We start from the raw sequence: 441,729 nt of genomic DNA, 5'->3' as shown, positions 1-441,729 counted from the left end.
CGTCAAGCATGGCGGCCCGCGCCCGTGGAATCCGGTGGCCCCCGCCCGGCGTGCCGCCTATCTCCGGTGGCAGGGAGGGCCGCATGACCGAGACGCCGATCGACGCGCTGACCGAGGCGGAGGCCGAGGCCGAACTGGCCCGGCTCGCGGACCTCCTGGCCGAGGCGAACGCCGCCTACCACACGGACGACGCGCCGGTCATGGACGACGCCGCCTTCGACGCGCTGAAGCGGCGCAACGCGGGGATCGAGGCGCGGTTTCCCCACCTCAAGCGCACCGACTCGCCGTCGGAGCAGGTGGGCGCGGCGCCCGCCGAGGGGTTCGGGAAGGTGCGGCACGCGCAGCGGATGCTGTCGCTGGGCAACGCGTTCACCGACGAGGACGTGGCCGAGTTCGCGGCCCGCATCCGCCGCTACCTCAACCTTCCCGCCTCGGAGGTGCTGGCCCTCACGGCGGAGCCCAAGATCGACGGCCTGTCGCTGTCGCTGCGCTACGAGGGCGGCGCGCTCGTCACCGCCGCCACCCGCGGCAACGGCGAGGTGGGCGAGGACGTCACCGCGAACGCGCGGACCATCGACGACATCCCGGAGAGGGTGGAGGGGGCGCCGGAGGTGCTCGAGGTGCGCGGCGAGGTCTACATGTCCCACGCCGACTTCGCCGCCCTCAACCGGCGGCAGGCGGAGCAAGGGAGCAAGACCTTCGCCAACCCGCGCAACGCCGCCGCCGGGAGCCTGCGGCAGCTGGACCCCTCCGTCACCGCGTCCCGCCCGCTGCGCTTCTTCGCCTATGCGTGGGGGGAGCTGTCCGCGCCCTTGGCCGGGACGCAGTCGGGGGCGCTGAAGCGGCTCGCGTCGATAGGGTTCTCGACCAACGACCGAACCGAGCGGCACGAGACCGTGGAGGGGGCGCTGGCGCATTACGCGGCCATCGCCGCCGCGCGGGGGGAGCTGGGCTACGACATCGACGGCGTCGTCTACAAGGTGGACCGTCTGGACTGGCAGGCGCGGCTGGGGATGCGCTCGACCACGCCGCGCTGGGCCGTCGCGCACAAGTTCCCCGCGGAGACGGCGTGGACGCGGCTCACGGGCATCGACATCAACGTGGGCCGCACCGGGGCGCTGTCGCCCATCGCGCGGCTGGACCCGGTGACGGTGGGCGGCGTCACGGTGTCGAACGCCACGCTCCACAACGAGGACTACGTCGCGGGCCGCGCCGCCGACGGGACGCCTATTCGGGGCGGCGCGGACCTGCGGATCGGGGACAGGGTGGAGATCTACCGCGCGGGCGACGTGATCCCGAAGGTGCGGGACGTCGACCTCCCGGCGCGGCCCGCGGACGCGGTCCCCTACGTCTTCCCCGAGGCCTGCCCCGACTGCGGCTCGCCCGCCCCGCGCGATCCGGGCGAGAGCGTCCGGCGCTGCACGGGCGGGCTGATCTGCCCGGCGCAGCGGGTGGCGCGGCTCAAGCACCTCGTCTCGCGGCCCGCCTTCGACGTGGACGGGCTGGGCGACAAGGAGGTGGAGCGGTTCCACGACTTGGGCTGGATCGCGGAGCCGGCGGACATCTTCACCCTTGAGGCGCGCTACGGCGCGGGCCTGCAGTCCGTCGCCGCCTTGGAGGGATGGGGCGAGCAGTCCGCCGCCAACCTCTTCGCCGGCATCGAGGCGGCGCGGGCGCAGCCCTTCGCGCGCGTCCTCTTCGGCCTCGGCATCCGCCATCTGGGCGAGGTGGCGGGGCAGGTGCTCGCCCGGCACTACGGCGACTGGGACAGCTTCGCCGCCGCGATGGACCATGCCGCCCCCGCCGCCGCCCGGCACCACGCCGCGGAGGAGGCGGAGCGCGCCGAACGGGCGGCGGCCGCCGCCGAGGACCGCCGCGCGCAGGTCAAGAAGGCGCGGGACGCGGCATGGGCCGGGATCGCGCCCGAGGCCAAGCAGGCGTGGGACGACCTCGTGGGCATCGACGGCATCGGGGCGACGCTGGCCGTGGCGATCGTCGACGCCATGGCGGCGCCGGGCGAGCGGGGGGCCATCGACCGGCTCGTCCCCCACCTCCGGATCGAGGCGCCCGAGGCCGTGGCGGAGGCCTCGCCCGTCGCGGGGCTGACGGTCGTGTTCACGGGCACGCTGGAGCGCATGACCCGCGCCGAGGCCAAGGCCCGCGCCGAGGCGCTGGGGGCGAAGGTGTCAGGGTCCGTCTCGGGCAAGACGGACCTCCTCGTCGCCGGACCCGGCGCCGGGTCGAAGGCCGCCAAGGCCGAGGCGCTGGGCGTCCGGGTCGTGGACGAGGACGGCTGGCTGGAGATGATCGGGTAGGGCGCGGGCCCCGCCCGCCCGCTACTCGGCGGGCTCCGCCACCTTCGCCCCGGCATAGGTCGGCGAACCGGGGTTGTTCGGGTGCGTGGTCCAGTCCGCCGGCTCCGCCCGCACGGTCCGGCCGGTGCGGGGATCGACCGTGCCGGCCTCCAGCCGCTCCATCGTGATGCAGTCCTCCACCGGGCAGACGTCCACGCACAGGTTGCAGGCCACGCATTCCGCGTCGATCACGCTGAACTCCCGCGCGGGCGAGACGGCGATCGCTTGGTGGCTCGTGTCCTCGCAGGCGGCGTAGCAGCGCCCGCACGCGATGCAGAGGTCCGGGTCGATCCGCGCCTTGGTCACGTATTCGAGGTTCAGGTGCTGCCAGTCGGTGACGTTGGGCACGGCGCGGCCCCGGAACGCCTCGATGTCGGCATAGCCCTTCTCGTCCATGTAGCGCTCCAGCCCCGCCGTCAGCTCCTTGATGATGCCGAAGCCGTAGGTCATCGCCGCCGTGCAGACCTGCACCGACCCGCAGGAGAGCGCGATGTACTCGGCGGCGTCGCGCCACGTGGTGATGCCGCCGATCCCCGAGATGGGCAGGCCGCGCGTCGCCTCGGCCCGCGCGATCTCGGACACCATGGACAGCGCGATGGGCTTCACCGCCGGCCCGCAATAGCCGCCGTGGGAGCCCTTGCCGTCGATCGTCGGCTCGGGCGCGAAGTCGTCGAGGTCGACGCTGGTGATCGAGTTGATCGTGTTGATCAGCGAGACCGCGTCCGCTCCGCCCGCGGCGGCGGCGGCGGCGGGCTTGCGGATGTCGGTGATGTTGGGCGTCAGCTTCACGATCACGGGCAGCGCGCCGTACTGCTTGCACCATTCCGTGACCATCTGGATGTACTCGGGCACCTGCCCCACGGCCGAGCCCATGCCCCGCTCCGACATCCCGTGCGGGCAGCCGAAGTTCAGCTCGATCCCGTCCGCGCCCGTGTCCTCCACGCGGGGCAGGATGTCGCGCCACGCCTGCTCCTCGCAGGGGACCATGATCGAGACGACCATCGCCCGGTCGGGGAAGTCCCGCTTCACCGCCGCGATCTCGTCGAGGTTCGTCTGCAGCGGGCGGTCGGTGATCAGCTCGATGTTGTTGAGGCCCAAGAGCCGCCGGTCCGCCCCGTAGATCGCGCCGTAGCGGGGGCCGTTCACGTTGACGACCGGCGGCCCCTCGGCCCCCAGCGTCTTCCACACCACGCCGCCCCAGCCCGCCTCGAAGGCGCGGCGGACGTTGTATTCCTTGTCCGTGGGCGGCGCGGAGGCCAGCCAGAAGGGGTTGGGCGACTTGATGCCCGCGAAGTCGATGGAGAGGTCGGCCATGGTCGTATCTCCTAGGGGCGCGCGCCCGGGTGAAAGGTCATCGCGACCGGTTGGATGTCGCCCGCCTCGACGGCGCGGGCCATGTTCGCGGCCTTCTCGGCGGCCGTGTCGCCCATCAGCAGGGGCAGCCCCAGCGGCGCGGGGCCGGACCGGGCGATCTGCGCCCGCATCCGCGCGAAGAACGCGCGGGCGATCCCGCCCCGGTCCTCGCGCGACGCCAGCTCGAACCCCGCGCCGCGCGCCGCCGCGAGATAGGCGTCGGGCGTGTCGAGGAAGGAGTGGTCGGGCGCGGACGCCCAAGGCAGGGGAAAGGCGGGATGCGCGCCGAAGCGCATGACGTCGTAGACGGCCAGCCGCCCGCCCGGGCGCAGCACGCGCGCCGCCTCGGCGAAGAAGCGCGGCTTGTCGGGCAGGTTCATCCCGACATGCAGCAGGGTGACCACGTCGAAGGCGCCATCCTCGAACGGCATGTCGAGCGCGCTCCCCTCGACGAACTCCGCGCAAAGGCCGGTCAATGCCGTCAGGCGGCGCGCGGTCTCGACGAAGGCGGGCGTCAGGTCCAGCCCGGTGACGTCGGCGTCGAAGCGCTCGGCCATGAGCCGGGCCGCGCCGCCGAGGCCGCTGCCCGCGTCCAGCACGCGGACCCCCGGGCCGAGGCCCAGCGGGGCCAGCACCGCCTCCGTCGCCTCCAGCCCGCCGATGTGGAACTCGTCGATCGGCTTGAGATGGCGCGCCTCGATCTCGCCCTCCGGCACGCCCGCCTCCGCGAGCGCGGCGAGGATGCGGTCGTAGAGGTCGGCGCGGTCGTAATGCGCGGCGATGCGGGTGCTCTGCTGGATCATGGTCGATGCCCTCCCTCCGGCGGGGGGAGCATAGCACACCGGACGGTCGGCGCGGGTCAGCGCGAGAAGACGAAGTCCAGCGCCGTGCCGCCCGCCGCCCCGGCGTAGGGCACCAGCACCGCCCACGCGACCGCGCCCAGCATCGTCGCGGGCACGAAGCGCCACCACTCCATCCGCGCCATGCCCGCCACCACGAAGGCGGGTGCCCGGAACGCGCCCAGCACGTGGGACAGCGCCACGAAGGGCGCGCCCCAGTTGCGGACGCGGCGCTTCAGCCGCTCGCCGCCCAGCAGACGCTTGAGCCGAGGACGCGCCTTGATCCAGGGCTCGGCCCAGCGTCCGACGGCCCAGGACGCGGTCGAGCCCACGATCGACCCCGCCCAGCCCCCGAGGACCAGCGGCAGCAGCGACACGCCCCCCACCGCCGACAGCCCCCCGGCGGCCAGGAGCACCGCCGTCGCGGGCACCAGCGCCGAGACGAAGAACAGCGTCTCCAGCATCGCGCAGAGCGCGGCGACGGCGAAGGCCCAGCCCGGGTTCGCCGCGAGGAAGGAGACCAGCGTGTCGACCATGCGGCCCCCCTAGAACAGCGCGCCGAGGAGGTCGCCCCCCAGCTTGCCCGCCATGATCGTCGCCCACGCCCACGCGAAGGCGCCCAAGATCGTGAAGGGCAGGAAGGTCCAGAGCGGCATCGCCGTCAGTCCCGACAGCGTGAACGCGACCGCCCGGAGCGGCCCGCCCAGATGGCCCACGGTCACGGCGGGCGCGCCCCATTTCTTGAAGGCCAGCCGCGCGCGGCGCATCTTCTCGCGCCGCCGCCGCATCGGCCCGAGCTTCAGCAGCGCGGGCCCGTAGAAGCGCCCGGCCGCCCAAGACAGCAGCGAGCCCGTCACCGCCCCCAGCGCCGCCCCGAGGAAGAGCGGCATGAAGTCGAGATAGCCCGCCGCCACCAACCCGCCGATCCCGAACAGGATGGCCGTGGACGGGATGAAGGCCGACACGATCAGCGTCGTCTCGGCGAGCGCGAAGAGGAAGGCGATGAGGAAGGCCCAGTCCCGATTGTCCGAGACCCAGCCGAGCACGGCGTCGATCATCGCCGTCAGATAGGGCGGGGCGCATTCCTCTGCGAAGAATGCGGGACCGATTTTCCCAGAAAATCGGATTTGCCCTCACCCGTGCGTCCCCGGATGCGGAACCTCTCCGTGCGGCGGGCCGTCGATGCCGCGCAGCGGCTCGCCCACCAAGGCGCCCGTCCGCGCGACGGCGCCGCCCGTGAGCGCCGCGTGGATGTCCTCCGCCGCGTCGCGCCCCTCGGCCACCGCCGTCACGGTCAGGTCCTCGCCCCCGGACGCGCAGTCGCCCCCGGCCCAGACCCCGTCGAGCGAGGTCCGCCCCGCGCCCGTCACCGCGATCTTGCCGCCCGAGAGGTCCAGCCCCTCGACCGCCTCCAGCCGCTGGCCGATGGCGCGGAACAGCTGGTCGGCGCGCAGGCGCACCGTCTCGCCGGTCGGCTCCATGTCCGACAGGTAGGCCAGCTCCACCTCGCGCAGGCGCCCCTCGCCGTGCAGCGCCACGGGCGCCACGTCGAACATCAGCTTCACGCCCTTGGAGGCGGCGAGGTCCTGCTCCCACCGGCTCGCGGGCATGCGATCGCGGCCGCGGCGGTAGGCGATGGTCACGTCCTCCGCGCCGAGGAGCTTGGCCTGCACGGCGGCGTCCACCGCCGTCATGCCGCCGCCGATCACCACGACGTGCCGCCCGATCGGCAGGGCCGTCAGGTCGTCCTGCTGGCGCAGCGTGGCGATGAAGTCGACGGCGTTCTCGGTCCCCGCGAGATCCTCGCCCTCCAGCCCCAAGGCCCCCACGCCGGTCAGCCCCATCCCGAGGAACACGGCGTCATACTCCGTGCGCAGCCCCGACAGGGTGATGTCGCGGCCCAAGGCGCGCTCGTGGAGGATCTCGATGCCGCCGATCCTGAGCAGCCAGTCCACCTCCGCCTGCGCGAAGCCCTCCGGCGTCTTGTAGGCCGCGATCCCGTACTCGTTAAGCCCGCCGGGCTTGGGGTTCGCGTCGTGGACCGTCACGTCGTGGCCCCGCAGCGCCAGCCGGTGCGCCGCCGACAGGCCCGCGGGCCCCGCGCCGACCACCGCGACCCGCTTGCCGGTGGACGGCGCGCGCTCGAACGGATGCTCGCCGCGGGCCATCATCGCGTCGGTGGCGAAGCGCTGGAGGCGCCCGATCTCGACCGGCTTGCCCTCGGCGGCCTCGCGGACGCAGGCCTCCTGACACAGCGTCTCGACGGGGCAGACGCGGGCGCACATGCCGCCCATGACGTTCTGCTCGAAGATCGTCCCGGCGGCGGCCTCGGGCTGGCCCGCCTGGATCTGGCGGATGAAGAGTGGGATGTCGATCGCGGTCGGGCAGGCGGTGATGCAGGGCGCGTCGTAGCAGAAGTAGCAGCGGTCGGCGGCGACCACCGCCTCGTGGGGCGTCAGCGCGGGGTGCAGGTCCGAGAAGTTCTCGGCCAAGGTCTCGGAGGACAGGCGTCCGGCGATCACGCCGTCGCGGCGGAAGTGGTCGGTCATGCGGGCCTCCCTTCGGTTCGCGTCACCCTGCCACGGCCCGGAATTTTATCAAGCGGTCAATTTTCGGCGCGCGTCGCGGGCTTGCGCGGGGGCGGGGGGTGGCTAGGGTTCGCGGCAGGCGTGCCCAAGATCGCGCCACTGGGAGGATACAATGACCATGACCATCCGCGCGGCCGCCACGGCCGCCGCTCTCCTCGTCGCAGGCGGCGCGCAGGCCGCCGAGTGCATCGCCCCCGCCAACCCGGGCGGCGGCTGGGACTTCACCTGCCGCCAGATCGGCAAGATCATGACCGACATCGGCGTCGTCGACGGCCCCGTGCAGGTGACGAACATGGCGGGCGGCGGCGGCGGCCTCGCCTACCAGACCGTCGCCAACGAGCGCACGGACGACGAGGACCTGATCGTCGCCGCCTCGCAGGCGACCGCCACGCGCCTCGCGCAGGACGCCTATGGCGGCGCCACGGCGGACCAAGTGCGCTTCCTCGGCGCGATCGGCGCCGATCCCGGCGTGATCGTGGTCGCCGCCGACAGCCCCTACCAGTCGCTGACCGACATGCTGGACGCGATGGCGGCGGACCCGTCCTCGGTGGCCTTCGCAGGCGGCTCGGCGGCGGGGGGCTTCGACCACCTCAAGGTGCTGCAGCTGGCGCAGGCGCACGGCGTCGAGGACGTGACCAAGATCCGCTACATCGGCGTGGACGGCGGCGCGGACGCGATCACCCAGACCGTGGGCGGCTTCACCCAAGGCATGACCGGCGACATGTCCGAGATCGTGGGCTTCCTCGAGTCGGGCGACGTGCGCGCGCTGGCGGTCCTGTCGGACGAGCGGGTGCCGGGCTTCGACATCCCCACCGCCAAGGAGCAGGGCGTCGACGTGGTCGCGGTGAACTGGCGCGGCCTCTACGTGCCCAAGGACATCTCCGACGCGCGCTTCGACGAGTGGGTCGAGAAGCTCCGCGCCGTGGGCGAGTCCGACGAGTGGAAGGCCGCGATGGAGGCCAACGGCCTCGCGCCCTTCACGGTGCTGGGCGCGGACTTCGAGTCCTTCATCGCCGACAACATGGAGTCCGTCGCCGCGCTCTCGCGCGAGATCGGCGTCATCCAGTAAGTCACCGGGCCTTCCGCGAGGAAGGCTCCGGAACCGGGCCGCCCTGCGGGGCGGCCCCCTCGCGCCCGGGGGACACCCATGTTCGCATCCGACCGCATCTTCGGCGCCGTCGTCGTGCTGGGGTCGCTGGCCTACGTCGCCAGCGCCAGCCAGATCGCCGCCCCATTCTTCTCGGACCCCTTGGGCTCCCGTGCCTTCCCGATGGCCGTGGGCCTCGTCGCCGCGCTCTGCGGGCTGGCGATGATGTGGAAGCCCGACGACGAGCCCGACTGGCCCCCGCTCAAGTCCCTCGGCGCGCTCGCCGTCGCGACCGCCGCGCTGGTGGCCTACGCCTACCTGCTGCGCCCCTTGGGCTTCCTGCTGCCGACGGCCGCCGCCGCCGCGCTCCTGTCCTACCAGATCGCGCCCCGCCCCGTCGCCGCGCTCCTGACGGGGATCGGCCTGTCCGCGGGCCTCTGGGCGCTGTTCCGCTTCGTCCTCGGCCTGTCCCTGCGCGGCCTGCCCGAAGGGATGGGCCTGTGACCGACATCCTCGCCAACCTGTCGCTGGGCTTCGGCATCGCGCTGTCGCCCTACACGCTGATGCTCGCGGTGATCGGCTGCTTCATCGGCACCATCGTCGGCGCGCTGCCGGGGCTGGGCCCCGCCAACGGCGTGGCGATCATGATCCCGATCACCTTCACCATGGGCCTCGACGCGGTCGCCGCGCTCGTGCTGCTCACGTCGATCTACTACGGCGCGATGTACGGCGGACGGATCAGCTCGATCCTGCTGAACATCCCAGGCGACGAGCCCGCGATGATGACCTGCCTCGACGGGCACCCGATGGCCAAGGCCGGGCGCCCCGGCGACGCGCTGGTCATCTCCGGCGTCGCCTCCTTCGTCGGCGCCACGCTCTCGACGATCGGCCTGATGTTCCTTGCGCCCGTGCTGTCGAACATCGCCTTCAAGTTCGGCCCGGCCGAGTACTTCGCGCTCTACCTCCTCGCCTTCTGCACGCTGGGCGGCATCGCGTCCAAGAACCAAGCCAAGGCCGCCTTCGCCTCCGCCTTGGGCATCATGATCGCGATGATCGGGCTGGACCCCAACTCCGGCATGGCGCGGCTGACGGGGGGCAACCTGCACCTCTACGACGGGATCGACTTCCTCGTGGCGATCGTCGGCCTCTTCGCCGTGTCCGAGGTGTTCTTCTTCATCGAGAAGCACGGGGCGCAAGGCGCGCTCAACGTCGTGCTCGGGCGCGTCACCGTCCCTTGGCGCGACATCTGGTCGACGCGCTGGACGATGCTCCGCTCCTCGGTGATCGGCTTTATCGCGGGCGTCCTGCCTGGGGCAGGGGCGTCGCTCGGCTCCTTCATGACCTACGTCACCGAGAAGTCCATCGCGGGCGAGAAGGGGGGCTTCGGCACCGGCGTGCCCAAGGGCATCGCCGCCCCCGAGGTCGGCAACAACGCCGCCGCCGGGGGCGCGCTCGTGCCGATGCTCACGCTGGGCGTCCCCGGCTCCGGCACCACCGCCGTGCTGCTGGCCGTGCTCGTGACGCTCAACATCACGCCGGGCCCGACGCTCTTTACCGACCGCCCCGACGTGGTCTGGGGCCTCATCGCCTCGCTGCTGATCGCCAACTTCGTGCTGCTGGCGATGAACGTGCCGATGGTGAAGGTCTTCGTCTCCGTCCTGCGCGCGCCGCCCGCCATCCTCATGCCCGGCGTCACGATGGTGGCCTTCGTGGGCATCTACGCGCTCACGGGCAGCTACTTCGACCTGCTGCTCGTCGTGGCCTTCGGGGTGCTGGGCTACGTGCTGCGCAAGCTCGACATCCCCACGGTGCCGGTGATCCTCGGCATCCTGCTCGGCGGCAAGATGGAGAAGCAGCTCCGCGACGCGATGGTGCTGTCGGACGGCGACTGGACCTACCTCGTCTCCTCGCCGATCAGCATAGGGCTGCTGGTGGCGGCCTTGCTCGGCTTCGTCGCGCCGATGTTCCTGCGCCGCATCCTCCGCAAGCCCGAGGTGCCCGACCATGCCAAGCCCGTCGACTAGGGGCCGCGCCGCCTGAACGCGCTGTTGCCGGGTCGCGGGCTGGTTGGACGTCCCGCGCTCGCCTACAGCGGGGGGATGACGCACCCGACGACCTCCCCGCGAGCGCAGCCTTGAGCATCCGCGTGCTCGTCCCCGCAGGCGCGCTCGGCCTCGGCTGGGACGACGAGGCGCTGGCGCGCGGCGTCGCCCGGGGCCCCGACCTGATCGCCATCGACGGCGGCTCGACCGACTCGGGCCCGTCCTATCTGGGGCGGGGCGTGTCGAAGTACTCGCGCGCGCAGATCAAGGGCGAGTGGGCGGCGCTGATCGACGCGGCGCGGCAGGCCGACTGCCCCCTGATCCTCGGCACGGCGGGCACCTGCGGCGCGGGGCGGGCGGTGGACTGGATGCTCGACATCACCCGCCAGATCCTCGCCGAGACGGGCCGCTCCGCCCGCATCGCCGTCCTGCGCTGCGACCGCGACCCGACCGCGCTGGCGGAGGCGTGGGACCGCGTCACCCCGCTGCCCGGCGCGCCGGAGGTGACGCCGGACGAGCTGGCGGCCTGCTCCAACCTCGTCGCGCTCGCCGGGGTCGAGCAGGTGCAGGAGGCCTTGGCCACGGGGGCGGACATCGTGATCTGCGGGCGCACCACGGACACCGCCATCCTCGCCGCGCTCCCCTTGGCGGCGGGCTGCGACGCGGGTTGCGCGTGGCTCGGGGCGAAGGTCGGGGAATGCGGGGCGTTGGCGACGACGCGCCCGTGGTCGGGGGTGCTGGAGCTGGACTTCGACGCGGCGGGCTGCACCGTGCGGCCCTTGGCCGAGGGGGCCGAGGCGACGCCCCAGACGGTCGCGGCGCACCTGCTCTACGAGAACGCCGACCCCCACATCCTCCACGAGCCCGGCGGCCATCTCGACTGCCGCCCCGCACGCTACGCGGCGGACGGCGAGGCCACGCGGATCGAGGGCGCGGTCTGGGTTCCCGGCCCCTACAGCGTGAAGCTCGAGGCCGCGCGCCTGACCGGCTTCGGGGCGCAGGCGCTCGCGATCGTGCGCCCGCCCCGCTACGTGCGCCACGCCCGCGCCTTCGCCGCCTCCCTCGAGGCCGAGGCCCGCCGCCGCATCGCGGACCGCCTGCCGGACGTGGCCTACGACATGGACCTCCGCCTGATCGGGGTCGACGCGGCCTTGGGCGACCTCGAGCCGGACCGGGGCGCGCCGGTCGAGGTGGGCCTGCTGCTGCGCGTCCGCGCCGCGACCCAGGAGCAGGCGCTCGAGGTCGCGCGCATCGTCAACCCGCTGCTCCTCCATCACCCGCTCGAGCCGGGCGAGCCGATGCCGACCTTCGCCTTCCCGTCCTCCCCGCCCGAGCACGCGACGGGGGCGACCTACGCGTTCGTCCTCCACCACGTCCTCGCGCTCGACGACCCGATGGACGGCTTCTCCGTGGAGGCGTTCGATGCGTGAGCTGCGCGACCTCGCCCGCGTGCGGTCCAAGAACGCGGGTCCGTTCTGGATCACGCTGGACCTGTTCTGCGACGACTACGACGCGGTGGCGGCCATCGACACGGCCGCCTTCGCCGCCCGCCTGCGCTGCGATCCGGACGCGGTCCGCCGCTTCGACCTGCCGGACCTCTCGGTGGTCAAGCTCTCGCTGCCCCGCCCGGCCCCGCAGGGCGCGTTCCACGACCGCGACATGCACGGCGCGGCGCTCGGCGCGGCGCTGGAGGGGATGACCGTCCCGGAGTGACGGAACCCGGACCGGACGAAGGGGGGGAGGTTGGTGGGCGACCCTGGAATCGAACCAGGCGTGCGTCTCCGCGAGGGAGTTACAGTCCCCTGCCACACCTTGCGGCCTGTCGCCCAACGAGCGGCGGGATAAGTCGCGTCTCCCGGAGGGTCAAGCGGTGTTGTGACGTGGGTGTCGGGGTGCCACATGACCCCCATGTCCAAGCCCCGCAAACCCGATTGGGTCATCGAGAAGGAGCGCGCCCGCCGCGAGGCGAAGGACGCGACCGTGTGGCTCTTCGGCCTGCACGCCGTGCGCGACGCGCTGCTCAATCCGCGCCGGGAGGCGCTCCGCCTGGTCGTCACGCGCAACGCCGCCGATCGGCTGGGCGACGCGCTGGCCGAGGGGCCCGAGCCCGAGATCGCGGACGCGCGCCGGTTCCCCGCCCCCCTCGACCCCGGCTCGGTCCATCAAGGGGCTGCGCTGGAGGCGCGCCCGCTGGACTGGGGCAAGCTCTCGGACCATTCCGACCCGTCGGGCGCGCCGCGCCTCGTGCTGCTCGACCGCGTCACCGACCCCCACAACGTCGGCGCCATCCTGCGCTCGGCGGAGGTGCTGGGCGCCCGCGCGGTGATCGCCCCCCACCGCCACTCCGCCCCCGAGACCGGCGCGCTCGCCAAGACGGCCTCCGGCGCGCTGGAGCGCCAGCCCTATCTTCGCGTGCCGAACCTCGGCGACGCGATGCTGCAGCTGCAGCAGGCCGGCTGGACCTGCGTGGGCCTCGACGGGGAGGCGGACGCGGCGCTCGGGGCTGCGGCGCGCGACCTCGCCGACCGGCCGGTGGCGCTGGTCATGGGGGCCGAGGGGCCCGGCCTGCGGGCACGGACGCGGGAGCTGTGCGACCGCATGGCGCGGGTCGAGGCGGCGGGCGCGTTCGGCTCGCTCAACGTCTCGAACGCGGCGGCCGTCGCGCTCTACGCCTTCGGGGCGGGCGCGTGACGACGAAGATCGCGACCTGCTGCTACTGCGGGCGGCGCACGACCCTGCGGCTGACCGCGCGGGACGGGCACGAGCTGGCCTGCGGCTCCTGCGGGGCGGCCCTGCACGACATGAAGCCCTTGAAGCCGGACGCCGCGCGCGCGGCCGCGCGCCACGCGCCCATGCCCTTGGCGAAGCCGGTGAAGCTGCGAAAGCCCAAGCGCCGCAAGCCCTTGTGGCGGAAGGTGCTGTCGGAGGTCATCGACGAGATCGAGGACATCTTCGACTGACGCGCCCGATCACGCATCCGTGGGAAAGACGCTTTTTCGGGGAGGGATCGGAACCGCCTGCGAATCGGAGCGTTTGGTTCATGTCTGTGGAGCGGCGAGATCGGAACCCTCGCCCCTCTTATCACTGTCCCTCGTTCCACACCTTCAGGCCCGCGCTCTTGCGCGGGCCTTTTTTCCGTCCGCGCCCGAGGGCAGGATCGTGGGCATGACGACCACCCCCTCCGACGACCTGATCCGCCGCGTACTGGCGAAGCCCGCCACCTTCGCCTGCGTCGGCGTCTCGGCGAACCCGGTGCGGCCCAGCCACTACGTCGCCCGCTACCTCGCCCGGCGGGGCTACCGCGTCGTCGCGGTGAACCCGGCGATCGCGGGACGGGACCTCTTCGGGACGGCGGCCGTCGGCACCGTCGCGGAGGCGGGGGCGTTCGACGTGCTCGACGTGTTCCGCCGCCCGGAGGCCGTGCCGGCGCTGGTGGCGGAGGCGTTGGCCGCGCGTCCGGGGATGCGGGCGGTCTGGCTCCAGATCGGCGTCGTGAGCCCGGAGGCCGAGGCCATGTGCGACGCCGCGGGGGTGCCCATCGTGCAGGACCGCTGCCCGAAGATCGAGTATCAGCGCCTGTTCGGCGAGCTCCGGATGGGCGGCTTCGCCACGGGGCTCATCTCGTCGCGGCTGCCCCGCGACACGTAAAGGGCCCGCCGGGGGGGAACCGGCGGGCCACTGGAAGACCTCGAAGGGACGGGACAGTCACCCTTCGAATTCAGGGAGGCCTTCCAGTTGTTCCTCGGTCGCGTCGATGTAGGCGCGGATGTCGCCGTCGGCGTCGCGCAGGATCGTCAGGCTGGGCATCGGCATCGCGACCGTGTGCTCGCCGAGGCCGAGGAAGCCGCCGACCTCGAGGATGGCGAGCGGGTGGCCGAGGCCGGACACCTCGCGGACCTCCTCGATCTCGCCGATCCGGTCGTCGCCGGGCCCGTAGAGCGGGATGTCGTCCCAGCCGCCGAGCAGAATCTCGTCGGCGGGCAGCGCGGCGTAGCCGTCGCGCTCGATCACCGGCGCGGCGAGGAGCAGGTCCTCCTGCGCCTCGGTCAGCGGCTGGGCGACGACGACGTCGTTCGCCTCGCGCTCCATCACGATGGAGGAGTCGGTCCGGGTGCCGTCGCCATCGGCCTGCGCCATGGTGACTGCCGCGTCGTCGTCGTCGGCCACGACGATGCCGTCCGTGCCCGCCCGTGCGACGCCGCCCTCGGCGAGGGTCTCCGGCGTGCCGACCATTGGCGTCTCGTCGAGATCCTCGATCCCCGCGACCACGACGTCGCCGTTCAGGCTGACCTCGCCCACGTCGCGGCGGGCCTCCTCGACGATCGTGTCGCCGCGGTCGTAGTCCGTGCCGCGCGCCGCCGACCCCGTTGTCGTCTCGGCGCCGCGCGCGGTGATGACGGCGGTGGCGGGGGTCTGCGGGTTGTCCACGACGGTGCCCGGATCGAGGATCGCGGCGTTCGTCGTGGTCCCCTCGGGCTGCATGTCGTTGAGCGGGGTCACGGGCGCGCCCTCGCGGTTCTCGACCACGTCGACGCCGCCAAGGGTGGTCTGGCCCAGCCCCTCGTAGTCGATGGCGTCCACATGCTCGGTCCGGCCCATCACGTAGGGCGTGTCGTCGGACCACGCCTCGGCGGCCTCGAGCTCGGCCCGCGTGCCGTTGGCGACCACGAGGGCCTCGCCGTCCGTGCCCGTCAGCATGGCGATGCGCGACGGGTCGATGGCGACGCGGCGCTCGCCCAGCCCGAGGAAGCCGCCGACCTCGGCCACCACGGCCTCCAGCTCGCCGGTGGGGGAGAGCACGATCTCGTCGATCTCGCCGACCTCCTCCCAGTCGGAGGCGGCATCGGCGTCTAAGGCCCCGTCGGTCAGGTAGATCCGCTCGCCCGCCAGCCCGGCGGCGGCGGTGGCGTCGAGGACCATCGCGTGGCCGTCGGCAAGGGTCGCGGTCGGGGTGGCGAGCGCCAGGGCGGCGGCCACGGCGGTGGACGTCAGAAGCGTTTTCATCTTAGGATTCCCACGTTGTCGGGATGACCTGTTTGCAGGTTGGTCAGCCGGGCAACGAGCGAGGCGGCGGGAAGGTTCCGCACCCGGACCGCCGTCTCGCGACCCCGCTTTGCAATCAGACATTTAGCGGGTGCGCATCCCTGCGCGGACCTCTTGGGGCCGGTCCGGCGGGCATGTCCGCGTCCCGCGTCGCCCGCCGATGGCCGCGAATCGAGCGGCGCTCAGCCCCCGCGCGCGGCCTTCTCGTCCAGCCCGGACGTGCCTTCCCGCGCCGCGAGGGCCGCCATCACGTCCGAGAGCGCGACGTCGCGCGCAGCGAGCATCACGAGCAGGTGATAGAGGACGTCCGCCGCCTCCTCGGTCAGGCGCGCGCGGTCGCCGCGCACCGCCTCGACGATGGCCTCGATCGCCTCCTCGCCGAACTTCTCGGCGCATTTCTCCGGCCCCTTCGCCAAGAGCCTCGCGGTCCAAGATCCGTCCGGGTCCGCGTCCTGGCGGGCCTCGATGGTCGCGGCGAGGCGGGCGAGCGGATCGGTCATGCGGGCCTCACGGGGATGCCGGCCCCGGCCATCGCGGCCTTGGCCTCGGCGATGGTGTGGGTGCCGAAGTGGAAGATCGACGCGGCGAGCACGGCCGATGCGCCACCCTCGGTGACGCCCTCGACGAGGTGCTGGAGGTTGCCCACGCCGCCCGAGGCGATGACGGGCACGGTGACCGCGTCCGAGATCGCCCGCGTGAGCGGCAGGTTGTAGCCCGCCTTGGTCCCGTCGCGGTCCATCGAGGTGAGCAGGATCTCCCCCGCGCCCTTCTCCACGGCGGTGCGGGCGAACGCCACGGCGTCGATGCCCGTGGGCTTGCGGCCTCCATGGGTGAAGATCTCCCAGCGCCCGGGCGCGACCGTCTTGGCGTCGATGGCGCAGACGATGCACTGGCTGCCGAACCGGTCCGCCGCCCGCGACAGCACGTCGGGGTCCGCCACCGCGGCGGAGTTGAACGACACCTTGTCCGCGCCCGCCAGCAGGAGGTTGCGCACGTCCTCGACCGTCCGCACGCCGCCGCCGATGGTCAGCGGCATGAAGCAGGCCTCGGCGGTCCGCGTGGCGAGGTCGAACATCGTGCCGCGGTTCTCGTGCGTGGCGTGGATGTCGAGGAAGCACAGCTCGTCCGCACCCGCCGCGTCGTAGGCGCGCGCGCTCTCCACGGGGTCGCCCGCGTCCACGAGGTCGACGAAGTTCACGCCCTTGACCACGCGCCCGTCGGCCACGTCGAGGCAGGGGATGATGCGCGTCTTGAGCATGGGCGCCCGTCTAGGCGGACCCGCGCCGGGGGGCCACCCCTCGCGCATCCGTGCGCGGCCGGGGCGGCGCCTCGCGCTAGATGTCTTGGCGCAACCCCGGAGGTCCCCATGATCCGCACTCTCGCCGCCCTCGTTCTGCTCGCCGCGCCCGCCAGCGCCGAGACGGTCACCAAACCGTCCCCCGTCTCCGTCCCAGAGACCGTCGAGCGCCTCGTCGCCGCCGTCGAGGGCGCGGGCGCGACCGTGGTGGCGCAGGTGCCCCACTCGGACGCGGCGGCCTCCGTCGAGATGGACCTGCCCGCCGCCGTGCTCGTGATCTTCGGCAGCCCGCAGGTCGGCACGCCCGTGATGCAGCAGGACCTCCGCGCCGGGCTGACCCTGCCGCTGCGGGTGCTGGTCCACGACGACGGGCAGGGGGGCACGGCGCTGACCTACCACACGGCGGAGACGCTGTTCGCCGGGATGGACGTGGACCCGTCGTCCGAGGCGGCGCAGCGGATCGACGGGGCGCTGGGCAACCTCACGGATGCCGCCGTCGCGGACTAGCGCCGCAGCGCCACCACGAGGAACGCCGCCACGCCCGCGAAGACGGGCGCGGCCCAGAGCCAGCCGCCACGCGCCATCGCGGTGGCCCACCCTTGCATGCCGTCGTCGCAGAACCGTGTAGGCATCCACGGCCGGCAGGCGTTCGCCTCGACGAACCAGCCGCCCGCAAGAGTGGCGATCAGCGCGACCACGACGCCGGCGGCGAGCGCGCGGGTCACCCGGCCCTCCGGCGCGCGACGGCCTCGGCGATCGCCGCGGCGAGCAGCAGGGCGAGGCCCACCGCGACCGCCCCGACGACCAGCCAGACGAGGATGAAGGCGGCGGCGGGCCGACGGACCGCCTGCAGGATGGCCGCCGCGCAGTCCTCGTAGCCGTAGAGCATGTTCCCGCCGCACGCGCCGTCGAAGAGCGCCGCCCCGCCCACCGCCGCGGCGTTGAGGAGGAGCATTGCCCCGCCGCCATAGAGCAGGATCCGGCGCGCGGCGCGCGCCTCGGCGTGGGGCGCGAGCAGCATCGCGGTGGCGCAGGGCAGCAGGTAGAGGGCGGCGACCGCGAGGATCATGCCGCGCGGCAGACCGCCAGCGCCTCCCCCAAGTCTATCGCGCCGTCGTAGAGCGCCCGCCCCGAGATCGCCCCCGCGATCGCGCCCGTCGCCCCGAGCGCCCGGAGGTCGTCGAGGGAGGACACGCCCCCGCTCGCGATCACGGGGATCGAGACGGTCCGCGCCAAGCCTTCGGTCGCCGCCACGTTGGGGCCGCCCATCGCGCCGTCGCGGTCGATGTCGGTGTAGATGATCGCGGCCACCCCCGCGTCCTCGAACCGCTGGGCGAGGTCGGTCGCCATCACGTCCGTCTCCTCCGCCCAGCCCTTGGTCGCCACCCGGCCCCCGCGCGCGTCGATGCCGACGGCGATCCTGCCGGGGTGCGCGCGGGCGGCGGCGCGCACGAGGTCCGGATCCTCCACCGCCACGGTCCCGAGGATCACGCGGGCGAGCCCCTTGCCGAGCCACGCCTCGATCGTCGCCATGTCCCGGATGCCGCCGCCCAGCTGGCAGGGCAGGTCGACGGCGGCGAGGATCGCCTCGACCGCGTCCGCGTTGACGGGGCGTCCGGCGAAGGCGCCGTTCAGGTCCACGAGGTGGACCCATTCGCAGCCGGCCTCGGCGAAGCTGCGCGCCTGCGCGGCGGGGTCGTCGTTGAACACGGTCGCGGCGGACATCTCGCCGCGCAGCAGGCGGACGGCCTGTCCGTCCTTCAGGTCGATGGCGGGATAGAGGATCATGCCGGGGCGATGCCCCGCCGCCGCGGCCCCCGCAAGTCCCTGCCGAAACGTCATGCTTGCCCCTGTGGACGGATCGCCGCAGCGTCCGGCCAGCTTCCTAGGGAGGGAACGACATGAAGCGCATCATCCTCGCCGCGGCCGCGGTCCTCGGAATGGCGGGCGCGGCCTCGGCCGACCCGGTCCTCGGCCGCTGGCAGTCCGAGCCGGGCGAGACCGGCGGCTACATCCGCGTCGACCTCGCGCCCTGCGGCGGTCAGGTCTGCGGGACGATCGCGTCGGTGCACGGCAACGACAACACGTCGATCGTGGGCCGCCGCATCATCTGGGACATGAACGCCAACGGCGGCGGCAGGTACTCGGGCGGGCGCATCTGGGCCCCGGACCAGGACAAGACGTACCGCTCCAAGATGGAGCTGCAGGGCGCCAACCAGCTCAAGGTCTCCGGCTGCGTCGGCCCGATCTGCCGCGGGCAGACCTGGACGCGCGTGCGCTGACGCCGCGCGCCGAGGGGGCGGGGGCGCGCGGCGTCCCGCCCCGGCAGGCCAGCGAACCATAGGATCCGACGCATCCGCCCGATGGGTGCCGGATCCGTTCGCCGGTTCCGCCCCGATCCCGCATCAGCCCGAGGGCCGTCCGCGACCCGCCGGACGCGCCACACGGGGCCCGCCGATGCGCATCGAACATCCAGATCGTCGGTCGGTCGCCGGCTTCCTCGTCCGCGACGGCGGGGCGGTGACGACCGACATGGTGCCCCTGATCTCGGCCGCGGTGGGCCTCGGCCTCGCCATCACGGGCGTCGCGGGCATCGGCCTCCACCGCGCCGGGGCCACCATCTCGAGCGGCGCGCGGGTCGCCGTCGCGGCGGATTTCGACGCGTTGACGGCTCGTGCCGCCACGGGGGTGGCGGACGGGCCGCCGCGCTCCGGCCACGCGCCCATCGCCGGCCACGGGCCGGACCCGGCCATCCTCGGCGGGACCGAGGACGACGAGGACACGAGGAGCCGAGGCGAGGGGGCGTCCCGCCCCTAGGGCGTCCACCGCAGGAAGTTCGCGATGAGCCGCAGGCCGGTCGCTTGGCTCTTCTCGGGGTGGAACTGCGTGCCGACGACGGTTCCCTTGCCCACCACCGCCGTGACCGCGCCGCCGTGGTCGGCATGGGCCAGCCGGTCCGCCGGATCGTCCACCGCCATCTGGTAGGAATGCACGAAGTAGGCGTGATCCCCCGTGGCGATCCCCTCGAGGATCGGGTGCGCGCCCTCCACCACGAGGTCGTTCCACCCCATATGCGGCACCTTCAGCCCCGCGAGGTCGAAGGCGGGGGGCGCGATGCGCTCGACGGCACCCGGCACCCAGCCGAAACCCGCCACATCCTCGTATTCGCGGCCCACGGTCGCGAGCAACTGCATCCCCACGCAGATGCCGAGGAACGGCTTCGCGTCCCGCTCGACCGCCTCGACGACCGCCTCCTCCAGCCCGTCGAACGACGCGAGCCCCCGGCGGCAGGCCGGGAAGGCGCCGTCCCCCGGCAGCACGACGCGATCCGCCCCCGCCACGTCCTCGGGGCGCGAGGACACCACGACGCGGCCCGCCCCCGTCTCGAGCGCCATGCGCTCGAAGGCCTTCGCGGCGGAATGGAGGTTACCGCTGTCGTAGTCGACGAGGACCGTGAGGCTCACAGGGTGCCCTTCGTGGACGGAATCGCGTCCGCCTTGCGGGGATCCGTGTCGAGCGCGTCGCGCAGGGACCGCGCGACCGCCTTGAACGCCGCCTCGGCCACGTGGTGCGCGTTGATCCCGCGCAGCGCGTCCACGTGGAGCGTGATGCCGCCATGGGTGCTGAAGGCTTGGAAGAACTCGCGCACGAGCTCGGTGTCGAACCCCTTGATCGCGGGGGCCGTGAACGGCACCTCCCACGCGAGGTAGGGGCGCCCGCTGAGGTCCAGCGCCGCGCGCACCAGCGCGTCGTCCATCGGCAGCAGGCACGCGCCGTAGCGCCGGATGCCGCGCTTGTCGCCCATCGCCTCGGCCAAGGCCTGACCCAGCGCGATGCCCGTGTCCTCGACCGTGTGGTGGTCGTCGATGTGGAGGTCGCCCTTGGCACGCACGGTCATGTCGATCAGCGCGTGGCGGGCCAGCTGGTCGAGCATGTGGTCGAAGAAGCCCACGCCCGTCTCGTTGTCGTAGGTGCCGGTCCCGTCGAGGTCGATCTCGACGGCGATGTCGGTCTCCGCCGTGGTGCGGGTGATCTTGGCGCGGCGCATGTCGGTCCCTCCGATGAGCCGGGATGTCGGGCGGGGTCTAGGGCAGGGGGGGCGCGACGAAAAGGCCGCCCCGATGGGAGCGGCCCTTCGTGTGACCTGGACTGGAGCGGGCGATGAGATTCGAACTCACGACCCCAACCTTGGCAAGGTTGTGCTCTACCCCTGAGCTACGCCCGCGCCGGTCCGGTGAGGGGCAGATACGGTCCCGTCTCGGGGGCCGCAAGGGGGAAATCGCGCCGCGTGCGGCTTCCCGCACCCCTCGTGTCAGACGCCGCCCGCGTCGCCGGACTCGTCGTCCTCCTCGTCCGGCCACGCACCGGTGACGCCGAAGTTGTCCACGCCCCAGCTCTCGTCGGTGATGTCCTGGTTCGCGGTCGAGCCGAACCCCACCTTGAACTCGGTGCCGGGGTTGTCGAGCGTGATGTTCACGTTCGCCGCGCCGTCCCGCCACCACCATGCGCCGGACTCGTCGTCGTTCCTGTTGCCGCCGATGTCTGCGTTCTGCTGCAGCACGGTCACGTCGAAGTCGATGCTGATCTCCAAGCCGACCACCGGGGTCGCCGAGTAGGTGATCTCCCACCCGGCGGTGATGCGCCCGACCTCGAGGTCGTTGACGTAGATCACGAAGTCCTCGCCATCGAGGCTGTCGATCGCCAGCACGTCGAAGTTCGCCGTCGCCGACGCCAGCCCCTCGGGCAGGCCCATCGTGGTCGAGATCACCTGCTGCCCGCCCGAGCTGCCGATCGGCCCCATGATGTAGCCGAACCCGTCCACGAAGGAGGTGAGCGCGTCGGAGCCGTCCGCCATCGTCCAGCCGTCCGCGCCGAAGTCGAACGTGTTCGCCCCCTCCGTCGCGGTCCGGTCGAACAGCTCCATGTTCACCTCCTCGCTGATATCGTTGAGGATCGCGCCCAGCGCGACCGTCGTGGCCAGCGAGAGGCTCACCGCCATCGCGGTCAGGGTCGTCCAGTCGACGGTGATCGCGCCGTGCTCGGCGGCGAGGAAGGAATGGAACGGGCTGGCGGTCATGAGAACGGTCCTCGAGCTTTGGACCCGTATGCCCGCCAACCGGGGTGCCCGCGCGGCACGAATGCGGCGATGCCGTCCGCTTTCGATGCGATCCGAGCGACGATCGGGTGGCCCGGCGCGGATCGGTGCCGCCCTCGAACCGATCAGCCGAGCTCGACCAGCAGATCCTTCGCATCGACCTGTGACCCCGGCGTGACGTGGACGGCGGCGACCGTCCCGTCCCGCTCGGCATGCAGGCCCGTCTCCATCTTCATCGCCTCGATCGTCAGGAGCAGGTCGCCCTTCTTGACCTCCGCGCCCGCCTGCGCGGCCACGCTCGCCACGACGCCCGGCATCGGCGCGCCCACGTGCCCCTCGTTCGCCGGATCGGCCTTGGGGCGGGCCTGCGTGGTGGCCGCCGCGCTGCGGTCGGGCACCCGGATCACGCGGGGCTGGCCGTTCAGCTCGAAGAACACCCGCGCCTCGCCGTCCTCGTGGGTCTCGCCGACGGCCTGCAGCCGGATCTCCAGCGTCACGCCGGGGTCGATCTCCGCTTCGATCTCGTCGCCCGGCTCCATGCCGTAGAAGAAGACCGGCGTGGGCAGGGTGCGGACCGGGCCGTAGGTCTGATGCCGCTTGCCGTAGTCCGTGAAGACCTTCGGATACATAAGGAAGCCGTTCAGCGTGTCGTCGTTGGCGGGCTCGCCCGTCTTCTCGGCTGCCTCCGCCCGCACCGCGTCGAGGTCCACCGGCGCCAGATGCGCGCCCGGACGCCCATCGATCGGGGCCTCGCCCTTGAGCACCTTGGCTTGGATCGCCTCGGGCCAGCCGCCCGGCGGCAGGCCGAGCTCGCCGCGCATCATGCCGACGACGGATTCGGGGAAGGCCACCTCTGTGCCGGGGTCCAGCACGTCGTCCACCGACAGCCCCTGCGCCACCATCATCAGCGCCATGTCGCCCACCACCTTGGACGAGGGCGTGACCTTCACGATGTCGCCGAACATGCGGTTCACGTCGGCGTACATCTGCGCCACCTCGTGCCAGCGCTCCTCCAGCCCCATGCTGCGCGCCTGCGCCTTGAGGTTGGTGAACTGCCCGCCCGGCATCTCGTGGAGGTAGACCTCGGACGAGGGCGCCTGCATCCCGCTCTCGAAGGCGAGGTACTGGGCGCGCACCGCCTCCCAGTAGTCGGACATCGCCCAGACCGTCCGGCGGTCGATCCCGGTGTCGCGCGCGTGCCCGCTCAGCGCGTTGACGACCGTGCCGAACGTCGCCTGCGAGGTGTTGCCGGAGAAGGCGTCCATCGCGACGTCGGCGGCATCCACGCCCGCCTCGGTGGCGGCGAGAATCGTGCCGCAGGCCACGCCCGCCGTGTCGTGGGTGTGGAAGTGGATCGGCAGGCCGACCTCGTCCTTCAGCGCCGCGATCAGCTTGCGCGCGGCTGGCGGCGTCATCAGGCCGGCCATGTCCTTGAGCCCGAGAACGTGCGCGCCCGCCGCCTCCAGCTCCTTGGCCATGCCGACGTAGTACTTCAGGTCGTACTTCGCCCGGTCGGGGTCGAGGATGTCGCCCGTGTAGCAGACCGTCCCCTCGCAGACCCGCCCGCTCTCGATCACGGCGTCCATCGCGACGCGCATGTTCTCGACCCAGTTGAGGCTGTCGAACACGCGGAACACGTCGACGCCCGTCTCGGCGGCATGGCGCACGAACTCCTGCACCACGTTGTCCGGATAGTTGGTGTAGCCCACCCCGTTCGACGCGCGCAGCAGCATCTGGGTCAGCAGGTTCGGCATCGCCGCCCGCAGGTCGCGCAGGCGCTGCCACGGGCATTCCTGCAGGAAGCGGTAGGCCACGTCGAAGGTCGCCCCGCCCCAGCACTCGACCGAGAAGAGGGTGGGCAGGTTGGTGGCGTAGGCGGGCGCGGCGCGCACCATGTCGATCGACCGCATCCGCGTGGCCAGCAGCGACTGGTGCCCGTCGCGCATCGTCGTGTCGGTCAGCAGCAGGCGGTCCTGCGCCAGCATCCACTCGGCCAGCCCCTTGGCCCCCTCGCGTTCGAGGATCTGCTTGGTCCCGTCGGGCGGCGTATCGCGCAGCCTCTCGGGCGCCTGCGGGATGCGCGCGTCGGCGGCGGGCATCGCGCGGCCCACGGTCTCGGGGTGCCCGTTCACGGTCACGTCCGCGACGTAGGTCAGCAGGCGCGTCGCCCGGTCCTTGCGCGGGCGGAAGTCGAACAGGTCCGGCGTCGTGTCGATGAAGGTCGTGGTGTACTGGTTCGACAGGAAGGTCGGGTGCTTGAGCAGGTTGATGACGAAGTCGATGTTCGTCGTCACGCCCCGGATGCGGAACTCGCGCAGCGCGCGGTCCATGCGCGCGATGGCCGCTTCGGGCGTCTTGGCCCACGCCGTCACCTTGGTCAGCAGGCTATCGTAGAACCGCGTGATGACCGCGCCCGAATAGGCCGTCCCCTCGTCCAGACGGATGCCCATGCCCGTGGCGGCGCGGTAGGTCGTGATCCGCCCATAGTCGGGGATGAAGTTGTTGGCCGGGTCCTCGGTCGTCACGCGCGTCTGAAGCGCGTGGCCGTCGAGCTTCACGTCGTACTGGCTGGCCACGCCCGTGGCCTCGGTCAGGCTCTTGCCCTCGGCGATCAGGATCTGCGCGCGCACGATGTCGATGCCGGTCACTTCCTCCGTAACCGTGTGCTCCACCTGCACGCGGGGGTTCACCTCGATGAAGTAGAACTCGCCCGAGTCCATATCCATCAGGAACTCGACCGTGCCCGCGCACTCGTAGCCCACGTGCTCGCAGATGCGCTTGCCGAGGTTGCAGATCGTCTCGCGCTGGGCAGGGGAGAGATAGGGGGCGGGCGCCCGCTCCACGACCTTCTGGTTGCGCCGCTGGACCGAGCAGTCGCGCTCCCACAGGTGGTAGGTGTTGCCGTGCTTGTCGCCCAGCACCTGCACCTCGACGTGGCGGGCGCGGGTGATCATCTTCTCGAGGTAGCCCTCGCCGTTGCCGAAGGCGGCCTCGGCCTCGCGGCGCCCCTCCAGCACCTTCTCGGCCAGCTCGTCCTCGCCGTGGATCGGGCGCATCCCCCGGCCCCCGCCGCCCCACGACGCCTTGAGCATCAGCGGATAGCCGATCTCGGCGGCCTGCTTGGCCACCTTCTTCATGTCCGCGCCCAGCACCTCGGTCGCGGGCACGACGGGCACGCCGGCCTCGATGGCGACGCGGCGCGCGCTGGCCTTGTCGCCCAACCGCCGCATCGTCTCGGCCTTGGGGCCGATGAAGGCGATCCCCTCCGCCGTGCAGGCGTCCACGAGGTCGGGGTTCTCGGACAGCAGACCGTAGCCCGGGTGGATCGCGTCCGCGCCCGACGCCTTGGCCACGCGGATGATCTCGGGGATCGAGAGGTAGGCCTCGACCGGCCCCATCCCCTCGCCGATGCGGTAGGCCTCGTCCGCCTTGAAGCGATGCAGGCCCAGCTTGTCCTCCTCGGCGTAGACGGCGACCGTGCGCTTGCCCATCTCGTTGGCGGCGCGCATCACGCGGATGGCGATCTCGCCCCGGTTGGCGATCAGGATCTTCTGGAACTCGGCCATCGCGTCTCTCCCCGTCTCCCGCGCGGGTGTAGGGGTCATGCTGCGGCGCGGCAACTCCCGGCGAATGGGGAGCCCCCCTCCCGCGACCGTGATGGAACGGGGCGGGGGAGGGTGGGTTGACGCAGGGTCAATCCAAAGGATCGCGCCATGACCCGCCTCGCCGCAACGCTCGCCGCCCTTCTGCTCGCCACCCCGCTCCTCGCCGATGCCCACAAGCCGGGCTGCGCGAAGTATCCCGAGGCGACGCAGCACCAGTATCCGGACTGCGCCGACTGACCCTCAGGCGACAATCCCGCCGAGGGTCGCCTCCACGATCTCCGCGAAGGCCGCGAGGCGCCGTGTCCGCCGGGCCGGATCCCAGCACAGCGAGACGGGCAGGGCGGCGGCCGTGCCCACCCGCCGGGCGTCCGTCCCGTCCATCAGCCAGTCCGGCGCGATGCCCACGGCCGTGCCGTCCCGGATCGCGGCGGCCACGACCATGACGGAGGCGGTCTCGAGCACGGGCGCCGGTGCCGCGGCGCGGCCCTCGTAGGGGGACAGCGCGACCCACGGGCGCTCGCCCTCTGGCAGGGCGGCGAGGGAGGGCGCCGCCCACACGGAACGGGGCACGCGCCCGATCTCCCGGACCACGAGCCGGTCGTCGGGCACCCGCCCGACCCGCACCCAGAGGTCGGCCCCCATCTCGCCCATCCGGATCGCCGCGTCGGTCAGGGTCCACGTCACGGCCACGGCGGGATGCGCCGCGCGCATCCGCGCGAGCGCCCCCATCAGGACGGTCTGTCCCAGCGCGACGGGCGCGACCACGTGCAGCGGGCCGGAAAGGTCCCCCTCGTCGCGCAGGTCCTCCGCGATGCCGTCCCACGCCGCCACCATGCGGCGAGCCCGCGGCAGGAGGGCGCGCCCCGCCTCCGTCAGCGTCACGGAATGGGTCGTCCGGTGGGTCAGCGCGACGCCCAGTTCCGCCTCGAGGGCCGCCATCGCGCGGGTGACGGTCGGCTGCGAGACGCCGAGATCGGCGGCGGCGGCGGTGAGGCTGCCGCGCTCGGCCACGCGGAGGAAGGTGGCGAGGCGGTCGATCCGGTCGGCCATTCGATTCCTGCATGACAGTCGTTCCGGCCATGCCGATACCGTCCGGGGGCATGGCCGTCCATCTGTGTCCCCAGCAAGAGGAGACGAACGATGACCTTCACCTTCCGCGACGGCCCGACGATCCCGCGCATCGGCATGGGCGTGATGCGCCTCACCGGACAACCGGGCAACTTCGGCCCCTATCCCGACTGGGATGCGGGCGTGGCCCTGCTGCGCGCCGCGGCGGACGCGGGCGTCGCGCTGTTCGACAGTGCCCGGGCCTACGGGCCGCGCCATGCCGACCGCATCCTCGGCGAGGCGCTGGGGGACCGGGCGGACGTGATGCTCGCGACCAAGGGCGGGATCGACAAGGCCTCGCCGACGGACCTCCGGCGCGACGCGTCGCCGGACACGCTGGAGCGGCAGATCGACGAGGCTCTGGAGGACCTCGGGCGGATCGACCTGTTCCAGTTGCACTGGGTGGATCCGGACGTGCCCTTGGAGCGGAGCGTCGAGGCGATGGCCCGCGCGCGGGAGGACGGGCGGATCGGCCTGATCGGCCTGAGCAACGTCACCGCCGAGGAACTGGCCCGCGCGGAGGCGGTCGCGCCCATTGCATCGGTGCAGAACAGGCTGAACATGGGCGAGGCCGAGGGCGAGGCGATGGTCCGCCTGACGGCGGAGAAGGGTATCGCGTTCCTGCCCTACGGCCCGCTCGGTGCGGCGCCGATGCGGCACGGGGCCAAGCTGGATCCGGGCGCTGCGCTGCGCTGGCTGCGGGACCTGTCGCCGAACGTGATCCCGATTCCGGGAACGACGTCCGACGCCCACATGCGCGCGAACGTGTCGGCCCTCGGAGGGGACGGGGCGACCGGCGGGCCGCGCGGCTGAACCTCGTGGGCCCGCTGGGGGCGTCCAGTCCGCGGCGGATCGGGGCGGCGCGTTCCCGGACGCGCCGCCCGCGTTCCTACTCCGCGGCCAAGGGCGCGTCCGCCATCCGCGCGTCGCCGGGGGCATCGGGCTCGAGCAGCAGACGCTCCAGCCGGGTCGGCCCCTCGGCGCGGCCCGCCGCCTCGGCCTCCTCGATCAAGGTCGCGAGCCGGTCCCGGTCCGCCGCGTGACGGGCCGAGCGCGCGGCCCCCCGGTAGGCCTCGGCCAGGCGCGCAGCGACGAAGGGGTGGCCGCGCGCGGCCCTGTGCAGCACCGTGAGGTAGGGCGTGGCCTGCTCGAGCACGCCCGTCGCGGGGATCGCGAGCCGCGGCGCGTCGCGGTCGTCGGTGAACCAGCCGTGCGGACCCGCTTCGCAGCGCAGCCGCCGGGCGATCCCGTGGCCGATCCAGTCCGCGCAGGAGGCCGCGGTGAGGGGATCGTTGACCGAGGGCGACAGCGCGCGCGCCCCGATCTCGGCGAGGAGCGTGATCGCGAACGGACCCGTGGGGCGATCGGCCCGGTAGTCCGACAGCGTGGTCGCGTCGGCCACCGCCTCGCGCAGCGCGTCTGTCCCGCCCCAGACGTGGGCGTAGGCGGCCCCCTCGAGCACGAACGCGCCCTCCGCCACGATGTAGGCGACGCGGCCGCCGGCGTCGCGCGCGGCGTCGATCAGGCGCTGCCGCTCGATCCCGCCGAGATAGCCCGACCGCGGCGCGGCGAGCACGCCGTCGGGCGGGAGGGCCGTCGACGGGCCGTCCACGATGCCCCAGTCCTCCCGATCGGTCGCGAGGTCGCGCCCGATCCCCGCGATGGAGGTGTCGACGTGCGCCGTCCGCGCGAGCCGGTGATACGCGGAGCCGAGCGCGGCAAGGGCGGCGAGCGTCAGCGCGATGCCCGTCACGACCGTGAGGCGCGGTGTGTCCTCCGCGGTGCCGTCGGGCAGGGCGAAGGTGCCCGCGACGAGGCTCCACGCCACGAGGCCGGCCCACGCGGCGAGGGTGAGGCGGGTCTCGACCTGTGCGATCCAACGCTCGACGAGGCGGCTGCCGAGGCTCTGCGCGGCAAGGGTTAGGACGATCAGCGTGATCGAGAAGTAGAGCGACAGCACGGCGGTCTGCACCGTCAGGAGGGCGGCGACCGCGTCGCCCGCCGCCTCGGGGCCGAAGTCGAAGACCCCGCCCCAGCCCGCCACCCATGCCGAGGCGCCCGCCCGGTCGGCGAGCCCCAGCGCCGTGGCCAGCCCCGCGCCGAGCACGACCGCCACGAGCACGGGCACCCAGATTCCGGAGAGCAGGCGGTTCGCGACGAAGGAGCCGACGTTGCGGATGCTGGAGCGGACCAAGGGGACCTCCGGGGGATGGGATCGGGCCGCCAACCGGGCCACCCCCGATTCCGTTCCGACCCTGCGTCAAACGAATCGGGCCGACGGCGATTCGCTGCGCGTCCAGAACGGAGGGGGAACGGAGGGGCTTCCCCCGCCGCGCCGTCCGCCCTAGCTAGACGCCCCATGACCGAACAGGCCTCCAAGCTCTCCGCCCGCGCGCTCCAGTCGCGCCCGATGCCGCATCTCGACGGGCTCAACCCCGTCCAACGCGAGGCCGTGGAGCATCTGGAGGGGCCCGTGCTGATGCTGGCGGGCGCAGGGACGGGCAAGACCCGCGCGCTGACGGCCCGGATCGCGCACCTGCTGGTGACGGGCACGGCGCGGCCCAACGAGATCCTCGCCGTCACCTTCACCAACAAGGCCGCCCGCGAGATGCGCGAGCGGATGCACAGGATGGTGGGCGAGGTAGTCGAGGGGATGCCGTGGCTCGGCACCTTCCATGCCATCTGCGTCAAGCTGCTGCGCCGCCATGCCGAACTGATCGGTCGCACGATCCAGGTCGGGCCGGGCGAGGCGCGGGAGGTCCACCTGCGGTCGAACTTCACGATCCTCGACACGGACGACCAGGTGCGGCTGCTCAAGCAGCTCATCGCCGCCGCCGACATCGACGAGAAGAAGTGGCCCGCCCGCGTGCTGTCGGGGATCATCGACGGCTGGAAGAACCGCGCGCTGACGCCCGAGGCGGTGCCGAAGGCGGAGAAGGGGGCGTTCGACGGCCACGGGGTCGCGCTCTACCGCGCCTACCAGGACCGGCTGCTGACGCTGAACGCGGTCGATTTCGGCGACCTGCTGATGCACGTCATCGACATCTTCCGCACCCATGAGGACGTGCTGGCCAAGTATCAGCGCTTCTTCCGCTACATTCTCGTCGACGAGTATCAGGACACGAACGTCGCGCAGTACATGTGGCTGCGGCTCTTGGCGCAGGGGCACCGCAACGTCTGCTGCGTGGGCGACGACGACCAGTCGATCTACGGCTGGCGCGGGGCGGAGGTGGGCAACATCCTGCGCTTCGAGACGGACTTCCCCGGCGCGCACGTCGTCAAGCTGGAGCAGAACTACCGCTCCACGGGCCACATTCTCGCGGCTGCCGCGGGCGTGATCGACGGCAACAAGGGGCGGCTCGGCAAGACGCTGTGGACCGACGGCGAGGACGGCCACAAGGTCCGCCTGATCGGCCACTGGGACGGCGAGGAGGAGGCGCGCTGGATCGCCGATGAGGCGGAGTCGATGATCTCGGGGACGCGGGGCATCCGTCCGATTTCGCTGGACGGGCAGGCGATCCTCGTGCGGGCGGCGCACCAGATGCGCGCCTTCGAGGACCGTTTCCTCACGATCGGGTTGCCCTACCGGGTGATCGGCGGGCCGCGCTTCTACGAGCGGCTCGAGATTCGCGACGCGATGGCCTACTTCCGGCTGGTCGTGAGCCCCGACGACGACCTCGCCTTCGAGCGGATCGTCAACACGCCCAAGCGGGGCCTCGGCGAGAAGGCGCAGCAGACGATCCAGCGCACCGCGCGGTCGAACGGGCTGTCCCTCGTGGACGGCGCGCGGCTGGCCGTGCGGACCAAGCTGATCGGGGGCAAGGGCGGCGCGCATCTCCAGCAGCTCTGCGACGGGCTGGCGCGCTGGCGGCAGGAGATGCTCGACGGGCGCGACCACGTGCGGCTGGCCGAGGAGGTGCTGGACGAGAGCGGCTACACGGACATGTGGCTCAACGACAAGACGCCCGAGGCGCCGGGGCGGCTGGAGAACCTCAAGGAGCTGGTCAAGGCGCTCGAGCAGTTCGAGAACCTGCAGGGCTTCCTCGAGCACGTCTCGCTCATCATGGACAACGAGGGCGGGGGCGAGGAGGAGCCGAAGATCACGCTGATGACGCTGCACGCCGCCAAGGGGCTGGAGTTCCCCTGCGTCTACCTGCCCGGCTGGGAGGACGGGCTGTTCCCGTCCCAGCGCGCGATGGACGAGAGCGGGGCGTCGGGCGTCGAGGAGGAGCGGCGGCTGGCCTATGTGGGCATCACGCGGGCCGAGGAGGTCTGCACGATCTCCTTCGCGGCCAACCGGCGCGTCTACGGCCAGTGGCAGTCGTCCATGCCCTCGCGCTTCGTTGACGAGTTGCCGGAGGACCATGTCGACGTGCTGACGCCGCCGGGCCTCTACGGCGGAGGCTTCGGGGCGACGGGCATGGCGGCGGCGCAGAAGGCAGCGATGGGCGGGGGCGTTGAGAGCGACCTCGAGGACCGCGCGACCAAGGCGGACGTCTACAACTCGCCCGGATGGCGACGCCTGCAGATGAACGCCAGCCGCCCCGTGCGGCAGCCGTCGGAGGCCAAGAACCTGACCATCGACGCCACGGCGGTGTCGTCCTTCGCGGTGGGCGACCGGGTCTTCCACACCAAGTTCGGATACGGCAAGGTGATGGGGATCGAGGGCGACAAGCTGGACGTGGAGTTCGACAAGGCGGGGTCGAAGAAGCTGGTCGGACGGTTCCTCGTGGCGGCGGAGAACGCGCAGTAGCCCGATCGCCTGCTACGCGCGGCCCGTTCGGGCCGCCGGACCCGCCGCGTCGCGCGGCGGCAGCGGAACGCGCAGGTCCACCCGGAGGCCGTCCCCGGGCCACGCTTGGTCGAGCTTCGCGCGCAGCTGGCGCGCGGATTGCGTCAGAAGGACGCTGCCGAAGCCGGTCCGGACCGGCGGCCGCGCGCCGGGGCTCCCGCTCTCGCGCCACGTCAGGCGGACCGCGGATCCGTCCTCCACCGTCTCCCACCCGAGGTCCAAGCGACCGTCGGCATGCGACAGGGCGCCGTGCTTCACCGCGTTCGTGGCCAGTTCGTGCAGCACGAGGCCGAGCGGGGTGACCATCGACACCGGCAGGTGGATGGGCGGCCCGTGGGTGGCGATGCGCGGGCCGCCGCGCCCGTCCGTGCCGTCGCGATAGGGCGCGAGCGTCCGGTCCACGAGCGTCCCGAGCGCGACGCCGCCGCGTGCGTCCTGCTCCTGCGCGGCGGAATGGGCGAGGGACAGGCCGTGGAGGCGCTCCCGGAGGCGCTTGAGCGCGGGACGCGCCTCGGGCGCGGCGCCCTTGGCCGACAGGGAGACGATGGAGAGGACGACCGCGAGGAGGTTCTTGACGCGGTGGTCCATCTCCCGCGCGAGGAGGTCCGACCGCGCCCGCGCGGCGCGCAGGTCGTCGGCCTCGCGGGCGCGGGCCTCGGCGGCGGCGGTCCGGCGTTCGACTCGCAGGCCCACCATCGAGAGCAGGAGCGCCACGAGGCCCAGCAGCGCCAGCGCCGGCACCGTCCGACGCTCGATCCGCTCCGCCGCCGCGACCTCGCGCGCCAGCAGATCCTGCTCCATCCGCTCCAAGGCTTCGACCTCGGCGCGGAACTCCGTCATCAGCGTCCGGCCCTCGTCCGTCCGCACCAAGGCGAGGGCGTCGTCGCGGGCGCCGGAGGTCGCAAGATCGATCGTCGCGGCGAGCTCGGCGAGCTTCGCCTCCGCGATCCGGCGCATGCGCTGCAGGATCGCGATCTGCGCGTCCTCGATCCCCTCCTCCCCGAGCCGCGCCTCCAGGACGTCGATCCGACCGAGCCATGCCCCGGCCGCGCGCTCGTAGGGTTCGAGATAGGCCACGTCGTCCGTGAGGAGGTAGCCGCGCTGCCCCGTCTCGGCGTCGAGCCCGTCGCGCAGCGTGCCACGGAGGATCTCGAGGATCGCGGCGGTGCGCGTGACCTGCGCGCGGGCCGCGCGCTCGGCGGAGACCGTCATCGCCACCACCGTCGCGCCCGCGGCGAGCAGGAGGCAGAGCGCGGCGATCACCACGCGCGGCGAGGTCAGGGACGGAAGGATCATGCGCTTGGGTATCGGTCGTCGTCCCGTCGTCTTCGCCTGTCGTCCGACGCGTCGCGCCGGTCCGGCCTCCCTAGCGGCGCAGGGCCCGACGGGCCAGCATCCGGGCCGCGGCGATCCGTCCCGCCGCGCCCGCACCTGCAGGAACGAGAAGCGGCGGCGCCCAGGGAGGGGGACGCCGCCGCTTGGGGTGGCGCGCGCCCGAGGGGAGGGTGGGGCGCGCCGTACGGGAACCGGACCTGAGGGAGGGAGGAGGGTCCGGTCGCCTGTCTGTCGATTGCGAACCCTCCCGGTCGGACCGGGTTCCAATGCGGTTTCGAAAAAATCGAAACGAACCGGCGCGACCCCAGGGAGGAGGGGCCGCGCCGGCCCATTCAGCCGGTCCCGGGAGGGGGACCGGAGTGCCCTGCGCCTCCAAGGGAGGAGGGAGGCGCGGGGCCGGGCCGGGGGTCCAAGGGAGGAAGGACCGCGCCGACCGCGCCCGGAGCCGCGCCCAAGGGAGGAGGGGCGCCGCTCCGGTGTCTCGACCGGCCCGCCGCGGACGGGGGCCGGGATGCCGTCGGCTCCGAGGGAGGATGGAGCGTCGGGCGATGGCCGGTGGCCCCAAGGGAGGAGGGGACCGATCCGGCCGGGGCCGCGCCGGTCGCCAAGGGAGGAAGGCGACCGATGCGGTGTCTGGCTCAGCGGGCGGCGTCGAGCGCCGTCGCGTGGATCATGCCGCGGTTCAGGCCGAGGTCGGCGAGGGTGCGGTCCGACAGGGCCGACAGCTCGCGCACGGTCTGGCGGTAGAGCTTGTAGCGGTTCCAAGCGGCACGCGCCTCGTCGGTGCGGCCGCGCAGGAGCGCGCCGGCGGCGGCGAGGGTGGAGCCGAAGGTCTGGGTCGCGTAGGCGGTGGTGGCCATGAGGTGCCTCCTGAAGGTCAATGAGCTGGCGGGCTCGTCCCGCCGGGTGGGCCCGGGGCGGCGGATGAACCGTCCGTCTCGGCTTGGTCAGGAGATGCGCCCGATGCCGCGACTGCACAACTCGCGAAGACCTCAATGCCGCTATGCAGCATCGGCATGGCGCGTGGCGAAACCGGGGCGGGTGATGCGCGTTGGACGCATCGCGCCATGACCTTCGTCTCGCCCCCCGCCCTGCGCCACCCGGGCTTTCGCCTGTGGTTCGCCGCCGCCGTGCCCTTCGTGCTGAGCCTCTGGGCGATGCGCGTGATCTTCGGCTGGCTCGCGTGGGAGCTCTCGCGGGACGCGGGGTTCGTCGGACTCGTGGCGGCGCTGGGCCTCGTCCCGATCGTGGTGGCGGGGCCGGTGTTCGGCGCGTTGGTCGACCGGGTGGACGTGACGTGGGCGCTGCGCCTGTCCTCGGGGTCGATGGCGGCGGTCACGGCTGCGGCGGCCGTGGCGCAGGGGGCCGGGGTGATGGGCGAGGACCTGCTCTGCGCCTTGGCGCTGGCCTTGGGGCTGGCGACGGCGATGCACCACCCGGTGCGCATGTCGCTCGGGCCCCGGCTCGTGCCGCCCGGCGCGGCGGTGGCCTCGGTCGTCGCCTTGGGCGCGGTCAATTTCAACGTGGCGCGGCTGGTGTCCCCGGTGGCGACGGGCGCGGCGCTGGTGGTCTGGGGGGCGGCTCCGACGCTGATGCTCGCGGCGGTCGGCATGGCGCCCTTGGGGCTCGTGGCGGGACGCCTGCATCCGCGACCGCTGGACCGGCCGCGGACCGGCGCGCTCGGCGCCGCGATGCGGGAGGGGGTGGCGCACGTGCTGCGCGCCGCCCCGCTCCGCCGGGCCTTCGCGCTCACCGCGCTGATGTCGGTGGTGCTGCGCGGATACCTCGAACTGCTGCCAGTGATGGCGTCCGGGGTGCACGAACGGGGGGCCGAAGGGCTCGGCCTGCTGACCGCGGCCTCGGGCGCGGGCGCGCTGCTGGCGGCGGCGGGCCGGACCGGCGGCGCGCGGGGCGGCGTGGTGCCGGCGCTGCTCGCGGGCATGGCGGTCATGGCCGGGATCGGGATGTGGACGTCGTGGGCCGCCGCGCTGGCCGGGACCGCCTTGGTCGGCGCGGCATCGACGTGGTGCGGCGTGGGCCTGCAGCAGGCCGTGCAGGACGCCCTCCCGGACGACCTGCGGGGGCGGGTGATGTCGCTCTGGGTCGTGGCGGCCCTCGGCGCGGTCGCCTTGGGGGCGGGCCTCCTGGGCGTCCTCGCGCAGGCCGTCGGGCTGCCAGCGGCCTGCGTGGTCGGCGGTGTCGCAGGGGTCGCGCTGGCCTTGCCATTCGTCCGGGGGCGGACCACCTGACGCCCCGACAGGAAAGGGGACCGCCATGACCGACCGCGCCGCCGTGACCGAGGCCCTGGCCACGATCGGGATGCCCGACGGGGGGAACCTCGTGTCGAAGGACATGGTGCGGGGCCTGTCGGTGGAGGGCGGTGTCGTGCGCTTCGTCGTCGAGGCCCCGTCCGCGGACGCCGCACGCGCGATGGAGCCGGTGCGCGCCGCCGCTGAGATGACGGTGTCCCGCCTGCCCGGGGTGCAGTCGGTGCAGGCGGCCCTGACCGCCCCCACGGCGGAGAAGGCGCCGCCGCAGCTCAAGATCGGGGAGCACCCGAAGCCGCAGGCCGGCCCCGCGCCGGTGGCCGGGGTGAACCGGATCGTCGCCGTCGCCTCCGGCAAGGGCGGCGTGGGCAAGTCGACGGTGTCGTCCAACCTCGCCGTGGCCTTGGCGCGGCAGGGCAAGCGGGTGGGGTTGCTGGACGCGGACGTCTACGGCCCCTCGCAGCCCCGCATGATGGGGGAGACCCGGCGCCCGGCCTCGCCGGATGGCAAGGTGATCCATCCGAACGTGGCGCACGGCGTGACGATGATGTCGATCGGGCTGATGCTGGATCCCGGCAAGGCCGTGGTCTGGCGCGGGCCGATGCTGATGGGCGCGCTGCAGCAGATGCTCGGGCAGGTGGAGTGGACGCGGCACACCGGGGGCGAACCGCTCGACGTGCTGATCGTGGACCTCCCGCCGGGGACGGGGGACGTCCAGCTCACCCTGTGCCAGAAGTCGCACGTAACGGGGGCCATCGTGGTGTCGACGCCGCAGGACGTGGCGCTGCTCGACGCGCGCAAGGCGCTCGACATGTTCGGGACGCTGAAGACCCCGATCCTCGGGCTGGTCGAGAACATGAGCGCGTTCCACTGCCCGAACTGCGGCCACGAGAGCCATCCGTTCGGAGAGGGCGGCGTGGCCAAGGAGGCGGAGGCGCTCGGGCTGCCGTTCCTCGGGGCGCTGCCGCTCGACCTCGACACGCGCCTCGCCGGGGACGCGGGGACGCCGATCGCGGCCGGGGAGGGCCCGATGGCGGACGCCTTCGCCTCGCTCGCCCGTAGGTTGATCGACGGCGGCATCGTCTGAGCGCCCCGGCGGCGGTCCCCACCACCCCCCACCCCAGCCCCCCCTTCGCCCCACCTTCGGAACGGGTGAATCCGGTCGGTCGATTCGCGTGCGGAGGGAATCGGGGGGGATCGAACGCTAAGTCACTGAGTCACCGCAGGATCGGCCCCATGGGGCCGGATCGGTCCGAAACGGGGCGTTCGGATCGGGGGCTGCGAGGGCGGTCGGGAAAACCCCGAATGCCCCCAAAGGTTCCAGATTTTTCGCCGACAACATCTCAACCGTAACATCCGGAAGAACACCACATGTAGTAGGAAATCGTCGTTTATCCCCGTTTCTCACACACCCTGTGGATAACATGGGTGGGGTGATTTGTCCCGAAGTGGGTTGGCGTGGGGCGGGTTTCGTGTCATCACTCTCGTCATCGGAGCAGGGGAGGACGGCGCGCAGAACGCCGCCCCGCAGCGACAAGAGGCAGGAGGCTTACAGGCATCCCCCCATACGTCTCCGGACGACGAAGATCGGATCGCGCGGGATCGAGCAATCATCCCCCCAGGTGACCTGCGCATTCGATCGACCCAGCGATGGGGTCGCGGCGGAACGGGTTGGCAGACCCCGTTCCGCCGCATTCCAGTTTCCGCCCCGTGCGACCGCGATGGTTGAGCGCCGGGCCTTCGCCGGAGGGAGGGCGCGCGTTGGACACGACCTTCTTCGGCGAGTTCACGATGAGGATGGACGACAAGGGCCGTGTGCAGGTTCCGGCCGAGTTCCGCCGCACCCTCTCGGCCGCGGACCCCGACCGCGCGGACACCGAGAACCCGGTCGTCTACATCCTCTTCGGCAACACCACGGTCCCGTGGTTCGAGTGCCACTCCGCCGCCTCGATGAAGCGCGTGCTTGCGCGGGTCGAGGCGATGCCTGCGAGCCACCCGCGGAAGGCGGCGTTCAAGATTTATTACAGCGCCAAGGTCGAGCAGGTCCGCCTGGACGACGCCGGGCGCCTCGTCCTCAAGAAGTCGCTGCGCGAGCGGATCGCGCTCGGTCGGGACGTGAAGTTCATGTCGAACCTCGAGACCTTCCGCTTGATGTCGGCCGAGGTGCCGGTCGAGGTCGCCGATCCGCTGGACGCGCTGCTCGCGGAGCTGGGGCCGGCGGCCGACCTCGACGCCGAACTGCCGGACGCATGAGCGCGCCGCACGTCCCCGTCCTCCTGGATGCGATCTTGGAGCGGGCGGCGCCCGTGTCGGGGGCATGGATCGACGGGACGCTGGGGGCGGGCGGCTACGCGCGCGGGCTCCTCGAGGCCGGCGCGGCCAAGGTGATCGGGATCGACCGCGATCCGCTGCCGCACGCGATGGCGGCGGAATGGGGGGCGCCCTTCGGCGACCGGCTGCAGACCCGGCTCGCGACCTTCGACGCGCTGGACGAGGCGGGGCCCGTCGATGGGGGCGTGGTGCTCGACCTCGGCGTGTCGTCGATGCAGCTCGACACCGCGGAGCGGGGGTTCTCGTTCCGCCACGACGGGCCGCTCGACATGCGGATGGGCGGCGACGTGCCCTCTGCGGCGGAACTCGTGAACGGCGCGTCCGAGGGCGCGCTCGCCGACATCCTGCACCGCTACGGCGAGGAGCGCGCGGCGCGGCGGATCGCGCGCGCCATCGTGCGGCGGCGGGCGGAGGCGCCGTTCGAGACGACGGCCGACCTCGCCGACGTCGTCGCGGCGCAGCTCCCGCGCGCGAAGCCGGGGCAGGCACATCCCGCGACGCGCAGCTTCCAAGCCATCCGCATCGCGGTGAACGACGAGTTCGGGCAACTCCACCGGGGGCTGGAGGCCGCCGAGCGGGCGCTCGCGCCGGGCGCGTGGCTGGCGGTCGTGACCTTCCACTCCGTCGAGGACCGCGCGGTGAAGCGCTTCCTCGCCGACCGCAGCGACCGGGGCGGGGGCGGCTCGCGGCACGCCGCGCCGGAGCCCCCGCGCGATCCGGGCTTCGAGGCGCCGCTCAAGGCCGCGCCGCCCTCGGAGGCGGAGGTCGCCGCGAACCCCCGCGCGCGATCGGCGCGCTTGCGCATGGCACGGCGGACACAGGCGGTCGCCCAACCGATTCGCAGGGCCGTCTTGGGTTTGCCCGAGCCGGTCGAGTGGACCTAATCCGGAGGCCATGATGCGTTCCCTGACCTACCCGCTCTCCGTCGCCGCCGTGCTCGCCCTTGGGTTCTGGGCCTATCGCGAGGGCTACGAGACCCGCGCCGTGGAGCGCGAGGTGCGGCAGCTGGAGCGCGAGATCGCCGCGAAACGGCGCGACCTGCGGATGCTGCGGGCGGAGTGGGCCTACCTCAACCGGCCCGACCGGCTGTCGGCGCTGGTGGAGCTAAACTTCGCGGACCTTCAGTTGATGCCGGTCACGGACGGGCATTTCGGCACGGCCGCCGAGGTGCCGGACCTGCCGCCGCCGGTCGCGGTGGCGGAGCTGGGCCTCGACGCGAGCGTGTCGGGCATCGTGCCCACGAACTTCGAGTTCGGTGCGGGCGCCGCGCCGGTGGTGATCGCGCCCGCCGCGCCGGCCGCCGACGGGGAGCAGGTGCCGTGACCCCGCCGCTCGACCGGATCGCCGCGCTGCTGCGCCGCCGCCCCGCCGCCTTGGACGACCCGTTCCGCCCCGTCCCGGGCGCCGCCCCCGCGGGCGCGCCGCGCGATGGCGACGCGGACCGGCGCCGGGCTGGCCGCCGCCTCCAGTTCACCGCCGCCTGCTTCTGCGTGGCCTTCGGCGCGGTCGCCTTCAAGATGGCCGCCATCGCCGCCACCGGGCCGGCCGAGGCGCGCGTCGGCGTGGTCGACACGGGGATCACCTCCGACCGGGCCGACATCGTGGACCGGCGCGGCAACGTGCTGGCGACGAACGTGATGACGACCGCGCTCTACGCGCAGCCGCACCTCATGCTGGACCCGGTGGCGGCCGCGGACGGGCTGAAGGGAATCTTCCCCGACCTCGACCAGGAGGCGTGGGAGCGGCGCTTCTCGTCGGCGCGCAAGTTCGTCTGGATCAAGGGCAACATCTCGCCGGAGCAGCGGCAGGCGGTGCACGACCTCGGGGAGCCGGGGCTGCTCTTCGCGGAGCGGGAGATGCGCGTCTATCCGAACGGGCCGCTGGCCGCGCACGTCCTCGGCGGCGCGCGGTTCGGGGAGCAGGACGTCCGCGCGGCCGAGATCGTGGGCGTGGCCGGCACGGAGGGCTTCTTCGACGAGCGGCTCGCGGGCGCGCCGGACGCGCCCCTTCGGCTCTCGCTCGACCTCACGGTCCAGAACACCGTCGAGCGGGTGCTCCATTCGGGCATGCAGCTCATGGACGCCAAGGGCGCGGCGGCGGTGCTGATGGACATCCGCACCGGGGAGCTGATCGCGCTTGCCTCCCTGCCGGACTTCGACCCCAACGCGCGGCCCCGGCCCGCGACCGAGGGCGACCCGGCGGACAGCCCGCTCTTCAACCGGGCGGTGCAGGGGCTCTACGAGCTGGGATCGACGTTCAAGATCTTCCCCGCCGCGCAGGCGCTGGAGCTGGGGCTGATGAACCGGTCCACGATGATCGACCTCGCCTCGCCGCTGCCCAAGGGCGGCACCCACATCCGGGACTTCCACTACCTCGGCCGCGAGCGGTCCTTGGAGGACGTGATCGTCGAGTCCTCGAACATCGGCACCGCGCGGGTCGCGATGCAGATCGGCTCCAAGCGCCAGCGGGAGTTCCTCGGGGCGCTCGGGCTGATGGAGCCGACGGGCGTCGAGTTGACCGAGGCGCGGGGCGCGCGCCCGCAGTCGCCGCCGCCGAACCGGTGGTCGGACCCCTACGTGATGACGATCAGCTTCGGCCACGGGCTAGCGGCCTCTCCGCTGCACCTCGCCTCGGCCTACGCCTCGCTCTTGGGCGACGGGCGGCGGGTAACGCCGACGCTGGTGGCGCGCGACCAGGCGCCCCAGCTCGGTCCGGAGATCGTGTCCGCGCGCACCGCCGCCGAGAGCCGGTGGATGCTGCGGCAGGTGGTGGCCCGCGGCACGGCGTCCTTGGCGCGCATCCCCGGCTACCGCGTGGGCGGCAAGACCGGGACGGCGGACAAGCCCAAGCACACCGGCGGCTACTGGGACGACAGGGTGGTGACGACCTTCGCGTCCGTGCTGCCCGCCGACGATCCGAAATACGTGCTGGTGGTCACGCTCGACGAGCCGAACGACCGCACCGGGCCCAAGGTCCGCCGCACGGCCGGCTGGACGGCGGTGCCGGTGGCCGCCGAGATCATCCGGCGGACGATGCCGCTGCTCGGCCTCCGGCCCGACGAGGGGCCGGAGGACATCGGGCTCTACTCGCTGGCGCGGCGGTAGGGCGCTCGGCGCGGCGACGGCCCGCGCGGCGCCCTCCAAGCAACCTCCCCGCACGTCCCGCGTTGCCGCAGGACCGTCCCCCTCGCGTGAGGCCCCTTCCGCCCATGGCCACCCTCGTCTGGTTCAAGCGCGACCTGCGGATCGCCGACCACCCCGCGCTGGCCCGGGCCGCCGCGCGCGGCGGCCCGGTGATCCCGCTCTACGTCGCCGAGCCCCTCGTCTGGTCCCATCCCGACGCCAGCGCGCGGCAGTGGCGGTTCGTGGCCGAGAGCCTCGAGGCGCTGCGCCGCGACCTCGGCGGCCTAGGCGCGCCGCTGGTCGTGCGGCACGGGGAGGCGCTAGACGTGCTGCGCGCGATCCACGCGGAGCGGGCCTACGACCACATCGAGAGCCACGAGGAGACGGGCCTCCTGCCTACGTGGATCCGCGACCGCGAGGTGGCCGCGTGGTGCCGGGCGGAGGGCATCCGCTGGACCGAGCATCGCGACAGCGGGGTGGAGCGGCACCTGACCTCCCGCGACGGCTGGGCCGCGCGGCGCGAGAAGCTGATGCGCGCACCGCAGGCGCCGGTGCCGGAGGGGCTGCAGGGCACGAACCTCGCGCCCGGCGACGTGCCCGAGGCGAAGGACCTCGGGCTGGGCTTCGACCCGTGCCCCGGACGCCAGAAGGGCGGGCGCGCGCTAGCCGAGGAGATCCTCGCGACGTTCCTGCACGAGCGGGGCGAGGACTACCGGACGGACATGTCCTCGCCCGTGACCGGCGAGACGGGGTGCTCGCGGCTCTCCCCGCACCTCGCATGGGGCACCATGTCCGTGCGCGAGGCGCATCAGGCGGCGCTCGCGCGGGCGGCGGAGACGAAGGGCAGCGGGACCGGCTGGTCCAACGCGATGCAGTCGTTCAAGTCGCGCCTCGCGTGGCGGGACCACTTCACCCAGAAGCTGGAGGACTTCCCGCTCCTCGACGAGCGGTGCCTGCATCCCGGCTTCGAGGGGATGCGGCCCGAGGTGCCCGACGCCGACCGGCTGGAGCGCTGGGCGGAAGGGATGACGGGATTGCCCTTCGTGGACGCCTGCATGCGCTACGCGAAGGCGACCGGGTGGCTGAACTTCCGGATGCGCGCGATGGTGCAGTGCGTGGCCTCCTACCACCTCTGGCTCGACTGGCGGCACACGGGGCCGGTGCTGGGGCGGCTCTGGACCGACTACGCGCCCGGCATCCACTACGCGCAGTCGCAGATGCAGTCGGGCGTCACCGGGATGAACACGCTGCGGATCTACAACCCGGTGAAGCAGGGCCACGATCAGGATCCCACGGGCGCCTTCACGCGCAAGTGGGTGCCCGAGCTGGCCGACGTGCCCGACGCGCACCTGCAGGCGCCGTGGGAGTGGGACGGCCAGGTAAAGGGCTATCCCCGGCCCGTGGTCGACGTGGCGGACGCCGCCCGTGCCGCGCGCGATCGGATCTACGCCTACCGCCGCCAGCCGGGGTTCCGCGAGACGGCGGATGCGGTGGTGGCGCGGCATGGGTCGCGCAAGGGGCCGAGGACGCGCAGGCCCGCGAGGAAGCGGGGCGATCCGCGGCAGGCGGAGCTTCCCCTGTAACGCCGCCGGGCGTGACCACGGACCGAGGCTGACGGGGGAGGGGCGATGGCCAGGATGCGGAGGAAGGGCGACCTGCCCACCAAGGACTGCGCGCAGTGCGGGCTGCCCTTTGCGTGGCGCAAGAAGTGGGAGAAGGTCTGGGACGACGTGCGCTACTGCTCGGACCGCTGCCGCGGCGAGGCCAAGCGCCAGGCGAAGGGCGGTAAGAAAACCTGACCAATTCCGATTGTCCTAGGACGCGGGCCGCGCTACCTGCCGATCGCCGACAGCAGGGGAGGGCAGACATGGCTCGCACGGATCGCGCTGGGATGCAGGTGGCCGCGGAGATGGCCCGCTTCGTCGAGGAGGCCGCGCTGCCCGGCACCGGGCTGGAGGCCGGGGCGTTCTGGGACGGGTTCGCCTCGTTGGTGCGCGATCTCGCGCCGCGCAACGCGGAGTTGCTGCGCGTGCGCGAGGAGATGCAGGCCAAGCTGGACGCGTGGCATCGGGAGCGCCGGGGACGGGCGCACGACGCGGCCGCCTACAAGGCGATGCTGTCGGAGATCGGTTATCTCGTGCCGGAGGGCGGCGACTTCGAGATCGCCACGTCCGGCGTCGACCCGGAGATCGCGGAGACGCCCGGCCCGCAGCTCGTCGTCCCGATCACGAACGCGCGCTACGCGCTCAACGCCGCGAACGCGCGGTGGGGGAACCTCTACGACGCGCTCTACGGGACGGACGCGCTGGGCTCCGTGCCGGCGGGCAAGGGCTACGATGCCGCGCGGGGCGCGGAGGTCGTCGCCTGGGCGAAGGCTTGGCTGGACCGGACGGTGCCGCTGACGCGAGGCTCGTGGAAGGACGTCCGGGGGCTGCGCCTGGACGGCTCCACGCTCTCGGCGGTGTTCGAGGACGGGCCGGCATGGGCCGACGGCGACGGCGATGCGACCGTGCCCGGCTACGAGGGCTGGGTCGCGGACGGGGACGTCACGCGCGTCCTGCTGCGCCACAACCGGCTGGGCATCGTCCTCGTCCTGTCGCCCGAGGGCGCGATCGGGCGGGACGACCCGATGGGCCTCGACGCCGTGCACTTGGAGAGCGCGGTGTCGGCCATCATGGATTGCGAGGACTCGGTCGCCTGCGTGGACGCGGAGGACAAGGTGCAGGCCTACGCCAACTGGCTGGGCCTGATGCGCGGCGACCTGACCGAGAGCGTGACGAAGGGGGGCGAGACGTTCACCCGCGCGCTCAACCCCGACATGGAGTTCAACGGCCCCGAAGGCGTGTTCACGGTGAAGGGCCGCGCGCTGATGCTGGTGCGGAACGTCGGCCACCTGATGCCCAACCCGGCCATCCACGTCGACGGCGCGGAGATCCCCGAGGGTCTGATGGACGCCGTGATGACCACGCTCTGCGCGATGCACGACCTCCGGAAGACCGAAGGCCCGCGCAACTCGGTCACGGGCTCCGTCTACGTCGTGAAGCCCAAGATGCACGGACCGGAGGAGGTGGCCTTCGCGGTCGAGCTCTTCGACCGGGTGGAGGACCTGCTGGGCCTGCCGCGCAACACGGTGAAGCTGGGGATCATGGACGAGGAGCGGCGGACGTCGGCGAACCTCAAGGAGTGCATCCGCGCGGCCAAGGACCGGGTGGCCTTCATCAACACGGGCTTCCTCGACCGCACGGGCGACGAGATCCACACCTCGATGGAGGCGGGTCCGATGCTGCCCAAGGGGGAGATGAAGTCGACCCCGTGGATCGCCGCCTACGAGGACCGCAACGTCGACATCGGGCTGGCGACCGGCTTCCGGGGGAAGGCGCAGATCGGCAAGGGGATGTGGGCGATGCCCGACCGAATGGCCGACATGCTGGCGCAGAAGGTCGGCCACCCCAAGGCGGGCGCCACCTGCGCATGGGTGCCGTCGCCCTCGGCCGCCACGCTGCACGCGACGCACTACCATCAGGTCGACGTCATGGACCTCCAAGCGGACATGGCCGCCAAGGGGCCGCGCGGCTCGCTCGACGACCTGCTGACGATCCCCGTCATGGAGGGGCGCAACCTGTCGGACGATGAGGTGCGCTCGGAGGTCGAGAACAACGCGCAGGGCATCCTGGGCTACGTGGTGCGCTGGATCGACGACGGCGTCGGCTGCTCGAAGGTGCCGGACATCCACGACGTGGGGCTCATGGAGGACCGCGCGACCTGCCGCATCTCCTCGCAGGGGCTGACCAACTGGCTGCACCACGGCGTCGTGTCTGCTGAGGCGGTCGAGGACGCGATGCGGCGCATGGCGGCGAAGGTGGACGCGCAGAACGAAGGCACGCCGGGCTACGAGCCGATGGCGCCCGGCTACGACGGCGTCGCGTTCCAAGCCGCCCGCGACCTCGTCTTCAAGGGCCGCGCCCAGCCCTCGGGCTACACCGAGCCGGTGCTGCACCGGCGGCGGCTGGAGAAGAAGGGGGGCTGAGCCCCCCGCCGACCCCACGGACGAAAGGAACCCCCATGCCCGAGATCACGATCGCCAAGGCCCGGCGCATCATCAAGGCGACCCTCTCCCACGGCCATGCGAAGGGCCTGAAGCCCTTGTCCGTGGTGGTGCTCGACACCGGAGGCCACGTGAAGGCGTTCGAGCGCGAGGACGGGGCCGCGCCGGGACGGTTCGCCATCGCGCACGGCAAGGCCTACGGGTCGGTGATGCTGGGCATGGCGGGCAAGGCCCAGATGGCGCGGGCCGAGCAACAGGCCTACTTCATGGCCGCCGTGAACGGTGCCTATGGCGGGGCGGTCGTCCCCGTGCCGGGCGGCCTCCTCGTGCGCAACGACAAGGGCGAGGTGATCGGGGCCGTCGGCGTGACCGGCGACACGTCGGATGCGGACGCCGAGGCGGGCATCGCCGGAATCGAGGACGCGGGGTTCGTGGCGGAGGCGTAGCCCTCCGGCCGGCACCCCTACCGCGCGACGCGCGGCCTGAGCCGGAGCGAGAGCCCGCTCGGCGCGCGGATGCCGACGCGCCGGGTCCATCCGGGCCGTGTCGCGCTCGCCAGCTCGTAGCGGGGGAACATCCGCAGCATCCGCTCCACCCCCACCTGCGCCTCGGCGCGGGCGAGCTGCATGCCGAGGCAGACGTGCGGCCCGTGGCCGAAGCCCAGATGCGCGTTGGGGCGGCGGTCGGCGCGCAGGTTCCCGGGCCGGTCGAACCGCGCGGGGTCGTGGTTGGCCGCGAACAGGAGCGGCATCACCGCCTCGCCCTTCCGCACGCGCACGCCCATCACGTCGGCATCGGCGCGGGCGTAGTGCGCCTTGGTGAGCGCGACGGGGGAGAAGTGGCGCATCACCTCCTCGACGAAGAGCGCGCGGGCGCCCGCGTCCTCGGCCACCGCGTCCCGTAGGGCGGGGGCGTCGCAGAGGGTCAGCAGGCAGGCGTTGAGCAGGTGCACCGTCGTCTCGTGGCCCGCGACGAAGAGGGTGAAGACCATCGCCAGCGCCTCGTCGTCCGACAGGCGGTCGCCATCCATGTCGGCCACGAGGTCCGACAGGAGGCCCGGGCGCGGCTCGTGCCGGGCGTCCTCGATCTCGGCGCGCAGCAGGCGCTGGACGCCGCCCAGCCGCGCAAGGCCAAGCACCGCCGAGACCGGCCCCGAGATGGACGAAAGCGGCGCGACCCCGCGCCGGAGCGGGCCGAGGGACCGCTCGGGAAGCCCGAGGAGGTCGACGATCGCCTCGAAGGGCAGGGGCCTCGTGTAGCCCGCGACCGCGTCGGCGGGCGCGCCGGGATCCATGCCGCGCAGCAGCGCGTCGGCGCGGGCGGCCAGCCGCGGGCGGAGGTCGTCGATCGCCTGCTTCGCGAAGGCGCGGTCGACGAGGCGGCGGAGGCGACGGTGGTCGTCCCCGTCCTTCGTCAGGAGGGACTCGAGGAGCGGGGAGAGGCGCTTCGGCAGCCACCAGTAGGTCGAGGCGAGGGACCGCCCGGTGACGGGGCGCGGGTCGCGGGCGAAGCGATCGACGTCCTTGAGCACCGCGCGGGCAGCCTCGTCGGTGGTGGTGGTCCACACCTCGCCCACGAGCGGCACGCGGAGGCGGACGAGCGGGCCCTCCCCCCGCAGCGCGGCGAGGAGCGGGCCGGGGTCGTCGGAGCGGGTGAGCGAGGCGAGCTTCATCCGCGGGCACATAGCGCCCCGACCGCCCGTCCGACAGACGTGCGCGGGTGCGGAGGCGGCCTGTGCGCCCCCCGCCCTAGGCGCATGTCCGCACGGGTGCTAGGTCGGCGCGGACCGGAGGACCCAATATGCGCGCGCGCGTCGGCATCATCTCGAACCACTACCTGATCAACGACCAGTATCCGGCCCATGCCAACGGATCGATGAACACCGACGCGGTGAACGACGTCTCGGACTGCATGGCGCTGACCTTTCCGGCCGACCCGCGCGTGACGCGGATCGACGAACTCCTCGACACCTTCGACGGGTTCCTCTTCACCGGCGGGCGCCCGAACGTGCATCCCGAGGAGTACGGCGAGGTCGCGACCGAGGCGCATGGCGCCTTCGACCGGGACCGCGACCGCGTGGCCCTGCCGCTGATCCGCGCCGCCGTCGAGCGCGGCCAGCCCATCCTAGGCATCTGCCGCGGGTTCCAGGAGGTCGCGGTCGCCTTCGGCTCGACGCTGCACCCGGAGATCCGCGACCTGCCGGGGCGGATGAACCACCGGATGCCGCCCGACGGCACGCTGGAGGAGAAGTTCGCGCTGCGCCACGACGTGCGCCTCGCGCCGGGCTCGGCCTACGCCGCGCTCTTCGGCGGCGAGGTGGTGCGGACCAACACGCTGCATGGTCAGGGGATCAAGGTCGCCGGCCCGCGCGTGCGGATCGACGGCTGGGCCGAGGACGACACGCCCGAGGCGATCTCCATCGCGGGCGCCGCCGGCTTCGCGCTGGCGGTGCAGTGGCATCCGGAGGCGAACGCCGCCGACGATCCCGTCAGCCGCCCGCTCTTCGCGGCCTTCGGCGACGCATGCCGCGAGTGGCGCGCGGGCGGGGCGCGCCGGGCCGCCTGATTTTCCGCGAATGTGGTTTGCTCCTCCCCCCGGCCGGGCCTAGGTCGGAGGGATGACCGATCTGCGCGCCGCCGCCCTCGCCGTCCGCGAGAACGCCCATGCTCCCTACTCGGACTTCAAGGTCGGCGCCGCGCTGCGGACGCCCTCCGGGGTCTTCGCGGGGTGCAACGTCGAGAACGTGGCCTACCCGGAAGGAACCTGCGCCGAGGCCGGGGCCATCGCCGCGATGGTGGCCGCGGGCGAGACGACCATCCTCGAAGCCTACGTGGTCGCCGGCTCGCCGGAGCCCGTGCCCCCCTGCGGCGGCTGCCGACAGAAGCTCAGGGAGTTCGCCGAGGGCGCCGTGGCCGTCACCATGGCCACCGTGGACGGGTCCGAGCGGCGGACGACCGTGGGCGACCTGCTGCCCGGCGCGTTCGACGCGGGGTTCATGGCGTGACCGCGCGCGACCTCCTCGCCGGGCTGCGCCGGGGCGAGGCGCCGTCGCCCGCCGACCTCGAGGCCTTCGCCCACGGGCTGTCCGAGGGGCGGATTAGCGATGCGCAGGCCGGGGCCTTCGCCATGGGCGTCTGCCGCACGCCGCTCTCGCCGGAGGGCCGCGCCGCGCTGACGCGCGCGATGCGCGACGGGGGCGAGATGCTGGAATGGCGCGTCGACGGCCCTGTCATCGACAAGCACTCGACCGGCGGCGTCGGCGACTGCGTCTCGCTCGTCCTCGCGCCTGCATTGGCCGCCTGCGGGGCCTACGTGCCGATGATCTCGGGCCGGGGGCTGGGCCACACCGGCGGGACATTGGACAAGCTGGCGGCGATCCCCGGCTTTCGCACCGAGCTCGACGGTCCGGAGCTGCGCGCCGTGGTGGCCGAGGTGGGCTGCGCCATCGTCGGTGCGACGCCCGGGCTCGCCCCCGCCGACCGCCGCCTCTACGCGGTGCGCGACGTGACCGGGACGGTCGACAGCCTCGACCTGATCTGCGCCTCGATCCTGTCCAAGAAGCTGGCCGAGGGGATCGAGGCGCTGGTCCTCGACGTCAAGCACGGGTCCGGCGCGATCCTGCCCAACTTGGGCGAGGCGCGGGCCTTGGCGCAGGCGCTTGTCCAGACGGCGCAGGCATCGGGCGTGATGTGCACCGCGCTGCTCACGGACATGTCGCAGCCGGTCGCCGCCTGCGCGGGCAACGCGCTGGAGGTGATCGCCGCGATGGAGGCGCTGACCGAGCCGTCGACCCGCCGCGCCGCCCGCCTCGTCGCGCTGACCGAGCGGCTGGGCGGCGAGGCGCTGGCCTTGGGCGGCCTGGCCGCCGACGCCGAGGACGGGGCCAAGCGCGTCGGCGCGGCCATTCGCGACGGGCGCGCGGCCGAGGTGTTCGGGCGCATGGTGCTGGCGCAGGGCGGGCCGTCGGACTTCCCCGACCGCTGGCGCGACCGGCTGCCCGCAGCGCCCGTGGTGGCGGAGCTGCGCGCCGACCGGCCCGGCGTGGTGGCCGAGATCGACACGCGCGAGTTGGGCGAGGTGGTCGTGGCCTTGGGCGGCGGGCGGCGGCGCGAGGACGACCGCGTCGACCCCGCCGTGGGCCTCAGCCACATCGCCCGGATCGGCGCCACCGTGACCGAGGACCAGCCGCTGGCGCGCGTCCACGCCGCCGACGGCGACGCGGCGGGCGAGGCGGCCGAGCGGGTGGGCGAGGCGATCCGCATGACCCCGCGCCCCACCACGCCGCCGGAGCTGGTGACCGAGGTGATCCGGTGAGCCGGGCGTTACTCGTGGTGCTCGACAGCGTCGGCATCGGCGGCGCACCCGACGCGGAGGCGTTCGGCGACGCGGGCGCGAACACGCTGGGCCACATCGCGGCGGCCTGCGCGGCGGGCCGGGCCGACGAGGGGCGCGAAGGCCCGCTCCGCGTCCCCCATCTTGACGCGCTGGGCCTCGGGGCGGCGTGCCGCACGGCCAGCGGGGCCGAGGTGCCCGGGCTGGACGCCGCGCCCACGGGCCGCTGGACCCACGCCACCGAGACGAGCGCGGGCAAGGACACGCCCTCGGGCCATTGGGAGCTGGCCGGCCTGCCCGTGCCGTTCGAATGGCACACCTTCCCCGACGCGGACCCGGCCTTCCCGCCGGAGATCACGCGCCTGATCGAGCGGCTCGCGGGCACGGCCGGCATCTTGGGCAACCGCCACGCCTCGGGGACGGACATCCTCGACGCGGAGGGCGCGGCGCACCTCCGGACCGGCTGGCCCATCTGCTACACCAGCGTTGACAGCGTCCTGCAGATCGCCGCCCACGAGGAGGCGTTCGGCCTCCAGCGCCTCTACGACCTCTGCGCCGCGCTCGCGCCGACGCTCCACGAGATGCGGGTGGGCCGGGTCATCGCGCGGCCCTTCGTCGGCGCGGACGGCGACTGGCGGCGCACCGCGAACCGGCGCGATTTCGCGATGACGCCGCCGGGACCGACGCTCCTCGACGCGGTGCAGGGCGCGGGCGGGCACGTCCACGCCATCGGCAAGATCTTCGACATCTTCGCCGGGCGGGGCGTCGACACGACGGCCAAGGGGCCGGACGCCGCGCTGCTGCGGCACTTGGAGGATGCGGTGGAGGAGATGCCCAACGGCGCGCTCACCTTCGCCAATTTCGTGCAGTTCGACAGCGACTACGGCCACCGCCGCGACGTGGCGGGCTACGCGCGCCATCTGGAATGGTTCGACGCGGGGCTGGGCGCGCTCCTGCCGTCCTTGCGCGACGACGACCTGCTGATCGTCACCGCCGACCACGGCAACGACCCGACATGGCGCGGCACCGACCACACGCGCGAACGGGTGCCCGTGCTGATGAACCGGGGCACGGGCGACGCGGGCCCGGCCGCCTTCGTGGACGTCGCCGCGACGGTCGGCGCCCATCTGGGCGTGGCCGCGCCCGGCGGGGGGAGGGACCTGCGATGAGCGCCAAGGTCGAACTGCACCTGCATCTGGAAGGCGCCGCGCCCCCGGACCTGATCCGGCAGCTGGCGGGCGAGAAGAAGATCGACCTGACGGGCGTGTTCGCCGAGGATGGCGGCTTCGCCACGGGCGACTTCCAGCGGTTCCTGAAGGTCTACGAGGCGGCGTCCTCGGTGCTGACCACGCCCGAGGATTACGCCCGCCTGACCCGCGCCGTGCTGGAGCGGCAGCGCGACCACGGCGTGATCTACGGCGAGGTGTTCGCCTCGCCGCAATTGGCCGCCAAGAACGACATGGCGGCGTGGCGCGACCACGTCGACGCGGTGCGCGAGGCGGCGGACGGCGTGGACGGGATCGAGTGGCGCATGATCCCCACCTGCGTCCGCCATTTCGGCCCCGACGACGCCAAGGGCGCCGCCCGCTGCGCCGCCGAGACGGCGGGTAGCTTCGTCACCGGCTGGGGCATGGGCGGGGACGAGGGGGCGGGCAAGCCCGGGGACTTCGCGTGGTCCTTCGACTGCGCGCGCGAGGCGGGGCTGGGGATCACCGTCCACTCGGGCGAGTTCGGCGGGCCGCAGAGCGTGCGCGACGCGCTGGACGACCTGCGCCCCGCGCGGATCGGGCACGGGGTGCGGGCCATCGAGGACCTCGCTCTCGTGGACCGGCTGGCCGAGGATGGGGTCGTGCTGGAGGTCTGCCCCGGCTCGAACGTCTATCTCGGCGTGTTCGACCGCCTGCGCGCCCACCCCATCGAGGATTTGCGCCGCCGGGGCGTGCGCGTGACCGTCTCGACCGACGATCCGCCCTTCTTCCGCACCAACATGACCGCCGAGTACGAGGCGCTGCACGAGGCGTTCGACTGGGACGACGGCGTGTTCCACGAGATCAACCGGACGGCCGCGAGGGCCGCCTTCTGCGACGAGGCCACCCGCGCGGGCCTGCTCAAGAAACTGGAGGCCGCATGGACCACCTGACCGTCGTTTCGCACCCCTTGGTGCAGCACAAGCTGACGCTGATGCGCGACGTGGACACCCCCACCGCTGTCTTCCGGCAACTGCTGCGCGAGATCAGCCAGCTCATCGCCTACGAGGTCACGCGCGAACTCCCGATGACGACCCGGCGCATCGACACCCCGCTCCAACCGATGGACGCGCCGGTGCTGGAGGGGCGCAAGCTGGCGCTCGTCTCGATCCTGCGGGCGGGGAACGGGCTGCTCGACGGCATCCTCGAACTGATCCCCTCGGCGCGGGTGGGCTTCGTCGGCCTCTACCGCGACGAGGAGACGCTGCAGCCGGTGCAGTACTACTGCAAGCTGCCCGAGAACCTCTCCGAGCGGCTGGTAATCGCGGTCGATCCGATGCTCGCCACGGGCAACTCCTCGGCCGCGGCCATCGATCTCATCAAGGCGCAGGGCGCGACCGACATCCGCTTCCTCTGCCTGCTCGCGGCGCCCGAGGGAATCGCCCGCATGAAGGAGGCCCACCCGGACGTGCCCATCGTCACCGCCGCCGTCGACGAGCGGCTGAACGAGAAGGGCTACATCGTGCCCGGCCTCGGCGACGCGGGCGACCGGATGTTCGGGACGAAATAACGGCCTGTTTCCGGCACGAATGGGGCCACGATGCTAGACTCGGGGGGGAGGGGGCTAGATGATGCGCCCAAGGCCCCCGCCAGAGGGGCCGCGAGAGCGGACCCAACGGAGAGCCAGCCATGCGCTTCCCCCTGATCCTCGCGCTCGCCTTGGGCGGGCTGACCACCACCGCGTTCGCGCAGTCCGGGCCCGCCGAGCTGCCCCCGGCGAGCTTCGAGGGCGCGGCGTACGTCGACAGCCGGGGCTGCGTGTTCAGCCGCGCGACCATCGGCGGATCGACCCGCTGGGTGCCCCGCACCGGCCTCAACCGCGCGCCCGTGTGCGGCGAGACGCCCACCTTGGCCGACGCCCCCGCGCCGTTGGCCGCCGCCCCGCTCGAGGCGGCCGGGGACGACGCGCTCGCCCCGCCGGTCGGCCCCACCGCCGCGCCGGAGTTGGTGGACGATCCGGTCATCGCCGCCGCCCCAGCGCCCGCGCGCCCCCGCGACGTGGTCCTGCCGCCGCCGCCCGTGGCCACCGCCGAGGTGCCCAGCCGTCCCGTGCGGGCGACCGCGCCGCGCGCCGCCGTCTCGGCCAGCCGCGCGGCGGCGCCGGTTCGCGCCCGGACGGTGCCCACGGGCGAGCTGCGCGTGCTGTCCCGCCGTGCCGCCGCCGCCGCGCGCCTGTCGGGCCGCGTCACCGCGCGGGTGATCGAGGGCGAGCAGTACGCCGCCCGCGTGGCGGTGCCCGAAGGTGCGTCGCGCGTGCCCGCCCACGTCCCCTCGCCGTTGCGGACCGCCTCCGTGCGGGAGCAGGGCCTCGCCCACGTCCCGCGCCCGACGCGGGCCTCGGTCTGCGGCGACCCGCACAGGGCGCCGGGCTACACCTGCGGTCCGGTCCACGTGTCCCACAGCGGGCGCGAGGCCGGCCTGCATGTCGATCGCCGCGCGCGCGCGCTGCGGGCGGCCGCCGCGCTGTCCGCCGATCCGGCCCCGGTCCTGTCGACCCGGGACGGGGCGGGCGTGGTCACGGTGCCCGCCGCCTCGACCACCTTCGACTACGCCGAGCCGCCGCACGGGTGGCGGCACGCATGGGACGACGGGCGGCTGAACCCGCTGCGCGGCCCCCAGACCTTGCGGGGCGACTACCAGTCGCAGGCGATCTGGACCAACGACGTCCCGCGCCAGCTGCGCCGGATCGTCCGGGTCGGCACACGGACCGTGGTCCTGCCGAAGCACTGAGCGGACGGGGGCGTCAGTCCTCGCAGATGCCCCTGAGGCCCTGCCACGCCCCGTCCTCCAAGATGGGGCGTCCGTCATCGGTGGGCACGTCGACCGGCGCGGGCGGATCGGCGGCCACGAGGGCGCGGGCATGGCGGGCGGCGGGCCCTTCGGCCACCGCGCCGCGCGTCACCAGCCCCACCAGCTCCCACGGGCGCAGCCCGTCGAGGTAGCGGGCCACCGGCGCGTCCGGCCCCTCGGCGGCGGCGCCGGCCAAGAGCGCGGCGATCGGCGCGGGGTCGTCCCGGTCGAGCAGCGCCGCCTCGGACAGCAGGAACAGCCCGCCGGGCAGCGCCACCGCCTCGGGCGGCAGGTCGGGCATCACGCGGATCCGCGCGACCCGGTCCGGCAGGGCACGCTGCGCGAGCAGGTCGGTCGCCTCGTCGCCCAAGGGCGAGGCGCAGGCGGGGCCGGTGACCGCGGCGATCTCGGCGGCGATGCGCTCCCCCAAGGCGGCCCTCTCGGCGGGCGGCATGAGGCGGAGCGCATGGGCGCGCAGCGCGGTCGGGCCGAGGGCGAGGACGGCCAGCGCCGCGACCCCGGCGACCCCGAGCGCGAGGCCGCGCCGCAGGCGGCCCGGCGCCCGCGCGGGCGGTGCCACGGCGGCGCGCAGCCGGTCCAGCGCCTCGACCATGCCCGCGTCCTCGATCTCCAGCACCTCGGCGCTGTCCACGGAAGGCGCGTAGGTCGCGGTCCCCGCGCCGCCGTCGATCCGCTCCAACGCGGGGATCGCCCAGTGCGCCAGCGGCGCGTCCTCCATGTCCGCGATGGTCAGCGCGGCCTCCCCCAAGGAGACGACCACCTCGCGCGGCTCGTCCTCCGGACCGGGGGTCCAGCGCCCCACGGTCTCCATCCGCTCGATGTTCGTGAGCGCGGTGCGCCTCATGCGCCGGCCTTGGCGCGGGCGCGCAGCTCGAACTTCTGGATCTTGCCGGTCGAGGTCTTGGGCAGCGGGCCGAAGACCACGCGCTTGGGCGTCTCGAACCCGGCGAGGCGGTCGCGGGCGAAGGCGATGATCTCCTCCGCCGCCACCTCGCGCTTCGGCTCCACGAAGGCCACGGGGACCTCGCCCCACTTCTCGTCCGGCCCCGCGACCACCGCGCAGAGGTCCACGGCGTCGTGCTCCATCAGCACGCCCTCGACCCGCACGCTCGACACGTTCTCCCCGCCCGAGATGATGATGTCCTTCGCCCGGTCCGCGATCCGGAGATACCCGTCCGGCTCGACCACCGCGATGTCGCCCGAGCGGAACCACCCGCCGGCGAACGCCGCCTCGGTGGCCTCCGGGTTGCGGTAGTAGCCCTTCATCACCGCGTTGCCGCGCATCGCCACCTCGCCCTGCGTCGCGCCGTCGGCGGGGACGGGGCGGCCGTCGGCGTCGTGCACCTCCACCCCCTCCATCATCGGGTAGGCCACGCCCTGCCGCGCCTTCAGGCGGGCGCGGTCGTCCGGCACCCCCTCCATCGCGGGCTGCCACACGTTCTCGACGACGTGGCCGTAGGTCTCCGTCAGGCCGTAGACATGGGTGATGTCGAAGCCCAGCGGCTCCAGCTTGCCCAAGGTGGCGGCGGCGGGCGGCGCGCCGGCGGTGTAGACGTTCACCACGTGGTCGAAGTCGCGCAGCTTGCCCGCGTTCACCAGCGCGTTCAGCACGATGGGCGCCCCGCCCATGTGGGTCACGCCCTCGTCGGCGATGGCGTCGAAGATCGGCTCGGCCGCCACGTCGCGCAGGCAGACGACCGTGCCGCCGACCAGCGGCATCATCCACGTGTGGCACCAGCCGTTGCAGTGGAACAGCGGCACCACGGCCAGCCAGCGCGGGTAGAGCACCATGCGCCAACTGACCACGGTCCCCATCGTCATCAGGTAGGCGCCCCGATGGTGGTAGACGACGCCCTTGGGCCGCCCGGTCGTGCCGGAGGTGTAGTTGAGCGAGAGGCTCTCCCACTCGTCCTCGGGCATCACCCAGTCGAAGGACGGGTCGGCCCCCGCCAGCATCTCCTCGTAGGTCGGATGCCGCCCCGACGGGTCGCGGTCGTCCGGGCACTCCACGATCAGGGGCGGGTCGTCCTGCCGGGAGGCGGCCGCCTCGGCGAGGTCGAGGAACGCGCTGTCCACCAGCACGACCTTCGCCCCCCCGTGCCCGAGGATGTAGGCCACCGTGTCCACGTCCAGCCGGGTGTTGATCGTGTTGAGCACCCCGCCGCAGGCGGGCACGCCCCACGACGCCTCGACCTGCGCGGGCACGTTGGGCAGCAGCGTCGCCACCACGTCGCCCGGCGCGACGCCATGGGCGGCCAGCGCCGAGGCCAAGCGGGTCACCCGGTCGCGATACGTGGCATAGGTCACGCGGCGGCCCCCGTGCACCCACGCCTCCCGCTCCGGCCAGATCGCGGCGGCGCGGTTGAGGTGGCTGAGCGGCGTCAGCGCGACATGGTTCGCCGCCGTCTTGTCGAGACCCGTCTCGTCCTGCATCCAGCCCATGACGTCCTCCCCGCGTGCCGCGCCGGAGAATGCCGCGCGCGGGAAGGGAGGGGAAGGGATGGAACGCACCGACAATGGGCGCGACCGGACCTTGGCCGCCGCGGGCTGCATCCTGACGGCGATGGCGGTGATCGGGTTCATCGACCAGTACGTAGGCCGCCTCGCCGAGACGTCTTCGGTCTGGTCCTTCGTCCTCGTGCGCACGGCGATAATCTTCGCGCTGGCCCTCGGCTTCGCAATCCTCGCCCGGCGCCCCCTCCGCGTCCGCCGGTGGCGCGGCGTCCTCGCGCGCGCGGCGGTGATGGGCGCGGCGCTCGTGATCTACTTCGGCGCGCTGGGCTTCCTCTCGGTGGCGGAGGCGGCGGCGGGCCTGTTCACCGCGCCGATCTGGGTGCTGCTGCTGTCGGTCGCGTGGGGCCTGCGCGTCGGCCCGGTCCGCATGGTGGCCGTGGCCTTGGGTTTCGCCGGCGTCCTGCTCGTCCTCGCGCCCGATCCCGCGACGACCTCCGCGTGGCTGATCCTCCCGGTGCTGGCCGGCGCGCTCTACGGCCTCGGCGCGCTCGCCACGCGGGAATGGTGCGAGGGGGAGGGGGCGCTGGAACTCTCGCTCGCCAACTTCGGGGCGCAGGCCGTCTGGTCCGCCCTCGCCGTCGCGGTCATCGCCGTCGTCGGGGCGGGGGACACCTTCGTCACGCGCGGCTGGGTCTGGCCCGACGGCCCGACCCTCGCCATCTGCGCGATGCAGGCCGCGGGCAGCCTCGTCGCGGTGACGTTGCTGACCAAGGGCTACCAACTGACCCAAGCCTCGCTGGCGAGCGTGTTCGAATACTCCGTCCTCGGCTTCTCGGCGCTCTTCGGCTGGATCGTCGCCGGCCAGGCGACCGGCCCGTGGGGCCTGCTCGGCCTCGGGCTCATCGCGCTGGCGGGCAGCCTGATCGCGCTCCGCGCACGCGCATGATCCTTTCCCCCGAGCGCGGCTTCGCCTTCCACCACGCGCCCAAGACCGGCGGCACGGCGCTCGCGCTCGCGCTGGAGGCCGACGCGCGCCCGGGCGACCTGATGGTGGGCGACACGCCGGGGGCGAAGGCGATGCGGCGCCGGATCCGGGGGCTGCGCGCGGCGGGGCGGGTGTGGAAGCACGCCACCCACCGCGATGCGCGGGGCCTCCTCGCCGACGACGTGATGGCCCGCCTCGTCCCCGTCACCCTCGTCCGCAACCCGTGGGACAGGGTGGTCAGCTTCTGGGCATGGGGCCGGGCGCAGGCCTTCGACCACCCGATGATCGCGGTCGCGAAGGCCAAGGACTTCCCCGACTTCGCCCGAGACCCCCTCGTGACGCGGAGCCTCGCCGCGCAGCCCTACGCGGCGCTGGTGGCCGGGGGGCGGCGGCCCCTCTTCCTGCGCCTCGAGGAGCCCGCGGACCTGCGGCTGCTGCGCCCCTTCGCGGGACGGGTGGAGATGCCGCGCGCGAACGTCAGCGCGCGGGAGAGGGACTGGCGCGGCTACTACGACGCGCGCGCCCGCGACGCCGTGGCGGCGGCCTGCGCCGACGACATCGCCCGCTTCGGCTACGCCTTCGACTAGCGCCGCCCGTCGCGGCCTTTCACGGTCCAGACGCTCTCGGAGCCCGCGCCCCGGCGGGCCTGCACGACCAGCTGGTCGCCCTTGATCCAGAGGTGCTGGCAGTCGGCCCCCGTGTCGATCCCGTCGAGCCGGATGCGGCGGCAGAGCGAGTCTTCCACCCAGACCCAGCCGCCCGAGACGGCCATCGCGTCGCGCGTCCCGCCGATCCCGCCGTTGCCCGCGAACAGCAGCGTCCCGCCGAACTCGTCCACCAAGGTGCGGTTGGCGACATGCTCGCGGAACGACCGCTCGGAGGCGATGCGCGTGAAGTCGAGGGCCAAGGCCTGCGACGTCCACAGCACGGCGAGGGAGGCGAGGATGAGGGCGCGCATCGGGAATCTCCGTGTCGAGTTCGGAGACAATCCAGCCCACGAGCGGGGCATCGATGCGAAGGGGAGGGGGCGGCGGCGGGACGGTTTCCCGCCGCCGCCGCCCCTCATGTGTCACCCGGAAGGCGCGTCAGGCCGCGACCGCGCCGCGGCCGGTCCCGCCGTAGAAGGACGCGTCGTCCCGCGCCATCGCGGTGATCGTCTCGGGCGTGGCGAAGCGCTCGCCATGCTTCGACGCCAGCTCGGCCGTCTTGTCCGCCGCCCACGCCGCGCCCACGATGTCGAGCCAGCCGAACGGACCGCCCGACCACGGCGCGAAGCCCCAGCCGAGGATCGCGCCCACGTCGCCCTCGCGGATGTCGAGCAGCACGTCCTCCTCCAAGGCGCGCACCGCCTCCAGCACCTGCGCGAACATCAGGCGGTTCTGCACCTCGTGGAGGTCGGGCTGGTCGTCGGCCGTCGGATACTTGTCCTTCAGGCCGACCCACAGGCCCTGTCGCTTGCCCGCCTCGTCGTAGTCGTACATGCCCGCGTTCGACTTGCGGCCCATGCGGCCTTGGTCGCCCATCCAAAACAGCACCTCGTCCACCGCTTCGTCCGGATAGGCGTCGCCCATCGCGGCCTTGGTCGCCTTGGCGATCTTGATGCCCAGATCGATGGACGTCTCGTCGACCAGCTGCAGCGGCCCCAGCGGGAAGCCCAGCAGCTTGGCCGCGTTCTCGATCAGCGCGGGCTCCACCCCCTCGGCGACCATGCGCAGTCCCTCGTTGATGTAGGGGATGATGCAGCGGTTGGCGTAGAAGAACCGCGCGTCGTTGACCACGATGGGCGTCTTGCGGATCTGGCGCACGAAATCGAGCGCCTTGGCCACCGCCACGTCGCCCGTCTCCCGGCCCTTGATGATCTCCACCAGCATCATCTTGTCGACGGGCGAGAAGAAGTGGATGCCGATGAACCGCTCCGGCCGCACGCTGGCCTTGGCCAGTTCCGTGATCGGCAGGGTCGAGGTGTTGGTCGCGAAGACGCAGTCCTCGCCCACGATGGCCTCCACGGCCTTCGTCATCTCGGCCTTCACGCCCACGTCCTCGAACACCGCCTCCACGATCAGGTCGCAGCCCTTCAGCACGTCGAGGTCCGTGGTCGCGGTGATCCGGCCCAGCACCTCGGCCTTCTTCTCCTCGGTGACCTTCTTGCGCTTCATCCCCTTGTCGAGGATGCCCTCGGCGTGGCCGCGGCCCTTGTCGGCGGCGGCCTGCTCCCGGTCGATCAGCACGACCTCTATCCCTGCGTTCGCGGCCACGTAGCCGATCCCCGCGCCCATCATGCCCGCGCCCAGCACGCCCAGCTTCTTGACCTTCTGGTCCGGCACGTCGGGCCGGTTCGCGCCCTTCTCAAGCGCCTCCTTGTTGATGAAGAGGCTGCGGATCATGGCCGACGACGACGGGTTCATCAGCACCGAGACGAACTTGCGCGCCTCGATCCGGATCGCCGTGTCGAAGGGCACCAGCGCCCCCTCGTAGGCCGCCGCCAGCAGCGCCTTGGCCGCCGGATAGACGCCCTTGGTCTTGCCGTTGATCATGGCCGAGGCGCCCACGTAGGTCATGAACCCCGCCGGGTGGTAGGGCGCGCCGCCGGGCATCTTGTAGCCTTTCTGGTCCCACGGCTTCACGATGTCGGCGTCCTTGGCCTGCAGCACCCAGTCCTTCGCCGCCTGCACCGGATCGTCCGCCACCTCGTCGATCAGCCCCGCCTGCTTTGCGCGGTCCGGCGACAGCATCTTGCCCTCCAGCAGGTAGGGCGCCGCCGCCATCGCGCCCATCTTCCGCACCAGACGGGTCGTCCCGCCGAGGCCCGGGAAGATGCCCACCATGATCTCCGGCAGGCCGATCTTGGCCTTGGGGTTGGGCGCCGCGAAGATGCGGTGCGTCACCAGCGGGATCTCCAGCCCGATGCCCAGCGCCGTGCCGGGCAGGGCGGCGGCGATCGGCTTGCCGCCCTTCAGCGTCTTGGGGTCCATGCCCGCGCGCTCGATCTTCCGCAGGATGCGGTGGCACTCCATGATGCCGTCGAAGAGGCCGCGCGCCGGGTCGTCGCCCGCGTCCTCCTTCATCCGCGCGATCACGTTCAGGTCCATCCCGCCCGCGAAGCTGTCCGGCTTGCCGCTCGTGATGACGATGCCCTTCACGGCGTCGTCCGCCAGCGCGTCGTCGATCAGCCCGTCCAGCACGGGCCACGCCTCCAGCGACATGACGTTCATCGACTTGTTCGGAACGTCCCACGTGATGACGGCGACGCCGTCGTCGCCGGTCTGCATGGTGAAGTCGGACATGCTGCCCTCCCCTGTATCTCTAGCGGTCGTCGGCCTTGCCGACGTTGATGCGGTTCTCGGTCATGCGGGCTTGGCTGATGATGGAGGTGCCGCGCCACGCGCCGTCCTCGCCCAGCTCCAGCGCGACCTCGGAGGTGAAGGACGGCACGACCCGGGTGCCCCCGGACAGCACGTGGACCTCGTGCACGCCGTCGATGGTGCGCCCGTCGTCCGACAGGCGCGCCTCGCGCGCGAGGCGTAGGTAGGCCGTGGCCCCCGCCTCGCGCATCACCGCGAGGTAGGTCTCCCCGTAGCGCCGCACGTCCGCGGGCGTCTCCGCGGCGACCACGTCGTCGTAGGCGCCCATCTCCGCGGGCAGCCGCATGGTCTCGGCCAAGCCGTCCCAGTCCCCGGACCACAACGCGGCCGAGGCCCGGTCCAGCCATTCCTGATAGATGTCGAGCGGCTCCATCAGACCCGCTCGATGATCGTGGCGGCGCCCATGCCGGACGCCACGCACAGCGTGGCCAGCCCGACCTCCTTGTCGGCCCGCTCCATCTCGTCGAGCAGGGTGCCGATGATGATCGCCCCCGACGCGCCCAGCGGGTGGCCCATCGCGATGGCCCCGCCGTTCACGTTCACCTTGCCGTGGTCGACGTCGAACGCCTGCATGAAGCGCAGCACCACCGAGGAGAACGCCTCGTTCACCTCGAACAGGTCGATGTCGCCGATGCCCATGCCGCTCTCGGTCAGGATCTTGTTGGTCGCCGGGACCGGGCCGATCAGCATGATGGTCGGGTCGTTGCCGATCTTGGCCGTGGCCCGGATGCGCGCGCGGGGCTTCAGCCCCCACTTCTCGCCGAACGCCTTCGAGCCCAGGAGCACGCCCGCCGCCCCGTCCACGATCCCCGACGAGTTGCCGGCGGTGTGGACGTGGTTCACCGCCTCGAGATGCGGATACTTCATCAGCGCGATCTGGTCGAAGCCGGGCATCGTCTCGCCCTGCTCCTTGAAGGCGGGCTTGAGGCCGCCCAGCGACTGCATGTCGGTGCCGGGACGGATGTATTCGTCATGGTCGAGGATCGGCAGCCCGTTGATGTCGCGCACCGTGAAGACCGAGCGGTCGAACCGCTTGTCCTCCCACGCCGCCGCCGCGCGCTTCTGGCTCTCGACGGCGTAGGCGTCCACGTCGTCGCGCGAGAAGCCGTACTCGGTGGCGATGATGTCCGCCGAGATGCCTTGCGGCACGAAGTAGGTCTCCATCGCGATCGACGGGTCCACCGCGATGGCCGCCCCGTCCGATCCCATCGGCACGCGGGACATGCACTCGACGCCGCCCGCGATGTAGCCGTCGCCCGCCCCGCCGCGGATCTGGTTGGCCGCGAGGTTCACGGCCTCCATCCCGCTCGCGCAGAAGCGGTTGATCGACAGCCCGGGGATCGACTCGTGCAGCTTGGAGGCCAGCACCGCCGTCCGCGCGAGGCAGCCGCCCTGCTCGGCCACCTGCGTGGCGTTGCCCCAGATCACGTCCTCGACGGCGTGGCCCTCCAGCCCGTTGCGCGTGGCCAGCTCGTCCAGCGTCACGGCCGACAGGCGGGCGGAGGTCACCTCGTGGAGCGAGCCGTCCTTGCGGCCCTTGCCCCGCGGCGTGCGGATGGCGTCGTAGATGTAGGCGTCTTGCATGGGGGCCTCCTCAGGCGCGGTCGGATGGACGACCGGGCATCAGGTCGTAGGGATGTTTCCAGCCGGGCAGGGACTCCACGTTCCCCAGCCAGCGGTCGATGTTGCCCCAGTCCGCCCGGGCGAAGCCGAACGGTTCGGGGTAGAAGAGATAGGCGCAGCAGGACACGTCCGCATTGGTCACGCCGCCGCCGACGATCCAGTCGCGCCCCTGCAGATGCGCGTCGAGCACCTCGTAGGTCGCCTTCAGGCGGCCCTGCATGAAGCCGATCACCGGCTGCGGGCGCTTCTCGGCGGGCAGGAAGTTCATCAGGAACCGCGTCATGCCCGCCTGCGACGACAGCTTGTGGTTGTCCCACAGCACCCAGCGCAGCACCTCGTAGCGGTCCTCCGGGGCCCCGCCCAGCTTGCCGGTCCGGTCCGTCACCCATTGCTGGATCGCGCCCGACTGCGACAGGCGGAAGTCGCCGTCCACCAGCACCGGCGCCTCCCCCATCGGGTTCACGTCCCGCCACTCCGGCGTCCGCGCCTGCCCGCCGAAGAAGTCGACGAAGACCGGCTCCCACGCGACGCCCGCCAGCTCCAGCGCCAGCGCCGCCTTGTAGCTGTTCCCGGACTCGCCGAAGCAGTGCAGCTTGACGGACATGACGGTCCTCCCCGTTGCCGACGGCCGGGGGCGCTGCCCCCGGACCCCCGGGATACTTGGACCAAGGAAGGAGGGGCGTTAACCTGCCGGCAACCACGCTGCCCCCCTTTCTTGGCCGAAATATCCCCGCCGGAGGCTCCCCCGGCCGGATGCGCGCGCCGCCGGGCCGGGCGGCGCGCGCAGGCGTCAGAACGCGGTCGCGTCCAGCCCCATGATGACCTCCGGGCCGGTCTGGATGCGGCCCAGATGCATCTTCGTCGCGGGCAACTGGCGCTGCATGTAGTAGCGCCCCGTCGCGATCTTGGCCTCGAGGAAGTCGCGGTCCGCGCCCTCCTCCTTCAGCCCGTCCATCGCCGCCTTGGCCATCTTGGACCACATGAGCCCGAGGCAGACATGCCCCATCATGTGCATGAAGTCGTAGGAGCCCGAGAGCGCGGCGTTGGGGTTCTTCATCCCCTCCTGCATGAAGTACATGCCCGCAGCCTGCAGGTCCTTGGACGCCTCCTTCAGCGGGCCGACGAACCCGGCCATCGCCTCGTCCTCGGCGTGCTCCTTGCAGAAGGACTTCACCATCTCGAAGAAAGCCATGACGTGCTTGCCGCCGTCCTGCGCGAGCTTGCGCCCCACGAGGTCCAGCGCCTGCACGCCGTTCGCGCCCTCGTAGATCATCGCGATCCGGGCGTCGCGCACGAACTGCGACATGCCCCATTCCTCGATGTAGCCGTGCCCGCCGTAGACCTGCTGGGCGTTCGAGGCCATCTCGTAGCCCTTGTCGGTCAGGAAGCCCTTGATGACCGGGGTCAGCAACGAGATCAGGCCGTCGGCATCCTTGTCCTCCGCGCGGTGCGCCCGGTCGATCATCGTCGCGCCCCAGAAGGTGAAGGCGCGCGCGCCCTCCACGAAGGACTTCTGGTCCATCAGGTTCCGGCGGATGTCCGGATGCACGATCAGCGGGTCGGCCGGCCCGTCGGGGTTCTTGACGCCCGTGACGTCGCGACCCTGCAGCCGGTCCAGCGCGTAGGCCAGCGCGTTCTGGTAGGCGACCTCGGCCTGGGCGTAGCCCTGCAGGCCCACGCCCAGCCGCGCCTCGTTCATCATGGTGAACATGGCGCGCATGCCCTTGTGCTCCTGCCCAAGCAGGTAGCCCGTCGCCTCGTCGTAGTTCATCACGCAGGTGGAGTTCCCGTGGATCCCCATCTTCTCCTCGATCTTGCCGACCGAGACGCCGTTGCGCGCGCCGACGTTGCCGTCGTCGTCCACGAGGAACTTCGGCACGATGAAGAGCGAGACGCCCTTGATGCCCTCCGGCCCGTCCTTGATCTTGGCCAGCACCAGATGGACCACGTTCTCGGACATGTCGTGGTCGCCCGCCGAGATGAAGATCTTCTGGCCCGTGATCTTGTAGCTGCCGTCCGGCTGCGGATCGGCCTTCGTGCGCATCATGCCGAGATCGGTGCCCGCGTGCGGCTCCGTCAGGTTCATGGTGCCCGTCCACTCGCAGGACACCATCTTGGGCAGCCACTTCTCCTTCTGGGCGTCCGTGCCGTGCACGTGGATCGCCGAGTAGGCGCCGTGGGTCAGGCCCTGATACATGTTGAAGGCCATGTTGGCCGCCGACATGATCTCGCCCACCGCCGTGCCCATGATGTAGGGCAGGCCTTGGCCGCCATAGGCCTCGTCCGCGTCCAGCGCGGTCCAGCCGCCCTCGCGCACCTGGTCGAACGCCTCCTTGAAGCCGGTGGGCGTGCGGACCACGCCGTTCTCCAGCGTGCAGCCCTCGCGGTCGCCCACCTCGTTGAGCGGGTGCAGCACCTCCGAGGCGAGCTGGCCCGCCGCCTCGAGGATCGCGCCGGTGAAGTCGCGGTCGAGGTCGGCGTAGCCGGGCACGTCCTGCTGGGCGATGCCGAGCGTGTCGTGCAGCACGAACTGCATGTCCTTGGTGGGGGCCGTGTAGGTCGTCATGGGGTGTTCTCCGTCGTCTGGTCTGGCGGGGAAGAAGGATGGGCGGGGGCTCAGCCGTTGGCGGCGCGGCCCTTCCGGGCGTCGGCGATCAGCTGCTCGCCCCAGCGCATGTGCTCCTCGAGGTCGGCGATCGCCTCGTTCAGCTCGTCGCGCTGGGCGACCATCTGCGCGAGGCGCTCGCGGCCGATCTCATAGGTCCGCTCCATCTGCGCGAGGTTGCCCTGCGCCGGCTCGTAGAGCTCGAGGAGCTGGCGGATGTCCTCCAGCGAGAAGCCGAAGCGCTTGCCGCGCAGGATCAGCTTGAGGCGGGCGCGGTCGCGGCGGTCGTACCACCGCTTCTGGCCGTCCCGCTCGGGGAAGATCAGCTCCTTGGCCTCGTAGAAGCGCAGCGTCCGGGGGGTGACCCCGTAGGCGTCGCACATCTCGCGGATGGTCATGTCGTCATCGGCCAAAGCGTCTCCTCCTCGTCACGCCCGCACCTTGGGGCCGAACGCCGGCCGGCCCCGTTTCGACGCATGGCTAGCACGGGTTGACGTTCACGTCACCTAAACGTCGCGTCATCGCGCGCGTTCGGCGGGAGGGGGCCGGGTCGCGCGCCCGGACGCCGGCGCGGGGGCTCAGTCGACCTGCGCCGCGACCTCGTCGCGCAGGCGCCGCAGCTCGGCGATCGCCGCGTCCAGCTCGTCGCGGCGGTGGTGGAGCTCGCCCAACTGGCGGTCGGCATACTCCACCCACGTCTTCATCTGCGTCTGGCCCGACGGGTCCGCGTCGTAGAGCTCCAGCCACTGCCGGATCTCCTCCAGCGAGAAGCCGAACTTGCGGCCCCGCATGATCAGCTTCATCCGCGCGATCTCGCGGGGGCCGTACCAGCGGGCGCGCCCGTCGCGCTCCGGCATCAGCAGCTCGATGTACTCGTAGTGGCGCAGGGTGCGTGGCGTTACCTCGAATCGCTCCACCATCTCCTTGAAGCTGAGCCGTTCGGCCATGCAGTCCTCCCGAGGGGTTAGGCGCGTCCGCCCCCGCGGCGCCCCGTCCCTTGCGTCACCCTAGCCGCGCCCGCCGCCCGCTGTCCACTTTGTCGCGGCCCGCCTTGCGGGCCGTCGCGCGTCCGGGGCAGGGAGGGCGCATGGACACCGACACCCGCCTGAGCGGCGCCCGCCAGTTCATCGAGGCGCTGCCCCACGCCCGCGCCCTCGGCCTCGCCGTCGAGGCGGTGGGCGACGGCTGGGCCACCCTCTCGATGCCGTGGGCCGAGCATCTCGTGGGCGACCCGCGCACCGGCGTCATCCACGGGGGCGCGGTCTCGACCCTCATGGACACCTGCGGCGGCGCCGCCGTGCTGACCCACCCGACCGGGGCGCTGGGCACGGCGACGATGGACCTGCGGATCGACTACATGCGCGCGGCCACGCCCGGGCAGGCGGTCACGGCGCGCGCCGACTGCCACCACGTCACCCGCGCGGTGGCCTTCGTCCGGGCCGAGGCGCGCGACGGCGAGGGCGTGGTCGCGGTGGCGAACGGCACGTTCACCCTCGAGCGGCCCAAGGGGGCCGTCCTGTGAGCCGCCCCCGTCCCGAGCCGGTCCAGGTCGTCAAGCGCCGCCGCGACGCCGCCCTGACCGCGCTCTTCGAGTCGGTCCCCTACGCCCGCTTCATGGGCATCTCCTTCGACCGCCGGGGCGACGAGCTGACGGGGATCATGGCCTACGCGGACCACCTCATCGGCAACCCCGCGCTGCCCGCGCTGCACGGCGGCGCCACGGCGGCCTTCCTCGAGGTGACGGCCATCGTGACCCTGTCGTGGGCCACGATCTGGGACGACCTCGAACGGGGCCGCCTGTCCGAGCCGCTCACCGCCGACACGCTGCCCCGCCTGCCCAAGACCATCGGCTTCACCGTCGACTACCTGCGCGCGGGCCTGCCCCGCGACGCCTATGCCCGCGCCCGCGTGAACCGCTCCGGCCGCCGCTACGCCTCCGTCCACGTCGAGGGCTGGCAGGACAACCGCGACCGCCTCTTTGCCCAAGCGACGGGCCACTTCCTCATGCCCGACCGCCCCGCAGCCGAGCGGTCGTGACGGGGATCACAAACCGCCGCGTCCTGCGCATCGCGGCCCCCATCGTCCTTTCCAACGCCACCATCCCGCTCCTCGGCCTCGTCGACGCGGGCACGGTCGGCCAGCTCGGCGAGGCGGCCCCCGTGGCGGCGGTCGGCGTGGGCGCCGCGATGCTGACGGCCGCCTACTGGCTCTTCGGCTTCCTGCGGATGGGCACCACGGGGCTGGCGGCGCAGGCGCTGGGGCAGGGGGACGGCCCCGAACTCGTGGCGCTGCTGACCCGCGCGCTGCTCATCGGCGGCGTGGCGGGACTGGCGATGATCGCGTTCCAAGGCCCCCTGATCGCCGCCGCCCTCGCGCTCACGCCCGACCTGCCCGAGACCAAGCGCCTCGCCGCGGACTACATGGCCATCCGCGTCTGGTCCGCCCCCGCGCTGATCGCGGGCTACGGCGTCACCGGCTGGCTCATCGCGCAGGAGCGGACGGGCCGCGTCCTGATCCTGCAACTCGCGATGAACGGCACCAACATCGTCCTGAACCTGTGGTTCGTGCTGGGCCTCGGCCTCGGCGTGCCCGGCGTGGCGTGGTCCACCTTCGCCGCCGAATGGCTGGGGCTGGGCCTCGGGCTCTGGCTCTGCCGCGACGCCTTCGCCACGCCCGCGTGGCGCGACCGCGCCCGCGTCCTGCACGCGCCGACGCTGCGCCGCATGGCGACGGTCAACGCCCACATCCTGATCCGCTCCGCCCTTCTCCTCGTGGCCTTCCGCGCCTTCCTCCTGACGGGGGGCCGCTTCGGCGAGGCGCAGCTCGCCGCCAACCACGTGCTGATGCTCTTCCTCGAGGTCATCGCCTACGTGCTTGACGGCTTCGCCTTCGCCGCCGAGGCGCTGGTGGGCCAAGCCGTCGGAGCCGCATCCCGCGACCGCCTCCGCCGCGCCGTGCGCCTGACGGGGCTCTGGGGCGCGGGCATGGTCGTCCTGCTCTCGGCGGCCTTCGCGGCGGGCGGCGGCCCCGCCATCGACCTCCTCGTCGCCGACCCCGGCACGCGGGCCGCGGCGAAGGCCCACCTCCCGTGGCTCGTCGCCGCCCCCGTCGTGGGCGTGGCCAGCTACATGCTCGACGGCATCTTCATCGGCGCGACCCGGACGAAGGACATGGCCGCGATGATGGGCGTCGCCTTCGCCATCTACCTCGCGGCGCTGGCGCTATTGGTGTCCGCCTTCGGCAACCACGGCCTCTGGGCCGCGCTGCTGGTGTTCCTCGCCGCGCGGGGCGCGACGCTCGCGTGGCGCTACCCGGCCTTGGAGCGGGACGTCACTCCCCGGCGATCCTGACCTGCTGCTTGCGCTCGGCCCGGGCCGCCTCGGCGACCTTCAGCGCCCGCTGCGCGGGCCGCGACTCCGCATCGCGTGCGAGCATCCAGCGGCAGGCCCGCGCCGTCAGGTCGGGCCGCTTCGCCGGGTCCAGCGCCCCGAGAAGCTTGGCGAGGTAGAGCGGCGACTCCCGCCGCGCGCGCCACAGCGCCCCGAAGGACGCCGCCCCGAGCGTGCCCTCCGCCGCCGCCACCGCCATCGGCGCGAAGAGGTCGAGGTCGCGGAGCAGCTCGTTCAGGTCCGCCCCCGCGTGCGGCGCGTGCAGGTGCGTGACGTGCGGCCCTTGGAACAGGCTCGCGTGGACCTCCGGGAACAGCGCGGTCGGGTCCGACAGCACGTAGGCCCGCGCCGCCGCGTCGACCATCGCGGGCGCGTAGGCGTAGCGCGCGCCCCAGTCCGCCGCCCGCTCGCGGCGGAACCGCCGCTCCCACGCCGTGCGCGACCGCTCCAGCGTGGCCACGGGATGCACGGCCAGCACCGTCGCCCCCGGCGCCGCCACCGAGTAGGCGCAGGCCGCGAAGCCCGCCTCCTCGTCGGCGCCCACGAAGAGCACCCGGTCGAACCCGTCGAAGAACCCCTCGTCGGTCAGGCCGTCGAAGTAGGCCGCCAGCGCGGCGCCGCGGAAGAAGCTCCGCGCGCGGTTCACGATCGACAGCGACGACCAGCCCTCGCGCTCCTCCATCCGGTGCGCCAGGGTCCGGCCCCCCGCCATCAGGTGCCGCCCCTCCTCGAAGCCCACGACCAGCGTGGAGCCGGCGGGCCGGAACACCGCGAGATGCTCGTCGTCCAGCACCCGGCGCAGGCCGTCCGGCCCCGGCGCGGGGATCGCGGCGAGCATGGGCTTGGGCCAAGGGGGCAGGTCGTCGATCATCCGCATCGTCCTCCGCGACAGGCGTTTACCATAAACCGGCCCGGACGGGCTCGCACGGAAATGCGTCGGAGTTGGGCCGTTCAGGCGACATCGCCGCCCCAATCCCCCGCGCGCCGTCCCGCCGTCGCCGCCCGCGAAACGATCCCGCCGCGCCCCCGCGCCGCACCGATTCGCGCCGGGGGCGCGTTGAGGCCGCCCGCCCCCCGCGCTACGAGGCCGCCGCACCGACCCGGAGGCCGCCATGCCCGTCCATCTCGACACGACCCAAGACGGGTTCGACGCCGCCTTCGCCGCGCTGCTCTCGGCCAAGCGCGAGGACGACGCCGACGTGGGCGACGCCGTGGCCGCCATCCTGCGCGACGTCCGCGCCCGCGGCGACGCCGCCGTGCTGGAGCTGACGGCGCGCTTCGACCGCCTCGACCTGACGCCCGAGACGATGCGCGTCTCCGAGGGCGAGATCGACGCCGCCACCGCCGCCGTCACCGCCCCCGAGCGCGCGGCGCTGGAGCTGGCCGCCGCCCGCATCCGCGCCTTCCACGAGGCCCAGGTGCCCGAGGACCGCATGTGGACCGACGACACCGGCGCCCGCCTCGGCTGGCGCTGGACGCCCGTGGACGCGGCGGGCCTCTACGTGCCCGGCGGCCTCGCCTCCTACCCGTCCTCCGTGCTGATGAACGCCATCCCCGCGCGGGTCGCGGGCGTCCGCCGCCTCGTGATGTGCGTCCCCACGCCCGACGGCGCCACGAACCCCCTCGTCCTCTGCGCCGCCCGCCTCGCCGGGGTAGACGAGGTCTACCGCGTGGGCGGCGCGCAGGCGATCGCCGCGATGGCCTACGGCACCGATACCATCGCCCCCGTCGACGTCGTCACCGGCCCCGGCAACGCCTACGTGGCCGCCGCCAAGAGGCAGGTCTACGGCCGCGTCGGCATCGACATGGTGGCGGGCCCCTCCGAGATCCTCGTCATCGCCGACCACACCGCCGACCCCGACTGGGTCGCCGTCGACCTGCTGAGCCAAGCCGAGCACGACCCCGTCGCCCAATCCATCCTCGTCACCCCCGACGCCGCCCTCGCCCGCGCCGTCTCCGACGCCGTCGACCGCCGCTTGCAGACCCTCGCTCGCGCCGACATCGCCGGCGCCGCATGGCGCGACTACGGCGCCACGGTCGTCGCCCGCGACTTGGAGGAGGCGGCCGCGCTGTCCGACCGCATCGCCCCCGAGCACCTCGAGCTCTGCGTCGAGGACCCCGACGCCCTGTCCGACCGCATCCGCCACGCGGGCGCGATCTTCCTCGGCCACTGGACGCCCGAGGCCATCGGCGACTATGTGGGCGGCCCCAACCACGTCCTCCCCACCGCCCGCTCCGCCCGCCACGCCAGCGGGCTGGGCACCCTCCACTTCCTCAAGCGCACCACCCTAGCCGCCATGACCCCCGAGAGCTTGCGCGCCATCGGCCCGGCGGCGGTGACGCTCGCCACGAGCGAGAGCTTGGAGGCGCATGGGCTGTCCGTGCAGGCGCGGTTGGACCGGCTGAACGGGTAGGGGACGGGACCGCCAGCGGACCCTTCCGTGACACCGGAGGGGGGATACCCCATCCCCGGAGCAGAGCGCCCGCGCGGGCCGCGAGCGCCAGCGAGCCGCGCATCGCCGGGCCGTCCCCACGGCACGGCGATTGGTCTGTCGTGTGCGCCCCGCGGGAGCGTCGTGCGGGGGTGCGGGATAAACCTCTCGGCGGACAGGTCGCATCGCCGCGCCACGGCCCCGCGACGCGCTCGGGCGGCGCATCGTCCATGCAAGGGGGGGGGGGCTTCGGGCCGTTGCTCCGAGACTTGCTCCGCGACCCCCCCCTTTTTGCGGACACCCGAACCCTTCCCAACGCCCGCGCCGCCCCCTACCACACCCCTCATGGACCGCATCGCCACCATCGAGATCGACGACTCGAACCTCCCCGTGCCCACGCCGGAGATCGAGCAGGAGCGGCGCGTGGCCATCTTCGACCTGCTGGAGGAGAACAGCTTCGCGCTCGACCGCGAGGCCGCGCCCGCCGGCCCCTACGACCTCCGCCTCGCCATCCGCGACGGGCGCCTCGCCTTCGAGATCACCGCGCCGGAGGGGCAGGCGGGCGAGATCGTCCTCGCGCTCGGCCCCTTCCGGCAGGTGGTCAAGGACTACTGGCAGATCTGCGAGAGCTACTTCGAGGCCGTCCGCCGCCTGCCGCCCTCCCAGATCGAGGCCATCGACATGGCCCGCCGCGGCATCCACGACGAGGGCGCGCGCATCCTCGCCGAGCGCCTCGAGGGCAAGGCCCGCATCGACAAGCCCACCGCCCGCCGCCTCTTCACCCTCGTCTGCGTGCTGCATTTCGGCGGATGAGGGTTTCTCCGAAACCCTCATCCGCCGCCCCGGCCCCCGAGCCGGGGCCCCGATGGGCCGGGGACGAGGCCTGGGCCGGGCGATGACCGACGCCCCCCAATCCGTCCTCTTCTGCTGCGACCACAACTCCGTCCGCTCGCCGATGGCCGAGGGGCTGATGAAGCAACTTCGCGGCCACGACATCTACGTCCAGTCGGCGGGGGTGAAGAACGACCTCGACATCGACGGCTTCGCCATCGCCGTCTGCGCCGAGAAGGGGGTGGAACTGTCGCGCCACCGCACCCGGTCCTTCGACGAGATGCGCGAATGGGGCGACGACCTCGAGGGCTTCGACCTGATAGTCGCCCTCTCCCCCGCCTCCCAGCGCCGCGCGCAGGAACTCGCGCGCCATGCCCATATCGACGTGGAGTACTGGCCCATCATGGATCCCACGGGCGTCGGCGACGGGCGCGAGGCCAAGCTCGCCATGTACCGCCAAGTGCGCGACCAGATCGCGGAACGGCTGCGGGAGCGGTTCGGCTGACGCCGCCCGCACGCCCTTGCCAAACCACCCAAACGTGACCATCTACCCGCATCCCCACGCAGGGGGCTCACACAAACTGGAGATCACATGGCCAAGGAAGAGTTGCTCGAATTCCCCGGCGTCGTGAAGGAACTCCTGCCCAACGCGACGTTCCGGGTCGAACTCGACAACGGCCATGAGATCATCGCGCACACGGCAGGCAAGATGCGGAAGAACCGCATCCGGGTCCTCGCGGGCGACAAGGTGCAGGTCGAGATGACGCCCTACGACCTGACCAAGGGGCGGATCAATTACAGGTTCAAGTGATCGCCGAAGGCGATCACTTGAACCTGTGATGGCGGGATGAGCGTCCTGCGAAGCAGGGCGCGGTCCCGCGCCCTTGCCGATCTGGGTGCCTCATGCCCCGCCTGATCCTCTCCTCCGATGACGCGTCCCGCAGGGACGCGGCAGGCGGGATGAGCGTGTCGCGCAGCGACGCGCGGTCCCGCGCCCTTGCCGATCTGGGTGCCCCATGCCCCGCCTGATCCTCGCCTCCGGCTCCCCCCGCCGCCTCGACCTCCTCGCCCAGATCGGGGTCGAGCCGTACGCCGTCCGCCCTCCCGACGTGGACGAGACGCCGCGCCCGGCCGAACTGCCCCGCCCCTATTGCGAGCGCATCACCGCCGCGAAGCTCGCCGCCGCCCAAGCCGACCCGGACGACGTCGTCCTCTGCGCCGACACCACCGTCGCCGTGGGCCGCCGCATCCTCGGCAAGCCCGAGGACGAGGCCGACGCGGCGCGGATGCTCGCGCTCCTGTCGGGCCGCCGCCACAAGGTGATCACCTGCGTCGCCGTCCGCCGGGGCGACCGGACCTGGTCCAAGACGTCCCAATCCTCCGTCAAGCTCAAGCGCCTCTCCGACGCGGAACGGGACGGCTACCTCGCCACCGGAGACTGGCAGGGCAAGGCGGGCGCCTACGCCATCCAAGGCCCGGCGGGCGCGCTCGTCGCGTGGATGGAGGGCAGCTTCTCCGGCGTCGTGGGCCTTCCGCTCCACGAGACCGCGAACCTGCTCCAAGCGGCGGGCATCGCGGTCTGGGCCGCGCCCCGAACCTGAGGCCACGCCCCGGACTTGATCCGGGGCCTCGCCCCACCCACCGAGACCCCTAATCGGATCCGGAGCGACGGCAGCGCATCGCGGGGCCGTGGCGCGGCGATCCGCCCCCTCCGCCATGCGCTTTATCCCTTACCCCCGCCCGACGCCTCCACGTCGTCCCAACGATCGACCAATCGCCGTGCTGGGGGACGGCCCGTCGGACCAGAGGTCCGCCTCCGGCGGAACGCGCGGGCCGCTGGCGCGGCCGTATCGCGCGGGCACACCGAACAATCGCAGGATGGGCCTCCCCCGCCCCATCCCCTACATCCCCCCCATGACCGCACCCACGTCCCAGATCGTCCTCGGCCATCACGACGGCCGCCCCGCCGCCGCCAAGCTGGTCGGAGGCCGCCTCGACGACCTCCTCATCGACGGCGCGGATGCCGACCTCGGCCCCGGCGCCATCCTGCGCGGCGTGGTCGACCGCGCCCCCAAGGGCCTCGGCGGCGTGTTCGTCCGCCTTCCCGGCACCACCGGCTTCCTGCGCGGCACCCGCGGCCGCAAGCCCGGCGAGACCCTCACCGTGCAGGTCACCGGCTGGCCCGAGCCGGGCAAGGCCGTCCCCCTGACCGACCGCATCGCCATCCGCTCCCGCCACGTGCTCGTTACCCCCGGCGCGCCCGGCCTCAACGTCGCCCGCTCCATCCGCGACGAGGAGGTGCGCGCCGACCTCCTCGCCACGATCCACGATGCGATCCCCGAGCCGGGCGACACCGGCGCCATCCTCCGCACCGCCTCCGCCGAGGCGGACCCGGCGGACGTCATGGACGACATCGAACTGACGTGGCGCACCGCGCAGGCGATCATGCAGGACGACGCGCGCGACCCCACCCTCCTCCTCGCCGCCCCCGACGCGCACGAGGCGGCGTGGCGCGACTGGGCCGACGTCGCGGACGTCTCCGAGGACTGGGACCGCGCCGCAGACCTGCTCGACGCGCTCCGCTCGGCGGAAGTGCAGGTCCGCGACGCCACCTACCACGTCGAGCCGACCCGCGCCCTCGTCGCCGTCGACGTCAACGCGCCCGGCGGCGGCGCGTCGGGCCTCAAGGCCAACCTCGCCTGCGCGCGCGACCTGATGCGCCAACTCCGCTTGCGGGGCCTTGGCGGGCAGGTCGTGATCGACTGCGCCCCCGTGCCCAAGGGCGAGCGCCGCCAGATCGAGACCGCCTTCAAGGTCGCCGCCCGCGCCTGCCCGGTGGACACCAACGTGATCGGATGGACCCCGCTCGGCCATCTGGAGTTGACCCGCAAGCGCGAGCGTCGGCCCATCTCGGAGGTCCTATGAGCTGCCCCATCTGCGACCGCGAGACGGTCGCCAAGTATCGCCCCTTCTGCTCGGCCCGCTGCGCCGACGTGGACCTCGGCAAGTGGGTGACCGGCGCCTACGCCATACCCTCGTCCGACCCCGCCGACGCCGAGGAGGCCGCCGACGAGATCGAGCGCCGCTCGGCGCTCGAGGATCCGCCGAAGCACTGACCGGCCATGCCGCAGCGCGGCGAAGGGGGCCGCGTGGAGCCGCCGGATCTTCGCACAATCCGTGAAGAAGGGCCTCCGGGCTCCGTACGAAACGTGAAGGCCGCCGCCGTCCCCAAGGGGTCTGGACACCCCGGACGGCCCGCTCTATCCCGCGCCCACCCGACGGATCATCCGTCCCCGGCGCCCGGGTAGCTCAGGGGTAGAGCAGCGGATTGAAAATCCGCGTGTCGGTGGTTCGATTCCGCCCCCGGGCACCACGCATCCCCTTGATGCCGCTCAGAAGTTCACCGCATCCGCGCCCTTGAGGCCCAGCATCTCCCGCGCCTCGTCCGGCGTCGCGAGCCGCATCCCCATCGCCTCCACCATCGCGCGGGCCTGCTCCACCTGCACCGCGGACGAGGTCGCCATCTCGCCCGGCCCGGCCCACAGGGAATCCTCCAGCCCCACGCGGACATTCCCCTGCGATGCCAACGACATGGCCGCCACCCGCATCTGCGCCGCCCCCGCGCCCAGCGCGCTGAACACGTGGTCCCCGCCGAACAGCCGCTCCGCCGTCCGCCGCATGTGGCCGAAGTCGTCCGGATGCGTCCCGATCCCGCCCAGCAGGCCGAGGACCGCCTGCACGAACAAGGGCTTGGCGACGAGGCCCCGGTCCGCGAAGTGGCGCAGGTTGTAGAGATGCGCGGTGTCGTAGCACTCGAACTCGAACCGCGTGCCATTGGCCGAGCAGGTTTCGAGGACGTGCTCTATGTCCTTGAACGTGTTGCGGAACACGAGGTCACGGCTGCCCTCCAGATGGTCCCGCTCCCACCCCTCGGGGTCGAAGCGGTCCAGCATCGGGTAGAGGCCGAAGTTCATCGACCCCATGTTCAGCGACGCCAGTTCCGGCGCCCACCGCGCCGCCGGCCCGACCCGCTCCTCGACGGACATGAAGGGCGAGCCGCCCGTCGTGACGTTCACCACAGCCCCCGTCGCCTTGAGCCCCGGCAGGATCGGCGCGAAGGCCTCCGCCGACTGGTCGGGCCGCCCGTCTAGGCCGCGCGCGTGGACGTGCAGGATGGCCGCCCCCGCCGCCGCCGCGCGCTCGCCCTCGGCGACGATCTCCCCCGGGGAGACGGGGAGGTGCGGCGACATCGACGGCGTGTGGATCGCGCCGGTCAGCGCGGCCGTGACGATGACGGGGCGGCGGCGGGCCATGACCCTACGCCACCCGCCGCAGGGGCGCCGGACCGCCTAGGCCGCCGAGGGCGTGGAGGTCCGTCGGCGGGAGCGCGGGGTCGGGGCGGTGGCGTCCGGTCATGGGGCTATCCTAGCACGGAGAAGGAGGAGGCCGCCGTCGGAGGACGGCGGCGCGAGAAGGCGGAGAGGTCGAGCGTCGCGCCGGTGCGGGGCAGGACGAGCGACAGCGGGCGGGCGTCGTGGTCGCCCCCCGCCGCCTGATGCGCCACGAGCCGGGCCATCAGCCAGCCCGCCACGGGCGCGTTCTTGAACTGGTTGCCGGACGAGCCGCAGGCGAGGAACAGGCCCGGCAGCGCGGCGCGGTCGTAGATCGGGAGCCAGTCGTCCGACGCGTCGTAGAGGTCCGTCACCCCCGCCATGCGGGACGGGATGCCCAAGGTCGGCACCCGCTGGGCGTAGCGCATCACCTGCGCGGTCCACTGGTCGGTGGGCGAGCGGTCGAAGGCGTCCGGATCCTCCTCCACCTCCGGGTCGCAGGGCGGGCCTTGGGTGCCGATGGCCAGCGTCCGGCCCGGCTTCATGTAGACGCCCACGTCGTCGTCCGAGACGACGGGGAGGGCGTCCACGTCGATGCCGGGCGGCGGGGGGACGTGCGCGCATTCCTGCCGCAGCGGGCGCACCCCGACCCGCAGGTCGTCCACGCCCGCCATCGCCAGCACCGTCCGGCTCCACGGCCCGGCGCAGAGGACGAGGACCGGGGCGTCGATCCGCGTCCCGTCGTCGAGGGTGACGCCCTCCACCCGGTCGCCCCGGCGGACGGCCACCACCGTGCCGCGCCGCACCGCCGCGCCCTCGCGCACCGCCGCGTCCATCAGGTTGCGCGCCGCAAGCTGCGGGTCGTCCACCCAGCCGGAGCGGGGCCAGAACACCGCGCCCTCGATCCGCGCGCCGTTCGGCTCGGCGAAGCCCGCGTCCTCGGGGCGGCGGCAGGGGGCGTAGGAGGCGAGGTCGTAATGCGGCAGCGCCTCGGCCAGCCGGGCCGCGTCCCACTCGTCGTAGGGGATCGACAGGTCCCGCGACATCGCCATCGCGCCGCGCAGGCCGTCGTTGCCGGGGGTCTTCATCACCACCGCGCCGCGCGCGTAGAGCCGCGCCACCGGGCCGGGCACGCGGCCCACGTGGTCGGCGAAGCGGTCCCATGCGTGGAACCCCTCGTGGGCCAAGGCGCAGGCGGCGTGGGTCGAGTAGAAGGTCCGCACCACCGCCGAGGAGGAGGAGGTCGAGCCGCCGCCCACCGCGCCCTTGTCCACCACGCAGACGCGCAGGCCGTCCTTGGCCAGCTCGTAGGCCGTGGCCGCGCCGATCACCCCGGCCCCCAGCACGATCGCGTCGAAGGTCATCGCCCGACCCGATGGCGGCCCAACGGCGCGCGCCTCATCCCCGCATCGCCCGGCCCTGCGGGTCGTAGGGCGAGGGCGCGAGCACCTCCACCTCCCGCTCCACGCCGACGATGTGGGCGGTGAGCGCCGTGCCCGGCGCGGAAAGGTCCGCCTCCACCATCCCCATCGCGAGCGACCGGCCCACCGTGTGCCCGAAGCCGCCCGAGGTGACGAAGCCCACCTGTCGGCCGCCCTGCCAGATCGGCTCGTAGCCCGTGGCCTCCGCGTCGCCCTCGGCCAGCGCCATGGTCACGATCCGGCGCGACGGTCCGGCGTTGTGCTCGCGCAGCGCGGCCTCGCGCCCGACGAAGTCCTTCCCCCAGTCGATCCAGCGGTCCATGCCGGTCTCGGCGGGGGTGTAGCCCTGCGTGAACTCGCGGCTCCAGATGCCGAAGGACTTCTCCAGCCGCGTGGTGTTCAGCGCGTTGAACCCGACCTCGCGTATCCCCAGTCCCTCGCCCGCCTCGAGGAGCAGGCGGCGCAGCGTCGCGTGCTCGGTGGCGCGGACGTGGATCTCGTAGCCCAGCTCGCCCGTCACGCTGATCCGGCCCACCCGCGCGCGGTGCAGGCCGAGGTCGAAGTCGCCGCAGCCCATGAAGGGCAGGGCGAAGGCGGCCCCGTCCGCCATCTCGGCGGCGCGCTCCATCACGCGGGTCGCGTTCGGCCCCGAGAGCGAGAAGCCCTGCACCATGTCCGAGATGTCGCGCACCGTCGCGCCCGCGGCGGCGTGGTCGTGGAACCAGCGCAGGTGCCAGTCGCGCAGGTAGTAGGATCCCATGATCCAGTAGGTCCCGTCGCCCCAGTTGAAGACCGTCAGGTCGCCCTTCAGCTTTCCGGCGGGCGACAGCATCGGGGCGAGGCGCGCCCGGCCCGGCGCGGGCAGCTTGGACGCCATCAAGCGGTCGAGCCATTCGGCGGCCTTCGGTCCCTCCACCACGAAGCGGGAGAAGCCGGTGATGTCGAGCAGGCCCACGCCCTCGCGGATGGCGCGGTGCTCGGCGGCGACGATCTCGTGGGCGTTGGAGCGGCGCAGCGTCAGCCCCTCCTCGAACCCGGAGGGCGCGAAGTAGAGCGGCACCTCCAGCCCGTAGGACGCGCCCCAGCGCGCGCCCGCGGCGGTCATCTCGCCGTGGGCCCCGGAGACCTTGAGCGGGCGCCCGGCGGGCAGCTGCTCGTTCGGATAGGACATGACGAAGCGGCGGGAGTAGAACTGCCCCGTCGTCTCGCGGATGAAGCGGCGGTTCTCGGCGAAGGCGCCGTAGCGGGCCACGTCCATGCCGAACACGTCCGCCTCGGGTTCCCCTTCGACGATCCACTCGGCCAAGGACTTGCCCACGCCGCCGCCCTGCAGGAAGCCCGCCATGACCGCGCAGGCGCACCAGTAGCCGGGCTTGCCGTCCACGGGACCGACCAGCGGGTTGCCGTCGGGCGAGAAGGTGAAGGCGCCGTTCACCCACGTCTTGACGCCCACATCCTGCAGCGCCGGGTAGCGCTCGAACCCCATGACCAGCTCGCGCTCGATCCGGTCGGGGTCCTCCTGCTGCAGCTCGAACCCGTACTCCCACGGGGCGCCGTCCATGTTCCAATGCTGGTGGTCGACCTCGTAGATGCCCAAGAGCATCCCCTTCTGGTCCTGCCGCATGTAGGTGAACCCCTCGAGGTCCACGGTCATCGGCACCTCGAAGTCGAGCTGCTCCAAGGCCGGGATGCTGTCGCTGATGAGGTAGTGGTGGTTGAGCGGCGAGACCGGCAGCTCGATCCCCGCCATGCGCCCGACCTGCTTGGCCCAGAGGCCGGCGGCGTTGACGACGTGCTCGGTGCGGACGTCGCCCCGGTCCGTGTGGACGATCCAGCCGTCATGGACCTGCGTCAGCCCCTCGACCTTGACGTTCTCGTGGTAGGTCGCGCCGTTCTTCACGGCGGCCTTCGCGTAGGCATGCACCGTGCCCGTCGTGTCGACATAGCCCTCCCGGTCCGCCCAGAGGGCGCCCAGCACGCCGTCGGTGGACATGACCGGGCACCGCCGCCCCGCCTCCGCCGCGTCGATCAGCTCGCAGTCGGTGATCCCCATCGTCTGGAACACGCGGTAGGCCGATTGCAGCCATTCCCACCGCTCCGGCGTCCCCGCCAGCGTCAGGCCCCCGGTCATGTGGAACCCGATGTCCTGCCCGCTCTCGGCCTCGATCTTCGGCAGCAGGTCGATCGTGTAGGCCTGCAGCGCGGCGATGTTCGGGTCGGCGTTCAGCGCGTGGACCCCGCCCGCCGCGTGCCACGACGACCCGGCGGTCAGCACCTTGCGCTCCAGAAGGGTCACGTCCGTCCAGCCCATCTTGGCGAGGTGGTAGAGCACGGAGGTCCCCACCACGCCGCCCCCGATGATCACCACGCGGTATTGGTCGTCCAGCTTGGCCATGGTCGCCCTCCCTCGGGGGCGAGGGGACGATGGACGCGGCGACGGATCAAGCCCGAACACGACACCGTTTGCGACGTGGCGGCACGGGTGCGCCCGGCATGGGCCCGGGGCAGGGAGGGCGCATGGACATCTGGCACATCCGCATCTCCGCCCCCACGGGGGAAATCCCGGCCACCCTCCGCGTCGACCACGACGGCGGGACAATGGAGGGTAAGGCGGGGTCCGGCCCAATGGCGGACCTGTCCCGCGACGGCGCGCGCCTTCGGTGGGCCACGAAGATCGACCGGCCGATGCCGATGACGCTGAAGTTCGATGGCACCGTGGATGGCGACGCCATCGCGGGCACCGTCCGGTTCGGCCTCTTCGCCTCGGGCACCTTCGCCGGAACGAAGGGGTCGGACGGCGACGACGGACGCGCCGCGCCCTAGAGCTTCGGCTTCGCCTGCAGCAGCGGCATCAGGTCACCCATGTCCGGCCCCGACGCGCGGCCCGTCACCGCCTGCCGCAGCGGCTTGAACAGGCCCTTGCCCTTGCGCCCCGTGGCCTCCTTCACCCGCCCGGTCCAGTCCGACCACGTGGAGGCGTCGTAGGGCGGCTCGCCCAGCATCCCGAATGCCTCGGCCACGAAATCCCGGTCCTCGTCGGCCACCAGCGGCGTCGCCCCGTCGCGGGCCAGCGCCCACCATTCCGCGATCTCGGCGCGGGTGCCGACGTTCTCGCGCATCACCGCCCAGAAGGGCGCGCGCATCTCCTCCGGCACGCCCGCCGCCGCGAGGTCGGCGTCCACCGCCGCGACCGGCGCGCGCTGCAGCACCTCCGCCGTGAGCGGGCGCAGGTCCGCCTCGTCGAACTTGGTGGGGGCCGAGCCGAAGGTCGACAGGTCGAACGCCTCCGCCAGCTCCTCCGGCGTGTCGCGCAGCTCGACCGGCTGGGACGAGCCGAGCCGCGCCAAGAGCGACAGCAGCGCCATCGGCTCCACCCCCGCCTCGCGCATCTGGCGGACCGAGAGCGAGCCCAGCCGCTTCGACAGCCCCTCGCCCCCCGGCCCGGTCAGCAGGGAGTGGTGCGCGAAGCGCGGGTGGTCGTGGCCCAGCGCGGCCATGATCTGGATCTGCGTCGCGGTGTTCGTGACGTGGTCCGAGCCGCGCACCACGTCCGTGACGCCCATCTCGGTGTCGTCCACCACCGACGCGATGGTGTAGAGCACCTGACCGTCCGCGCGGATCAGCACGGGGTCGGAGACCGAGGCCGCGTCGATCGACAGGTCGCCGAGGATGCCGTCGGTCCACTCGATCCGCGCGCGGTCCAGCTTGAACCGCCAGACGCCGTCGCCCCGCTCGGCGCGCAGGGCGGCCTTCTCGTCCTCCGACAGGTCCAGCGCGGCGCGGTCGTAGACGGGCGGGCGCCCCATGTTCAACTGCTTCTTGCGCTTGAGGTCCAGCTCCGTCGGCGTCTCCCACGCCTCGTAGAGCCGCCCCTGCGCGCGCAGCGCGTCCGCCGCCGCCGCATAGCGGTCCAGCCGCGCCGACTGCCGCTCCTCCCGGTCCCATGTCAGGCCCAGCCATTCGAGGTCGGCGCGGATCGCGTCGACGTATTCCTCCTTGGACCGCTCCGCGTCCGTGTCGTCGATCCGCAGGATGAAGGTGCCGCCGCTCTTCCGCGCGATCATCCAGTTCATCAGCGCCGTGCGCAGGTTGCCCACGTGGATGTGGCCGGTGGGCGAGGGGGCGAAGCGGGTGACGGTCATTGCAGGCTCCTGAGGCGCGGGGCGCGATATGCGGGGGGCGGCGGCGCAAGTCCACCCTCGCGCGGGCGTGATGCGGACAGCCGCGCCGCGCGCGCTAACTCCACCCGGTCACACACAGGGAGACCCCGCATGCTCACCCGCCGCCAAGCGCTCGCCGCCTCCGCCGCCATCCCCGCCGCCGCCGCGCTGCCGCAGGTCGCCGCCGCCGACGCCCACGCCGGTGGCCCGCCGACCGCCGGCCTGTCGCGCTCGTTCTCGCTGGGCGACCTCGGCGTCTCGGTCCTGCTGGCGGGCACGGCCACCCGCGAGGGCGACCAGCAGGAGACGTTCGGCATGAACGTCGATGCCGACACCTTCGCGCAGGTCTCGCAGGACGCCTTCATCCCCACGGACAAGTCGCAGTTCTTCTTCCAGCCCACGGTCGTGCGCACCGGCGACCAAGTCGTCCTGTTCGACACCGGCCTGAACGCCGACGGCATAACCGCCGCCTTGGAGAGCGCGGGCGTGGCGCCGGGCGACGTGACCACCGTGGTCATCACCCACATGCACGGCGACCATGTCGGCGGGCTGATGCGCGACGGCGAGCCGACCTTCGGCGACGTCCGCTACGTGACGGGCGAGGCCGAGATGGCCGCGTGGCGCGAGCAGGGGCTGCCCGACAACGTCGCCGCGCTGGAGGACCGGTTCGAGCTGATCGCCGACGGGGCCGAGGTGGCGCCGGGCCTGACGGCGGTGGCGATGTTCGGCCACACGCCGGGGATGATGGGCTACCGCATGTCCTCGGGCGACGCGCAGGCGCTGCTGACGGCGGACATGACGAACCACTACGTCTGGTCGCTGGCGCACCCGGACTGGGAGGTGCGCTTCGACATGGACAAGGCCGCCGCCGCCGAGACGCGCCGCCGGGTGCTGGGCATGGTCGCGGACGAGCGGATGCCGATGGTGGGCTACCACATGCCGTTCCCAGCGGTGGGCTACGTCGAGCGGGCGGCGGACGACACGTTCCGCTGGGTGCCCGAGAGCTACCAGCTGATGCTGTGACCTCGCGCGGGGGCGCCATGCGCCCCCGCCGCTCCGCCTCAGACGGCGGCCACGATCTCGGGCCAGCGCCGGTCGGCGGCGGCGATGAAGTCCGCGGGTTCCGCGTTCCACAACTCCTGCACGGCGTCGTCGAAGTTCAGGAACAGGCGCCCGTCCACGATGGCCCAGTTCTTCGGCTGCGTGGAGTAGAGCTCCCCCTTCTCCGCCACGGCCCACGCGCAGAACCCGCCATAGGCGGGCGCGTAGCGCGCAGGCTCGGCGGCGAAGCGGTCGCGGTTCTCGACCGTGGCGAAGGCCCACGTCGCCCCGGCCCAGTCGTGGGTCACGGCCGGATCGCCGGGGACGGGCATGGCGTCGTAGAAGTAGGCCACTGGGTCCGTGCCCCGGATGGCGAGACCGCCCTCCGTGTAGACGCGGGCCGGGGCGAGGGGCTGCGGCGCGAGCAGGGCGTAGGCGCCGCCGGCGGCGATGGGGATGGCGGCGGCCCCGATGAGGAAGGTTCGGCGGGTGGGCATGGCTGTCTCCGTTGCGTTGGTCGGGCAGCTAACGCGCCGGGCCGCACCGGGGCAGGGGGTCGCACGGGGGTGTGAGGCGGGGTGAGAACGCGCGCGCGGCGCGTGATCGGGCGAGGGAGCGGTCCACGCCATACGGACGCCCCCGCCTTGCGCGGGGGCCTCGATCGAACCGGGCGCCCCCCTCCGCAGCCGGGGCGCAGACGGACGAAGCGGCCCCCGCGCAAGGCGGGGGCGTCACCTCACCCCAACTCCGCCAGCCGCGCCAGCGCGGCGTCCAGCGCCTCGGCCTCCGCCTCCCGCTCGGCGAGGTTGCGCTTCGTCTCCTCCACGACCTCCGCCGGGGCGGACTCCGCGAACTTCGGGTTGTTCGCGCGGCCCGCCAGCCCCTTGATCTCCTTGGCCAGCTTGGCGCGCGACTTCTCCAGCCGCGCCACCTCGGCGCTCACGTCGATCAGCCCCTCCAAGGGGATCGCGTACTGGTCCGCGCCCACGGTCACCGCCGCCGAGCCCTTGGGCGCGTCGCCCTCGGACACCGCCTCGACCCGCGCCAGCCGCGCGATCAGCGCCTCGTTGGCCGCGACGGCGGACCGCCCCGTGTCGCCGCCCTCGACCCGGACCAGGGGCACGTGCGCCCCCGCCGGCACGTTCATCTGCGCCCGCGCCGAGCGCACCGCCTCGATCAGCGCGATGACGTAGCGCATCTCGGCCTCTGCCGCCGTGTCGACCAACGCCTCGGTCACGTCCTCGGGCCAGTCGGCGTGGACGGCCATCGTCGCGCGCTCACTGGTCCGCGCCCAGAGGTCCTCGGTCACGAAGGGCATGAAGGGGTGCAGCATGACCATGCAGCGGTCCAGCACCCAGCCCATCGTGGCCCGCGTCTCCTCGGCCTGCGCCCCGTCGAAGAGCGGCTTGGCGAACTCCACGTACCAGTCGCAGACCACGTTCCACACGAAGCGGTAGAGCGCGGCGGCCGCGTCGTCGAAGCGGTAGGCGGTCAAGGCGGCGTCCACCTCGGCCCGCGCCCGCGCCGTCTCGCCCACGATCCAGCGGTTCACCGTGGCCTGCGGGTCGGGCCGATCCCCCCCGAACGCCACGTCGTTCATCTGCGCGAACCGCACCGCGTTCCACAGCTTCGTGCCGAAGTTGCGGTAGCCCTTGATCCGGTCCTCCGAGAGCTTCAGGTCCCGCCCCATCGCCGCCATGGAGGCCAGCGTGAAACGCACCGCGTCCGCCCCGTAGACGTCGATCAGGTCCAGCGGGTCCAGCACGTTGCCCAAGGACTTGGACATCTTCTGCCCCTTGGCGTCGCGGACGAGCGCGTGGACGTAGACGTCGCGGAACGGGACGCGCTCGGCGAGCGGCTTGTCCTCGGGCAGCACGGCGGTCTGCATCATCATCATCCGGGCGACCCAGAAGAACAGGATGTCGAACCCGGTGATGAGGACGGAGGTGGGGAAGTACTTCTCCAACTCCTCCGTCTCCTCGGGCCAGCCGAGCGTGCCGAGCGGCCAGAGACCGGAGGAGAACCACGTGTCGAGGACGTCGGGGTCGCGGTAGACTGGCATGACCTCGTTCGCCATGACGCTGCCATTCGCGCGATCCTCGAAAACCTCCAGAACGTCCGCTTCGCTATCGAGGAAGCGGATGTTCTGGTGGCCGTACTCCCGCTCGAGCAGGTCGATCACCTCTTCTTGCGAAGCAGCGCAGAATGGCTTGAGGCCATCCTCCAGCGTCACGACACCGCCCTCGGCTGAGTACCCATACCAAACCGGAATCCGGTGCCCCCACCACAGCTGGCGCGAGATGCACCACGGCTCGATGTTGCGCAGCCAGTGGAAGTACACCTTGCGGTCCGCCTCCGGCAGGATGCGGGTCGTGCCGTTCTCGACCGCCTCGATGGCGGGGCCGACGATCTTGTCGGTGTCCACGAACCATTGGTCCGTCAGCATCGGCTCGATCACGACCTTGGAGCGGTCGCCATGCGGCTGCTGGATCACCTTCGGCTCGACGAGGGGGACGAGGTCGTCGACCCGCATCTCCCCGCCCTCGGACGCGTCCACCGGCGGCTCGCCCGTCGCCGCCGCGCCGTCCGACGCCGCCCCCTTGCCCAGCCGCGGGTCCGTCGGCGGGACCATCACGGCCAGCCCCTCGGCGGTGATCTCCTCGACGACCTTCGCGCGCGCCTCCATCCGGTCCAGCCCCCGCAGGTGGTCGGGCACGAGGTTGATCGCGTCCGTTTCCGCCTCCGAAAGCGCCCGCTCGCCCTTCGCCACCGCCATCGCGATGGCCGCCGCCTCGGCGTAGGGCGCGCCATCCGCGCGCATCGCAGCCTTGGTGTCCATCAGCCGGTAGAGCGGGATGCCGCCCCGCTTCGCCACTTGGTAGTCGTTGAAGTCGTGCGCCCCGGTGATCTTCACCGCGCCCGAGCCGAAGGCCGGGTCGGGATACTCGTCCGTCACGATGGGGATCAGGCGGCGGGACTCCTTCGGCCCCACCGGGATCTCGCAGAGCCGGCCCACGATCGGCGCGTAGCGCACGTCGTCCGGGTGCACCGCGACCGCCCCGTCGCCCAGCATCGTCTCGGGCCGCGTCGTGGCGATGGAGATGTAGTCGCGCGTCTCGCGGAACAGCTCCGCCCCGTCCTCGTCGCGCTCGACGTACTCGTAGGTGGCCCCGCCCGCGAGCGGGTACTTGAAGTGCCACATGAAGCCGTTCGTCTCGACCGCCTCGACCTCGAGGTCGGAGATCGCGGTCTCGAACTTCGGGTCCCAGTTCACCAGCCGCTTGCCGCGGTAGATCAGGCCTTTGTCGTACATCTCGACGAAGACCTTGATGACCGCGTCGTGGAAGTCCTGCCCTCCGCCGACCTCCCGGTCCGGGTCGCCCGGCGCGCCGCCCATCGTGAACGCCTCGCGGTCCCAGTCGCAGGACGCCCCCAGCCGCTGCAGCTGCCCGATGATCGTGCCGCGCGAGCGGGTCTTCTGCGCCCAGACGAGGTCGAGGAACTCCTCCCGGCTCATGTCCGTGCGCCGCCGGTTGGTCTGCGCCAGCTCGCGCTCCACGACCATCTGCGTGGCGATGCCCGCATGGTCCGTGCCCGGCTGCCACAGCGTGTCGAAGCCGCGCATCCGGTGCCAGCGGACCAGCACGTCCTGCAGCGTGTTGTTGAACGCGTGCCCCATGTGGAGCGAGCCGGTCACGTTGGGCGGCGGGATGACGATGGAGAAGGTCTCGGCCCGCTTGGCGTTGGCGCCGGCGGCGAAGCACTTCCTCTCCAGCCATTCGGCGGTGATGCGCGTCTCCGCCTCTTGGGCGTCGAAGGTCTTGGGCATCTCGGTCATGGCGCGGGTCTCCGGGGTGGGGCGGGGGCCGGATAGCCCCCGCGCGATCCGGTTGCCACCCCGCCGCTCTGCACCGGCGCGGTTAACAGCCGCGAAGCGGCCCGCGCATCGCCGGGCCGTCCCCCGGCCCGGCGATCCCGTTCCGACGGCGCTCCGCCGGTGCGTCGTGCGGGGGTGAGGGATAAACCGCATCGCGGCAAGGTCGGATCGCCGCGCCACGGCCCTGCGATGCGCTCCGGCTAGACCAGCCCCACCCCCAGCGCCACCAGCGCCAGCGTCACCACCGACCACCCCAGCGTCAGCCATCCGCCGCGCCCCACGAGCCCCGTCGCCACCGCCACCAGAGGCACGACCTGCATCGCGTGGGTCGCCGCGAAATGCGCGGGGCGCAGGTCGCCGGCGGCAAAGGTCCAGCCGAAGAGCGGCAGGCCGCCCGCGGGCGGCTCCACCGCCGAGAGCGCGAAGGCCGTGGGCACCGTGAGAAGGAACGTCGCCACCATCGACCAGCCGAGCGTCCGGACGAAGGGCCACGCGTCGCGCAAGGGCGCGGCGCGCAGGATCACGACGCCCCAGACCAGCGCGGACGCGGCGAACCACGTCGCCACCAGCCCCGCCACCGGATAGGCCACCGCGAGCCAGAGCACCTCGGTGTTGTAATGCGCCTTCTGCCCCAGCGCCGACGCCGTCGTCAGCCACGCCATCTCCAGCGCCATCGCGCCGAACACGGACCACGAATAGACCCGGAACCACCGCGCGCCCCGCGTGGCGGCGGGCACGAACCGCGCCGCCCATGCCAGCGTGAGCGCCCAGACCGTCGTCGCCAGCGAGAACTTGAGCGGCTTCAGCCATGCGGCTTCGCCCGCGATGGTCTCGGGCACCGTCAGCGCGAGCCAGAGGTAGAGCGGCGTGGCGGCCCCCCAGAGCAGGGCGGCGGCGGCCATCGCCGGGCTGTCGGTCAGCCAGCGGGGCAGGGGACGGGCATAGGTGTCGAGGGTGGTCATGACAGGGCCTCCTTGCGGCCGCCGAAGTGGGTGAAACCGGCCCGCAGGCCGAGGAACGCCAAGAGCCCGACGGGCCCCAGCATGAGGGTCAGGAACAGGCAGGGCAGCAGCGCCCAGTGCGGCAGGCCGAGCCGCCGCGCCTCGCGCGCCTGCCACCCGCCGATGGCGAGGTCGAAGGCGAGGAAGTGGACCCAGCCCGCCAGCGCGGGGCCGGGCTGCGCGAAGAGCGCCATCACCCCCGCCAGCGTGTCGAACCCGCCATCCGCGCCCGGCAGGGCGACGGCGACGGTGCCGAGGTAGAGCAGCGACAGCGCGACGGGGACGGCGATGCCCCCATAGGCCAGCAGCGGGCGGGGCCGGAGCGGGGAGAGCGCGAGCGCCACCCACCCGGTCATCGCGCCCGTCTGGGCGACCTGGAAGAGGAGGTCGGGGGTCATCGGCGTCTCCGATCCTGACAGTGACAAGACACCTATGGAGCGCGGAACCTGTCACCGTCAAGTTGTAATGTTGACGGTGGCAGGATAGGGCGGTCCCATGCCTGACGACGCGCGTTCCAGATACCACCACGGCAACCTCCGCTCCGCCCTACTTGACGCGGGCGAGGCGGAACTGGCCGAGACTGGCCCCGAGGCGTTCTCGCTGCGCCGCGTGGCCAAGCGCGCGGGCGTCTCCCACGCAGCACCCGCGCACCACTTCGGCGGCGTGAAGGGCCTGCTCGCCGCGCTGGCCACGCGGGGGTTCGAGCGGCTCGTCGCGTGCCAGGACGCCCGCCGCGCCGAAGCCCCCGACACGCCCGAGGGGCGGCTCATGGCCGACGGCCTCGGCTACGTGGACTTCGCGCTGGAGCACACCGCCCTCTTCCGCCTCTGCTTCTCCTCCGCGCTTCCCGACCCGGAGGACCCCGCGCTGGCCGACGCCGGCGAGGGGGCGTTCATGCGGATGGTCCGCACGGTCTCGGACGTCACCGGCGCGATGCCCGACTTCGTGACGCCCGAGGGCATGGCCACGCCGCTCCGCGTCTGGGCGGGCACGCATGGGATCGCGGACCTGATGGCGGGCGGGAAGATGAAGTTCGCCTCCGACCTCGGCCCCGCCGCCCGCGACCGCCTCGTGCGCGCGATGCTGGCGCCGATGATCCCCCGCGACGACCCGCCGCCCGCCTCGGCGGGTGGACAGGACGCGCCGGTCGGCTAAGGCTCCCCCGGTCACGGAACGGAGCCCTCCAATGCAGAAGTTCGGCCTCTCACAGTCCAACCGCCGCGCCGAGGATCCGCGCCTGCTGACCGGCGGCGGCTCCTACGTGGACGACCGCGCGCCCGCCGAAAGCCTGCGCGCCTTCGTCCTGCGCTCCCCCGCCGCCCATGCGGACCTGACGCTCGACGTGTCGGCGGCCGAGGGGATGGAGGGCGTGCGCCTGATCCTGACGGCGGACAGGCTCGCCGAGGCTGGGCTGATGGACGACATCCCCACCACGCCCGCCAAGTCGCCCAACGACGGGCGCCGCGGCACCACGCCCAAGCGCCCGCTGCTGGCCACCGCCCGCGTCCGCCACGTGGGCGAGCCGGTGGCGATGGTGATCGCCGACACGCTCGACCAAGCCCGCGACGCCGCCGAGGCCATCGAGATGGACCTCGACGAGCGCCCCGTGAAGCTGGACCTCGCACCCGGCGGCGAGGCCGTCCACCCGGAGGCGCCCGACAACGTCGCCTACGTCTGGGAGATGGGCGAGGAGGCCGCCGTCGAGGCCGCGCTGGAGGCCGCGCACCGCGTCGTGGACCTGACCGTCGAGGACAACCGCATCATCGTCGCCTCCCTGGAGCCGCGCGGCGTCTGGGCCGAGCCCTACGAGGGCGACCGCCTCCACGTCTGCGTCAACGGGCAGGGCGTCTGGGGCACCCGCGACAAGCTCGCCAAGATCCTCGGCCGGTCCAAGGACAGCCTGCGGGTCACCAACCCCGACGTGGGCGGCGGCTTCGGCATGAAGGCGATGGACTACCCCGAGACCTTCCTCGTGGCCCACGCCGCCACGGTCCTCGGTCGCCCCGTCCGCTGGATGGGCGATCGCTCCGAGGCGATGCTCTCGGACAACGCCGGCCGCGACCTCACCTGCCGCGCCCGCCTCGGCTTCGACGCGGACGACCGGCTCGTCGCGTACCACTCCGAGAACTGGGCCAACATGGGCGCCTACAACAGCCAGTACGCCCAGAACATCCAGTCGGAGCTGTTCTCCAAGGTGCTGCCCGGCATCTACGACGTGCAGGCGACCTTCCTGCGCTCGACCGGGATCTACACCCACACCACGCAGGTGGACGCCTATCGCGGCGCGGGCCGCCCCGAGGCGATCTACCTGCTGGAGCGCGCGATGGACCACGCCGCCCACGAGCTGGGCGTCGATCCGTTCGACCTGCGCCGCAAGTCGCTGATCCCCGCCGACAAGTTCCCCTACGTCTCCGCCACCGGCGAGACCTACGACGTCGGCGACTTCGCCCGCGTCATGGACCGCGCGCGGGCCGAGGCCGACGTGGACGGCTTCGCCGCGCGCCGCGCCGAGGCCGAGGCGGCGGGCCGCATCCGGGGCCTCGGGGTCTGCTACTACATCGAGTCCATCCTCGGCTCCCCCGAGGAGACCGCCGAGATCGAGTTCACCGACGACGGCGGCGCCATCCTCTACGTCGGCACCCAGACCAACGGGCAGGGGCACGAGACGGTCTACCGCCAGTTCCTCGCCACCGACCTCGGCCTGCCCCCGGAGAAGGTCGAGGTGGTGCAGGGCGACAGCGACCGGATCGCCAAGGGCGGCGGCACCGGCGGCTCCCGCTCCGTCACCACCCAAGGGACGGCCAACAAGGGCGCCGCGCGCAAGGTGATCGAGCGCTTCACCCCCTTCGTGGCCGAGCATCTGGAGGAGGACGAGGTGACCTTCGAGGACGGCCAGTTCGCCGCCCCCGCCACCAACAAGCGCATGACCGTGCTGGAGGCGGCCGAGGCCGCGCGCCGGGCGGGCCGCACCGACCTGCTGCGGACCTCCGCCACGACGGAGCTGCCCGGCCGCTCCTACCCCAACGGCTGCCACATCTGCGAGGTCGAGATCGACCGCGAGACCGGGAACCTCAGCGTCGAGAGATACACCGTCGTCGACGACTTCGGCGTGCTGATGAACCCCATGATGGCCGAGGGGCAGGTCCATGGCGGCGTCGTCCAAGGCATCGGGCAGGCCGTCTCCGAGCACGTCGTCTACGACGCCGACGGACAGCTCCTGACCGCGTCCTTCATGGACTACGGGATGCCCCGCGCCGCCAACATGCCGATGATCGCCTTCCACTCCGAGCCGGTGCCCTCCACGGCCAACGAGCTGGGCATGAAGGGCTGCGGCGAGGCGGGGACCGTGGGCGCGATGGCCGCCGTCGCCAACGCCGCCGCCGACGCGATGCGGCAGGTCGGCGTGACCAAGGTGGACATGCCGTTCACCCCGTCCCGCGTCTGGGCCTACCTGCAGGACGCCCCCGTCGCCGCCGAGTGACGTGATCGGCTGGCTCCGGTCCCTCGCGCGCCGCGACCCCGCGCGCGAGGAGACGCCGCCGGAGGCGCGCGTCCACGTCGTGCTGCTCGACGGCACGCTCTCGTCGCTGGAGCCGGGCCACGAGACCTCCATCGGCCTGATCTGGAAGATGCTCGAAGGCCAAGGGACGGATCTCGGCCTCTGCCTCCACTACGAGCCGGGCATCGCATGGCGCGGCTGGCGCCACGCGGGCGAGATCGCCGCCGGCGTCGGCGTCAACGCGCAGCTTCGCCGCGCCTACCACTTCCTCGCTCGCACGTGGTCGCCCGGCGACCCGGTCTTCCTCGTGGGCTACTCGCGCGGGGCCTACGTCGCCCGCGCCTTGGCGGGGATGATCGACCGCGTGGGCCTGCTGACCCCCGCCAACGCCACCGAACCCCTCGTGGGCCAAGCCTTCGCCCACTACCGCGACGACCCGACCACCCCCGAGACCCGGCGCTTCGCCGCGCTCTACTGCCACCACCGGCCCGAGGTCACCGCCGTCGCCTGCTTCGACACCGTACGCGCGGTGGGCCTCCGCTGGCCGCTGCTCTGGCGCCTCGCGCCGCCGGTCCACGCCTTCCGCTCCCACCGCCTCGGGCCGACCGCGCGCCATGGGCTGCACGCGCTGGCCCTGCACGAGACGCGCCGCGCCTTCGCCCCCGACCTCTGGACGACGCGCCCGCCCCGCACCGCGACGGTCGAGCAGGTCTGGTTCCGCGGCGCCCACGCCGACATCGGCGGCCAGATCGGGCGCCACCCCGAGTCCCGCCCGCTGGCCAACGTTCCCCTCGTCTGGATGCTGGAGCGGATGGAGGCGCTGGGCCTGACCCTGCCCCCCGACTGGCGCGACCGCTTCCCGACCGACCCGGCCGCGCCGTCGATCGGCACGTGGCGCGGCTTCGGCCCCGTCTTCCTCGACCGCGCCGCGCGGGAGATGGGCGCGGACCCGTCGGAGCGCCTGCATCCATCGGCTCGGGGGACCGAGCCGCCGCAGGCCAACCTTCCCGAATGGCTGCCGCCGCCGGGCGCGCGCCCGACGACGGACCCGCGCCCCCGGGGCTACGGCGCATGATGGGGTTTCACCCCATCACCCCCCAGCCTCACAGCATCCAAGCCGCCGCCAGCCCGAGGAAGGCGAAGAAGCCCACCACGTCCGTCACCGTCGTCACGAAGGCGCCGGAGGCCAGCGCCGGGTCCACCCCCGCCTTCTCCAGCACGACGGGCACCCCCACCCCCGCCAGCCCCGCCACCGCGAGGTTCACCACCATCGCCACCCCGATCACGGCCCCCAGCATCGGCGTCCCGAACCAGACCACGCCGACGATCCCCATGATCACCGCGAAGGCCGCCCCGTTGATGGCGCCGGCGACGACCTCGCGCCGGATCACCCGCCACACGTTCGCCCCCGTCAGGTCGCGCGTCGCCAAGGCCCGCACCGCCACCGTCAGCGACTGCGTGCCCGCGTTGCCGCCCATGGAGGCCACGATGGGCATCAGCACGGCGAGCGCCACGATCTGCGCCAGCACCGCCTCGAACTGCGCGATGACCAGCGAGGCGAGGATCGCCGTGAACAGGTTCACCGCCAGCCAAGGGAAGCGCCGCCGCACCACGTCGAAGGTGCGGTTCGACAGGCTCTCCTCGCTGTCCACGCCCGCCAGACGCAGGATGTCCTCCTCCGCCTCCTCGTCGAGGATGCGCACCGCGTCGTCGATCGTGATCATCCCCAGCAGGCGGTCCGTCTCGTCGTCCACCACCGGCGCCGAGATCAGGTGATACTGGTTGAACGCGTAGGCCACGTCCCCCTCGGGCTGCGACGCGCCGAAGGTGCGGAACGAGTCCTCCTCCAGCTCCGACAGCGCGTTGTCCCGCCGCGACGACAGCAGCCGCCCCAAGGTGACGTAGCCCACGGGCCGGTGGCGCGGATCGACCAGCACGACGTGGTAGAACTGCTCGGGCAGGGCGGTCTTCTTCTTCCGCAGGTGGTCGATGGTCTGCCCGACGGTCCAGTGCGACGGCACCGCCACGACCTCCCGCTGCATCAGGCGGCCGGCGGATTCCTCCGGGTAGGACAGCGCCTGCTCGACGGCGATCCGGTCCTCGGGGTCCAGGGCGGCGACGATGGCCGCCGCCTGGTCCTCGTCCTCGAGGTTCTCGACGATGTCCACGAGGTCGTCCGTCTCGAGGTCGCGCACCGCCTCGGCCACCTCGGCGGCGGGCAGCGCCTCGATCACCTCCTCGCGCAGGTCCTCGTCCAGCTCCGACAGCACCTCGCCGTCCACGAGCCCCGTCGACAGGCGCAGCAGGTCGCCCCGCTCCGCGTCGCCCAGCTGCTCCAAGAGGTCCGCGACGTCCGCCTCGTGCAGCGGCTCCAGGAGCGCGTCCAAGGCGGCGCGATCCTCGTCGCGCAGGGCGCGCCGGATGTCGCGCAGCCGGTCCTCGTCCAGCTCCGCCTCCTCCTCCAGCTCGGGGGCGTCCACCTGATCGGTCTCGGACATGGGGGCCTCCTGCGGGATGGGGTCGGGCAGGGGCCTAGCCCGCCGCCGTGGCGCAGGCTAGGCCCCTCGGATGCGACTGATCCTCGGCCAGATCCTGACCTTCCACGGCGACCCGTTCCGAGACGGCCCCGCGAGCGCCCGCCACGAGCGGCGCGGCGCCGTCGCGATCGACGGCGCCACCATCGCCGCCACCGGCCCCGCCGACGCGCTGCGCGCCGCCCACCCGCGGGCGGAGGTCGAGGACATGGGCGACGCGCTCCTGCTGCCCGGCTTCGTGGACGCCCACATGCACTACCCCCAGACCGGCATCGTCGCCGCGTGGGGCGCGCGCCTGATCGACTGGCTGAACCGCTACACCTTCCCCGAGGAGGCCCGCTTCCACGACCCTGCCTATGCCCGCCGCCAGGCCGACCTCACCCTCGACCTTGCGCTGGCCCACGGCACCACCTCGCTGTGCTCCTACTGCACGATCCACCCCGAGAGCGTGGACGCATGGTTCGAGGCGGGCGCGGCGCGCGGCATGGCGCTCTGGGGCGGCAAGACCTGCATGGACCGCAACGCCCCCGAGTCCTTGCGCGACACGGCCCGGTCCGCCCACGACGACAGCGCCGCGCTCCTCGCCCGCTGGCACGGCGCGGGCCGCGCCCGCTACGTCGTTACGCCCCGCTTCACCCCCACCTCGACGCCCGCCCAGCTCGAGGCCTTGGGCGCGCTCTGGGCCGCCAACCCCGATTGCCTGATGCAGACCCACCTGTCCGAGCAGACCGACGAGGTCGCGTGGGTCCGCGACCTCCACCCCGAGGCCCGCGACTACCTCGACACCTACGAGCGCCACGGCCTGCTAGGCGAACGCGCCCTCTACGGCCACGCCATCCACCTCACCGACCGCGAGCGCGCGCGGCTGGCCGAGGCGGGCGCGGCCCTCGTCCATTGCCCGACCTCGAACACCTTCATCGGCTCCGGCCTCTTCGACATGACCCTCGCCCGCACGATCACCACGGGGCTGGCCACCGACACCGGCGGCGGCTCCAGCTTCTCGATGCTCCGCACCATGGCCGCCGCCTACGAGGTGGCCCAGCTCCGGGGCGAGGCGCTCCACCCCGCCCACCTGCTCTGGCTCGCCACCGAGGGCTCGGCCCGCGCCCTCCACGCCGCCGACCGGATCGGCACGCTGGCGCCGGGCACCGACGCCGACCTCGTCGCCCTCGACCTCGCCTCGACCCCCGCCATCGCGCAGCGCGCCGCGCGGGCCGAGGACGTCTGGGAGGCGGTCTTCCCGACCATCATGATGGGCGACGACCGCGCCGTCGCGGGCGTCTGGGTCGGCGGCACGCGGGCGCAGCGGGCGTTTCCTTAGCCAAGGAAACGCGGGGCAAATCCTTCCGAAGGATTTGCCCCCCCGTCACCGCGCGAGCCGAATCTCCGTCACCGCGCGATCCGAACTCCCGTCACCGCGCGACCCGGACCCCCCTCGCCGCCACGACCCGGATCCTCGTGCCGCCGTCAAATGCCCCCTCGCGCCACGACCCGGTGGCGCGTCCGGAGCCGCACGGGAGACCGCGCCGGGGCGACGCCACGCCTCCGCCATCCGATCCGCCGCCGCAGCCGGAGCCGCTACTCCGCCGCCAGCGCCGGCCGCCCCAGCACCGCGTCCAGCGCGGGCTCCAGCCGGTCGCAGGTCGCGTCCACGTCACGCAGCTTGTCCAGCCCGAACAGGCCGATGCGGAAGGTCGACCAGCCGTCCGGCTCTCCGATGGCCAAGGGCACGCCCGCCGCGATCTGCACGCCCTGCGCCGCGAAGGCCGCGCCCGACCTCACCTCCGGGGACGGCGCGTGGCAGACGGCGACGCCCGGCGCGCGGAACCCCTCGGCGGCCACGCCCTTGACGCCACGCGCGCCCAGCATGTCGCGCACCCGGCGCCCCAAGGCCCATTGCGCGTCCTTCGCCGCATCCAGCCCGAACGCCATCGTCTCGCGCATCGCGTCGCGGAACTGGCGCAGGCCGTCCGTCGGCATCGTCGCGTGATAGGCATGCCCGCCGCCCATGTAGGCGTCCATGATCCCGCACCACTTCCGCAGGTCCAGCGCGAAGCTGTCCGACGTGGTGGCGTCCACCCGCGCGCGCCCGCGCTCCGACATCATCACCAGCCCCGCGCAGGGCGTGGAGGACCAGCCCTTCTGCGGCGCGGAGATCAGCAGGTCGACGCCCGTCGCCTCCATGTCCACCCAGACGCAGCCCGACGCGATGCAGTCCAGCACCATCACCGCGCCCACCTCGTGCGCCGCCGCCGCGACCTCCGCGATGTAGGCGTCCGGCAGGATCACCCCGGCCGAGGTCTCGACATGCGGCGCGAAGACCACGTCGGGCTTCGTCTCCCGCACCTTCGCCGCCACCTCGGCGGCGGGCGGCGGGGCGAACTGGATCGGCCCCTCGGCCTGCGCGGGGCGCGCCCGCATCACCTCGACCCCTTCGGTGAAGGCCCCCGCCTCCATGATCTGCGACCAGCGGTAGGAGAACCAGCCGTTGCGCACCACCAGCGCCTTCGACCCTTGGCCCAGCTGCCGGGCCACGGCCTCCATCGCGTAGGTGCCGCCGCCGGGCACCACGGCCACGTCGTGGGCGGCGTAGGTCTCGCGCATCCCGGCGTGGATGTCGCGCATCACCTCTTGGAACGCCGCGCTCATGGAGTTGAGCGAGCGGTCGGTAAACACCACCGAGAACTCGGCCAGCCCGTCCGGATCGACGGCGTGGATGTCGTGCGTTTCGGTGGTCATGGCGGTCCCTCCCATCGTCGGCGCCCCTGATGCCCGGCGGCGGGCGACAGCGCACGGTCTATCTCGGCATACGCCGGATCGCGCGCGAATCCGAGGCGGGCGGCGGCGACGAGGCCGACGAGGACGGAGACGAAGAGGAACCACAGGGCCGGCATGCCCGCGTCCTAGGGCGCGAAACCTTGCCCGACCGTTACCGATCGCTCGAATGCCGGGGAGAAACGGACGGTAGCGTGGGGCGGGCTTGAACCGCCGACCTCCGGGTTATGAATCCGGCGCTCTCACCAACTGAGCTACCACGCCGTCCGTGGCGGCGCAGGTAAGCGAGCGGGGCAGGGGATGCAAGCGGGTCAGAGCGGCCCCGGCCGCCGCTCCTCCGACAGCATCACGTTGGCCTCCGCCTCGCCCACGCCGGGCAGCCCGAGGATGCGCCGCCGCAGCACCCGCTCGAAGTCCGCGAGGTCGCGCGCCACCACCCGCAGCCGGTAGTCGTAGCGCCCGAGCACGTGCTCCACGGTCCGCACCTCCGGGATCGCGCTGACCGCCCGCTCGAAGTCCTCCAGCGCCACGCGCCCCTTCGCGGCCAGCTTCACCCCAAGGAAGATCGTCACCCCGAAGCCCAGCTTCTCGAGGTCGAGCGACAGCTCCCGCCCGGCGAGGACGCCCTCCTTCCGCAGCCGGTCCAGCCGCCGCCATACGGCGGCTTGGCTCATCCCCACCGCCCGGGCCACGGCCGTGGTCGAGAGCGCGGCGTTCGCCTGCACCACCCGCAGGATCGCGCGGTCGGTCTCGTCCAGCGCGCGGGTCACGGCCGGCCCTCGGTGAACGGAAGATTAACGCCCCCGTATGAACGCGCGTATGCACGGTGTATGCACGGTGTATGCACGGGGGGTGCATCCCACCCCCCTATTCGCGTTCGGGCGCTCCGGTCACAAAGGCAGGACGGCATCGGTCTTCACCCGGGCGACATGCATCAGCGCCTCGATCTCGGCGATATGGGGCAGGGTCAGGATGCGGTCGCGGTAGAGCCTGCGCCAGTCCTCCAGATCGCGCGCGATCACCCCCAGCCGCACGTCCACCCGCCCGAGGAAGGTCTGTATCTCAACGACTTCCGGCACGTCCCGCGCCGCCGCCATGAACACGTCCATCGCGCGTGGGTCCGACTTGTCGAGCGTGAAGCGCAGGCTGACCTCGACGTCCCACCCGGCGGCCCGCCAGTCGATCACCCCATGCACCCCGCGCAGCACGCCGCGCTCGCGCAGCCGCTCGATCCGGCGCGAGGCGACCGACTGCGCGAGGCCCAGTTCCCCCGCCAGTTCCGTCACTTGCAGGTCCGGCTCCGCCTGCCATCGCCGCAGCAGCCGCCGGTCCACGTCGTCGAGCATGATCCATCCGCGTATCGCCTATTCAACGAATAGCTATCAGCGGATGAACGAAAGGTTAATGCCCGGCGCGGTGGCGGGGGGCGATCCCGCCGCATAGACCCTCCGCGACGCAACCCGGAGGGACCGACATGCGCGTGTATTACGACCGCGACTGCGACATCAATCTGATCAAGGACATGAAGGTGGCCATCCTCGGCTACGGCTCGCAAGGCCACGCCCATGCCCTGAACCTGCGCGACTCGGGGGCCAAGAACCTCGTGGTGGCCCTGCGCGAGGGCTCGCCGTCGGCGGCCAAGGCCGAGGGCGAGGGCCTGAAGGTCATGGGCATCAGTGAGGCCGCCGCGTGGGCCGACCTCATCATGTTCACCATGCCCGACGAGCTGCAGGCCGAAACGTACAAGAAGTACGTCCACGACAACATCCGCGAGGGCGCCGCCATCGCCTTCGCCCACGGCCTCAACGTGCATTTCGGGCTGATCGAGCCCAAGGCGGGCGTCGACGTCGTCATGATGGCGCCCAAGGGCCCCGGCCACACCGTGCGCGGCGAGTATCAGAAGGGCGGCGGCGTCCCCTGCCTCGTGGCAGTCCACGAGAACGCGTCCGGTCGCGCGCTGGAGATCGGCCTGTCCTACTGCTCGGCCATCGGCGGCGGGCGCTCGGGCATCATCGAGACCAACTTCCGCGAGGAGTGCGAGACCGACCTCTTCGGCGAGCAGGCCGTGCTCTGCGGCGGCCTCGTGGAGCTGATCCGCATAGGCTTCGAGACGCTGGTCGAGGCGGGCTACGCTCCCGAGATGGCCTATTTCGAGTGCCTGCACGAGGTGAAGCTGATCGTGGACCTGATCTACGAGGGCGGCATCGCCAACATGAACTACTCCATCTCCAACACGGCGGAGTATGGCGAGTACGTGAGCGGGCCGCGCGTACTGCCTTATGACGAAACGAAAAAACGCATGAAGGCGATCCTGACCGACATCCAGACCGGCAAGTTCGTGCGCGACTTCATGCAGGAGAACGCGGTCGGCCAGCCCTTCTTCAAGGGCACCCGCCGGATGAACGACGAGCACCAGATCGAGCAGGTGGGCGAGAAGCTGCGCGAGATGATGCCGTGGATCTCCGACGGCAAGATGGTGGACAAGGCGCGGAACTGAGCCGCCGTCCCAGACGATACCGAGCGGGGCGCCACGGCGCCCCGTTCCCCGTTCCGGAGACCCCATGACCGACCCCCGCGCCGCCACCCGCCTCGGCCTCGACGCGCTGCTGCGCGACCCCTCCACCGCCGAGGGGATGCTGACGGCGGACGCCGTCTGGGACGTCTCGGCGCCGGTGGACCGGGTGGAGGGGCGCGATGCGATCGTGGCGCACGTGGTCGAGCCGCTGCGCGCCGCGCTCTCGGGCCTGCACCGCCGCGACCTGATCGTCATGGGCGGCCCGAACCGGCGGACGCCGGAGACGCATCCCGGGCTGGGGCTGGGCGGCGACTGGGTGGCCTGCGTCACCCACTACGTCGGCAACCACGTGGGCGACCTCTGGGGCGTGGCGCCGTCGGGCAGCCTCGCCTTCCTGCGGGCGGGCGAGTTCCACATGCTCGACGACACGGGCCGCATCGTGCTGTCGCGCATCATCCTCGACCTGCCTGACCTTATGCTTCAGGCGGGGCGCGACCCCTACGGCGTCCGGCTCGGCACAGAGGTCACCTTCCCCGCGCCCGCGACGCAGGACGGGCTCTGCCCGCCCTCGGACGGCGGCGACGCGTCGCTGGCCGTGGTGGAGCGGATGCTGGGCGACCTCCACGTCTACGACCCCGAGACCGGCGCGAGCGCGGGCCAGACCGGCGCGGACGGCACGTGGGCCGACGGGATGATGTGGTACGGGCCGGCGGGCGTCGGCTCGAACTACACGTGGGACGGATTCGCCAAGGACCACCGGATGCCGTTCCTCCACGCCTTCCCTGACCGGCAGGGGGGCAACCACTTCTGCCGGTTGGGCGACGGCCCCTACGCGGCGATCAGCGGGTGGCCCTCGATGACGATGACGCATCGGGGCGCGTATCTCGGCGTGCCCGCGACGGACAAGGCGCTGACGTTGCGGGTGATGGACTTCTACCGGGTCGGCGGCGGGCGGATCGCCGAGAACTGGGTGTTGCTCGACTACGTGGACCTGATGCGGCAGATGGGGCGCGACGTGCTGGCGTGACGGGCCTCCCCGCCTACGCCCCGAGCCCCATCCGCATCGCCAGCCGCCGGAGCGGCGCGACGTCGTGCAACAGCTCGATCCCCGTCGCCCGCAGCCCCGCCAGCCCCCCGGACTGCGACACCCGGTTCAGCCCGTCGATCCCCGCCGCCCGCATCACCGCGTCGGGGTGGCGCGCGCGGGCGTAGGCGTCGAGCCAGCCCGGCGTCCCGATCTCGTCGGGGCGCCGCTCGCACAGGTCGCGCAGCGCGGCCGCGTCGCGCAGCGAGGTGTTGAGCCCCTGTGCCCCGATCGGCGGCATCGCGTGCGCCGCCTCGGCCATCAGCGCCGTGCGCGGCCCGGTCATCCGCGTCGCCACGACGGTCGAGATCGGCCACGCCGCCCGCCGCCCCACGAGCGTCAGCGCCCCCTGCGCGTCCGCCGAGCGCTCCGTCGCCTTCGCCGAGAAGGCGCCCGGGTCGAGCTCCATCCGCCGCGCCTGGGCGTCCGCGTCGTCCATCCAGACCACGGCGGAGCAGGGGCGCCCGTCGCGGTCGGGCAGGGGGACCAGCGTGAAGGGGCCGCCGCTGCGATGCACCTCGGTCGAGACGTTGTCATGCGGGCGCTCGTGCGTGACCGCGAAGACCAGCGCGGTCTGCCCGTAGCCCACGGTCCTCGCCCGCAGCCCGAGCAGGTCGCGGACCTTGCTCTCTCGCCCGTCGGCGCCGACCACGAGCCGCGCGTCCAGCCGCGTGCCGTCCTCCAGCGTCGCGCGTGCGTAGGCCGACCGCGGCAGCAGCGCCGCCAGCCCGGAGGCGCGCAGCGTCACATTCTCCAACTCCGCCACCCGCTCGGACAGTGCCTTGCGGATCGCCCAAGCGGGCAGGTTCCAGCCGAAGGGCCGGTCCGAGATGTCGTCCGCCCGGAAGTCGCGCGCCACCGGCGGGTCGCGGGTGGCGTCGACCATGCGCATCACCTCGAGCGGCGTGGCCTCGGCGTCCATGCGGTCCCACGCGCCGACGGCCTCGAGGAGGTCGCGGGCGGGCTGGAGCATGGCCGTCGAGCGCAGGTCCGCGTCCGGGTCGTCCGCGGCGGCGACCACGGGCCGGGGGTCGGCGACGGCGACGGAGAGGCCCAGCGTGCCGAGGGCGGCGGCGCAGGCGAGGCCGGCGGGGCCGCCGCCGACGACGAGGATGTCGGTGGGAAGGGGCGTGTCCATGCGCCGGAGGTAGCGTCGCGGGGCGGACGGGCCAACGCGGCGCGGCGGCGCACCGCGGCGCGGGGCCGGGCGGGCCTAGCCGCCGACCTCGCGCAGCCAGCGGTCCACGAGCGCCGTTTCCTCGGGCGCGAGCGGCTGCGCGCGGGGATAGGCCGGCGCGCCCCGGTCGTCGCGGATCGGCGCGCCCCACCCTTCGGTCGTCTCGAAGAAGGCGGCGACGCCCGCCTCCCCGAACTCGCGCAGGTAGCCTTGGACCACGACGTCGAGGTAGCTGAGCAGGATGGGGTTCGCCGCTGTCGGCGCGAGGTGCCCGCCCTCCGGCAGACGGTAGATCACCGGCCCCTCGGGCAGGGGCACCCGGACGTAGGCCGCCTCGCGCGCGTCCAGCGCGGCCCAGTCGTCGGGCACGGCGGCCAGGCCCGCGATGGCTACGCCGGGCCGCGGCAGGGCGGTGAGGTAGGCCACGTCGCGCGACGGCGTCCGCCGCCACGCGCGGGTCCAGCCCTCGACCACCATGGGGACGCCGCCGGCGGCGTGGGTGGCGCGGTTCACGAGGTTGCCGTAGCCGAAGAAGCGGTCCATGGCGCATCGGTGGCCCGGCACGATCCCCCTTGCAAGGACGCGGCGCGATTCTCTATCCGAAGGGCGCGCGGCACGGAGAATCGCCACCCGGCGATGCCGAAGGAGCAACCGCCCCGGAAACTCTCAGGCCCAAGGACGGGTCGCGCGACACACTCTGGAGAGATCTCCGCCCGGCGCGCCGGGGCAGGGGGCGCCGACGGGATAGCGATCTCAGGCGAACGGACAGAGGGGGCACCGCACGCGGCATCCGCCGCGTAGGAGGTGCCGCGATGACGCTCAAGCAACTGCCCCTCGCCCCGCTCCACGCCGAGCTGGGCGCGCGCATGACCCCCTTCGCGGGCCACGAGATGCCGCTGCAATACGCGGGCGTGATGGCCGAGCATTTGCACACGCGGGCGAAGGCCTCGCTCTTCGACGTGACCCACATGGGGCAGGTGACCGTGCGCGGCGACGGCGTGGCCGAGGCGCTGGAGGCGCTGATCCCCGCGAACCTGATCGGCCTCGCGCCGGGGCGGCAGCGCTACGGCGTGCTGACCACCGACGACGGCGGCGTGCTGGACGACCTGATGGCGGCGAACCGCGGCGACCATTGGCTGCTGGTGGTGAACGGGGCGAACCGCGACGCGGACATGGCGCATCTGCGCGCGCACCTGCCGGACCACGAGGTGGTCCTGCACGACGACCGCGCGCTCTTGGCGCTGCAGGGCCCCGCCGCCGAGGGGGCGCTCGCGTCGCTCGTCCCCGCCGTGGCCGAGATGCGGTTCATGGACGTGGCGGACCACGAGTGGGACGGCGTCCCGCTCGTCGTCGCGCGCGCGGGCTACACCGGCGAGGACGGCTACGAGATCGGCCTGCCCGCCCCGCAGGCCGACCGTTTCGCGCGCGCGCTGCTGGCCCACGCGGACGTGGAGCCCGCGGGCCTCGCCGCCCGCGACTCGCTGCGGCTGGAGGCGGGCCTGCCGCTCCACGGCCAGGACATGAGCGCCGACATCTCGCCCGTCGAGGCGGGGCAGGGCTGGTCCATCCCCAAGTCCCGCCGCGAGGGCCGCCCCGCCTTCCCCGGCGCGGCGCGCCTCCTGCGCGAACTGGCCGAGGGGTCGCCCCGCCAGCGCGTCGGCCTGCGCCCCGAGGGCCGCGCCCCGATGCGCGCGGGCACGCCGCTCTGGGACGCCGAGGCGGGCGGGCGGCAGGTCGGCCTCGTCACATCCGGCGGCTTCGGCCCGACCCTGCAGGGGCCGATGGCGCTGGGCCTGATCGAGGGGCCCGCGCCCGACCGCCTCTGGGGCGAGGTGCGCGGCAAGCGCCTCCCCGCCGCCGTGGTGGAAACGCCCTTCGTGCCCCCGCGTTACAAGCGATGACTGCCTAGGAGACCCGACATGGCCTTGAAGTACACCGAAGAGCACGAGTGGCTGGACCACGACGACGGCACGATCACCGTTGGCATCACCGGCCACGCGGCCACGCAGCTGGGCGACGTGGTGTTCGTCGAACTGCCCGAGATCGGCCGCGAGGTGACCAAGGGCGAGGAGATCGTCGTGATCGAGTCGGTCAAGGCCGCCTCGGATATCATGGCGCCCTTGGACGGCGAGATCACCGAGGTGAACGAGGCGCTCGCCGCCAACCCCGCGCTCGTCAACGAGGATGCGGAGGCGGCGTGGTTCTTCAAGATGACGACCACCACGCCCGAGGAGATGGACGGGATGATGGACGAGGACGAGTACAAGGCGTTCGTCGACGATTGACCGATCGGTGGGCGCGGTGACTCCCGCCACATTCACGTCCCGTAGGGTGGGCATCACGATGCCCACCATCGCTCCGCACCCCCGCCAGACCCGAGGGATTCCGATGACCTACGACACCTACGACTTCGCCAACCGCCGCCACATCGGCCCCTCGCCGCAGGAGATGGCCGAGATGCTGGAGGTCGTCGGCGCCAACAGCCTGGACGCGCTCATCGACGAGACGGTGCCGAGGAGCATCCGCCAGGCCGAGCCGCTGCCGTGGCCGCAGATGACCGAGCACGCGATCCTCGCCCACATGCGCGCGCTGGCGGACGAGAACACCGTCACCACCAGCATGATCGGGCAGGGCTACCACGACACGGTCACGCCCCCCGCGATCCAGCGCAACATCCTCGAGAACCCGGCGTGGTACACGGCCTACACGCCCTACCAGCCGGAGATCGCGCAGGGGCGGCTGGAGGCGCTGCTGAACTTCCAGACGATGGTGTCGGACCTCACCGGCCTGCCCATCGCCAACGCCTCCCTGCTGGACGAGGCGACGGCGGCCGCCGAGGCGATGGTCATGGCGCAGCGCGTCGCCAAGTCGAAGGCGCGCGCATTCTTCGTGGACGAGGCCTGCCATCCGCAGACGATCGCCGTCCTGCGGACCCGCGCCGAGCCGCTGGGGATCGAGCTGATCCATGGCGCGGCGGACGACCTCGACGCGGACGCGGTGTTCGGCGCGATCTTCCAATACCCCGGCACCCACGGCCACCTGCGCGACCTGACCGCGCAGATGGACACGCTCCACGAGGCGAAGGCCATCGGCGTCGTCGCCACGGACCTGCTCGCGCTCTGCCTGCTCAAGGAGCCGGGCGCGATGGGGGCCGACATCGCCGTGGGCAGCGCGCAGCGCTTCGGCGTGCCGCTGGGCTACGGCGGCCCGCATGCCGCCTTCTTCGCCTGCGCCGACGCGATCAAGCGGTCCATCCCCGGCCGCCTCGTGGGGGTGTCCGTCGACAGCCACGGCAACAAGGCCTACCGCCTCAGCCTGCAGACCCGCGAGCAGCACATCCGCCGCGAGAAGGCGACCTCGAACGTCTGCACCGCGCAGGCGCTGCTGGCGGTGATGGCGTCCTTCTACGCCGTGTTTCACGGGCCGAAGGGCCTGCGCCACATCGCCACCCACGTGCACTCCCACGCCGTCGCGCTGCGCGACGCGCTCACCGGGGCCGGGTTCGAGGTCGATCCGGAGCACGTCTTCGACACACTCACCGTCGCCACCGGCCCGCTGCAGGGGGCGATCTGGCGCTCCGCCCGCAACGAGGGGATCACGCTCCGCAAGGTCGGAACGGACCGCATCGGCATCGCCTGCGACGAGTTGACGGATGCCGAGACGCTGACCCGCCTCCTGCGCGCCTTCGGGATCGAGGGGCCGGTCGCGGCCACGCGCACGGACATCCCCGAGGCCCTCCGGCGGCAGTCCGACTACCTTACCCACCCCATCTTCCACCTGAACCGGGCCGAGTCCGAGATGATGCGCTACATGCGCCGTCTCGCGGACCGCGACCTGGCATTGGATCGGGCGATGATCCCGCTCGGCTCCTGCACGATGAAGCTGAACGCCGCCGTCGAGATGATGCCGGTGACCTTCCCCGGCTTCGGGCGCCTCCACCCCTATGCGCCCGAGGAGGACGCGGCGGGCTACCACGCGATGATCGCGGAGCTGGAGGCGCGGCTCTGCACGATCACCGGCTACGACGCCATGTCGATGCAGCCCAACTCCGGCGCGCAGGGGGAGTATGCGGGCCTGCTGACCATCGCGCGCTACCACGCGGCCAACGGCGACGCGGACCGCCGCGTCTGCCTCATCCCGACCAGCGCGCACGGCACCAATCCGGCCTCGGCCCAGATGGCGGGGATGGAGGTGGTCGTGGTGAAGTCCGCCGGGAACGGCGACGTCGACCTCGACGACTTCCGCGCCAAGGCCGAGGCCGCGGGCGACCGCCTCGCCGCCTGCATGATCACCTACCCCTCGACCCACGGCGTGTTCGAGGAGACGGTGCGCGAGGTCTGCGAGATCACCCACGCCCATGGGGGCCAAGTCTATCTCGACGGGGCCAACCTCAACGCGATGGTCGGCCTGTCCAAGCCGGGCGAGATCGGCGCGGACGTCAGCCACCTGAACCTGCACAAGACCTTCTGCATCCCCCATGGCGGCGGCGGCCCCGGTATGGGGCCGATCGGCGTGCGCGCGCATCTCGCCCCGCACCTGCCGGGCGACCCGCTGGCGGGCGAGGGCGCGGTGTCGGCGGCCAACTACGGCTCGGCCTCGATCCTGCCGATCTCCTACGCCTATGTGATGATGATGGGCGGCGCGGGGCTGACGCAGGCGACCAAGGTGGCGATCCTGTCGGCCAACTACGTCGCCGCGCGGCTCAAGGGGGCCTACGACGTGCTCTTCACTGGGCGAAACGGGCGCATCGCGCACGAGTGCATCCTCGACACGCGCCCGTTCAAGGACAGCGCGGGCGTCACCGTGGACGACGTGGCCAAGCGCCTGATCGACAACGGGTTCCACGCGCCCACCATGTCGTGGCCCGTGGCCGGCACGCTGATGATCGAGCCCACGGAGTCCGAGACCAAGGCCGAGCTGGACCGCTTCTGCACCGCCATGCTCGCCATTCGGGCCGAGGTCGCGCAGATCGAGCGCGGCAACCTCACGGTCGAGGACAGCCCCCTGCGCCACGCGCCGCACACGATGGAGGATCTCGTCCGCGACTGGGACCGCGCCTACACCCGCGAGGAGGCGTGCTTCCCGCCGGGCGCGTTCCGGGTCGACAAGTACTGGCCGCCGGTCAACCGCGTGGACAACGTGGCGGGCGACCGGAACCTCGTCTGCACCTGCCCGCCGATCGAGGAATACGCGATGGCGGCCGAGTAGGGCCGGGATCGCGCCTTCGCGGATCGTCGGCAGGCAACGGTCGGCTCAGGCGAGCCGGGCGTCAGCGCCCGAGCATCGCCTGCACCTCGGCCAGCCGCTCGGGCGGGAAGTGCGTGTTCTCCGCCGGCAGCATCGCCGCGAAGGTCGCGCCGCCCGCGACGAGGGCGAGCGCGATCGCCGCGCCGAGCAGCGGGGCGCGGAGCGCGGCGGTCGGGAGGCAGGACGCGGACCCGCCGGCACAGGGGGAAAGGGCGGACATCGGGGCGTCTCCTTCGGTTGGGGACACTCGACATATGACGCGCGGCGGATGCTGTCATCGCGCCGATCGGTGCGTTTTCGCAGATCGGCCCCGCAGAAACGCGCCCCCCGCCCGCCGCGTGCCGGCGCGTCGAAAACGGGGCACCGGGACGCTTGACACCCCTCCGGCGCGACGCCATACGCCGCCCTCGTTGGGGCCTTAGCTCAGTTGGTAGAGCGCGTCGTTCGCAATGACGAGGTCAGGGGTTCGACTCCCCTAGGCTCCACCACTCCCCCTTAAAAGAGTTGCGGATAGCTCTCCATCATCGCCTGCGTGGCGTGGCTGGGGGCGGGCTGCGCCTTCGCGTAGGATGCGACCCCGAGCGCGCCCACGGTCAGGGCGGCAAGGGCGGCGAGGAAGGTCGCGCGGGTGGTTGCGGTCTTGGTCATCTGATCGGCTCCGGTCGGGGCCGCCATCGGCCCCGTCGTCACCTCAACGCGGATCAGGGCCGGGCGATCCCGCATTCCGATCACCGTTCCGCGAACCCCGCGTGTGCATCCCCGCAGGGGCCATTGACGCGACGTTGCGGGTGGCGGACCCTCGCCGCAGTGCAGCATCGCGCGGGAGGCCCAAGATGCACGTCATCACCATCGCCCAGCAGAAGGGCGGATCGGGCAAGACGACGCTGACCGTCGGCCCCGCCACGGAGCTCGCCCGGCGGGGCCACCGCGTCGCGGTGATCGACCTCGATCCGCAGGGCTCGCTCGGCCAGTGGTTCATGCGCCGGCTCGAGCGCGATCCCGAGGGCGGGGGCATCGACTTCTCGACCGCCTCGGCGTGGGGCGTGGGCTACGAGGCGCGCAAGAAGCGCGACGTGGACGTGGTGCTGATCGACACCCCGCCCAAGATCGACAGCGACCTCAAGCCCGCGCTGCGGGAGGCGGACCTCGTAATCGTGCCCGTCACCGCGTCGGAAGTGGACCTCTGGGCGACGGAAGGCGTGCTCGACCTCGCGGCGCGCGAGGGGAAACGGCCCCTCGCCGTCCTCAACCGCGCGCGGGAGGGGACGAAGCTGACCACGGCGATCAAGGCGGCGCTGGCGGGGCTGGCGGCGGACCCGGCGGAGACGGTGATCGCGCAGCGCGTCGCCCATGCCGAGGCGATGGGCGCGGGTCAGGGGGCCTGCGAGCGCGCGCGCGCCGGCCCGGCGGCCGCCGAGATAGCGCGGCTCGCGGACGAGGTGGCGGGGCGGCTGGGACTCTAGCGCGTGGCGCCCAGCACGTCCTGCGCCCGCAGCCAGCCGCTCGATCCGCGGGGCAGCAGGCCGGAGGCGCGCTCCGCCAAGCGGGCCGCGCTCTCGCGCTGGCCGAGCACCGCGTAGCGCTCCGCGCCCGCGACGGCGGCGAGGCCCGTCTGCCCCACGGCGGCATGGGCCTGCGACAGGTCGCGCAGCATGGCGGGGTCGAACGGGTCCGAGGCGCGGGCGGGCTCGAGGACGCGCAGGGCCCCCGCCGGATCGCCGGCGGCGAGCAGCGCGCGACCCAGCCCCGCGCGGATCAAGGCCTCGCGCGGGGCGAGGTCCGCCGCGCGCCGGTAGGACGCGACCGCCGCCGCCGCATGGCCCCCCTCAAGCAGCATCTGCCCCCTCAGCTCGTGGAAGTAGGCGTCCGAGCCGCGCGCCGCGATCAGGCGGTCCATCGTCGCCACCGCGTCACGGGTCCGCCCGCGGCGGTGGGTGGCAATGGCGCGGCGGAGCGCCGAGACCTCGTCCGACCCGGTCGCCCGCCGCAGGGTCCAGCGCGGCGCGCGCAGGAAGGCCGACAGCTTGCCCACCGCGCGGGCGTACCAGTACCGCACCGCGCGCGTGTCCCGGTCGCGCGGGGTGATCGCGGCGGCGAAGCCCTCGACCGCGCGCAGCCGGTCCCGCGACAGCGGGTGGGAGCGGGCGTAGGGATCCTGGCGGCCGACCGAGAGCACCTCTTGGCCGACGAAGATGTCGAGCACCCGCTTGGCCGCCGCCGGGTCCACCCCCGCGGACGCGAGGTAGCGGAGCGACGACTGGTCGGCGCTGGCCTCCTCGGCGCGGGTGTGGGCGAGGAAGTTGCGCTCGGCCGCGCTGGCCGACCCCGCCGCGATCCCGAGGCCCGCCTGCGACGACCCGGCCGCCGCCGCCGCCGCACCGAGCACGGTGCCCAGGGCCGCAGCCGTGCGCGCCGCCCGCGCGTTCGCGGGGCGGCGCGTCAGGTGGCCGTTGGCGATGTGGGCCGCCTCGTGGGCGATCACGGCCATCAGCTCCTCGTGGTCGGAGAGGCGCAGGATCAGGCCGGAGTGGATGAAGATCGTGCGGTTGTCGACGACGAAGGCGTTCAGGCTGTCGTCGTCGATGACGATGATGCCCGTCGAGGCGGGGAGGCCTGCCGCCTGCAGGATCGGCGCGGCGACCTGGCGGAGGGCATGCTCGATCTCGGCGTCGCGGATGACGCTCGGGCCACGCGCCCAGGACGGGGACGCCGCCACGAGCAGGACCAGCAGGACACGGATCATGGCGTACTCCCCCGGCCCCCGTTGACCCGCGCCCCCCGCGCGGCCACTCCCCGGAGCCGAGGGCAGTATCGGGGGCGGGCATGAGGGCTTCAAGCCGCAGCGAGGTCGATCCTTTCATCGTGATGGACGTGCTCAAGGCCGCGCAGGCCGCCGAGGCGGCGGGGCGCGACGTCGTGCACATGGAGGTGGGTCAGCCGGGGACCGGCGCGCCGGAGGCGGCGCGGCGGGCCGTCGCGAAGGCGATGGAGGCGGGGCCATTGGGCTACACGGAGGGGCTCGGACTGCCCGCGCTGCGCGCGCGGATCGCGCGGCTCTACGCGGACTGGTACGGCGTCGATCTCGACCCCGCCCGCGTGGTGGTCACCTCCGGCTCGTCGGCGGGGTTCCTCTTGGCGTTCACCGCGTGCTTCGACGCGGGCGCGCGGGTCGGGCTCGGGCTACCGGGCTATCCGTCCTACCGCGCGATCCTGAAGGCCCTGTCGCTGGAGGCGGTCGGGATCGAGACCCACGCCCCGGCCTACCGCGTGCCCCCGGAGGCCGTGGCGGGGCTGGACGGGCTGATCGTCGCGTCGCCGGGCAACCCGACGGGCACCATGCTCGACCGGGACGGCATGGCGGAGATCGCGGGGGCGTGCCGCGACGCGGGCACGACGCTGGTGTCGGACGAGATCTACCACGGCCTCCACCACGCCCACCGCGCGGTCTCCGCGTTGGAGATCACCGACGACGCGGTCGTGGTGAACAGCTTCTCCAAGTACTTCTCGATGACCGGGTGGCGGGTCGGCTGGCTCGTCGTCCCCGAGGGCATGGTCCGCACCTTCGAGCGGCTGGCCCAGAACATGTTCATCTGCGCGCCCCACGCCTCGCAGGTCGCGGCCCTCGCGGCGATGGACGCGACCGCGGAGCTGGAGGCCAACCGCGCCGTCTACGCGGCCAACCGCGCGCTTATGCTGGAGCGGCTGCCGCAGGCGGGGCTGGACCGCATCGGCTCGCCCGACGGGGCGTTCTACGTCTACGCGGACGTCTCCCACCTGACCGACGACAGCCGCGCCTTCTGCGCCGAGCTCTTGGAGGCGGGCGTCGCCGCCACACCGGGGCTCGACTTCGATCCGGGACGCGGCCATCGCACGGTGCGCTTCTCCTACGCCCGCTCGACGGAGGAGGTCGCGCGCGGCCTCGACCGGATCGCGGCCTTCGTGGCGGGGCGGGCAGCGGCATGATCCGGGCGCTGCTCCTCGCCCTCCTGCTCGCGGCCCCGGCGGCGGCGCAGGAGTTCCGCGCGCTGACCCGGCTCGACCCGGCCGCCTCCTCCATCGAGGCGGGGCGCGACGGCACCGTGGAGGTGGCGCTGGCGCTCGGGCAGGTGGTGCCGTGGCGCGTGTTCCTGAAGGCCGATCCCGCGCGCCTCGTGGTGGACCTCTCGGAGGTGGACTGGTCCGGGGTGGATGCCGACGCCTTGGACGGGGCGGGGCTGGACGTGGCCCTCGGCCGGGTGCGGCCGGGCTGGTCGCGGCTGGTGGCGGCGCTGCCGGAGCCGATGACCGTGGCGCGCGCGTGGATGGACGTGCAGGCGGACGGCAACGGCGCCGTCTCCGGCGCGGTGATCCGGGCCGAGCTGACCCCCGCGACCCCGGAGGGCTTCGCCGCCGCGACGGGCCCGCTGGTGGCGCAGGACTGGGACGGGCTGACCGCGCCCGCCTTGGCGGTCCCGCCGCGCACGCGGCAGACCGGCGACCGCCCCCTCGTGGTGGCGCTGGACCCCGGCCACGGCGGCATCGATCCGGGCGCTGAGCGCGACGGCGTGACGGAGGCCGACCTCGCCCTGCGCTTCGCGCGCGAGCTGTCCGAGGTGCTGCGGCGCCGGGGGCACTCGGTGGTGCTGACGCGCGACGACGACTACTTCGTGTCGCTGCGCGGACGCGGCTCCATCGCGCGCGCGGGCGGGGCGGACCTGCTGATCTCGCTGCACGCGGACGCCGTCGAGGGCGGCGGCGCGCGGGGGGCCACGATCTACACCCTGTCCGAGGAGGCGACGGACACGCTGGGCGCGGAGCTGGCCGCGCGCCACGCGCGCGACGACCTCGTGATGGGCGCGGACCTGCCGGACGGCGAGGGGGACGAGGTGGCGGCGATCCTCGTGGACCTCGCGCGGGCGGAGACGGGGCCGCGGTCCGAGAGCCTGGGCGACGCGCTGGCCGACGGCATGGCGGCGGCGGGCCTTCGGATGCACGCGACCCCCCGCGCGAGCGCGGCCTTCACCGTGCTGAAGACGCCGGACATCCCCTCCGTGCTGGTGGAGCTGGGCTACATGAGCGACGCGCGCGACCTGCGGAACCTGACCACCCACCAGTGGCGCGCCACCGCCGCGGAGGCCATCGCCGGCGCGGTCGACGCGTGGGCCGTCGAGGACGCGGCGCAGGCCCTCCGGGTGCGGAGATAGGCGGGGCCAACCCCTTCCGGGACGGGGGCGCCGCCTACGCCGCCCACCGCCCGACCTATCCAACCGAGGTGGCGGACGCCTTGGCGGCGGCCTGCGGGCGCAGGGAGCACGCGCTCGACGTAGGCTGCGGCTCGGGCCAGCTCTCGACCCTGCTCGCCGCGCGCTTCGACCGGGTGACCGCGACGGACCCGAGCGCGGACCAGATCGCGAGCGCCGCGCCCCACCCGCGCGTCGCCTACCGCGTCGAGCCGGCCGAACGGATCGGGCTGGCCGCCGCCTCGGTCGACCTCTTGACGGCGGCGCAGGCGGCGCACTGGTTCGACCTCGACGCGTTCCACGCCGAGGCCCGGCGCGTCGTCCGTCCGGGCGGCCTCGTCGCGCTGCTGTGCTACGGCGTGCCGACGCTCGGCGGGGCGGTCGGCGCGCGGTTCGCGCGCTTCTACTGGGACGAGATCCACCCGCACTGGCCCGCCGCGCGCCGCCATGTCGAGGAAGGCTACCGGGGCCTCCCGTTCCCCTATCCCGAGGCCGCGCTGCCGGAGACGTGGATCGTCCGCGACTGGCCGCGGGACGCCTTGCTCGGCTACGTCCGGACGTGGTCGGCGGTGCGTCGGGCGGAGGCGGCGGGGCAGGGCGCGACGCTCGCGGCGTTCGAGGCCGACCTCGCCGCTCTCTGGCCCGACCCGCGGGAGGCCCGCCGCGTCCGCTGGCCCGTCGTCGGACGGCTGGGGCGGGTGGGCTGAAGGCGCGCGCGGGGGCGGGATCGGCTGCGACCCGCGCACCCGCCGGGATCGTGACCGGGCCTCCGTTGCCGCCCCGCCACGCCCCCCGTATATCGGAGGGCAGGGGATCGAGACGGGACAGGCACATGGCATTCCTACGCGCCATCATTGCGGGCGGCACGTGGGTGGTGAACACCATCCTCGGCGCCATCGGCGGCATCTTCAGCTTCGTGACGCTCGGCATCGTCGCCGCCGCCATCGGGATCGGCGGCATCCTCTACACCTATGGCCAGGACCTTCCGAACCACGAGCAGTTGGCGGAGTACACGCCCCCCACGATCAGCCGCATCTACTCGTCCGAGGGCCGCCTTATGGACGAGTTCGCCCGCGAGCGCCGCCTCTTCGCCGACGCCGCCGAGATCCCGCCCTTGGTGAAGCAGGCCTTCATCTCGGCGGAGGACAAGAACTTCTACATCCACGCGGGCTACGACCCGCGCGGCATGGTCGCCGCGGCCGTGGACGCCGTCCGCTCCGGCGGGCGCGACCTGCGCGGCGCGTCCACGATCACGCAGCAGGTGATGAAGAACTTCCTGCTGTCGTCGGACCGGTCCGCCGAGCGGAAGGTGAAGGAGATCATCCTCGCCGCCCGTGTCGAGGAGGCGCTGACGAAGGAGGACATCCTCGAGCTCTACCTCAACGAGATCTTCCTCGGGCAGAACAGCTACGGCGTCGCCGCCGCGGCGCAGACCTACTTCAACAAGACCCTGCCCGAGCTGACCCCCGCCGAGGCGGCCTACCTCGCCGTGCTGCCGAAGGCGCCCTCGCGCTACCACCCCGTCCGGCAGGCCGAGCGGGCCATCGCGCGGCGCAACTTCGTGCTCAAGGAGATGTTCGAGAACGGCTATCTCGACGCCGCCGCCTACGAGGAGGCCCGCAACCAGCCGCTCCGCACCGTGCAGTCCGGCCACTACCCGCCGTTCAAGGCGGCGCTGCCGCCGCGCGACTACTTCACAGACGAGATCCGCCGCCAGCTGTCGCGGGACTTCGGCGAGGAGGCGTTCTTCACGCAGGGCTACTCGGTCCGCGCGACGATCGACAAGGAGATGCAGGCGATCGCCGCCCGCGCGCTGCAGAAGGCGCTGCAGAACTACGACCGCGGGCAGGGCATCTGGCGCGGGACGGGCGAGGTTCTGCCCATCGAGGTGCTGGACGACGAGGCGTCGTGGCAGGCCGCGCTGGCCGAGGCCGACGTGGCGCGCGACATCGACTTGGGCGGGACGTGGCACCCGGCCGTGGTGCTGGACGTCGCGGACCAGACGCTGACCGTGGGCATCGAGGGCGTCGGCCGGGGCGAGGTGCCGCGCGCCGACATCCGCTGGATGCGCGGCGACTTCTTCGAGAACTTCGAGCGCGGCGACGTCGTGCATGTCCGCGCCACCGAGGAGCAGACGTGGTCGCTGCGCCAGGTGCCGGAGGTGCAGGGCGGGTTCATGGCGATGGACGTGAACTCGGGCCGCGTCATCGCGATGCAGGGCGGGTTCTCCTACCAGCACTCGACCTTCAACCGCGCCACGCAGGCGCAGCGGCAGCCCGGCTCGTCCTTCAAGCCCTTCGTCTACGCCGCGGCGCTGGACTCCGGCTACCAGCCCAACACGATCGTGGTCGACGCGCCCATCGAGATCGTCTCCGGCGGCGAGATCTGGCGCCCCAAGAACGCGTCCAACCGCTTCTACGGGCCGTCGCCGCTCCGGACGGGGATCGAGCAGTCGCGCAACCTGATGACGGTGCGCCTCGCGCAGGACGTCGGCATGGGCGTCGTCGCGGACTACGCCGAGCGGTTCGGCGTCTACGAGGACATGCCGGAGTTGCTGGCCAACTCGCTCGGCTCGCAGGAGACGACGCTGTTCCAGATGGTCGCGGCCTACGCGATGTTCGCCAACGGCGGCGAGCGGGTGGAGCCCACGCTTGTCGACCGGGTGCAGGACCGCTACGGCAAGACGGTCTACCGTCACGACCGGCGCGAGTGCATCGACTGCCCGCAGTTCGCGCGGCTCTCGGAGGGCTACGGCCCGCGCATCGTGTCGGACCGGGAGCGGGTGATGGACCCGATCACCGCCTACCAGCTCACGTCGATGATGACGGGCGTGGTGGAGCGCGGCACGGCGCGCAAGACGGTGAACCTGCCCGTGCCGATCGCCGGCAAGACGGGGACGACGAACGACGCCAAGGACGTGTGGTTCGTGGGCTTCTCCAGCCAGATCGCGGCGGGCTGCTACATCGGCCACGACCAGCCCCGCTCGCTCGGCTCGGGCGCGTCGGGCGGCGGCATGTGCGGCCCGGTCTTCGACGAGTTCATGCGCGAGGCGATCAAGACCTACGGCGGGGGCGAGTTCGAGGTGCCGCCGGGCGGCTACTTCGTCAACATCGACCGCTTCTCGGGCGCGCGGCTCGGGCCGAACGCGTCAGGGCCGAACGTCGTGCGCGAGTACTTCCGCGAGGGCGAGGAGCCGATCGTGGGCATCGGCTCGGTGATCGACGGCGGGTGGGCGATGGCGGGCGACCTGCCGCTGTTCAGCCGCGGCGAGACCGAGGACAGCCCGCAGGGCCAGGCGCGCGAGGTGCAGACCTCGACGGGGCGCAAGGTCGTGGTGCCGGGCCGAGCGACCTTCGGGTCGCTGTCGTCGGGCGGGCTCTACTGAGGACGGCGTGGGGCGGGGTTCAATCCCCCGCCCCGCCGGTCTATCTGGACGCCTCACGCCCAGGAGGTCCCCATGCGCGCCGAGGTCCAGAGCAACGCCGACAAGATCGCGGCCTCCATCGCGCTGCTCAAGCGCCGCCTCGACTGGGAGACGGCCTCGCACCGGATGGAGGAGTTCGACGCGATGATCGAGGATCCCACCCTGTGGGACGATCCCGCGCGCGCCCAGAAGCTGATGCGCGACCGCCAGCAGCTGATGGACGCGGTGAAGGGGGTGGAAAGCCTCGAAGGCGCGCTGACCGACAACGTCGAGATGATCGAGTTGGCCGAGATGGAGGACGACGCCGAAATGGTCGCCGAGGCCGAGGCCACCATCGCAATCCTCGTGGAGGTGGCCGCCGCCAAGGAGCTGGAGGCGCTGCTCGACGGCGAGGCGGACGGCAACGACGCCTTCCTCGAGATCAACGCGGGCGCGGGCGGCACGGAGGCCTGCGACTGGGCGCAGATGCTGCAGCGCATGTACGTGCGCTGGTGCAAGGCGCGGGGCTTCGACGCCGAATTGCAGTCCGAGGAAGCGGGCGGCGAGGCGGGGATCAAGTCCTGCGTCTACAAGGTGAACGGGGCGAACGCCTACGGCTGGCTCAAGTCCGAGAGCGGGGTGCATCGGCTGGTGCGGATCTCGCCCTTCGGCAAGGGCACACGCGAGACGTCCTTCGCCTCCGTCTGGGTCTATCCGGTGGTGGACGACAACATCGAGATCGAGGTGAACCCCGCGGACATCCGCATCGACACCTACCGCTCCTCGGGCGCGGGCGGGCAGCACGTGAACACGACCGACTCCGCCGTGCGGATCACCCACGAGCCGACGGGCATCGTGGTGACGTCGTCGGAGAAGTCGCAGCACCAGAACCGCGACATCGCGATGAAGGCGCTGAAGTCGCGGCTGTACCAGCTGGAGCTGGACAAGCGCACGGCGGCCATCAACGAGGCGCACGAGGCCAAGGGCTCGGCGGGCTGGGGCAACCAGATCCGGTCCTACGTGCTGCAGCCCTACCAGATGGTGAAGGATCTGCGGACGGGGTTCGAGACGTCGGACACGGGGGGCGTGCTGGACGGCGACCTCGACGGGCTGATGGCGAGCGTGCTGGCGCATGATGCCAGCGGCAAGAGCCGGGCGGACGCCGAGGGTTAGCGGAGGCGCCGGACGCTCCAGGTCACGGCGGCCTGCGCCGTGCCCGCCGCTGCGACGAGGTAGGCGGCGATCCACGGCATTTGCGCCGGGAAGTCGATGCCGCGGTCGATCAGCGCCCCGATCAGGCCCGGCCCCAGCGCCGTGCCGAGCACCATGAGCGCCACGGCCGCCGCCTTGACCGCGCCGATGTGGCGGGTGCCGAACAGGTCGGACCATAGCGCCATCGGCACCGCGTTCATCGCCCCCATCGTCAGGGCCATCACGGCCACCGCGGGGACCGCCCAGCCCAGCGTCGGGGCCATCCAGAGCCCCGCGAACCCCGCCGCCATCGGCAGGAGCGCGGCCGCGAAGATGCGCGTCGCGCCGATCCGGTCGATCAGCGCGCCTATCGCCAGCGTGGCGGCGACGGACACCCCCATGACGAGGGGGAAGAGCGCGACGAAGCCTACTTGGTCCCAGCCCTTCGCCTCCGGGAGATGGGTCTGGAAGAAGAAGAACGCGGTGCCGAAGGCGGGCGTGGCGATCGTCGCCGGGACGAGCAGCCAGAAGGTCGGCGTCCGCAGCACCTCGGCGCGGGTCCAGTGGCGCCCCCCGAGCCCAGGGCTCATAGTCTCGGTCGCGGTGCCCTGCGGGGTGCGGGGGACCGACAGCAGCCGGGCGAGCGCCGGGACGGCAAGGAGGGAGACGGCGGCGGCGAGGCCCCAGAGCGCGGGGGCCGCGACATGGGCGAGGGCCACGGTGAAGGCGAGCGGCAGGGCGGCTTGGCCCACGGCGAAGCCCAGCGCCGCGACGGCCAAGGCGCGGCCCCGCGCGGCGACGTACCAGCGCGCCATGGCCACGGCGGCGACGTGGCTCAGCATCCCTTGGCCGAAGAGGCGGAGGCCCAGCACGAGCGGGACGAGCGCCCACGCTCCGGGTGCCACCGCCATCCCCGCGCAGCAGAGCGCGACCCCCGCCATCGATCCCGCTGCCAGCCGGTCGAGCGGATGGCGGTCGGCCAAGGCGCCGCCCCAGACCATGAGGATGGCCGACAAGGTCGTGGCGGCCGCGTAGAGGCCGGCCCAGCCGGCTTGGCCCAGTTCGAACCGCGTCGTCAGGTCGACGGCGAACACCGAGATGAACGCGGTCTGCCCGAAGGTGGATGCGAGGGCGGTGGCGAAGCCCGCGCCGAGCCACCGCGCCTCGCGCCGCCAGTTCACCGTCGCGCTTCGAGGGCCACGGCGGCGAGGCGGAGCGCCGCCTCCGTCGCGCCGTCGCGCCCGGCGATCCCCCGTGCGAGCGCCTCGGCGCGGTCGTGGTCGAACCCCTCGATGACCCGCGACAGGGCGAAGGCCGCGCGGCGGGCGCGGAAGCGGCCGGGCGGCACCACGGCCGCGAGGCCCATGCGTGTGAGGCGCGCGCCGTTGTCGGGCTGGTCGCCGCCGATGGGGACCACGAGCTGCGGGCGGGCGGCGCGGAGCGCCTCGGCGGTCGATCCGATGCCGCCGTGGTGGAGGACCGCCGCCGCGCGGGGGAAGAGGTCTGCGTGGGGCGCGTAGCGGCGGGCCGCGACGTCGGAGCCCTCGGGCACCTCCGCCGCGCCGTGGAGCAGCACGGAGCGCAGGCCGAGGCCCCGGGCCATCGCCACCACCTCCCGCCAGAACCGCGGCCCGGCGAGGCGCTGCGCGACGCTGCCCAGCGTCGCCACGAGCACCGGGGGACCGTCGTCGATCCAGCGCAGCAGCGCGTCGTCGATCCCGCCCTTCGGGGCGGGCGGGAAGCCGACGGCCTCGAGGCCCGGGACGGCGTCGGGGGGGACGGGCGCGAAGGCCGGATCCCAGAGGCCGAGCCGCACCGGCACGCGCGCGTCGCCGTGATCGATCAAGGGCGTGCCGCCATCGCCCCGCAGCCCCAGACGGGCGCGCAGCGCGGTCATCTCGCGCCCGTGCCGTCGCCGCAGCTCGGCGCGCGCGAGGCGCAAGACCGCGCGGTTCCAGCCCCGCGTCAGCGGGTTGCCGGGGCGGGGCACGGCGACGCGGAACGCCCCCGCGCGCGGCGCATCGAGCGCGGACCACGCCAGCATCGGCTGCAGCACGAGAGGGACGAAGGGCAGGGCGGCCCGTTCGGCGGCGAGGGGGGCCGTGAGCGCGAAGGCCGTCGCGGCGACCACGTCGACCCCCTCGCACAGCACGTCCATCTCCGGGACGAGGGCGGCGGCCATCGGGATCCCCACCTCCCGCAGCATGGGTCCGGGGTCGCGCAGGACGGAGGCCGCGATGTCATCGCGGCTGACGCCGAGGCGGCGGCACACCTCGGCGGCGGAGGGCCCGATGGGATGGGCGGTCAGCCCCCAGTCGTGCGCGACCTCGCAGTCGTCGGGGGCGAGCGCGAGCCGGGCGGACAGGCCGGACGCCTCCAGCGCGCGCGCGATCGAGAGCACCGGGTAGAGGTCGCCGAGCGAGCCTGCGGTCGACAGCAGGACCGTGCCCCTCGTCCGTTCGGGGATGCGCCCCTCGAGCCCGGGCAGACGGGCCGGGCCGGCCCATTGCGGAGGCGGGCGTCGGGTCTGGTTCATGGGGGAGGGGTCCCGTCGCCGGGACAGGCGCGGCCCCGCGCGGGGGCCGCGGCCGGACCGATCAGGCCTTGGCCTCGGGCTTCGGGGCCGCCTTGCCCTTCGCGCCGGAGAGCGGATCGTCCTGACGCTGCACGGCACCCTCGAAGAGCGCGCCCGACTCGATGGCGATCGTCTTGTGAATGATGTCGCCGTTGACCTTCGCAGTCGAGGTCAGCCGGACCTTGAGGCCGCGCACGGTCCCGTCCACGCGCCCGTTCACCACCACGTCGTCGGCAATCACGTCGCCGCGCACGACGGCGCCTTCGCCGATGGTCAGGAGGTGGGCTTGGATCGTGCCCTCGATCTCGCCCTCGACCTGGATGTCGCCCGAGGACTTGAGGTCGCCGCGGATCATCAGGTCGGCCGAGAGGGTCGACGCCGGGACCTTGGGCTTCATCGCGCCGGAGCCGGCGCCGAGCTCGAGTCCGCCGGACGGCTTCGGCGCGCCGCCCGGGGGCGGCGCGGAGGGCGCGGGCTTCGGTGCGGCGGACGAACCGCCGGCCGGGGGCGTGGTGGCGTCGCCGCCGGGCTGGTTGATCTTGGACTTAGAAAACATCCTGACCTGCATCGATGAAGGGTGAAGGGTTCAGAGCCGTGCCGCCGCGCCGGATTTCGTAGTGCAGATGCACGCCCGTCGAGCGTCCGGTGGTGCCCATATCACCGATGCGGTCCCCGCGCGAGACCCGTTGGCCGACGTTGACGCGGATGCGGTTGAGGTGGGCGTAGCGCGTCTCGAACCCGAGGGGGTGCTCGATCTTCACGAGCTTGCCGTAGCCGGAGGACCAGCCCGCGAACGTCACCACGCCCGAGGCGGTGGCGACGATGGGCGTGCCGCGCGGCCCGGCGAAGTCCATGCCCGAGTGCATGCGGCCCCAGCGGGGCCCGAAGCCCGAGGTGCGGCGGTGCGCGCCGCGCACCGGGTGGTCGAGGGGCATCGATTCGGCGGCGCGGCGGTAGGCGTCGACCTCGTTGATGCGGGCGAGCAGGCGGTTGGCGCGCGCGGTGTCGAGGTCGGGGTTGCCCGCGCCCGCGTCGCCCCGGGTCGACAGCACCGGCTCGAGCGGGCCGCCTTGGCCCGCGTAGCCGTCGCGCACCGTCCGCAGGATCGCGTCGGTGGAGATGCCCGCGCGGCTGAACACCTTGTCGAGCGGCTCCAGCGAGGTCTCGACCGCCTCCTCCAGCGTCGAGAAGATGCGGTCGTTCCGCTCGGCCACGACCTCGGCCATGGCCTGCATCCGGGCGACCTCGGCGGAGGCGTTGCCTTGGGTGGCGACGGCGGCATCGCGCTCCGCGGCGGTGTCGCCGAGGGCGGCGGCGATCATGTCGAGCGTCGCCTCGGCGTCCGCGCGGCGGCGGGCCTCGGCGGCGTAGGCCTCCGGCGCGCTCTCCAGCGCCGTCTGGGCCTGCATCGCGGCGAGGCGGGCGTCGTCGCGCTCGCCCACGGTGCGCGACAGGGTGCGCTGGAGCGTGGCGATCCCGGTCTCGAGCTCGCGGCGGCGCTGCTCGGAGGAGAGCAGCCGCTCCTGCATCTTGGACACCTCGCCCAAGGCGATGTCGAAGCGGGCGAGCGCGGCCTCCGCGTCGCGGGCGCGGGCGTCCCGCTCGCCGGCGAGGTCGGCGAGCCGGTCCTCGTAGGCCGCGCGGGCCTGCGCCATCTGGTCGCGCGCATCGCCCGAGGCGACCGCGTCGAGCACGAAGAAGGCCGTCACGACGAGCGACCAGCCCAGCAGCAGCGCGCCGCCCATCAGGGCCCCGGCCTGGGTCGCGGGCCGCAGCCGCACGAAGCGCGTCCCCTCGTCGGATCGCAGGAAGAGGCGCTGCTCCGGCATGTGCCGTTCCAAGCGCGCATTCAGTCTATCCCACAGGCGTGGCTTCACAGGGCGATCCCCCGTCACTGGTCCCGTTGCACCATCCCGTGCGCGGTGGTCCGCGCCTCCCGTGGTGAGCGAATCCCTAAGGGGAGGGGGGAGGTTGGGCAAGCCGGTCGCAGGCAAGGGCGCGCGTGCGGCGGGCGGATGCCGACGTGGCGGCGCGGCCACGCCCCCCGTCGGCGGGGATCAGCCCGCGAGCGGCCAGTAGAAGTCGGGGGGCAGGCCGGCCTCGGCGCGCTTCTCCTCGTTGAACGGGGGCTTGAGGTGGCCGTGGAAGTGCTCGCGGACGAGGGCGTGGAAGACGTCCTTGGGGTCGCGGTCGTGGCGCCCGCACAGGAAGTGGAACCACTTTGAGCCGTAGGCGACATGGGCCACCTCCTCGGCGTAGATGGTCTCCAAGGCGGAGACCGCCGCGTCCTCGCCATGCTTGCGGAACAGGTCGATCATGCCCGGCGTCACGTCGAGGCCGCGCGCCTCCAGCACCATGGGCACGACGGCGAGGCGGGCCATCAGGTCGTGGCCCGTGTCCTCGGCGGCGCGCCACATGCCCGCGTGGGCGGGCAGGGCGCCGTACCGCAGGCCCCGCGCCTCGAGGCAGTCGGCCATCAGCCCGAAGTGCTTCGCCTCCTCGTCGGCGGCCTTGACCCAGTCGTCGTAGAAGCCGGGCGGCAGGGGCACGTGGGAGAATCGGGCGATCACGTCCCAGTGCAGGTCGACCGCGTTCAACTCGATATGCGCCACGGCGTGCAGCAGCGCCGCGCGCCCCTGCTCGGAGCCGGGGCGGCGGCGGGGCACGTCGCGGGGGTCGAGCAGCTCGGGCTCCTCGGGCCGGGCCGGGCGGAGCGGGGGGGCGGCCGTGCCGACCGCGATCTCCGGCGCCTCGCCCGCGCGGGACGCGCGCCACAGCGCGGCGCACTCGCGCGAGCGCGCCGCCTTGGCGCGGGCGTCGCCGGTCCGCAGGACCGACTCCGCCATGAGCGCGAGGGTCTCCGTCACAGCGCCCGCACGGCGTCGAGCACGGCGTCGACATGGCCCGGCACCTTCACCTTGCGCCACGCCTCGCGCACGGTGCCGCGTTCATCGATCAGGAAGGTCGCACGCTCGATGCCCATGTAAGCCTTGCCGTACATGCTCTTCTCGACCCACGTGCCGTAGGCGTCGCAGACGGCGCCGTCCTCGTCCGAGCCGAGGATGACCTTCAGGTCGTGCTTGGCCACGAACTTGTCGTGCTTGGCGACGCTGTCCTTGCTGACGCCCACCACCGTCGCGCCCGCCGCGTCGAACTCAGCGAGCTTCTCCGAGAAGCCGATCGCCTCCTTGGTGCAGCCGGACGTGTCGTCCTTCGGATAGAAGTAGAGGACCACCTTGCGGCCCTTCAGGTCGGAGAGCGCGACCGTGCCGCCGCCGTCGCGGGGCATGGTGAAGTCGGGGGCGGGCTGGCCGGGTTCGACGGACATGGGGCACCTCTTGAGGGGACGGTCGTTCGGCGGAAGGGTTTGCGGGCGGGCGGCGGAGCGGTCAAGGTGAGCCGCACCGCCCGCGAGCCGCCATGACCGACGCGACCCCACCCAAGCCCTTCCGGCGTCTCGCGTTTCGCGCGCTCGCGCTCGGGCTGCTGCTGATCGTCGCGGCGCTCGCCGCCGGCGCGTGGCGGCTGGCCGCGGGCCCGGTCGAGCTGCCCGCGTCACTGGTCGAGCGGATCGAGGCGCGCGCAGACCCGTCGGGCCGCCTCTCGCTCGGAGGGGCCGCGGTGGCGTGGGACGGGGCGGAGCACGCGCTGCGCCTCGTGGTGCGGGACGCGGCGCTGGCCGCCTTGGACGGGGAGGACGCGCTGCGCTTGCCGCGCCTGCGGGTCGCCGTGGACGGGCCGTCGCTGCTGCGCCGGACTTTGCGGCCCCGGGAGGTCGTGCTGGAGGGGCTGCGCCTGCGCGCCACGCGCGACGCGGCGGGGCGGATCGGACTGGGCCTCGGGCCCGGGGGGCCGCCGCCCTTCTCGACCTTGGCCGAGGCCGAGGCCGCGCTGGACGCCCTCCTCGCGCGCCCCGTCCTCTCGGCGCTGGAGGAAGTGCGGGTCGAGGGCCTGTCGCTCCTCTGGTCGGACGCGGTCACGGGGGTCGAGGAGCGGGCGGAAGGGGGTGCGCTCGCCTTGCGGCGCGACGACGGGCTGACGCTCGACGGCGCGATCCCCGTGGCGGGCGGGCGCGTCACCCTCGCCGCCTCCCGCGGCGGCGGCGTGACCGAGGCCACGGCCGGGATCGAGGGCCTGCCCGTCACGGAGGTCGCGCGCTGGCTGCCCGGGATTCCCGCGCTCGGTGTGCTGTCGGGCACGGCCTCCGCCGAGATAGGCGCCTCGCTCGAGGCAGGGCGTCCGGGTCCGCTCACGCTCGGGGTGGCGCTCGCGGACGGGGGGGTGACGGCGGACCCGGCGCTCGCCTTCGATCGCCTCGGCCTGCGCGCGTCGTGGCGGCCGGGCTCGCGGCGCGTGGCGGTCGAGGCGCTCGACCTCCGCGCGCCCGGCGCGTCCGGTCGCGCCACGGGCCAGGTGCTGCTGGGAGACCGGCTCGGCGACCCGATGGTGGCGCAGGCGGACCTGTCGGACCTCGTGCTGGACCCGAGCGGTCTCTTGGGCGAGGCGCTGCCGGGGGGTGGGGCGCGGTTCGACCGTGGCGGGGCGACGGCGCGGCTGGACCCGCGCGCGCTGCGGATCGAGCTGGGCGAGGCTTGGGTCGAGGGGCCGTCGGGCGCCGCGCGGGCGGCGGGCCGCGTGATCGTGGTGCCGGAGGGATTGCGCGGGCGCGTGCGCGGGACGGTGCCGCGCATGGCGGTGGCGGACCTGCTCGCGCTCTGGCCCGAGGCGGTCGCGCCGCAGGCGCGCCGCTGGCTGTCGGAGAACGTCCTCGAGGGCATGGCGGTGGACGCCGAGGGCCGGGTCCGCTTGGTCCCCGGCGCGCCGCCCGCCGCCGCGGCGGGGTTCGGGATCGAGGAGGCGCGCGTCCGATTCATGCGCCACCTGCCGCCCGCGGAGGCTGCGTTCGGCTACGCGACGCTCGCCGACGGGCGGTTCGGGATCCGGGTGGACGCGGCGTCCGTCCCGGCGGCGGGGGGCGGGGCGCTCGACATCGCGGGGACGCGCCTGCTGATCCCAGACGTATCCCAGCGGCCCGGCGCGATGGAGATCGACCTCACGGTCCGCGGCGCGGTGCCCGACCTGCTCCGGGTGCTCGACAACCGGCCCTTCCTGCTGCTGGAGCGGATGGACCGCGAGCCGGACCTCGCGGCGGGGCGCGCCGAGGTGACCGCACGCGTGCGCACCCCACTGGGGCGCGGGATCGCACCCGCCGACGTGGCCTACGAGGTGGCGGGCGTGCTGCGCGGCGTGACCAGCACGGCCATCGTTCCCGGCCGCACCTTGGCCGCGGACCGGCTGGACCTGTCGGTGACGCCCGACCGCGTCCGCATCGCGGGGCGCGCGTCGCTCGACGGCGTGGCGGCCGACGCGGCTTACGAGCAGCCGCTGCCGCCGCCCGCGACCGAGCCCGGCGGCCCCGACGCCCCGGCGCGCCCCCTCGCGATGCCGCCCGGTCGGGTGACGGGCACCGCGCGGGTCGGGGCGGAGGAACTGCGGCGGCTCGGCGTCTCCATCCCCGGGCTCGAGGTCTCGGGACAGGGTGCGGCGCGGTTCGAGTTGATGCTGCGGCGCGGCGCGGCGCCGCGCCTGTCGGTGCGCGGCGACCTCGCCGGCCTCGCGGCGTCGCTGCCGGTGGTGGGCTGGCGGAAGGGGCGCGAAAGCGCGGGGCGCCTGTCGCTGGAGGCCGACTTGGGCCGGGCCGTGACGATCGACGCGGTGGCGCTGGAGGCGCCCGGACTGTCGGCCACCGGCCGGGTCGCCCTCGGCGCGGGCGGGGCGCTGCGCGAGGCGGCGTTCGACCAAGTCTCGACCGGCTGGTTCACCGGCCCCGTGACGCTGACCGGCCGCGGGGCGGGCGCGGCGCCCGCCGTGACGATCGGAGGCGGACGCGCCGACCTGATCCCCGCGCTCGACGCCTTGGGAGGCGATGGAGGAAGCGGGGGCGACGGGGGGCCGATCGACCTTCGCCTCGACCGGCTGACGCTGAGCGAGGGCGTGGCGTTGGAGGGGATGCGCGCCGGGATCACCACGCGCGGCGGCGTGCGGGGGCGCTTCTCGGGACGCCTCAACGGGACGGCGGCGGTGGAGGGAGTGCTCGCGCCGGACGCGGACGGGACGGCGGTGCAGGTGGAGACCGGCGACCTCGGCGCGGTGCTCCGCGCCGCGGGGCTGGTCGAAGGCGCGCGGGGCGGATCGGCCCGGCTGGTGATGCGCCCCGAGGGGGCGGGCTACAGGGGGCAGGTGACCGGCACGGACCTCACGGTGCGCGACGCGCCCGCGCTGGCATCGCTTCTGCAAGCGCTCTCGGTGGTGGGCCTCCTCGAGCAGCTCTCGGCAGGCGGACTCGTCTTCTCGGACGTCGACGCGCAGTTCGGGCTGCGCGACCGCCTGCTGACGTTGACCCGGGCCTCCGCGGTCGGTCCGGCCATGTCGATCACGGCGCAGGGACGCTACGACGCCCGCCGCAAGGTGATGGACATGGAGGGGGTCGTCTCGCCGATCTACTTCGTGAACGGGCTGTTCGGCGCGCTCTTCTCGCGGCGGGACGAGGGGCTGTTCGGCTTCACCTACACGATGCGCGGGGCCTCGGCCGACCCGCAGGTCTCGGTCAACCCGCTGTCCATCCTGACGCCGGGCGTCTTCCGCGAGATCTTCCGCAGGCCCCCGCCGACGCAGTAGGGGGCCGCGCATGAAGCTGTCCGACTTTGCCTACGACCTGCCCGAGCGCCTGATCGCCACGCGCCCCGTCTCGCCCCGGTCGGCCGCCCGGCTGATGGTGGCGGAGGGCGACGTCGTGCGCGACCTGCGCGTGCGCGACCTGCCATCGGTGCTTCGGGCGGGCGACCTGCTGGTGCTGAACGACACCAAGGTGATCCCCGCGCGCCTGACCGGCGAGCGGGTGCGCGCGACGACCGACGGCAGCGGACGCGCGCGGGTGGACCTGACGCTGACGGGACCGGACGCGGCGGGCGGCTGGCGCGCGCTGGCGCGGCCCATGCGGAAGATGCGGGCGGGCGACCGGCTGGAGTTCGAAGGGCTGGCCGCCGAGGTGCTGGCTGTGGGCGAGGACCTGCACGTCGCCTTCGACCGGGAGGGCGAGGCGCTGGACGCCGCCTTGGAGCGGGCCGGGCGAATGCCGCTGCCGCCCTACATCGAGAGCCGCCGGGCGCCCGACGCGCGGGATGCCGAGGACTACCAGCCGATCTGGGCCGAGCACCGCGGCGCGGTCGCCGCGCCCACCGCCTCGCTGCACTTCGACGACTCCCTGATGGGCGCGCTGGCCGAGGCCGGGGTGGGGACGACCCGCGTGACGCTGCACGTGGGCGCGGGGACGTTCCTGCCGGTGAAGGTCGAGGACGTGACGACCCACCGGATGCACGCCGAATGGGGGGAGGTGCGCGCCGAGGCCACCGAGGCCATCGCCGCCACGAAGGCCGCGGGCGGGCGGGTGATCCCGGTGGGCACCACCGCGCTGCGCCTGATCGAGGCGGCCGCCGCCGGAGGGCGGATCGCGCCGTTCAGGGGGGAGACGGACATCTTCATCTACCCCGGCTACCGCTTCCGCGTGGCGGACGGGCTGATGACGAACTTCCACCTGCCGGAATCGACGCTCCTGATGCTGGTCTCGGCGCTGATGGGGCGGGAGCGGATGCTGGGCCTCTACGAGCGGGCCGTGCGTGAGGAGTACCGCTTCTTCTCGTACGGGGACGCGTCCCTGCTGCTGCCCTAGGCGGCGCGGCATTCCCGAAACGACGCCGTTGCGTCGCTCGCGTGTGGTTTCGGTCCGGCGCGGGCGACTAGGGGCGGATTCGAATTTCCTGCCGCCGGAGCGCAGCCCATGATCCCCGTGATGCGCCAGTCGTGGCCGCTCTTCATCGGCATGTTCATGTTGATGGTCGGCAACGGCATCCAAGGCACGCTGCTCGGCGTCCGCGGCGGGCTGGAGGGCTTTTCCACCGACCAGATGTCCATCGTGATGGCGGGCTACTTCGGGGGCTTCCTCCTCGGCTCGCAACTGGTGCCCGGCCTGATCCGCAACGTGGGCCACGTGCGTGTCTTCGCCGCCCTCGGCTCGACCGCATCGGCCTGCCTGATCCTGTTCCCGCTGCTTCCCTACACGGCGGTCTGGATCGCGCTGCGCGTGCTGCTCGGATTCTGCTTCTGCGGCGTCTACATCGTCGCGGAGTCGTGGCTGAACTCGACCACGCGCAACGACATGCGGGGGCGGGCGCTGTCGCTCTACATCTTCGTGCAGATGGCGGGGATCGTGGCGGCGCAGGCGCTGTTCGGCGCGGGCGACGCGGGCGACTTCAGCCTGTTCGTGATCGTCTCGGTGCTCGTCTCGATGGCCTTCGCGCCCGTGCTGCTCTCCGCCGTCCCGGTCCCGCCCTTCGAGTCCGCCAAGCCGATGTCGCTCCGGCGGCTCTGGAACGCCTCGCCGCTGGGGTTCGTGGGGCTGTTCCTGCTGGGCGGCGTCTACGCGGCGATGTTCGGGATGGTGGGCGTGTGGGGCTCGCTCGCGGGGCTGGGGCAGGGGCAGATCGCGGCCTTCGCGGCCACGACCTATCTCGGCGCGGCGATCTGCCAGATGCCGGTGGGCTGGCTGTCGGACCGGATGGACCGCCGCCGTGTCATCGCAGCCGTGGCCGCCATCGGCGCGGTCGCCTGCCTCGTGGCGACGCTGCGGCCCGAGGGGACGGGCTTCACCTTCATCCTCGGGGCGGCCTTCGTGATGGGGGGGATGGCCAACCCGCTCTACGCGCTGCTGCTGGCCTACACGAACGACTACCTCGAGACCGAGGAGATGGCCGCCGCCTCGGCGCGGCTGCTCTTCGTGAACGGGATCGGGGCCATCGGCGGCCCCATCCTGCTGGGACGCGTCCTCGAATGGATCGGCCCGCGCGGGTTCTTCGCCTTCGTCGGCGCGCTGCTGGGCGCGGTTGCGCTCTACGCGCTGTGGCGGATGACGCGGCGGGCCTCGGCGGACAGCGACGGCGGCTACGTCCCACTCGCGCCGTCCACGGTCACGCCGGTCACGATCACCACCGCGGTCGAGGAATACGCCGACGCCGCGGAGGCCCCCGAGGAGGCCGAGCGGGCCGCGTGAACCAAAGGCGGGCCGCCCGGGTTGGAGCGCGACACCGAGGGAGACGATCGATGACCCAGAGCGACCCGGAGGACGTCCTCCGCTTCTGGCTGGAGGAGAAGGGGCCGGAGGACTGGTACAAGGGCGGCGAGGCGCTCGACGCCGAGATCCGCGACCGGTTCGAGGGGACGTGGGAGGCGGCGCGCGCCGGGCGGCTGGCGCACTGGACGACGAGCCCGCGCGGCGCGCTGGCCTTCCTGATCCTGACGGACCAGTTCCCGCGCAACATGTTCCGCGGCGAGGCCAAGGCCTTCGCCACCGACCCCAAGGCCCGCGAGGTGGCGAAGTTCTCGATCGACCGGAAGTTCGACCTCAAGGTCGACGAGCCGGCGCGGCAGTTCTTCTACCTGCCCTTGGAGCACTCCGAGTGCCTCCAGGACCAGGAGCGCGCCGTGCGGCTGATCTGCGAGCGGATGGACGCGCCCGAGACGCTGCTCCACGCCCGCGCCCACCGCGAGGTGATCCGCTGCTTCGGGCGCTTCCCGTTCCGCAACGCCGCGCTGGGGCGCGAGATGGCCGCCCGCGAGGCGGTCTTCATGGACGAGGGCGGCTACGGCGCCGTCGTGCGCGAACTCAAGGAAGGGTAGGGGCTGCGCGGGGCGCAGTGCGGCGATGCGCGCAGCCCCGTTTCGCAACCCCGCGCGATCCGCTAGGTTGATGGTTGAACGTTGAACGACCGGAGAAGCACATGGCCGACACCTACGACATGATCGTCATCGGGGCCGGCCCCGGCGGCTACGTCGCCGCGATCCGGGGCGCGCAGCTGGGCCTGAAGGTCGCGTGCGTCGAGCGCGAGCACCTGGGCGGCATCTGCCTCAACTGGGGCTGCATCCCGACCAAGGCGATGCTGCGCTCGGCCGAGGTGTTCCACCTGATGCACCGCGCCAAGGAGTTCGGGTTGAAGGCCGACGGCATCGGCTACGATCTGGATGCCGTGGCGCAGCGGTCGCGCAAGGTGGCCAAGCAGCTGTCGGGCGGGATCGGGCACCTGTTCAAGAAGAACAAGGTCACCTCGATCATGGGCGAGGCCAAGCTGGCGGGGAAGGGCACCGTCGAGGTCACCACGGACAAGGGCACCCAGACGCTGAGAGCCAAGGACATCGTGATCGCCACCGGCGCGCGGGCCCGCGACCTGCCGGGGCTGGAGGCCGACGGAGAACGCGTCTGGTCCTACAAGCACGCGCTGGTCCCCCCGCACGAGCCCAAGAAGCTGCTCGTGATCGGCTCGGGCGCCATCGGGATCGAGTTCGCGTCCTTCTACAACACGCTGGGTGCCGAGACGACGGTTGTGGAGGTCATGGACCGCATCCTGCCCGTCGAGGACGAGGAGATCAGCAGCTTCGCTCGCAAGCAGTTCGAGAAGCAGGGCATGACGATCAAGGCCAAGGCCATCGTCAAGAAGCTCGACCGCCGGAAGGACAAGGTCGTCGCCACCATCGAGTCGGACGGCAAGGCCGAGACCCACGAGTTCGACACCGTGATCTCCGCCGTGGGCATCGTCGGCAACGTCGAGGGGCTGGGGCTGGAGGAGGCGGGCGTCAAGATCGACCGCTCCCACGTCGTGGTGGACGAGTATTGCCGCACGGGGGTCGAGGGGCTCTGGGCCATCGGCGACATCGCGGGCGCGCCATGGCTGGCGCACAAGGCGTCCCACGAGGGCGTGCTGGTGGCCGAGATGATCGCGGGCCGCAACGACGTGCACCCGGTCAAGCCGGGCGCCATCGCGGGCTGCACCTACTGCCACCCGCAGGTGGCGAGCGTCGGCCTGACCGAGGCCAAGGCCAAGGAGGCGGGCCACAAGATCAAGGTCGGCCACTTCCCGTTCATCGGCAACGGCAAGGCCATCGCGCTGGGCGAGCCGGAGGGGATGGTGAAGACGATCTTCGACGAGGAGACGGGCGAGCTGCTCGGCGCGCACATGGTCGGGGCGGAGGTGACGGAGCTGATCCAAGGCTACGTCATCGGGCGGCAGCTGGAAACGACCGAGCAGGACCTCCAGCAGACCGTGTTCCCGCACCCGACCCTGTCGGAGATGATGCACGAGAGTGTGCTCGACGCGGACGGGCGGGCGATCCACTTCTGACGGGGTGGATTGCGGCGAATTCGAGGCAGGGTGTTTCCGTCCGGCGTCCCGGTGCGGCGGATGACGTCGGCATCGTTTCGCGCACGTTGCTAGGGTCGGGGCGGCGACGGCATCTGGGCGGCATAGCCATTCCATGGAGATCGCCATGCCCCGCCTCGCCATTTCCGCCGCCATCCTCGCCGCCCTCGCGGCACCCGCCTGCGCCGAGGGCCCCTTGGCCCCCGGCGAGGTGTTCAGCTTCGATGGCCCGCGCTGGGGCGGGCATGTCGGCTACGGTCGGGCCGACTTCGAGACGCCGACCATCCCTCCCGAGGCCTTCACCTTCTTCCCCGCCGAGGCCGCGGCCCTCCAAGCCGAGTTCGATGGGATCGAGGCCTTCGATCCCAGCGGTCTGACCTACGGCTTCCACGCCGGCTACGACGTGCAGCGCGGGAGCTTCGTGGTCGGTGGCGAGGTCGCGGCGTTCGGCGGCTCGCTGGACGACGAGGACGCGGAGGCGTTCGGCGGGACGACGGACGAGATCGCGCAGTTCCGCCTCGATTACGTCGCGCGCGCCATGATGCGCGGCGGCGTCGCCCGCGAACGCGACCTGTTCTTCGTGACCGGGGGCGCGGCCTACCTCGACCTCGAGGACGGCGAGTCGGAGTCCGGCATCGCATACGGCCTCGGCTACGAGCGCGCGGTGTCGAGCCGCAGCACCTTGGGCGTCCAGGTGATCCAGCACGAGTTCGACTCGCTCCTCGGGGTCGATGACCTCGACGTCGAGCTACAGACGATCGAGGCGCGCTTCTCCGTGCGCTTCTGACCGGCTGGCGGAGGGGCGGGCGACGCGGTAGCGCGTCCCCATGGACCGCACCCGCTGGGGCCTGATCGCCCTCCTCTACGTGACCGGCCTGCTGTCGGCGCTGCAGTTCGGCAAGGTCAGCCTGTTCCTCCCCGCCTTGGTCGACCGCTACCCGGCCGCGCCCTTCCTCGTCTCGGCCGTCGCCGTCCTCGGCATCCTCGGCGGGGTGCTGGCCGGGGGCGTGGTCGCCAAGGTCGGCGCCCGGCGCGCGATCCTAGGGGCGGTCGCGGTCTCGGCCGTGCTCTCCCTCGCGCAGGCCCCGCTCCCGGCCTTCGCGCCCCTGATGGCGCTGCGGCTGGCGGAGGGCGCGGGCCATCTCGCCCTCGTGGTGGCCCTGCCGACGATGATGGCCGCCGAGTCCTCCGACGCCGACCGGCCCGTGGTGATGGGGATCTGGGGGACGTTCTTCGGGGTCGGCTTCGCGCTCGGGGCCCTCGTCCCGGTGGCCGGGCCGGGCGCGGCCTTCGCGGCGCACGGCATCGGCTTCGCCGCGTTGCTGCCGCTCCTTTGGTGGGCCCTGCCGCGCGTCCCGGGCGAGGCGGGGCCGCTTCCCGATCCGGTGGCCGCGCACCGCGCGGTCTGGTCCTCGGCGCGGCTGATCGCGCCGGGGGTGGGGCATGGCATCTACACCTCGCTGTTCATCGCCCTCTTGGCGTTCCTGCCGGACATCCTCGCTTCCCCGTGGCTGGCGGCGTGGCTCCCGCTGGCGAACCTGACCGGCACCTTCGTCGCCGGGTTCCTCGCCCGGCGGGTGGAGCCGGGGCGGCTCGTGACGTGGAGCTTCGTCGCCTCCGCCGCGGGCTTCGCGCTCCTGCTCGCGACGCGCGACCCTTGGATCGCGCTCGCCACCTTCTTCGCCACGGGCAGCATCGCGGGCGCGGGCTTCGCCGCCGTGCCGTGGCTGAACCCCGCGCCCGGCGACCGGGCGCGGGCCAACGGGGGCATGGCCCAGATCGGCAACGTCGGCACCTTCGCGGGCACGCCGCTGATGGCGGCGGCGCTGACCCTCGGCGGCGCCTGGGTCATCGCGACGGCGCTCGCGATCTGCCTGTTCGGCGCGGCGGCGACGGCGGCGGTCTACCGCGCAGCGCGGCGTCCGGCCGCGATGGTAAACGTTCCGTAAACGTTCTATCTGCCGCGACGCACGGACCCGTTGCGGCGCGAGAGTCGTTGCCTAGGTGGTGCGTTCGGCCCCGTCCGGGGGCCCAAGAGGGGCAGGCATGGCAGAGCAGAAGCATATCTCGGTCCGGGGCGCGCGCGAGCACAACCTCAAGGGCGTGGACGTCGACATCCCGCGCGACACGATGACGGTGATCACCGGCCTGTCCGGCTCGGGCAAGTCGTCGCTCGCCTTCGACACGATCTATGCCGAGGGGCAGCGCCGCTACGTCGAGTCGCTGTCGGCCTACGCGCGCCAGTTCCTCGACATGATGCAGAAGCCGGACGTCGATCACATCACCGGCCTCTCGCCCGCGATCTCGATCGAGCAGAAGACGACGTCGAAGAACCCCCGCTCGACCGTGGGCACGGTGACGGAGATCTACGACTACCTCCGCCTGCTCTACGCCCGCGCGGGTACGCCCTACTCCCCCGCCACCGGCGAGCCGATCCAAGCCCAGCAGGTGCAGGACATGGTCGATCGCGTCATGGCGATGGAGGAGGGCACGCGCGGTTACCTGCTCGCCCCCATCGTGCGCGACCGGAAGGGCGAGTACCGCCGCGAGATGCTGGAGCTGCGCAAGCAGGGCTACCAGCGGGTCAAGGTGGACGGCGCGTTCTACGAGCTGGACGAGCCGCCGACCCTCGACAAGAAGTTCCGCCACGACATCGACGTGGTCGTCGACCGCATCGTCGTGCGCGAGGGGCTGGAGACGCGGCTAGCCGACTCTTTCCGCACCGCGCTCGACCTCGCCGACGGGATCGCCATCCTCGAGACCGCGCCGAGGGAGGGGGAGCCGGAGCGCCACACCTTCTCCGAACGCTTCGCCTGCCCGGTCTCCGGCTTCACCATCCCCGAGATCGAGCCGCGCCTGTTCTCCTTCAACGCACCCTTCGGCGCCTGCCCGACCTGCGACGGGCTGGGGGCGGAGCTGTTCTTCGACGACCGCCTCGTGGTGCCGGACCAGTCGCTCACCTTGGGCAAGGGCGCCATCGCGCCGTGGTCCAAGTCGAAGTCCCCCTACTTCCTGCAGACCATCGACGCGATCGCCAAGCACTACGGCTTCGACAAGAAGCTCGCGTGGAAGGACCTGCCCGAGGAGGTCCGCGAGGTGTTCCTGCGCGGCTCCGGCAAGCAGAAGATCAAGTTCCGCTACGACGAGGGCGGGCGCGTCTACGAGGTGTCCCGCGTCTTCGAGGGCGTGGTCCCCAACATGGAGCGCCGCTACCGCGAGACGGACTCGTCGTGGGTCCGCGAGGAGTTCGAGCGCTACCAGAACAGCCGCGCTTGTGCTGCCTGCGGCGGCTACCGCCTGCGGCCCGAGGCGCTGGCGGTGAAGATCGCGGGGCTGCACGTCGGGCAGGTGGTCGAGATGTCGATCAAGGAGGCCGCCGCGTGGTGCGCCGAGGTGCCCGGCGCGCTGTCCAAGCAGAACAACGAGATCGCGCGCGCCATCCTCAAGGAGATCCGCGAGCGGCTGGGCTTCCTCAACAACGTCGGGCTGGACTACCTCACCATGTCCCGCTCCTCGGGCACGCTCTCGGGCGGGGAGAGCCAGCGCATCCGCTTGGCCAGTCAGATCGGGTCGGGCCTCACGGGCGTCCTCTACGTCCTCGACGAGCCGTCCATCGGCCTGCACCAGCGCGACAACGACCGCCTGCTCGAAAGCCTCAAGGGCCTGCGCGACCAAGGCAACACCGTCGTCGTCGTCGAGCACGACGAGGAGGCCATCCGCGAGGCGGACTACGTCCTCGACATCGGCCCCGGCGCGGGCGTTCACGGCGGGCAGGTGATCGCGAGCGGAACGCCCGCCGAGATCATGGCGAACCCGGATTCCGTCACCGGCGACTACCTCGCCGGGCGGCGCGAGATCGCGGTCCCGGCCAAGCGCCGCAAGGGCAACAAGAAGAAGGTCACCGTCGTCAAGGCGACCGGCAACAACCTCAAGGGCGTGACGGTCGACTACCCCTTGGGCAAGTTCGTCGCCGTCACCGGCGTGTCGGGCGGGGGCAAGTCTACGCTGACCATCGAGACGCTGTTCAAGACGGCCTCCATGAAGCTCAATGGCGCGCGCCAGACGCCCGCGCCTTGCGAGCAGGTCAAGGGGTTGGAGCATCTCGATAAGGTCATCGACATCGACCAGCGCCCCATCGGGCGCACGCCGCGCTCGAACCCTGCGACCTACGTGGGCGCCTTCACCCCGATCCGCGATTGGTTCGCGGGCCTGCCCGAGGCTAAGGCGCGGGGCTATAAGCCGGGGCGGTTCAGCTTCAACGTCAAGGGCGGGCGCTGCGAGGCGTGCCAAGGCGACGGGGTCATCAAGATCGAGATGCACTTCCTGCCGGACGTCTACGTCGAGTGCGAGACCTGCAAGGGCAAGCGCTACAACCGCGAGACGCTGGAGATCCAGTTCAAGGGCAAGTCCATCGCCGACGTGCTCGACATGACGGTCGAGGACGCCCAGACCTTCTTCAAGGCGGTGCCGTCGATCCGGTCGAAGATGGACGCGCTGATGCGGGTGGGCCTCGGCTACATCAAGGTGGGCCAGCAGGCGACGACCCTCTCGGGCGGCGAGGCGCAGCGCGTAAAGCTCTCCAAGGAGCTGTCGCGCCAGTCCACGGGCCGGACCCTCTACATTCTCGACGAGCCGACGACGGGTCTGCATTTCGAGGACGTCCGCAAGCTCTTGGAGGTGCTGCATGAGCTGGTGGAGCAAGGGAACAGCGTGGTCGTGATCGAGCACAACCTCGACGTCGTGAAGACCGCCGACCACGTGATCGACATCGGCCCCGAGGGCGGCGACGGCGGCGGCACGGTGGTGGCGACGGGGACGCCCGAGCAGGTGTCCGAGGTCGAGGCCAGCTACACGGGCCGCTACCTCAAGCCGATGCTGGCCCCGAGGAAGGCGCTGGCGGCGGAGTAGGGATCACCCGCTGATCCCCTGCAGCCACCAGCGGGGCGGGGCGTCCCGCCACGTCCCGTCCTCGTCCCGCAGGCCACGTTTGTCGCCGTGCAGCCCCTCGCGGTAGATCCAGAACCGCCGCCCCCGCGCGTCCTCCACCCGCCAGTAGTCGCGCACCCGCGTCCCCGCGCGGTCGGCCCACCATTCGGGCGCGATCCGCTCCGGCCCGGCGAAGCGCGCGACGTCCAGCGTCTGTCCGCGCCACCGGAACCGCATCGGCGCGCCGTCGGGCATGGCGTAGAGGACTCGCAGCTCCTCGGGCGTCTCGAGGAGGAGCGGGGGCCGGGGCGGCCGGTCGAGCGCCACCGCGGGGGCGTCCCCGAGGGCGGCGACGAGCGCCTGCGCCCGCTCGGGAACGTGGCTGTCGCGCGGCACGGGGCGGGTGACGTGGCGCAGCCGCGCGGCCAGCCGGTCGATCAACTGCGCCAGCGCCTCGGTCTGGTCGACCTCGCCGGCGAGGTCGGGCTGCGCCGCGTCCAGCCGCTCCGCCTCGGCCTCCAGCAGCAGGGCGTCGAAGCCCATATCGGGGTCAATCCCCTCCAGCCGCCCGTCGAACAGCCGCAGCATATGGTCCGGGTCGCGCGTGGGCCGCGCGGTGCGCTGGTCGACCCAGCGCGCCTCCCCGTCCACGCGGAACAGCGTCAGCCGCAGCCGCCGCGCCCCCTCGCCCCGCCGCGCCAGCCCCGCGCAGAGGGCGCGCGTCAGGTCCGGCAGATGGGGCGTCGGATCCTGCACCGGCTCGGACAGCCGGATCACCGCGCGGGCGGGGTCGGGGGCGTCGGCGGGGGCGACCGGCTCGGGCAGGCGTCCGAACAGGCGGTCGAGCTGGACCAGCGGCTCGGCCTCGCGTCCCTTGGCGAAGCGGCGCATCAGGGCCGAGCGCGGGATGTCGGCCAGCGCGCCCACGGTCTTCAGCCCCAGCCGCGACAGCGTCCGCGCGCCGTCGTCCGACAGGCGCAGCGCGGCGACGGGGAGGGGCGCGCAGGCGGCGGGGTCGTGGCACACCGCCCGGACGGGGCCGAAGCGCGACAGCGCCCATGCCGCGCCCCGCGTGGGCGCCACCGCGAGGCGTGCCGACAGGCCCGCGTTGGCCAGCCGCCCCTCTATGTCGGCCAGCATCGCCGCCTCGCCGCCGAACAGGTGGTCCGCGCCGGTCGTGTCCAGCACCAGCCCGTCGCCGTCCACGGCGGCGTGTGGTCCCCAGCGCCGGGCCCAGAGCGCGAGCCGGTCGAGAAGGGCCGCGTCCCCGGACGGGTCGCCCCACGCCACGATCAGATGGGGCGCGGCCGCCCGCGCCTCGACGACCCGTTGTCCGACCCGGGCGCCCGAGGTCTCGGCCCCCCGCGCGGTCGCGTGGATCACCGGTCCGTGCGGCCCGTCCACGGCCAGCACGACGGGCGCGTCATCCGGTGGCGCGTCGAGGTCGCGCTCCTGCATCCGCCACCACCGCTCGATCGCCAGCCGGGGGAGCCAGATCGAGACGATCCGCCGCCCGGTCATGGGTGGCCTCCCAGACGCCCGGCGGGCCGAGGCGCGAGCGGAACAGCGTCGCGCGCCAGCGTGGATCGCCCGGCGCGTCCACGTCCCACGGATCGGGATTCGACGGCAGGGACGCGACGCGCCAGCGCTGCCGGGCCGCCGACAGGTCCGGTTCCGCGCCCCGGCGCAGCAGCCAGCAGGGCAGGGCGGCCGCCTCGGCCCGAAGCGCGAGCCGCTTGGTCGCGGTGAAGTCGAGCCGCTTGGGCGCGCCCCAGATCTCGCCGATCACCGCGCCCAAGGCGGAGCAGGCGAGCCCCGTCTCGATCGCCATCAGCGCATCGGCCGCGTTCGACGCGCGGACATGGATCACCCGGATCGGCAGCCCGAGCGCATAGGGCACCCCGCTCTCGCGGGCGGTGGCGTGGTCCTGCACCCACAGGACGGGCCTCGGCCCGCGCGGCAGCGCGGCCAGCACGAATCCGATCGGGCCGGGGTCGAGTGCGGAGTCCGGGAAGGCCTCCGAGAGCGTCGGGGGGCAGGGCGCCGGCAGAACGGGGCCGGCCCGTCCGGAGGGGTCCGGAAAGGGGATCGTCATGGTCATCCAACCGAGTCGTCCGTCTTGATGTTCCATGTTTGTTCTATGCAGGGGGGAGGGTGAGTCAAATGCTCTCTTGTGGACAAATGCGATGGCGGGGGACTCGGGTAGGATGAGCGTCGGGGCGGAAAGCACTGATATTTCTGCGGGTCTCCGCGCCCGCTGCTTGGCGGACCGCCGTCCCTCGCTCCGAATCGTGCCCCGTCCCCCCGCCGTCCCGGCACGAGCCCGACGCGTGGAGGCCCGCGAATCCCCGCGGGGCCGCCCATGCCGCTGAACGACGGACCCGAGAAGCGCACCCTCGCGCCGGGGCAGGGCTTCCGGCGCAACCCGCCGTCCCCTTACGTCGAGTTCGGCACATCCTCCGCCTTCTCCTTCCTGCGCGCCGCCTCGGAGCCCCTCGACCTCGTCGTGCAGGCGAGCGCGCTGGGCTACGACCGGATCGGCATCGCCGACCGCAACACGCTCGCGGGCGTGGTCCGCATGTGGTCCGAGGGGCGCACGGCGGAGGTCGACGCGCTGATCGGCTGCCGCCTCGTCCTGACGGACGGGACGGAGATGCTGGCCTACCCGCAGGACCGCGCGGCCTACGGGCGGCTCTCGGCGCTGCTGTCGAAGGGCAAGATGACCACGCCCGAGGGTGAGTGGCAGGGAAAGGACGTCACGCAGGTCACCCGTGCCATGCTCCGCGACCATGCGGAGGGGCTGCACCTGATCGCGCTGCCGCCCGCCGACCTCGATACGCTCGAGCCGATGCTCGACGGCCTGCCGTTCACCCATCTCGCCGCCACGCTGCGCTACCGGGGCGACGACCGGGCGCGGATCAACCGGCTGGACCACGTGGCGCGGACGCGGGGCCTGACGCTGATCGCGACGAATGACGTGCTCTACCACGCGCCGGAGCGGCGTCCGCTGCAGGACGTGATGACCTGCATCCGCGAGGGCGTGACGGTGCAGTCCGCCGGCTCGCTCCTGGAGCCCAACGGCGAGCGTCACCTCAAGCGCCCGGAGGAGATGGTCCGCCTCTTCGCCGAATGGCCCCATGCGGTGGCGGCCACGCGCGACCTCGCCGACCGCATCGCCTTCCGCCTGACGGACCTGAGATACGAATACCTCGCCGAGGTCGTGCCCGAGGGCCGCACCCCGCAGGAGCATCTGGAAGCCCTGACGTGGGAAGGGGCGGCGTGGCGCTACCCGCAGGGCGTGCCCAAGCACGTCACCAAGACGATCTACAAGGAGTTCGGCCTGATCCGCACCAAGGGGATCGCCGCCTACTTCCTGACGATCCACGACATCGTCCGCTGGGCGCGCGAGCAGGTCTCGCCGCCGATCCTGTGCCAAGGGCGCGGCTCGGCGGCCAACTCGGCGGTGTGCTTCTGTCTCGGGATCACCAGCGTCGATCCTGACGAGCACGACGTCCTCTTCGAGCGGTTCCTGTCCGAGGAGCGCGACGAGCCGCCCGACATCGACATCGACTTCGAACACGAGCGCCGCGAGGAGGTGATCCAGCACATCTACGGCAAGTACGGGCGCCACCGCGCCGGGCTGGTGGCCACCGTGATCCACTATCGCCCCCGCTCGGCCATCCGCGAGGTGGGCAAGGCCATGGGCCTCACAGAGGACGTGACCTCCAAGCTGGCCTCGACCGTCTGGGGCCACTTCGAGAGCGGCGTCGGCGACGACCGCGTCCGGGAGGCGGGGCTGGACCTGTCGGACCCGCATCTGCGCCGGGTCCTGACCTTGGCGCGCGAGATGATCGGGATGCCCCGCCACCTCAGCCAGCACGTGGGCGGCTTCGTCCTGACGGACACGCCCCTGACCGAGACGGTCCCCATCGGCAACGGGGCCATGCCCGACCGCTCCTTCATCGAATGGGACAAGGACGACGTCGAGGCGCTCGGCATCTACAAGCTCGACGTGCTGGCGCTGGGGATGCTGTCCTGCGTCCAGAAGAGCTTCGAGATGATCGAGCGCCACCACGGGACCGCCTACGACCTCGCCACCGTCCCGACCGAGGACCCGGCGACCTACGACATGCTCTGCCGGGGCGAGTCGCTCGGCGTGTTCCAAGTCGAGAGCCGGGCGCAGATGGCGATGCTGCCCAAGCTCAGGCCCCGCACCTTCTACGACCTCGTGGTCGAGGTGGCGATCGTGCGCCCCGGCCCGATCCAAGGCGACATGGTCCACCCCTACCTGAAGAACCGCCAGTTGCGGCAGGCGGACCCGGACGCGGTGATCGACTACCCGCGCCCCGGCCCCGAGCACGACCCGAAGGAGCTGGAGAAGATCCTCGGGCGCACGCTGGGCGTGCCGATCTTCCAAGAGCAGGCGATGAAGATCGCCATGGTCGCCGCCGAGTTCTCGGGGCCGGAGGCCAACGCCCTGCGCAAGGCGATGGCGACCTTCCGTTCCCGGGGGCTGGTCTCGGACCACAAGGCCCGCATGGTCGAGCGGATGGTCGCGCGCGGCTACGACCCGGAGTTCGCCGCGCGCTGCTTCTCCCAGATCGAGGGGTTCGGGGAGTACGGCTTCCCCGAGAGCCACGCGGCCAGCTTCGCCAAGCTGGTCTACGTGTCCTCATGGCTGAAGTGGCACCACCCGGCGGTCTTCGCCTGCGCGCTGCTCAACTCCCAGCCGATGGGCTTTTACGCCCCCGCGCAGATCGTGCGCGACGCGCGGGAGAACGGGGTCGCGGTGCACGGCCCGGACGTGGCGGTGTCGGGCTGGGACAACGCGCTGGAGCGGGGCCCCATTTCCTCCGAGGGAAATGGGCAGATCCCTCCGAAGGGATTTGCGGCCCGCCCGGCGGAGGCCTTCGCCCCCCGCGCCGACGCGGGGCTCGCGCTGCGGATGGGCCTGCGCCAGATCGACGGGTTCCGCGAGGGAGCGGCGCGGCGGATCGAGGCGGCCCGCGCCGATCGGCCCTTCGCGGACGTGGCCGACCTGCGGCGGCGGGCGCGGCTGGACCGGCGGGACATGCGGCTCTTGGCCGAGGCCGACGCGCTGGGCGCGCTGTCGGGCGGACGGCGGCAGGGGATGTGGGACGTGATGGGCCATCAGGGCGGCGCGGCGGCGCCCGCCTTCGACGCCGCCGGGGCGGACGCGGCGGGGCCGGACGCCCCCGTCGCGCTGCCCGCCATGCCCGCCCCCGAGGAGGTGGTCGCCGACTACCAGACCACGCGCCTGTCCCTGCGCGCGCACCCCATGGCCTTCTTCCGCAAGTCCTTGGCCGCGCAGGGCTACACCCCCGCCGAGGCGCTGTGGGACGCGTCCAAGGGCGGGGGCCACGGGGCCCGCGTCCGGGTCGCGGGACTGGTCCTCGTGCGGCAGAAGCCGGGCTCGGCCAAGGGCGTCTGCTTCATCACGCTGGAGGACGAGACGGGGGTCATCAACCTCGTGGTCTGGAAGGACGCCTTCGCCCGGTTCCGCGGCCCGATCATGGCGTCGCGCCTGATGTCGGTGCGGGGGCGGGTGCAGACCGACGGGCGGGTGATCCACGTCGTCGTGGACCATCTGGAGAACCGCTCGGACGCCTTGGAGCGGCTGTCGGAGGCGGACCTGCCGGCGATCACAACGCGCGGCGACCATCCCACCAACCCGATCCCGCATCAGGTGGACCACCTGCCGACGGCCGCCCCGCGCGGCCCGAAGCCCGCGCGGGGCACGGGGCAGGCGGGGGTCCCGCCGCCGCGCGACGTGCATCCGCTGGACAACGCGCGCCGCCATCCGCGCGACGTGCGGGTGATCCCCAAGAGTCGGGACTTCCACTAGCGCGACCCCGAGCGCGCTCCAGTCGATGCGGCACGGAGCAGCGTCCGCAGCGGGGCGCCCCCCGCCCACCCCCCATGCACCCTCCGTACATATGCGCGTCGGATGGGCGGTTTCGCTCGCGTCGGCTGGTCCGCACCGCATCGCCATCTCGAATCGAAGGGCGACATCCGGCGATCCGCCCTCTCCCTCATCTTGGCGGAAATACCTCGGCGGTCCGGGGGCGGTGCCCCCGGCGGGGCGACCGTCAGGCCGCCACGACCAGGCGCTCCAGACCGTGGAAGTGGTAGATCGGGGCGTAGCGCGGCTCCTCGGCCACGCGCAGGCCGGGGCAGCGGGCCGCGAGCACGCGCAAGCCCTCCAATAGCTCCAGCCGCGCGAGCGGCGCGCCGAGGCAGAAGTGCAGCCCCGCCCCGAAGCTGGTGGAGGTCGCGGCATCGGGGAACCGGGCGGGGTCGAACCGGGCGGGATCGGCGTAGGCCGCCGGGTCGCGGTTCGCGGCACCCAGCAGCAGGCCCACTTGGTCGCCCCGCGCGAGGCGGTGGCCGAACAACTCCACCTCCTCGGTCGCGTAGCGGGTGAAGAGGTGCAGCGGCGGGTCGTGGCGGAGCACCTCCTCCACCAGCGCGGGCGTGATCTCCGCGCCCCAGAGGCCGGCGGCGCAGAGCCCCGCGACCCCGTTGCCGAGCGTGTGGACCGTCGCCTCGTGGCCCGCGTTGAGTAGCAGGATGCAGGTCGCGACCACCTCCGGGCGCGACAGGGTGCCCTCGGCCTCGACGGCGAGGAGCGCCGAGATCAGGTCGTCGCGCGGGGCGGTCGCCCGCGTCCGCAGGACGTCCCCGAGATAGGCCGAGAACTCCGACGCCGCGCGCGCGGCCGCCTCCTCCATCGCGCGGGTCCGGCCCGCTTGGTACATGCCGACCATCGCGTTGGACCACGACAGCAGCGACGGCGCGTCTGCCTCGGGCACGCCGAGGAGGCGGGCGATGACCCGGACGGGCAGGGGCCGCGCGAAGGCGTCGAGCAGGTCGAACGGCCCTGCGGGGAACGCCGCGACCAGCTCCTCGGCCAAGGCCGCGATCTCCGGCCCCAGCGCCGCTACCCGCCGCGAGGTGAAGGCGCGCAGCACCTGCGCCCGCAGGCGGGTGTGGCGTGGCGGCTCCAGCTCGAGCATGGAATGGTCCTCGACGGCCCAGAACCCCGCTTGATGCGCGGGCCGCGCCGGGGGGGACGGATCCTCGCGCCCCAGCCGCCGGTCGCGCAGCAGCGCCGAGACCTCGGCATGGCCCGCCGCGACGGGCATCGCGTAGGCATCCCACCACGCCAAGGGGCCGCTCGCGCGCAGGCGGTCGTAGAACGGGTAGGGGTCGGCGACGAAGGCGGGGTCGGTCGGGTCCTGGTCGAAGCGCTCCATGCCGGTCCCGTCGCCGCCTGAGACCTTGCGGTCAAGGTTGCGGTCGGGCGCCCGCGCCCCGCATACCTTGCTCATGCGCCGCGCCGCCCTCATCCTCGCGTACCTCGCCACGGTCGCCGCCGTGGCGTGGGGCGTGCACCGCTCGGAGCTGCGCGACGCGCTCGACGCCGCCGCCGCCGGCGGGCGCGCGGACCTCGACCTCGCGGTCGAGCGGCTCGTGCTGGAACTGCAGCGCTCTCGCGACGTGGCCGTCCTGCTCGCCGACGCGGCGCGCGTCCGCGACCGGCTCGACGGCGGACCGGCCGTTCCCGCGCAGGCCCTGCTGCGCCGCACGGCCGATCGGACCCGCTCCGCCGACATCCTCCTCGTGGACACCGACGGCGCGATCCGCGCCTCCGCCACGGGGCGCGCGGGCTCCATCGCGGGCGCGCCGTGGTTCGCCCGCGCCATGCAGGGCGCGCTGGGCGGCGGCCCCGACGTGGGGCGCGCCTACACCCACGGGGCGCCTGTCTTCGGCCCGGACGGGCGCGTGGCGGGGGCCATCGTCGTGGTGCGCGACCTCGGGCGGATCGAGGCGGACTGGCGGGCCGAGCCCCACGCCTTCACCTTCGCCACCCCCTACGGGCGCGTCGTCGCCTCCAGCCGCACGGAACTCCTGAACGGCCCGCCCGCGCAGGTCCTGACGCCGGAACTCGGCCACGACCTGCGCCGCATCGAGGGGGGGCGCTACGTCCCGCGCGACGCGCTGCACGTGGCCCGCGACGTGCCGGTGCTGGGCCTCGTGGCGGACCTCTACGCCGACGCCGCCCCCGCCCGCGCGCTGGCCTTCGCCCGCGCCGGCATAGTCGCCGCCGCGCTGCTCGTGCTGGGCGCGGCGCTGCTGTTCCTCTGGGAGCGGCGCCGGACGCTGGCCCGCGCCAACGCCACCTTGGAGGCCCGCGTCGCGGCCCGGACCGAGGCGCTCACCGCCGAGATCCAAGAGCGGCGCGAGGCCGAGGCCGCGCTCACCCGGACGCAGGCGGACCTCGTGCAGGCGACCAAGCTGGGCGCGCTGGGCCGGATGTCGGCGGGTATCTCCCACGAGCTGAACCAGCCCCTCATGGCGATCCGGTCCTTCGCCCGGAACGGGGCGACCTTCCTCGAGCGCGGGCGCACGGAGGCGGCGGCCGACAACCTCGCCAAGATCGACGACCTCGCCCGCCGCGCGGGGCGCATCATCGCGAACCTGCGCGCCTTCGCCCGCGCCGATCCGCATCCCGCCGCGCCCACGGACCTGCGCGCGGTGCTCGACGACGCGCTCGACGTCACCGCCCCGCGCCGCGCGGGGCTGGAGACGGTGGTGATCGCCCCCGACGCGCCGGTGATGGCGATGGGGGGCGAGGTGCGGCTGGGGCAGGTGCTGGCCAACCTGATCGGCAACGCGGCGGACGCGATGGGGGGGCAGGGGACGCTGACCCTCGCCCTTGAGGCGGACCCGCCCACGCTGACGGTCGCCGACACCGGCCCCGGCCTCGCCGAGCCCGACCGCGTGTTCGACCCGTTCTACACCACGAAGGAGGTGGGCGCGGGGCTCGGCCTCGGCCTGTCGCTCTCCTACGGGATCGTCGAGGGCTTCGGCGGCACGCTCGCCGCGCGCAACGGGACGCATGGCGCGGTGTTCGAGATGACCCTCCGCCCGGTCGTCGCGGCGACCGGCGGGCTGGCGGCCGAATGACGCCGGACGTGCTCCTCGTCGAGGACGACGCCAGCGTCCGCGAGGCCTTGGCCCAGACGCTCGACCTCGCGGACCTCGCCGTGCTCGCCGCCTCCAGCTTCGTCGCCGCCAAGGACCGCATCGTGCGCGACTTCCCCGGCGTGATCCTGTCGGACGTGCGGATGCCGGGCCGGGACGGGTTCCACCTCCTGTCGCACGCGCGGGGCGTCGACCCCGACCTGCCCGTGATCCTCCTGACGGGCGAGGGGGACGTGCCCTCGGCCGTGCGCGGCCTGTCGGAGGGGGCCTTCGCCTTCATGGAGAAGCCCGCCGACCCCGACGCCCTCGTCGAGACGGTGCGCCGCGCGCTGGGCGTCCGCCGCTCCGCCTTGGCGCAGCGGGCCGCCCAGAGGTCGCTGGAAGGCGGCGACGCGGCGGCGCGCATCCTGTTCGGCATCTCGCCGCAGGCCGCCGCCCTGCGCGACCGCGCGCGGGCGGTGGCGCGGGGCGCGGGACCCGTCCTGATCCACGGCGAGCCGGGGACCGGCACCCCGAAGGTGGCGGAGGTGATCCACCTGCTGTCGCCCCGCGCGGGCGGCCCCTTCGTCAAGCGGGCCGCGCCCGGCCTCGACGCCGCGCGCCTGTCGGACGCCTTGGCCACGGCCGAGGGGGGCTCGCTCTACCTCGACCGGATCGAGGCGCTGCCCCGCGACGCGCAGTTCCTGCTGGCCGACCTCGACGAGCCGCGCCTCCTCGCCGCCACCAACGAGGCGCCGGACGCGCTGCTCGGTCCTCTGGAGGCGGAGCTGTTCTACCGGCTGGAGGGCCTGCGCGTCCGCATCCCCTCGCTCCGGGAGCGGCCCGAGGACATACCGGTCCTGTTCTCGCGCTACCTCGCCCAGTCCTGCGAGCAGGCGGACCTCGCCGTGCCGGAGGTGCCGCCCGACATGCGGGCCCGCCTGATGGCGCGCGACTGGCCGGGCAACGCGCGGGCCCTGATGAACCACGCGATGCGCTTCGCGATGGGCATGGAGGAGGAGGCCGCGCCGTCGAGCGGCGGCCTCGCCGAGCGGATGCGGGCCGTGGAGCGCTCGATCCTCGTGGAGGCGCTGACCCGGCATGGCGGCCACGCGACGGAGGCGGCGCGCGACTTGGACCTGCCGCGGAAGACCTTCTACGACAAGCTCGCGCGCCACGGGCTGCGGGCGGAGGACTACCGGGGCGTGTGAGTGTGCGGGATTCCGCACAACCGCCCCGTCCGGGCGTGCGGGAAGTGGGACGGCGCACCGAAGCCACGTGAAGGTCGCTGCCCAAGGTATTGTAAACACGTGTTCCACCTTTCGTCCTTGTGGCGGGCGTGGCAGCCGTTAGCCAACGTTCACCGGCGCGCGGGGAGGACCGTGCGCCAATGGGAGGAATAGAATGAAGACGTTCACCACCGCCGCAGTCGCGGCGATCATCGCCGTGACCGGCACCACCGCCGCCTTCGCCGAATGCTCCGACGGCGAGATCGTCGTGAAGTTCAGCCACGTCACCAACTCCGACCGCCACCCCAAGGGCCTCGCCGCGTCGCTCCTCGCCGAGCGCGTGAACAGCGAGATGGACGGCACCATGTGCATGGAGGTCTTCCCGCAGTCGTCGCTCTACAACGACGACCAGGTGCTGGAGGCGATGCTGCAGGGCGACGTCCAGCTGGCCGCGCCCTCGCTGTCGAAGTTCGAGAACTTCACCAAGGCGTTCCAGGTCTTCGACCTGCCCTTCATGTTCGACGACATCGCCGCGGTGGACCGCTTCCAGAACTCCGAGGACGGGGCCGCGCTGCTCGACTCCATGCAGCGCCGCGGCCTGCAGGGCCTCGCGTTCTGGCACAACGGCATGAAGCAGATGTCCGCCAACGTGCCGCTCGAGGTGCCGACGGACGCCAACGGCCTCAAGTTCCGCGTGCAGGCCTCCGACGTGCTGATCGCGCAGATGGAGGCGATGGGCGCCTCTCCGCAGCCGATGGCCTTCTCGGAGGTCTACGGCGCGCTGCAGACCGGCGTCGTCGACGGGCAGGAGAACACGTGGTCCAACATCTGGGGCCAGAAGTTCTTCGAGGTGCAGGACGGCATCTCCGAGACCAACCACGGCATCATCGACTACCTCGTCGTGGCCTCGGTGGACTTCCTCGACAGCCTCGACCCCGAGGTGCGCGAGCAGTTCATGACGATCCTCGGCGAGGTCACCGAGACCCGGAACGCCGAATCCGAGGCCGTGAACCAGGAGGCGCGCCAGTCGATCCTCGACAACGGCGGCGTCATCCGCGAACTGACCGCCGAGCAGCGGCAGGCGTGGGTCGACGCGATGGCGCCCGTCTGGGAGCAGTTCGCCGGCGACATCGGGCAGGACGTGATCGACGCGGCCCAGTCCTACAACGCGACCAACTGATCGCGCCTGGCCCGCCCTCCGGGGCGGGCCTTCATCGTCTGGGGGGGAGGACGACCATGAGCGCCGCGACCCGCTGGGAGCCGAAGGGACGGCTCTCGCGCATCGTCAACGAGATCGAGGAGACGGCCATCGCGCTCTTCCTCGGCGGCATGGTCCTCGTGACCTTCGCCAACGTCGTGATGCGCTACGGCTTCAACTCCTCGCTCCTTTGGGGGCTCGAGGTCGTCCTGATCCTCTTCGCGTGGCTCGTGATCTTCGGCGTGGCCTACGGGTTCAAGATCACCGCGCATCTCGGCGTCGACGCGCTGACGAACGCGCTGCCCTCCCGCGCCGCGCGCGTCTGCGCGCTCGTGGCGGGCGCCGTCACGGTCGCCTACGGCCTGCTGCTGCTGAAGGGGGCTTGGGACTTCTGGGCACCGTTCGGCAACTTCGCCCCGTTCGAGGGCCGGGTGGTCCCGACCGGCTTCCGCGAGATGAAGCCGTGGCACTTCCAAGGCTACACGCCCACGGATCAGGTGCCCTTCCCCGAATTCCTGCGCGGCCCCCTCGAGGCATGGCTCCTCGTCCCTGAGGACGACCCGTTCGAGAAGCTGCCCCGGGCGCTGCCCTACGCGATGCTGCCCTTCGGCGTGGGCCTCATGCTGTTCCGCATCGGGCAGGCCGTCACCGCCATCGTCCGCGGCACCCGGTCGAGCCTCATCGTCTCCCACGAGGCGGAGGACGCCGTCGAGGAGGCCGCCACCGCCAACCGCGAGGCCGAGCGCGCCGAGACCGCCACCTCGCTGTTCGAGGGCGCCCCGCCGCCCCTGACCGACCGCACCCGGAGCTGACCCATGGACGTCGTCCTCCTGTTCACGATGATCATCGGCCTCCTGCTCCTCGGCGTCCCCATCGCCGTGGCGCTTGGCTTCTCGTCCATCGTCTTCCTGCTGGCGTTCTCGGACACGTCGCTCGCGAGCATCGCGCAGAGCTACTACCAGGCGATGGCGGGCCACTACACGCTGCTCGCGATCCCGTTCTTCATCCTCGCCTCGTCCTTCATGTCGACGGGCGGCGTGGCGCGGCGGATCATCCGCTTCTCCATCGCCTGCGTGGGCCACCTGCGGGGCGGGCTGGCCATCGCCGGCGTGTTCGCCTGCATGATGTTCGCCGCGCTGTCGGGTTCCAGCCCCGCCACCGTGGTCGCCATCGGCACCATCGTCATCGCGGCGATGAAGCAGGCGGGCTACACCAAGGACTTCGCGGCGGGCGTCATCTGCAACGCGGGGACGCTTGGCATCCTGATCCCCCCGTCGATCGTGATGGTCGTCTACGCGTCCGCCACGGACGTCTCGGTGGGGCGCATGTTCCTCGCCGGGGTGATCCCCGGCCTCCTCGCGGGCTTCTTCCTGATGGTGACGATCTGGGTGATCGCCACGATCAAGGACATGCCCAAGGGCGACTTCGCCGGCTGGGGCGAGATCTGGGCCGCGTTCCGCGAGGCGTTCTGGGGCCTCACCCTGATCGCCGTCATCATGGTCGGCATCTACGGCGTCCCCGGCGTCACCGGCGCGATCTTCACGCCCACCGAGGCCGCCGCCGTGGCCTCCGTCTACGCCTTCGTGGTGGCGATGTTCGTCTACCGCGACATCGGCCCGCTCGCGGCCCGGCCCGCCCAGTCGGTGGGCGCGGCGGTGGCCGGTCCGGTCGAGGGGACGCCGAAGTCCCTGCTGCAGGCCCCGTGGGCGCTGCTCACGGCCTTCGTCCACCGCGACACGAAGCACACGCTGCTGGAGGCGGGCAAGCTGACCATCATGCTGATGTTCATCATCGCCAACGCCCTGATCCTGAAGCACGTCCTCACCGACGAGCAGATCCCGCAGAACATCGCCGCGGCGATGCTGGGCGCGGGGCTGGGGCCGATCACCTTCCTGATCGTGGTGAACGTCATCCTGCTGATCGGCGGCCAGTTCATGGAGCCGAGCGGGCTGCTCGTCATCGTGGCCCCGCTCGTGTTCCCCATCGCCATCGAGCTCGGGATCGACCCGATCCATCTCGGCATCATCATGGTGGTGAACATGGAGATCGGGATGATCACCCCGCCCGTGGGCCTGAACCTCTTCGTCACCTCCGGCGTGGCGGGCATGTCGATGATGCGCGTGGTCAAGGCCGCGCTGCCCTTCCTCGCGGTGCTGTTCGTGTTCCTGATCCTCGTGACCTACGTGCCGGCGATCTCGCTCTGGCTCCCGACGCTGGTGATGGGGCCCGAGGTGATCGTGCGCTGAGCCGCGGCAGGCGCGCGGACGGGGCCGACCCCGTCCGCGCGCCGCCCGGTCAGGACGCGGCCAGCGCCTCCATGATCGGCACGAAGTCCGTCGCCTTCAGCGACGCGCCGCCCACCAGCGCGCCGTCCACGTTCGCCAGCGCGAAGAGGTCGGGGGCGTTCGAGGCCTTCACCGAGCCGCCGTAGAGCAGGGCGAACCCCGCGCCCGCGTCGCCGAAGATGTCGCCCAGCCGGGCGCGCAGGTCGTCGTGGACCTCCGCCACCTGCGCGGGCTCGGCCACGCGGCCCGTCCCGATGGCCCAGACCGGCTCGTACGCGATGACGAGGTTGTCTGGCGTCGCGCCCTCGGGCAGCGAGCCGACGAGCTGCTCGCCCAGAACCGCGAGGGTGTGGCCGGCATCGCGCTGCGCCAGCGTCTCGCCGATGCAGAGCACGGCCACGAGCCCCGCGCGCCACGTCGCGGCGACATGGTCGCGCACCATGTCGTCCGTCTCCTCGTGATCGGTCCGCCGCTCGGAATGGCCGCACAGCACGTAGCGCGCGCCCGCCTCGCCCAGCATTTCCGCCGAGAGGTCGCCGGTATGCGCGCCCGAGGCGGCGGCGTGACAGGCCTGCCCGCCGACCGACAGCGCCGTCCCTTCCACGGCGGCGGCCATCGGGCCGATCAGCGTCGCGGGCGGGCAGAGCAGGGCGTCGATGCCGTCCGGCACGGCGGCGGCCACGGCGCGCGCCTCGTCGAGCGCGGCCATCGAGCCGTTCATCTTCCAGTTTCCGGCGGCGAGCTTGCGCGGGGTCGTTCGGGTCATCGGGGCAGGTCCTCCTGCCCGCAGCCCTACAGCTTGGGCGGCAGGACCGCGAGGCCCGCGTCGGCCCCGGGCTGGGCGGCGGGCGCGGAGAGCGCGTCGTCGAACTTGATCGACTCGCCGCAGCCGCAGGCCTCGGTCACGTTCGGGTTGCGGAACTTGAACCCGGATTCGAGGAGCGAGGTCTCGTAGTCGATCTCGGTCCCGAAGAGGAACATCTGGGCCATCGGGGCGATCACGACGCGCGCGCCGCCCTCCACCTCGACCACCTCGTCGTGGGCGTCGGCCGAGGGGACGTACTCCATCGTGTATTCCATCCCCGCGCAGCCGCCCTTCTTGACGCCGATCTTCAAGCCGAAGGCCGCGTCGCGCGCCATCAGCTTGGCGATCTGCTTGGCCGCCGCCGGGGTCACGGTGACGGGGGCTTGGCCAGGGATGCCGAACATAGATCGTCTCCTTCGCCTTCGATCTAGGCGCCCGGATGCGGCCGCTCAAGGGCGTGCAGCGCCCGTACATACACCGTGCATACATCGTACATACGCCTGTACATACGATCTACGCTGCAGCGCGGCATGGACCTACCCTTCGAGGCGCCCCTCGAGATACCCCGCGAGCGCGTCGAGCGCGGCGCGGATCGGCGGCTCGTGCCGGGCCTCGTGATGGGAGACGAGCCATTCGTCGTGCTCGAGTTCCGCGATCGGGTCGGAGCGGCGGGGGAGGTCGGAGCCCTCGCCCACGAACATCGGGAGGACGACCTTGCCCACCCCGGCCTTGGCGAAGGCATAGGCCCAGCGGGGGTCGTTGGTCGCGGTGACGATGGCGTCGCCGTGGCGTTCGGAGATCCATCGCCCCGACGGCGTCTGCCCGCTGTCGAAGGTTGAGCCGATCCAGCCCTCGACCCCGTCCAGCCCATAGACCGCATAGCGCACCCGCGCGGTGCGGCGCCCCGCCAGCCAAGGCTGCTCCGGCCGCCGGTTGCGCACGCCCACGTCGACCTCGCGCCGCGCGATGTCGAGGTCGAGGTCGCAGTGGACGAACTCGGGGATCCACGCGTCGCCCCGGTCCCAGTATCGTCCGATGTCGTTCGCGAGGGCCTGCGCCGTCCACGTCCCCGCCGTGATCCGGACGCGGGCCGGACCGTCCGATGCCGTGACCCACGCGTCCACCTCCGCCGCCGCGTCCTCCATGCGGCGGGCCCGGTCGTGAAGCGCCCGACCCGCCTCGGTCAGCTGGTAGCCCCGCGCCCCGTGATGGAAGAGCTTGCGCCCCAGCCCCGCCTCCAGCGCCGTCATCCGGCGCGACAGGGTGGGGACCGAGGCCCCCGTGGCGGCGGCGGCCTTGGCCAAGGTGCCGGTGCGGGCGACGGCGGCGAAGAGGGCGAGGTCGTTCCACGAGGGGCGCATGGAGGACGGGTATGGCGAAAGCGGGGGCGGGGCCAGCTTTCACCGGTGAAAGGCCCGTTGCGGCTGTGCCGGGATGAAGGCGGCGGCGGCGGAGGCCATCTGATGTCCGGAAAGGAGACGCCCCATGTCCATCACCCGTTCGATCCCCGCCTTCGTCATCCCCGGCCTCCAGACCGTCGAGCCGCAGGAGAAGACCGGCTACCGCGCCGAGCGCGAGCAGTTCGCCAAGCTCGCCGAGCAGGACCGCCGCGCCCGCCGCTGGCGCTGGTTCGGCTGATGCCATGGCGCGCGCGCCCGCCGAGGCGCGCGCCCCTCGGCCTCAGAGGCCGAAGCAGTTGGCGTAGTAGGTGACCGTCGCCGGCCAGTCGGAGAACACCCCCGCGACGCCCACGTCCTGCGCGAGCACGTGCAGCAGCTCGTAGGTGTCGCCGTCGTTGTCGGTGACGTCCGCGATCGACTGGAAGTACCATCCGCCGCCGCCCGCCAGCGGGCCCGAGCGCTCCAGCGTCCACGTGATGATGCCGAGGTCGGCCTCCTTCGCGGCGTTGGCGAGCGCGGAGGGCACGATGGCGCCGCCCTCCGTCGTGACCAGCATCCACATCGGCGGGGCGATCCAGTTGATCCCCATCGCATTCAACTCGTCCATCGTCTGCGGCCACGTGGACGGGTCCGTCGGCGAGTAGCCCTCGATGTCGTACTCGTCCATCAGGTAGACCGCTTGGTCGCCGTATTCGGTGTTCTCGATCCAGTAGGTCACGTCCTTGAGGTTGAAGGACTGGGGCCAGACGCGGGACGGCTCGATGCCGGCGGCGACGTATTCGTCGATGAGCTTTTGGGCGTAGCCCTGTTGGGAGAAGCCGTCGAAGGGCATCTCCACGGAGGGCGTCTTCAACTCCGGCGTGAAGTCGGCGCCGAGGCGGTCGAAGAGCGCGATGGACTCGGCATGGGTCATCGACGTCGCCTGCCCGGTGTAGAGGTCCGTGCGCCAGTCCGCCGTGCCGCCGAGGTAGTCCGCCACGTCGGTGGCCGTGCCGTCGGCCGCGTCCATCTTCGGCGTGAGCGTGCGGAACTCGGCCAAGGTTATCTCGGAGGTGCGGCACTCGGCGGTCGCCTGCTCCTCGCCCGCGGCGGGGGCGAAGGGCGTGGTGCAGGTGGACGCGAGGTCGGTGGCGAGGATGTCGGTGGTCGTATGCAGGTCGTTCTGCGCGTGGCGGCAGACCAGCTCCTTGTCGGACGTGAAGGTCACGTCGCATTCGAGGATGCCCGCGCCCATCCGGGCGGCGGCGACGTTCGACTCGACCGTGTGCTCGGGGAACATGAGCGGCGCGCCCCGGTGGCCGATGGAGAACTTGGTCCGCTCCGGCGTCTGGCCGCGGCAGGCCATCAGCTCGTCCTTGAGCGGGGAAGGGTCCATCGCGTCGATCAGCGCGAAGGGGCGCTGGCCGTAGGTCAGCGGCTCGGTCGAGTGGGCGTCCGCGAGCGCGGCGAGGGGCAGGGCGGCGAGGGCGGTCGTGAGGGTGAGATGGCGCATCGTGTCTCCTCCGGGTGCGTGCGGGGGAGGCTACGGCGCGAGGTGACGGGCCCGTCTCGGGAGGATGACGGTCTCGTGAAACCGGCTGGTTTCCGCCGGGTCAGGCAGCCTCCGCGGCCTCCGCCTCGGGGAAGACGGGACGGCCGGACCGCTCGGCCATGTCCTGCACCTCCTTCACGATGCGCTCGCGCGCGGCGCAGGCGACGTCCCACGACGTGTTGGGCGAGGCGCACGGGACCGAGAACCACACGTCCACGCCGAACACGTCCTGCCCGGTGACGTTCATGGCCGCCTCGTCGAGGTCGCCCAGCTTGCCGTCGAGGCTCTCGTCGCCGTCGAGGTCCTGCAGCACCGTCTCGAACCGGGACCGCAGCTCGTCGAGATCGGCGTCGGGGCGGACCTTGAACTTGAGGATCTTCAGCATGGCCGGCTCGATCGCCGACCAGTTGATGAACGTCTCGCTGATGAACTCCCGCACGGGGACGATCACGCGCGTGTTGTCCCAGTCGCGCAGCAGCACGTAGGTCAGGTGGATGCGCTCGACGTAGCAGAGCTCGTCCTTCCACTTCACGCGGTCGCCGATCCGGGCGGACTGGTTCATCGCGATCTGGAGCGAGGCCATCACGTTCGCCAGCACGTCCCGCGCGGCGAAGCCCAGCACGATGGTCAGCGCGCCGGCGGAGGCCAGCAGCGACAGGCCGAGGCCACGGAACACGTCCGCCGTCGAGAGCACCACGCCCGCGCCGATCAGGAACACGACGATGGTCAGGATGCGCTTCGCCGCGTTGAGCTTGGTGGCGGTGGAGCGGGCCTCCTCGCGCTCGGCGTCCGTGAGGTCGACGTCCTCGTCCGGCGAGATCATCCCGTCGAGCACCGCCTCGCTGACGTTGATCACGAGCATCAGCACGGCCGTGACGTAGCCGATGGCGAGCAGCGGCGAGAGCCACGTGTCGATCTGGCCCGAGAAGACGAACACGTTGCCCGCGATCCACCCCACGAAGGCCGTCACGGCGGCGACCGCGGCGGGCCACCGCACCGCGCGCACGGCGGCTTGGACGATGGGACGGTCGGAGATGCGGCTGGAGGCGTCCACGGCCCGCAGGACGAGCCCGCCGAGGACGAAGGCCGCGAGCGCGAGCAGCGGGAGGGCCAGCACCTCCCACCACATGAGGCCCCAGAAGGCGTCGCCGCGTACCCACTCGGGCATCCGCGCCTCCCACGGGGCGGGGCCGTACTCCCGGTAGAGGTCGGGCAGCGCGTCGACGGTCTCGCGGGAGAAGACCCACTGCGGGTCCGCGTCCTCGCCCGGCTTCACGCGCTCGAGGCGCAGGGCCGCGGGGACCGGGTCGAGGTTCAGCTCGCGCAGCAGCAGCGAGCGGCGCGGCTCGCCGGCCTGCACCTGCGTCCGACCGCCGAGGACCTGCAGCGCGTCCGGGCGCTCGATCAGCGCGGACCAGTCCAGCACGGCCTTGCGGTCCATCACCGACGCGAGCTGCTGCGCGAGGATCGGCCCGTCGCGCGCTTGGTCGGCCACCGGGAGCTCGGACAGGTCCAGCAGGTGCGCGGCGCGCTCCCAGTCCTCCGCCTCGGTCGCGAGTATGAAGGCGCGCATCGTGGCGCGGGGCGTCCGCCGGTCGATGTCCTCAGGAAGGTCCGCGAGGCCCTCGTTCAGGCCGTCGATCGAGAAGAAGGGGTCCTCCTGGGCGAAGGCGGGCGCCGCGAACGCCATCAGCGCGCAGAGGAGGAGTGCGGCGAGCGTGCGGATCGATGTCATGCCCGGCGAACGCGGGGGGTGGGGGAGGGTTCCCTACATGAACCCCAGTTCGAGCCGCGCCTCGTCCGACATCATCTCCATGCCCCAAGGCGGCTCCCAGGTGAGGTCGACGTCGACCGTCTTGACGCCGGGCACCGAGGAGACCGCGTCGGCGACCCAGCCGGGCATCTCGCCCGCGACGGGGCAGCCCGGCGCGGTCAGCGTCATCACCACGCTCACGTCGTTCTCGGCCCCGATCCGGATCGTGTAGACCAGCCCGAGGTCGTAGATGTTCACGGGGATCTCGGGGTCGAACACGGACCGGCAGGCCTCGACCACGGGCTCGTGGAGGGGGTGGTCGGTGGTCGAGGGCGCGATCAGCGGCGCGCCTTCCATGGGCTCGGTCTCGTCGCGCATGGGCCGGTCCTCCGGGTCATTCCTGACCGGACAGGTAGGGAATGCGGCCGGTGGCGTCCAGTGCCGGGGTTTTCCCCGCCCCCGCCCGCCGCTAGGGCGCGGCCATGGCCACCGGCATCTCCTTCACACTCCACGTCACCGACGGGCGCGCCCGCCGCGGCACGCTCGCGACGACGCGCGGCGACATCCGCACGCCCGCCTTCATGCCCGTCGGCACGGCGGCGACCGTCAAGGCGATGCTGCCGGGGCAGGTGCGCGAGACGGGGGCCGACATCCTGCTGGGAAACACCTACCACCTGATGCTGCGGCCCACGGCGGACCGGATGGAGCGGCTGGGCGGATTGCACCGCTTCATGAACTGGGACCGCCCGATCCTGACCGACTCGGGCGGCTATCAGGTGATGTCGCTGTCGGAGCTGCGGAAGCTGACCGAGGAGGGGGTGACGTTCCGCTCCCACGTGGACGGGTCCAAGCACTTCCTGTCGCCGGAGACGTCGATGGAGATCCAGCGCAAGCTGGGGTCGGACATCGTGATGTGCTTCGACGAGTGCCCCGCGCTGCCGGCGGACCGCGAGCGGGTGGCGAGGTCGATGCGCCTTTCGATGCGCTGGGCGCGGCGGTCGCGCGACGCGTTCGGGGACCGGCCGGGCCACGCGTTGTTCGGCATCCAGCAGGGCGGTCTGGATGAAGAGTTGCGGGCGGAAAGCGCCGAGGCGCTGACGGCCATCGGCTTCGACGGCTACGCGGTGGGCGGGCTGGCGGTGGGCGAGGGGCAGGAGGCGATGTTCGGCTGCCTCGACTTCGCGCCGGAGCAGCTGCCCGCGGACAAGCCGCGCTACCTGATGGGGGTGGGCAAGCCCGACGACCTCGTGGGCGGGGTCGCGCGGGGGATCGACATGTTCGACTGCGTGCTGCCCACGCGCTCGGGCCGGACGGGCGAGGCGTGGACGCGGCGGGGGCGGGTGAACCTGCGCAACGCGCGGCACCGGGACGACCCGCGGCCCTTGGACGAGGCCTGCGCGTGTCCCTGCTGCACGGGCTATTCGCGGGCCTACCTGCACCACGTCGTGCGGGCGAAGGAGGCGATCTCCATGACGCTGCTCTCGTGGCACAACCTGCACTACTACCAAGAGCTGATGCAGGGGATGCGCGACGCGATCGAGGCGGGGACGTTCGAGGCGTTCCGGTCGGATTTCGATGCGGAGTTCGGCGCGGGCGACATCCCGCCGCCCTGACGCGCGCGTCATGGATTGGGGCGGAACCGGGGCGGGCCGTGCTCGTTCCGCCTCAGACCGCCGCGGCGACCCGGCCGTTGACCGAGGGTCCGCCCGGCGCCGGCCCTGCCGCATGGTAGTCCGTGGGCGAACGAGCCGCTCGCGATCCTGCGGGACGACGGGTGGCCGCCGAGGCACACATCGACCCGAGGAGGCCGCCATGCGCGCGCTCCGTCCCCTCACGCTCGCGCTCTGCGCGCTCCTCGCGGCCCCGGCCGCGGCCGAGGACCTGCGCGGGCGCCTCACCAAGGTGATCGACATCACCGGCACCCACGTGGAGCCGCGCCGCAAGCTCTGCGGCCTCGTGGCGCGGGGCGGCCTCGCGGCCACCATGCGGGGCGACTGGACGCTGCGGGCCGGGCGCGCGACGGAACTGGCCGCGACCGGCCCGGTGCGGCACCCGCCGGCCGGCACGCGCCGGGTGCGGCTCGATCCGGCGTCGGGCGACCTCCGCCTCTCGGGCGAGCTCGGTACCGCGGCCCTCAGGCCCCATGCCGGTCCGGGCTGGCCCTTCGGCTCCCGCGGGCCGCAGGCGGTGGCGGGCGGCGAGGTCCTCGCCACGACGGCCAACGTGCTGCCCGGCGGCTGCGGGCCGATGCCCCGGCTGCGCGCGGACGGGCACGGCGCGGACGGCCGGTGGACGATGTACCTCTACCTCCGGTCCCCCGACGAGGCGGTCGGCGCCATCGTCACGGAGGCGCCCGCGACGGGCGCGCCGGTGGTGCGGCTCGTGGACCTCAAGCGCGCCTCCTAGCGCGCGGACCCCGCTTGCACCCGCCCGTCGGGGCGGGCACCGTTCCCCCGAGGCGGGGCCGCCGCCGCAACTTGATCGCGGCGCGCCGGCCCCCACATCGATGCGGAACCAGAAAGGGGCCGAGGGCTGCCGCTGCCGGGGCCGGGCCACCTTCGCTGAAGGGACGAATGCATATGACGACGACGACCCATCCGGTCCTCCCCCTGCGCGACATCGTGGTGTTCCCCCACATGATCGTGCCGCTCTTCGTCGGGCGCGAACGCTCGGTCCGCGCGCTGGAGGAGGTGATGAAGGACGACAAGCAGATCCTGCTGTCGTCCCAGATCGACCCCACGGTCGACGAGCCCGAGGCCGAAGGCATCTACCGCGTCGGCGTGCTGGCCAACGTGCTGCAGCTGCTCAAGCTGCCCGACGGCACCGTGAAGGTGCTCGTCGAAGGGCGCCGCCGCGTGAAGATCACCGAGTTCACGGGCACCGAGGGCTACTTCGAGGCCTCCGCCGAGCCCTTGGAGGAGGAGCGCGGCGACGAGGCGACGATCAAGGCGCTGATGCCGTCCGTGGCCGACGAGTTCGAGCGCTACGCCAAGGTCAAGAAGAACATCCCCGAGGAGGCGCTGGGCACCGTGGCCGAGGCCGAGGACCCGGCCAAGCTGGTGGATCTCGTGGCGGGCCACCTCGGCATCGAGGTGAACCAGAAGCAGGAGCTCCTGGAGAGCTTGGTCGTGTCCGAGCGTCTGGAGAAGGTGTTCGGCACCATGCAGGGCGAGATGTCCGTCCTGCAGGTCGAGAAGCGCATCAAGTCGCGCGTGAAGTCCCAGATGGAGCGGACGCAGCGCGAGTACTACCTCAACGAGCAGATGAAGGCGATCCAGAAGGAGCTGGGCGACGGCGAGGACGGCCAGAACGAGGTCGCCGAGCTGGAGCAGCGGGTCGCCGAGACGAAGCTGTCCAAGGAGGCGCGCGAGAAGGCCGAGGGCGAGCTGAAGAAGCTCAAGAACATGTCGCCGATGTCGGCCGAGGCCACGGTCGTGCGCAACTACCTCGACTGGATGCTGTCGATCCCGTGGGGCACCAAGTCCCGCGTCAAGAAGGACATCGGCAAGGCCGAGGCGATCCTCGACAAGGACCATTACGGCCTGGAGAAGGTGAAGGAGCGGATCGTCGAGTACCTCGCCGTGCAGGCGCGCTCGACCAAGCTGAAGGGGCCGATCCTGTGCCTCGTGGGGCCGCCGGGCGTGGGCAAGACCTCCCTCGGCAAGTCCGTCGCCAAGGCCACGGGGCGCGAGTTCATCCGCATCTCGCTGGGCGGCGTGCGCGACGAGTCCGAGATCCGGGGCCACCGGCGGACCTATATCGGCTCGATGCCGGGCAAGATCATCCAGGCGCTCAAGAAGGCCAAGACGACCAACCCGCTGATCCTGCTCGACGAGATCGACAAGATGGGCCAGGATTTCCGGGGCGACCCGGCCTCCGCGATGCTCGAGGTGCTGGACCCGGAGCAGAACGGGACGTTCGTCGACCACTACCTCGAGGTGGAGTACGACCTGTCCAACGTCATGTTCCTGACGACGGCCAACTCGTACAACATGCCCGGCCCGCTGCTCGACCGGATGGAGATCATCTCGCTCGCCGGCTACACCGAGGACGAGAAGGTCGAGATCGCCAAGCAGCACCTGCTGCCGAAGGTCGTGAAGGCGCACGGGCTGCGGAAGGGCGAGTTCGAGGTCTCGGACGACGTCCTGCGCGAGATGGTCCGCACCTACACCCGCGAGGCGGGCGTGCGGAACATGGAGCGCGAGCTGGCCAAGCTGGCCCGCAAGGCCGTGACGCGGATCGTCGGCAAGAAGGAGAAGACGGTCTCGGTCACGACCGAGAACCTCGACGACTTCCTCGGCGTGAAGAAGTACCGCTACGGGCTGGCCGAGGACGCGGACGCCATCGGCGTGGTGACGGGCCTCGCCTACACCTCCGTGGGCGGCGACCTCCTGCACATCGAGGCGCTGCGCCTGCCGGGCAAGGGCCGGATGAAGACGACCGGCAAGCTGGGCGACGTGATGAAGGAGTCGATCGACGCGGCCTCGTCCTACGTGCGCTCCATCGCCCCCGAGATCGGGGTGGAGCCGCCGAAGTTCGACCGCATGGACATCCACGTCCACGTGCCGGACGGGGCCACGCCCAAGGACGGGCCGTCGGCGGGCCTCGCGATGGTGACGTCCATCGTGTCGGTCCTGACGGGCCTGCCGGTGCGACGCGATCTCGCCATGACGGGCGAGGTGTCGCTGCGCGGCCGTGCGATGCCCATCGGCGGCCTCAAGGAGAAGCTGCTCGCGGCCCTGCGCGGCGGCATCACCAAGGTGCTGATCCCCGAGGAGAACATGAAGGACCTCGCGGACATTCCGGACAACGTGAAGGAGGGGCTGGAGATCGTCCCCGTCACCCACGTGTCGGAGGTGCTGGAGCACGCGCTGGTCGGCTCGCCGGAGTCGATCGAATGGGACGAGGCGGCGGCGGATGCCGCGGCCGCGGCCCAGGCGGCCGCCGCGGCGGCGGCCGCGGCCGCAGGCGCCACGGCGCACTGATCGCGGCGGCACGCGACGATGGAAGGCCCCCGGTTCGGGGGCCTTTCCCGTTTCGGGGTCAGGTGCGCGCGGGTCGGGGCCGCGGCCGCGTCGCCGGCGGGTCCGTGCGGGCGAGCAGGTCGGTCCGGTCGGGCAGGGGCGGCGCGCAGACATGCGGCGCCCCCGTCGCGACGGTCGTCGCGGGCCGCGCGGGCCCGTAGCGCCGCGGGCCCGACCACGCGCCCGCCCGCATCGCCCGGTCGAAGGCGCGCCCGAAGTGATGGCGCATCTCCCACGCGGCGAGGATGCCGTTCCCGTCGATGTCGATCTGCCGGGGCGTTGGCGCCGCCCGGCCCGCCGAGACGAGCAGCTCCGCCCGGCTCACGAACCCGTCCCCGTCCGCGTCGAGGCGCGCGAAGGCGTCCGGCCTCCCGCCGACCGCCTCGAACTCGGCCCAGTCGATCGCGTGGTCCGCGTCGCGGTCCACGGCGGCGAAGCCAGGCGCGGCCGCGGCGGGGGCCGCGAGCAGCGCGAGGCAGGTCGCGGCGCGGGCGAGGGTCGGTCGCATCGGGTCCTCCGGTCGAGTGGTCCGATCCGGAGGCTGCGCGCGGGCCGGGTCCCCAGTGGGGCGAGACCGGGGCGATATGCGGCACCTCCGAACGGCACGGGGCGCCTCTCCCGACGCCGAGGGCCGTGCGGTCGGTCGGCGGTGGCGACCGCCACGGTCATCACGAAGGCGATGATCGGGACGAGGATCCCTCGGGCCGACGAGGATGTGTCCTCGACGATCAGGATGGGTTCGACGTTGCCGGCGGTCGCCGTGCTAGCCACGAACGCGCACATGGCGGCGGCGGTAAGGATGGTCTTCCTCTGCCGTCGCCCCCTCTCCAGTGCGCCGACGCTGGGATCGCGGTGCGATTCGCGCAAGTCACCCGAACACGGACCATCCGGTCGCCCGCGCGAGCCGCTCCATCGCCATCGTGCCGAGATGGGAGTTGCCATTGGCGTTGAGGCCCGGCGACCAGACCGCCACGGAGGCCCGCCCCGGCGCGATGGCGAGGATGCCGCCGCCCACCCCGCTCTTGCCCGGCAGGCCGACGCGGAAGGCGAAGTCGCCCGAGGCGTCGTAGTGCCCGCAGGTCAGCATGAGGGCGAGGAGCCGCCGCCGCCGCGCCGATCCCATCCCGCTGCCGGGCGAGGCGAGGCGCAGGCCCGCGCGGGCGAGCTGCGCGCAGGACATGGCGATGGCGCAGTGGCGGAAGTAGGCGGTGCAGACGTCGGGCGCGGGGTTCGACAGCCGGTCGTGCGCCGCCATAAAGTGGGCGAGCGCGAGGTTGCGGTCCCCATGCGCCGCCTCCGACGCGGCCACCTGCGCGTCGACCGCGATGGCCCCGTCCCCCGCCGCTTGGCGGACCGAGGCGAGGACGGCGCCCACGGGATCCGCCTCGGCGGTCATCAGCGCGTCCGTCACCGCCAGCGCGCCCGCGTTGATGAACGGGTTGCGCGGGATGCCCGCCTCGGCCTCGAGCTGCACGATCGAGTTGAACGGATCGCCCGACGGCTCGCGGCCCACGCGCTCCCACAGGGCCTCGCCGACGCGGTCCAAGGTCAGCGCAAGGCTGAACACCTTCGAGATCGACTGGATGGAGAAGGGGACGTCCGCGTCGCCCGCGCGCAGGATGCGTCCGTCCGGCAGCGCCGCGGCGATCCCGAACCGGGCCGGGTCGACGCGCGCGAGTTCGGGGATGTAGGTCGCGACGCGGCCGCGCTCGCCCTCGCGGGCCATGGCGTCGGCGATCTCGGTGAGGAGGGGCTGCAGGTTCATGCCCCTCCTTCGCCTCCGCGCACCCTCCGCGCAACGGCCCGCGGCCCCTTGCGGCCTCCCGGGCGGGGCGCTATCTGCGCGCCGACGGGTGATTAGCTCAGTGGTAGAGCGCTTCGTTCACATCGAAGATGTCGGGGGTTCAAATCCCTCATCACCCACCATCCCCCCCATGTTCGCGCCTGACTTACAGTGGAGCGCCCTAGCGCCGCCCGCCGCAGGTGATAGTCTCGGCGCATGGATGGGTCGCTCGCGAGCTTCGCCGCGTCCGTGGCGGGGATCGACGACTCCCGGCACCTCTGGCGCGCCGCGCGCGCGTTCCTCCGGGCGCGCGGGGTGGTCCGGATGTCCTACCACCACCAGTCCGTCGTCACCCCCGAGAGCGCGGTCGTCGTCGCCGAGGGCTTCCCGAAGGACTGGGTGCGGCACTACGTCGAGCACGAGCTCAGCCTCGCCGACCCCATCACCGCGCTCGCGGCCAAGCGGTCCCAGCCGTTCTTCTGGTCGGACGTCGACATGCTGACCACGCTCACCGGGACCGAGGCGGCCTTCCTGTGCGAGCTGGAGACGGCGGAGCTGGGCGACGGGCTCGCGATGCAGGTCTACGGGCCAAACATGCGCTCCGCCTATGTCGGCCTCGGCTTCGGGCCGGGGCTGCGGCCCGACCTCGCGCCCGCCGGCGTCTTCGAGCTCAAGGCCGCGGTGCAGATCGCCCACCTGCGGTTCTGCGAGATAACGGAGCACCGCACCGCGCTGGAGCGCGACCTCTCCCCCCGCGAGGAGGAGATCCTCGGATGGATCGCGCGGGGCAAGTCGAACGGCGTGATCGCCTCCATCCTCGGCCTGTCGCGCCATACCGTGGACACGCTGGTCCGCCGCCTGTTCGACAAGCTCGGGGTCGCGGACCGCACGACGGCCGTGATCCGCGGCCTCGGGGCGGGGGTAATCGACCTGTCGGGGCCGGCGCGCGTGGCGCGCATGGGCGACATGCCATAGGCGCGCGTCCGGCCTAGGCCAGGGGCGTAGCACGATGCGAGACCCGATGACCGACGACATTCCCGCCGCCGCTGAGGCCGCCCTTGCCGCCTTGGCCGATGCCGTCGCGGGGGTGCCGCCCGCGCGCCGCCCGGCCTTGTCGCTGCGCCTCGCCGCCCGCGCGGTCGAGGCGGCGGCCTTCGCCGCGGCCGAGGACGGCGACGCGGCCACGGCCCCGACTCTCATCCTGATCGCGTCCGACCTGTCCCGGCGCGCCGACGCCGCCGCCCGGCTTGATGACCGCGAGGCCGCAGGCTAGGCCCGCGTCCACGGGTGGTTAGCTCAGTTGGTAGAGCGGCTCGTTTACACCGAGTAGGTCGGGGGTTCGAGACCCTCACCACCCACCACCGCTCCCCCCGGAGGCCGCGATGCCCCTCTATCTGATGCGCCACGGCGAGACCGCGTGGAACGTCGAGGGCCGGATGCAGGGGCGGCGCGACTCGCCGCTCACGCCGCGGGGCGAGGCGCAGGCCCGCGCCCTCGGCGGCATCCTCGTGGCGCACGGCCTTTCCGGGCTTCCCTGCCTCGCCAGCCCCGCCGGTCGCGCGACCCGCACGGCGGCGCTGGCCGGGCTGGCGGCGACGGTCCTGGAGGACCTCTCGGAGATCGGGATGGGCCGGTGGGAGGGGCGCCTGCGGTCCGACCTCACCGCCTCGGACGGGGTGCGGTGGAAGCTCGACGCCCCCGGCGGCGAGGGCCGCGCCTTCGCGGGCCGCGTGGCCCGGCTCGCCGTCGCGCTGCCGCGCCCGGCGCTCGTGGTGACGCACGGGATGGTCCTGATCGGCCTGCGCGCCGCGTTGCGGGGGCAGGGGCCGGAGGCGTGGGACGGGTTGGACGACCCGCAGGGCGTCGTGTTCCGCGCGGACGAGGGCGGCGAGGCGGTCCTGCGCTAGGACCGCAGCGCGGGCAGGCCGATGCCCGTCGCCTCGAAGCCGCCATCGACCGAGAGGCGCTGGCCGGTCACGTAGGACGCCTTCTCCGAGCAGAGCCAGACGATCGCCTCGGCGATCTCCTCCTCGCGGCCATAGCGGCCCAGGGGGATCGCGTCGTGGTAGGCGTCGATGATGTCCTGGGTGTGGACCGCCATGGCGAGCTTGGTGCGGACGGGGCCGGGGCAGACCGTGTTGGCCCGCACGCCGTGCTCGCCCAGCTCGACGGCCAGCTGCTCGGTCAGGTGCGCGATCCCCGCCTTCGACGTCCCGTAGGCCACCCGAAGCGTCGACGCCCGCAGGGCTGAGATGGACGCGATGTTCACGATGGCGCCCCGCGCGGCCTTGAGGTCCGGGAGCAGCGCCTGGGTCACGAGGAAGGGGCCGTCGAGGTTGGTGGCCATGACCGCGCGCCAGCGGTCGAAGCCCGTCTCCTCCAGCGGCCCGAAATCGGCGAGCCCCGCGTTGTTCACCAGCGCGTCCACCGATCCCAGCGCCTGCCGCGCCTCCGCCGCCATGCGCTCCACCGCGTCCGGGTCGGAGACGTCGCAGGACAGCGGCGTCACCCCCTCCAGCGATCCGGCGGCGCGGGCGAGCTCGTCGCCGTCGAGGTCCACCATCGCCACCCGCCGCCCCTCCGCGAGGAAGAGCCGCGTCGTCGCGAGCCCGATCCCCCGGGCCGCGCCCGTCACCACCGCCGTCCTCGTCATGCGTTCCCCCGTGCTGCGTTCTGACCGTGCCCGGCGCGGGACCGGAAAGTCACCCCGCGAATTTCACCCTTCCGCCCTCATTGCGCGAACGTCGGCCCCTAGGCGGGGCGGAACGCGACGAGAGGAATGCGCCATGTGGACCGAATTTCAGGCGGACGAAGGCGGCGCCGTGACCGTGGACTGGGTCGTGCTGAGTGCCGCGCTGGTCGGCTTCGGCCTCGCCGTGGTCGGGGTCGTCGCGACCGGCGCGCAGTCCGCGAGCACCAGCGTCAGGACGCTCCTCGAGTCGGACATGGTCCAGACGCGCTTCGAGGAGGCCGTCGAGATCCTCGCGAACGTGACCGAGGGCTTCACCACGACCGCGACGATCACGGCGGGGGCCAACTTCCCCGACCTCAAGCAGCAGAAGCAGTTCTCCTTCCAGATGGACGCGACCCTGAACGCCCGCGACGAGGGCATCCTGTTCGAGGCCGGCGGGACGGGCACGGGCACCATCCTCTACCAGTACGACGGGATGCTCTACCTCCAGTCCGGCAAGGGCAACGGGACCGGTCCGGCGGCCGACCGCGGCGAGGCGCTCTGGGCCGTGGAGGACGGCACCTACTCCATCGAGGGGTCGGTCGACGCGAACAGCGGCCTCGCGCTCTACGTCGACGGCAAGCTCGTGTCGGAGTCCCAGTTCACCGCTGCGAACGTGGCGGGCGGCAACCAAGGGACGGTGGCCGGCGGCAACAGCTCGGTCGCGATAAACCACGGCGGCTTCAACCAGAGCTCGGCGGGCCATCCCGGCGCGGGCGACCTCAACCTCTACGTCGACCAGACCACCGGGGACGTCGGCGCACCGGGCTGACCCCCCGCGCACAGGGACGGTGCGGGGACGGCGGGCGACGGGGCGGGCCGGAGGGGCTATGTGTCCTTTCAGAAGGAGGCCCCGCCCATGTCATGGAACCCCGCCCTCGACCCGCATTGCCCGACCGGCGACGAGGTCGACGCCATCGAGACCGTCATCGTCCCCCGCGCCCGCGACCTCGGCGGCTTCGAGGTGCGGCGCGCGCTGCCCGCGCCCAAGCGCCAGATGGTCGGCCCGTTCATCTTCTTCGACCAGATGGGGCCGGCCGAGTTCCTGACCGGCGAGGGGATCGACGTGCGCCCGCACCCGCATATCGGGCTGTCGACCGTCACCTACCTGTTGAAGGGCAAGATCCACCACCGCGACTCGCTGGGCACGGACCAGTGGATCGAGCCCGGCGCCGTGAACCTGATGACGGCAGGGCGGGGGATCACCCATTCGGAGCGGGCGGACGGCGACTACCGGCAGGAGCGCAAGGACCTGTTCGGCATCCAGACGTGGATGGCGCTGCCGGCAAGCCACGAGGATTCCGGGGCCGCCTTCGAGCATGTCGCCAAGGCCGACCTCCCGGTGATCGAGGCGGAGGGCAAGCGCGTCCGCCTCGTGCTGGGCGACGCCTACGGCGAGCGCACGAGCGCGCAGCATCCCTCCCGCATGTTCTACGCGGACGCGATGCTGGAGGCGGGCGCCGCGATCCCTTTGCCCGACGACCACGAGGACCGCGGGGTCTACGTGCTGGAAGGGTCGGTGGAGATCGGCGGCGATACGTTCGAGGCAGGGCGCATGATGGTGTTCCGCCCCGGCGACCGGCTGTCGCTGCGTGCGGGGCCGCAGGGGGCGCGGCTAATGCTGCTGGGCGGCGACACGCTCGAGGGGCCGCGCTACATCTGGTGGAACTTCGTGGCCTCCTCCAAGGAGCGGATCGACGCCGCCAAGGAGGCGTGGCGCGAGGGCGATTGGGAGCACGGGCGCTTCCAGTTGCCGCCCGGCGACAGGGCCGAGCACATCCCGCTCCCCGACCGGTGAAAACGCGCGCCGAGGCGCTTGACGCCCCCGGCGGGTTGCCATACCTCGCCCCCACGCCGGAGACGGCGGGCGCTGCGCGGTTGTAGCTCAGTTGGTTAGAGTACCGGCCTGTCACGCCGGGGGTCGCGGGTTCGAGCCCCGTCAACCGCGCCACCGTCCGCCCTCCGGCGTCTTCCGTTCCGCCCTTGCGAATCCGGTCCGCCCCGCGTAGGCGCGCGCTTCCGGTCCGGGGGCACCGATCCGCTGGACGGCGGCGATGCCTGCCTCTAGAGGGGCCGGAACGAAATTCAGACCGAGGCGGTGGGGATGCAGCCCCGGAAGTCCGCCCCAGACGGAGAGCAGACATGGCCGTCCCCCAGAACAAGGTCACCCGGTCCCGCCGCAACATGCGCCGCGCCCACGACTTCCTCGTGCCGGGCAACCCCGCCGAATGCCCGAACTGCGGCGAGCTCAAGCGCCCGCACCATGTCTGCGGGGCCTGCGGCCACTACGCCGACCGCGAGGTGATCGCCGCCGACGCCGTCGACCTGGACGACGACGCGGCCTGATCGCCTTGTTCCCCGCAGCGGGGCGAGTGTGACGGACGCGACCCCCCCGGTCCTGTCCGTGGACGCCATGGGCGGCGACCGCGGCCCCGAGGCCGTGGTCGCGGGCCTCGCCCGCGCGGTCCACAAGGAACCTGCCATGCGCTTCGTCCTCCACGGGGACGAGGCCGCGCTCCGCCCGCTGATCGCCAAGCGGCGCGGTCTGTCCGATCACGTCGAGGTCCGCCACGCCGAGGGCGTGGTGTCGATGACCGACAAGCCCTCCCAAGTGATGCGCAACGGCAAGGGCACGTCCATGTGGGCGGCCGTCGACTGCGTCCGCGACGGCGAGGCGCAGGCCTGCGTCTCCTGCGGGAACACGGGCGCGCTGATGGCCGTCTCGATGATCCGCCTGCGCAAGCTGCCGGGCATCAACCGCCCGGCCATCGCGATCCTCTGGCCGAGCCGGAACCCCAGCGGGTTCAACGTGATGCTGGACGTGGGCGCCGACATCAAGGCCGACGCGGGCGACCTGCTGCGCTACGCGCTGATGGGCACGTCCTACGCCCGCAACGGCCTCCACCTCGCGCGCCCGCGCGTCGGCCTGCTCAACGTCGGCACCGAGGAGCACAAGGGCCGGGGCGAGCTGCACGAGGCGCACGACCTCATCTCCCAAGCCGCCGACGACGCGGAGTTCGACTTCGCGGGCTTCGTCGAGGGCGGCGACATCCCCGGCGACGCCGTGGACGTGATCGTCACCGACGGCTTCACCGGCAACGTCGCGCTCAAGACCGGCGAGGGCACCGCCGCCTTCGTGCGCGACATGCTGGGCGAGGCGTTCCGCGCCACGCCCTTCTCGAAGATCGGCGCGCTCTTCGCGATGACCTCGCTCACCCGGCTCGGAAAGCGGATCGACCCGCGGCGCGTGAACGGCGGCGTCTTCCTCGGGCTCAAGGGCACGGTGGTGAAGTCGCACGGCTCGGCCGACGAGACCGGCGTGGCCGCCGCCGTGGGGCTGGCGTGGGATCTCGCGCGGGCGGGCTTCGCCGACCGGCTGCAGGCCCGCGTCGCCGCCGTCGCCCCGCTGGCCGAGCGGGCGGAGGACGAGGCATGAGGCGCGCGGTCCTCACCGGCGTCGGCCACCACCTGCCGGAGCGGGTGATCGAGAACGACTGGTTCGCCCGCGAGCTGGGCATGGAGACCTCGGACGAGTGGATCCGGTCCCGCTCCGGGATCGAGCGCCGCCGCTTCGCCGCCGAGGGCGAGGTCACGAGCGATCTGGCGACGTCCGCCGCCCGGCGGGCCTTGGCCGATGCCGGGATCGAGGCGGACGAGGTCGACGCCATCGTCCTCGCCACCTCCACGCCCGACCTGACCTTTCCCGCCACCGCCACCATCGTGCAGCAGAAGCTCGGCATGACGCGCGGCTTCGCCTTCGACGTGCAGGCGGTCTGCGCGGGGTTCGTCTACGCGCTCGGCCAAGCGAACGCCCTGATCGTCGCGGGGCAGGCGGACCGCGTGCTCGTGATCGGGGCCGAGACCTTCTCGCGCATCCTGAACTGGGAGGACCGGACGACGGCGGTCCTCTTCGGGGACGGCGCGGGCGCGGTGGTCCTCGAGGCCCGCGAGGGCGCGGGCACCTCCGCCGACCGCGGCATCCTCGCCGTCGACCTCCATTCCGACGGGCGCCACCGCGGGATCCTGCAGGTCTCCGGCGGGGTCTCCTCCAGCCAGACCACCGGCCACCTGATGATGGCGGGCCGCGAGGTGTTCCGCCACGCCGTCGAGAAGCTCGCGCAGTCGACCTTCGACGTCGCGGCGAAGGCCGGGATCGGGATCGACGAGATCGACGTCGTCGTGCCGCATCAGGCCAACGTCCGCATCATCGCTAAGACCGCCGAGAAGCTCGGCCTGCCCCTGGAGAAGGTGATCCGCACGGTCCACGACCACGGCAACACCTCCGCGGCGTCGATTCCCCTCGCGATGGGCGTCGCGAAGGCGGAAGGCCGCCTGTCGCCCGGCGATCTCGTGGTCACGGAGGCGATCGGCGGGGGGCTGGCATGGGGCGCGGCGGTGCTGCGGTGGTAGAAACGCGTTACGGCGCCTCGCGTTTCAACCTATGCGTGTAAGCCATTGATCTAGCAGCGGTTTGCGCGGCCCCTCCCATTGACAGGACGGGGTTCGACCCCTCATCCTATGCACGGCAAAGGAGAGGAAGCCGTGGTGGGAAAGACACTAACTCGAATGGACCTCAGCGACGCGGTGCACCGCAGCGTCGGTCTCAGCCGCAACGAGTGCGGGAGCCTCGTCTCCGCGGTCCTCGACCACGTCTCCGACGCGCTGGTCGCCGGCGAGCACGTCAAGGTCAGCGGGTTCGGCACGTTCCAAGTCCGCGAGAAGGGCGCCCGCGTGGGCCGCAACCCCAAGACCGGGGTCGAGGCCCCGATCCCGCCGCGCACGGTGCTGACCTTCCGCCCGTCGCACCTGATGAAGGATCGGGTGGCGGCGGGCAACCGCGAGCGCTGAGCATGGCGCGGACGCAGAAGGACGACGACGCCTTCCGCACCATCCGCGAGGTCTCGGACTGGCTCGGGGTGCCGAACCACGTGCTGCGGTTCTGGGAGTCCAAGTTCGAGCAGGTCTCGCCGGTGAAGCGGGCGGGCGGCCGACGCTACTACCGTCCGGACGACATGCGCCTCTTGGGCGGGATCAAGGCTCTCCTCCACGACCGAGGCATGACCGTGCGCGCAGTGCAGGCGAAGCTCGCCGAGGAGGGCGTGGCCCCCGTCGCCGCGCTGTCCCATCCGCTCGACGCGCCCGCCGCGCCCGCGCCGGTGGAGGCCGCGCCCGCGCCGGTCGTGCCGCTGCGCCCCGCGTCGCCGGACGGCCCGGTCGGGACGGACGCCCCGCTGGCCGACCCCGACGCGCGTCACGCGCCGCCCCAGCCCGAGCCCGCCGACGCGCGGGTGGCCTCCGCGGTCGACCCCGAGCCCGCGCCGTCCTCCGCCGTGCCGGAGCCGCCCGTCATCGTGGCCGAGCCCGCGCCGACCACGCGCGTCCTCGGCCTCCTCGCCCGGCGCCGGGGGCGTCCCGTGCCCGCCGCCGCGCGCCGTCCGCTGCAGCGACTGCGCCGCCGCCTCGCCGCCTTGGCCGAGGAGATCGCCGAGGACATCGAGCGGGACCGCGGCGGCGCCGCCTGACCGCGGAGGGTTGCGCCCGCGCGCCCGTGCGGTAGAGAGCGGCTCGGCGGGCTATGGCGCAGCCTGGTAGCGCGTCCGTCTGGGGGACGGAAGGTCGCAGGTTCGAGTCCTGCTAGCCCGACCATCGCAACGCCCGGTCCCCGGTGGGGGCCGGGCGTTTCGCCATCCGGGGAGGGGTGCGATGCAGGGCGTGTTGCCGGACCGCGAGATCGCCGCGCTGATCGAGGCGGGGGCCTTGGCCGTCCCCGACCCCGACGAGGGGCAGGTGCAGCCCGCCTCGCTCGACCTGCGGCTCGGCGACGTGGCGTACCGGGTGCGCGCGTCGTTCCTGCCGGGCGAGGCGCGGGTCGCCGACCGGCTGGGCGAGTTCGAGATGCACCGCTTCCCGCTCACCGACGGCGCCGTCCTGGAGAAGGGCTGCGTCTACCTCGTGCCGCTGCGGGAGTCGCTGGTGCTGCCGGCGGACGTCTCGGCGGTCGCCAACGCCAAGTCCTCCACGGGCCGCCTCGACCTCCTGACGCGGACCGTCGCCGATGGCGGGACGGAGTTCGACCGCGTCCCCGCCGGTTACGATGGCCCCCTCTGGGCCGAGATATGCCCCCGCTCCTTCTCCGTGCTGGCGCGGGCGGGGATGCGGCTCAACCAGATCCGCTTCCGCCGGGGTGCCGCCGTGCTGGACGACGACGCCCTGCGAGCGCTCCACGCCCGCACCCCGCTGGTGGACGGCGAGGCGGTGATCGATGACGGCCTGTCCTTCTCCGTCGACCTCGATGGGGGCGGAATCGTCGGCTGGCGCGCAAAGCCCCATTCCGGCGTGATCCACCTCGACCGACTGGCGCACCACCGCCCCGCCGACTTCTGGGAGGCGATCCGCGCGGAGGACCGGCGCATCGTGCTCGACCCCGGCGCCTTCTACATCCTCGTCTCCCGCGAGGCCGTGACGATCCCCCCCGACCACGCCGCCGAGATGGCGCCCTACCTGCCGATGGTGGGCGAGTTCCGCGTCCACTACGCGGGCTTCTTCGACCCCGGCTTCGGAGTGGGCCAGCCCGCGCGCGGGGTGCTGGAGGTCCGCGCCCACGAGGCCCCCTTCGCGCTGGAGCACGGGCAGGCGGTCGGGCGGCTGGTCTACGAGCGGATGGCGGCGGAGCCCTCCACGCTCTACGGCGCGGGGATCGCGTCGAACTACCAAGGGCAGGGCCTGAAGCTGTCGAAGCATTTCGCCGCCCCCTGACCGGCGTTCGCAGCCTAATCGGGGGCGAACGTCACCGGGCACCCCGCCCGCTGCGCCACGGTCAGCGCCTCGGGCCGGACGACGGTGGTGTGCACCGCGAACAACGCCGACCCCGAGGGCAGCGCCAGCACGGTCTGGCGCTCACAGCGCAGGAAACGGGCCGGACGCTCGACTTTCGGCGCGGCCTCGGTACGGGGCTGGAACAGCGCCGGGTCGTGGTAGCCGAGCGCGTTCATCCGCCACATCGGCCGCCCCGGCCGCGCGCGGTCGAACAGGCGCTGCACCCGCCCCGCGAGGTCGGCATCGTAGGACGCGACGGGCCGGTGGATGCGCGTGAGCGGGCGCCCGATCTTCTCGGCCAAGGTCCACGAGGCCGGGAAGCAGAGCAGCCCCGCGACCAGCACGTGCTCCGCGCCCCGCCGCTCCAGCAGCAGCAGGTCCTCCTGCAGCAGCGCCCCGAGCGTGGGGAGCGGATCGCCCAGCGGCACGTGCCGTCCGTCCGGCGTCGCCACGGCGCCCCCCTCGACCGCGAACCCTTCGGGCAGCGCGTCGAGCGCGGCCTCCAGCACCTCCGCCTGCGCCGCCTCGCTGCCGGGCAGGGCGGCCAGCACCGCTTCGGGCCGCTCCGCCAGAAGGCGGCGCTTCTCGGCCACCTGCGCGGCATAGGCATCGTCCACCACGATCCACAACCCCTCGACCGGCCGCATCCCCGGCATCCGGGCCAGCGCTGGGTCCGCCCACGGCGCGACCGGAAGTCGGGTTTGGAGGATCATGGACGACGCTTTCGGAGCAGACGGGGCCGGGCGCAATCCCGAGCGTGGGGGCGGGAGGACGCCGATGAAGGACCACCACCGCTTCGTGCGCAAGATCGACCCCAGCCGCGGCGCGACGCTCGCCGACGGCAGTCCGAACGACAACGACCGGATGGAGATCGGGCCGACGCCGCTCGCCTTTACCGAATGGGAGGCGGCGGGCCTCGCCCTCCCGGACCTCGCGCGGATGCGGCGTTTCCGCCTCGACCGGCTCGTGGCCGCGATCGACGCGCGGGGCTGGGACGGCCTGCTGCTCTTCGACCCGCTCAACATCCGCTACGCGACCGACTCGACCAACATGCAGCTCTGGAACGCGCACAACCCGTTCCGCGCCGTGCTGGTCCGCGCGGACGGCTACGTGGTGCTCTGGGACTACCGCGTCGCGACCTTCCTGTCCGGGTTCAACCCGCTCGTCCGCGAGCGCCGCTCGGGCGCCGACCTCTTCTACTTTGACCGGGGCGACGGGCTGGAGGACGTGGCCCGCGCCTTCGCCGCCGAGGTGGTGGACCTCCTGCGCGGGACCGACCTGCGGATCGGCTGCGACAAGCCGATGATCCACGCGCTGCGCGCCTTGGAGGCGACGGGCGTGACCGTCCATCCCGGCGAGGAGGCGACCGAGAAGGCCCGCAGCGTCAAGGGACCCGACGAGGTCGCCGCCATGCGCTGCGCCATGCACGCCTGCGAGGCGGCCTGCGCCGAGATGGAGGTTTTCGCCCGCGATGCAATCCCCCGCGGCAGCGTGACCGAGGCCGACGTCTGGGCGGTCCTCCACGCCGCCAACGTCCGGCGGGGCGGCGAATGGATCGAGACGCGGCTCCTCGCCTCCGGGCCCCGGACCAACCCTTGGTTCCAAGAATGCGGGGGGCGCGTCATCTCCGAGGGCGAGATCCTCGCCTTCGACACGGACCTGATCGGCCCCTACGGAATGTGCGCCGACATCAGCCGGACGTGGTTCATCGGCGACCGGGCGCGGGCGGACATGCGCGACGCGATGCGCCACGGCGTCGAGCACATCGAGGCGAACATGGCCTGCCTCCGCTCCGGCGTGACGCTGAAGGACCTGAGCCATGGCACCCACGTCCTGCGCCCCGAGTTCCAAGCGCAGAAATACGGCTGCCTGATGCACGGCGTCGGCCTGTGCGACGAGTGGCCCCTCGTGCCCTATCCCGACTTCTTCGAGGAGGGCGCGTGGGACCACGCGATCGAGCAGGACATGACGCTCTGCGTCGAGGCCCTGGTCTCGCCGGAGGGCGGGGACTTCTCGATCAAGCTGGAGGATCAGGTGCGGGTCACGGCGGACGGGGCCGAGAACCTCACGGCCTATCCGTGGGACCCGCGCCTGCTCTGACGCTCACTCGGCCTGCTCCTCCATGACCTGCCGCTTCGCCTCCTCGCGGAGCCGCGTCATCTTGGTGCGGATCTCGTCGTCCGAGACGTCCGGCCCGAGATCGCCGCGCACCTTGCGGTACACGTCCTCGTCGCCCGCCTCCTGGAAGTCGGCCTTCACGACCTCCTTGGCATAGGCGGCGCCGGCGTCGCCCGACTTGCCCAGCTTCCCCGCGGCCCACTCGCCGAGCAGGCGGTTGCGCCGCGCCTCCACCTTGAACTGGGTCTCGGCGTCGTGGGCGAACTTCGCCTCGAAGCTCTTCTTGCGGTCGTCGAACTGGGTCATGGGGGGCTCCCTCCTGTTTCCCGCGATATGGGGGAGGGGGCGGGGAGCGGCAAGCGTCAGCCCGGCCTGCCGCGCGCGTCCATCGCCCGCCGCAGCCTTGGGTCGGGCACCAGCCATGCGACGCCGACCGCGAGATAGACCGCGCAGCCCGCGACCGGCGCGACGAGGCTCAGCGCGATCCCGGCCACGTAGCCCGCGACGCTGCTCCAGCCCTTCCAGTCGCGCGACAGCTCGCGCCGGACGACCGAGCCCGCGGGCGCCGCGCGGCGCACCAGCCCTTCCAGCAGCCGGTGCGCGACCCCCGCGAGCAGCAGGACGAGGCCGTAGATCGCGGCGGGCTCGCGCGCGAAGCCGGTCGATCCGAGCCACGCGGTGGCGAAGGGGACGAGCGACAGCCAGAACAGGTAGCCCATCGTCGCCCACATGATCCCCGCCGTCAGCCGGTTCGACGCGGCGAAGAGGTGGTGGAAGTTCACCCAGTGGAGCGCGAGGTAGAAGAACGACAGCGCGTAGGCCGGGAAGCCGCCGCCGAGGCGCAGCACCTCGACGATGGTCTCGCCCTCCGGCGGCTCGAGATCGAGCACCATGATCGTGATCACGATCGCGATGACCGCGTCCGCGAAGGCGGCCAGCCGGTCGGTCGTGGGGGAGGCGGGCTGGTCGCTCATCGCCCGACGGTAGGTCGGCCCCGGGACGCGGCCAGCGGACCGTCCGGGCCCCCGCCGATACGCGCCCGCGGGGGCGGTCGGCGCGGATGCCGCCGGGGGCGGGGGGTCCGGCCCGTGGGGGTCCGGGCGGTATGCACGGGGGCTGCCCCCTGCGGACGCTGCCCCGCGTCGCCTTGACGCGCGCTTGCTCCCCGTCCGCCCCGGCCTTATGTGAGCGCCACCCCACCGATCCCCGGAGACATCATGGCGCGCCGCAAGCTGGTCTATGAAGGCAAGGCGAAGATACTCTACGAGGGTCCGGAGCCGGGCACCCTCGTCCAGTACTTCAAGGACGACGCGACCGCCTTCAACGCGCAGAAGAAGGACGTGATCGAGGGCAAGGGCGTCCTCAACAACCGCATGTCCGAGTTCTTCATGGCCGGCCTCGCCGCCGTCGGGGTGCCCACGCACTTCATCAGGCGCCTCAACATGCGCGAGCAGCTGATCCGCTCGGTCGAGATCATCCCGCTGGAGGTGGTCGTCCGCAACGTCGCCGCCGGATCCCTCGCCAAGCGCCTCGGCCTGACCGAGGGCGAGGCGCTGCCCCGTCCGATCGTCGAGTTCTACCTCAAGGACGACAAGCTGGGCGACCCGCTCGTGGCCGAGGAGCACATCCTCGCCTTCGGCTGGGCGCAGCAGCAGGACCTCGACGACATGGTGTCGCTTGCGCTGCGGGTGAACGACTTCCTGTCGGGCTGCATGATGGCGGTCGGCATCAAGCTCGTGGACTTCAAGATCGAGATCGGCCGCATCTGGCAGGACGACTTCATGCGCCTGATCCTCGCCGACGAGATCAGCCCCGATTCGTGCCGCCTCTGGGACATCGAGACCGGCAAGAAGCTCGACAAGGATGTGTTCCGCGAGGACCTCGGCTCCCTATCGGAGGCCTACACCGAGGTGGCCCGCCGCCTCGGCGTCCTGCCGGCCAACTCGGGCCCGGCCGTGCGCCCGCATCTGGTGAACTGAGATGGCCGCGACCAAGGACGTCCGCATCACGGTGATGCTGAAGGACGGCGTGCTCGACCCGCAGGGCGAGGCCGTGCGCCACGCGCTGGGGGCGATGGGCTTCGACGGGGTCGAGGGCGTCCGCCAAGGCAAGGTGATCGAGCTGCGCGTTGCCGAGGACACCTCCGAGGCGGCGGTGCGCGACATGTGCGAGCGCCTGCTCGCGAACACGGTGATCGAGAGCTACCGGATCGAGATGTGAGGCTCAGCGGTGCTAGTCCACGAGGACCACGTTGCCGTCGGGATCGCGGATCGTGAAGCTGGCCGGCCCCGCGCCGTCGGGGTCGCAGGCGGCCTGCGGCTCGTAGCCCGCCGCCCGCATCCGCGCTTGGATGGCGCGCACGTCCTCGAACCCGCCCGCGACCGGCGCGGCGTCCTGCGTCCAGCCGGGGTTGAAGGTCAGGCAGTTGGCCTCGATGAAGCCCCCGAACAGGCCGAGCGTCGTCGCCCCGTCACGCAGGATCATCCAGCCCTCCTCCGCGTGGTCGCCCGCCACCTCAAAGCCGAGCGCCTCGTAGAAGGCGCGCGAGGCGGCGAGGTCGCGGACGTTGAGGCTCATCGAGAACGCGCCCAGGCGCACCACCACCTCCCTTGCTGCGCCCGCACCATAGCACGGATCGGGCCCCGTCACCCCAGCCGCACGACCATCTTCCCGAATCCCCGCCCGGCAAGAAGGTCGCGCAGCGCGGCGGGCGCGGCCTCCAGCCCCTCGACCACCTGCTCTCGGTAGGCGATCCGCCCCTCCGCGACCCAGCGCGTCATGTCGGCCTCAAAGGCGCCGTAGGCCTCCGGCGGGAAGCTGTCGTAGACGATGAACCCCTCCATCCGGACCTTCATCCTGAGCACCGTGGACATGATCTGCGGCCCCCGGTCCGGCCCGTCGGGCAGGCGGGCGAGGTTGTACCACCCCGCCACGCCGCAGACCGGCACGCGCGCGAACGGGTTCAGCAGCGGCAGCACGGCGTAGAGGACGCGGGCGCCCACGTTCTCCCAGTAGATGTCCACGCCGTCGGGGCAGGCGGCGGCGAGGTCCGCCTCGAACGTCTCGCTGCGGTGGTCGAGGCAGGCGTCGAACCCCAACAAGTCGACCGCATGCGCGCATTTCTTCGCTCCGCCGGCGACGCCGACGACGCGGCAGCCCATGATCTTGGCGATCTGCCCCACGGTCGCGCCCACCGGCCCCGTGGCCGCGCCGACCACGAGCGTCTCGCCCGGCTTCGGCGCGGCGATGCGGGTCAGGCCCGCATGGGCGGTCAGGCCCGGCATCCCGAGCAGCCCCAAGGCCCACGAGGGCCGCTCCATGTCCCGGGGCAGGGGCGTGACGCCGGTGCCGTCGGTGACCGCCCAGTCCTGCCATCCCGACATGGCCAGCACCCGGTCCCCGACGCGCAGCCTGTCCACGTCCGATTCCACCACCTCGGCCACGACCTGCCCGGTCATCACCTCGCCGATCCCCACCGGAGTCGCGTAGGACTTCGCGTCGTTCATCCGCCCGCGCATGTAGGGGTCGAGCGACAGCCATTCGGTCCGCAGTAGCGCCTCGCCCGTGCCCGCCTGCGGGACCGGCCCGGTCTCCAGCCGGAGCGTGCCGTCGTCCGGCTCGCCCACGGGGCGCTGGGCGAGGACGATGCGGCGGTTGGTGTCGCGGGTCTGGGGCATGGGGAGGTCCGGAAGTGGTTGCCAAACGGTCCCCGATCTTGGTCAGGTCGCGCCGGGGAGGACAACACCATGCGCGCAGCCGTCCTGAGAGAGTACCGCCAGCCCCTCGCCCTCGAGGACGTGCCCGAGCCGGAGTGCCCCCGCGACGGGGTGGTCCTGCGGGTCGAGGCCTGCGGGGTGTGCCGCAGCGACTGGCACGGCTGGGTGGGCGAGCATCCCCGCGTAAAGCCGGGCCAGATCGGCGGCCACGAGTATTGCGGCGAGGTCGTGGAGGCGGGGCCGGAGGCGCGGTGGAGCGTGGGCGACCGGCTGGTCGCGCCCTTCATCCTGTCCTGCGGCACCTGCCCGGAATGCCGCTCGGGGCACGCGAACACCTGCTTGGACCAGCGCCTGCCGGGCTTCATCGAGCCGGGCGCCTTCGCGGAGTACGTGGCCGTGCCGCGCGACCACAACCTCGCCGCGCTGCCCGAGGGGATGGACCCGGCGGTGGCCGCCGGGATGGGGTGCCGGGTCACGACCGCGTGGCACGCGCTGACGGGCCGCGCGCAATTGGCGGCGGGTGAGTGGCTGGCGGTGCACGGGACCGGGGGCGTGGGCCTCTCGGCCGCGATCCTCGGGCGCGCGATGGGGGCCAAGGTCGTGGTGGTCGACGTCGTGCGCGAGAAGCTGGACCACGCGCTGGGGCTGGGCATGGAGGGGGCCGTGATGGCCTCCGAGACGACCGCCGAGGAGATCCGCGAGATCACCGGCGGCGGCGCGGACGTCTCCGTCGAGGCACTGGGCATCCCCGCGACCGTCAACGCCTCGCTGCGCTGCCTGCGCGCGCGGGGGCGGCACGTGCAGGTCGGGATGCCGGTCGGGCACACCGCCCGGATGGAGGTGGACATGAGCGCCGTCTACCAAGGCAACCTCGCGCTCTACGGCACGCGCGGGATGCCCGCGTGGCGCTACCCGTCGCTCCTCGACCTCGTGGTGCGGGGTCGCGTGGACCTCTCGCCGCTGATCGCGCGGCACGTGGGCCTGTCGGACGTCAGCGCGGAACTGGCCGCCTTCGACGGGCCGACCCCGCCGGGCGTGGCCGTGGTCACGGACTTCGCCGCGTGAGGCCGGCCCTACACTTCGGCCCGCACAGGGTGTAACGGGGCCGGCATGAAAGCCGCCGTCCTCGTCTTCCCCGGATCCAACTGCGACCGCGACCTCGCCGAGGCGTTCCGCCTGACCGGCTTCGAGGTCGAGATGGTCTGGCACAAGGACATCGCCCTGCCGGACCGCACCGACGTCGTCGGCGTGCCGGGCGGGTTCTCGTTCGGGGACTACCTGCGCTGCGGGGCCATCGCGGCGCGCGCGCCCATCGCCGACGCGCTGGTCCGCCACGCCGGGCGGGGGGGCTACGTGCTCGCGCCCTGCAACGGTTTCCAGATCGTGACGGAGCTGGGCCTGCTGCCGGGCGCGCTGATCCGCAACGCGGGCCTGACCTACATCTGCGACACCGTGGGCCTGCGGGTCGAGGCGTCGAGCGCGTTCACCGACGGCTGGGGCGTGGGGCAGGAGATCGCGCTGCCCATCGCGCATCACGAGGGGAACTACGTGGTGTCGGACGACGACCTCGCGCGGCTCAAGGACGAGGACCGGATCGCGCTGCGCTACACGGCGACGCCGAACGGCGCGCGGGACGACGTCGCGGGGGTGTTGAGCGCGAATCGCCGCGTCCTCGGCCTGATGCCGCATCCCGAGCGGGCGATGGAGCCCGCGCACGGACGGACCGACGGGATGGCGCTGTTCCGGGGGCTGGCGGACGCCCTCGTGGCGGCCTGACCGCGTTGCCCGCCGACCACGGCACCGGCGGCGATCCGCCCACCCCGCCCGACGCGGAGCGGTCCGCCGCCCACGCCGCTGCGGCGGACGCGCCGGGCGCCCGCCCCGACGGCGCCGCGGCTACCCCCGCTCACATGTTCTGGCACGACGAGAGCGCGCGCGTGGAGGTCCCCGAGGAGGGGGGGCGCCTGTCGTGGTTCACGCGGGCCATCCTCATCTCGCTGGGCCTGGTCGCGCTGGGGGCGCTGTGGTTCGCCAACGGCGCGCTGACCTCGCGCTTCGTGGCCGCGACCGAGGAGCGCGCGCAGCTGCGCCAGTCCCTCTACTCGGGCGCCATCCTGTCCGAGCTGCAGCGCAACTCCGTCGTGCCGCTGCTCCTCGCGCGGGACACGTCGCTCATCGCGGCGCTGCGTGCGCGGGACTTCTCCGCCTCGTCCCAGCGCCTCATCTCCTACGTCGACGAGATCGGCGCCGCCTCCATCGTGCTGGCGGACGCCGAGGGGCGCGTGGTGGCCGCCACGGACCGCAACGAGCTCGGCTCGGTCCGCGCCGACGCGCCAGCCTTCACCGACGCCTTGGAGCGGACGGGCACGGTCTTCACCCTCGCGCAGCAGCCGACGGGCGCTTACCGCGCCGCCTTCAGCCGGACGGTGCGCGACGGGAACGACGTGCTGGGCGTGCTGGAGGTGCAGGTCGACCTCGCGCAGTTCGAGAGCCGCTGGCGCGGCACCTCCGCGGCCGTCGTGGTGACGGACGCGGCGGGGATCGTGATCCTGTCGACCGAGCCGCGCTGGCGCGGCCAGCCCCTCGAGGAGGCGCTGGCAGGGCTGTCGGTGCCGACCGCGCTGCAACGCGCCTTGGCGAGCGCGGGCGGCTACGGACCCGACTTCGAGGAGGAGTACTTCTCGGGGGACGCGCTGATGAAGCTGGAAGGGCGCATCCCCTTCCGGGGCTGGTCGCTGGTCTCCTTCACCTCCTACGACTCCGTGCGGCAGCAGGTGAACGGCGTGCTGGCCCTGATCCTGACCGGCTTCGCCTTGGCGATCGCGCTGGGGTTCTACCTGCTCAACCGCCGCAACACGCTGCAGACGCTGCTGGCCCGGCGCGAGTCGGCCAAGCTGCGGGCGCTGAACGCGCGCCTCTCGGCGGAGGTGGCCGAGCGCAAGCGGGTGCAGGAGGAGCTCAAGGAGACCGAGCAGTCGCTCGCCCAGTCCTCCAAGCTGGCCGCCTTGGGCGAGATGTCGGCCGCCGTGTCCCACGAGCTGAACCAGCCGCTGGCCGCGATGCGGACCTACCTCGCGGGGGCCAAGCTGCTGCTCCAGCGGCGGCGCTCGGAGGAGGCACTGTCCTCCTTCCAGCGCATCGACGACCTGATCGAGCGGATGGGCGCGATCACGCGGCAGCTGAAGTCCTACGCGCGCAAGGGCGGCGAGGCGTTCGAGCCGGTGGACGTGCGGCACGCGCTGAAGTCCGCGCTGACGCTGATGGAGCCGCAGCTTCGCCGCGACGACGTCCGGATCAGCCAGCTTATGCCGGAGGAGCCGGTGATGGTGATGGCCGACCGGCTGCGCCTGGAGCAGGTCATCATCAACCTCGTGCGCAACGCGCTCGACGCGATGAAGGGGATGGAGCGGCGCGACCTCGACCTGCTCGTGACGCAGGGCGACGAGGCGGTCCTCGCCGTGCGCGACACGGGCCATGGGATCGACGCGCCCGACAAGCTGTTCGAGCCGTTCTTCACCACCAAGAAGCCCGGCGAGGGCGTGGGGCTGGGCCTGGCGATCTCGTCGGGCATCGTCACCGACCTCGGCGGACGCCTGCTCGCGCGGAACGCCGAGGCCGGTGGGGCCGTTTTCGAGGTGCGCCTGCCGGTCTATGTCCCGAGCCAGGCCGCCGCCGAGTAGGCGCCACAACCGGAGGACCGCATGGCCCAGAACAACCGCGTCGCCATCGTCGACGACGAGCAGGACATGCGCCAGTCCATCTCCCAGTGGCTCGCCCTGTCGGGCTTCGCCACCGAGACGTTCGGCTCGGCCGAGGAGGCGCTCAAGAAGGTCGGCGGCGACTACCCGGGCGTCGTGGTGTCGGACATCCGCATGCCGGGCGTGGACGGGATGCAGTTCCTCAAGCGGCTGATGGGGCAGGACTCGTCGCTGCCGGTGGTGATGATCACGGGCCACGGCGACGTGCCCATGGCCGTCGAGGCGATGCGGCTGGGGGCGTTCGACTTCCTCGAGAAGCCGTTCAACCCCGACCGCCTGACGGAACTGGTGCGGCGGGCCTCGCAGGCGCGGAAGCTCACCTTGGACAACCGCGCGCTGCGCCGCGAGCTGTCGGACGGCACCGTGCTGATGCGGAAGCTGATCGGGACGTCGCCCGCGATGGAGCGGCTGCGCGAGGACATCCTCGACCTCGGGCAGGCGGACACGCACGTGCTCATCGACGGCGAGACGGGGACCGGCAAGACCCTTGTGGCCCACGCGCTGCACGCGGTGGGGCCGCGGGCGGGAAAGACCTTCGCGCTCGCCTCCTGCGCGGCGCATGGCGAGGAGGAGCTGGGCCAGCGCCTCTTCGGGCCGACGGAGGAGGGCCTGCCGCTCGTCGAGGAGGCGCGGGGCGGGACGCTGGTGCTGGAGGACGTCGAGGCGCTGCCCGTCGCGCTGCAGGCCCGGCTGCTGAAGTTCATCAACGATCAGGGCACCCCCGCCGAGACGCGCATCCTCGCGATCTGCAACGGCTCCGACCCCGAGAAGTCCTGCGAGCAGACGCTACGCCAAGACCTCTACTACCGCCTCGCGGCGATGAAGCTGACGATTCCGCCGCTGCGCCAGCGCGGCGAGGACGTGCTGACGCTGTTCACGCATTACGCCGACGCCTTCGGCGAGGAATACGGCGCCGAGCCGCCGCAACTGGCCGCGCAGGAGGCGGCGCAGCTTCTCCAAGCCCCGTGGCCCGGCAACGTGCGCCAACTCATCAACCTCGCCGAGCGCGCGGTGCTCCAGCAGCGCCGCGGCACCGGCTCCATCTCCTCGCTGCTGATGGCCGACACCCAAGAGGACGGCGAGACCGCGCCGCAGGTCGTGGCGGAGGGCAAGCCTCTCAAGGAATACGTCGAGGCGTTCGAGCGGATGCTCATCGACAACACGATGCGCCGCCACCGCGGCTCCATCGCCTCGGTGATGGAGGAACTCTCGCTCCCCCGCCGGACGCTCAACGAGAAGATGGCCAAGTATGGCCTGAGCCGGTCGAACTACCTCTAGAGTCGTCCCGGTGGAGGTCATCTACCTGCTGATCCACGCCGTTCCGGTGGTCGTCCTCTTGGGGGTGGCGGCTTTCGGCATGTGGCTCTGGTCGAGGAACCGGCTCTGGGGCGGCGTGGTGGTCCTGCTGGGGATCGGCCCGATGTTCGTGCCCGCCCTCGTCGGTCGCGCGGACGCCCTCCTGACGGGCCAAGCGATGCAGCGCGCGTCGGTCTGGCCGCCCGAGATCGACCTCGCGGGAAAGAACGTCCTCCTCGTGACCATCGCGGGGTCGTCCTGCGAGATCTGCGACGACCTCCTGATCCGGTCGGACGCGGCGCGGATCGACGTGGTCGGCTTGGAGCACGCCGATTGGGAGGAGCCGGACCGGGCGGGGCTCAAGGCCTTGAAGGCGCCGGGGACGGAGGGCAGCCTCCTCGTGCGGAGCACCGAATCCGTCCCGCCCGGTGGCGCGCCCGTCGCGCCCTACGCGGATTTCCGGCCGGACCTCCTGCCGGACCGCGTCGACCTCGTGATCGTGACCTCGTCGCAGGACTTCTTCGTCCTCCACCAAACCGGGCCGGAGCCGTTCTCCGAGCGCCGCCGCGGACACGTCCGCTTCTCCATCCACGTCTACGGCTTGCCGGACGGGCGCATCGACCGGTTCCATGAGGGGGTTCTGCTCGGGCGGCTCCTGCAGGCCCGCCCGCCCTCGCCGGACTTCGTCATGCCCCTGGGCACGACGCCGCATTTCCATCCGGCCGGCGGCCCGCTCAACGAGAAGCTCTCCCGCTGGGCCTGCGGCGCCGACGCGCCGCCGGACTGCATGCGCTTCTTTCCGGGCGGGCTCTGATGCCGCGAACCGAATCCGATTGCGGAACGCACCTCATGACCCCTATGTAGGCCTCACGGTCCTGCCCCCGGACGCTCGGGCGGTGGGGACGGTGAGTTCCTTCTCCCCGGCATCCGGCCCCTAGGCCGCCGGGGGCGAAGCTGCGGCGGACGGCCCTCGCGCGCACAGGCGCGGCCTCCGCGACGGACCCGGACGGGTCCCCTGAACCGGCGGGAACGCCCCGTCAGAGAGACGCGCGATGACGCTGGGATCGACATCACCGAACGGGACGGCCTCGGGCCGCCCGTCGGCGTCGCCCGTGCTCGCCCCCACAAATCGCCTGCTCGCGCCCCCTGGGGCGCATCTCAGGCGTGGAAAGATTCATGTCGAAGAAAATGCTGATCGACGCCACCCACCCGGAAGAGACCCGGGTCGTGGTGGCGGATGGAACCCGCGTCGAGGAATTTGACTTCGAGAGCGCCAGCAAGAAGCAGCTAGCGGGCAACATCTACTTGGCCAAGGTGACGCGCGTGGAGCCGTCGCTGCAGGCGGCCTTCGTGGACTACGGCGGCAACCGCCACGGCTTCCTCGCCTTCAACGAGATCCACCCCGATTACTACCAGATCCCCAAGGCCGACCGCGACGCGCTCATCGCCGAGGAGCGCGCCTACGCGGAGGCCGTGGCCGCCGCCGAGGAGGCGAAGGGCGAGGCCGAGGCCAAGAAGCGCCGCTCGCGGAAGTCGGACGACGCGGACGCCGACGGCGATGCAGATGGCCCCGAGGCCGAGGCGTCCGACGAGGAGGCCAAGCCGAAGAAGCGCTCGCGCTCGCGCAGCCGCTCGCGCCGCAAGAAGACCGAGGAGCCGTCGACCGACGCCGGGACCGACGGCGACGCGCCAGCCGCCGAGACCGTGCTGGCCGACGAGGCCAAGGACGAGCCCGAGGTGGTGTCGGGCGAGGCCGCCGAACTGGCCGAGGCGGGGACGACGGACGGCGCGGACGCGCCCGAGGGGGACGACGACGCCGACGGCCGGACGATGGCCGAGGGCGCGGGCCTCGAGGACAAGACCCTGACCGACGGGGAGGGCGGCCCCGAGGAGGGGGAGGCCCCCGCCGACGAGCCGTCCGACGCCGCCGATCCGGCCGGAATGGACGTGGTCGATCCGGACGGCGACGACGCGGATGACGCGGAGGGCGTGCTCGACCTCCCCGAGGACGACAGCGACGACCCGGCCATCGCCGAGGTCCGCGTGCCGCCGAAGCCGCGCGCGCGGAAGTACAAGATCCAAGAGGTCGTGAAGGTCCGGCAGATCATGCTGGTGCAGGTCGTGAAGGAGGAGCGGGGCAACAAGGGCGCCGCACTGACCACCTACCTGTCGCTCGCGGGCCGCTACTGCGTCCTGATGCCCAACACCGCGCGCGGCGGCGGCATCTCCCGCAAGATCACGAACGCGGCCGACCGCAAGAAGCTTAAGGAGATCGCGACCTCGATCGACGTGCCGCAGGGCGCGGGGCTGATCGTCCGCACGGCCGGCGCCAAGCGCACCAAGACCGACATCAAGCGCGACTACGAGTACCTCCAGCGCCAGTGGGAGCAGATCCGCGAGCTGACGCTCAAGTCGATCGCGCCGGCGCCCATCTACGAGGAGGGCGACCTGATCCACCGGTCGATCCGCGACTACTTCAGCCGCGACATCTCGGAGGTGATCGTCGACGGGGACGACGGGTACCGGCAGGCGCGGGACTACATGTCCCTGATCATGCCGGAGCACGTGGACGCGGTGAAGAAGCACTCCGACCACCTGCCGCTCTTCGCGCGCCACGGGGTCGAGTCGACGCTGTCGGCGATGTTCAACCCGACGGTGCACCTCAAGTCGGGCGGCTACATCGTCATCGGCATCACCGAGGCGCTGGTCGCGATCGACGTCAACTCCGGAAAGGCCACGAAGGAAGGCTCGATCGAGGAGACGGCGCTCAAGACCAACCTCGAGGCCGCGGAGGAGGTGGCGCGCCAAGCCAAGCTGCGCGACCTCGCGGGTCTGATCGTGATCGACTTCATCGACATGGACGAGCGGCGCAACAACGCCGCCGTCGAGAAGCGGATGAAGGACGCGCTCAAGACCGACCGCGCCCGCATCCAGGTCGGGCGCATCTCCGGCTTCGGCCTGATGGAGATGTCGCGCCAGCGCCTGCGTCCCGGCATGCTCGAGGCGACGACCCAGCCCTGCGCCCACTGCCACGGCACGGGCCTCATCCGCTCCGACGACAGCCTCGCGCTGCAGGTGCTTCGGATGCTCGACGAGGAGGGCACGCGCAAGCGCTCCCGCGAGGTGCTGGCCCGCGTCCCGGTCAAGGTGGCGAACTACCTGCTCAACGAGAAGCGGGAGCATCTCGCGGCCGTCGAGCAGCGCTACGGCATGGCCGTGCGGATCGAGGCGGACCCGTCGCTGATCGGGGACGACCTGCCTGCCTTGGAGAAGTTCAAGACCACCACGCGGCAGGTGGCCAAGGCGGCCGCGCCGGTGGCGGCGCTGAACGCGGACTGGGCGCCGTCCGAGGCCGCGGACGAGGCGGACGCCCCGGTGGAGGCCGAGGCGCGCGCGCCGGAGCCGTCCGAGGACGGCGAGGAGCAGCCGAAGAAGCGGCGCCGCCGTAGGTCGCGGCGGCGCGGCAAGGGTGGTGCCGAAGGCGAGGGGGAAGGGGGCGAGTCCTCGGAGGCTCCGACCGCCGAGGAGCCCCCCGCCGACGCGGCCGAGGCCGAGGGCGGGGTGACGGAGGCCGCGCCGGAGCCGGAGGCCCAGGCGCCCGCCGAGGAGGAGAAGCCCAAGCGCTCCCGCAGCCGCTCGCGGTCGCGGAAGAAGAAGGACGAGGCGCCGGCCGAGGAGTCCGCGCCCGCGGGCGATCCGTCGGCGGAGGAGGCTCCGACCGAGGCGCCGACCGCGGACGCCGCGCCCGAGCCTCAGCCGGAGCCCGAGCCGGAGGCCAAGCCGAAGAGGCGGCGCGCCCGCGCGAAGGCGCCCGCGCCGTCCGAGCCGGTCGCAGAGGCTGCCGAGGCCGCGGAGGCCGCGATGACCGAGGCGCCCGCCGAGGACGCGCCCGCCCCCGAGCCCGAGGCGGAACCCGCGCCCGAGGCGGAGCCGTCCGCCGAGCCCGAGGCGGAGGCGCCGAGGAAGAAGCGCGGCTGGTGGTCCTTGGGCCGCTGACGGCACGCGGATGACGACGCGGCGGCCCCCTCGTGGGGCCGCTTCGCGTTTCAGGCGAGGGCGGCGCGCGCGGCGGCCTCGGGGCCGTGGCGGAACGCGGCGAGGCTGGTGCGGACGGCTTCCGCCACCACCGGGCGGGCCAGCGTCTCGCGGCGGGCGAGGCCGGGCAGGGCGGCGAGGGCTGCGAGCGGGTCGTCCGACCGTGCGGCGGCCCGGAGCGCACCTGCGTGGGGATCGGCGATCTTGTGCTCGCGCCACGCGCGGACGAAGGCCGCGACGGCGAGGGCATAGGTGCCGAGCGGGTGCCCCCGGTCCGCCGCCTCGCCGAGGGGCGCGAGGAGGCGTTGGGGAAGCTTCTGCGATCCGTCTGCGGCGATCTGGAGGCACCGGTGGTCGATGGCCGGATTGGAGAAGCGGTCGAGCAGCGCATCCCGGTAGGCCACCGGGTCGGGGCCGCCCGTCAGGGTGCGCGCGGCGGCGTCCATGTGGGTGGAGACGACCGCGCGGTGGGCCGCCACGACGTCCCGGACCGCCGGGAGCCCGGCGCAGAGGCCGAGATGGGCGATCAGCGAGTGCGCGCCGTTGAGCATTCGGAGCTTGGCGTCCTCCCACGGGGCGACGTCGTCGACGATCTCGGGGCCGGGGGGCAGGCCGGGCGCGCGCTCGATCACCCACTGGCGGAAGGGCTCGGTCTCGACGTCGACGCTTCCGCGCGGGGGCGCGGGGGTGATGCGATCGACCATGGTCGAGGGGAAATGCGCGTCCACGGGGGTGCCGCGCGCCTCGGCCATCTCGCGGACGAGGGATTCGAGGAGCCGCCCGTTCGCGGGGAGGTTGTCGCAGGAGGCGATCGTGAGGGGCGTCGCCCGACGGGCGAGGCCCGCGGCGAGCAGGCCCGGGACGGAGCGGGTGCCGCCGTCGCGCAGGTCGGACGCGACAGCGGGGTCGGCGGCGTCGAGCGCGCGGGCGGACAGGTCCGCGCCGTAGCCCTTCTCGGTCACCGTGAGGGTCACGAGGGCGATCTCGGGATCGGCGAGGCGGGAAAGGACCGCGCCGCGGTCGCGGGTCAGCGCGTGGGTGCGGACGATCGCGTCGATGGTCTTGGCGCGGGGGCCGTCGGGGTGGCGCTCCGTGAGGGTGTAGCGATGCCCTCGCGCCGCGAGCCCGTCGGCAAGGGTCGGGTCGCGCGTGGAGACCGCCTCGATGGACCAGCCCTCGGCGTCCTGCACGTAGTCGGCTTGGTGGGCCCGGTGGAACGCGCCCAGCCCGAGATGGAGGATCAGCGGCATGCGGCTTCCACCCCGCGCAGTTCCGCGAGGCCCCGCAGGCGGCCGATGTAGGGATAGCCCGGCGCGCCCCCGGTGTCGGGCCCGATGCGGTGCCCGTGGTCGGGGCGCATGGGGATCGCGGCGTCGGCGCGGCCTTCGGCACGGCGGCGGGCCTCCTCGGCGAGCACGGCGCGGACGACGGCCACCATGTCCGTGGAGCCGTCGAGGTGGTCGGCCTCGTGGAAGGAGCCGGGGACGGTGCCCTCCTCGCGGGCGACGTTGCGGAGGTGCAGGAAGTGCACCTGCGCGCCGAGGCGCTCCATCATGCCGGGGAGGTCGACGTCCGGGCGCGCGCCGAGCGAGCCGGTGCAGAAGGTGATCCCGTTGGCAGGCGACGGGGCCACGGCGAGGAGGGCGGCGTAGTCGGCCTCGGTCGAGACGATGCGCGGCAGGCCGAGGACGGGCCAAGGCGGATCGTCCGGATGGCAGCAGAGGCGAATCCCCAGCTCCTCGGCCATGGGGATCACGGCGCGCAGGAAGCGGGCGGCGTTCGCGCGCAGCGCGTCCGCGCCGTCATAGGCGTCGCGCCGGGCGCGGAAGGCGTCGAGGGTCCAGCCCTCCACGGCGCCGGGCAGGCCCGCGAGGATGGTGCGCGTGATCGCGTCTCGGCGCGCCTCGTCCCAACCATGGGCGCGGGCGTCGATCTCCTCGGAGCGCGCGGCGTCCGGGCGGCGCAGGACGTGCGCGTCGAAGGCGGCGAGGTCGAGCCGGTCGTAGCGCAGCGCGGAGGCCCCCGTGGGCGTGCGCCAGTCGAGGTCGGTGCGGGTCCAGTCGATCACCGGCATGAGGTTGTAGCAGACCACCCGCAGCCCCTCGGCGTGCAGGTTGCGGAGCGAGGCGCGGTAGGCGTCGAGATGGGCCTCGGCCTGCGCCGCGCCGGTCTTGATGGCCTCGGACACGGGGAGGGACTCGACCACCTCCCACCTCAGGCCCGCGGCCTCGATCGCGGCCTTCCGCGCGGCGATGGCCGTTCGCGTCCAGACGGTGCCGGGGGGGACGTCGTAGAGGGCGGTCACGACGCCCGTGGCCCCCGCTTGGCGGACCATCGACAGCGACACGGCGTCCTCGGGGCCGAACCAGCGCCACGTGGGGATCACAGCCTGTACGCCTCCCGCGCGAGGCCCACGGCGAGGCGGGGCGCGATGGCGTGCGCCTCGGCCTCGTCGAGCCGGTGGGTGGTGACCAGCTCGGCCAGCATCGCGCAGTCCACCCGCCGGGCGACGTCGTGGCGCGCCGGGATGGATGGCAGGGCGCGGGTGTCGTCGTTGAAGCCAGCGGTGTTCTCGAACCCCGCCGTCTCGAGTGCCTGCTCGCGGAAGCGGCGCATCCCCTCGGGGCTGTCGTGGAACCACCACGGCGGCCCGAGCCGGAGGCAGGGGTAGGCGCCCGCGAGGGGGGCGAGCTCGCGCGCGTAGCTGCTCTCGTCGAGGGTGAACAGGATGAGGGTGAGGCGCGGGTCCATCCCCACCGCGTTCAGCAGCGGGCGGAGCCCGCCGACCCAGTCCGTGCGCGCGGGGATGTCGAAGCCCCGGTCGCGGCCGTACCGCCGCAGCACGCCGCGGCTGTGGTTCCGGCGCGATCCGGCGTGGAGCTGCATCACCAAGCCGTCGTCGAGCGACATGCGCGCGAACTCCGTGAGCATCTGGGCGCGGAGCGCCTCCGCCTCGGACGCGTCGGCATGGCCCCGCAACGCGCGCTGGAACAGGGCGGAGGCCTGAGCCTCCTCGAGGTCCAGAGTGGCGGCGGTGGGGTGCCCGTGATCCGTCGCGGTGGCGCCGCGGTCGCTGAACCACAGACGCCGCCTCCGGTGCGCGGCGAGGTAGCCGCGCCACGAGGTCGCGTCCTCCCCCGTGAGGTCGCCGAGGCGCTCGACGTTCTCCGCATAGCCCTCCGCCTCCGGGTCGGTCACGGCGTCGGGCCGGTAGGTGGGGATCACGCGACCGTGCCAGCCCTGCGCATGCTCATGGTGGCGGAGGTCCGACAGCGCGTCGTCCGTGGTGGCGATGACCTCGATCCCGAAGCGGTCGTAGAGCGCGCGGGGGCGGAACGCGGGCGTCGCGAGCATCTCGCCGATGGCGTCGAACTGCGCGTCCGCGTTGGCGGCGGAGGGCCGTTCGCGGAGGCCGAACACCTCCGACAGGGCGTGGTCGATCCACATCCGCGACGGGGTGCCGCGGAAGAGGGGGTAGTGCGACGCGAACGTGCGCCAGACGGCGCGGCGGTCGGTCTCGGCGCCCATGCCGATGCCCAAGGCCTCGAACGGAACGCCCTGCGAGACGAGCATCCGCACCACGTAGTGGTCGGGGATCACGAGCAGCTCGGCCGCGTCGGGGAAGGCCGGATCCTCGCCCCACCAGCGGGGGTCGGTATGGCCGTGGGGGCAGACGAGGGGGAGGGACTGGACCCCCGCGAGAAGGTCGCGTGCGACGGCGCGCGTCGCCGGGTCCGGCGGCAGCAGGCGGTCGGGGTGGAGCACCTACGACCCTCGGTAGGTCGAGTAGCCGAAGGGCGAGAGCAGGAGCGGGACGTGGTAGTGCGCCGCCTCGGCCATCGTGAAGCGGATCGGCACCACGTCGAGGAAGGCGTCGGGCGCGCCCCGGGCGCGGAGGTAGTCGCCCGCGTGGAACGCCAGCTCGTAGGTGCCGGGCGTGAAGCCCCCCTCGGGCAGGATCGGGCCGTCGGTCCGCCCGTCGGCGTTGGTGGTGGCCTCGCCGAGCCGGGTGCGGGCCTCGCCCTCCACGCGGTCGAGCGTGATCCGCAGGCCGTGCGCGGGCCGCCCCGCGGCGGTGTCGAGCACGTGGGTCGTCAGGTATCCGGCCATCTCGGTCCTCCCTCCGCGCCACGCCTAGCGTCCGGCCCGCGGCGAGGAAACCTTTGACGCGGGACGGGTGCCATGCCCAACCTGGCCCGTCCCCATGGAGAGGGGACGCCTAAGGGAGGATCGACATGACCAAGCTGCTGACCGGGACCGCGCTCGCCGTTCTCGCCACCTCGGGGATGGCGTGGGCCGACGGCCATTCCGCGCCGGAGGGGACGAGCGCGTGCCTCATCACCAAGACGGACACCAACCCGTTCTTCGTCAAGATGAGGGAGGGCGCGCAGGCCAAGGCCGACGAGCTCGGGATCGAGCTGAACTCCTACGCGGGCCAGGTCGACGGCGACCACGAGGCGCAGGTCGCGGCCATCGAGACCTGCATCGCCAACGGAGCGTCGGGCATCCTGATCACCGCGTCCGACACCGCCGCCATCGTCGACCCCGTCGAGCAGGCGCGCGAGGCGGGCATCCTCGTGATCGCCTTGGACACGCCCCTGAACCCGATCGACGCGGCGGACGCGACCTTCGCCACGGACAACTTCCTCGCCGGGCAGCTGATCGGGCAGTACGCGGCGGCGGCGATGGGCGACGCGGCGGCGGACGCCAAGATCGCGATGCTCGACCTCGCCATCAGCCAGCCCACCGTGGGCGTGCTGCGCGACCAAGGTTTCCTCGACGGGTTCGGGATCGACACCGGCGACGCCAGCCGCTGGGGCGACGAGGACGACCCGCGCATCATCTGCAACGAGGTGACCGCGGGCAACGAGGAGGGCGGCCGCACCGCGATGGAGAACTGCCTCGCCGCCGACCCGGACATCGACGTCGTCTACACGATCAACGAGCCGGCCGCGGCGGGCGCCTACGAGGCGCTGACGGCGGTGGGACGCGAGAACGACGTGATGATCCTGTCCGTCGACGGCGGCTGCCCCGGCGTCCAGAACGTCGCCGACGGCGTGATCGCCGCGACCTCGCAGCAGTATCCGCTGCTGATGGCCAGCCTCGGGATCGAGGCCATCGCGCAGTTCGCGACGGACGGCACCCTGCCCGAGCCGACGGAGGGCAAGGAGTTCACCGACACGGGCGTCGCGCTCGTGGCCGCCGAGCCGGTGGACGGGGTCGAGTCGATCTCCGTGGAGGAGGGGCAGGACCTCTGCTGGGGCTGACCCCGCCGCGACATGGGGGCCGGGCCGCTTGCGGTCCGGCCCCCGCCATGCGACGCCGATGTCCACGGACCGCAGCTCTCCGAGGCGCCGCCGGGGCCATCGCCCCTCGCTGAACCTGCCGCGACGACCACATCCTCGATCCGCATCCGCGCGGAGGGGCAGGGGCGGCCATCCCGGTCCATTGGACCACGCGCGACGACATCGGAGCGAGCACCATGCGAGAGGCGATCCCCCTCGTGGTGGAGGACGTCAGCCGGTTCAGCCGCGCCCTGCGCGCGGCCCTCCCGACGGACGCGTCCCACCAGACGACCCTGAACGCCGTGGCCCGCGCGGCGGGCTACGCCAACTTCCAGCACCTGCGCGCCGCCACCGGCGCGGCCGGGGCCGAGGCCCCGCCGGACCTGCGCGCCGTGCGCCGCGCCGCTGCGCGGTTCGACCGCGACGGGCGGCTGACCGGCTGGCCCGCGCAGCGGGGCCTGCGGCTCCTGTGCCTGTGGCCGCTCTGGGCGCGGCTGCCCGCCGGCGCGGAGATGGACGAGATCGAGGTCTCGGCCCTGCTGCACGGGATGATGACCATGCGCGACGCCGCGCAGGCGCGCCGCGAGATGGTCGGCGAGGGGATGCTGTCGCGGGAGCGGGACGGCACCGGATACCGCCGCGTCGAGCGCCGCCCCGATCCGACGCAGCGTCGCCTGATCCGCGCCGTCGCCGACCTTTCGCGCGGCACGGCCCCGCCCTAGGGTGCGCGGCGACACCCCGGAGGGCGCCATGGACTACGAGACGATCAATCTGACCATCCGCGACGGCGTTGCCGTCCTGCAGCTCGCCCGCCCCGAGGTGATGAACGCGCTGAACACCCAGATGCGCGCCGAGATCCTGCACGCCACCGGCGAGGCGGAGAAGCAGGCGCGCGTCCTCGTCATGACGGGCAAGGGCCGCGCCTTCTGCTCGGGGCAGGACCTCGGCGACCGGGTGAACGCGGGCAACCTGAACCTCGAGCGGACGCTGCGCGAGGAGTACGAGCCGATGCTCATGGCGCTGTTCGACTGCGCCATCCCGACCATCTCCGCCGTGAACGGCCCGGCGGCCGGGGCGGGGGCGAACCTCGCGCTGGCCGCCGACGTGGTGATCGCCGCCGAGTCGGCGTTGTTCCTCCAGGCCTTCGCGCGGATCGGCCTGATCCCCGACGCGGGCGGCACCTACTGGCTGCCGCGGCAGATGGGGGTGGCCAAGGCGATGGGCGCCGCTCTCTTCGCCGAGCCGGTCACGGCCCGGCAGGCGAGCGACTGGGGCATGATCTGGGAGGCCGTGCCCGACGACGGGTTCGAGGCGCACTGGCAGGGGCGCGCCGCGCGGCTGGCGATGGGGCCGACGGTGGCCTACCGCAACATCAAGAAGGCGATCCGGGGATCCTACGAGAACTCGCTGTCGCAGCAGCTGGCCTTGGAGGCCAAGCTGCAGGGCGAGGCGGGGAAGTCACGGGACTTCAAGGAGGGCGTGCTGGCCTTCCTCGAGAAGCGGCCGGCGCAGTTCGAGGGGCGGTGAGGCGGGCGGCGGGGTGACCCCCGCCCTGCGCGGGGCGGGAGCGCATCGCGGGGCCGTGGCGCGGCGATCTATCGTCTCCGCGACGTGGTTCATCCCTCACCCCTGCACGACGCCTCCGCGTCTCGCCCACGACGGACCAATCGCCGTGCCGGGGGACGGCCCGGCGATGCGCGGCTCGCTGGCGCTCGCGCACCGCGCGGGTGCGTCGTTCGGAGGGCGGTCGTGATCTGCGTGGTCCTCCGGGATGGAGAGGTGTCCGGGCAGGACGGCCTCGGCGTCTGGTGGTCCCTCTCCAAGACCGTGATCGCGGCGCTGGCGCTGCGTCACCTCGACCTCGACGCGGCGGTGGACTGGCCGGGGCGGCCGACCGTCCGGCAGCTCCTGCGCCACGAGGGGGGCGTGCCGGACTACGGCGCACGGCCGGACTACCGCGCGGCGGTAGCGGCGGGCGGGACGCCGTGGACGGCCGAGGAGATGCTGGACCGGACGCGCGGGTCTCTCTTCGCGCCGGGGACGGGCTGGGCCTACTCCAACGTGGGCTACCTGCTGGTGCGCCGCGCGCTCGAAGCGCGTGCGCCGCTGGACCGCCTCGTGCGCGACCTGATGGACCCGTTGGGCCTGCGGGAGACGCGGCTCGCCACCACCCGCGCCGATCTGCGCGGCATGGTGGGCGGTGACGTGCGCTACGACCCGGCGTGGGTCTATCACGGGACGCTGGTCGGCCCGGCCTCGGAGGCGGCGCGGTGGGTCCGGTCGGTCCTCACCGGCGCGGACGCGCCCGCGATGACCGATGGCCTGCGCGTGTGCGGGCCGCTGCCGGGCCGTCCGTGGATCGAGGGGCGCTACGGTCTGGGCACGATGTGCGGCGACATGCGGGGCGTGGGCCGGGCGTGGGGCCATTCGGGCGTCGGGCCGTTCAGCGTCTCCGCCTGCTACCACCTGCCCGACGCGCCCGGCGCGCCGACGGTCTGCGCGTTCGCGCCGCCCGCGTCGGAGGGCGCTCCGGAGGCGGCGGTCGAGCGCGCCGTGCGGGCGGCGGGCCTTGCCCCCGCCTGACCCCGCGTCCTATCTGCCGCCCGGGTTGGAGGAGAATGCCATGCGCCGCGTCGTCGTCACCGGATTGGGGATGGTCTCCCCGCTCGCCTCTGGGGTGGAGGCCACGTGGGCCCGCCTGATCGACGGCGCGTCCGGCGCGGGGCCGATCACGCGGTTCGACGCCGCGCACCTCGCGACGACCTATGCCTGCCAAGTGCCGACGGAGGGCGAGGGCGCCTTCGTCGCGGACGAGTGGATGGACGCGAAGGACCAGCGCAAGGTCGATGACTTCATCCTCTACGGCGTGGCCGCTGCCGAGATGGCGATCCGCGACGCGGGGCTGGGCGACCTTTCCACCGCCGAGAAGGAGCGGGTCGGCGTGATGATCGGCTCGGGCATCGGGGGGCTCGGCACGATCCAGGACACGACGCTCCTGCTGCGCGACCGCGGGCCGCGGCGGGTGTCGCCGTTCTTCATCCCGGCCGCGCTGATCAACCTCGTGTCGGGGCAGGTGAGCATCCGGTACGGCTACAAGGGGCCGAACCACGCCCCGGTGACGGCCTGCGCGACGGGCACCCACGCCATCGGGGACGCGGCCCGGATGATCATGCTGGGCGACGCCGACGTGATGGTCGCGGGCGGGGCCGAGGCGCCGATCTGCGAGCTGGGCATCGCGGGCTTCAACGCGTGCAAGGCGCTGTCGACCGGGTTCGGGGACGCGCCGGAGACGGCCTCGCGCCCGTGGGACGCGGGCCGCGACGGGTTCGTGATGGGCGAGGGCGCGGGGGTGCTCGTGCTGGAGGAGTACGAGCGAGCGAAGGCGCGGGGGGCCACGATCCTCGCCGAGGTGCTGGGCTACGGGATGTCGGGCGACGCGCACCACATCACCGCGCCGCCGCCCGACCACGAGGGCGCGGAGCGGGCGATGCGCGCCGCGCTGGCGCGGGCCGGGATGGACGGGAGCCACGTGGACTACGTCAACGCGCACGGCACCTCGACCATGGCGGACACGATCGAGCTCGGCGCGGTGGAGCGGGTGCTGGGCGAGCACGCCGAGGGGACGACGATGTCCTCGACCAAGTCGGCGATCGGGCACCTGCTCGGTGCTGCGGGCGCGGTGGAGGCGATCTTCTGCATCCTCGCGATGCGCGACGGGGTGGCGCCGCCGACGCTGAACCTCGACGCGCCCGAGGGGGCGGCGGCGGAGACGAAGATGCGCCTCGCGCCGAATGCCGCCGAGCGTAGGTCCATCGACGTGGCGCTGTCGAACTCCTTCGGGTTCGGGGGTACCAACGCCTGCCTCGTGATGGGACGGGCGGAGTAGGGACCTAGACGGATGTGGAAGCATCTCGCGGCCAACGTGCTGACGTTGGCGATCGTGATGATCGTGGTGGTGATCGGCTTGGTCGAGCTGGGCAAGTCCCGGTGGGCGGCGCCGGGCCCGCTGGACGAGGCGGCCTTCTTCGAGGTGGCGCGCGGCGACTCGATGCGGGCGGTGTCCAACCGCTTGGCGGAGAAGGGGATCGTGACGGACGCGCCGGTGTTCCGCGTCGGCGCGAACTACGCGGGCCGGGCGTCCGACCTGAAGTTCGGCACCTACGAGATCCCGCCGGGCGCCTCGATGCCGGAGGTGCTGGACATCCTGACCTCGGGTGGGCCGTCGGTGCGGCCCTTCACGGTCACCTACGTGGTGCGCCAGCGCGGACCGGAGATCCGGGCGCGGGAGCGGGTGCCGGGGCAGGACGAGCCCGTCGAGGTGGCGACGTTCCAGCCGGGCGTGGACGAGGTTCCCGCCGAATACCAAGCGCTGGTCGAGCGCGGCGTGCCGATCACGTGGCGGGTGCAGGTGGCGCCGGGCCTGACCTCGTGGGAGGTGGTGGAGGCGCTGAAGGCGGCGGACTTCCTGACGGGCGAGGCGCCTGAGGTGCCCGCCGAGGGGGCGATGGCGCCGGACACCTACGAGGTGGAGCGCGGGTCCGAGCGCGGGGCGCTGGTGGCGCGGATGGTGTCGGCGCAGGAGCGCATCCTCGCGGAGGCGTGGGCGGACCGGGAGCCGGGGCTGCCGGTGGAGACGCCGGAGGAGGCGCTGATCCTCGCCAGCATCATCGAGAAGGAGACGGGCGTCCCCGAGGAGCGGCGGACGGTGGCGTCGGTGTTCGTGAACCGGCTGAACCAAGGGATGCGGCTGCAGACCGACCCGACCGTCATCTACGGGATCACCGAGGGGCGCGGGCCGTTGGGCCGGGGCATCCGGCAATCGGAGCTGAGGGCGGCAACGCCTTGGAACACCTACGTGATTCCGGGCCTCCCGCCGACGCCCATCGCCAACCCCAGCGCGGCGAGCCTGCGGGCGGCGCTGGATCCCGAGGAGACGGACCTGCTGTTCTTCGTCGCCGACGGCACCGGGGGCCATGCGTTCGCGGAGACCTTGGCGGAGCACAACGCCAACGTCGCGATCTGGCGCGCCATCGAGGCACAACGGGACGGCGGGTGAGAAACGACGCCTAAAACCTTGGGTTGATTGACGATTTGTCGCGGTGGAGATTGGAACGCTGCACTGCGGCATCGGTTGAACCGATGTCTGCATCGGCTCGGACGGCAGGTGTAGGCGGGTCCACCGCGCCGTCGTCAACCCCGGCGGCGTGGTGGATTCTTCCGATCGCCCATCGCCGCGATGCGCAGGCCCGACACGGCGCGAACGACTCGGACCAAGGCGATTCCGGCGCAGGTAGGCACGGAACCGGGGATCGGTCCGGCGTGTCGAGCGGTCGCCCCCGCCGAGATTATACCTTGAAACGAGACACTTGCCCGATTTCCGGCCGAGGCGGCGAAATCGGGGGTTGATCGACCGTACGCTCGACAGGACACCTTTGGTCAAGCTGGACGAACTGGGCGAACGGGGCGGCGACCTGAGGGGGTCACGCCCCGTTTCCCGTTTCGGACCGGGCACGCGGGCCGTGTGAACCGGAGCTTACGACCATGGAAACCAAGATGGAGACGGCCGCCCCCGAGGATCGGGTCGCGGAGATGGGCGCGTTCGACGCGCATAACGGCGCACCGCAGGAGGTGACGACCCTCGACATGGCGAAGGCCGCGTTCGGGGGCACCTGCGCGGCGCTGCACGACGCGGTGGCGCGGCTGCGCGAGCGCATGGAGGGGCCGGATGCGGCCTCGCTGAAGCAGGAGGTCAAGGAGATCGCCGCCGACATGGCGGCCGCCTCCAAGACCCTTTCGACGGTGATCGATCAGGAGGCGCGGGCGCGTGACGAATGGAAGCAACGCACCGGCGGGGGCGGGATCGACCTTTCGGCGGCCCGGGACGAGGTTCGGCGCAAGATCGCTCGCCTCGAGGTCGGCGGAGGCGCGTGACACGTTCGTCGACTCGCTGACGGACAACGCGCTGATGGCGCTGCCCTACCTGTGGGAGTTCTGGGCGGCGCCGCATCAGTTGGCGCCGGAGGGCGACTGGCGGACATGGGTGGCGCTGGGCGGGCGCGGGGCGGGCAAGACCCGCGCCGGGGCCGAATGGGTCCGCGCCCAGGTCGAGGGGGCGCGGCCGTGGGACGGCGGCCGCGCCGCCCGCGTCGCCTTGGTCGGCGAGACCTACGATCAGGCGCGCGACGTGATGGTGTTCGGGGAGTCGGGCATCCTCGCCTGCTCGCCGCCGGACCGGCGACCGCGCTGGGTGTCGGGGCAGCGCAAGCTGGTCTGGCCCAACGGGGCGGAGGCGCAGTGCTTCAGCGCCCACGAGCCGGAGGCGATGCGCGGGCCGCAGTTCGACGCGGCGTGGTGCGACGAGCTGGCGAAGTGGCGAGAGGGCCAAGCGGCGTGGGACATGCTGCAGTTCTGCCTGCGGCTGGGGGACGACCCCCGCGCGGTGGTCACGACGACGCCGAAGAACGTGCCGGTCCTCAAGGGCATCCTCGGGCGGGACACGACGGTGACGACTCACGCGACGACGCGGGACAACGCGGCCCATCTGGCGCGCGGGTTCCTGGAGGAGGTCGAGGCACGGTTCGCGGGGACGCGGATGGGGCGCCAGGAACTGGACGGCGTGCTTCTGGAGGACGTGGAGGGCGCGCTGTGGACGACGGCCATGCTGGAGGCGTGCCGGGCGGACGAGGTGCCGGAGATGGACCGGGTGGTCGTCGGGGTGGACCCGGCGGTGACCGCCGGGGGCGACGAGACGGGCATCGTGGTGGTCGGGCTCGGGCCCGACGGGACGGCTTGGGTCTTGGAGGACGCGACGGTGGCGGCGTCTTCGCCCTCGGAATGGGCGCGGGCGGTGGCGCGGGTCTATGCGCGATGGGGCGCGAGCCGGGTCGTTGCCGAGGGCAACCAAGGCGGCGACATGGTCGAGGCGGTGCTGCGGCAGGTGGCGCCGGAGGTGTCCTACCGGAAGGTGACGGCGCGGGTCGGCAAGGCCGCCCGCGCCGAGCCGGTGGCCGCGCTCTACGAGCGGGGGCGGGTCCGGCATGGCCGGGGGCTGGGGCTTCTGGAGGACCAGATGTGCCGGATGACCGTGGCGGGCTGGCGCGGGGGCGGGTCGCCCGACCGGGTCGACGCGCTGGTCTGGGCGCTGTGGGAGTTGGTGCTGGCGGGGCGCGGGGCGGGGCCGCGGGCGCGGGTGCTGTGACGGCGGCGCCGGGACGGTGACGCGGCGCGCGTGGGCTTTCGCCCACCCTACGGAAATCGGTGGGACGGTGGGATTCACCCACCCTACGGGGGCCTTGGCCCGAAGGAGGCGGCATGTTCGGATGGTTGAAGGCGCCCGAGGCGAAGGCCTCGGCGGCGCGGGTGCAGTCCTATGGCGGGCGCTCGGTCTGGGCCGCGCGGGACAGCGCGACGCTGACCCGGCGGGGCTTCGAGGAGAACCCGGTGGGCTTCCGCGCGGTGCGGATGATCGCGGAGGCGGCGGCCGCGCTGCCGGTGCGCTGCGACGGGATGGACGCGCACCCGGTGCTGGAGCTGCTGGCGCGGCCAAACGCGGCGCAGGACGGGACGGCGTTCGTCGAGGCGCTGCTGGGGCAGATGCTGCTGACGGGGGACGGCTACGTCGAGGGCGTGGAGGGGCAGCGGGAGCTGCACGTGCTGCGCTCGGACCGGATGTCGGTGGTGCCGGGCGAGGACGGGTGGCCGGTGGGCTACGACTACCGGGTGGGCGGCACGGCACACCGCTTCGGCGTCGAGGCGGTGTGCCACCTGCGGCTGTTCCACCCGACGGACGACCACTACGGGCTGTCGCCGATGGCGGCGGCGGCGAGCGCCGTGGAGGTGCACGACGCGGCCTCGCGGTGGACCAAGGGGCTCTTGGACAACGCGGCGCGGCCCTCGGGCGCGATCGTGGTGGGCGGCGAGGCGCTGACGCCCGAGCAGTTCGACCGTCTGTCCGCGGAGATCGAGGCGCATCACCAAGGCGCGCGCAACGCCGGGCGTCCGATGCTCCTGGAGGGGGGGCTCGACTGGAAGGCGATGGGGTTCTCGCCGTCGGACATGGAGTTCCGGACGACGAAGGAGGCGGCGGCGCGCGAGATCGCGATGGCGTTCGGGGTGCCGCCGATGCTGCTGGGCATCCCCGGCGACGCGACCTACGCCAACTACGCCGAGGCGAACCGGGCGTTCTACCGGCTGACGGTGCTGCCCTTGGCGAACAAGGCCTGGGCGGGGCTGTCGGGGTTCCTGGGGGCGACGCTCGCGGTGGACATGGACCGGGTGCCGGCGCTGTCGGCGGAGCGGGACGCGCAGTGGGCGCGCATCGCGGGGGCGGCCTTCCTGTCGGATGACGAGAAGCGCTCGCTCTTGGGGCTGTCGTGACCGCGGAGGCGCGGTCGGGGTCGCGGTTCCTCTACGACCCGTTCGACGCGGCGCAGGCGCGGATGGACGCCAACGAGCGGGTGCTGGCGGAGCGCTGGGAGGGGCTGGAGTTCCGGCTGGCGCGGATCGAGGTCGGGCTGGAGCGGCTGGAGAAGCGGCTGTGGCTGGCGGCGATGGGGGTGGTGGCGACCATCCTCGCGCAGGGGGTGAAGTACCTCGTGGCGCTGTGAGGCGCGGATAGGAGATCGACATGGATATCGAGACCAAGGCCGCGCCCGTGGAGGGCGTGGTCTGCGACGGCGTGCGCCTGTCGGGCCACGCGAGCCTGTTCGGGCTGGAGGACGGGGGCGGCGACGTGGTGGCGCCGGGCGCCTTCGCGGACTGCCTCGCGCGGATGAGCGTCGAGGGCCAGAGCGTGAAGATGCTGTGGCAGCACGACCCGGCCTGCGTGATCGGCGTCTGGGACGTGGTGGCGGAGGACGCGCGCGGCCTGCGGGTCGAGGGGCGGCTGCTGGAGGGCGTGGAGAAGGCGCGGGAGGCGGGCGCGCTGGTGCGCGCGGGCGCCTTGGACGGGCTGAGCATCGGCTACCGCGTGAAGCGGGCGGAGCGGGACGGCGCGGGGCGCCGGATCCTGCGGGAGGTGGAGCTTTGGGAGGTGTCGCTGGTGACCTTCCCGATGCTGCGCGAGGCGCGGGCGGAGGCGAAGGCCGAGGCGCGCGGAGTGGCGGAGGCGCTGCGCGCCGCCCGTCGGGAGTGGCTGCGGTGATGGAGAGACGCATGGACGACGTGGCGCGGGAGCTGAGTGGCTTCGTGAGCGAGATGAAGGAGTTCCGTGAGGGGATGGAGACGCGGATGACGACGATCGAGACGAAGGGCCGTCGGCCCATGCTGGCGGGCGCGGCGAAGGAGGAGACGCCCCACCGCAAGGCGATGGGCGCCTACCTGCGCAACGGCCACGAGGAAGGCCTGCGCGGCCTGGAGGGCAAGGGCATGACCTCCGTGGCCGCCGACGGGGGCTACCTCGTCGATCCGGTCACCTCGGACACGGTGCGCGCCACGCTCACCGGCGCGGCGAGCCTGCGCGGCGTGGCGACGGTGGTGAACGTCGAGGCGACCTCGTTCGACGTGCTCGTGGACCGGGCCGACGTGGGCGCGGGCTGGGCCACGGAGACCGATGCGTTCGGCGAGACGGAGGCGCCGCAGGTCGAGCGCATCTCGATCCCGCTGCACGAGCTGTCGGCGCTGCCGAAGGCGTCCCAGCGCCTGCTCGACGACGCGGCCTTCGACGTGGAGGCGTGGCTGGCCGGGCGCATCGCGGACAAGTTCGCCCGCGCCGAGGCGGACGCGTTCATCAACGGCGACGGCGTCGACAAGCCGACCGGCGTCCTGACCTACCCGGCGGTCGAGGAGTCCGCGTGGGCGTGGGGCTCGCTCGGCTACGTCGCCACCGGCGTCGACGGGGACTTCGCCTCGATCGACGCGTCGGACGCCATCGTGGACCTCGTCTACGCGCTGGGCGCGCGCTACCGCGCGAACGGCTCCTTCGTCATGAACTCCAAGACCGCCGGCGCGGTGCGGAAGATGAAGGACGCCGACGGCCGCTTCCTGTGGTCCGACGGCCTCCAGCAGGGCGAGCCCTCGCGGCTGATGGGCTACCCGGTGACGATCTGCGAGGACATGCCGGACATCGCCTCGGGCGCGACGGCCATCGCCTTCGGCGACTTCGCGGCGGGCTACACCGTGGCCGAGCGCCCGGACCTGCGCGTCCTGCGCGACCCGTTCAGCGCCAAGCCCCACGTCCTGTTCTACGCGACCAAGCGCGTGGGCGGCGACGTGAGCGACTTCGCGGCGATCAAGCTGCTGAAGTTCGCGGTCGCCTGACCGGGCGGGGGCGCGCGGGCGCGCGCCCCCGATCAGTTTCGCGGACACGAGGGGGTCCGCATGGGTGGCGGGGCCGGTGGGTGGACCGGTCCCGCCCGAGGGGGTGGTCATGGCCTGTTCCGGCTGGTGGCCTGCGTGCGGACGGGCCGAGGGCCGCCCCCTACTTCAACAGACAGGAGCGGTGGCGATGATGATCCTCGAGCGGGAAGGGATCGCGGAGGCGGACCTGCCGGTGGCGGCGCTGGCCGCCCACATGCGAATGCCGGAGGGGTGGAGCGACGTGCCGGGGCAGGGCGCGCGCTTGGTGCAGCGGCTGCGCGCGGCGATCTCGGCGGTGGAGGCACGGGTCGGCAAGGCGCTGATCCTGCGCGAGTTCCATGCCGAGGGCGACGTCTGCGCCGCGCGCGTCGCGCTGTCGCTGGCCCCGGTGGTCGAGGTCACGGCGGTCGAGGCGGACGGGCGCGCGGTGGCGTCGTTCGGGGTGGAGCGGGACGTGCACCGGGTGGTGGTCATGCTGCCGCGCGCGCCGGTCGCGCCCGCGCGGCTGGCGGTCACGCTGCGCGCCGGGTTCGGGACGTGGGACGAGGTGCCGGCCGCCCTGCAGGAGGCGGTGATGCGCGCCGCCGAGGCGATGGATCTCGGCGAGACCTCGGTCCTGCCGGGGGCTGTCTCGGCGCTGCTCGCGCCGTGGCGGGCGGTGCGATTGGGGGCCGGGACGTGACCCCGTCGCGGCGGTTGACGCTGCTGCGTCCTTCGGAGGTGGCGGACGGCTCGGGCGGCGTGGTGCGCGGCTGGGTCGAGGTGTGCGGCCTGTGGGGCGAGGTGAAGCTGCGCTCGGGTGGCGCGCGGGGCGGCGAGTGGGGCGCGTCGGAGCGGGTGCGCGTGAGGATCGCGACCCGCGCGCTGCCGGAGGGTCATCCGAACCGGCCCCGTCCGGGCGACCGGATGCGGGACGGGATGCGCCTGTGGTCGGTGGACGCGGTGGCGCCGGAGGACGGGCGCGGCGCGTGGCTGCGCCTCTTCGCGTCGTCGATCTCGGAGGACGAGCGATGAGCTATGCGATGGCCGGCGGGCTGCAGGCGGGTCTGTTCGACCTGCTGACGACGGACGTGGGGATGCAGGGCCTCGTGGGGGGCGCGGTGTTCGACGCCGTGCCCAAGCCCGCGCCCGACCTGTTCGTGGCGCTGGGGCCGGAGATTGCCGAGGGGCGGTCGGACGCCTCGGGCGCGGGCGCGGTCCACGAGGTGGCCCTAAGCGTGGTGACGACGCGCGCGGGCTACGCGGACGCGAAGGCCGTGGCGGCGCGCATCAGCGAGGTGATCGAGGGGGGCGGCATGACGCTCCCCCGGGGACGGGTCGCGGCGGCGCGGTTCGTGAAGGCGCGGGCGCGCGTCGATGAGGGCGAAGGCGTGCGGCGAATCGACATGCGGTTCCGGCTGCGGGTGCAGGACGACTGAAAGGGAGATCGAGATGGCGGTTCAGGCGGGCAAGGACCTTCTGGTCAAGGTGGACATGGACGGGACGGGGTCGTTCGTCACGCTGGCGGGGCTGCGCGCCTCGCGGGTGACGTTCAACGCGGGCGCGGTGGACGTGACGAGCGTGGACAGCGCCGAGGGGTGGCGCGAGCTGCTCGGCGGGGCGGCGGCGAAGCAGGCGCAGGTCTCGGGCTCCGGCGTGTTCCGGGACGAGGCGACGGACGCGCGGGCGCGGCAGCTGTTCTGGGACGGGGCCGTGGTGGCCTACCAGGTGATCGTCCCGGATTTCGGGATCGTCGAGGGGCCGTTCCAGATCACGTCCTTGGAGCTGGCGGGGACGCATGACGGCGAGGCGACCTACGAGATGTCTCTGGCGTCGGCCGGCGCGCTAACCTTCGCGGCCCTGTGAGCGTCGCGAACCCGTGGTCCGGGTCCGTGGCCTTGGTGCTCGACGGGGAGCGGCGGGTGCTGCGGCTGACCCTCGGGGCCTTGGCGGAACTGGAGGACCGGCTGGCGACGGGATCGCTGGTCGAGCTGGTGGCGCGGTTCGAGGCGGGGCGGTTCACCGCCCGCGATCTCGCCGCCGTGCTGCTGGCGGGCCTGCGGGGCGGGGGCTGGGACGCGCCCGCCGCCGCGCTGGCCGAGGCGGAGATCGAGGGCGGCGCGGGCGAGGCGGCGCGGGTGGCGGCGCTGCTGCTTGCGCGGTCCTTCGCGCTGCCGGTGGTCTCGGCATGAGCCGCTTCGACTGGCCCGCGCTGATGGGCGCGGGGATGCGGGGGCTGGGGCTGTCGCCCGCGGCCTTCTGGGCGCTGACGCCCGCCGAGCTGGCGTTCCTGCTGGGCGTCGAGGGCGGGCGGCTGCCGATGGACCGGGCGGGGCTGCGGGCCTTGGCCGAGCGGTTCCCCGACACGACTGATCCCAAGGGGGAGACGAGCGATGGATGAGGCGGAGGCGCGGCTGGACGCGCTGGAGGCGCGGCTGGGCGACGGCGGCGCGGCGGTGGCGCGGTTCACGAGCGAGCTGAGCAGCCTGCAGGGGGCGATGACCTACACCTCGCGGGAGGTTCAGGGGCTGTCGCGGTCGATCGGGGGCGGGCTGCGGCGCGCGTTCGACGGGCTGGTGTTCGACGGGATGAAGCTGTCGGACGCGCTGGAGGGCGTCGCGCGGTCGATGATCAACGCGGCCTACAACACCGCGATGAAGCCCGTGCAGCAGGCGGCGGGCGGGCTGATCGCGGGGGCGATGAACGCGATGCCCTTCGCGGATGGCGGGGCCTTCGCGTCGGGGCGGGTGATGCCGTTCGCCACGGGCGGGATCGTGTCGGGGCCGACGACCTTCCCGATGCGCGGCGGCACGGGGCTGATGGGCGAGGCGGGGCCGGAGGCGATCATGCCGCTGCGCCGCGGCGCGGACGGGCGCCTCGGGGTGGCCGCCGCGGGCGGGTCCGGGCCGGTGCAGGTCACGATGAACATCACGACGCCGGACGTGTCCGGCTTCCGGCGGTCGCGGTCCCAAGTGGCCGCCGAGCTGTCCCGCGCGCTGTCGCGCGGCCAGCGCAACAGGTGAGGTGGGGCGATGTTCCATGAGGTTCGGTTTCCCGCGCGGCTGTCCTTCGGGTCGAGCGGCGGGCCGGAGCGGCTGACCGAGGTGGTCGAGCTGGCGAACGGGTTCGAGGAGCGCAACACGCCGTGGGCGGACTCGCGGCGGCGCTACGACGCCGGGGTGGGCGTGCGGTCGCTGGACGACATGGCAGCGCTGATCGCCTTCTTCGAGGCGCGCCGGGCGCGGCTGCACGGCTTCCGGTGGAAGGATTGGGCGGACTGGCACTCCGGGGTGCCCTCGGAGGGGGTGCGTCCGGGGGATCAGGTGATCGGCGTCGGCGACGGCGTGCGCGTGGAATGGCCGCTCGCCAAGACCTACCGGTCGGGCGCGCACGACTACGTGCGGACCATCTCCAAGCCGGTCGAGGGGACCGTGCGCATCGCCTTGGCGGACGACGAGCTGCGCGAGGGCGACCACTGGACCGTGGACGTGGCGACGGGGTTGGTGACGTTCCTTTCGCCGCCGGAGGACGGCGCGGAGGTGACGGCCGGCTTCGAGTTCGACGTGCCGGTACGGTTCGACACGGACGCGCTGCAGGTGACGGCCGCCGGGTTCGAGGCGGGCGAGGTGCCGTCGGTGCCGGTCGTGGAGATCCGGGCATGACCGCGCTGCGCGAGATGCTGGCCACGGGGGTGACGACCGTGGCGCGGGCGTGGGTGCTGTCCCGCAAGGACGGCTTGATGCTCGGGTTCACGGATCACGACCGCCCGCTGGTGGTGGAGGGCGTCCGCTGTCGCGCCTCGGCCGGGATGTCGGCGCGGGCGCTCGAGACCGGGAGCGGCCTCGCGGTGGACAATTCGGAGGCGGCAGGCGTCCTGTCGGACGACGCGATCTCGGAAGCCGATCTGCGGGCCGGTCGCTGGGATGGTGCGGAGGTCGTGGTGCGCTTGGTCGACTGGTCGGATCCGTCCTCTACCGAGATCCTGTTCCGCGGCTCGCTCGGAGAGGTCAGCTACGGGGGCGGGGCGTTCCAGGTGGAGCTACGCGGATTGACCGACGCCCTCAACGCGCCGCGGGGACGCGTCTACCACTCCAGATGCGACGCGGTGCTCGGCGACGGTCGCTGCGCGGTCGATCTCGATGCGCCGGGCCGCGCCGCCGAGGTGGTGATCTCCAGCGCGTCCGAGGCGAGGGTGCTCGAGGTTATCGGAGCGGAGGAGGCCGCCGCAGGCTGGTTCGTCCGAGGACGGGCAGAACTGCTGGACGGAGCCGCGATCGGACTGACGGACCGCATCAAGATCGACGTGCCGATCCCCGGAGGGCGCCGCATCGAGTTGTGGGAGCCGCTCGGCGCGGCGCCCGCCATCGGGGACCGGCTGCGGATCGAAGCGGGCTGCGACAAGGCGATGGCGACCTGCAGGGACAAGTTCGCCAACCTGCTCAACTTCCGCGGCTTCCCCCACATTCCCGGCGACGACTGGCTGATGGCGTCGCCCGCCCGACGGGCGGGATGAGCGCCGTGGTCGCCGCGGCGCGCGGCTGGCTGGGGACACCCTACGTTCACCAAGCTTCGTGCCGCGGCGCGGGGACGGACTGCCTCGGCCTGATCCGTGGCGTCTGGCGCGAGCTGCTCGGCGCCGAGCCCGAAGTGCCGCCCGCCTATTCCTTCGACTGGTCCGAGGCCTCGGGCGACGAGGCGCTCTGGGCGGCGGCACGGCGGCGGCTGTTGCCGGTCACGGAGGCGCGGGCCTTGCGCGCGGGCGAAGTCCTGCTGTTCCGGATGCGCTCCGGGTCGGTGGCGAAGCATCTCGGTATCGTGAGCGGCACGGCGGTGCCTTCGTTCGTCCATGCCTATCGCGGGCGGGGCGTCGTGGAGAGCCCGCTCTCCGCCCCTTGGGCGCGCCGCGTGGTGGCGCGCTTCGACTTTCCCTTGGAGGGCTGATCATGGCGACGATCGTGTTGGGTTCCGTCGGGGCCGCCATCGGCGGGTCCCTCGGCGGGTCGGTGATGGGCCTGTCCTCGGCGGTGATCGGGCGCGCGGTGGGGGCGACCATCGGGCGGGCCATCGATCAGCGGGTCATGGGCGGCGGCGCGGACGCCGTCGAGACGGGCCGGGTCGACCGGTTCCGCCTGACCTCGGCCTCGGAGGGGACGCCGATCCCGCGGGTGGTCGGGCGGTACAGGCTCGGTGGGCAGGTGATCTGGGCCGGGCCGTTCGAGGAGCATCGCAGGACGTCCTCGCAGGGTGGCGGGGGCGGCAAGGGCGGCGGCGGTCGCCGCGCGACCCAGCGGGTCACCGAACTCTCCTACACGGCGAGCGTGGCGGTGGCGGTGTGCGAGGGGGAGGTGTCGCGCGTCGGGCGGGTCTGGGCCGACGGAACCGAGATCGAGCTCGATACGGTCGAGATGCGGGTCTATCCGGGATCGGAGGAGCAGCTGCCGGACCCGTTGATCGCAGCGCACGAGCAGGACGCACCCGCATATCGGGGTGTCTGCTACGTCGTCTTCGAGGATCTCGATCTCGGCGCGTTCGGGAATCGCGTGCCTCAGTTCTCGTTCGAAGTCGTTCGTCCCGTCAGGGTCCATGCGCGCGACGTTCCTCCCCCGGCGGCGCTCGTCCGAGGTGCCGCGTTGATCCCCGGGACGGGGGAGCACGCGCTGGCGACCGAGATCGTCACGGTCCGCGACGGTCCGGGCCAGTATCGGACGCTCAACGCGAACGGGATGACGGGCGAGCCCGACTTCGAGGCGTCGCTCCGCGACCTGCGGTCGGAGGTGAAGGGACTGCGCTCGACTTCGCTGGTGGTCTCCTGGTTCGGGGACGACCTGCGGTGCGGGGATTGCACCCTCCGCCCGCTTGCCGAGCACGGACGCCCCGAGGCGCGGGGGGCCGCGTGGCGCGTCGCGGGCCTGACGCGCGCGCAGGCCCAACCCATGCCCAAGATCGACGGCAAGGTCGTCTATGGCGGCACGCCGACGGACGCATCGGTGGTGCAGGCGATCCGGTCGATGAACGGGAAGGGCATCGACGTCACCTTCTACCCCTTCACCCTGATGACGCCGCTGGCGGGGAACGGACGTCCCGATCCATGGGGCGGCGAGGAGCAGCCGGCGCTCCCGTGGCGTGGAAGGATCACCTGCCATCCCGCGCCGGGCCGCGACGGCACCGTGGACCGAACCGCGGCGGCGGCCGAGCAGGTCGCGGCCTTCTTCGGCACGGCATCCGCCAGCGACTTCACCGTGAGCGACGGGACCGTGTCCTACGGAGGGCCCGCCGAGTGGAGCTACCGCCGGTTCATCCTCCACTACGCCGCGCTCTGCGCGGCCGCCGGGGGTGTCGAGGCGTTCTGCATCGGATCGGAGATGCGCTCGCTGACGCAGGTCCGTGGCGCGGAGGATGCCTTCCCGGCCGTCGACGCGTTGCGGGCCTTGGCCGTGGAGGTCCGCGCGCTGCTGCCGATGGCGAAGATCGGCTACGCTGCGGACTGGTCTGAGTATTTCGGCTACCAGCCGCCCGAGGGCGGCGGAGCGCTTCACTTCCACCTCGATCCGCTGTGGGCGGACGACGAGATCGATTTCGTCGGCATCGACAACTACATGCCGCTGTCCGACTGGCGGGACGGGACGGACCACGCGGACGCGGGGTGGGGATCGGTCCACGAGCTCGGCTACCTGATGTCGAACGTCGAGGGCGGCGAGGGCTACGACTGGCACTACCCGACCGAGGACGCGCGCGCCGCGCAACGGCGCGAGCCGATCACCGACGATCATGGCGAGCCATGGGTCTGGCGCTACAAGGATCTGCGGTCGTGGTGGTCCTACAACCACTTCGACCGACCGGGCGGCGTGCGGGCGGACGAGCCGACGGCGTGGGTGCCGGGGTCCAAGCCGATCCGGTTCACCGAGTACGGCTGTCCCGCGATCCATCTCGGGACGAACCAGCCGAACGTCTTCGTGGATCCCAAGTCGAGCGAGAGCGCGCTTCCTCGCGGGTCCGATGGCGGCCGGGACGATGCAATGCAGATGCAATACCTGCGCGCGCTGCTGGCCTACTGGGAGGCGCCGGGACGGATGCCGGTCTCACCGTTGGATGGGCGGGCGATGATCGATCTCGACCATTCCTGCGTCTGGGCGTGGGACACACGCCCCTATCCGGCGTTCCCTGCGAACGAAGCGCTCTGGGCGGACGCGCCCAACTGGGCGCGCGGGCATTGGTGGTCGGGCCGCTCGGGGATGCAGCCGCTGTCGAGCGTGCTCGCCGAGGCCTGCGAGGCCGCCGGGATCGTCCACTACGACGTCAGCCGGATCCGGGGCGTCGTGCGTGGGATGGCGATGCGGAGCGTCGCGACGGCGCGCGCGGACCTCCAGCCCCTGTTGCTCGCGCATGGTGTCGAGGCGGCGGAGGTCGACGGGACGCTCCGCTTCACGATGCGTGCCGACGCGCCGACACGGGCTCTGGAGGCGTCCCGTCTCGTTCGCGGCGACGGCCCGCCTATCGCTAGGGACCGGGATGGCGCGCTCGACGTGTCCGGACGGGTCCGCGTGCACCATGTCGATGCGGATGGGGATTTCGACGTCGTCCTTGGCGACGCGGTGCATCCCGGAGCGGACGCCGCGCCGATCCACGACACGGAACTCGACATGGCCCTGACCGGGGATGAGGGGCAGGCCTTGGCGGAACGCTTCCTTGCGGACGCACGGGTCGGTCGAGACCGGCTCAGCGCGACCTTGGCGCCGTCCCGACGCGACGTGGTGATCGGAGACCTCATCCTTGTCGATGACGAGACGTGGCGCGTGGATCGCCTCACGGAGGGGCAAGGGCGGATCGTCGAAGCCGTCCGGGCGGATGCCTCCGTCTACCGAACGGCTCCACCCGCAGCCGGACGGGTCCGACGCATGGTCGCGCCGTCGCGATCGTCGGAGGTGGATCTGGTTGTCCTCGATCTCCCGCTCCTCCGGGGGGACGAGGTGCCTCACGCACCTCACGTGGCGGCGACGGCCGAGCCTTGGTCTGGCCCCGTGGCCGTCTATGGAAGCTTCGGCGATAATGATTTTGCCTTGGACACGGTGATCTCCGGTCCGGCTCGAATGGGGGAGACGGCGTCGGACTTGCTCGGTGCGTCGGCGGGCATCTGGGACGAAGGTCCTCCACTGCTCGTCGACCTGCCCGTGGGGAGCTTCGAGTCGAACGACGCGGCATCCGTGCTTGGGGGGGGGAACGCCGTGGCCGTGGGATCCGGCATCGCGGACGACTGGGAGATCATGCTCTTTCGTTCGGCGGACCTGGTCGCACCTCGGCGCTGGGCCTTGCGCGGACGCCTTCGGGGCGTTCGGGGCACTGAAGATGCCATCCAGCGCAGGCGGCCGGTGGGAAGTTGGATCGTTGCGCTCGCGGATCTCGACCACCAGCTGCCGGTTGCGCCCGCGCATGTCGGTCGGGTCCGGAACCTACGGTACGGGCCGGCGGCTCGGGGCGTGGATCATAGCACCTTCCACGGCAGCGCCGTCTTCCTCGGTGCGCGGGGCCTGCGTCCCTTTGCTCCCGTCCATCTCTGCGTTCGCCAGACAGGCACGACAACGCGCGTCGAATGGCAGCGTCGCACGCGTATCGCCGGCGACGGGTGGACCGAGGACGAGATCCCTCTGGGAGAGGCGAACGAGCGCTATCGCCTCCGCGTACTTGTCGATGGCACGGAACGGCTGCGGCGGGACGTCGGAGCGCCATTCGTCGAACTTCCGTCGGCGGACGTACCATTGGGGTCCGTCGTCGAGGTCGCGCAGCTCTCGGATCGGGTCGGGGTGGGCATCGCGGGGCGGGTGGTGGTGGGATGACGGATCGTTGTTTGCGTCCGCAGCATGAGGTGCCTATGTCTTCCTGACCGAGGAGGCGCTCCCATGGTGCATGCGAACACGTCCGTCCATCAGGTCGACTTCATCTGGGACCGCCTCACCGACGAGGCCCGCGCGGCCGTCGCGGCGGAGCCGCTGCTGGGGGGCACGATCCACGCCAGCGTGCTGCACCACCCCGCGCTGGAGCATGCGCTGTCCTACCGCTTCGCCGTGAAGCTCGCCGCGCCCGAGATGTCGGAGCAGATCCTGCGGGAGATCGCGTCGGAGGCCTACGCGTCCGACGCCGACCTCGCGCTCGCCGCGCGGGCGGACATCGTGGCGGTGTTCGAGCGCGACCCGGCCTGCCACCGGTTCCTGCAGCCGCTTCTCTACTTCAAGGGCTTCGGCGCCATGCAGGCCTACCGGGTGGGCAACTGGCTCTGGCGGCAGGGCCGCGCGGACCTCGCCTACTACGTGCAGATGCGGGTCTCGGAGCGGTTCGGGGTCGATATCCATCCCGGCGCGACCGTGGGCCGGGGGATCATGATCGACCATGCCCACTCGATCGTCATCGGGGAGACTGCGGTGGTGGGCGACAACGTGTCGATGCTGCACTCCGTCACCTTGGGCGGCACGGGCAAGGAGGACGACGACCGCCACCCGAAGATCGGCGACGGCGTCCTGATCGGCGCGGGGGCGAAGGTGCTCGGCAACATCTCCGTGGGCCATTGCTCCCGGATCGCGGCGGGCTCGGTGGTGCTGGCGGACGTGCCGCCGAAGAGCACGGTCGCGGGCGTGCCGGCGAAGGTCGTCGGCGAGGCGGGCTGCTCGCAGCCGTCGATCATGATGGATCAGCTAATCGGGGTCAGAGGTCCAGATCAGGACTGATGAACACGCCCCCCGGGGCAACCGGCGCGACCACGGGCGGGAAGGCCGGATCGGCTTGGGCCTGCGGAGCGGGGGCCGTCGCTGAGGCCTGAGGCACGGCGGCGGTGATCGCCGCGGGCAGCGGGCGGACGCCGGAGGGCGCGGGCGCGTCCGCGGCCGGAACGCCCCCGGTGGGCGGCGCCGCGGCGGTCGTATCAGCGATGCGGCAGTTCACCTGGCCGCCCTGCTGCGTCAGGATCGCATTGTCCCCACGCCGGAACCACACCCAGCCGTCGGCCGCGTAGCGAAGGCCTGCAGGGGTCTGCACCGCAGGGAGGTCGAGCGGCGTCCCGTCGCCAAGCACGAGGCCGAGGCGATCGCCCCTGAGCTGCGTGCGTATCGTCTGCCCGTCGTCGCAGAGGAACGGCGTTCCCCCGGCGAATGCGACGGGGACCACCTCCTCCTGTTCCGGCGCGGGCGCACAGGCGACGAGTAGGAGCAGGGGCAGGATGCGTTTCATGTCGCGCGGGCTATGCGTGGCGGCGGGCCTCCGCAAGGGACCCGCCGCGAGGATCACGCGCTTGAGCCGGATCAGGCCAGCATCGTGATCGGGTTCTCGAGGTTCTCGGCGACGGCCTTGAGAAAGTCCGCCCCCAGCGCGCCGTCGATGACCCGGTGATCGACGGAGAGGGTCGTGGACATGACGGTGGCAGTGGTGATCTCGCCGTCCTCGCCCACGACGGGCTTCTTCACGCCCGCGCCGACCGCGAGGATCGAGGCATGGGGCGGGTTGATGACCGCGTCGAAGTTGTCGATCCCGAACATCCCGAGGTTGGAGATGGCGAAGCTACCGCCCTGATACTCGTGGGGCGCGAGCTTGCGATCGCGGGCCCGGCCGGCGAGGTCCTTCATCTCGGCCGACAGCGCGGAGAGCGACTTGAGGTGCGCGTCGCGCAGGACGGGGGTGAACAGCCCGCCCTCGATGGCCACGGCGACGGCGACGTCGGAGGGCTTGAGCTTGAGGATGCGGTCGGCGGCCCAGACGGCGTTCGCGTCGGGCACCTGCTGGAGCGCCAGCGCGCTGGCCTTGATGATGAAGTCGTTGACCGAGAGCTTCACGCCGCGGCCCTCGAGCTGCTTGTTCAGTTGCGAGCGGAACTTGAGCAACGCGTCGAGGCGGATGTCGCGGCGCAGGTAGAAATGCGGGATCGTCTGCTTGGCCTCGGAGAGGCGGGCGGCGATCGTCTTTCGCATCCCGTCGAGCGTGACCTCCTCGGTCTCGCGGTCGGCATACATCTTGAGGACCTGCTCGGCGGACATGCCGGCCGGGGCGGTGGGCTTCTGTCCGTCCGTCTTGGCGGTCGGGGCCGCCGCGTCGGGCTTGGCCGCCTCCGCCTTGGGGGCGGCCTTCGACGGGTCGAACGCCTCGACGTCGGCCTTCACGATCCGGCCGCGCGGGCCCGAGCCCTTCACGTCCGAAAGGTCGATGCCGCGGTCCTTGGCGATGCGGCGGGCGACGGGGGTGGCGAAGACGCGGTCGCCCTTCGGCGCCTCGTCCGCATGTCCGCCATGAATGTCGGCGCGGGGCGCCTCGTCCTTGCCGCCGGGCTCGCGCCCGTATCCGGCCTGCGGCTCGGTGGCCGGGGTCGGCTCGGCGGGGGCGACGTTGGATGACCCGCCGGAGGAGGCGGAATCGACTGCGGATGCGTCCTCGCCGTCCTCCAGAAGGACGGCGATGGGGGTGTTCACCTTCACGCCCTCGGTGCCCTCGGCGACCATGATCTTGCCGACCGTGCCCTCGTCGACGGCCTCGAACTCCATCGTCGCTTTGTCCGTCTCGATTTCGGCCAGCAGGTCCCCGGCGGAAACGGTGTCCCCCTCCTTCACCAGCCATTTCGCGAGAGTGCCCTCCTCCATCGTGGGGGAGAGCGCGGGCATCAGGATCTCGGTCGCCATGGTCGGTGTCCCTCAGCGGTAGGTGACGGAGCGGACGGCGTCGATGACCTCTTGGGTCGACGTCAGCGCCAGCTTCTCGAGGTTCGCGGCGTAGGGCATGGGCACGTCCTTGCCCGTGCAGGTCACGACCGGCGCGTCGAGGTGGTCGAAGGCGCGCTGCATGATCGTGGACGCGATGTGGTCGGAGAAGGACGCCACGGGGAAGCCCTCCTCGACGGTCACGCAGCGGTTGGTCTTCATCACGGAGGCGAGGACCGTGTCGTAGTCCACGGGCCGCAGGGTGCGCAGGTCGATCACCTCGGCGGAGATGCCGTCCTCGGCCAGCTTGTCGGCGGCCTCAAGCGCGTAGGTCATGCCGATGCCCCACGACACGATGGTCACGTCGTCGCCCTCGCGCCAGATGCGGGCCTTGCCGAAGGGGATCGTCAGGTCGTCCACCTTCGGCACCTCGAAGGACTTGCCGTAGAGGATCTCGTTCTCGAGGAAGATGACCGGGTTCGGGTCGCGGATGGCGGTCTTGAGGAGGCCCTTGGCGTCGGCGGCCGAGTAGGGCTGCACGACCTTCAGGCCGGGGATGGACGAATACCACGCCGCATAGTCCTGGCTATGCTGCGCGCCCACGCGGGCAGCGGCGCCGTTGGGGCCGCGGAACACGATGGGGCAGCCCATCTGGCCACCCGACATGTAGAGCGTCTTGGCCGCCGAGTTGATGATCTGGTCGATCGCCTGCATGGCGAAGTTGAAGGTCATGAACTCGACGATGGGGCGCAGCCCGCCGAAGGCCGCGCCGACGCCGATGCCGGTGAAGCCGTGCTCGGTGATCGGCGTGTCGATCACGCGCTTGTCGCCGAACTCGTCCAGCATGCCTTGGGTGATCTTGTAGGCGCCGTTGTACTCGGCGACCTCCTCGCCCATCACGAACACGTTCTCGTCGCGGCGCATCTCCTCGGACATGGCGTCGCGCAGGGCCTCGCGGACGGTCTGCTCGACCATCTCGGTGCCCTCGGGCCAGTCGGGGGAGGCCTTGGACTGGGGCGTCGGCTCCTCGGAGGCGACGCGGGCCGGGGCCTTCTCGGGGGCGTCGCCGCGCGGCGCGTCGGCGGCGGGCTTCTCCGCCGGGGCAGGGGCGGCCTCCATGTCCTCGCCCTCCTCGCCGATCACGGCGATGGGGGTGTTGACCTTCACGCCCTCGGTGCCCTCGGCCACGAGGATCTTGCCGATCACGCCCTCGTCCACGGCCTCGAACTCCATCGTGGCCTTGTCGGTCTCGATCTCGGCGAGGATGTCGCCGGACGACACCGTGTCGCCCTCCTTCACCAGCCATTTCGCGAGCGTGCCCTCCTCCATCGTGGGGGAGAGCGCGGGCATCAGGATCTCGGTCGCCATGGTCGGTGTCCCTCAGTTCGGGCGCGGGGCGGGATCGTCGTCCTCGCCTTCGGTCAGTTGGCCCAGGCAGGTGCCCAGGATCGTCTGGAGCGCCGCGTCCGGCGCGTCGGCGTGCCCCGCCTGCACGTGCGCGGCAGCGAGGTGCTTCATCCACTCGGAGATCATGAAGCCCGTCACCTCCGGCGAGAGCAGCAGGTCCGGGTCGATCTGCACCATCATCTCGCCGCCGTCCTCGCCCTCGCCGACGGCGTAGCTGGCGGCGAAGAAGGTGCGGGCGTCCTCCGCCGCGCTCATGCCGCGCCCTGCGGCAGCTCGTCGGCGTAGATGTCGGTCCAAAGCTCCTCCAAGGCGGGCTCCGGGCTCTCCTTGGCGAACTCGGCGCTCTCGTTGACGACCTCCTTGACCTGCTTGTCGATGGCCTTGAGGTCGTCCTCGGAGGCGTGGCCCCCGTCCAGCAGCGCGCGGCGCACCTGCTCGATCGGGTCGCGCTCCTCGCGCATCTTCTGGACCTCGTCGCGGGTGCGGTACTTGGCCGGGTCCGACATGGAGTGGCCGCGGTAGCGGTAGGTCATCACCTCGAGGATGTACGGCCCCTTGCCCGCGCGGCAGTACTCCGTCGCCCGGTAGCCCGCGTCGCGCACGGCGAGCACGTCCATCCCGTCGACCTCCTCGCCCTCGATCCCGTAGGCCGCGCCGCGCTCCCAGTAGGAGGGCGACTTGGTCGAGCGCTTGGTCGAGGTGCCCATCGCATACTGGTTGTTCTCGATCACGAACACGACGGGCAGGTCCCACAACTCGGCCATGTTGTAGGTCTCGTAGACCTGGCCCTGGTTCGCCGCGCCGTCCCCGAAATAGGTGAAGGTGACGTTGTCGTTGCCCTTGTACTTGTCGCTAAACGCCAAGCCGGCCCCGAGTGGCACCTGCGCGGCGACGATGCCGTGGCCGCCGTAGAAGTGTTTCTCGCGGCTGAACATGTGCATCGAGCCGCCCTTGCCCTTCGAGTAGCCGCCCTCGCGGCCCGTCAGCTCGGCCATGACCCCTTTCGGGTCCATGCCGCAGGCGAGCATGTGCCCGTGGTCTCGGTAGGAGGTGATGCGCTTGTCGCCGTCCTTCGCCGTGGCCTCCAGCCCGACGACGACGGCCTCCTGCCCGATATAGAGGTGGCAGAAGCCCCCGATCAGGCCCATGCCGTAGAGCTGCCCCGCCTTCTCCTCGAAGCGGCGGATCAGCAGCATGTCCTTGTAGTATTGGGAAAGCTCCTCCCCGGAGACGTTCGGCTTCGCCTTCGCGGACGAGGGTCTAGCCGATGCGGCGGGCTTCGCCTTGGCGGCGGTGGCGGGCTTGCGAGCCATGTCTCCTCCCCGAGTGTCGGGCCGTTCCGAGGAATCGTTCAACGTTAAACGAATTCCCCGCTCAACTCCGACTAGCGGGATTCGGTTCCGTAGGGAAGGTCGTCGCGCGGGCGGCCCGCGCGAAGCCGGATTTATTCGAGGATGAGCTCGTCGGCGCGGGCCATGCCGAGGACGATGCGCGCGCGCTCGTCGAGGAGGTCGAGGTCGACGTAGTCGTCGGACAACCGGCGGACCTTGCCTTCCGCGGCGGACACGCGGGTCTGCAGCGCGTCGAGGTCCGCTTGGAGCGTCTCGCGCTCGGCCTCCAGCTCGATCCGGCGGAACACCCCGCCGTCGCCCTGCACCGCCGCGAACACGAAGTAGAAGCCGAACCCCGTCAGCGCGAGGGGGAGCAGCAGGCCGCCGCCCGTCCGTTCTTCCATGGTCCTGCCTCCTGCCGCCTCTTCGCGGGCGGATGCGGGGACCATGGCACGGAACGGGCGGCGCGTGAATCCTAGCCGGCGACCGAGGCCGCGTGGATCGAGTCGATCGTGGCGCCGATGGTACGGTTGAACGCGTCGTCCGACTGGCCCTCGCTCAGCCCCTCGGTGAGGGCGCGCGAGAAGGACGCGATCATCCCGCGCTGGCGCGACAGACGGGCGTTGGCCTCCTCGCGGGCGTAGCCGCCGGACAGCGCGACGACCTTGAGCACCTTCGGGTGGTCCACGAGCGGCGCGTAGAGATTGTCCTGCTCGGGCAGCGTGACCTTGAACATCACCTCCTCGCCCACGGCGTCGAGGGCCTCCAGCGACGCGTCGAGCAGCATCCGCTCGGCCTCGGCCTTGTCGGAGATCGAGATCGTGACCTCCGGCTCGATGATCGGGACCATGCCGTGGGCCAGCACCTGCCGCGCGACGTCGAACTGCTGCGCGACGACCTTGCGGATGCCCGCCTCGTCGGCCTTGCCGATGACGGACCGCTCCTTGGTGCCGAACACGCCCTTGGCCTTGGACCGGGAGAGCAGGTCGTCGAGGCCGGTGATCGGCTTCATCAACTGCATCCCGCCCTCGGCATCCGCGAGCCCCTCGTCGATCTTGACGAAGGGCACGACCTGCCGCTCCTCCCAGAGGTAGGCGGCGGTCGGCTTGCCGCCGAACTCGCGCTCCAAGGTCTGCTGGAACAGGATCGCGCCGACCACCTTGTCCCCGGTGAAGGCGGGGGCGTCCACGATGCGCGAGCGCATCGCATGGATCAGGTCGTACATCTCCTCGTCGTTCGAGAAGCGGTCCTCGCCCACGCCGTAGAGGCCCAGCGCCTTGGGCGTCGAGCCGCCCGACTGGTCGAGGGCGGCGATGAAGCCGTTCCCCTTGCGGATCCGCTCACGCATCGCATCGAAGTCAGCCATCAGTTCTCTCCCTTGAGGGCCGCCACGCCGGGCAGCGCCTTGCCTTCCATCCATTCGAGGAACGCGCCGCCTGCGGACGACACGTAGGTGAAGTCGTCCGCCACGCCCGCGTGGTTCAGCGCGGCCACCGTGTCGCCGCCGCCGGCCACGGAGACGAGCTTGCCCGCCTCGGTCAGCGCGGCCGCATGCTTGGCCACCGCAACGGTGGCGGCGTCGAACGGCTCGATCTCGAACGCGCCCATCGGACCGTTCCAGACCAGCGTCGCGCAGCCGTCGAGCACGTCGCACACGTGCCGCGCGCTGTCGGGGCCCGCGTCGAGGATCATGTGCCCGTCCGGCACCTCCTCGACCTTCACCACCCGGTTCTCGGCGCCGGCCTTGAACTCCGCCGCCACGACCGCGTCGCGGGGCAGCAGGATCGTGCAGCCCTGCCGCTCGGCCTCCGCCGCGATGTCACGCGCCGTGTCCGTCAGGTCGTGCTCGCAGAGCGACGCCTTCACGTCGACACCGTTCGCCGCGAGGAACGTGTTCGCCATGCCGCCCCCGATAATCAGGTGCTGCACCCGGCCCACGAGGTTGCGGAGCACGTCGATCTTGGTCGATACCTTCGCGCCGCCCACGAGGGCGGCGACCGGCGGGGCAGGGTCGCCCAGCGCCTTCTCCAGCGCCTCCAGTTCCGCCTGCATCAGCCGCCCGGCGCAGGACGGCATCAGCCGCGCCAGCACCGTGGTCGTCGCGTGCGCCCGATGCGCCGCGCTGAACGCGTCGTTGCAGTAGACGTCGCCCACCGAGGCGAGGCGGCGGGCGAAGCCCTCGTCGCCCGCCTCCTCGCCGGGGTTGAAGCGAACGTTCTCGAACAGGATCACGCCGTCATCCGCGAGATCCGCCACGGCCTGCCCGTATCCGCCGTCCGCGAAGGCCACGTCGCGCCCCAATGCCTCCTCCAGCGCGGGCACGACCTGCCGCAGCGACATCTCGGGCACGACCTTCCCCTTGGGCCGCCCGAAATGGGCGAGGAGGACCACCTTCGCCCCCGCCGCCGACAGATCGCGCACCGTCGGGACGATCCGCTCGATCCGGGTGGCGTCGGTGACCCGCCCGTCCTCCATCGGCACGTTCAGATCGACGCGGGTCAGCACGACCTTCCCGCCGAGGTCCATGTCGTCGATGGTCTTCCATTGGGGCATGCGCGTTCTCCGGCACTCTATTCTGCGCGGTGCGGGCGAGGACCTTCCGTGCCGGAAGGCCTCTTGCCCGCCGAAACTGATCTAACCTGCGCTAGATCAGTTTCCCCATCGCCACGGCGGTGTCCGCCATGCGGTTCGAGAAGCCCCACTCGTTGTCGTACCACGACAGGATACGGACGAGCTTGCCGCCCTCCATCACCTTGGTCTGGTCCATGTGGAACACCGACGAGTGCGGGTCGTGGTTGAAGTCCGTCGAGACGAGCGGCTCGTCGGTGTAGCCCAGCACGCCCTTGAGCGGGCCGTCCGCGGCCGAGCGGATCGCCTCGTTGATCTCGTCCACCGAGGTGTCGCGCGACGCGGTGAAGGTCAGGTCCACGACCGAGACGTTCGGCGTCGGCACCCGGATCGCCACGCCGTCGAGCTTGCCGTTCAGCTGCGGCATCACGAGGCCCACGGCCTTGGCCGCGCCGGTGGAGGTCGGGATCATCGACAGGGCGGCGGCGCGCGCCCGGTAGAGATCCTTGTGCATCGTGTCGAGCGTCGGCTGGTCGCCCGTGTAGGAGTGGATCGTCGTCATGAAGCCGCGCTCGATGCCGATCGCCTCGTTCAGGACGTAGGCCACGGGCGCGAGGCAGTTGGTCGTGCAGGACGCGTTCGACACGATCACGTCGTCCGAGGTCAGCGTGTCGTGGTTGACGCCGTAGACGATCGTCTTGTCCGCGTTCGTCCCCGGCGCCGAGATCAGCACGCGGCTGGAGCCGTTCTCCAGATGTGCCTGGCACTTCTCCTTGGAGGTGAAGATGCCCGTGCACTCCAGCACGACGTCCACGTCGGACCACGGCAGGTCGGCCGGATCGCGCAGCGCCGTCACCTTCATCTTGCCCCGCCCGACGTCGATCGTGTCGCCATCGACGGTGACGGTGGCGGGGAACTTGCCGTGCACGCTGTCGTAGCGCAGCAGGTGGGCGTTGGTCTCGACCGGGCCGAGGTCGTTGATCGCAACGACCTCGATGTCGTCGCGCCCCGACTCGACGATCGCGCGCAGCACGTTGCGTCCGATGCGGCCGAAGCCGTTGATCGCCACCTTCACCATGAATGAGCCCTCCAGAGGTCCGTGTCCGTGGGCCAACACCCGCCCGGCGGGGCGGTTCCGGCCGCTGCCCGCGCAGGTAGCGAAGGGGGAGGGGGCCCGCAACCGGCGGCCGCGCGAGGCCGCGTCAGCGCCAGAAGGCCATCCAGCCTAGCAGCGCCAGCCCCTTGCGTCCGAGGAACGTGAGGACGCCCGCGTCGTTGAGCGCGCCGTCGGCGAGCACCGCGAGGATCAGGCACGTGGCGACGAGGAAGGCGACGCGGTCGGTCATGGGGCCTCGATGCCACCGCGCGGACGCGTCGGCCACCCGCCCGTGGCGATCCGCGCGCGCCCGTGGCAGGCATCCCGCATGGAGTGGATCGCCACCGACCGCGTGCGCCCCGGACCGGAGACCTGCGCCGTCTCGGGACGGATCGTCTGGGACCCGGCCCAGTCGCTCTGGACGGCGGCCCACGCCCTCGGCGGCCTCGCCGCCATCGTCGCGTTCCCGTCTTGGGGCGGGCTGGCCGCGTTCGCGGTCCTCACCGCCGTGACCGTCGGGGCCGGGCACTCGGTCGGGATGCACCGCCTCCTGATCCACCGCAGCTTCGCGGTGCCCAAGCCGCTGGAGTACCTCCTCGTCTGGCTCGGAACCCTCGTGGGCATGGCGGGCCCCTTCGGCATGATCCGCGCCCACGACCTGCGCGACTGGCACCAGAGGCAGCGGGTCTGCCCGCCGCACCCCGCCCATGCCGCGCCTCCGCTGCGCGACATGGTCTGGCAGATGCACTGCCGCTTCCGCCTCGCCCGCCCGCCCTCCTTCGCGCTCGAGCCGGAGGTCGCGCAGGATCCGGTCTACCGGTGGATGGACGCCACGTGGCGCTGGCAGCAGCTGCCCGTCGCCGCCGTCCTCTACGCGCTCGGAGGGTGGGGCTGGGTGCTGTGGGGAGTGTGCCTCCGGGTCTTCGTGTCCCTCGCCGGACACTGGGCCGTCGGCCATTGGGCGCATCGGGGCGCCCCCACGGGCTGGCGCATCGAGGGGCTGCCCGTGCAGGGGCGCGACCTGCCGTCCCTCGGCCTCGTCACCTTCGGCGAGGCGTTCCACGGCAACCACCACGCGTTCCCCCATTCCGCCAAGCTCGGCGTCGCGCCCGGCGAGTCCGATCCGGGCTGGTGGCTGATCCGCGCCCTCGAGCGGCTCGGCCTCGCCCGCGACGTCGTGCGCCCCGATGACCGGCCCCGCCGGGAGGGCCTCGTGCGAAACCCGGACCCGCGCCCCGCGTTGTCCTGCCGCACCGGGGCCACGTCCCCCGCCACCGCCGGAGGTTCCCCATGAGCGGACTGCTCGCCCTTCTCGACGACGTCGCCGCCATCTCGAAGGTGGCCGCCGCCTCCGTCGACGACGTGTTCAAGCTCGCCGCCAAGTCCGGCTCCAAGGCCGCGGGCGCGGTCATCGACGACGCCGCCGTGACGCCGAAATACGTGGACGGGTTCGCCGCCGCGCGCGAGCTGCCGATCGTCTGGAAGATCGCCCGCGCCTCGGCCTTCAACAAGCTGGTGATCCTCCTGCCCGCCGCGCTCCTCCTCAACGAGTTCGCGCCGTGGCTGATCCCGCCGCTCCTGATCCTCGGCGGGCTGTTCCTGTGCTACGAGGGGGCGCACAAGGTCTGGCACGCGATCGCGCACCGCGAATCCGAGGCGAAGATCAAGGATCCCGCGCTCACGCCCCTCGACGCCGCCCATCTCGAGGAGGAGCGGGTGAAGGGGGCCATCAAGACCGACTTCATCCTCTCCGCCGAGATCATGACGATCTCGCTGGCCGCGCTCCAGTCCGAGACCTCCGTCACCGGCTTCGACGGAAACGGCACGGACGCGCCGATCTGGTTCACTGCGATGGTGCTGGCCGTGATCGCCATCGTGATCACGATCGCCGTCTACGGGGCCGTCGCACTGATCGTGAAAGCGGACGACGTCGGCCTCCATCTCGCCGAGAACGGGCGGACCGAGGCCGGGCGCAGGCTCGGGGTTTCCATCGTAAAGGGGATGCCGGGCTTCATGAAGCTGCTCACCATCGTCGGCACCGCGGCGATGATCTGGGTGGGCGGCAACATCGTGGTCCACGCCCTGCACGAGATGGGCTGGCACTGGCCCTACGAGACGATCAAGGGCTGGGCCGAAGGTGCCGCCTACGCGGTCGGCGCGGCCCCGGGGCTCGTGAAGTGGGTCGTGACGGCGGCCGTGGACGGGGTGATCGGCTTGGCGCTGGGCCTGCTGATCCTGCCGCTCGTCTCGCTGATCCCCGGCAAGGGCGCGGGCGCGGAGGCGCACTGACCTCAGCGCAGCCGCGGCGGCGCGGCGGCCCCGGGCGGCGCGGGCCGCTCGGGCGCGGGCAGGTCGATCCGCAGCCCGTGCCGCGCTAGCGGGCCGGCCAGCGGGTCGCTCGCGCGCAGGAACGCCACGTCGAGCGCACCCGCCTCCAGCCCCGAGAAGGCCATCGCCTCCTGCACCGCGCGGGCGATGTCGGGCTCCGCGCCCGGCACGGCGCCCACGACGCCCAGCATGTGCCCCCGCGCGCCGCCCTCGAAGCGCGCGTGCGCGAGGTAGGCCACCGTCGCCAGCCCGGCGAGGGCGGGCAGCTTGGCGTCAAGCGCGACCAGAAGCGCGTCGGGCAGCGCGCCCGGCGGGCCGACCTCCTCGATCCGCGCCTCCGCCTCCGACGGCCCAACGGCCACCGATTCGGCCAGCCACGCCAGCGCCTCGGCAGGCAGGAGTTGCGCGGACGGCGCCTCCGGCAGGTTCAGCCCGAGGCCCAGCCCCGCCTCCGCGAGCAGGACCGCGAGGCGCCGCCCCGCCAGCGTGGCCGTCGGCGCGGGGCCGTCCGAGAGGGCGGCCAGCCGTTCGGGCAGGTCGACGGCGAGCGCGTAGCGGACCCCCTCCACCTCCACGATGCGCGGCGTGACCGGGGCGTCGCCCTCCGGCGCCGCCTCGATCAGCAGGTGAAGCTCGGCCTCCGCCAGCCGCGACCAGAAGGCGAGGCGGTCGGCCTCCGCCCCCGTCTCCTCGGCCCGCAGATGGGCCGCGTCCAAGGGTGTCATGCGAGCGCCTCCCTCACGGCGGCCTGCAGCGCGGGCACCGCCTCCGCCTCGAACCACGGGTTCGCCTTCAGCCACCCCGTGTTGCGCCACGAGGGGTGCGGCAGGCACCAGATGCCCCGCGCGGCGTGCGCGCGCCAGTCCCTCACGCGGTCCGTCACCCGCCCCGGCCCGAGGTGCCACGCCTGCGCGTAGCCCCCGATCAGCAGGCGCGGGCCGACGGCGCCGACGTAGGAGAGCGCCGCCTCCCGCCACGTGGCCGCGCAGACCTTCGGCGGCGGCAGGTCGGCGCCCTTCGCGTCGTAGCCCGGGAAGCAGAAGCCCATCGGCACCACTGCGACGCGGTCGCGGTCCCAGAACGTCTCCTCGTCCACGCCCATCCACCGGCGCAGCCGGACGCCGGACGCGTCGTCGAAGGGGCGGCCCGAGCGGTGGACCCGCATCCCCGGCGCCTGGCCCGTCACGATCAGGCGGGCGCCCGCGCGGAACCACGCGACGGGCCGTGGCCGGTGCGCCGTGGCCGTGCGCGCGAAGCGCTCGGCGCACAGGCGGCAGGCGCGGATGCGGTCGGGCAGGGGCACGCTAGGAGCGTGTGGGGGCGGGGGCGTGGGCATCCCGGGCAGATACGTCCCCGTCCCGCGCGATCAACGGGGACGCGGCGGGGGGAGGATCAGGCCGCGACCGGCCCCGGTGCCGCGCAGAGCCCGCGCAGCACGGCCGCGGCGTTGGCGCGCCGGAGGCCGCGCCCGATGGCCTCCGCGTCCAAGCCCGCGATGCGGTCGCGGGGCAGCGGCGGCGGGTCCGGGAGGGGCGCCGCCGCGACCCAGACGCCGCCCGCCAGCACGGCATCCGCCCGTTCGAGGCGGAGCCGGCGCAGCGGCACGGGACGGTGCGCCGGCCCGAGCCTCCCGACGCCTGCCCGCGCGAGGTCCAGTCCCCGCAACGTGACGGTCTCGCCTCCCCCGAGGTCGAGGAGGAAGGGCGTGCCCGCCGCGACCTGCACCGGCGCCGCGGGCAGGCCGGGGGCGAGCGCGTCCGGATCGAGCGTGAACGCCCGCAGCGCGGGTCGCGCCGTGCAGGCGGCGGCGGAGGGACGGACGACGGCGACCTCCGCGAGGGCGACCCAGCCCGTCCGCCCGCGCAGCCGCATGCCGCACCGCAGCGCATCGACGCGCCTCGGCCCGTCGACCGTGTCGAGCGGGGTGGAGGGCAGGAAGGCGTGCACCGTCGCGAGGGCGGGCGCGGATCGGGTCGGGGCGGTCATCGGCGGCTCCGGGAAGGGGAGGGAGGAGGTGGTGGCACCTTCGCGCGGCCGGGGTTAATGGGGCGTGGACGCGGGCGCGGCCGCCCCCGACGAATGTCCCGCATTCGAGCGATCCGCCCCCGTTGACTCCCCGCCCCGCGATGCCTAGTTGCCCGTCCGTTGGCACTCGTCTTTGGTGAGTGCCAAGGCTGGAAACTCAACAACGCAGAGGCTGGAATGGCTTTCACTCCGCTGCACGACCGCGTCCTGGTGCGCCGCGTCGAGTCCGACGAAAAGACCAAGGGCGGTCTGATCATCCCCGACACCGCCAAGGAGAAGCCCGCCGAGGGCGAGGTGGTCTCGGTCGGCGAGGGCGCCCGCAAGGACTCCGGCGAGCTGATCGCGATGTCCGTCAAGGCCGGCGACCGCATCCTGTTCGGCAAGTGGTCCGGCACCGAGGTCACCGTCGACGGCGAGGAGCTCCTCATCATGAAGGAGTCGGACATCCTCGGGACCCTGTCCTGAGTCGAACGTCCCCTCGCATCCCACTGACACCTAGGAGAACATCATGGCCGCCAAGGACGTGAAATTCGACACCGACGCCCGGAACAAGATGATCAAGGGCGTCAACACGCTGGCCAACGCGGTCCGCGTGACCCTCGGCCCCAAGGGCCGGAACGTCGTGCTGGACAAGTCGTTCGGCGCCCCCCGGATCACCAAGGACGGCGTCTCCGTCGCCAAGGAGATCGAGCTCGAGGACAAGTTCGAGAACATGGGCGCCCAGATGGTGAAGGAGGTCGCCTCCCGCACCAACGACGAGGCGGGCGACGGCACCACCACCGCCACCGTGCTGGCTCAGTCGATCGTCGTCGAGGGCATGAAGGCGGTCGCCGCCGGCATGAACCCGATGGACCTCAAGCGCGGCATCGACCTCGCGACCTCGAAGGTGGTCGAGCAGATCAAGGCCATGGCGCGTGACGTGACCGACTCGGACGAGGTCGCGCAGGTCGGCACCATCTCCGCTAACGGCGAGGCCGAGATCGGCCGCCAGATCGCCGACGCGATGCAGAAGGTCGGCAACGAGGGCGTCATCACCGTCGAGGAGAACAAGGGCCTCGAGACGGAGACCGAGGTCGTCGAGGGCATGCAGTTCGACCGCGGCTACCTCAGCCCCTACTTCGTGACCAACGCCGACAAGATGACCGCCGAGCTGGAGGACTGCCTGATCCTGCTGCACGAGAAGAAGCTCTCGTCGCTGCAGCCGATGGTCCCGCTGCTCGAGTCGGTGATCCAGTCGACCAAGCCGCTCCTCATCATCGCCGAGGACGTCGAGGGCGAGGCGCTCGCCACCCTCGTGGTCAACAAGCTGCGCGGCGGCCTGAAGATCTCCGCCGTCAAGGCGCCGGGCTTCGGCGACCGCCGCAAGGCCATGCTGCAGGACATCGCGATCCTGACGGGCGGCCAGGTCATCTCCGAGGATCTCGGGATGAAGCTGGAGAACGTCACGCTCGACATGCTGGGCACCGCCAAGAAGGTCATCATCAAGAAGGATGACACGACCATCGTGGACGGCGCCGGCGACAAGGCCGAGATCGACGCCCGCGTGGCGCAGATCCGCCAGCAGATCGAGGAGACCACCTCGGACTACGACCGCGAGAAGCTGCAGGAGCGGGTCGCCAAGCTGGCGGGCGGCGTCGCCGTCATCCGCGTCGGCGGCATGACCGAGGTCGAGGTCAAGGAGCGCAAGGATCGCGTGGACGACGCGCTGAACGCCACCCGGGCCGCGGTCCAGGAAGGCGTGGTCGTCGGCGGCGGCGTGGCGCTGGTGAAGGCGGGCAAGTCGCTGGAGGGCCTCGAGGGCGCCAACAGCGACCAGAACGCCGGCATCGCCATCGTCCGCAAGGCCATCGAGGCCCCGCTGCGCCAGATCGCCGAGAACTCCGGCGTCGACGGCGCGGTGGTCGCGGGCAAGGTCCGGGAGTCCTCGGACGCGGCCTTCGGCTTCAACGCCCAGACCGAGGAGTACGGCGACCTGTTCAAGTTCGGCGTGATCGACCCCGCCAAGGTGGTCCGCACCGCCCTCGAGGACGCGTCCTCGGTGGCCGGCCTGCTGATCACGACCGAGGCGATGGTTGCCGACAAGCCCGAGAAGCCGGGCGCCGGCGGTGCCGCCGGCGGCATGCCCGACATGGGCGGCATGGGCGGCATGATGTAAGCCGTCCCGCTCGTGGACTCGGGAAAGGGCGCCTTCGGGCGCCCTTTCTCTTGGGCGGTTCAGGACTTGGTCAGGACGTAGGAGAGGTAGCGCACCTCGCCGTCGCGGAGCGCCGCCCGGATCAGCGACCCCTCCGTCCCGGCCCATTCCCGCGCGATCCCGCCGAGCCGTCCGTGCCGGGCGATCATCGCGCGCTTCCTCTCCTCCAGCGCGGCCATCGCGGCGAGGACCCGGTCCGTGATGTCGGTCCGCGCGTCGAGCCGCAGGTCCGGGCGGGCGAGTGCCGCGTCCAAGGCATCGACGTCGTCGGCCATGCGGAAATCCGCGAGGCCTAGCCGCCCGCCGGGGCGCAGGACCCGCGCCGCCTCGGCGACGAACCGCGCGGTGGACGGGTAGCAATGGGACGACTCGACGTTGAGCACGGCGTCCACGCTGCCGTCGGCGAGGGGCAGGGCGAGCGCGTCGCCCCGGCGGAAGGCGAGGTTCGGCACGTCCGCGTGGATGCGGGCCGCCGCGCGGACGCTCGCGCCCGCGATGTCGATCCCCGTGAGGCGCGCGGGCCCGAAGGTCCGGGCGACGTGGGCCGCGCCGCCGCCGCGCCCGCTGCCGACCTCCACGACCGCCTTCCCCCGCAGGTCGAGCCGCGCGGCCACGTGCGAGTAGAGCGCGCGGTTCGGACCCTCCGGGTCGGCCGGGTCCAAGGGGGCGTCCGGGCCGACGTAGCCGTAGTTCAAGCATGTCGCCTCGTCGTCGCGCAGGCGGCGCGAGATCACCTCGTAGGCGGTGCGCCACATCGCCCGGCGCGCGCCTCCCAGGCGCCCGCCCCCGCCGATGGCCAGTCCGGCGGCGGCGGCGCGGAGCCGTCCCCTCACGAGGCGGCGGCGACCGGGGCGGCGGCGGATCGCGTCGCCGCACGGTCGGGGAACCGCCGCTCCATGTCCGCGACCGCCACCTCCAGCTCGGCCCGGCCCTCCCGCATCAGCGCGAGGCTGCCCGCGTCGTCGGGGCGGTAGCCCGGCTTGAAGTAGAGGAGGTTCCGCAGCGCCACCTTCCGCCCCAGCCCGGGGCGCACCAGCCCGGTCCACGCGAAGCGCGCCACGTCGCCCGCCGTGAGGCGCCCCTGCCGCCGGCGCAGCATCCGCAGGCCGAACCGCACCCAGTTGATGAAGAATGCCGCGAAGACCACCGCCGCCGTGTTCACCCGGAACAGGTAGCGGCGCGGGCCGGACCAGTCCCGCGTGACCGCGTCGTAGACGTCGATCGCGACGGCGCCGTGCTCGATCTCCTCGACCGAATGCCACAGCCACATCGCGCGGAAGGGCTGCGCCACCTCCGCCCCATGGCGCTGCGCGATCCAGACCGACGAGCAGGCATGGGTGATCTGCTCGATCGCGCAGGTGACGGCGACCGACAGGACGGGCGTCTCCAGCGCGAGCTGGCGGGCGACCTGGCCCTCCATCGCGTCGACGTCCTCGCCGATGGCGCGGAGCGCGTCGTTGTAGCGCTCGTGCTCGCGGGTGTGCAGCGCCTCCTGCCTCGCGTAGCCGCGGATCTCCGACACGAGGTGCGGGTCCGCGATCTCGCGCTCGAACCGGCGCAGGGAGCGGATGAAGTAGCGCTCCCCCGGCGGGATCTGGATCGCCAGCGCGTCGGTCTGCACCGTCCGCATCACGTCCCCGGCCAGCCATGCGGGGTCGGGCGCGCGGGAGACGTCGAAGGAGATGTCGCGGATCGTGATCTCGGAGGCGGTCATAGGATCGTCCTTCCCTGCGCGGGAGCCGCGCGGTCCTGTCTAGGAAGCCCCCGGCGTGGGCGCAACGACGCGCCGCCTTCGGTCGCATTCGCCGCACTCGTCTCGCCGACGCCATGCGCGGGGCACCGCCGCCGCAGCGCGGCGCGCGAAGCTGCGCCCATGCTCCTCTACGGCCTCCTCGCGCGCGCCTTCCCCCGCAGCCTGATGGCGAAGATCGCCGTCGTCGTCTTCGGGATCGGCATCCTTCCGCTGCTCGGCGCGGTCCTCGGCGCGCTGCACGGGATGGGCGCCGGGTGGGCGCCGCTCGGCGCCGTTACCGGCGCGGCCCTCGCCTGCGCGGGCGCCGCGTCGGCGCTGCTCCGCCTCGCGCTGGCCCCGGTCTGGGCCACCGCCAACGCGCTCGAGGCCCATGCGCGCGGCTGGACGGTCCCGCGCCTGCCGGACGGCCACCATGACGCGCTGGGCGTGCTGATGCGCCGCACGAACCAAGCCCTCGACACCGCCGCGACCCGCCTCGACGAGTCCCGCCGCGAGGCCGAGGTCGATCCCCTGACCGGCGCGCTCAACCGCCGCGGCTTCGACCGGGCGATGCGGGGGCAGGGCGGCGGCGCCGTGATCGTCTGCGACCTCGACCACTTCAAGGCGGTCAACGACCGCTACGGGCACGAGACGGGCGACAAGGTGCTTCGGAAGGCCGCCGCCTGCTGGCGGCGCCAGCTGCGCGAGGGCGACCTCTTCGCACGGGTCGGCGGGGAGGAGTTCGTGGTCTGGCTGCCCAAGGCGACGCTCGCGACGGCGGCCCGGCGCGCCGGGGAGCTCCGGCTCGCCCTCTCGCACGAGGTGGCGGTGGCGGGCCGTCCGGTCACCGCATCGTTCGGGGCGGCGGCGCGCGGCGCGAAGCAGTCGATCGACGACGCGATCGAGCGGGCCGACGAGGCGCTCTACCTCGCGAAGCGGACGGGCCGGAACCGGGTCCGCCTCGACGGGATCGAGACGCCCCCCCCGCGCGACGGCGCCGCCGCGGCCCCCGCGCCCGCCGCCAACGCCCCGCTGGGGCCGCCCGCGACGGAGGCCCGCGCGATGCTGCGGTGAGGAGGGGCGGGGCGGTCTAGCTGCTCACCTGCTCGCGCAGGATCGCCGCCGTGAGCGAAAGCATCAGGTAGATGCCCGCGAAGACGAGGAAGGCCAGCGCGGTGTTCTCGAAGGAGCGCGGGTAGGTCGCCTCGTCCGGCGGCGTGGGCGGCACGGGGGTCGAGAGGTAGCGAGTCTGGCGGTTCGCCTCGATGCGGGCCATCTCCATCTGCTGCGCGGCCTGCTGCAGCAGGAGCTGCCGCGTCTCGAGGTCGATCTGCGCCACGCCGAGCTCGGCGGTGACGCGGGCGAGGTTGGCGTCGTCCGTGCGGCTCTCGGTCAGGCCGTCGCGCAGCACGGCGAGCTCCGCCTCCAGTTGCTGGATGTTGCGCTGGGCGACCTCGACCCGGCTCCGGTTCGGGCGCTGGACCGACTGCAGCCCGTCGAGGCGCAGCCGCTCGGCCCGCAGCTCCGTCTCGATGGCCCCGATCTGCTGGTAGCGGCTCGACAGCTCGGCCTCGGCCGACACGACGCCCAAGGTCTCCTGCAGGTCCACGACCCGGTCCTGCGCCTCGCGCATCCGGGCGTCGGCGCGCTCGAAGGACTGCTCCGCCCCCGCCATCTGGTCGGCACGCAGGCGGGCGGTCAGCTGGTCCACCTCCTCCTCCGCGTAGCCGATCAGCGCCTCGGAGAAGGCGGCGGAGGTGGCGGGGTCGGCGGCCACGACCTCCATCTTGATGAGGCCCTCGGTCGGGTCGTAGCCGATGGAGACCTTGCGCTTGTAGAGCGCGTAGGCGTCCTCCTGCGTGGCGTCCGGCTCGAGCCGCTGGAGCGGGTCGATCGTGGGGTCCGAGAAGTGCGCGGTGAACCCGAGGTCGGCGTCGAGCCGCTCCAGCGCGGTGCGCGAGAGCAGGTAGGACTGCACCCCGATGCTGTCCTGCTGGGTGGCGAGGCCCGTCCCGGAGAACAGCCCCCCGATACCCGCCCCGGCGGCGGAGGCGGCGTCGGCCTGCTGGATCACGATCTCGGACTGGGTGGCGTACATGGGCGTCGCCATGACGTAGAAGTAGAAGCCCGCCACGAGCGTCGGCAGGCCCACGAAGAACCCGAGCCGAATGCCGAGGAGCGCGAGACGGCGGCGCCTGCGCCGGGCGATGTCGCGCTGGATCTTCTGGATCGCGTCCGCCCGCTCGGCGTCGCCCGCGCCCGGTGCCGGGGCCGCGGGACGGTTCGCCCGGTGCGCGGGCACCTGCGCGGTCTCGATCTTGGCCAAGGCGGTCGAGCCGCCCGTGGACGCGGCTTGGGCGGCGGGCACGAGGGCCATCGCGTTGGAGCGGTCGAACGGGTCGATGCCGGCGGCGCGCAGCTTGTCGACCGCCTCCCGGTCCGTGGCGGCGACGATCCCGTTCTTCTGCGCGATGCGGCGGGCGAGGCGGAGCTGGCGCCCGGTGAACTCCTCGGAGGCCGCCGCGGCGGGCGCGGGGGCTGCGGGGGCGGCGACCTCCGCCTCGACGGCGGCCACGTCCACGGCCGCGTTGCCCTCCGCCCGGGGCAGGGCGAGGGACATGTCGGGTCGGATGCGGTAGCGCCGCGCCTTAGGCCGTGTAGTCATAGAGCGCCTTGGCCTCCTCGAGCGATCCGAACTGGTGGAGCTTGCCGTCGCGCAGCACCGCCGCCTCCGCGGCGTATTTCTCCAAGGTCTCGGCCTGATGGGATACGATGACGACGGTCGCCTGCGCCAGCCGGTCGCGCAGCACGGAGCCGGCCCGGCGGTTGAACTCGACGTCGGTGGTGGCGGGCATGCCCTCGTCGATGAGGTAGATGTCGAACTCCAGCGCCAGCATCAGCGAGAACGACAACCGCGCCCGCATGCCTTGGCTGTAGGTGCCCACTGGCATGTCGAAGTACTCGCCGATCCCGGCGATGTAGCGGCAGAACGCCTCGACGTAGTCGGGGTCCAGCCCGTAGAGCGTGGCGATGAAGCGGGCGTTGTCCGTCGCGGTGTTGCGGTGGTTCACCCCGCCCATGAAGCCGAGCGGGAACGAAACGCGGCAAAGGCGCCGCACCTCGCCCTCGTCGGGCTTCTCGAGGCCCGCCATCATGTTGATGAGGGTCGTCTTGCCGGTGCCGTTGGGCGCGAGGATGCCCATCGAGCGCCCCAGCTCCACCCGGAACGAGGCCCGGTCGAGGATCACCTTCCGGCTCTTCCCCGTCCAGAAGGACTTGGAGACTTGGTCGAACTCGAGCATCGGCCCCTCGTGCGTCGCGCCCTTCCATAATGGGCACGTCCTCACGGAGGGTTAACCTCGGCGTGGGGCTTCAATGTGACGCGGGCAGGCCTCCGCCGCCCCAATCGGGCGCGGCGGAGGGGATTGGTTCCTCAGCCGGGCTGCTTCTGGACCCGGGTCAGCTTGCCGGCCACGATCGACAGCAGCGCCGCGCCGAAGCTGAACAGCGCGCCCATCTTCGCCGCCGACTGGACCGGCCCCGGCTCGAAGGCCACGGAGGCCACGAAGAGCGAGACGGTGAAGCCGATGGCCGCGACGCAGCCGATCACGAAGAGGTCGGAGGTCTTCATGCCCTGCGGCAGGCCAAGCTTCAGCGGTCCCGCCCCGAGCCAGCCGAACAGAAGCACGCCGAACGGCTTGCCGATGATCAGGCCCGCCAGCACCAGCCACGTCGCGTCGCCGATGTCCTTGAACTCCACGCCCGCGTTGAACAGGCCGAAGAAGAACAGCACGACCTCCACGGGGTGCTTGAGCGCGTGCTCCATCTGGTTGAGCAGGTCGGTGAGGTACTGCTCCGCCTCGGAGAAGATGCCGAAGGCCCGGTCCGCGTGCGGGATGGTCGGGACGATCGGCAGCAGGCCGAGCGCCGGGTGCAGCCCCGACTGGGCGAAGCCGAACCACGACAGCGCGCCCGCGATGGCGTAGGGCCAGAAGTTGAGCTTCTGGCGGACCCAGGTCGAGCGGCGGCGCGTCTGGTCGCCCCGGTCCAGCTTGCGGGGGAGCCAGTTGGCGAGGAAGAACACCCCCAGCGCGGCGCCGAAGGACAGCAGCAGCCAGACCGGCGCGAGGTCGCCCGACGGGTAGAAGATCGCGAGGATGATCAGGCCCGCCGCGTCGTCCGCGATGGCCAGCAGCAGCAGGAACCGGACAGCGGGGTGGCCCGCACCGAACACGAGGCGTCCGACGAGGTAGGAGAACGCGATGTCGGTCGCGGTGGGGATCGCCCAGCCGTTGGCGACGGCGTCGTAGGTCTCGGACCCCATGATCGCCGCGAGGCCGAGATAGACCGCGATCGGCCCGGCCATGCCCCCGAAGGTCGCGAAGAGCGGCGTGGCCGCCTTCTTGCCCCGCAGGGAGCCGTTCTTGAGGATGACCGCCTCCCACACCTCCTTGGCGGCGATGGCGAAGAACAGCGCCATCAGCACGTCGTTCACGAGGTAGTGGGCGGTCAGCACCTTCTCGGTTTCGTGGATGCCGAAGGCGCTCGCGTCCTCGCCCATCACCTTGACCCACTTCTCCAGCGAGATGCCGACGTAGTCGTTGAACCAGAGGGGATACTCGACGACGACGTGGTAGGAATGCGCGTCCACGTTGGCCCAGACGAGCGCGATGAGCGCGCCGAGGATCAGCAGCAGCGAGTAGTTCGTGACGAAGTTCCAGACGCGATACACCGCAGCCCCCCGGTCGTTGTGCCGGCACCGCCTAGCCGCTGGGGCCGGAGGGGGCAATGCGGGGCGGGGAGTCGCGCTGGCACGGTGGCGCGCGCGCCGCTAGGCGTGGCCCATGACGCTCCTCCACCCTTCCGGCTTCCGGGCCTGCGACGCGCGCTGGCGGTGGGGCGCCGAGGTCGACGCGGACGGGATGCGGGCGGTGGGCCTCGCCTTCGCGGCGCAGATGCAGGCGAGGGGCGCGGGGCGCGAGGTCGTGCTCGGCCGCGACTTCCGCGGCTATTCCGGGATGGTGGCCGACGCGGTGGCGGAGGGCCTCGCGGCGGGCGGCGCCGTGGTGCGCGACATCGGCCTATGCCTGACGCCGACCGCCTACTTCGCGCGCGACCGCCTCGGCGTGGGGCCGGTGGCGATGGTGACGGCCTCGCACAATCCGAACGGGTGGACGGGGCTCAAGATGGGCTTGGCCGCGCCGCTCACGCACCGTCCCGCGGACATGGCGGAGCTGCGGGACATGGTGGGGCGCGCGCCGGAGCGGCCCGGCGGGCGGCGCGTCGCGGAACGGGGGATGCGGAGCGCCTACCTCGACGACCTCGCGTCCGCCCGGCTGGCGCACCCGCTGCGCGTCGTGGTCGCCTGCGGCAACGGGACGGCGGGGGTCTTCGCCCCCGACCTCCTGCGCCGGATCGGGGCGGAGGTCGTGGAGCGGCACTGCACGCTCGACGCGGCCTTCCCCCACCACGACCCCAACCCGGAGGCGCTCGCGATGCTGGACGACCTCGGCGCGACCGTGCGGCGGAGCGGCGCGGACCTCGGCCTCGCCTTCGACGGGGACGGGGACCGCTGCGGCGCGGTGGACGCGGACGGACGGCCCCTCTTCGCCGACCTCGCGGGCCTCCTCCTCGCCCGCGCCCTCGCCCCGCGTCACCCGGGGATGGGCATCGTGATCGACGTGAAGTCGACGGGCCTCTTCGCCGCCGACCCGGTGCTCGCGGGGCAGGGCGCGACGGTCGAGGTGGTCCGCACGGGCCACAGCCACGTCAAGGCGCGCATGGCGGAGACCGGGGCGATGCTGGGCATCGAGAAGTCCGGCCACGCCTATTTCGGCGGGCCGCTCGGGCGGGGCTACGACGACGGGCTGCGCCTCGCGGTCGAGCTGTGCGCGCTGATGGACCGGACGGGGCGACCCCTCGCCGACCTCGCGGCCGACCTGCCGCGGACGTGGAACACGCCGACCCTCTCGCCGGCCTGCGCCGACGACGCCAAGGACGCGGTCGCCGCGCGCGTCGCCGCCGACCTCGCCGCAGCCGGCCGCCTCGGCGGGCGGCGGATCGCGCGTGTCGTCGAGGTCGACGGCGCCCGCGCCGAGCTGGAGGGCGGGGCATGGGCGCTCGTGCGCGCGTCCTCCAATACGCCGAACCTGGTCGTCGTCTGCGAGAGCCCCACCTCCCATTCGGAGTTGCGCGCGATCCTCGCGGACGTCACCGCGCTGCTGCGCCGCCACCCCGAGGTGGGGCGATACGACCAAGACCTGCCGGAGCCGCCCGCATGATCCGCACCCTCGCCCTCGTCCTCGCGCTGCTCCTGCCGCTCGCGGCCCACGCGCAGGAGGAAGGGCAGCCGAACGGCGAGATCGCCGTGGAGGCCGACGCCACCTCGGACGCGGCGATCGAGCGCCGGATCGAGGGGATCGTCGCCGAGCTCGACGGCTTCGACGCCGTCGAGGTCGAGGTGCGCGAGGGGATCGTCACCTTCTCCGGCGAGGTGATCGACGCGGACGCCGCCCGGCTGGACGACCTCGCCGCGCGGGTGCAGGGCGTCGTCGCCGTCGAGAACGAGATCGCGGCGAGCACCGACATCGCCGACCGGATCGACCCGCTCGCCGACCGGTTCCGCGCCCGGATCGAGCAGGCCGTCGCGTTCACGCCGCTCCTGCTCGTCGCGCTCTTCGCGGGCCTTGCCGTCGCGACGCTGGGCTGGATGCTCGCGGGGTGGAGGCGACCGTGGGACCGCCTCGCGCCGAACGCCTTCATCGCCGAGATCTACCGGATGGTGCTGCGCCTTGTGGCGGTCCTGCTCGGGGTCGTCGTCGCGCTCGACATCCTGAACCTGACCGGCATCCTCGCCGGCGTGTTCGGTGCGGCGGGGATCGTGGGCCTCGCGGTGGGCTTCGCGGTCCGCGACACGGTCGAGAACTTCATCGCCTCGGTGCTGCTGTCGCTGCGCCAGCCGTTCCGCCCCGACGACCTCGTGGAGATCGAGGGCGACCTCGGCACGGTGGTGCGCCTGACCTCGCGGGCGACGATCCTGCTCGATCCCGACGGCAACCACCTGCGGATCCCCAACGCCACCGTCTTCAAGGCGAAGATCCTGAACTTCACCCGCAACCCGCAGCGGCGCTTCGGCTTCGTCCTCGGGATCGATCCCGGCGACGACCCGGCCGAGGCCAAGCGCATCGGGCTTGAGGTGCTGCGCGGCCTGGACTTCGTGCTGGACCAGCCGCCGCCGCAGGCGTGGATCGACAACATCGGCGCCTCGACCATCGACATGCAATACTTCGCGTGGGTCGATCAGACCGCCGCGCTCTGGCCGGTCGCGCGGTCCGAGGCGATCCGGCTGGTGATGGACGCGCTGACACGCGCCGACATCGGCCTGCCCGAGCCGACCTACCGCCTCAACCTGCTCGGGGGCGGCCTGCCGGTGGTGGATCTGCCGGACGCGGAGAACCGCCCCGACGAGGTCGTCCTGTCCGAGAGCGAGCCCGCCGCCCTTCCGGCGGCCGAGGCCGAGGACGTGACGCCCGAGCCGGAGATGGAGGGGCTGGCGCAGGCCGAGCGGGAGCGGTCGCCGAACCTGCTGACGGCGGCCGCGCCCGAGGAGTGACGCCTACCTCTGCCCCCGTGCGAGGAAGGCCAGCCGCTCGAACAACGCCACGTCCTGCTCGTTCTTCAGCAGCGCGCCATGCAGGCGGGGCAGGGCGTCCTTGGGGTCCTGCTTGAGGTCTGCGGCCGTCAGATCCTCGGCGAGGAGCAGCTTGAGCCAGTCGAGCACCTCGGAGGTGGACGGCTTTTTCTTCACGCCGCGCTGCTCGCGGATGGCGTAGAACCGCGTCAGCGCCGTGCCCAAGAGGTCGTCGCGGATGTCGGGGAAGTGGACGCGCACGATCTGGGCCAGCGTCTCGGCGTCGGGGAAGCGGATGTAGTGGAAGAAGCACCGCCGCAGGAAGGCGTCGGGCAGCTCCTTCTCGTTGTTGGACGTGATGATGACCACGGGGCGGTGCCGCGCGCGCACGGTCTCGCCGGTCTCGTAGACGTGGAACTCCATCCGGTCCAACTCCTGCAGCAGGTCGTTGGGGAACTCGATGTCGGCCTTGTCGATCTCGTCGATCAGCAGGACGCAGCGCTCGTCGCGGTCGAACGCCTCCCACAGCTTGCCGCGGCGGATGTAGTTGGCGATGTCGCTGACCCGCTCGTCGCCGAGTTGGCTGTCGCGCAGGCGGGACACGGCGTCGTACTCGTAGAGGCCCTGCTGCGCGCGGGTGGTGGACTTCACGCCCCATTCGAGCAGGTCCATCCCCAGCCCCTCGGCCACCTGCCGCGCCAGTTCGGTCTTGCCGGTCCCCGGCTCGCCCTTGACGAGGAGCGGGCGGCCGAGCGCGATCGCCGCGTTCACCGCGATCCGCAGGTCGTCGGTGGCGACATAGGCATCGGTGCCCTCGAATCGGGGGGGCGTCTTGCGGTCGGTGGGAGCCATGCGCGGGATGCCTCATCTTGCGGCGGAAATCCGGCCGGACCCTATATCCCGGTGGCGGACGCGCAACCTTGTGACCGGTCGCACGATCCCTCCCCGTGACAAGGGGCGGGGGAGGGCGTAAGGCGCCTTCACGCGAGGGGCCCGAGGGAAGAACTTCGGTGTGCGGGGGCCCCGAGAGGGAGCCAGTTATGAAAGCCGAGACCTTTCTTCCGAGCGACTACATCCCCGCAGAGGATGAGCCGTTCATGAACGACCGCCAGGTCGAGTACTTCCGCCGCAAGCTGCTGGCGTGGAAGCTCGAGCTGATCGAGGAGACCCAGACCACCATCGAGGGGCTGCAGGGCGCGGCGCGCAACACGCCCGACGTGGTGGACCGCGCCTCCGAGGAGACGGACCGCGCGCTGGAACTGCGGACGCGGGACCGGCAGCGCAAGCTGATCTCCAAAATCGACTCGGCGCTGCGCCGGATCGACGAGGGGGAGTACGGCTACTGCGAGGTGACGGGCGACCCGATCTCGCTGCGCCGCCTCGACGCGCGGCCCATCGCGACGATGTCGCTGGAGGCGCAGGAGCGTCACGAGCGCCGCGAGCGGGTCCATAGCGACGACTGACGCCACGGCCGACGTGATCGTCTGCGGGGCCGGGATCGCCGGCCTCGCCCACGCCTGCGCGGTGGCCCTGCAAGGTCGCCGCGTGGTCGCGCTGGAGCGCGCGCCCGAGCTGAGGGAGGTCGGCGCGGGCCTCCAGGTCGCCCCGAACGGCGGGCGCGTGCTGGACGCGCTGGGCGTCCATCCCCCCAGTCTCGAAAGCGAAGCGGTCCACCTGATCGATGGCCCGTCGGCGCGGCCCGTCCTGCGGATGCCGCTGGGGCCGGGCTTCCGGCTGGTCCACCGCGCCGACTTGATCGCGGCGCTGCGCGATGCCGCCGTCGCGGCGGGTGTCGATCTGCGGTTGGGTCAGGCGGTCGTGGGGATCGACCCCGCCGGCGCGGTGACGACCGAAGCGGGGATGCTGCACGCGCCGCGCATCGTCGGCGCCGACGGCGTGCGCGGCCTCGCCCGCCGCACCGTGGCCCCCGACCACCCCTCCCGCTTCACGGGACAGGTCGCATGGCGTGCCGTGGTCCCATGCCCCGACGACTGGCCCCGCGAGGCGCAGGTGCGGATGGGGCCGGGGCGCCACCTCGTGATCTATCCCCTCCCGGGCGGGCGCCTGAACCTCGTCGGCGTCGAGGAGCGGGCGCAATGGGCCGAGGAGGGCTGGTCCCATCGCGACGACCCCGGCGCCTTCCTGCGGGCGTTCCGGGGATTCGGCTACGTGGTGCGCCGCCTGCTCGAGCGCGTCGAGGAGGTGCATCTGTGGGGCCTGATGGACCACGGCGTCACGCCCGCGTGGCGCGACGGCGCGGTCACGCTCATCGGCGACGCGGCGCATCCCACGCTGCCCTTCCTCGCGCAGGGCGCGAACCTCGCGCTGGAGGACGCGTGGACGCTGGCCCGGTCGGACGATCCCGCCGCGTGGGAGGCGATGCGCCGCCCGCGCGTCGAGCGCGCCCTCGCCGCGGCGGCGGCCAACGCGCGGAACTACCACCTCGGAGGGGCGGCGCGCCTCGGGGCGCACGCGGCCCTGCGGGCGGTGGGCGCGGTCGCGCCCTCGGCGATGGGGCGACGCTACCGCTGGCTCTACGACTACGACCCAATCAGCGAGCGGTAGACCGCGATCAGGGCGGCGGCCTCGTCCTCGAGCCGGAAGCGCGCCTCCACGCGGGCCCGCGCCGCGGCCCCCATCGCCCCGCGCCGGTCCGCGTCGTCGAGCAGGGGGGCGATCGCGCCCCCGAGCGCGCCCGCCTCGCCGGGCGGCACGATCACCCCGCTCTCCGGCGACAGCAGCTCCGAGAACGCGCCCACGTCGGTCGCCACGACCGGGACGCCGCAGGCCATCGCCTCCAGCGGGGTCAGGCCGAACCCCTCCCAACGCTGCGGCGCGACGTAGAGGTCCAGCGCGCCGTACCACGCCGCCATCTCCGTCACCGGCACCTCCGGCTTGAACAGCACACGGGCCGCCACGTCCGCCGGCACCCGCGCGCGCAGGTCGCGCTCCCACGCGGCGTGCTTCTCGACCGCGCGGCCCATCACCACCGCCGACGCCTCCGGGCGGTCGCGCAGCAGCGGCACCATCGCGTCCACGAAGAGATCGGTACCCTTCGACTCGCGGATGCGCCCGTAGCAGCCGACGAGGGTTCCGTCCGGGAGCCCGAGCCGCGCCCGGAGCGCGGACCGGTCCGGAGGCGGCGCGAAGGCCGCCGCGTCGATCCCGTGAAGGATCACCGTCGCCTCCCGGTCGAGGTAGCCCGCCGTCTTCGCCGACGTGGCGACCACTGCGTCCATCCGCCGGATGAGCGCCTTGGTCAGGCCGGAATGGTGGCGCTGCGACGCGGAGGTGAAGAGGAGCCGCAGGTCCTTGCCCAGGGCGCGGAGCGCCAGCCCGCCGATCATCTCCACGTTGCGCCGGGCGTGCCAGACGCGCGGGCCGGACGGGCCGCGCCGCGACATCGTCAGGACGCGGGACAGGGGGACGTGGGGGATGTCGGGGGGAAGGCCCGGCCCCGTCGCGGCGATCGCGATGTCCCGCGCCTGCAGGGGGACGAGCCGCGCGATCGTCGAGGTCACGCCCGACAGCCGCCGCTTGAAGTTGGGCGCGATCACGTCGACCTCCGCGGCGCGGACGGGACGGGGGGTCAGCGGACCGTCCCCCGCCCGTGCGCGGTCAGGTTGTCGCAGCCGCGAATCACTCGCGCGCAGCGTGACCTAGCGGCAACGTTCCCGCCTTGCAGGGGGGACACGTACCTGTACGCCGCGTTGTAGGCCCACGGGCGGCGATCGGCGGGAAGTCCAGGAATCCCACGCCATTCCGCCGTTCTCGTTGCGATTAGATCACATTTTGAGACAGTCGCGCCCAAGCCGCCCCATCCATCGTCTTCTTGCCCCAAAGTCAGCGAACTAATTGAGCCGACCCTTTTGTCCAACCGAGTTTCGCCATGTCCCTCCTCGCACGCTTCAGCATCCCGCTGGGCCTCGCTAGCCTCCTCGCCGCCGGACCGGTCGCCGCGAACGGTCTCGGAGAACAGCGCGGCTGGCAGTTCCGCTCGCCGTCCGACCGTCAGATTCTCCTGCAAGGGGAGCAGACGCGCCTGAATTACATGGTGTTCGAGCAGAGCACCTCCGCCGCCCCGGGCCTCGGGGGGCAGACGGGCAACACCGTGGTCATCGACATCGGCGGGAGCGGCAACACGATCGACCTGTCGCAGGACAACAGCGGCGACCAGTCGATCCAGGACGCGGAGGGCGGCAGCCAGAACTCCCTCGGCGGGTCCGCGGACGCGGGCACCGGAACGGGCGGAAGCGTCCCGGCCGCCGCGGCCGCGCTGAAGGCGCTGCCGTGATGCGCGCGCTCGTCCTCGCCTCCGTCTCCGCCGCCGCCCTCGCCGGGTGCGGCTCCCTCCCGGCCCCGCAGGGCGCGCCCCGCGCGGCCCTCGTCGGCCCCATCCCCGTCGTCACCGCGACCCCGGCGGACGCCGCGCTCGAATGCCTGTCCAATAGCCGGGCCGTTGCGCGCGACGACACCGTCTTCGCCGTGCACGCCATCGCGGACCTCACCCAGAAGATCGCCGTCGACGAGGCGGGCGGCTTCGTGCCCCGCGACGTGGCCGGCATGATGGTCACCGCGCTGTCCCGCGCGGGCATCAAGCAGGTGAACCGCGTCAACACCACCGTGTCCGAGTTCGAGATCGCCCGCGCCCGCGAGCAGATCCTCGGCGACGGCGGCACCACCGTCGTCGAAGGCGAGGCGATCCAGTATCGTCCGCTCGAGCGGGGGGCGATGCGCGGCTCGGACGTCGTGATCGACGGGGCCATCACGCAGCTCGACTTCAACACCTTCTCCGAGGGGGGCGAGGTCGCCCTGTTCGGCTTGGGTGGCGGGCGGCGCTCCTTCGCGCTGACCGTGGGGGCGGACATCCGCGTCACCGACACGGTCTCGACCGAGCTCGTGCTCGCGCAGGCCTACAGCAAGCAGGCCGTCGGCCGCGAGCTCTATGGCTCGGTCTTCCGCTTCTTCGACGACGAGCTGTTCGACGTGAACGTCGGGCGCGAGAACCTCGAGGGGCTGCACGCGGGCGTCCGCTGGATGCTGGCCGAGGCCGCCTACGACATCGTCGCCGAGGTGACGGGCCACGACGGCAGCTGCGACGCGCTGCTGCCGCCGGGGCTCGGGGCCGCCCCCGCGACCGCGCCCGCGGTCGTGGCCGACGCGGAGGTGGTGGTCCTGCCGCCAGAGCCCACGTGATCCGGCGCCTCTGCCTCGCCGCCGCCGTCGCGGCCGTCGGCCCCGGCGCCGTCTCCGCGCAGCAGGGCACGGGCTACGACCCGACCGGATTCCTCGAGGCGATGGTCCGCTACCGCTCCATCGCGCGCACCTGCGAGAGCGTGCTGCCCGGCTCGCCCTTGGCGGACAGCCAAGCGATCAGCGGGTTCTTCGCGGCCTTGGGGCAGGTCGAGCCCACGGGCACCGACGGGGCCCTCGCGCGGATCACCCGCCGCCTCGTCCGCTCCCAGAGCGCGTCGATCTGCCAGGACCGGCTCACCCAGAGCGCGTTGAACTACGGGCGCTGGGCCGCCGACTACGAGGTGAACAAGGGGGCCGAGTGGCCCTCGGCGCCCCGCATCAGCGCCGGCCCGTGGTGCGCGAGCGCGTCCTGCTCCGAACTGACGTTCTAGAACGCATCGCGCCGCCCGGCCTCGACCGGGCGGCGCGTGTCCCGTCGGCCCGGGTCAGCGGTCGATCATCGCCGCGTTGCCGATCTGGGTGTGCCGCCCGCCGCCGCCGCCGGTGGCCGACTGGGGCTGCAGGGCGGTCTGCTCCGCCCGGAGGAAGTCGCCCCCGCCGCCCGGGTTCGGGCGGGTGACGTGCAGCAGGTTCACGATGTTCGTGGAGGACTGGCTGACGCCGCGCCGGTCGTCGAGCTCGGCGAGCGTCTTCCCGTCCACGGTGTTCTCGACGATCTGGCGCCCCCCGGAGACCTGCGAGAGGTTCACGATCCGCGAGGCCGCGACGAAGTTCGCGATGTTGAGGCCCGACTGGGAGATCCGCGACGGGCGCGGCCCGCCCCCGGTCTCGACCATGTTGCGGACGATCTGGTCGCCTTCGAACACCCGCGTCACGTTCTGCACCTCGTCGGCCACGAGCACGTTGCCGATGTTCGTGCCCTGCTGGGAGACGCGGCCCCGTGCGCCGGTGTCGACGAACCGCGCCACGTTGCGGACGTCCTGGACGGTGTCCTCGGGGAAGATCTGCGCGCCGCCGCCGATCGAGATGTCGGCCACGACCACGTTGGCGGTGTTGCGCCCGGTCTGGTCGACCTCGGTGAAGCCGCCGCGCAGGGTCGCCGCGTTGTCGACGAGCTGGGCCGCGCCGGGGCCGAAGGCCTGCTCGATCTCGTTCACCTGGTCCGCGACGATGATGTTGGTCAGGTTCTCGCCGGTCTGGCGGACCGTGGCGCTGGATCCGGGCGCGTGGAACAGGGTGACGCCGTTCTCGGCGCGCTGGGTGCCGACGTTCACCTGCTGGGCGAGGGAGACCGTGGTGGCCGAGCTCAGCAGGATGTTGGCCGCGTTGAGGACCGACTGATCGATGGTGGCGCCGCGCTGGCGATCGAACGTGTCGTCGAGGGGAGGGAGGGTGGCGAGGTCGGACTGCGTCCGATCGTCGTTCAGGAAGCGTCCCGGCAGTCCGTTGATCGTCACGAAGTTCGATCCGTCCTGCATCCCGTCGAAGGTCTGGGTGGTGGTGATCCCGGTCGTCGGGGCCGGCTCGTCCGCCGCTGCGGATGCCGCCGTGCCGACGAGGGCGATGGCTATGAGCAGATGCCGCATGGTTGGGGTCCGAACGAAGAGAATGGAATGTAAGGAAAATTGGGGGGAAGGGGCGGCCGAGGCCGCCCCTTCCGCGTTCGATCAGGGGTTGCTGATCGAGTTGGCCACGTTGGTGGCGGCCTGCGCGACGCTGGAGATGTTGTCCGCGTCGTAGAGGCCGTTCCCGGCGACTTGGAAGCCGGTGTAGGACTGCGTGACCTCGATCGACCCGGAGATGTCGGGCAGCGAGTTCACCGTCACCAGGTTCGCGGCGTTGACGGCCGACTGGTCCAGCCCGGAGACGAGGCCCGCGCTGTCGAGGCCGTTGATGCCATCCCCGATGAAGCCGGAGTAGTTCACCAGGTTCCCGGCGACCTGCGCCCCGTCCGTGACGGTCTGCGAGAGCGTGCCGCGCAGTTCGTCGAGGGTCGCGAGGTTCACCGCGTTGGTGGCGGCCTGGCTCACGTTGGACACCCCGTCCTCGCCGAAGGCGATGAAGTTGAGCGCCGCTTGGCCCTCGAGGTCGAAGACGTCCATCTCGGCGGTCTGCACCAGCGTGGCCGTCGCCTCGACGTCGTCCAGCGTGGCCGAGTTGGCGACGTTGGTGGCCGCCTGCGACAGCTCCGAGATGCCGCCCGAGCCCGGATCGACGTCGTCGATGGAGTTCACGGCGAGCTGGCCGCTATCCTCGAACGTCTGGGTCAGGTTGACGTTGATGTCCTGCAGCTCGGCGAGGTTCGCGGCGTTGACCGCGGACTGCGCGAGGTTGGAGGCCGACGTCACGCTGACATCCTGGTTCGGGTTGCCGATCGGCGACCCGGCGATCGAGTTCGACGCGATCTGGTCGGTGTCGACGAAGTCCTGCTGCGCCGTCTCGATCTCGAGGCCGGCACCAGCGCCCGACAGGCTGTTGCCCACGTTGGTCGCGTTCTGGCTGAGCTCGGAGGCCGCGCCGGCGACCAGCAGGATGTCGTTGGTCGCCGTCTGCGACGCATCGCCGAAGACGCCCATGTCCTGGTCGATGTTGCCGCCGACGGACTGGATCGACGCGATGTTGGCCGCGTTGACCGCGTCCTGGCTCACGTTGGCGACGTTGAGCACGCCGTCCATGGAGTTCGTCGCCGTCTGCACGCCGCCGTCGTTCCACTGGTTCAGGTTGTCGCCGACGTCGCCGCCGAAGGTCAGGCTGTTGGCCACGTTGGTCGCCGCCTGCGAGCCTTCGGTGACGTCACCGAAGAAGGCGAAGGCGTTATTCGACGCGGTCTGGCTGGAGGCGTCGAACCACTGGGTGACGTCGTCGTCGATCCCGTCCACGTCCGCGAGGTTCGCGGCGTTCACGGCGGTCTGGCCGAAGTTCGAGACGTTGCCCGTGGCGTCGAGGTCGTTGCTCGCCGACTGCGTCGCGACCCACACGTCCTGATACAGGTCGTCGCCGACGTTGTTCACGGCCGTGAGGCTGTTGACCACGTTGGTCGCGTCCTGCGCGCCCGAGGCGATGTCGCCGCCGGTGTCGATGCTGTTCGTCGCGTCCTGCGCCGAGAAGTAGAAGGTCTGGGTGACGTCCTCCTCCGAGCCGTCGATGTTGGCGAGGTTGGCGGCGTTGATCGCGTCCTGGTCGAAGCTGGACACGCCGGTCGCGGCTTGGATGTCGTTCGTGCCGGACTGGACCGCGCCGGCGACCGACTGCGTCAGGTCTTCCAGCTCGAGCGCCGCGATCGAGTTGACGACGTTGGTCGCGTCCTGATCGACGTTCGTGAACGCGCCGCTGGGGCCGCCGGTGGTGATCAGGCTGTTGACGCCGATCTGGCCGAGCGGGCCGGCCGTCTGGTTCACGTCGTCCAGGTCGTCCGTGTCGTAGGAGATCAGGTTCGCGGCGTTCGTGGCCGCTTGGGTCACGTTGTCGCCGTCGAAGTTGATGAGGATGGAGTTCAGGGCCGTCTGCAGCGCGGCGACGGTCTGGTCGATGTCCGTGTCGTCGGCCATCGCCGGAACGGCCAGCAGCGACGCGATCGCGGTTGTGGTAAGGAATTTGCTCATGATTTTCTCGTCCTGTTGGTCGCCCGAAAAGGGGCTGGAGCGGTTCACGTCCGGTCGGGTCCGCAAGGCGGAGCATCGGCCGGGCCGGGACGAGTGGAGGCTTCGAGGCGACGGTGCGGGTGCGGTACGACCCGGTCTGCGCAGCGCCACGACGGATCCCCAAGCGTCGTTTGGCCACACATCGGTCACACGTTTGCCGCATTCCGAAGAAGTCAGAGAATTGCCTACCCGCTGGCGTACAAGATGACGGCTAGACAGAAAAACGACGCGTTTTCAGCGGGGTCGAGTCCGCGGGACGCGCGTATGCGTTCGTGCAAAGGCGGAATAGTCGTGTTCCGGCACAACCTCGGCAAGATTTTGCACGCAAGGCCTTAACAACGGGTTAACGTGTGGACCGTGAGCGAGTCGGGGCTGTTCCCGACCGCCGGTTCTCGCCGCTCGTATTTCGGGGCGGTGGTTACGGTACGTAGTTTCGAGGGTTGATTCCATGAAAGATACTGACATCGCCTCCGTCGAGGCGACACTCTGGACGTCCCATCCGTCCACCACGCACGTCCTCGCCTCTGATGCCCGCGTCGACGCCATCGCGGCGGCCGTCACGTCGGCGGCGAACGCCCCATCCATCACCAGCACCTGTCCCGTCGCCCTGTCCGCCGCCGCCAAGGTGGGGGACGTCGTGATCGTGGACGCGACGGTGCTGCCCGATCCCGTGCTCGACGGGGCGGAGGTGCTCGACTCGCGCGACATCGACGTCGTGCTCGTGCGCCCGGGCACGGACCGGTTCCCCTTGGTCGAGGCGCGCCGCGCGGTGCGCTGCGCCGTCGACTGGGCCGCGGGCGCGCCGGTCGGCCTGCGCGAGGCCTTGGCGTCGCTGCTGCTGCCCGGCGGCCGCCCGGTGCCGATCCTCAGCGCGCGCGAGCGCGCGGTGATCCGGCTCTACGTCCTCGGGCATTCCTTCAAGCGCATCGGCGCGGAGATCGGCATCTCGCCCAAGTCCGCCGAGACCTACAAGCGGCGGGCCTGCGCGAAGTTCGGCCTCGTCGGGCGCGCGGACGCGCTCGCGTACTTCATGCCGGCGCGGGGCCTGACGGCGCCCTGACCCGAGGGCGGGCGGCGGCGGGGATCGCTCGGGCGGGGGAGATGGTGCTGCTGGAGAGAATTGAACTCTCGACCTCTCCCTTACCAAGGGAGTGCTCTACCTCTGAGCTACAGCAGCGTCCGTGGCGGCGCGCTTAGACCGACGCCTTGAGGGGTGCAAGCCCCGTGCGCGGGTGGACCCCGCGCGGCGCGGCCCGTATGTGGGCGGGGCGCGACAGGAGGTCCCATGAGCGCCAAATCCGAGCGCGAGGCGCGCCTGAAGAGGGCGCTCAAGGCCAACATGGGACGGCGCAAGGCGCAGGCGCGCGAGCGCGCGGACGAGGACACGCGGGCGGAGACCCGCGACGACAGCGAGGACGGGCATGGACAGCATCGTGGTGCGGCGGAGCGGTGAGCTCCGCGGGACGATCCCCATCGCGGGGGCGAAGAACACCTGCCTGAAGCTGATGGGCGCCGCGCTGCTCTCCGAGGAGCCGCTCACGCTGACCAACGTGCCGCGCCTGTCGGACGTCCGCACGCTGACGCAGCTGCTCGAGTCGCTCGGCGTCGAGGTCGCGCCGCTCGCCGAGGGGCAGACGCTGGTCCTGTCGGCCGCCGACCTGACCTCCACCACCGCCGACTACGAGATCGTCCGCAAGCTGCGCGCGTCGTTCAACGTGCTGGGGCCCCTGATCGGGCGCACCGGCGAGGCGGTGGTCAGCCTGCCGGGCGGCTGCGCCATCGGGGCGCGCAAGGTCGACTTCCACATCGCGGGGCTCGAGGCGATGGGTGCCACGGTCGAGCTGCGCGACGGCTACGTCCACGCGCGCGGCGACCTCAAGGGGGCGGAGATCGAGTTCCCCTTCGCCTCCGTCGGGGCCACCGAGAACGTCATGTGCGCCGCCGTGCTCGCCCGCGGCACGACGGTGATCCGCAACGCGGCCCGCGAGCCGGACACCAAGGCGCTGGCCGACTGCCTGATCGCGATGGGCGCGGACATCGAGGGCGCGGGCACCTCGGAGATCGTGGTGCGCGGCGTGGACCGGCTGCACGGGACGACCCACCGGGTCATCACGGACCGGATCGAGCTGGGGACCTACATGATCGCGCCCGCCATCGCGGGCGGCTCGGTCGAGCTGCTGGGCGGGCGCCGCGACCTCGTGGGCGCGCTGTGCGACAAGATGGAGGAAGCGGGCATCGGGATCGAGGAGACCGAGGCCGGTCTGCGCGTCACGCATGCGGGCGGCCCGGTGCGGTCGGTGGACGTCACCACGGCCCCGTTCCCCGGCTTCCCGACGGACCTGCAGGCGCAGATGATGGCGCTGATGGTCTTCGCGGAGGGCACGTCGGTTCTGGAGGAGACGATCTTCGAGAACCGCTTCATGCACGCGCCCGAGCTGATCCGCATGGGCGCGGACATCGACGTCTCGGGCGGCACGGCGCGCGTGACGGGCGTGGACGGGCTGCGCGGCGCGCCGGTGATGGCGACCGACCTGCGGGCCTCCTTCTCGCTGATCCTCGCGGGGCTGCGGGCCGAGGGCGAGACGCGGGTGGCGCGGGTCTACCACCTCGACCGGGGCTACGAGCGTGTGGTCCAGAAGCTGTCGGGCGTGGGCGCGACCATCGAGCGGGTGCGCGACGATGGCTGACGCGCGGTTCGGCGACGCGGACGGCCGGGCGCTCCGCCTCCTGGCCACGGATGCCGAGGACCTGCAGGTCGTCTCGGCCTTGGTGCAGGACGCGGTCCTGACGGGGGGCGACATGCGGTGGCTGGCGGCGGACCGGCAACTGGCGCTGCTCGTGAACCGGGTCCGCCGCGAGGCGGGCGCGGGGGCGCAGCGGGTGCGCGCGGTGATGATCGCGTCCGGCGTCACGAAGGTGCGGGGGCAGGGCGTGGTGCCGGGCGACGGGGACATCGTCCTGTCGCTGCTGTCGCTCGACTGGACGCCGGGCGGCGACCCCGAGGATCCGGCGGGGACGCTGCGCCTGACCTTCGCGGGCGACGGGGTGGTGGTGGCGGAGGCCGAATGCCTCGATTTGCGCCTGCACGACGTGACCGCGCCCTACGCCGCGCCGTCCGGCAAGGTGCCGTCCCACGACGATGACTGACCTCGCCACCCGCCCGCTGACGGCGGCGGACGGGGCGGCATGGCATGCGCTGATGACCGAGGGCGGGGCGGCGCATCCGGACGCCTTCCTGCTGTCGCCCGCCGAGATGGCGGCCATGTCCGACGAGCGGATGGCGGAGCGCGCCGGGGACGGGACGCTGACGGGCCTGTTCGACGGCGACCGGCTGGCGGGGTTCGCGGGCGTGACCGTCGGGCGGCTCGACAGGATCCGGCACGCGGCGACCTTGGGGCCGTTCCTCGTCGCGGCGGCGTGGCGGGGCACGGGCGCGGCCGACCTCCTGATGGAGGCGGCGCTGGCGGCGGCGCGGGCCGAGGGCGCGCGCACCATGACGCTGTGGGTGGCGGACCGCAACGCGCGGGCGGTCGCGTTCTACCGGCGGCACGGCTTCGAGGCGGCGGGCCGCATCCCCATGTCCGTGATCATGGAGGACGGCACGCCGCGCGACGACCTCATCCTATGGCGGGCGATCTGAGCGGTTCGCATCTCGCGGTGGTCCCCCGTGGGGGAAGGAAGATCGGCGCCGCGTCCCGTCCCGTTGTCCGGGGTGGGGACGGACGAACCTTGCTGCCCTGCCACGCTCGGGTGGCCTGGTCGTCTTCGAGGCCGGCCGACGAGGCGACATCTCTCGATGCCCGTCGGGGTCCGTCATGATCCTGTCCAGGGTCTCCCCCGGTGCGCGCAGGAAGGGTGATCGGGGCGAGCGGTTAAGGAATGGTGAAGGTAGGGCCGGTCCTAGCGGAACAGGACCATCGCCCCCGGCGACCAGCCGAGGCGGGCCGGCGCCCCGATCTCCAATACGTCGCTTCCGAAGAGGTTGCGCATCGACACGCGGACGGGGCGCTCGGCGCCGGGAAGGGCCACGTCGTAGTAGGTCATGTCGCCGTAGTAGACGACCTCGGCGACGGTCCCGTCCGTGGCGCGGGGCGGGGCGGGGTCGCCGGGGGCGAGCAGGGTCCACGATTCGGGGCGCATCCCCACCGCGACCGTGCCGCCGCCCTCGGCGGCATGGCCGATCTCCGAGAGGGGAACGGGGCCGAGGCCCGCGACGTCCACCGTGTCGCCCGCGACCGTGGCGGGCAGCACGTTCATGGTGCCGATGAACTCCGCCACCCGGCGCGAGGCGGGGCGGCGGTAGAGGGCCTCGGCCTCGTCGACCTGCGCGAGCCCGCCCTCGAACATGACCGCGATGCGGTCGGACATGACGAGCGCCTCCTCCTGGTCGTGGGTGACGAGGATGAAGGTGATGCCGACCTGCCGCTGCAGGCGCATCAGCTCGACCTGCATCTGCTCGCGCATCTTCTTGTCGAGCGCGGAGAGCGGCTCGTCCAGCAGCAGCACCTTGGGCTTGAGGACGAGGGCGCGGGCCAGCGCCACGCGCTGACGCTGCCCGCCCGAGAGGGCCGTGGCCGCGCGCGCGCCGAAGCCGTCCAGCCCCACCATGTCCAGCGCGTCGGCCACCAGCGTGTCGCGCGCCCGCGCGTTCAGGTCCGACCGCCGGCGCAGCCCGAAGCCCACGTTCTGCGCGACCGTCAGGTGGGGGAAGATCGCGTAGGACTGGAAGACCATGTTGGTGGGCCGCCGGTTGGGCGGCACCCCCCGCATGTCCTGCCCCCCGAGCATGACCGTCCCCTCGGACACCTCCTCGAACCCGGCGATGGTCCGCAGCAGCGTGGTCTTGCCGCAGCCCGAGGGGCCGAGCAGCGAGAAGAACTCCCCCGTCCGGATGTCGAGGTCGATGCCCCGGAGCGCGTGGTAGTCGCCGTAGTGCTTGTGCACCCCGCGCAGGGCGATCAGCGGGTCGGTCATTGCGCGAGGAACCCTCCGGTGTCTTGGGCGCCCGTGCGGCGCAGGCCCCGGCGGCGGGACCATTCCGCGAGCGTGAGCAGCGCGATCGAGACGATCACGAGGATCGTTCCGAGCGCCATGATGGTCGGCAGCTCTCGCGGGAAGCGCAGCAGGGACCATACGTAGACGGGCAGGGTCGGGTCCGAGCCGGTGAGGAAGAAGGCGATGATGAACTCGTCCAGCGAGATGGTGAAGGAGATGAGAAGCGAGGCCACGATCCCAGGCATGATGAGCGGCAGGGTCACGAGGCGGAAGGTCGAGGCGCGCGTCTCGCCGAGGTCGACGGCGGCCTCCTCCAGCGCGGGGTCGAGGTTGGAGAAGGACGCGTTGAGGATCGCGACGGCGAAGGGCGTGCAGATCAGCGTGTGGGCCGCGACCACCGTCAGCAGCGAGAGGGGCAGGCCGAGGATGCGGACGACGACCACGAGGAGCGAGGTCGCGACGATGATCTCCGGCAGGACGAGCGGCAGCATGATCAGCCCCATCGCCGCCCCCTTGCCCCGGAAGCGGTAGCGCACGGCGGCGCGCGCCGCCATCAGCCCGAGCGCGGTGGCGAGCACGGCCGAGGCGGTGGCGACGAGGAGCGAGTTGGCCAGCGCCCGATGCAGGGTCGGCGTGGTCGTCAGCCGCCCGAACCATTCCGTGGTGAACCCGTCCAGCGGGAAGGCGATGACCGTGCCCTCGTTGAACGCGAAGACCGGCAGCAGCAGGATCGGCGCGTAGAGGAAGAGGAGGAAGGCGAGGGTGTAGGCGCGCAGCATCTCAGGCCCTCGTCCAGCGGCGGGTGACGAGCACGAAGGCCAGCGCGATCACGGTGACGACGAGCATGGCGATCACGGCGAGCGTGGCGCCCATCGGCTGGTTGTTGAGGCCGAGGAACTGGGTCTGGATCATGTTCGCGATCAGGAGGCCGCCCGGCCCGCCCACGAGGGCGGGGGTGACGTAGTCCCCGATGGTGGGGATGAACACGATCAGGACGGCGGCGACCACGCCCGGCATCGACAGCGGCAGCGTCACGCGCAGGAAGGTCCGCAGCCGCCCCTCGCCGAGGTCGCGCGAGGCCTCGAGCAGCGAGCGGTCGATCTTCTCGAGGGCCACGAAGATCGGCAGGATCGCGAAGGGGGCGAAGGCGTGGGCCAAGGTGATGACCACCGCGTTCACGTTGTAGAGCAGGAAGGTCAGCGGCTCGTCGATGATCCCGAGGCCGGTGAGCGCGGAGTTCAGGACGCCGTTGTAGCCGAGGATCACCTTCCACAAGAACACACGGAGCAGGTAGCTCGTCCAGAAGGGGATGGTGATGAGGAAGAGCCAGAGGGACTTGCGGCCCGGATCGACGTGGAAGCTGACGAAGTAGGCGACCGGGTAGGCGAGGACCACGGTGGCGAGCGTGACCAGCCCCGCCACCGTCACGCTGCGCAGCATCAGCTGCCGGTAGAGCGGGTCTGTCACCGCCTCCTCGTAGTTGGCGAGGGTGAGCGTGCGGTCGATCGTCAGGTAGTCCTGCGTCCAGAAGCTGAAGACCAGGATCGTCAGCAGCGGCGCGGCGAGCAGCGCCAGCGCGTAGAGGAACGGCGGCGCCAGCAGCGTCCATCCGCGTCGGTCGTCCTGATCCACGGCGTTCCCCGTCCCGTCCGCCGCCAGAGTGGCCGCGCGGCGGGGCGGTGGCAAGCGGCGATCAGTTGAGGGCGCGGCGCCCGCGCGGGACGGTCGGGACGCCCGGCCATGGCGTCGGGCGGGCGAGCGCGGCGGCGAGCAGGCGGGGCGGGGTCCGCCCGCCGTCGCCGTAGCCCATGTCCCACGTCTCGAAGGTCCGGACGAGGACCGGGCCTTCGCGGAGCGTGAAGATCCCGTCGTGCCGCCAGTCGCGCGCGATGCGCGCGCGCAGCGCGTCCACCGTCTCGGGATCGCCCTCGATCACCTGCGCGTAGCGGTCGCGGGCGCGGTGGAGGTGGCCGGTCACGCCGTCGCGCCGGTTGTTGGCCCGCGCCCGGAGGTAGAGCGCCCCCTCGTCAGCGGAGCGTGACGCGATCAGGGCGCGCGAGGTGTAAATCCAGATGGACAGCATGGGGGCGCACGTAGCGCCGCCGGCAGGGCGGGGCGCCCCCGGCGCGCGCAAGGGCGGGATCGCGCGGGGCGGAACGGAGAAGGCCCGCCACGAGGGCGGGCCTTCCCGAAGGTGGATGGCGCGGGATCAGCGCTTGGAGAACTGGAAGGACCGGCGGGCCTTGCGGCGGCCGTACTTCTTGCGCTCGACCACGCGGCTGTCGCGGGTCAGGAAGCCGGCGGCCTTGAGCGCGCCGCGCAGTTCCGGCTCGTAGAGCTGGAGCGCCTTGGAGATGCCGTGCTTCACGGCCCCCGCCTGCCCCGAGAGGCCGCCGCCCTTGACGGTGGCCATGACGTCGAACTGGCCCTCGCGGTCGGCGACGCCGAACGGCTGGCGCACGATCAGCTGGAGCACGGGGCGGGCGAAGTACTTGTCGAACTCCTTGCCGTTCACCGTGATCTTGCCGGAGCCCGGCTTGATCCAGACGCGGGCGACCGCGTCCTTGCGCTTGCCGGTGGCGTAGGAGCGGCCCAGCTCGTCGCGGACCGGCTCGCGCGGCTCGGCGTCGAGGGTGAGGGTCTGGCCTTCGGCGTCGCCGACGGCGGCTTGGAGGTCCTCGAGGGAGTTGATCTGGTCGGCCATGATCAGTTGCTCCGCGTGTTCTTGGAGTTCATGGACGCCACGTCCAGCACCTCGGGCGACTGCGCCTCGTGGGGGTGCTCGGCGCCGGCGTAGACGCGCAGGTTGGTCATCTGCTTGCGCGACAGCTTGTTGCCCGGGAGCATCCGCTTGACGGCCTGCATGACGACGCGCTCGGGGTGGTCGCCCTCGAGGATCTCGCCCACGGTCCGCATCTTGATGCCGCCCGGATAGCCGGTGTGGCGCCACACGGGCCGGTCGCGGTGCTTGCCGGTCAGCTGCACCTTGTCGGCGTTGATGACGATCACGTTGTCGCCCATGTCCATGTGCGGCGTGAAGGTCGCCTTGTGCTTGCCCCGGAGGCGGTTGGCCACGATCGAGGCGAGGCGGCCCAGCACGACGTTCTCGGCGTCGATGAGGATCCACTTCTTCTCGATCTGGTCGGGGGTCATGGTGAAGGTCTTCATGTCCTGCCCATCCGATTGAGTTGCTCTTGCTCGCGCACGGACGCGCGGCCCGCGGGATGGGCGGCATCTAAGGGATGGGGCGGTGGTGTCAATCGCACCGTTCTCTGAAAAATCGTTGTCTCGCGGCTACTTGCGTATGGGGTGCAATTTTACCCCACCGGCGGGCCGGTCAGGTGTCTACCTCCAGCGGCGGGCGCGCCAACAGCCGGGCCAGCACCCCCAGCGCCGCCTCGAACCGCGCGTCGTCCAGCGTCCCGTTGAGCGCGATGCGGACCGCGTTGGGCGCGTGGCCGTCGATCAGCGCGAACTCGTCCGCCGCCTTGAGCATCACGCCCTCCGCCTCGGCCGCGCGCAGGAGCGACGAGGCGCGCCAGCCGCGGGGCAGGCGGAGCCACGCGTAGGGGAGGTCGTCGCGGGCGGTCAGCTCGAAGGGCGCGAGCACCGCGCGGCAGCGCGCGACCCGCGCCGCCTGCAGGCGCAGCACGTCGGCGCGGATCGACGCGGCCGTGCCGGACGAGATCAGGGCCTCCACGAGGTCCAACTGCGGGCGGGGAAGACCGAAGAACTGCTGCTGCATGGCGACCACGGCCTGCTCGGCGCGGCCCTCGGCGGGACCGATCATGCCCATCCGCAGCGCGGGCGAGATGGTCTTGGACAGCGAGGTCACGAGCCACGTGCGGTGGGGTGCGAGGTCGCGGTAGGCGGGGGCGGTCGGCACGCAGGCGAAGCAGTCGTCGTCGATGATCTCGACATTGTATCGGTCGCAGACCGCCACGATCTCGCGCCGCCGGGCCTCGGAGGTCCGGATGGTCGTCGGATTGTGCGCCTCCGCGCTCGTGGCGAAGACCTGCGCGCCGGCCACCGCCGCGCGCTCCAAGGCGTCCGGCAGCACGCCCTCGTCGTCGAAGGGCAGGCCCTTGAGGTCCGCCCGCGCCAGCCCCGCCGCGTGGCGGAAGCCGGGGTAGCACAGCTCCTCGGTCACGACGGTGGGGCGGGGCCCGTGGAGCAGGGCTTGGAACAGCGTCACCATGCCGTGCTGCGCGCCGAGGCAGAGGACCATGTCCTCCGCGGGGATCGGCTGGCAGTCGGTGTCGCTGAGCCAGCCGGACAGGGCGTCGCGGACCGACCCGTCGCTGTGCCGGACGGGATAGGTGCCGTAGCCCTCGGCGCTGGGGCCGACCTCGGCCATGACGCGCGCGATCGCCTCGGCTTGGCCCACGTCCATCACCTGCGAGGTGCGCATGTTGACCGTGCCCGCGACCTCGATCTCGGCGAGGCCCACGGACGGCGCGCGGGGGGTCGCGACGAAGGTGCCGCGCCCGACCGCCGCCTCCAGCAGGCCCTCGTCCGTGAGGGCCCGGTAGACGCGCGCGACGGTGCCGGGCGTCACGCCCACGCGCCACGCGAGGTCGCGGACCGGGGGGAGGCGGGTCCCGGGCGAGAGGTCGCCGCGCGCGACGGCGGCGCGGACGGCGCCCTCCAGCACGAGATACTTCGGGCGCGGGTCGGCGCCGAAGTCGACATCGATGACATCAGCGCTCGTTATTGTACCCATGACAATACTCCGATGGACGCGGGGCAGGGCCGATTGTATCTCTCGTTCGTACCGTATCGGTGCGATTGTATCAACACAAGTAGGGATACGCTCCCCGGAGTTCATCATGGCCGCTCCCGCCTTCGACCACCCCGTCGCCCGCCTCTCGCCCCGCCTGCCGCGCCCCGCGCTGGACCTCGGGGTGCTGTCCGTCTGGGCCGTCCGCGCCCGGACCCGCGCGCACCTGCGCGAGGTCGCGCCGGACCGCCTCGCCGATCTCGGGCTGGACGCCCGGCAGGCGGAGGCCGAGGCCGCGAAGCCCTTCTGGGTCGCCTGACTGCCCCTCGCGCGCCGCGCCCCCGTCCCCCCCGGCATGGCGCGCCCGCGCGGCCCGGACCCCGTCCCGCGACGCGGCGTCCAGGCCGCGCCCCTTGAACTCTCCGGCCCATGCGGCGTTCTGTCCCCAAACGGATTGGAGACCGCCATGCGCCGCCTATTGATCGCCGCCCCCCTCCTGATGCTGTGGACCGCGCCGCCCGCCGCCGCGGCGCAGCGCGACTTCACCGTCGATTGCGAGACGACCGCCGGGGGCATCTCCTGCGCCATCCCGTGGGAGACCGAGCGGTTCCTGTTCTGCGTCGCGATCGGGCGGTCGGGCGTCCCGGTGGCGGGCTCGACCGTCAGCACGGACGCGGGCCGCGCGGTGTTCAACGCGGTCGACGCGCGGCAGGTGGCGACGATCAGGTGCCGCGAGGAGTAGGCGGGATCGAGTAGGTGAGCGACGCCCGCGCCACCGGCGCGTCCATGCCGTCGGACCGGATCAGGCAGTCGCCGACCGCGAGGGCCCGGCCGAGCTTGAGAAGTCGGCAGTCGCAGATCAGGTCCGTGCGCGCCGCGGGCTTGCGCATGAAGTCGATGGAGCAGTTCGTCGTCACAGCGAGCGCCACGGGGCCGATGCGGGACAGGACCGCGAGGTAGACCGCGACGTCCGCGAGGCCGAACATCGACGGACCGGACACGGTGCCGCCGGGGCGGAGGTGCTGCTCGCCGACGCGGAGGCGGACGCGGATGCCGTCGGAGGTGACGGCCTCGACGGCGAACATGTCGGCGACCTGCGCGAAGTCCGAGGCGAGGAAGGCCGTGAGCGCCGCCTCGTTCATCACCACTTCCTTCATGCGTCCCTCCCGTCGTAGGCCGGGGGAGGGGAGCATGGAGGGCGCGATGCTGCAAACGGAACGCGACGGCGCCACGGTCACGTTCACGCTGGACGACGACGCGCGGCTCAACGCGCTGTCGGATGAGATGCTGGACCGGCTCGCCGCGGCGCTGGACGAGGTGGCCGCCTCGGACGCCCGCGTCGTCATCCTCGCCGCCGCGGGGCGGGCCTTCTGCGCGGGCCACGACCTGCGCGAGATCCGGGACCGGGACGGCGACCCGGCCGCGCTGGCGGACCTGTTCGACCGCTGCACGGCCGTGATGGGGCGCATCCGCGACCTGCCGCAGCCGGTGATCGCGCGGGTGCACGGGCTGGCGACCGCCGCCGGGTGCCAGCTGGTCGCCACCTGCGACATGGCGGTCGCGTCGGAGCGGGCGCGGTTCGGGGTGAACGGGGTGGACATCGGTCTCTTCTGCTCGACCCCGATGGTGGCCTTGTCGCGCAACGTCGGCCGCAAGAAGGCGTTCGAGATGCTGGCGACGGGGCGGTTCCTGTCGGCGGAGGAGGCGGAGGCGGCGGGCCTCGTGAACCGGGTGGTGGCGCCCGAGGCCCTCGTCGACGAGACCGCCGCGCTGGCCGGGACGGTCGCGTCCAAGCTTCCGGCGGCGGTCCGCATCGGCAAGGGCGCGTTCCACGCGCAGGCCGAGCGCCCGGTAGACGAGGCCTACCGCCTGACCCGCGACGCGATGGTCGAGAACCTGTCCGACGACGACACGGGCGAGGGAATCACGGCCTTCCTCGAAAAGCGCCCGCCCCGCTGGACGTGAGGGGGCGGCCCGCGTAACGCGCGGCCCATGCGCATTCTCGTGACAAACGACGACGGCATCGCCGCCCCCGGGCTGGAGGTGGCCGAGGCCATCGCCCGCGACCTCTCGGACGACGTGTGGACGGTGGCCCCCGCCTTCGAGCAGTCGGGGGTGGGCCACTGCATCTCCTACGTGAAGCCGACGATGGTCTCGCAGCTGGGCGAGCGCCGCTTCGCCATCGAGGGCAGCCCCGCCGACTGCGTGCTGGCCGCGCAGCGGGGGCTGATCGAGGGGGGCGTCGATCTGGTGATCTCGGGGGTGAACCGGGGCAACAACGCGGGCGAGAACGCGCTCTACTCCGGCACGCTGGGGGCCGCGATGGAGGGGGCGCTGCAGGGGTTGCGCGCGGTCGGGCTGTCGCAGTTCTACGGTCCGGGGAACGTCGCGCTCGACGACCCCTTCGAGGCGTCGCGGGCGCACGGCGCCGACCTCATGCGGCGCCTGCTCGACGCCGACCTCTGGGGCAGGCCGGGCCACTACCGCACCTTCTACAACGTGAACTTCCCGCCCGTCGCCGCCGCGGAGGTGCGCGGAGCGGCCGCCGTGGCGCAGGGCTACCGGGGCGACGGGCGGATGGGCGTGCAGCCCTACGACGCGCCGTCGGGGCGGCAGTACATGTGGGTGCGCGGCTCGGCGCAGGCCGCCGACACCGGGCCGGGGACCGACGTGGCCGCCAACGGGCGCGGCTGGATCGCGGTCACGCCGATGACCGCCGACCTGACCGACCGCGACACGCTCGCCCGCCTCGGCCTCGACGGGGACGGGTCCGAGGGCGACCTCGTGGACGCGCGGCAGGCCCCCTGATGACGCCGGAGACGGTCCTCCAGCTGATCGTCATGCTCCGCCGGGCGGGCGTGACGGACAAGCGCGTGCTGGAGGCGATGGAGCAGGTGGATCGCGCCCGCTTCGTCCCGGCGACCTTCCGCGACCGGGCCTACGAGGACGTGGCGCTGCCGATCGGCGCGGGCCAGACCATCAGCCAGCCCTCCGTCGTCGCGCAGATGAGCGCGGCGTTGGAGGTCGGCCCGCGCGACACGGTGCTCGAGGTCGGGACGGGGTCGGGTTACCACTCGGCGGTGCTCTCGAAGCTGGCGCGGCGGGTCTACACGGTGGACCGTCACCGCAGCCTGACGCGCGAGGCGGTGGCCACCCATCAGGCCTTGGGCATCCCGAACGTGACGGTGATGACCGCCGACGGCTCCCTCGGCTGGCCGCAGCAGGCGCCGTTCGACCGTATCCTCGTGACCGCAGCCTCGGAGGATCCGCCGGGCCCTCTCTTGGCGCAGCTCGGCGAAAACGGTATCATGGTGGTCCCAGTGGGGGTGTCCGGACCCGTCCAGACGCTCGTGAAGGTGCGGCGCACGGCGTCGGGGTTCGACTACGACGACCTCGGCGACGTGCGCTTCGTCCCATTGGTGCAGGGGATCGAGCCCGACGTCAGATCGGGCCGGCCCGGACAGTGAGGCCGAGCGGAGGGACAGGACCCATGGCCAAGACATTCATCGTCCCGGTGGTCGCCGGGATGCTCGTGATGGGCTGCCAAGGCTTCGACCCCGACCTGCGCGGCAACGCGGCGGGGGGGCTCGACACGGCCACCGCCGCCCGCGCGGCGACGCAGGACCGGCCCGAGCCCGACGACCGCGGCCTCATCACCTACCCGAACTACCAGGTCGCGGTGGCGCGGCGCGGCGACACCGTCGCCACGGTGGCCTCCCGGGTGGGCGTGGACGCGCAGGGGCTCGCCTCGTTCAACGGCATGTCCACCGACACCCAACTGGCGCCGAACGCGGTGCTGGCGCTGCAGTCGCCCGTGGGCGGAAGCGGGCTGACCGGCGGGCGGCCCGACATCGCGGGCATCGCGGGCGCGGCGATCGACCGGGCCGGCTCGCAGGCCGCCCCCGCCGTGCAGGGCGGGCCGGAGCCGGTGCGCCACAAGGTGGCGCGGGGCGAGACCGCCTTCACCATCGCGCGGCTCTACGGGGTGTCGCCCCGATCGCTGGCCGAATGGAACGGGCTCGGCTCGGACCTCGCGGTCCGCGAAGGCCAGTTCCTGCTGATCCCAGTGGTGATCGGCGAGGCGGGCGCGGAGCCGGTGGACGCCGCCGCGCCGGGCGCCTCGGCGACGCCGGTCCCGCCCTCGGCGGCCTCCGCGCTGCCCGAGACGATCGAGGCGGAGCCGCTGCCGGAGAGCCCGAACCTCGACCAGTTCCGCACGGAGGCGAGCGCGGAGGTCGCCGAGCCCGAGCCCGAGCCGGTCGTCGTCGCGGTCGAGCCGGACCCCGAGCCCGAGCCCGAGGCCGCCCCGTCGGGGCTGCGCCGCCCGGTCCGGGGCGAGGTGCTGCGCGGGTTCTCGTCGCGCAACGAGGGGCTCGACTTCGCCGCCGCCGAAGGGGCGCCGGTCTTCGCCGCGGCCTCCGGCACCGTCGCGGCGATCACCGAGGACACGGACCAGGTCCCGATCCTCGTGCTCCGTCACCCGGACGGGCTCCTGACGGTCTACGCGAACGTCTCCGGCGTCCGCGTCGGCAAGGGCGACAACGTGTCGGCCGGCCAGCGCATCGCCTCGGTCGGGGCGGGCGATCCGTCCTTCCTGCACTTCGAGGTGCGGCGGGGCTTCGACGCCGTCGACCCGGCTCCGCTGCTGCAGTGACGTGAACGGGCCGGCGCGGGATTCCGCCGCGCCGCCCTTCCGCTCCCGCGCGGGGATGCGTATGTCCCGTTGCGACATTCATCGCCCGGCGGAGGGAGCCGGGCCCCCCGAGGGAGGGCGTCATGCTCAACAACATCGGCCTGCCGGGCCTTCTGCTCATCGCCGTCGTCGTGCTCGTGCTGTTCGGGCGCGGCAAGATCTCCTCGCTGATGGGCGAGGTCGGCAAGGGCATCACCGCCTTCAAGAAGGGCGTGAAGGACGGCTCCGAGCAGGAGGCCGACCACGACGAGCTCGCCGACGGGACCGCCGCCCGCGACGTCACCCCCGAGGCGGACCGCGAGAAGGTCTGAGCCTCGGCTAGGGCAGGGGGCGCGCCGTGCCGGACATCGGCCTGAGCGAGATGCTGGTCATCGGGGTCGTGGCGTTGATCGTCGTCGGCCCCAAGGACCTGCCCGTGATGTTCCGCCGCGTGGGCGAGTTCACCGGCCGGATGCGCCGCATGGCCCGCGACTTCCAGCGCGCGATGGACGACGCCGCCGACGAGAGCGGGGTGGGCGACATCGCGGGCGACCTGCGCAAGATCGCGAACCCCAAGAAGTTCGGGACGGACGCGTTCAAGGACGCGGCCAAGGACCTGACCGCGTGGGAGCCCGACGAGACGACCGGGCCGGCCACGCGCGAGCTGTCGGAGAAGCGCAAGGCCCAGAAGGCGGCGATGGACGCGAAGTCGCGCGAGTACGCGGAGAAGCGCTTGGCCCGCGAGGCGGCGGAGCGGGAGGCGTCGGACGGCCCCGTGCCCGATCCCCATGCGCCGGAGCCCGAGGTCGAGGCGCCCGAGACCCCCGCGGCGAAGGAGGCCTGAGCGATGGCCACCACGGACCAGCACACGCCGCATCCCGAGGAGATGGAGGACGACGAGGACGCCCATATCGAGGGCTCCGCCGCGCCGCTGATCGAGCATCTGGCCGAGCTGCGGACGCGCCTGATCCGCTCGGTGATCGCGTTCCTCGTGGCGATGATCGCCTGCTTCACCGTGGCCGAGCCGATCCTCAACTTCCTCGCCCAGCCCATCGCCGAGGTGCTGCGCGCCCGCGGCGAGAGCCCGCAGCTGATCTTCACTGCCCCGCAGGAGAAGTTCTTCGTCCTGATCCGCATCTCGGTGATCTTCGGGATCGGGCTGTCCTTCCCCGTGATCGCCCACCAGCTCTGGCGCTTCGTGGCCCCCGGCCTCTACCGTCAGGAGCAGCGCGCCTTCCTGCCGTTCATCTTCGCCTCGCCGCTCCTGTTCATGCTGGGCGCGGCCTTCGCGCATTACGTCGTGACGCCGTTGGCGATGAACTTCTTCATCGGCTTCTCCGACGCGATCCCGGCGCTCGTGACGCTGCTGTCGGGCAACGAGCCGGTCGCGGTGATCGAGAACGAGGAGCTGCGGACCGTCTTCCTCGGCTCCGTGCGGGAGTCGCTGGACCTCTCGCTGAAGTTCATCTTCGCCTTCGGCCTCTGCTTCCAGCTTCCCGTGCTGCTGACGCTCATGGGCATCGCCGGGCTGGTCAGCGCCGAGGGGCTGGGCAACGTCCGAAAGTACGCGGTGGTCGGCATCCTCGTGCTTGCCGCGCTCGTCACCCCGCCGGACGTGATCACGCAGGTGATCCTCTTCGTCGTGGTCTACGGCCTCTACGAGATCTCGATCCAGCTCGTGCGCATCGTCGAGCGCCGCCGCGACGCGCGGCTGCGGGCCGAGGGGCTGATGAACGACGAATGAGCGACGACCTCGCGCGCATCGCCGCCGCCTTGGAGCGGATGGCGCCACCGCCCGCCACGCTGCCGGACCTGACGGCCTCCGCCTATCTCTGGCACGCCGCGCCCGACCGGTTGGAGCCGGTGCCGAAGGTCAGCCGCATTTCGCTGCGCCTGCTGGTCGGCATCGACCGCGCGCGCGACACGCTGCTGGAGAATACCCGGCGCTTCGCCGAGGGGATGCCGGCGAACAACGCGCTGCTCTGGGGCGCGCGGGGGATGGGAAAGTCGAGTCTCGTCAAGGCGGTGCACGGCGAGCTTGAGGCGACGGGCCTCAAGCTGGTCGAGTTGCAGCGCGAGGACATCGCCTCCGTCTCGCGGCTGCTGCACCTGCTGCGCGGCTCGGACGCGCGCTGGCTGCTCTATTGCGACGACCTCTCGTTCAGCCACGACGACGCGGCCTACAAGTCGCTCAAGGCGGTGCTGGACGGGGGCGTCGAGGGGCGGCCCGCGAACGTGCTGTTCTACGCCACCTCCAACCGCCGTCACCTCATGCCGCGCGACATGATCGAGAACGAGCGCGGCTCCGCGATCAACCCCGCCGAGGCGGTGGAGGAGAAGGTCTCGTTGTCGGACCGCTTCGGCCTCTGGCTCGGCTTCCACGCCTGCGACCAGGACGCCTACCTCGCCATGATCGAGGGCTACGCGGGCGCCTACGGCGTCCCCTTGGACAACGGCTGGCGGGCGGATGCGCTGGAGTGGCAGGTGACGCGCGGGTCGCGCTCGGGGCGGGTCGCGTGGCAGTTCTTCACCGACCTCGCGGGGCGGCGGGGCGTGGCCCTCTGACGCGAAGGCAGCGTTTCCACGCCGCCCATTCCCTTCCCCGATCCTGCATCGTAGCGTCCGCGCCGGACAACGATCCAACAGGGAGGGGAGAATCCCCATGAAGAAGCTTCTGCTCGCGTCCGCCGCGACGCTCATCTCCACCGCCGCCTTCGCCGACGGCCACAGCCCCGTGAAGATGGGCATCGTCCTCGGCTTCACCGGCCCGCTCGAGTCCCTCGCGCCGACGATGGCCGCGGGCGCCGAGATGGCCATCGCCGAGGTGAACGAGGCCGGCACGCTGCTCGACGGCGTGACCGTCGAGGGCGTGCGCGCCGACTCGACCTGCATCGACGCCGCCGCCGCGACCGCCGCGACCGAGCGCCTGATCACCGACGAGGGCGTGGCCGGCATCATGGGCGCCGACTGCTCGGGCGTCACGGGCGCCATGCTGTCCAACGTCGCCCTGCCCAACGGCATCGTCATGGTCTCGCCGTCCGCGACCTCGCCCGGACTGACCGATGCCGAGGACAACGGCCTGTTCTTCCGCACCGCGCCCTCCGACGCGCGCCAAGGCGAGATCGTCACCGCGATCCTGCAGGAGGAGGGCATCGACTCGATCGCCCTGACCTACACCAACAACGACTACGGCAAGGGCCTCGCCGACGCGATCCAAGCCAACTTCGAGGCCGCCGGCGGCACCGTGACAATCAACGCCGCCCACGAGGACGGCAAGGCGGACTACTCCTCCGAGGTCGGCGCGCTGGCCGCCGCGGGGGGCGACCTGCTGGTCGTGGCGGGCTACGTCGACCAAGGCGGGTCGGGCATCGTGCGCGCCGCGCTCGACACCGGCGCGTTCGACCAGTTCTACTTCCCCGACGGGATGGTCAGCCAAGCGCTCGAGGACAACTTCGGCTCCGAGATCGACGGCTCCTTCGGCGCCAACCCCGGCACCGACTCGCCCGGCGCGCAGCTCTTCCAAGAGATGGCGACCGCGCAGGACTTCGACGGCACGCAGCCCTTCTCGGCGGAGTCCTACGACGCCGCCGCGCTGATCATGCTCGCCATGGAAGCGGCCGGGTCCACCGATCCGGCGGCCTACAAGGAGACGCTGATGGACGTGGCCAACGCCCCCGGCGAGGAGATCCTGCCCGGCGAGCTGGCCAAGGCGATCCAGATCATCAAGGACGGCGGCGACGTCGACTATGTCGGCGCGAGCGCCGTCGAGCTGATCGGCCCGGGCGAGTCGGCGGGCAACTACCGCCAGATCACCTTCACCGACGGCACGCTGGAGGTGGTCGGCTACCGCTGACCGACCTCGTCCTAGAACTGAGCGGCCCCAGGGAGACCTGGGGCCGTTCCGCGTTCGGGGGGCGGCCGCGACCCAGCCGGTGCGGGACGGGAGCGTGTCGACGGGCCGAAGTGCGGCGATGGGAGCTCTCGGCGGCGCAGTCCATCCCTCACCCCCGCGCGACGCCGACCCTTCAGGGATATCGGATGAGGGCCGCCGTGCCGTGGGGCGGCCCGGCGATGCGCGGCCGCATCGCGCCGGGTGCTGAAGCCGGACGGTCGTGCCGGGTTTCGTCGCGTGAGCCACTCTTGCGCCACTTGTATCCCTCCATCACCGCCCGTTATGCCTCCCCATCGACCGGCCCGGAGGGGGCCGTCCGCACGGGGGGTGCGCGTATGATCGAGGTCCACGACCTCCACCGGCATTTCGGCGGCTTCCGGGCCGTGGACGGGGCCTCGCTCCGCGTCGAGCCCAAGTCGATCACCGGGCTGATCGGGCCCAACGGGGCCGGCAAGACGACGCTGTTCAACGTGATCGCGGGCGTGCTGCCGCCCACGTCGGGCCGCGTCACGATGGACGGCGAGGACATCACCGGCCTGCCGCCGCACGACCTGTTCCACAAGGGGCTGCTGCGGACGTTCCAGATCGCGCACGAGTTCTCGTCGATGACCTGCCGCGAGAACCTGATGATGGTGCCCGGTGGCCAGTCGGGCGAGTCGCTCTGGAACACGTGGTTCGGGCGTAAGCGCATCGCCGACGAGGAGCGCGCCCTGCGGGCCAAGGCCGACGAGGTGCTTGAGTTCCTGACCATCGAGCATCTGGCCGAGCAGCGCGCGGGGCAGGTGTCGGGCGGGCAGAAGAAGCTGCTGGAGCTTGGCCGGACCATGATGGTCGACGCCAAGATCGTCTTCCTCGACGAGGTGGGCGCGGGCGTGAACCGGACGCTGCTGGGCACGATCGGCGACGCGATCCTGCGCCTGAACAAGGAGCGCGGCTACACCTTCGTGGTGATCGAGCACGACATGGATTTCATCGGCAAGATCAGCGACCACGTCATCTGCATGGCCGAGGGCCACGTTCTGGCCGAGGGGTCGCTGGCCGAGATCAAGGCCGACGAGCGGGTGATCGAGGCGTATCTGGGCACCGGCCTGAAGAACAAGGACCAGCTCGCGGGGGCGGGGGCATGAGCGACAACCCCTATGCCGAGGACCGGGGCAACAAGGACGCCTCGATCGTGAACCCGCGGCCCGGCGGCACGATGGCGCCCGGCGCCGCCTCGCCTGCCGACGCGCGCCCCTCGACGGTGAACGCCTTCCTCGTTGGCGAGGGCATGACCGGCGGCTACGGGCAGGGGCCGGACATCCTGCACGACTGCACCATCGCGGTGGACCCCGGCGAGATCGCGGTGATCGTCGGCCCCAATGGCGCGGGCAAGTCGACCGGCATGAAGGCGGTGTTCGGGATGCTGAACCTGCGCGAGGGGTCGGTGCGCCTCGACGGGCAGGACATCACCGCGCTCTCGCCGCAGGACCGGGTCAAGGCGGGCATGGGCTTCGTGCCGCAGACGTCCAACATCTTCACCTCGCTCACCGTCGAGGAGAACCTCGAGATGGGCGCGTTCATCCGGCGCGACGACTTCCGGGACACGATGGCGCAGGTCTACGACCTGTTCCCGATCCTCAAGGAGAAGCGGGCGCAGGCGGCGGGCGAGCTGTCGGGCGGGCAGCGCCAGCAGGTCGCCGTGGGCCGCGCGCTGATGACCAAGCCCAAGGTGCTGATGCTCGACGAGCCGACGGCGGGCGTGTCGCCCATCGTTATGGACGAGCTGTTCGACCGGATCATCGAAGTCAGCCGCACCGGCATCCCGATCCTGATGGTGGAGCAGAACGCGCGCCAGGCGCTGGAGATCGCGGACCGCGGCTACGTGCTGGTGCAGGGGCGGAACGCGCACACGGGCTCGGGCAAGGAACTGCTGGCGGACGACGAGGTCCGGCGCAGCTTCCTGGGGGGATGACCATGCGGATCACGCTGCTCCTCGCTTGCCTGGCCGCGCCCGCGACGGCACAGACCTGCCTCTTCCCGACCGAGTGCTTCGACACCGAAGCCTGCGTCGAGGGCGGCTGGGAGGTGACGCTGGAGGGCGACGTGCTCTCGACCGACTTCGGCGACCTCGCGGTGATCGCCCGCCCGACCGAGTCCGACGGGACCGTGGTGGCCGAAGGCACCGGCATGGTCGTGATGCTGACCCCCGACCCGGACGCGGCGCGCGCGTCCGTCCACATGGACGGGACGATGGTGAACTACGCGGGGACGTGCATGGCCCCGGACGATGCGACCGACGGGACGGACTGAATGGACATCCTCAACGCCCTCGTGGCCTTCGCCAACTTCGTGCTGGTCCCGGCCACCGCCTACGGCGCGCAGCTCGCGCTGGGCGCGCTGGGGGTCACGCTGATCTACGGCATCCTGCGCTTCTCCAACTTCGCCCACGGGGACACGATGGCCTTCGGGACCATGAGCGTGATCCTGTTCACGTGGTGGCTGCAGTCGCTGGGCGTCAGCTTCGGTCCCTTGCCGACCGCGTTGCTCGCTCTGCCCATCGGGATCGGGGTCACCGCGCTCCTGCTGATCGGGACGGACAAGCTCGTCTACAAGTTCTACCGCGAGAAGAAGGCCGTGCCCGTGACCTTCGTGATCGCGTCGCTGGGCGTGATGTTCATCATGAACGGGCTGGTGCGCTTCATCATCGGGCCGGAGGACCAGCGCTTCGCCGACGGGGCGCGGTTCCTGATCTCGGCGCGGGACTTCCGGGAGATGACGGGCCTGGACGAGGGGCTGGCGATCAAGTCCACGGCGGCGCTGACGCTCGTCGTCGCGATCATCGTGGTCGCCATCCTGTTCTGGTTCCTCAACAAGACCCGCACCGGCAAGTCGATGCGCGCCTTCTCCGACAACGAGGATCTCGCGCTGCTGTCGGGCATCGACCCGGAGCGCGTCGTGTTGATCACGTGGTGCATCGTCGCCGCGCTCGCCACCATCGCGGGCACGCTCTACGGCCTCGACAAGTCGTTCAAGCCGTTCACCTACTTTCAGCTCCTGCTGCCGATCTTCGCGGCGGCCATCGTGGGGGGCTTGGGCAACCCGCTGGGCGCCATCGCCGGGGGCTTCGTCATCGCCTTCGCGGAGGTGACGATCACCTATCCGCTCAAGAAGGTGCTGAGCTACCTGCTGCCCGAGAGCCTCGCGCCCGACGGCCTCGTCCAGCTGCTGTCGACAGACTACAAGTTCGCCGTCTCCTTCGTGATCCTCATCATCGTCCTGCTGTTCCGGCCCACGGGCCTCTTCAAGGGGAAGGCGGTATGACTCTCCGCGCGCGCGACCTTCTGCTCTTCGCCCTCGTGGCCCTGCTCTTCGTCGGCACCGGCTTCGTCCAGTCGTGGAACGTGGCGCTGACGATCCTGAACATGGGGCTGATCTCGGCCATCATGGCGCTCGGCGTGAACATGCAGTGGGGCTATGCCGGGCTGTTCAACGTCGGGATTATGGGCTTTGTCGCGCTGGGCGGCCTCGGTGCCGTGCTCGTCTCGACCGACCCGGTCGGAGAGGCATGGGCCTCCGGCGGCCTGCGCGTGCTGGGCGGCCTGCTGATGGGCGCGGCCACGGTGATCGCGGCGATCCTCGCGTGGCGGCGGGCGCCGTCGCGGTGGAAGGGCTGGATCGTGGCCGCCATCCTGATCGGCGGCTTCTTCCTGTTCCGCGCGATCTTCGATCCCGGCGTCGAGGCGGTCGAGGCGATCAACCCCGCGCTGCAGGGCAACCTCGGGGGGCTCGGCCTGCCGATCCTGCTGGGGTGGCCCGCAGGCGGCCTCCTGGCGGCGGGCGCGGCGTGGATCGTGGGCAAGACGGCCTTGGGGCTGCGCTCCGACTACCTCGCCATCGCCACGCTCGGCATCGCAGAGATCATCATCGCGGTGATGAAGAACGAGGACTGGCTGGCGCGCGGCGTGAAGAACGTCATCGGGCTGGAGCGGCCCGTCCCCTACGAGATCGACCTCCAGCAGTCGGCGGCCTTCGCCGAGCGGGCGGCGACCTTCGGCATGGACCCGGTCACCGCGTCGTCGATCTTCGTCAAGCTCTGCTACGCGGGGCTGTTCGGCGTGGTCCTCGGCCTGCTCATCTGGCTGAGCCAAGCGGCGCTCGCCTCGCCGTGGGGCCGGATGATGCGGGCCATCCGCGACAACGAGGTCGCGGCCGAGGCGATGGGCAAGGACGTCACCGCGCGGCACCTGCAGATCTTCGTGCTGGGCAGCGCGGTCGTGGGCCTCGCCGGCGCGATGATGACCACGCTGGACGGCCAGCTGACGCCCGGCACCTACCAGCCGCTGCGCTTCACCTTCCTCGTCTGGGTGATGGTGATCGTGGGCGGGTCGGGCAACAACTGGGGCGCCGTGCTGGGCGGGTTCCTCGTCTGGTGGCTCTGGGTGCAGGTCGAGCCGATCGGCCAGTTCGCGATGGCCGCGATCACCTCCGGCATGGCCGACGGGTCGTGGCTGAAGGCGCACCTCCTGGACGCCGCCGCCCACACGCGCCTGCTGACGATGGGGGTGATCCTGCTGCTCGTGCTGCGCTTCTCGCCGCGGGGGCTGATCCCGGAGCGGTGAGGGCGGCGGTCCCCTTAACGAAGAAGGGCCGCCCGTCGGGGCGGCCTTTCGCGTCTGCGGGGTGCGGCTCAGGCCCGCTCGACGTACTCGAAGGTCTCGGTGTTCACGACCACGTCCTCGTCCTGCCCGACGAAGGGCGGCACCGTGATGCGGACGCCGTTGTCGAGGACGGCGGGCTTGAAGGAGTTCGCGGCGGTCTGGCCCTTCACCACCGGCTCGGTCTCGACGACCTTGCAGGTGACCTTCTGGGGCAGGGAGGCGTTAAGCGCCTCGGCCTCGTAGTACTCGATCTGCACGGTCATCCCGTCCTGCAGGAAGGGGCGCCGCTCGCCGAGGATCTCGGCGTCCAGCTCGACCTGCTCGAAGGTCTCCTGATCCATGAAGTGCAGGCGCCCGTCGCTCTCGTAGAGAAACTGCTGGTCCTTCTGCTCGAGGCGCACGCGCTCGACCTTGTCGGCCGAGCGGAACCGCTCGTTGAGCTTGGACCCGTTGCGGAGGTTGCGCAGCTCCACCTGCGCGAAGGCACCGCCCTTGCCGGGCTTCACGTGATCGACCTTGACCGCGGACCAGAGGCCGCCCTGATGCTCCAGCACGTTGCCGGGGCGGATTTCGTTGCCGTTGATCTTGGGCATGGCCGCCTCCTCGCGCGGTCTGGGAACGGGCGGGGGATACGGAGGGGACACGATCCCCGCAAGGCGAAGGGAACGGTTTCCGCAACGCCAAGTTAACGGGGCGTAAATGTGGCGAATGCTTGATCGAGGCACGGCATTCTCTAAGTCTAACGAAATCGCGCGCCATGATCGACTAGATGTGGTATGCGCTCCGAAATGCGGCCTGCGGTCACGGAATGTGTGGTATTCCGAAAACGCATGACACAAGCCGGTCACACATGGTAGGCGACGGGCCTGCCAGCGAGAGAAACGACGACGGAGAGTGCGGAATGTCCGATCACATGGATGCGACGGCCTACAACTTCGAGCAGGGGCAACGTGCCCGCAAGCTCTTCGCCGCCGTGGTCCTCGCCGCGTTGGACGACGCCATCTCGGACGACAAGAAGTACGGCAACGGCCCCGAGCAGATCGCCCGCTGGGCGCGCTCCAAGGACGGGCGCGAGGTGCTGTCCTGCGCCGGGATCGATCCGAACGAGCGCGTCGTCGGTGGGCTGATGGAATTCGTGGGCCGCGGGGTCCGCACCTCGGTCGCCCTGTCCCGCGAGGAGAGCGAGCGTCGTCAGGCCGCCCTTCTGGCCGGGCTGGACGAGGCCGCCTGACGTTCACCGCCGCGTGACCCGGAACATGCGAAGGGCCGCCCGATGGGGCGGCCCTTTCGCTTTGGGGATGGGTGGCCAAGGCTACTCGAACTCCTCGCCCGACATCATCTGGCGCAACTCCCGCCGGACCATCTTGCGGACGTTGCGCGTGATGCGCTCGCCTAGCGGGCCGGCAAGCTCCTCGCGGACGACGTCGGCGATCAGGTCGCGCAGCGCGTCGTCCTCCTCGGCCGGCGGCGGGGCGTCGTCGTAGGACGACGCAGGCGGCGCCGCGCGCTTGGCGCCCGGCAGAACGGAGACGGTCGCGGTCGGCCATGGCTCGGGCTCGGATTCCGGCGCCGCGTCGGGATCCATTTCCGGCGCGGGGCGGTGCGCCTCGGGCAGGGCCGGGGCCACGTCCTCCTCCGGCCATCGCTCGGCTTCCGGCTCGTCCGTCCCGGCGGTCAATGCGTCCTCGGCTCCGTCGCCGGCGACGAGCTCGACCACGCGATGCTCCGCCCCCAGCACGAGCCGGTCCGGCCCCTCGGCCACCTCGTCGAGCGGGTCGGGGCCGACCTCCTCCCCGACCGGGCCGCGGGCCTCGCCGCGCACGAGGGCGGCGGGCGCTTCCTCGGCCACGAGTTGGCGGATGGACGCGAGAACGTCTTCGATGTCGTGGGCCTTCGCCATGGGGTCCTCGCTCGATGCCTGCGGGCCGGATTCTAGTCCCAACGCCCGGCCCCGGCCACGTCGTTCCCCCATCCCGGCCGGGATGCGATGCCGATTCGCCTCAATTGCGGGCGGTCGGATCGTAGCGGCGCAGGACGCGGTCGAGCTTGTCGCCCAGCGGCGACGGGCTGACGGGCGGGGCGGTGCGGACGGCGCGGGAGTAGAGTTCCGGGTCGTAGGTCTCGACCGCCAGACCCAGATGCTCCGTCGTGAGCAGGCCGATCGACGCGAGAACGGTATAGACCTGGATCTGCACCTGGGTCGCCGCCTGCAGCCGGGCCGTGCGCGCGTCGAGGAGCTCCTGCTCCGCGTCCAGCACGTCGAGCGTCGTGCGCGCGCCCAGCAGCGCCTCCTCGCGGAAGCCCTCGAACGCGAGCTGCGCCGCCTCGACCTGCTGGTCGAAGGCCGTGACCTGCGCCTGCGCGATGGACAGGCCCGCCCATGCGCGGCCGACGCCCTCGCTCACCACGCGACCCTGCTGCCCGAGCTGCGCTTGCACAGCCGAGACGCGCTGGCGGGCCTGCCGCGAGGCCGCCGAAAGCGCGCCGCCCCGGTAGATCGGCATGTCCGCGCGCAACCCGATTGTCGCGTTGTCCACGGCCCCGCCGGACCGCGCGGGCGAGCCGGGGATGACGACGCTGTTGCCGGTGGGCAGGCCGAACTGGTCGAGGACGGGCAGGTTCGCGCCCGGGGTGGCCGGGCTGCCCGCGACCGGCCCGGAACGGGTCACGCTGCCGTTCAGCGAGATCGTCGGCAGGCGGTCGGAAACCGCGGCCTCCGCCAGCAGGCGCTGCGCGGTCACCTGGTGCTGCAGCGAGCGGATGTTCGGGTTGACCTGCAGCGCGAGCGCCTGCGCGCGCTCCAGCGAGGGCGGCAGCTGGGGCGCGGCGGGCACCGTGAGGCCGCCGCCGTCGTGGCGGTGGCCGACGGCGAGCGCGTAGACCTCCTCGGCGATCTCGACGTCGCCCTGCGCGGCGGCCAGTTCGGCGCGCGCGAGGGCGAGGCGGGACCGGGCCAAGGCCACGTCGGTGCGCGTCACCTCGCCCACCTCGAACCGGTCCTCGGCGGCGCGGAGCTGCTGGGTGATGAGCCGCACGTTCGACTGGCGCACCTCGACGACGCGGCGGGCGAGGCGGAGGTTGAGGTGCGCGGTCGCCGCGTTCAGCAGCACCTGCTGCTCCACGGCCACGAGGCCCCAGCGCGCCGCGAGGACGACCTCCTTGGAGGCGCCGATGCGGAAGGCGCGCCCGCCGCCGTCGGCGAGCAGCCAGTTCAGGGTGATCCCCAGCTGCGCGGAGGTCTCGGCGGTGCCGGGGTCGGAGAACGACCGGCTGACGGAGGCGAAGAAGTCGAGCGTCGGCTTGAGACGCGCGACGGCGATGGCCACGTCCTCGTCGTTGGCCCGCAGCAGCGCGCGCTGCTCCTCGAGGAGCTGCGACTCGTCGAAGGCGAGCACGAGGCTGTCGGTCAGGCTGTGGGCCTGCGCCGCCGCGGCGCCCAGCAGGAGGGCCGCACCGGCCACGGTCGCGCGCAGGGCGCGGGTCAGTCGTCGCATCGTCCCTCCTCGGCGCGGCCCACCCGACCGCGCGGTCCTGTCGTCAGAGCGCGAAGGCCTTCGGCGCGGCGAAGCCGGGCAGGGGGGCCGCGCCCGCGTTGAACTCCATCCGCCACGAGATCCGGTCGCCGATCCGGCGTCCGATCCGCATCTCGCCCATGTCGCGCCCGGCGACGTCCTGCACGATGACCGCGATGCGCCCGCCGTCCTTGAGCTGCGACGTCAGCGCCTCGGGCACCGTCTCCACCCCGCCGTCCACGAAGATCGCGTCGAAGGGCGCGGCCTTCGGCGCGCCCCCGGCCAGCGGCCCCTCGATCACGGCGGCGTTCAGCACCTCCTGCGCGGCGAGGTTCGCCTCGGTCTCGGCATAGAGCGCGGCGTCCTCCTCGACCGCGACCACGGAGGCCGCGAGCCGCGACAGGAGCGCGGTCGTGTAGCCGAGCGCCGCGCCGACCACGAGGACCTCCTCGTCGGGCGAGATCGCCAAGGCGTCGATCACCTTGGCCAGCGTGCGCGGCTCCAGCAGCTCGCGCCCGTTGCCCAGCGGGATCGCCTCCTCGGCGTAGGCGATGGCCTCCGCGCCGGCGGGCACGTAGGCCTCCCGCGGGGTCTCCAGCATCGCGGAGATGATCGGGAAGCGCGTCACGTCCGAGGGGCGGACTTGGGTGTCCACCATGATCCGGCGCAGGGTCGCGGGGTCGGCCATTCGATCTGAACCCATCGGTCTAGTTTCTCTCGGGCGACGAATGCACGGGTCGGGGGGATCGCGCAACCGGCTTGCGGGCGCGCGCGGCGAAGCGTATCGGTCCCGCCACCACGCGCGGCGAGTTGGCGGAGTGGTTACGCAGCGGATTGCAAATCCGTGCACACCGGTTCGATTCCGGTACTCGCCTCCAATCTTCTCAGACGGTTGCGCTCCGATCCTGACCCGAAAGGCGGCGGGCGGGGCTCGGCACGGACGTGTTCGTGACATCGGGACGGACCCTCCGCGGCCCTTAGGCGTTCCCCCGCCGGAGGGATTCCAATGGCCCGTTTGCTGCTCTGCCTTCTCCTGCTCCCCGCGAGCGCCGCCGCACAGGCCGCCTTCGTCGGACTCTATGCACCGCCGGGCCTCGACTGGGCCTGCACGGAGGACGGGCTCGGCGTCGAGGGCGGGGCGATCGGCGTCGTGAACCGACAGCTGTTCGAGCCGGGGCGCGTCTGCGACCTGACCGAGCCGGTGACCGGCGACGACGGGACGATCTACCGCGCCCTGTGCGCCGCGGAGGGGCGCCAGTGGGTCGAGGAGGTGGTGATCCGCCGTCTGCCCGCCGGGCTGGAGGTGGAGCGCGGGGAGACCGTGGACCGCTGGGCCCGCTGCGCGCCGCCGGGCTATGCCGCCAACGGCGAGTGGCGCGCGCGGACGGATGGGGGCGTCACCTCCGACGCCTACGGCAACGCCGTGGAGGTCGGCTGCGACCGGATCGCGCTTCGGCTCGACGGGACGGCCGCGGTCGAGGGGACGGCGTTCCTGTCCGTCGACGACGTGACCTTCGCGGCCGAGGTCGGGCCGGGGGGCGTGATCGCGCGGGACTGCCTTGGCTGCGCCTCGGCGGTCTCGCGGATCGCGGAGGCCGTGGCCACGGGCGACCGGCTGCGCGTCGAGGATGCGGGCGGGCGGAGCGCGACGTTCCACCTGCGCGGCTCGCGCGCGGCCATCGGGCGCTGCGAGTAGGTCAGGCCCGCAACGCGACCTCGATCGTCTCGGCCCCGTCCCGGAGGTCGGCGGAGCGGCCGGGCGGGAGCACGAACGCATCCCCGGCGCCGAGCACCGTGCGGTCCCCTTCGAGGGCGAGGACCGCCTCGCCCGCCCGGACGAACCCGAACGTCACCGCGTCCGACCCGATCGGTCCCGCCCCGCGCACCACCCGCACCTCCGCCACCCCGCCGGTGGCCGCGCCGATCCCGGTCTCCTGCACGTGCTGCGCCCCGTCCGCGCGCCACGGCGCATCCGCGCGGTGCCGGACGAAGCGCTGGCCGGCGAACCGCCGGGCCGCGTCCGTGCCGTTCGGCAGCCGGAGGTCGTGGTCGATCGTGGTCACGTGGTCGGCGGGGGCGCCGATCTCCAGCACCTCCAGCCCGTCGGAGGCGTGCAGGACGCGGTGGCGGATCTCGGGCGGCTGGGTCACGGCGTCGCCCGCGTGGAGGCGGAAGGGATCGCCTTGGTCCTCGTAGACAAGGTCCACCCAGCCCGAGAGGCAGAAGATCAGCTGGAATCCCACCGTGTGGTAGTGGACCATGTCCGGCACGGGGCCGCCCTCGGGGATACGGATGTGGCTGGCGATCATCGCGCCGCCGAGGCGGTCGGGCACGAGGTCGCGGTAGTGCATCCCCGCGCGCCCGATCACCCATGGGGCCGAGTCGGCGAGGCGGCGGATCATCGGCGCGGCGACGGGCTCGGGCGTCGCCATCGGCGGGACAGAATGGTCCAGCACGACCGCGACGCCGCCGGGGGAGGTGAGCGTGCGCCGCGCCAGCAGGTCCGGGTCGCGGGTGGTGAGGCGGAGATGTGGGGCCGGGTGGTCCGCCCGTTCGACCCGGAGGCGCACGCCATCGCCCGACAGCAGCGCGACCTGCGGGTCGTCGGCGGGCCAGATCGCGTCGAGGCGCAGGCCGAGGGACTGCCAGAAGGGCAGGTCGTCGTTGACGGACGTGCAGGGGACGACGGTCTCGAACGGCATGGGCGGAGTGAAGCACCGGCGGTGCCCGGACGCCAGACGCCGGGGCCACTGGCCCCCTCGGCCCGCGCCGCGTATCCCGGCCCCACCACCGGGAGGACCGCATGACCGACACCGCAGGCGACGCGCCGCTCAGCCCCGCGCTGCAATACCATGCGGGCAAGAAGCCCGGGAAGCTGGAGATCCGCGCGACCAAGCCGCTGGCCAACGGGCGGGACCTCTCGCTCGCCTACTCGCCCGGCGTGGCGGAGGCGTCCGTCGCGATCCGCGACGACCCGTCCGCGGCGGGGCGGTTCACCGCGCGGGACAACCTCGTGGCCGTGGTGTCGAACGGCACGGCGGTGCTGGGCCTCGGCGACATCGGGCCGCTGGCCTCCAAGCCGGTGATGGAGGGCAAGGCGGTGCTCTTCAAGACCTTCGCCGGGCTCGACTGCTTCGACATCGAGCTGGCCGAGCGCGACCCCGAGAAGCTGGCCGAGATCGTGTGCGCGCTGGAGCCGACCTTCGGGGCCATCAACCTCGAGGACATCAAGGCGCCCGACTGCTTCGTGGTCGAGAAGCTCTGCCGCGAGCGCATGAACATCCCCGTCTTCCACGACGACCAGCACGGCACCGCGATCGTGGTCGGCGCGGCGGCGCTCAACGCGCTGAAGCTCACGGACCGCCGGTGGGAGGACGTCAAGGTCGTCTCCACCGGCGGCGGCGCGGCGGGCATCGCCTGCCTCAACATGCTCCTGTCCCTCGGCGTGAAGCGCGAGAACGTCTGGCTCTGCGACCTCCACGGCCTCGTCCACGAGCGGCGCGAGGCGGACATGACGCCCCAGAAGGCCGCCTTCGCCCAACCGGGCGGCGCGCGGGGCTTGGGACAGGTGATCGATGGCGCGGACCTGTTCCTCGGCCTGTCCGGGCCGAACGTGCTGACGCCCGAGATGGTAGGCCGCATGGCCGACCGCCCGATCATCTTCGCATTGGCCAACCCCTCGCCGGAGATCGACCCGGTCGAGGCGCGGAAGGTCGCGCCCGACGCCATCATCGCCACGGGCCGGTCGGACCAGCCGAACCAGGTCAACAACGTGCTCTGCTTCCCCTTCATCTTCCGGGGCGCACTGGACGTCGGCGCGACCGAGATCAACGAGGCGATGAAGGTGGGCTGCGTCGAGGGGATCGCCGCGCTGGCCCGCGCCACGACGAGCGCCGAGGCGGCGGCGGCCTATCAAGGCGAGCAGCTGACCTTCGGGCCGGACTACCTGATCCCCAAGCCGTTCGACCCGCGCCTGATGGGCGTGGTCGCGCCCTCGGTGGCCAAGGCCGCGATGGATTCAGGCGTGGCCACGCGGCCCTTGGACGACCTCGACGCCTACAAGCGGACCCTCGACGCACAGGTGTTCCGCTCCTCCATGGTGATGCGCCCCGTCTTCGCGGCCGCGGCCCAAGCCGAGCGGCGCATCGTCTTCGCCGAAGGAGAGGACGAGCGCGTGCTGCGCGCGGCGCAGGCCATCATGCAGGAGACGACGGACGTGCCGATCCTGATCGGGCGCCCGGACGTCATCGCTACCCGCGCCGCCCGCGCCGGGCTGGAGATCGAGCCGGGCCGCGACGTCGAGATCGTGAACCCAGAGAGCGACCCGCGCTACCGCGACTACTGGGAGACGTATCACGGCCTCATGGCGCGGCGGGGCGTGGCCCCCGACCTCGCCCGGGCGGTGATGCGGACGAACACGACCGCCATCGGCGCGGTGATGGTCGAGCGGGGCGAGGCCGATTCGCTCATCTGCGGGACGTTCGGGCAGTTCCTGTGGCACCTGCGCTACGTGACCGAGGTGCTGGGCCGCGAGGGTCGCCATCCGGTCGCCGCCCTCTCGCTGATGCTGCTCGACGAGGGGCCCCTCTTCATCGCCGACACCCACGTCCACGCCGAGCCGACGCCCGACCAGATCGCCGAGACCGTCGTCTCCTGCGCCCGCCACGTGCGCCGCTTCGGGATCGAGCCGAAGGTCGCGCTCTGCTCCGGCTCGCAGTTCGGCAACCTCGCCTCGGGCTCCGGCCCGACGATGCGCGCGGCCATGTCCCTGCTCGACCGGATGGAGGTCGATTTCCGCTACGAGGGCGAGATGAACGTCGACGCCGCGCTCGACCCGGACCTGCGCGCGCGCTTCCTCGCGGACTGCCGCATGGACGGGCCGGCCAACGTGCTGGTCTTCGCCTCCACCGACGCGGCGGGGGCCACGCGCAACATCCTCAAGGCGCGGGCCGGGGGGCTGGAGGTGGGGCCGATCCTGATGGGGATGGGCAACAAGGCCCACATCGTGACGCCCTCGATCACCGCGCGGGGCCTCCTGAACATCGCCGCGCTCGCCGGGACGCCGGTGGCGCATTACGGATGACGGCCCTGCATGGCATCGGCGGGCTGCCGGGGGCGGGGAAGTCGACCCTCGCCGCCCGGCTCGCCGAGGCCCCCGCGACCGTCCGCCTCTCCGAGGACGACCTGATCGCCGCGCTCTACCCCGGCGAGGTGGCGACGATGGGCGACTGGCTCGACCGCGCCGCGCGGGTGCGGAACGTGGTGAGGCCGCAGGTCGCGGACATGCTTCGCGCGGGCGTCTCCGTGGTGCTCGACTTCCAAGCGAACACGGTCCGGTCGCGCCGCTGGATGGCCGGGTTGGCCGAGACGGCGGGCGCGTCGCTCGTGCTGCACTGGCTCGACGTGCCCGAGGCGGAATGCCTCGCCCGCCTCACGGCGCGGAACGCCGCGGGCGCCCACCCCTTCGCGCCCACCGAGGCCGAGTTCCGGCAGGTCGCGTCCCATGTCGTGCCGCCCGCGCCCGAGGAGGGCCTGACGGTCGAGTGGCACCGCTAGGACGGGTCACCCGAGGCGGATCAGGCTCCCGGCCCCCTCGGAGGTGAACAGTTCCAGAAGCACCGCGTTCGGGACGCGCCCGTCGAGGATGACCACCGCCCGCGTCCCCGCCTCCAAGGCGTCGAGGGCGGTCTGCGTCTTGGGGATCATGCCGCCCGCGATGGTGCCGTCGTCGGTCAGCGCGCGCACCTGCGCCGCCGTCATCTCGGTCATTACGGCCCCGTCCGCGTCCTTCACGCCCGCCACGTCCGTCAGCAGCAGGAACCGGTCCGCCTTGAGCGCCCCCGCCACGGCGCCCGCCGCCGTGTCCCCGTTGATGTTGTAGGTCTCGTCCTGCTCGCCCGTGCCGATGGGGGCGATCACGGGGATCATCTCCTTCTCGAAGAGCGCGTGGAGCAGCTTGGGGTCCACCTCCGTCGGGCGGCCCACGAGGCCCAGTCCGGGGTCGTCCGCCTCGCAGACGATCATGTCGGCGTCCTTGCCCGACAGCCCCACCGCCGCGCCGCCCGCCGTGTTGATGGCCTGCACGATCCGCTTGTTGACCTGCCCCGCAAGGACCATCTCGACCACCTCCATGGTGGCCGGGTCCGTCACCCGTTTGCCGCGCACGAAGGTCGGCTCGACGCCCAGCTTGCCCAGCATCTCGTTGATCATCGGGCCGCCGCCGTGGACGATCACCGGGTTGATCCCCACCGTCCGCATCAGCACCACGTCGCGCGCGAAGGAGGCCATGCCCTCGTCCGAGCCCATCGCGTGCCCGCCCAGCTTGATGACGACGATGGCGTCGTCGTAGCGGCGCAGGTAGGGCAGCGCCTCGTTGAGCGTGCGCGCGATGGCGGCGTTGTCGCGGCTCATGTCCTGCCTCCGCATGGGAATTCTCCGTGTGTGGTGGGGGAGGGGATACCCGTAGGGTGGGCGAAAGCCCACGCGTCGCGGACGTGGGCTTTCGCCCACCCTACGACGTCAGGCCAGCCCCGCGATCGCGCTCCGGAGCGTCGCCAGCCCGTCCCCGCTCTCCGAAGACGTCACGATCAGTTCCGGGAAGGCCGCCGGATGCCGCGCGAGCGCCGCACGTGTGCGCTCCAGCGCCGTCTCCCGGTCCTTCGCCTTCACCTTGTCCGCCTTGGTCAGCACCGCTTGGAACGGCACCGCCGCGCGGTCCAAGAGCGCCATGATCTCCTCGTCCACGGCCTTGGCCCCGTGCCGGTGGTCGATCAGCACGAAGGCCCGGCGCAGCGAGGCGCGCCCCGCGAGATACGCCTTCAGCAGGGCCTGCCACTGCTTCACCACCGGCAGCGGCGCCTCAGCGAAGCCGTAGCCGGGCAAGTCCACGAGGTAGTGGCTCTCGGACAGGGCGAAGAAGTTGATCTCCTGCGTCCGCCCCGGCGTGTTCGACGCCCGCGCCAGCCCCTTGCGCCCCGTCAGCGCGTTGATCAGCGACGACTTCCCCACGTTGGATCGGCCGGCGAAGCACACCTCCGCCCGGTCGGCGGGGGGCAGGCCGTCCATGGCGACGACGCCCTTCACGAACTCCGCGCCCCGCGCGAAGAGCAGGCGGCCGCGTTCCTCCGCCTGCGGGTCCGGCGCCTCGGCGATGGGGAAGGGCAGGGTCACAGGACGGCCACCTCGGCCCCGTCCGCGATCCGCCCGCCCTTCGTGACGACGGCGTAGACCCCGAACTCCCGGTGCCCCCAGCCCTCCTCCAGCGCGCCCAGCGTGTCCGCGTCCACGCACCCGGTCTCCGGGTTCGCCGTCGTCGCCTTGCAGCGCACGATCCGCTCCTCGATGCGCAGCTCCGCCTCGCCCACGCGGATCGTCCGGCCGACCCAGTCGAACTCCTCCCACGGCCCGGTATTGTCGACCCAGAGGTTCGCGCGGAAGCGGTCCGGCGACAGGGCCGCCCCCACCTTGTCCGACAGCGCCCGGAGCGACGACAGCCCCGCGATCGAGACCGAGGGGAACGCGCTGTCCGTCCACGCCTGCGCGCCCGCGCGCACCACGCGCACCGGCCGCGACCGCTGCTCGGGGACCAGCGGCACGATCCACTGCGCCACCGTCTCGGGGCTCTCGTCGGGATCGACGATCAGCTCCGGCCGGTCCGGATGCGTCAGCCTCAGCCGATCGCCCGAGCGCGCCAGCTCCACCGCCATCAGCGACGGCGCGGCGGCGCCCCGGGCGAAGTTGCGGCAATGCGCCCAGCCGTCGCCATCGAGGCGGGCATCCTCGTGCGCCACCGCCCAGACCCGGTCGCCGGGCAGGGCGCGCCCCGCCTCCAGCACGGCCTCCGCGATCCGCTCCCGCCCGATTGCCTTGATCGGATGGCGCCAGATCGCGGCGACCTTCACCGCTTGCTCCGGGGCTTGCGCTTCTTGGGCGAGGGGCCGGGCCGGTTGGCGGGCGGCGGCGCCTCGCCCTCGGCCTTGGGGGCCTCGGGCGCGTTCGCGGCCTTCTCCTTCGACACCGGCGCGACCGGCTTGGTCGTGCCGCGGATGTTGCCCAAGAGGTCGGGCTTCATGCCCTGCGAGCGCATGATCGAGTACTGCTGGATGAAGGTGATCGTGTTGTTCGCAATCCAGTAGACCACGAGGCCCGACGCGAACCCGCCCAGCATGAACATGAACACCCACGGCAGCCACGCGAAGATCATCGCCTGCGTCGGGTCCGTCGGCGCGGGGTTCAGCTTCTGCTGCAGGTACATCGACACGCCCAGCAGGATCGGCAGGATGCCGATGAACACTAGAGCGAGGATCGTGCCCGGCTCCGGCGCGCCGAAGGGCAGCAGGCCGAACAGGTTCAGGATCGAGGTCGGGTCCGGCGCCGAGAGGTCTTGGAACGGGCCGAAGAACGGCGCGTGGCGCAGGTCGATCGTGACGAAGATCACCTTGTAGAGCGAGAAGAAGATCGGGATCTGCAGCAGGATCGGCAGGCACCCGGCGGCGGGGTTCACCTTGTTGTCCCGGTAGAGCGCCATCATCCCCTGCTGGAGCTTCTGGCGGTCGTCGCCCGCCTTCTCCTTCAGCTTCTCCATCTCGGGCTGGAGCTCCTTCATCCGCGCCATCGAGACGTAGGACTTGTAGGCCAGGGGCAGCAGCAGCGCCTTGATGATCAGCGTCAGCACGATGATCGACACGCCCATGTTGCCGATCACGTCCTCCAGACCGTGCAGCATCATGAAGATCGGCTTGGTGAGGAAGTAGAACCAGCCCCAGTCGATGCTGTCGACGAAGCGGTCCACCGCCGTCGCGCCCTCGTCGACGAGGCCGAACGTGTAGAGGAAGTGGTCGCCGAACCCGTTCAGCGTCCGCCCCGCCTCGTAGTCGCGGATGACCTCCCACTCCTTCGCCCCGGCGAAGAGGCGCTGGGACGAGGCGGCGGTCGCGCCCGCGGCGATGGTCATCGCGGGCAGGCGGGTCTCGGTCTGGTAGACGTCCGCGCCGTCCACGTACTTGGCCACGGCGGTGAACGGCACGTCGCGGTCGGGGATGAGGGTGGTCATCCAGTATTTGTCGGTGAACCCGATCCAGCCGCTCTCCGTCACGTCGAGCAACTCGACCCGCCCCCCCTCGGCAGCCACCGCGTCGAGGTCGGCCACGTCGTCGTAGTCGATCTCCTCCAAGGTGCCGTCGGTCTTGGCCACCACGCCCTCGTGGAGGATGAAGAAGTCCACCGTGTCGGGCCGCCCGTGTCGGGCCACGACGCCGTAGGGAGCGAGGCTGACCGGCGCGCCGGTCGCGTTGGCGACGCGCTGCTCGACCGTGAACATGAACTCGTCGTCCACGGAGATCTCGCGCTCGAAGGTGAGGCCGGCGCCGTTGTCCCAGCGCAGGACGACCGGCGCGCCGGGGGCCAGCACGTCGCCCGCCGCCACCTCCCATGGGGTCGACGGGCCGGGCACCGCGTCCGCCCCGAGGCCGCCGCCGGGCACCCAGCCGTGCAGCGCGTAGTAGGCGCCCGCCGCGCCCGCGGGCGTGAGCAGCGTGACGATGGGGGAGTCGGCGTCGAGGGTCTCGCGGTAGTCCTTGAGCGCGAGGTCGTCGATCCGCCCGCCCGTGAGCGAGAGCGAGCCCGTCAGGCGGGGCGTCTCGATCTCCACCCGCGCCGAGGCGGAGAGCGCCGCGTCGCGCGACGCGCCGGGCAGCAGCGCGTCGCCGGTGGCGGCGGTCGCGGGCGCGCCCGGGGCCGCGGCGCCGGGCGGCACGGCCGCCCCCGGCGCGTTGGGCGCGGGCACGCCGTCGGCCGTGGGCACCTCCGCCACGGTGGGGGCCTGCTGCTCCGGCGGGAAGAGGACGAACCAGACGAGCATCACGAGGCCCGACAGGACCATCGCAAGGATCAGGTTGCGGTTCTGTTCGTCCATGCGGCGGACCCCGGCGGTGTTGGAAAAGCGCCTGCCTTCAACAGCCGGGGGCGTGGGAGGTCAAGGGCCGCGTCCGCGCGTCCTCCGACGGCCCCTCCAGCCTCCGGGCCGCCCGCCATCGGCCTGTCGGCCCGAAGCGGCGCCCGCCCCGCATGGAGGGGCCTCCGGCGGGGCATGGCGGCGGCCGGCCTAGCCGGACAGCGACCGGCCCGCCCGCGCGTCGGGACGGCGCGACGGGATCACCGGATCGCCAAGGCCGCATCGCGCCGCGTGCTCGCCCCCCTCCACGGCCTCGCCTAATGCCGCGGGAAGGGCGGCGCCCGTCTCCGTGCGCTGCACAGGGGTTGGCTGGATGCCGTCGCGATGCCCGCCCCCGGTCGGGCGACGCGCGGGGGTGGAGCCGGCATGGGTGCAGGCGCGGGCCTCCCGCACCCCGGCGGGGTCGAGTGAGGACGCGCTGCAGCCCGTTTCGCAGGGTCTGATCGGCGGCGCCGCAGCGGAGGCGACGTCGGGAAGGTCCACGACCGATACCCGCACGCGCCCTCCTTTAGCGGCAGTGCCCTCGATGCGCCCTCCCGCGCCCACGAGCGGCGCGGCCGGAACCGTCTCCATCCCCGGGGCCGGCGGCGGCACGCCCTCTCCCGGCGGCAGGCAGGGGCGCGCGCTTCCGTGGCGGGCGCGGCGGCGCAGCCATTCGGCGAGGTCGTCCGCCGGGGCGGGGCGGCAGAGGGCGTAGCCCTGCGCGGTGGTGCAGCCGAGCGCGCGCAGAGCCTCCGCGTCCACCGCCGTCTCGACGCCCTCCGCGACGACCCCGACCCCCAGAGCGTCCGCCAAGCGCAGGATCGCGGCGACCATCCTGTTGCGGTCGGGGTCCGCGCCGAGGCCGGTCACGAGGGTCCGGTCGATCTTCAGGCGGTGGACCCCGAACCGCGTCACGTTCGCGATGCACCCGGCCGTGATCCCGAAGTCGTCGAGGTCGAGCCGCACGCCGGCCCGCGCGAGCCGGCGCAGGTTCGCCATCGCCGCATCGTCGCCCGCCTCCGCGACGACGGTCTCGAGGATCTCGACGACGAGGCGGTCCGGCGGCACCCCGGCGTCGCCGAGCCGGTCGAGGATCGTCCGGGCAAGGCCGGGATCGCGCAGCTCCTCCTGCGACAGGTTCACCGAGACGACCGGCACGGCGAGGCCGGCCCGGTCCCAGTCGCGGAGGGCGGAGATCGCCCGCTCGACCATCGCGATGGCGAAGCGGGGGGCGAGCCCCGCCTCGCCGGCCGCGGAGAGGATCCGGGGCGGGGGGACGAGCCCGTGATCCGGGTGGCGCCACCGCACGAGCGTCTCGACCCCCCGGACCGATCCGTCCTCCAGGGACAGGATCGGCTGGAACCACGCCTCCACCTCGTCCGCGTCCAAGGCGGCGGCGAGGTCGCGGGGGAGGCCGGGGCCGTCCTCCGTCGGATCGGGCCGGTCGCCGGTCCGCGACACGACGGCCCCCGGACCGGCGCGGGCCGCGCGGCCCAGCGCCGATTCGGCCACCGCGAGCATGGAAGCGGGGGTGACGTCGGTGGCGCGGGCCGGCGCGCAGACGCCTGCGTGGGCGCCGACGCGCGCCGGCCACGGTCCGGCCGCGACCGGCTCGCGCAGCGCGGCCTGCACGCGGTCCGCGACGCGGGCCGCGACGCCGCCGCCCGCCGGGATCGGGTCCAGCACGACGGCGAACCCGTCCGGACCGTGCGCCATGAGCGTGTCCGCCCCGCGCAGGGCGCCGCGGGCCCGCGCAAGGGCCAAGGCCAGCATGTCCGCCCCCGCGACCGGTCCGGGATCGACGCGGAACAGGAGCAGCGCCGTCGTCCGCCCCGCCCGGTCCGCCCGCGCGAGCGCGTCCTCGAGGACGGCCTCCAGCGGCGCGCCGCGCGCGACCGCGCGCGCGTGGCGCGGCCGCCTCCCGAACGCGAGCCAGAGCGGCAGCACCGCCCCCAGCGCCATCGCCGCCGCGGGCCACCCGCAGGCGAGTGCGCCGAGCGCCAGCGCGGGGAACGCCATCGGCCAGTCGATCCCCGACAGGGCGCGGCGCCAGCCTGCGGCGGAGGGGAGGGCGGGAAGGGGCGGGAGGACGCGCATCGCCCGCGAGGCTACGCGGCGAATCCGAAGGAGACGTTAACGCGCGCCGTTCGCGTTCAGAACGTGCCGCGCGCGGCGAAGTCCTTCATCGCGGCGAAGGTCGTCGGGATCCGGAGGTCCGTGAGCGTCCGCTCGATCCGCATCGCGATCGCCTGCACCTCTTGGGCCACCGGGTCGAACATGTACGTCACGCCGGCGACGACGAGGACGGTGAGCACGACCCACTCGACGGTGGCCCCCCCATGATCTCCGGTCAAAAAGCGTCGCACGATCGACATCCCTCGCTGGTTGACCAATACGTCAACCACAGGATGGGCGCGACTAGGGCGCCTTCAGGGTCTTTCGCGAACAATCTTGGCGAAGGGGTCGAAGATATTGGCGGAGGCCGCCACAATGTGGCCGTCCTCCAAGAGCGACTGCGCCGACCGGATCGGCTCGACGAGGCCGCCCGCCTCGCGGACGATGACGATGCCCGCCGCGATGTCCCACGGCTTCAGCCCCCGCTCCCAGTAGCCGTCGAACCGGCCCGCCGCGACGTAGGCGAGGTCCAGCGACGCCGCCCCCCAGCGCCGCACGCCCGCGCAGGCGGGCATCAGCCGGGCGAGGTCCTGCAGGGAGGCCGGCAGGTAGGGCGAGGACGCCCACGGGATCCCGGTCGCGTGGACCGTCTCGATCAGGCGGGTGCGCCCCGAGACCCGCAGCCTGTGGTTGTCGCCCAGCCACGCGCCCGCGCCCTTCTCGGCGTAGAAGGTCTCGGCCTTGACCGGGTCGTGCACCACGCCAGCGACGATCTCGCCCTTGTGCTCCAGCGCCACCGAGACGGCCCAGTGGGGCATCCCGTGCAGGAAGTTCGTGGTCCCGTCGAGCGGGTCCACGATCCAGCGCCGCGTCGGGTCCTTGCCCTCCGAGGCGCCCGTCTCCTCGCCGAGCCAGCCGTAGTTCGGACGCGCCTCCATCAGCGCCTCGCGCAGGATCTCCTCGGCCCGGCGGTCGGCGCGGGTGACGAAGTCGCCCGGCCCCTTGCGCGCGACCTGGAGGTTCTCGACCTCGCCGAAATCCTTGACCAGCGACCGGCCGGCCTTGCGCGCGGCGCGGATCATCACGTTCAGGTTCGCGCTGCCTTGCATGGAAAGCCTCGGGGGTCGGGGAGGGGACAGGAGCGGGCAGATGGACGCGCGGCGTTCCGGCGTCAAGGCGAGGCCGCCGCTTGACACCCCCGGCCCCCGCCGGGATGCGTCGCGCCATGATCGACCTGCGCCCCGTGGGCTACGTGATCGGCTGGCTCGTGCTGATCCTCGCCGTCTCCATGATCGTCCCGGCGGCGGCGGACATCGCGGCGGGGAACGGGCACTGGCCCGCCTTCGCCTCCGCGGCGGGGCTGACGGCGCTGGTCGGCGGGGCGACCGCCATCGCCTGCGCCAACGGTGTGGGGGAGCGGCTGACGCTGCAGCAGACCTTCCTCCTGACGACGGGCGTGTGGGCGGTGCTGCCGCTCTTCGCCGCGCTGCCGTTCCTGATGGGCGCCACCGGGGCGGACGCCACCGACGCCGTGTTCGAGGCGATGTCGGGCCTCACCACGACCGGATCGACCGTGCTCACGGGGCTCGGCTCGCTCCCCGACGGGCTGCTGCTGTGGCGGGGGATGCTGCAGTGGTTCGGCGGCATCGGGATCATCGTCGTGGCGATGGTGTTCCTGCCGGAACTGCGCGTCGGCGGCATGCAGATCTTCCGCTCGGAGGGGTTCGACACGATGGGCAAGGTGCTGCCCCGCGCCGCCGAGATCGCGCAGCAGATCAGCGGCGTCTACTTCGGCCTCACCGTGGTCTGCGCGCTGGCCTACGGGGCGGCGGGGATGGACGCGCTCGACGCCGTGGTCCACGCGATGACCACGGTGTCCACGGGCGGCTTCGCCAACACCGACGCGAGCTTCGGCGCCTACAGGGGCGCCCACGAGTACATCGCCACGGTCTTCATGATCGCCGCCGCGCTGCCCTTCGTCCTCTACGTCGACCTCATCGCCAACGGGCGGGGGCGCCCCCTCCTGCGCGACCCGCAGGTCCGCGGCCTGCTGGGGACGCTCGCGGTGCTCGTGGCGTCGGCGGTGGTCGTGCTCGTCCTCTCCCACGGGCACGACCCCGAGCGGGCCCTGCGCGAGGCCGCGTTCAACTTCACCTCGATCCTGACCGGCACGGGCTACGCCTCGGCCAACTACGGCGCGTGGTCGCCCGTCCTCGTGGCGGCGATCTTCTTCGCGGGGCTCGTCGGCGGCTGCGCGGGATCGACCTCGTGCTCGGTCAAGGTGTTCCGCTACCAGATCCTGCTCGCCGCCGTCGCGGCGCAGGTGCGCCGCATCCACTCGCCCCATGGGGTGTTCCGCCCCCGCTACGGCAGGCGCCCGGTCTCCGAGGACGTGCTCGCCTCGGTGATGGCGTTCTTCGTGCTGTTCCTGATCTCGCTGGGCGTGACGGCCGTGGCGCTGGCGCTCACGGGGCTCGACTTCACCACGTCGGTCTCCGGCGCGGCGGCGGCGCTGGCCAACATCGGGCCGGGGCTGGGGCCGATCATCGGCCCCACGGGCAACTTCGCGCCGCTGGGGGACGCGGCGAAGTGGATCCTGATCGCGGCGATGCTCGTCGGGCGGCTGGAGCTGATGGTCGTGTTCGTGCTGTTCACGTCGCGGTTCTGGCGGGCCTGAGGGGCCGCCCCGCGCGACGTGATCCGCCCCTGCCGCGCGCCGCGAGGGACGCCGGGCGGCCTCAGCCCTCCCAGCACCCCACGAGCACCGTCACCTCCGCCGCGACCCGCGTGAGGTCCTCCGGCGCGACCGGCGCGGGCGCGGGGCCGTCGGCCATCGTCGCGGACACCCCCGCCGCCGACAGCGCCGTCTCCAGCCGCCCGGACTTCAGCGCGACCGCCACGTCGCCGGGCAGGGCGCGCCCCTCCATCTCGGGGGCGGGCAGCAGCAGGCCGGCCACGCGGCCCGCCTCGTCCAGCACCGGGCCGCCCACGTCGCCGGCCCGCGCCGCGAGCCCGAGCCGCAGCACGTCCGCCGACCCGTCGAGGCCGCGCACGTCCTCCAGCGTCCCGAAGGTCAGCGTGGCCGTCCCGAGCACGCCGCCGAACGGATAGCCGCCCACCGCCACGCCGGTCTTCAGCCGCGCCTCCGCGGGGGCGAGCCGGGCCACGGCGGGCGGGGCCAGCCGGCCCACCGGGCGCAGCACCGCGAGGTCGCCGGCCAGCGTCGCCACCTCGGCCTCGTGGACGCCGTCGAGCGTCACGCGCCCGCACTCGGCAACGTTGGCCGCCGCCGTCGCCACCGCGCCGCTCCGGTCGACCCAGAAGCCCGCGCCGACGCGGGCGGGGCGGCGGACCTCGAGGCCCGACACCATGTCCACGTCCTGTGCCGCCGGGTCGAACCCCGCCTCCGGGTCGAGCGGCGCCCCGACGGAGGCGAGCGAGGCGACCATCTCCGGAACCACGCGCGCGGCCATCCCGTCCTCGGCGGCGGGCCACGACATCATGAACCCGACGAGATGGTCCCCCTGCAGCCGCGCCTCGACCCGCGTCGTGCGGCCGCCGGCGGCGCCCTCGATCGTGAACCCGTCGCGGCGCAGCTCGCGTGCGCCCGCCTCCGGGACAGCCTCCACGGTCTGCAGGATCTGGTAGAGCCCCCCCATCGCGCGGGCCCCGCCGGGCTGCGAGATCAGCGAGAGGGTCACGCCCGAGCCGTTCTTCTCGGCGTGGTGGACGAAGGGCGCCTCGATCCGGTCGAACGTCACGAGCCCCCGCGGCGCGACCAGCTCGATCCCCGCCTCGCGCACGACGAGCGGGCCGAGGCCGATCCGCGCCCGGGCGGCCTCGAACCGCGCCAGCAGGTCCGCGCGCTGGCGGGTCGTCAGCACGCCGGTCGTGGGGACGCCCTCGCGCGCCTGCCACGCCGCCATCGAGTTGCGCGTGCCCGGCCCGAAGGCCCCGTCGATCCGCGCGGCGTAGAGCCCGAACCACTGCAGCGCGCGCTGCAGCTCCTCGCGCGCCGCACGGTCCAGCCCCGCCTCCGAGCGCCGGGCCTCGCGCGGGGTCTCCTCGACCGGCTCGGGCGGGGTGGTGTCGACCCGGGGCGCGGCATCGGGGGCGGGGGCCTGCTCCGCCGCCGCGACCGCCGCGCCGGCCTCCCCGTCGGGCGCGGCCTCGGCCACCGCGCCCGGCGCGGGCCAGATCCGCTCCCGGTAGGTCCGCCCCCGGCTCACGAAGCTGTCGCGCGGCACGAGCCCCTGCCGCCGCAGCTGCCGCAGGATCGCCTGCGCCTCGCCCTCGCCGTCGTAGGGCCCGAGCGTCAGCACGCTCCACAGGCCGGGCTGGGTGAAGGCGTTCACGTCCGGCAGCAGGTCGCCGTAGGCCCGCGCCCGCTCCTCGGTCTCGCGCAGGGTGGGATGCGCCTCGATCTGGACCCAGAACTCCTGCGCCGCCGCCCCCTGCGCCACGCCCACCATCATCGCCGCCGCCACGGCGGCGCTCCGCACAATCCGCATCGTCACGTCCCTCGGGTCCCTCGGCCCCCGGTTGTGGCGGAGCCGTGGGGCGAAGGAAAGGCCGGGACGCGGCGGCACGTGGCCCCGGCCGCGTTGACCCCGTCCCTGTTGCGCCCTAGACGCGCCCCCCGACGCGCAGCGCCGCCCCCCGCGGCGCCCCCGCCCGCACCCCGAGAGGTTCCCGATGGACGCGCCCCGCTCGTTCCAGGAGATCATCCTGCGGCTCCAGGCCTACTGGGCCGACAAGGGCTGCGCCGTGCTGCAGCCCTACGACATGGAGGTCGGGGCGGGCACCTTCCACCCGGCCACCACCCTGCGCGCGCTGGGCCCGACCCCGTGGACGGCCGCCTACGTCCAGCCGTCCCGCCGCCCCACCGACGGGCGCTACGGCGACAGCCCCAACCGCTGGCAGCACTACTACCAGTTCCAAGTCATCATAAAGCCCAGCCCGCCCGAACTGCAGGAGCTCTACCTCGGCAGCCTCGCGGCCATCGGCATCGACATGGACCTCCACGACATCCGCTTCGTCGAGGACGACTGGGAATCCCCCACCCTCGGCGCGTGGGGCCTCGGGTGGGAGGTCTGGTGCGACGGCATGGAGGTGTCGCAGTTCACCTACTTCCAGCAGGTCGGCGGCCACGACTGCCGCCCCGTCTCGGGCGAGCTGACCTACGGGCTGGAGCGGCTGGCGATGTACGTGCTGGGCGCCGACGACGGCAACGCCATGCCCTTCAACGCCCCCGACGCGCCGATCCCGCTGACCTACGGCGACGTGTTCCGCGAGGCCGAGGCGCAATACGCGCGCTGGAACTTCGACGTGGCCGACACCGACATGCTGATGAAGCACTTCGAGGACGCCGAGGCCGAATGCGCCCGCATCCTGTCGCAGCCCCACGACGACCCCCGCACCGGGCGCCGCATCGTCATGGCCCAGCCCGCCTACGACCAAGCGATCAAGGCCAGCCACCTGTTCAACCTGCTCGACGCGCGCGGCGTCATTTCCGTCACCGAGCGGCAGGCCTATATCGGCCGCGTCCGCGCGCTGGCGAAGGCCTGCGCCGACGCCTTCCTCGAGACGAAGGCGGGGGGCGCGGCGGCATGAGCGGCCTCAGCGAAAGCGTCGACGCGAGCAGGGCCAGCGGCGGACCGGGGGCTGGCGCTCCTGGGCTCTCCGCGACGCAGTTTATCCCTCACCCCCGCACGACGCTGAACCGGCGCACCGACGTCGCGGGAGCGCCGGCCCGTGGGACGGTCCGCCGCTGGCCCTGCGGCCGCTGCGCGACCGCGCACCGGGCCGGGCGCGCGAGCGGCGTGGCGCCGATCCGCCGGAGACGGCGCCAATGAAGGGCAAGGTCGCCATCCTGCTGATCCTCGCCGCCTGCGTCGCGGGCGGCTGGGGCATCTGGTACACCCAGCAGCGCGCCTTCTGGGAGCCGGTCGAGGGGCCGGTCACGCTCACCCTCGTGACGCCCGACGGCCCCCGCGCCATCGACGCGGGCGGGGTGTCGGCCATCCGCTCCGTCTCCTCGCCGCTGGGCTTCCGCGCCTGCTTCGGCCACTCGGAGGACCTCTCCACGCTGGAGGGGCTGGAGCCGCCCGAGGGCGCGCCCACCGTCGCCCCCGCGTGGTTCGAGTGCTTCGACGCCGACGCCATCGGCGCGCTGATCGAGGTGGGCGAGGCCAAGACCTTCCTCGCCTACCAGGACGTGGCCTTCGGCGTGGACCGCGTGGTCGCGCTGGGCTCGGACGGGCGCGGCTGGGCGTGGCACGAGCTGAACGAATGCGGCGACCGGGACTATTCCGGCACGCCCGTGGGCCGCGAATGCCCCGACCGCGAAACCTACGAGCCCCTCGTGGAAGGCGCCCGAGGAAACGGAAGCTGACATGGCCGACCTTCTGATCGAACTCTTCTCCGAGGAGATCCCCGCGCGGATGCAGGCGCGGGCCGCCGCCGACCTCAAGCGGCTGATGACCGACGGCCTCGTCGAGGCGGGCCTGACCTACGAGGGCGCCGCCGCCCACGCCACGCCCCGCCGCCTCGCGCTCACGGTGCAGGGCCTGACCGACCGCTCGCCCGACACCGCCGCGGAGCGGCGCGGCCCCAAGGCCGACGCCCCCGAGAAGGCGATCGAGGGCTTCCTGCGCGGGGCAGGGGTGTCGCGCGACGACCTCGAGGCGCGCGAGGAGAAGAAGGGCACCTTCCTCTACGCCACGATCCGCCGCGCGGGCCGCCCCGCCGAGGAGATCGTGGCCGAGGTGCTGGAGCGCACGATCCGCGACTTCCCGTGGCCCAAGTCGATGCGCTGGGGCGACGGGACGCTCCGCTGGGTCCGCCCGCTGCGCCGCATCCTGTGCCTGCTGACCCGCGAGGACGGCCACGTCGTCGTCCCGCTGGCGGTCGACGGCATCGAGGCGGGCGACGTGACCGAGGGCCATCGCTTCATGGCGCCGGCGCCTTTCTCCGTCACCTCGTGGGACGACTACGCCGCCAAGCTCAAGCGCGCCCATGTCGTGCTGGAGGCCGAGGAGCGGGCCGAGATCGTGCGCGCGGGCATGGACAACCTTTCCTTCGCGGCGGGCCTCTCCGTGGTCGAGGATCCGGGCCTGATGGCCGAGGTGGCGGGGCTGGTCGAATGGCCCGTGCCGCTGATGGGGAAGATCGACGACGCTTTCCTCGACCTCCCGCCCGAGGTGCTGCGCACGTCGATGAAGGAGCACCAGAAGTTCTTCTCCGTGGCCGACCGCGACGGCCGGATCGTCCGCTTCGTCACCGTCGCCAACCGCGAGACGGCGGATGGCGGCGCCACGATCCTCGACGGCAACCAGCGCGTGCTGGCCGCGCGGTTGGCGGATGCGGCGTTCTTCTGGGAGAACGACCTCGCCGTGGCGAAGGCGGGCATGGGCGACTGGCTCGACAAGCTCTCGGACGTCACCTTCCACGCCAAGCTGGGCTCGCAGCGCGAGCGCATCGAGCGCATCGCCGCCTTGGCCCGCGAGATCGCGCCCGCGGTCGGCGCGGACCCGGACGTGGCGGAGACGGCGGCGCGGCTGGCCAAAGCCGACCTCGCCTCCGAGATGGTCTACGAGTTCCCCGAACTGCAGGGCGTCATGGGCCGCTACTACGTGGCCGAGGCGCTCAAGGCCGAACCCTCACTCGCCCCGTCCGAGCACCACGCCGCCATCGCCGCGGCGGCCGAGGCGCACTACGCCCCCCTCGGCCCCTCCGACGACGTGCCGACCGAGCCGGTGAGCGTGGCCGTCGCGTTGGCCGACAAGATCGACCTGCTGACGGGCATGTGGGCCATCGACGAGAAGCCGACGGGCTCGAAGGACCCGTTCGCCCTGCGGCGCGCGGCGCTGGGGGTCATTCGGATTGTGATGGGACATGGGCTCGTACTGGGGCTGGATGAGTACCTCCTCCAGGCATTCATCCATCACTCAGGCAAGTGGAAGGTAACATCCTCATCGAAGGTGACTGCCTCAAGACTGGAGGAAGAGCTCTACCTTCTCGCAACGCGGAGCAGTGTGGACGAAAGCACGCTTGTCTCTTCCTACCGTGAATTGACTTCCCAATCTCCGATTGACCACGCAGCCTTCCGCGATTGGCTGAATGCTCAGACGGCCGAGCGCGGAGAGGACTTCTCGAATTACGACGACTATATTCTACTACAGGCTAACGTATCTGATCGCCCTGACCTCCTCTCCTTCTTCCACGACCGCCTCAAGGTGCATCTCCGCGACGAGGGCGTCCGGCACGACGTGATCGACGCCGTCCTCACCGGCGACCGGACCGACGACCTCGCCGACGTGGTGGCCCGCGCCCGCGCCCTGAACGCCTTCCTCGCAACGGATAACGGCGAAAACCTAATCCAAGGTTACCGCCGCGCGAAAAACATCCTCGAGCAGGCCGAGGAGAAGGACGGGGTGGAGTACAGCTTCGGCGCCGACCGCAAGCTGGCCGAGACAGACGAGGAGCGCGCGCTCTTCGATGCGCTGGAGGCGGCCAAGCCCGCCCTCGACGCGGCGATGGAGGCCGAGGACTACGCCGGGGCGATGGAACGCCTCGCCGCGCTCCGCGCGCCCATCGACGCCTTCTTCGAGGCCGTGCAGGTGAACGCCGAGAACGAGATCGTCCGCCGCAACCGCCTCAACCTCCTCCACGCCATCCGCGAGGCGCCCGCCCGGATCGCGGACCTGTCGCGGCTGGAGGGCTGACCTTTCGCACCCGCAGCATGGGGTGGGGCGCCCCCCGCCGTCCGCTGTTGCATTCCTGCAAATGCTGCGCCGCAGCGTAAGCCTTTGTCCCGCCGGAATCACGCATTAGGGTGAGCGCCGAAAGGCCGCCGCCCATGCTCGACACCCCGCGCTTCACCGAGGTCACCCCCACCGCCGACATCCGCGTCGCGCGGCACGGCAACCGCGCGAAGTGCCTACAGCGCCTGATCCGCATGGACCTGCCCGTGCCGCAGACCGTGGCGCTGCCCTTCGACGCCGTGCGCGACATCGCCGCCGGGCGGATGCCCGACCTCGCCACGCTGCTGGCCCTGTTCGACGACGGCGCGCCCGTCCTCCTCTCGGTCCGCTCGTCGTCCCAGACCCCCGACTGGGGCGGGCCGGGCGCGGTGCTCAACGTCGGGATGACCGCCGCCGTGCGCGACGCGCTCGCCGCCACGATGGGGGGCGAGGCCGCCGACCGTCTCTTCGTGCGCTTCGTGCGCGACTACGCCACGGACGTGATGCGCCTCGACGGGGCCGCCTTCGACGGCGCGGACCCGGAGGCCGCGCTCGCCGCCTACGAGGCGGAGATGGACGAGCCGTTCCCCGAGGACCCCGCCCGCCAGCTGCGCGAGGTGCTCCGCTCCATGGCCCGCGCGTGGGAGGGGACGTCCGCCCGGCTCCTGCGGCAGGCGCAGGGCGCGCCCGCCGACGCCGGTCTGGGCCTCGTGGTGCAGCGCATGGCGCAGGGCATGGCGCCGGGCCAGTCGGGCGCGGGCGTGATCCAGTTCGTCGATCCCGAGACCGGCGCGCCGCAGGTCACCGGCCGCTACATGGCGGGCGCGATGGGGCGGGAGGCGCTCGGGGCGGAGACCTCGCTCTACCTCACCCACGACCTGCGCGGCCCCTCGTTGGAGGACCGGCTCCCGGAGGTGTTCGGCGAGCTCGTCGAGATCGGCGCGCGATGCCGGGTGCGGCTGCGCGAGGAGATGCAGGTCGAGTTCACCTTGGAGCAGGGGCGCCTCCACGTGCTCGACGCCGTGCGCTGCCCGCGCGGCCCCCGCGCCGCGGTGGCCATCGCGACCGCGCTCGCTCGCGACGGGGTCATCCCCCGCTCGGAGGCGATCACCCGCATCCCGCCGGGCACCCTGAGCCAGCTGCTCCACCGGCAGGTCGCGCCGGGCGCGGCGCGCGACGTGCTCGCGCGCGGGATCGCCGCCTCGCCGGGCGCGGCCGCCGGGCGGATCGTGTTCGACTCCGCCGCCGCCCAAGCCTCCCAGTCCCGCGACGAGCGCTGCATCCTCGTGCGCCGCGAGACCGCGCCCGAGGACGTGCGCGGCATGCACGCCGCCGACGGCATCCTGACCGAGCGGGGCGGCACCACCTCGCATGCCGCCGTGATCGCGCGGGGGCTGGGGCTGCCCTGCGTGACGGGCGCGGAGATCGTCGTGGACCACAAGGCGCGCGAGGTGCGCCTCCCCGGGGGCGGCACGCTGCGCGAGGGCGACGAGATCACCATCGACGGCACCGCCGGCACGGTCCTGGCGGGGCGCGTCGCGACCGTCGAGCCCGCGATGGACGGCGCCTTCGCGGACCTGATGGGCTGGGCCGACGCGGTGCGCGACATCGGCGTGCGGGTCAACGCCGACACCCCCGCCGACGCGTCGCTCGCCCGCGGGTTCGGCGTGGACGGGATCGGGCTGTGCCGGACGGAGCACATGTTCTTCGAGGAGGACCGCCTCACGGTGATGCGCGAGATGATCTTCGCCGACCGCGACGCGGACCGGGTGGCGGCCTTGGACCGCCTCTTGCCGATGCAGCGCGCCGACTTCGCCGAGCTCTTCCGCCTGATGGAGGGGCTGCCGGTCTGCATCCGCCTGCTCGACCCCCCGCTGCACGAGTTCCTCCCCGGCACGACGGAGGGGATGCGCGCGCTGGCGGAGGCGCTGGGGCAGCCGCTGGCCCGCGTCCGCGCCCGGATCGAGGCGATGGGCGAGTTCAACCCGATGCTCGGGATGCGCGGCGTCCGGCTCGGGATCGCGGTGCCGGGCATCTACGAGATGCAGGCCCGCGCCATCTTCGAGGCGGTGGCCCAGACCGGCGGCGTGGTGCCCGAGATCATGATCCCGCTCGTGACCGCCCGGCGCGAGGTGGAGCTGGTGCGCGCGCGCATCGACGCCGTGGCCGCCGAGGTCCGCGCCGAGACCGGGGCCGCGTTCGACTATCGCTTGGGCGTGATGGTCGAGACGCCGCGCGCCGCGCTGCGCGCTGGCGAGATCGCCGAGCAGGCGGCGTTCCTGTCCTTCGGGACGAACGACCTGACGCAGATGACCTACGGCCTGTCGCGCGACGACGCGGGGCGGTTCATGTCGGCCTACGTCAACCAAGGCGTCTATCCGGAGGATCCGTTCCAGACGCTCGACATCGACGGGGTGGGTGAGCTGCTGCTGCTCGGCGCGCAGCGGGGGCGGGCCACGCGGGGTGACGTGACGCTCGCGCTCTGCGGCGAGCACGGCGGCGACCCGGAGGCGATCGCCTTCTGCCGGCTTGCGGGATTCGACTACGTCTCGTGCTCGCCGTTCCGCGTGCCGGTGGCGAAGCTGGCCGCCGCGCAGGCGACGCTGCTCGCGCAGGAGGCGAACGCCCGCGCGAAATGATGCCGACGTGCCACGCGCATCGGCGGATCATTGCACAAAAGTCACGGTTTAGCGGTTTCTGGGAACGTTTTCGGAATGTCCCCCACCGTTGCGCTCGGGTCACGCCCGCGGCATCTAGGCCTCACGGAACCGAGGCACGGGCAGACGGCGCGAGCAGGACGATAGAGATCCCGCCGCGTCGCCCGCGCCCCCAGAGGGGACAGTACATATGCTCACGACCATTCGAACGGCCGCTTCGGCCGCCCTGAACCGTTGCGCCTTGATCGCCGCCCTCGGCCTCGCCGCCACGGCGCCCGCAGCCCACGCGGCGGGCGCGATGATCGCCCCGGTGGACACGCTGCTCGACGCGGCCCTCGACGGCGAGATCCTGGTGCCGGCCTCCTTCGCCGAGCCGGAGGACGCCCCCGCCGCCGAGGCGCTGCCGCCCGCCTACACCCGCGCCCGCCTCGACGCGATGCCCCGCGCCACCGGCGGCAAGGAGTTCGCCTGCCTGAAGGAGGCGATCTACTTCGAGGCCCGCGGCGAGCCGATCCGCGGCCAGTACGCGGTGGCCGAGGTGATCATGAACCGGGTCGACTCCAAACGGTATCCCGACACGATCTGCGGGGTGGTAAACCAAGGCACCGGGCGCCTGCACGCCTGCCAGTTCTCCTACACCTGCGACGGCCTCCCCGAGACGATGACCGAGCGGCGTGCCGCCGACATCGCCGGCAAGATCGCGCGCGAGGTCATGGACGGCAAAGAGCGCCGCATCACGGGCGACGCGACCCACTACCACGCGGACTACGTCGATCCCTACTGGAACAAGGTCTACCCCCGCACCGCGACCGTCGGGACGCACATCTTCTACAAGCAGATCCCCGGCGCCTGAGCCGAGGTCACCGCGGCGCGGCGTCCGGCCCAAGGACGCGCGCCGCACGCCGCCCGGACGGGACGGGACGGGCGGCGACGGGCCGCGCTTCGGGGGAAGCGCGGCCCGTTCGCGTTCGGGCCATCGCCGGTCGGAGCCGGACCTTTCCGCGCGGCGCGCCCCGTGGCAGGGGGCGGCGGACGCTGACGGAGGGCGAGATGGCCGCCGACGACACCGACGCCCTGCGGCTGGCCTTCGCCGCGCCCCTCGACCGCGCGCGGGCCGGCGCGGCGGGGCTCGACCGCATCTCGCTGCGCGAGCACGTCCGCGCCGTGGAGATCGGAGCCTTCGCCGAGGAGCGGGGGCGGACCCAGCGGCTGTCGTTCGACGTGGTGGCCGAGGTGGCGCCCGTGGACGGGCCGCCGCTGGCCGAGACCGACGACGTCGACGCGATCCTCTCCTACGACACGCTGATCGGCGCCATCGACGCCGAGCTTGAGGCCGAGCGCCTCAACCTCCTCGAGACGCTGGCGGAGCGCGTCGCCGCGCGCGTCCTCGGCCACGAGCAGGCCGTGCGCGTCTTCGTGCGGATCGAGAAGCTCGACCGGGGGCCGCACCGCCTCGGGGTGGAGATCGTGCGCTCCGGCGACGGGGCGGCGGCCCAGCCGATCGAGGCCCCGCGCCCGCACGTCCGGGTGCTCGCGCCGGGTTCCGCGGACGATCCCGGCTTGGCCGGCACGGTGGCCGGGGCGGCACGCCCGCTGGTGATGATCGCCGTCCCCGACTTCGAGGTGCCGGAGGTGGCGCACCCGCTCGCGCAGCGGCGCGTCGCGCTGCTCGCCTACGAGCAGGCCGCGTGGCGGGTCGCCGCCGCCGTGCCCGACTGCACCGTGGTCGACACGCGGACCGAGCTGGACCACGCGCTGCGCGGCGGGCGGGCCGTGCTGTGGGCGCCGTCGCGGATCGTGCTTGACGCGCCGGACGGGCCGGCGGAGACCGACCCGGCGACGCTCGCCGCGTGGTTCGCCGCCGAGTTCGGGGGAACGCTCGAGCCGTGACGCCCCTCCTGCCGCTGCCGTGCCATCCCGACGCGCCGGGCGCGGCCCCGCTGGCGGGCGGCTGGGTCCGGTTCGACCGGGCGCGGCGGCTGGAGGACGGGGCGACGGTCGGCGTCGGCGACCTGTCCGCCGAGGAGCGCGACATCCTCTGCGAGCCGCGCCCGCCCGTGGCCGGTCTGACGTGGGACGCGCCCCGGATCATGGGCATCCTCAACGCCACCCCCGACAGCTTCTCCGACGGCGGGCGGACCGCGGCGGAGGTCGCGGCGCTCGGCGCGGCGATGGAGGCGGACCTCCTCGACGTCGGCGGCGAGTCGACCCGGCCGGGCGCGGCGGAGGTCCCCGTGGCCGAGGAGGTCGCGCGGGTCGTGCCGGTGATCGAGGCGCTGCGGGCGCGCGCCGTCTCCATCGACACGCGCAAGGCCGCCGTGGCGGAGGCGGCGCTCGCCGCCGGGGCGGCGATCGTGAACGACGTGTCGGCGCTGGCCTTCGATCCGGCGATGGCAGGCGTGGTCGCGCGGGCCGGCGTGCCGGTGGTCCTGATGCACGCGCGCGGCACCCCCGAGACGATGCAGGCCGAGACCGACTACGCGGACGTGGTCGTCGAGGTGCTCGCCGCGCTGGCCGGGCGCGTCGCGGCGGCCGAGGCGGCCGGCATCGTGCGCGACCGCATCCTCGTCGATCCGGGCATCGGGTTCGCCAAGACCGCCGCGCAGAACGTCGCCCTGCTGCGGGCGCTGCCGGCGCTCCACTCTCTCGGCCTCCCAGTCCTGCTGGGGGCGAGCCGCAAACGTTTCATCGGCGTGATCGGCGACGATCCCGAAGGCGCGGCGAACCGCCGCGATCCGGGGTCCCTGGCCGTGACGCTTGCCGGGGTCCGGGCCGGGGTCCAGATGCACCGGGTGCACGACGTGGCGGGGACGCGCCGCGCGCTGAGGCTTTGGGACGCGATCGAGCGAGGGACGTGATGTTCGGGACGGACGGGGTGCGCGGGCGCGCGAACACGGGGCACATGACCGCCGAGACGGCGCTGCGGCTGGGCGCCGCCGCCGGGCGCCACTTCCGCCGCGAGGGCGACGCGCGCATCCACCGGGTCGTGATCGGCAAGGACACGCGGCTGTCCGGCTACATGTTCGAGACCGCGCTGACGGCGGGCCTCGCCTCCACGGGCGTCCACGTGCTCCAGCTCGGCCCGGTCCCGACCCCCGCCGTGGGCTACCTGACGCGGTCCATGCGCGCCGACCTCGGGGTGATGATCTCCGCCTCGCACAACGGCGCCGAGGACAACGGCATCAAGTTCTTCGGCCCCGACGGGTTCAAGCTCTCCGACGCCGACGAGGCCGCCATCGCCGCGATGGTCGAGGCGGGGGTCGAGCCGGTCGACGCCCGCGAGATCGGGCGGGTCAAGCGGATCGACACCGGCGCGGGGCGCTACGTCGAGGCGGTCAAGCGGGCGGTGCCGCCGGGCATGACCTTCGACGGGCTTAAGGTCGTCATCGACTGCGCCCACGGCGCCGCCTACAAGGTCGCGCCCGAGGCCCTGTGGGAGATGGGCGCGACGGTCGTCCCGATCGGGGTGAACCCGGACGGCACCAATATCAACAAGGGCTGCGGCTCGACCCACACGGGGCCCCTTCAGGACGCGGTCGTGGCCCATGGGGCGGACGTGGGCATCGCCCTCGACGGCGACGCGGACCGGATCATCCTCGTGGACCAGAACGGGCGCGTCGGCGACGGCGACCAGATCATGGCCCTCTTCGCCGCCCGCTGGGCCGAGGAGGGGCGGCTCGCCAAGGGCACGCTCGCGGCGACGGTGATGTCGAACCTCGGGCTGGAGCGTTTCCTCGAGGGGCAGGGGCTGCACCTGCACCGCACCAAGGTGGGCGACCGCCACGTGGTGAAGGCGCTGCGCGACAACGGTTGGACCCTCGGCGGGGAGCAGTCGGGGCACATCGTGATGACGGACCACGCGACCACCGGCGACGGCCTCTTGGCGGGGCTCCAGTTCCTCGCGGAGATGGTCCGCGCCGGGCGGCCCGCGTCCGAGCTGCTGCACACGTTCGACCCCGTGCCCCAGATGCTGGAGAACGTGCGCTTCGCCTCGGGGACGCGTCCGCTGGAGGACGCGGGCGTGCAGGACGCGATCCGGGCCGCCGAGGCCCGCGTCGCCGGGCGCGGGCGCCTCCTGATCCGCGCCTCGGGGACCGAGCCGCTGATCCGCGTCATGGTCGAGCACGAGGACGAGGCCGAGATGCGCGCCGTCGTCGCGGAGGTCGCGGGGACCGTCCGCTCAGCGGGCGCGCTCGCCGCCGAGTAGCGCGGCGAGCTGGCGGCCCTGCCCGAGGGCGAGGCCGCCGAGGATGAGCGTGAGGGCGAGGAAGAACCGTCCGGGCAGCGCCTCTCCGAGGAACAGCGCCCCCGTGCCCATGGCCCAGACGGGCACTTGGTAGTTCACGAGCGTCATGAAGGACGGGCCCGCGCTGCGGATGACCGAGATGCGCAGGAGGGCGGCCAAGGCGGTCGGGACGAGGCCGAGGAACAGGATCGCGGCCAGGACGGAGGGCGCGGCCGCGGTCGGCAGGCCCTCGCGCCAAAGCATCGCCGGGACCAGGGCGGCGGCCCCCGCCCAGAGCGACAGGGCCGACAGCCAGACCCCGTCCACCGGCGGGCAGCGCCGGGTGAGGATGGAGCCCACCGCGTAGCAGACCACGGCCGCGAGGCAGGCCAGCTGCCCCCAGCCCTCGCCGTTCCCGCCCGACGGGTCCAGCGCCCCCGGCCCGATCAGGATCAGCGCGCCGACCGCCCCCAGCCCGAACCCCGCCGCCTTGCGCCACGTGAGGCGGTCGCCGGGCACGAAGACGTGGGCCAGCGGCAGCAGCAGAAGCGGCAGCATCGCCATCGCGAGCCCGGCGAAGGCCGCCGTCGTGCGGGTCTGCCCCCATGCGAGGGCGGTGAAGGGGAGGGCGGCGGTGGTGAGGCCGATCAGCGCGAGGAACAGCGCGGTGAGCGGCGACCACGCCGGGAGGGGGCGCCGCAGGACCACCGCCAGCGCCGTCAGCGCGGCCGCCCCCAGCGCCACGCGGGCGGCGGCCACGGTGTGCGGCCCGTAGCCCACGAGCGCCAGTTCCGTGACCGTGAACGTCCCGCCCCAGATCAGCCCGAGGGCGGCCACGGCCGAGAAGTTGGCGCGCGTCGGGCGCGCGACGGGGGCGTCGGTCGTGGCGGTCAAGCGGGTGCATCCTCAGTGGCCGAGGTCGTAGCTCACGGCGACGCGTTCGGTTCCCGCCGCCGGACGCGCTTGGCAGGACAGCACGTAGCCGTCGCGCAGCTCGTCGTCCTCGATGGCGTGGTTGGCGTCCATCTCGACCGCGCCCGCCACCACGCGGCACCGGCAGGTCGAGCAGACCCCCGCGCGGCAGGACCACGGCGCCTCCAGCCCCGCCGCCTCGGCCGCCTCCAGCACGGTCTGGCCGGGCGCGAGGTCGATCTCGGAGGTGGCCCCGTCGAGGGTGACCGCGAGGGGGATCGTCGGCGCGTCCGCCGCGACCGCGCGCTCCGCCTGCGGGAGGCGCCCCGGCTGCGCGGAGGCGAAGAGCTCGAAGCGGATCGCCTCCTCGGGCATGCCGTGGGCCGCCAGCGCGTCCCGGATGCCCAGCATCATCGGCTCCGGCCCGCAGATGTAGGCGCGCGCGGCGCCGCGGACGTCGATCCACCGGGCGAAGAGGTCCGCGCACTTCTCCGGGGTCACGCGCCCGGTGAAGAGGTCGATCTCCTGCGCGTCCCGCTCGAGCACGTGCACGACCGAGAGCCGTCCGAGATGGACCTGCTTGAGGTCCTCGATCTCGTCGCGGAACATGATCGTCGCGGTCCTGACGTTCGCGTAGACCAGGGTGGCCCGCGCCTCCGGGTCGGCGGCGAGCAGGTGGCGCAGCACCCCGAGGACCGGGGTGATCCCGGACCCGCCCGCGAAGAGGAGCGTGTGGCCGTGGGTCTCCCCGCCCCAGAAGCGGCCCTGCGGCGGCATGGCCTCGACGGTGTCGCCGGGCCGCAGCGCCGTGTTCGCCCACGCGGAGAACGCGCCCCCCTCGACCCGCTTGATGCCGACGCGGAGGGGCGCGCCGGGCTCGGTGCAGATCGAGTAGGAGCGCCGCACCTCGGTCCCGTCGAAGTCGCGCCGGAAGGTCAGGTACTGGCCGGGCGACCAGTCCCAGCCGGGATGGTCGAGCGTCACCTCCACCGCGTCGCGGATCGTAGGCCGGACGGCAGCGACGGTCAGGGGATGGAAGCCGCGCGCGCTCATCGGTGGCACTTGAACCGGTCGAAGGGCTCGCCGCAGGCGTCGCAGCGCCACTGGGCCTTGCAGGGGGTCGAGCCGAACCGGCTGACCTCGTGCACGCGCGCCGCATGGCAGCGGGGGCAGCGGACCCCGTCGGTGGGCGGCGCGATGCCGTAGGCCTCCAGCTTGGCGTGGCCCTCGGGCGTGATCCAGTCGGTGCTCCACGGCGGCGTGATCACCCGCTCGACGGTCGCGGGGACGCCGCGGTCGCGGAGCGCGGTCTCGACGGCCAGTTCGATCGCCGCCGTGGCGGGGCATCCGGAATAAGTCGGCGTCACGGAGACGTGCAGGACGTCGCCGACCCACGTCCACCCCCGGATGACGCCGAGGTCGGCGAGCGTGATGGCGGGGATCTCCGGGTCCGGGATCGCCGAGAGCCACGCCTCGATCCGCGCGTCCGGCGGCCGCGCCCCCGAAGGGTCGGGCTGCGCGCTGCGCGGCGTCCATCCGTCGACGGGCGCGGGGGCGGGACGGCTCACCACGCGGAGGCGTCCGGGTAGCTGCGCTGCAGCCACTGCATCTGCGCGAGCATCGGGCCGAGATGCTCGGTGTGGCGCCGACCGGTGCGCCCGCCCGCTTGGAACCGGACCACCTCCGGGGGGGCGAGCGTGGCCGCCGCGAGCGCGGGGAGGACGGTCGCCTCCCACGCGGGGCGCAGGGCGGGGGGCTCGTCGGCGACCCCGGCCTCCGCCATCGCCGCGTCGGTCGCATCCGTCTCGAACAGCTCGCCCGCGTAGGGCCACAGGCGGTCGAGCGCGGCCTGCATCCGGTCGTGGCTCTCCGCCGTCCCGTCGCCGAGCGCGACGACCAAGCCGCGCGACCGCTCGAGGTGGTAGGCGACCTCCTTCGCGGCCTTCGCGGCGATCCCCGCGACCCGGTCGTCGGCAGAGCCGGTCAGGCGGTCGAGCCGGGGCAGGTGCCACGCGTCGAAGAGGAAGGAACGCAGGATCGTGTGCGCGAAGTCGCCGTTCGGTCGCTCGACGAGCAGGGGGTTCCGGAAGTCCCACACGTCGCGCCGGAAGGCGAGCGCGTCGGCGTCCGCGGCGCCCGTCTCCTCCGCGGCGTAGCCCAGCCAGAGCTGGGTCTGCCCGATCAGGTCGAGCGCCACGTTCGCGAGCGCGACGTCCTCCTCGAGCGCGGGGGCGTGCCCGCACCATTCGGAGATGCGGTGGCCGAGGACGAGCGTCGCGTCGCCCATGCGGAGGAGGAACTCCGCCTTGGCCGGCAACGGGTCGGGGAGGGCGATCGCACCCATGCCTACATCGGCCCGACGTCGTCGGGGATGTCGAAGAAGGTGGGGTGGCGATACACCTTGTCCTTAGCCGGCTCGTAGAGCGGCCCCTTCTCGGACGGGGAGGAGGCGGCAATGACGGCGGCGGGCACGGCCCAGATCGAGACGCCCTCGGCGCGGCGGGTGTAGACGTCGCGCGCGTTGCGGATCGCGGCCTCGGCGTCCGGCGCGTGGAGGCTGCCGACATGGCGGTGGGACAGCCCCGCCTGGCCCCGGATGAAGATCTCCCAGAGCGGCCATTCGGCGGAGGCGGACCCGGTCATGCGGGCACCGCCTCGTCGCGGCGCACCGCCCGCCACCGCGTCGCGCCCGGAAGCTCGGCCCAGCCGAACGCCCGCTCCGACGGGCCGTGCGCGCCGATATGGGCGAGGCGCGCGCGCGCGTCCTTCGGGTCGATCTCCGTCCCCGGCGGCACCCACCACATCGCGAGGTGCATCGCCCCGAGCGCGTCGAACCACTCCGCCCGGCGGCGGTAGAACTGGACGTGCACCGTGTCCCACACGAAGCGCTCGAGTGCTGCTGCGCCCTGCCATACCGACGCGTTGTAGATCACGCGGGGGTCGTCGCTGGTCCGGGCGTCGCGGTCCGGGTCGAGGCCGAACACATGCCGCCACACGAACCCCTCCATCCGCTCCGACAGCCCGTTGATCCGGTCGAGCGCGGCCATGAACTCGGCCACCACGGGCGAGGCGGGATCGGCGGTCAGTCGCGCGACGTTGACCTCGGCCAGCTGCCAGTCCGGGGCGGGCGGGTGGATCATTCCGCCGCCAACGCCGCCGCGGCCTTCTTCGCGGCATGCGCCATCAGCCCCTCCCGCACCCAAGCGCCATCGTCCCACGCCTTGCGCTTGGCGTCGATGCGGTCCGCCGAGCACGGCCCGTCGCCCTTGAGGACGGCGAAGAACTCATCCCAGTCGGGTTCGGTGAAGTCGTAGTGGCCCGTCTCCTCGTTCCACGCGAGGTCCGGGTCGGGGACCGTGAGGCCGAGATACTCGGCCTGCGGCACGGTCTGGTCCACGAACTTCTGGCGCAGCTCGTCGTTCGTGTTCATCTTGATCCGCCAGCGCATGGACTGGGCCGAGTGGACGGATTCCGCGTCCGAGGGGCCGAACATCATCAGCGCCGGGAACCAGAACCGGTCGAGGGCGTCCTGCGCCATGCGCCGCTGGGCGGACGTGCCGTTCGCCATCTTCATCATCACGTCGAAGCCCTGCCGCTGGTGGAAGGACTCCTCCTTGCAGATGCGGACCATCGCGCGGGCGTATGGGCCGTAGGACGTCCGCTGGAGCGGCACCTGGTTCATGATCGCCGCGCCGTCGACCAGCCAGCCCACCGCGCCCATGTCCGCCCATGTCAACGTCGGGTAGGAGAAGATCGACGAGTACTTCATCCGCCCGTCGAGCAGCTGCCGCGTGAGGTCGTCGCGCGAGACGCCCAGCGTCTCCGCGGCGCAGTAGAGGTAGAGGCCGTGCCCCGCCTCGTCCTGCACCTTGGCGAGCAGGATCGCCTTGCGCTCCAAGGTCGGCGCGCGGGTGATCCAGTTCCCCTCCGGCAGCTGGCCCACGATCTCGCTATGCGCGTGCTGGCCGATCTGGCGGATCAGCGTCCGGCGGTAGCCCTCGGGCATCCAGTCCTTCGGCTCGATCGTGTCGCCCCGGTCGATGCGGGCTTGGAAGTCGCGGTCGGCTTGGGTCTCCGAGGAGGCCTCGGACTTCACGAGTTGGGCATACATCAGACGGACTCCAATATCATGGCCGTGCCTTGGCCGACGCCGACGCACATCGTCACGAGGGCATAACGCCCATTGGTCCGCCCGAGATGCAGGGCGGCGGCGAGCGCGAGCCGCGCGCCGGACATGCCGAGCGGATGGCCGAGGGCTATGGCGCCGCCATTCGGGTTCACGCGGGGGTCGTCGTCGGCCAGCCCGAGGTCGCGGGTCACGGCGAGGGCTTGGGCGGCGAAGGCCTCGTTCAGCTCGACGAGGTCCATGTCGTCCATCGCGAGGCCCACGTGGGCGAGCGCCTTCCTCACGGCCGGCACGGGGCCGACGCCCATCACGCGGGGGGCGACGCCCGCCGACTGGATGGTGACGACGCGGGCCTTCGGCGCGAGGCCGTGGGCGGCGCAGGCGCGCTCCCCCGCGAGGAGGAGCGCCGCCGCGCCGTCGTTCACGCCGCTGGCGTTCCCGGCGGTCACCGAAAGGTCGGGGCCGTTGATCCCCCGCAGCTTGGCCAGCGACTCCGCCGTCGTGCCGGGCCGTGGATGCTCGTCCTCGGCGACCACCACGGGGCCGCCCTTGCGCTGGGGGATCTCGACGGGGGTGATCTCCTCCGCGCGGTGCGCGGCGGCGGCCTCGGCCCGGGCCTGCGAGCGGGCGGCGAAGGCGTCCTGGTCCGCCCGGGAGACGCCCCAGTCCGCGGCCACCTCGTCCGCCGTCTCCGGCATCGAATGGGTACCGTGCGCGGCGTGGAAGGCGGGGTTGACGAAGCGCCAGCCGATGGTCGTGTCCTGCATCGCCTGCGCCCGGTCGAACGGGACCTGCGCCTTGCCGACGACGTAGGGCGCGCGCGACATGCTCTCCACCCCGCCCGCAAGACAGAGATGGTGGTCGCCCGACCGGATCGCCCGCGCTGCGAGGCCCACGGCGTCGAGGCCGGACGCGCAGAGGCGGTTGACGGTCACGCCCGGCACGCTCTCCGGCAGTCCGGCGAGCAGGAGCGCCATGCGCGCGACGTTGCGGTTGTCCTCGCCCGCTTGGTTGGCGCAGCCCAGCGTGACCTCGTCGCAGGCGGCCCAGTCGATGTCGTGGCGTTCCTTGAGCGCGCGGAGCGGATGGGCCGCGAGGTCGTCGGCGCGCACGCCCGAGAGCGACCCGCCGTAGCGGCCGATGGGGGTGCGCGTGCCGTCGACGATGAAGGCGTCCATGCCGCTAATGTGTTACACGATCGGCCCGAAGTCAATAATCGTGTAACGTCTCACAGCAGGTCGAGATACTCCCGCGCGTCCCAGTCGCCCGGCGTGGACAGGAAGCAGGTCCACGCCGCCTCGGCCACGGCGTCGAGGACGCGGACGGCCTCCACGCCGATGGCCTCCGCCCAGAGCGGATCGGCCCGGAACGCGTCCAGCGCCTCCCCGAGGCTGCGGGGCAGGCGGGGCGCGTCGGCGCGGTAGGCGGCCTCGGCGGCGGGGGGCGGCGCGAGCGCGCGGCGGTGGCCGTCGAGCCCCGCGACGGCTTGGGCCGCGATGGCGAGCCACGGGTTCGCGCCGGCCTCGCAGACCCGGTTCTCCAGCCGCCCGTCCACCGCGCGCACCATCGCGCCCCGGTCGTCGCGGCCCCACGCGATGCGGTCCGGCGCGAGGGTCCCCGGCCCGAAGCGGCGGTAGGCGTTCACGGTCGGGTTGGTGAGCAGGCAGGCCGAGGCCGCGTGCCCGAGCAGGCCCCCGAGCCAGCCGCCCTGCATGTCGATCCCCGCGACCGACTGGTGGAGGTGCCAGCCGCTCGCCATCGTCGCGGGGGCGGGCGGGCGGCACATGAAGGTGACGTGGTGGCCGGGCAGCGCGTCGCGCAGGAGCGCGCGGAAGACGGCCGCGTGCCGGGCGGCGGCGCGGGCGGGGGCCGGGGCGAAGGTGGCCTCGAACTGGGAGGCGCCCATCTCGACCTCGAGCGACGTCAGCGGCAGGCCCGCATGGGCGCAGGCGGCACGGATGCGGTCGAGCACGGCGGCGTTCGCCCCGTAGGTCGCGTCGTGCAGCAGCTGGCCGCCGGGGTGGAGCGCGGCGAGCCCGTCCGGGCCGCGCGCGAAGACGTGGAACTCGAGCTCGAGCCCGATGGTGAGGGACAGGCCCTCCGTCTCGAGCGCGGCGAGGGCGCGGTCGAGGATCGCGGTCGGTGCGAAGTCGAGCGTGGTGCCGTCGGGCCGGTGGGTGGAGCAGAACAGCCACGCCTCGCCGTCGCGGCACGGCACCAGCCCGTCCGGGTCGGGCACCATCAGCAGGTCGCCCGCGCCGCGCAGGGGCGAGGGGTTGTCCGGCCCCGGCGCGTCCCAGACGGGGAAGGCGGTGCGGCCGGACGTGTCCTTGAGCAGCAGCGTCGCGGGGGCCCCGATCCCCCCCGCGAGGACGTCCCTTAGCCGGGCCGCGGGCACCGCCTTGCCGCGCAGGACGCCGTGGAGGTCGGGGAACACGAGGCGGAGCGTCTCGTACCGGGCGGCACGGTCGAGGAGGTCCTCCGCCGCCGATCGCGCGGGCGCGAGGCCGAGGCGGTCGAGGCGGCTCATGCGGGGACGGTCGCGTCCCACGGGCACGCCGCGCGGCGCGCGCGGTCCGCCTGCCGCGCCGCCTCGGCCCAGTCGGCGCCGGCGGGCGCGATGGTGTCGAGCGAGATCGGCCCCGCGATGCCCGGCCCGTGGGACGGGGGCGGGGCCTCGCCCGCCTCGACCGCGTCCATCGCGGCGCGCAGGGCGCGGCGGTTGGCGACGATCCCCTTGTCCGTCGAGGCGAGGTGCTCCTTGGTCCGGTCCTGGATCGCGCCCATGCCCTCGACCGCCCACTGGTCATGCACGTTGATGTCGAGCCCCATGCCCGTGTAGGTCTCCCGCCCCTGCTCCTCGGGGTCGTAGCCGTAGTCGTTCGTCCGGTTCTTCTTGGGGCGGTAGGACGGGAGGTGGTGCTCCGCCAGCCGCTGCTCGCGCATCCTCACCTTGTCCACGGGGGCGCGGAACGAGGTGAAGAGCGAGAACCAGTAGCAGCGGGAGTCGTCCACGGGGACGTGCCACTGGGTGATGGTCATCTCGCGGCTCATCGGGATGACGATGGCGCACGGGAAGACCTGGTTCGTGACGCGGACATGGGTGCGCCCGTCGGGCAGGTGGCGCAGCGCCGTGAGCGACAGGCCGTAGGGCGTGTCGTCCACCATGATCTCGGGGCGCGGATGGTCGCGCAGGAGCTTGGTCATCGGGATCTCCGCGGCGCCCTCGACTCCGTCGCGGAACTGCTTGCCGTAGCCGTCGGCGGGGTCCTCGTCCTGCAGGAAGCGGTGGAGGAAGGAGGCGTGGGCGGGGTCGATGCCGACCTCGAGGGCCTGCAGCCAGTTGCACTCCCACAGGCCCTTGAAGGCGAAGACGTGGGTGCCCGGCGCCCGGAAGCAGTCGAGGTCGGGAAGGGGCGGCGGGGCGCCGTCGCCCATGTAGGCCCAGATCACCCCCGCGTGCTCGGTCACGGGATAGGCGGTCGCACGGATCCGCTCGTGCATGCGCGACCCCTCCGGCTCGCCCGGCTGCTCGACGCACTGGCCGGTGCGGTCGAAGTGCCAGCCGTGGAACGGGCAGCGCAGGCCGCAATCCTCCAGCCGCCCGTAGGCGAGGTCGGCGCCCCGGTGGGGGCAGTGCCGGTCGATCAGGCCCAGCTCCCCCGCCTCGTCGCGGAACAGCACGAGCCGCTCGCCCAGCAGCGTGACGGGCACGACCGGCCGCGCGCCCAACAGCTCGTCCGACAGGGCGGCTGGCATCCAGTAGTGGCGCATGACCCGGCCCGCCGGCGTGCCGGGGCCGGTCAGGGTGAGCCGGTCGTTGAGGGCTTGGCTGATCATGGTGGTCCTCCCCGGCGGGGAGGGGAGCATGGGGGGCGGGGGTTCGGCAAGCGGTCGGGCGTCCTGAAACCGCGCCCCGCTCCGCGCCGGGGCCCCGAGGCCGCACGCGCCCGCCTCCGGAGCGGTGCCGGAGGGAGGACGGAGAGGCCCGCGCGTGGGCGACGCGCGGCCCCCGTTCGCGATGCGCCCCGAGCGCGGCTACGTCACCCCCGGGCCTTCGCTCCAAGGTGATGGTGCGGGGCCGACATGCGCCGGCCCGCGAAACGACCGGCGCCGCCCCGCCCGCGGATCAGATCAGCCCGCGCACCGCCTTCGCCACCGCCGCGGCGGTGATTCCGTAGTGCTCGTAGAGCTCTTCCGCCGGGCCCGACGCGCCGAAGCCCGTCATGCCGACGAAGCCCGCCTTGTTGGACCGGCCCCGCTCGCCCGTGAGCCAGCGGTCCCAGCCGAGGCGGCCCGCCGCCTCGACCGCGACGCGGACGGGGCCCGCGGGCAGGATGCGCTTGCGGTAGGCCTCCTCCTGCGCCTCGAACAGCTCCCAGCAGGGCATGGAGACGACGCGCGTGCCGATCCCGTCCTCCTGCAGCAGGTCGCGCGCCTCCAAGGCGATGGAGACCTCCGAGCCGGTGGCGAGCAGGATGGCCATGCGGCGTCCCTCGGCCTCGGCCAGCACGTAGGCGCCTTGGGACACGAGGTTCTTGGACTTGTGCTCGCGCCGTAGCGTCGGGACGCCCTGGCGGGTGAGCGACAGCACCGAGGGCGTCGCCTCGGAGGTCAGCGCCAGCTCCCACGCCTCCGCCGTCTCGACCGTGTCGCAGGGGCGGAACACGTTCATGTTGGGCGTCGCGCGCAGCATGGCGAGGTGCTCGACCGGCTGGTGCGTCGGGCCGTCCTCGCCCAGCCCGATGGAGTCGTGGGTCATCACGTAGGTGACCGGCAGGCCCATCAGCGCGGACAGGCGCATCGACGGGCGCGCGTAGTCGGTGAAGGCCATGAACGTCCCGCCGTAGGGGCGCAGGCCCCCGTGCAGCGCGATCCCGTTCATCGCCGCGGCCATCCCGTGCTCGCGGATGCCGTAGTGGACGTAGCGGCCCGCGCGGTCCTCGGCCGAGAAGATGCCGAGGTCCGCGGTCTTGGTGTTGTTCGATCCCGTCAGGTCCGCCGAGCCGCCGAAGGTCTCCGGGGTGATCGGGTTCACGACCTCCAGCACCATCTCGGACGACTTGCGCGTGGCGGCCTTGGGCGCCGTCTCCGCCACCTGGCGCTTGAGCGCGCGGATCGTGGCGGTCAGGCGCTTGGGCGCCTCGCCCGCCTGCATGCGGTCCCAGTCGCGGCGCTTGCCCGATCCCAGCTTGTCGAGGCGGGCCTGCCACGCCGCGTGGTCCTCCGCGCCGCGCGCCCCGATGGCCTCCCACTCGGACTTGAGGTCCGCGGGGATGTGGAAGGGCGCCTCGCTCCAGCCGTAGGCGTCCTTCGTCGCCTGCACCATCTCGTCGCCCGTGATCGCGCCGTGGCCCTTGCCGGTGTCCTGCAGCGCGGAGCCGAGCGCGATGTGCGTGCGGCAGGCTAACATTACGGGCCGGTCCTTGGTCTTGGCCTCGCCCAGCACCGCGTCGATGGCGGCCGCGTCGTGGCCGTCCACCTCCAGCACCTCCCACCCGGCGGCGCGGAAGCGGGCGGGCTGGTCCACGCTGTCGGTCAGGTCGGTGGAGCCGTCGATCGTGATGCGGTTGTCGTCGAACAGAACGATCAGGTTCTTCAGCCTCAGGTGACCGGCGAGCGCGATCGCCTCGTGGCTGACCCCCTCCATCAGGCAGCCGTCGCCCGCGATGACCCACGTCCGGTGGTCGACGATCTTCGGGCCGAACCGCGCCCGCAGGTGCGCCTCGGCCATGGCGAGGCCCACGGCCGTGGCGAGGCCCTGCCCGAGCGGCCCGGTCGTGACCTCCACGCCCGGCACGTGGCCGTACTCGGGGTGGCCCGCGAGCGGCGTGCCCAGCTGGCGGAAGTTCTTGATGTCGTCCAGCGTGATGCCCGGGAACCCCGTCAGCCACAGCAGCGAGTAGAGCAGCATCGAGCCGTGTCCCGCCGAGAGCACGAAGCGGTCGCGGTCGGCCCAGCCGGGCGCCGCCGCGTCGAACTTCAGGTGCTTCTCCCACAGCACCGTGGCGACGTCGGCCATGCCCATCGGCATCCCGGAATGCCCCGAGTTGGCCGCGTTCACCGCGTCCAGCGTCAGGGTCCGGATGGCGGCGGCGCGGCGCCAGTGGGCGGGGTCGGCGGCCTGCAGGGCGGCGAGGTCGGGTCCGTCGGTCATGGGCACGCTCCGTGGAGTCGGGTCTTTGGCGAGTCCCGACCCGTCTAGCAGGGGCGGGGGGGCGTGCAAGGCGGGCACCCGCCGCGCGACGCGGGGGCAGGCGGCGGAGGCTTGCGCATCCCGGGGGCCGTGGGCAGGTTCGCCGCGGGACAGAGGACGAGGGGATTTCGCGGTGGCGGAGACGGAACCGGCGGGCGCGGCGGCGCTGGACGCGGCGATGGCGCGGATCGAGGCTGCGCTCGGCGCGGCCCGCGACGCGTGGGAGGTCCGGGGCGCGGGCGACGGCGGGGCCGCCGACGAGGCCGCGCGCCTGGCGGCCGACCTCGACGCGGCCCGCGCGCGCATCGCGGACCTCGAGGGCGAGCTGGACGACGCGCGCGCCGCGGCCGAGGCCCCCGCCGCGCGCGTCGCGGAGCTGGAGGCGGCGGCCGCCGCCCGCGAGGCGGAGCATGCCGCCGCCCTCGAGGCCGCCCGCGCCGACGCCCCGCCCGCCGCGGCGCCCGACGCCGGCGGCGAGGTCGATCGCCTGCGCGCCGCCGTCGAGGCGCTCACCGCCACCTCCGCGCAGCTGCGCGCCCAAGCCGAGGGCGCGGCCGACGCCGCGCTGGAGGCCGAACTAGAGGCGGTGCGCGCCGCCCGCGCCATGGACCTCGCCGAGATGCGCCGCATCCTCGAGGAGATGGCCCCCATCCTGGAGAGCGCCGATGCCTGACGTCACCATCGAGATCGGAGGCCGCAGCTTCCTCGTGAACGTGGCCGACGGCGAGGAGCAGTTCCTCGCCACCGCCGCCCAGATGCTCGACCGCGAGGCGCAGCAGCTGAACGCGGGGGGCCAGCGGCTGACGCAGGACCGGATGCTGCTGATGGCCGGGCTGATGCTGGCCGACAAGGCGCTGTCGGCCGACGAGGAGCTGCGCGCACTCGACCGCCGCATCGCCTCCCAGACCCGCGAGATCGAGCGGCTGCGCGCGCTGCCCGCGCACAACGCGCCCGCCCCGGCCCCCGAGCTGCGGGAGGTCGTGCGCGACACGGTGCCCGAGGGCGCGGTGCGCCGCGCGCAGGAGCTCGCCGCCAAGGCCGAGACCCTCGCCGGCGAGATGCGCGACGCCTGAGCGGGTTCAGCCCGCGCGCGCCAGCCCCGCCTCGTCCAGCAGGCGGGCCGCCTCCTCGCGCGCGTCCGCCAAGCCGGACGTGTCCTCGCCGGGGAAGAACCGCGCCCGCACCGCCGTGGCCATCGGCGCGGGGCGCAGCAGGTGCACGCGGGGCGCCGTCGCGGTCGTGGCCTCCGCCTGCCACGCGCGCACGATCTCGCGCTGCGCGGCCTTCGTCGCGCCGTAGGCGGCCCCGAACTTCCGCGCCCCCTCGTCGTCGAGGAACACCGCGTCGCCGCCGCCCGCCGCCCGCAGCAGCGGGGACACGTAGGAGACGAGGCGGACGAAGGCGGTGACGTTCGTCTCCAGCGCCTTCCCGAAGTCCTTGGCCGGGATCATGTCGGCGGGCGACAGGGCCGTCGCCTCCACCGCGCAGTGGACCCAGACCGGCAGCGCGCCCCAGCGGTCGTGGATGCCGCGGCAGAGCTGCTGCATCGCCGCGTCGACGGTGACGTCCATCGGCGCCAGCGTGGCCGAGCCGCCCGCCGCCTGGATGCGGTCGTCGAGCGCCTCCAGCCCGCCGGTGGTGCGGGCCACGGCGACGACGTGCCAGCCGCGGCGGGCGAGGGTCTCGGCCATGGCGGCGCCGAGGCCGCGCGAGGCGCCGGTGACGAGGGCGGGGGGCTTCTGGTCCATGCGCGCCGGATGCACCGGTCGGGCGCGGGCCGCAAGCGACCCGCGCCCGCGGCGCGTTGACGGCGAGGAGAGGGGGGCGGATAAGCCGGGGCAGATTCACCTCGGAGGCGAGCATGACCCTTAGCCAAGCGGCCCTCGGGCCGATGACCCTACCCAAGCAGGCGGCCGTGGTGCTGCTGGGCTCCCTCATGATCGCGGTGGCCGCGCAGGTCTCCGTGCCGGTCGGCCCGGTCCCGATCTCGCTGCAGACGCTGGCGATCCTGCTGATCGCGTTCTCCGTGGGCACCCGCCTCGCCGCGCTCACCCTCGTGGCCTACGTCGCCGAGGGCATGGCCGGCCTGCCGGTCTTCGCCGGGTTCAAGAACGCCGCGCTCGCCTTCCCCGGCGCCACCACCGGCTTCATCTTCGGCTTCGTCGCCTTCGCCGCGATCGCGGGTCTCGCCGCCGGGCGCGGCGTGCTGGCGATGCTCGGCGCGGGCCTCGTGGCCTCGGTTGTGCTCTACGCCATCGGCCTCGCGTGGCCGCTGGGCGTGGCGGCGGCCTTCGGGCTGGACGTCTGGATGGCCGGCGAGGGGATCGCCGCCGTGCTGGGCGGCTACATGACGCCCTACCTCGTGGGCGACGCGCTCAAGCTCGCGATCGCGGCGCTGCTGGTCGGCGGCGGGCTCCGGGCGCTCAAGCGCGCCTGAGCCGACGCGGCACCGAACGGGAAGGGCGGTCCGGCGGGCCGCCCTTTCTCGTCCGGGCCGGGCGGCGCTAGGCGGCCGCGGGCGTCCCGCCCTTGCGCGCCGCCGTCCGCGCCACCAGCGCCCCCACCGTCGCGGCGAGGTCCGTGCCCTCCGCCTCCAGCATCCGGGAGATCACGCTGAACGGCGCGAAGGTCCAGAAGATGCACGCCTCCAAGAGCCACGGCCGCCCCTCCGCGTCGATGCGGAAGTCGTAGAGCGAGTAGTCCCGGCAGCCGAGCGCGCCGTGCAGCGCGAGCGCGGCGCGCTCCAGCGCGGAAAGGGTCGGCGGCGCGAGCACGGCGGGGCAGGTCGTCTCCAGCGAGGGCATCCGCCACGACCGCTTCGTCACCGCGCCCGAGGCGTCGGTCACGACCTTGTCCGCGCGCTCGCGGATCGGGCGCTCGGGGGTGACGTGATACTCCAGCACCGGCAGCAGGCGGGGCGACGGATCCTCCAGCACGCCGACGCGCACCTCGCGGCCCGGCACGTAGTCCTCCACCATCGCCGCCCCCATCTCCAGCGCCCGGTCGCGGGCGGCGGGCCAGTCGGCCGGGTCGCGCACGAGGGACAGGCCGATCGAGTTGTCCTCCGCGTCCGGCTTCACGATCGCCGGCAGGTCGGGGCAGGGCGTGTCCGCCGCGAGCGGCGCCGCGGCGGGCGTGGCGATCCCGGCGGCGGCGGCCACCGCCTTGGTGCGGGACTTGGACGTCGCCAGCGACAGGCAGGCCGCGTCGGGCCCGAGCACGGGGACGCCCATCACGTCCTCCAGCGCGGCGCGCCACGACGTCATGCCGCGCGGGCAGAACATGTAGGGCAGGCACGCGTCCGTCGTCGCCGCCCGGTCGAGCGCGGCGCCCCGCGGCACGGGCGCGCGGGGCGCGCCGGGCTGCCCCCAGAGCGTCGTGCCGTCGGGCCGCACCTCCAGCGTCGAGACGGTGCTGCCCGGCAGGCGCACGGTCTCGGAATGGTAGGTCAGGGACAGCTCGTGCGCGAACCGGTCCGTGGTCGCGCCGATCAGGTGGAGGAGGTGCATGGGCCGGGCTCCGGGCGGGGAGCCGGAACCTAGGTCGCCCGCGCCGCCGGACGAGCCCTCACGCGAGTGCCGGGTGGTCCGCCCGCAGCCGCGCCTCCAAGGCGGGATCCAGCGCCGCCGGGTTCGGCCCCGCGAGGATCTCCAGCTTCCGCGCCCGCGCCGCCGCCACGAGGTCGGGGCGGTCCCGCTCGGCCCATTCCTTCGGGCTGCTCCGGTCCGCGAGCGCGGGGTAGAGATACTCCGTCTGCATCACCGCAAGCGTCGCCTCCGTCCCGAGGTAGTGCCCCGGCCCCCCGAGGCAGACCTCCCGCATCGCCTCCAGCGAGCAGGTCTCCTCCGTCACCTCCACCCCCCGCACGCAGCGCAGCGCCGCGCCGATCATGTCGTCGCCGAGGATCAGGCTCTCCGGGCAGAACCCCATCAGCGACCCGTGCATCCCCGCCGCCTCGTAGACCATGTTCAGCCCCGCCAGCCCCGCCAGCACGTCCGACATCCCCTGCTCCCAGCCCGCCTGCATGTCCGGCAGCTTGGCGTCCGCCATGCCCGCCGCCGCCCCGCAGGGCAGCCCGTAGAACCGCCCCATCTGCGCGCAGGCCGCCGACAGCAGCGCCTGCTCCCCCGATCCGCCCGACATCGCGCCCGTCCGGAGGTCCGACACGAAGGGCCACGTCCCGAACACCGCCGGATGCCCCGGCGCCATCGCGTTCACGTAGACGACGCCCGCGAGGCACTCCGCCACCGCCTGCACCACGGCCCCCGCGATCGGCGCGGGCGCCGTCGCCCCCGCCTGTCCCGCCGACAGCAGCAGCACCGGCATCCCGCCCCGGATCGCCTGCTCCATGATGAGGCACGCATCGGTCGCGAACTTCATCGGCGGCACCACGAAGCAGTTCGAATTGCTCACGAACGGCCGCGCCCGCCACGCCGCGTCGCCGCCCGCCACGTCGCGGAGGTAGCGCAGGCACGGCTCCACCGTCGACGGGTCCGAGAAGCTTGTCCCGACATGCTTGGTCGTCCCCGTCACGCAGGCGTGGATCGTGTTCAGGTCCAGCGCCAGCATCCCCTCCATGTCGCGCGCCACCATCGGGCGCTGCAGGAAGTGGACGTTGTCCAGCGCATGCGCCAGCCGCGCCGCCTCGTGCAGGTCGGCGAGGGTCGAGTCGCGGTAGGCCCCCGTCTCCATGTCGACGTAGTGCACCGCCGCGCCCGCCGTGCCGTAATGGACCCGGGCGTCCGACAGCGTCAGGTCGTGCGCCCCGTCGCGCCCGTGCAGCACCACGTCCCGCGCCGCGATCGCCAGCATGTCCTCCACCAGCGCCCGCGGGAACCGCAACCGCCCGTCCGCGCCCGGCACCGCGCCCGCGCCTACCAAGATCTCCACGCCCGAGGGCGGCGCGTCCGCCAAGCCGATCTGCGCCAGCGCGTCGAGCGCGGTCGCGTGGATGCGCGCCACGTCCGCGTCCGAGAGGGGGCGGTAGGTGCCGCCGGTCAGGCCGGCGCGCACGGGGCGCATGTGGTCGGGCAGGGCGGCGGCCCGCGCGGCGCGGCGCGCGGCGCGGCCGCCGGGACGGGAACGGGGGGGCAGGTCGAGGGACATGGGCGGGCTCCGGAGGATGTGGGACGGGCGGGCTCAGGCCCCGCCGGGGCGCCCCCGCGCCGCGCGGCCCCGCCGCGCGCCGATCGTCCGCAGGACCGCGATGCCGTGCACGTCTCCCATCCCCCGAGGGGAGGCCGCCGCGCCCGCGCCTGTCTAGCCCGTCCGCGACAGCGCGTCGGGATCGGACCGCCGGAGCGCGGACGCCCGGACCGGATCGCCGACGCCGCATCGCGGGGAGCGGATCGCGCAGGCCCCATCGCCGGGACCGGCTCGTCCGGGCGGACGTCCCCCGAAGCGGCCCTCGCGACGAACAACCCTCGTGCGCGCCGCGCGAAGCGATGCCCGGGGTCGGCCTGCACGGAACGATGCCCCCGGTTCGGCCCGTGCGGAGCGAAGCCCCCGGTTCGGCCCCCGCGACGCAAGGCACCGGGACCGGCCCCCGCGACACGAGGCGCCGGGATCGCCCCACGCGAAACGAGGCCCCGAGCCCGGCCCGCACGGCACGGAGCGCCGCCCCGGCCCGTCCCGTCCGCCGCCGCTAGGGCGTGCCCCGCGTCAGCAGGTCGTCCACCGCGTCCCCCGCCATCCCCGGCACCGCGTCGAACCGCCCGTCGCCGAACATCGCGCGCGCGCCCTCCGCGATCACCCGGTGCGTGGCCCGCGCGAGCGCCGAGCCCAAGGAGACCCGCGCCACCCCGATCTCGCCCATCTCCGCGAGCGAGAGCTTCGCGAGCGGGCCGACCGCCAGCGCGTTCACCGGCGCCCCGTCGAGCGCCTCCACCACCCGCCGCAGGTCGTCCGGCGTCCCCGGCACGGGGCAGTAGAGCACGTCCGCCCCCGCCTCCCGGAAGGCGCGCAGCCGCCGGATCGCCTCGTCGAGGTCGTAGGCGCCGTGCATCACCCCGTCCGCGCGGGCGCAGAGCATGTGGTCCACCGGCGCCGCCCGCGCCGCAACCACGGCGTTCTCGATGCGCGCCACGGCGGCCGCGTAGGCATAGGGGCTTCCGTCGCCCGCCACGTCCTCGATGCAGCACCCCGCGAGCCCCGCCACGCCCGCCTGCCGGACCGTCTCGGCGGCGTCGGCGGGCTCGGGGCCGTAGCCGTCCTCGAGATCGCCGCTGACGGGGACGTCCACGTGCGCCGCGAGGTCGGCGGCATGGGCGATCGCCTCCTCCCGCGTGACCTGCCCCCCGTCGGGCAGGCCGCGCGTGAAGGCGTGCCCGGCCGAGGTCGTCGCCACCGCCCGCGCGCCCAAGGCCACGAGCATCCGCGCGGAGCCGACGTCCCACGCGTTGGCGAGGACGAAGGGATGGCCGGGGCGGTGCATCTCGCGGAAGGTGGGCATGGGGCGTCTCCTGTGGTCGCGCCGACCTTGCGGCGCCCGCGCGCGCCGCGAAACCCGGAACGTGCCCTTTCCCGATCGGCCGGCGCGTGGTAGCCCTCCGCCTATGGGCCGCACCTGCATCATCTGCATCCGCCGCGCCCGCTGAGGACCACTCGGCGGGCCTTCGGGGCGCGCCACCTCAACGCCCCCGCCCGCCAGACGAACAGGAGGCCCCGGATGGCCGTCCGCCTGCGCAACTCGCTCACCCGCCGGGTCGAGCCGCTCGTCCCGCTGGAGCCGGGGCACGTGCGCCTCTACCTCTGCGGGCCCACGGTCTACGACCGCGCCCATCTCGGCAACGCGCGCAACGTGATCCTCTTCGACGTGCTGACGCGGCTGCTGCGCCACGACTTCGACCGCGTCACCTACGTGCGCAACGTCACGGACGTGGACGACAAGATCAACGCGCGCGCCGCCGCGACGGGCCGCTCGATCCGCGACGTCACCGACGAGACCTTGGGCTGGTTCTACGAGGACATGGCCGCGCTGGGCTGCGCGCCCCCCGACGTCGAGCCGCGCGCGACGGACCACATCCCCGCCATGGTCGCGATGATCGCGGACCTGATCGCCAAGGGCCACGCCTACGAGGCCGAGGGCCACGTCCTCTTCGCCGTGGCCTCCGACCCGTCCTACGGCACCCTGTCGGGCCGCTCGACCGAGGACATGATCGCGGGCGCCCGCGTGGAGGTGGCGCCCTACAAGCGCGACCCGATGGACTTCGTGCTGTGGAAGCCCTCCGACGACGCCACGCCGGGCTGGGACAGCCCGTGGGGCCGCGGCCGCCCCGGCTGGCACATCGAGTGCTCGGCCATGACCGCCGAGATCCTCGGCCCTTCCTTCGACGTCCACGGCGGCGGCACGGACCTGAAGTTCCCGCATCACGAGAACGAGCTGGCGCAGTCGCGCTGCGCCCACCCCGACGCCTCCTTCGCGTCCATCTGGCTGCACAACGAGATGCTGCTGGTCGAGGGGCGCAAGATGTCCAAGTCCTTGGGCAACTTCTTCACCGTGCGCGACCTGCTCGACCGGGGCGTCCCCGGCGAGGTGATCCGCATGGTCTTCCTCGGGACGCACTACGCCAAGACGATGGACTGGACGGAGGAGCGCGCGCAGGAGGCGGAGGGCCATCTGCGCCGCTGGCACGGCATGGCGGAGGAGGGCGGGTCGCCCGCGCCGGCGGTGCTCGACGCGCTGCGCGACGACGTCAACGTCCCCGGCGCCATCGCCGAGCTGCACCGGCTGGCCAAGGCGGGGGACGGCGCCACGCTGACGGCCTCGGCGCGTATGCTCGGCCTGCTGCAGCCCGGCATGGGCGGCTGGGCCGCCGACGGCGGGCGGCTGGACCTCGGGGGCGATCACGGCGGCGACCCCGTCGCGGCGCTGCTGGGGCCCCTGCTCGCGCGGTGGCAGGCGCTGCGCGCGGCCAAGGACTTCGCGGCGGCGGACGCGCTGCGGTCGGCGCTGCAGGAGGCGGGCATAGCGGTTCGGAGCCTTCCGGACGGGGGAATCGAGGGGGACAGGCTGCCGCACATGTCTGTCGATTCCGTTAACGCGGTCGCCGCCCGGTTCGGCGCCGAGGCGGTGGATGGATGAAGGACGCGTCGCAAGCCCCTTGTGCGGAAACGATTGCTGCGGTGCAGAAAGCCCGGCTCTCCCTGTTCGACACCACCTTGCGCGACGGGCAGCAGACCCACGGCGTCCACTTCACCGCCGGGGAGAAGCACGAGATCGCGCATCTCCTCGACCGCCTCGGGTTCGACTACGTCGAGGGCGGCTGGCCCGGCGCGAACGGCACCGACAGCGCCTTCTTCGAGGCGCCGCCCAAGCTGGCCCGCGCGACCTTCACCGCCTTCGGCATGACCAAGCGCGCGGGCCGCTCCGCCGCCAACGACGAGACCCTCGCGGCCGTGGTCAACGCGGGCACGCCGGCGATCTGCCTCGTGGGCAAGGCGCACCCGTTCCACGTCACCCACGCGCTCGGCACCACGCTGGCGGAGAACCGGGCGGCCATCGCCGACAGCGTCGCGCATTGCGCGGGCCTCGGGCGCGAGACGCTGTTCGACGCCGAGCACTTCTTCGACGGCTACGCGGACGACCCCGCCTACGCGACGGACTGCCTCGCGGCGGCGCTGGACGCGGGCGCGCGGTGGGCGGTGCTCTGCGACACAAACGGCGGCACGATGCCCGAGCGGATCGGCGAGGTGGTGGAGCAACTCATCGCGGCGGGCCTGCCGGGGGAGCGGCTGGGCATCCACACCCACGACGACACGGGGCAGGCGGTGGCCGGCAGCCTCGCCGCCGTGCGGGCCGGGGCGCGCCAGATCCAAGGGACGCTGAACGGGCTGGGCGAGCGCTGCGGCAACGCGAACCTGACGACGCTCGTGCCGACGCTCCTGCTGAAGGCGGACTACGCGGGGTTCGAGACCGGCATCGACCGGGACGCCCTGCCGGGGCTCATGGCCGCCTCGCGCCGCCTCGACGACATCCTCGACCGCACGCCGCGCCGCGAGGCGCCCTATGTCGGCGCCTCGGCCTTCGCCCACAAGGCGGGCCTCCACGCCAGCGCGATCCTCAAGGACCCGGCCACCTACGAGCACGTCCCGCCCGAGGCCGTGGGCAACGCGCGCATCATCCCGATGTCCAAGCAGGCGGGCCGCGCCAACCTGCGCCGCCGCCTGCAGGAGATGGGGCTGGAGGCGACCGACGCGCAGCTCGGGGGCATCCTCGCCGAGGTGAAGGAGCGCGAGGACCGGGGCTACGAGTACGACCGCGCGCAGGCCTCGTTCGAGCTGATCGCGCTGCGCCACCTCGGCCTGCTGCGCGACCGGTTCGAGGTCGACCGTTACCGCGTCACCGTCGAGCGGCGGCGCGACCGCAAGGGCGAGATGACCACGCTGTCCGAGGCCGTCGTCTCGGTCATCGTGGACGGCGAGCGTCGCACCTCCGTGAGCGAATCGCGCGACCCCGAGGGCGCCGACATGGGGCCGGTGAACGCGCTGGCGAAGGCGCTCGTCCGGGATCTCGGCTCGCTGCAGGACCGCATCGCGGCGATGGAGCTGACGGACTTCCGCGTCCGCATCACGGGCGCGGGGACGGACGCGGTGACGCGGGTGGTGATCGACCACGCCGACGGCGACCTGCGCTGGTCGACGGTGGGGGCGGGGCCGAACATCGTGGACGCCTCGTTCGAGGCGCTGCTCGACGCGATCCGGTGGAAGCTGTGGCGGAGCTAGGCCCTGCCTCGGACGGGGACCTGAACGCCTGCGCGGCGCTCGTCGCGCGGGGCGATCCGGCCCGGTTCCGCGCCACGATGGCCGCGCCGCTGCGGCTGCGCCCGATCCTGCTGCCGCTCTACGCCTTCAACGTCGAGGTGGCGCGCGCCCCGTGGGTCACGCAGGAGCCGATGATCGCGCTGATGCGCTTGCAATGGTGGCGCGACGCGCTGGAGGAGATCGCGGAAGGGCGGCCCAGGCGGCACGAGGTGGTGACGCCCCTCGCCGCCGTGATCGACGCCGCCGACGCCCGCCTCCTCGACCGCTTGGTGGAGGCGCGGACGGCGGACGTCGAGGCCGAGGCCCCGCGCGACCGGCAGGCGGTGCTGGGCTACGTCGACGCCACCGCCGGCACGCTGCTGCGGGTCGCGGCGCGGCGCGCCGGGGGCGGGGAGGGCGCCGCCAAGGACGCAGGGCGGGCGCAGGGGATCGCCAACCTGCTGGCGGCCGTCCCCGACCTCGTGGCGAAGGGGCGGCATCCGCTGCCCCACGGCGACCCGGCCGAGCACGCGGCGGCCCTGATCGACGGCGCCCGGGCCGCGCTGGCCCGCGCGCGGGCGGCGCAGGTGCCCAAGGCGGCGCGGCCCGTCTTCCTCGTGGTGCCGGAGGCGGAGGCCGTGCTCGACCGGCTCGCGCGCGATCCCGGCGCGGTGGTCGAGGGCGTGCCGCAGGAGGTCGGCCTCGCCACCCGCTTCCGGCGCGCCCGCCAGCGGGTGACCGGACGGATCTAGGCCCGCTCGGCCCGGAGGTAGCCGCGCATCCCCCAGATCAGCGGCCCGCCCTCCTCGATCACGCGGACGGCGCGCACCGCGCCGATCAGCACGTGGTGCGTCCCGACGAGGTCCGCGCTCTGGAGCTCGCAGTCGAAGTTCGCCAGCGCGTCGAGGCAGGGCGCCCCCGTCTCGAGGACGTCCCACGCCACGCCCTCGAAGCGGTCGGCATGGTCGCCTCGCCCGGCGAAGCGGTCCGACAGCGCCTGCTGGTCCTCGCGCAGCACCGAGATGGCGAAGCGCCCGTTCCCGAGGATCGGCGCGGCGGCGGACCCGTCACGGTTCACGCAGGCGAGCATCGTGGGCGCGTCCGCCGACACGGAGGTCATCGCCGAGACGGTCACGCCCGCGCGTCCGGCGGGGCCGTCGGTGGCGACCACGCTGACCGTCTGGGCGCAGCGGCTCATGGCGTGGAGGAAGGCGTCGCGCAGGTCCATCGGTGCTCCGGGATGTCGATCGAGGGGGCGGATGCCACCCTCCCGTCCCGGAAGCTAGCCCGAGGTCGCCGTCCGTCCCGCCCGGCGCACCACTGGCGCGGCGGGGGTCGCGTCGCCCACGTGGACCGCGGTCACGACGACGATCTCGCACCACGTGTCCTGCCGCCGTTCGGAGGTGCGCCACGGGGCGAGGCCCATGCCCGTCACGTCGGCGAGGAACCCCTCGATCCGCACGCGGTCCCCCGTGCCGACCGCCAGCAGCGCGTCGCGCACGGCGGCGGTGGCGGGGATCAGGTGGTTGTTGGTGAACCACGGGTGCGGGCCGCGGACGAGGTCGGCGGGGGCGCCCTCGGCGAAGCGGAGCAGCGCGATGCGCGGGGCGGTGCCGCCGCGGAGATGCGCCATACGGTCGGAGGCGGCGTTGGGGCCGGTGACGATCCCGAGGTCCAAGGGCGAGATGTCCGAGTGCGGCCCGAGCCGGTGCCGCCGCCGCGTGAGGACGGCCCCCTCGATCGCATAGGCCTGCTTGAGATGGGCTGTCTTGCCGTGGCCGAGCGGCACGTCGACGGGCGCGACCGGCGCCTGCCACGGGCGGGCGGACGCGGAGGGCATGAAGCGGTGGGGCAGGGCGGCGGCCGCGACGGCGACCTCGGGCGGCGGGGCGTCCTCGATGCCGTAGACGAGGACGGGGATCATCGCCACGGCGACGAGCACCGCCGCCATGCCCATCCCCTTCGACGATCCGTGCGCATGGTTGGCCATGCCGGTGCGCCTACCGCGCGGGTGCGGCGGGATCTGGGCGGGCCGGGGGCCATCGACCGCCCCCGCCGCCGAAGGTAGAGGAGGCCCGACACCGAGGAGGAGCCGCCCATGGCCACGCTGCAGGACGCCCGCGACCAAGTGGATCGCGCGGTCACGGGGGGGCGCCGCGGCCTCGACATGGAGAACGCGTTCGGGGGCGCGACCTCCGCCTTCCGCCGCCGCTACGCGAAGGACCTGACGGGCTACGACGTGGCGATCACCGGCGTGCCCTTCGATCAGGCGGTCACCCACCGCCCCGGCGCCCGCTTCGGCCCCCGTGCCGTGCGCGAGGCCTCGACGCTGCAGGTGTTCGACCCGCCGATCTACTGGGACGGCTACTCGCCCCTGGAGGCGCTCGCGGTGGCCGACTACGGCGATTGCGGGTTCGACTACGCCAGCGTGCCCGACTTCCCCGAGGCGCTGCGCGGCCACGTCCGCTCTATCCTCGCGCAAGGGGCGGCCTGCCTCGCGATCGGGGGGGACCACTACGTCAGCTTCCCCATCCTGCAGGCCCATGCCGAGGTGCACGGGCCGCTCTCGCTGATCCAGTTCGACGCCCACAGCGACACGTGGCCCGACGACGACTTGGCGCGGATCGACCACGGCACGATGTTCTACAAGGCGGTGAAGTCCGGCGTCGTGGACCCGGAGACGAGCGTGCAGGTGGGCATCCGCACGGTGAACCCGGACCCCTTGGGCGTCGAGACGATCACCGCCCGCGACGTCCACGCGGCCGCGCCCGGCGAGATCGCTGCGCGCATCAAGGCCCGCGTGGGCGACCGCCCGGCCTACCTCACCTTCGACATCGACTGCCTCGACCCCGCCTTCGCGCCGGGCACCGGCACGCCGGTCTGGGGCGGGCTGTCCTCGGCGCAGGCGGCGTTCCTCCTGCGCGACATCGCGGGCATCAACCTCGTGGGCGGCGACGTGGTGGAGGTGTCGCCGCAATACGACGTGACCGGCGCCACCGCCGTGGCGGGCGCGCACGTGCTGATGGAGCTGCTCTGCCTGTGGGGCTGGACCCGGCGATGACGTGGCTGCGCCGCCTCGGCGGGACGGTCGCGGCGCTCGCGCTGCTGGCCGTGGGCGCGCTGGCCCTCGCGGGGTGGGCGGTCTCGACCCCGCCGGGCGATCCAGTCCCCGACCCGTCCCCCGAGGCGCGGGCGGCGGCGACGGCCTATCTCGGCGCCCTTGCGCCGCTGCCCGGAGGGTGGACGGCGGGCCGCTTCTCGGCCGAGCCGGGGGTGACTCTGGAGGTGGGACGGCTGCCCGCGGCGGCGCCGCGCAAGGGCACCGTCGTGGTCGTCCCCGGCTACACCGCGCCCTTGGAGCTCTACGGCGAGGAGTTCGCCGCGCTGGCCGCCGCGGGCTGGGACGTCGCCGCGCTCAGCCAGCGGGGGCAGGGGCGTTCGGACCGGTTCGGGGCCGCGCGGGACATGGGCCATGTCGAGGACTACGCCGACCTGACCCGCGACCTCGCCGCTTGGATCGACGTGCAGGCGCCGCCCGTGGCCGTCATGGCGATGTCTAAGGGCGGCCACGTCGCCCTGCGGACGCTGGGCGAGCGCGACGTCGAGGTCGCGGCCCTCGCCGCGATCGTGCCGATGGTCGACATCACGACCGAGCCGTTCCCCCGCCCGGTCGCCCGCGCCTTGGCCGAGGTGTCCGACCGGGTCGGGCTGGGCGGGCGCTACGCGCCCGGACCAGGGGCGTGGGACCGGGCGGAGCGGTTCCTCGACCCCGGCTGGACCGGCGCGCCCACGGTCTGCGCCGACGCGCCGGAGCGCGCGCACCTGCGCGACGCGCTCTACGTGCTCGACCCGGACCTCCGGGTGGACGCGCCGTCCTTGGGCTGGGTCGCCGCCACGCTGCGGGCGACGGCCCGCCTGCCGGCGTTCGCCGCGCGGGTCGAGGTGCCCATCCTCATGGTGAACGCCGGACGCGACCGGATCGTGGACGCGGGCGCGGCCTCGGCGCTCTGCGCCGCGATGGCGGATTGCACGGAGCGGTGGCTGCCCGAGGCGCCGCACTGCGCGCTCGAGGGCGACCGGGCGCGGTCGGCGGAGATTCTCGCGGCGGTGACGGCCTTCTTCGCGGAAACGGTCGACTAGGCGAGAACGGCCGCCCCGTCCTTGGCGGGCACCGTCGGCTCGCCCGCGTGGAAGCGCCAGAGCAGCCCCTCTGGCCGCAGCTCGCGCTCGACCTCGCCCTTGAGCGCGTCGATCAGGATCGCCTTCAGCACCTTCGTGCCGAACCCCGCGCGGGCGGGCTCGGGATCGACCGGCGGGCCGCCCGTCTCGGACCACTGGATGTAGCGGAAGCCGCCCGCCCCGTCGCCCTCGACGCACAGCCGCACGCGCCCGACGCCGTTCGACCACGCGCCGTGCTTCTGCGCGTTGGTGGCCAGCTCGTGCAGCGCGAGGCCGAGGGCGGGGGCCTTGTCCGAGGCCACCAGCGCGCGGTCGCCGGACAGGTCCAGCCGCTCCGTCGGGAAGGCCACGAGCACCGCGCGGACGAGGTCGCGGAGCGGCACCGGCGCGCGCTCGCCCGAGAAGACGAGGTCGTGCGCCCGGATATGCGCGTCGAGCCGCCCGCGGAAGCGGCGCAGGTTCTCCCGCTGGTCGCCGGAGGCGAAGCTCGCCGAGGCGAGGCCGCCCACCACGGACAGCAGGTTCCGCATCCGGTGGCGCAGCTCGTCCTTCAGCGCCTCCGCCTCGCGGGTGCGCTGCTCCGCGAGGCGGCGCGCGGCCTCGGCGGCCCGGCGGGTGGCGCGGGCGGTGCGCAGCCCCTCGACGAGGAGCGAGATGACCGTGACGAAGAGCCCCGCCATGACCCCCCATTCCAGCGCCCCGGCGAGGGCCGCCGCGAGGCCGGCCCCGCCCTCCGCGAGCTTCCACGCCTGCAGCGCGCAGCTCGCCGCGACGGCCGCCGCCAGCGGGACCGGCCCGCAGACGAGCGCGGGGGCGAGCAGGGCGATGCCGAGGGCCGAGACCGGGACTGCGGGGCCGAGGACCGCCGCGAGCGCGAGGTCGCAGGCGGCGCCGAGCGCGACCGCGAGCGCGGCGATGACCCACCCCTGCGCGCCGCGGCGCGGCGCGATGCGACCCACACGGTCCACGACGTCCGACATACCGATCCCCCATGCCGCCGGTTCGACGGCCCACGCGTTCAACCCTAGGGTGAGCATGCGTAACTGACGCTACCGCAACGCGAAGTGGCGAATCAAGTCCCGTGTCGCGCCGGGGGCCCTTCGTCGCGGCCCCGCCCGCGTTTACAGGCGTGCCGCCCGCCCCTAGATGATGCGCGACCGGACCGGAGACGCCCCATGCCCCGCGACCTCAAGAATCCCGCCGAGCGCCACCCCGAGAAGGCGCGCAAGCCCGACCAGGCCCAGCCGCGCAAACCGTCGTGGATCCGGGTGAAGGCCCCCGTAGGCAAGGCGTATCGGGAGACGGCGAGGATCATGCGGGACAACCGCCTGACCACCGTCTGCGAGGAGGCGGGCTGCCCCAACGTGGGCGAATGCTGGTCCCAAGGCCACGCGACCATGATGATCATGGGCGAGGTCTGCACGCGGGCCTGCACCTTCTGCAACATCGCCACCGGCAAGCCGCCCGAGCCGCTCGACGCCTTCGAGCCGGGGCGCGTGGCCGACGCGGTCCAGAAGCTCGGGCTCAACCACGTCGTCGTCACCTCCGTCGACCGGGACGACGTCTCGGACGGCGGCGCGGAGCACTTCGCCCAGACCATCCGCGCCATCCGCCACCGCGCGCCGGGCACCACGATCGAGATCCTGACCCCCGATTTCATCAAGGCCGACCCCGCCGTGCTGGAGGTGGTCGTCGCGGCCAAGCCGGACGTGTTCAACCACAACCTCGAGACGGTTCCCGGCCTCTATCCCGAGGTGCGGCCCGGCGCGCGCTACTACCACTCCCTGCGCCTGCTGGAGCGGGTGAAGGAGATGGATCCGTCGATCTTCACCAAGTCCGGCATCATGGTGGGCCTCGGGGAGGACCGGCAGTCGGTGCTGCAGGTCATGGACGACATGCGCGCCGCCGGCATCGACTTCCTCACCATCGGCCAGTACCTCCAGCCCACGCCCAAGCACCACCGCGTCGACCGCTTCGTGACGCCCGAGGAGTTCGCGGGCTACGAGAAGGCGGCGTGGGGCAAGGGCTTCCTCATGGTGTCCGCCTCGCCGCTCACGCGCTCCAGCTACCACGCGGGCGACGACTTCGCCCGCCTGCGGGCGGAGCGCGAGCGGCGGCTGGCGGCGCGCTGAAGGGACGCCGCCGGGGGGTTCCGCCCCTGGGACGGCGCGCTAGATCGGCCCCATGCTTCGCTTCCTCTTCCTCGCGGCCGCCGTCGCCCTCGGCGTGACGATCGGCGGCGCTCTCGTGCCCTACGCGCGGCTCGCCCTCGCGCCCGCGCCCGACCCGGTGACCGTGACCCCGCGCGGCGACCTCGCCGACGACGAGCGGGCCACCATCGAGCTGTTCCAAGCCGCCCAAGGGTCGGTGGTCTTCATCGCCACCCAAGGGCGCGCGATGGACATGTTCCGGCAGATGGACACCCCGCGCGGTGCGGGGTCGGGCTTCGTCTGGGACACGGCGGGCCATGTGGTCACGAACGCCCACGTCCTCGCGGGCGCGCGGACCGCGAGCGTGCGCCTGCCCGGCGGGCGGGCGCGCCCCGCGCGCCTGATCGGGACGGACGCGCGCAACGACCTCGCGGTGCTGCAGGTGCAGGGCATGGGCCTCGCGCCGCTCCCGGTCGGCACGAGCGCCGACCTGCAGGTCGGGCAGAGCGTGTTCGCCATCGGCAATCCGTTCGGCCTCGACTTCACGCTCACCACGGGGGTGGTCAGCGCGCTGGGGCGCGAGATCCCGACCGACCGCGGCGGCACGATCCGGGGGCTCGTGCAGACGGACGCGGCGATCAACCCCGGCAATTCCGGCGGGCCGCTCCTCGACAGCGCGGGGCGGCTGGTCGGGGTCAACACCGCGATCTTCTCGCCGTCGGGGGCCTCCGCCGGCATCGGCTTCGCCGTGCCCGTGGACGTGGTCGCGCGGGTGGTGCCGCAGTTGATCCTTCGGGGGCGCTACGACCCGCCCGCGCTGGGGGTGGTGGGCGACCCGCGCGCGGACGCGTGGCTCGCGCGCTCGGGGCGCGGGGCGGGGGTGATCGTGCTGGACGTGGCGCCCGGCGGCCCGGCGCAGGCGGCGGGGCTGGAGGGGGCGGTGGAGACCGAGGACGGCATCGTCCCCCGCGACGTGATCGAGGCCCTCGACGGCGAGCCGGTCGCGACGATCGACGACGTCCTCGCGCTGCTCGACCGGCGGGCGGCGGGGCAGGAGGTGGTCCTCACCGTCCGGCGCGGACGCGCGCGGCGCGAGGTGCCCGTGACCTTGGCGCGCGGCGGCTAGGGCAGCCGGGCGCGCGCGTCCCGCACGGCGCCGGGCCGCCCGAGGTGGAAGCCTTGCCCGTGGCTCGCCCCTAGGTCGCGCAGCGCGTCGAGCTCGCCGTCCCGCTCGATCCCCTCGGCGACCACGTCCATGTCGCACCGCCGCGCGAAGCCGATCACCGCCTCGGCCATCGCCTGCCGCACGGGATCGAGGTCGATGCCGTGGACCAGCATCCGGTCCAGCTTGAGGATGTCGGGCCGCAGCTCGAGGATCCGCGACAGCCCGGCATGGCCCGCGCCGACGTCGTCGATCGCGACGCGGAGGCCGAGGCCCCGCAGCCGCGCGACGGCCCGCGTGGCCCGCGCGGGGTCGTCGAGCACCCGGTGCTCGGTCACCTCGACCACCAGGCGCCCCGGCGGCGCGCCGGTCCCCGTGACCAGGCCGAGGAAGCGCGGGTCGTCCAGCGTCGCCGCGTCCGCGTTGATCCAGAGGGCCGCGCCGTCCGGGAGGCCGGGGAGCAGGTCGAGGGCCGCGTGGGCCGCGGCGATCTCGAGGTCGCGGCGCAGCCCCGCGACCGATGCGTCCGCGAACCACTCGAGCGGCCCCCGCTCGGGCGGGCCGTCGAACCGCGCCAAGGCCTCGAACCCCGCGAGCGTCCCGGTCCCGAGGTCGTAGATCGGCTGCGCCTCCGCCCGGAGGCCCGACCCGCCGAGCAGTGCGCGCACCCGCGCCGCCGCCGACGCCACCCCGTCGTCGTGCCGCAGCGTCTCCTGCACCTGGTCCGCCGCGAGGCCCGCGAACATCTTCATCACCTCGAGGTCGCGCGGGTTGAGCGACGGGTTCGGCTCCGGCGAGAGGCAGCAGAACATCCCGTAGATCGAGCCGTCCGACCGGGTCACCGGCACGCTGACATGGCTGCCGATCGGGGCGGCGGTGGTGATGGGCATGTCCTGCGCGAGCGGCAGGGCGGCGGTGTCGGGGATCAGCTCCGGCAGGTCGCCCCGCAGGATGTGGGTGCAGTAGACCTCGCTCAGGCGCTTGCGGTCGCCGGCCGCGATCAGGCTCTCCAGCCCCGGCGCGTCGACGTGCCGGAACACCGTCTCCTCGCCCTCGAACTCGGACAGGTAGGCGATGGGCATCCCGAGATGGGTCCGCACGCCGCGCAGCGCGCGCAGGATGACGTCGTCGCCGGCGGCGGGCCGTGCGCCGTGGCGGGGGATGGGGAGTTGCAGCATCGCGGGTCTCGCCGTCGGTTTCCGCGGCGAGGAAGCCCGGCCCGCCCGGCACCGGCACGCAGCGATCGCGGCGCGGGCGGGGCGGATGCGGCGAATGCGGCCTAGTCGGTGCCGCGGTAGGGCTGCACGTACTGCAGCGCCATGTCCCACGGGAAGAAGATCCACGTGTCCTGGCTGACGGAGGTGATGTAGGTGTCCGCCTGCTTCTCGCCCTCGGGCTTGGCGTAGACGCAGGCGAAATGCGCGTTCGGGTAGAGCGAGCGGACCAGCTCCAGCGTCTTCCCCGAATCCACGAGGTCGTCCACGATCAGGATGCCGGCCCCGTCGCCCATGATCGCCGCGTCCGGCGCCTTGAGCACCTCCGCCTCGCGCCGCTGGTCCGCCGCTCCGCCGCCCGAATGGTAGGACTTCACGCTGATCGTATCGACCGTCCGGATGTCGAGCTCGCGCGCGACGATCATCGCGGGCGCCATGCCGCCGCGCGTGATGGCGACGACGGCGCGCCACGCCCCCCCGTCCGGACCCTTGCCGTCCAGCCGCCACGCCAGCGCGCGCGCGTCGCGATGGATCTGGTCCCAGCTGACGTGGAAACCCTTCTCGTGGGGCAGGCGGTCGGACATCGGGGTCTCCTCAGGGCAGGGCGAGGCGGGCGCCGAGGGCGCCCAAGGCGACCCCCAGCGTCCGGTCGGCGGCGGTCTTGACCCGGCCGTAGGCGGCGCGGGCGCGGGGCAGGGAGAAGACGCGCGCCACGAGCACGTACCACGCGGTCTCGACCCAGAAGATGTTCAGCAGCACCACCGCCTTGGCCCAGAGCGGCGCGTCCCCCGGCACCAGCCCCACGAACACCGCGCCGAAGAACACGGCCGGCTTCGGGTTCACGAGGAACGTGGCGAGGCCCAGCCGGAACGCCGAGAGCGGCGAGCGGGGCGTGGTGACCTCCATGTCCGGCAGCGGCTCGGGCGCGTGGCGCCACATCGAGATCGCGATCCAGATCAGGAACAGGCCGCCCGCCACCTTGATCCCGGTGAACAGGAGCGGGGCGATCTCGAACAGGATCGACAGGCCCGTGATCGCGGCGAGGGCCCAGACGGTCGCGCCCAGCCCGAACCCCGCCGCCAAGGCCACCGCCGCCCCGAACCCCTCCGTCGCCGCCGTCCGCACCGACAGCACGAAGGACGGCCCGGGCGAGATCGCGGCGAGCAGGTGGGCGAGGCCGATTCCGAGGAAGGCGAGGAGCGTCATCGCCCGTCCCTAGCGCACCAGGAGGCGGAGGCCGAGACCCCCCAGCACCACAGCCGCCCCCCGGTCGATCCAGAGCTTCGCCCCCAGGTAGGCCCGCCGCACCGGCGCGGTCCCCATGACCAGCGCGAGCAGCGCGTAGAGCGCAGCCTCCAGCGCGAGGTGGTTCGCGACCACCAGCGTCTTCTCCGCCCCCGACAGGCCCGGCGGGAAGATCACCACCAGCACGGCCGCCGCGAACAGGATCGACTTCGGGTTGCCGAGGTTCACCAGCGCCCCGCGCAGGAACGCCCGGCGCCCCGCGCCCGCCACGCCGCCCTCCGGCAGGGGGTCGCGCGCGCCGCGCCACGTGCCCCACGCGATCCATACGAGGTAGAGCGCCCCGCCCACGCGAAGCGCCATACCCGCCCACGGCGCCACCGCCAGCACCGCCTCCAACCCCATCAGCGCGGCCGCCGTCCAGAGCGAGGCCGCCACCGCGAGCCCCGCGCCCGTCAGCGCGCCCGCGCCGCGGCCCTCCGCCAAGGTGGTCCGGATCGCCACCAGCGCGGCCGGCCCCGGCACGATCCACGCCACGAGCAGCGTCACGTTGAACGCCAGCGCCGTCTCCCACGTCATCGCCTCACCCCATCACCAGCAGCCGCAGCCCCAGCAGCGCCATCACCACCGCCATGACGCGGCTGAGCGCGGGCTTCCACCGCAGGTAGCGGCGCCGCACCCGGTCCCGCGTCATCGCCCACGCGAGCGCGCCGTAGAACGCCGCCTCCAGCAGCGCGTGGTTGGCCCCCACCACCGCCCACTCCGTCCGCGTCAGCGCGGGCGGGAAGATCACCAGCACCACCCCCGCCGAGAACAGGAAGGTCTTGGGGTTCAATAGGTTCAGCAGCAGCCCGCGCCCGAAGGCGTGGCGCCGCGACGGCAGGGCGGCCGGGTCCGGGGGCGGCGCGTCCGCGTCGCGCCAGACGAAGGCCGCGAAGCCCACGATCAGGACCGCGCCCCCCAGCCGCAGAAGGTGGTAGGTCGCGGGATAGGCGTCGAACAGCGCCTCCAGCCCCGCGAGGGCCGCGACCGTCCAGAGCCCCGCGCTGACCGCGAGGCCCAGCCCCGTCGCCGCGCCCGCCGGGCGGCCTGCCTCAAGGGCGGTGCGCGCGCAAAGCAGGAAGGCCGGGCCGGGCGCGGCCACGGCGGCGAGGGCGGCGGCGTTGAACGCCAGCAGCGTGGGCAGGGTCAGGTTCGACTGGAGCAGGCCGGCGGCACCGGCGGTCGCGTCAATCCTTGCGCTCCAAGGACATGTCGGGCGCCTCGGGGTTCTTCATGCCGACCACATGGTAGCCCGCGTCGACGTGGTGGACCTCGCCCGTGACGCCGCTGCCTAGGTCCGACAGCAGGTAGAGCGCGGACTTGCCGACCTCGTCCTGCGTCACGGTCCGGCGCAGCGGCGCGTTGTTCTCGTTCCACTTCAGGATGTAGCGGAAGTCGCCGATGCCCGAGGCGGCGAGCGTCTTGATCGTGCCCGCCGAGATCGCGTTCACCCGGATGCCGTCCTTGCCGAGGTCCTCGGCGAGGTACATCACCGACGTCTCCAAGGCGGACTTCGCCAGCCCCATCACGTTGTAGTGCGGCATGACCTTCTCGGCTCCGTAGTAGGACAGCGTGAGCGCGCTGCCCCCTTCGGTCATCATCTTCTCGGCCCGCTGCATCACCGCGGTGAAGGAGAAGACCGAGATGTTCATCGTCGTCAGGAAGTTCTGCAGCGACGTGTCGAGGTAGCGGCCCCGCAGCTCGTTCTTGTCCGAGAACCCGATCGCGTGGACCACGAAGTCCAAGCGGTCCCACCGCTTGCCCAGCTCGTCGAAGCAGGCGTCGATGGAGCCCGCGTCGCCCACGTCGCAGGGCACGACCATGTCGGAGCCCACGGATTCCGCCAGCGGCCCGACCCGCTTCAGCAGCGCGTCGCCCTGATAGGAGAACGCCAGCTCCGCGCCCGCCTCGGCGCACGCCTTGGCGATGCCCCACGCGATCGACTTGTCGTTCGCCAGCCCCATGATCAGGCCGCGCTTGCCGGCCATCAACCCGCCCGTGTTCAACCCGCTGCCCGCCATTCCGCTCTCCTTGCGATTGTGGGGGCTTTAGGGGATTGCCGGAGGTGCGGCAAGTTGACGGGGAGGCGGGCATGGCGGTGATCGAGGACCGGGGCGGGCGCGGCGGCGCGTTCGCGGGCGACGACCCCTTCGAGCTGGCGGCCGCGTGGCTGGCGGAGGCGGAGGGGAGCGAGCCGGAGGACGCGAACGCGATCGCGCTCGCCACCGTCGACGCCGACGGCCTGCCGAACGTCCGCATGGTGCTCCTCAAGGAGATCGAGCAGGCGGGCGCGGGGCAGGGGGCCTTCGTGTTCTACACCAACTACGAGGGCGCGAAGGGCGTCGAGCTGGCCGCGCATCCCAAGGCGGCCTTCGTCATGCACTGGAAGTCGCTGCGCCGTCAGATCCGCGTGCGCGGCTCCGTCGAGCGCGAGGACGGCCCGCAGGCCGACGCCTACTACGCCTCGCGCGGCCTCGCCTCCCGCCTCGGGGCATGGGCCTCGGACCAGTCGCGCCCCCTCGAGAGCCGCGCGGCCCTCGTGGCCCGCGTCGCCAAGGAGACCGCGCGCCACGGCCCGAACCCGGCGCGCCCGCCACATTGGGGGGGCTTCCGCATCCGCCCCGTGGAGATCGAGTTCTGGGCCGACGGGGCCGCCCGCCTCCACGACCGGTTCCGGTGGACGCGGCCCGCGCCCGACGGGGGCGACTGGTCCGTGACGCGGCTCAACCCCTAGGCGTGTCGCGCAGCTACGGGACGGGCCGACCGCCGTGACGTTGGGTCACAAAGGTTGCGGGTGGGCCGGGTTCGATGCCAACCCGCCGTCGCATCAATCGAGGTGGTGAGCATGTCCGACGCGGCGGAGATCGTGGAAGGAACGGTGAAGTGGTTCGACCCGGTGCGGGGCTTCGGCTTCGTGGCGGTCGACGGGTTCGAGCGGGACGTGCTGCTGCACGTCAACGTCCTGCGGAGCATCGGGCAGACCTCCGTGGTCCAAGGCGCGGGCGTGACCATCGCCGTGGCGCGCACGCCGCGCGGGCTGCAGGCGACCCAGATCACCGACGTCCGCCCGCCCGCCGAGGGCGAGGTCCCCGAGGACGCGCCGGAATACCTGCAGGCCGCCGAGCCGGGCACCCCGATCGAGCCCGCGCGCGTGAAGTGGTACGACCGCGGCAAGGGCTTCGGCTTCGCCAACGTGTTCGGGCAGGCGGGCGACGTCTTCATCCACGCCGAGGTGCTGCGCCGCTTCGGCCTTGCCGAACTCGCGCCGGGCGAGGCAGTCTGCGTCCGCACCCGCGACGGCCAGCGCGGGCGGCTCGCGGTGGAGGTGCGCCCTTGGGAATACGCCAACGACAACTGATCGCGGCCGCCGCGCTGGCGGCCCTCGCCGGCCCGGCGGCGGCGGCCTGCGCCCCCGACCGCGTGGACCTGCGCGACGACGGCGCGTCCGCGCGCTTCACCGTCGAGGTCGCCCGCACCCCGCAGGAGCAGGCGCAGGGCCTGATGAACCGCCCCGCGATGGCCACGTCGCGCGGCATGATCTTCGTCTACGACGCGCCCCGCCGCACCTCCTTCTGGATGCGCGACACGCTGATCCCCCTCGACATGATCTTCGTCGACGAGACCGGCACGGTCGTGAAGGTCCACACCGCCGAGCCGCTGGACGAGACGCCCGTGCCCTCGGAGGCGCCCGTGGTCGCGGTGCTGGAGATCAACGGCGGCCTGGCCGAGACGCTCGGGCTGGGCGAGGGGGCCGAGCTGCGCTCGCCGCTGCTGCCGCAGGACGGGGCCGCGTGGCCCTGCGAGGCGGCGGACTGACGGCGCGCGCGCCGCAGGCTTCACCCCGCCGCCGCGATCCGCTACGGCCTGACGCGTCGGAGCGTGGCGCAGCCTGGTAGCGCACCTGCTTTGGGTGCAGGGGGTCGTGGGTTCGAATCCCGCCGCTCCGACCAAGCCGCTTCGCGCAGCGAAGCGGCCCCCACCACCCCTCGCTCCGTAGGCCGGCAGGGCGATCCGCAGGATCGTCCCGAGAGGCCGAGCCGCTTCACGCAGCGAAGCGGCCCCCACCCCCCCTCGCGACGCAGGCCGGCAGGGCGATCCGCAGGATCGTCCCGAGAGGCCGACCCACCGATCACCTCCCTCCAATCCCCCATCGAGCGACCCCCACGCCGCCCCCGCCCATGGCGCCCCCGGAGTGCGGCGATCCCGTCCCGCGCCGCTCGAATCGGCTCGCCCGTGGCCCCCCCGCCACGCCGCCCGTCCCGATCGGTTCGACCGTTTTCCCCAGCGTCATCCCCAGCCGCGACTCCCCGCAACGTCCTGCCCGGACGGGCGGTTCCACCTCAGGTTGCGGACCTGTGGAACGGCCGAGTCAACACGTCCCCAAGCGGTCCGGTTCCCTCACCGGGCCTCCCCCGTTTTTCTCACAGGATTCATTTCCCCGAATCGTTGACCGGGCCGCCCCACCGCATCAGGTTGCGATCCTGCGACGACCGGACACCATATCTGGGGGTCGCCAAGACCAAGATACCAGAGGCACCGACCAGGCCCGCGATCCCGTCTGCACCGTCGAACCCCGGTTCGGCGACCGGGAGAGGCTTGTCCGGCGCAACCCAGATTTAGACCGGACCACCCTTCAGGGAGACGACAGATGCGGATCGAACGTAAGCTCACCGAGGCCGGACAGGATGCCTATGCGGCGCTGTCCTTCACCACCACCACCTCGGAGATCCGCAACCCGGACGGCACCACCGTGTTCAAGCTCGATGCCGTCGAGGTGCCCGAGGGCTGGAGCCAGGTCGCCTCGGACGTCATCGCGCAGAAGTACTTCCGCAAGGCGGGCGTCCCCGCGCGCCTGAAGAAGGCCAAGGAGAAGGGCGTCCCCGCCTTCCTCCAGCGCTCCGTCCCCGACGAGAAGGCGCTGGCCAAGCTCCCCGAGGCGGAGCGCTTCGGCGGCGAGACCTCGTCCAAGCAGGTGTTCGACCGCCTCGCGGGCGCGTGGGCCTACTGGGGCTGGAAGGGCGGCTACTTCACGACGGAAGAGGACGCGCAGGCCTATTACGACGAGATGCGCGCGATGCTCGCCCGCCAGATGGCCGCGCCCAACTCGCCGCAATGGTTCAACACCGGCCTGCACTGGGCCTACGGCATCGACGGCCCCGCCCAAGGGCACCAGTATGTCGACCCCTTCACCCACGAGCTGGTGAAGTCCGAGTCGGCCTACGAGCACCCGCAGCCCCACGCCTGCTTCATCCAGTCCGTCTCCGACGACCTCGTGAACGACGGCGGCATCATGGACCTGTGGGTCCGCGAGGCGCGCCTCTTCAAGTACGGCTCCGGCACGGGCACCAACTTCTCCCACCTGCGCGGCGAGGGCGAGCCGCTGTCCGGCGGCGGCAAGTCGTCGGGCCTGATGGGCTTCCTCAAGATCGGCGACCGCGCGGCGGGCGCCATCAAGTCGGGCGGCACCACGCGCCGCGCGGCGAAGATGGTCATCGTCGACATGGACCACCCGGACATCGAGGCCTTCGTCGACTGGAAGGTGATCGAGGAGCAGAAGGTCGCCGCGCTGGTGGCGGGCTCCAAGGCCACCCAAGGCAAGCTCAACGAGGTCATGGCCGCCGTCACCGCGTGGGACGGCACCATGGAGAACGCGACCGATCCGGCAAAGAACGAGACGCTCAAGGGCGCCATCCGCTCGGCCAAGAAGGCGATGGTCCCCGAGGCCTACGTCATGCGCGTGTTGCAATACGCCCGCCAAGGCTACACCAGCGTCGAGTTCCCGACCTACGACACCGACTGGGACAGCAAGGCCTACGAGACGGTCGCGGGCCAGAACTCCAACAACTCCGTGCGCGTCACCGACGCCTTCCTCTACGCCGTCGAGAAGGACGCCGACTGGGAGCTGACCAACCGTACCGACGGGCGCGTGGCCAAGACCGTCAAGGCCCGCGACCTGTGGGAGAAGGTGGGCCACGCCGCATGGGCCTGCGCCGACCCGGGCATCCAGTTCCACGACACCGTGAACGCTTGGCACACCTGCCCCGAGGATGGCCCGATCCGCGGCTCGAACCCGTGCTCGGAATACATGTTCCTCGACGACACGGCCTGCAACCTCGCCTCGATGAACCTGCTGAAGTTCCTCAAGGACGACGGCCGGTTCGACGCCGACCTCTACGTCCACGCCTCGCGCCTCTGGACCATCACGCTCGAGATCAGCGTGGCGATGGCGCAGTTCCCGTCCAAGGAGATCGCGCAGCGCTCCTACGAGTTCCGCACGCTGGGCCTCGGCTACGCCAACATCGGCGGCCTCCTGATGAACCTCGGCCACTCCTACGACTCGCGCGAGGGCCGGGCGCTCTGCGGCGCGCTGACGGCGGTGATGACCGGCACGTCCTACGCCACCTCGGCCGAGATGGCGGGCGAGCTGGGCGCCTTCCCCGGCTTTGCCAGGAACCGCGACCACATGCTCCGCGTCATGCGCAACCACTGCGCGGCGGCCCACGCCACCGACGACTTCGAGGCGGTGAACGTGAAGCCGGTGCTGCTCGACATCGACGGCTGCCCCGACGCCTCGCTGGCGACCCTAGCGGGCGCCGTCTGGGACGAGGCCGTCTCGCTGGGCGAGAAGAACGGCTACCGCAACGCGCAGGCCACCGTGATCGCGCCCACCGGCACGATCGGCCTCGTGATGGACTGCGACACCACCGGCATCGAGCCTGACTTCGCGCTGGTGAAGTTCAAGAAGCTGGCCGGCGGCGGCTACTTCAAGATCATCAACCAGTCCGTCCCCGCCTCCTTGCGCAAGCTCGGCTACCGCGAGAGCGAGATCGCCGAGATCGTGTCCTACGCCGTGGGCCACGGCTCGCTCGGGCAGGCGCCCGGCATCAACCACACGTCCCTGATCGGCCACGGCTTCGGCAAGTGCGAGATCGAGAAGATCGAGGCCGCGCTGCCCTCGGCCTTCGACATCCGCTTCGTGTTCAACCAGTGGACGCTGGGCGAGGACTTCCTGACCGGCACCCTCGGCGTGCCCTCCGAGAAGCTGGCCGACCCGTCCTTCGACCTGCTGCGCCACCTCGGCTTCTCCAAGAAGGACATCGAGGCCGCCAACGACCACGTCTGCGGCACCATGACCCTCGAAGGGGCGCCGGGCCTCAAGGACGAGCACCTGCCCGTGTTCGACTGCGCCAACCCCTGCGGCAAGAAGGGCAAGCGGTTCCTCTCCGTCGAGAGCCACATCACGATGATGGCCGCCGCCCAGTCCTTCATCTCGGGCGCGATCTCCAAGACGATCAACATGCCCAACTCGGCCACGATCGATGACTGCAAGGCGGCCTACGAGCTGTCGTGGTCGCTGGGCGTGAAGGCCAACGCGCTCTACCGCGACGGCTCCAAGCTGTCGCAGCCGCTGGCCGCGAGCCTGGTCGAGGACGACGACGAGGCCGCCGAGACCCTCGAGAGCGGCACGCCGCAGGAGAAGGCGGAGGTCCTCGCCGAGAAGATCATCGAGAAGATCATCGTCAAGGAGGTCGCCCGCGGCCGCGAGAAGATGCCCGACCGCCGCAAGGGCTACACCCAGAAGGCCGTCGTCGGCGGCCACAAGGTCTATCTCCGCACCGGCGAGTACGGCGACGGCCAGCTGGGCGAGATCTTCATCGACATGCACAAGGAGGGCGCGGGCTTCCGGGCGATGATGAACAACTTCGCCATCGCGGTCTCCGTCGGCCTGCAATACGGCGTGCCGCTGGAGGAGTTCGTGGACGCCTTCACCTTCACCAAGTTCGAGCCCTCGGGCATGGTGCAGGGCAACGACAGCATCAAGAACGCCACGTCGGTGCTCGACTACATCTTCCGCGAGCTGGCGGTCTCCTACCTCGACCGCACCGACCTCGCCCACGTGAAGCCCGAGGGCACCGCCTTCGACGAGCTGGGCGGCGGCGAGGCCGAGGGGAAGACCAACGTCGCCCCCGTGGGCGAGAGCGCGGCGGCCAAGTCCTTCGACGTGATGCGTCAAGTCGCCTCGACGGGCTACCTCCGCAAGCGCCTGCCCTCGGGCCTGCTCCCGGCGGAGAGCGTCGACCGCGTGGCCGCCGCCATCGCCGACGCGGGCACCGTGCTGGAGCACGGCACCAAGGTGGAGGTCGAGACCTCCGCCGAGGCGAAGGTCGCCGTCACCATGGACGCCCGGGCCAAGGCCAAGATGCAGGGCTACGAGGGCGAGGCCTGCGGCGAGTGCGGCAACTACACGCTGGTCCGCAACGGCACCTGCATGAAGTGCAACACCTGCGGGGGCACCTCCGGCTGCTCCTGACCCCGCCACGGCGGCCGGCGCCCCCGCGCGCCGGCCGCACGACCACCTGCGCGCGCAAGTCCTGCCCCGGCCCCGGCCTCGGCTGACACCGCCCGCAGGACGCGGGGCGGCCCTGTGGGACAGTGGGGCCGCCCCCATCCGTTAACCGATCGTTAGCATCTCGTGCCGCATCCCTGCGGGCATGGACGCCAAGCGCACGCTCGACGGATGGCGCCGCCGGATCACCGCGCGGCTGGACCCGGATGCCGGCTTCGCCGACCCGCCCCCGCCGAAGCCGCGCGGCTTCGCCGAGGACGCGATGGGCCTGCGCGACCTCGAGGCGCGCATCCCCCCGCCCGAGGCCACCTACGCCAGCCCCCCGCGGCCCGCCTTCCGCATCCACGACCGCCTCTCCCCCGAGCACGCGGCCGGCGGCGGGATGGTCGTCGACGCGGACGGCCGCCGCCGCCCCCACTACCACGGCCACCGCGCCCGCCTGCGCGAGCGGTTCCTGTCCGGCGGCGCGGACGCCCTGCCGGACTACGAACTGCTGGAACTGCTGCTCTTCGACGCGATCCCCCGCGTCGACGTCAAGCCGCTGGCCAAGCGCCTGCTGGCCCGCTTCGGCGACCTCTCGGCGGTGGTCGCCGCCCCCGACGCCCAGATCCTGCAGGTGGACGGCGCGACCGACCGCGTCGTCCTGCGCCTGCGCATGATCGACAGCTTCGCGCGCCGCATCGGGCGCGCCAAGATCGCCGACAAGACGCTCCTGTCGTCATGGGACGACCTCGTGGGCTACTGCCGCACCGCGATGGCCTTCCGCCAGACCGAGGCGTTCCGCGTCCTCTTCCTCGACCGCAAGAACGCGCTCCTCGGCGACGAGGAGTTGGCGCAGGGCACCGTCGGCCACGTTCCCGTCTATCCCCGCGAGGTCGCGCGCCGCGCGCTGGAGCTGAACGCGTCGGCCATCATCCTCGTGCACAACCACCCCTCCGGCGACCCCACGCCCTCGACCGAGGACGTCGAGATGACCGAGGCGATCGTCCGCGCCTGCGGGGCGCTGGAGATCGTGGTCCACGACCACATCGTCATCGGCGCGCAGGGCGAGGCGTCGCTCCGGTCGCTGGGCCTGATGGGGTAGGGAGGCGCGTCGTCCCGTAGGGTGGGCGAAAGCCCACGCGCGGCCGAGGGGTGCCGCCCCCTACGCCACCTTCGACTTTAGCGCCGCCCCCAGCGTCTTGAGGTCGCCCGACCCCTCGACCTTGGGAATGATCCGGTAGGCCGCGTTTACGAAGCAGAAGAACGCGAACCCGAGCAGCCCGAGGCACATCGCGATCACCAGCACGTTGCCGAAGGGCTGCCCCGCCAGCCAGTCGAAGGCTTGCCCCACGCCGCCCGCCGGCCCCTCCGAGGCCCGCCACGCCGCCACGGCGAGGAAGCCGCCGATGATCCCGATCAGGACGCCTTGCGCGATCACGCCCGCGCGCAGCGCCCAGTCGTAGTTGCGCGTGAACTCGTTCGCCATAAGGTGCTCGCGGTGCTTGGCCGCGATCCCCTTGTGGACGTAGTAGATCGCCGCCCCGATCGTGCAGAGCGCCGCGAAGCCCACGATCCAGCGCCCGCCCGGCAGGTTCAGCGCCCAGTCCACGGCCTTGGTCACGCCGTCCTGCCCGCCGCCCGAGCGGTCGCCCAGCGCCAGCCCGATGGCCGTCGCGCCCAGCGCGCCGTGGATCAGACCGGTGACGATCATCCCCGCACGGGCGATCAGGCCCTTCCCCTCCGTCCCGTAGTCCTCCAGATCCTCCGCCGCGTCGATCCCGCGCCAGATGGCGTAGGCGATCAGGCCGATCCCGATGACCCACAGCACCACCACGCCCCACGTGGACTGCGACAGCGAGGCCAACGCGCTCTCCGTCCCCTGCGCGGCGCCCCCGCGCCAGATCGCCCAGAGCGACAGGCCCGCCACGGCAAGGTAGGTCACCCCCCGTCCCGAATAGCCCGCCCGCATCACCGGGATCGCCCATCGATGGTCCGCCATGTCCGCCTCCGCCTCGGTTCGCGACTCAAGCCCCGGCGGGGGGGAGGGGTTCCCCCCGGACCGGGCGCGGGGCACAGGGACGCATGGAGACCGTGTTCCTCGTATCGCCCCCGGGGCTGGAGCCGCAGCTGCTGGAGGAGGCGCTGACCTTGGGCGTGCCCGCGCCCAAGCTTGTCCACGGCGGCGTCGAGTGCCGCGGCGGCTGGGAGGCCGTGCGCCGCGCCAACCTCCGCTCCCGCATCGCCTCCCGCGTCCTCGCCCGCCTCGCCGTGTTCCGCGCGGCGGGCTTCGCCCAGCTCGACGCCGGGCTGCGCGAGATCGACTGGCGCGCCACCCTGCGCCCGGACGTCCCCGTCCGGGTCGAGGGCGCCTCGGTCCGCTCCCGGCTCAACCACGGCGGCGCCGTCGGCAAGCGCGTCGAGGCCGCGCTCCAGCAGGCCGGCCTGACCATCGGCCCGGACGGCGTCCGCATCGCCGCCCGGCTGGAGAAGGACACCTGCACCGTCTCCGTCGACACCTCCGGCGAGGCGCTGCATCGCCGGGGCCACAAGCGCGAGGTCAATCGCGCCCCCCTCCGCGAGACGCTGGCGGCGGGCTTCCTGCGCGCCTGCGGCTGGGACGGCACGGTCCCGCTGCTCGACCCGATGTGCGGCTCCGGCACCATCCCCATCGAGGCCGCCGAGATCGCCGCGGGCCTCGACCCCGGCCGGTCGCGGGCGTTCGACTTCGAGCGCCTCGCGCCCCACGACGCCGACCGCTGGGCCGCCTTGCGCGCGCAGTCCCCCCGTCCCGTCGAGGTGGCGATCCGTGGCAGCGACCGCGACGAGGGTGCCGTCGCGATGGCCCGCGCCAATGCCGAGAGGGCGGGCGTCGATGTCGCCTTCGAGGCCGCCCCGATCACCGCCGCCCCCGCGCTCGACGGCCCCGGCCTCCTCCTCGTCAACCCGCCCTACGGCACCCGCATCGGCGGACGGCTCCAGCCGCTCTACGCCGCGCTCGGACGGGTCGCGCGGGAGCGGTTCGCGGGCTGGCAGGTGGGTGTGATCACGTCCGAGCAGGACCTGATCCGCGCAACCGGCCTCAACCTCGAAGGCGGCCCCGTCGTCGCGCATGGCGGGCTGAAGGTCCGGCTCTACCGCGGCGTGGCGTGACGATGCTGCGGCGCGGCGCGGATCGGGGTCGGAACGTTACTGTGTAACACCCCCGCCTGACGTTTCCTGTTACACCCTAACAGCCATCCCGCCACTCCGCCGTGACGCCGTCACAGCGGGACCGGCCCTTCGCCCATCCGGTGCGAATGCGTCCCGATCAGCGCCGTGTCGTAGGGCGTCGTCTGGTATATCTCGTTGATCCAGTTGCCATAAAGCAGGTGCCCATGGCTCCGCCAGCGGTTCACCGGCGGCAGCGAGGGATCGTCGTCCGTGTAGTAGCCATAGGGGATCTCCACCGGCGTCCCGTTCGCCACGTCGCGGTCGTACTCCCGCTTCAGCGTGTCGGTGTCGTATTCGAAGTGGTTGAAGACGTAGAGCGCGCGGTGCCCCGCATCCTCCACGAGGCACGGCCCCGTCCGCTCGGATTCCAGCAGGATCCTCAATCCCTTGGCCTCGAGTTCGCCGCGCCGCAGCTCCGTCCACCGCGACACCGGCACCATCGCGTCGTCCGAGAACCCGCGCAGCCACGGGCTGTCCGGCACCTCGACCCGCGCCCGGTCGCAGCCGAAGTGCTTGGCGGGCAGCAAGTGCTTGGCGACGCGGTGGAAATGCCACGCCATCGCCATTCCCCCCCAGCACACGCCGAAGGTCCGGTGCACGTGGGTCTGGGTCCAGTCCATCACCTCGCGCATCTCGTCCCAGTAGGAGACCTCGTCGTAGTCGAGATGCTCGATCGGCGATCCCGTAACGATCAACCCGTCGAAGCGCTGGTCCCTAACCTTTTGGAACGGCTGGTAGAACGCCTCCATGTGCTCGGGCGCGGTGTGGCGGGACTGGTGCTCGGTCATGCGGATCAGGGTCAGGTCGATCTGCAGCGGCGTGGCCCCGATCAGCCGCGCGAACTGCGTCTCGGTCGCGATCTTCATCGGCATCAGGTTCAGCAGCGCGATCCGCAGCGGCCGGATGTCCTGCCGCGCCGCGCCGTCCTCGCCGATGACCATGACGCCTTCGCGGTCCAGCACGTCGAAGGCGGGCAGGGAGCGGGGCAGGGTGATGGGCATGACGGTCCTCCGGACGGTCGGGCTAGCCGCCCCGTCCCCGCTCGTCCAGCGCGGCGGCGACCAGCTCGATCACGTCGTGGGCATCGCGCGCCGTCTCGACCTCGCCCGCGTCGATGACCACGCCCCATCGTGCCGCGATGGCCGCGTAGCGCGGCTGGCGCGCGGCGATCACGGCGGCGTAGGAATGGCGGGCGAAGGCGTCGGGATCGACCGCCTCGGGCGCGAGGCCGGCGTCGGACAGGTAGTCGCGCCAGCAGGCCGCGAGGAAGTCGGGGCGGTAGTAGATCGGCTTGGGCGCGCGGTCGAAGCGCGCGATCAGGGTGTCGACGTGGTCGTCCGCCCCGCGCAGCCAGACGGGCAGGGCCCGGGCGGCGAGGTCGGTGAGGACCGGGTCGAGCGGATCGTCGGGGTCCACGATCTCGCAGAAGGAGCCGGAGGTGTCGCACACGAAGTGCGGGTAGCCGTAGAGCGAGGCGGCGCGGTCCACGAAGGCGCCGGTGTCGGCCATCGCGGCGATCTCGGCCTCGCGGTGGAGGGCTTGGCGGGCGGCGTAGTCTTCGAAGGCGAGGCCGCCGCGCGCCGGGTCGCCCGGCTTGCCGACCCAAGCGGAGAGGGCGGAGAGGTTCTCGAAGCTGAGGTTCGGCGACACGACCACCCCGTCGGTCCGCAGCAGCCGCGCGAGCGCGGGGACGGCCATCGCCTCGCGCTTGAGCATGTCCGAGATCTGCTGCCCGAGATAGGCGGTGCCGATCCGGTAGTCGACGGAGTAGTGGAACCACTGCGCGCCGCGCAGCAGGCGGCTGAGGTGGGTCTTGCCGAGGCCCGACATGCCGAACAGCGCGAGGCGTTTCTCGGGGGCGTCGCGCCAGTCGCGGGAGGTCTCGTAGAGCATGGGGGGGACGTGCCCGCGCGGGGCGCTCCGGTCAATTCGGCGCGCGCCGCAGGACGCGGAACAGTCGCCCGTCGATCACGGCGAGGCCCACCGCGAGGAGGGCGAAGCCCGCGTAGGTGCCCGGCCCCAGTACCTCGTCCCGGATCCATGCGCCGAGGAGGATCGAGACCGGCGCCACGAGCAGGGTGCAGAGCATGAGGTTGCCCGCGCCCGCGGTCGCGAGGAGCCGGAAGTAGAGGAGGTAGGCGACGGCGGTGGCGATCACGGCGTAGTAGAGGATGCCCACCCACGTGGTCGCCTCGGTCGGCCAGACGGGCCCGTCGATCCAGAGCGCGGCGGGGATCATGACGAGCGACGAGCCCGTGAGCATCCCGGCGGCCGAAAGGCGCGGGTCGAGGCCCCGGAGCGTGACGCGGCCCCACACGCCCGCGAGCGCGTAGGAGACGGTGCCCGCGACCACGGCGAGCTGCGCGAGCGAGCGCAGGTCCAAGGTGGCGAGATTGCCCAGACCGATCGCGGTGGCGACCCCGAGGAAGCCGAGCGCCACGCCGAGGGCGCGACGGGGCGTCAGACGCTCGTCCGGGAGGAGGAGGGCGGCGGCGAGCACGCCGAACACCGCCGTGCCCGCGTTCAGGATCGCGGTGAGGCCGGTCTCGATGCTGAGCTGGCCCCACGCCATGAGAGAGAACGGCAGAACGTTGTTGAGCATCCCCATCCCGAGCAGCGCCCCCCACAGGCGCGGGTCGCGCGGCGGGCGCAGGCCGCGGAGCGCGCACCATCCCCACAGCACGGCGGCGGCGAGTCCCACCCGGAAGGCCACGGAGGTGACGAAGGGGATCTCGTCGAGGGCGGTGCGGATGGCGAGGAAGGAGCCGCCCCAGATCAGCGCCAGCAACGCGAGCTCGGCCCATGTGCGGGCGGACATGTCGGGGGCGGCGCTCATGGGCGCGGTGTGTCATGCGGACCGGTGCGGGGCGACCCGAATCCTGCGCCCGCGACGACGAACGCTCCGCCGGAGGGGCGGGGCGTTCATGCGCGTCCCGCGTGCGGGATCAGAACTTGTACTGCACCTGCAGGCCGATGCCGACGGCGGAGCTGTCGTTGAACTCGGCCACGGGGCTGTCGGCGACGCCGGCGAAGGCGGAGCCGACCTTGGTGTAGTTGATGCCGCCGGTGACGTTCAGGTTCCCGCTCGTGTAGCGTCCGGCCAGCGAGAGGCCGATCTGGCCGTCGGTCGGCCCGAGGGGCGAGACGGTCTCGGAGCCGTTGTCCTTCTCGTAGGTCAGGTTGGCGATGCCGACGAACTCCGGGGTGAAGCGGCGGGCGACGCCGAGGGACCAGCGGTAGCTGTCGTCGATGTCGGCGAGGTCGACGCCGAACACCGGCGGGATCACGTCGAAGTCGTCCCAGTCGGTATAGCGCAGCGACGCGAGAAGGAGCGTGTCCTCGGCGACGCCGGTCTGGAACTCGACGTTGATGGATTCCGGGGTCTCGAAGTCGATCGTGTTGCGCGAGGTCATGCCCGCGACGCTCTCGGTGGCAGTGCCGGAATGGGACACCTCGGAGTTCCACGTCACGGCGAGGCGGAGCGCGATGTCCGGGATCTCGTAGGCGAAGCCGAGGGTGTAGCCGAGGCCCCAGCTGTCCTCGATGTCGACGGCGTAGCCGTTGCCGTCGTCGAAGGCGGTGCGGCCGTTGAGGAAGCTCCGCGCGATCGCCCCGGCCGCGGCGAAGCCGCCGACCTGCGCGATGAGGGCCTGCTGCTCGGGGGTCAGCACGGCGGGATTGCCGCCGGCGGCCTGCACCGCGCCGATCGCCTGCGCGACGCCGCCGACCTGCTCCGCGGTCAGGCCGGTCTGGTCGGCGACGGCGCGGGCGGTGATGGCGTTGGCGTAGGACTGGCCGCGCAGGGCGACCTCGCCCCCTGCGTTCTGGGCGCGCAGGCCGCCGATCACCGAGAAGCGCTCGTTGATCTTGTAGCGGCCGACGAGGCTCAGGGCGTCCGAGTTGATGTCGGCGAGCGTACCGCCGATGTTCGAGGAGGCCGGGTCGTCGTCGTAGAAGATGTCCGCGCCGAAGGGCTGATCGGCGATCACGGCGTAGGAGAACCGGTCGGTGATCTGGTCGGCGTAGGAGAAGGTGTAGGTCGTGTAGGATTCGCCCGCATCGTAGGAGCCGTCGCCGTCCACGTCCTCGCCCCTGAGGTCGGGCTTGACGTAGCTCAGGCCGAAGCTGGCGGTGCCGGGCGCGTTGAAGAGCGGCGAGATGCTCTGGCCCGAGCGGTCGAGGCCGCCGGCATGGGCCGAGGTGCCGGCCAGAAGGGTCGCCGTGACGGCGGTGATTGCGATGCGGTTCATGTCCTGCTCCCTCTCGCGCCCTGTCGGACGCCGTCCGGGCGCGCGGGTCTGCCACGCGCCGGTGTTCGCCTAAATCGTAAGCGCGCGGAGGGTGTTCCGCTCAAGACGGACCCAGCGTCACGACGCGGGGGTGTGGAATCCCGCAGGTGCAGGGTGGCGCGGCTGCAACAGAGTGGGGCGCCGGGGCGTCAGGCGGGCCGGTCGGCGAGGCGCAGGTTGGCGTAGGCCGCCGCGAAGACGATCCCGCCGCCGAGGAGCGTGAGGGGGTCGAGCGACTCGCCGTAGGCCCACGCGCCGATCCCCGCGATCAGCGGCAGGCGGGCGAAGTCGATCGGCATGACCGTCGAGGCGGGCGCCAGCGCCAGCGCGTTGGTGAGCGACCAGTGCGCGCAGAGCCCCGCGAGGCCGATGAGCCCGATCCACGGCGCGGCGGCGGCGGACGGCGCGGCGATGTCGCCGTCCCAGCCCGCGAAGGCCAGCCCGAGCACCAGTTGCATCGCGGTCAGCCAGACGAGGATCGACAGGGTGCTCTCGTCGCGGGTCAGCCGCTTCGTGGCAACGTTGGTCAGGGCGAACCCGACGGCGGCCAAGGCGGCCCAGATCACGCCGGGGGGCATGTCCGCGCCGGGGCGCGCGACGAGCAGGACGCCCGCGAAGCCGAGCAGGGCGATACCGGCGCGCGTCCAGCCGGGACGCTCGCCGAGGAGCGGGATCGAGAGCAGGAGCACCCAGAGGGGAGACGTGAACTCCAGCGCGAACACGGTGGCGAGGGGCAGCACCGTGATCGCGTGGAACCAGAGGTTCTGGCCGGCGAAGTGCGCGGCGTTCCGCGCGAGGTGGAGCGGCAGCCGCTCGCGCGAGACCTCGTTCCAGCGGCGGAGCGCCGTGGCGACCGAGAGCATGACGGCCACGCCGATGACGGAGCGCCAGAGCATGATCTCGAAGGTGTCGAGCTCGTGGGAGACCGCGCGGCCCGCGACCGCCATCGCGGTGAACGAGGCGATGGCGCCCAGCATCCAAGCGGCGGCGCGCCACGTGTCGGAGCGGGGAGGGGCGGTGCGGTCCATGGGCGTCCCTTGCGGCCGGAACGCCGGGGACGCAACGCAAACGCGCCCCGCCGGGAGGAACGGGGCGCGTCGCGGGGCAGGCCGGATCAGTCGAAGCGGGTGCCCCGGCCGAGGATCTTGCCGTCTTGGCCGTCGGCGGAGCCGTTCACGATCTGGCGGGCGATCTCGAAGCTCCGCGAGGGGCGCGACGCACGCTGGCGCTCGGTGCGGGGGACGATCAGCCGCTCGCCCTGCTCGCGCGACTGGTTGAAGTGGGCGATCGCGCCGGCCGCGCCGGGCACGACCTGGACCGTCTGGGCGGCCGCGGGGGCGGCGATGGCGGCGGAGAGGGCGGCGGCGGCGAGGATGAGCTTGGTCATGGTCTTGGTCCTTGTGGTTTGGGGCGGTGCCCCGTTGCGTTGAAACCAAGATGCCCTCCGCAGCCCTGCGCCGCCATGCACGGGCACGTGAGATCGGACCGAGGATGGTGCGGAAACGCAGGGCAAGGAGCAAGCCGCGCACGGCTCTCACGGGCGCGGGAGCGGCGGTGCCGGGGGCGTGAGCGGACGGGTCGGGCGTGAAACGTCAGGCGTCGGGCGGCAAGAGGCCGAGGCCCCGGAGATAGATGCCGATTCCCGCCTCCAGCAGATCCTCGGGCGAGAAGGGGGCGTTCGCGCCGGGCGCACCGCGCGCGAAGAGCTCGACGACGCCGTGGGACATCGCCCAGACATGCGCGCTGAAGATCGAGGCGGGGGGACGCCGTTCGGGCGGGATGGTCTCGGACAGCTTGGCGGCCGCACGCTCGAGCACGGCGGCGGACCGGTCCGCCGCGACCGCGAGGCCGGGCGTCGCGTGGCGGGACAGGCCGGACTCGAACATCGCGATGTAGTGGCCCGTGTGCGCCTTGGCGAAGGCAAGGTAGGCCCGGCCCACCGCCTCGAACGCGGAGAGCGGCGAGGGCTGGCCGTCGGCGAAGGCGTTCTCCATCGCTGCGGTGAAGATGCGGTGCCCCTGCACCGCGCATTCCGCGATCAGGTCCTCGCGGCCCTCGAAGTGGCGGTAGACGGCGGCGGGCGTCACGCCCGCGGCGCGGGCCGCCTCCGAAAGGGTGAAGCCGGCCGGGCCCTTCGCCTCAATCAGCTTGAGCGCCTCGTCGACGAGGGCTTGGCGCAGGTTCCCGTGGTGATACCGGTCGGCCAAGTCAGGCGCCCGCGAGCCACAGGCCGGGGCCGCCCGCGACCTTTCGGTCGATCTCGAGCAGCGAGTCGTCCCGCCCGTCGTAGGGGACGGACGACAGCACCGTGCGGATCGCCTCGAGGCGGGCGCGGCGCTTGTCGTCCGAGCGCACGACGGTCCACGGCGCGAAGTCGAAGGAGGACCGCTCCAAGGTCTCGCCGATGGCGTCGGTGTACGCGTCCCACTTGGCGAGGCCCTTCACGTCGATGCCCGACAGCTTCCACTGCTTCAGCGGGTCCGTCTCGCGCGACAGGAAACGGCGGAGCTGCTCGGCGCGGCCCACGGTCAGCCACAGCTTCACGAGGACGATCCCGTCGTCCACGAGCAGCTTCTCGAAGGACGGGAGCTGATGGAAGAAGGCCTCGCGCTCGGCCGGGGAGCAGAAGCCGAACACGTGCTCGACGACGGCGCGGTTGTACCACGAGCGGTCGAAGACGGAGACCTGCCCGGCGGTGGGCAGGTGGCGGACGTAGCGCTGGAAGTACCACTCGCCCCGCTCGCGCTCGGTCGGCTTGGAGAGCGCGACGACGGGGGCGGCGCGGGACGGCAGGTTCGCGGTCAGGCGGCGGATCGTGCTGCCCTTGCCGGCGGCGTCGCGCCCCTCGAACACGGCGATGACGCGGGCGCCGGTCTCCTGCACCCACGACTGCATCTTCACCAGCTCGACCTGGAGGGCGTCGAGTTGCTCCTCGTAGTCCTTCTTCCTGAGCCAGCGGTCGTAGGGGTAGTCGTCCGTCAGAACCTCCTTGGCGCTGTCCGCGTCGCGGATGGCGTCGCGGATGGCGGCGGGGGCGTCCTCCTCGAAGAAGGTGGTGATGGCACCGTCGAACGGCTTCGTCATGGTCGGTCTCCCCGGCTCGCGTCCCGCGGAGGTAGCGCGGCGCGGGGCTCAGCGTAACCCGGCGCGGGCGGCGGCACGCTCGAGCGCGGCCTCGACCGCCTCGGGGGCGACGTGGTGGGGCATGTGGCCGACGCCGCGGAGGGTCGTGAGCTTCGCGGTGGGGGCCATCCGCGACAGGGCGAGGGCATGGGTGTCGAAGGGGCAGATCGGATCGATGTCGCCATGGACAACCTCGATCGGCATGGGGAGGCTCGGGTAGCGCGCCTCCAAGGCGATCACGTGGGGGAGGAGCGGGTTCACCTGCCGCGCGTTGGCGCGCAGCGAGCGGCGGCGGAGCGTGAGGGCGGGGCCGACATGCTCGGGATACCCGGCGGGCATGGGGTCGGGGGCGAACACGTTGCGACAGTAGTCGACGAGCCGCTCGTCCGTGACGAAGGCGGTGAGGGCGGGGACGGCGAGCGCGCCGCCAACCGCCGAGGACGTGATCGCGTAGAGGCGGCCCAGCCCGCCCTCCCACCGGTTGGAGGCGGCGGCGAGGGGGACCAGCGCGGCGACGGTGTCGGGCGCGTCGGTCGCCCACGCGAGCGCGATGGTCCCGCCGAAGCTGTGGCCGAGGACCACGGGCCGCGTCGCGCCGAGGCGCGCGGCGGCGTCGCGCAGGAGGCGGGCCTGCTCGGACGGGGTCTCGGCGCGGGTGCCGGCCGGGTCGTCGTAGGCGGGGTCGGTGCGGCCGGTGTAGCCCATGCCGGGGCGGTCGAAGGCGATCACGCGCCACCGCTTCGCGAGGCGCGGGACGAGGGAGAAGGTGAAGTCGCGCAGGTTGCCGCTCGCGCCGTGGATTAGGACGAGGTCGGGGCCCTCGCCCCGGACGACCGCGTGCACGGGGATGCCGTCCACGTCGATGATCGCGCCCTCGGGGGGGTGCTCGGCCTCGGCGCGGACCTCCCGGGCGCGGGCGCGGCGGTCGATCCACGACGCGCTGCCGGCCGAGACGGCGAGGGTGGCGGCGGCTGGCAGGACCGAGAGCATGGGGGGAGGGTAGGGCACGCGGGGGCGTCATCCAATGACACGGCCCACCGCCTTGACGGTGGACGTGGCGTCGCGGAAGCGTTCGCGCCATGAGACGCATTTCGTTCACGCTCGCCGCGCTATTGGCCGCGGCCCCGCCCGTCGCGGCGCAGGACATCGACGGATTGTACAAGCCCGAGGGCGCGCGGTGGTCGTGCCGCGCGGACGAGGTCGGCATGGACGGCGGGGCCCTCGCCATCCGGGAGGGCCGCTTGGAGGGTGTCGAGAACTCCTGCGACCTCGGCTCGACCGGGCGGGTCGGCGGCGGATGGGTCGAGTTCCGCGCGACCTGCTCCGGCGAGGGCGCGACGGCCCGCAGGACGATCACCCTCCGGCGGCATCCGCTCGGGCTGGAGTTCCGCGAGCGGGGCTACCGCTACGTCTGGGAGCGCTGCCGCTAGGGCGACGGGCGCCGCCTATTCGGCGGCGATCTGGATCACGGGCTCCATGCGGGCAAGCTGCTCGTCGGAAAGGTGGCACTTGATCTGGTGGGCGCCGAAGGTCCGCATGGGCGGCACCTCCTTCTCGCACAGGCCGCCCGGCACCTCGGACTTCCAGCGGCACCGCGTCTGGAAGGGGCAGCCGGGGGGCGGGTTCATGGCGGACGGGATGTCGCCGTCGAGCACGATGTGCTTCTTGGCGACCTTGGTGTCCGCGATCGGCACCGCCGAGAGCAGCGCCTCGGTGTAGGGGTGGTAGGGCGGGGCGAAGACCTCGTCCGTGGTGCCCAGCTCGACCACGTGGCCGAGATACATGACCATCACGCGGTCGGCGAGGTAGCGCACGATCGACAGGTCGTGGGAGATGAACAGGAGCGTCGTCTTCTGCTCGCGCTGGATCTCCATCAGCAGGTCGGTGACGGCGGCCTGCACCGAGACGTCGAGCGCCGAGACCGGCTCGTCCGCCACCACGATCTTCGCATCGCCCGCGAAGGCGCGCGCGATGCCGACGCGCTGCTTCTGCCCGCCGGAGAGCTGGCGCGGCATCCGGCCCGCGAACTCGCGCGGGAGCTTCACGAGGTCGAGCAGCTGCAGCATCCGCTCACGCCGCTCGGCGTCGTTGGCGCCGTAGTCGAACACCTCCAACGCGCGGATGATCTGGCGGCCCACGGTCATCGACGGGTTGAGCGTGTCGAAGGGGTTCTGGAACACCATCTGGATCTGGCTGACCTGGCCCGGCCCGCGCTCCTCGATGGGCTTGGACTGGATCTCCTCGTTGCCCATCACGATGGTGCCGTCGGTCGCGGTCTCGAGGCCCATGAGCATCTTGGCCAGCGTGGACTTGCCGCAGCCGGATTCGCCCACGATGGCGAGCGTCTCGGATTCGCGGGCCTCGAAGTCGAGCGTCTCGTTGGCCTTGACGACGCGCTCCTCGCCGCCGCCGAACAGGGCGTTGGCGGCGACTTGGTAGTACTTCTTCAGGTTCGAGACCTTGAGCACCGGGTCGCCCGGCGGATTGGGCGGCGGCGTCTCGGTGGCCTCGGGCGGCGCGGCCCAGTCGATCTCGTCCCAGCGCAGGCAGCGGGAGTGGTGGCCCGGCTCGACGTCCTCCATCGGGATGGGCCGCGCATCGCAGCGCCCCGCCTCGAAGTAGTCGCAGCGCGGCCCGAAGTTGCAGCCGGGCGGACGCTCGTGGGGCAGGGGGAAGTTGCCCCGGATGGCCACGAGGGGCCGCGCGGTCTTGTCGGCGCCGGGCAGCGGAATCGAGCGGAAGAGCGCCTGCGTATAGGGGTGGCGCATCTTGTCGAACACGTCCGCGATGCGCCCGTCCTCGACCGCCTCGCCGGAGTACATCACGCAGATGCGGTCGCAGGTCTCCAGCACCAGCCCGAGGTTGTGCGAGATGAACAGCATCGAGGTGCCGTACTTGGTGCCCAGCTCCTTCACGAGCTGCACGATGCCGGCCTCGACCGTGACGTCGAGCGCCGTGGTCGGCTCGTCGAGGATGAGGAGCGCGGGCTTCGACATCAGCGCCATGGCGATGACGATGCGCTGCTGCTGGCCGCCGGACAGCTGGTGGGGATAGCTCTCGAGGATGCGCGCGGGGTCGGGCAGCTTGACGTCCGTGACGGTCTGGAGGGCCATGTCGTAGGCCTCCTTCTCCGACACGTCGTCATGGAGCATCGGCACCTCCATGAGCTGCTTGCCGACCTTCATCGCCGGGTTCAGCGAGGCCATCGGCTCTTGGTAGATCATCGCGATCTCGTTGCCGCGGATGTCGCGCAGCTCCGACGGCGACATCTCGGCGAGGTCGCGGCCCTTGAACTTGATCGTGCCGCCAACGACCCGCCCGTTGACGCCGAGGTCCTGCATGACGCCGAGCGCGACCGTCGACTTGCCGCAGCCCGACTCCCCCACGAGTCCCACCGCCTCGCCCGGCTGGACGGTCACGGAGAAGTCCATCACCGCCGGGATCTCGCGCAGGCGGGTGAAGAAGGAGATCGACAGGTCCTCGATCTCTAGGATGGGGCCGGCGTAGTCGGGGTTCTGCTTCATGCGTCGTCTCGCTTGTTGGAGGCGCCGGGGGCTCTGCCCCCGGACCCCCGAGGTATTTCCGGCAGGATGAGGGGCGTCAGTCCCGCAGGCTCTCCTCGCGGAGACCGTCGGCGAGCAGGTTCAGCCCGAGCACGAGGCTCAGGAGGGCCACGGCGGGGACGATGGCGGGGTGCGGGTAGATCGACAGCAGGCGGCGCCCGTCGTTGATCGTGGAGCCCCAGTCGGGGCTCTCGGGCGGCAGGCCGAGGCCGAAGAAGCCCAGCGTGCCGAGCAGGATCGTGGTGTAGCCGATCCGCAGGCAGAAATCGACGATCAGCGGCCCGCGCGCGTTGGGCAGGATCTCCCACAGCATGATGTACCACGGCGTCTCGCCGCGGGTCTGGGCGGCGGCCACGTAGTCGCGGGTCTTGATGTCGAGGGTCAGGCCACGGACGATCCTGAACACCGTGGGCGAGTTCACGAAGACCACCGAGACGAAGACCGTCAGCACGCCGCCGGCGATGTCGAACAGGTCGATGCCGCCGAGGAAGTCGATCGGCGTCGAGGGGTCGTTGATGACCGACAGGTAGAGCCAGACCAGCGGGATCAGGACGATCGCCAGCAGCGTGTAGGCGCGGCTCGGCTGGGTCCGGTAGCGCGACCATATCAGCACCGCGGCGAAGGCGATGGGCGCGAGGAAGAGCGCCACGCCCATGTAGCTCGGCAGGCCGGTCTGGCGGATCTCCGGCGTCACCAGCAGGTAGAACAGCAGGATCACCGGGAAGGCGAGGATCAGGTTGGCGAGGAAGGACAGGATCGTGTCGAGCTTGCCGCCGTAGTAGCCCGCGGGCAGGCCGAGGACGATGCCGACCATGAACGCGAAGAGCGTGGCCAAGGGGGCGATCATCACCACGATGACCGACCCGGACACCACGCGCGAGAACACGTCGCGCGCGAGGTTGTCGCCGCCCAGCAGGTAGAAGGGGTAGCCCTCGTCCGAGAAGGGGGAGCCGGGCACCTCGTTCTTCATGCCCGAGACCTGCGTCAGCGGGTCGTGGGTCGCGATGAGGCCGAAGGCGCCGGTGTAGAGGGCGGTGAACACCCAGAACATCACCAGCGCGAAGCCGATCATGCCGACGGTGGAGTCGAAGAGCTTGCCGTAGAGGCCGGTGCTGCGCTTCGTCGCCACGGACACGGCGAAGAGCGCGACGAGGCTGATCCAGACGGGCACCAGCTGCCGGGACATGCCGCCGAGGATGCCGGCGCCCTGCCACGAGAGGACCGCGCCGCCGACGACGTAGGCCAGCGCGATCCCGATCACGGCGTAGAGCGACCAGCGCTGCGCCTTGGCGGTCAGGCCCGGCAAGCCCTCGGCGGCGGCGATGGTGCCGTCGGGGTTGACCACGATCCGCTGGGCGGGGGTCGCGACGGACACGACGATGGAGAGCGCCGCGCTGACGAGGAGCGCGATGATCGAGACGAGGAAGAGCGGGTCGAGCACGTCGCCGAGGCCGCCGGTCCAGGTGAGCGGTTCCATGATCAGGCGATCCTAATGCGGGGGTTGAGGAAGACGTAGCCGATGTCCGAGATCAGCTGCGTCGCGAGCACCACGAAGACCGAGACGATGGAGACGCCGAGCAGCAGCTCGATGTCGTTGTTGCCGGCGGCCTGCACCAGCGTCCAGCCGAAGCCCTTGAAGTTGAACAGGGTCTCCACGATCACGACGCCGTTCAGCAGCCACGGGAACTGCAGCATGATCACCGTGAAGGGGGCGATCAGCGCGTTGCGCAAGGCGTGCTTGAGGACGATCGAGCCGAAAGAGACGCCCTTGAGGCGCGCGGTGCGGATGTACTGGGCGGTCATCACCTCGGTCATGGAGGCCCGCGTCATCCGCGCGATGTATCCCATCCCGTAGAGCGCGACGGTCAGCACGGGCAAGGTGAAGTTCTCGAAGGTGACGTTCTCCATGGCGCTGGCGGCCGTGCCCTTGAACCACTTGAGGCCCACGGCGGAGGAGGCGAACACGGTGATGAATATGACGCCGGAGACGTATTCGGGCGTCGCCGTGGTCGCGATCGAGAAGGTCGAGAGGGAGCGGTCGAGCTTGGAGCCCTCGCGCATGCCCGCGAGGACGCCGATGATCAGCGCGCCGGGCACCATCACCAGCATCACCCAGCCCATCAGCTTGAGGGTCTGCACGCCGCGCGCCGCGAGGATGTCGAGCACGCCGTCCTTGAAGACGGAGGAGAAGCCCCAGTCGCCTTGGAGCACGCCGCAGAAGCGGCCCGCCGTGGCCGGATCCTCGCCGGGGCGGGCGCAGGAGTTGTAGAGGATCTCGCCCGCGTCGTCCTCGCGGACGAAGGAGGGCGCGACGCCGAGCCAGCGCCCGTACTTCACCACCGTGCTGTCGAGGTAGCCGCGGTTGTCGAGCCACGTCACGACCTGGTCGTCGGACATCCGGTTGTTGGCCTGCGTCTTCGCCAGCTTCTCGAGGTTCGGATAGAGGTTGGTCAGGAAGAAGACCACGAAGGTCAGGCAGAGCGCCGTCAGGAGCATCACGCCCAAGCGTCGGAGGATGAACATCGCCATCGGTGGTCTGTCCCTTCGGGCGGCCGGTCGTGTCCGGATGGTCCGTCGTCGACGGAAAGGGGGGCGCCCCCGGAGGGACGCCCCGACATGTCAGGGGATCAGGCCGCCAGGCCCCACTCCCACATGCGCCCGTGGTAGGCGATGTGCATGTCCATGTTGACCGTCCCGTCCGTCGACGAGCGGTAGAGCGAGCGCCAGTAGGGCTGGATCGTGACGCCGTCGTCGACGACGATCTTCTGCATCTTGCCCATCACCTCGCGGCGCGCGTCGGCGTCCGCGATGGAGTTCGCCTCGGCCAGCAGGGCGTCGAACTCGGCGTTCTCCCAGCCGAACTCGTTCCATGCGACGCCCGACTTGTACGCGAGGCCGTGGACCTGCGTGCCGAGCGGGCGGTGGTTCCAGTTCGTCGAGGAGAAGGGATACTTCGCCCAGTCGTTCCAGAACGTGGAGCCCGGGAGGATCGTGCGCTTCACCGGGATGCCCGCGTCGCGCAGCTGCGCGGCGACGGCGTCGGTGGTGGCGCGGCGCCAGTCGTCGTCGATCGAGATCAGCTCGTGCTCAAAGTCGGCCATCCCGGCCTCCTCCATGAGCGCCTTCGCCTGCGCCGGGTCGAACGGACCGCGGCCCACCTCGGGGTCGTACTCCGGGTGCACCGGGGCGACGTGGTGGTTCTCGGCGACGATGCCCTGACCCGCGTTGCCGAGCTCAAGCAGCACAGCGTTGTCGACCGCCATGGCGATGGCGCGGCGGACACGTACGTCCTCGTAGGGGCGCATGCCGTCGACCTCGGCCTGCTGGTTCGGGCGGATCACGATGGTCGAGCCGGTCGCGATCTCCGAGTTGGTCCAGCCGATCGACTCGAAGATCTCCACGAACTCGCCCACGTTCTCGTAGAGGGCGTCGATCTCCTCGGCCTCGGCGGCGGCGACCCAGGCGGAGGGGTCCGTGCCGTAGTCGATGTACTCGATCCGCTCGAGGTTCGGGCCGAGCCCGGCGGCGGTGCCCCACCACTCGTGGTCGGGACGGCGCACGAGCACGGACTTCACGCCGACCTCGTGGGACTCGGACATAAAGGGGCCGGTGCCGATCTGGTTCGTCAGCAGGTCGTCGGGATCCTGGTCGGGATGCAGCACGTGGGCCGGGTAGTCGGTGATGCCCGGGATCAGCGTGATGTCCGGCTGCTTGAGGTTCAGCACGAGCGTGAGGTCGTCGACGATCTCGATGCCGCCCTCCCGGAGCTGGCCCGTGTCGTCGTCGACCAGCGCGTCGACGCGCGCGGCCATCGAGTTGCCCTCGGCGTCGCGCTCGGCCCAGCGGCGGAAGTTGTGGGCCACGTGCTCGGCGGTGAAGTCGTCGCCGTTGGACCACTTCACGCCCGGACGGACGCGCATGGTGTATTGCGTGGCGTCCTCGTTCGTCTCCCAGCCCTCGAGCAGGAAGCCGGTGAAGGTGCCGTCGTTGTGGTAGAGCACAAGGTGCTCGAGCCAGCCGCCGGCCACGTAGGACATCTGAGTCCAGTCGAAGGTGCGCGGATCCTTGAGCGCGCGGACCTCCATCTGCATCCGCAGGGTGCCGCCCTGCTGGGCGTGCGCGTCAGCGCGGGCGGGGGTGGGCAGGCCGATCAGCGCGTAGGCGGCGGGCACCGAGACGCCCAGCGCGGTGGCGCGGGTCAGGAACTCGCGGCGGTCCATCTCGCCGCGCTTGTGCTCCTCGGCGTACATCGCGGCGCCGGGATGGACCCCGGCGATGGTGCGATCTAGCTTGGTCATGCAGTCTTCTCCCTGTGTGTCTTCGATCGCGCCTCGTTCGTCGGGCGCGGCACGCGATGGGGGCCATCGCAGTCCGGTACGTGTCGAGATCTCCCCCACCTCTGATCCCGCATTGGGGGGCAAGCGCATGGCGGGGTCAACGGATCAAATCGACTTGACCGGGAAGAAAAGCGACATTCCGCATCGCCTCCGGTGTCGTTTTCGTGCGCTTCCGTAGGGTCAGCGGGGGTTGCGCCCGCGGCCGGCATCCGCCGGGTCACGACCCCGGCAGCGATTCAGCCCGCACGGCCGTCCAGCCCCCCATCCGGCGGCGGAACCACGTGCGCTGGCGCTTGGCGTACTGGCGGGTGGCGGCCACGGCGCGGTCGCGGGCGGTGGCGAGATCGATCTCGCCGCGCAGGTGGGCGACGAGGTCCGGTGCCCCGATGGCCTGCGCCGCGTTGAGGGCCGGGTTCCAGCGGGGCAGCACGGCGCGGACCTCGTCCAAGGCTCCGCCATCGAGCATAAAGTCGAACCGGCGCGCGATCCGCTCGGCGAGCCAGTCCCTGTCGGCCTCCAGGACGATCGGGACCGCGCGGTCGAGCGGGAGAAGGGGCGGCGGGGTCTCGGCCTGCCAGGCACGGATGGAACGGCCCGTTGCGCGCTGCACCTCCCATGCGCGCGCCACGCGGGCGGGGTTGGCGAGGTCGAGGTCGCGCCGCACGTCCGCGCTCAGTTCGGAGGCGAGCGCCGCGTGGCCCTCCGCCTCCATCCGCCGGACCGCCTCGGCCCGGACCTCCGGCGGCGTGGGCGGTATGTCGGCGAGCCCCTCGGTGAGCGCGCGGAACAGCAGGCCGGTGCCCCCCGTGACGATCGGGCGGCGCGCCCGGAGGGCGGCATAGTCGCGGAGCCAGTCGCCTGTCGAGTAGGCCGTCCGCCAAGCGACATGGCCGTAGAGCGCATGCGCGGCGCGCGCCTCCTCCTCCGCCGACGGTCGTGCGGTGAGGACGCGCCAGTCCGCGAAGACCTGCATCGCGTCCGCGTTCACCACGGTCCCGCCCTGCCGTTCGGCCAAGGCAAGGGCGAGCGCCGACTTCCCGGAGGCGGTCGGGCCGGCGATCAGGATGGGCCGGTCCGAGGGGATATCGTCCAACGAGATCAGGGTCATGCGGCGCGACGTTGATCCTTCGCTGCCGGTCCGTCCGGAGCGTTGCGCCACCGGCCTTAATCTGCGACACGCCGCGTCGGCAACAGGGGGGGGCGCGCAATGGACGGGACCACGGAGACGGGGGCCGCGGGATACAAGCGTGTCATGCTGAAGATCAGCGGCGAGGCGCTGATGGGCGACCAAGGCTTCGGCCTCCATCCCCCGACGGTGGAGCGGATCGCCCGCGAGGTGCAGAGCGTCCACGAGACGGGCGTCGAGATCTGCATGGTGATCGGCGGCGGCAACATCTTCCGGGGCCTGCAGGGCTCGGCGCAGGGGATGGAGCGGACGACGGCCGACTACATGGGGATGCTGGCGACGGTGATGAACGCGCTGGCGATGCAGGGCGCGCTCGAGTCGCTGGGCCTGCACACGCGCGTCATTTCGGCCATCCCGATGGACCAGGTCTGCGAGCCCTACATCCGCCGCCGGGCGGTCCGCCACCTCGAGAAGAAGCGCGTCGTGATCTTCGCCGCGGGGACCGGGAACCCCTACTTCACCACCGACACGGCGGCGACGCTGCGCGCGTCGGAGATGTCCTGCGAGGCGATCTTCAAGGGCACGAAGGTGGACGGGGTCTACGACAAGGATCCGATGGCCCACGACGATGCCGTGCGCTACGACCGCATCTCCTACGACGACGTGCTCTCGAAGCACCTCAAGGTGATGGACGCGTCGGCGATCGCCCTCGCGCGGGAGAACGGGCTGCCGATCGTGGTCTTCTCGCTCGACGAGCCGGGCGGGTTCCGCGGCGTGCTCGCCGGGACGGCGACGCATACCCGCGTGGGTTGAGGCGGCGCCGTGGATCGGGGGTTTTCGGCATCACCGATCGGGGAAACTCCGGCTTATTCGAGCGATCCCGTTGGGGCGGCGGACGCGTTCCCATAGGGCCGTTCCCCACAGGATCCCAGCGGAGGTCGCGATCCTCATGTCGGCTGCCATCGGACCGCGCCGTCTCGGCACGGCGGCCTTGCTGTGCTGCGTGCTCGGCGGCGACCTCGCCGTGGCGGAGGCCGCGTCGCCGGGCGTCGGTCCGCGTCCCGGCCCGCCCGGGGCCGAGGCCGGGGAGGTCCACCTGACGGGGACGGTCCTCGGGCGCGGCGCGACCTGCCTTCGTTTCGCCACCGACGGTGGCGAGACCGTCAGCCTCGCCGGGGTCCCCGCCACCCTGCGCCCCGGCGACCGACTGGAACTCGTGGGCCGGTGGCGCGCCCGATCGAACTGCATGCAAGGACGCACCTTCCGCGTCCGCGAGATACTAGGACGATAGAATGACGACCCCGACCGATCCGCTCTACGGCGACCAGTGGCATTTCTCCCTGCTCGGGGACATCGAGGCGATCTGGGCGGACTACGACGGGTCCGGCGTGGTGGTCGCGGTCTACGACGACGGGGTGGAGGCGGACCACCCCGACTTGGCGGCCAACTACGACGCCTCGCTGCACTTCACCCATGACGGCACGATCCACGACCCGACGCCGATCTATTCCGACAGCGGCCACGGGACGGCGGTGGCCGGGCTGATCGCGGCGGTCGACGCGAACGGACGGGGCGGCAGCGGGGTCGCCCACGGGGCGACGCTGGTCGGGGTGAACGTCTTGGAAGGGCTCGGCACCTACGCCGAGACCGAGGCGGCGCTGGCCTACGCCGCGAACTACGACGTCATGAACAACTCGTGGGGCTACGTCCCGAACTACGACGACTACCAGAACCTGTCCGACGCCGGCAGCCAGATCAGCGGGGAGGTGGCCATCTACGGCGACGTGGTCGCCACGGGCCGCGACGGGCTCGGCACGGTGATCCTGCAGGCGGCGGGCAACGACGCGTCGAACGCCTCGGCGGACGGGATGAACGCCTCCCGGTTCACGCTCTCCATCGCGGCGACCGATTTCTACGGCGACGTGGCCGACTACTCCAACTGGGGGGCCTCGATCCTCGTGGCCGCGCCGGCCGCGAGCGTCACGACGGACCTGACCGGCGCGGACGGCTACGCGGCGGGGTCCGGCGCCAGCGGCGACTACACGCAGAACTTCGGCGGCACCTCCGCGTCGACGCCCATCACCTCGGGCGTCGTGGCGCTGATGCTCGAAGCCAACGCCGGCCTCGGATGGCGGGACGTGAAGAACATCCTCGCGGCCTCCGCAGTCCAGACCGGCTCCGCCTTCGGGGGGGGCGCGGCGGGGTTCGAGGTCGGGGAATGGGCGGCCAACGGCGCCACGACCTGGAACGGCGGGGGGATGACGGCGCATCTCTCCTACGGCTACGGGATGGTCGACGCCTTCGCCGCGGTCCGCATGGCGGAGATGTGGACGACGATGCACGGGGCGGCGCTGACCTCCGCGAACGAGCGGTCGGTCTCCAAAACGAGCGGGCCCATCGCGTCGGACTTCGACGACACGGGCGCGGCCGAGGTCGACATCGCGGTCTCTGAGGACATCGAGATCGAGACGATCGCGGTGACCGTGTCCCTCGAGCATTCGTTCTCGGGGGACGTGACGATCTCCCTCGTCGCCCCGGACGGGACCGAGGTGCCGCTGTTTCTCGAGGAGGCGCAATACGTCGAGGTGGAGGATCCGAACGACCCCTACGGCTACACCTACGAGCCGAGCTTCGGCTTCATGCAATCCGGCTTCGAGTGGACCTTCACCGTCGAGCTGGCGCGCGGGATGTCGAGCGCGGGCACGTGGTCGGTGCGGTTCGATGACGGGTACGCCTCGGATTCGGGGACGGTGCGCGAGGTGTCGCTCGACTTCTTCGGGGCGCGGTCCGACGACGACGACGTCTACACCTTCACCCAAGACCTGTTCGACCTGATCGACGTCGAGGCCGGGCGTCGCTTCGTGTCCGACACGAACGGCGGGACCGACTGGCTCAACTTCGCGGCGATGGGCGCGGCGGCGATCACGGCGGACCTCGCGGCGGGAACGGTCGCCTTCGCGGGCGAGGCGGACGTCCTGCAGCTGTCCGGGCGGATCGAGGGGATCGTCCTGTCGGACGGGGCGGACGACGTCGTCGGCACGGGCCGGGACGAGGAGATGCACGGGATGCGCGGCGAGGACCGGATGGACGGCGGCCGGGGGGACGACATTCTCTTCGGCGGCGCGGCCGGCGACTCGCTGAAGGGCGGGCATGGGGACGACACCGTCGACGGCGGCGCGGACGCGGACTCGCTGCGGGGCGGCGCCGACGACGACGTCCTTCATGGCGGCGACGGCGCGGACACGATCCGCGGGGATTCCGGCGAGGACGATCTGCTCGGCGGCGCGGGCGACGACCGCCTGATCGGCGGGCATGACGCCGACGCGCTCGACGGCGGCCTCGGGGACGACTGGATGAGCGGGGGCCGCGACGACGACGACCTCGCCGGGGGCGCGGGGGACGACCGGGCGCGTGGAGGCTCCGGCGACGACCGGGTCGTCGGCAACGGCGGGATCGACACGCTCAACGGGGACTCCGGCGCGGACACGCTCTCCGGCGGGGGCGGGGACGACCGGCTGAACGGCGGATCGGGCGACGATCGCCTGACCGGCGGATCCGGCGACGACCGCCTCGACGGCGGGGGCGGGGACGACGTGATCTACGGCTCGGAGGGCGCGGACCACCTGATCGGTCGGGGGGGGAAGGATTCCCTGCGCGGCGGCGAGGGCGACGACCGGATGTACGGCGGCGACCGCGGCGACACCCTTCGCGGCGACGAGGGCGACGACCGGATCTACGGCGAGGACGGGAACGACGTGCTGCGGGGAGACGCGGGCGCGGACACCCTCTTCGGCGGCGGGGGGCAGGACACGCTCGTCGGCGGGGCGGGGGAGGACATATTCGTCTTCTCCGACGGGTTCGGGCGCGACGTCGTCAGGGACTTCCGGACCGGTGCCGACGTCATCGACCTGTCCCGGGTCGCGGGCATCGCCGACTACGACGACCTCATGCAGAACCACGTGCAGGGCGACGATGCCGATGCGTGGATCACCGTCGGCGACGACCGTCTCACCCTCGAAGGGGTGAACGCCCTCACGCTGTTGGAGGGCGAGTTCCTCTTCTGACCGGCACGCGCGCCGCCCCGCGCGGCGCGCTTCCGCTCCGGCGCGGGGGCGGCTATAGCGCCGCAAAGCACCGGGAGTCCCACGCGATGGCCGACGAGTTCGAACTCGACACCGACGATCTGCAGCGCCGCATGGACGGGGCGCTGGCGAACCTGCGGACCGAGTTCGCGTCGCTTCGCACCGGCCGCGCCTCGGCCTCCATGCTGGAGCCGGTGATGGTCGACGCCTACGGCGCGCCGACGCCGATCAACCAGGTCGGCACGGTGAACGTGCCCGAGCCCCGGATGGTGACGGTCAACGTCTGGGACAAGTCGCTGGTGGGAAAGGTCGAGAAGGCGATCCGGGAGTCGGGCCTCGGCATCAACCCGCAGCTCAACGGCACGATCATCATGTTGCCGATCCCGGAACTGAACGAGGAGCGGCGGCGCGACCTGACCAAGGTGGCGGGCCAGTATGCCGAGAGCGCGCGCGTGGGCATCCGCAACGTGCGGCGCGACGGCATGGAGAAGATCAAGAAGGCCGACATTCCCGACGACGAGCGGAAGATGTGGGAAGACGAGGTCCAGACGATGACCGACGCCCACATCAAGGCGGTCGACGATGCGCTGGAGACCAAGCAGGCGGAGATCATGCAGGTCTAGGCGCCAGCCTTGAGGGGGCGACGATGAGCGAGCAGGGGACGCCACGGCACGTGGCGATCATCATGGACGGGAACGGGAGGTGGGCGCAGCAGAGGGGCCGCCCCCGCCTGCTGGGCCACCGCGCCGGCGGCAAGCGCCTCCGGCAGGTCGTCGAGGCGTGCCCCGGCCTCGGGGTGGAGTACCTGACGGTGTTCGCCTTCTCGACGGAGAACTGGAAGCGCACCCAGATCGAGGTGGCGGGGCTGATGAAGCTGTTCCGCCAGCATCTCGAGTCGGAGGCCAAGGGGCTGGAGGAGGCGGGCGTCTGCGTCCGCTTCATCGGCGACCGCGTCCGTCTGGAGCCGGTGCTCCAGCGCCTGATGGCGGAGCTGGAGGCGCGCACGGCGCACAACACGCGGCTCAACCTTACGATCGCGATCAACTACGGCGGGCGCGACGAAGTGGCGCGCGCGACCAAGCGGCTCGCGCGCGACGTGGCGGCGGGGAAGCTGTCGCCCGAGGAGATCACGGACGAGACGCTGCCCCGCTACCTCGACACCCACGTGCTGCCGGACCCGGACCTCGTGATCCGCACCTCCGGCGAGGCGCGCATCTCCAATTTCCTGCTCTGGCAGTCGGCCTATAGCGAGTACGAGTTCGTCGACACGCTCTGGCCGGACTTCACCCCCGACACCTTCGCGGAGATCCTCGGCCGCTTCGGAAGCCGCAGCCGCCGGTTCGGCGCCGCGTGAGCGAAGCGCTCCGCCCCAAGGTGCGCGGCCAGTTCGCGGACCTCGCGCCGCGGGTGGGGACGGCGGCGTTCCTTATGGGCATCGGCGTGGTCGCCGTCTGGGGTGGGACGCTGACCTTCGCGCTGCTGATCTCGGTCTGCGTGGCGGTCATGCTCTGGGAGCTCGCGACGATGCTGGGGGCGGGGCGCCGATCGCTCGCGCTCGGCGGGCTCGGCGGCGGTGCCGTGCTGGCCGCGTCGCTGCTGCCGCTCGGGATCGGCCTGCCGCTGCTGATGGCGGTGCCGATGGCGGGCATCGCCCTGATGCGCGTGCATCGCCGCATCTTCCTCGGCTTCGCCGTGGCGATCGTCCTCGCGGGGGTCTCGCTCACCGTGCACATGACCGATTTCGGGTGGCGCGCGATGCTCTGGCTCGTCCTCGTCGTCGTCGCCTCGGACGTCATGGGATACTTCGCCGGCCGGATGCTGGGCGGACCGAAGTTCTGGCCCAAGGTATCCCCCAAGAAGACGTGGAGCGGGACCGTCGCGGGCTGGGTCGGGGCGGCGATCGTCGGCGTGATCTGGGTGGTCTGGCTCGGGGGAGGGGTGCAGCTGATCGGGATCTCGGTCGCCCTCGCCATGATGGCGCAGATGGGCGACATCGCCGAGAGCGCCGTGAAGCGGAAGATGGGCGTCAAGGACTCGTCGAACCTCCTGCCGGGCCACGGGGGGCTGTTCGACCGGTTCGACGCGATGCTGGGCGCGGCGCTCCTGCTCTTGGTGATCGAGAGCTTCGGCGCGCTGCCGCTCCCGATGGCCGCCGACGTGGTCGTCGTCACCCGGTGACGCGCCGCATCTCCATCCTCGGGGCGACCGGCTCGGTCGGCCAGTCCACCATCGACCTGATCGCCCGGGATCCGGACGCCTACGACGTCGTGGCGGTGACCGGGGGCGGCAACGCCGAGGGGCTGGCGCGGGACGCGATCCGTCTCGGCGCCGAGGTGGCGGTCTGCGCGGACGACGGATGCCTGCCGGTCCTGCGCGATGCCTTGGCCGGCACCGGGATCGAGGCGGCCACGGGCCGGGCGGCCCTGCTGGAGGCCGCCGCCCGCCCCGTCGACTGGACCATGAGCGCGATCGTCGGCTTCGCCGGGCTGGAGCCGGGCCTCGCCGCGCTGGCGGCGGGGGGGACCCTCGCGCTGGCCAACAAGGAGAGCCTCGTCAGCGCCGGGCCGATCCTCCTCGCCGAGGCGGAGCGGCACGGCGCGACCGTGCTCCCCGTCGACAGCGAGCATTCCGCGATCTTCCAGGCGCTCGCGGGCGAGGACATGGCGTCGGTCGAGTCCGTCGTCGTCACCGCCTCCGGGGGCGGCCTCCGCGACTGGCCGCTGGAGCGCCTGTCCGCGGCCACGCCCGAGGAGGCCGGGCGGCACCCGAACTGGGACATGGGCAACCGCATCACGATCGACTCGGCCTCCATGTTCAACAAGGCGATGGAGCTGATCGAGGCGCACGAGCTGTTCCATCTCGACCCGGCCCGGATCGAGGCGGTGATCCACCCGCAGTCGCTGATCCACGCGCTCGTGCAGTTCCGCGACGGGGCGATGATGGCGCATATGGGGGCGCCCGACATGCGCCACGCCATCGGCTACGCGCTGCACTGGCCCGAGCGGCGTCACCTTCCGGTGGACCGCCTGAACCTCGCCGAGGTGGCCCGCCTCGATTTCCACGCCCCGGACCCCGTCCGCTACCCGGCGATCCCGCTCGCCTTCGAGGTGATGCGCGGCGGGGCGCTGACCGGCGCGGCGTTCAACGCGGCGAAGGAGGCGGCGCTCGACCACTTCATCGCGCGCGCGATCCGCTTCACCGCCATGGCCCCCTTGGTCGAGGAGGTGCTGCGGCGGATGGCCCCCCGCCTTGATGGGGACACGATCACCCTCGATATGGTCAGCGAAACCGACCGAGCGGCCCGCCGAGAGGCCGCGCAGATCGTCACGGAGCGGCCCGCATGGATCTGAGCCTCATCCCGCAGTTCGGCGGACTCGTCTGGACCTTGCTGGCCTTCGTGATCGCCCTGTCGATCATCGTCGCGATCCACGAGTACGGCCACTACATCGCGGGGCGGTGGTGCGGCATCAAGGCGGACGTGTTCTCCGTGGGGTTCGGCCCCGTGATCTGGAGCCGCGTCGACAAGCACGGCACGCAGTGGCAGCTCGCTGCGCTGCCCTTGGGCGGCTACGTCAAGTTCCGGGGCGACGCGAACGCGGCCTCCGCCGGCGCCGACGGCGAGGTGGCGGCGATGACCCCCGAGGAGCGCGCCCAGACGATGCCGGGCGCGGCCCTGTGGAAGCGCGCCGTGACGGTCGCGGCCGGGCCGGTCGCCAATTTTATCCTCTCCATCGCGATCTTCGCGGCCTTCCTGATGTGGTCGGGGCGCGCCGTCGACGAGCCGGTGGTCGGCGCCGTGGCCGAGCTGCCGCCGGACGTGGCCGCGCTGCGGGAGGGCGACGAGATCGTCAGCCTCGCGGGCCAGCCGATCGAGGCCATCGCGGACGTGTTCGCGGCCGCCTCCGATGCGCCGTCGCGGGCGACGATCCCCTACGTCGTCCGGCGCGACGGGGCCGAGCTCGAGATCGAGGCCGCGCCGCCGGTGCCGCCGCTGGCCTCGGGCGTCCAGCCCCGGTCCGCCGCCTACGACATCGGGCTGGAGCCCGGCGACTACGTGCGTGCCATCGACGGCGAGCCGATCCACGCGTTCTCCGACCTCCAGCGCATCGTGTCGGAGTCGGAGGGGCGCCCGCTCGCCCTCGACGTCTGGCGCCCGGGCGAGGGCGGCGGCGAGGAGCTCTCCTTCACGCTCGTGCCGCGCCGCATGGACCTGCCGACCGACGACGGGGGCTTCGAGACGCGCTGGCTCATGGGCATCCAAGGGGGCGGCCTGCTGTTCGAGCCGCTGACCGAGCGGATCGACCCGTTCACCGCGCTGGGGCAGGGGGCCGCGCAGGTCTGGAACGTGGTCTCCATGTCCGTCAGCGCGCTGACCCACATCGTCACGGGCCAGATCAGCACCTGCAACCTGTCCGGCCCCATCGGCATCGCCGAGACCTCCGGCGCCGCGGCGAGCCAAGGCATCGACAACTTCATCTGGTTCATCGCCGTGCTGTCCACGGCCGTCGGCTTCCTGAACCTGTTCCCGATCCCCGTGCTCGACGGCGGCCACCTCGTGTTCCACGCCTACGAGGCGGTCGCGGGCAAGCCGCCCTCCGACGGCGCGGTGCGGGTGCTGATGACCGTCGGCCTCGCGCTGATGGGCGCGCTCATGGTGTTCGCGCTGTACAACGACATCTTCTGCTGACGCGCGTGCCGGCGGCTTGGATCCGCCGACCACGCGTCCATCGGCCGGGAAGGGGTGCAGCGTGACCCTTCGGCAACGGCCCCCCCGCTCGGATTGGGGGCGACGGTCCGCACGATCGCCCCTCGCACGCCCCAGACTCGCCCGAATCCGGCGGCATCTCGATGGCCGAGCAACCGATGCCCCATTTCGAGGTCCGACCCATGTATCACGTCCAGAACGGCTATCGCGGCCTGTCCCTCTTCCTCGGGCTTAATATGGACCGGATGATCACGGTGCTGACCATCCTGATGGCGCTCCTCGGCGCGGCGTGGCTGCAGTCGATCTGATCGGCCCGGCGCGGCCCCCGCGTCCGCGGGCGCGCGCCTAGACAACCCCCGACCCCCCGGATACGACCTCTCCCAATGACTCCGGTTTTGGGGCGGATGGGACATGGACAGACGACGGGCGGCCTCGGGGGGGGCTGACCGGACGCGCATTTCGGCGTCCGGCATCTGGAGCAAGGCACGGCTCGGGGGGCTCTCGCTCGTCGCCGCGACCGCCATCGCGGGCATGGCCGAGGCGCAGACCTTCCGCTTCACCAACTTCGACATCCAAGGCAACCGCCGGATCGAGGACGCGACCGTCCTCGCGCAGCTCGGCGTAGCACCCGGCGCCCCGGTCTCGGCCGCCGCCCTCAACGACGGCTTCCAGCGCCTCCAGGCCTCCGGCCTGTTCGAGCGCGTCGAGATCGTGCCGCAGGGCGGCACCCTCGTGGTGATCGTCGAGGAGTTCCCGACCATCAACCGCATCGCCGTCGAGGGGAACCGGCGCATCGACGACGACGCCCTGCTCTCCCTCGTCGGAAGCCAAGCGCGCCGCGTCTACTCCCCCGAGCAGGCCCGCCGCGACGCGGCCGCGCTGACCGACGCCTACGCGGCCGCCGGTCGCCTCGCCGCGACCGTGACGCCCAAGATCATCGAGCGGTCCGAGAACCGCGTCGACCTCGTGTTCGAGGTGGCCGAGGGCCGCACCGTCGAGGTCGAGCGCCTGTCCTTCACCGGCAACCGCGCGTTCTCCGACCGCCGCCTCCGCCGCGTCCTCGAGACGTCGCAGGCGGGCTTCTTCCGGGCGCTGATCGGGTCGGACACCTTCATCGGCGACCGCATCGACCTCGACCGGCAGCTGCTGCGCGACTTCTACCTCAGCCGGGGCTACGTGGACTTCGAGATCCTGTCGGTGACCCCGGAGCTGAGCCAGTCGCGCGACGCCTACTTCCTGACGTTCCAGGTGCAGGAAGGGCAGCAGTTCCGCCTTGGCAACCTGACCGTGGTGTCCGACCTCCCCGAGATCGACGTCGCCGCCTATCAGGACCAGGTCCGCATCCGGCCGGGGCAGGTCTACTCGCCCGGCGCCGTCGAGCGGACCATCGACCGGCTGGAGCTCCTCGCGACCCGCGAGGGGCGGCAGTTCGTCCGCGTGGTGCCGCGGGTGACGCGCAACGACCGCGACCTGACGCTCGACATCGACTTCGTGGTCGAGCGCGGCGAGCGCCTGTTCGTCGAGCGCATCGACATCGAGGGCAACGCGACGACGCTCGACCGCGTGATCCGGCGGCAGTTCGACGTGGTCGAGGGCGACCCGTTCAACCCGCGCGAGATCCGCGCCGCCGCCGAGCGCATCCGCGCCCTCGGCTACTTCTCGCAGGCCGAGGTGACCGCGCGCGAGGGGTCCGGGCCCGAGCAGATCGTCGTCGACGTCGACGTCGAGGAGCAGCCGACCGGCTCGCTGGGCTTCGGCCTCAACTACTCGGTCGAGGGCGGCGTGGGCGTCGCGGCGTCCTTCGCCGAAACCAACTTCCTCGGGCGCGGCCAGACGGTGAACCTGTCGGTGAACACCGGCTCGCAGTCGGGCACCACGGCGCTCTCGTTCCGCGAGCCCGCCTTCCTCGACCGCGACCTCGGGCTGTCGTTCGGCATCTCCTACAGCGAGACGGACAACGACAACGCGACGTTCGACACCCGCACGGGCGCGCTGCGCTTCGGCCTCGACTTCCCCGTCGGCGAGTTCAGCCGCCTCGGCGTGTTCTACAGCTACGCCGACGACAAGCTGACGGCGAACGATCCGGGCTCCATCTCCCCGATCCTCGAGGCGGACGCGGGCCCCGGCGTCGTGACCTCGGCCATCGGCTACGAGTACAGCTTCAACACCATCGGCGACGGGCTCGACCCGACGCGCGGCGTGGCGCTGTCGTTCGGGCAGGAGTTCGCGGGCGTCGGCGGCGACACCAACTTCATCCGCACGACCGCCTCGGCGGTGGGCCAGCGGACCTTCCGCAACGAGGAGGTGACCCTCCGCCTCGGCGTCGAGGGCGGCGCGCTCACGCAGCTCGACGACGAGAACTCGCGCGCGACGAACCGCTTCTTCAACAGCCAGCGGGTCATCCGCGGCTTCCAGTCCCGCGGCATCGGTCCGCGCGACGACGGGGCCGAGGACGACGACGCGCTCGGCGGCAACTACTTCTTCGCGGTCCGCGCGGAGGCGCAGTTCCCCATCGGCCTGTTCCCCGACGAGTACGGCATCTCGGGCGCGGTCTTCGCCGACGCGGGGTCGGTCTGGGGGCTGGACGACACGGCGGGCGCGTCGGGCACCGTGGACGACGAGTTCTTCCTAAACTCGGCCGTCGGCGTCTCGCTGCTCTGGGACACCCAGATCGGGCCGCTGCGCTTCAACTTCAGCCGCGCCGTCAACAAGCGCGACTTTGACATCGAGCAGAACTTCGACCTGACCATCGAGACGAGGTTCTGACGTGACCCGCCGCGCCGCCGTCCTGGCGGCGGCGTTGGCGGCCGCCGCGGGGCCCGCTCCCGCGCAGGCCCCGCCCACCGACGCCGCCGGCCTGAGCCTGCCGCAGATGGCCGTGGTCGTGCTCGACCGCGAGGCGCTCTACGCGGGGTCGCTCTTCGGGCAACGGGTCCGCGCGGACGTCGACGCGGCCCTCCGCGCCTTGGCCGCCGAGAACCGCCGCATCGAGGCCGACCTCGAGGCGGAGGAGCAGGCGCTGACGGACGCCCGCGCCGAGACGGACACGGACGCGTTCCAGACCCTCGCGCGCGACTTCGACGCACGGGTCGAGGAAATCCGCCGCACGCAGGACGCCAAGGAGCGCGGCATCACCTCCGCCAACGAGCGGGCGCAGGCGCGGTTCTTCGAGCTGGCGACGCCCGTTCTGTCCGAACTCGCGCGCGAGAGCGGGGCGCTGGTGATCCTCGACCGCCGCATCGTCATAGCCGCCGCCGATCAGGTCGACATCACCCCCGAGGCCATCGAGCGCGTCGACGCCGCCTTGGGGGAAGGGGAGGGCATCGCGACCGACCCGCCGGCGGAGGACGCGGCCCCCGCGCCGGGCGGGGCGCCCGCCGCCGACTAGCCCCGCGCTTGCCGCACCGCCCCCGCCTTGGTAGGCGCGGCCAACCGACAGGAGGGCCCGCCGATGACCCGAGACACGCCGCGCGAGGCCGACATCGACCTGATCCAGCGGATCATCCCGCACCGCTATCCGTTCCTGCTGGTCGACCGCGTCGTCGACATCGAGCCGAACGCCTCGGCGCGCGGGATCAAGAACGTCACCTTCAACGAGCCGCACTTCCAAGGCCACTTCCCCGGCGCCCCGATCATGCCCGGCGTGACCATCGTCGAGGCGATGGCGCAGGCGGCGGCCGTCATGGTGGGGGTCAGCAACGACCTCGCCGACAAGGACTTCCTCGTCTACTTCATGGGGATGGAGGGCGTGAAGTTCCGCCGCAAGGTCGTCCCCGGCGACGTGCTCTGGCTCGACGTCGAGGTCACGCGCGGCAAGCCCGGCGGCAAGGTCTGGAAGTTCCACGGCGTCGCCCGCGTCGGGGACGAGGTCGCCTGCGAGGCCGACTTCACCGCCATGATGGACATGCCCAAGGCCTCGGCATGATCGACCCCTCCGCCACGGTCCACCCTTCTGCGGTCGTCGAGGCGGGCGCCCGGATCGGCCCCGGCTGCACGGTCGGCCCGTTCTGCGTCATCGGCCCGGAGGTCGTGCTGTGCGAGGGCGTCACGCTGCGCTCCCACGTGGTGGTCGCTGGCGACACGCGGATCGGCGACGGCACGACGATCTTCTCGTTCGCCTGCATCGGGGAGATCCCGCAGGACAAGAAGTTCGGCGGCGAGCGGACCACGCTGCGCATCGGCGCGCGCAACCGCATCCGCGAGCACGTCACCATGAACCCCGGCACCGAGGGCGGGGGCGGCGAGACGCGGGTCGGCGACGACGGGCTCTTCATGGCGGGCTGCCACGTGGCCCACGACGCCCGAATCGGCGACCGCGTGATCCTCGTGAACAACGTGGCGATCGCGGGCCACGTCATCGTCGAGGACGACGTCATCGTCGGCGGCCTGTCCGGCGTGCACCAGTTCGTCCGCATCGGCCGGGGCGCCATCATCGGCGCGCTCTCGATGGTTACCGCCGACGTGCTGCCGCACGGGCTCGTGCAGGGACCGCGCGCGCAGCTCGACGGGCTGAACCTCGTCGGCCTCAAGCGGCGCGGCGTCGCCCGCTCGGAGATCCAAGCCCTGCGCGGCGCGCTTCAGATGCTCCGCCAGGGCGAGGGCACCTTCGCCGAGCGCGCGCGGCGGCTGGAGGACGAGTACGACAGCGACCACGTCCGCGACCTCGTCCGCTTCGTGACCGGGGCAAGCGACCGCCACTTCCTGGTGCCGCAGTGAGCGCGTCCGAGGGACGCGTCGCCCTCGTCGCCGGGGAGGGCGCGCTGCCCGGCCTCGTAGCGTCGGCCCTCGGGCGCGGGGGGCGCGCGTGGGGCGCCTACCACATGGAGGGGCATCCGCCGAAGCAGGTCGGCCAGTCGCGCCCGTTCCGCCTCGAGCGGATCGCGGACCTGCTGGACCGGATGCGCGCGGACGGGATCACCGAGGTCGTCTTCGCGGGCCGGGTCGCGCGCCCCGCCATCGACCGCCGCATGGTGGACGACGCCTCGGCCCCCCTCGTGGACCGCCTGTCCGAGGCGATGCGCCTCGGGGACGACGGGTTGCTCCGCGAGGTCGTCGCCGCATTCGAGGGGGCGGGCTTCCGCGTCCTCGGCGTCGCCGACGTCGCGCCCGCCTTGGCCGAGGTGCCCGAGGTCGGCGCCCCGTCCGAGGCCGACCGCGCCGATCTCGAACGCGCCCGCGCCGTCCACGCGGCGATGGCCTCGGTCGACCTCGGGCAGTCCTGCGTCGTGGCGGGTGGCCAGGTGCTGGGCGTCGAGGCCCTGCCTGGGACGGACTTCCTCTTGGCGTCGCTCGCGCGCAGGTCGGGGGCAGGGGTCGCCCCCGCCCCGCCGGTTCCCGCCCCGCCCACGCCGAGCGCCCCCGTGGGTCGCACGGTCCCCGCCCGCAGCCCCCAGGCAGGCCGCCCCGTCCCGTCGCCGGTCCGCCCGGCCCCCGAGGCGCCGGCGCGCTCCGGGGTCCTCGGCGGGATGGTGGACTGGCTCTCCGGCAGCGCCGCGCCCGCCGTCGAGCTGCCGGACTTCCCGCGCCCCGAGGGTGGCGTCTTCTGGAAGGCGCCCAAGGCCGGGCAGGACATCCGCGTCGACATGCCGGTGATCGGTCCCGACACCCTGCGCGCGGCGCGGCGTGCCGGGCTCAACGGCGTCGCCGTGCAGCGTGGCGGCGTGCTCGTCCTCGACCCGGAGACCTGCGCCTCCCTCGCGCGCGAGGGCGGGATCTTCCTGATCGCCGTGGATCCGTGAAGGCCGTCCTCGTGGCGGGCGAGCCGTCGGGCGACCGCCTCGGGGCAGCGCTGATCGACGGGCTCCGCAGGCTTTCCCCGGACCTCGACCTGTCCGGCGTCGGGGGGGCCGCGATGGCCGAGGCCGGCATGCCGAGCCTCTTCCCCATGGAGCGGCTGTCGGTGATGGGCCTGACCGAGGTGCTCCCGCGACTGCCCGAACTCTTCCGCCTGCGCGACCGGGTCGTCGAGCACGTCGTCGCGACCGAGCCGGACGTCCTCGTCACGATCGACAGCCCCGATTTCGGCCTCCGCGTCGCCGCCCGCGCGGCTGCGCGCGCGCCCGCGACGACCCGCGTCCACTACGTCGCGCCCTCGGTCTGGGCGTGGCGCCCCGAGCGGGCCGAGCGCATGGCCCGGACCGTCGACCACGTCCTCGCGCTCCTCCCGTTCGAGCCACCCTACATGGAGCGGGCGGGCGTCGCCTCGACCTTCGTCGGCCACCCCGTCGCCACCATGCCGCTCTCCACGCGCGACGGCGCGCTGGCGTGGCGGCAGGAGGCGGGCATCGAGGGGCGCACGGTCCTCGTCCTCCCCGGCTCCCGCCGCGGCGAGGTCGCGCGCCTCGCCCCCGTCTTCGGCGCCGCGCTGGAGCGCCTGCCGGACGACGTGCGGATCGTGGTCCCCACCGTCGCCCCCGTCGAGGACGCCGTCCGCGCCGCCACCCGGGGTTGGAAGGGCCGCCCCCTCGTGGTGTCCGGCGACCGCGCCAAGCGCCACGCCTTCGCCGCCGCCGACGCGGCGCTCGCGGCCTCCGGCACGGTGAGCCTCGAGCTGGCGGCCAACGGCGTGCCGATGGTCATCGCCTACGACATGTCGTGGCTCACGTGGCAGATCGTCTCGCGCATGGTGAAGGTCGACACCGCCACGCTCGTCAACCTCGTGACGGGACGCAACACCGTCCCCGAGTTCCTCGGCCCCGCCTGCAGGCCCGGCCCCATCGGCGAGGCCCTGAACCGCCTCCTCGTCGTGCCCTCCGAGCGGGAGCGGCAGCTCGCGGCGATGGACGCCTGCATGGAGGCCCTCGGGCGCGGCGGCGAGGCGCCCGGCCTGCGCGCGGCCCACGCCACCCTCGCCGCCGTCGAGGCCAAGCGCAGCGCGTGACTTGCGCGCCGCCCCGCGCGGGTCCATACGCCCCCCAGAGGCACCCATAGCTCAGCTGGATAGAGCGCTGCCCTCCGAAGGCAGAGGTCTCAGGTTCGAATCCTGATGGGTGCGCCATCCCCTCCCGAGGGAGCCGCATGGCCAAGCCCCCTAAGAAAGGCACCTCCGGACGCGGCCAGCGCGACCTGAAGGTCCGCGTGAAGTCCGCGCGGGGCCGCAAGCTCTCCTCGACGCGCTGGCTGGAGCGCCAACTCAACGACCCCTACGTGGCCCGCGCCCGCGCCGAGGGCTACCGCGGCCGCGCCGCGTTCAAGATCATGGACCTCGACGACCGCTTCGGCTTCCTCAAGCCGGGGGCGCGGGTCGTGGACCTCGGCTGCGCGCCGGGCGGATGGCTCCAGGTCGCCGTGCCCCGCATCAACGCGCTCGGCGAGCGGGCGAACAAGCCCATGGGCCGCATCATCGGCGTCGACCTGCAGGAGGTGGAGCCGGTGCCGGGCGCCGAGATACACCAGCTCGACTTCATGTCCGACGGTGCGGACGCCTTCATCAAGGCGGAGCTCGGCGGCGAGGCCGACGTCGTGATGTCCGACATGGCCGCCGCGTCCTCGGGCCACAAGGCGACCGACCATCTCCGCATCGTGGCCTTGGGCGAGACGGCGGCGGAGCTCGCCTTCGACGTGCTGGCCGAGGGCGGCACCTTCGTCGCCAAGGTGCTTCAAGGCGGGGCCGAGGGCGAGCTGCAGGCCCGCCTCAAGCGCGGCTTCGACAAGGTCGCGAACGTGAAGCCCGACAGCAGCCGGTCGGACTCCTCCGAGAAGTTCGTCGTGGCCACGGGCTTCCGCGGCCGTGGCGCCTAGGCCGTCGAGCTAGACTAAACGCCCCGCATGTCCGGCCCCGGCGGGCCGCGCGGCTTGCCCCACGCGCGCGCGCATGCGACCCAATCTCTGCACGACCGAGGAGGGCGGCCATGCGCACGGGCCTGTACCCCGGCACCTTCGATCCGATCACGAAGGGCCATGCCGACATCATCAAGCGGGCCTGCCGCCTCGTGGACCGCCTCGTGATCGGGGTGGCGATCAACCGCGAAAAGGGACCGCTCTTCTCGCTGGAGGAGCGGGTGGCGATGGTCGAGGCCGAGGCGGCGCAGTGGGCCGACGAGGCGGGCTGCGAGATCGTCATCCACCCGTTCGAGAACCTGCTCATCGACTGCGCGCGCGACGTGGGCGCCCAGATCATCGTGCGCGGCCTGCGCGCGGTCGCGGACTTCGAGTACGAGTATCAGATGGTCGGCATGAACCGCGCGATGGACGACACCATCGAGACGGTCTTCCTGATGGCCGAGGCCCAGCATCAGGCCATCGCATCGAAGCTCGTGAAGGAGATCGCGCGGCTCGGCGGCGACGTCTCCGCCTTCGTCACGCCCGAGGTGGTCGCGGCCCTGCGGGCGCGGCAGCGCCGCTGACGCGACCCCGGCGTTGCGCCGATGCGGTGGGTTCGCCGCACCGGCGCCCCGTTTGACCGGAGCCCGCCGCGATCCCGGCACGTCCGCGACGGAGGCGCGTCGATCCCGCGCGGGCGGCGGGGCGGAGCGTCCCCTTCCGAAGAGTTGGGCCCACTCCCGGCACGGAACGGACGCCCGCCCGGCAGCGGCGCGCCACCGCCCCCCTCCATCGTGGCTCCATCGAACAGGAGCCCACGATGACCCCGATCCAGCACATCCCCGCCGACGCCGCCGCCATCCGCACGCTCCTCGCCTCGCCCCTGATGGCGCACGCCCCGGTGCCGACGGCGACCGGCTTCGCCGCCCGGCCCGCGGCGCCCGCCCGTCCCGCCGCCGACTGCTTCGACTTTGCCTTCTGATCCGCGCCGCAGGCCTTCCCCCCTCCCGGCATCCATGAGACAGGGGGTCGCCAACCGATCCCCTCCCAAGGATGCGCCCCATGGAGATTCGCGAGGCCCTCACCTTCGACGACGTGCTGCTCGTCCCCGCCGAGAGCGCCGTGCTGCCCGGCACGGCGGACACGCGGACGCGCGTGACCCAGCGCATCGCGCTGAACATCCCGCTGCTGTCCTCGGCGATGGACACGGTGACCGAGAGCCGCATGGCCATCGCGATGGCGCAGGCGGGCGGCATGGGCGTGATCCACCGCAACCTCGACGTCGCGCAGCAGGCGCAGGAGGTCCGCCGCGTGAAGCGGTTCGAGAGCGGGATCGTCTACAACCCCGTGACGCTCCGCGCGGACCAGACCCTCGCCGACGCCAAGGCCCTGCAGGAGCGCTACCGCGTGACCGGCTTCCCCGTCGTCGACGCGGACCGGCGCATCGTGGGCATCGTGACGAACCGCGACATGCGCTTCGCGACGGACGACGCGACGCCGGTCCACGCGATGATGACCTCCGACGACCTCGCCATCCTGCGCGAGCCGGTGGACACCGCCGAGGCGCGCTCGCTGATGCACGCGCGCCGGATCGAGAAGCTGCTCGTCGTGAACGCGGACGGCAAGCTGACCGGCCTGCTGACGATCAAGGACCTCGAGCAGGCGGTGCTGAACCCGCACGCCTGCAAGGACGAGCTCGGGCGGCTGCGCGTGGCGGCGGCGACCACCGTGGGCGATGCGGGCTTCGAGCGGTCCGAGGCGCTGATCGACGCGGGCTGCGACCTGATCGTGATCGACACGGCGCACGGCCATTCCGAGGGGGTGGGCCGCGCGGTCGAGCGGGTGAAGGGCCTCTCCAACGATGTGCAGGTGGTCGCGGGCAACGTCGCCACCGCCGAGGGGACGCGCGCCCTGATCGGCGCGGGCGCGGACGCGGTGAAGGTGGGCATCGGCCCAGGCTCGATCTGCACCACCCGCATCGTGGCCGGGGTGGGCGTGCCGCAGCTCACGGCCATCGCCGACAGTGCGTCGGCTGCGGGGGACGTCCCCGTGATCGCGGATGGCGGCATCAAGTTCTCGGGCGACTTCGCCAAGGCCATCGCGGCGGGGGCGTCCTGCGCGATGGTGGGCTCCATGATCGCGGGGACCGACGAGAGCCCGGGCGAGGTGATCCTCTACCAAGGCCGCTCGTTCAAGTCCTACCGCGGGATGGGCTCGATGGGCGCGATGGCGCGCGGATCGGCCGACCGCTACTTCCAGAAGGACGCGGCGACCGACAAGCTCGTGCCCGAGGGGATCGAGGGGCAGGTGCCCTACAAGGGCTCGGCCGGCGCGGTGATCCACCAGCTCGTGGGCGGCCTGCGCGCGGCGATGGGCTACACCGGCTGCGCGACCGTCGACGAGATGCGGACGCGCTGCGCCTTCGTGCGGATCAGCGGGGCGGGCCTCAAGGAGAGCCACGTCCACGACGTCCAGATCACCCGCGAGGCGCCCAACTACCGGGGCGCCTAGATGACCCCCGGCGCGCGGGTCGCGGCGGCCATCGACATCCTCGGCGCCGTGCTGCGCGGCGCGCCCGCCGAGCGCGAGCTGACCCGCTGGGCGCGGGGCGCGCGCTACGCGGGGTCGAAGGACCGGGCGGCGGTGCGGGATCTCGTGTTCGACGCGCAGCGGCGGCTGCGGAGCGCGGCGTGGCTCGGCGGGCAGGGGGACGTGCCTGTCGCGGGGATGGACGCGCGGCGCGTGGTTGTCGGGCTCCTGCGGGGGCGGGGGGAGGATCCGTCGGTCGTGATGGACGGCGGGGGGCACGCGCCGCCGCCCCCGCGCGACGACGAGGCGCCGATGCCGGGGCCGATGCCGCCGGGCGTGCGGGCCGACCTGCCGGACTGGGCGTGGGAACGGCTCTGCGCCGATCACGGGCCACGGGCGGACGCGCTGGCCCAAGCCCTGCGCCACCGGGCGCCGGTCCACCTGCGGGCGAACCGTCCGAAGGCCTCGGGCGAGGAGCTGGCGGCGCGGCTGCGGGCGGAGGGCTACGACGCGGCGCCGATCGCGGATGCGGCCGTGGAGGTGCGGGGGGCGCCGCGGGGGCTCGACCGGACGGGGGCCTTCGCGGACGGGTGGTTCGAGCCGCAGGATCTCGGGAGCCAGATGCTGGTGGAGCGGCTGCCCTTGGCGGGCGTGTCCACGATGCTCGACCTCTGCGCGGGGGGCGGCGGCAAGTCGCTCGCCCTGGCGTCGCGGGCGCCGGACCTCGCCATCACGGCGCATGACCGCGATCCCGGGCGGCTGGCGCCGCTGGCCCCGCGTGCGGCGCGGGCCGGGGCGGCGGTGCGGTCCCGCGCGGAGATCGGCGGCGCGGAGCGGTTCGACATGGTGGTGGCCGACGTCCCCTGCTCGGGGTCGGGCGCGTGGCGCCGCGCGCCGGGGGGGCGGTGGAATCTCGGGGAATCAGACCTCTACGACTATGCTGCAGTGCAGAAAGAGCTGCTCGAACGGGCGATCGACCTGACGGAGCCGGGCGGCGTCACGGCCTACATGACCTGCTCGCTGTTCGAGGCGGAGAACGGCGCGGTCGTGGACGAGGTGGTCGTGGGCCGCGGGGACGTCGAGGAGGTGGAGCGGTTCGCGACGGGCCCCCTCGCGGCCGAAGGGCGCGCGGACGGGTTCTTCCTCGCGGTGTTGCGCCGCGACCGCGGGTCGCCGCGGGCGCGTGGAGGTTAACAGGCCGTTAACCATACGGTTCGTTAACCTGTCGGCGCTATACGACGATTCCCTTGCCCAAGGTCCGCCCATGCCGACCCGATCCGATGCCGCCCCCCTCGCGGGTGGGGCCAAGCCCAGCGCGCCGCGCCTGCCTTCGGGCCCGGCGGCGTGGACCGGCGCGCTCCTCGCGGCGGGATGCCTCGCGGCCGCCGGCGGGACGCTCGGCCCCCCGGAGGTGACGCGCGGCGCGTGGATGACGGCCGCGGCCCTCGCCGCGGCGGGCCTGCTGCCGACGCTCGTCGCGTGGGCGCTGCGGCGGCGCGCGGCGGCCCGGCTGGAGCGGCTTCTGTCCTACCTCGCCCACGACGCGCATCCGGCCTTGGTGTCGGATGCGGACGGCACCGTGTCGGGGGCCAACCCCGCGGCGCGGGAGCGGCTCGGGGCGCGCCGGGGCGGCGCGCTGGCCGATGCGCTGGGGCAGGCGGTGGAGGATCCGCACGGGGTCGCGCACCGGCTGCGCGTGTGCCTCGACGCGGGGCTGGAGGCCCGCGAGGACGTGGAGACGCGGCGCGGCAACCTGCGCGTGACGGCGACGCGCGTGCCGGACGGCACGCTGTGGCGGATCGACCGGCTCGAGCCGCGGGCCGCCTCGGGCGGGGGCGGCGCGCTGCCGTCGATGACCGTCAGCGACGGCGGCACGATCCTGTGGATGAACGCGACGCTGCGCGACATGCTCGGACGCCGCCCCAAGCGGCTGTCGGAGGTGGTGCCGGGCCCGGCCCCGACCCGGTCCGGCGCGGTCCACGAGGTGCGCTTGGGCGACCGCACGGAGGGGATGCGCCTGATCCTTTCGCCGGACTCCGACGGGCGGCGGCAGGTGTTCCTGCTCCCGGCGGACGAGGCCGGCTCGGAGGAGGGCGAGGTGCTCGACGCGCTGCCGATCGCGGTGCTGCGCCTCGACGCGCGGGGCCACGTGACCGGGTCCAACCGGATGGCGAAGCTGCTGCTGCCGCGCGTCCGCGAGAGCGGCGCGACGCTGTCGGGGATGGTCGAGGGCCTGGGGCGGCCGGTGCGGGCGTGGGTCGAGGAGGCCGCCGCCGGACGGAGCGAGCACAAGGCCGAGACGGTGCGGGTCACGGACAGCGTGCCCGACCTCTACCTCCAGATCACCTTGGCGCGGGCCTTGGGCCACGACGGGGCGGAGGCGGGCCTCGTCGCCGTGCTGTCCGACGCGACCGAGCTCAAGACGATGGAGGCGCAGTTCGTCCAGTCGCAGAAGATGCAGGCGATCGGGCAGCTTGCCGGCGGCGTGGCCCACGACTTCAACAACCTGCTGACCGCGATCTCGGGGAACTGCGACCTGCTACTGATGCGCCACGGGGCGGACGACCCGTCCCACGACGACCTGATGGAGATCCACCGCAACGCGGGCCGGGCGGCGGCGCTGGTGGGGCAGCTGCTCGCGTTCTCGCGCAAGCAGACCTTGGAGCTGACGGACGTGGACCTCGAGGATACGCTCGCGGACCTGACGCATCTGCTCGACCGTCTCGTGGGGGACAACGTCCGGCTGACCTTGGCCCACGGGGAGGGGCTGCGCCCGATCCGGGGGGACCGGCGGCAGCTGGAGCAGGTGGTGGTGAACCTCGTCGTCAACGCGCGGGACGCGATGCCGGGCGGCGGCGACGTCCGGATCGAGACGGCCCTGCACCGGCTGGACGCGCCGCTGGCGCGGGACCGGGCGACCGTGCCGCAGGGGGACTACGTCGTGATCTCGGTGGCCGACGAGGGGAGCGGCATCCCGCCCGACCGCCTGTCGCGCATCTTCGAGCCGTTCTTCACCACGAAGCGGCCCGGCGAGGGCACGGGTCTGGGCCTCTCGATGGCCTACGGGATCGTCAAGCAGTCGGGCGGCTACATCTTCGCCGACAGCGAGGTGGGGCAGGGGACGGTGTTCCGCATCTTCCTGCCCGCGCTCGCCTCCGGGGCGGACCCCGTCCCCGTCCCGCCGGAGGAGGACGGGACGCGCACGGTGCCGCCCACGCCGATGCCGACGGCCCGGCGAGCGGCGGAGGAGGGGCCGGTGGTCCTGCTCGTCGAGGACGAGGCGCCGGTGCGCGCCTTCGCGTCGCGGGCGCTGCGGATGCAGGGCTACGCCGTGGTCGAGGCGCCGGACGCGGAGGCGGCCTTGGCGCATCTCGCGGACGGGGCGGCGAAGGTGGACCTGATCGTGACGGACGTGATGATGCCGGGGATGGACGGCCCCACGTGGGTGCGGCGCGCGCTGCGCGACCGGCCCGACATGCGGACCGTCTTCGTTTCGGGCTACTCGCAGGACGCGCTGTCGGACGACGCGGCGCCGGTGCCGAACTCGACCTTCCTGCCCAAGCCCTTCTCCTTGGCGGAGCTGACGGCGACGGTCGCGCGGGTGCTGGAGGGCTGAGCTAGGACGCGGCCGCCCAGGTCTCGAACTCCTCCGCGCGCTCGGCCTCGAGGCGGGCGCGGATCGCGGGCGAAAGGTCGACCTGCCCCCCGGGCGACACGTTGCGCCGCTCGAGGTCGATCGGGCGGTCGAGCCGGTCGGACAGGAACGCCACGAGCCGGTCCATCGCCTCGTAGCGGAACAGGTGGTCGACGCCGCCCTCGAGGAACTTGGCCTGCCGTCCGACGCGCGCGTGGGGCGGGGGGTCGTCGCGGAGCCAGTCCTCCACGAAGCGGTCGAAGGGGATCCCGGCGGTGGAGTTGGGCGTGCCGTCGATGTCGGGTCGGGCGCGGTAGCGCCACCACGAGCCGAGCCAGTCCACCGGCTCGCGGGCGCAGGCCACGAGCGCGAGGGGGCGGCGGCCCTTCTGCTCGAAGAAGGCGCTGCACTCGCGCCGCCATTTCGGCACGGTGCAGTGCTTGAGGCCCGGCGGGTTGAGGATGGCGACGTCCGCATGGGGGGCGAGGGCCGCCTCCAGCGCGGTGGTGCCGGTCTTGGGGACCGCGAGGAGCACGATCCGCGCCTTCCAGAACACCAGCATTCCCGCCCTCCCCGCGCCGTCGGCAACGTCCTCTTAACCTCCATGCGGGACAAGCGGAACGGGGCCGGATTCGGGGCGGATTCGTGCTCATTCCGGGGGGTCTCCCGGTTGCTTTCGTTCTTGTTTCGTCCCATATGTGCATCCCGAACGGAACGGGAACGAAACCGGCGTTGCCGAGGGGGCGACGCAATGCGAGAAGGCCAGTGAACAATGGCGACAGCGAACCTTATCGACATGGCTGAGAAGCGGACGGCGGAGAAGCAGAAGGCCCTCGACAGCGCGCTGGCGCAGATCGAGCGGCAGTTCGGCAAGGGCTCCATCATGAAGCTGGGCAAGGACAGCCCGGCGCAGGACATCGAGGCGACCTCGACCGGGTCGCTCGGCCTCGACATCGCGCTCGGGATCGGCGGGCTGCCCAAGGGGCGGATCGTGGAGATCTACGGGCCGGAATCGTCGGGCAAGACGACGCTGACGCTCCACGCCATCGCCGAGGAGCAGAAGAAGGGCGGCGTCTGCGCCTTCGTGGACGCGGAGCACGCGCTCGACCCGCAATACGCCCGCAAGCTGGGCGTGGACCTCGACGAGCTGCTGATCTCGCAGCCGGACACGGGCGAGCAGTCGCTCGAGATCGTCGACACGCTGGTGCGCTCGGGCGCGGTGTCGATGGTGGTCGTGGACTCGGTGGCCGCGCTGATCCCGCAGAAGGAGCTGGAGGGCGACATGGGCGACAGCGCGGTGGGCCTCCACGCGCGGCTGATGTCGCAGGCGATGCGCAAGCTGACGGGCTCCATCTCGCGCACGAACTGCATGGTGATCTTCATCAACCAGATCCGGATGAAGATCGGCGTGATGTTCGGCTCGCCGGAGACGACGACGGGCGGCAACGCGCTGAAGTTCTACGCCTCGGTGCGCCTCGACATCCGCCGCATCGGCTCGGTCAAGGACCGCGACGAGGTCGTGGGCAACCAGACCAAGGTGAAGATCGTCAAGAACAAGGTCGCGCCGCCGTTCAAGGTCGTCGAGTTCGACATCATGTACGGCGAGGGCATCTCCAAGATGGGCGAGATGCTGGACCTCGGCGTGAAGGCGGGCGTGGTCGAGAAGTCGGGCGCGTGGTTCTCCTACGGGGACGAGCGCATCGGACAGGGCCGCGAGAACGCCAAGCAGTTCCTGCGCGACAACCCCGCCGTGGCGCGGGAGCTGGAGGACAAGATCCGGGCCGCGCACGGCTTGGACTTCCAGATGACGCAGGACGACAAGGACGACATCCTCGATCCGGAGTGATCGGATGCCGGAGGCGCCCGCGCGGCGCCTCCGGTCCCCCATTGGGGGGAGGGCCGGAGTTCGGGCGGGCGGTCTTCGGGCCGCCCCGTCCGCATTTCGGCGGGGTCGTCGGCGGGCCGCCCCGTTCGCGTTCGGGTGGGCCGGTCCGGGGCGGTTGTGCGCCGGCGGCCTGTGGCCGGGGGCGGGTCCGTCGCGGGCGGGCGGTCCGGGGCGGCGATCCGGCCCGACCGCACGGACCGGAGGAGGCGATCCGCTATGGGCGAACGGCCCGGTCCGGCGCTGCCCGCGGCGGCGTCCGCGTCAGCCGCCGGGCGACATGGGGGCCATGCCGCCGGGCGGCAGGCCGAAGCGGGCGCGCACCCAGTCGAGGAACAACCCGTAGGGCCGCCCGAGGCAGAGCATGATCGCCGCCGCGCCGAGCGCGCCGCGCCAGAGCTCCGCCCCCGTGGCGCCCCCCGTCCAGATGATCGCGACGTAGATCGGCACTTGGAACGCCATCAGCGCGGCGGCGTCCCAAAGGGCGCGGGCCATCCCTGTCGCGGCGGTCCGCGCGAGCAGCCAGTCGCGCCACATCCCGTAGGGCCGGGCGGTCAGCACCATGAGCGGCGCGCCGATGGTGCGCGCGGTGGCCACCTCGGCCCACGACATGCCCGCGACGAAGCGCTCGTTGAGGATGCCGGTGACCGTGAAGAACACGACCAGCGCCGTGGTGTCGGCCATGAAGTCGCGGGAGGGGCGGGGCAGGGGCATCGCTCGCCTTTACGGTGGGGGGACGCGGCGGTAAGCCCGGCATCCGATCCCCGAGGCTAGCGAAAGACCGCCCCCGATGCCCAGCCTGAACGACATCCGCTCGACCTTCCTCGACTACTTCGTCCGGCAGGGCCACGCGGCGGTGCCGTCGAGCCCGCTGGTGCCGCGCAACGACCCCACGCTGATGTTCGTCAACTCGGGCATGGTGCAGTTCAAGAACGTGTTCACCGGGCTGGAGACGCGGCCCTATTCCCGGGCGACGACGGCGCAGAAATGCGTGCGTGCGGGCGGCAAGCACAACGACCTCGACAACGTGGGCTACACGGCGCGGCACCACACCTTCTTCGAGATGCTCGGCAACTTCTCCTTCGGGGACTACTTCAAGCACGAGGCGATCCCCTTCGCGTGGGAGCTGGTGACGAAGGAGTTCGGGATCGACCCGACCCGCCTGCTGATGACGGTCTACCACACCGACGACGAGGCCCACGCGATCTGGCGCAAGGTCGGCGTGCCCGACGACCGGATCATCCGGATCGCCACGGACGACAACTTCTGGCGCATGGGGCCGACCGGCCCGTGCGGGCCGTGCACCGAGATCTTCTACGACCACGGCGACCACATCCCCGGCGGCCCGCCGGGCAGCCCGGACGAGGACGGCGACCGGTTCATCGAGATCTGGAACCTCGTCTTCATGCAGAACGAGCAGCACGCGGACGGGACGCTGACGGACCTCGCGGCGCAGTCGATCGACACCGGCATGGGGCTGGAGCGGATCGGGGCGCTGCTGCAGGGCAGCCACGACAACTACGACACCGACACGATGCGCGCGCTCATCGAGGCGAGCGCGAACGCCACGTCCACCGATCCGGACGGCCCCTCGAACGTGCACCACCGGGTGATCGCGGACCACCTGCGCTCGACCTCGTTCCTGATCGCGGACGGGGTGCTGCCGTCGAACGAGGGGCGGGGCTACGTGCTGCGCCGGATCATCCGCCGCGCGGTGCGCCACGCGCATCAGGCCGGGGCCAAGGACGCGCTGATGCCGATGCTGGTGCCCGCGCTGGTGCGCCAGATGGGGGCGGCCTACCCGGAGCTGAGCCAAGGCGAGGCGATGATCACCGAGACGCTGCGCGGCGAGGAGGAGCGGTTCCGCGGCACGCTGGAGCGGGGCCTGCGGATGCTGGACGACGAGGTCGGGCGGCTGGCCGACGGCGCGGCGCTGCCGGGCGACGTGGCGTTCCGTCTCTACGACACGCACGGCTTCCCGCTGGACCTGACGCAGGACGCGCTGCGCGAGCAGGGGCGCGACGTGGACGTTGCCGGCTTCGACGCCGCGATGGCCGAGCAGAAGGCGCGGGCGCGGGCGGCGTGGAAGGGCTCGGGCGAGTCCGCCGACGCGGAGGTGTGGTTCGAGATCGCCGACGAGGTTGGGCCGACGGAGTTCCTCGGCTACGACACGGAGACCGCCGAGGGGCAGGTCGCCGCATTGGTCGTGGACGGGGCGCGGGTGGACGAGGCCACGGGCACGGTCGCCGTCGTGGTGAACCAGACGCCGTTCTACGCGGAGGCGGGCGGCCAGGTCGGGGACACCGGGGTCGTCCGGACCGACACCGGGGCCGCGCGGATCACGGACACGCGCAAGGCCAACGGGGTGTTCATCCACATGGCCGAGGTGACCGAGGGGTCGCTGAAGGTCGGGCAGGACGTGGTGCTGGAGGTCGACGCGGGCCGGCGGCAGGACATCCGCGCGAACCACTCGGCCACGCACCTGCTGCACGAGGCGCTGCGGGCGGCGTTGGGCGAGCACGTCGCGCAGCGCGGGTCGTTGAACGCGCCGGAGCGGCTGCGTTTCGACTTCAGCCACGGGCAGGGGGTGTCGCTGGAGGAACTGGCGCGCGTCGAGGCGGAGGTGAACGGCTACATCCGCCAGAACGCGGCCGTGTCCACGCGGATCATGACGCCGGACGACGCGCGGGCCCTCGGCGCGCAGGCGCTGTTCGGGGAGAAGTACGGCGACGAGGTGCGGGTCGTGTCGATGGGCCGCGCCGAGGGGTCGGGCAAGGGCGCGGACGGAGACACCTACTCGCTGGAGTTGTGCGGCGGGACGCATGTGCGGCACACGGGCGAGATCGGGGCCTTCGTCACGGTGGGCGAGAGCGCGATCTCGTCGGGCGTGCGCCGGATCGAGGCGCTGACCGGGCAGGCGGCGATGGACTACTTGCGCGGGCAGGACCACCGGCTGGCCGAGGTCGCCGGGATGTTCAAGGCGCGTGCCGAGGAGGTGCCGGAGCGGGTGCAGGCGCTGCTCGACGAGCGCAAGGCGCTGCAGCAGGAACTGGCGCAAGCCAAGCGCGACCTCGCCATGGCGAAGGGCGGGGAGGCCAAGGACGTCAACGGGTTGAAGGCCGTCCTTCAGGTAGTCGAGGGCGTGTCCGGCAAGGAGTTGGCGGCGCTGGTGGACCAGCAGAAGTCGGCCCTCGGGTCGGGCGTCGTGGTGCTGATCGCGGACACGGGCGGAAAGCCCGCCGTCGCGGTCGGCGTGACGAAGGACCTGACCGACCGGCTGTCGGCGGTGGACGTGGTGAAGGCCGCCGTGGAGGCGCTCGGCGGGCGCGGCGGCGGCGGGCGGCCGGAGATGGCGCAGGGCGGCGGGGCGGACGTGTCCAAGGCCGACGCCGCGCTGGCCGCCGCCGAGGCGGTGATCGCGGACCGCTAGGCCGGGTCTGCGGCGAAGTCCGCGTCCGAGACGGGGTCCATCCAGTCCGCCGTCTCGCCGCCCTCGGGCTGCTGGATGGCGATGTGGGAGAGGCCCGTCTCGGGGGCGGCGCCGTGCCAGTGCCGCTCGCCCGGGGCGAAGCGGACCACGTCGCCGGGGCGCAGCACGACGGGGGGCTGGCCCTCGGTCTGCGCCCGCCCGCAGCCCGCCGTGACGATCAGCACCTGACCGCGGGGGTGGGCGTGCCAGTGGGTGCGGGCGCCGGGCTCGAAGGTGACGTGGATCGCGGCAGTCTCGCCGTCGGCCACGCCGGTGACGAGCGGCTCCATCCGGACGCGGCCGGTGAAGTTGTCGGGGGATGGCGTGCGCGAGGGGCGGTCGCCGGGGCGGAAGTGGTCCATACTCAGTGTCCCGTGCTGTTGGAGAAGAGCTGCATCACGAGGATGCCCGCGACGATCAGGGCCATGCCGATCAGGGCGGGGGCGTCGAGGGACTGGCGGAAGACGAGCCAGCCGATGGCGGTGATCAGGACGATGCCGAGGCCGGACCAGATCGCGTAGGCGATGCCGACGGGGATCGTCCTGAGCACTTGGGCCAGCAGGTAGAACGACACCGCGTAGGCTATGACCGTGACGACCGAGGGGGCCGCGCGGGTGAAGCCCTCGGACGCCTTGAGCGCGGTGGTACCCACGGTCTCCGCGGCGATGGCGAGGACGAGGAGGAGCCACGGCATCGCTATCTCCCGACGTAGCGGTCGCGGCGGTGGTTCACCGCGATGATGAGGTTGGTCACGACCGCGCCCGCCGCGCTGGCCGCCACGAGGCGGAGCGGCAGGACGAGGGCGGCGGCGGCGAAGAGGGCGAGGTCGAAGGCGAGTTGGGTCCAGCCGGCCTTGAAGGCGAACCGCTCCTGCAGCCAGAGCGCGAGGATGCCGACGCCCCCGAGGCTGGCGCCGTGGCGGAACACGACGATCAGCCCCATCCCGATGGTCGCCCCCGACAGGAGGCCCGCGATCCACGGATCGACGGTGACGGTCAGGACCTCGGGCAGGAGGCGGGCCATCACGGAGACGAGGGTGACGGCCACGACCGTCTTGGCGACGAAGCGCGGCCCCATGCGGGCCCAGCCGAGCCAGTAGAACGGCAGGTTCAGGACGAAGAACCAGAGCGGGAAGCCGTAGGGCGTCACGTAGGCGAGGAGGACGCCGAGGCCGGCGGTCTGGCCGGTGACGAGGCCCGCCGATTGCAGCAGGACGACCCCGAGGGCGCAGAGCGCGGTGCCGAGGAGAAGCGCCTGCGCGTCCTCCCACGCGGAGTGGCGGAGGGCCTCGGGCAGGGCGTGGGGCTCGCGGTGCGGGGGCGCGGTCTGGGACACGTCGACCGGCGTATTCAGCGGGGGGGAAGGTGTAAAGCGGGGCGCCCCCCCCGGCGGCGCCGTCGCGGCGCGCGCATTGTTGACCTTGCGTCAGGTCCGTCGATACCGTCGCGCCACCATCGCCACACCGGAAGGACGCGCCCGTGCTCAAGCGGAGTTACACCCCCTCGGACCCGCAGCCCGCGAGCGACACGTTCGTTCAGTGGCTCTCGACCTTCTTCGGCTTTGCGCCCGGGTTCCGCGACCTCGAGTTCGAGGTCCGGAGCCGCCGGATCACGCGCGCGAAGCTCATGGAGGTCGGCGCGGCGGTGATGAAGGGTCGGGTGTCGGTCGTGATCGACGCGGACGGGCTGGCCGCCGACTCCGCGAACGCGCTCTACGATTCGGCGTCGAACCGGCTGGTGCTGCCGACCGAGCGCATGGCGATGAACGTGACGTGGGAATCGATCCTCGCGCACGAGGCCGTCCACATCATCAACGACCTGGAAGGGGTGACGGCCGACGCCCTCTTGGAGGAGGGGCGCGGCCTGCTCGCGATGACGTGGTATCGGAGCGCCAACGCCTTGGTGAAGGCGCGGCCGGCGGACGGCACGCCCGCGGCGGTCGTCGGCGCGGTCGTCGACGCCATGCGCGAGCGGCGGCGCCGGACGGGCGCCATCCCCGTCGCCACGCCCACGGAGGTCGAGGCGCTGCAGTTCGCCGCCCTCGGGCGCGGCTACGCGCCGGGGCAGATCCTCGCGGACGGCCTGCCGGGGATGTGAGACGCGCGGCCGCGCTGCGGATGGGCGCCTCGGGCGCGGGCATGCCTTCGGGGCGAGGGCCGATCCTCGGGCGCCATGGGTGCGGGTCGTGTGGACGGGTGGTCGCGGCGCAAGGCCGCGACCGGGTGCCTCCCCATGCGCCCTGACGGGCGCATGAGGTCACACTCGCACTGATCGGCGGGGCGATCAGAGCGCCTTCTGCAGGTTCTCGTCGATCTTCTCGAGGAAGCCCATCGTCGTCAGCCACTTCTGGTCGGGGCCGACGAGCAGGGCGAGATCCTTGGTCATGTGACCGGACTCGACCGTGTCGACGATGACCTTCTCCAGCGTCTCCGCGAAGTTCAGCAGCTGCGCGTTGTCGTCGAGCTTGGCGCGGTGCTTGAGGCCGCCGGTCCACGCGAAGATCGACGCGATGGAATTGGTCGACGTCTCCTTGCCCGCTTGGTGCTGGCGGTAGTGGCGGGTGACGGTGCCGTGGGCGGCCTCGGCCTCAACGATCTTGCCGTCCGGCGTCATCAGCTGCGAGGTCATCAGGCCGAGCGAGCCGAAGCCCTGCGCCACGGTGTCGGACTGCACGTCTCCGTCGTAGTTCTTGCACGCCCAGACGTAGCCGCCGGACCACTTCATCGCGGAGGCGACCATGTCGTCGATCAGGCGGTGCTCGTAGTGGAGGCCGGCCTCGTCGAACTGCGCCTTGAACTCGTCGTCGAAGATGCGCTGGAAGATCAGCATGAACTGGCCGTCATACTGCTTCAGGATGGTGTTCTTCGTGGACAGGTAGACCGGGTAGCCGCGCTTGAGGCCGTAGTTGAAGGACGCGCGCGCGAAGTCCTCGATCGACTTGTCGAGGTTGTACATCGACATGAACACGCCCGAGGACGGGGCGTCGAACACCTCGTGCTCCTCGACGGTGCCGTCCTCGCCGACGAACTTCATCGACAGCTTGCCCTTGCCCGGGAACTTGATGTCCGTGGCGCGGTACTGGTCGCCGAAGGCGTGTCGCCCGATGACGATGGGCTGGGTCCAGCCGGGCACGAGGCGCGGCACGTTGGAGCAGATGATCGGCTCGCGGAAGACCACGCCGCCGAGGATGTTGCGGATCGTGCCGTTGGGCGAGCGCCACATCTTCTTGAGGCCGAACTCCTCGACGCGGCCCTCGTCGGGGGTGATCGTCGCGCATTTCACGCCGACGCCGACCTCCTTGATCTTCTCGGCGGCGTCGATGGTGATCTGGTCGTTGGTCTCGTCCCGGCTCTCGATCCCGAGGTCGTAGTAGAGCAGGTCCACGTCGAGATAGGGCAGGATCAGCTTCTTCTTGATGAAGTCCCAGATGATGCGGGTCATCTCGTCGCCGTCGAGCTCGACGACGGGGTTCTCTACCTTGATCTTGGACATGGCTGCCTCGCTAGGGGTCGGTCGCGGTCCCCCTACCGCAGGCCGGGTCCGGGGCCAAGGGTATGCGACGGTATGCCGTGGCGCGGGAACCCGATCGGGGGGCGGATGTTGGCGTCGGTATCCCTGCGCGGCCCCGGAGACCCCCATGCCCAAGATCGCCATTGTCTATCATTCCGGCTACGGCCACACGAAGAAGCAGGCCCTCGCCGTGGCGGCGGGCGCGCGGTCCGCGGGGGCCGACGTGGACGTGCTGGAGGCGGCGGACCTGCAGGACCCGGCCGAGGGCCCGTGGGACGCGCTCGACGCGGCGGACGCGATCATCTTCGGCTCGCCGACCAACATGGGCTCCGTCTCGGGGGAGTTCGAGAAGTTCGCCGACGCCACGTCGAAGAAGTGGTTCTCGCAGGCGTGGAAGGACAAGCTCGCGGCGGGGTTCTCCTGCTCTTCCTCGTTCCACGGCGACAAGGCGACCACGCTGATCCGCTTCGTCACCTTGGCCTGCCAGCACGGCATGATCTGGGTGAGCCTCGGACTAATGCCGGGGGAGCCGGAGCATCCCGACACGGACGAGGAGAACCTGAACCGCTTGGGCTTCTACATGGGCGCGGGCGCGCAGGCGGGGCAGACGGCCTCGGCCGAGGAGGCGCCCACCAACGGCGACCTCGCGACGGCGCACCACCTCGGCAAGCGGGTGGCGGAGCAGGCCGCGCGGATGGCCTGAGCCGCGGGCGCGCGGAAACGATCGCAAGGTGTTGTCGCGCCGAATCGGATTGCGCCGAACGGCGGAGCATTGAATTCTTACCGGATAGTTAACGGTCGCGCGGGATGCGGCGCGACGCTTTCATTCGGGTGTTTCCAGTGCTGGAGTTCGACGGGCTCGACGAGTTGGCCGGCGCCGAGATCGGGCCGGACGTGACGGCCGTGCTGGTCGGGGGCGTGGTCTACCGCCTCCGCCCGGAGGAGCCGCCGCATCCCGACTTTAAGGCCGCAGACGCGGACGGGCAGTGGTGGTCGCCGGACTACAAGGTCGTCGTGGCCGCCGGGCAGTCGAACATGTTCGGCTCGGGCCGGGGCGGGGACCTCGACCTCGATCCCAACGTCATGACCTACGACTGGCAGGAGGGCGTGGTCGAGCCGGCCGACTACCTGTCGGCGCCCTCGGGCGGGCCGGGGCTTCGGTCCAACCCCGACGTCGAGGTGAACAACCTCTACTACCCCTTCGCCAACAAGCTCTCGGCGGAGGCGGGCCAGCCCGTCCTCGTGATCGCGCGCCCGGTCTCCGGGTCGAAGATCGAGACGTGGCTCGAGGGCGAGGCGGGGGTCAACTGGGAGCCCTTCGCGGCCAGCGTGGAGGACGCGCTCGCGCAGGTGGGGCAGGACGAGGTCGATGTCTTCCTGTGGCACCAGGGCGAGAGCGACCACCCCGACACCGACGCGGCCTACCGCGCGAAGTTCGTGCAGCTCTTCGAGCAGGTGAACGCGCAGGACTGGGCGGGCGACGACCTCGACGTGATCGTGGGCGAGCTGTCGCGCGAGGGCGTCAACGCGATCCGCAACCGCGTCCTGCAGGAGATCGAGCAGGAGGGCGTGTTCGAGAACATGGCCTTCGCCTCGTCCGTGGGGCTCTCGGCGTCGGACGATCCGCGCGGGGTGCATTTCGACGGCGCGGACCTCGTGGCCTTCGGGGAGGAACGCTACTGGGCCGCCTACGAGGAGCTGCAGACGGGCATCCGGCAGGACGCGGGCAACCGGGCGCCGGAGGCGGTGGAGGGGATCAACCCGGCGCGCTTGGACGTGACGCTGCAGGAGGGGGAGCGGTTCGTCCTCGACCCCTCGGACCTATTCACGGACGCGGACGGGGACGAGCTGCACTACTACGTCCAGGCGCTCGCGCGGGGGAACTTCTTCTACGACCAGGACGGCGAGACGATCACGTTCCAGCCGGGGCTGGAGGTCGTGAAGCCGCACCAGGGCGAGAAGGTCTTCGAGTACGAGCTTTTCGCGTCGGACCTCGACGGGGACGGGGCGAAGCTGCTGCTGACCATCACCGTCGAGGACGTCGAGCCGATGGCCCGCTACTGGCGGTTCAAGTCCGACGAGGGCGACGAGGAGACCGCGCAGGGGCTCGCCGACCTCGCCCACGGGATGGACGTCGCGGTCAACAACTCGGTGATCGAGATCCTGTCGCAGGAGGCCTTGGAGGCGGGGCTGAACCCGGTGACCGTGAACAACCTGCTCGTCACCGGCGGGGTGGGGCTGGAGGCGCGGTTCCAGCTCGCGGACGACGTGGTGCGCCTCTATCTCGGCGGGGCGGCTGATTTCGACGTCTACGGGGCCGACCGCAACAACGTCATCCTCGGCAACGACGGTGACAACTTCGTCGATGCGCGGGGCGGGATCGACGACGTGACATTGGGCGGCGGGTTCGACCACGTCGTGTTCGAGAACGACGGGTCCGAGCGCCACATCCTGACCGTCCGCGACTTCGACGTGCGGTTCGACAAGATCGTGCTGCGGAACTTCGGGGTGGACAGCTTCGAGGAGGTGCGCGACCTCGCCACGTTCCGGGACGACGAGGCGAACGACCGGCTGGTGATCGACTTCCCCGATGGGGGCGGGCGGATCGTGCTGGACGGGTTCCGCCTGTCCGACATGCGGCGGCGGATGTTCGAGTACGAGAACGGCGGCGTCTGCATCGGCGCGGGCGCGCTGATCGACACGCCGTCGGGGCCTGTCCCGGTCGAGGCGCTGCGGGCGGGGGACTGGGTGACGACGCGGGACGGTCCGCGCCCGCTCACGTGGGTCGGGGCGGAGACGGTGCCCGTCGCGCTGCAGCGGCGCGTGGCGGAGGTGCGGCCCGTCACCGTCGCTCCGCACGCCTTCGGCCCCGATCGGCCCGCGCGGCCCCTCGTGCTGTCCCAGCGCCACCGCGTCCTCCTCGACGGTCCCGCCTGCGAGGCCGTGTCCGGCGAGGCGGAGGGGCTTGCGGCGGCGGGCCACCTGCTCTCGGACGGGCGGGTCGCGGTTACGGTCGCGACGGCCCCGGTCACCTACGTCCACCTGCTGCTCGACCATCACGCGGTGGTGTTCGCGGACGGCCTGCCGGTCGAGACGCTGAACCCCGGCGCGTCGATCGAGCGGCTCGCCGGCCCGGCGATGCGCGAGGAAATCGTCGCGCTGCATCCGGAGATCCGCCGTCTTCGGGCGGGCGGCTACCTGTTCCTGCCCGCCGCGCCGCTCCTGAAGCGCCACGAAGCGGCCTGCCTCCGGCCCGACCCGGACCCCGCGCGGGCGGTCGCCTGAACGCGGAACGGCCCGCCAGAGGCGGGCCGCTCGTCACGTCGTGGGTCGGGTTCAGATGTCGGTGTAGACGTCGCCGATCTCCTGCACCTCGACGGTGATGTCGTCCCCGTCGAACCAGCCTTCGAAGAAGCCTTCCTCCTCGACGGTCAGCACTTGGTCCCGGTCGAGGTCGGCGGCGTTGTAGAGCCCCGTCGAGTACTCGTCGGTCGACAGGAAGCCGTCGGCGTCCGCGTCGATCGTGGCCCACGTATCGGCGTAGCCCTCGCCGTAGAAGGTGCCGAACTCAGACTGCATCAGCATGCCGTCGCCATCGGCGTCGTAGGTGTCGAACATCGACGCGTCGTAGGTGTCGGTGCCCATGTAGCGGCCGTAGCCCATCTCGAACTCGTCGGCAGAGATGAGGCGGTCGTTGTCGCGGTCGAAGTCGGCGTAAAGGCCGGTCGAGTACTCGGACTGGCTCAGCAGGCCGTCCTCGTCGCGGTCGAGCGCGGTGTAGTAGCCCGTCTCGCCGAAGCCGGTGTTGAACGTGTCGTAGTCGAGGTCCGTGCCATAGGTCGGGCCGAACACCTGCGCGGCGGCAGGGGCGGACAGGGCGGCGGTGGCAACAAGGGCGGTCATCAGCTTGGTCATTGGGTAGGTCTCCCGTGTACGTTTCGATCGTCCCGCTGCGGCGGCGGGTTTGCGATGGGTCAACGTGGACCCCGGGAGGGTGTGTTCCGATCCCCCCCGCGCTCCGGCGGGTCGGGGCCTAGGATCGGCGGAAGAACGCCACGATGCGGGGTTCGAGCCGTGCCCACAGGTGGGGCGCGCCCCGCGCGATCTTCGGAGCGACCTTGGCGCGGAAGGCGCCCTCGGTGACGCCGTAGTCCGCCCACGAGCCGCCGCCCGCCGCGAGGTTGAGGTTGGGCGGGAGGAACCGGTCGAGGGACTTGGCATAGCGGGCGTCCGCGGTCTCGTTCGCCTCGAACTCCCGCCACAGCGCGAGCCACGCATCGCCGTCGGGCAGCATCCCGAAGATGCGGCGGGCGGCCTCGTCCTCCTTGGCGGCCAGCCCCTCCGGGACGTCGCCGAAGACCGGGGCGTCGCCCGCGTCGATCTCCACGAGGTCGTGGATCAGGAGCATGCGGATCACGCGGTCGCGGTCTACTCCCGCGGGCGGCGGCAAGACGAGGGCCGCGAGGGCCACCTGCCACGAGTGCTCGGCGGTGTTCTCGTGGCGGGCGCCGTCGGCGTTGAGGGTGGCGCGCGTGACGCCCTTGAGGCGGTCGGCCTCCATCACGAAGGCCATGACCCGGTCGAGGTCGCTCACCCGTCGGAGGGTGCGGCCGGGGCAGGGGCCGCGGCCTGCTCGGCCTCGTGCGCCGCGCGGGTGCGCGCGACCAGCGCCTTGGCCCGGCGCGCGGCCATCTGGACGCGGAGCGAGACGACGAAGGCCTCCTCGAGCGTCTGGGACTGGTCCGCCAGCACCTTGGTCACGCGCCCGATGATGGCGTCGTCGCCGGTCTCGTCCATCAGGCGCATCACGTCGGTGGCGATCTCGTCGGCCAGCTTGGACGCGAGGTCGCTCACCGCGTCGTCTCCGTCAGGCGCCGGGCGACGTAGCCCTTCACGCTGTCGATCATCGGGTCCATGTGCGGATCCTCGAAGAAGTGGCCCGCGCCCTCGACCTCCTCGTGGGTGATGGTGATGCCCTTCTGCTCGTGCAGCTTGCCCACCAGCGTGCGGGTGTCGGCGGGCTGGGCCACGCGGTCGCCGGTGCCGTTGATGATGAGGCCCGAGGAGGGGCAGGGCGCGAGGAAGGTGAAGTCGCGCGACCCCTCGGGCGAGACGGAGATGAAGCCAGTGATCTCGGGGCGGCGCATCAGCAGCTGCATCCCGATCCACGCGCCGAACGAGAAGCCCGCGACCCAGCAGTGCTTGGCGTTGGGGTTGAGCGACTGGAGGTAGTCGAGCGCCGAGGCCGCGTCCGACAGCTCGCCGATGCCTTGGTCGTACTCGCCTTGGCTGCGGCCCACGCCGCGGAAGTTGAAGCGCAGCACGTTGAAGCCGAGGTCGAGGAACGCGTAGTGCAGGTTGTAGACCACCCGGTTGTTCATCGTCCCGCCGAACTGCGGATGCGGGTGCAGCACGATGGCGATGGGCGCGTCCTTGGCGGTGCGGTGGTAGCGGCCTTCGAGGCGGCCCTCGGGGCCGGGGAAGATGACTTCGGGCATTGTCGTCCCTTGCGTGTTCGCGTCTGGCGGCGGTTGACCGGCGGGGGCCGTGCCCCCTACCTCCGCCCAAATTCCGTGGTCCGCCGGTATGTGACGGGCGATCGGGGGTGAATCAAGTTGCCGCACCGTTTCGGGAGAGGGCGATGAAACTGAGCACCAAGGGCCGCTACGCCATGGTCGCGCTCTGCGACCTCGCGGCGCGCGAGGGGACGACGGCGCTGGCCGAGGTGTCGCGGCGCCAAGACATCTCGCTGCCCTATCTCGAGCAGCTGTTCGTCAAGCTGCGCCGCGCCGGTCTGGTCGAGTCGGTCCGGGGGCCGGGGGGCGGCTACCGGCTGGGACGGGCGGCCGCCGAGATCCGCGTGTCGGACGTGCTGGAGGCGGTGGACGAGACGGTCTCGGCGATGCAGCCCGGCGCGGGGGCCAAGGGCGGCTCGTCGGGGTCGCGGGCGCAGTCGATGACGAACCGGCTCTGGGAGTCGCTCTCGGCCCATGTCTACGTGTTCCTGCACCAGACGCGGCTGTCGGACGTGGTGGAGAACGAGCTGACGCCCTGTCCGGCGGTGCCCTCGCTGTTCGAGGTGGTGGACGAGTGAGCGGGCCGCGGGCCTATCTCGACTGGAACGCGACGGCGCCCCTCCGCCCCGAGGCGCGGGACGCGATGGTCGCGGCGATGGACGTCGCGGGGAACCCGTCCTCCGTCCATGCCGAGGGGCGCGGGGCGAAGGCGCTGGTCGAGCGGGCGCGCGCGCAGGTGGCCGAGGCGATGGGCGCGGCGGCGGCGGACGTGGTGTTCGTGTCGGGCGCCACCGAGGCCGCGGCGCTGGCGATGGCGGGGCGCGGCTTGGCGAGCGCGCCGGTCGAGCACGAGGCCGTTGCGGCATGGGGCGACGGGTCGCTGGCGGTCGACGCGGGCGGCCGCGTCGCGGTGGCGGACCCGGCGCGGGCGGCGGTGCAGGCCGCGAACTCCGAGACGGGCGTGATGCAGGACCTTCCGGCCGGGCTGGCCGTCAGCGACATGACGCAGGCCTTCGGCAAGGTGCCGGTCGCGTTCGACTGGTCGCGCGTGGAGATGGCGCTGGTCTCCGCCCACAAGCTGGGCGGCCCGAAGGGCGTGGGCGCGCTCGTCCTGAAGCGGGGGCTCGACGTCGCGGCGGCGATCCGGGGCGGGGGGCAGGAGATGGGGCGCCGGTCGGGCACCGAGAACGTCGTCGGGATCGCGGGGTTCGGGGCAGCGGCCGAGGCCGCGTCGCGCGACGTCGAGCGCGGCGCGTGGGACCGGGTTGCCGAACTTAGAACTTTTCTAGAAACAAGTCTTGAGGGCCCCGGTAGTCCGACTAAATCAGTCGGGAAGGATTCGCATCGGTTGCCGAACACGTCCTGCCTCGTGACCCCCGGTTGGAAGGGGGAGACGCAGGTGATGGCCATGGACCTCGCGGGGTTCGCGGTCTCGGCGGGGTCGGCCTGCTCCTCGGGCAAGGTCCGGGAGAGCGCGGTGCTGCGGGCGATGGGGCTCGGCGAGGAGGAGGCGCGCTGCGCCATCCGGGTCTCGCTGGGTCCGACGACGGAACGGGCGGAGGTGGAGCGGTTCGTGGCCGCCTTCCTGCGCCAGAGAGAGAAGCGGTTGGGGAGCTGAGAGCATGGACGGATCGATGCCCGATGGAACGATCGAAGTGCGCGACGGCGTGGATCGCGAGACCGTGGAGGCCGTGAAGGGCCTCGCCGGGCAGTACAAGCACGGCTGGAACACGGAGATCGAGACGGAGTACGCTCCCAAGGGCCTGTCCGAGGACATTGTGCGCCTGATCTCCGAGAAGAACGGCGAGCCGGAGTGGCTGCTTGAGTGGCGCCTCGACGCGTTCCGCCGCTGGGAGAAGCTGGAGGAGCCCACGTGGGCGATGGTCCAGTATCCCCAGATCGACTTCCAGGATCAGTATTACTACGCCCGGCCCAAGAGCATGACGGAGAAGCCGAAGTCGCTCGACGAGGTCGATCCCAAGCTGTTGGAGACCTACAAGAAGCTGGGCATCCCGCTGAAGGAGCAGGCGCTTCTCGCGGGGGTCGAGCCCGCGCCGGAGGACCGCAAGGTCGCCGTGGACGCGGTGTTCGACTCCGTCTCCGTCGGCACGACCTTCAAGGCGGAGTTGGCCAAGGCGGGCGTGATCTTCTGCTCCATCTCCGAGGCGGTGCGCGACCATCCGGATCTGGTGAGGAAGTATCTCGGCTCGGTCATCCCGGCGTCGGACAACTACTACGCCACGCTGAACGCGGCGGTCTTCTCGGACGGCAGCTTCGTCTACATCCCCAAGGGCGTCCGCTGCCCGATGGAGCTGTCGACCTACTTCCGGATCAACGCCGAGAACACGGGCCAGTTCGAGCGCACGCTCATCATCGCGGACGAGGGGTCCTACGTCAGCTACCTCGAAGGCTGCACCGCGCCGCAGCGCGACACCGCGCAGCTCCACGCGGCCTGCGTCGAGCTGGTCCTGATGGACGACGCGGAGATCAAGTACTCCACAGTCCAGAACTGGTATCCGGGCGACGAGGAGGGCCGGGGCGGCATCTACAACTTCGTCACCAAGCGCGCCGATTGCCGGGGCGCGCGGTCCAAGGTGATGTGGACGCAGGTCGAGACCGGCTCGGCGGTGACGTGGAAGTACCCGTCCTGCATCCTGCGCGGCGACGACAGCCAAGGCGAGTTCTACTCGATCGCGATCGCCAACAACATGCAGCAGGCCGACACCGGCACCAAGATGATCCATCTGGGCCAGCGCACGAAGTCGCGCATTGTCTCCAAGGGCATCTCGGCGGGCCGCGCGCAGAACACCTATCGCGGCCAGGTTTCGATGCATGCGAAGGCCAAGGACTCGCGCAACTACACGCAGTGCGACTCCCTGCTGATCGGTGGCGAGTGCGGGGCGCACACGGTGCCCTACATCGAGGTCCGGAACATGTCCTCGCGCGTGGAGCACGAGGCCACGACCTCCAAGGTGGACGACGACCAGCTCTTCTACTGCCGCCAGCGCGGCATGGACGAGGAGGAGGCGGTGGCCCTCGTGGTCAACGGCTTCTGCAAGGAGGTGCTGCAGGCGCTGCCGATGGAGTTCGCCATGGAGGCGCAACAGCTGGTGGCGATCTCACTGGAAGGCAGCGTCGGCTGATGGCGGCGTCCGGTGGTGAGGCGCATATTCATTCGACTATTGTCGCGGGGCGGGCCGTCCGCGACGATGGTGGGATCCGCGTGGCCGCCCTCATTGGTGCGTTGGTTGGCGTCGTTGGCGTCGTCCTTTCGCTCGTAGTGGGAAGCGGTGCGGTCTTTGGGGGCGCAGTGGCGACGGCTTTGGCCTCGGCGTATGTCGTCCAGTCCGTCTTACGGCGGCGGGACGCGCGCAGGCGTGCTCTCCGCGAGATAGCGCGCCGTGAGGAGGCCAACGCGCGTACTGAGCGGGCTGTTGAGACCGCCCGTGCGGCCGGCGCTTTCGATCGGTTCGAAGTTGCGAGGACAGGTTCGAGGTGACGCGATGATCTCCACCACCACCCCCACGCTCGAAGGGCACTGCATCGCCGCCTACCACGGCATCGTCGTCGGCGAGGCGATCCTCGGGGCGAACGTGGTGCGCGACTTCTTCGCGGGAATCACGGACATCGTGGGCGGACGCTCTGGCGCCTACGAGAAGTCGTTGCAGGAGGCGCGCGAGGTCGCCCTGCGCGAGATGGAGCAGCGGGCCGCCGCGATGGGGGGCAACGCCGTCGTAGGCGTCGACCTCGACTACGAGGTGGTCGGCAAGGACGGGGGCATGATGATGGTCTCGGCCTCGGGAACGGCGGTGACGGTCGAGTGAAGTTGGGGGTCCGCCTGATCCTGCCGGCGCTGGTGATCGGCGCGGTCTGGGGCGGGCTGGTGGACCTGCTGCTCTGGGACGGCGCGCGCTACGTGATGGCGTGGGCCGGGCTGGTGATCGGACCCGCCGGGTTCGCGCTGGCGATAAACGCGCTGGAGCGGCGCGAGATGGAGCGCGCGGGGCCGTCCGCGCAGGAGATGGAGGCCGCCTACCGCGCCGAGGTCGCGCGGCGCATGGCGGCGGCGGAGGCGCGGGGCGATCTGGTCCGCTTCCGTAGGTGAAGGACGCGCCGCAAGGCACTGACAGGATGGAAGAGATGCTGAAGATCGAGAACCTGCACGTGAAGCTCGAGGAGGAGGACAAGCGCATCCTCAAGGGCGTCGACCTTGAGGTCGAGGCGGGCAAGGTCCACGCCATCATGGGGCCGAACGGGTCCGGCAAGTCGACGCTGTCCTACGTGCTGTCGGGGCGCGACGGCTACGAGGTGACGGACGGCTCGGCCACGCTGGGCGGCGAGGACATCCTCGACATGGAGCCGGAGGAGCGCGCGGCGGCGGGCCTCTTCCTCGCGTTCCAGTATCCGGTGGAGATTCCGGGCGTCGGCAACATGACCTTCCTGCGGACGGCCGTGAACGCGCAGCGCAAGGCGCGTGGGCAGGACGAGCTGTCGGCGGGCGAGTTCCTCAAGGTCGTGCGCGAGAAGGCCAAGACGCTGAAGATCGACGCCGACATGCTGAAGCGGCCCGTGAACGTGGGCTTCTCGGGCGGCGAGAAGAAGCGCAACGAGATCCTCCAGATGGCGATGCTGGAGCCGAAGATGTGCATCCTCGACGAGACCGATTCCGGCCTCGACGTGGACGCGATGAAGCTGGTGGCCGACGGGGTGAACGCCCTGCGCGACGAAGGGCGCGGCTTCCTCGTGATTACGCACTACCAGCGGCTGCTCGACCACATCGCGCCGGACGTGGTGCACATCATGGCGGACGGGCGCATCGTGAAGACGGGCGGGCCGGACCTCGCGCTCGAGGTCGAGAAGAACGGCTACGGCGACATCCTGTCCGAGGTGGCGTGATGGCGGACGCGCACAAGACCGCGCTGGACGACCGGCTGTCGGCGCTCTCCATGCCGGAGGGCGGCGGCTGGCTGGGCCGCGCCCGCAAGGATGCGCTGGCGCGGCTAGGCGCCGTGGGCCTGCCGGTGCGGCGCGACGAGTACTGGCGCTACACCGATCCGCGCGCGCTGACGCGGGTGGAGGCGCCGGAGGGGGCCGACGTCGACGCGGGCGATCCGTTCGACGGGCTGGACGCGGTGACGATCACCGTGACGGACGGCGTCGGGGGCGACCTGCCGAGCTTGCCCGAGGGGCTGGAGGTGCAGCGCCTCGCCGAGGCGGGCGCGCCCGACATCCACTGGGCCAAGGACCTCTACGGCGCGCTGGAGGCGGCGGGGTCGCGCCCCGTGCTGCGTCCCCTCGCCACGCTGAACAGCGCCTTCGCCACGGACGGTCTCGTGATCCGCGCGACGGGTCCGGTGGGCACGCCGGTGCGGATCGTCATGGCGGGGCGGGGCGACGCGATCCTGCACCACGTCGTGAAGGTCGAGGCGGGCGCGTCGCTGACGCTGATCGAGACCGGGACGCCCGGCGCGCGGGCGAACACCGCAATCGAGGTCGACGTGGCCGAGGGCGGCGTGCTCCACCACCTGCGCGTGGACGGGGGCGACGACCGCCACCTCAACGCGCACCTCTTCGCGCGGCTGGGCGCCGAGGCGACGCTGCGCTCCTTCGCGATGGCGCGGAACGGGACGCTGACGCGCAACGAATCCACCGTCGAGTTCACGGGTGACGATGCCGCCGCCACGTTGGCGGGCGCGGTGGTGGGCGAGGGTCGCGTGCATCACGACGACACGGTCTTCGTCACCCACGGCGCGCTGCGCTGCGAGAGCCGGCAGGTCTACAAGAAGGTCCTCCGCTCCGGTGCCACCGGCGTGTTCCAAGGCAAGATCCTCGTGAAGGAGGGCGCGCAGAAGACCGATGGCTACCAGATCAGCCAGTCGCTCCTGCTCGACGACGACGCGGTGTTCCTCGCGAAGCCGGAGTTAGAGATCTACGCCGACGACGTGGCCTGCTCGCACGGGTCCACCACGGGCGCGATCGACGAGACGGCGCTGTTCTACCTGCGCTCGCGCGGGGTGCCCGAGGCGCGGGCGGTGGCGATGCTCGTCCTGTCCTTCCTCGCCGAGGCGGTGGAGGAGGTAGACGACGCGGGCCTGCAGGAGCGGCTCTTGGAGCATCTGGAAGGCTGGCTCGCGGCGTGAGCGTCGCCACGGACATTCCGCGCGCGTGGGTCAGGCCCGCGACGGTGATGGCCGAAAAGCTCGCCCGCCGCCCCGACGAGCGCGTGGCCTTCGTGTACGTCGCGGTGGCGAGCGTCCTCGGCTTCGCGTCGACGCTGCCCGGGCTCCAGCGGCGCGCGCGCGCTTCCGATCCGGAGTTCGAGGCGGCCATCGTGGCGGAGGCCGGCGAGGCGCGCATCATGCAGGTGCCCGCCGACCTGACGCAGGCGAAGTTCGAGGCGCTGATGTCCGGCGCGCTGATGTCGTGGCTCTTCGTGGTGCCGATCCTGCTCTACGTCGTGGCATGGGCGTCGCATCTCCTCGCCAAGCTGGCGGGCGGGCGCGGGACGGGCCTCGGCGCGCGGATCGCGCTGTTCTGGGCCGCGCTCGTCGCGGTGCCGGGGCTGCTGCTGACGGGCCTGACGACCGGGCTGGTCGGCGAGGGGCCCGAGGCTGCCTTCGTCGCGGTCCTCACGGCCTGCGTGTTCCTCTGGGTTTGGATCAACTCGCTCTACGTCGCCGAGCGGGGGGTGCCCGCGTGACGGACCTCCCCCTCTCCACTCTCGCGGCCGTCACGGTGCGCGACCCGGACGCGGCGGCGCGCGACATCCTCGCGCGCCAGTGGACGCAGGACGTGCAGTGGTCCGCGCTGATCGCGGTCGCCTGCATCTCCGCCGTCCTGTCCCACCTCGCCTTCCGCGCGCAGGGGGTGCCGCCCGAGGCGATCATGCCGGCGCTGCGCTGGCCCTTCGTGACGGCGGGGATCGAGATCGCGATCCTGTGGTTCACCGCCTTCTCGCTGTGGCGGGTGGGGCGGACCTTCGGGGGCGCCGGCGACGCGCGTGGGGCGCTGTCGCTCGTGGTGTGGCTGCAGGGGATGCTGATCGGGGTGCAGGTGCTGCAGTTCGCGCTCCTCGGCGCCCCCGCGCTCTCGTCGCTCGTATGGCTCGTCGGGGTCGGCCTCGCCTTGTGGTGGTTCACGCGCTTCGCGATGGTCCTGCACGGGTTCAGCAGCCCGGTCCGGGTGATGGGCGTCACGCTGCTCGTCGCCATCTCCCTCTTCTCGGCGTTCAGCCTCGTGCTGGCGTTCCTCGGCCTCGGGCCGTCCACCGAGCCCGTCAACTAGGATCCCGCCCATGCTCGACGTCGCCGCCATCCGCGCGCAGTTCCCGATCCTGTCCCGCGAGGTGAACGGCAAGCCGCTGGTCTACCTCGACAACGGGGCCTCGGCGCAGAAGCCGCAGGTCGTGCTCGACACGATCCAGCGCGCCTATGCGGAGGAGTATTCCAACGTGCATCGCGGGCTGCACACGCTCTCGACCATCTCGACGGAGAACTACGAGGCGGTGCGCGGCACGGTCGCCCGCTTCCTCGGCGCGCCGTCGGAGGATCAGATCGTGTTCACGTCGGGCACGACGGAGGGGATCAACCTCGTCTCCTACGGCTGGGCCGCGCCGCGCATGGAGGCGGGCGACGAGATCGTGCTCTCCGTGCTGGAGCACCACGCCAACATCGTGCCGTGGCACCTCCTGCGCGAGCGGCAGGGGGTGAAGCTCGTCTGGGTGGAGCCCGAGGCCGACGGGTCGCTCGATCCGGAGAAGGTGCTGGCGGCCGTGACCGGCCAGACGAGGCTGATCGCGGTGACGCACATGTCCAACGTGCTGGGCACCGTGGTGGACGTGAAGGCGATCTGCGACGGCGCGCGCGAGCGCGGCGTCCCCGTGCTCGTGGACGGATCGCAGGCCGCCGTGCACCTGTCCGTCGACGTCTCCGAGATCGGCTGCGACTTCTATGCCTTCACCGGCCACAAGACCTACGGCCCGTCGGGGTCCGGCGCGATCTTCATCCGCCCCGAGCGGATGGCCGAGATGCGCCCCTTCCTCGGCGGCGGCGACATGATCCGCGAGGTGACGCGCGAGACCGTCACGTGGAACGACCCGCCGATGAAGTTCGAGGCGGGGACGCCGGGCATCGTGCAGACCATCGGGCTGGGCGCCGCGCTGGAGTGGATGATGGAGGTCGGCCTCGACGCCATCGCCATGCACGAGGCGGGGCTGCGCGACTACGCGCGCGACCGCCTCGCCGGCCTCAACTGGCTACAGGTGCAAGGCGACGCGCCGGGCAAGGGGGCGATCTACTCCTTCACCTTGGAGGGGGCGGCGCACGCGCACGACATCTCGACGGTGCTCGACAAGAAGGGCGTCGCGGTCCGGGCGGGGCAGCATTGCGCCGCGCCCCTGATGGACCATCTCGGCGTCGCCGCGACCTGCCGTGCGTCCTTCGGCGTCTACAACACGACCGACGAGGTGGACGTGCTGGTCGACGCGCTGGAGCTCTGCCACGACCTCTTCGCCTAGGCGGCGAACTCGGCGACCTCCGCGCCCGCGAGCCGGACGAGGTCGCCGGGGGCGATGGGGAAAACGTGGCGCGGCGTCCCCGCCGCCGCCCAGACCACGTCGAAGTCGAGGAGCCGCCGGTCCAGCCAGACGAGAGAGGGCGTAAGGTGCCCCACCGGCGAGACACCCCCGATGGCGAAGCCGGTCACCCGCCGCACCGTGTCCGCGTCCGCGCGGGCGAGGGCCGTCCCTGCGAGGGCCGAGGCCCGTGCAGGGTCCACCCGGTTGCCGCCCGCCGTCACGAACAGCGCGCAGCCGTCGCCCGCGCCGAAGATGATCGACTTGGCGATCTGGTCCAGCGCGCAGTCGACGGCGGAGGCGGCCTGCGCGGCCGTACGTGTCTCGCCGGGCATCTCGACGGGGCGGGCGTCGATCCCGGCCTTCTCTAGGGTGGTGGCCACGCGCTTCAGGCTCTTGCTCATGGCGCGTCGGTGCCCGACCGTGGGACGATGGGCAACCTCCTCTCCCGCCTCACCCGCGCGCCGCTGCCCTTCGATCCGGAGGCGGGGCGGGACGCCGTCGCGACGCTCGCGCCACCGCCGGAGGCGCGGGCGCTGGTCGAGGGGACGGCGGGGTCCGCGCCCTATCTCGCGGGCCTCCTGCGGGTCGAGGGCGAGTGGGTCCGCGCCCTGTGGGACGCGGACCCGGATGCCGAACTGTCGACCCTGCTCGGGGGGATCGACGCGATCGACGGCCCCCCCGACGCTCCGCTCCGCCGCGCGAAGCGGCGGATGCACCTGCTCGCGGCGCTCTGCGACCTCGGCGGCGCATGGTCCCTCGCCGAGACGACGCTGGCGCTCACCGCCTTCGCCGATGCCGCCGTGTCCGCCGCCCTGCGTCCGGCGGTCGCCGCCCAGATCGCGCGGGGGCGCCTGCCCGCCGACGATCCGGGCCCCGCGGTGATCGCGATGGGGAAGATGGGGGCGGGGGAGCTGAACTACTCCTCCGACGTGGACCTCATCCTCCTGTTCGACGAGGGGCGACACGACCCGCCCGACTACGCCGCGGTGCGCTCCGCCCACGTGGCGGCCGCGCGCGCGATGGTGGCCACGCTGTCGCGGACGACCCCCGAGGGCTACGTCCTGCGCACCGACCTCAGGCTGCGGCCCGACCCCGCCTCGACGCCCCTCGTGCTGCCGATGGAGACGGCGGAGCGCTACTACGAGGCGATGGGCCGGACGTGGGAGCGCGCGGCTTGGATCAAGGCGCGGGCCTGCGCGGGCGACGTCGCGGGCGGCGAGGCGTTCATCGCGCGCATGGCGCCGTTCGTGTGGCGGCGGCATCTGGACTTCGCGGCGATCGAGGACGCGCACGCGATGCGCCTCGCCATCCGCGACGCGCACGCGCCCGTCGACACCGGCGTTCCGGGCCGGGACGCCAAGCTGGGGCGCGGCGGCATCCGCGAGATCGAGTTCTTCGCCCAGACCCATCAGATCGTGGCCGGGGGGCGGGATCCGTCGCTGCGCGTGCGGGGGACGCTGGACGCGCTCGACCGGCTCGAGGCGGCGGGGCTGGTGAAGGCGGCGGCGGCGGGACCGCTCCGCGCGGCCTATCCCTTGCTTCGGGACGTCGAGCACCGCCTGCAGATGCGGCGGGACGCGCAGACCCATCGCATCCCGGACGGCGAGGAGGGGCTGCGGCGGCTCGGCTGCCTCTTGGGCGACCCGGGGTTCGAGGCGACGCTCGCCGCGCGGATGGAGGCGGTCGCGGAGGTCGTCGATCCCTTCTTCCGTCCCGCCCCGGCCGCGCCCCCGCCGACCACCCTCGACCCCGCCGTCGCCGCCCGCTGGGACACCTATCCGGCCTTCCGGTCCGACCGGGCCCGCGCCGCGCTCGATCGCCTTCGCCCCATGCTGCTCTCCCGCCTCGCCGGCGCGCCCCAGCCCGAGGCGGCGGCGGCGGCCTTCGACGGGTTCCTCCGGGGCCTGCCCGCCGGGGTGCAGGTCATGGCGCTGTTCGAGGCGAACCCCGCGCTGGTGGACCTCGTGATCGACGTCGCCTCCGCCTCGGCCCCCTTGGCGCGGTTCCTCGGCGGCAACAGCCGGGTGCTCGACGCGGTGCTCGACGGCTCCTTCTTCGATCCCCTCCCGGGGGTGCCGGTGCTGACGGCGCAGGCCCGCGCCGCCGCCGGGGGCGACTTCGAGCAGGCGCTCGACGGGCTGCGCCGCTGGCACCGGGAGGCGCATTTCCGCGTCGGTGTGCATCTCCTGCGCGGCCTCGCCGACACCGGGGCCGCGGGCCGGGCCTACGCCGCGCTGGCCGAGGCGACCGTGCGCGCCGCATGGGACGCCGCGAAGGCGGACGTGGCGCACCAGCACGGGGGCATCCCTGGGCTCGGGACCTCGGTGCTGGCTATGGGGTCGCTGGGGCCGGCCTCGATGACGGCGGCCTCCGACCTCGACCTCGTGGTGCTCTTCGAGGGGGGGGGCGAGTCCGAGGGCGCCCGGCCCCTCGGCCCCCCCGCGTGGGCGGCCAAGGCGACGCGGCGCCTCGTCACCGCGCTGACGGCGCCCACCGCCGAGGGGCGGCTCTACGAGGCGGACCTGCGCCTGCGCCCATCGGGGCGGCAGGGGCCCGTGGCCACCTCGCTCGCGGCGTTCCGCCGGTATCAGGCCGAGGAGGCGTGGGTCTGGGAGTTACTCGCGCTGACGCGCGCGCGGGCCGTGGCGGGCGACGACGCGACCAGGGCGGCCGCGGAGGCCGCGCGCGCGGAGGCGCTCGGGCAGGTCGGGGAGGGCGCGCGGATCGACCGCGCGGCGGTCCTCGCGGGGCTCGCCGAGATGCGCGCGCGGCTGGCGGCGGCGGGGCAGGGGCCGGGCGGGCCCCGCGACGTGGAGCTGGCGGCCCAAGCCAACGCGCTCTGCGGCCGGATCGCGGCGCGGGACGTGCCGTCGCAGCTGGCGGAGGAGGGCTGGCTTGATCTGTCCGACCGCGAGGCGCTGGCCGCCACCCATCTGCGGGAGGCCCGGATTCGGCAGCTCGCGCGCCTCGCCGACCCCGAGGACGGGGCCGAGGGGCTGCGCTTCGCGGCCGCCCGGCTCGGGATGTCGGGACCGGACGCGCTGATGGCGGAGACGGACGCGCGCCGCGCCGACGCGGCGGGTCGGATCGCGCGAGCGCTGGCCCGTGCGGGGGCCGCGGACTAACTGCGCGCGAGGAGGCCCCCGCATGATCGACGCACAGACGGACGGGGACGACCCGAAGGGCCTCGTCCGCGAGGCCTACAACATCGAGGGCATTACCATTGAGGAATGCCGTTCGATCTTCCTCGACTGGGCCCTTAGCCTCGCTGCTCCGCCGCGCGAGGCGATCCCGCGCCTGCTCGCGCGATACGGCGCGCCGGACCATCCGATGACGCGGGTGCTGCGGGACGGGCTGGCGGAGGGGCCGCGCCCCGCGCGCCGGGGCGGACGGGCCGGGCGGCTGGGCGGCGGCTAGGTCGCCGCGACCTTCGTCGCCTGCGCGCCGCGTTCGCGGTAAGGCGTCGTGCCGTAATGCGCGCGGTAGCACTTGGAGAAGTGCGACGGGCTCGTGAAGCCGCAGGCGAGGGCGACGTTGATGATCGACATGTCCGTCTGCATCAGCAGGTTGCGCGCCTTCCCGAGCCGAAGGTCCATGTAGTACCGCTTGGGCGATCGGTTGAGGTAGCGCCGGAACAGCCGCTCCAGCTGCCGCGTCGACATGCCCACCTCCGCCGCGAGGACGGAGGGCGAGACCGGCTCCTCGATGTTGGTCTCCATCTCCTTGATGACTTGGCTCAGGCGGGGATGGCGCACGCCGATCCGCGTGGGGATCGACAGGCGCTGCGTGTCCTGGTCGGTGCGGATGGACGAGTAGATGAGCTGGTCCGCCACCGCCCCGGCGAGGTCCTCGCCATGGTCGTCCGCAATGAGCTTGAGCATGAGGTCGATCGACGAGGTGCCACCCGCCGTCGACATCGTGCGCCCGTCGATCGTGAACACCGACTTGGTGATGTCGACCTCGGGGAAGGATTCGGCGAAGCTGTCCTGGTTCTCCCAGTGGATCGTCGCCCGCTTGCCGTCGAGCAGGCCCGCCGCGGCCATCGTATGCGCCGCGGTGCAGAGACCCGCCACGGTTGCGCCCCGCCGCGCCTCGCGCCGGAGCCACGAGACGAGGCGCTTCGTGGTCGCCGCCTGCACCTCCGTCCCCGCGACGAGCATCACCACGTCGTCGCGGCCGACCTCGGGCAGATCGTGATCGACGACGAGCGCCAGGCCCGCGCTGGAGGTGGCGGTCCCGCCGCCCTCGGCATGGAGGGTCCATTCGTAGAGGGCGCTGCCCGACAGGCGGTTCGCCAGCCGGAGCGCGTCGACCGCGCAGGAGAAGCTGAGGAGGGTGAAGTTGTCCAAGAGCACGAACTGGAACCGCTTGGGTCCGCCGTCCCGCCGCCGCGTGGTCTCCGCCATGCCCAGTCTCCTTCGCGGGCCCCCCTGCGCCGCGACTGTCACCTCCACACCCCGACGGGGGCCGCGTCAAGCCGATGCGCTGGCGGCCTCGCCCCGCTTGAGGTAGGGCCGCCCGGACCGCCCGCGGACGGGACGCGCGGGGAGATGACCGGAGGGTGCGATGGGCTGGACCAAGTCCGACTGGAGAGCGAAGCCGCGGGTGCAGATGCCCGACTACACCGACGCCGCCGCGTTGGAGGCCGCCGAGGCCAAGCTGCGCCGCTACCCGCCACTGGTCTTCGCGGGCGAGGCGCGGACCCTGCGCTTTGAGCTGGCGGCCTGCGCGCGGGGCGAGGCGTTCCTGCTGCAGGGCGGCGACTGCGCCGAGTCCTTCGACCAATTCAGCGCCGACGGCATCCGCGATACGTTCAAGGTCATGCTCCAGATGGCGATGGTCCTGACCTTCGGGGCCAAGGTGCCGGTGGTGAAGGTGGGCCGCATGGCGGGCCAGTTCGCCAAGCCGCGCTCGGCCCCGACCGAGACCGTGGACGGTGTCGAGCTGCCCTCCTACCGGGGCGACATCATCAACGACCTGCCCTTCACGCCCGAGGCGCGCATCCCGCAGCCCTCGAAGATGCTCGAGGCCTACACCCAGGCGGCGGCCACGCTGAACCTGCTTCGCGCCTTCTCCAAGGGCGGCTTCGCGGACGTGCACCAAGTGCATTCGTGGACGCTCGGCTTCACCGAGGGGCCGCGCGCCGCGCAGTACCGCGACATGGCCAGCCGCATCCAGGACACGCTGGACTTCATGACCGCCGCGGGCCTGACGGCCGACAACAACGCCGAGCTGTCGACGGTCGACTTCTACACCTCCCACGAGTCGCTCCTGCTGGAGTACGAGGAGGCGCTGACCCGGCAGGACAGCCTGACGGGCAACTGGCTGGCCGGCTCGGGCCACATGATCTGGATCGGCGACCGCACCCGGCAGCCGGACGGCGCGCACGTGGAGTTCGCGTCGGGCGTGCTGAACCCCATCGGGCTGAAGTGCGGGCCGACCACGACGGCCGAGGACCTCAAGGTCCTGATGTCGAAGCTCAACCCGGAGAACGACGCGGGCCGCCTGACGCTGATCGCGCGCTTCGGCGCCGGCAAGGTGGGCGAGCACCTGCCGCGCCTGATCGAGACCGTTAAGGCCGAGGGCGCGAACGTCGTCTGGTCCTGCGACCCCATGCACGGCAACACGATCAAGTCGGCGACGGGCTACAAGACGCGGCCCTTCCATGCCGTCCTGCAGGAGGTGCGCGAGTTCTTCGCAACCCACCGCGAGATGGGCACGATCCCCGGCGGCGTGCATTTCGAGATGACGGGCGCCGACGTGACCGAATGCACCGGCGGCGTGCGCGCGGTGACCGAGGAGGATCTGTCGGACCGCTACCACACCGCCTGCGACCCGCGGCTCAACGCCTCGCAGTCGTTGGAGCTGGCGTTCCTCGTCGCCGAGGAGCTGCAGGGCCTGCGCGAGGAGCGGCAGCGCGCCGCGTCGTGACGATCCGGGGCGGCGCGGCCTCCGGGACGCGCCGCTCGCCTAGCCGACGACGCGGAGCGGCTGGGGCGCCGGGCGCTCGACCTTCGGGGGCGCGTCCAGGCGCGTGACCGTGTGGCCATCCAGCTCAAAGCGGCCCTCGGGCCCGTAGGCCGACACGCTGAGGCCGAGAACGGCCTTGGTGGCCCGTCCGGTCTCGCCCCGCAGCGGCAGCACCAGCATCCGCGCGCCGCGCAGCTTGAGGTCCACCGTCGACGGCCCGTCGAACGCGCGCTCCACGAGCGCCGCCGCCGGGTCGCGGTCCCCGAGGTCGAAGAACGCGCGTACGGGGAGGCCGGTCGCGCCGCCGGGCGGCAGGTCCCACGCGCTTCCGGCGGCGGCGACGCGCGTGCAGCCGGGGCGGACGTGGTCGGCGAACAGCAGATGGGGCATCAGGTCCCCCAGCGCGTCTGGGGTCAGGTCGCCCCGGAACGGGACGCCGTCCGGCCCCGCGAGGCGGTTCCATACGCGCCAAAGCCGCGACAGGACGTCCGGCATCCGCCGCGCCCGCGCCGTCGCAAGGTCCACGACCTCGCCGCCCCCGATGGTGCTGATCTCGCTCATGTCGGTCCCCGTGCCCGTGCCCCGGACGCCCGTCGGCTTGCCGCCGATCTTCGCCCGCTGGCACGCTAGGCCCGAAAATGGGGCGAGGGCAGGGCCCCGCCACGATTCGCCCCTTCCATCGGCGGGACGTTGCCTGTCGGGCCGCGGGCGCGTAGGCCCGGCGCATGAAGTCGATGACCGGCTATGCCGCACTGGACCGCCCGGGGCGGCGGTGGGAGATGCGCTCCGTCAACGGGCGCGGGGCGGACCTCCGTTTCCGGCTCGCGGAGGTGGAAGGGCTCGAGGCGACGGTCCGCGCGCGCCTCAAGGACGCCTTCGCGCGGGGGAACGTGACCGTCGCGCTGCGTCTGGGGCAGGGCGGCGGGACGAGCCTGCCCTCCGCCAACCCCGACGCCTTGGCCGCTGCCGCCGCCGCGCTCGCCCAAGCGGAGGAGGCGGCCGATGCGGCGGGCGTCCGCCTCGCCCCCTCGACGGCCGCCGACCTCCTCGGGCTGCGGGGCGTGTGGGACGCGCGCGAGGACGCGGAGGCCCCCGACCTCGCGACGCTGAAGTCCGACCTCGAGGACCTCGTCGCGGCATGGGACGCCGACCGCGCCCGCGAGGGCACGGCGCTGCGCGCGACCTGCGCCGGCCACGTGGACGAGATCGCCGCGCTGCGCGCGCGGGCCGCCTCGCTCGTCGGACCGAGGTCGGCCGACATGGCGTCCGCCTTCCGGGCCGCCCTCGCCCGCGTCGAGGCGGCGGGGATGGAGCCCGAGCGCGTGGCGCAGGAGGTGGCCGCGCTCGCCGTCCGCGCGGACGTGGCCGAGGAGCTCGACCGTCTGGCCGCCCACGTGGACGCCGCGCGGGCCCTCCTCGCGGAGGACGCGCCCGTCGGCCGCCGCCTCGACTTCCTCACCCAAGAGTTCAACCGCGAGGCCAACACGCTCTGCGCCAAGTCCCAGCACGCGGAGATGACCGCCGTTGGCCTTGACCTGAAGGCCGTGATCGACCGCCTCCGCGAGCAGGTGCAGAACATCGAATGACCCAGACGCTCCATCCCGACCCCGTCGAGCCCTCCGACCTCGCCACCGCCGCGCCCGCCCGCCCCGGACGGGTCCGCCGCGGCATGGCGGTGATCCTCTCGTCCCCGTCCGGCGCGGGGAAGTCCACGCTCGCCCGCCGCCTGATGGCATGGGACGACACGCTGCGCTTCTCCGTCTCCGCCACGACCCGCGCCCCGCGCGACGGCGAGGTGGAGGGTGAGCACTACTACTTCACCGACCCGGAGGAGTTCGGGCGGATGATCGTGGCGGGCGAGATGCTGGAATACGCGGAGGTGTTCGGGAACCACTACGGCAGCCCGCGCGCCCCGGTGGAGGAGGCGCTGAAGGCCGGGCGCGACGTGCTCTTCGACATCGACTGGCAGGGCACGCAGCAGATCAAGGCCGCGCTTCAGGGCGACGTGGTGTCGATCTTCATCCTGCCGCCGTCCATCGCGGAGCTGGAGCGCCGCCTGCGCGCGCGCGGACAGGACGCGGTCGAGGTGATCGCCGGGCGGATGGCCAAGTCGGAGGCCGAGATCAGCCACTGGGGCGAGTACGACTACGTGCTCGTGAACGAGGATCTCGACGCCACCGAGGCCGTGCTGCGGGGGATCCTCACCGCCGAGCGGATGAAGACCACCCGGCAGCCGTGGCTCACGGAGTTCACGCGCGGGCTGGCGACCGAGTTCAAGGAGCGGCAGCCGTGATCCACGCGCTCGACGGCCTCGCGGCCACGATCCACCCCGACGCGTGGGTCGCGCCCGGCGCCCACGTCATCGGGAACGTCACCTTGGAGGCGGGCGCCTCCGTCTGGTTCGGGGCGGTCCTGCGCGGCGACAACGAGCCGATCGTGATCGGCGCGGGATCGAACGTGCAGGAGAACGCGGTCCTCCACACCGATCCGGGCTGCCCGCTCACGGTCGGGCGCGACTGCACGGTCGGCCACAAGGCGATGCTGCACGGCTGCACCATCGGGGACGGCGCGCTGGTGGGCATGGGCGCCACCGTGCTCAACCGCGCGACCTTGGGCGCGGGAAGCCTGCTCGGCGCCTGCGCGCTCGTGACCGAGGGGAAGGACATCCCGGACGGGATGCTGGCCGTAGGCAGCCCCGCCAAAGCCGTCCGCGCGTTGGACGAGGCCGCCCGCGCGGGGCTCGTCGCGTCCGCGCGCCACTACGTCGAGAACGCGGCCCGGTTCCGCCGGGGCCTCGCGCCGGTCGGCTGAGCGCTCAGACGCGCAGGGTCAGTCCCCCCGCCGCGCGGTCGACGCGGATCGTGCGGCCCAGCGCGATCGCGGCCTGCACGAGGAGGCCGAACTGGACGTCGGCGCCGGACGAGCCCGGTGGGACGCGGCCCTCCGCCAGCGCGTCCCACAGCGCGTCGTCGATCCGCAGGCGCTCGGCCGTGGCCGTGAGCACGAACCCGTCCGCCTCGCTGGTCACGTCGATGGCGCCGCCCCAAGGCACCGCGGCCTCGAGGCAGGCGAGGCCGAGGCAGGCGAGCCGGGTCGCCGGGCGGGGCCAGTCCGCCGTCTCCGACCACGTGACCGTCGCGCGCCCGTCCAGCCCCGCGGCCATCGCCCGCATCTCGCGGGCCGGGACCGTCTGGTCCGGCGCGGCCGCGCCGAACGCCAGCCGGAAGAACCGCAGCCGCGCGAGCGCGGCGTACATCGCGCCCCGTATCAGCGCGATCTCCTCGCCACGGTGGCCCGCGAGCTCGAGCAGCTCGATGCCGTTCGCCACCGCCCCCAGCGGCGACACGAGGTCGTGGCACAGCCGCGACCCCACGAGCGGCGCGAGGTCGACGGGGTCGCCCTCGGCGGGGGGCAGGCTATCCTTGGGCATGGCGCGGCTCCGGGAGGGCAGGGATGGACGATCTGAACGGGTTCCTCGAGCCGGGGATGCTGGTGCGCCACCCGGCGCGGCCCGACTGGGGCGTGGGGCAGGTGCAGTCCCGCATCGACGGGCGGGTGACCGTCAACTTCGAGGACGCGGGCAAGCAGGTAATCGATGGCACGAAGGTCCTCCTCGTCTCGGCCGATCGCTAGCACCCTTTTCCCCACGAGTGGTTAACGCAATCGGAAGCCGGCGGTTGCCGCCTCGGACGGGCACGGCTACCTCCGCGCGCGGCATGCACCCTACGCTCGAAGTCACACGCGACCCCGCCGCGGTCCGCGCCGCGCAGGCCCTGCGCCACGCGGTGTTCGTCGAGGAGCTCGGCGCGCGCACGGATGGCCCGGCGGGCTGGGAGGCGGACGCCTTCGACGCCCATAGCGACCATCTCATCCTCCGCGACGGCGACGGCGTGGCGGGCACCACCCGTATCGGCCGCGGCGAAGGGCCGGGCTTCTACGTCGAGCGGGAGTTCGACCTGTCGGCCCTGCGCGCCAGCGGGCGCCGGATGGCCGAGATGGGCCGGACCTGCCTGCGCCCGGACCACCGCGGGGGGGCCGCGGCGGCGCTGATGTTCGCGGGGCTGCTCGACCACCTCGCCGCGGAGGGCGTGGAGGTGCTCGTGGGCGTCGGCTCGTTCCACGGGGCCGATCCGGTCCCCCGGCTGCCGGCGCTGGCCTGCCTCGAGGCCCGTGCCCTCGCGCCGCGCGCCCTGCGTCCGGTGGCGACGGGGCCGTCCGCCGTGTTCCCCGAGGGTCCGGCGGACGCGGCGGCGATGCGGGACGTCCCCGGCCTGATCAAGACCTACCTCCGCGCCGGGGCGTGGGTCGGGCGGGGCGCATGGGTGGACCGTCCGTTCAACACCGTCGACGTCTGCCTCGTGCTCGACCTCGCGCGGGTCCGGCGCCCGCGGGCCCTTGGCTGAGCGCGACCCGACATGGGCGGGGCACCCCGACGCGCCCCCGCCCCGCGCGGGCGCCGGGGGCTGGGCGCGCGCGGTCCGGCGGGGCCTGCCGCTGGCGGCGACGACGTTCGGCGGCCTCCTCGTCCTGCTGCTGGTCCGGCAGGTGGAGCGCCCGCTGCACGGCCTGCACCGCCCGTGGACGCCGCGCATCACCCAATGGGTCTGCCGGATGGCGTTCCGGTGGATGGGCCTGCCGCGCGAGGTGCGGGGCCGGATGATGGACCATGAGGGGATCGTCGTCGCCAACCATTCCTCGTGGCTCGACATCTTCGCGCTGAACGCCTCCAAGCGCATCTACTTCGTGTCCAAGGCCGAGGTGGCGGGCTGGCCCGGCATCGGCTGGCTGGCGCGGGCGACGGGCACGCTCTTCATCGTGCGCGACCCCCGGCAGGCGCGCGCGCAGCAGGCGCTGTTCGAGGCGCGGCTTCACGCGGGGCACAAGCTGCTCTTCTTCCCCGAGGGCACCTCGACCGACGGGGTGCGGGTGCTGCCGTTCAAGCCGACGCTCTTCGCCTCGCTCTTCGCCGACGGGCTGCGCGAGACGTCGTGGGTCCAGCCCGTGTCGGTCGCCTACCATCCGCCGCCGGGCGCGGACGCGCGGTTCTACGGCTGGTGGGGCGGCATGGGGTTCGGCGACGCGCTGCTGCGGGTGCTGTCGGCGCGGCGGCAGGGGCGGGTGGTCGTGACCTACCACGCGCCGCTGCGCGTGGCGGAGTTCGCGGGACGCAAGGACCTCGCGCGGGCGGCTGAGGCGGCGGTGCGCGCGGGGCTGGAGGCCGAGGGGCGCCTGCTCGCCTAGAGGATCGGCGCCAGGAGCGCCCGGAGCGCGCCCACCGGATCGTCCCCCCACACCTCCTCGCCCACCGCGAGGAAATCGGCCACCGGGGCCAGCGCCTCGACGGCGGCGACGTCCAACCCGCCCTCCGCCACGACGGGCAGCTCGATCATCTCGGACCACCACGCGAAGAGGTCCGCGTCGGCGGCGGGTTCGTCGCCCACGCCCCGCAAGGGGCCGAAGGAGACGTAGTCCGCCCCCGCCTCGCCCGCGTTCATGCCGTCGTGCCGGGACGTGCCCGCCCACGCGCCGACGATCGGATCGTCGCCCCAGTCCTTGCGCAGCGCCCGGATGCCGCGCGGGTCCGTCAGGTGGACCCCGTCCAGCCCCAGCCGCGTCACCAGCCCCGGATGGTCCGCAATGACCAGCGGCACGTCGCGCGCGTGGCAGACCTCGCGCAATCCGTCCGCCGCCTGCACGATCCGGCCCTCGTCGCGGGTCGACAGCGACAGGCGCACGCAGGCGATGGCCGTCGCGTCCAGCACGGCGGCCACGCGGTCGGGCAGGGTGCTGTCCGCCTCGGGCGGGGTGACGAGGTAGATCTGCGGCCCGTCGTCGTTCGTGTCGTCCATCCGGGCCTCCTGTCCGTCCGGCGTCCCGTAGCCGCGCGCCCGTTGCCCCGCAAGCGCGGGCGGGCTAGGCGCCGCGCCCATGCCCGACCTGCCCTCCACCCCCGCCTTCGTCCTCGTCCGCCCGCAGATGGGCGAGAACGTGGGCGCCGCCGCCCGCGCGATGTGGAACTGGCGGCTGGACCGGATGCGGGTCGTGGGGCCGCGCGACGGCTGGCCGAACCCGCGCGCAGTGGCCTTGGCATCGGGGGCGGGGCGCCTCTTGGACGACGCGATGGTGACCGGGACCGTCGAGGAGGCCGTGGCCGACCGCCATTGGGTCGTCGCCACCACGGCGAGGGACCGCGCGCTGACCAAGCCCGTGCTGGACCCCGAGGCCGCGATGGCCGAGGCCGCGCGCCGCATCGCCGAGGGCCAGAAGGTCGCCGTTCTCTTCGGCCCCGAGCGCGCGGGGCTGGAGAAGGAGGACGTGGCCCTCGCCCACGCCATCGTCGCGGCGCCGACGAACCCGGCCTTTCCATCGCTCAACCTCGCGCAGGCGGTCGTCCTGATGGCCTACGAATGGCACCGCGCGTCGCGCGGGATGGAAGGGGCGCGGATGGAGATGGGCGGGACCGAGTTCGCCGTCGAGGCCGAGCGCGCGGCCTTGGCCGACCACTACGAGCAGGCCCTCGACCGGGCGGGGTTCTTCTTCCCCGAGGGCAAGGCGCCGTCGATGAAGCTCGCGTTGCGGAACCTGTGGTCGCGGATGCCGCTGACCCGGACGGACGCGCAGATCCTGCACGGCGTGATGCGCCAGATGGTGCGCTGGAAGGAGCGGGGCGACTGACCCCCGCCCTGCGACCGACGCGCCCCGTGCATCCCGCCCGCATCCGCCCTAGATGACCCCCGCGACACGGACGGACGGAGCTTTCATGGCCAAGCGCGCGATCTTCGAGGAGGTCACCACCACCGAGCGGCCCGCGACCAACTCGGGCGGCATCGACCGGGCACGGCGCGGCAAGCGCGGCTGGGTCCGCGCGTGGCTGGCGCTGCTCTTCGGCCTCGTGGTGCTGATGGTCGCCGTGGGCGGGATGACGCGCCTGACCGACTCGGGGCTGTCGATCACGGAGTGGAAGCCGCTCACCGGCGCGATCCCACCGCTGAGCGAGGCGGACTGGCAGGTCGAGTTCGAGCTGTATCGCCAGATCCCCGAATACCAGTTGCAGAACAGCGGGATGACCCTCGCGGAGTTCAAGGTAATCTACTGGTGGGAATGGGGCCACCGGCAGCTGGGACGCGTGATCGGCCTCGTGTGGGCCGCGGGCCTGCTGATCCTCCTCGCCGCCAAGGCCGTCCCACCTGGCTGGACCGGACGCCTCGTGCTGCTGGGCGCCCTCGGCGGGCTGCAGGGCGCGATCGGCTGGTGGATGGTGTCCTCCGGGCTGACCGGCACGATGCTCGACGTCGCCTCCTACCGCCTCGCCACGCACCTCACGCTGGCCTTCGTGATCCTGTCGCTCATCGCGTGGTTCCTGCTGCAACTGGCCCGCCCGGCGTCCGACCTGCTGCAGGCCCGCCGCCTCGCCGAGCCGCGCCTCGCGACATGGGGCGCGGTGCTCTTCGGCCTGACGCTGTGGCAGGTCGTCTGGGGCGCCCTGGTCGCGGGCATCGACGCGGGCCTCTGGGTCCGCGACTGGCCCACCATGAATGGCGGCCTCTTCCCCGTCGGCATGTGGGATCTCTCCCCATGGTGGCGGAACCTGACCGAGAATCACGGGACCGTGCAGTTCCTCCACCGCCTCTTCGGCTACATCCTCGTGGCCCTAGCCCTCTACGCCGCATGGCGCGCCCGCCGCTCGGCCCATGCCGCCACCCGCGGGGCCTTCGCCGCCGTGGGGGTCATGGTGATCCTCCAGATGGTCCTCGGCATCGTCACCGTGCTGGAGGGCGTGCCGATCCAGTGGGCCATCCTCCACCAGTTCGGGGCGGTGGTGCTCACCGTCCTGACGCTCCGCGCCCGCCACCGCGCGCTTTACCCGCTCGCCCAATCCGTGAGGACCGTCCGCCCATGACCGCCTATTCCGACCTCATGGACCACGTCCGCACGACCCAAGCCCTCGGTTCGGTCGCGGGCCGCCTCGGCTGGGACCAGGAGACGGTGATGCCGCGCGGCGCGGCGCCCCAGCGGGCCGAGGAATCGGCCGCGCTAGAATCGGTGCTGCACGCCCGGCGCACGGACCCCCGCATCGGCGTATGGCTCGCCGGGGCCGAGCCGGCGGACGAGGTTGGGGCCGCGAAACTCCGCGAGGTCCGCCGCTCCTACGAGCGCAACCTTAAGGTGCCCGCCGCGCTGGCCACCGAGATCGCCCGCGTCACCTCCATGGCCCAGGGCGTCTGGGCGCAGGCGCGGTCCAACGAGGACCCGGCGGCCTTTCTGCCCGTGCTGGCCGAGGTCGTGCGCCTGCGCCGCGAGGAGGGCGAGGCGCTGGCGGACGGGGACGACCCCTACGACGCGCTGATGCAGGACTACGAGCCCGGCGCGGTCGCCGCCGACATGGCCGCGATGTTCGACGCGATGCGCCCCGGGCTGGTCGCGCTGCGCGAGCGCTGCCTCGCGGGCGCGCCGGCCCCCCGCCTATCGGGGCACTTCCCCAAGGAGGCGCAACTGACGCTGGCCGCCGAGATCGCGGGTGCCTTCGGCTACGACTTCGCGCGGGGCCGCATCGACCTCGCCGTCCACCCGTTCTCGTCGGGCTCGGGCAACGACGTCCGCATCACCACGCGGGTGGACGAGGCGGACCCGTTCAACTGCCTCTACTCGACGATCCACGAGGTCGGCCACGCCGCCTACGAGCAGACCATCGACCAAGCGCATCTCATGACCCCGCTCGGCAGCGGCGTGTCGATGGGCGTGCACGAAAGCCAGTCGCGCAGCTACGAGAACCAGATGGGGCGGTCGGAGCCGTTCTGCGGCTGGCTCTACGGTCGGATGCGCGACACGTTCGGCGAGATCGGGGTGGGGTCGGAGCGCGAGTTCTACCGCGCGGTGAACGCGGTCCGCACCGGCTACATCCGCACCGAGGCGGACGAGGTGCATTACAACCTCCACGTCATGCTGCGCTTCGACCTGGAGCGGGCGCTGATGCGGGGCGAGCTGCAAGTGGACGACCTGGAGGCAGCGTGGAACGACCGCTACGCGGCCGATTTCGGGCAGGCGGTGGACAAGCCGTCGAACGGCTTCCTGCAGGACGTGCACTGGTCGGTCGGGCTGTTCGGCTACTTCCCGACCTATTCCTTGGGCAACCTCTACGCGGGCTGCCTCATGGCCGCCGCCCGGCGCGACGTGGACGGGATCGACGACGCGCTGGCGAAGGGTGACCCGTCGCCCGCCACGCGCTGGATGGGCGACCGGGTGCAGCGGTTCGGGGGCCTGCGCGAGCCGGTCGAGACGATCCGCCACGCGACGGGGGAGGCCCCGTCGGCGGAGCCGCTGCTCGACTACCTCGAGGCGAAGTTCGGGGATCTCTATCCGTGATGGGGTAGAACCCCATCCCACGGGTCCTCGCAGGATGGGGTTTCACCCCATCTACCCCCGCATCCGTTCGCCCGCCGGGTCGTACATCGGCTTGAGCGACGCCTTCGCCGCGACGCGCGTCCTGGCGACCTCGATCTCCCAAGAGGACGCCAGCAGGTCCGCCACCGTCTCTCCGGTGCAGGGCACGTAGCCCAATCCCATCGCCGCCCCAAGATGGTGGCCGTAGCCGCCCGAGGTGAGGTGGCCCACGACCTCGCCGTCCCGCAGCACCGGCTCGGCGTGGAACAGGAGCGGCTCGGGGTCGGCCAGCTTGAACTGGAGCATTCGGGCCTCCAGCCCGGCCTCGCGCTTGGCCGCCACCGCGTCGGCGCCGACGAAGCCGCCCGACTTGCGGCAGGCGAAGCCCAGCCCCGCCTCCAGCACGTGGTCGGCGAGGGTGATGTCGTGGCCCATGTGGCGGAAGCCCTTCTCCAGCCGCAACGAGTCCATCGCGTGCAGGCCGACGAGGGACAGGCCGTGATCCGCGCCCGCCTCCAATATCGTCTCGAAGGCGTGGGCGGCCATGTCCGACGAGACGTAGACTTCCCATCCCAGCTCGCCCACGTAGGAGAGGCGGTGGAGGCGGGCATGGCCGAGGCCCAGCTCGACTTCTCTCGCGGTGCCAAAGGGATGCGCGGCGTCGCTCATGTCGTCTCCCACGACGGCGGAGAGCAGGTCGCGCGCCTTCGGCCCCATCACCGCCATCACCGCCTCGCCCGCCGTCACGTCCGTCACGGTGACCGCGCGGTCGCCCGACAGGCGACGCAGGCGCTCTTGGTCGCGGACCCGCGTGGCGGCGGGGGTGACCATCAGGAAGGCCGTCTCGGACAGGCGCGTGACGGTGACGTCGGCCTCGATCCCGCCCTTCGCGTTCAGCATCTGCGTGTAGACGACGCGGCCCACGGGCACGTCAAGGTCGGCGGCACAGGCGTGGAGGAGGAGGTCCAGCGCGTCACGCCCCTCGATCCTGAGCTTGCCGAAGGAGGACATGTCGTAGAGCCCGACGCCCTCGCGGACGGCGCGGTGCTCGCGGGCCTGCGCGTGGAACCAGTTGGTCCGGTGCCAGCCGTATTCATATTGCGGATCAGTTCCTTGCGGGGCGAACCAGTTGGGCCGCTCCCAGCCCGCGAGCTCGCCCATCACCGCGCCGTGGTCCAGCATCTCGCGGTGGAGCGGAGACCGGCGGACGCCCCGCGCCGTGGCCTTCTGCCGGGCGGGCCAGTGGTCGGCGTAGAGCAGGCCCAGCGTCTCGGTCGCGCGCTCGCGGAGGTAGCGGCGGTTGGATTGGAACGGCTCCATCCGCGCGACGTCCACGTCCATCAGGTCGAAGGGCATCTCGCCGCCCTCCATCCACTGCGACAGGGCCAGCCCCGCGCCGCCCGCCGACTGGATGCCGATGGAGTTGAAGCCCGCCGCGACCCAGACGTTCTCCGTGCCGGGACAAGGGCCTAGGTGGTAGGCGTCGTCGGGGGTGAAGCTCTCGGGGCCGTTGAAGAAGGTGTGGATGCCCGCCTCGGCCAGCATGGGCATCCGCTCGACCGCGCGTTCGAGGATCGGCTCGAAGTGGTCGAAGTCCTCGGGGAGCTGGTCGAACTCGAAGTCGGAGGGGATCGGACCCCACGGCTTGGCCACCGGCTCGAAGGCGCCGAGCAGCATCTTGCCGGCGTCCTCCTTGTAGTAGGCGCATTCGTCCGGCACGCGAAGGACGGGCATTTGTGCAAGGCCGTCAATGGCTTCGGTGACGATGTAGAAGTGCTCGCAGGCCTGGAGGGGCACGGGGTGGCCCAGCATCGCGCCGACCTCGCGGCCCCACATGCCGGCGCAGTTCACGACGTGGTCGCAGGCGATGGTGCCGATCTCGCCGCCACGTGCCCAATGGACGTGGGTGACGCGCGTGCTCTGCCTCGTAACGCCCCTGACCTCGGTGTTCTCCAGCACCGTCGCGCCGTTCTGGCGGGCGCCCTTGGCAAGCGAGAGCGCGATGTTGGCGGGGTCGCCTTGGCCGTCCTTCGGCAGCCAGACGGCCGATTTCACGTCGTCGATGTTGAGGTGGGGATAGCGCGCAAGGGCTTGATCAGGCGATATTTCCTCGACTTCGACGCCGAAGGCGCGGGCCATGCCGGCCTGCCGCGCGATCTCCTCGCGGCGGTCGTCGGTCAATGCCACGGTGATGGAGCCGACGCGCTTGAATCCCGTCGCGATGCCGGTCTCGGCCTCCAGCCCGCCGTATAGTTCCTGGCTGTACTTCGCGAGCCGCGTCATGGCGGGCGTCGCGCGGAGTTGGGCGATGAGGCCGGCGGCGTGCCATGTGGTGCCGGAGGTCAGCCGCCTGCGCTCCAGCAGGATGGGGTCCCAGCCGAGCTTGGCGAGGTGGTAGGCGACCGAGCAGCCGACGACGCCGCCGCCGATGATCACGACGCGGGCTTCTTCACGCATCGTACGGACCTCCGGCCCCGGTCTTCACGAAACGTACGGGGATTTCACGGACATTCCGGCCGGTCTCGCCGCGCCGCGGCATCACGGCGACCGCTCTCACGCGCGTATCCTCTCGAACCCGGCGTCCCATGCCGGGCCCTCGAGCACCCGTGCCGCGACCGGCGCGCCGAAGAGCTCGACCTCCAGCTCGGTCCCCGGCTCGGTCAGCGCGACCGGCAGCATGGCGAGCACGAGCGGCTTGCCCGTGCGGTGCCCGTAGGCGGCGGAGGTGGTCTCGCCGACGATGGCGCCGCCCGACAGGACGTTCGACATGTAGAGCGGCTCGGCCTCGCCCTCGTGCTCCAGAAGGACGAGGCGGGTGTCGGCCTCGTCCGGCGCGCGCAGGAAGCGCGACAGGCCGAGCTGCTCCAGGGTGTAATCGTTGGAGATGTCGGCCTTCCACGCGAGCCAGCCCTTCTCCAGCCGCATGGAGTCGAGGGCGATCATCCCGAAGGGCCGCGCGCCCGCGCCGGTCACGGCGTCCCACAGGGCGGGGATGTCGGCGTTGGCGGCGTGGATCTCCCACCCGAGCTCGCCCGCGAAGGAGACGCGGGCGAGGGCGCAGGCGATGCCCGCGACGCGGGCCCCCTGATGGGTCAGCCACGGGGCGTGGAGGTCGGCCTCGGTCTGCAGGGACCGGAGCAGGTCGCGTGACTTCGGCCCCGTGACGAGAAGGGTGGAGTAGTCGCCCGTATGGTCCGTGAGCGACAGGCCGTTGGGCAGGTCGTGGGCAAGCGCGTCCCAGTCGTGCCACTGGGCGGCGGCGGCGGTGATGAGGGTGAAGTGGTCCTGCGCGTGGCGGAGGATCGAGAACTCGGTCAGGCAGCGCCCGTGGCCGTCGCGCAGGTAGGCGAGGGCGAGGCGGCCCACCTTCGGCATCCGCGTGGCGATCTTGGCGGCGAGCCAGTCGGCAGCGCCCTCGCCCGAGAGGTTGAAGCGCGAGAAGCCGCAGATGTCGATGACGCCGACGCCGTCGCGCACGGCGGCCACCTCCTCCTGCACCGCGCCCCACCACGGGCCTTGGCGTTGATACGTCTCGGTCGCCGCTTCGGACGTGTCGTCGCCGGGGCGGGCGAACCACATCGCGCGCTCCCACCCGCCGAAGGCGCCCATCTGCGCGCCCGCCGCCAGCAGGCTGTCGTGGACCGGGGAGAGGCGCTTGTCGCGGCCCTCGGGCCACGCGTGGTGCGGGTGGTGGATCGCGTATTCGTGGCGGTAGACCTGCAGGCCCATCGCGTCCGCCGCCGCTTGGTCGGCCCAGCCGGTGAAGCGGCGGGGGTCCATGGACCATGCGTCCCATTCGGGCGCGCCCTCGACGATCCAGTCGGTCAGCAGCTTTCCCGCGCCGCCCGCCTGCGCGATGCCGAAGGTGAAGACGCAGGCCTCGAAGGCGTTGGGCACCCCCGGCATCGGGCCGATCAGCGGCAGGCCGTCGGGGGCGTAGGGGATGGGGCCGTTGATGACCTTGTTGATGCCCGCTGTGCCGAGGAGGGGCACGCGGGCCATCGCGTCCTCGATGTAGGGCTCCAGCCGGTCGAGGTCGTCGGGGAAGAGCTGGAAGGAGAAGTCCTCGGGCATCGAGCCGTCGGTCCAGTAGGGCTGGCCGCCACGCTCGTAGGGGCCGAGGTTCAGGCCCGCCTTCTCCTGCCGCAGGTAGTAGGACACGTCGGGGTCGCGCAGGAGGGGCACCTTGCGGCCATGCTCCTTCGTCCATTCGACGAGTTCGGGGATCTCCTCGGTCAGCAGGTATTGATGCTGGAGCACGGTCATGGGGACGGTGCGGCCGCCGAAGGGCCTGAACCACTCGCCGATGCGCTGCGCGTAGCAGCCGCCCGCGTTGACGACGTAGTGGCAGCGGATGTCGCCCTTGTCGGTGTGGACGATCCATTCGTCGCCGTCGCGCGACACGCCCGTGGCGGGGCGGAAGCGGTGGATCGTGGCGCCCATCTGCCGTGCGCCCGCCGCCAGCGCGCCGGTGAGCGAGGCGGGGTCCGCGTCGCCGTCATGCGCGTCCCAGAAGCCGCCCGCGAGGTCGTGCGTCTCCATGAAGGGGTAGGCGTCCTTGAGGTCGGACACGCTCATCATGCGGGTGGGGAGGTCGAGCTTGCGGCCCCACGAGGCCACCTGCTCGAACTCGCGCATCCGGTCGGCGGTGTGGGCGAGGCGGACGGAGCCGGTGACGTTGTAGGTGAAGGGGGTGCCCGTCGCGCGCTCGAGATCGCGGTAGAGGCGCATCGACTCGACCTGCAGCTTTGTCATGCCGAGGCCGGTGGAGTAGGTCGGGCAGTTGCCCGCCGCGTGCCACGTGGAGCCCGCCGTCAGCTCGTTCTTCTCCAGCAGGGTGCAGTCGGTCCAGCCGCGTTCAGCCAGGTGATAGAGGCACGAGGTGCCGACGGCGCCGCCGCCGATGATGACGACGCGGGCGGTCTCGGTCATGGGGTCGATCCTTGGACTGAATGCTGCGTGTAGATGGCGGGAGTGATGATCCAGACCGCGACGGCGGGATCGGGGCCGGGGTTGGCCCAGCGGAACGGCTCGCCGCGCAGGCGGGCGGTGTCGCCGGGGGTCAGGTCGTGGCGGTCGTCGCCGAGCCAGAGGGTGAGCCGGCCCGAGAGGAGATGCGCGATCTCGGTGGTGTCGCGGGCGACGGGGGCGTCGCGGCGGGCGCCGGGCGCGAAGGTGGAGTGGATGACCTCGAACCCGTCGGTGAGGTCGGGGTTCAGGAGGGATTCGGTCAGGCCGGGGACGCGCTCGCCGATGGGGCGGCGGTCGGCGGCGCGGACGACGGCGCCGGTCGTGACCGGGTCGAGGAGCGAGCGGGGCGCGTCGAGCGCGTGGGCCAAGCGGTCCATGTCGGCGGCGTCGGGCGTGGAGAGGTCGCGCTCGACCTGGGAGAGCCAGCCGGTGGAGCGTCCGAGCCGCGCGGCGAGGGCCGCGAGGGTCAGGCCGCGGGCGCGGCGCAGCGCCCGCAGGTCGGCGCCGATCGGTTCGGTCTGCACGGTCCCTCCTCGCGTCTGCGTGAAAATTTGCCTGAAATTTTCACGGCGGCGCGGTCCGGTCAAGCGCGGCGTTCACGCTTCGGTAAGGTTCGGGCGCTATGCGTTGACGGGCACGTGACCGGGGCCCCATCGGTGAGGCACCGACACGGGAGACACGAATGCGCCTGACCCTATCCGCCCTGCTGCTGGCGACCGCGATGCCGGCCACCGCCGAGACGCTGCGCTACGCCGCGACCTCCGATCCGACGACGCTGGACCCGCATGCGGGGAACTCGGCGCCGGTCTTCTCGCTCTTGGGCAACGTCTACGAGGGGTTGGTGCGGCGGGGCCGCGACATGTCGATCGAGCCGGCGCTGGCCACGGCGTGGGAGCCGATCGGCGACGGCGAGGGCTGGCGCTTCACCCTGCGCGAGGGCGTGACGTTCCACGGGGGCGAGGCGTTCGACGCGGAGGACGTGGTGTTCTCCTACGAGCGGGCCTCGTCGCCGGAATCGGACACCGCGTCGTGGTTCGCGGGCGTGACGGAGGTGCGCGCGCCGGACGCGACGACCGTCGAGATCATGACGGCGGCGCCGAACCCGATCTTCCCGGACAGCATCGCCAACTGGATGATCATGGATTCCGGCTGGGCCGAGGCGAACGGCGCGACGCGGCCCGCGATCGAGACGGGGAACTTCGCCACGCTGAACGCCAACGGCACGGGCGCCTACCGCGTGACCGAGCGGCAGCCGGGGCTGTCCACGACGCTGGAGGCGTTCGACGGCTGGTGGGGCGAGGAGCGGGGCAACGTGACGACAGCCGTGTTCACCCCGGTGCAGAACGCGGCGACCTCGGTGGCCGCATTGCTGTCGGGCGAGCTGGACCTGATCGAGCCGGTGCCCGTGCAGGACGCCGACCGGCTGGACGCGGCGCCCGACGTGCAGGTGATCCGCGGGATCGAGGCGCGGGTCATCATGCTGGGCTTCCCGCACGACGCCGGGACGCTGGTCGGCGGGGGCGAGAACGTGCTGGCCGATCCGGTGGTGCGGGGCGCCATCGCGCAGGCTGTGAACGTGCCCGCGATCCTGCGCACGGTGATGCGCGGCTCGGCCGAGGAGGCGTCGCAGCTGGTCTCGCCCGCGATGCGCGGCTTCACCGAGGGACTCGAGCGGCCCGCCTACGACGCGGAGGCGGCGCGCGCGGCCATCGCCGGCGCGGGGGCCGAGGGCGCGCAGGTCTCGCTCAAATGCCCGAACGACCGCTACCTCAACGACGAGGCGGTGTGCACGGCGATCACCGCGATGCTGGAGCAGGTCGGGCTGGACGTCACGCTGGAGACCATGCCGGTCGCGCAGTACTGGCCGGAGCTGCGCTCGCCCGCGCACGACATGTACCTGCTGGGCTGGTCGCCGGGGACGTTCGACGCGGAGCACCCGATCCGATTCCTCGCGGCGACGCCGGACGAGGAGGCGAAGCTTGGATCGTGGAACTTCGGCGGCTACTCGAACGCGCGCGTGGACGAGCTGCTGCCGATGATCCAAGCCGAGATCGACGACGCGGCGCGCCAGGCGATGCTGGACGAGGTGGCGACGATCCTCGCGGAGGACACGGCCTACGTGCCCCTCTACGTGCAGCCGCTGCTCTGGGGCGCGCGGGCGGGGATCGACCTCGTGCAGCGCCCGGACAACTTCGTGGTGCTGCGCTGGATCGAGATGTGACGGCGCGGGCGCGGCCCGTGCCGCGCCCCGATGCACGGGGAAGCGCGGCGCCGCGGCCCGCGTCGAGCCCCGCTGCCTGAGGTCGCGCCGCGGGCCGCGGTCGGGCGCCGCGTGCCCGGTGGGGCCCGTCCGCCTCTCGCGGTCATCCGCACCCCGCGGTTGGCCGCACCCCGTAGCCTGTCCTCACGTCGCGTCCCGTCCGACCTTGCGCGCCGTCCGACCTCGCGCGCCGTTCAACCTTGTGCGCGGTCCGATCTCGCGCGCCGTCCCTACCTCCTAGCCCATCCTGCCCCCGAGCTCCTCCGCACCTCGCGGCCCGTCCGCCCCTCGCGGTCGTCCGCACCGTACCGCCTGTCCTCACCTCGTGGCCCTTCCGACCCCGCAGCCTGTCCGACCATGTGTCCCATCCGACCTCGCGCCCCGTCCGACCTTGCGCGCGGTCCGACCTCGCGCGCCGTCCGACCTTGCGTGCGGTCCGCTCTCGCGCCCCGTCCGATCTAGCGCACCGACCGACCCTGCGCGCGGGTCTATTCCGCGCCGTCCCTACCTGATGGCCCATCCTCCCCCGAGCTCCTCCGCATCTCGCGGCCCGTCCGCCCCTCGGGGTCGTCCGCACTCCACCGCCTGTCGTCACCTCGTGGCCCTTCCGACCCCGCAGCCTGTCCGACCTTGTGCCTCATCCGATCTCGCGCGCTGTCCCTACCTCATGGCCCATCCTGCCCCGAACTCCCCCGCGCCTCGCGGTCCGTCCGCCCCTCGGGGTCGTCCGCACCCCATCGCCTGTCGCCACCTCGTGGCCCTTCCGACCCCGCAGCCTGTCTGACCTCATGCCCCATCCGGCCTCGCGCGCCGTCCGACCTTGCGTGCGGTCCGCTCTCGCGCGCCGTCCGATCCAGCGCGCCGACCGACCTTGCGCGCGGGTCTATTCCGCGCGCCGTCCCTACCTCATGGCCCATCCTGCCCCCGAGCTCCTCCGCACCTCGCGGCCCGTCCGCCCCTCGCGGTCGTCCGCACCCTGCCGCCTCTCCTCACCTCGGGGCCCTTCCGACCTCGCAGACTGTCCGACCTTGTGCCCTATCCGAACTCGCGCCCCGTCCGTATCCCTTGACCCGTCTCGGCCTCTCGAACTTCCGCGTCCCGCAGCCAGCTGCCACCTCGCGGTCGTCCGTAACCCCACAGCCCGCCCGCCTCTCTCACCCCCTTCGACCGCGCACCCCGTTGGACGTCTCGCGCCCCTTCCGACCTCGCGCGCCGTCCGCACCTCATGTCCCATCTTAGCGTCACGGTCGTTCGTACTCCGCGGCCCGTCCGCACCTCGCGGCCCGGACCGACCTCGCGCGCCGTCCGCACCTCATGGCCGTCCGCGAACCGACGAGGCAGATCGGCGGGGCGCATCGACCGCGGCCGTATCCGTGGATCGGATCGAAGGAGGAGGCTCGGCGGCGCTGAGTCGAGGCCCGGGTCGGGGGTGGAGCATCCGAGCGGGTCGAGGGGAATGCGCTGGGGATCCCCCGCGCGCGAACGGTGCGAGGTGGCGCGAGGGCGCCGGGCACGGTCGCCCTTGGATTGATGGACGCAATGAACGGGGCAAGGATCGGCGTTCGGTGGCAAGCGGCGCTAGGCCGCGCGGGCGGCGGGCGCCCCTGGCAGGCTGAGCCGCGTTGCCGATGTCGCGCGAGAACGGGATCCCGTTCTCGACGTTGCCGCGGCAGGGCACGCCGCACCACGCCCGATGCGCTTCGTCTCCGGAGCGGCGGGACCGGCGGAGGGCCAGCCCTAGAGTATGGGGGGTAGAGCGGGGGCCCTGCCGCGACCGCGGCGCGGTCGGCTGCGTCGAGGGTTTGTGATTCCGCAGGAAACGGGCACGCCGTCGTTCGTCGGGGATGGGCAAGGCGACGGCGTTTGGGGCGATCCTTTCGGCATCGTCCCGTGAGCGAGCGGGACAGCCCCCGCCGTGGAGCCGAGCACCGAAGGGATAGGCGCGCGGTCTCTCGGGCGGATGACCGTGCGGGGGCCTTCCACCGCGGTCCTCGTGCCGCGACCGGCGGAAAATGGTTCTCATTGGCCGCGCCACGGGGATCGCCGGAGCGCAGCGGAGCGGGGTCGTCGCCTTCGACGCCGAACTTCCCGGTGGCGGCGACGGACGCGGCAGCGCCAGCGATACGGAGGCTCTCATCGAACTTTAACATGCCAGGAACGGGACAAGCATGCGCGCAGGGCAACTGGTTCCCGGAGCTGGTTGGGCCCGTTCGGTGCGGGAGTCCGCAGCGTGCGGACGGAACGCCGGGGCGAGCCGGCGGCTCGAAGACAGTCGCGTGAGGGAGACCGGTTCGCCGACGGCGGGGGCGACGCCCTGCGGGTGGACGGCGGCCGTCGCGGCCCGCCTCCCATCGACGACGACCGAGGTGGCCAGGAGGAGGCGGGACGGGTGGCGGAGCCACCCTCGCGCCGGGACGCGGTGCCTCGTCGGGAGAGGCGCGCGCGTTTGCCGCCGCGTGAGGGGAGGGGCGACGGTCGGGCTGCGGTCGTCAGGCAAACCGCGTTCGCAGGCACGGCCATGGACGGATCGCCGAGCTTGCTTTACGTTACGTCATCTTCACAGGAGGCGATCATGGCTGACGACGCAGGACAGACCCTGTCCGGCGCGGAACTCGCGCGGGCGCTCTCGGACGGCACGATGGAGGACGGCGACGGGGGGCCGTCGCTGGAGGTGATGGTGAAGGCGGGCGAGGCGGAGGGGACGGTGATGGTCTCGCAGGCGGGCTGCTCGGACTGGGTGGCGTTCCCCGCCGCGGCCATCGAGCGGGCCGAGCGGATCGGGTCGGCGCCGTGCGAGGGGCATTCGCACCCGATGATGCGCCTGACGCTCGCCGCGCCGGAGGACGCGACGGCGGCGGCGGCGCTGGCCTTGCTCGGGCAGCGGGCGCGGGGCGGTCGGGCGGGCCGCATGGCGGAGGGCCGAGACCGGGGCGCGGACCGCACGCCGGCGATGATGCGGGCGTTGGCCGGGCGCGCGGGGCGGGGCCGGGGCCTCGGGCTCGGCGGCGTGATCGGGGGGTGGGTGCCGCCCGACGGATCGACGGCGGGCTGCTACCTCGACTGCTTCCTCGAGGACCTCGCCTGCGACGCCCATCCGGTCATCTGCGAGCTGCGGTCGGCCATCTGCGACATGCGGTGCGAGGGGCTGCTGCCGCGCCTCTGACGCGTCCCTGCGGGCGGGGCGGGCGCCGGCGCGCTTGACCCCGCACGGCCCCCGCGCAAGGTGGGGGCGATGTTCGCCTACATCCTCCGCCGGATCCTGCAGTCGGTCCTCGTGCTCTTGGCCGTGGGGCTGGTGGCGTTCGCGATGTTCCGCTTCGTGGGCGACCCGATCGATTCCATGCTGGGGCAGGAGCGGACGGTCGAGGACATCGAGCGGCTGCGCGAGCGGCTGGGGCTGAACGACCCGTTCCCCGTGCAGTATTTCGACTTCATGGCCCGCGCGGTGCAGGGCGACTTCGGCATCTCCTACCGGCAGGCGCGGCCCGTGGCGGACATCATCGCCGAGCGGCTGCCCGCGACGCTGGAGCTTGCGTTGATCTCAGGCGTCTTCGCCATCGCGCTGGGGATCGGGCTGGGCATCTACACGGCGATCAACCGTCGCGGCGTGCTGGCCAACGCGATCATGTCGGCCTCGCTGATCGGGGTCTCGCTGCCGACCTTCCTGATCGGCATCCTGCTGATCTACGTCTTCGGGGTGCAGCTGAGGTGGCTGCCGACCTTCGGGCGGGGCGAGGTGGTGGACCTCGGGTGGTGGACGACGGGGCTGCTGACCGTCTCGGGGCTGAAGTCGCTGATTCTGCCCGCGATCACGCTGGGGCTCTATCAGATGACGCTGATCATGCGGCTGGTGCGGTCCGAGATGCTGGAGCAGCTGCGCGCCGACTACGTGCGCTTCGCGCGGGCGCGCGGCCTGTCTGAGCGCGCGATCCGCCTGCGCCACGCGCTGAAGAACACGCTGGTGCCGGTGATCACGGTGACGGGCCTGCAGCTGGGGTCGATCATCGCCTTCGCCATCATCACCGAGACGGTGTTCCAGTGGCCGGGGGTGGGCCTGCTGTTCATCAACGCGGTGCAGTTCGTCGACATCCCCGTGATGGCCGCCTACCTGATGTTCATCTCGGTCATGTTCGTCGGCATCAACCTGGTCGTGGACCTGCTCTACGTGCGGGTCGATCCGCGGCTGAGGGCGGAGCGATGACGGACGCGCCCATGCTCGACGTGCCGCCGGACGCACCGGTCAAGCCGCCGTCGCGGTGGCGGCGGATGGTCGAGTCGGACCTGTGGTACGCGTTCCGGACCTCGCCCGTGGCCATCGTCGCCTTCGCGGTGTCGACGCTGCTGATCCTGTCGGCGGTGTTCGCGCCGTGGGTGGCGCCGTCGAACCCGTTCGATCCGGCGTCCCTCGACCTGATGAACGGGTTCACGCCGCCGATGACGCCGAACGACTTCACGGGCGCGACCTTCCCCATGGGGACGGACGACCAAGGGCGGGGGGTGTTCTCGACCATCCTCTACGGGATGCGGATCAGCCTGTTCGTCGGGTTCATGGCGGTGGCCTTCGCGATGGTGCTGGGGATCACGCTGGGGCTGATCGCCGGATGGGCCGGGGGCGTGGTGGACGCGGTCATCATGCGGGTGGCGGACATCCAGCTGACCTTCCCGTCGATCCTCGTGGCGATGCTGATCTTCGGGATCGCCAAGGGGGTGATCCCCGTCCAGAACCGCGACGACATGGCGATCTGGGTGCTGATCATCGCCATCGGCCTGTCGGACTGGGTGCAGTTCGCGCGAGTCGTGCGGGGGGCGACGATGGTGGAGAGCCGCAAGGACTACGTCTCGGCGGCGCGGCTGGCGGGGCGGCGGGGGCCGTCGATCCTGTTCCGGCACATCCTGCCCAACGTGCTGTCTCCGGTGCTGGTGATCGCGACGATCTCGCTGGCCTTGGCCATCATCGCGGAGGCGACGCTGTCCTTCCTCGGGGTGGGCGCGCCGCCGACGCAGCCGTCGCTCGGGACGCTGATCCGGATCGGGCAGGACTACCTGTTCTCCGGCGAGTGGTGGATCCTGTTCTTCCCGGCGGCGACGCTCCTGATGCTGGCGCTGTCGGTGAACCTGCTGGGCGACTGGCTGCGCGACGCGCTGAACCCGAGGCTCCGATGACGCCGACCCTCTCGATCCGCGACCTGACCGTCGACATCCCGACCCGGCGCGGCACGCTGCGGGTCGTGGACGGGGTGTCGTGGGACATCGCGGCCGGCGAGATCCTCGGGGTCGTCGGCGAGTCGGGGGCGGGGAAGTCGATGACGGGGGCCGCCGTGATGGGGCTCTTGGACCGGCCGGCGCACGTGTCGGGGGGGACGGTCGCGCTGAAGGGCGAGGCGCTCGACCCGAACGACGAGGACGCGATGCGGGGCGTGCGGGGGCGGGGCATCGGGATGGTGTTCCAAGACCCGCTGACCTCGCTCGACCCGCTGATGACCATCGGGGACCAGCTGACCGAGACGATCCGGCGGCACCTGCCGGTCGGGCAGGGCGAGGCGCGGGAGCGCGCGGTGCGGGCGCTGGAGGAGGTGGGCATCCCGGCCGCCGCCGACCGGCTGGACGCGTGGCCGCACGAGTTCTCGGGCGGGATGCGGCAGCGGGTGGTGATCGCGCTGGCGCTCTGCGCGGAGCCGGACCTCGTGATCGCGGACGAGCCGACCACGGCGCTGGACGTGAGCGTGCAGGCGCAGATCACCGCGCTGCTGAAGCGGCTTTGCCGGGAGCGGGGGACGGCCGTGATGCTGATCACCCACGACATGGGCGTGATCGCCGAGACGGCGGACCGGGTGGCGGTGCTCTATGCCGGGCGGCTGGCGGAGATCGGGCCGGTGCGCGACGTGCTGACCGATCCCAAGCATCCCTACACCCAAGGGCTGATGGGCGCGACGCCGGCGGCGTCGGCGGGCAAGGGGCGTCTGTGGCAGATCCCCGGCGCGATGCCGCGCGCGGGAAGCCTGCCGGACGGCTGCGCCTTCCACCCGCGCTGCGGCAAGGCGCAGGACGTGTGCCGCCGCGATCCCCGGCCGGAGGTGGGCAGGGCGCATCCCCGCGCCGCCTGTTGGTTCCCCGTGGGCGAGGGCGCGGAGGCGACGGCATGAGCCTCGCGGTGGTGGAGGGGCTGACGCGGCGGTTCGACGTGTCGAAGCCGTGGCTGGAGCGGGTGATCGGGCGGCAGCCGAAGCGGTCGCTGACCGCCGTGTCGGACGTGTCGATGACCATCGAGGCGGGCCGGACCTATGCGCTGGTGGGCGAGAGCGGGTCGGGCAAGTCGACCATCGGGCGGATGGTGGCGGGCCTGCTGCGGCCCTCGGAGGGCGAGGTGCGGATCGACGGCGAGGCGGTGCGCGCGCCGCGCGCCGACGTGCAGATGATCTTCCAGGACCCCTACGCCTCCCTCAACCCGCGCTGGCGGGTGGGCGACATCGTGGCCGAGCCCGCGCGGGCGCGGGGGATGGAGGTGGAGCCCGGCGCGCTCTTGGAGCGGGTGGGGCTGCGGGCGATCGACGCGCAGCGCTATCCGCACGAGTTCTCGGGCGGGCAGCGGCAGCGGATCGGGGTGGCGCGCGCGCTGTCCTCGCGCCCCCGGCTGATCGTGGCGGACGAGCCGACGAGCGCGCTGGACGTGTCGGTGCAGGCGCAGGTGCTCAACCTGATGAAGGACCTGCAGGAGGAGACGGGGATCGCGTTCCTGCTGATCTCACACGACCTGACGGTGATCCGGCACATGGCCGACGTGATCGGGGTGCTCTACCTCGGGCGGCTGGTGGAGGAGGCGGCGCCCGCGACGCTGTTCGAGCGCCCTGCGCATCCCTACACCGCGATGCTGATCGACGCGGCGCCCAAGCTGGACGGGTTCGGGCGCGAGGTGCCGCCGCCGGTGGGCGAGATCCCCGACCCGATCGCGCCGCCGCCGGGCTGCGCCTACAACCCGCGCTGCCCGCTGGCGATCGACCTGTGCCGCCGGGAGCGCCCCGCGCTGGAGCCGGTGGGGCCGGGCCGCGCGGCGTGCCACCGGGCGGGCGAGGTTCGGCTGGAGGGCGTGGCGTGAGGTTCCTCGACGTCCGCCACCCGGCGTTCCGCCCGCTCTGGGCGCGGCTCGTCGCGGTGGCGGTGCCGGGGGCGTGGGCGGCGTTCGAGGCGGCGCGGGGCGAATGGCTCTGGGCCGGGGTGTTCGGAGCGGCGGCGGCCTACCTCGCGTGGGCCTACCTGATCGCCTTCGACCCCGCCGACTACGAGCGGTGATGGCGGAGACGGTGGGATTCGAACCCACGGGCCGCGTGAACGGCCAACGGTTTTCAAGACCGCCGCATTCGACCACTCTGCCACGTCTCCGGTCCCGCGCCTGCTAGCGCGGGGGATGCCCCGACGGAAGGGGCGCGCGGCCCATCACGGGCGCGTCAGGCGGGCTTGCGGGGCGGGGGGCGCATCGCGCAACAGGGCCGGGACGCAACCGAGGGGCGAACCTATGCTCGACGGCGCCGCCCGCCGCCTGATCGACCCGCCGCTGGACGCGCTGGGGCGCGGCCTCGCCGCGCGGGGCGTGGGCGCCGACGCCGTGACGTGGGCCGGGCTGGCGCTGGGGCTGCTCGCCGCGCTGACGATCGCGCTGGGGGCGCCGGGCTGGGCGCTGGTGCCGCTGCTGGCCTCGCGGCTGCTGGACGGGCTGGACGGGGCGGTGGCGCGGGCCACGCGGCGCACGGACCTCGGCGGCTTCCTCGACATCTGGTGCGACTTCGTCTTCTACGGCGCGGTGCCCTTGGCCTTCGCGGTGCTGGACCCGGCGAACGCGACGGCGGCCGCCTTCCTGCTCTTCGCCTTCTACGTCAACGGGACCAGCTTCCTCGGCCTCGCCGTGATGGCGGCGAAGCGGGGGGTCCAGTCGACGAAGCAGGGCCTCAAGTCGCTGCACTACTCCGCCGGGCTCTTGGAGGGGACCGAGACGATCCTGTTCTTCGTCCTGCTCTGCCTGCTGCCTCAGTTCTTCGCCCCGCTGGCATGGGGGTTCGGGGCGCTCTGCCTCGTGACCGCCGCCGCCCGCGTCCTCAACGCCCGCCACACGATCGGATCCTGAATGCGCGCCCTCCTCGCCCTCGCCCTCCTCGCCACGCCGGCCTTCGCGGACCAGCCCGACCCGACGGACTGGGACGCCGTGCTCGCCGAGGCGGAGGGGCAGACCGTCTACTGGAACGCGTGGGGCGGCTCGACGACGACGAACGACTTCATCGCGTGGATCGGCGAGCAGGTATCGGAGCACGGCGTGACCTTGGAGCACGTGAAGTTGTCGGACACGGCGGACGCGGTGGCCCGCGTCCTGTCGGAGAAGGCGGCGGGCGTGGACGCCGGCGGCGCGGTCGACCTGATCTGGATCAACGGGGCGAACTTCGCTTCGATGAAGGAGGCGGACCTGCTGTTCGGGCCGTTCGCCGAAAGCTTGCCGAACTGGCGCCTCGTGGACGTGGACGGCAAGACGGTGACGACCGACTTCACCGTGCCGACCGAGGGGTTCGAGAGCCCTTGGGCCATGGCGCAGGTGGTCGTCATGCATGACACGGCCACGGTGCCCGAGGTGCCGCGCTCGGCTAAGGCGCTCCTCGACTGGGCGCGGGCCAACCCGGGGCGGTTCACCTTCCCGCAGCCGCCGGACTTCCTCGGGACGACGGTGCTCAAGCAGTTGCTCATCGAACTGGTGGAGGATCCCGCCGTCCTGCAATCCGCCGCCGGGGACGACTACGACGCGGTGACCGCGCCGCTCTGGGCCTATCTGGACGAGTTGACCCCGCTGCTGTGGCGCTCGGGCGAGGCCTATCCGCAGACCGGGCCGCGCCAGTTGCAGTTGATGAACGACGGGGAGATCGACATCGCCTTCTCCTTCTCGCCGGGGGAGGCCACGGCGGCGATCGCGAACTTCGAGCTGCCCGAGACGGTGCGGACGGCGGTGCTGGAGGGCGGCACGCTGGGCAACGCGTCCTTCGTGGCGATCCCCTACAACGCGGCGAACGCGGCGGGCGCGATGGTGGTGGCGAACGAGCTGCTCTCGCCCGAGGCGCAGGCGCGGGCGCAGGACCCGGACGTGCTGGGCTACGGCACGGTCTTGGACATGGAGGCCCTGTCGCCCGAGGACCGCGCGCGGTTCGAGGCGCTGGACCTCGGGATCGCCACGCTCTCGCCCGCCGAGCTGGGGCAGGCCCTGCCGGAGCCGCACCCGTCGTGGGCCGAGCGCCTCGCCGCCGAGTGGGTGGAGCGCTACGGCGCCTGACATGCTGCGCCCCCTGCCGCTCCTGACCGTGCTGGTCCTCGCCGGGCCGGTGGCGCTGGGGCTGGCGGGGACGGTGCTGCCCGCGTTGGGCTGGCTGCCCGCCGCCGGGCTGACGGGGTGGTCGCTCGCACCTCTCCGGGCCGTGGCGGACTGGCCGGGCCTGCCCGCCGCCGCCGGGGTGTCGCTGTCCTCCGGGCTGCTCTCGACGGCGGGCGCGCTGCTCGTGGCGACGCTGCTGCTCGCGGGGTGGCACGGCACGCCGGTCGCGCGGGCGCTTGAGCGGCTTCTGTCGCCGCTGCTCGCGGTGCCGCACGCGGCGGCGGCCTTGGGCCTCGCGTTCCTGATCGCGCCCTCGGGGTGGATCGTGCGCGTCGCCGCCGGGCCGCTGGGCCTCGACCGCCCGCCCGACGCGCTGGTGGTGCAGGATCCGTGGGGCCTCGCCCTCACGGCGGGGCTGATCGCCAAGGAGGTGCCGTTCCTGCTGCTGATGATGCTGGCCGCGCTGCCGCAGGCCGACCCCGCCCGCCGCCTGCGCGTCGCGCGGTCTCTGGGGCAGGGCCGGGTGGCGGCATGGCTGAAGGCGGTGTTCCCGACGGTCTATGCGCAGGTGCGCCTGCCGGTGCTGGTGGTGCTGGTCTACGGGATGACCAACGTGGACGTGGCCGCGATCCTCGGGCCGTCGACGCCGCCGACGCTGTCGGTGCAGGTGACGCGGTGGATGGTGGACCCCGACCTCGCCATGCGCGCGGTGGGCGCGGCGGGGGCGGTCGTGCAGCTGGCGCTGGTCGCGGGCGCGCTGGCGGCGTGGCGGATCGGCGAGCGGGGCGTGGCGCGCGCGGCGTTGGCGTGGACCGTCCGGGCGCGGGGCCTGCCCGAGGCGGCGGCGCGGGGGACGGGCGCGGCGCTCGGCCTCGTCTCGGCGCTCGGCGTGCTGGGCGGGCTGGCGGCGCTGGCGCTGTGGTCGGTCGCGGCGCGGTGGCGGTTCCCCGACGCATGGCCCGAGGGGTTGACGGCGCGGACGTGGATGCGGCACGGGCCGGAGATGCTGGAGGTGGCGGGCGCGACCCTCGGCCTCGCGCTGGCGGCGACGGCGGCGTCCCTGCTGTTGGTGGTCGGCTGCCTTGAGGCGGAGCACCGCCACCGCCTCGGGCCGTCGCGGGCGCTGTGGCTGCTCTACTTGCCGCTGCTGGTGCCGCAGATCGCCTTCCTTCCTGGGCTCGCGCTGCTGCCGCTTTGGCTGGGGGCGTCGGCCGGGTGGGGCGCGGTCACGGCGGTGCACGTGGTGTTCGTGCTGCCTTACGTGTTCCTGTCTCTCTCCGGGCCGTGGCGCGCGTGGGACGACCGGACGGCGCGCGTGGCGGCGGGGCTGGGGCGCGGGCCGGACGCGGTGCTGTGGCGCCTGCGGCTGCCGATGCTGCTCGCGCCCGTCCTCACGGCCGTCGCGGTCGGCATGGCGGTGAGCGTCGGGCAGTACCTGCCGACCCTGCTGATCGGGGGCGGGCGCACCGCGACGCTGACCACGGAGGCGGTGGCCTTGGCCGCCGGCGGCGACCGGCGCGCCATCGGCGCGTGGGGGATCGGGCAGGCGGGCGCGGCATTCGCGCCCTTCGCCTTGGCGCTGCTCGTGCCCGCGCTGGCGTGGCGGAACCGCAGGGGGATGGGCCGTGGCTGACCTCTCGGTGGACGTGCGGATTGCGTGGGCGGGCACGCCGCTGGTCGCGCTGTCCGAGACGGTGGGGGCGGGCGAGGTGCTGACCGTGATGGGGCCGTCGGGGTCGGGGAAGTCGACGCTCTTGGACTTCGTGATCGGCGACCTCGCGCCGGGCTTCGCGGCGGAGGGGACGGTGCGGCTGGGGGGCGTGGACGTGACGGGCTGGCCCCCGGAGCGGCGGCGGATCGGTTTGCTCTATCAGGACCCGCTGCTGTTCCCGCACCTGTCGGTCGGGGCGAACCTCGCCTTCGGGATGCCGGGGCGGCGGGACCGGCGGGGGCGGGTCGAGCGGGCCTTGGCGGAGATCGGACTGGAGGGGACGGCCCGGCGCGATCCCGCGACGCTGTCGGGGGGGCAGGCGGCGCGGGTCGCGCTGATGCGGGTGCTGCTGTCGGAGCCGCGCGCGCTGCTGCTGGACGAGCCGTTCTCCAAGCTCGACGCCGAGCGGCGCGCGGCGATCCGCACCCTCGTGTTCGCGCGGGCGCGGGCGGCGGGGGTGCCCGTGCTGCTGGTGACCCACGACGCGGCGGACGCGGAGGCGGCCGGGGGGCGCGTCGTCCGCTTGGGCTAGCGCCGCCTGCGGCGCCGCCCCTCGCCGCCGGACGCCCCGAACGACACCTCCGGCAGCGTCACCGCCGCGCGCAGTTCGGGGAAGGGATCGACGGCGTGGGGCACGGCGTTGGCGGCGACGAAATGCTCTTCGAAGCGCGGTGCGATGGCCGTCTCGACCTTCTCGATGCGGCGGACCAGCACCTCGATCCGCGTCCGCGCGCCCCGATCGCACAGCGCCATGCGCGCCCCGTGCCCGGCGGCGTTGCCCGCGCCGGTGACCTTCTCGACGGGCGCGTCGGGGATCATGCCGAGCACCATCGCGTGAAGCGGGGAGATGTGCGCGCCGAACGCGCCCGCCAGCCGCACGGAGGCGACGCGGTCGACACCCAGCTCGTCCATCAGCAGCCGCGCGCCCGCGTAGAGCGCGGACTTCGCCAGCTGGATCGCGCGCACGTCGCCTTGGGTGACAAGGATCTCGCGGTCCCCGTCCGACCACAGGCGGTAGGCGTGGGTGCGGCCCTGCGCGACGCAGCGGTCCGTGCCCGTGGCCTCGGCCGAGCCGATCAGGCCGGTCGGGTCCATCAGCCCGGCGAGGCGCAACTCGGCTACCGCCTCGATGATGCCGGAGCCGCAGATCCCGGTGATCTCGCCCGCGAAGCCCGGCTCGTCGGACCACGCCTCGCAGCCGATGATGCGGATGCGCGCGGCCTTGGTGACGGGGTCGATCCGCACGCGCTCGATGGCGCCGGGCGCGGCCCGCTGGCCCGCGCTGATCTGTGCGCCCTCGAAGGCGGGGCCGGTGGGGGACGAGCAGGCGAGGACGCGGTTGCGGTCGCCGAGCAGGATCTCGGCGTTCGTGCCGACGTCTACGATGAGGGTCAGCTCGTCCGCCTCGTCCGGCGCCTCGGAGAGCGCGACGGCGGCGGCGTCGGCGCCGACATGCCCCGCGATGCAAGGCAGCAGGTAGGCGCGCGCGCCGGGCGCCGCCGACGTCATCCCGAGGTCGTGGGCCGCGAGGCGCAGGGCATCGGAGGTGGCGAGCGCGAAGGGTGCCTGCCCAAGTTCCACCGGGTCCACGCCGATCAGCAGGTGGTGCATCACCGGGTTGCAGACGATCACCGTCTCGAGGACGTCCGCCGCCGCGCGGCCCGCCTCGGTGGCCAGTTCCACGGCCAGCGCGTCGAGCGCGGCGCGCACGGCCTCGGTCATGGTGACGTCGCCGCCGGGGTTCATCATGGCGTAGGAGACCCGGCTCATCAGGTCCTCGCCGTAGCGAATCTGAGGGTTCATCACGCCGCCCGAGGCCAGCACCGCCCCGGTGGCGAGGTCGCATAGATGCGCGGCGATCGTGGTCGAGCCGAGGTCGATGGCGAGGCCCAACGGCGCGGGCTCGTGGAAGCCGGGATAGAGGGCGACGAGCGCGCCCTCGTCGTGGTTCACCGCCGCCGTGACCTGCCAGCCGCCCTTGCGGAGCGTCGTCTGGAGGCCGCGCAGCAGGGGCAGGGGGACGGTCAGGTCGTCCACCTGCCATTGCGCGCGCAGCGCGTCGCGCAGGCGCTCGAGGTCGCCCGAGGGCGCGTCCATGTCCGGCTCGGCGACGGTGACGAAGTGCATCCGCGTGGCAGGGTCCATCGTGATCGGGCGGTCCGAGGCGGCCTTGCGAACGACTTGCCGGTGGACTTGGCTCTCGGGCGGGACGTCGACGACGAGGTCGCCCATCACCTTGGCTTGGCACCCGAGGCGGCGGCCGGGCTTCAGGCCTCGCTTCTCCTCGTAGCGGGTCTCGACCGCGTTGGGGGCCGACAGGGCGTGGTCGTCCACGGTGAGGCCGAGCTTCGGATAGGCGCCCGATCCCGGCTCCACTTGGCATTTCGAGCAGATGCCCCGCCCGCCGCAGACGCTGTCGAGGTCGACGCCGAGGCGGCGCGCGGCGTCGAGGACGGGGGTGCCCACGGGAACGCGCCCGCGCTTGCCGGACGGCATGAAGACGACAAGGGGGTCAGCCATCCGCCCGGTCCTCCCGCATGCGCGCCACGCCGCGGGTCATCCCCTGCGCCGCCGCCGTCCGCCGCGCCCGCCGGGAGCCGCGTCGGGATCCTTGTTGAACGCGATCCACGCGGCGCCGCCGTCGTCGTGGTCCAGCAGGAAGTTCGCGGCGCGGATCGCCTCCATCTCCTTGCCGGGACGGGGCAGGGTGGAGCCCATGCCGAACAGCTTGACGAAGGCCTCGTCGTCCATCCCCTCCGGCAGGACGACGCCCGCCGCCTCGACGGCGGCCTTCTTCTCGGCGATCTTCTTCGGCCCCACGGGCAGCGCGACGGGGTTCATGATCGCGCTCGTCATACCGGCTTGGAAGGCCATCGGCAGGAAGGCGTTGTTGATGCCGTGCCGGTTGGGCAGCCCGAAGGAGATGTTGGACGCGCCGCAGGTCGTGTTGACCCCCAGTTCCTCGCGCAGGCGGCGCACCAGCGTGAACACCTGCTTGCCGGCGGTGGCCATCGCGCCGATCGGCATGACGAGCGGGTCGACCACGATGTCATGGGCGGGGATGCCGTGGTCGGCGGCGCGCTCCACGATGGTCTTGGCGACGGCGAAGCGGACGTCCGGATCCTCGCTAATCCCGGTGTCGTCGTTGGAGATGGCGACGACCGGCACGCCGTACTTGGCCACGAGCGGGAGGACGAGCTCCATGCGCTCCTCCTCGCCCGTGACGGAGTTCAGGAGCGGGCGGCCCTCGGCGGCGGCGAGGCCCTTCTCCAGCGCGCCGGGCACCGAGGAGTCGATGCAGAGCGGGCAGTCCGTGACGGCCTGCACCGTGCGGACGAGCTGCTCCATCAGGTCCGGCTCGACGAAGTTGTTGTCGGCGTAGCGGGGGTCCTCGGCCATCTTGTTGGAGAACACCGCGCCGGAGTTGACGTCGAGCACCGTCGCGCCCGCCGCCACCTGCGCCTGCGCGTCGCGCTCCACGCGGGAGAAGTCGCCGCGCTCCAGCTCCTCGTTGAGCACCTTGCGGCCCGTCGGGTTGATCCGCTCGCCGATGACGCAGAACGGCTCGTCGAAGCCGATCACGGTGGTGCGGGTCTTGGACTCGATGACGGTGCGGGTCATGCGGCGACTTTCGTATGCTTGTCGAGCCACGCGGCCGACGTCTTGATGCCCCCGAGGGGGAAGATATGCACGGCCTCGATCCCGAACCCCGGATGCGCGGCCTTGTGGTGGGCGAGGGCGGCGACGACCTCGTCGGGCTCGTAGGGCAGCAGCAGCTTGGTCACGTCCGCCGCGCGCTTCTGCAGCACCTTGAGCGACGGGCCGACGCCGCAGGCGATGGCGAACTTGAGGAGCGTCTGGAGCTTGGCCGGCCCCGCGATGCCGATGTGGATCGGCAGGTCGATCCCCGCCGCCTTGATCGCGTCGGCCCATGCGATGATCGGCTGCGCGTCGAAGGCGAACTGCGTGGCGAGCGCCATGCGGGCGTCCGTCGTCTCGGAGAAGCGCTGCTTCCAGCGCAGCGCGTCCGACACGTTCGCGTCGCCCCCGTCGGGGTCGATGTCGCGGTTGCCCTCCGGGTGGCCCGCGACGTGCAGCCGCTCGAAGGCGCCGAAGAGCCCCGTCTCCAAGAGCTGCATGGAGGAGTGGAAGTCGCCCGCAGGCTCGGCCACGCCGCCCGCGAGCAGCAGCGCTTGGCGCACGTCCGCCTCGGCCCGGTAGCGCGCGATCCACCCCTGCAGCGTGTCGCGGTCGGCGATGATGCGGGCGGGGAAGTGGGGCATCGGCTCCATCCCCTCCTTGCGCAGGCGCGCGGCGGTGGCGACCATCTCCTCGATGGGCGTCCCCTCGATATGGGCGACGTAGACGCGCGTGCCGGCGGGCAGGATCGCGCGGAAGTCCTCCACCTTCTCGGCGGTGCGGGGCATCACCTCGATCGAGAACCCCTGCAGGAACGCCGCGACCACGGGGTCGACGCGGTCCACCTCCTCGCGCTTGCCCAATCCGAACATCACTCGTGCCCCCCGGCCATGGCGACGGCCCTGAGCCGCGCGTCGTCCCAATCCGCCTCGATCTCCTCGGCGCGCGCCTTGGCGAGCGCGTCCGGATCGCCCTCGCGCTCGCCCTCGGGCACCTTGCGCCATTCGGCGAGGTAGTCGTCCGTCTCCGCCGCGCCGGAGCGCATGGCCGCGCGGTCGATCGCCTGCTCGAACCGCTCCGCCAGCTGCGCCTTGGCGCCCCGGCGCCCGCGCCCGACGATGACCTGCGCGGGGATGTCCCGCCAGTAGACGACCGTGACCTCCGGCATGCGCGCCCTCCCGTTTCCCTGCGGATAGGCCCGCGACCGGCGGACCCCGCGCCCGGAGGCGACACCGCGCGCACGGTCCGCGACTCCCATGCGCGACGGTCGCGCGCCCGTGAAAGACGTTCAACGGAATGGTGAGGCGCGGTCGGGACGCTTGCCCGGGCGGGGGTCGAGGCATTACCCTAGGGTCAACCCAAGCTCCGAGTCAGCCATGCCCCCCGAGACGCCCGGCCCCAGACCCCGGCCCGTCACACCGCCCGATCCCGGCCTCGCCCGCGCCCGCGGGCCGCAGCCGGTCGCGCCCGCGCCGACCGCCGAGCGGGCGGACCCGGCCGACCTCTACGCCGCGCTGGACCTCGGGACGAACTCCTGCCGGATGCTGATCGCGCAGCCCAAGGGCAGCCATCTGCACGTCGTGGACAGCTTCTCGAAGTCGGTGCAGCTGGGCAACGGGCTGGAGCATTCGGGCCGCCTGTCGCGCGGGTCGATGGCGCGCACCGTCGGCGCCCTGAAGATCTGCCGCCGCAAGCTGGAGACGCACGACGTCGATCCGAACCGGATGCGCCTCGTCGCGACGGAGGCGTGCCGCCGGGCGGCCAACGCGTCCGAGCTGATCGACCTCGTGGAGCGGGACGCGGGCCTGCGCCTCGACATCATCCAGCCCGAGGAGGAGGCGCGGCTCGCCGTGGTCTCCTGCGCGCCGCTCGTCTCGACCAAGACAGAGCAGCTGCTCGTCGTGGACATCGGCGGGGGCAGCACCGAGCTGGTGTGGATCGACCTCTCCGGCGTCCCGCGGATCGAGCGGCCCCGCGCCATCATGCGCCTCCACGCGGGCTTCGCGGGGCAGGCGGACGATCCGTTCCCCCGCGCCAAGGTGGTGGACTGGATCTCCATCCCGCTCGGCGTCGCCACCCTCAAGGACCAGTTCCGGGACGTGACCGACGATTCGGCGCGCTTCGCGCTGATGTCGTGGCACTTCGAGGAATGCCTCGCGGAGTTCTCGCCCTACGCCGACGCCGAGGGCGAGATCGACCCCGGCTTCCAGATCATCGGCACGTCGGGCACCGTCACGACCGTGGCGGCGACCCATCTCAACCTGCGCCGCTACGACCGGAACAAGGTGGACGGGCTGCGCATGACGAGCGCGCAGATCGACAAGGTGATCCGCTCCTACCTCGCGCTGGGGCCGGACGGGCGCCGCAACGACCCGCGCATCGGGCGCGACCGGCATCAGCTCATCATGTCGGGCTCGGCGATCCTGCAGGCGCTGCTGCGCGTCTGGCCGACGGACCGCCTCTCGGTCGCGGACCGGGGCCTGCGCGAGGGGCTGCTCTACGCGCAGATGTCGGCGGACGGGGTGCTGGAGGACGGACCCTACTGAGCCGCGAGGCCGACCGCCGGATCGTGGTCGAGCACCGTCTCCATGGCGACGTGGGTGGAGGTCGACGCGACGTGGGGTAGGCGGCTGATCGCCTCGCCGAGCACGGCGCGGTAGGCGGCGATGTCGCGGGTGCGGACCTTCAGCAGGTAGTCGAACGCCCCCGCGATCATGTGGCACGACTCGACCTCGGGCAGCTTGCGGATGGCAGCCGCGAACGCCTGCAGCGCGCCCTCGCGCGTGTCCGAGAGCTTCACCTCGACGAAGGCGACATGCGCGGCGCCGAGCCGTTCGAGGTCGATCTCCGCGCGGTAGCCCCGGATGACCCCCTCCGCCTCCAGCCGCCGCATCCGGGCGAGGGTGGGCGTCTTCGACAGGCCGATCCGCTGCGCGAGGTCGGTGACGGGCAACCGGCCCTCGACCGCGAGGATCGAGAGGATGGCGTGGTCGAAGCGGTCCATCCCGAAGGGATAGCTTTCCGGAAGGTCCGGCGATAGGCCGAAACGAGGTCGATGCGTCCACGTGCCCGCTGATTTCGGACGAACGGGCTGCGGCCGCAAGGCTATGATGGACGGGTCAGCGAAAGGGTCCGCCATGCTCGACGCCACGCCCGATACCCTCCGCGCCGCCATCCGCGCCGCGACGCGCGCCCCCGAGGACGCGCTCGTCGCCCGCCTCGCCGACGCGGCCGCGCTCGACGCGGCGGCCCGCGCCGCGATCTCCGCCGAGGCCGCAGACCTCGTGCGGGCCATGCGCGCGGAGGCGGA

General features: G+C 72.6%; 428 protein-coding genes, 14 tRNA genes and 1 riboswitch (1 of these 443 running past the window's edge). Of the genes, 256 read left to right on the top strand and 186 right to left on the bottom strand.

Going from position 1 to position 441,729, the window contains the following annotated elements:
• Positions 1–83: 83 nt before the first annotated feature.
• Positions 84–2,315, top strand: a complete 2,232-nt coding sequence (gene ligA / locus JQC91_RS11900) for an NAD-dependent DNA ligase LigA (RefSeq protein ID WP_203287022.1) — start codon at positions 84–86, stop codon at positions 2,313–2,315.
• Between the two features lie 21 nt (positions 2,316–2,336).
• On the opposite strand, the gene preA is transcribed toward ligA, so the two are convergent.
• The 5 genes from preA to JQC91_RS11875 form a co-directional block, all read right to left on the bottom strand.
• A complete protein-coding gene (gene preA, locus JQC91_RS11895; protein ID WP_203287021.1) occupies positions 2,337–3,668 on the bottom strand; it encodes an NAD-dependent dihydropyrimidine dehydrogenase subunit PreA in 1,332 nt (443 codons plus the stop codon).
• 11 nt (positions 3,669–3,679) lie between these two features.
• The gene (locus JQC91_RS11890; RefSeq protein ID WP_203287020.1) at positions 3,680–4,510 is read right to left on the bottom strand and encodes a class I SAM-dependent methyltransferase; all 831 of its coding nucleotides are present in this window, start codon (positions 4,508–4,510) and stop codon (positions 3,680–3,682) included.
• Between the two features lie 56 nt (positions 4,511–4,566).
• Positions 4,567–5,082, bottom strand: a complete 516-nt coding sequence (locus JQC91_RS11885) for a DedA family protein (RefSeq protein ID WP_203287019.1) — start codon at positions 5,080–5,082, stop codon at positions 4,567–4,569.
• A gap of 9 nt (positions 5,083–5,091) precedes the next feature.
• A complete protein-coding gene (locus JQC91_RS11880) occupies positions 5,092–5,604 on the bottom strand; it encodes a VTT domain-containing protein (protein ID WP_203287018.1) in 513 nt (170 codons plus the stop codon).
• Between the two features lie 75 nt (positions 5,605–5,679).
• Entirely contained in the window at positions 5,680–7,095 is a 1,416-nt protein-coding gene (locus tag JQC91_RS11875) for an NAD(P)-dependent oxidoreductase (protein WP_203287017.1), read from the bottom strand.
• Positions 7,096–7,246: 151 nt separating this feature from the next.
• Between JQC91_RS11875 and JQC91_RS11870 the strand changes: the two genes are divergently transcribed.
• The 5 genes from JQC91_RS11870 to JQC91_RS11850 all read left to right on the top strand — a co-directional run bounded on the left by JQC91_RS11870 (position 7,247) and on the right by JQC91_RS11850 (position 11,976).
• On the top strand, positions 7,247–8,203 hold the full coding sequence (locus JQC91_RS11870) for a tripartite tricarboxylate transporter substrate-binding protein (RefSeq protein ID WP_203287016.1): 957 nt from the start codon (positions 7,247–7,249) through the stop codon (positions 8,201–8,203).
• A gap of 78 nt (positions 8,204–8,281) precedes the next feature.
• Complete coding sequence (locus tag JQC91_RS11865) at positions 8,282–8,725, top strand: tripartite tricarboxylate transporter TctB family protein (RefSeq protein WP_203287015.1); 444 nt, start codon at positions 8,282–8,284, stop codon at positions 8,723–8,725.
• A 59-nt stretch (positions 8,726–8,784) separates the two neighbouring features.
• Positions 8,785–10,245 (top strand): tripartite tricarboxylate transporter permease, encoded by a 1,461-nt coding sequence (locus tag JQC91_RS11860; RefSeq protein WP_203287563.1) that lies wholly within the window; start codon positions 8,785–8,787, stop codon positions 10,243–10,245.
• Positions 10,246–10,355: 110 nt separating this feature from the next.
• Positions 10,356–11,693, top strand: coding sequence for an acyclic terpene utilization AtuA family protein (locus tag JQC91_RS11855; RefSeq protein WP_203287014.1), 1,338 nt, complete (start codon positions 10,356–10,358; stop codon positions 11,691–11,693).
• Positions 11,686–11,976, top strand: a complete 291-nt coding sequence (locus tag JQC91_RS11850) for a DUF4387 family protein (protein ID WP_203287013.1) — start codon at positions 11,686–11,688, stop codon at positions 11,974–11,976. The genes JQC91_RS11855 and JQC91_RS11850 overlap by 8 nt, the downstream gene beginning before the upstream one ends.
• Positions 11,977–12,007: 31 nt before the next feature.
• Here JQC91_RS11850 and JQC91_RS11845 read toward each other — a convergent pair.
• A tRNA-Tyr gene (locus JQC91_RS11845) sits at positions 12,008–12,091 on the bottom strand.
• Between the two features lie 80 nt (positions 12,092–12,171).
• Here JQC91_RS11845 and JQC91_RS11840 point away from each other — a divergent pair.
• From JQC91_RS11840 to JQC91_RS11830, 3 genes are all read left to right on the top strand, one after another.
• Positions 12,172–12,954: an RNA methyltransferase gene (locus tag JQC91_RS11840; RefSeq protein WP_203287012.1), complete on the top strand. Its 783-nt coding sequence runs from the start codon at positions 12,172–12,174 to the stop codon at positions 12,952–12,954.
• Positions 12,951–13,223 (top strand): hypothetical protein, encoded by a 273-nt coding sequence (locus tag JQC91_RS11835; protein WP_203287011.1) that lies wholly within the window; start codon positions 12,951–12,953, stop codon positions 13,221–13,223. The genes JQC91_RS11840 and JQC91_RS11835 overlap by 4 nt, the downstream gene beginning before the upstream one ends.
• A 205-nt stretch (positions 13,224–13,428) precedes the next feature.
• On the top strand, positions 13,429–13,911 hold the full coding sequence (locus JQC91_RS11830) for a CoA-binding protein (protein WP_203287010.1): 483 nt from the start codon (positions 13,429–13,431) through the stop codon (positions 13,909–13,911).
• A gap of 57 nt (positions 13,912–13,968) precedes the next feature.
• Here JQC91_RS11830 and JQC91_RS11825 read toward each other — a convergent pair whose 3' ends face one another.
• The 3 genes from JQC91_RS11825 to hisF form a co-directional block, all read right to left on the bottom strand.
• A complete protein-coding gene (locus JQC91_RS11825) occupies positions 13,969–15,267 on the bottom strand; it encodes a PRC-barrel domain-containing protein (RefSeq protein ID WP_203287009.1) in 1,299 nt (432 codons plus the stop codon).
• Positions 15,268–15,488: 221 nt separating this feature from the next.
• Entirely contained in the window at positions 15,489–15,806 is a 318-nt protein-coding gene (locus JQC91_RS11820; RefSeq protein WP_203287008.1) for a phosphoribosyl-ATP diphosphatase, read from the bottom strand.
• On the bottom strand, positions 15,803–16,564 hold the full coding sequence (gene hisF / locus JQC91_RS11815) for an imidazole glycerol phosphate synthase subunit HisF (protein ID WP_203287007.1): 762 nt from the start codon (positions 16,562–16,564) through the stop codon (positions 15,803–15,805). The genes JQC91_RS11820 and hisF overlap by 4 nt, the downstream gene beginning before the upstream one ends.
• A gap of 108 nt (positions 16,565–16,672) precedes the next feature.
• Here hisF and JQC91_RS11810 point away from each other — a divergent pair, with 108 nt between their 5' ends.
• Complete coding sequence (locus JQC91_RS11810; RefSeq protein WP_203287006.1) at positions 16,673–17,110, top strand: DUF302 domain-containing protein; 438 nt, start codon at positions 16,673–16,675, stop codon at positions 17,108–17,110.
• Here the strand turns inward: JQC91_RS11810 and JQC91_RS11805 are convergent.
• Genes JQC91_RS11805 through hisA form a run of 3 tightly spaced genes read right to left on the bottom strand, consistent with a single transcriptional unit; the run spans position 17,107 to position 18,391 of the window.
• Complete coding sequence (locus JQC91_RS11805; RefSeq protein ID WP_203287005.1) at positions 17,107–17,328, bottom strand: hypothetical protein; 222 nt, start codon at positions 17,326–17,328, stop codon at positions 17,107–17,109. The two genes, JQC91_RS11810 and JQC91_RS11805, sit on opposite strands and share 4 nt — an antisense overlap.
• A complete protein-coding gene (locus JQC91_RS11800; RefSeq protein WP_203287004.1) occupies positions 17,325–17,672 on the bottom strand; it encodes a hypothetical protein in 348 nt (115 codons plus the stop codon). The genes JQC91_RS11805 and JQC91_RS11800 overlap by 4 nt, the downstream gene beginning before the upstream one ends.
• Positions 17,669–18,391, bottom strand: coding sequence for a 1-(5-phosphoribosyl)-5-[(5-phosphoribosylamino)methylideneamino]imidazole-4-carboxamide isomerase (hisA, locus tag JQC91_RS11795; protein ID WP_203287003.1), 723 nt, complete (start codon positions 18,389–18,391; stop codon positions 17,669–17,671). Before hisA ends, JQC91_RS11800 begins: the two co-directional genes overlap by 4 nt.
• A gap of 113 nt (positions 18,392–18,504) precedes the next feature.
• On the opposite strand from hisA, the gene JQC91_RS11790 reads away from it, so the two are divergent.
• Together JQC91_RS11790 and JQC91_RS11785 are read left to right on the top strand one after the other, a co-directional pair.
• Positions 18,505–18,885 (top strand): DUF2147 domain-containing protein, encoded by a 381-nt coding sequence (locus JQC91_RS11790; protein WP_203287002.1) that lies wholly within the window; start codon positions 18,505–18,507, stop codon positions 18,883–18,885.
• Positions 18,886–19,060: 175 nt separating this feature from the next.
• On the top strand, positions 19,061–19,420 hold the full coding sequence (locus JQC91_RS11785; RefSeq protein WP_203287001.1) for a hypothetical protein: 360 nt from the start codon (positions 19,061–19,063) through the stop codon (positions 19,418–19,420).
• Here the strand turns inward: JQC91_RS11785 and hisH are convergent.
• The 5 genes from hisH to JQC91_RS11760 all read right to left on the bottom strand — a co-directional run bounded on the left by hisH (position 19,417) and on the right by JQC91_RS11760 (position 25,264).
• The gene (gene hisH, locus JQC91_RS11780) at positions 19,417–20,067 is read right to left on the bottom strand and encodes an imidazole glycerol phosphate synthase subunit HisH (RefSeq protein ID WP_203287000.1); all 651 of its coding nucleotides are present in this window, start codon (positions 20,065–20,067) and stop codon (positions 19,417–19,419) included. The two genes, JQC91_RS11785 and hisH, sit on opposite strands and share 4 nt — an antisense overlap.
• Entirely contained in the window at positions 20,064–20,651 is a 588-nt protein-coding gene (gene hisB / locus JQC91_RS11775; RefSeq protein WP_203286999.1) for an imidazoleglycerol-phosphate dehydratase HisB, read from the bottom strand. The genes hisH and hisB overlap by 4 nt, the downstream gene beginning before the upstream one ends.
• A gap of 102 nt (positions 20,652–20,753) precedes the next feature.
• Positions 20,754–20,828, bottom strand: a tRNA-Gly gene (locus tag JQC91_RS11770).
• 87 nt (positions 20,829–20,915) lie between these two features.
• Positions 20,916–21,680: a hypothetical protein gene (locus tag JQC91_RS11765; protein ID WP_203286998.1), complete on the bottom strand. Its 765-nt coding sequence runs from the start codon at positions 21,678–21,680 to the stop codon at positions 20,916–20,918.
• Between the two features lie 143 nt (positions 21,681–21,823).
• Positions 21,824–25,264, bottom strand: coding sequence for a pyruvate carboxylase (locus JQC91_RS11760; protein WP_203286997.1), 3,441 nt, complete (start codon positions 25,262–25,264; stop codon positions 21,824–21,826).
• 147 nt (positions 25,265–25,411) lie between these two features.
• Between JQC91_RS11760 and JQC91_RS18145 the strand changes: the two genes are divergently transcribed.
• A complete protein-coding gene (locus JQC91_RS18145) occupies positions 25,412–25,540 on the top strand; it encodes a hypothetical protein (RefSeq protein ID WP_275297002.1) in 129 nt (42 codons plus the stop codon).
• A 3-nt stretch (positions 25,541–25,543) separates the two neighbouring features.
• Here JQC91_RS18145 and JQC91_RS11755 read toward each other — a convergent pair whose 3' ends face one another.
• The gene (locus tag JQC91_RS11755) at positions 25,544–26,353 is read right to left on the bottom strand and encodes a LysR family transcriptional regulator (protein WP_203286996.1); all 810 of its coding nucleotides are present in this window, start codon (positions 26,351–26,353) and stop codon (positions 25,544–25,546) included.
• 90 nt (positions 26,354–26,443) lie between these two features.
• On the opposite strand from JQC91_RS11755, the gene JQC91_RS11750 reads away from it, so the two are divergent.
• The gene (locus tag JQC91_RS11750; RefSeq protein WP_203286995.1) at positions 26,444–27,223 is read left to right on the top strand and encodes an aldo/keto reductase; all 780 of its coding nucleotides are present in this window, start codon (positions 26,444–26,446) and stop codon (positions 27,221–27,223) included.
• Between the two features lie 76 nt (positions 27,224–27,299).
• On the opposite strand, the gene JQC91_RS11745 is transcribed toward JQC91_RS11750, so the two are convergent.
• Positions 27,300–28,604 carry a DUF2254 family protein gene (locus JQC91_RS11745; protein ID WP_203286994.1) on the bottom strand — a complete coding sequence of 435 codons (1,305 nt, stop codon included), beginning with the start codon at positions 28,602–28,604 and terminating at the stop codon, positions 27,300–27,302.
• Between the two features lie 165 nt (positions 28,605–28,769).
• Here JQC91_RS11745 and JQC91_RS11740 point away from each other — a divergent pair, with 165 nt between their 5' ends.
• Complete coding sequence (locus JQC91_RS11740) at positions 28,770–31,163, top strand: UvrD-helicase domain-containing protein (RefSeq protein WP_238941480.1); 2,394 nt, start codon at positions 28,770–28,772, stop codon at positions 31,161–31,163.
• Between the two features lie 12 nt (positions 31,164–31,175).
• Here JQC91_RS11740 and JQC91_RS11735 read toward each other — a convergent pair whose 3' ends face one another.
• Positions 31,176–32,498, bottom strand: coding sequence for a CHASE3 domain-containing protein (locus JQC91_RS11735; protein ID WP_203286992.1), 1,323 nt, complete (start codon positions 32,496–32,498; stop codon positions 31,176–31,178).
• 677 nt (positions 32,499–33,175) lie between these two features.
• Complete coding sequence (locus tag JQC91_RS11730; RefSeq protein WP_203286991.1) at positions 33,176–33,397, bottom strand: DUF1127 domain-containing protein; 222 nt, start codon at positions 33,395–33,397, stop codon at positions 33,176–33,178.
• Positions 33,398–33,604: 207 nt separating this feature from the next.
• Here JQC91_RS11730 and JQC91_RS11725 point away from each other — a divergent pair, with 207 nt between their 5' ends.
• The 10 genes from JQC91_RS11725 (at position 33,605) to JQC91_RS11680 (ending at position 44,748) form a co-directional block, all read left to right on the top strand.
• On the top strand, positions 33,605–34,786 hold the full coding sequence (locus JQC91_RS11725; protein WP_203286990.1) for an MFS transporter: 1,182 nt from the start codon (positions 33,605–33,607) through the stop codon (positions 34,784–34,786).
• 25 nt (positions 34,787–34,811) lie between these two features.
• Positions 34,812–35,891, top strand: coding sequence for an Mrp/NBP35 family ATP-binding protein (locus JQC91_RS11720; protein WP_203286989.1), 1,080 nt, complete (start codon positions 34,812–34,814; stop codon positions 35,889–35,891).
• A 674-nt stretch (positions 35,892–36,565) separates the two neighbouring features.
• A complete protein-coding gene (locus JQC91_RS11715) occupies positions 36,566–37,057 on the top strand; it encodes a hypothetical protein (protein WP_203286988.1) in 492 nt (163 codons plus the stop codon).
• Positions 37,054–38,019 carry a 16S rRNA (cytosine(1402)-N(4))-methyltransferase RsmH gene (gene rsmH, locus JQC91_RS11710; protein ID WP_203286987.1) on the top strand — a complete coding sequence of 322 codons (966 nt, stop codon included), beginning with the start codon at positions 37,054–37,056 and terminating at the stop codon, positions 38,017–38,019. Before JQC91_RS11715 ends, rsmH begins: the two co-directional genes overlap by 4 nt.
• A 10-nt stretch (positions 38,020–38,029) precedes the next feature.
• A complete protein-coding gene (locus JQC91_RS11705) occupies positions 38,030–38,458 on the top strand; it encodes a cell division protein FtsL (RefSeq protein WP_203286986.1) in 429 nt (142 codons plus the stop codon).
• Positions 38,455–40,239: a penicillin-binding protein 2 gene (locus JQC91_RS11700; protein ID WP_343069963.1), complete on the top strand. Its 1,785-nt coding sequence runs from the start codon at positions 38,455–38,457 to the stop codon at positions 40,237–40,239. Before JQC91_RS11705 ends, JQC91_RS11700 begins: the two co-directional genes overlap by 4 nt.
• 104 nt (positions 40,240–40,343) lie before the next feature.
• Positions 40,344–41,840, top strand: a complete 1,497-nt coding sequence (locus JQC91_RS11695; protein ID WP_203286985.1) for an FAD-binding domain-containing protein — start codon at positions 40,344–40,346, stop codon at positions 41,838–41,840.
• Positions 41,841–41,885: 45 nt separating this feature from the next.
• Positions 41,886–42,056, top strand: coding sequence for a DUF2256 domain-containing protein (locus tag JQC91_RS11690; RefSeq protein WP_203286984.1), 171 nt, complete (start codon positions 41,886–41,888; stop codon positions 42,054–42,056).
• A 68-nt stretch (positions 42,057–42,124) separates the two neighbouring features.
• The gene (locus JQC91_RS11685) at positions 42,125–44,284 is read left to right on the top strand and encodes a malate synthase G (RefSeq protein WP_203286983.1); all 2,160 of its coding nucleotides are present in this window, start codon (positions 42,125–42,127) and stop codon (positions 44,282–44,284) included.
• 35 nt (positions 44,285–44,319) lie between these two features.
• Positions 44,320–44,748, top strand: a complete 429-nt coding sequence (locus JQC91_RS11680; protein ID WP_203286982.1) for a heme-binding protein — start codon at positions 44,320–44,322, stop codon at positions 44,746–44,748.
• 17 nt (positions 44,749–44,765) lie between these two features.
• On the opposite strand, the gene JQC91_RS11675 is transcribed toward JQC91_RS11680, so the two are convergent.
• Positions 44,766–45,974 carry a cytochrome P450 gene (locus tag JQC91_RS11675; RefSeq protein WP_203286981.1) on the bottom strand — a complete coding sequence of 403 codons (1,209 nt, stop codon included), beginning with the start codon at positions 45,972–45,974 and terminating at the stop codon, positions 44,766–44,768.
• 128 nt (positions 45,975–46,102) lie between these two features.
• Here JQC91_RS11675 and JQC91_RS11670 point away from each other — a divergent pair, with 128 nt between their 5' ends.
• The 7 genes from JQC91_RS11670 (at position 46,103) to JQC91_RS11640 (ending at position 52,611) form a co-directional block, all read left to right on the top strand.
• Complete coding sequence (locus JQC91_RS11670) at positions 46,103–46,867, top strand: gamma-glutamyl-gamma-aminobutyrate hydrolase family protein (protein ID WP_203286980.1); 765 nt, start codon at positions 46,103–46,105, stop codon at positions 46,865–46,867.
• A gap of 52 nt (positions 46,868–46,919) precedes the next feature.
• Positions 46,920–47,306, top strand: coding sequence for a cytidine deaminase (locus JQC91_RS11665; protein ID WP_203286979.1), 387 nt, complete (start codon positions 46,920–46,922; stop codon positions 47,304–47,306).
• Positions 47,303–48,616 (top strand): thymidine phosphorylase, encoded by a 1,314-nt coding sequence (locus JQC91_RS11660; RefSeq protein ID WP_203286978.1) that lies wholly within the window; start codon positions 47,303–47,305, stop codon positions 48,614–48,616. Before JQC91_RS11665 ends, JQC91_RS11660 begins: the two co-directional genes overlap by 4 nt.
• Positions 48,613–49,803, top strand: coding sequence for a phosphopentomutase (locus JQC91_RS11655; RefSeq protein ID WP_203286977.1), 1,191 nt, complete (start codon positions 48,613–48,615; stop codon positions 49,801–49,803). Before JQC91_RS11660 ends, JQC91_RS11655 begins: the two co-directional genes overlap by 4 nt.
• Positions 49,800–50,774, top strand: coding sequence for an adenosine deaminase (locus JQC91_RS11650; RefSeq protein WP_203286976.1), 975 nt, complete (start codon positions 49,800–49,802; stop codon positions 50,772–50,774). Before JQC91_RS11655 ends, JQC91_RS11650 begins: the two co-directional genes overlap by 4 nt.
• Complete coding sequence (gene upp / locus JQC91_RS11645) at positions 50,762–51,391, top strand: uracil phosphoribosyltransferase (RefSeq protein ID WP_203286975.1); 630 nt, start codon at positions 50,762–50,764, stop codon at positions 51,389–51,391. The genes JQC91_RS11650 and upp overlap by 13 nt, the downstream gene beginning before the upstream one ends.
• A gap of 119 nt (positions 51,392–51,510) precedes the next feature.
• Entirely contained in the window at positions 51,511–52,611 is a 1,101-nt protein-coding gene (locus JQC91_RS11640) for a hypothetical protein (RefSeq protein WP_203286974.1), read from the top strand.
• A 13-nt stretch (positions 52,612–52,624) separates the two neighbouring features.
• Here the strand turns inward: JQC91_RS11640 and JQC91_RS11635 are convergent, their stop codons facing one another.
• Together JQC91_RS11635 and JQC91_RS11630 are read right to left on the bottom strand one after the other, a co-directional pair.
• Positions 52,625–53,536 carry a hypothetical protein gene (locus JQC91_RS11635; protein ID WP_203286973.1) on the bottom strand — a complete coding sequence of 304 codons (912 nt, stop codon included), beginning with the start codon at positions 53,534–53,536 and terminating at the stop codon, positions 52,625–52,627.
• On the bottom strand, positions 53,533–55,134 hold the full coding sequence (locus JQC91_RS11630; RefSeq protein WP_203286972.1) for an AMP-binding protein: 1,602 nt from the start codon (positions 55,132–55,134) through the stop codon (positions 53,533–53,535). Before JQC91_RS11630 ends, JQC91_RS11635 begins: the two co-directional genes overlap by 4 nt.
• Positions 55,135–55,192: 58 nt before the next feature.
• Here JQC91_RS11630 and JQC91_RS11625 point away from each other — a divergent pair, with 58 nt between their 5' ends.
• Both JQC91_RS11625 and JQC91_RS11620 read left to right on the top strand, forming a co-directional pair.
• Positions 55,193–56,092: a DMT family transporter gene (locus JQC91_RS11625; protein WP_203286971.1), complete on the top strand. Its 900-nt coding sequence runs from the start codon at positions 55,193–55,195 to the stop codon at positions 56,090–56,092.
• On the top strand, positions 56,089–56,718 hold the full coding sequence (locus JQC91_RS11620; RefSeq protein WP_203286970.1) for a sulfotransferase family 2 domain-containing protein: 630 nt from the start codon (positions 56,089–56,091) through the stop codon (positions 56,716–56,718). The genes JQC91_RS11625 and JQC91_RS11620 overlap by 4 nt, the downstream gene beginning before the upstream one ends.
• On the opposite strand, the gene JQC91_RS11615 is transcribed toward JQC91_RS11620, so the two are convergent.
• The 8 genes from JQC91_RS11615 to JQC91_RS11580 all read right to left on the bottom strand — a co-directional run bounded on the left by JQC91_RS11615 (position 56,715) and on the right by JQC91_RS11580 (position 64,668).
• Positions 56,715–57,089: a hypothetical protein gene (locus JQC91_RS11615; RefSeq protein WP_203286969.1), complete on the bottom strand. Its 375-nt coding sequence runs from the start codon at positions 57,087–57,089 to the stop codon at positions 56,715–56,717. The genes JQC91_RS11620 and JQC91_RS11615 overlap by 4 nt on opposite strands.
• A 127-nt stretch (positions 57,090–57,216) precedes the next feature.
• Positions 57,217–59,415, bottom strand: coding sequence for a 3-hydroxyacyl-CoA dehydrogenase NAD-binding domain-containing protein (locus tag JQC91_RS11610; RefSeq protein WP_203286968.1), 2,199 nt, complete (start codon positions 59,413–59,415; stop codon positions 57,217–57,219).
• 19 nt (positions 59,416–59,434) lie between these two features.
• On the bottom strand, positions 59,435–59,866 hold the full coding sequence (locus JQC91_RS11605; protein WP_203286967.1) for a hypothetical protein: 432 nt from the start codon (positions 59,864–59,866) through the stop codon (positions 59,435–59,437).
• A complete protein-coding gene (locus tag JQC91_RS11600; protein ID WP_203286966.1) occupies positions 59,866–61,077 on the bottom strand; it encodes an acetyl-CoA C-acetyltransferase in 1,212 nt (403 codons plus the stop codon). The genes JQC91_RS11605 and JQC91_RS11600 overlap by 1 nt, the downstream gene beginning before the upstream one ends.
• Positions 61,078–61,087: 10 nt before the next feature.
• A complete protein-coding gene (locus tag JQC91_RS11595) occupies positions 61,088–61,720 on the bottom strand; it encodes a glutathione S-transferase (protein WP_203286965.1) in 633 nt (210 codons plus the stop codon).
• A 186-nt stretch (positions 61,721–61,906) separates the two neighbouring features.
• The gene (locus JQC91_RS11590; RefSeq protein WP_203286964.1) at positions 61,907–63,682 is read right to left on the bottom strand and encodes an acyl-CoA dehydrogenase C-terminal domain-containing protein; all 1,776 of its coding nucleotides are present in this window, start codon (positions 63,680–63,682) and stop codon (positions 61,907–61,909) included.
• A gap of 50 nt (positions 63,683–63,732) precedes the next feature.
• Positions 63,733–64,134 carry a MerR family DNA-binding transcriptional regulator gene (locus JQC91_RS11585; protein WP_203286963.1) on the bottom strand — a complete coding sequence of 134 codons (402 nt, stop codon included), beginning with the start codon at positions 64,132–64,134 and terminating at the stop codon, positions 63,733–63,735.
• A gap of 165 nt (positions 64,135–64,299) precedes the next feature.
• On the bottom strand, positions 64,300–64,668 hold the full coding sequence (locus tag JQC91_RS11580; protein WP_203286962.1) for a MerR family DNA-binding transcriptional regulator: 369 nt from the start codon (positions 64,666–64,668) through the stop codon (positions 64,300–64,302).
• 140 nt (positions 64,669–64,808) lie between these two features.
• On the opposite strand from JQC91_RS11580, the gene JQC91_RS11575 reads away from it, so the two are divergent.
• Genes JQC91_RS11575 through JQC91_RS11565 form a run of 3 tightly spaced genes read left to right on the top strand, consistent with a single transcriptional unit; the run spans position 64,809 to position 67,071 of the window.
• Positions 64,809–65,243, top strand: a complete 435-nt coding sequence (locus JQC91_RS11575) for a PaaI family thioesterase (protein ID WP_203286961.1) — start codon at positions 64,809–64,811, stop codon at positions 65,241–65,243.
• Positions 65,240–65,758 (top strand): PaaI family thioesterase, encoded by a 519-nt coding sequence (locus JQC91_RS11570; RefSeq protein WP_203286960.1) that lies wholly within the window; start codon positions 65,240–65,242, stop codon positions 65,756–65,758. Before JQC91_RS11575 ends, JQC91_RS11570 begins: the two co-directional genes overlap by 4 nt.
• On the top strand, positions 65,755–67,071 hold the full coding sequence (locus JQC91_RS11565) for an MATE family efflux transporter (RefSeq protein WP_203286959.1): 1,317 nt from the start codon (positions 65,755–65,757) through the stop codon (positions 67,069–67,071). The genes JQC91_RS11570 and JQC91_RS11565 overlap by 4 nt, the downstream gene beginning before the upstream one ends.
• Here the strand turns inward: JQC91_RS11565 and JQC91_RS11560 are convergent.
• Positions 67,052–67,981 carry a phosphoadenosine phosphosulfate reductase gene (locus JQC91_RS11560; protein ID WP_203286958.1) on the bottom strand — a complete coding sequence of 310 codons (930 nt, stop codon included), beginning with the start codon at positions 67,979–67,981 and terminating at the stop codon, positions 67,052–67,054. The genes JQC91_RS11565 and JQC91_RS11560 overlap by 20 nt on opposite strands.
• Positions 67,982–68,222: 241 nt before the next feature.
• On the opposite strand from JQC91_RS11560, the gene hisD reads away from it, so the two are divergent.
• The 8 genes from hisD (at position 68,223) to JQC91_RS11520 (ending at position 73,746) form a co-directional block, all read left to right on the top strand.
• On the top strand, positions 68,223–69,524 hold the full coding sequence (gene hisD, locus JQC91_RS11555) for a histidinol dehydrogenase (protein WP_203286957.1): 1,302 nt from the start codon (positions 68,223–68,225) through the stop codon (positions 69,522–69,524).
• 363 nt (positions 69,525–69,887) lie between these two features.
• Entirely contained in the window at positions 69,888–70,355 is a 468-nt protein-coding gene (locus JQC91_RS11550; protein ID WP_203286956.1) for a UPF0262 family protein, read from the top strand.
• An 82-nt stretch (positions 70,356–70,437) separates the two neighbouring features.
• Positions 70,438–70,878: a low molecular weight phosphatase family protein gene (locus JQC91_RS11545; protein WP_203286955.1), complete on the top strand. Its 441-nt coding sequence runs from the start codon at positions 70,438–70,440 to the stop codon at positions 70,876–70,878.
• An 87-nt stretch (positions 70,879–70,965) separates the two neighbouring features.
• On the top strand, positions 70,966–71,184 hold the full coding sequence (gene infA, locus JQC91_RS11540; protein ID WP_203286954.1) for a translation initiation factor IF-1: 219 nt from the start codon (positions 70,966–70,968) through the stop codon (positions 71,182–71,184).
• Between the two features lie 205 nt (positions 71,185–71,389).
• Positions 71,390–71,974, top strand: coding sequence for a nucleoside triphosphate pyrophosphatase (locus tag JQC91_RS11535; protein WP_203286953.1), 585 nt, complete (start codon positions 71,390–71,392; stop codon positions 71,972–71,974).
• A 313-nt stretch (positions 71,975–72,287) separates the two neighbouring features.
• Entirely contained in the window at positions 72,288–73,298 is a 1,011-nt protein-coding gene (locus JQC91_RS11530) for a ribonuclease E/G (protein ID WP_203286952.1), read from the top strand.
• Positions 73,295–73,489 (top strand): DNA gyrase inhibitor YacG, encoded by a 195-nt coding sequence (gene yacG, locus JQC91_RS11525; protein WP_203286951.1) that lies wholly within the window; start codon positions 73,295–73,297, stop codon positions 73,487–73,489. Before JQC91_RS11530 ends, yacG begins: the two co-directional genes overlap by 4 nt.
• A gap of 182 nt (positions 73,490–73,671) precedes the next feature.
• A tRNA-Phe gene (locus JQC91_RS11520) sits at positions 73,672–73,746 on the top strand.
• A 19-nt stretch (positions 73,747–73,765) separates the two neighbouring features.
• Here the strand turns inward: JQC91_RS11520 and JQC91_RS11515 are convergent.
• From JQC91_RS11515 to JQC91_RS11505, 3 genes are all read right to left on the bottom strand, one after another.
• Positions 73,766–74,686: a 3-keto-5-aminohexanoate cleavage protein gene (locus JQC91_RS11515; protein WP_203286950.1), complete on the bottom strand. Its 921-nt coding sequence runs from the start codon at positions 74,684–74,686 to the stop codon at positions 73,766–73,768.
• 107 nt (positions 74,687–74,793) lie between these two features.
• A complete protein-coding gene (locus JQC91_RS11510) occupies positions 74,794–76,068 on the bottom strand; it encodes an FAD-binding oxidoreductase (protein ID WP_203286949.1) in 1,275 nt (424 codons plus the stop codon).
• Between the two features lie 34 nt (positions 76,069–76,102).
• Positions 76,103–78,520, bottom strand: coding sequence for an FAD-dependent oxidoreductase (locus JQC91_RS11505; protein WP_238941479.1), 2,418 nt, complete (start codon positions 78,518–78,520; stop codon positions 76,103–76,105).
• 122 nt (positions 78,521–78,642) lie between these two features.
• Between JQC91_RS11505 and JQC91_RS11500 the strand changes: the two genes are divergently transcribed.
• Entirely contained in the window at positions 78,643–78,948 is a 306-nt protein-coding gene (locus JQC91_RS11500; protein WP_203286948.1) for a hypothetical protein, read from the top strand.
• Here JQC91_RS11500 and gltX read toward each other — a convergent pair.
• A complete protein-coding gene (gene gltX, locus JQC91_RS11495; RefSeq protein ID WP_203286947.1) occupies positions 78,945–80,267 on the bottom strand; it encodes a glutamate--tRNA ligase in 1,323 nt (440 codons plus the stop codon). The two genes, JQC91_RS11500 and gltX, sit on opposite strands and share 4 nt — an antisense overlap.
• A gap of 129 nt (positions 80,268–80,396) precedes the next feature.
• Here gltX and JQC91_RS11490 point away from each other — a divergent pair, with 129 nt between their 5' ends.
• Positions 80,397–81,308 carry an MBL fold metallo-hydrolase gene (locus tag JQC91_RS11490; RefSeq protein WP_203286946.1) on the top strand — a complete coding sequence of 304 codons (912 nt, stop codon included), beginning with the start codon at positions 80,397–80,399 and terminating at the stop codon, positions 81,306–81,308.
• Positions 81,309–81,346: 38 nt separating this feature from the next.
• Here the strand turns inward: JQC91_RS11490 and JQC91_RS11485 are convergent, their stop codons facing one another.
• The 4 genes from JQC91_RS11485 to JQC91_RS11470 form a co-directional block, all read right to left on the bottom strand.
• Positions 81,347–81,823 carry a YHS domain-containing (seleno)protein gene (locus tag JQC91_RS11485; protein WP_203286945.1) on the bottom strand — a complete coding sequence of 159 codons (477 nt, stop codon included), beginning with the start codon at positions 81,821–81,823 and terminating at the stop codon, positions 81,347–81,349.
• Positions 81,824–82,062: 239 nt separating this feature from the next.
• Positions 82,063–85,155, bottom strand: a complete 3,093-nt coding sequence (locus JQC91_RS11480) for a valine--tRNA ligase (protein ID WP_203287557.1) — start codon at positions 85,153–85,155, stop codon at positions 82,063–82,065.
• Between the two features lie 248 nt (positions 85,156–85,403).
• The gene (locus tag JQC91_RS11475) at positions 85,404–86,165 is read right to left on the bottom strand and encodes a hypothetical protein (protein ID WP_203286944.1); all 762 of its coding nucleotides are present in this window, start codon (positions 86,163–86,165) and stop codon (positions 85,404–85,406) included.
• Positions 86,162–86,602 (bottom strand): ABA4-like family protein, encoded by a 441-nt coding sequence (locus JQC91_RS11470; RefSeq protein WP_203286943.1) that lies wholly within the window; start codon positions 86,600–86,602, stop codon positions 86,162–86,164. The genes JQC91_RS11475 and JQC91_RS11470 overlap by 4 nt, the downstream gene beginning before the upstream one ends.
• 97 nt (positions 86,603–86,699) lie before the next feature.
• Between JQC91_RS11470 and JQC91_RS11465 the strand changes: the two genes are divergently transcribed.
• The 3 genes from JQC91_RS11465 to JQC91_RS11455 are packed head-to-tail and all read left to right on the top strand — an operon-like array spanning position 86,700 to position 90,778.
• The gene (locus JQC91_RS11465) at positions 86,700–87,359 is read left to right on the top strand and encodes a TetR/AcrR family transcriptional regulator (RefSeq protein ID WP_203286942.1); all 660 of its coding nucleotides are present in this window, start codon (positions 86,700–86,702) and stop codon (positions 87,357–87,359) included.
• A gap of 31 nt (positions 87,360–87,390) precedes the next feature.
• A complete protein-coding gene (locus tag JQC91_RS11460) occupies positions 87,391–89,685 on the top strand; it encodes a xanthine dehydrogenase family protein molybdopterin-binding subunit (RefSeq protein WP_203286941.1) in 2,295 nt (764 codons plus the stop codon).
• 1 nt (position 89,686) lies between these two features.
• Positions 89,687–90,778, top strand: a complete 1,092-nt coding sequence (locus tag JQC91_RS11455) for a DUF2235 domain-containing protein (RefSeq protein ID WP_343069962.1) — start codon at positions 89,687–89,689, stop codon at positions 90,776–90,778.
• A gap of 28 nt (positions 90,779–90,806) precedes the next feature.
• On the opposite strand, the gene mgtE is transcribed toward JQC91_RS11455, so the two are convergent.
• Positions 90,807–92,201, bottom strand: coding sequence for a magnesium transporter (mgtE, locus tag JQC91_RS11450; RefSeq protein WP_203286940.1), 1,395 nt, complete (start codon positions 92,199–92,201; stop codon positions 90,807–90,809).
• A 70-nt stretch (positions 92,202–92,271) separates the two neighbouring features.
• Between mgtE and guaD the strand changes: the two genes are divergently transcribed.
• A complete protein-coding gene (gene guaD / locus JQC91_RS11445; RefSeq protein ID WP_203286939.1) occupies positions 92,272–93,558 on the top strand; it encodes a guanine deaminase in 1,287 nt (428 codons plus the stop codon).
• A 257-nt stretch (positions 93,559–93,815) separates the two neighbouring features.
• Here guaD and JQC91_RS11440 read toward each other — a convergent pair whose 3' ends face one another.
• The 5 genes from JQC91_RS11440 to JQC91_RS11420 form a co-directional block, all read right to left on the bottom strand.
• Positions 93,816–94,976 (bottom strand): aminotransferase class V-fold PLP-dependent enzyme, encoded by a 1,161-nt coding sequence (locus JQC91_RS11440; protein WP_203286938.1) that lies wholly within the window; start codon positions 94,974–94,976, stop codon positions 93,816–93,818.
• Complete coding sequence (locus JQC91_RS11435) at positions 94,973–95,131, bottom strand: hypothetical protein (protein ID WP_203286937.1); 159 nt, start codon at positions 95,129–95,131, stop codon at positions 94,973–94,975. Before JQC91_RS11435 ends, JQC91_RS11440 begins: the two co-directional genes overlap by 4 nt.
• 71 nt (positions 95,132–95,202) lie before the next feature.
• Positions 95,203–95,276: transfer RNA gene (locus JQC91_RS11430), tRNA-Met, on the bottom strand.
• Between the two features lie 47 nt (positions 95,277–95,323).
• Positions 95,324–95,782, bottom strand: coding sequence for an Lrp/AsnC family transcriptional regulator (locus JQC91_RS11425; protein ID WP_343069961.1), 459 nt, complete (start codon positions 95,780–95,782; stop codon positions 95,324–95,326).
• A 120-nt stretch (positions 95,783–95,902) separates the two neighbouring features.
• A complete protein-coding gene (locus tag JQC91_RS11420; protein WP_203286936.1) occupies positions 95,903–96,358 on the bottom strand; it encodes an Lrp/AsnC family transcriptional regulator in 456 nt (151 codons plus the stop codon).
• Between the two features lie 128 nt (positions 96,359–96,486).
• Between JQC91_RS11420 and ilvC the strand changes: the two genes are divergently transcribed.
• Together ilvC and JQC91_RS11410 are read left to right on the top strand one after the other, a co-directional pair.
• Positions 96,487–97,509 carry a ketol-acid reductoisomerase gene (gene ilvC, locus JQC91_RS11415; protein WP_203286935.1) on the top strand — a complete coding sequence of 341 codons (1,023 nt, stop codon included), beginning with the start codon at positions 96,487–96,489 and terminating at the stop codon, positions 97,507–97,509.
• Positions 97,510–97,573: 64 nt separating this feature from the next.
• Positions 97,574–98,554 carry an ester cyclase gene (locus JQC91_RS11410; protein WP_203286934.1) on the top strand — a complete coding sequence of 327 codons (981 nt, stop codon included), beginning with the start codon at positions 97,574–97,576 and terminating at the stop codon, positions 98,552–98,554.
• 13 nt (positions 98,555–98,567) lie between these two features.
• Here the strand turns inward: JQC91_RS11410 and JQC91_RS11405 are convergent, their stop codons facing one another.
• Both JQC91_RS11405 and JQC91_RS11400 read right to left on the bottom strand, forming a co-directional pair.
• Complete coding sequence (locus tag JQC91_RS11405; RefSeq protein WP_203286933.1) at positions 98,568–99,749, bottom strand: FAD-dependent monooxygenase; 1,182 nt, start codon at positions 99,747–99,749, stop codon at positions 98,568–98,570.
• A 75-nt stretch (positions 99,750–99,824) separates the two neighbouring features.
• Positions 99,825–100,331, bottom strand: a complete 507-nt coding sequence (locus JQC91_RS11400) for a gamma-glutamylcyclotransferase family protein (RefSeq protein WP_203286932.1) — start codon at positions 100,329–100,331, stop codon at positions 99,825–99,827.
• A gap of 62 nt (positions 100,332–100,393) precedes the next feature.
• A riboswitch (glycine riboswitch) is annotated at positions 100,394–100,480 on the top strand.
• A gap of 120 nt (positions 100,481–100,600) precedes the next feature.
• Between JQC91_RS11400 and gcvT the strand changes: the two genes are divergently transcribed.
• The 3 genes from gcvT (at position 100,601) to gcvP (ending at position 104,996) form a co-directional block, all read left to right on the top strand.
• The gene (gene gcvT / locus JQC91_RS11395) at positions 100,601–101,689 is read left to right on the top strand and encodes a glycine cleavage system aminomethyltransferase GcvT (RefSeq protein ID WP_203286931.1); all 1,089 of its coding nucleotides are present in this window, start codon (positions 100,601–100,603) and stop codon (positions 101,687–101,689) included.
• 24 nt (positions 101,690–101,713) lie between these two features.
• Positions 101,714–102,073: a glycine cleavage system protein GcvH gene (gene gcvH / locus JQC91_RS11390; protein ID WP_203287543.1), complete on the top strand. Its 360-nt coding sequence runs from the start codon at positions 101,714–101,716 to the stop codon at positions 102,071–102,073.
• A gap of 103 nt (positions 102,074–102,176) precedes the next feature.
• Positions 102,177–104,996, top strand: a complete 2,820-nt coding sequence (gene gcvP / locus JQC91_RS11385) for an aminomethyl-transferring glycine dehydrogenase (RefSeq protein ID WP_203286930.1) — start codon at positions 102,177–102,179, stop codon at positions 104,994–104,996.
• A 61-nt stretch (positions 104,997–105,057) separates the two neighbouring features.
• On the opposite strand, the gene JQC91_RS11380 is transcribed toward gcvP, so the two are convergent.
• On the bottom strand, positions 105,058–105,255 hold the full coding sequence (locus tag JQC91_RS11380; RefSeq protein ID WP_203286929.1) for a hypothetical protein: 198 nt from the start codon (positions 105,253–105,255) through the stop codon (positions 105,058–105,060).
• 192 nt (positions 105,256–105,447) lie between these two features.
• Between JQC91_RS11380 and JQC91_RS11375 the strand changes: the two genes are divergently transcribed.
• Positions 105,448–105,523, top strand: a tRNA-Ala gene (locus JQC91_RS11375).
• Between the two features lie 7 nt (positions 105,524–105,530).
• On the opposite strand, the gene JQC91_RS11370 is transcribed toward JQC91_RS11375, so the two are convergent.
• A complete protein-coding gene (locus JQC91_RS11370) occupies positions 105,531–105,683 on the bottom strand; it encodes a hypothetical protein (protein ID WP_203286928.1) in 153 nt (50 codons plus the stop codon).
• Between the two features lie 185 nt (positions 105,684–105,868).
• Here JQC91_RS11370 and JQC91_RS11365 point away from each other — a divergent pair, with 185 nt between their 5' ends.
• Positions 105,869–106,498, top strand: a complete 630-nt coding sequence (locus JQC91_RS11365) for a ParA family protein (protein ID WP_203286927.1) — start codon at positions 105,869–105,871, stop codon at positions 106,496–106,498.
• On the opposite strand, the gene JQC91_RS11360 is transcribed toward JQC91_RS11365, so the two are convergent.
• Entirely contained in the window at positions 106,495–107,778 is a 1,284-nt protein-coding gene (locus JQC91_RS11360) for a M48 family metalloprotease (protein ID WP_203286926.1), read from the bottom strand. The two genes, JQC91_RS11365 and JQC91_RS11360, sit on opposite strands and share 4 nt — an antisense overlap.
• Positions 107,779–107,858: 80 nt before the next feature.
• On the opposite strand from JQC91_RS11360, the gene JQC91_RS11355 reads away from it, so the two are divergent.
• From JQC91_RS11355 to prfB, 5 genes are all read left to right on the top strand, one after another.
• The gene (locus tag JQC91_RS11355) at positions 107,859–108,998 is read left to right on the top strand and encodes an aminotransferase class I/II-fold pyridoxal phosphate-dependent enzyme (RefSeq protein WP_203286925.1); all 1,140 of its coding nucleotides are present in this window, start codon (positions 107,859–107,861) and stop codon (positions 108,996–108,998) included.
• Complete coding sequence (locus JQC91_RS11350) at positions 108,995–110,218, top strand: N-acetylmuramoyl-L-alanine amidase (protein WP_203286924.1); 1,224 nt, start codon at positions 108,995–108,997, stop codon at positions 110,216–110,218. Before JQC91_RS11355 ends, JQC91_RS11350 begins: the two co-directional genes overlap by 4 nt.
• Entirely contained in the window at positions 110,128–110,961 is an 834-nt protein-coding gene (locus JQC91_RS11345) for a class I SAM-dependent methyltransferase (protein WP_343069960.1), read from the top strand. Before JQC91_RS11350 ends, JQC91_RS11345 begins: the two co-directional genes overlap by 91 nt.
• A gap of 125 nt (positions 110,962–111,086) precedes the next feature.
• Complete coding sequence (locus JQC91_RS11340) at positions 111,087–113,639, top strand: penicillin-binding protein 1A (protein ID WP_203286923.1); 2,553 nt, start codon at positions 111,087–111,089, stop codon at positions 113,637–113,639.
• A 72-nt stretch (positions 113,640–113,711) separates the two neighbouring features.
• Positions 113,712–114,830, top strand: coding sequence for a peptide chain release factor 2 (gene prfB, locus JQC91_RS11335; RefSeq protein ID WP_203286922.1), 1,119 nt, complete (start codon positions 113,712–113,714; stop codon positions 114,828–114,830).
• On the opposite strand, the gene JQC91_RS11330 is transcribed toward prfB, so the two are convergent.
• The 6 genes from JQC91_RS11330 to bcp form a co-directional block, all read right to left on the bottom strand.
• Positions 114,827–116,029, bottom strand: coding sequence for an MFS transporter (locus JQC91_RS11330; protein WP_203286921.1), 1,203 nt, complete (start codon positions 116,027–116,029; stop codon positions 114,827–114,829). The genes prfB and JQC91_RS11330 overlap by 4 nt on opposite strands.
• Positions 116,026–117,384 carry a glycosyltransferase gene (locus JQC91_RS11325; protein ID WP_203286920.1) on the bottom strand — a complete coding sequence of 453 codons (1,359 nt, stop codon included), beginning with the start codon at positions 117,382–117,384 and terminating at the stop codon, positions 116,026–116,028. The genes JQC91_RS11330 and JQC91_RS11325 overlap by 4 nt, the downstream gene beginning before the upstream one ends.
• Positions 117,385–117,445: 61 nt before the next feature.
• Entirely contained in the window at positions 117,446–117,979 is a 534-nt protein-coding gene (locus JQC91_RS11320) for a polymer-forming cytoskeletal protein (protein ID WP_203286919.1), read from the bottom strand.
• Positions 117,969–119,300, bottom strand: coding sequence for a DUF5930 domain-containing protein (locus JQC91_RS11315; RefSeq protein ID WP_343069959.1), 1,332 nt, complete (start codon positions 119,298–119,300; stop codon positions 117,969–117,971). The genes JQC91_RS11320 and JQC91_RS11315 overlap by 11 nt, the downstream gene beginning before the upstream one ends.
• 180 nt (positions 119,301–119,480) lie before the next feature.
• Positions 119,481–120,290, bottom strand: coding sequence for a ferritin-like domain-containing protein (locus JQC91_RS11310; RefSeq protein WP_343069958.1), 810 nt, complete (start codon positions 120,288–120,290; stop codon positions 119,481–119,483).
• Positions 120,287–120,751 carry a thioredoxin-dependent thiol peroxidase gene (gene bcp / locus JQC91_RS11305; protein WP_203286917.1) on the bottom strand — a complete coding sequence of 155 codons (465 nt, stop codon included), beginning with the start codon at positions 120,749–120,751 and terminating at the stop codon, positions 120,287–120,289. Before bcp ends, JQC91_RS11310 begins: the two co-directional genes overlap by 4 nt.
• A 92-nt stretch (positions 120,752–120,843) precedes the next feature.
• On the opposite strand from bcp, the gene JQC91_RS11300 reads away from it, so the two are divergent.
• The 8 genes from JQC91_RS11300 to uvrA all read left to right on the top strand — a co-directional run bounded on the left by JQC91_RS11300 (position 120,844) and on the right by uvrA (position 133,577).
• Positions 120,844–124,101, top strand: coding sequence for an AsmA-like C-terminal region-containing protein (locus JQC91_RS11300; protein ID WP_203286916.1), 3,258 nt, complete (start codon positions 120,844–120,846; stop codon positions 124,099–124,101).
• 10 nt (positions 124,102–124,111) lie between these two features.
• Positions 124,112–125,152: a tRNA preQ1(34) S-adenosylmethionine ribosyltransferase-isomerase QueA gene (gene queA / locus JQC91_RS11295; protein ID WP_203286915.1), complete on the top strand. Its 1,041-nt coding sequence runs from the start codon at positions 124,112–124,114 to the stop codon at positions 125,150–125,152.
• Between the two features lie 108 nt (positions 125,153–125,260).
• Positions 125,261–126,529, top strand: coding sequence for an MFS transporter (locus JQC91_RS11290; RefSeq protein WP_203286914.1), 1,269 nt, complete (start codon positions 125,261–125,263; stop codon positions 126,527–126,529).
• A gap of 50 nt (positions 126,530–126,579) precedes the next feature.
• Complete coding sequence (locus JQC91_RS11285; protein WP_203286913.1) at positions 126,580–127,155, top strand: DUF924 family protein; 576 nt, start codon at positions 126,580–126,582, stop codon at positions 127,153–127,155.
• Positions 127,156–127,256: 101 nt separating this feature from the next.
• Entirely contained in the window at positions 127,257–128,651 is a 1,395-nt protein-coding gene (gene lpdA / locus JQC91_RS11280) for a dihydrolipoyl dehydrogenase (RefSeq protein WP_203286912.1), read from the top strand.
• Positions 128,652–128,796: 145 nt separating this feature from the next.
• Positions 128,797–129,456, top strand: a complete 660-nt coding sequence (locus JQC91_RS11275; RefSeq protein ID WP_203286911.1) for a hypothetical protein — start codon at positions 128,797–128,799, stop codon at positions 129,454–129,456.
• 40 nt (positions 129,457–129,496) lie between these two features.
• Positions 129,497–130,618: an MFS transporter gene (locus tag JQC91_RS11270; RefSeq protein ID WP_238941478.1), complete on the top strand. Its 1,122-nt coding sequence runs from the start codon at positions 129,497–129,499 to the stop codon at positions 130,616–130,618.
• 97 nt (positions 130,619–130,715) lie between these two features.
• Positions 130,716–133,577, top strand: coding sequence for an excinuclease ABC subunit UvrA (gene uvrA / locus JQC91_RS11265; RefSeq protein WP_203286910.1), 2,862 nt, complete (start codon positions 130,716–130,718; stop codon positions 133,575–133,577).
• A 3-nt stretch (positions 133,578–133,580) separates the two neighbouring features.
• Here uvrA and JQC91_RS11260 read toward each other — a convergent pair whose 3' ends face one another.
• Together JQC91_RS11260 and JQC91_RS11255 are read right to left on the bottom strand one after the other, a co-directional pair.
• On the bottom strand, positions 133,581–135,116 hold the full coding sequence (locus JQC91_RS11260; protein ID WP_238941477.1) for a DNA polymerase Y family protein: 1,536 nt from the start codon (positions 135,114–135,116) through the stop codon (positions 133,581–133,583).
• The gene (locus tag JQC91_RS11255) at positions 135,019–135,690 is read right to left on the bottom strand and encodes a hypothetical protein (protein ID WP_238941476.1); all 672 of its coding nucleotides are present in this window, start codon (positions 135,688–135,690) and stop codon (positions 135,019–135,021) included. The genes JQC91_RS11260 and JQC91_RS11255 overlap by 98 nt, the downstream gene beginning before the upstream one ends.
• A 267-nt stretch (positions 135,691–135,957) precedes the next feature.
• Here JQC91_RS11255 and JQC91_RS11250 point away from each other — a divergent pair, with 267 nt between their 5' ends.
• A complete protein-coding gene (locus JQC91_RS11250) occupies positions 135,958–139,461 on the top strand; it encodes an error-prone DNA polymerase (protein WP_203286909.1) in 3,504 nt (1,167 codons plus the stop codon).
• Between the two features lie 244 nt (positions 139,462–139,705).
• Here JQC91_RS11250 and JQC91_RS11245 read toward each other — a convergent pair whose 3' ends face one another.
• The gene (locus JQC91_RS11245; RefSeq protein ID WP_203286908.1) at positions 139,706–140,872 is read right to left on the bottom strand and encodes a cytochrome P450; all 1,167 of its coding nucleotides are present in this window, start codon (positions 140,870–140,872) and stop codon (positions 139,706–139,708) included.
• Between the two features lie 73 nt (positions 140,873–140,945).
• On the opposite strand from JQC91_RS11245, the gene JQC91_RS11240 reads away from it, so the two are divergent.
• From JQC91_RS11240 to JQC91_RS11220, 5 genes are all read left to right on the top strand, one after another.
• On the top strand, positions 140,946–142,586 hold the full coding sequence (locus tag JQC91_RS11240; protein ID WP_203286907.1) for an ATP-binding protein: 1,641 nt from the start codon (positions 140,946–140,948) through the stop codon (positions 142,584–142,586).
• Entirely contained in the window at positions 142,583–143,794 is a 1,212-nt protein-coding gene (locus JQC91_RS11235; protein WP_203286906.1) for a response regulator, read from the top strand. The genes JQC91_RS11240 and JQC91_RS11235 overlap by 4 nt, the downstream gene beginning before the upstream one ends.
• 193 nt (positions 143,795–143,987) lie before the next feature.
• Positions 143,988–144,992 (top strand): DctP family TRAP transporter solute-binding subunit, encoded by a 1,005-nt coding sequence (locus JQC91_RS11230; protein WP_203286905.1) that lies wholly within the window; start codon positions 143,988–143,990, stop codon positions 144,990–144,992.
• A 56-nt stretch (positions 144,993–145,048) separates the two neighbouring features.
• A complete protein-coding gene (locus JQC91_RS11225; RefSeq protein ID WP_203286904.1) occupies positions 145,049–145,822 on the top strand; it encodes a TRAP transporter small permease in 774 nt (257 codons plus the stop codon).
• A 3-nt stretch (positions 145,823–145,825) separates the two neighbouring features.
• Complete coding sequence (locus JQC91_RS11220) at positions 145,826–147,256, top strand: TRAP transporter large permease (RefSeq protein ID WP_203286903.1); 1,431 nt, start codon at positions 145,826–145,828, stop codon at positions 147,254–147,256.
• A 49-nt stretch (positions 147,257–147,305) separates the two neighbouring features.
• Here JQC91_RS11220 and tpiA read toward each other — a convergent pair whose 3' ends face one another.
• The 3 genes from tpiA to JQC91_RS11205 form a co-directional block, all read right to left on the bottom strand.
• Positions 147,306–148,061, bottom strand: a complete 756-nt coding sequence (gene tpiA / locus JQC91_RS11215) for a triose-phosphate isomerase (protein WP_203286902.1) — start codon at positions 148,059–148,061, stop codon at positions 147,306–147,308.
• Positions 148,062–148,087: 26 nt separating this feature from the next.
• Positions 148,088–148,504 carry an iron-sulfur cluster assembly accessory protein gene (locus JQC91_RS11210; protein ID WP_203286901.1) on the bottom strand — a complete coding sequence of 139 codons (417 nt, stop codon included), beginning with the start codon at positions 148,502–148,504 and terminating at the stop codon, positions 148,088–148,090.
• A 132-nt stretch (positions 148,505–148,636) separates the two neighbouring features.
• The gene (locus JQC91_RS11205; protein ID WP_203286900.1) at positions 148,637–149,461 is read right to left on the bottom strand and encodes a LysR family transcriptional regulator; all 825 of its coding nucleotides are present in this window, start codon (positions 149,459–149,461) and stop codon (positions 148,637–148,639) included.
• 124 nt (positions 149,462–149,585) lie between these two features.
• Between JQC91_RS11205 and JQC91_RS11200 the strand changes: the two genes are divergently transcribed.
• A complete protein-coding gene (locus JQC91_RS11200; protein ID WP_203286899.1) occupies positions 149,586–149,738 on the top strand; it encodes a hypothetical protein in 153 nt (50 codons plus the stop codon).
• Positions 149,739–149,780: 42 nt separating this feature from the next.
• On the opposite strand, the gene JQC91_RS11195 is transcribed toward JQC91_RS11200, so the two are convergent.
• From JQC91_RS11195 to JQC91_RS11185, 3 genes are all read right to left on the bottom strand, one after another.
• Positions 149,781–150,992: a glycerophosphodiester phosphodiesterase family protein gene (locus JQC91_RS11195; RefSeq protein WP_203286898.1), complete on the bottom strand. Its 1,212-nt coding sequence runs from the start codon at positions 150,990–150,992 to the stop codon at positions 149,781–149,783.
• Between the two features lie 100 nt (positions 150,993–151,092).
• Positions 151,093–152,766: a mechanosensitive ion channel domain-containing protein gene (locus JQC91_RS11190; RefSeq protein WP_203286897.1), complete on the bottom strand. Its 1,674-nt coding sequence runs from the start codon at positions 152,764–152,766 to the stop codon at positions 151,093–151,095.
• Positions 152,767–152,799: 33 nt separating this feature from the next.
• On the bottom strand, positions 152,800–153,162 hold the full coding sequence (locus JQC91_RS11185) for an SUF system Fe-S cluster assembly protein (protein WP_203286896.1): 363 nt from the start codon (positions 153,160–153,162) through the stop codon (positions 152,800–152,802).
• A gap of 104 nt (positions 153,163–153,266) precedes the next feature.
• Here JQC91_RS11185 and tgt point away from each other — a divergent pair, with 104 nt between their 5' ends.
• The 3 genes from tgt (at position 153,267) to lon (ending at position 157,769) form a co-directional block, all read left to right on the top strand.
• Entirely contained in the window at positions 153,267–154,397 is a 1,131-nt protein-coding gene (tgt, locus tag JQC91_RS11180; RefSeq protein ID WP_203286895.1) for a tRNA guanosine(34) transglycosylase Tgt, read from the top strand.
• Between the two features lie 199 nt (positions 154,398–154,596).
• Positions 154,597–155,190, top strand: coding sequence for a hypothetical protein (locus JQC91_RS11175; RefSeq protein ID WP_203286894.1), 594 nt, complete (start codon positions 154,597–154,599; stop codon positions 155,188–155,190).
• 173 nt (positions 155,191–155,363) lie between these two features.
• The gene (gene lon / locus JQC91_RS11170) at positions 155,364–157,769 is read left to right on the top strand and encodes an endopeptidase La (RefSeq protein WP_203286893.1); all 2,406 of its coding nucleotides are present in this window, start codon (positions 155,364–155,366) and stop codon (positions 157,767–157,769) included.
• A gap of 58 nt (positions 157,770–157,827) precedes the next feature.
• On the opposite strand, the gene JQC91_RS11165 is transcribed toward lon, so the two are convergent.
• Both JQC91_RS11165 and JQC91_RS11160 read right to left on the bottom strand, forming a co-directional pair.
• Positions 157,828–158,316: an EF-hand domain-containing protein gene (locus tag JQC91_RS11165; protein ID WP_203286892.1), complete on the bottom strand. Its 489-nt coding sequence runs from the start codon at positions 158,314–158,316 to the stop codon at positions 157,828–157,830.
• 360 nt (positions 158,317–158,676) lie between these two features.
• Positions 158,677–159,573 carry a glutaminase gene (locus JQC91_RS11160; protein WP_203286891.1) on the bottom strand — a complete coding sequence of 299 codons (897 nt, stop codon included), beginning with the start codon at positions 159,571–159,573 and terminating at the stop codon, positions 158,677–158,679.
• A gap of 86 nt (positions 159,574–159,659) precedes the next feature.
• On the opposite strand from JQC91_RS11160, the gene JQC91_RS11155 reads away from it, so the two are divergent.
• From JQC91_RS11155 to JQC91_RS11135, 5 genes are all read left to right on the top strand, one after another.
• Positions 159,660–159,734, top strand: a tRNA-Val gene (locus JQC91_RS11155).
• Positions 159,735–159,807: 73 nt separating this feature from the next.
• Positions 159,808–160,566 (top strand): LuxR family transcriptional regulator, encoded by a 759-nt coding sequence (locus JQC91_RS11150; protein ID WP_203286890.1) that lies wholly within the window; start codon positions 159,808–159,810, stop codon positions 160,564–160,566.
• Between the two features lie 46 nt (positions 160,567–160,612).
• Complete coding sequence (locus tag JQC91_RS11145) at positions 160,613–160,864, top strand: hypothetical protein (protein WP_203286889.1); 252 nt, start codon at positions 160,613–160,615, stop codon at positions 160,862–160,864.
• Between the two features lie 12 nt (positions 160,865–160,876).
• Positions 160,877–160,952, top strand: a tRNA-Val gene (locus JQC91_RS11140).
• A 21-nt stretch (positions 160,953–160,973) separates the two neighbouring features.
• On the top strand, positions 160,974–161,498 hold the full coding sequence (locus JQC91_RS11135) for a histidine phosphatase family protein (RefSeq protein WP_203286888.1): 525 nt from the start codon (positions 160,974–160,976) through the stop codon (positions 161,496–161,498).
• On the opposite strand, the gene JQC91_RS11130 is transcribed toward JQC91_RS11135, so the two are convergent.
• The gene (locus tag JQC91_RS11130) at positions 161,495–162,244 is read right to left on the bottom strand and encodes an SDR family oxidoreductase (protein ID WP_203286887.1); all 750 of its coding nucleotides are present in this window, start codon (positions 162,242–162,244) and stop codon (positions 161,495–161,497) included. The two genes, JQC91_RS11135 and JQC91_RS11130, sit on opposite strands and share 4 nt — an antisense overlap.
• A 133-nt stretch (positions 162,245–162,377) precedes the next feature.
• Between JQC91_RS11130 and JQC91_RS11125 the strand changes: the two genes are divergently transcribed.
• The 10 genes from JQC91_RS11125 to JQC91_RS11080 all read left to right on the top strand — a co-directional run bounded on the left by JQC91_RS11125 (position 162,378) and on the right by JQC91_RS11080 (position 169,078).
• The gene (locus JQC91_RS11125; protein WP_203287617.1) at positions 162,378–163,094 is read left to right on the top strand and encodes a hypothetical protein; all 717 of its coding nucleotides are present in this window, start codon (positions 162,378–162,380) and stop codon (positions 163,092–163,094) included.
• 87 nt (positions 163,095–163,181) lie between these two features.
• Complete coding sequence (locus tag JQC91_RS11120) at positions 163,182–164,120, top strand: pirin family protein (RefSeq protein ID WP_203286886.1); 939 nt, start codon at positions 163,182–163,184, stop codon at positions 164,118–164,120.
• A 76-nt stretch (positions 164,121–164,196) separates the two neighbouring features.
• Positions 164,197–164,273 (top strand) — tRNA-Asp (locus JQC91_RS11115).
• A 191-nt stretch (positions 164,274–164,464) separates the two neighbouring features.
• Positions 164,465–164,668: a 50S ribosomal protein L32 gene (gene rpmF, locus JQC91_RS11110; protein ID WP_203286885.1), complete on the top strand. Its 204-nt coding sequence runs from the start codon at positions 164,465–164,467 to the stop codon at positions 164,666–164,668.
• A gap of 28 nt (positions 164,669–164,696) precedes the next feature.
• Positions 164,697–165,758 carry a phosphate acyltransferase PlsX gene (gene plsX / locus JQC91_RS11105; protein ID WP_343069957.1) on the top strand — a complete coding sequence of 354 codons (1,062 nt, stop codon included), beginning with the start codon at positions 164,697–164,699 and terminating at the stop codon, positions 165,756–165,758.
• The gene (locus tag JQC91_RS11100) at positions 165,755–166,732 is read left to right on the top strand and encodes a beta-ketoacyl-ACP synthase III (RefSeq protein ID WP_203286884.1); all 978 of its coding nucleotides are present in this window, start codon (positions 165,755–165,757) and stop codon (positions 166,730–166,732) included. Before plsX ends, JQC91_RS11100 begins: the two co-directional genes overlap by 4 nt.
• 132 nt (positions 166,733–166,864) lie before the next feature.
• Positions 166,865–167,170 carry an integration host factor subunit alpha gene (gene ihfA / locus JQC91_RS11095; protein WP_343069979.1) on the top strand — a complete coding sequence of 102 codons (306 nt, stop codon included), beginning with the start codon at positions 166,865–166,867 and terminating at the stop codon, positions 167,168–167,170.
• Positions 167,171–167,172: 2 nt separating this feature from the next.
• On the top strand, positions 167,173–167,844 hold the full coding sequence (locus JQC91_RS11090) for a MerR family transcriptional regulator (RefSeq protein WP_203286882.1): 672 nt from the start codon (positions 167,173–167,175) through the stop codon (positions 167,842–167,844).
• Between the two features lie 47 nt (positions 167,845–167,891).
• Positions 167,892–167,968, top strand: a tRNA-Pro gene (locus JQC91_RS11085).
• A gap of 57 nt (positions 167,969–168,025) precedes the next feature.
• Entirely contained in the window at positions 168,026–169,078 is a 1,053-nt protein-coding gene (locus JQC91_RS11080; protein ID WP_203286881.1) for a 2'-deoxycytidine 5'-triphosphate deaminase, read from the top strand.
• Between the two features lie 14 nt (positions 169,079–169,092).
• On the opposite strand, the gene JQC91_RS11075 is transcribed toward JQC91_RS11080, so the two are convergent.
• Positions 169,093–169,851, bottom strand: a complete 759-nt coding sequence (locus JQC91_RS11075) for a DUF3445 domain-containing protein (RefSeq protein WP_203286880.1) — start codon at positions 169,849–169,851, stop codon at positions 169,093–169,095.
• 64 nt (positions 169,852–169,915) lie between these two features.
• Between JQC91_RS11075 and dddP the strand changes: the two genes are divergently transcribed.
• On the top strand, positions 169,916–171,238 hold the full coding sequence (gene dddP / locus JQC91_RS11070) for a dimethylsulfonioproprionate lyase DddP (RefSeq protein ID WP_203286879.1): 1,323 nt from the start codon (positions 169,916–169,918) through the stop codon (positions 171,236–171,238).
• A 3-nt stretch (positions 171,239–171,241) separates the two neighbouring features.
• Here the strand turns inward: dddP and JQC91_RS11065 are convergent, their stop codons facing one another.
• Positions 171,242–171,562, bottom strand: a complete 321-nt coding sequence (locus JQC91_RS11065) for a DUF1476 domain-containing protein (RefSeq protein ID WP_203286878.1) — start codon at positions 171,560–171,562, stop codon at positions 171,242–171,244.
• A gap of 56 nt (positions 171,563–171,618) precedes the next feature.
• Positions 171,619–172,230 carry a TMEM175 family protein gene (locus tag JQC91_RS11060; RefSeq protein WP_203286877.1) on the bottom strand — a complete coding sequence of 204 codons (612 nt, stop codon included), beginning with the start codon at positions 172,228–172,230 and terminating at the stop codon, positions 171,619–171,621.
• A 243-nt stretch (positions 172,231–172,473) separates the two neighbouring features.
• Between JQC91_RS11060 and purC the strand changes: the two genes are divergently transcribed.
• Together purC and purS are read left to right on the top strand one after the other, a co-directional pair.
• A complete protein-coding gene (gene purC / locus JQC91_RS11055; protein ID WP_203286876.1) occupies positions 172,474–173,235 on the top strand; it encodes a phosphoribosylaminoimidazolesuccinocarboxamide synthase in 762 nt (253 codons plus the stop codon).
• A 1-nt stretch (position 173,236) separates the two neighbouring features.
• Positions 173,237–173,476, top strand: coding sequence for a phosphoribosylformylglycinamidine synthase subunit PurS (gene purS, locus JQC91_RS11050; RefSeq protein ID WP_203286875.1), 240 nt, complete (start codon positions 173,237–173,239; stop codon positions 173,474–173,476).
• A 12-nt stretch (positions 173,477–173,488) separates the two neighbouring features.
• Here the strand turns inward: purS and JQC91_RS11045 are convergent, their stop codons facing one another.
• Both JQC91_RS11045 and JQC91_RS11040 read right to left on the bottom strand, forming a co-directional pair.
• The gene (locus JQC91_RS11045) at positions 173,489–173,854 is read right to left on the bottom strand and encodes a VOC family protein (RefSeq protein WP_203286874.1); all 366 of its coding nucleotides are present in this window, start codon (positions 173,852–173,854) and stop codon (positions 173,489–173,491) included.
• Positions 173,855–173,901: 47 nt separating this feature from the next.
• Positions 173,902–174,933: an NADP-dependent oxidoreductase gene (locus JQC91_RS11040; protein WP_203286873.1), complete on the bottom strand. Its 1,032-nt coding sequence runs from the start codon at positions 174,931–174,933 to the stop codon at positions 173,902–173,904.
• Between the two features lie 69 nt (positions 174,934–175,002).
• Between JQC91_RS11040 and JQC91_RS11035 the strand changes: the two genes are divergently transcribed.
• The 6 genes from JQC91_RS11035 to JQC91_RS11010 all read left to right on the top strand — a co-directional run bounded on the left by JQC91_RS11035 (position 175,003) and on the right by JQC91_RS11010 (position 184,022).
• Entirely contained in the window at positions 175,003–176,037 is a 1,035-nt protein-coding gene (locus tag JQC91_RS11035; RefSeq protein ID WP_203286872.1) for an alcohol dehydrogenase catalytic domain-containing protein, read from the top strand.
• Positions 176,038–176,082: 45 nt separating this feature from the next.
• On the top strand, positions 176,083–176,748 hold the full coding sequence (gene purQ, locus JQC91_RS11030; RefSeq protein WP_203286871.1) for a phosphoribosylformylglycinamidine synthase subunit PurQ: 666 nt from the start codon (positions 176,083–176,085) through the stop codon (positions 176,746–176,748).
• 134 nt (positions 176,749–176,882) lie between these two features.
• Positions 176,883–178,652 (top strand): ATP-binding protein, encoded by a 1,770-nt coding sequence (locus JQC91_RS11025; protein ID WP_203287537.1) that lies wholly within the window; start codon positions 176,883–176,885, stop codon positions 178,650–178,652.
• Between the two features lie 21 nt (positions 178,653–178,673).
• On the top strand, positions 178,674–180,008 hold the full coding sequence (locus JQC91_RS11020) for a sigma-54 dependent transcriptional regulator (RefSeq protein ID WP_203286870.1): 1,335 nt from the start codon (positions 178,674–178,676) through the stop codon (positions 180,006–180,008).
• A gap of 10 nt (positions 180,009–180,018) precedes the next feature.
• Positions 180,019–180,840, top strand: coding sequence for a hypothetical protein (locus tag JQC91_RS11015; RefSeq protein ID WP_203286869.1), 822 nt, complete (start codon positions 180,019–180,021; stop codon positions 180,838–180,840).
• A gap of 362 nt (positions 180,841–181,202) precedes the next feature.
• Positions 181,203–184,022, top strand: a complete 2,820-nt coding sequence (locus tag JQC91_RS11010; RefSeq protein WP_203287535.1) for a ribonuclease E/G — start codon at positions 181,203–181,205, stop codon at positions 184,020–184,022.
• 50 nt (positions 184,023–184,072) lie between these two features.
• On the opposite strand, the gene JQC91_RS11005 is transcribed toward JQC91_RS11010, so the two are convergent.
• Genes JQC91_RS11005 through uraH form a run of 4 tightly spaced genes read right to left on the bottom strand, consistent with a single transcriptional unit; the run spans position 184,073 to position 188,171 of the window.
• On the bottom strand, positions 184,073–185,311 hold the full coding sequence (locus JQC91_RS11005) for a mannitol dehydrogenase family protein (RefSeq protein ID WP_203286868.1): 1,239 nt from the start codon (positions 185,309–185,311) through the stop codon (positions 184,073–184,075).
• Entirely contained in the window at positions 185,302–186,447 is a 1,146-nt protein-coding gene (gene uxuA / locus JQC91_RS11000) for a mannonate dehydratase (RefSeq protein ID WP_203286867.1), read from the bottom strand. The genes JQC91_RS11005 and uxuA overlap by 10 nt, the downstream gene beginning before the upstream one ends.
• Positions 186,444–187,826: a glucuronate isomerase gene (uxaC, locus tag JQC91_RS10995; RefSeq protein ID WP_203286866.1), complete on the bottom strand. Its 1,383-nt coding sequence runs from the start codon at positions 187,824–187,826 to the stop codon at positions 186,444–186,446. Before uxaC ends, uxuA begins: the two co-directional genes overlap by 4 nt.
• Positions 187,827–188,171 (bottom strand): hydroxyisourate hydrolase, encoded by a 345-nt coding sequence (uraH, locus tag JQC91_RS10990; protein WP_203286865.1) that lies wholly within the window; start codon positions 188,169–188,171, stop codon positions 187,827–187,829. It abuts the gene before it with no gap.
• A gap of 125 nt (positions 188,172–188,296) precedes the next feature.
• On the opposite strand from uraH, the gene JQC91_RS10985 reads away from it, so the two are divergent.
• From JQC91_RS10985 to cysE, 24 genes are all read left to right on the top strand, one after another.
• Positions 188,297–189,328, top strand: a complete 1,032-nt coding sequence (locus JQC91_RS10985; protein WP_203286864.1) for a sugar ABC transporter substrate-binding protein — start codon at positions 188,297–188,299, stop codon at positions 189,326–189,328.
• A 215-nt stretch (positions 189,329–189,543) separates the two neighbouring features.
• Positions 189,544–190,068 carry a DUF2087 domain-containing protein gene (locus JQC91_RS10980; RefSeq protein WP_203286863.1) on the top strand — a complete coding sequence of 175 codons (525 nt, stop codon included), beginning with the start codon at positions 189,544–189,546 and terminating at the stop codon, positions 190,066–190,068.
• 28 nt (positions 190,069–190,096) lie between these two features.
• The gene (locus JQC91_RS10975; protein WP_203286862.1) at positions 190,097–190,873 is read left to right on the top strand and encodes an enoyl-CoA hydratase-related protein; all 777 of its coding nucleotides are present in this window, start codon (positions 190,097–190,099) and stop codon (positions 190,871–190,873) included.
• 222 nt (positions 190,874–191,095) lie between these two features.
• Complete coding sequence (locus JQC91_RS10970) at positions 191,096–191,929, top strand: serine hydrolase domain-containing protein (protein WP_203286861.1); 834 nt, start codon at positions 191,096–191,098, stop codon at positions 191,927–191,929.
• A 40-nt stretch (positions 191,930–191,969) separates the two neighbouring features.
• Complete coding sequence (gene fabF / locus JQC91_RS10965; protein ID WP_203286860.1) at positions 191,970–193,232, top strand: beta-ketoacyl-ACP synthase II; 1,263 nt, start codon at positions 191,970–191,972, stop codon at positions 193,230–193,232.
• A gap of 12 nt (positions 193,233–193,244) precedes the next feature.
• Positions 193,245–194,402, top strand: a complete 1,158-nt coding sequence (mltG, locus tag JQC91_RS10960) for an endolytic transglycosylase MltG (protein WP_203286859.1) — start codon at positions 193,245–193,247, stop codon at positions 194,400–194,402.
• A 485-nt stretch (positions 194,403–194,887) separates the two neighbouring features.
• Positions 194,888–195,277, top strand: a complete 390-nt coding sequence (locus JQC91_RS10955; RefSeq protein ID WP_203286858.1) for a hypothetical protein — start codon at positions 194,888–194,890, stop codon at positions 195,275–195,277.
• Positions 195,278–195,311: 34 nt separating this feature from the next.
• Positions 195,312–196,544 carry a terminase family protein gene (locus JQC91_RS10950; RefSeq protein WP_203286857.1) on the top strand — a complete coding sequence of 411 codons (1,233 nt, stop codon included), beginning with the start codon at positions 195,312–195,314 and terminating at the stop codon, positions 196,542–196,544.
• Positions 196,545–196,657: 113 nt separating this feature from the next.
• Positions 196,658–197,722, top strand: a complete 1,065-nt coding sequence (locus JQC91_RS10945) for a phage portal protein (RefSeq protein WP_203286856.1) — start codon at positions 196,658–196,660, stop codon at positions 197,720–197,722.
• Complete coding sequence (locus JQC91_RS10940; protein ID WP_203287616.1) at positions 197,719–197,952, top strand: hypothetical protein; 234 nt, start codon at positions 197,719–197,721, stop codon at positions 197,950–197,952. The genes JQC91_RS10945 and JQC91_RS10940 overlap by 4 nt, the downstream gene beginning before the upstream one ends.
• A gap of 20 nt (positions 197,953–197,972) precedes the next feature.
• The gene (locus JQC91_RS10935; RefSeq protein WP_203286855.1) at positions 197,973–198,488 is read left to right on the top strand and encodes an HK97 family phage prohead protease; all 516 of its coding nucleotides are present in this window, start codon (positions 197,973–197,975) and stop codon (positions 198,486–198,488) included.
• Positions 198,489–198,499: 11 nt separating this feature from the next.
• Positions 198,500–199,603 carry a phage major capsid protein gene (locus tag JQC91_RS10930; protein ID WP_238941474.1) on the top strand — a complete coding sequence of 368 codons (1,104 nt, stop codon included), beginning with the start codon at positions 198,500–198,502 and terminating at the stop codon, positions 199,601–199,603.
• A 187-nt stretch (positions 199,604–199,790) separates the two neighbouring features.
• Positions 199,791–200,324, top strand: coding sequence for a hypothetical protein (locus JQC91_RS10925; RefSeq protein WP_203286853.1), 534 nt, complete (start codon positions 199,791–199,793; stop codon positions 200,322–200,324).
• On the top strand, positions 200,321–200,656 hold the full coding sequence (locus JQC91_RS10920; RefSeq protein WP_203286852.1) for a head-tail adaptor protein: 336 nt from the start codon (positions 200,321–200,323) through the stop codon (positions 200,654–200,656). Before JQC91_RS10925 ends, JQC91_RS10920 begins: the two co-directional genes overlap by 4 nt.
• Positions 200,653–201,060, top strand: coding sequence for a DUF3168 domain-containing protein (locus JQC91_RS10915; RefSeq protein WP_203286851.1), 408 nt, complete (start codon positions 200,653–200,655; stop codon positions 201,058–201,060). Before JQC91_RS10920 ends, JQC91_RS10915 begins: the two co-directional genes overlap by 4 nt.
• A gap of 13 nt (positions 201,061–201,073) precedes the next feature.
• On the top strand, positions 201,074–201,487 hold the full coding sequence (locus JQC91_RS10910; RefSeq protein ID WP_203286850.1) for a phage major tail protein, TP901-1 family: 414 nt from the start codon (positions 201,074–201,076) through the stop codon (positions 201,485–201,487).
• Entirely contained in the window at positions 201,484–201,813 is a 330-nt protein-coding gene (locus JQC91_RS10905; RefSeq protein WP_203286849.1) for a gene transfer agent family protein, read from the top strand. The genes JQC91_RS10910 and JQC91_RS10905 overlap by 4 nt, the downstream gene beginning before the upstream one ends.
• The gene (locus JQC91_RS10900) at positions 201,810–202,022 is read left to right on the top strand and encodes a rcc01693 family protein (protein ID WP_203286848.1); all 213 of its coding nucleotides are present in this window, start codon (positions 201,810–201,812) and stop codon (positions 202,020–202,022) included. Before JQC91_RS10905 ends, JQC91_RS10900 begins: the two co-directional genes overlap by 4 nt.
• Positions 202,015–202,644, top strand: a complete 630-nt coding sequence (locus JQC91_RS10895; protein WP_203286847.1) for a phage tail tape measure protein — start codon at positions 202,015–202,017, stop codon at positions 202,642–202,644. The genes JQC91_RS10900 and JQC91_RS10895 overlap by 8 nt, the downstream gene beginning before the upstream one ends.
• A gap of 9 nt (positions 202,645–202,653) precedes the next feature.
• On the top strand, positions 202,654–203,283 hold the full coding sequence (locus tag JQC91_RS10890) for a DUF2460 domain-containing protein (RefSeq protein ID WP_203286846.1): 630 nt from the start codon (positions 202,654–202,656) through the stop codon (positions 203,281–203,283).
• Positions 203,280–204,134, top strand: a complete 855-nt coding sequence (locus tag JQC91_RS10885) for a DUF2163 domain-containing protein (RefSeq protein WP_203286845.1) — start codon at positions 203,280–203,282, stop codon at positions 204,132–204,134. Before JQC91_RS10890 ends, JQC91_RS10885 begins: the two co-directional genes overlap by 4 nt.
• On the top strand, positions 204,131–204,562 hold the full coding sequence (locus JQC91_RS10880) for a peptidase (RefSeq protein ID WP_203286844.1): 432 nt from the start codon (positions 204,131–204,133) through the stop codon (positions 204,560–204,562). Before JQC91_RS10885 ends, JQC91_RS10880 begins: the two co-directional genes overlap by 4 nt.
• Before the next feature lie 2 nt (positions 204,563–204,564).
• A complete protein-coding gene (locus JQC91_RS10875) occupies positions 204,565–208,452 on the top strand; it encodes a glycoside hydrolase/phage tail family protein (RefSeq protein WP_203286843.1) in 3,888 nt (1,295 codons plus the stop codon).
• A gap of 63 nt (positions 208,453–208,515) precedes the next feature.
• Positions 208,516–209,337, top strand: coding sequence for a serine O-acetyltransferase (gene cysE / locus JQC91_RS10870; protein ID WP_203286842.1), 822 nt, complete (start codon positions 208,516–208,518; stop codon positions 209,335–209,337).
• Here the strand turns inward: cysE and JQC91_RS10865 are convergent.
• The 10 genes from JQC91_RS10865 to JQC91_RS10820 form a co-directional block, all read right to left on the bottom strand.
• Positions 209,315–209,836 carry an MliC family protein gene (locus JQC91_RS10865; RefSeq protein WP_203286841.1) on the bottom strand — a complete coding sequence of 174 codons (522 nt, stop codon included), beginning with the start codon at positions 209,834–209,836 and terminating at the stop codon, positions 209,315–209,317. The two genes, cysE and JQC91_RS10865, sit on opposite strands and share 23 nt — an antisense overlap.
• 71 nt (positions 209,837–209,907) lie before the next feature.
• The gene (locus tag JQC91_RS10860) at positions 209,908–211,272 is read right to left on the bottom strand and encodes a pyruvate dehydrogenase complex dihydrolipoamide acetyltransferase (RefSeq protein ID WP_203286840.1); all 1,365 of its coding nucleotides are present in this window, start codon (positions 211,270–211,272) and stop codon (positions 209,908–209,910) included.
• A 12-nt stretch (positions 211,273–211,284) separates the two neighbouring features.
• Entirely contained in the window at positions 211,285–212,658 is a 1,374-nt protein-coding gene (locus JQC91_RS10855) for a pyruvate dehydrogenase complex E1 component subunit beta (RefSeq protein WP_203286839.1), read from the bottom strand.
• 12 nt (positions 212,659–212,670) lie between these two features.
• Positions 212,671–212,952: a hypothetical protein gene (locus JQC91_RS10850; RefSeq protein WP_203286838.1), complete on the bottom strand. Its 282-nt coding sequence runs from the start codon at positions 212,950–212,952 to the stop codon at positions 212,671–212,673.
• The gene (pdhA, locus tag JQC91_RS10845; protein WP_203286837.1) at positions 212,949–214,010 is read right to left on the bottom strand and encodes a pyruvate dehydrogenase (acetyl-transferring) E1 component subunit alpha; all 1,062 of its coding nucleotides are present in this window, start codon (positions 214,008–214,010) and stop codon (positions 212,949–212,951) included. The genes JQC91_RS10850 and pdhA overlap by 4 nt, the downstream gene beginning before the upstream one ends.
• 131 nt (positions 214,011–214,141) lie before the next feature.
• Entirely contained in the window at positions 214,142–214,432 is a 291-nt protein-coding gene (locus JQC91_RS10840) for a septum formation initiator family protein (protein WP_203286836.1), read from the bottom strand.
• 71 nt (positions 214,433–214,503) lie between these two features.
• Positions 214,504–215,394 (bottom strand): fructose bisphosphate aldolase, encoded by an 891-nt coding sequence (locus tag JQC91_RS10835; protein WP_203286835.1) that lies wholly within the window; start codon positions 215,392–215,394, stop codon positions 214,504–214,506.
• Positions 215,394–216,581 (bottom strand): phosphoglycerate kinase, encoded by a 1,188-nt coding sequence (locus JQC91_RS10830; RefSeq protein ID WP_203286834.1) that lies wholly within the window; start codon positions 216,579–216,581, stop codon positions 215,394–215,396. The genes JQC91_RS10835 and JQC91_RS10830 overlap by 1 nt, the downstream gene beginning before the upstream one ends.
• A 91-nt stretch (positions 216,582–216,672) precedes the next feature.
• On the bottom strand, positions 216,673–217,674 hold the full coding sequence (gene gap, locus JQC91_RS10825) for a type I glyceraldehyde-3-phosphate dehydrogenase (protein ID WP_203286833.1): 1,002 nt from the start codon (positions 217,672–217,674) through the stop codon (positions 216,673–216,675).
• Between the two features lie 124 nt (positions 217,675–217,798).
• Positions 217,799–217,942 (bottom strand): hypothetical protein, encoded by a 144-nt coding sequence (locus JQC91_RS10820; protein WP_203286832.1) that lies wholly within the window; start codon positions 217,940–217,942, stop codon positions 217,799–217,801.
• Positions 217,943–218,020: 78 nt separating this feature from the next.
• Between JQC91_RS10820 and JQC91_RS10815 the strand changes: the two genes are divergently transcribed.
• Together JQC91_RS10815 and JQC91_RS10810 are read left to right on the top strand one after the other, a co-directional pair.
• A complete protein-coding gene (locus tag JQC91_RS10815) occupies positions 218,021–218,986 on the top strand; it encodes an acyl-CoA desaturase (RefSeq protein WP_238941473.1) in 966 nt (321 codons plus the stop codon).
• Complete coding sequence (locus JQC91_RS10810; protein WP_203286831.1) at positions 218,983–219,981, top strand: DUF808 domain-containing protein; 999 nt, start codon at positions 218,983–218,985, stop codon at positions 219,979–219,981. The genes JQC91_RS10815 and JQC91_RS10810 overlap by 4 nt, the downstream gene beginning before the upstream one ends.
• Positions 219,982–219,983: 2 nt before the next feature.
• On the opposite strand, the gene JQC91_RS10805 is transcribed toward JQC91_RS10810, so the two are convergent.
• The 3 genes from JQC91_RS10805 to JQC91_RS10795 all read right to left on the bottom strand — a co-directional run bounded on the left by JQC91_RS10805 (position 219,984) and on the right by JQC91_RS10795 (position 222,006).
• Positions 219,984–220,745: an SseB family protein gene (locus tag JQC91_RS10805; RefSeq protein WP_203286830.1), complete on the bottom strand. Its 762-nt coding sequence runs from the start codon at positions 220,743–220,745 to the stop codon at positions 219,984–219,986.
• Positions 220,742–221,323, bottom strand: coding sequence for a uracil-DNA glycosylase family protein (locus tag JQC91_RS10800; RefSeq protein WP_343069955.1), 582 nt, complete (start codon positions 221,321–221,323; stop codon positions 220,742–220,744). Before JQC91_RS10800 ends, JQC91_RS10805 begins: the two co-directional genes overlap by 4 nt.
• An 89-nt stretch (positions 221,324–221,412) precedes the next feature.
• Positions 221,413–222,006, bottom strand: coding sequence for a Hint domain-containing protein (locus JQC91_RS10795; RefSeq protein ID WP_203286828.1), 594 nt, complete (start codon positions 222,004–222,006; stop codon positions 221,413–221,415).
• Between the two features lie 216 nt (positions 222,007–222,222).
• On the opposite strand from JQC91_RS10795, the gene JQC91_RS10790 reads away from it, so the two are divergent.
• Complete coding sequence (locus tag JQC91_RS10790; protein ID WP_203286827.1) at positions 222,223–222,510, top strand: co-chaperone GroES; 288 nt, start codon at positions 222,223–222,225, stop codon at positions 222,508–222,510.
• A 43-nt stretch (positions 222,511–222,553) separates the two neighbouring features.
• On the top strand, positions 222,554–224,200 hold the full coding sequence (groL, locus tag JQC91_RS10785) for a chaperonin GroEL (protein ID WP_203286826.1): 1,647 nt from the start codon (positions 222,554–222,556) through the stop codon (positions 224,198–224,200).
• A 59-nt stretch (positions 224,201–224,259) separates the two neighbouring features.
• Here the strand turns inward: groL and JQC91_RS10780 are convergent, their stop codons facing one another.
• Positions 224,260–224,994, bottom strand: coding sequence for a class I SAM-dependent methyltransferase (locus JQC91_RS10780; protein ID WP_203286825.1), 735 nt, complete (start codon positions 224,992–224,994; stop codon positions 224,260–224,262).
• A 74-nt stretch (positions 224,995–225,068) separates the two neighbouring features.
• Positions 225,069–225,953, bottom strand: a complete 885-nt coding sequence (locus tag JQC91_RS10775) for a metal-dependent hydrolase (RefSeq protein ID WP_203286824.1) — start codon at positions 225,951–225,953, stop codon at positions 225,069–225,071.
• 159 nt (positions 225,954–226,112) lie between these two features.
• Here JQC91_RS10775 and JQC91_RS10770 point away from each other — a divergent pair, with 159 nt between their 5' ends.
• Positions 226,113–227,045: a GGDEF domain-containing protein gene (locus JQC91_RS10770; protein ID WP_203286823.1), complete on the top strand. Its 933-nt coding sequence runs from the start codon at positions 226,113–226,115 to the stop codon at positions 227,043–227,045.
• 16 nt (positions 227,046–227,061) lie between these two features.
• Here JQC91_RS10770 and JQC91_RS10765 read toward each other — a convergent pair whose 3' ends face one another.
• The 3 genes from JQC91_RS10765 to JQC91_RS10755 form a co-directional block, all read right to left on the bottom strand.
• On the bottom strand, positions 227,062–228,636 hold the full coding sequence (locus tag JQC91_RS10765) for a capsule biosynthesis protein (protein WP_203286822.1): 1,575 nt from the start codon (positions 228,634–228,636) through the stop codon (positions 227,062–227,064).
• Entirely contained in the window at positions 228,620–229,273 is a 654-nt protein-coding gene (locus tag JQC91_RS10760) for an ATP-binding cassette domain-containing protein (protein ID WP_203286821.1), read from the bottom strand. Before JQC91_RS10760 ends, JQC91_RS10765 begins: the two co-directional genes overlap by 17 nt.
• Positions 229,274–229,404: 131 nt before the next feature.
• Positions 229,405–230,703, bottom strand: coding sequence for a Na+/H+ antiporter NhaA (locus tag JQC91_RS10755; RefSeq protein WP_203286820.1), 1,299 nt, complete (start codon positions 230,701–230,703; stop codon positions 229,405–229,407).
• Between the two features lie 112 nt (positions 230,704–230,815).
• On the opposite strand from JQC91_RS10755, the gene JQC91_RS10750 reads away from it, so the two are divergent.
• Positions 230,816–232,252, top strand: coding sequence for a phosphomannomutase/phosphoglucomutase (locus JQC91_RS10750; RefSeq protein ID WP_203286819.1), 1,437 nt, complete (start codon positions 230,816–230,818; stop codon positions 232,250–232,252).
• Entirely contained in the window at positions 232,249–233,583 is a 1,335-nt protein-coding gene (locus JQC91_RS10745; RefSeq protein WP_203286818.1) for a mechanosensitive ion channel family protein, read from the top strand. The genes JQC91_RS10750 and JQC91_RS10745 overlap by 4 nt, the downstream gene beginning before the upstream one ends.
• A 3-nt stretch (positions 233,584–233,586) precedes the next feature.
• Here the strand turns inward: JQC91_RS10745 and JQC91_RS10740 are convergent, their stop codons facing one another.
• On the bottom strand, positions 233,587–234,453 hold the full coding sequence (locus tag JQC91_RS10740) for a MoxR family ATPase (RefSeq protein WP_203286817.1): 867 nt from the start codon (positions 234,451–234,453) through the stop codon (positions 233,587–233,589).
• A 188-nt stretch (positions 234,454–234,641) separates the two neighbouring features.
• On the opposite strand from JQC91_RS10740, the gene dksA reads away from it, so the two are divergent.
• Together dksA and JQC91_RS10730 are read left to right on the top strand one after the other, a co-directional pair.
• Complete coding sequence (gene dksA, locus JQC91_RS10735) at positions 234,642–235,064, top strand: RNA polymerase-binding protein DksA (RefSeq protein ID WP_203286816.1); 423 nt, start codon at positions 234,642–234,644, stop codon at positions 235,062–235,064.
• A gap of 13 nt (positions 235,065–235,077) precedes the next feature.
• Positions 235,078–236,166, top strand: coding sequence for an FAD-dependent monooxygenase (locus JQC91_RS10730; RefSeq protein WP_203286815.1), 1,089 nt, complete (start codon positions 235,078–235,080; stop codon positions 236,164–236,166).
• On the opposite strand, the gene JQC91_RS10725 is transcribed toward JQC91_RS10730, so the two are convergent.
• The gene (locus JQC91_RS10725) at positions 236,142–237,158 is read right to left on the bottom strand and encodes a glycosyltransferase family 4 protein (RefSeq protein ID WP_343069954.1); all 1,017 of its coding nucleotides are present in this window, start codon (positions 237,156–237,158) and stop codon (positions 236,142–236,144) included. The genes JQC91_RS10730 and JQC91_RS10725 overlap by 25 nt on opposite strands.
• A gap of 332 nt (positions 237,159–237,490) precedes the next feature.
• Between JQC91_RS10725 and JQC91_RS10720 the strand changes: the two genes are divergently transcribed.
• Genes JQC91_RS10720 through JQC91_RS10710 form a run of 3 tightly spaced genes read left to right on the top strand, consistent with a single transcriptional unit; the run spans position 237,491 to position 239,228 of the window.
• Positions 237,491–237,895: a hypothetical protein gene (locus tag JQC91_RS10720; RefSeq protein ID WP_203286814.1), complete on the top strand. Its 405-nt coding sequence runs from the start codon at positions 237,491–237,493 to the stop codon at positions 237,893–237,895.
• Positions 237,895–238,797 carry a CsgG/HfaB family protein gene (locus tag JQC91_RS10715; RefSeq protein WP_203286813.1) on the top strand — a complete coding sequence of 301 codons (903 nt, stop codon included), beginning with the start codon at positions 237,895–237,897 and terminating at the stop codon, positions 238,795–238,797. Before JQC91_RS10720 ends, JQC91_RS10715 begins: the two co-directional genes overlap by 1 nt.
• Positions 238,794–239,228 (top strand): hypothetical protein, encoded by a 435-nt coding sequence (locus JQC91_RS10710; protein ID WP_203286812.1) that lies wholly within the window; start codon positions 238,794–238,796, stop codon positions 239,226–239,228. Before JQC91_RS10715 ends, JQC91_RS10710 begins: the two co-directional genes overlap by 4 nt.
• 54 nt (positions 239,229–239,282) lie before the next feature.
• On the opposite strand, the gene JQC91_RS10705 is transcribed toward JQC91_RS10710, so the two are convergent.
• Positions 239,283–240,383, bottom strand: coding sequence for a hypothetical protein (locus JQC91_RS10705; RefSeq protein WP_203286811.1), 1,101 nt, complete (start codon positions 240,381–240,383; stop codon positions 239,283–239,285).
• 81 nt (positions 240,384–240,464) lie between these two features.
• On the bottom strand, positions 240,465–242,399 hold the full coding sequence (locus JQC91_RS10700) for a hypothetical protein (RefSeq protein WP_203286810.1): 1,935 nt from the start codon (positions 242,397–242,399) through the stop codon (positions 240,465–240,467).
• Between the two features lie 487 nt (positions 242,400–242,886).
• Between JQC91_RS10700 and JQC91_RS10695 the strand changes: the two genes are divergently transcribed.
• Positions 242,887–243,498, top strand: a complete 612-nt coding sequence (locus JQC91_RS10695; RefSeq protein ID WP_203286809.1) for a LuxR C-terminal-related transcriptional regulator — start codon at positions 242,887–242,889, stop codon at positions 243,496–243,498.
• Positions 243,499–243,540: 42 nt separating this feature from the next.
• Here the strand turns inward: JQC91_RS10695 and JQC91_RS10690 are convergent.
• Positions 243,541–243,615 (bottom strand) — tRNA-Thr (locus JQC91_RS10690).
• A gap of 108 nt (positions 243,616–243,723) precedes the next feature.
• On the opposite strand from JQC91_RS10690, the gene JQC91_RS10685 reads away from it, so the two are divergent.
• From JQC91_RS10685 to JQC91_RS10670, 4 genes are read left to right on the top strand one after another with little or no spacing between them, the layout of a single operon-like run.
• Positions 243,724–243,891: a hypothetical protein gene (locus JQC91_RS10685; RefSeq protein ID WP_203286808.1), complete on the top strand. Its 168-nt coding sequence runs from the start codon at positions 243,724–243,726 to the stop codon at positions 243,889–243,891.
• A complete protein-coding gene (gene murA, locus JQC91_RS10680) occupies positions 243,860–245,125 on the top strand; it encodes a UDP-N-acetylglucosamine 1-carboxyvinyltransferase (RefSeq protein ID WP_203286807.1) in 1,266 nt (421 codons plus the stop codon). Before JQC91_RS10685 ends, murA begins: the two co-directional genes overlap by 32 nt.
• The gene (locus tag JQC91_RS10675) at positions 245,118–245,585 is read left to right on the top strand and encodes a DUF2948 family protein (RefSeq protein ID WP_203286806.1); all 468 of its coding nucleotides are present in this window, start codon (positions 245,118–245,120) and stop codon (positions 245,583–245,585) included. The genes murA and JQC91_RS10675 overlap by 8 nt, the downstream gene beginning before the upstream one ends.
• Positions 245,578–246,078 carry a GNAT family N-acetyltransferase gene (locus JQC91_RS10670; RefSeq protein WP_203286805.1) on the top strand — a complete coding sequence of 167 codons (501 nt, stop codon included), beginning with the start codon at positions 245,578–245,580 and terminating at the stop codon, positions 246,076–246,078. The genes JQC91_RS10675 and JQC91_RS10670 overlap by 8 nt, the downstream gene beginning before the upstream one ends.
• A gap of 260 nt (positions 246,079–246,338) precedes the next feature.
• Here the strand turns inward: JQC91_RS10670 and JQC91_RS10665 are convergent, their stop codons facing one another.
• The 7 genes from JQC91_RS10665 to JQC91_RS10635 all read right to left on the bottom strand — a co-directional run bounded on the left by JQC91_RS10665 (position 246,339) and on the right by JQC91_RS10635 (position 252,156).
• Positions 246,339–247,412: an ABC transporter ATP-binding protein gene (locus JQC91_RS10665; RefSeq protein ID WP_203286804.1), complete on the bottom strand. Its 1,074-nt coding sequence runs from the start codon at positions 247,410–247,412 to the stop codon at positions 246,339–246,341.
• A complete protein-coding gene (locus JQC91_RS10660) occupies positions 247,409–248,212 on the bottom strand; it encodes an ABC transporter permease (protein WP_203286803.1) in 804 nt (267 codons plus the stop codon). Before JQC91_RS10660 ends, JQC91_RS10665 begins: the two co-directional genes overlap by 4 nt.
• A gap of 1 nt (position 248,213) precedes the next feature.
• The gene (locus JQC91_RS10655) at positions 248,214–249,065 is read right to left on the bottom strand and encodes an ABC transporter permease (protein ID WP_203286802.1); all 852 of its coding nucleotides are present in this window, start codon (positions 249,063–249,065) and stop codon (positions 248,214–248,216) included.
• Between the two features lie 61 nt (positions 249,066–249,126).
• The gene (locus tag JQC91_RS10650) at positions 249,127–249,516 is read right to left on the bottom strand and encodes a BLUF domain-containing protein (RefSeq protein ID WP_203286801.1); all 390 of its coding nucleotides are present in this window, start codon (positions 249,514–249,516) and stop codon (positions 249,127–249,129) included.
• 126 nt (positions 249,517–249,642) lie between these two features.
• Entirely contained in the window at positions 249,643–250,137 is a 495-nt protein-coding gene (rpsI, locus tag JQC91_RS10645; protein WP_203286800.1) for a 30S ribosomal protein S9, read from the bottom strand.
• Between the two features lie 2 nt (positions 250,138–250,139).
• Positions 250,140–250,601, bottom strand: a complete 462-nt coding sequence (gene rplM, locus JQC91_RS10640) for a 50S ribosomal protein L13 (protein WP_203286799.1) — start codon at positions 250,599–250,601, stop codon at positions 250,140–250,142.
• A 169-nt stretch (positions 250,602–250,770) separates the two neighbouring features.
• Positions 250,771–252,156 (bottom strand): PLP-dependent aminotransferase family protein, encoded by a 1,386-nt coding sequence (locus JQC91_RS10635; protein WP_203286798.1) that lies wholly within the window; start codon positions 252,154–252,156, stop codon positions 250,771–250,773.
• Between the two features lie 106 nt (positions 252,157–252,262).
• Here JQC91_RS10635 and JQC91_RS10630 point away from each other — a divergent pair, with 106 nt between their 5' ends.
• The gene (locus tag JQC91_RS10630) at positions 252,263–252,472 is read left to right on the top strand and encodes a hypothetical protein (RefSeq protein WP_203286797.1); all 210 of its coding nucleotides are present in this window, start codon (positions 252,263–252,265) and stop codon (positions 252,470–252,472) included.
• Between the two features lie 147 nt (positions 252,473–252,619).
• Positions 252,620–252,895, top strand: a complete 276-nt coding sequence (locus JQC91_RS10625) for a hypothetical protein (protein WP_203286796.1) — start codon at positions 252,620–252,622, stop codon at positions 252,893–252,895.
• Here the strand turns inward: JQC91_RS10625 and JQC91_RS10620 are convergent.
• A complete protein-coding gene (locus JQC91_RS10620; RefSeq protein ID WP_238941472.1) occupies positions 252,876–253,310 on the bottom strand; it encodes a PaaI family thioesterase in 435 nt (144 codons plus the stop codon). The genes JQC91_RS10625 and JQC91_RS10620 overlap by 20 nt on opposite strands.
• Positions 253,311–253,356: 46 nt before the next feature.
• On the opposite strand from JQC91_RS10620, the gene JQC91_RS10615 reads away from it, so the two are divergent.
• The 14 genes from JQC91_RS10615 (at position 253,357) to JQC91_RS10550 (ending at position 265,318) form a co-directional block, all read left to right on the top strand.
• The gene (locus JQC91_RS10615) at positions 253,357–254,118 is read left to right on the top strand and encodes an enoyl-CoA hydratase (RefSeq protein WP_203286795.1); all 762 of its coding nucleotides are present in this window, start codon (positions 253,357–253,359) and stop codon (positions 254,116–254,118) included.
• Positions 254,119–254,145: 27 nt separating this feature from the next.
• Complete coding sequence (surE, locus tag JQC91_RS10610) at positions 254,146–254,961, top strand: 5'/3'-nucleotidase SurE (protein WP_203286794.1); 816 nt, start codon at positions 254,146–254,148, stop codon at positions 254,959–254,961.
• Positions 254,961–255,620, top strand: coding sequence for a protein-L-isoaspartate(D-aspartate) O-methyltransferase (locus tag JQC91_RS10605; RefSeq protein WP_203286793.1), 660 nt, complete (start codon positions 254,961–254,963; stop codon positions 255,618–255,620). The genes surE and JQC91_RS10605 overlap by 1 nt, the downstream gene beginning before the upstream one ends.
• Positions 255,621–255,643: 23 nt before the next feature.
• Positions 255,644–256,807 (top strand): M23 family metallopeptidase, encoded by a 1,164-nt coding sequence (locus JQC91_RS10600; RefSeq protein WP_203286792.1) that lies wholly within the window; start codon positions 255,644–255,646, stop codon positions 256,805–256,807.
• Between the two features lie 122 nt (positions 256,808–256,929).
• The gene (locus tag JQC91_RS10595; protein ID WP_203286791.1) at positions 256,930–257,157 is read left to right on the top strand and encodes a twin-arginine translocase TatA/TatE family subunit; all 228 of its coding nucleotides are present in this window, start codon (positions 256,930–256,932) and stop codon (positions 257,155–257,157) included.
• Between the two features lie 26 nt (positions 257,158–257,183).
• The gene (gene tatB, locus JQC91_RS10590) at positions 257,184–257,669 is read left to right on the top strand and encodes a Sec-independent protein translocase protein TatB (RefSeq protein WP_203286790.1); all 486 of its coding nucleotides are present in this window, start codon (positions 257,184–257,186) and stop codon (positions 257,667–257,669) included.
• 42 nt (positions 257,670–257,711) lie between these two features.
• On the top strand, positions 257,712–258,569 hold the full coding sequence (gene tatC, locus JQC91_RS10585) for a twin-arginine translocase subunit TatC (protein ID WP_203287529.1): 858 nt from the start codon (positions 257,712–257,714) through the stop codon (positions 258,567–258,569).
• The gene (locus JQC91_RS10580) at positions 258,566–259,390 is read left to right on the top strand and encodes an ATP-binding protein (protein WP_203286789.1); all 825 of its coding nucleotides are present in this window, start codon (positions 258,566–258,568) and stop codon (positions 259,388–259,390) included. The genes tatC and JQC91_RS10580 overlap by 4 nt, the downstream gene beginning before the upstream one ends.
• Before the next feature lie 97 nt (positions 259,391–259,487).
• Positions 259,488–260,678 carry an ABC transporter substrate-binding protein gene (locus tag JQC91_RS10575; protein WP_203286788.1) on the top strand — a complete coding sequence of 397 codons (1,191 nt, stop codon included), beginning with the start codon at positions 259,488–259,490 and terminating at the stop codon, positions 260,676–260,678.
• Between the two features lie 374 nt (positions 260,679–261,052).
• The gene (locus JQC91_RS10570) at positions 261,053–261,844 is read left to right on the top strand and encodes an ABC transporter ATP-binding protein (RefSeq protein WP_203286787.1); all 792 of its coding nucleotides are present in this window, start codon (positions 261,053–261,055) and stop codon (positions 261,842–261,844) included.
• Entirely contained in the window at positions 261,841–262,671 is an 831-nt protein-coding gene (locus tag JQC91_RS10565; protein WP_203286786.1) for an ABC transporter ATP-binding protein, read from the top strand. The genes JQC91_RS10570 and JQC91_RS10565 overlap by 4 nt, the downstream gene beginning before the upstream one ends.
• Complete coding sequence (locus tag JQC91_RS10560) at positions 262,668–263,009, top strand: hypothetical protein (RefSeq protein ID WP_203286785.1); 342 nt, start codon at positions 262,668–262,670, stop codon at positions 263,007–263,009. The genes JQC91_RS10565 and JQC91_RS10560 overlap by 4 nt, the downstream gene beginning before the upstream one ends.
• On the top strand, positions 263,010–264,020 hold the full coding sequence (locus tag JQC91_RS10555; RefSeq protein WP_203286784.1) for a branched-chain amino acid ABC transporter permease: 1,011 nt from the start codon (positions 263,010–263,012) through the stop codon (positions 264,018–264,020).
• On the top strand, positions 264,017–265,318 hold the full coding sequence (locus JQC91_RS10550) for a branched-chain amino acid ABC transporter permease (RefSeq protein WP_203286783.1): 1,302 nt from the start codon (positions 264,017–264,019) through the stop codon (positions 265,316–265,318). The genes JQC91_RS10555 and JQC91_RS10550 overlap by 4 nt, the downstream gene beginning before the upstream one ends.
• Before the next feature lie 68 nt (positions 265,319–265,386).
• Here JQC91_RS10550 and efp read toward each other — a convergent pair whose 3' ends face one another.
• A complete protein-coding gene (efp, locus tag JQC91_RS10545; protein WP_203286782.1) occupies positions 265,387–265,950 on the bottom strand; it encodes an elongation factor P in 564 nt (187 codons plus the stop codon).
• 308 nt (positions 265,951–266,258) lie between these two features.
• Between efp and JQC91_RS10540 the strand changes: the two genes are divergently transcribed.
• On the top strand, positions 266,259–266,588 hold the full coding sequence (locus JQC91_RS10540) for a DUF6280 family protein (protein ID WP_203286781.1): 330 nt from the start codon (positions 266,259–266,261) through the stop codon (positions 266,586–266,588).
• Positions 266,589–266,669: 81 nt separating this feature from the next.
• Here JQC91_RS10540 and JQC91_RS10535 read toward each other — a convergent pair whose 3' ends face one another.
• From JQC91_RS10535 to JQC91_RS10525, 3 genes are all read right to left on the bottom strand, one after another.
• Positions 266,670–267,257 (bottom strand): hypothetical protein, encoded by a 588-nt coding sequence (locus JQC91_RS10535; protein WP_203286780.1) that lies wholly within the window; start codon positions 267,255–267,257, stop codon positions 266,670–266,672.
• A 100-nt stretch (positions 267,258–267,357) separates the two neighbouring features.
• A complete protein-coding gene (locus JQC91_RS10530) occupies positions 267,358–268,851 on the bottom strand; it encodes a TolC family outer membrane protein (RefSeq protein WP_203286779.1) in 1,494 nt (497 codons plus the stop codon).
• A 43-nt stretch (positions 268,852–268,894) separates the two neighbouring features.
• A complete protein-coding gene (locus JQC91_RS10525; protein ID WP_203286778.1) occupies positions 268,895–269,557 on the bottom strand; it encodes a protein-L-isoaspartate O-methyltransferase in 663 nt (220 codons plus the stop codon).
• Positions 269,558–269,673: 116 nt separating this feature from the next.
• Between JQC91_RS10525 and JQC91_RS10520 the strand changes: the two genes are divergently transcribed.
• Both JQC91_RS10520 and JQC91_RS10515 read left to right on the top strand, forming a co-directional pair.
• A tRNA-Cys gene (locus JQC91_RS10520) sits at positions 269,674–269,747 on the top strand.
• A 128-nt stretch (positions 269,748–269,875) separates the two neighbouring features.
• Positions 269,876–270,565 carry a hypothetical protein gene (locus JQC91_RS10515; RefSeq protein WP_203286777.1) on the top strand — a complete coding sequence of 230 codons (690 nt, stop codon included), beginning with the start codon at positions 269,876–269,878 and terminating at the stop codon, positions 270,563–270,565.
• Position 270,566: 1 nt separating this feature from the next.
• Here the strand turns inward: JQC91_RS10515 and JQC91_RS10510 are convergent, their stop codons facing one another.
• Complete coding sequence (locus tag JQC91_RS10510; RefSeq protein ID WP_203286776.1) at positions 270,567–271,571, bottom strand: cupin domain-containing protein; 1,005 nt, start codon at positions 271,569–271,571, stop codon at positions 270,567–270,569.
• Between the two features lie 101 nt (positions 271,572–271,672).
• Here JQC91_RS10510 and JQC91_RS10505 point away from each other — a divergent pair, with 101 nt between their 5' ends.
• Both JQC91_RS10505 and JQC91_RS10500 read left to right on the top strand, forming a co-directional pair.
• Positions 271,673–273,952 (top strand): NADP-dependent malic enzyme, encoded by a 2,280-nt coding sequence (locus JQC91_RS10505; RefSeq protein ID WP_203286775.1) that lies wholly within the window; start codon positions 271,673–271,675, stop codon positions 273,950–273,952.
• Positions 273,949–274,425 (top strand): ATP-binding protein, encoded by a 477-nt coding sequence (locus JQC91_RS10500; protein WP_203286774.1) that lies wholly within the window; start codon positions 273,949–273,951, stop codon positions 274,423–274,425. Before JQC91_RS10505 ends, JQC91_RS10500 begins: the two co-directional genes overlap by 4 nt.
• A 6-nt stretch (positions 274,426–274,431) precedes the next feature.
• Here JQC91_RS10500 and argB read toward each other — a convergent pair whose 3' ends face one another.
• From argB to JQC91_RS10465, 7 genes are all read right to left on the bottom strand, one after another.
• Positions 274,432–275,295, bottom strand: a complete 864-nt coding sequence (argB, locus tag JQC91_RS10495) for an acetylglutamate kinase (RefSeq protein ID WP_203286773.1) — start codon at positions 275,293–275,295, stop codon at positions 274,432–274,434.
• Positions 275,296–275,388: 93 nt separating this feature from the next.
• Positions 275,389–276,039 carry a ribosome biogenesis GTP-binding protein YihA/YsxC gene (gene yihA / locus JQC91_RS10490; RefSeq protein ID WP_203286772.1) on the bottom strand — a complete coding sequence of 217 codons (651 nt, stop codon included), beginning with the start codon at positions 276,037–276,039 and terminating at the stop codon, positions 275,389–275,391.
• Complete coding sequence (locus JQC91_RS10485; protein WP_203286771.1) at positions 276,036–276,770, bottom strand: MOSC domain-containing protein; 735 nt, start codon at positions 276,768–276,770, stop codon at positions 276,036–276,038. Before JQC91_RS10485 ends, yihA begins: the two co-directional genes overlap by 4 nt.
• Positions 276,767–278,782 (bottom strand): membrane protein insertase YidC, encoded by a 2,016-nt coding sequence (gene yidC / locus JQC91_RS10480; RefSeq protein WP_203286770.1) that lies wholly within the window; start codon positions 278,780–278,782, stop codon positions 276,767–276,769. The genes JQC91_RS10485 and yidC overlap by 4 nt, the downstream gene beginning before the upstream one ends.
• A gap of 189 nt (positions 278,783–278,971) precedes the next feature.
• Positions 278,972–280,900, bottom strand: a complete 1,929-nt coding sequence (locus tag JQC91_RS10475) for a GGDEF domain-containing phosphodiesterase (RefSeq protein WP_203286769.1) — start codon at positions 280,898–280,900, stop codon at positions 278,972–278,974.
• Positions 280,901–280,956: 56 nt separating this feature from the next.
• The gene (locus JQC91_RS10470; protein WP_203286768.1) at positions 280,957–281,169 is read right to left on the bottom strand and encodes a hypothetical protein; all 213 of its coding nucleotides are present in this window, start codon (positions 281,167–281,169) and stop codon (positions 280,957–280,959) included.
• A 63-nt stretch (positions 281,170–281,232) separates the two neighbouring features.
• Positions 281,233–282,027 carry an inositol monophosphatase family protein gene (locus JQC91_RS10465; protein ID WP_203286767.1) on the bottom strand — a complete coding sequence of 265 codons (795 nt, stop codon included), beginning with the start codon at positions 282,025–282,027 and terminating at the stop codon, positions 281,233–281,235.
• Between the two features lie 116 nt (positions 282,028–282,143).
• Here JQC91_RS10465 and JQC91_RS10460 point away from each other — a divergent pair, with 116 nt between their 5' ends.
• Entirely contained in the window at positions 282,144–283,595 is a 1,452-nt protein-coding gene (locus tag JQC91_RS10460) for a TrkH family potassium uptake protein (RefSeq protein WP_203286766.1), read from the top strand.
• A 61-nt stretch (positions 283,596–283,656) separates the two neighbouring features.
• Here the strand turns inward: JQC91_RS10460 and JQC91_RS10455 are convergent, their stop codons facing one another.
• Complete coding sequence (locus tag JQC91_RS10455; protein ID WP_238941516.1) at positions 283,657–285,429, bottom strand: serine protease; 1,773 nt, start codon at positions 285,427–285,429, stop codon at positions 283,657–283,659.
• A gap of 184 nt (positions 285,430–285,613) precedes the next feature.
• On the opposite strand from JQC91_RS10455, the gene JQC91_RS10450 reads away from it, so the two are divergent.
• From JQC91_RS10450 to glmM, 8 genes are all read left to right on the top strand, one after another.
• Positions 285,614–286,531, top strand: a complete 918-nt coding sequence (locus JQC91_RS10450) for a glycine--tRNA ligase subunit alpha (protein ID WP_203286764.1) — start codon at positions 285,614–285,616, stop codon at positions 286,529–286,531.
• 238 nt (positions 286,532–286,769) lie between these two features.
• Positions 286,770–287,312 (top strand): DUF6446 family protein, encoded by a 543-nt coding sequence (locus JQC91_RS10445; RefSeq protein WP_203286763.1) that lies wholly within the window; start codon positions 286,770–286,772, stop codon positions 287,310–287,312.
• 1 nt (position 287,313) lies between these two features.
• Complete coding sequence (gene glyS, locus JQC91_RS10440) at positions 287,314–289,644, top strand: glycine--tRNA ligase subunit beta (protein WP_203286762.1); 2,331 nt, start codon at positions 287,314–287,316, stop codon at positions 289,642–289,644.
• 134 nt (positions 289,645–289,778) lie between these two features.
• Complete coding sequence (locus tag JQC91_RS10435) at positions 289,779–292,301, top strand: putative PEP-binding protein (RefSeq protein WP_203286761.1); 2,523 nt, start codon at positions 289,779–289,781, stop codon at positions 292,299–292,301.
• Between the two features lie 259 nt (positions 292,302–292,560).
• Positions 292,561–293,172, top strand: a complete 612-nt coding sequence (locus JQC91_RS10430; RefSeq protein ID WP_238941471.1) for a cell wall hydrolase — start codon at positions 292,561–292,563, stop codon at positions 293,170–293,172.
• Between the two features lie 197 nt (positions 293,173–293,369).
• Entirely contained in the window at positions 293,370–294,209 is an 840-nt protein-coding gene (locus JQC91_RS10425; RefSeq protein ID WP_203286760.1) for a dihydroneopterin aldolase, read from the top strand.
• On the top strand, positions 294,206–295,177 hold the full coding sequence (folP, locus tag JQC91_RS10420; RefSeq protein WP_203286759.1) for a dihydropteroate synthase: 972 nt from the start codon (positions 294,206–294,208) through the stop codon (positions 295,175–295,177). The genes JQC91_RS10425 and folP overlap by 4 nt, the downstream gene beginning before the upstream one ends.
• Complete coding sequence (gene glmM, locus JQC91_RS10415) at positions 295,177–296,526, top strand: phosphoglucosamine mutase (protein ID WP_203286758.1); 1,350 nt, start codon at positions 295,177–295,179, stop codon at positions 296,524–296,526. Before folP ends, glmM begins: the two co-directional genes overlap by 1 nt.
• On the opposite strand, the gene JQC91_RS10410 is transcribed toward glmM, so the two are convergent.
• The 11 genes from JQC91_RS10410 to tkt form a co-directional block, all read right to left on the bottom strand.
• The gene (locus tag JQC91_RS10410; protein ID WP_203286757.1) at positions 296,500–297,438 is read right to left on the bottom strand and encodes a DMT family transporter; all 939 of its coding nucleotides are present in this window, start codon (positions 297,436–297,438) and stop codon (positions 296,500–296,502) included. The two genes, glmM and JQC91_RS10410, sit on opposite strands and share 27 nt — an antisense overlap.
• A gap of 12 nt (positions 297,439–297,450) precedes the next feature.
• On the bottom strand, positions 297,451–298,509 hold the full coding sequence (locus tag JQC91_RS10405) for a 2Fe-2S iron-sulfur cluster-binding protein (RefSeq protein ID WP_203286756.1): 1,059 nt from the start codon (positions 298,507–298,509) through the stop codon (positions 297,451–297,453).
• Entirely contained in the window at positions 298,506–299,024 is a 519-nt protein-coding gene (gene paaD / locus JQC91_RS10400; RefSeq protein ID WP_343069953.1) for a 1,2-phenylacetyl-CoA epoxidase subunit PaaD, read from the bottom strand. The genes JQC91_RS10405 and paaD overlap by 4 nt, the downstream gene beginning before the upstream one ends.
• Entirely contained in the window at positions 299,021–299,800 is a 780-nt protein-coding gene (gene paaC, locus JQC91_RS10395; protein WP_203286755.1) for a 1,2-phenylacetyl-CoA epoxidase subunit PaaC, read from the bottom strand. The genes paaD and paaC overlap by 4 nt, the downstream gene beginning before the upstream one ends.
• Before the next feature lie 2 nt (positions 299,801–299,802).
• Positions 299,803–300,099 carry a 1,2-phenylacetyl-CoA epoxidase subunit PaaB gene (gene paaB / locus JQC91_RS10390; RefSeq protein WP_203286754.1) on the bottom strand — a complete coding sequence of 99 codons (297 nt, stop codon included), beginning with the start codon at positions 300,097–300,099 and terminating at the stop codon, positions 299,803–299,805.
• A complete protein-coding gene (locus JQC91_RS10385; RefSeq protein ID WP_203286753.1) occupies positions 300,096–300,596 on the bottom strand; it encodes a DUF3291 domain-containing protein in 501 nt (166 codons plus the stop codon). Before JQC91_RS10385 ends, paaB begins: the two co-directional genes overlap by 4 nt.
• The gene (paaA, locus tag JQC91_RS10380) at positions 300,593–301,567 is read right to left on the bottom strand and encodes a 1,2-phenylacetyl-CoA epoxidase subunit PaaA (protein WP_203286752.1); all 975 of its coding nucleotides are present in this window, start codon (positions 301,565–301,567) and stop codon (positions 300,593–300,595) included. The genes JQC91_RS10385 and paaA overlap by 4 nt, the downstream gene beginning before the upstream one ends.
• Positions 301,567–302,760: a 3-oxoadipyl-CoA thiolase gene (gene pcaF, locus JQC91_RS10375; protein ID WP_203286751.1), complete on the bottom strand. Its 1,194-nt coding sequence runs from the start codon at positions 302,758–302,760 to the stop codon at positions 301,567–301,569. The genes paaA and pcaF overlap by 1 nt, the downstream gene beginning before the upstream one ends.
• A gap of 50 nt (positions 302,761–302,810) precedes the next feature.
• A complete protein-coding gene (locus tag JQC91_RS10370; RefSeq protein ID WP_203286750.1) occupies positions 302,811–304,112 on the bottom strand; it encodes a glutamine synthetase in 1,302 nt (433 codons plus the stop codon).
• Positions 304,109–305,422 (bottom strand): aromatic ring-hydroxylating dioxygenase subunit alpha, encoded by a 1,314-nt coding sequence (locus JQC91_RS10365; RefSeq protein ID WP_203286749.1) that lies wholly within the window; start codon positions 305,420–305,422, stop codon positions 304,109–304,111. Before JQC91_RS10365 ends, JQC91_RS10370 begins: the two co-directional genes overlap by 4 nt.
• 289 nt (positions 305,423–305,711) lie before the next feature.
• The gene (gene tkt / locus JQC91_RS10360; protein WP_203286748.1) at positions 305,712–307,739 is read right to left on the bottom strand and encodes a transketolase; all 2,028 of its coding nucleotides are present in this window, start codon (positions 307,737–307,739) and stop codon (positions 305,712–305,714) included.
• 172 nt (positions 307,740–307,911) lie between these two features.
• Between tkt and JQC91_RS10355 the strand changes: the two genes are divergently transcribed.
• Both JQC91_RS10355 and JQC91_RS10350 read left to right on the top strand, forming a co-directional pair.
• Entirely contained in the window at positions 307,912–308,451 is a 540-nt protein-coding gene (locus tag JQC91_RS10355; protein WP_203286747.1) for a hypothetical protein, read from the top strand.
• Positions 308,444–308,851: a cell division protein ZapA gene (locus tag JQC91_RS10350; protein ID WP_203286746.1), complete on the top strand. Its 408-nt coding sequence runs from the start codon at positions 308,444–308,446 to the stop codon at positions 308,849–308,851. The genes JQC91_RS10355 and JQC91_RS10350 overlap by 8 nt, the downstream gene beginning before the upstream one ends.
• A 6-nt stretch (positions 308,852–308,857) precedes the next feature.
• Here JQC91_RS10350 and JQC91_RS10345 read toward each other — a convergent pair whose 3' ends face one another.
• The gene (locus JQC91_RS10345) at positions 308,858–309,526 is read right to left on the bottom strand and encodes an SDR family oxidoreductase (protein WP_203286745.1); all 669 of its coding nucleotides are present in this window, start codon (positions 309,524–309,526) and stop codon (positions 308,858–308,860) included.
• A gap of 113 nt (positions 309,527–309,639) precedes the next feature.
• Here JQC91_RS10345 and JQC91_RS10340 point away from each other — a divergent pair, with 113 nt between their 5' ends.
• A complete protein-coding gene (locus tag JQC91_RS10340) occupies positions 309,640–310,215 on the top strand; it encodes a biotin transporter BioY (RefSeq protein ID WP_203286744.1) in 576 nt (191 codons plus the stop codon).
• Positions 310,216–310,282: 67 nt separating this feature from the next.
• On the opposite strand, the gene JQC91_RS10335 is transcribed toward JQC91_RS10340, so the two are convergent.
• From JQC91_RS10335 to JQC91_RS10325, 3 genes are all read right to left on the bottom strand, one after another.
• Positions 310,283–311,287 (bottom strand): hypothetical protein, encoded by a 1,005-nt coding sequence (locus JQC91_RS10335; protein ID WP_203286743.1) that lies wholly within the window; start codon positions 311,285–311,287, stop codon positions 310,283–310,285.
• A gap of 58 nt (positions 311,288–311,345) precedes the next feature.
• Positions 311,346–312,884 (bottom strand): trimethylamine methyltransferase family protein, encoded by a 1,539-nt coding sequence (locus JQC91_RS10330; RefSeq protein ID WP_203286742.1) that lies wholly within the window; start codon positions 312,882–312,884, stop codon positions 311,346–311,348.
• 538 nt (positions 312,885–313,422) lie between these two features.
• Positions 313,423–314,229 (bottom strand): isocitrate lyase/phosphoenolpyruvate mutase family protein, encoded by an 807-nt coding sequence (locus JQC91_RS10325; RefSeq protein ID WP_203286741.1) that lies wholly within the window; start codon positions 314,227–314,229, stop codon positions 313,423–313,425.
• A gap of 216 nt (positions 314,230–314,445) precedes the next feature.
• Between JQC91_RS10325 and cysS the strand changes: the two genes are divergently transcribed.
• Genes cysS through JQC91_RS10310 form a run of 3 tightly spaced genes read left to right on the top strand, consistent with a single transcriptional unit; the run spans position 314,446 to position 318,271 of the window.
• Entirely contained in the window at positions 314,446–315,861 is a 1,416-nt protein-coding gene (gene cysS, locus JQC91_RS10320) for a cysteine--tRNA ligase (RefSeq protein ID WP_203286740.1), read from the top strand.
• 41 nt (positions 315,862–315,902) lie between these two features.
• A complete protein-coding gene (cimA, locus tag JQC91_RS10315; protein ID WP_343069951.1) occupies positions 315,903–317,501 on the top strand; it encodes a citramalate synthase in 1,599 nt (532 codons plus the stop codon).
• Positions 317,489–318,271 carry a squalene/phytoene synthase family protein gene (locus JQC91_RS10310; protein WP_343069950.1) on the top strand — a complete coding sequence of 261 codons (783 nt, stop codon included), beginning with the start codon at positions 317,489–317,491 and terminating at the stop codon, positions 318,269–318,271. The genes cimA and JQC91_RS10310 overlap by 13 nt, the downstream gene beginning before the upstream one ends.
• Here JQC91_RS10310 and JQC91_RS10305 read toward each other — a convergent pair.
• Together JQC91_RS10305 and JQC91_RS10300 are read right to left on the bottom strand one after the other, a co-directional pair.
• On the bottom strand, positions 318,268–318,747 hold the full coding sequence (locus tag JQC91_RS10305; protein WP_203286738.1) for a flavin reductase family protein: 480 nt from the start codon (positions 318,745–318,747) through the stop codon (positions 318,268–318,270). The two genes, JQC91_RS10310 and JQC91_RS10305, sit on opposite strands and share 4 nt — an antisense overlap.
• A 54-nt stretch (positions 318,748–318,801) precedes the next feature.
• A complete protein-coding gene (locus tag JQC91_RS10300) occupies positions 318,802–319,509 on the bottom strand; it encodes a hypothetical protein (RefSeq protein WP_203286737.1) in 708 nt (235 codons plus the stop codon).
• A 108-nt stretch (positions 319,510–319,617) separates the two neighbouring features.
• Between JQC91_RS10300 and speB the strand changes: the two genes are divergently transcribed.
• Together speB and JQC91_RS10290 are read left to right on the top strand one after the other, a co-directional pair.
• Complete coding sequence (gene speB / locus JQC91_RS10295; protein WP_203286736.1) at positions 319,618–320,580, top strand: agmatinase; 963 nt, start codon at positions 319,618–319,620, stop codon at positions 320,578–320,580.
• Positions 320,577–321,659 (top strand): alpha/beta hydrolase, encoded by a 1,083-nt coding sequence (locus tag JQC91_RS10290; RefSeq protein WP_203286735.1) that lies wholly within the window; start codon positions 320,577–320,579, stop codon positions 321,657–321,659. Before speB ends, JQC91_RS10290 begins: the two co-directional genes overlap by 4 nt.
• Here JQC91_RS10290 and JQC91_RS10285 read toward each other — a convergent pair.
• Positions 321,656–322,735, bottom strand: coding sequence for a sensor histidine kinase (locus JQC91_RS10285; protein WP_203286734.1), 1,080 nt, complete (start codon positions 322,733–322,735; stop codon positions 321,656–321,658). The genes JQC91_RS10290 and JQC91_RS10285 overlap by 4 nt on opposite strands.
• A 138-nt stretch (positions 322,736–322,873) precedes the next feature.
• Here JQC91_RS10285 and lipA point away from each other — a divergent pair, with 138 nt between their 5' ends.
• On the top strand, positions 322,874–323,830 hold the full coding sequence (gene lipA / locus JQC91_RS10280) for a lipoyl synthase (RefSeq protein WP_203286733.1): 957 nt from the start codon (positions 322,874–322,876) through the stop codon (positions 323,828–323,830).
• Between the two features lie 52 nt (positions 323,831–323,882).
• Positions 323,883–324,974, top strand: a complete 1,092-nt coding sequence (locus JQC91_RS10275) for a trypsin-like peptidase domain-containing protein (RefSeq protein WP_203286732.1) — start codon at positions 323,883–323,885, stop codon at positions 324,972–324,974.
• Here the strand turns inward: JQC91_RS10275 and JQC91_RS10270 are convergent.
• From JQC91_RS10270 to fabI, 6 genes are all read right to left on the bottom strand, one after another.
• Entirely contained in the window at positions 324,971–326,188 is a 1,218-nt protein-coding gene (locus JQC91_RS10270) for an EAL domain-containing protein (protein ID WP_203286731.1), read from the bottom strand. The two genes, JQC91_RS10275 and JQC91_RS10270, sit on opposite strands and share 4 nt — an antisense overlap.
• A gap of 101 nt (positions 326,189–326,289) precedes the next feature.
• On the bottom strand, positions 326,290–326,808 hold the full coding sequence (gene gpt, locus JQC91_RS10265; protein WP_203286730.1) for a xanthine phosphoribosyltransferase: 519 nt from the start codon (positions 326,806–326,808) through the stop codon (positions 326,290–326,292).
• A gap of 10 nt (positions 326,809–326,818) precedes the next feature.
• Positions 326,819–327,430 carry a LysE family transporter gene (locus tag JQC91_RS10260; RefSeq protein WP_203286729.1) on the bottom strand — a complete coding sequence of 204 codons (612 nt, stop codon included), beginning with the start codon at positions 327,428–327,430 and terminating at the stop codon, positions 326,819–326,821.
• A 9-nt stretch (positions 327,431–327,439) separates the two neighbouring features.
• Positions 327,440–328,045 (bottom strand): LysE family translocator, encoded by a 606-nt coding sequence (locus JQC91_RS10255; RefSeq protein ID WP_203286728.1) that lies wholly within the window; start codon positions 328,043–328,045, stop codon positions 327,440–327,442.
• Between the two features lie 4 nt (positions 328,046–328,049).
• Positions 328,050–328,610 (bottom strand): LysE family transporter, encoded by a 561-nt coding sequence (locus JQC91_RS10250; protein ID WP_343069949.1) that lies wholly within the window; start codon positions 328,608–328,610, stop codon positions 328,050–328,052.
• Between the two features lie 85 nt (positions 328,611–328,695).
• Complete coding sequence (fabI, locus tag JQC91_RS10245) at positions 328,696–329,496, bottom strand: enoyl-ACP reductase FabI (RefSeq protein WP_275297000.1); 801 nt, start codon at positions 329,494–329,496, stop codon at positions 328,696–328,698.
• Positions 329,497–329,600: 104 nt separating this feature from the next.
• On the opposite strand from fabI, the gene pdxH reads away from it, so the two are divergent.
• The 6 genes from pdxH (at position 329,601) to radC (ending at position 336,939) form a co-directional block, all read left to right on the top strand.
• Positions 329,601–330,242, top strand: a complete 642-nt coding sequence (gene pdxH / locus JQC91_RS10240) for a pyridoxamine 5'-phosphate oxidase (RefSeq protein WP_203286726.1) — start codon at positions 329,601–329,603, stop codon at positions 330,240–330,242.
• Between the two features lie 111 nt (positions 330,243–330,353).
• Positions 330,354–330,866 (top strand): cold shock protein, encoded by a 513-nt coding sequence (locus tag JQC91_RS18015; RefSeq protein WP_238941470.1) that lies wholly within the window; start codon positions 330,354–330,356, stop codon positions 330,864–330,866.
• Complete coding sequence (locus JQC91_RS18010) at positions 330,842–331,324, top strand: DUF192 domain-containing protein (protein WP_238941469.1); 483 nt, start codon at positions 330,842–330,844, stop codon at positions 331,322–331,324. Before JQC91_RS18015 ends, JQC91_RS18010 begins: the two co-directional genes overlap by 25 nt.
• A gap of 57 nt (positions 331,325–331,381) precedes the next feature.
• Positions 331,382–331,458: transfer RNA gene (locus tag JQC91_RS10230), tRNA-Pro, on the top strand.
• 698 nt (positions 331,459–332,156) lie between these two features.
• A complete protein-coding gene (locus JQC91_RS10225; protein WP_203286725.1) occupies positions 332,157–335,819 on the top strand; it encodes a vitamin B12-dependent ribonucleotide reductase in 3,663 nt (1,220 codons plus the stop codon).
• A gap of 418 nt (positions 335,820–336,237) precedes the next feature.
• On the top strand, positions 336,238–336,939 hold the full coding sequence (radC, locus tag JQC91_RS10220) for a DNA repair protein RadC (RefSeq protein ID WP_238941511.1): 702 nt from the start codon (positions 336,238–336,240) through the stop codon (positions 336,937–336,939).
• A gap of 60 nt (positions 336,940–336,999) precedes the next feature.
• On the opposite strand, the gene JQC91_RS10215 is transcribed toward radC, so the two are convergent.
• Positions 337,000–337,836 (bottom strand): DUF1206 domain-containing protein, encoded by an 837-nt coding sequence (locus JQC91_RS10215; protein ID WP_203286724.1) that lies wholly within the window; start codon positions 337,834–337,836, stop codon positions 337,000–337,002.
• 83 nt (positions 337,837–337,919) lie between these two features.
• On the opposite strand from JQC91_RS10215, the gene JQC91_RS10210 reads away from it, so the two are divergent.
• A complete protein-coding gene (locus JQC91_RS10210; RefSeq protein ID WP_203286723.1) occupies positions 337,920–338,987 on the top strand; it encodes a class I SAM-dependent RNA methyltransferase in 1,068 nt (355 codons plus the stop codon).
• 110 nt (positions 338,988–339,097) lie between these two features.
• Here JQC91_RS10210 and metA read toward each other — a convergent pair whose 3' ends face one another.
• The 9 genes from metA to JQC91_RS10165 form a co-directional block, all read right to left on the bottom strand.
• Positions 339,098–340,048, bottom strand: coding sequence for a homoserine O-succinyltransferase (gene metA / locus JQC91_RS10205; protein ID WP_203286722.1), 951 nt, complete (start codon positions 340,046–340,048; stop codon positions 339,098–339,100).
• Between the two features lie 22 nt (positions 340,049–340,070).
• The gene (locus JQC91_RS10200) at positions 340,071–340,940 is read right to left on the bottom strand and encodes an ATPase (RefSeq protein WP_203286721.1); all 870 of its coding nucleotides are present in this window, start codon (positions 340,938–340,940) and stop codon (positions 340,071–340,073) included.
• 31 nt (positions 340,941–340,971) lie between these two features.
• On the bottom strand, positions 340,972–341,883 hold the full coding sequence (locus JQC91_RS10195; RefSeq protein ID WP_203286720.1) for a DMT family transporter: 912 nt from the start codon (positions 341,881–341,883) through the stop codon (positions 340,972–340,974).
• Between the two features lie 109 nt (positions 341,884–341,992).
• Positions 341,993–343,297 (bottom strand): outer membrane protein transport protein, encoded by a 1,305-nt coding sequence (locus tag JQC91_RS10190; protein ID WP_203286719.1) that lies wholly within the window; start codon positions 343,295–343,297, stop codon positions 341,993–341,995.
• A 188-nt stretch (positions 343,298–343,485) separates the two neighbouring features.
• A complete protein-coding gene (locus tag JQC91_RS10185; RefSeq protein ID WP_203286718.1) occupies positions 343,486–344,364 on the bottom strand; it encodes a DMT family transporter in 879 nt (292 codons plus the stop codon).
• Positions 344,365–344,450: 86 nt separating this feature from the next.
• Positions 344,451–344,723: a hypothetical protein gene (locus tag JQC91_RS10180; protein ID WP_203286717.1), complete on the bottom strand. Its 273-nt coding sequence runs from the start codon at positions 344,721–344,723 to the stop codon at positions 344,451–344,453.
• A 205-nt stretch (positions 344,724–344,928) separates the two neighbouring features.
• On the bottom strand, positions 344,929–345,543 hold the full coding sequence (locus JQC91_RS10175; protein ID WP_203286716.1) for a TetR/AcrR family transcriptional regulator: 615 nt from the start codon (positions 345,541–345,543) through the stop codon (positions 344,929–344,931).
• Between the two features lies 1 nt (position 345,544).
• The gene (gene ppk2, locus JQC91_RS10170; RefSeq protein WP_203286715.1) at positions 345,545–346,420 is read right to left on the bottom strand and encodes a polyphosphate kinase 2; all 876 of its coding nucleotides are present in this window, start codon (positions 346,418–346,420) and stop codon (positions 345,545–345,547) included.
• A 48-nt stretch (positions 346,421–346,468) separates the two neighbouring features.
• A complete protein-coding gene (locus JQC91_RS10165; RefSeq protein ID WP_203286714.1) occupies positions 346,469–347,449 on the bottom strand; it encodes an alpha/beta hydrolase in 981 nt (326 codons plus the stop codon).
• A gap of 89 nt (positions 347,450–347,538) precedes the next feature.
• Between JQC91_RS10165 and JQC91_RS10160 the strand changes: the two genes are divergently transcribed.
• Complete coding sequence (locus JQC91_RS10160) at positions 347,539–347,889, top strand: hypothetical protein (RefSeq protein WP_203286713.1); 351 nt, start codon at positions 347,539–347,541, stop codon at positions 347,887–347,889.
• Between the two features lie 15 nt (positions 347,890–347,904).
• Here JQC91_RS10160 and JQC91_RS10155 read toward each other — a convergent pair whose 3' ends face one another.
• The 5 genes from JQC91_RS10155 to miaA all read right to left on the bottom strand — a co-directional run bounded on the left by JQC91_RS10155 (position 347,905) and on the right by miaA (position 355,467).
• Positions 347,905–349,983, bottom strand: coding sequence for an ABC transporter ATP-binding protein (locus tag JQC91_RS10155; protein ID WP_203286712.1), 2,079 nt, complete (start codon positions 349,981–349,983; stop codon positions 347,905–347,907).
• Between the two features lie 76 nt (positions 349,984–350,059).
• Entirely contained in the window at positions 350,060–351,499 is a 1,440-nt protein-coding gene (locus JQC91_RS10150; RefSeq protein ID WP_203286711.1) for an ABC transporter permease, read from the bottom strand.
• Between the two features lie 2 nt (positions 351,500–351,501).
• Complete coding sequence (locus JQC91_RS10145; RefSeq protein WP_203286710.1) at positions 351,502–352,551, bottom strand: ABC transporter permease; 1,050 nt, start codon at positions 352,549–352,551, stop codon at positions 351,502–351,504.
• Between the two features lie 98 nt (positions 352,552–352,649).
• Positions 352,650–354,320: an ABC transporter substrate-binding protein gene (locus JQC91_RS10140; RefSeq protein WP_203286709.1), complete on the bottom strand. Its 1,671-nt coding sequence runs from the start codon at positions 354,318–354,320 to the stop codon at positions 352,650–352,652.
• 256 nt (positions 354,321–354,576) lie between these two features.
• Positions 354,577–355,467 carry a tRNA (adenosine(37)-N6)-dimethylallyltransferase MiaA gene (gene miaA, locus JQC91_RS10135; protein WP_203286708.1) on the bottom strand — a complete coding sequence of 297 codons (891 nt, stop codon included), beginning with the start codon at positions 355,465–355,467 and terminating at the stop codon, positions 354,577–354,579.
• Positions 355,468–355,566: 99 nt separating this feature from the next.
• Here miaA and pyrH point away from each other — a divergent pair, with 99 nt between their 5' ends.
• From pyrH to JQC91_RS10025, 22 genes are all read left to right on the top strand, one after another.
• Positions 355,567–356,298, top strand: coding sequence for a UMP kinase (gene pyrH, locus JQC91_RS10130; RefSeq protein ID WP_203286707.1), 732 nt, complete (start codon positions 355,567–355,569; stop codon positions 356,296–356,298).
• A 136-nt stretch (positions 356,299–356,434) separates the two neighbouring features.
• Entirely contained in the window at positions 356,435–356,776 is a 342-nt protein-coding gene (locus JQC91_RS10125) for a hypothetical protein (RefSeq protein ID WP_203286706.1), read from the top strand.
• A gap of 1 nt (position 356,777) precedes the next feature.
• Positions 356,778–359,549, top strand: coding sequence for a S8 family serine peptidase (locus JQC91_RS10120; protein WP_203286705.1), 2,772 nt, complete (start codon positions 356,778–356,780; stop codon positions 359,547–359,549).
• Between the two features lie 86 nt (positions 359,550–359,635).
• Positions 359,636–360,190, top strand: coding sequence for a ribosome recycling factor (gene frr, locus JQC91_RS10115; protein ID WP_203286704.1), 555 nt, complete (start codon positions 359,636–359,638; stop codon positions 360,188–360,190).
• A gap of 23 nt (positions 360,191–360,213) precedes the next feature.
• The gene (uppS, locus tag JQC91_RS10110; RefSeq protein ID WP_203286703.1) at positions 360,214–360,921 is read left to right on the top strand and encodes a polyprenyl diphosphate synthase; all 708 of its coding nucleotides are present in this window, start codon (positions 360,214–360,216) and stop codon (positions 360,919–360,921) included.
• Entirely contained in the window at positions 360,918–361,745 is an 828-nt protein-coding gene (locus tag JQC91_RS10105; RefSeq protein WP_203286702.1) for a phosphatidate cytidylyltransferase, read from the top strand. The genes uppS and JQC91_RS10105 overlap by 4 nt, the downstream gene beginning before the upstream one ends.
• A complete protein-coding gene (gene dxr / locus JQC91_RS10100) occupies positions 361,742–362,917 on the top strand; it encodes a 1-deoxy-D-xylulose-5-phosphate reductoisomerase (RefSeq protein WP_203286701.1) in 1,176 nt (391 codons plus the stop codon). The genes JQC91_RS10105 and dxr overlap by 4 nt, the downstream gene beginning before the upstream one ends.
• Positions 362,908–364,254 carry an RIP metalloprotease RseP gene (rseP, locus tag JQC91_RS10095; RefSeq protein ID WP_203286700.1) on the top strand — a complete coding sequence of 449 codons (1,347 nt, stop codon included), beginning with the start codon at positions 362,908–362,910 and terminating at the stop codon, positions 364,252–364,254. Before dxr ends, rseP begins: the two co-directional genes overlap by 10 nt.
• A 176-nt stretch (positions 364,255–364,430) precedes the next feature.
• Entirely contained in the window at positions 364,431–364,580 is a 150-nt protein-coding gene (locus JQC91_RS10090; protein ID WP_203287615.1) for a hypothetical protein, read from the top strand.
• Between the two features lie 103 nt (positions 364,581–364,683).
• On the top strand, positions 364,684–367,038 hold the full coding sequence (bamA, locus tag JQC91_RS10085) for an outer membrane protein assembly factor BamA (RefSeq protein ID WP_203286699.1): 2,355 nt from the start codon (positions 364,684–364,686) through the stop codon (positions 367,036–367,038).
• Position 367,039: 1 nt separating this feature from the next.
• Entirely contained in the window at positions 367,040–367,660 is a 621-nt protein-coding gene (locus JQC91_RS10080; RefSeq protein ID WP_203286698.1) for an OmpH family outer membrane protein, read from the top strand.
• A 63-nt stretch (positions 367,661–367,723) separates the two neighbouring features.
• Positions 367,724–368,197 carry a 3-hydroxyacyl-ACP dehydratase FabZ gene (gene fabZ / locus JQC91_RS10075; protein ID WP_203286697.1) on the top strand — a complete coding sequence of 158 codons (474 nt, stop codon included), beginning with the start codon at positions 367,724–367,726 and terminating at the stop codon, positions 368,195–368,197.
• Entirely contained in the window at positions 368,194–368,988 is a 795-nt protein-coding gene (gene lpxA / locus JQC91_RS10070; RefSeq protein WP_203286696.1) for an acyl-ACP--UDP-N-acetylglucosamine O-acyltransferase, read from the top strand. The genes fabZ and lpxA overlap by 4 nt, the downstream gene beginning before the upstream one ends.
• Entirely contained in the window at positions 368,985–370,010 is a 1,026-nt protein-coding gene (lpxI, locus tag JQC91_RS18260; protein ID WP_203286695.1) for a UDP-2,3-diacylglucosamine diphosphatase LpxI, read from the top strand. The genes lpxA and lpxI overlap by 4 nt, the downstream gene beginning before the upstream one ends.
• Positions 370,007–371,152 (top strand): lipid-A-disaccharide synthase, encoded by a 1,146-nt coding sequence (lpxB, locus tag JQC91_RS10060; RefSeq protein ID WP_203286694.1) that lies wholly within the window; start codon positions 370,007–370,009, stop codon positions 371,150–371,152. Before lpxI ends, lpxB begins: the two co-directional genes overlap by 4 nt.
• Before the next feature lie 40 nt (positions 371,153–371,192).
• Positions 371,193–371,269 (top strand) — tRNA-Arg (locus JQC91_RS10055).
• 20 nt (positions 371,270–371,289) lie between these two features.
• Positions 371,290–372,012 carry an RlmE family RNA methyltransferase gene (locus JQC91_RS10050; protein ID WP_203286693.1) on the top strand — a complete coding sequence of 241 codons (723 nt, stop codon included), beginning with the start codon at positions 371,290–371,292 and terminating at the stop codon, positions 372,010–372,012.
• 110 nt (positions 372,013–372,122) lie between these two features.
• Positions 372,123–372,617, top strand: a complete 495-nt coding sequence (gene coaD / locus JQC91_RS10045; RefSeq protein WP_203286692.1) for a pantetheine-phosphate adenylyltransferase — start codon at positions 372,123–372,125, stop codon at positions 372,615–372,617.
• A 236-nt stretch (positions 372,618–372,853) separates the two neighbouring features.
• Positions 372,854–373,015 carry a hypothetical protein gene (locus JQC91_RS10040; RefSeq protein ID WP_203286691.1) on the top strand — a complete coding sequence of 54 codons (162 nt, stop codon included), beginning with the start codon at positions 372,854–372,856 and terminating at the stop codon, positions 373,013–373,015.
• An 80-nt stretch (positions 373,016–373,095) separates the two neighbouring features.
• Complete coding sequence (gene guaB / locus JQC91_RS10035) at positions 373,096–374,544, top strand: IMP dehydrogenase (protein ID WP_203286690.1); 1,449 nt, start codon at positions 373,096–373,098, stop codon at positions 374,542–374,544.
• Positions 374,545–375,756: an RsmB/NOP family class I SAM-dependent RNA methyltransferase gene (locus JQC91_RS10030; RefSeq protein WP_203286689.1), complete on the top strand. Its 1,212-nt coding sequence runs from the start codon at positions 374,545–374,547 to the stop codon at positions 375,754–375,756.
• A gap of 70 nt (positions 375,757–375,826) precedes the next feature.
• Positions 375,827–378,178, top strand: coding sequence for an ATP-binding protein (locus tag JQC91_RS10025; protein WP_203286688.1), 2,352 nt, complete (start codon positions 375,827–375,829; stop codon positions 378,176–378,178).
• A 1-nt stretch (position 378,179) separates the two neighbouring features.
• Here JQC91_RS10025 and JQC91_RS10020 read toward each other — a convergent pair whose 3' ends face one another.
• On the bottom strand, positions 378,180–378,758 hold the full coding sequence (locus tag JQC91_RS10020; protein WP_203286687.1) for a gamma-glutamyl kinase: 579 nt from the start codon (positions 378,756–378,758) through the stop codon (positions 378,180–378,182).
• A 210-nt stretch (positions 378,759–378,968) separates the two neighbouring features.
• Between JQC91_RS10020 and recA the strand changes: the two genes are divergently transcribed.
• Positions 378,969–380,042, top strand: a complete 1,074-nt coding sequence (gene recA, locus JQC91_RS10015; protein ID WP_203286686.1) for a recombinase RecA — start codon at positions 378,969–378,971, stop codon at positions 380,040–380,042.
• 300 nt (positions 380,043–380,342) lie between these two features.
• Here recA and alaE read toward each other — a convergent pair whose 3' ends face one another.
• A complete protein-coding gene (alaE, locus tag JQC91_RS10010) occupies positions 380,343–380,792 on the bottom strand; it encodes an L-alanine exporter AlaE (RefSeq protein WP_203286685.1) in 450 nt (149 codons plus the stop codon).
• A 76-nt stretch (positions 380,793–380,868) separates the two neighbouring features.
• Here alaE and alaS point away from each other — a divergent pair, with 76 nt between their 5' ends.
• Positions 380,869–383,508: an alanine--tRNA ligase gene (alaS, locus tag JQC91_RS10005; RefSeq protein ID WP_203286684.1), complete on the top strand. Its 2,640-nt coding sequence runs from the start codon at positions 380,869–380,871 to the stop codon at positions 383,506–383,508.
• On the opposite strand, the gene JQC91_RS10000 is transcribed toward alaS, so the two are convergent.
• The 3 genes from JQC91_RS10000 to JQC91_RS09990 are packed head-to-tail and all read right to left on the bottom strand — an operon-like array spanning position 383,505 to position 384,882.
• Positions 383,505–383,909 (bottom strand): cupin domain-containing protein, encoded by a 405-nt coding sequence (locus tag JQC91_RS10000; RefSeq protein WP_203286683.1) that lies wholly within the window; start codon positions 383,907–383,909, stop codon positions 383,505–383,507. The two genes, alaS and JQC91_RS10000, sit on opposite strands and share 4 nt — an antisense overlap.
• A 2-nt stretch (positions 383,910–383,911) precedes the next feature.
• Positions 383,912–384,241: an SMR family transporter gene (locus JQC91_RS09995; protein WP_203286682.1), complete on the bottom strand. Its 330-nt coding sequence runs from the start codon at positions 384,239–384,241 to the stop codon at positions 383,912–383,914.
• Between the two features lie 2 nt (positions 384,242–384,243).
• Positions 384,244–384,882 (bottom strand): YitT family protein, encoded by a 639-nt coding sequence (locus JQC91_RS09990; protein WP_343069948.1) that lies wholly within the window; start codon positions 384,880–384,882, stop codon positions 384,244–384,246.
• 143 nt (positions 384,883–385,025) lie between these two features.
• Here JQC91_RS09990 and JQC91_RS09985 point away from each other — a divergent pair, with 143 nt between their 5' ends.
• Positions 385,026–385,643, top strand: a complete 618-nt coding sequence (locus JQC91_RS09985; RefSeq protein ID WP_203286681.1) for a hypothetical protein — start codon at positions 385,026–385,028, stop codon at positions 385,641–385,643.
• 186 nt (positions 385,644–385,829) lie between these two features.
• On the opposite strand, the gene JQC91_RS09980 is transcribed toward JQC91_RS09985, so the two are convergent.
• Positions 385,830–387,038 (bottom strand): NADP-dependent isocitrate dehydrogenase, encoded by a 1,209-nt coding sequence (locus JQC91_RS09980; RefSeq protein ID WP_203286680.1) that lies wholly within the window; start codon positions 387,036–387,038, stop codon positions 385,830–385,832.
• 145 nt (positions 387,039–387,183) lie between these two features.
• On the opposite strand from JQC91_RS09980, the gene JQC91_RS09975 reads away from it, so the two are divergent.
• A complete protein-coding gene (locus JQC91_RS09975; protein WP_203286679.1) occupies positions 387,184–387,759 on the top strand; it encodes a flavodoxin family protein in 576 nt (191 codons plus the stop codon).
• Between the two features lie 104 nt (positions 387,760–387,863).
• Positions 387,864–390,341, top strand: coding sequence for a Hint domain-containing protein (locus JQC91_RS09970; protein ID WP_203286678.1), 2,478 nt, complete (start codon positions 387,864–387,866; stop codon positions 390,339–390,341).
• Between the two features lie 51 nt (positions 390,342–390,392).
• Here the strand turns inward: JQC91_RS09970 and JQC91_RS09965 are convergent, their stop codons facing one another.
• The 4 genes from JQC91_RS09965 to JQC91_RS09950 form a co-directional block, all read right to left on the bottom strand.
• Positions 390,393–390,971, bottom strand: a complete 579-nt coding sequence (locus tag JQC91_RS09965) for a hypothetical protein (RefSeq protein ID WP_203286677.1) — start codon at positions 390,969–390,971, stop codon at positions 390,393–390,395.
• A gap of 118 nt (positions 390,972–391,089) precedes the next feature.
• Positions 391,090–391,629 (bottom strand): HD domain-containing protein, encoded by a 540-nt coding sequence (locus tag JQC91_RS09960; RefSeq protein ID WP_203287513.1) that lies wholly within the window; start codon positions 391,627–391,629, stop codon positions 391,090–391,092.
• Positions 391,630–391,646: 17 nt separating this feature from the next.
• Complete coding sequence (locus tag JQC91_RS09955; RefSeq protein WP_203286676.1) at positions 391,647–391,910, bottom strand: hypothetical protein; 264 nt, start codon at positions 391,908–391,910, stop codon at positions 391,647–391,649.
• Positions 391,907–392,554, bottom strand: coding sequence for an alpha/beta hydrolase (locus JQC91_RS09950; protein WP_203286675.1), 648 nt, complete (start codon positions 392,552–392,554; stop codon positions 391,907–391,909). Before JQC91_RS09950 ends, JQC91_RS09955 begins: the two co-directional genes overlap by 4 nt.
• Before the next feature lie 143 nt (positions 392,555–392,697).
• On the opposite strand from JQC91_RS09950, the gene JQC91_RS09945 reads away from it, so the two are divergent.
• The 10 genes from JQC91_RS09945 (at position 392,698) to JQC91_RS09900 (ending at position 401,087) form a co-directional block, all read left to right on the top strand.
• Positions 392,698–393,150, top strand: coding sequence for an Rrf2 family transcriptional regulator (locus JQC91_RS09945; RefSeq protein ID WP_203286674.1), 453 nt, complete (start codon positions 392,698–392,700; stop codon positions 393,148–393,150).
• Positions 393,147–394,190 (top strand): aminotransferase class V-fold PLP-dependent enzyme, encoded by a 1,044-nt coding sequence (locus tag JQC91_RS09940; protein ID WP_343069947.1) that lies wholly within the window; start codon positions 393,147–393,149, stop codon positions 394,188–394,190. The genes JQC91_RS09945 and JQC91_RS09940 overlap by 4 nt, the downstream gene beginning before the upstream one ends.
• Positions 394,191–394,194: 4 nt before the next feature.
• Positions 394,195–395,715, top strand: a complete 1,521-nt coding sequence (gene sufB / locus JQC91_RS09935) for a Fe-S cluster assembly protein SufB (RefSeq protein WP_238941467.1) — start codon at positions 394,195–394,197, stop codon at positions 395,713–395,715.
• Between the two features lie 360 nt (positions 395,716–396,075).
• Positions 396,076–396,396, top strand: a complete 321-nt coding sequence (locus tag JQC91_RS09930; protein ID WP_203286673.1) for a heavy metal-binding domain-containing protein — start codon at positions 396,076–396,078, stop codon at positions 396,394–396,396.
• On the top strand, positions 396,393–396,677 hold the full coding sequence (locus tag JQC91_RS09925; protein ID WP_203286672.1) for a hypothetical protein: 285 nt from the start codon (positions 396,393–396,395) through the stop codon (positions 396,675–396,677). The genes JQC91_RS09930 and JQC91_RS09925 overlap by 4 nt, the downstream gene beginning before the upstream one ends.
• Positions 396,678–396,712: 35 nt before the next feature.
• Complete coding sequence (sufC, locus tag JQC91_RS09920) at positions 396,713–397,468, top strand: Fe-S cluster assembly ATPase SufC (RefSeq protein ID WP_203286671.1); 756 nt, start codon at positions 396,713–396,715, stop codon at positions 397,466–397,468.
• Positions 397,468–398,712 (top strand): SufD family Fe-S cluster assembly protein, encoded by a 1,245-nt coding sequence (locus JQC91_RS09915; protein WP_203286670.1) that lies wholly within the window; start codon positions 397,468–397,470, stop codon positions 398,710–398,712. The genes sufC and JQC91_RS09915 overlap by 1 nt, the downstream gene beginning before the upstream one ends.
• Entirely contained in the window at positions 398,709–399,272 is a 564-nt protein-coding gene (locus JQC91_RS09910; protein WP_203286669.1) for a YIP1 family protein, read from the top strand. The genes JQC91_RS09915 and JQC91_RS09910 overlap by 4 nt, the downstream gene beginning before the upstream one ends.
• Positions 399,269–399,856 (top strand): hypothetical protein, encoded by a 588-nt coding sequence (locus JQC91_RS09905; protein WP_203286668.1) that lies wholly within the window; start codon positions 399,269–399,271, stop codon positions 399,854–399,856. The genes JQC91_RS09910 and JQC91_RS09905 overlap by 4 nt, the downstream gene beginning before the upstream one ends.
• Positions 399,857–399,866: 10 nt before the next feature.
• Positions 399,867–401,087 (top strand): cysteine desulfurase, encoded by a 1,221-nt coding sequence (locus tag JQC91_RS09900; protein WP_203286667.1) that lies wholly within the window; start codon positions 399,867–399,869, stop codon positions 401,085–401,087.
• Here the strand turns inward: JQC91_RS09900 and JQC91_RS09895 are convergent.
• Positions 401,084–401,548 (bottom strand): YbaK/EbsC family protein, encoded by a 465-nt coding sequence (locus JQC91_RS09895; protein WP_203286666.1) that lies wholly within the window; start codon positions 401,546–401,548, stop codon positions 401,084–401,086. The genes JQC91_RS09900 and JQC91_RS09895 overlap by 4 nt on opposite strands.
• A 27-nt stretch (positions 401,549–401,575) precedes the next feature.
• Here JQC91_RS09895 and JQC91_RS09890 point away from each other — a divergent pair, with 27 nt between their 5' ends.
• Together JQC91_RS09890 and JQC91_RS09885 are read left to right on the top strand one after the other, a co-directional pair.
• The gene (locus tag JQC91_RS09890) at positions 401,576–404,272 is read left to right on the top strand and encodes a glutamine-synthetase adenylyltransferase (RefSeq protein WP_203286665.1); all 2,697 of its coding nucleotides are present in this window, start codon (positions 401,576–401,578) and stop codon (positions 404,270–404,272) included.
• Between the two features lie 22 nt (positions 404,273–404,294).
• Entirely contained in the window at positions 404,295–404,564 is a 270-nt protein-coding gene (locus JQC91_RS09885) for a hypothetical protein (RefSeq protein WP_203286664.1), read from the top strand.
• Here the strand turns inward: JQC91_RS09885 and JQC91_RS09880 are convergent.
• Positions 404,561–405,553, bottom strand: coding sequence for a GlxA family transcriptional regulator (locus JQC91_RS09880; RefSeq protein ID WP_203286663.1), 993 nt, complete (start codon positions 405,551–405,553; stop codon positions 404,561–404,563). The genes JQC91_RS09885 and JQC91_RS09880 overlap by 4 nt on opposite strands.
• A gap of 160 nt (positions 405,554–405,713) precedes the next feature.
• Here JQC91_RS09880 and JQC91_RS09875 point away from each other — a divergent pair, with 160 nt between their 5' ends.
• Positions 405,714–407,078 (top strand): 3-deoxy-7-phosphoheptulonate synthase class II, encoded by a 1,365-nt coding sequence (locus JQC91_RS09875; RefSeq protein WP_203286662.1) that lies wholly within the window; start codon positions 405,714–405,716, stop codon positions 407,076–407,078.
• 39 nt (positions 407,079–407,117) lie between these two features.
• Here the strand turns inward: JQC91_RS09875 and JQC91_RS09870 are convergent, their stop codons facing one another.
• Positions 407,118–407,678: a PAS domain-containing protein gene (locus tag JQC91_RS09870; RefSeq protein ID WP_203286661.1), complete on the bottom strand. Its 561-nt coding sequence runs from the start codon at positions 407,676–407,678 to the stop codon at positions 407,118–407,120.
• 164 nt (positions 407,679–407,842) lie between these two features.
• Between JQC91_RS09870 and JQC91_RS09865 the strand changes: the two genes are divergently transcribed.
• The 3 genes from JQC91_RS09865 (at position 407,843) to JQC91_RS09855 (ending at position 409,928) form a co-directional block, all read left to right on the top strand.
• Positions 407,843–408,703, top strand: coding sequence for a YicC/YloC family endoribonuclease (locus tag JQC91_RS09865; protein WP_238941466.1), 861 nt, complete (start codon positions 407,843–407,845; stop codon positions 408,701–408,703).
• A gap of 83 nt (positions 408,704–408,786) precedes the next feature.
• Positions 408,787–409,410, top strand: coding sequence for a guanylate kinase (gene gmk, locus JQC91_RS09860; protein ID WP_238941504.1), 624 nt, complete (start codon positions 408,787–408,789; stop codon positions 409,408–409,410).
• Positions 409,407–409,928: a gamma carbonic anhydrase family protein gene (locus JQC91_RS09855; protein WP_203286659.1), complete on the top strand. Its 522-nt coding sequence runs from the start codon at positions 409,407–409,409 to the stop codon at positions 409,926–409,928. The genes gmk and JQC91_RS09855 overlap by 4 nt, the downstream gene beginning before the upstream one ends.
• A 4-nt stretch (positions 409,929–409,932) precedes the next feature.
• Here JQC91_RS09855 and JQC91_RS09850 read toward each other — a convergent pair whose 3' ends face one another.
• Positions 409,933–410,547, bottom strand: a complete 615-nt coding sequence (locus JQC91_RS09850; RefSeq protein ID WP_203286658.1) for a histidine phosphotransferase family protein — start codon at positions 410,545–410,547, stop codon at positions 409,933–409,935.
• 23 nt (positions 410,548–410,570) lie between these two features.
• Between JQC91_RS09850 and JQC91_RS09845 the strand changes: the two genes are divergently transcribed.
• The 3 genes from JQC91_RS09845 (at position 410,571) to JQC91_RS09835 (ending at position 412,358) form a co-directional block, all read left to right on the top strand.
• Positions 410,571–410,750: a DUF3553 domain-containing protein gene (locus JQC91_RS09845; RefSeq protein ID WP_203286657.1), complete on the top strand. Its 180-nt coding sequence runs from the start codon at positions 410,571–410,573 to the stop codon at positions 410,748–410,750.
• Positions 410,751–410,833: 83 nt separating this feature from the next.
• A complete protein-coding gene (locus JQC91_RS09840; protein WP_203286656.1) occupies positions 410,834–411,520 on the top strand; it encodes a GNAT family N-acetyltransferase in 687 nt (228 codons plus the stop codon).
• A complete protein-coding gene (locus JQC91_RS09835; RefSeq protein ID WP_203286655.1) occupies positions 411,513–412,358 on the top strand; it encodes a lysophospholipid acyltransferase family protein in 846 nt (281 codons plus the stop codon). The genes JQC91_RS09840 and JQC91_RS09835 overlap by 8 nt, the downstream gene beginning before the upstream one ends.
• Here the strand turns inward: JQC91_RS09835 and JQC91_RS09830 are convergent.
• Positions 412,355–412,966 (bottom strand): thiamine phosphate synthase, encoded by a 612-nt coding sequence (locus JQC91_RS09830; protein ID WP_203286654.1) that lies wholly within the window; start codon positions 412,964–412,966, stop codon positions 412,355–412,357. The two genes, JQC91_RS09835 and JQC91_RS09830, sit on opposite strands and share 4 nt — an antisense overlap.
• A 79-nt stretch (positions 412,967–413,045) precedes the next feature.
• Here JQC91_RS09830 and JQC91_RS09825 point away from each other — a divergent pair, with 79 nt between their 5' ends.
• The 3 genes from JQC91_RS09825 (at position 413,046) to JQC91_RS09815 (ending at position 416,480) form a co-directional block, all read left to right on the top strand.
• A complete protein-coding gene (locus JQC91_RS09825) occupies positions 413,046–413,792 on the top strand; it encodes an RNA methyltransferase (protein WP_203286653.1) in 747 nt (248 codons plus the stop codon).
• 85 nt (positions 413,793–413,877) lie between these two features.
• Complete coding sequence (gene ctaA / locus JQC91_RS09820; protein WP_203286652.1) at positions 413,878–415,017, top strand: heme A synthase; 1,140 nt, start codon at positions 413,878–413,880, stop codon at positions 415,015–415,017.
• Positions 415,014–416,480 carry a carboxypeptidase M32 gene (locus tag JQC91_RS09815; protein ID WP_203286651.1) on the top strand — a complete coding sequence of 489 codons (1,467 nt, stop codon included), beginning with the start codon at positions 415,014–415,016 and terminating at the stop codon, positions 416,478–416,480. The genes ctaA and JQC91_RS09815 overlap by 4 nt, the downstream gene beginning before the upstream one ends.
• 51 nt (positions 416,481–416,531) lie before the next feature.
• On the opposite strand, the gene JQC91_RS09810 is transcribed toward JQC91_RS09815, so the two are convergent.
• The 3 genes from JQC91_RS09810 to JQC91_RS09800 all read right to left on the bottom strand — a co-directional run bounded on the left by JQC91_RS09810 (position 416,532) and on the right by JQC91_RS09800 (position 421,993).
• Entirely contained in the window at positions 416,532–418,955 is a 2,424-nt protein-coding gene (locus tag JQC91_RS09810) for an FAD-dependent oxidoreductase (protein WP_203286650.1), read from the bottom strand.
• Positions 418,956–419,051: 96 nt separating this feature from the next.
• Positions 419,052–421,430, bottom strand: a complete 2,379-nt coding sequence (locus JQC91_RS09805; RefSeq protein ID WP_203286649.1) for an FAD-dependent oxidoreductase — start codon at positions 421,428–421,430, stop codon at positions 419,052–419,054.
• Positions 421,427–421,993 carry a cupin domain-containing protein gene (locus JQC91_RS09800; protein ID WP_343069946.1) on the bottom strand — a complete coding sequence of 189 codons (567 nt, stop codon included), beginning with the start codon at positions 421,991–421,993 and terminating at the stop codon, positions 421,427–421,429. The genes JQC91_RS09805 and JQC91_RS09800 overlap by 4 nt, the downstream gene beginning before the upstream one ends.
• A gap of 158 nt (positions 421,994–422,151) precedes the next feature.
• Between JQC91_RS09800 and JQC91_RS09795 the strand changes: the two genes are divergently transcribed.
• The 7 genes from JQC91_RS09795 (at position 422,152) to JQC91_RS09765 (ending at position 431,016) form a co-directional block, all read left to right on the top strand.
• Positions 422,152–423,690 (top strand): ABC transporter substrate-binding protein, encoded by a 1,539-nt coding sequence (locus tag JQC91_RS09795; protein ID WP_203286648.1) that lies wholly within the window; start codon positions 422,152–422,154, stop codon positions 423,688–423,690.
• Positions 423,691–426,301: 2,611 nt separating this feature from the next.
• Positions 426,302–426,892 (top strand): hypothetical protein, encoded by a 591-nt coding sequence (locus JQC91_RS09790; protein WP_203286647.1) that lies wholly within the window; start codon positions 426,302–426,304, stop codon positions 426,890–426,892.
• Positions 426,893–426,961: 69 nt separating this feature from the next.
• Positions 426,962–427,930 carry an ABC transporter permease gene (locus JQC91_RS09785; protein ID WP_203286646.1) on the top strand — a complete coding sequence of 323 codons (969 nt, stop codon included), beginning with the start codon at positions 426,962–426,964 and terminating at the stop codon, positions 427,928–427,930.
• A gap of 11 nt (positions 427,931–427,941) precedes the next feature.
• The gene (locus JQC91_RS09780) at positions 427,942–428,892 is read left to right on the top strand and encodes an ABC transporter permease (protein WP_203287505.1); all 951 of its coding nucleotides are present in this window, start codon (positions 427,942–427,944) and stop codon (positions 428,890–428,892) included.
• Positions 428,889–429,872, top strand: coding sequence for an ABC transporter ATP-binding protein (locus tag JQC91_RS09775; protein WP_203286645.1), 984 nt, complete (start codon positions 428,889–428,891; stop codon positions 429,870–429,872). Before JQC91_RS09780 ends, JQC91_RS09775 begins: the two co-directional genes overlap by 4 nt.
• Positions 429,869–430,822 carry an oligopeptide/dipeptide ABC transporter ATP-binding protein gene (locus JQC91_RS09770; RefSeq protein WP_203286644.1) on the top strand — a complete coding sequence of 318 codons (954 nt, stop codon included), beginning with the start codon at positions 429,869–429,871 and terminating at the stop codon, positions 430,820–430,822. Before JQC91_RS09775 ends, JQC91_RS09770 begins: the two co-directional genes overlap by 4 nt.
• Positions 430,819–431,016 carry a hypothetical protein gene (locus JQC91_RS09765; RefSeq protein WP_203286643.1) on the top strand — a complete coding sequence of 66 codons (198 nt, stop codon included), beginning with the start codon at positions 430,819–430,821 and terminating at the stop codon, positions 431,014–431,016. The genes JQC91_RS09770 and JQC91_RS09765 overlap by 4 nt, the downstream gene beginning before the upstream one ends.
• On the opposite strand, the gene JQC91_RS09760 is transcribed toward JQC91_RS09765, so the two are convergent.
• Positions 431,017–431,106 (bottom strand) — tRNA-Ser (locus JQC91_RS09760). It lies immediately after the preceding gene.
• A gap of 133 nt (positions 431,107–431,239) precedes the next feature.
• Between JQC91_RS09760 and JQC91_RS09755 the strand changes: the two genes are divergently transcribed.
• Genes JQC91_RS09755 through JQC91_RS09740 form a run of 4 tightly spaced genes read left to right on the top strand, consistent with a single transcriptional unit; the run spans position 431,240 to position 435,312 of the window.
• On the top strand, positions 431,240–431,845 hold the full coding sequence (locus JQC91_RS09755) for a CDP-alcohol phosphatidyltransferase family protein (RefSeq protein ID WP_203286642.1): 606 nt from the start codon (positions 431,240–431,242) through the stop codon (positions 431,843–431,845).
• Positions 431,846–433,030 carry an ABC transporter substrate-binding protein gene (locus tag JQC91_RS09750; protein WP_203286641.1) on the top strand — a complete coding sequence of 395 codons (1,185 nt, stop codon included), beginning with the start codon at positions 431,846–431,848 and terminating at the stop codon, positions 433,028–433,030.
• Position 433,031: 1 nt separating this feature from the next.
• A complete protein-coding gene (locus tag JQC91_RS09745) occupies positions 433,032–434,702 on the top strand; it encodes an ABC transporter permease (RefSeq protein WP_203286640.1) in 1,671 nt (556 codons plus the stop codon).
• A complete protein-coding gene (locus JQC91_RS09740; protein ID WP_203286639.1) occupies positions 434,695–435,312 on the top strand; it encodes an ATP-binding cassette domain-containing protein in 618 nt (205 codons plus the stop codon). Before JQC91_RS09745 ends, JQC91_RS09740 begins: the two co-directional genes overlap by 8 nt.
• On the opposite strand, the gene JQC91_RS09735 is transcribed toward JQC91_RS09740, so the two are convergent.
• Genes JQC91_RS09735 through JQC91_RS09720 form a run of 4 tightly spaced genes read right to left on the bottom strand, consistent with a single transcriptional unit; the run spans position 435,309 to position 439,587 of the window.
• Positions 435,309–437,300: an ASKHA domain-containing protein gene (locus JQC91_RS09735; RefSeq protein WP_203286638.1), complete on the bottom strand. Its 1,992-nt coding sequence runs from the start codon at positions 437,298–437,300 to the stop codon at positions 435,309–435,311. The two genes, JQC91_RS09740 and JQC91_RS09735, sit on opposite strands and share 4 nt — an antisense overlap.
• A 36-nt stretch (positions 437,301–437,336) precedes the next feature.
• Positions 437,337–438,401, bottom strand: coding sequence for a methyltetrahydrofolate cobalamin methyltransferase (locus JQC91_RS09730; protein ID WP_203286637.1), 1,065 nt, complete (start codon positions 438,399–438,401; stop codon positions 437,337–437,339).
• On the bottom strand, positions 438,398–439,291 hold the full coding sequence (locus tag JQC91_RS09725; RefSeq protein ID WP_203286636.1) for a methylenetetrahydrofolate reductase: 894 nt from the start codon (positions 439,289–439,291) through the stop codon (positions 438,398–438,400). The genes JQC91_RS09730 and JQC91_RS09725 overlap by 4 nt, the downstream gene beginning before the upstream one ends.
• Positions 439,291–439,587, bottom strand: coding sequence for a virulence factor (locus JQC91_RS09720; RefSeq protein ID WP_203286635.1), 297 nt, complete (start codon positions 439,585–439,587; stop codon positions 439,291–439,293). The genes JQC91_RS09725 and JQC91_RS09720 overlap by 1 nt, the downstream gene beginning before the upstream one ends.
• A gap of 208 nt (positions 439,588–439,795) precedes the next feature.
• Here JQC91_RS09720 and JQC91_RS09715 point away from each other — a divergent pair, with 208 nt between their 5' ends.
• Positions 439,796–440,965, top strand: coding sequence for a Ppx/GppA phosphatase family protein (locus JQC91_RS09715; RefSeq protein ID WP_203286634.1), 1,170 nt, complete (start codon positions 439,796–439,798; stop codon positions 440,963–440,965).
• Here JQC91_RS09715 and JQC91_RS09710 read toward each other — a convergent pair.
• Complete coding sequence (locus JQC91_RS09710; RefSeq protein WP_203286633.1) at positions 440,959–441,423, bottom strand: Lrp/AsnC ligand binding domain-containing protein; 465 nt, start codon at positions 441,421–441,423, stop codon at positions 440,959–440,961. The two genes, JQC91_RS09715 and JQC91_RS09710, sit on opposite strands and share 7 nt — an antisense overlap.
• 133 nt (positions 441,424–441,556) lie before the next feature.
• Here JQC91_RS09710 and putA point away from each other — a divergent pair, with 133 nt between their 5' ends.
• Positions 441,557–441,729 carry the 5' portion of a bifunctional proline dehydrogenase/L-glutamate gamma-semialdehyde dehydrogenase PutA gene (putA, locus tag JQC91_RS09705; protein ID WP_203286632.1) on the top strand. It continues 3,154 nt past the right edge of the window, so the window shows 173 of its 3,327 coding nt (coding positions 1–173); its start codon is at positions 441,557–441,559; the stop codon falls past the right edge of the window.

It is taken from the genome of Jannaschia sp. Os4 (assembly GCF_016820245.1).
Lineage (GTDB): Bacteria > Pseudomonadota > Alphaproteobacteria > Rhodobacterales > Rhodobacteraceae > Jannaschia.
The sequence above is the reverse complement of the archived record's forward strand: the minus strand, read 5'-3'. Positions and strand labels throughout refer to the sequence as shown.

What these genes read in the sequence shown, in the direction of transcription:
- JQC91_RS09980 (WP_203286680.1), bottom strand. Translation starts at nt 387,038, where the DNA reads ATGTCCAAGATCAAGGTAGAGAACCCCGTCGTCGAGCTCGACGGCGAC.
- JQC91_RS10820 (WP_203286832.1), bottom strand. Translation starts at nt 217,942, where the DNA reads ATGACCGACCGCGTCGCCTTCCTCGTCGCCACGTGCCTGATCCTCGCG.
- JQC91_RS11880 (WP_203287018.1), bottom strand. Translation starts at nt 5,604, where the DNA reads ATGATCGACGCCGTGCTCGGCTGGGTCTCGGACAATCGGGACTGGGCC.
- JQC91_RS09995 (WP_203286682.1), bottom strand. Translation starts at nt 384,241, where the DNA reads ATGCCGTGGCTCCTCCTCGTCCTCGCCATCGCCGCGGAGACCGTGGGT.
- JQC91_RS11625 (WP_203286971.1), top strand. Translation starts at nt 55,193, where the DNA reads ATGGAACGCACCGACAATGGGCGCGACCGGACCTTGGCCGCCGCGGGC.
- hisA (WP_203287003.1), bottom strand. Translation starts at nt 18,391, where the DNA reads ATGATCCTCTATCCCGCCATCGACCTGAAGGACGGACAGGCCGTCCGC.
- glyS (WP_203286762.1), top strand. Translation starts at nt 287,314, where the DNA reads ATGGCCGACCTTCTGATCGAACTCTTCTCCGAGGAGATCCCCGCGCGG.
- JQC91_RS10975 (WP_203286862.1), top strand. Translation starts at nt 190,097, where the DNA reads ATGGACTACGAGACGATCAATCTGACCATCCGCGACGGCGTTGCCGTC.
- hisF (WP_203287007.1), bottom strand. Translation starts at nt 16,564, where the DNA reads ATGCTCAAGACGCGCATCATCCCCTGCCTCGACGTGGCCGACGGGCGC.
- JQC91_RS10670 (WP_203286805.1), top strand. Translation starts at nt 245,578, where the DNA reads ATGACTGACCTCGCCACCCGCCCGCTGACGGCGGCGGACGGGGCGGCA.
- JQC91_RS11730 (WP_203286991.1), bottom strand. Translation starts at nt 33,397, where the DNA reads ATGGCCACCACCGCCTACGCGACCCAGACCTTCGGCTCCACCCTCGCC.
- JQC91_RS09725 (WP_203286636.1), bottom strand. Translation starts at nt 439,291, where the DNA reads ATGTTCGGATTGGGCAAGCGCGAGGAGGTGGACCGCGTCGACCCCGTG.
- miaA (WP_203286708.1), bottom strand. Translation starts at nt 355,467, where the DNA reads ATGACCCTGATCTCGTTGGACGATATCCCCTCGGACCGGCCCATCCTG.
- JQC91_RS11175 (WP_203286894.1), top strand. Translation starts at nt 154,597, where the DNA reads ATGCGCGCGCTCCGTCCCCTCACGCTCGCGCTCTGCGCGCTCCTCGCG.
- JQC91_RS11435 (WP_203286937.1), bottom strand. Translation starts at nt 95,131, where the DNA reads ATGCCGGCCCTGTGGTTCCTCTTCGTCTCCGTCCTCGTCGGCCTCGTC.
- JQC91_RS10335 (WP_203286743.1), bottom strand. Translation starts at nt 311,287, where the DNA reads ATGCACCTCCTCCACCTGATCGGCGCGACCACGGACCGGTTCGCGCAC.
- dksA (WP_203286816.1), top strand. Translation starts at nt 234,642, where the DNA reads ATGAAAGCCGAGACCTTTCTTCCGAGCGACTACATCCCCGCAGAGGAT.
- JQC91_RS10555 (WP_203286784.1), top strand. Translation starts at nt 263,010, where the DNA reads ATGGACATCCTCAACGCCCTCGTGGCCTTCGCCAACTTCGTGCTGGTC.
- JQC91_RS11285 (WP_203286913.1), top strand. Translation starts at nt 126,580, where the DNA reads ATGACCCAGAGCGACCCGGAGGACGTCCTCCGCTTCTGGCTGGAGGAG.
- JQC91_RS11090 (WP_203286882.1), top strand. Translation starts at nt 167,173, where the DNA reads ATGGCGCGGACGCAGAAGGACGACGACGCCTTCCGCACCATCCGCGAG.
- JQC91_RS10160 (WP_203286713.1), top strand. Translation starts at nt 347,539, where the DNA reads ATGAGACGCATTTCGTTCACGCTCGCCGCGCTATTGGCCGCGGCCCCG.
- JQC91_RS11865 (WP_203287015.1), top strand. Translation starts at nt 8,282, where the DNA reads ATGTTCGCATCCGACCGCATCTTCGGCGCCGTCGTCGTGCTGGGGTCG.
- JQC91_RS10565 (WP_203286786.1), top strand. Translation starts at nt 261,841, where the DNA reads ATGAGCGACAACCCCTATGCCGAGGACCGGGGCAACAAGGACGCCTCG.
- JQC91_RS09965 (WP_203286677.1), bottom strand. Translation starts at nt 390,971, where the DNA reads ATGACCAAGCTGATGACCGCCCTTGTTGCCACCGCCGCCCTGTCCGCC.
- JQC91_RS11695 (WP_203286985.1), top strand. Translation starts at nt 40,344, where the DNA reads ATGGCCACCCTCGTCTGGTTCAAGCGCGACCTGCGGATCGCCGACCAC.
- lon (WP_203286893.1), top strand. Translation starts at nt 155,364, where the DNA reads ATGACGACGACGACCCATCCGGTCCTCCCCCTGCGCGACATCGTGGTG.
- JQC91_RS10120 (WP_203286705.1), top strand. Translation starts at nt 356,778, where the DNA reads ATGACGACCCCGACCGATCCGCTCTACGGCGACCAGTGGCATTTCTCC.
- JQC91_RS10505 (WP_203286775.1), top strand. Translation starts at nt 271,673, where the DNA reads ATGACCGACACCGCAGGCGACGCGCCGCTCAGCCCCGCGCTGCAATAC.
- JQC91_RS10025 (WP_203286688.1), top strand. Translation starts at nt 375,827, where the DNA reads ATGCCGACCCGATCCGATGCCGCCCCCCTCGCGGGTGGGGCCAAGCCC.
- JQC91_RS10370 (WP_203286750.1), bottom strand. Translation starts at nt 304,112, where the DNA reads ATGAGCCGCCTCGACCGCCTCGGCCTCGCGCCCGCGCGATCGGCGGCG.
- JQC91_RS10885 (WP_203286845.1), top strand. Translation starts at nt 203,280, where the DNA reads ATGACCGCGCTGCGCGAGATGCTGGCCACGGGGGTGACGACCGTGGCG.
- JQC91_RS10285 (WP_203286734.1), bottom strand. Translation starts at nt 322,735, where the DNA reads ATGCTCACCCTAGGGTTGAACGCGTGGGCCGTCGAACCGGCGGCATGG.
- JQC91_RS11720 (WP_203286989.1), top strand. Translation starts at nt 34,812, where the DNA reads ATGACCGACCGCGCCGCCGTGACCGAGGCCCTGGCCACGATCGGGATG.
- uraH (WP_203286865.1), bottom strand. Translation starts at nt 188,171, where the DNA reads ATGGCCGGATACCTGACGACCCACGTGCTCGACACCGCCGCGGGGCGG.
- JQC91_RS10740 (WP_203286817.1), bottom strand. Translation starts at nt 234,453, where the DNA reads ATGGCTCCCACCGACCGCAAGACGCCCCCCCGATTCGAGGGCACCGAT.
- queA (WP_203286915.1), top strand. Translation starts at nt 124,112, where the DNA reads ATGAAGCTGTCCGACTTTGCCTACGACCTGCCCGAGCGCCTGATCGCC.
- JQC91_RS10305 (WP_203286738.1), bottom strand. Translation starts at nt 318,747, where the DNA reads ATGGACCTGCGCGACGCCTTCCTCCACGCCATGAGCCGCTGCGCCCAG.
- JQC91_RS10875 (WP_203286843.1), top strand. Translation starts at nt 204,565, where the DNA reads ATGGCGACGATCGTGTTGGGTTCCGTCGGGGCCGCCATCGGCGGGTCC.
- JQC91_RS10180 (WP_203286717.1), bottom strand. Translation starts at nt 344,723, where the DNA reads ATGACCAAGCTCATCCTCGCCGCCGCCGCCCTCTCCGCCGCCATCGCC.
- glmM (WP_203286758.1), top strand. Translation starts at nt 295,177, where the DNA reads ATGTTCGGGACGGACGGGGTGCGCGGGCGCGCGAACACGGGGCACATG.
- JQC91_RS10605 (WP_203286793.1), top strand. Translation starts at nt 254,961, where the DNA reads ATGACGCCGGAGACGGTCCTCCAGCTGATCGTCATGCTCCGCCGGGCG.
- JQC91_RS09885 (WP_203286664.1), top strand. Translation starts at nt 404,295, where the DNA reads ATGATCGACGCACAGACGGACGGGGACGACCCGAAGGGCCTCGTCCGC.
- prfB (WP_203286922.1), top strand. Translation starts at nt 113,712, where the DNA reads ATGCGCGCCGAGGTCCAGAGCAACGCCGACAAGATCGCGGCCTCCATC.
- JQC91_RS09865 (WP_238941466.1), top strand. Translation starts at nt 407,843, where the DNA reads ATGAAGTCGATGACCGGCTATGCCGCACTGGACCGCCCGGGGCGGCGG.
- JQC91_RS10155 (WP_203286712.1), bottom strand. Translation starts at nt 349,983, where the DNA reads ATGAAGCAGAACCCCGACTACGCCGGCCCCATCCTAGAGATCGAGGAC.
- fabZ (WP_203286697.1), top strand. Translation starts at nt 367,724, where the DNA reads ATGACCCGAGACACGCCGCGCGAGGCCGACATCGACCTGATCCAGCGG.
- JQC91_RS11510 (WP_203286949.1), bottom strand. Translation starts at nt 76,068, where the DNA reads ATGACCTTCGACGCGATCGTGCTGGGGGCCGGGGTGATCGGCGCGGCC.
- JQC91_RS11790 (WP_203287002.1), top strand. Translation starts at nt 18,505, where the DNA reads ATGAAGCGCATCATCCTCGCCGCGGCCGCGGTCCTCGGAATGGCGGGC.
- hisB (WP_203286999.1), bottom strand. Translation starts at nt 20,651, where the DNA reads ATGCGCCGCGCCAAGATCACCCGCACCACGGCGGAGACCGACATCGCC.
- JQC91_RS10200 (WP_203286721.1), bottom strand. Translation starts at nt 340,940, where the DNA reads ATGCTCTACGAGACCTCCCGCGACTGGCGCGACGCCCCCGAGAAACGC.
- cysE (WP_203286842.1), top strand. Translation starts at nt 208,516, where the DNA reads ATGGTGCATGCGAACACGTCCGTCCATCAGGTCGACTTCATCTGGGAC.
- JQC91_RS18015 (WP_238941470.1), top strand. Translation starts at nt 330,354, where the DNA reads ATGTCCGACGCGGCGGAGATCGTGGAAGGAACGGTGAAGTGGTTCGAC.
- JQC91_RS09945 (WP_203286674.1), top strand. Translation starts at nt 392,698, where the DNA reads ATGAAACTGAGCACCAAGGGCCGCTACGCCATGGTCGCGCTCTGCGAC.
- JQC91_RS10365 (WP_203286749.1), bottom strand. Translation starts at nt 305,422, where the DNA reads ATGATCAGCCAAGCCCTCAACGACCGGCTCACCCTGACCGGCCCCGGC.
- lpxA (WP_203286696.1), top strand. Translation starts at nt 368,194, where the DNA reads ATGATCGACCCCTCCGCCACGGTCCACCCTTCTGCGGTCGTCGAGGCG.
- JQC91_RS11040 (WP_203286873.1), bottom strand. Translation starts at nt 174,933, where the DNA reads ATGCCCCAGACCCGCGACACCAACCGCCGCATCGTCCTCGCCCAGCGC.
- JQC91_RS11705 (WP_203286986.1), top strand. Translation starts at nt 38,030, where the DNA reads ATGATGCGTTCCCTGACCTACCCGCTCTCCGTCGCCGCCGTGCTCGCC.
- JQC91_RS11210 (WP_203286901.1), bottom strand. Translation starts at nt 148,504, where the DNA reads ATGTTCGGCATCCCTGGCCAAGCCCCCGTCACCGTGACCCCGGCGGCG.
- gltX (WP_203286947.1), bottom strand. Translation starts at nt 80,267, where the DNA reads ATGACCGTCACCCGCTTCGCCCCCTCGCCCACCGGCCACATCCACGTG.
- JQC91_RS11290 (WP_203286914.1), top strand. Translation starts at nt 125,261, where the DNA reads ATGATCCCCGTGATGCGCCAGTCGTGGCCGCTCTTCATCGGCATGTTC.
- JQC91_RS10985 (WP_203286864.1), top strand. Translation starts at nt 188,297, where the DNA reads ATGACCAAGCTGCTGACCGGGACCGCGCTCGCCGTTCTCGCCACCTCG.
- JQC91_RS10575 (WP_203286788.1), top strand. Translation starts at nt 259,488, where the DNA reads ATGAAGAAGCTTCTGCTCGCGTCCGCCGCGACGCTCATCTCCACCGCC.
- JQC91_RS10570 (WP_203286787.1), top strand. Translation starts at nt 261,053, where the DNA reads ATGATCGAGGTCCACGACCTCCACCGGCATTTCGGCGGCTTCCGGGCC.
- metA (WP_203286722.1), bottom strand. Translation starts at nt 340,048, where the DNA reads ATGCCCATCACCCTGCCCCGCTCCCTGCCCGCCTTCGACGTGCTGGAC.
- purS (WP_203286875.1), top strand. Translation starts at nt 173,237, where the DNA reads ATGGCCGCGACCAAGGACGTCCGCATCACGGTGATGCTGAAGGACGGC.
- JQC91_RS10770 (WP_203286823.1), top strand. Translation starts at nt 226,113, where the DNA reads ATGCTCCTCTACGGCCTCCTCGCGCGCGCCTTCCCCCGCAGCCTGATG.
- JQC91_RS10705 (WP_203286811.1), bottom strand. Translation starts at nt 240,383, where the DNA reads ATGCGGCATCTGCTCATAGCCATCGCCCTCGTCGGCACGGCGGCATCC.
- infA (WP_203286954.1), top strand. Translation starts at nt 70,966, where the DNA reads ATGGCCAAGGAAGAGTTGCTCGAATTCCCCGGCGTCGTGAAGGAACTC.
- JQC91_RS10145 (WP_203286710.1), bottom strand. Translation starts at nt 352,551, where the DNA reads ATGGCGATGTTCATCCTCCGACGCTTGGGCGTGATGCTCCTGACGGCG.
- JQC91_RS10650 (WP_203286801.1), bottom strand. Translation starts at nt 249,516, where the DNA reads ATGCTGTCCATCTGGATTTACACCTCGCGCGCCCTGATCGCGTCACGC.
- JQC91_RS10790 (WP_203286827.1), top strand. Translation starts at nt 222,223, where the DNA reads ATGGCTTTCACTCCGCTGCACGACCGCGTCCTGGTGCGCCGCGTCGAG.
- JQC91_RS10915 (WP_203286851.1), top strand. Translation starts at nt 200,653, where the DNA reads ATGAGCTATGCGATGGCCGGCGGGCTGCAGGCGGGTCTGTTCGACCTG.
- sufC (WP_203286671.1), top strand. Translation starts at nt 396,713, where the DNA reads ATGCTGAAGATCGAGAACCTGCACGTGAAGCTCGAGGAGGAGGACAAG.
- JQC91_RS09830 (WP_203286654.1), bottom strand. Translation starts at nt 412,966, where the DNA reads ATGGACGACACGAACGACGACGGGCCGCAGATCTACCTCGTCACCCCG.
- JQC91_RS10890 (WP_203286846.1), top strand. Translation starts at nt 202,654, where the DNA reads ATGTTCCATGAGGTTCGGTTTCCCGCGCGGCTGTCCTTCGGGTCGAGC.
- JQC91_RS09710 (WP_203286633.1), bottom strand. Translation starts at nt 441,423, where the DNA reads ATGGACCGCTTCGACCACGCCATCCTCTCGATCCTCGCGGTCGAGGGC.
- JQC91_RS10600 (WP_203286792.1), top strand. Translation starts at nt 255,644, where the DNA reads ATGGCCAAGACATTCATCGTCCCGGTGGTCGCCGGGATGCTCGTGATG.
- JQC91_RS11480 (WP_203287557.1), bottom strand. Translation starts at nt 85,155, where the DNA reads ATGCCCAAGACCTTCGACGCCCAAGAGGCGGAGACGCGCATCACCGCC.
- JQC91_RS09845 (WP_203286657.1), top strand. Translation starts at nt 410,571, where the DNA reads ATGGACGATCTGAACGGGTTCCTCGAGCCGGGGATGCTGGTGCGCCAC.
- recA (WP_203286686.1), top strand. Translation starts at nt 378,969, where the DNA reads ATGGCGACAGCGAACCTTATCGACATGGCTGAGAAGCGGACGGCGGAG.
- JQC91_RS09960 (WP_203287513.1), bottom strand. Translation starts at nt 391,629, where the DNA reads ATGGCCTTCGTGATGGAGGCCGACCGCCTCAAGGGCGTCACGCGCGCC.
- JQC91_RS09770 (WP_203286644.1), top strand. Translation starts at nt 429,869, where the DNA reads ATGAGCCTCGCGGTGGTGGAGGGGCTGACGCGGCGGTTCGACGTGTCG.
- JQC91_RS18145 (WP_275297002.1), top strand. Translation starts at nt 25,412, where the DNA reads ATGACCCGCCTCGCCGCAACGCTCGCCGCCCTTCTGCTCGCCACCCCG.
- JQC91_RS11145 (WP_203286889.1), top strand. Translation starts at nt 160,613, where the DNA reads ATGACCGACGACATTCCCGCCGCCGCTGAGGCCGCCCTTGCCGCCTTG.
- JQC91_RS09930 (WP_203286673.1), top strand. Translation starts at nt 396,076, where the DNA reads ATGATCTCCACCACCACCCCCACGCTCGAAGGGCACTGCATCGCCGCC.
- JQC91_RS11600 (WP_203286966.1), bottom strand. Translation starts at nt 61,077, where the DNA reads ATGCAAGACGCCTACATCTACGACGCCATCCGCACGCCGCGGGGCAAG.
- ppk2 (WP_203286715.1), bottom strand. Translation starts at nt 346,420, where the DNA reads ATGACGAAGCCGTTCGACGGTGCCATCACCACCTTCTTCGAGGAGGAC.
- JQC91_RS10500 (WP_203286774.1), top strand. Translation starts at nt 273,949, where the DNA reads ATGACGGCCCTGCATGGCATCGGCGGGCTGCCGGGGGCGGGGAAGTCG.
- JQC91_RS10475 (WP_203286769.1), bottom strand. Translation starts at nt 280,900, where the DNA reads ATGCGCGTCCTCCCGCCCCTTCCCGCCCTCCCCTCCGCCGCAGGCTGG.
- JQC91_RS11200 (WP_203286899.1), top strand. Translation starts at nt 149,586, where the DNA reads ATGTCCATCACCCGTTCGATCCCCGCCTTCGTCATCCCCGGCCTCCAG.
- JQC91_RS11860 (WP_203287563.1), top strand. Translation starts at nt 8,785, where the DNA reads ATGCTCGCGGTGATCGGCTGCTTCATCGGCACCATCGTCGGCGCGCTG.
- JQC91_RS11205 (WP_203286900.1), bottom strand. Translation starts at nt 149,461, where the DNA reads ATGCGCCCCTCGTGGAACGACCTCGCCCTCTTCGCCGCCGTCGCCCGC.
- JQC91_RS10860 (WP_203286840.1), bottom strand. Translation starts at nt 211,272, where the DNA reads ATGGCGACCGAGATCCTGATGCCCGCGCTCTCCCCCACGATGGAGGAG.
- JQC91_RS11135 (WP_203286888.1), top strand. Translation starts at nt 160,974, where the DNA reads ATGCCCCTCTATCTGATGCGCCACGGCGAGACCGCGTGGAACGTCGAG.
- JQC91_RS11320 (WP_203286919.1), bottom strand. Translation starts at nt 117,979, where the DNA reads ATGTTTTCTAAGTCCAAGATCAACCAGCCCGGCGGCGACGCCACCACG.
- JQC91_RS10805 (WP_203286830.1), bottom strand. Translation starts at nt 220,745, where the DNA reads ATGACACCCTTGGACGCGGCCCATCTGCGGGCCGAGGAGACGGGGGCG.
- JQC91_RS11465 (WP_203286942.1), top strand. Translation starts at nt 86,700, where the DNA reads ATGCCTGACGACGCGCGTTCCAGATACCACCACGGCAACCTCCGCTCC.
- JQC91_RS10210 (WP_203286723.1), top strand. Translation starts at nt 337,920, where the DNA reads ATGGAGACCGTGTTCCTCGTATCGCCCCCGGGGCTGGAGCCGCAGCTG.
- JQC91_RS10865 (WP_203286841.1), bottom strand. Translation starts at nt 209,836, where the DNA reads ATGAAACGCATCCTGCCCCTGCTCCTACTCGTCGCCTGTGCGCCCGCG.
- JQC91_RS09775 (WP_203286645.1), top strand. Translation starts at nt 428,889, where the DNA reads ATGACGCCGACCCTCTCGATCCGCGACCTGACCGTCGACATCCCGACC.
- JQC91_RS10275 (WP_203286732.1), top strand. Translation starts at nt 323,883, where the DNA reads ATGCTTCGCTTCCTCTTCCTCGCGGCCGCCGTCGCCCTCGGCGTGACG.
- JQC91_RS10445 (WP_203286763.1), top strand. Translation starts at nt 286,770, where the DNA reads ATGAAGGGCAAGGTCGCCATCCTGCTGATCCTCGCCGCCTGCGTCGCG.
- JQC91_RS10625 (WP_203286796.1), top strand. Translation starts at nt 252,620, where the DNA reads ATGCGCCGCCTATTGATCGCCGCCCCCCTCCTGATGCTGTGGACCGCG.
- JQC91_RS11530 (WP_203286952.1), top strand. Translation starts at nt 72,288, where the DNA reads ATGACCGCACCCACGTCCCAGATCGTCCTCGGCCATCACGACGGCCGC.
- JQC91_RS11680 (WP_203286982.1), top strand. Translation starts at nt 44,320, where the DNA reads ATGCCCGAGATCACGATCGCCAAGGCCCGGCGCATCATCAAGGCGACC.
- bamA (WP_203286699.1), top strand. Translation starts at nt 364,684, where the DNA reads ATGGACAGACGACGGGCGGCCTCGGGGGGGGCTGACCGGACGCGCATT.
- JQC91_RS10660 (WP_203286803.1), bottom strand. Translation starts at nt 248,212, where the DNA reads ATGCTGCGCGCCTACACCCTCGCCTTCCTCCTCTTCCTCTACGCGCCG.
- JQC91_RS09735 (WP_203286638.1), bottom strand. Translation starts at nt 437,300, where the DNA reads ATGGCTGACCCCCTTGTCGTCTTCATGCCGTCCGGCAAGCGCGGGCGC.
- JQC91_RS11400 (WP_203286932.1), bottom strand. Translation starts at nt 100,331, where the DNA reads ATGGACCGCTTCTTCGGCTACGGCAACCTCGTGAACCGCGCCACCCAC.
- JQC91_RS11890 (WP_203287020.1), bottom strand. Translation starts at nt 4,510, where the DNA reads ATGATCCAGCAGAGCACCCGCATCGCCGCGCATTACGACCGCGCCGAC.
- JQC91_RS10345 (WP_203286745.1), bottom strand. Translation starts at nt 309,526, where the DNA reads ATGGACCAGAAGCCCCCCGCCCTCGTCACCGGCGCCTCGCGCGGCCTC.
- JQC91_RS11470 (WP_203286943.1), bottom strand. Translation starts at nt 86,602, where the DNA reads ATGACCCCCGACCTCCTCTTCCAGGTCGCCCAGACGGGCGCGATGACC.
- tpiA (WP_203286902.1), bottom strand. Translation starts at nt 148,061, where the DNA reads ATGACCCGAACGACCCCGCGCAAGCTCGCCGCCGGAAACTGGAAGATG.
- yacG (WP_203286951.1), top strand. Translation starts at nt 73,295, where the DNA reads ATGAGCTGCCCCATCTGCGACCGCGAGACGGTCGCCAAGTATCGCCCC.
- JQC91_RS11275 (WP_203286911.1), top strand. Translation starts at nt 128,797, where the DNA reads ATGCCCCGCCTCGCCATTTCCGCCGCCATCCTCGCCGCCCTCGCGGCA.
- paaA (WP_203286752.1), bottom strand. Translation starts at nt 301,567, where the DNA reads ATGTATGCCCAACTCGTGAAGTCCGAGGCCTCCTCGGAGACCCAAGCC.
- JQC91_RS11065 (WP_203286878.1), bottom strand. Translation starts at nt 171,562, where the DNA reads ATGACCCAGTTCGACGACCGCAAGAAGAGCTTCGAGGCGAAGTTCGCC.
- JQC91_RS11675 (WP_203286981.1), bottom strand. Translation starts at nt 45,974, where the DNA reads ATGAAGCTCGCCTCGCTCACCCGCTCCGACGACCCCGGCCCGCTCCTC.
- JQC91_RS09730 (WP_203286637.1), bottom strand. Translation starts at nt 438,401, where the DNA reads ATGACCCGCACCGTCATCGAGTCCAAGACCCGCACCACCGTGATCGGC.
- JQC91_RS11360 (WP_203286926.1), bottom strand. Translation starts at nt 107,778, where the DNA reads ATGATCCGTGTCCTGCTGGTCCTGCTCGTGGCGGCGTCCCCGTCCTGG.
- JQC91_RS11670 (WP_203286980.1), top strand. Translation starts at nt 46,103, where the DNA reads ATGCGCGCGCGCGTCGGCATCATCTCGAACCACTACCTGATCAACGAC.
- JQC91_RS11195 (WP_203286898.1), bottom strand. Translation starts at nt 150,992, where the DNA reads ATGCGCCATCTCACCCTCACGACCGCCCTCGCCGCCCTGCCCCTCGCC.
- JQC91_RS11765 (WP_203286998.1), bottom strand. Translation starts at nt 21,680, where the DNA reads ATGACCGCCAGCCCGTTCCATTCCTTCCTCGCCGCCGAGCACGGCGCG.
- JQC91_RS11150 (WP_203286890.1), top strand. Translation starts at nt 159,808, where the DNA reads ATGGATGGGTCGCTCGCGAGCTTCGCCGCGTCCGTGGCGGGGATCGAC.
- JQC91_RS11410 (WP_203286934.1), top strand. Translation starts at nt 97,574, where the DNA reads ATGACCGACCCCCGCGCCGCCACCCGCCTCGGCCTCGACGCGCTGCTG.
- JQC91_RS11190 (WP_203286897.1), bottom strand. Translation starts at nt 152,766, where the DNA reads ATGACATCGATCCGCACGCTCGCCGCACTCCTCCTCTGCGCGCTGATG.
- JQC91_RS09915 (WP_203286670.1), top strand. Translation starts at nt 397,468, where the DNA reads ATGGCGGACGCGCACAAGACCGCGCTGGACGACCGGCTGTCGGCGCTC.
- JQC91_RS11460 (WP_203286941.1), top strand. Translation starts at nt 87,391, where the DNA reads ATGCAGAAGTTCGGCCTCTCACAGTCCAACCGCCGCGCCGAGGATCCG.
- JQC91_RS10340 (WP_203286744.1), top strand. Translation starts at nt 309,640, where the DNA reads ATGACCCTTAGCCAAGCGGCCCTCGGGCCGATGACCCTACCCAAGCAG.
- pdxH (WP_203286726.1), top strand. Translation starts at nt 329,601, where the DNA reads ATGGCGGTGATCGAGGACCGGGGCGGGCGCGGCGGCGCGTTCGCGGGC.
- JQC91_RS10300 (WP_203286737.1), bottom strand. Translation starts at nt 319,509, where the DNA reads ATGGCCAACCATGCGCACGGATCGTCGAAGGGGATGGGCATGGCGGCG.
- JQC91_RS09795 (WP_203286648.1), top strand. Translation starts at nt 422,152, where the DNA reads ATGCGCCTGACCCTATCCGCCCTGCTGCTGGCGACCGCGATGCCGGCC.
- JQC91_RS11250 (WP_203286909.1), top strand. Translation starts at nt 135,958, where the DNA reads ATGCCGCTGAACGACGGACCCGAGAAGCGCACCCTCGCGCCGGGGCAG.
- dddP (WP_203286879.1), top strand. Translation starts at nt 169,916, where the DNA reads ATGAAGGACCACCACCGCTTCGTGCGCAAGATCGACCCCAGCCGCGGC.
- JQC91_RS11060 (WP_203286877.1), bottom strand. Translation starts at nt 172,230, where the DNA reads ATGAGCGACCAGCCCGCCTCCCCCACGACCGACCGGCTGGCCGCCTTC.
- JQC91_RS10615 (WP_203286795.1), top strand. Translation starts at nt 253,357, where the DNA reads ATGCTGCAAACGGAACGCGACGGCGCCACGGTCACGTTCACGCTGGAC.
- JQC91_RS11010 (WP_203287535.1), top strand. Translation starts at nt 181,203, where the DNA reads ATGTCGAAGAAAATGCTGATCGACGCCACCCACCCGGAAGAGACCCGG.
- groL (WP_203286826.1), top strand. Translation starts at nt 222,554, where the DNA reads ATGGCCGCCAAGGACGTGAAATTCGACACCGACGCCCGGAACAAGATG.
- JQC91_RS10465 (WP_203286767.1), bottom strand. Translation starts at nt 282,027, where the DNA reads ATGCAAGGCAGCGCGAACCTGAACGTGATGATCCGCGCCGCGCGCAAG.
- paaB (WP_203286754.1), bottom strand. Translation starts at nt 300,099, where the DNA reads ATGACCGGGTCCGCCTCCGCCGAATGGCCGCTCTGGGAGATCTTCATC.
- JQC91_RS10330 (WP_203286742.1), bottom strand. Translation starts at nt 312,884, where the DNA reads ATGTCCCTCGACCTGCCCCCCCGTTCCCGTCCCGGCGGCCGCGCCGCG.
- JQC91_RS09790 (WP_203286647.1), top strand. Translation starts at nt 426,302, where the DNA reads ATGGCTGACGACGCAGGACAGACCCTGTCCGGCGCGGAACTCGCGCGG.
- JQC91_RS11505 (WP_238941479.1), bottom strand. Translation starts at nt 78,520, where the DNA reads ATGGCCAAGCTGGACGACCAATACCGCGTGGTGATCATCGGGGGCGGC.
- hisD (WP_203286957.1), top strand. Translation starts at nt 68,223, where the DNA reads ATGCCCGTCCATCTCGACACGACCCAAGACGGGTTCGACGCCGCCTTC.
- JQC91_RS11355 (WP_203286925.1), top strand. Translation starts at nt 107,859, where the DNA reads ATGAGGGCTTCAAGCCGCAGCGAGGTCGATCCTTTCATCGTGATGGAC.
- JQC91_RS10165 (WP_203286714.1), bottom strand. Translation starts at nt 347,449, where the DNA reads ATGCTCTCGGTCCTGCCAGCCGCCGCCACCCTCGCCGTCTCGGCCGGC.
- argB (WP_203286773.1), bottom strand. Translation starts at nt 275,295, where the DNA reads ATGCGGAGGCAGGACATGAGCCGCGACAACGCCGCCATCGCGCGCACG.
- paaC (WP_203286755.1), bottom strand. Translation starts at nt 299,800, where the DNA reads ATGGGTGCGATCGCCCTCCCCGACCCGTTGCCGGCCAAGGCGGAGTTC.
- JQC91_RS11580 (WP_203286962.1), bottom strand. Translation starts at nt 64,668, where the DNA reads ATGGCCGAACGGCTCAGCTTCAAGGAGATGGTGGAGCGATTCGAGGTA.
- JQC91_RS11405 (WP_203286933.1), bottom strand. Translation starts at nt 99,749, where the DNA reads ATGGACACGCCCCTTCCCACCGACATCCTCGTCGTCGGCGGCGGCCCC.
- JQC91_RS09810 (WP_203286650.1), bottom strand. Translation starts at nt 418,955, where the DNA reads ATGCGTGAAGAAGCCCGCGTCGTGATCATCGGCGGCGGCGTCGTCGGC.
- gcvP (WP_203286930.1), top strand. Translation starts at nt 102,177, where the DNA reads ATGACCTACGACACCTACGACTTCGCCAACCGCCGCCACATCGGCCCC.
- JQC91_RS11230 (WP_203286905.1), top strand. Translation starts at nt 143,988, where the DNA reads ATGAAGACGTTCACCACCGCCGCAGTCGCGGCGATCATCGCCGTGACC.
- gcvT (WP_203286931.1), top strand. Translation starts at nt 100,601, where the DNA reads ATGACGCTCAAGCAACTGCCCCTCGCCCCGCTCCACGCCGAGCTGGGC.
- JQC91_RS11325 (WP_203286920.1), bottom strand. Translation starts at nt 117,384, where the DNA reads ATGAACCAGACCCGACGCCCGCCTCCGCAATGGGCCGGCCCGGCCCGT.
- JQC91_RS10560 (WP_203286785.1), top strand. Translation starts at nt 262,668, where the DNA reads ATGACCATGCGGATCACGCTGCTCCTCGCTTGCCTGGCCGCGCCCGCG.
- JQC91_RS10895 (WP_203286847.1), top strand. Translation starts at nt 202,015, where the DNA reads ATGGATGAGGCGGAGGCGCGGCTGGACGCGCTGGAGGCGCGGCTGGGC.
- JQC91_RS10125 (WP_203286706.1), top strand. Translation starts at nt 356,435, where the DNA reads ATGTCGGCTGCCATCGGACCGCGCCGTCTCGGCACGGCGGCCTTGCTG.
- JQC91_RS09950 (WP_203286675.1), bottom strand. Translation starts at nt 392,554, where the DNA reads ATGCCCGAAGTCATCTTCCCCGGCCCCGAGGGCCGCCTCGAAGGCCGC.
- surE (WP_203286794.1), top strand. Translation starts at nt 254,146, where the DNA reads ATGCGCATTCTCGTGACAAACGACGACGGCATCGCCGCCCCCGGGCTG.
- JQC91_RS10405 (WP_203286756.1), bottom strand. Translation starts at nt 298,509, where the DNA reads ATGAGCGCGCGCGGCTTCCATCCCCTGACCGTCGCTGCCGTCCGGCCT.
- speB (WP_203286736.1), top strand. Translation starts at nt 319,618, where the DNA reads ATGGCCACGCTGCAGGACGCCCGCGACCAAGTGGATCGCGCGGTCACG.
- JQC91_RS10195 (WP_203286720.1), bottom strand. Translation starts at nt 341,883, where the DNA reads ATGAGCGCCGCCCCCGACATGTCCGCCCGCACATGGGCCGAGCTCGCG.
- JQC91_RS10950 (WP_203286857.1), top strand. Translation starts at nt 195,312, where the DNA reads ATGGCGCTGCCCTACCTGTGGGAGTTCTGGGCGGCGCCGCATCAGTTG.
- JQC91_RS10720 (WP_203286814.1), top strand. Translation starts at nt 237,491, where the DNA reads ATGTCCCTCCTCGCACGCTTCAGCATCCCGCTGGGCCTCGCTAGCCTC.
- alaS (WP_203286684.1), top strand. Translation starts at nt 380,869, where the DNA reads ATGCCCAGCCTGAACGACATCCGCTCGACCTTCCTCGACTACTTCGTC.
- ctaA (WP_203286652.1), top strand. Translation starts at nt 413,878, where the DNA reads ATGGCCAAGCGCGCGATCTTCGAGGAGGTCACCACCACCGAGCGGCCC.
- JQC91_RS10150 (WP_203286711.1), bottom strand. Translation starts at nt 351,499, where the DNA reads ATGGAACCGCTCACCTGGACCGGCGGCCTCGGCGACGTGCTCGACCCG.
- JQC91_RS11500 (WP_203286948.1), top strand. Translation starts at nt 78,643, where the DNA reads ATGGACATCTGGCACATCCGCATCTCCGCCCCCACGGGGGAAATCCCG.
- JQC91_RS10030 (WP_203286689.1), top strand. Translation starts at nt 374,545, where the DNA reads ATGACCCCCGGCGCGCGGGTCGCGGCGGCCATCGACATCCTCGGCGCC.
- JQC91_RS11185 (WP_203286896.1), bottom strand. Translation starts at nt 153,162, where the DNA reads ATGCGCGACGAGACCGAGCCCATGGAAGGCGCGCCGCTGATCGCGCCC.
- JQC91_RS11875 (WP_203287017.1), bottom strand. Translation starts at nt 7,095, where the DNA reads ATGACCGACCACTTCCGCCGCGACGGCGTGATCGCCGGACGCCTGTCC.
- JQC91_RS09895 (WP_203286666.1), bottom strand. Translation starts at nt 401,548, where the DNA reads ATGAGCAAGAGCCTGAAGCGCGTGGCCACCACCCTAGAGAAGGCCGGG.
- JQC91_RS10190 (WP_203286719.1), bottom strand. Translation starts at nt 343,297, where the DNA reads ATGAACCGCATCGCAATCACCGCCGTCACGGCGACCCTTCTGGCCGGC.
- JQC91_RS10435 (WP_203286761.1), top strand. Translation starts at nt 289,779, where the DNA reads ATGCTCGACACCCCGCGCTTCACCGAGGTCACCCCCACCGCCGACATC.
- JQC91_RS10810 (WP_203286831.1), top strand. Translation starts at nt 218,983, where the DNA reads ATGAGCGGACTGCTCGCCCTTCTCGACGACGTCGCCGCCATCTCGAAG.
- JQC91_RS09850 (WP_203286658.1), bottom strand. Translation starts at nt 410,547, where the DNA reads ATGCCCAAGGATAGCCTGCCCCCCGCCGAGGGCGACCCCGTCGACCTC.
- JQC91_RS11025 (WP_203287537.1), top strand. Translation starts at nt 176,883, where the DNA reads ATGTTCTGGCACGACGAGAGCGCGCGCGTGGAGGTCCCCGAGGAGGGG.
- JQC91_RS09840 (WP_203286656.1), top strand. Translation starts at nt 410,834, where the DNA reads ATGCACCCTACGCTCGAAGTCACACGCGACCCCGCCGCGGTCCGCGCC.
- JQC91_RS10140 (WP_203286709.1), bottom strand. Translation starts at nt 354,320, where the DNA reads ATGACCAAGCTAGATCGCACCATCGCCGGGGTCCATCCCGGCGCCGCG.
- efp (WP_203286782.1), bottom strand. Translation starts at nt 265,950, where the DNA reads ATGCCCAAGATCAACGGCAACGAAATCCGCCCCGGCAACGTGCTGGAG.
- JQC91_RS11685 (WP_203286983.1), top strand. Translation starts at nt 42,125, where the DNA reads ATGGCTCGCACGGATCGCGCTGGGATGCAGGTGGCCGCGGAGATGGCC.
- JQC91_RS10925 (WP_203286853.1), top strand. Translation starts at nt 199,791, where the DNA reads ATGATGATCCTCGAGCGGGAAGGGATCGCGGAGGCGGACCTGCCGGTG.
- JQC91_RS11735 (WP_203286992.1), bottom strand. Translation starts at nt 32,498, where the DNA reads ATGATCCTTCCGTCCCTGACCTCGCCGCGCGTGGTGATCGCCGCGCTC.
- JQC91_RS11365 (WP_203286927.1), top strand. Translation starts at nt 105,869, where the DNA reads ATGCACGTCATCACCATCGCCCAGCAGAAGGGCGGATCGGGCAAGACG.
- JQC91_RS11255 (WP_238941476.1), bottom strand. Translation starts at nt 135,690, where the DNA reads ATGACGATCCCCTTTCCGGACCCCTCCGGACGGGCCGGCCCCGTTCTG.
- JQC91_RS10880 (WP_203286844.1), top strand. Translation starts at nt 204,131, where the DNA reads ATGAGCGCCGTGGTCGCCGCGGCGCGCGGCTGGCTGGGGACACCCTAC.
- purC (WP_203286876.1), top strand. Translation starts at nt 172,474, where the DNA reads ATGGCGCGCCGCAAGCTGGTCTATGAAGGCAAGGCGAAGATACTCTAC.
- JQC91_RS09890 (WP_203286665.1), top strand. Translation starts at nt 401,576, where the DNA reads ATGGGCAACCTCCTCTCCCGCCTCACCCGCGCGCCGCTGCCCTTCGAT.
- mltG (WP_203286859.1), top strand. Translation starts at nt 193,245, where the DNA reads ATGTGGAAGCATCTCGCGGCCAACGTGCTGACGTTGGCGATCGTGATG.
- JQC91_RS11650 (WP_203286976.1), top strand. Translation starts at nt 49,800, where the DNA reads ATGAGCGCCAAGGTCGAACTGCACCTGCATCTGGAAGGCGCCGCGCCC.
- gpt (WP_203286730.1), bottom strand. Translation starts at nt 326,808, where the DNA reads ATGTCCGACCGCCTGCCCCACGAGAAGGGTTTCCACGTCAGCTGGGAC.
- JQC91_RS10620 (WP_238941472.1), bottom strand. Translation starts at nt 253,310, where the DNA reads ATGAAGGAAGTGGTGATGAACGAGGCGGCGCTCACGGCCTTCCTCGCC.
- JQC91_RS09970 (WP_203286678.1), top strand. Translation starts at nt 387,864, where the DNA reads ATGCGGCGCGACGCTTTCATTCGGGTGTTTCCAGTGCTGGAGTTCGAC.
- JQC91_RS11220 (WP_203286903.1), top strand. Translation starts at nt 145,826, where the DNA reads ATGGACGTCGTCCTCCTGTTCACGATGATCATCGGCCTCCTGCTCCTC.
- JQC91_RS10385 (WP_203286753.1), bottom strand. Translation starts at nt 300,596, where the DNA reads ATGATCCACCCGCCCGCCCCGGACTGGCAGCTGGCCGAGGTCAACGTC.
- JQC91_RS11535 (WP_203286953.1), top strand. Translation starts at nt 71,390, where the DNA reads ATGCCCCGCCTGATCCTCGCCTCCGGCTCCCCCCGCCGCCTCGACCTC.
- JQC91_RS10595 (WP_203286791.1), top strand. Translation starts at nt 256,930, where the DNA reads ATGCTCAACAACATCGGCCTGCCGGGCCTTCTGCTCATCGCCGTCGTC.
- JQC91_RS10910 (WP_203286850.1), top strand. Translation starts at nt 201,074, where the DNA reads ATGGCGGTTCAGGCGGGCAAGGACCTTCTGGTCAAGGTGGACATGGAC.
- JQC91_RS09755 (WP_203286642.1), top strand. Translation starts at nt 431,240, where the DNA reads ATGCTCGACGGCGCCGCCCGCCGCCTGATCGACCCGCCGCTGGACGCG.
- JQC91_RS10630 (WP_203286797.1), top strand. Translation starts at nt 252,263, where the DNA reads ATGGCCGCTCCCGCCTTCGACCACCCCGTCGCCCGCCTCTCGCCCCGC.
- upp (WP_203286975.1), top strand. Translation starts at nt 50,762, where the DNA reads ATGGACCACCTGACCGTCGTTTCGCACCCCTTGGTGCAGCACAAGCTG.
- JQC91_RS11820 (WP_203287008.1), bottom strand. Translation starts at nt 15,806, where the DNA reads ATGACCGATCCGCTCGCCCGCCTCGCCGCGACCATCGAGGCCCGCCAG.
- JQC91_RS11640 (WP_203286974.1), top strand. Translation starts at nt 51,511, where the DNA reads ATGCGCTTCCCCCTGATCCTCGCGCTCGCCTTGGGCGGGCTGACCACC.
- JQC91_RS10040 (WP_203286691.1), top strand. Translation starts at nt 372,854, where the DNA reads ATGACCCCGATCCAGCACATCCCCGCCGACGCCGCCGCCATCCGCACG.
- JQC91_RS10955 (WP_203286858.1), top strand. Translation starts at nt 194,888, where the DNA reads ATGGAAACCAAGATGGAGACGGCCGCCCCCGAGGATCGGGTCGCGGAG.
- JQC91_RS09720 (WP_203286635.1), bottom strand. Translation starts at nt 439,587, where the DNA reads ATGCCGGAGGTCACGGTCGTCTACTGGCGGGACATCCCCGCGCAGGTC.
- sufB (WP_238941467.1), top strand. Translation starts at nt 394,195, where the DNA reads ATGGACGGATCGATGCCCGATGGAACGATCGAAGTGCGCGACGGCGTG.
- JQC91_RS11235 (WP_203286906.1), top strand. Translation starts at nt 142,583, where the DNA reads ATGACGCCGGACGTGCTCCTCGTCGAGGACGACGCCAGCGTCCGCGAG.
- JQC91_RS11420 (WP_203286936.1), bottom strand. Translation starts at nt 96,358, where the DNA reads ATGCTCGACGACGTGGACCGGCGGCTGCTGCGGCGATGGCAGGCGGAG.
- JQC91_RS10750 (WP_203286819.1), top strand. Translation starts at nt 230,816, where the DNA reads ATGACGCTCCTCCACCCTTCCGGCTTCCGGGCCTGCGACGCGCGCTGG.
- JQC91_RS10695 (WP_203286809.1), top strand. Translation starts at nt 242,887, where the DNA reads ATGAAAGATACTGACATCGCCTCCGTCGAGGCGACACTCTGGACGTCC.
- JQC91_RS11350 (WP_203286924.1), top strand. Translation starts at nt 108,995, where the DNA reads ATGATCCGGGCGCTGCTCCTCGCCCTCCTGCTCGCGGCCCCGGCGGCG.
- JQC91_RS11545 (WP_203286955.1), top strand. Translation starts at nt 70,438, where the DNA reads ATGACCGACGCCCCCCAATCCGTCCTCTTCTGCTGCGACCACAACTCC.
- JQC91_RS10840 (WP_203286836.1), bottom strand. Translation starts at nt 214,432, where the DNA reads ATGGAAGAACGGACGGGCGGCGGCCTGCTGCTCCCCCTCGCGCTGACG.
- pcaF (WP_203286751.1), bottom strand. Translation starts at nt 302,760, where the DNA reads ATGGACGCCTTCATCGTCGACGGCACGCGCACCCCCATCGGCCGCTAC.
- lpdA (WP_203286912.1), top strand. Translation starts at nt 127,257, where the DNA reads ATGGCCGACACCTACGACATGATCGTCATCGGGGCCGGCCCCGGCGGC.
- ilvC (WP_203286935.1), top strand. Translation starts at nt 96,487, where the DNA reads ATGCGCGTGTATTACGACCGCGACTGCGACATCAATCTGATCAAGGAC.
- JQC91_RS10930 (WP_238941474.1), top strand. Translation starts at nt 198,500, where the DNA reads ATGGACGACGTGGCGCGGGAGCTGAGTGGCTTCGTGAGCGAGATGAAG.
- JQC91_RS10425 (WP_203286760.1), top strand. Translation starts at nt 293,370, where the DNA reads ATGGCCGCCGACGACACCGACGCCCTGCGGCTGGCCTTCGCCGCGCCC.
- JQC91_RS10835 (WP_203286835.1), bottom strand. Translation starts at nt 215,394, where the DNA reads ATGGCTGACTTCGATGCGATGCGTGAGCGGATCCGCAAGGGGAACGGC.
- JQC91_RS09715 (WP_203286634.1), top strand. Translation starts at nt 439,796, where the DNA reads ATGCCCCCCGAGACGCCCGGCCCCAGACCCCGGCCCGTCACACCGCCC.
- pyrH (WP_203286707.1), top strand. Translation starts at nt 355,567, where the DNA reads ATGGACGGGACCACGGAGACGGGGGCCGCGGGATACAAGCGTGTCATG.
- JQC91_RS10050 (WP_203286693.1), top strand. Translation starts at nt 371,290, where the DNA reads ATGGCCAAGCCCCCTAAGAAAGGCACCTCCGGACGCGGCCAGCGCGAC.
- JQC91_RS11690 (WP_203286984.1), top strand. Translation starts at nt 41,886, where the DNA reads ATGGCCAGGATGCGGAGGAAGGGCGACCTGCCCACCAAGGACTGCGCG.
- JQC91_RS11485 (WP_203286945.1), bottom strand. Translation starts at nt 81,823, where the DNA reads ATGCCCACCCGCCGAACCTTCCTCATCGGGGCCGCCGCCATCCCCATC.
- JQC91_RS10935 (WP_203286855.1), top strand. Translation starts at nt 197,973, where the DNA reads ATGGATATCGAGACCAAGGCCGCGCCCGTGGAGGGCGTGGTCTGCGAC.
- JQC91_RS11380 (WP_203286929.1), bottom strand. Translation starts at nt 105,255, where the DNA reads ATGTCCGCCCTTTCCCCCTGTGCCGGCGGGTCCGCGTCCTGCCTCCCG.
- JQC91_RS11885 (WP_203287019.1), bottom strand. Translation starts at nt 5,082, where the DNA reads ATGGTCGACACGCTGGTCTCCTTCCTCGCGGCGAACCCGGGCTGGGCC.
- JQC91_RS10775 (WP_203286824.1), bottom strand. Translation starts at nt 225,953, where the DNA reads ATGACCGCCTCCGAGATCACGATCCGCGACATCTCCTTCGACGTCTCC.
- JQC91_RS10215 (WP_203286724.1), bottom strand. Translation starts at nt 337,836, where the DNA reads ATGGCGGACCATCGATGGGCGATCCCGGTGATGCGGGCGGGCTATTCG.
- JQC91_RS10090 (WP_203287615.1), top strand. Translation starts at nt 364,431, where the DNA reads ATGCCCCATTTCGAGGTCCGACCCATGTATCACGTCCAGAACGGCTAT.
- JQC91_RS10260 (WP_203286729.1), bottom strand. Translation starts at nt 327,430, where the DNA reads ATGACGCTCCTCGCCTTCCTCGGAATCGGCCTCGCCCACCTGCTCGCC.
- gmk (WP_238941504.1), top strand. Translation starts at nt 408,787, where the DNA reads ATGGCGGTGATCCTCTCGTCCCCGTCCGGCGCGGGGAAGTCCACGCTC.
- JQC91_RS10780 (WP_203286825.1), bottom strand. Translation starts at nt 224,994, where the DNA reads ATGTGGCGCACCGCCTACGAGGTGATCTCGCGCCGCCTGCGCGACGAC.
- JQC91_RS11005 (WP_203286868.1), bottom strand. Translation starts at nt 185,311, where the DNA reads ATGCCGCTGATCCTCCATCTCGGGCTGGGCGCGTTCCACCGGGCCCAC.
- uppS (WP_203286703.1), top strand. Translation starts at nt 360,214, where the DNA reads ATGAGCGAGCAGGGGACGCCACGGCACGTGGCGATCATCATGGACGGG.
- tgt (WP_203286895.1), top strand. Translation starts at nt 153,267, where the DNA reads ATGGCCACCGGCATCTCCTTCACACTCCACGTCACCGACGGGCGCGCC.
- gap (WP_203286833.1), bottom strand. Translation starts at nt 217,674, where the DNA reads ATGGTGAAGGTGGCGATCAACGGCTTCGGCCGCATCGGACGCAACGTG.
- JQC91_RS11240 (WP_203286907.1), top strand. Translation starts at nt 140,946, where the DNA reads ATGCGCCGCGCCGCCCTCATCCTCGCGTACCTCGCCACGGTCGCCGCC.
- JQC91_RS10530 (WP_203286779.1), bottom strand. Translation starts at nt 268,851, where the DNA reads ATGCGACGACTGACCCGCGCCCTGCGCGCGACCGTGGCCGGTGCGGCC.
- JQC91_RS10540 (WP_203286781.1), top strand. Translation starts at nt 266,259, where the DNA reads ATGTCCGATCACATGGATGCGACGGCCTACAACTTCGAGCAGGGGCAA.
- JQC91_RS11370 (WP_203286928.1), bottom strand. Translation starts at nt 105,683, where the DNA reads ATGACCAAGACCGCAACCACCCGCGCGACCTTCCTCGCCGCCCTTGCC.
- JQC91_RS09805 (WP_203286649.1), bottom strand. Translation starts at nt 421,430, where the DNA reads ATGACCGAGACCGCCCGCGTCGTCATCATCGGCGGCGGCGCCGTCGGC.
- JQC91_RS10760 (WP_203286821.1), bottom strand. Translation starts at nt 229,273, where the DNA reads ATGCTCGAGTTCGACCAAGTCTCCAAGTCCTTCTGGACGGGGAAGAGC.
- purQ (WP_203286871.1), top strand. Translation starts at nt 176,083, where the DNA reads ATGAAAGCCGCCGTCCTCGTCTTCCCCGGATCCAACTGCGACCGCGAC.
- JQC91_RS11755 (WP_203286996.1), bottom strand. Translation starts at nt 26,353, where the DNA reads ATGGCCGACCGGATCGACCGCCTCGCCACCTTCCTCCGCGTGGCCGAG.
- JQC91_RS11035 (WP_203286872.1), top strand. Translation starts at nt 175,003, where the DNA reads ATGCGCGCAGCCGTCCTGAGAGAGTACCGCCAGCCCCTCGCCCTCGAG.
- JQC91_RS10815 (WP_238941473.1), top strand. Translation starts at nt 218,021, where the DNA reads ATGGAGTGGATCGCCACCGACCGCGTGCGCCCCGGACCGGAGACCTGC.
- bcp (WP_203286917.1), bottom strand. Translation starts at nt 120,751, where the DNA reads ATGTCCGTCGAACCCGGCCAGCCCGCCCCCGACTTCACCATGCCCCGC.
- alaE (WP_203286685.1), bottom strand. Translation starts at nt 380,792, where the DNA reads ATGCCCCTGCCCCGCCCCTCCCGCGACTTCATGGCCGACACCACGGCG.
- JQC91_RS11160 (WP_203286891.1), bottom strand. Translation starts at nt 159,573, where the DNA reads ATGAACCTGCAGCCCCTCCTCACCGAGATCGCCGACGCCATGGCCCGC.
- JQC91_RS11750 (WP_203286995.1), top strand. Translation starts at nt 26,444, where the DNA reads ATGACCTTCACCTTCCGCGACGGCCCGACGATCCCGCGCATCGGCATG.
- JQC91_RS10900 (WP_203286848.1), top strand. Translation starts at nt 201,810, where the DNA reads ATGAGCCGCTTCGACTGGCCCGCGCTGATGGGCGCGGGGATGCGGGGG.
- JQC91_RS09880 (WP_203286663.1), bottom strand. Translation starts at nt 405,553, where the DNA reads ATGGCGGAGACCACGCGGCGGCGGGACGGCGGACCCAAGCGGTTCCAG.
- murA (WP_203286807.1), top strand. Translation starts at nt 243,860, where the DNA reads ATGGACAGCATCGTGGTGCGGCGGAGCGGTGAGCTCCGCGGGACGATC.
- JQC91_RS11740 (WP_238941480.1), top strand. Translation starts at nt 28,770, where the DNA reads ATGACCGAACAGGCCTCCAAGCTCTCCGCCCGCGCGCTCCAGTCGCGC.
- JQC91_RS11515 (WP_203286950.1), bottom strand. Translation starts at nt 74,686, where the DNA reads ATGGCCCGCCGCCGCCCCGTCATCGTCACGGCCGCGCTGACCGGCGCG.
- JQC91_RS11825 (WP_203287009.1), bottom strand. Translation starts at nt 15,267, where the DNA reads ATGAAAACGCTTCTGACGTCCACCGCCGTGGCCGCCGCCCTGGCGCTC.
- JQC91_RS11635 (WP_203286973.1), bottom strand. Translation starts at nt 53,536, where the DNA reads ATGAGGCGCACCGCGCTCACGAACATCGAGCGGATGGAGACCGTGGGG.
- JQC91_RS11800 (WP_203287004.1), bottom strand. Translation starts at nt 17,672, where the DNA reads ATGATCCTCGCGGTCGCCGCCCTCTACCTGCTGCCCTGCGCCACCGCG.
- JQC91_RS10675 (WP_203286806.1), top strand. Translation starts at nt 245,118, where the DNA reads ATGGCTGACGCGCGGTTCGGCGACGCGGACGGCCGGGCGCTCCGCCTC.
- JQC91_RS09870 (WP_203286661.1), bottom strand. Translation starts at nt 407,678, where the DNA reads ATGAGCGAGATCAGCACCATCGGGGGCGGCGAGGTCGTGGACCTTGCG.
- JQC91_RS11075 (WP_203286880.1), bottom strand. Translation starts at nt 169,851, where the DNA reads ATGATCCTCCAAACCCGACTTCCGGTCGCGCCGTGGGCGGACCCAGCG.
- JQC91_RS10020 (WP_203286687.1), bottom strand. Translation starts at nt 378,758, where the DNA reads ATGCTGGTGTTCTGGAAGGCGCGGATCGTGCTCCTCGCGGTCCCCAAG.
- JQC91_RS09900 (WP_203286667.1), top strand. Translation starts at nt 399,867, where the DNA reads ATGCTCGACGTCGCCGCCATCCGCGCGCAGTTCCCGATCCTGTCCCGC.
- fabI (WP_275297000.1), bottom strand. Translation starts at nt 329,496, where the DNA reads ATGGCCGGCAAGCGCGGCCTGATCATGGGGCTGGCGAACGACAAGTCG.
- JQC91_RS11490 (WP_203286946.1), top strand. Translation starts at nt 80,397, where the DNA reads ATGCTCACCCGCCGCCAAGCGCTCGCCGCCTCCGCCGCCATCCCCGCC.
- JQC91_RS10535 (WP_203286780.1), bottom strand. Translation starts at nt 267,257, where the DNA reads ATGGCGAAGGCCCACGACATCGAAGACGTTCTCGCGTCCATCCGCCAA.
- JQC91_RS11125 (WP_203287617.1), top strand. Translation starts at nt 162,378, where the DNA reads ATGTGGACCGAATTTCAGGCGGACGAAGGCGGCGCCGTGACCGTGGAC.
- JQC91_RS11760 (WP_203286997.1), bottom strand. Translation starts at nt 25,264, where the DNA reads ATGGCCGAGTTCCAGAAGATCCTGATCGCCAACCGGGGCGAGATCGCC.
- JQC91_RS10450 (WP_203286764.1), top strand. Translation starts at nt 285,614, where the DNA reads ATGGACGCGCCCCGCTCGTTCCAGGAGATCATCCTGCGGCTCCAGGCC.
- JQC91_RS10550 (WP_203286783.1), top strand. Translation starts at nt 264,017, where the DNA reads ATGACTCTCCGCGCGCGCGACCTTCTGCTCTTCGCCCTCGTGGCCCTG.
- JQC91_RS10700 (WP_203286810.1), bottom strand. Translation starts at nt 242,399, where the DNA reads ATGAGCAAATTCCTTACCACAACCGCGATCGCGTCGCTGCTGGCCGTT.
- yidC (WP_203286770.1), bottom strand. Translation starts at nt 278,782, where the DNA reads ATGGACGAACAGAACCGCAACCTGATCCTTGCGATGGTCCTGTCGGGC.
- JQC91_RS11620 (WP_203286970.1), top strand. Translation starts at nt 56,089, where the DNA reads ATGATCCTTTCCCCCGAGCGCGGCTTCGCCTTCCACCACGCGCCCAAG.
- JQC91_RS09975 (WP_203286679.1), top strand. Translation starts at nt 387,184, where the DNA reads ATGCCCAAGATCGCCATTGTCTATCATTCCGGCTACGGCCACACGAAG.
- JQC91_RS10525 (WP_203286778.1), bottom strand. Translation starts at nt 269,557, where the DNA reads ATGGCCGACCCCGCGACCCTGCGCCGGATCATGGTGGACACCCAAGTC.
- JQC91_RS11810 (WP_203287006.1), top strand. Translation starts at nt 16,673, where the DNA reads ATGATCCGCACTCTCGCCGCCCTCGTTCTGCTCGCCGCGCCCGCCAGC.
- JQC91_RS10460 (WP_203286766.1), top strand. Translation starts at nt 282,144, where the DNA reads ATGATCGACCTGCGCCCCGTGGGCTACGTGATCGGCTGGCTCGTGCTG.
- JQC91_RS11120 (WP_203286886.1), top strand. Translation starts at nt 163,182, where the DNA reads ATGTCATGGAACCCCGCCCTCGACCCGCATTGCCCGACCGGCGACGAG.
- JQC91_RS11725 (WP_203286990.1), top strand. Translation starts at nt 33,605, where the DNA reads ATGACCTTCGTCTCGCCCCCCGCCCTGCGCCACCCGGGCTTTCGCCTG.
- JQC91_RS11245 (WP_203286908.1), bottom strand. Translation starts at nt 140,872, where the DNA reads ATGGAGCGCTTCGACCAGGACCCGACCGACCCCGCCTTCGTCGCCGAC.
- JQC91_RS10685 (WP_203286808.1), top strand. Translation starts at nt 243,724, where the DNA reads ATGAGCGCCAAATCCGAGCGCGAGGCGCGCCTGAAGAGGGCGCTCAAG.
- JQC91_RS10185 (WP_203286718.1), bottom strand. Translation starts at nt 344,364, where the DNA reads ATGGACCGCACCGCCCCTCCCCGCTCCGACACGTGGCGCGCCGCCGCT.
- JQC91_RS11595 (WP_203286965.1), bottom strand. Translation starts at nt 61,720, where the DNA reads ATGTCCGTCAAGCTGCACTGCTTCGGCGAGTCCGGGAACAGCTACAAG.
- JQC91_RS10765 (WP_203286822.1), bottom strand. Translation starts at nt 228,636, where the DNA reads ATGACTACACGGCCTAAGGCGCGGCGCTACCGCATCCGACCCGACATG.
- JQC91_RS10350 (WP_203286746.1), top strand. Translation starts at nt 308,444, where the DNA reads ATGCCTGACGTCACCATCGAGATCGGAGGCCGCAGCTTCCTCGTGAAC.
- JQC91_RS10850 (WP_203286838.1), bottom strand. Translation starts at nt 212,952, where the DNA reads ATGAGCGCGGCGGAGGACGCCCGCACCTTCTTCGCCGCCAGCTACGCC.
- JQC91_RS10665 (WP_203286804.1), bottom strand. Translation starts at nt 247,412, where the DNA reads ATGACCGACCCGCTGATCGCCCTGCGCGGGGTGCACAAGCACTACGGC.
- JQC91_RS11605 (WP_203286967.1), bottom strand. Translation starts at nt 59,866, where the DNA reads ATGGAGCCGCTCGACATCTATCAGGAATGGCTGGACCGGGCCTCGGCC.
- JQC91_RS10290 (WP_203286735.1), top strand. Translation starts at nt 320,577, where the DNA reads ATGACGTGGCTGCGCCGCCTCGGCGGGACGGTCGCGGCGCTCGCGCTG.
- tatC (WP_203287529.1), top strand. Translation starts at nt 257,712, where the DNA reads ATGGAGGACGACGAGGACGCCCATATCGAGGGCTCCGCCGCGCCGCTG.
- JQC91_RS11560 (WP_203286958.1), bottom strand. Translation starts at nt 67,981, where the DNA reads ATGATCGACGACCTGCCCCCTTGGCCCAAGCCCATGCTCGCCGCGATC.
- JQC91_RS11340 (WP_203286923.1), top strand. Translation starts at nt 111,087, where the DNA reads ATGGCATTCCTACGCGCCATCATTGCGGGCGGCACGTGGGTGGTGAAC.
- JQC91_RS11590 (WP_203286964.1), bottom strand. Translation starts at nt 63,682, where the DNA reads ATGACGACCTACACGGCCCCCACCAAGGACATGCAGTTCGTGCTGCAC.
- JQC91_RS10795 (WP_203286828.1), bottom strand. Translation starts at nt 222,006, where the DNA reads ATGACCGCCCCGACCCGATCCGCGCCCGCCCTCGCGACGGTGCACGCC.
- JQC91_RS11440 (WP_203286938.1), bottom strand. Translation starts at nt 94,976, where the DNA reads ATGACCACCGAAACGCACGACATCCACGCCGTCGATCCGGACGGGCTG.
- guaB (WP_203286690.1), top strand. Translation starts at nt 373,096, where the DNA reads ATGGAGATTCGCGAGGCCCTCACCTTCGACGACGTGCTGCTCGTCCCC.
- JQC91_RS11550 (WP_203286956.1), top strand. Translation starts at nt 69,888, where the DNA reads ATGGACCGCATCGCCACCATCGAGATCGACGACTCGAACCTCCCCGTG.
- JQC91_RS10510 (WP_203286776.1), bottom strand. Translation starts at nt 271,571, where the DNA reads ATGCCGTTCGAGACCGTCGTCCCCTGCACGTCCGTCAACGACGACCTG.
- JQC91_RS11080 (WP_203286881.1), top strand. Translation starts at nt 168,026, where the DNA reads ATGCAGGGCGTGTTGCCGGACCGCGAGATCGCCGCGCTGATCGAGGCG.
- JQC91_RS11665 (WP_203286979.1), top strand. Translation starts at nt 46,920, where the DNA reads ATGACCGATCTGCGCGCCGCCGCCCTCGCCGTCCGCGAGAACGCCCAT.
- JQC91_RS11840 (WP_203287012.1), top strand. Translation starts at nt 12,172, where the DNA reads ATGTCCAAGCCCCGCAAACCCGATTGGGTCATCGAGAAGGAGCGCGCC.
- rpmF (WP_203286885.1), top strand. Translation starts at nt 164,465, where the DNA reads ATGGCCGTCCCCCAGAACAAGGTCACCCGGTCCCGCCGCAACATGCGC.
- JQC91_RS10455 (WP_238941516.1), bottom strand. Translation starts at nt 285,429, where the DNA reads ATGCGGATTGTGCGGAGCGCCGCCGTGGCGGCGGCGATGATGGTGGGC.
- JQC91_RS11870 (WP_203287016.1), top strand. Translation starts at nt 7,247, where the DNA reads ATGACCATGACCATCCGCGCGGCCGCCACGGCCGCCGCTCTCCTCGTC.
- JQC91_RS10270 (WP_203286731.1), bottom strand. Translation starts at nt 326,188, where the DNA reads ATGCTGCAACTCCCCATCCCCCGCCACGGCGCACGGCCCGCCGCCGGC.
- JQC91_RS11300 (WP_203286916.1), top strand. Translation starts at nt 120,844, where the DNA reads ATGACCGACGCGACCCCACCCAAGCCCTTCCGGCGTCTCGCGTTTCGC.
- JQC91_RS11610 (WP_203286968.1), bottom strand. Translation starts at nt 59,415, where the DNA reads ATGTCCGACTTCACCATGCAGACCGGCGACGACGGCGTCGCCGTCATC.
- JQC91_RS11575 (WP_203286961.1), top strand. Translation starts at nt 64,809, where the DNA reads ATGGACACCGACACCCGCCTGAGCGGCGCCCGCCAGTTCATCGAGGCG.
- JQC91_RS09875 (WP_203286662.1), top strand. Translation starts at nt 405,714, where the DNA reads ATGGGCTGGACCAAGTCCGACTGGAGAGCGAAGCCGCGGGTGCAGATG.
- JQC91_RS09825 (WP_203286653.1), top strand. Translation starts at nt 413,046, where the DNA reads ATGCCCGACCTGCCCTCCACCCCCGCCTTCGTCCTCGTCCGCCCGCAG.
- JQC91_RS11260 (WP_238941477.1), bottom strand. Translation starts at nt 135,116, where the DNA reads ATGACCGGGCGGCGGATCGTCTCGATCTGGCTCCCCCGGCTGGCGATC.
- lipA (WP_203286733.1), top strand. Translation starts at nt 322,874, where the DNA reads ATGCCCCGCGACCTCAAGAATCCCGCCGAGCGCCACCCCGAGAAGGCG.
- JQC91_RS11630 (WP_203286972.1), bottom strand. Translation starts at nt 55,134, where the DNA reads ATGGGCTGGATGCAGGACGAGACGGGTCTCGACAAGACGGCGGCGAAC.
- JQC91_RS10980 (WP_203286863.1), top strand. Translation starts at nt 189,544, where the DNA reads ATGCGAGAGGCGATCCCCCTCGTGGTGGAGGACGTCAGCCGGTTCAGC.
- JQC91_RS10745 (WP_203286818.1), top strand. Translation starts at nt 232,249, where the DNA reads ATGATCCGCACCCTCGCCCTCGTCCTCGCGCTGCTCCTGCCGCTCGCG.
- JQC91_RS11850 (WP_203287013.1), top strand. Translation starts at nt 11,686, where the DNA reads ATGCGTGAGCTGCGCGACCTCGCCCGCGTGCGGTCCAAGAACGCGGGT.
- coaD (WP_203286692.1), top strand. Translation starts at nt 372,123, where the DNA reads ATGCGCACGGGCCTGTACCCCGGCACCTTCGATCCGATCACGAAGGGC.
- tkt (WP_203286748.1), bottom strand. Translation starts at nt 307,739, where the DNA reads ATGACCGACGGACCCGACCTCGCCGCCCTGCAGGCCGCCGACCCCGCC.
- rpsI (WP_203286800.1), bottom strand. Translation starts at nt 250,137, where the DNA reads ATGGCCGACCAGATCAACTCCCTCGAGGACCTCCAAGCCGCCGTCGGC.
- frr (WP_203286704.1), top strand. Translation starts at nt 359,636, where the DNA reads ATGGCCGACGAGTTCGAACTCGACACCGACGATCTGCAGCGCCGCATG.
- JQC91_RS10715 (WP_203286813.1), top strand. Translation starts at nt 237,895, where the DNA reads ATGCGCGCGCTCGTCCTCGCCTCCGTCTCCGCCGCCGCCCTCGCCGGG.
- JQC91_RS11020 (WP_203286870.1), top strand. Translation starts at nt 178,674, where the DNA reads ATGGCCCAGAACAACCGCGTCGCCATCGTCGACGACGAGCAGGACATG.
- rplM (WP_203286799.1), bottom strand. Translation starts at nt 250,601, where the DNA reads ATGAAGACCTTCACCATGACCCCCGACCAGATCGAGAAGAAGTGGATC.
- fabF (WP_203286860.1), top strand. Translation starts at nt 191,970, where the DNA reads ATGCGCCGCGTCGTCGTCACCGGATTGGGGATGGTCTCCCCGCTCGCC.
- JQC91_RS10635 (WP_203286798.1), bottom strand. Translation starts at nt 252,156, where the DNA reads ATGGGTACAATAACGAGCGCTGATGTCATCGATGTCGACTTCGGCGCC.
- JQC91_RS10325 (WP_203286741.1), bottom strand. Translation starts at nt 314,229, where the DNA reads ATGCCCACCTTCCGCGAGATGCACCGCCCCGGCCATCCCTTCGTCCTC.
- pdhA (WP_203286837.1), bottom strand. Translation starts at nt 214,010, where the DNA reads ATGGCTCGCAAGCCCGCCACCGCCGCCAAGGCGAAGCCCGCCGCATCG.
- JQC91_RS10830 (WP_203286834.1), bottom strand. Translation starts at nt 216,581, where the DNA reads ATGCCCCAATGGAAGACCATCGACGACATGGACCTCGGCGGGAAGGTC.
- JQC91_RS10945 (WP_203286856.1), top strand. Translation starts at nt 196,658, where the DNA reads ATGTTCGGATGGTTGAAGGCGCCCGAGGCGAAGGCCTCGGCGGCGCGG.
- JQC91_RS10000 (WP_203286683.1), bottom strand. Translation starts at nt 383,909, where the DNA reads ATGGACCACTTCCGCCCCGGCGACCGCCCCTCGCGCACGCCATCCCCC.
- uvrA (WP_203286910.1), top strand. Translation starts at nt 130,716, where the DNA reads ATGGCAGAGCAGAAGCATATCTCGGTCCGGGGCGCGCGCGAGCACAAC.
- JQC91_RS10515 (WP_203286777.1), top strand. Translation starts at nt 269,876, where the DNA reads ATGGCCCGTTTGCTGCTCTGCCTTCTCCTGCTCCCCGCGAGCGCCGCC.
- JQC91_RS09745 (WP_203286640.1), top strand. Translation starts at nt 433,032, where the DNA reads ATGCTGCGCCCCCTGCCGCTCCTGACCGTGCTGGTCCTCGCCGGGCCG.
- JQC91_RS11130 (WP_203286887.1), bottom strand. Translation starts at nt 162,244, where the DNA reads ATGACGAGGACGGCGGTGGTGACGGGCGCGGCCCGGGGGATCGGGCTC.
- JQC91_RS09780 (WP_203287505.1), top strand. Translation starts at nt 427,942, where the DNA reads ATGCTCGACGTGCCGCCGGACGCACCGGTCAAGCCGCCGTCGCGGTGG.
- JQC91_RS11830 (WP_203287010.1), top strand. Translation starts at nt 13,429, where the DNA reads ATGACGACCACCCCCTCCGACGACCTGATCCGCCGCGTACTGGCGAAG.
- JQC91_RS09785 (WP_203286646.1), top strand. Translation starts at nt 426,962, where the DNA reads ATGTTCGCCTACATCCTCCGCCGGATCCTGCAGTCGGTCCTCGTGCTC.
- mgtE (WP_203286940.1), bottom strand. Translation starts at nt 92,201, where the DNA reads ATGTCCGAGACCGATCAGGTGGACGCCCCCGAGCTGGAGGAGGAGGCG.
- JQC91_RS10225 (WP_203286725.1), top strand. Translation starts at nt 332,157, where the DNA reads ATGCGGATCGAACGTAAGCTCACCGAGGCCGGACAGGATGCCTATGCG.
- JQC91_RS11270 (WP_238941478.1), top strand. Translation starts at nt 129,497, where the DNA reads ATGGACCGCACCCGCTGGGGCCTGATCGCCCTCCTCTACGTGACCGGC.
- radC (WP_238941511.1), top strand. Translation starts at nt 336,238, where the DNA reads ATGGTCGTCGACGCGGACGGCCGCCGCCGCCCCCACTACCACGGCCAC.
- ligA (WP_203287022.1), top strand. Translation starts at nt 84, where the DNA reads ATGACCGAGACGCCGATCGACGCGCTGACCGAGGCGGAGGCCGAGGCC.
- JQC91_RS11165 (WP_203286892.1), bottom strand. Translation starts at nt 158,316, where the DNA reads ATGCGACCGACCCTCGCCCGCGCCGCGACCTGCCTCGCGCTGCTCGCG.
- JQC91_RS09750 (WP_203286641.1), top strand. Translation starts at nt 431,846, where the DNA reads ATGCGCGCCCTCCTCGCCCTCGCCCTCCTCGCCACGCCGGCCTTCGCG.
- rseP (WP_203286700.1), top strand. Translation starts at nt 362,908, where the DNA reads ATGGATCTGAGCCTCATCCCGCAGTTCGGCGGACTCGTCTGGACCTTG.
- JQC91_RS10255 (WP_203286728.1), bottom strand. Translation starts at nt 328,045, where the DNA reads ATGACGTGGGAGACGGCGCTGGCGTTCAACGTGACGCTGCTCGTGGCG.
- JQC91_RS10580 (WP_203286789.1), top strand. Translation starts at nt 258,566, where the DNA reads ATGAGCGACGACCTCGCGCGCATCGCCGCCGCCTTGGAGCGGATGGCG.
- guaD (WP_203286939.1), top strand. Translation starts at nt 92,272, where the DNA reads ATGCGACTGATCCTCGGCCAGATCCTGACCTTCCACGGCGACCCGTTC.
- rsmH (WP_203286987.1), top strand. Translation starts at nt 37,054, where the DNA reads ATGAGCGCGCCGCACGTCCCCGTCCTCCTGGATGCGATCTTGGAGCGG.
- JQC91_RS11100 (WP_203286884.1), top strand. Translation starts at nt 165,755, where the DNA reads ATGAGGCGCGCGGTCCTCACCGGCGTCGGCCACCACCTGCCGGAGCGG.
- cysS (WP_203286740.1), top strand. Translation starts at nt 314,446, where the DNA reads ATGGCCGTCCGCCTGCGCAACTCGCTCACCCGCCGGGTCGAGCCGCTC.
- JQC91_RS11615 (WP_203286969.1), bottom strand. Translation starts at nt 57,089, where the DNA reads ATGCGCGCCCTCATCCTCGCCTCCCTCGCCGTGCTGTGGACGTCGCAG.
- JQC91_RS11785 (WP_203287001.1), top strand. Translation starts at nt 19,061, where the DNA reads ATGCGCATCGAACATCCAGATCGTCGGTCGGTCGCCGGCTTCCTCGTC.
- JQC91_RS10855 (WP_203286839.1), bottom strand. Translation starts at nt 212,658, where the DNA reads ATGGCGACCGAGATCCTGATGCCCGCGCTCTCCCCCACGATGGAGGAG.
- JQC91_RS11475 (WP_203286944.1), bottom strand. Translation starts at nt 86,165, where the DNA reads ATGACCACCCTCGACACCTATGCCCGTCCCCTGCCCCGCTGGCTGACC.
- preA (WP_203287021.1), bottom strand. Translation starts at nt 3,668, where the DNA reads ATGGCCGACCTCTCCATCGACTTCGCGGGCATCAAGTCGCCCAACCCC.
- JQC91_RS09815 (WP_203286651.1), top strand. Translation starts at nt 415,014, where the DNA reads ATGACCGCCTATTCCGACCTCATGGACCACGTCCGCACGACCCAAGCC.
- JQC91_RS11225 (WP_203286904.1), top strand. Translation starts at nt 145,049, where the DNA reads ATGAGCGCCGCGACCCGCTGGGAGCCGAAGGGACGGCTCTCGCGCATC.